The organism is Rhodococcus sp. G6(2025), assembly GCF_058628105.1.
Genome location: NZ_CP179750.1, coordinates 5810130 through 6271502, shown reverse-complemented (window position 1 = coordinate 6271502; position 461373 = coordinate 5810130). Strand labels below are relative to the sequence as shown.

The window sequence follows — 461373 nt, the reverse complement described above, 5'->3', positions numbered from 1 at the left end:
CCGTGGCCGGGTCCGTCGATCGAGATCAACTGCCGGTGCGCGACCAGATGGCTGCGCAGGGGTGCCCACGTCGTCGAGTCGACGAAAAGGCTGTGCCACAGCACGGTCGGCGGTCCGCTACCGGTGACGTGGACGGCGAGGTTCCCGACGCTCGTCGGGACGGTCCGGGTGATCGATTGTGTGTCCATGGGATGCCCCAGGTGCTGTGTCGAGTAATGCTTCGGAAACCGAAACTTCGGTAACCGTAGTATTCTCCTGTGTCATGGAACGGTCAAGAGGTCTGCCGTCCGATCGCCCTGCGGTGGGGCAGTTGCTGGTTCGTTTGCTGCACGAGTTCCGCCGGGAGTTGAGCGAGCCCATGGCGGAACGCGGTTACGGCGACATCCGCCCGCCGCATCTGCAGATCTTCGGCAACATCGGTTGGGAGGGCCGGCGGTTGACGGAGATCGCCTCCCGGGCCGAACTGAGTCTGTCCGCCGCGTCCGAACTGATCAACGATCTCGAGGACCTCGGGTACGTCGAGCGGGTTCCGGACACGCGGGACAGGCGGGCGAAACTGGTCGTCCCGACCGCGCGGGGACGGCAGGCGCTGCAGGACGCCGCCGTACGGGTCGCCGAGATCGAGCACCACTGGGGCGGCATCGTCGGCCACGACCGGTTCGACGACGCCTGCTCCGTGCTCAATTCACTGTTGGACGAGCTGAGTCCCGAGGACCGCTGACCGTGGGCGGAGGGACCGCCGCGCGGACGAGTTGCTCGTGACGCAGGGCGATCTGGGTCTGCGTCGCGATGACGGTCGACGAGCGAAGAACGTTGTGCCCGTCCACGATCGAGTTGATCACCCGCTGCAGGTCGGCGTGGGTGCGCGCCACCACGCGGACCAGGACGTCGCCGGCTCCGGTAATCGTGTGCGCTTCGAGAACTTCGGGGATGGCGGTCAGATGCTCGACGACCGCGGCGTGCCCGTTGCCCTGGGCGATCTCCAGGGTGGCGAACGCGACCACCGGAAACCCCAGTGCCTCCGGGTCGAGGGTCGGTGCCGAACTGGTGATCACGCCGGTGCGTTCGAGCCGGTCGAGACGCGCCTGAACGGTGCCACGCGCCACTCCCAGGCGTCTCGACGCCTCGAGCACCCCGACCTTCGGCTCGGCGTGGAGCAGGTCGAGCAGTGTGGCGTCGAGTTGATCGATACTCATGGCGTCCCTGGTCAATATGTAGGGTCCAACCGTCTTTTCGTCCAGCATTCTGTACAGATTGAACAGCGTCAAGAGGCACCGTTGCGCAGTGATGTGTGCTGGATCACAGTGAGATATGACTATCGCCGACATTCGCCTGACGCCCCGCGAGGTGGCCGCACATCTGGAGACCGACGAGCTCCGGCAATTGGTCGGGCTCGTCGAACACGACGACGCGTCGGATCCGTTTCCCGTGGTCGCGATGGATGCCGTGGTATTCGCGTGCGGCAACGCGACGCAGAGCATGCAGTACTTCGTCTCCACCTGGGGCATGACCCTCGTCGCCTACGCCGGGCCGGAGACCGGTCAGCGCTCGCACAAGTCCTTCGTCCTCGAGTCGGGGTCGGCACGGTTCGTGCTGCACGGCGCCGTCGATCCGAAGAGCCCGCTCGCGGACCATCACCGGGCGCACGGCGACGGCGTCGTGGACCTGGCGATGGAAGTGCTCGACGTCGACCGCTGCATCGCGCACGCCCGCTCGCAGGGGGCCGCCATTCTCGAGGAGCCGCGCGACGTCACGGATCAGTTCGGCACCGTGCGGCTCGCGGCGATCGCCACGTACGGCAGCACCCGGCACACCATCGTCGACCGCAGCCGGTACGACGGCCCCTACCTCCCCGGATTCGTCGCGCGCTCCAGCGGTTTCGCGGCGCGACCGGGTAAACCCCCGCGGTTGTTCCAGGCGCTCGACCACGCCGTCGGCAACGTCGAGATGGGCCGGATGGATCACTGGGTCCGGTTCTACAACCGCGTCATGGGATTCACGAACATGGCCGAATTCGTCGGCGACGACATCGCCACGGAGTACTCGGCGCTGATGTCGAAGGTCGTGGCGAACGGCAACCACCGGGTGAAGTTCCCGCTCAACGAACCCGCGGTGGGAAAGAAGAAGTCGCAGATCGACGAATATCTCGAGTTCTACGGTGAGCCGGGCTGCCAGCATCTGGCCCTCGCGACCGGGGACATCCTCGCGACGGTGGACGCGCTGCGGGCCGAGGGCGTCGAATTCCTGAACACACCCGACGCGTACTACGAGGACCCGCGGTTGCGTGCCCGGATCGGGAGGGTCCGGGTGCCGGTGGAGGAACTGCAGAAGCGCGGAATCCTCGTCGACCGCGACGAGGACGGATACCTCCTGCAGATCTTCACCAAGCCGCTCGGCGACCGGCCGACCGTGTTCTTCGAGCTGATCGAACGGCACGGTTCGCTCGGATTCGGGGCGGGCAACTTTCAGGCCCTGTTCGAATCCATCGAGCGTGAGCAGGCGGCGCGCGGCAATCTGTGAACCTCCGATCGGCACGCAGTGCATCATCGACTGATGGATGACACGGATCGGGGAACGTTCGCAGGGAAAGTCGCTCTCGTCACCGGGGCCTCCTCGGGGCTCGGGCACGCCGTGGCCCGGCTCCTCACCGACCGGGGAGCCCTCGTCTTCGGGGTCGCACGGGACGGGGATGCGCTGCGGCAGGCCATGATCGGGATCGCCGGGCCGGAGGCCGCGGGGCGCTGTGCACCGGCGGACGTGGCGTCGCCGGAAGCGTGCAGCGCGGCCGTGGCAGCCTGCGTCGCCGGGCTCGGCGGTCTCGACGTCCTGATCAACGTTGCCGGTTCGCACACCCTCCGGCACACCGCGGACGTCACGGACGAGGACTGGGCACACGATCTCGCCGTGAACCTGAACGGGCCGTTCTACCTGTCGCGGGCAGCGCTGCCGCATCTGCTCGACCGCGGAGGCAACATCGTCAACGTCGCATCCGTCGCCGGACTGCAGGGGCAGGCGTACTCGGCCGGCTACTGCGCCGCCAAGCACGGACTGGTGGGTCTCACCCGCGCGATGGCACTCGAGTTCACCGGCACACCGCTGCGGATCAACGCCGTCTGCCCGGGCGGGATGATGACACCGCAGGTCACGAATTTCGCGTTCCCCGACGGCGTCGATTTCGAGCTCGTCCTGAAGTCGGCCTCCCCGAGAGGGCTGATGGAACCCGAGGACGTGGCGAAGACGGTGGCCTTCCTCGCATCCGACGACGCGTCCGCCATCCACGGAGCCGTGTACTCGGTGGACAACGGGAAGATGGCGTGAGCCTCGTCGCTGGCCCGATCTTCCAGATCTGCTGGGTCGTCGACGACATCGAGGCTGCCGAGCGGTACTTCACCGAGCAGCTCGGCGTCGCGCGATGGTTGCGGCTCCCGGACGTGCACTTCGGACCCGAGCACTGCACGTACCGCGGGCAGCCCGCCGACTACGTGGTCCACGTGTCCCTCGGATACGCCGGCGGACAGCAGCTCGAGCTGATCCAGCCGGTGTCGGGACGCAACCTCTACACGGAACAGCTGGAGACCACCGGTCCCGGCGTCCATCACGTGGCCTGGGTCCCCGACGACTTCGAGGACACCCTCGCCGAAGCCGGACGTCGAGGACTGCCGGTGGTGCAGCGGGGCCGGTTCGAGGGCGTCGGGATGGAGTTCGCGTACCTCGAGGGCGGCCCGCTCGGCGGATACGTGGAACTGCTGAAACTGTCCGAGGAGATGAGGGCGATGTTCGCCTCGCTCGTCCCGGAACCACCCGGCGCGACGGATCGGGCAGAGTGATCCTGGCCACCCACTACACCCTGTCGTTGGCAAATTCGACAGAACTGGGACACTGGAGGCCGTGACTGTTTCCTCCGGTGACCCCGACGTGCACGCATCCCGCTCCGCCCAGCTCTTCGAGAGGGCTGATCTGGTCATTCCCGGCGGCGTCAACTCCCCGGTGCGAGCCTTCCACTCGGTCGGCGGCACCCCGCGGTTCATCAAGGAAGCGTCCGGCTACACGCTCACCGACGTCGACGGCAACGACTACGTCGACCTCATCTGCTCCTGGGGACCGATGATCCTCGGTCACGCGCACCCCGCCGTCGTCGAGGCAGTGCAGAAGGCGGCCGCCACCGGCCTGTCGTTCGGCGCGCCCACCGAGGGCGAGATCGAACTGGCCGAGGAGATTGTCGGCCGGGTTGCGCCGGTGGAGAAGGTGCGCCTGGTCAACTCCGGCACCGAAGCCACCATGAGCGCCGTCCGCCTGGCCCGCGGATTCACCGGCCGAACCAAGGTCCTCAAGTTCTCCGGCTGCTACCACGGACACGTCGACGCGCTGCTGGCCGACGCCGGCTCGGGGCTCGCCACCTTCGGCCTCCCGACATCGCCCGGCGTGACGGGCGCGCAGGCCGAGGACACCATCGTCGTTCCCTACAACGACCTCGACGCCGTCGTCCAGGCCTTCGCCGCGAACGAGGGCCAGATCGCGTGCGTCATCACCGAGGCCGCCGCCGGCAACATGGGCGCAGTGGCGCCGCACCCCGGATTCAACGAGGGCCTGCGGAAGCTGACCAGCGACAACGGCGCCCTACTCATCATGGACGAGGTGATGACCGGGTTCCGCGTCAGCTCCGCCGGTTGGTTCGGGCTCGACGGCGTCGCCGGTGACCTCTACACGTTCGGCAAGGTGATGAGCGGCGGTCTGCCCGCCGCCGCATTCGGTGGCCGCGCCGACGTCATGGCCCATCTCGCCCCGGCCGGACCCGTCTACCAGGCGGGCACCCTGTCCGGGAACCCCGTCGCCGTCGCCGCCGGGCTCGCCAGCCTGCGCGCCGCGGACCAGGCCGTGTACGACGCACTCGAGCGCAACAGCGCCACCCTGCGGACCCTGCTGTCCGACGCGCTGACCGCCGAGAGTGTGCCGCACCGGGTGCAGACCGCAGGCACGATGCTCAGCGTGTTCTTCAGCGAGGACCCGGTGACCAACTACGCCGAGGCCAAGGCCGCCCAGACCTGGCGCTTCCCGGCGTTCTTCCACGGGCTTCTCTCACGCGGTGTGTACCCGCCGCCGAGCGCGTTCGAGGCGTGGTTCGTCTCCGCCGCCATGGACGACAGAGCCTTCTCGATCATCGCCGACGCCCTGCCGCACGCCGCGAAGGCCGCCGCCGCGGCCGTCCAGCCCTGACGTGTCCTCCCCCCTCGCGGCCGGCAGCCTTGCCGCCGACACCCACCCGCCCTCCCGTCCCGACCCGAGGAATCGCAACGTGACCGAAGCCGATCATCCCGACCACACACAGACCCGCACCATCGTGCACGTGCTCCGGCACGGCGAGGTGCACAACCCGCGAGGAATCCTCTACGGCAGGCTCCCCGGGTTCCGGCTGTCGGTGACGGGTGAGGCGCAGGCCCGCGCGGTGGCGTCGGTGCTGGCCAAGCACGACATCACCCACGTTGTGTCCTCGCCGCTGCAGCGCGCGCAGGAGACGGCGGTTCCGATCGCCGACGCGCACGGCGTCGAGATCGCGACCGACGAGAACCTCATCGAGGCAGGCAACGAATTCGAGGGCCTCAAGGTGTCCGTCGGCGACGGCGCGCTGTCCCGTCCCCGGCACTGGTGGAAACTGCGCGACCCGTTCACCCCGTCGTGGGGCGAGCCGTACCTGCAGATCGCGCACCGCATGCTGGCCGCCGTCAACAGCGCCCGCGTGTCGGCGGTGGGCCACGAAGCCGTCGTCGTCAGCCACCAACTCCCCGTCTGGACCCTCCGCCGATTCCTGCAGGGGGAGCGGCTGTGGCACGACCCGCGGCACCGTCAGTGCGGTCTCGCGTCGCTGACCTCCCTCGTCTACGAGGGCGATACCCTCATCGACATCGTGTACTCGGAGCCCGCGGGCGCGTCGGATCCGAGGGTGACCGGGGCATGAGTCGGGGGCGCTTCGCCGGGCTTCTCGCGGTGATCTGTACGGCCGCGGTGTCGCTGTCGGCGTGTGCGTCCGGCGACGACGCCGTGGCCCAGGGCGGCACGTTCGACTTCGTGTCGCCGGGCGGGCAGACCGAGATCTTCTACGACCCGCCTGCTGACCGCGGCACCATCGGCACGGTGTCCGGACCCGACCTGATGACCGAGGGCAAGACCACCTCGCTCGACGATTTCGAGGGGCAGGTCGTGGTACTCAACGTGTGGGGGCAGTGGTGCGGCCCGTGCCGGGGTGAGGCCAACGACCTCGAGCAGGTGTACGAGGAGACCAAGGATCAGGGAGTGTCGTTCCTCGGGATCAACGTGCGGGACAACCAGCAGGACAAGGCGCAGGACTTCGTGATCGACAACAAGGTGTCGTATCCGTCGATCTACGACCCCGCCATGCGGACGATGATCGCGCTGGGGCAGAACTACCCTACGAGCGTCATCCCCACCACGATCGTGCTCGACCGGGACCACCGCGTGGCCGCGGTGTTCCTGAAGGAACTGCTCGCCGAGGACCTGAAGCCGGTGGTCGAACGGGTGGCGCAGGAATCGTGAGCACCAGCACTACCCTTCTCGCCGGCGGCGTCGGCGACGCCTTCCAGTCCACCGCGGCATCCGGACCGCTGCTGCTCGCGCTCGGTGCGTGCGTCCTCGCCGGTCTGGTGTCGTTCGCGTCGCCGTGCGTCGTGCCCCTCGTTCCCGGATACCTGTCCTACCTCGCGGGTGTGGTCGGCGCGGACGCCCCGGCCGTGACCGCGGAGGAGGCGGCCACCCGCACGAAGACGGTCGCCGACGGTCGGCTGCGGGTCGCGGGCGCCGCGGCCCTGTTCGTCGCCGGTTTCACCGTGGTGTTCGTGCTGGCCACCGCGTCCGTGTTCGGCGCCATCTCGGCGCTCGCGATCAACCGCGACATCCTGATGCGGGTCGGCGGGGTGGTCACCATCGCCATGGGCCTGGTGTTCATCGGCCTGATCCCGGCCCTGCAGCGCGACACGAGGCTCGAGCCGCGCCGCATCTCCAGCCTGGCCGGGGCCCCGCTGCTCGGTGCCGTGTTCGCGCTGGGCTGGACCCCGTGCCTCGGCCCCACCCTGGCGGGTGTCATCTCCCTGGCCGCAGGCACCGACGGTGCCACCGCCGCCCGCGGAGTGGCCCTGATCGTCGCGTACTGCCTCGGCCTTGGGCTGCCGTTCGTGATCCTGGCGCTCGGCTCGTCCCGCGCGCTGCGCGGTGTCGGCTGGCTGCGCCGGAACGCGCGGACCATTCAAATCTTCGGCGGAATCATGCTGGTGGCCGTGGGTATCGCCCTCGTCACCGGCGCGTGGGACCAGTTCGTCGGCTGGGTTCGCGACGCCTTTATCTCGGAAGTGACTCTGCCGATATGAGCGACACCCAGACCCCCGAGGCCCCGGAAGCCACACCGGTGCCCCGCCAATCGCTGCCCGGCCGCGCGTTCGCGGTCGTCCGCAACACCTGGCGTGGCCTCACATCGATGCGCACCGCGCTGGTGCTGCTGTTCCTGCTTGCCCTCGCGGCCATTCCCGGCGCTCTGCTCCCACAGCGCAGCCTCAACGCGGGCAAGGTCGACGAATACATCTCGAACCGGCCGACCCTCGGACCGTGGATGGACAAGCTCGAGCTGTTCGACGTGTTCGGCAGCTTCTGGTTCACCGCGATCTACGTCCTGCTCTTCATCTCCCTCGTCGGCTGCATCCTGCCGCGCTGCGTCGACCACGCCAAGGCGCTGCGCACCCGTCCGGTGCCTGCCCCCCGGAACCTCGCGCGACTTCCGCACCACCACGAGGACCGCGTCGACGAGACACCGGAGGAACTCGCCGCCCGCATCCGCACCCACCTGAAAGGGTGGCGGGTCGAGACCCGCGCGGGAGGGGAGCGCGCCGCGCACGACGGCGAGATCACCATCTCCGCGGAGAAGGGCTACTTCCGCGAGCTCGGCAACCTGGTCTTCCACCTGTCGCTCGTGGCGCTGCTCGTCGCGATCGCCGTCGGCAAGCTGTTCGGCTACGAGGGCAACGTCATCGTGGTCGCCAACAACGGTCCCGGCTTCTGCACCACGTCGCCCGCGGTCTTCGACTCGTTCAAGGCGGGCAACACGCAGGACGGCACCGGCATGACGCCGCTGTGCGTCAAGGTCAAGGACTTCGCGGCCGACTACCTCGACAGCGGTCAGGCCGAGATGTTCACATCCAACATCGCCTACCAGGCCGGCGACGACCTCGAGACGAACACGTGGCGGGACGGACAGTTGCAGGTCAATCACCCGCTGCGCGTCGACGGTGACCGCGTCTACCTGCAGGGGCACGGGTACGCGCCGACGTTCACCGTCACGTTCCCGAACGGGGAAACCCGCACCGAGACGCTGCAGTGGCGGCCCGACGACGCGACGACGTTCCTCAGCAGCGGCGCGATGCGGTTCGACCCGCCCGGCGGCATGTACACGGACACCGACGAGCGCCGGAAGAATCAGATCGCGATCGAGGGACTGTTCGCCCCGACCGCGCTGTTCCACGGCAATCTGCTGGCGTCGAGCTACCCGGCCATGAACGACCCGGCCGTGGCCATCGACATCTACAAGGGCGACACCGGCCTCGACACAGGCAATCCGCAGTCGTTGTTCTCGCTGAACACCGAACTGATCAATCAGGGCCGGCTCGTGAAGCAGGACCGGGTGAATCTGAAACCGGGGGAGAGTTCGACGCTGGCTGACGGCACCCAGGTGCGGTTCGACGGTGCGGTGGACTTCGTGAACCTGCAGGTCTCGCACGACCCGGCGCAGCAGTGGGTGCTGGTGTCGGCGCTGACGATGATGGCCGGATTGCTCGTCTCGCTGCTGGTCAAGCGTCGTCGCGTCTGGGCCCGCATCTACCCCGCGGACGCTTCCGATCTTGACCCACGACGTACTGTAGTAGAGCTTGGTGGACTCGCCCGGACCGATCAGGCCGGCTGGGGCGACGAGTTCGGCCGACTCTGCACCCGTCTGCTCACGGACGACACGAAGCCTGACGCGCAGGAGAGCCAACGATGACGACCAACGAGACACTGGCGCAGTACAGCGACTGGGCCTTCCGATCAGCCTTCACCGTTCTGGTGCTGGCACTCGTGCTGCTCATCGTGCAGTACGCGTCCAGCCGGGCGCAGGCCGTGCAGGACCGGGAACTCGTGTCGGCAGGCTCCGGCGCCCGTCCGGCCGATGCGCCGTCGGTTCCCGGCCGAGTGGTCGAGCAGCCGAAGAAGCCCATGGCCGAGCGCTTCGGCGGCATGGGCGCGGCCGTGCTGGTCGTCGGCACGGTGCTGATCTTCGCGTCGATCGTGCTGCGCGGATTCGCCACCGCACGGTTCCCGCTCGGCAACATGTACGAGTTCGTGACGATGGCCTGCGCGGCCGCACTCGTCGTCGGTCTCGCACTCCTGTCGAAGCCGGCGTACCGGTCGATGTGGGTGTTCCTGCTCGTCCCCGTCCTGATCCTGATGTTCCTCGCCGCCACCGTGCTGTACGCGGACGCGGCGCCCGTGGTGCCCGCACTGCGGTCGTACTGGCTGCCCATCCACGTCACCATCGTGAGCGTCGGTTCCGGTGTGTTCCTGGTGTCGGGCATCGCGAGCCTGCTGTTCCTGCTGCGCATGCGGTACCCGCGCGGCGAGGAGGGAACGGGCGTGTTCGCGCGGATCGCGGAGCGGCTGCCCGACGCGCAGACCCTGGACCGGCTGGCGTACAAGACCACCATCATCGGGTTCCCGCTGTTCGGCGCGGGTGTCATCCTCGGCGCCATCTGGGCCGAGGCCGCCTGGGGCCGATTCTGGGGCTGGGACCCCAAGGAGACGGTGTCGTTCATCGCCTGGGTGATCTACGCCGCCTACCTCCACGCCCGCGCGACGTCGGGCTGGCGCGACACCAAGGCTGCATGGATCAACGTGGCGGGCTTCGTCGCGATGCTGTTCAACCTGTTCATCATCAACATGGTGGTGTCGGGATTGCACTCGTACGCGGGCCTCAACTGACGGTAGTCACCGACTGATATCCTTCCGCCGCGACGTCTCCGACCGGTGTGATTCGGTGGAGACGATGGAGACTTCACGAGGGGGATGTTCAGCCATGTCCGAAAACAACGCCGGCATGTGGGAGCCGGTACGGCCTGCATCGAATCCGCCCGGGGACGACCACGCATCGGCCGCCGCGTGGAACGCCGCGCGGCAGGCCCCGTACGTTCAGCCGCAGGGTCCCAACCCGTTCGCGCAGCCCGGTGCCCAGGCCCCCTCCGCCGCACCCGCGCGGCCGCAGACCCAGGCCCCGGCTACCGCTCCCGTCCCGCAGCAGGCCCCGGCCCCTCAGCAGGCCCCGGCCCCGCAGCAGACTCCGGCTCCCCAGCAGGCGCCCGCTCAGGGAACGTTCACGCCGCCGCAGCAGGCGCCGGTCCAGCACGCGCCCCAGCATCCCCGCCCGAACAACACGAATGCCGATCAGCAGTACGCGGTGTCGGCGCGTGACCTGTCGACGTCGCTGCTCCTCAAGCAGGTCAAGCCGGCCCCCACCACGGGGTGGCGCAAGGCGCTGTACCAACTGTCCGGCCGCTACATCAACGTCGGCAACAGCGCGAAGGAACAGCGTCGGATCGAGCTGACCAAGCAGGTCAACCAGCCGCTGCAGGGGTGCTACAAGATCGCGCTGCTGAGCCTCAAGGGCGGAGTGGGCAAGACCACCACCACCGCGACCCTCGGCTCCACGTTCGCGTCACTGCGCGGCGACCGCGTCATCGCCGTCGACGCCAACCCCGACCGGGGCACGCTCAGTCAGAAGATTCCCCTCGAGACCCCGGCCACAGTGCGCAATCTGCTGCGCGACGAGCAGAGCATCGAAAAGTACAGCGACGTCCGCAGTTACACGTCGCAGAGCCGGCACCGGCTCGAGGTGCTCGCGTCCGACAGCGACCCGGCGGTGTCGGAGGCGTTCAGCGCGGACGACTACTCGCGGACCGTCACGATGCTCGAGAAGTTCTACAGCATCGTCCTCACCGACTGCGGCACCGGACTGATGCATTCCGCCATGCAGACCATCCTCGAAGAGGCCGACGCGCTCGTGGTGGTCAGCTCGGGCTCCGTCGACGGCGCCCGCAGCGCCTCCGCGACCCTCGACTGGCTCGACGCCCACGGATACCGCGAACTCGTGTCCCGGTCGGTGGCCGTCGTGAACGCGGTCCGACCACGGTCGGGCAAGGTGGATCTGCCGAAGGTCGTCGAGCACTTCGAGCAGCGGTGCCGCCTGGTCCGGCTGATTCCGTTCGATCCGCACCTCGAAGAGGGCGCCGAGATCGAACTCGAGCGGCTGCGTCCCAAGACGCGCACCGCTCTTCTCGAACTGGCGGCCGCGGTGGCGTCGGACTTCCCGGCGTCCAGTTTCGCGCTACAGGATCGTCGCTGAGGCAATGACGCCGAGGGTGCCGGATCGACCGGCACCCCGGCTTCGGCTCACCCGGCGGGGTCCGCCGGACCGGCCTCGGGTTCGTCGGACTTCTTCCGACGGGTCTCCCGATCCACCTTCCAGAGGAAATCCGGATCGTCGTCGGGTCCCTGCACCCGATTGCTGAGCACGGGCCTGGTGTTCGGGCCGAATGCCTTCCAGAGCAGGACCGCCACTGTCACGAGCCCGATGAGTGCCAACAGATAGATCACCGCGCACCTCCTTACACCGCTCGAGGGTAGCCGGTATCCCTGAGCGTAGCCGCGTCGGCGGCAGAGGGCATCTACCCGGTCGCAGTGCGTCCCGGGTAGTGCGGTCGCGGTCAGCCCTACGGCCGCCCGCCCAGCGTCAGGGTCGGCCCGCCCAGCGTCAGGGTCGGCCCGCCCAGCGTCAGGGTCGGCCCGCCTCCGTGGTGAGGGAGCGGAGCAGCTGCATGACCTCGGCCTCGCGGAAGCGGCGGTGCCCGCCGGGGGTGCGCAGCGATCCGAGCCGGCCCGCGTGCGCCCATCGCGTCACGGTCTTCGGGTCGACATGGAACAGGGCAGCCACCTGGCCCGGGGTCATGAGGGCTTCGTTGGATCCGCTGAATCCGGGTCCGTTGTAGGTGGGTGCGCTCATCGACGGTCCTCCACTGCTTTCGACTGGTCTGTGCTGAAGCCGGCCGCTGTTGCGACTGAACTCGGTCATCGTGACATCTGGCACCCCGGGTACTCGAACGATCTAATGTTGGTAAAGGGGAGGTAATAGACAAATCGGATAAGTCGGACGTGTGAGGGGTGGCCTCGGCGATGGGTAACCTGGGGGCGTGAGTGAGTCATCCGAGAAGCCAGAAGACCAGGTCGAGCGCCCCGTCGCAGCCGATTCGAGCGCACCGGCGAAGCCGGACGGGCGGGTGACCAAGGGGCAGCTGGCGCGCGACGTCGCGATCTATTCGATCGCCCGGCTACTGCTGGTCGTCGTCATCGGTGCCATCATCCTCGGGGTGGCCGCACTCGTCGGAGTCGCCGTGCCGCTGCTCGTCGCGGCCATCTTCGCGGTCCTCATCGCCCTCCCGCTGTCGCTGCTGCTGTTCGCGAAACTCCGCCGGCGGGTCAACGAGGGGATCGCCGCGTTCGACGCGCAGCGTCGCGCCGACCAGGCCGACCTGCGTGCCAGGCTCCGCGGTGAGGGCACGTCCCGGTGACGGACGGCGACTGCGTCGTCATCGACCGGAGCTTTCCGCGTGACTGGGTGGACAACGCCGTCCGCCTCATCGACGCCGACGCGCAGCGCAGCGCCGACACACACCTGCTGCGGTACCCGCTGCCCGTCGAATGGGGTGTGCAGCTCTATCTGAAGGACGAGTCGACCCACATCACGGGCAGCCTCAAGCATCGCCTGGCCCGGTCGCTGTTCCTCTACGCGATCTGCAACGGATGGATCACCGAGGGGACGACGGTCATCGAGGCGTCCTCGGGGTCCACGGCCGTCAGCGAGGCGTACTTCGCGAAGATGCTCGGACTCGACTTCGTGGCCGTCATGCCGCGCAGCACGAGCAGCGCGAAGATCGCCCTCATCGAGGCGCAGGGCGGTCGCTGCCACTTCATCGACCGGCCGCCGGAGATCTACAGCGAGGCCCGACGGCTCGCCGCGGAAACGGGCGGTCACTTCATGGACCAGTTCACGCATGCGGAGCGGGCCACCGACTGGCGGGGCAACAACAACATCGCCGAGTCGATCTACCACCAGATGATTCGTGAAGAGCACCCGGTGCCGGAGTGGCTCGTCATGAGCGCCGGCACCGGCGGCACCAGCGCGACGCTGGGCCGGTACATCCGCTACCGCAGACACGCGACCCGGCTGCTCGTGGTGGATCCGGAGAACTCGGCGTTCTTCGGCGGCTACGACACCAACTCCTGCGACTACGCGACGGGGATGCCCTCGCGCATCGAGGGCATCGGCAGGCCGCGGGTGGAGCCGTCGTTCGTCGGGCAGGTCATCGACCGGATGATGCGGGTGCCCGACGCCGCGTCCATCGCGACCGCTCGGCACGCCAGTTCGGTGCTGGGCCGCCGGGTCGGCGGCTCCACGGGCACGAACCTGTGGGGTGCGTTCACCGTCGTCGCGGAGATGCTCGCGGCCGGACGGTCCGGCAGTGTGGTCACGATCCTGTGCGACGGCGGCGAACGCTACGCGGACACCTACTTCGACGACGACTGGGTGGCCGGGGAGGGTATCGACCTCACCGGTCCGGCCGCGGTGCTCGACCGCTTCGCGGCGACCGGGGAGTGGCCCGGTCAGCCCGGCTGAGGCGCGGTCGCGGCGGTCCGCACCGGCGCCGTCACCGGGCGGGACATCGTGACCCGCGGCCATGCGGCGAGGCCGTGCCTGGCCTCGTCGGCGCGGATGCGCGACAGACCCGGGGTCAGGGTGTCTTCGGGCAAGGGGCGGAAACCCAGCCGCTCGTAGTAGGGGGCGTTCCACGGGACGTCGACGAACGTGGTGAGGGTGAGGGCGGGCAGTCCGCGGACGGCCGCCCACGACGAGATCTCGTCGAGGAGCAGGGCGCCGAGCCCTTGGCGGGCGTGGCCGGGGTGGACCGACACCTGCTCGATGTGGGCGGCCCCGTCGACCACGGCGACGAGTGCGTATGCGACCGGGGCATCGTCTGCGTCGACCGCAACCCAAATGCATTCCAGCTGGAGGTATTCGGTCAACTCGTCGAGTGTGAACGGGGGATCGTCGGCGACGGCGTCCATTCCGATGTCACGAAACGGCGCACCCGCCGCGATTTCGATGTCTTGCAGAACGGGCAGGTCGGTGGAAATGGCCGGGCGGATCACAGGTCTTTTGTACCCGAAATCGTGCTGTTCGCACAGTTTCCCTGCACTTTCCCAAAACTTACTCCACCGTAGGCTACGCAACCGTAGGTTGGTAGCCTGGCGATAGGACGACGGAGCGGGGACGAGGATGGACAAGCCCGAGGTAACTCTCGAGAACTACGAAGCGGTGTACGCGTACTACCGCGACCATCAGCAGAATCGAATGCTCGCCAAGCTGGCGTACGCGTCGCTGTATGCGAAGTACCGGCCGCGGGTCGTGTACGCGAACGACGCGAAGGCGCAGCTGGCGGGGCTGGTGAAGTCCGGCAGGGTGCTGATCGTCGCCACCAATCACATCACCCACAGCGATCAGTACACGCTTGCGGCCACGGCATGGAACACGCCGTTGCGCCGCGCGATCGGACGCACCCGGGTGCTCGCCAAGGATGAATTGTTCGTCGACCCCGACCTGCACAAGAAGGTCGACATGATGGGCGGCATCCCGGTGTTCCGCAGCAAGAACTACGGACTCCGGGCGGTCGCCGACGCGGGCCGGCTCATGATGGACATCTCCGCCGAACGGCTGTGTCGCGGTGACAACCTGGCAATCTTCCCCGAGGGCACGTGCAACGAGGGCGACCCGACCCGCCTGCAGCACATCAACAGCGGCATCGGTCACATCGCGAAACGTGCGGCGGATCGCGGAGTCTCACCCGTCCTGCTGTCCATCGGCCTCAGTTACGGGCCGGACGCCCACGGGCCCGACCCCGAGAACGTGAAGTCGGCCAGCGTCTTCGTCGGGGAACCGCTGTTCGACCTCCCGGCGAAGCCGATGGACATCGCCCACGTCGTGCAGAAGGAACTGCAGATCGCTGTCGACGGGGCGGTCGCCGCGTACTGACGGCCCCCGGGATCTGTCAAGTAGGGTTGACACCCGGTCGGTGTCAACCTAAATTGACATGCATGACCGAAGCAACCACGCTCGCCGCAGCCGCGGGCAGCCCCGACCCCGCCGAGGGGCTGCGGGCCGTGCGTGCGCTGCGGCGTCTCCTCGAACGGCTCGAGGCCATCCAGGTCGCCAACGCCCGCGCCCAGGGCTGGTCCTGGCAGGCGATCGCCGACTCCCTCGAGGTGAGCAGGCAGGCCGTCCATCAGAAGCACAACCGGAGAGGGAGGTAACGGCGCATGTTCGAACGATTCTCGACGGACGCCCGGGCCGTGGTGATCGGCGCGCAACAGGAAGCGCGCGCACTGAAGTCGCCCCAGATCGGGCCCGAACACCTCGTGCTCGCGCTGCTGTCCGTGCAAACCGAACCCGTCCACGGCATCCTCGTCGACGCCGGCATCGAGGAGGAGAAGTCGCGATCGACCGTCGCGACGCGCGGCACGGCGTTGAGCGACGCCGACGCGGAAGCGCTCGAATCGATCGGCATCGACCTCGACGCGGTGCGTCAGAGCCTCGAGCAGAATTTCGGCAAGGGCGTCCTCGATCCCGAGGAGCCGTCGGAGAAGCGCGGGTGGTTCGGCCGGAAGTCGGGGCACATCGGGTTCACCCGCGACGCCAAGAAGGCGATCGAACTGTCACTGCGGGAGGCGCTGGCGCGCAAGGACGATCACATCGGCGCCGAGCACATCTTCCTCGGAGTGCTGCGAGTGGCCGACGGCACGACGCGGGAGATCCTCGAGGTCCAGGTCGGTGTCGGCGAACTCCGCCGTCGCGTGCACGCGGCACTCGACGACCGCGCCGCCTGACCCTCCCGGTCCCGGGTTATCCGGTTCCCGTTTGTCCGAACGGTGTGCCAGCATGCACCCATGACCTTCTTGGTACGCCTCGTCATCAACGCGTTCGCGATCTGGCTGGCGGCAGCCTGGGTGTCGGGCATCGACATCTCCAGTTCGGGCAACGGAACCGGATGGGACATCGTGGTGCTGCTCGGCATCGCGGCGGTGTTCACCGTCGTCAACATCTTCGTCAAACCACTGGTGAAGCTGCTGTCGCTGCCGTTGCTGATCCTGACGCTCGGCCTGTTCACCCTGGTGATCAATGCCCTGATGCTGCTGCTCACCGCATGGCTGAGCTCCCAGACCGATTACGGCCTGACCGTCGACGGCTTCTGGACCGCCGTGTGGGGAGGCCTGATCATCTCGATCGTCAACTTCATCCTCGGCATCGTCCTACCGGACGGCGACTGACCGGGCGGCCGCTCAGGCGACCGAGAGGGCCACGGCGGTGGCGGCGCCCCAGATCAGCATCGCCAGCCCCGAATCCCGAAGCGCCGGAATCAGTGCGAGGCCCAGGCCGCCGGAGCGGACCGGCGCGTTCGCCCGGACCGCGAGAGGCAGCGCGAGCAGTCCGACGAGCGACCAGGGGGTGCGCAGCACCAGGACCAGCGTCACGACGAACGGGACCGTCAGCGTGACGAGATGCAGGATTCGGGTACGCGAGTCGCCGAGCCGGACGGCGAGCGTGCGCTTGCCGGACTCGGTGTCGGTGGGAATGTCCCGCAGATTGTTGGCGACGAGAACCGCGCTCGAGAACGAACCGACGGCGATCGCGGACACGAGACCGGCCCAGTCCACCGTCTCGGCCTGCACGTACTGGGTGCCCAGCACGGCGACGAGACCGAAGAACACGAAGACGGCGACCTCGCCGAACCCGCTGTACCCGTACGGCTTCTTGCCGCCGGTGTAGAACCAGGCGCCCACGATGCAGAGGGCGCCGATCAGCACGAGCCACCACGCGGTGGTGGCGGCGAGGGCCAGACCGGCCACCGCGGCGACGGCGAAGCAGGCGATGGCCGCAGCCTTCACCGCCGACGGTTTCACCAGCTTGGACCCGACGAGCCGCAGCGGGCCCACCCGCTCGTCGTCGGTGCCGCGGATCCCGTCCGAGTAGTCGTTGGCGAAGTTGACGCCCACGATCAACGCGAGAGAGACCACCAGTGCCAGTACTGCCTTCCACCACACCGCGCCGCCGAGCGACGCCGCGGCGCCGGTGCCCACGAGCACCGGGGCGATCGCGTTCGGGAGGGTGCGCGGACGAGCGCCTTCGATCCATTGAGCAGCCGTTGCCATGCACCGATCTTTGCACCGTGCGAGAATACGCCCGCACCCACGCCGTGCAATACCATCGAACGCGGTGGACCAGCACATGAGCGTGGACGAGAGAGTGGCACCGGCAAGCACACCGATCCAGGTCGCGTTGTTGGGTGAAATATCGACGTGGCGATCGGGCGTGCTCGCGCCGCTGCCCGGCACCCGCGCGCGCAGCCTGCTGGTCGCTCTCGCCCGCGATCCCGGCCGGAGCCGGTCGGCGCAGGCCCTCATCGACGAGGTGTGGGGCGAGGATCCGCCGCGGTCCCCGATGAATGCGTTGCACACGCAGGTCTCCCGTCTGCGCGCGGCGTTGCCGGACGGAGCGCTGGAGATCGGCCCGGCCGGGTACCGGCTGGCGGTGCCCAGGGATGCCGTCGATCTGGCGCGCGCGGAGGACGTGGTACGCCGGCTGCAGGGCCGGGGGAACGGTCGCAGCGTCGGGCCGGACGAGATCCGCGATGCCCTCGCGTTGTGGCGGGGCGACCCGGGCGCGGACCTTCCGGGCGGTGCCGCCGCAACGGAACTCGCTGCCGATGCCGCAGGGGTCCGGGGGCGACTCGAGGCCGCGGAACTGGCGGCGCTGGTGGCGGTCGAAGACTGGGACGCCGCCCTCCCGAAGGCGCTGGCCCACGTCGCCGCCGAACCTCTGGACGAGCAGGGGCACGCGCACCTGATGCGGGCGCTCGCCGGGCTCGGGCGGGACAACGAGGCGCTGGACGTGTTCGCGACCTTCCGCAAGCGGATGGTGTCCCGGTTGGGGGCCGATCCGTCGCCCGCGCTCGTCGCTCTGCACACCGAGATCCTGCGCGGCGGACGTCCCGGTGCCGTGGCGGCTCCGCACCTCGTGTCGCCGGATCGGACGGCGATCGGGCTCCGCGCGGCACCCAACGCCCTCCTGGGACGCGACTCGGACATCGCCGAGATCGAGCGGTCGCTCACGTCCTCGCGCGTGGTGACCATCCTGGGGCCCGGCGGTGCCGGCAAGACGCGACTCGCGCACGAACTGGGTGCGCGGGCAGCCACGGGGACGTCGGTGGCCCTGGTGGAACTCGCGTCGCTGCGCAGCAGCGAGGACGTCGTCGCGGCGATCAGCAGCACGCTCGGGCTCAGCGAGGTCGACATCGCGCCGGGCCGGCTCACCGTCAGCCGCGTCCACTCGGCGCGGGAACGGCTCCGGGAAGCGCTGTCGGCGGGGCCGATGCTCCTGATCCTCGACAACTGTGAGCACGTCATCGGCGCGTGCTCCGAGGTCGTGGCCGACCTGGTGGCGGCCGGCGACCAGCTGACCGTCCTCGCCACCAGCCGGTCACCCCTCATGCTCGCGTCCGAGGCCGTGTACCCGCTGCCGCCGCTCGCGATCGACGACGACGATGCGCCCGCCGTGCAACTGTTCACGGCGCGGGCTCGCGCCGTGCGGCCCACCGCGCGCCTCGACCCGGAGACGGTGCGCAGCGTCTGCCGCACCCTCGACGGTCTCCCGCTCGCGATCGAACTGGCCGCCGCCCGGGTGCGCAGCATGAGCGTCGAGGACATCGGCCGACGGCTCGAGCACCGGTTCGCGCTACTGCGATCCCACGACCCGACGTCGCCCGAGCGGCACCGCACCCTGCACGCCGTCATCGACTGGAGCTGGCAGCTTCTGGGTGAGCAGCAGCAGATCGCGCTGCGCAGACTCTGCCGGTTCCCGGCCGGGTTCACCCTCGACGCCGCCCGGACGATCGCGGAGTGGGACGGCGTCGACGATGTCGTGGACGCCGTCGAGGGCCTCGTCAACCAATCCCTGCTGTCCGTATCGGAGACGTCGGACACGCTGCGCTACTACATGCTCGAGACGGTGCGCGAGTATGGCGAGGAACAGCTCGCGGCGGCCGGCGAGGGGACGGAAGTGTTTGCTCGCCAAGGAGTCTGGGCAAGTCAGTTCGCGTCCGAGGCGCTCCGCCGGTGCCGCGCCGACCAGGTTGCGCTCGCGGACGACATCGACGCCGACCACGACAACCTGCTCGCGGTCCTGCGGTGGGCGGTCGAGCGCGACGACGCCGAGACGGTGGCGACCGTGTTCCCGGTGCTGGGCGGCCTGTGGGCCATCCGGGGTGCGCACTCGGAAGTGATGAACTGGACCCCGCGGATTCTCGGGTCGACGGCGGACGCCGACCTGACGGACGTCGGTTCGGAATTGGTGGCGTACACCTTCCTGCTCGCGGCGATGCACCTGGTGTTCGGTGGCCAGACACGCACGCTCGCCCGTGCCCGGATCCGGCTGCGTCACGTGCTCCGGGAGCGCCCCGACCTACCGTCGGTCACCGGGTTCGCGGTGCGGCTCATCCTGTCGCTGGGTTCGAGTCGGCGGCTGGCGAGGATCGTCGCGGAAGGCGTGCGGTCCGAGGATCCGGAGACCCGCGCGGCCGCCCTCTCCGCGCGGGCCAGCATGCGGGAGAACCTCGGCGACTTCCGCGGCGCGATGAAGGATGCCACGACCGTGTCCGGACTGTGCGGGGCGATCGGTGACGTGTGGGGCACGGCGATGGCGTCGCAGTTCCTCGGTTCACTGCAGAGCCAGTCCGGTGAGTACCGGGACGCGGTGCGGCACTATCAGGATGCTGTCGAGGGCATGCGGAAGCTGGGTGCGCAGGAGGAGGCGGATCAGCTGTGGGGCTTCCAGGCCTCCGCGCTGATCGCCGCCGGTGAGGTGGAGGCCGGCCGGAAGGTGCTGGCCGAGACGGTACTCGAGCATCGCGGTGCGGGCACCGGGACCGACGACCACCAGCCGGACGAATGGCGGGCCGCCGCCACCGGCAGTCTCGCGGAAATCGATCTCGCGGACGGCGACGTCGAACGCGGGCTCGCCCGATACCGTGAGGCGCTGGACGTGGTGTATCCCCGGATGCTGTCCGAGCCGTACGCCGACCCGTTCGGAATGATGCTGGCGGCGTCGGTGGTGTGCGCACATGTACTGCACGGCCGGTCGGAGATGATGATGGAGTTCGTGCCGAAGCTCGCGGAGGCGGCGCTGTCGAGGCTGGGACAGGATGCCTACCAGGATCTGCCGGTCACCGGAACCGTCGCGGCCGGTGTGGGGTGCTTCGAACTCGCTGCCGGTGACCAGGATCGGGGCCTCGCCCTGCTGGCGTTGTCGGTCCGGGCCCGGGCCCGGCAGGACATCGCGTCGCTGCGACACCCCCGGCACGTCGCGTTCGCAGTCGAGCGCGTGGGGGAGGACCGCTGGGAGGCGGCGCAGAAGCGGTTCGGCGGCTGGTCGCGTCGCGCGGTGCGCGCCGAAATCCTGGACATGCTCGCCGGTTCGAGGTGAGTGCCGGCCTCAGGCAGGGACCCGGCCGCTCACCCGGGCCGCACACGATCGCAGGAGGTCGGTGAGTTCGGGATCGTCGACGGCCAGGCGTCCGGTCTTGCCGATCGCCGCAAGGCATCCAACCACCGCGTTCTGCGCATCGTGCACCGGGACGGCGACGGCGCTGCGGCCCACCCGCACCTCGTCGACCTCTCGGGCCGAGCCGGTGTGACGGACGGCGTCGAGTTCGCCCCGCAGCGCGGCGATGTCGGTGACGGTCCGCGACGTGACCCGGCGCAGACTCGGCGGCACCAGGTCCGGACGGGATGCGAGGAGGATCTTGCCGATGGCGGACGCGTGTAGGTGCGCGGCGATCGTGTTCTCGCCGCTGAGTTCGTGGTCGGGGTCCCGGTCGATCAGTCGCACCCGGCCGCCGGTGAACGACGCCAGATGGATCCCGAAACGCACCTGCCCCCGCAGTTCCTCGAGCACGGCGTGGTGGTCGACCGGGTCCGGTGCCGCCTCCGCCCCCGCGAGCTGTCTGGTCCTTCGGCCCAGTGCGAACCCGGACAGGTCGGCGATCCGCACCAGATAGCCGTCGGCGGTCAGGAGATTGAGCAGCCGGTACGCCGTGGCCTGGGGGATCCCCGCGTGTGCGGCGATGTCTCGCGCGGTCGCCCCGGACCCGAGCTGAGCCACGGCCTCGAGCAGGGCGAGTGCCTTCTGCACGGCGCGTGGTTCGTGGCCCGCGATCTCCCCCGCTCGGGCGCCCATCACCGGGACCCGGGGGTACGTCCAGCCGCCGTCAACGCGAGGTTTCCGGCGGCGTCCGTGGCGAACACGCCGGCTCCCGGCAGCACATCATCCGTTTCCGCCGTGTCGAACACACCCATCGACCGCAGACTCGCCGGGTGGCGCCATCGCAGGTACACCTGCCACGCCGAACCCGACAGCAACAGGGTCAGCACCACGGTGGGGACCATCGCGAAGCCGTGGGCCACGTTCACGAACAGCATGTAGGCCAGGACGATTCCGCCGGCGGCGCTGCCCGCGACTCCCGCCGCCAGGACGAGAGGGGTGTGTTCCCCGATGCGGCTGAGGAACCGCACCGACGCCACGGCGACCAGCACGTACGCCGCGACCACCGCGGTCCTGGCGATCAACTGCACGTGAGAAAATCCGGTCGATTTGCCGACGACGGCGAATGTCGCGGCACCGACGCACACGGCGCACACGATGACCGCCAGCGCCGCGTACGGGGTGCGGTAGCTCCGGTGCACCCGGGCGAACAGACGCGGCACGACTCGTTCGATCCCCATCGAATACAGCAGGCGCGACGCGGCATTCGACGACGCCATCGCCGACGCCAGCCACGACGTGCCCAACCCGAGGTTCAGGGCGATCACCACGGCCGGGTCGACCCCGGTGCCGGTGCCGTGCAGATACGCATTGACCAGGGTATCCGTGCGACCGGACCACGCGGCCCACGCCGAGAAGATGAACAGGCCGCCGCAGATCATCGGCGTGAGCATCACGGTGCGGGTGACGGTGGCGAGCGGGCGCTTGGCCTCCGGACCGAAGAACGTGGCGCTCTCGAAGCCGGCCAGGGCGAACACCGCGGCCAGCGTCATGAGCAGTGGCCCGTACGCGGAATCGGACGGCGGCACCGCGGCGTGCTGGCCGCCCGCACCGGTCACGATCATCAGACCGACGATGAACAGCAACGAGCACGATTCGACGGCGAGGATGGCGAGGGCCGCGAACCGCACCCCGCGGACCAGGCAGCCGAGGATCACGATCGCGATCCCGGCGTACACGAGGAGACGTTCGGCGGGTTCGCGCAATTCCAGCCCGAAGAAGCCGAGCGTCGCGATCACGGCCTGGCCACCGTGGTACAGCGTCATCACCGCACTGCCCACGTACTTGGTCAGCATGGCGACCCCGGCGGTCAGCGCGGCACGCGTGCCGAGGCCTTGGAACACGAAACTGTAGAGGCCGCCCGCGGCCGCCATGCGTCGCGTGAACTGCGAGACACACACCGCGATCAGGGACACCACCACCGTGGCGACGACGATCGTGATCAGACCGCTCAGCAGCATCTGGTGGGTGAACATGGTGACGGGCAGGACCACCATCGACACCGCCGGAGCCGTCGTGGCCACCGACTGGGCGAGAACCTCGAAGCCCGACAACTGCCGCCGGCCCAGCGCACGCAGCGGCGACACGGCCTGACGTTCGGGCTCGCCGGTGGCGAACGAACGCGCGATGGCGTCGGAAAGGGCTGACATGCGCGTGAAACTAGCCGGGTCGTGTTGCCGAAAAGTTTCGGTTTCGGGTCGAACTCCGCTTCGGGAGTGAGAACGGCCCGCGTCCGTTCTCGCTCGCCGGCCTCAGACTGTTTCGCTGCCGACAACTTCCCGACTCGCGTTCCTCCCAGGATGAATCCGGACAAGTTACCCGGGTCGCCGGGCGCAAGAATGGGAGCGCGAATTGGCATTCACACGTAGATCTTTCATGAAGGGCCTCGGGGCCACCGGGGGCGCGGGACTCGCGTACGGCGCGATGTCGACGCTCGGGCTCGCACCGTCGACCGCCGCTCCCGCCCGCGCGTTCCAGCCGCTCGCGGCCGGCGACCTGATCGGGAAGGTGAAGGGCAGCCACTCCGTGGTCGTGCTCGGCGGCGGCCCCGCCGGCCTGTGTTCGGCGTTCGAACTGCAGAAGGCCGGATACACGGTGACGGTCCTCGAAGCTCGCACCCGGCCCGGTGGCCGCGTCTGGACCGCCCGGGGCGGTACCGAGGAGACCGACCTGAACGGCGAGACGCAGAAATGCACGTTCTCGGAGGGGCACTTCTACAACGTCGGCGCCACCCGCATCCCGCAGAGCCACATCACGCTCGACTACTGCCGCGAACTCGGCGTCGAGATCCAGGGTTTCGGAAACCAGAACGCCAACACGTTCGTGAACTATCAGAGCGACACGTCGCTGTCGGGCCAGTCCGTCACGTACCGGGCCGCGAAGGCCGACACGTTCGGCTACATGTCGGAGCTGCTGAAGAAGGCCACCGATCAGGGCGCCTTGGACCAGGTGCTGAGCCGGGAGGACAAGGACGCGCTGTCGGAGTTCCTCAGCGACTTCGGGGACCTGTCCGACGACGGACGCTACCTCGGATCCTCCCGTCGCGGATACGATTCCGAGCCCGGGGCCGGCCTGAACTTCGGCACCGAGAAGAAGCCGTTCGCGATGCAGGAAGTGATCCGCAGCGGCATCGGCCGCAACTTCAGCTTCGACTTCGGCTACGACCAGGCGATGATGATGTTCACCCCGGTCGGCGGCATGGACCGGATCTACTACGCGTTCCAGGACCGGATCGGCACCGACAACATCGTCTTCGGCGCCGAGGTGACGTCGATGAAGAACGTGTCCGAGGGCGTCACCGTCGAATACACCGCCGGCGGCGCGAAGAAGTCGATCACCGCCGACTACGCGATCTGCACCATCCCGCCGCACCTCATCGGACGACTGCAGAACAATCTGCCCGCCGACGTGCTCACCGCGCTGAAGGCGGCCAAGCCGTCGTCGTCCGGAAAGCTCGGCATCGAGTACTCGCGCCGGTGGTGGGAGACGGAGGACCGCATCTACGGCGGCGCATCCAACACCGACAAGGACATCTCGCAGATCATGTTCCCGTACGACCACTACAACTCCGACCGGGGCGTGGTCGTCGCCTACTACAGCAGCGGCAAGCGTCAGGAAGCGTTCGAGTCCCTCACCCACCGCCAGCGGCTCGCCAAGGCGATCGCGGAGGGCTCGGAGATCCACGGCGAGAAGTACACCCGCGACATCTCCTCGTCGTTCTCAGGCAGCTGGCGGCGCACCAAGTACTCCGAGAGTGCCTGGGCCAACTGGGCGGGCAGCGGCGGCTCGCACGGCGGGGCGGCCACTCCCGAGTACGAGAAGCTGCTCGAACCCGTCGACAAGATCTACTTCGCCGGCGACCACCTGTCCAACGCGATCGCGTGGCAGCACGGCGCCCTGACGTCCGCCCGCGACGTCGTCACCCACCTCCACGAGCGCGTGGCCCAGGAAGCCTGACCTTCCCCTCGAACAAGGAGTTGTGAACTGTGAAGTCTTTTCGTACCAAGGCCGTGACCGCCGCGCTCGCAGCGTCCGCTCTGATCGCCGGGGCGACGTCGTGCTCCTCCGAGGAGGCGGCGGCGGAAGCGCCCGGCAGCACGTTCGTGTCGAAGTCCGTTCTCGAAGCCGGCGAGGCGAATCCGATGATCGCGCAGGGTGTGGCCATCGGTGGCGGCACCGCCGTCTACAAGTCGAGCGGCATCGGCCCGGGCGCGTCCAACAAGGCCGCACCCGAGGGCACCCCCGAGTCGTACATCGACACCGACGTGTTCGCGGGCGGCGCACTCCCGGCCGGAGTCACGATCACCGAAGCGCAGGGAATCAACGCGCTGAAGCGGATTCGCGACAATCTCGAGGCACAGGGGCTGACGCTCGAGGACGTCGTGACCATGCGGGTGTTCCTCGACAACGCCCCCGGCACCGACCGCGCCGACTACGCCGGCTGGAACCGCGCCTACCGGCAGTTCTTTGCGAACACCAACCTCGGCACCGGTGACACCGAACTGGTCCCGCTCGGCACCGCGGAACCGGCCGCGCCGATGGAACGGAACTCCGCGCGTCCCAGCCGGTTCGCGCTCGAGGTCGCGAGCCTGCCCGCCGCGGGCTGGCTCGTCGAGGTCGAGGTGGACGCCGTGTACCCCGACGGTGAGGAGCCCCAGTAGTGGGGGCGCTGAGCCCGAGCCACTGGGCGATCATCGCGGTGGTGCTCGTGGTGCTGTTCGGGTCGAAGAAACTTCCGGACGCCGCCCGCGGCCTGGGCCGCTCGATGCGGATCCTCAAGACCGAGGTGGGGGAGTTGCAGGCGGACGCCCCCGAACCGGAGAAATAGGCGAAGCGAGCCGGTGGACCCCGCGTCCACCGGCTCGCTTCGTTCTTCGGGTGTCAGGCCTTACGCATGTACGTCCGGACCGTCAGCGGTGCCATGATCGCGACGATCACGGCGGCACCGAGCAGCGACCACACGACGTGGACACCGAAGTGGCCGTCGTTGACGAGTTCACGCACCGCGGTCACGACGTGCGACACGGGGTTGACGTTCACGAACGCCTGCATCCAGCCCGGCATCGTGTCGGCGGGCACGAACGCGTTCGACATGAACGTCAGCGGGAACAGGATGAGCATCGAAATGCCCTGCACCGACGACGCTTTGCTCATCAGGACACCCATCAGGGCGAAGATCCAGCTGATCGAGAAGGCGCAGACGATGACGAGCGCGCCGGCCGACACCACCCCGACGACACCGCCGCCGGGCCGGTACCCCATCGCGATACCGACGGCGAACGTGATGGTCGTGGCGATGCCGTACCGCACGACGTCGGCGAGGAGCGCACCGGACAGCGGCGCGATGCGGGCGATCGGCAGGGACTTGAAGCGGTCGAAGACGCCCTTGTCCATGTCTTCCCGCAACTGGGTGCCCGTCACGATCGACGTGGTGATCACCGTCTGGACCAGGATGCCCGGGATGATGATCGGCAGATACGACGCCACGTCGCCGGAGATGGCGCCACCGAAGATGTACGTGAACATCAACGTGAAGATGATCGGCTGGACGACGACGTCGAACAGTTGCTCCGGGTTGTGCTTGATCTTGAGCAGTCCCCGGTACGCCATGGTCAGCGTGTTCGCGACGGACTGCTCGAGGCTGATCCGGTTCCGGGCCTCCGGAATCGGTCGGGGGCCCGCGTGAGTGCGGGATTCGAGGGTGGTGGTCATGCGACGCTCCGTTCGGTGTCGGCCTCGGTGCCGTCTGCGCCGTGGCCGGTGATGGTGAGGAAGACCTCGTCGAGACTCGGCTTCTGGACGGTGATCTCGTCGACGGCGATCCCGTGGTCGCGCAACCGGATCAACAGTTCCACGGTGAGCGACGGATCGGTCACCGGCGCGGTGAGACGGCCGATCTCCGGCGTGATCGCGACCTCCACACCGAGGGTGTGGGCGATCACCGACCGCGCGTCGTCGGTCTGCCCGCGATCGACCAGGGTCAACTGCAGCGAGGAGACGCCCACGGACGCCTTCAACTCGTCGGCCGTGCCGTCCGCGATCACCTTTCCGCGGTCGATGACGGCGATCCGATCGGCCAGCTGATCCGCCTCGTCGAGGTACTGCGTGGTGAGCAGCACCGTCGACCCGTCCGCGACCAGCCTGCGGATGGTGTCCCACATCTGGGCGCGCGTCCGAGGGTCCAGACCCGTCGTCGGCTCGTCGAGGAACAGCAGCGGGGGATGGGCGATCAGACTGGCCGCCAGGTCCAGACGTCGCCGCATGCCGCCCGAGAAATTCTTGAGCGGCTTCGTCGCCGCCTCGGTGAGGTCGAACTCCTCGAGCAGTTCCGTGCACTTGCGGCGGGCATCGCCCCGGCTCAGACCGAGCAACCGGGCGAAGATCACCAGATTTTCGACCGCCGACAGGTCCTCGTCGACGGACGCGTACTGGCCCGTGACACCGACCAGCGAGCGCACCGCGTTGGGTTCGCGCACCACGTCGTGGCCGAAGATGCGGGCCTCGCCGCCGTCCGGACGCAACAGCGTCGCAAGCATCCGCACCGTCGTGGTCTTGCCGGCGCCGTTCGGGCCGAGCACTCCGTACACCGACCCGGTCGGGACGGACAGGCTCACGCCGTCGACGGCGCGCTGACGGCCGAAGAGTTTCACGAGCCCGTCGGCCTCGATGGCTGGGGGAGTTGCAGTGAGGTTCATGCCGTAGACGATGCAGCCCACCCCTTGCAGCGGGCTTGCACGCCTCTTGCACGGGCTTGCGGACGCCGTTGTCCTGCGGATTCAGACACTGGTGGGAATCAGGGCTATTGCGGCGGAATCCGGCGAATGTCTCAGCAAACGTCTGTCAGCGCCGGTGCCCGGCACGCGCGCAAGCCATGTCGAAGCGCGCCTTGACGGCAGCGAAGTCGAACAGGTCGCGCCATGTCCACCGGACGACCTCGTACCCGGCGTCGCGGATCGCGTCCTCCCGGAGCTTCTCGCGGTGGACCGCCACTGCCGCCTGGCCACCGTCGACGCCGTATTTCCCCATACCGTCGAACTCCCCGACCACGCCGAATTCTCTCCAGAAGAAATCGACTCTGCCGAGGAAGACACCGGTGCCGTCGTGGAGGACGTGCTGGAGTTCGGGAGACGGCAGGTCGTGCTGGCGGATCCGGATGCGGCTCAGCGATTCCCCCGGGCTCTCGCTGCGACCGTCGAGGAAACTCGCTGCCCGCCGCGCCGTCGCGATGCCGTTGCGAGGTCCCGCCCGGCCGACCTCGTCCAGAATCTCGTCGAGCGAGACGAGTCGACGGTGCAGCGCCGAATCGCCGATGACGACGGCTTGGTCGAACGTCGAGATGCGTGCGGTGTCGACCACAGTCCGGGCGGGGGAGGTGACCGCCAGCCCGCCCAGGGTGACGACGTCGGACGCGTCCAACGGTGTGGCGTGGACGTGGACTCCCGTGGTTCGGCCACCACCGGAGGCGTGGTTCCTCGTCAGATGCACCCGTTCCAATGGAAGGTCGCCGAGGTCCATGCCGTGCAGCAGTGCCGCAGAGGTGTGGCTCACCACGACGCCGGGTGGGCGCGACTGCAGGGCCGCCGCAATGCGGGCCCGATGCAGCGCAGGCGCATCGAGTGCGGCGAAGTGCTCGTCGGAAACGTACGCACCCGCCGCGATTCGCACGAGACGCCCGGAATCGCGTGCATGCCGGATCTCGGAGTCGGTGAAACCGTCGGCCAAGGCTCTGCGTCGGAAGATCACGTCGTCGCTCATGGCGACATCGTGCCCCACCCCGCAGTGGTGATCGGTTCGCTCACCTGGGATTTCGGCGGAGCCTGTGGATAGAGCTCGACTTGTGGACAACAGCATCCGCGTGGATTTTGGCCAGACGCGCGGAAATTGCGGGCGCATCTGGCCAATGTCTCCGCAGACGGGCGGACCCGCTAGCCGAACCGCGATTCCAGCGCGCGCCGGTCGATCTTCCCCGGACCTCGGAGGGGGAGGGTGTCGACGAGGTGCAGTTCGCGGGGGGCGGCGGTGGGGTCGAGGGTGCGTTCGACGAAGGAGCGGAGTTCGGCGAGTGTCGGTGCGGTGCCGGGCTCGGCGACGACGACGGCGGTGACGCGGCGCCCCAGTCGCTCGTCGGGGAGGCCGATCACCGCGCATTCCCGGACGCCGGGGTGCGCGACGAGAGCCGCTTCGACCACCTGCGGGACGACGGTGAGACCGCCGGTGGAGATGGCTTCGTCGAGCCTGCCGGAGATGCTGAGGACGCCGTCGGTGACGGCGCCGGCATCGTCGGTGCGGAACCAGCCGGGTTCGGCGAACGCGGGATGGTCGGGGAGTCCGCGGTAACCGGACGCGAGCATGGGTCCGCCGAGGAGGACACGGCCGTCACCGTCGATCCGTACGTGGGTCCCGTCGAGGGGCACCCCGTCGTATACGCATCCACCGCACGTCTCGCTCATTCCATACGTACGGACGACGGTGATGCCGGCGTCGGTTGCGCGACGTAGGACGGGGGCGGGGGTGGCGGCTCCGCCGAGGAGGACGGCGTCGAGTGCGGCCAGCGACGCCACGGCGTCGGGGTGGTCGAGGGCCTTGACCAGCTGGGTCGGAACGAGCGAGGTGTAGCGGCGGGGGCCGCTCATCGACGCGACTGCGGCAGGCAGTGAACCGGGGTCGAAGCCGTCGGTCACGTCGATCACCACCGGCTCGGTGCCGGCGAGGACACTGCGCAGCAACACCTGCATGCCCGCGATGTGGTGGGCGGGAAGCGTCAGCAGCCAGGAGCCCGCACCCCCGAGCCGCGCGTGCGTCGCGTCACCGCTCGCGCGGAGTGCGGCCGCGGAGAGCATGGCCCCCTTCGGCACTCCCGTCGTCCCGGACGTCGCGACCACGAGGGCGACACCGTCGTCGATCGGCTCCCCGGGGTGCAGTGCGTCCGTCAGTCGCCGGGTCTCCCGCTCGTCCGCGGCGGGGACGGGCAGCGCGGCGGGGGCGGTTCCGTCGAGGATCGCCGACAGCTGCGGCAGGAGGCCGAGAACCCCGACACCGGACGGGACGGGCAGGACCTGCAGTTCGCTCACTGGGCGGGCCCGGCCAGCGGCCAGCCGCCGGCGGCGAGGTTGCTGCGCACCCGGTCGACGTCCGACTCCAGCGGCAACTCGTCGGTGACCTTGGTGATGAGCACCTGGATGTCGGTCTTCTCGATGGGAATGTCGCCCTCCTCGACGAGGGCGTCGGCGACGGCGTCCACCTCGTCTTCCGACAGCCGGCGGGTGAGCAGCGCGAACAACGGAATGTAGTCCTGCTCGGGTACGCCGTTGGGGTAGCCGGCTCGCAGCCAGCCGATGATGGAGGAGAGAAACGGTGGAAGGCTCATGGCTAGCCTGCGTCGCGGGTTTCTTCCCCGTCGCCGGAACCGTCGCCGCATTCGGCGTCGGGTCCGACCGGCCACCCTCCGGCCTCGAGGTTCTCCGTCACCCGGGCGACGTCCTCTTCGGAGGGTTCCTCGTGGGTGATCTCGCTGATGAGGCGGCGGATGTTGTCGTAGTCGACGTGGCGTTCGGGTGTCTCGTGGGCCGTCTCGATGGACAGCGCGACGACCTGTTCGATTTCCTCGTCGGTGAGACGGCGACGCAGCACGGCCAGCAACGCGAAATGGTCTTTCGCCGGGATTCCCTCGGGGTACCCGGCGCGTAGCCAGTCGAGCACGGAGCGAAGTGAATTCTTGGGCACGCGTTCGGCTTCTTTCGTCGATGGAACGGGACTCGTGGTCGCCGCTCAGAAGATGTGGATACCGAAGCTGCTGGCCAAAAAGCCCTGCATCAAGAGAAGTATCCCAGTGATGATCGCGATCAGCACCACGGCGAAACAGGCCCAGGCGCCGATCCGGCCTGCGACGGTCGGCTGCGAGACTCCTTCACCGGTGTCCGTGCCGCCGAGCGAGCGCAGTCCGAGTGCGAAGATCGCGGGTAGGCCGGCACCGAACAGCAGACCGACGAGGATGACCTGCCAGAGCGAGTTGACGGTGGTGGTGAGCAGTGTCATAGCGAGCCCCTCAGCGGTTCGCGGCGGGACCGGCGGAGTCCGCGGTCTCGGCCACACCCGGTTCGGTGGGTTCGGCGGGAACGTCGGCGTCGCCCGACTCCCACTCGGCGTTTACGTTGCCGGACGTCACCGGCTGCAGGCGGGAGCGGAGGTACATGAACCCGGCGAGCAGGATCAGGGCGGCGAACACGATGAGAACACCGGGCAGACCGCCGATCATGTGGGCGATGACCCAGCACACGGCTCCCACGATCGCCGCGGACGGCAGCGTGACCAGCCACGCGACGGCCATGCGCCCGGCGATGCCCCAGCGGACCTCGGCGCCCTTGCGGCCGAGACCGGTGCCGAGGATGGAACCGGTTGCGACGTGTGTCGTGGACAGCGGCAGTCCGAGGTGGCTGGACGTCAGGATGATGGCGGCGGACGACGACTCCGCGGCCATGCCCTGGGGAGCGGCGATCTCGACGAGTCCCTTGCCGAGCGTGCGAATGATGCGCCAGCCGCCGAGGTAGGTGCCGAGCGCGATGGCGATGGCGCAACTGAGCTTCACCCAGAACGGCATCTCGTCGTCTGCGGACAGGCTTCCGTGCGCGACGAGTGCGAGGAAGATCACGCCCATTGTCTTCTGGGCGTCGTTGGTTCCGTGGGCCAGCGACACCAGGGACGCGGAACCGATCTGGCCGATGCGGAACCCGTGCTCCTTGGTGTCCTCGGGCACGCCGGAGGTAATCCGGTAGACCAGCTTGGTGCCCGCAGTGGCGACCAGTGCTGCGACCACCGGGGCGAGGACGGCGGGAACCACGACCTTGCTGAGCACGCCGCCCCACTCGACACCGCTCATGCCGATGGACGCGATGGCTGCACCGATCAGTCCGCCGAACAGTGCGTGGGACGAGCTCGACGGCAGGCCCAGCAGCCACGTCGCCAGGTTCCAGATGATGCCGCCGACCAGGCCGGCGAACACGATGAGCAGCAGATCCTCGCCGCCCACTTCTCCCAGATTGACCACACCCTTGGCGACTGTCGCCGCCACCTCCACGGACAGGAACGCGCCGACCAGATTCAACGATGCGGAGAGCGCGACAGCGGCCTTGGGTCGCAGAGCTCCCGTCGCGATCGAGGTGGCCATTGCATTGCCGGTGTCGTGAAAGCCGTTCGTGAAATCGAAAGCGAGGGCGGTGACGACCACCACCAGGAGAACTACGAGCTCTGCGGTCACACCCAGATTGTGCGGATTTCAACCGAAAATGTACAGCTGACGTCCGGTGTACAGGATCACTCCTGCGTATGGCCTTCCGTCAGTTCTCACCCTTCGGACGGGAGTCGCGGCGGATGGGGTGATCCTCCGGGATCTGCACCAGAACGATCGGGATTCCGTCGGGGTCCGCGATCCACATCTCGAACAGTCCCCACGGTTCCTGCCGGGCCTCGCGGTCGATCTTCACCCCGGCGAGAACCAGCTCGGTCTGGACCGCGGTGAGGTCGCGAACCTGCAGCCACAGGGCGCCGTCGAAGGAGGACGACTCACCGGTTCCGCCGTGCGCGGCCACTTCGATCAGGCCCTGACCGGCGAAGAACACCGTGCCCCCGGGGTATTCGCGGGCGGTCGCGAGTCCGAGGATGTCGCGGTAGAAGCTCAGCGTCGTCGTGTAGTCGCGCGGCCGCAGAATCGTCCTGCTGCTGAGGATCTCCACCCGTCACCCTCCTTCGCCGGGCCGGGCTTCGTGTCCCGTCCGGCCGTGTGTGCGTCGATCTTCCTTCATCTCCGCCTCGAACAGGTGCCGTCGTCCGTCGGCGAGTTCGTGACGTGCGCCACGTTCGTGCTCGCGCAGCGGCGACCAGTAGTGGTCGTCGAACTCCTCGACGAGCTGGAACGTCCATCGGCCCTCGACGACGTTGCGTCCCACGAGTTCGGACTGCACCCGGTCCGCGACGGCCGCGTGTCCCGCGTCGCGGAGCGCGTCGACGGCTTCGCCGAGCTGAAGGTCGGCGTGTCCGATCAGCTGATGGAACGAGTAGAGGTGCCCGCGGGCACGCTCGACCGTTTCGAGGGCCTCCGACAACTTCCCGAGCGCGGCGACGGTGTCGTCGCTCACTCCGGGCGGACGACGATGTTCCGGTGCGGGGAGCTCGCGGTCGATGCTCATGTGGGTCAGTGTGCCCGAATCGGAGACCTCGCGTGCCCTCTCCTGCCGAGGCGACGAATCCGTCCGCGTATTTCACCCTCCGAGGGTGTACTCGCGCCCGGCCGCCCGGTGCTGGACTGGATCGACAGCATCGGACGACGAGGGGACCGGGCCATGAAATCGAGCGTGACAGGTGAGCCGATACCGGGTGGCGAATCGTTACCGTTCCCGCCGACGCCGTCGGGAAGCATCGCCGGCCGGACCATGCAGGAGTCGGTGTACAGCCCACTTCCGAAGGAGCGGCGGCTCCCCAGCGACGCCCCGAACATTCTGATCGTCCTCATCGACGACGCCGGGCCGGGCCTGCCGAGTGGTCTCGGCGGTGAGGTGAACACCCCGACGCTTGACGCGATGTTGCAGGACGGTGTCGGGTACAACCGATTCCATACGACCGCAATGTGTTCGCCGACCCGGGCGTCGCTGCTGACCGGACGCAACCACCATCGCGTCGGCAACGGGCAGATCGCCGAGCTGGCCAACGACTGGGACGGCTACTCCGGCCACATCCCGAGGTCGAGTGCGACGGGGCCCGAGGTGCTGCGCCACTACGGGTACAGCACTGCCGCTTTCGGGAAATGGCACAACACGCCGGCCGAGGAGACCACGGCCGCCGGCCCGTTCGACAACTGGCCGACGGGTCTCGGGTTCGAGTACTTCTACGGCTTCCTCGCAGGCGAGGCGTCGCAGTACGAGCCGAACCTGGTGCGGAACACGACGGTGGTGCTGCCGCCGAAGACCCCGGAGCAGGGCTACCACCTCAGTGAGGATCTCGCGGACGACGCCATCGGCTGGCTGCGCAGGCACAAGGCGTTCGACGCCGACAAACCGTTCTTCATGTACTGGGCCAGCGGCTGCCTGCACGGACCGCACCACATCATGAAGCCGTGGGCCGACAAGTACGCCGGGAAGTTCGACGACGGCTGGGATGCCTACCGGGAGCGGGTCTTCACGAGGGCGAAGGAGAAGGGCTGGATTCCCCCCGAAGCGGAGCTGACCGACCGCGACCCGACGATGGCCGCATGGGACGACATCCCCGAGGACGAGAAGCCGTTCCAGCGCCGGCTGATGGAGGTCGCGGCCGGGTACGCCGAGCACTGTGACGTCCAGGTGGGCAGGCTGTTCGACGAGCTCGACCGTCTGGGGTACCGGGACGACACGCTGATCCTGTACATCTGGGGCGACAACGGCTCGTCGGGTGAGGGGCAGAACGGCACGATCAGTGAACTGTTGGCGCAGAACGGCATTCCGACCACACCGGCGCAGCACATCGCGGCCCTCGAGGAACTCGGTGGCCTCGACGTCCTGGGGTCGCCGAAGACCGACAACATGTATCACGCGGGCTGGGCGTGGGCGGGCAGCGCACCCTACAAGGGGATGAAGCTGCTGGCGTCCCATCTCGGTGGCACCCGCAACCCGATGGTCGTGCGGTGGCCGGCGAAGGTGACACCGGACCCGACACCCCGCACGCATTTCCTGCACTGCAACGACGTGGTGCCGACGCTGTACGACATCGTCGGGATCACCCCGCCGCGGACGGTGAACGGTGTTCCGCAGGACCCGGTGGACGGCGCCAGCTTCGCGCAGACGCTCGTCGAACCCGGCGCGACAGGGGGAAAGCTCACCCAGTATTTCGAGATCATGGGCAGCCGGGCGATCTACCACGACGGATGGATGGCGTCCGCGTTCGGGCCACGCGCACCCTGGGCGGCGGGTGTGCCGGGCGGCATCCGCGACTGGAGCCCGGACGACGACACGTGGGAGCTCTACAACCTGGACGAGGACTGGACTCAGAATCGGGACCTCGCCGAGCAGCATCCGCAGAAGCTGGCGCAACTGCGGGAACTGTTCGCGATCGAGGCCGCGAAGAACAACGTGCTCCCCGTCGGCGGCGGGCTGTGGGTCATCGCGCTGCATCCCGAGCAGCGGATCACGACGCCGTACACGAGCTGGGAGTTCTCCGGCGACACGATCCGCATGCCCGAGTTCTGCGCTCCCGCGCTGGGCAACAAGAACAACCGGGTCACCCTCGACCTCTCCGCGCCGGAGAATCCGAGCGGAGTGCTCTACGCACTGGGAAGCAACGCCGGCGGACTCACGTGCTTCGTCGACGACGGCTACCTCTGCTACGAGTACAACCTGTTCATCCTGATGCGCACCAAGATTCGTTCGACCGTGCCGATCCCGCCGGGCACCCGCACGGTGCAGGTGGTCACGGAGTTCATCGAGGCGCGGCCCGGTGGCCCGCTGAACGTGAAGCTCTGTGTCGACGGCAGTGTCGTCGGGGAGGGGCAGGTGCCGGTGAGCGTGCCGTTGCTGTTCACAGCCAACGACTGTCTCGACGTCGGCACCTGCCTCGGTTCCCCGGTGTCGCTGGACTACTACGACCGGGCGCCGTTCCCGTTCAACGGCACCATCGACCGCATGGCGGTCGAGTACACGTAGGCGCTCAGAAATACCAGGGATACGGCTTCCAGTCGGGTTCGCGCTTTTCGAGGAAGGAATCACGGCCCTCGACGGCCTCGTCCGTCATGTACGCCATGCGGGTTGCCTCGCCGGCGAACAGTTGCTGACCGACGAGTCCGTCGTCCTGCAGGTTGAACGCGTACTTGAGCATGCGCTGGGCCTGCGGGGACTTGCCGTTGATCTTGGTGGCCCAGTCGATTGCCACATCCTCGAGTTCGGCGTGGTCGACGACCTTGTTGACGGCGCCCATCTGGTGCATCTCCTCCGCGGTGTACGTCTCACCGAGGAAGAAGATCTCGCGGGCGAACTTCTGGCCGACCATCTTGGCGAGGTAGGCGCTGCCGTATCCACCGTCGAAGCTGCCGACGTCGGCGTCGGTCTGCTTGAAACGGGCGTGTTCGCGGCTGGCGAGGGTCAGGTCGCAGACCACGTGGAGGCTGTGACCGCCGCCCGCGGCCCAGCCGTTGACGAGGCAGATGACGACCTTCGGCATGAACCGGATCAGGCGCTGAACCTCGAGGATGTGGAGACGTCCGGCGCGGGCCTTGTCGACGGTGTCCGCGGTTTCGCCTTCCGCATACTGGTATCCGCTGCGTCCGCGGATGCGCTGGTCGCCGCCGGAGCAGAACGCCCAGCCCTCGTCCTTGGGGCTCGGACCGTTGCCGGTGAGCAGCACGGCGCCCACGTCGGACGTCATCCGGGCGTGGTCGAGCGCCTGGTACAACTCGTCGACGGTGTGCGGGCGGAACGCGTTGCGCACTTCGGGACGGTCGAACGCCACCCGGACGATTCCCTGGGTGACATGCCGGTGGTAGGTGATGTCGGTCAGGTTCTCGAAACCGGGAACCGGTCGCCAGTGCTGCGGGTTGAAAGTCACGGCTCCGAGGTTATCGGGTGCGGTTGACGGGTGTCCGCGCGCGCAGGACTTTGCCCGGGTTTACCGTGCAGGTATGAGCGAACAGGCTGCCGACGTCACCCGTCTCGACGGCAAGGGCGACGACGAGTACGAGCACCACGGCGGGTTCCCCAAATACGAGCCGGTGACACCCGGCCCGGACTGGCCGCGGTTCGTCGAGGGAATGCGCACGTTGCAGGACCTCGCGGTATCGGTCGACGCCCCGGACGACGTGCTCGCGCAGGCCGCGGACCAGGTGGAGAAGCTGGCCGAACTGCTCGGACCGCACGTCGTCCCCGAGGGGCGGTCGCCGGCGGGCCGCACGATCGAGTTGCCGGGCCGGGGGAGTCTCCTCATGCCGCCGTGGAACATCGAGAAGTTCGGGCCCGAGGGCGTGCGTAGTGCGGGCATGTTCCGGCGCTACCACCTCGGTGGCAACGGTGCCGCGCACGGCGGCACGCTGCCGCTGCTGTTCGACGACCTGATGGGCATGATCGTCCACGCGTACGGGCGGCCCATCAGCCGCACCGCCTACCTGCATGTGAACTACCGCGCGATCACACCGCTCGACACGCGTCTGACCGTCGAGGGCAGCGTCGACCGCGTGGAGGGGCGCAAGACGTTCATCACCGCACGGTTGATGCAGGACGACACGTTGCTCGCCGACTGCGAGGCCCTGATGCTCCAGTTGCTGCCCGGGCAGCCCTGACGTCGTGACGTCCCTGCCCTCCGTGGAGGAGGTCCTGGCCGATGCCGTCGTGGTGAGTCTGCCCATGCGCCTGCGGTTCCGCGGCATCACGACGCGAGAAGCGTTGCTGTTGCGCGGTCCCGCGGGGTGGGGTGAGTTCGCGCCGTTCCCCGAGTACGCGGACGACGAGGCGGCGCACTGGTTGCAGTCGGCGATCGAGGACGCCTGGCTCGGGCCGCCGCCCGCGGTGCGAACGCGGGTGCCGATCAACGCCACCGTCCCTGCCGTCGACGCCGCCCGGGTGCCCGCCGTGCTCGAGCGTTACCCCGGCGCGCGGACCGCGAAAGTGAAAGTGGCCGAACGTGGTCAGACCCTCGACGACGACGTCGCGCGGGTGCGGGCGGTCCGCGCACTCGTTCCGAACGTGCGCGTCGACGCGAACGGGGGATGGTCGGTCGACGAGGCCGAGGCCGCGCTGCGGGCCCTGACCGTCGACGGTCCGCTCGAATACGCCGAGCAGCCGTGCGCGAGCGTGCCCGAGCTGGTGGAGGTCCGCAGGCGGATGCCCGACGTGCGGGTGGCCGCCGACGAGAGCATCCGGCGCGCCGAGGATCCGCTGAAGGTCGTGCGGGCGGGCGGTGCCGACGTGGCCGTCGTGAAGGTCGCTCCGCTCGGGGGAATGCGGCGGCTGCTGTCGCTCGCGGACGAGTTGTCTTCGTACGGTGTGCCGGTGGTCGTGTCGAGTGCGTTGGACACCGCGGTCGGCATCGCCGCCGGTGTCGCCGCTGCCGCCGCCCTCCCCGAATTGCAGTTTGCGTGCGGTCTGGGTACCGGGGGCCTCTTCGAGGCGGACGTGGCCCGCCCCCGCGAACCCGTCGACGGCGAACTCACCGTCGAAGCGGTGGCACCCGACGTCGAACGCGTCACGGCCCTCGCCGCGTCCGCGGAGCGTTCGCGCTGGTGGATCGAGCGGGCACGCCGGTGCCATGGCCTGCTCGAACAACGCGGAGTCCGGTTTTTCGTATAGTGTCTGGCCGGACCTGATCGCTCAGTCAATACGGAGGCATTGAAAGTGGTTGCAGCTCTGAACGAAACCCTGCTCGACGAGTCGCGCGTTCCTGCGGTCATCGCAGACGTCCAGGCTCTCATCGACGCGGAGGTTTCGGACAAGTCGGGGGCCTCGGGACTGGCACTCAAGGGTGGATACGGCGCCGTCAAGAAGGTGGGACCGTCGATCGTGCCGGACGCCATCGAGGGCCTGCTGCCGGCATTCGTCACCAAGCTCGAGCCGTACTGGCAGGCCTTCATCGCCAGTGGTGAGGCCGGATTCTCCGAGTACCTGGTCGCGCGTAGCGACGAGGTCGCGGACTCGCTCCTCGGTGTGACCGACGAGCGCATCGAGGGCAGCGACCGCGGTGCTGTCAAGAAGGTGTACTCGTCGCTGCGTCCGTCGGCGAAGAAGAATGTGATCGAGGCACTTCCGCGTCTGGGCGCCCTCGTTCAGAAGCACGCCAATTGAGAACCCAGGTGAGTGGCCCGGCGCGCTCCGGCGTGCCGTGCCACTCACCTGTGGTCAGTTGGCAGCGTGGCCGTGGCGCCAGTACCCGGTGAACGAGATGTTCGCCTTCGGGATGTGGCGCTCGTTCACGAGGTGGCGTCGCAACGCCGTCGTCAGCTCGCTCTCACCGGCCACGAACGTGTAGGACGGCCCGGTCGGCAACTCCGACTGTTTCACGGTGTCGAGCGCGAGCACTCCCGGACGGGCATCGGCGTCCTCGCGCACCAGCCAGTGCACGTTCACGCCGTCACCCACCGAAACTTCCTGAGCGTCTTCGGCATCGGGAATCTCGACGAAGACTTCGGCCCGCAGGTCCCGCGGTGCCGATCGCAGGATCCCGACGATGGCGGGAAGCGCGCTCTCGTCACCGACCAGCAGCTGCCACTCGGCGTCCGGCGTCGGGTTGTAGATCAGCCCCTCGTCGAGGATCGCCACCTCGTCACCGGCCGCGGCCGAGTTCGCCCACGCCGACGCGGGACCGAGGTCGCCGTGCGAGGCGAAGTCGATGTCGATCTCGGTGCTGTCGCCGAACGTTCCCGATCCCGCCACCCGGATCTCGCGGATCGTGTAGTTGCGCACGACCGGCCGGGTGTCCTTGGACATCAGCTTGTACTGCGCGTACCAGAGGTTGCTCGCGCTGGTCGGAAGCCGCAGCGTGCTCTGTCCCCGCTGGGGGATGAACATCCGGAACCACTGGTCGAACCCCATCGGGCTGACGGAGTCGAGTTCCTCGCCCGCGATGGTGACGCGGACGAAGTTCGGGCTGATCTGCTTGCCCGCGACGACGCGTGCGGACGCGATCCGGCGACTCTGAGGTTTCACGAACTTGCTGCGTTGAGCCATGGCGTCGGCTTCTCCCCCGGTATCGGTGCGATTTGTCAGGTAAGCCTAACCAATCGATCGGTTATGCGGGGCGACGCGGTCGGTCGAGCATCACGACCTTCGGCGGCAGACCCCACTCGTTGCGGCCGAGGCGGCTGAGAGGGGCGAGTTCCCGGAAGTCCGGAAGTCCGTCGTCGGCGAGCGCCTCGGGCCGCACCGCGACCGTGACGACGTCGCCCATCACCACGAACGAATCACCGACAGGTATGACCTGGTGCAGGGTGCACTCGATGGCGACCGGCGAACCCGCGACCCGGGCGGGACGGACCCGCTCGCTGGGTTCGGTGTCGATGCCCAGCGCGGCGAACTCGTCGACCTCGCTGTCGAACGTGGCGGAGCTGGCGTTCACCGTCGAGATCAGCGGCTCGGTCGCCACGTTGATCACGAACTCTCCCGTCGCCTCGATGTTGCGGAGACTGTCCTTGCGGGTCACCGAGGTGAACTGCACCACCGGCGGGTGGGTGCTGGACACCGAGAAGAAGCTGTACGGGGCCAGGTTGGCCACCCCGTCCGCCGAGACGGTGGACACCCACGCGATCGGCCGGGGCACGATCGAGGCGGTCAGCACCTGATACATGCGGTGTGGGGGAAGCTTGGCGGGATCGAAGAGAGTGCGCATGCGTTCATGGTGTCAGCGCCCGCGATGTGGCCGTGAACTCACCCGGCGAGGTCGCCGGACGGGGTTGCCGGAGTATCTGACACTCTTGATGTCGTGAACCCGTCCACTGCACAAGCCACCGCGGTCGTCGACGAACTGGTCCGCGGGGGAGTACGCGAGGTCGTGCTCTGCCCGGGTTCGCGCAACGCGCCGTTGGCGTTCGCCCTGCAGGCCGCCGATCTCGAGGGCCGGTTGCGTCTGCACATGCGCATCGACGAACGCACCGCGGGATTCCTCGCGCTCGGCCTCGCTGTGGCCGGTAAGCGCCCCGTCCCGATCGTCATGACGTCCGGCACCGCGGTCGCCAATCTCGGACCCGCGGTCCTCGAGGCGAACTACGCCCGGGTGCCGCTCGTGGTGCTCAGCGCCAACCGCCCGTACGAGATGCTCGGCACGGGCGCCAACCAGACCATCGAGCAACTCGGACTGTTCGGCAGCCAGGTGCGCGCGACCATCAGCCTGGGCCTGGCCGAGGACGATGCTGGGCAGAACAGCCAGTGGCGTTCGGCGGTGTGCCGGGTCCTCGCCGCAGCGCGCGGCACGAGGTCGGGCAACGCCGGTCCCGTGCACTTCGACATCCCGCTCCGGGAACCGCTCGTTCCCGACGTCCACGCGCAGGGCCCGGTCCCGCAGGGACGACCGGGTGGGGCGGCGTGGACCACCACCCAGCACGCGACGCTCGACGTGCCGATGGACCTCGACCTCACCCCCGACACCATCGTGATCTCCGGGCACGGGTCCGCGCTGCGGCCGGAACTCGCCGGACTTCCGACGGTCGCCGAGCCGACCGCGCCGCTGCACGGCATCCCGGTGCATCCGATGGCGTTGCCGCAGCTCAAACCGCGGCAGGCCGTCATCACCGGGCGCCCCACCCTCCACCGGTCCGTGTCGAAGGTCCTCGCCGATCCGTCGGTTGCCGTCTACGCGCTCACCACCGGCCCCCGCTGGCCCGACGTGTCCGGCAACGTGCTGGCCACCGGCACCCGCGCGGTCGTGTCCGGTGAACCCGACCGGGCCTGGATCAATCGGTGCCGCACGCTGTCCGAGCACACCGACAAGGCGGTGCGCGCGCAGCTCGCTGCGCACCCGAAGGCGACGGGACTGCACGTGGCGGCCGCCGTCATGGACGCCCTGGCCGACGGTGACCAGTTGCTGCTCGGGGCGTCGAACCCCGTGCGGGACGCCGCGCTCGTCAGCTATCCGGCGCCGAAGATCCGGGTGCTGTCCAACCGGGGTGTCGCCGGCATCGACGGCACCGTGTCCGCCGCGGTCGGGGCGGCCCTGGCCTACGAGGAGGGGCGGACGGTGGCCCTGCTGGGCGACCTCACGTTCCTGCACGACGCGTCCGGGCTGCTCATCGGTTCGGGCGAACCGCGTCCCCGGGACCTGACCATCGTGGTCGCGAACGACGACGGTGGCGGCATCTTCGAACTGCTCGAACAGGGCGATCCCCAGTATGCCGGGGTATTCGAGCGGGTTTTCGGCACTCCGCACGGGATGGATCTCGCCGCACTCTGCGCTGCCTACCGGGTGGAGCATCACCTGGTGGGGTTGGGTGAGCTCTCGACACGGCTGAGTGCGCCGGAGGCGCCCGGCGACCGCGGCATCCGGGTGCTCGAGGTGACCACCGAACGTTCCGGGCTGCGCGAACTGCACGCCGCGGTGCGGGCACAACTGTGAATGCGCGGGTGTCGCGGCGCGTCCGGCGGGGGGTGCTGGTGACGGCGATCGGCATCTCGGTCCTCGCCGTGCTTCTCGTGCTGGCCGCCTGGCGCAACGACCACACCATCCAATCCGACCGGGGCGTGGCCACGGCGGAGGTGCTGTCGGCGGGATCGCTGAGGTCCGCCATCAGCTTCGTCACGCCCGACGGGGTGACGCACAACCCCGAACTGGGCGTGTTGTACCCGACCAAGCTCACGGTGGGGCAGCGGATCGACGTCGAGTACGCGCGCAGCGACCCTGACCTGGTGCGGGTGTCCGGGCGCGACGCCAGCGTGGCCGTCGTCCCCGCCGGTTCGCTGATCGTCGTGACCTGGCTGATCGCGGGACCGGTGATCTGGTACCTGCGGCGGCGGGAGAGTTCGGCGGAGGCCCAGCCGACAGTGTCATCCTGAGTTTCCCGGAACTTCGCGCGACGGTCACGTCGATCTCGCTGCTGTGACCACGAGCACTGCCACGCTGAGCGCGTGAGAGTAGCCATCGTCGCGGAATCGTTTCTTCCCAACATGAACGGTGTGACCAACTCGGTGCTGCGGGTTCTCGACCATTTGCAGCGCACCGGACACCAGGCGATGGTCGTCGCCCCGGACACGGTCGGATCGCAGACGTCCGCGCCGACCGAACACGGCGGCGTACCCGTCTACCGGGTGCCTGCGGTGATGGTGCCGAAGGTCAGTTCGCTCCCGGTGGGCCTGCCGCAGCCCGGGCTCACCGCCGCGCTGCGGGCGTTCGACCCCGACGTCGTGCATCTGGCGTCGCCGTTCCTCCTCGGGGCGGGCGGGCTCGGTGCGGCGCACCGGCTCGACGTTCCCACCGTCGCGGTGTACCAGACGGACGTGGCGGGTTTCGCCGAGAGCTACGGCCTCGGCATCACCAGCCGTGCGGCGTGGGCCTGGACCCGTCGCATCCACCGGGGCTGCACCCGCACCCTCGCGCCGTCCACGTCGGCGGTCGAGGCGCTCGCCGAGCAGCGGATTCCGAGGGTCCACCGCTGGGCCCGCGGCGTGGAGACCGCTCGATTCGCGCCGTCGCGTCGCAGCACCGGTCTGCGGGACTCCTGGCTGGGCGGCTCGGATCGGCTGGTCGTCGGATTCGTGGGCAGGCTCGCACCCGAGAAACACGTCGAGCGGCTGGCCGCAGTCGCCGGCGACCAGCGGGTGCGGCTGGTGATCGTCGGCGACGGTCCGGAACGGGCGCGCCTGCAGAGGTTGATGCCCGATGCGGTGTTCACCGGCCAGCTCGGCGGTGTGGAGCTGGCCGAGGCCTATGCGAGCCTGGACGTCTTCGTCCACCCGGGCGAGCACGAGACGTTCTGCCAGGCGGTGCAGGAGGCGTTGTCCAGCGGGGTGCCGGTGATCGGACCGGATGCCGGTGGTCCGCGCGATCTGGTCGCGCACTGCCGCAACGGCTACCTGCTTCCGGTCGACCGGTTCGGCGAACTGCTGCCGAGCGCCCTCGAGGCGCTGCGCGACCGCCGCATGCGGGCCCGCTTCGGGGAGGCCGCCCGGCAGTCGGTGCTGCACCGCACGTGGCCTGCGATCTGCGACGAGCTGCTGGGTCACTACGCGGCGGTTGTGGGCGGGCAGGACTTTCGCGAGTCCCGGGCGGCCTGACCACCGCATCGATTCCGGTGGGGAATTCGAGAGGCTGTCTCGTGGTTGCCCGCAGTATGGCGAAGTACAAGACTGTCAATCCCGCGACCGGTGAAACCGTCCGGGAATTCACGACCTTGGACGATGCAGGAGTGGAGTCGGCGCTGTCCCGCGCCCACAGCGGATATCTCCACTGGCGGACCACCCCCGCCGAGGAACGCGCCCGGATCCTGGGCCGAACCGCCGATCTCTACGCGGAGCGCGAAGACGAACTGGCGCGGATGATCGCCCTCGAGATGGGCAAACCCGTCCGCGAGGCCAAGGGCGAAGTCAAGCTCTCCTCGGCGATCTACCGCTACTACGCGGACAACGGCCCCGCACTGCTCGAGGCGGAACGGCTCGACGTGCCGGGCGCGGACGAATCCGTGGTCTACCGCAGGCCGATCGGTGCGCTCGTCGGCGTGATGCCGTGGAACTACCCGTACTACCAGGTTGCCCGCTTCGCGGCGCCGAACCTCATGCTCGGCAACACCGTGCTGCTCAAGCACGCCCCGAACTGTCCGCAGTCGGCACTGCTGATGGAGGAGATCTTCCGGCAGGCCGGTCTCCCGGAGGATGCGTACATCAACGTGTTCGCCACCAACGAGCAGATCGCCGACATGATCGCGGATCCGCGTGTCCAGGGGGTCTCTCTCACCGGCAGTGAGCGGGCCGGGACCAGCGTCGCCGAGACGGCGGGCCGCAACCTCAAGAAGGTGGTGCTCGAACTCGGCGGGTCCGACGTGTTCGTCGTCCTCGACACCAACGATATGGACGCGACGGTCAAGACCGCGACCCGTGCCCGCCTGTCCAACGCGGGCCAGGCCTGCAATTCGCCCAAGCGATTCATCGTGACCGAGCCGAACTACGACGAGTTCGTCTCGAAGCTCGCCGAGTCGTTCAAGGCCACCCCGACCGGCGATCCACTCGACGCGAAGACCGTCCTCGGGCCGCTGTCTTCGCAGAGCGCCGCGGATTCGCTGATCGAGCAGATCGAGGACGCGGTCGCCAAGGGTGCGACGCTCCTCGCCGGCGGGAAGAAGATCGACGGCCCCGGCTCGTACGTCGAACCGACGCTGCTCGTCGACGTGACCCCCGAGATGCGGGCGTACAGCGAGGAATTGTTCGGACCGGTCGGCGTCGTCTACAAGGTCGCCACCGCCGACGAGGCCGTGGAACTCGCCAACTCCTCCTCCTACGGGCTCAGCGGCTCGGTGTGGAGCACCGACCTCGACGGGGCACGTGAGGTCGCCGACCGGCTCGACGTCGGCATGGCCTTCGTCAACGAGCACGGCACGACGCTTCCCGGGTTGCCGTTCGGCGGCGTCAAGCGTTCCGGCGTCGGCCGCGAACTCGGTCCGTGGGGAATGGACGAATTCGTCAACAAGAAGCTGGTGCGGGTCTCCAAGAAGTGACCGCCTCGCAACCGCGCCCGGCGCCGACATCGGCGGCGGGCGCGGTTGGTAGCGTTTCGGGCGTGGCAACTACACACGGTTCGCGGGCGTCGCTCGAAAAGGATCCGCACGAGGTCGCGTCGATGTTCGACGGCGTCGCGAAGCGCTACGACCTCACCAACACGATCCTGTCGTTCGGTCAGGACCGCAGCTGGCGCAAGGCGACGCGCTCGGCCCTGGCACTGAAGCCGGGGGAGCGCGTTCTCGACCTCGCAGCGGGGACCGGGGTGTCGACCGTCGAGCTCGGACGGTCGGGTGCGTGGTGCGTGGCCACCGACTTCTCCAAGGGAATGCTGCAGGCAGGCAGCGGACGCGACGTCCCGATGGTCGCGGGCGACGCGATGCACCTGCCCTACGCCGACGCCGTGTTCGACGCCGCGACCATCTCCTTCGGGCTGCGCAACGTCTCCGACTTCGATGCCGGTCTCCGCGAGATCGCCCGGGTCACCAAACCCGGCGGGCGCCTCGTCGTGAGCGAGTTCTCGACCCCGGTGTTCGGGCCGTTCCGCACGGTCTACATGGAGTACCTGATGAGGGCCCTGCCGCGGGTCGCGCGCGCCGTCAGCAGCAATCCCGACGCCTACGTGTACCTCGCGGAATCGATCCGCGCCTGGCCGACCCAGCAGGAACTCGCGCTGCGCATCGAGGCGGCCGGGTGGCGGAACGTGCAGTGGCGCAACCTCACCGGCGGTGTGGTGGCCCTGCACCGCGCCACCCGCTGAACCTCAGCCGAACAGCGGTCGCGAGTCGACCTTCGTCGACAGCAGACCGGACGCCCGCCACGCGCGGGCGGTGAGGTCGCTGTCTTCCTCGGTGACGAGGTTGCCCATGACCCGGACCGCGATGGTCATCAGCGCACGGGACCGCATCGCCACCGGACCGGACGCGGGCAGAACCCGGGGGACGGTCAGCAGCCCGGCGAGTCGCCGCGCCACGGAGAACGCCCGGCCGTACCGCTCCCGGAGAATCGCGGGCCACAGCTCCGTCAGGTCGTCGGAGTCGAGGATCTCCGCGACCAGGCGCCCCCCTTCGAGCCCGTAGTCGATGCCCTCGCCGTTCAGCGGATTCACGCATGCCGCCGCGTCGCCGATGATCGCCCAGTTCCGGCCGGCGATGTGCGACACCGCACCGCCCATCGGCAGCAACGCCGACGCCACCGCGCGGAGCTCGCCGTCCCACTTCCACTCGTCGCGCCGCTGCGCCGTGTACAGGTCGAGCAGCGGTCGCAGCGCACCCGGGGCCGGACGTTTGGCGGTGGCGAGGGTGCCGACCCCGATGTTCACCTCTCCGGTGCCGAGGGGGAACACCCAGCCGTAGCCCGACTGCAGCGTCCCCGCCCCGTCCCGCAGCTCGAGGTGCGAGGTGATCCACGGGTCGGCGCTGCGGTCGGTGGCGATGTAGGCGCGGGCGGCAACACCGTAAGCCGTGTCCCGGTGCCATTCACGGCCGAGCTGCTTGCCCAGTGTGGACCGGACGCCGTCGGCGACGATCAGCGTCCGGCAGCCGATGGTGTGGGTTCCGTCGGACGTCTTCAGCGTCACCGCCGTCACCCGGTCACCGTCCCGTTCGACGCCGATCGCCTTGGCGCCCTGCACCATGACGGCCCCGGCGTCGACGGCGGTCGCACGGATCTTGTCGTCCAGCTCGGTGCGGGCCACCGCACTGCCGACGGCCGGGAACGACCTTCCCGGCCACTCGAGTTCGAGCTCCTGACCGAACCCGCTGAGCCTCAGCCCGCGGTTGGTCCCTTTCGACCGCACCCAGTCGCCGAGACCGAGATGGTCGAGCTCGGCGACGGCACGCGGAGTGAGTCCGTCGCCACACGTCTTGTCGCGAGGAAACACCGCCGCGTCGGCGAGCACCACGTCACGTCCCGCGCGGGCCGCCCACGCGGCAGCCGAGGAACCGGCCGGACCAGCACCGATGACCAGGACATCGGTGGCGGTGGGAAGCGGGGATCCCGCGGGCGACTGTTCTGCTGCGACCACACCTACATCCTGTCAGGCTTCGCTATGCGACCGCGGCGAGGCCGACGGGCAGCGGAACCGCTAGGTTCACTACCGTGGTAGCCGAGCCGCCACCGACGGCGCGGGAACCGAGCCGTCACTGACGACAGGATGGGTACTGAGAACGTGAGCACCGAGGGCGCAGCACACACCGCTGCCGACGCTGTAGTGGGCACTACGGTCGCCGGGATCGATCTCGGCGACCCGCAGCTCGCTGCCACGGTCCGTGAAGGACTGAAGCAAGTCGAGGAACTGCTGGTCAGTGAGCTCTCCGACGGGGAGGACTTCCTCACGGAGGCGGCGTTGCATCTCGCGAAGGCGGGAGGCAAGCGTTTCCGTCCGCTGTTCACGGTGCTCACCGCCCAGCTCGGACCGAAGGCCTCCGACCCGTCGGTGGTCACGGCGGCCACCGTCGTCGAGCTGGTCCACCTCGCCACGCTGTATCACGACGACGTGATGGACGAGGCGTCGATGCGCCGCGGTGCACCCAGCGCGAACTCGCGGTGGGGCAACAGCGTTGCGATCCTCGCCGGCGACTATCTGTTCGCGCACGCGTCCCGTCTCGTCTCGACGCTGGGACCCGAGGCGGTGCGCATCATCGCCGAGACGTTCGCCGAACTCGTCACCGGCCAGATGCGCGAGACGATCGGGCTTCGCGGCGAGCAGGATCCGGTCGAGCACTACCTCAAGGTCGTGTGGGAGAAGACGGGCTCGCTCATCGCGGCGTGCGGACGCTTCGGCGGCACCTTCTCCGGCGCGGACGCCGACCACGTGAAGCGGCTCGAACGCCTCGGCGACGCCGTGGGCACCGCCTTCCAGATCTCCGACGACATCATCGACATCTCCTCGGTGTCCGCCCAGTCCGGCAAGACACCCGGAACCGACCTGCGTGAGGGCGTCCACACGCTGCCCGTGCTGTACGCGCTGCGCGACGAGGGACCCGACGCCGATCGCCTCCGGGTGCTCCTCGACGGCCCCGTCACCAACGACGACGACGTCGCGGAGGCGCTCGCGCTCCTCGAACGGTCACCCGGCATGGCCGCCGCCAAGGCGAAGCTGGAGGAGTTCGCGGTCCAGGCACGCGCGCAGCTCGCCGAGCTGCCGCAGGGCCCCGCCAACGACGCCCTCGTGAAGCTCGTCGATTACACGATCGAGCGTGTCGGCTGAGCCGTATCGTCAGTACCCGAACTCGTCTTCACCCGATTTCTCGTCGTCCGAGCGGGAACCGTCCCACCACCGTGTTTCGTTGAATGATCAAGATCCCGAAACTCGGGTGACGTGATCGGGTGACAACGACAAGGAAGGCGTGACGTGCGCTACGCAAACGGGGCGAAGACTCTGGTTCTGTTGGTCGGCATGTCGGCGCTGATCGTGTTCATCGGCGCGTTGTTCCGCAACCCCACCATCCTGCTGCTGGCGATCGTGTTCGCGGTGGGAATGAACGCGTATGTGTACTTCAACAGCGACAAGATGGCGCTCAAGGCCATGCACGCCCAGCCGATCACCGAGGTGCAGGCGCCGGTCATCTATCGCATCGTCCGGGAACTGGCCACCACCGCGCACCAGCCGATGCCGCGGCTCTACATCAGCCCCACGTCCGCGCCCAACGCGTTCGCCACCGGGCGCAGTCCGCGCCACGCCGCGGTGTGCGTCACGAGCGGCATTCTGCAGATCCTCAACGAACGCGAGTTGCGGGCCGTGCTCGGACACGAGCTGTCGCACGTCTACAACCGCGACATCCTGATTTCCTCCGTCGCCGGCGCCATGGCCGCCGTTGTGTCGGGACTCGCGAACTTCGCCATGTTTGCCAACATGTTCGGCGGACGCGGCGGGGGACAGGGCGCCAACCCGATCGCGCTGCTCCTGGTGTCGCTGCTCGGGCCCATCGCCGCGACGGTCGTCAAACTCGCGGTGTCGCGGTCGCGGGAGTACCAGGCCGACCAGTCGGGCGCAGAACTCACCGGCGACCCCCTGGCGCTGGCGTCTGCGCTGCGGAAGCTGGAGCAGGGCACCCAGGCTGCGCCGCTGCCGCCGGAGCCTCAGCTCGCCGCGCAGTCGCACCTGATGATCGCCAACCCGTTCCGCACCGGCGAGAAGATGAGCCGGATGTTCTCCACCCACCCGCCGATGGCCGACCGGATCGAGCGGCTCGAGCGCATGGCGGGCATGTAGGCGGCTTCGCCGCCCGTGCGCCTTTCTGGTTGTTCCTACGACCAGAAAGGCGCACGGGTGCGGAGCGCCTCTACCGGTAGTTCACGAACTGCAGCGCGATCCCGAAGTCCTCACCCTTCAGCAGGGAGATCACGGCCTGCAGGTCGTCGCGCTTCTTGCTGCTCACCCGCAGTTCGTCGCCCTGGATCTGCGCCTTGACGCCCTTGGGGCCCTCGTCGCGGATCTTCTTGGTGATCTTCTTGGCGTTCTCCGTGGTGATGCCCTGGACGAGGCTGCCCGACAGCTTGTAGATCTTTCCGGACTGCGCCGGCTCGCCCGCGTCGAACGCCTTCAGGGAGATGTCACGCCGGATCAGTTTCTCCTTGAAGACGTCCAGGGCGGCGAGCAGTCGCTCCTCGGTGTCGGCCGTCAGGGTGATGGTTTCCTCGCCGGACCATTCGATCGATGCTCCCGTGTTCCGGAAGTCGAACCGGGTCGACAGCTCCTTGCCGGCCTGATGCAGGGCGTTGTCCACCTCTTGACGCTCCACCTTGCTCACCACATCGAAGGACGAATCAGCCACTTCACACTCCCGGTTTCGTCTAGTTCTCCCCGCCGCGACCCGGCCGGGGGCCCGCCGAATGCCGACGAGCAGATTCGACGCTATCGGTTCGCAACCGCCCGTATCCACCCGGTTTGCAAAACGGGGGGCCGTTCGTTGTATTCTTCTTTCCGCAGCGGAGAGCGATTTCGCACAGATTTCGCGCTCCTCGTGCAACCCCGGCAGATTGCCCGAGCGGCCAATGGGAGCGGACTGTAAATCCGTCGGCTTATGCCTACGTAGGTTCGAATCCTACATCTGCCACACACAGAACCCCGGTGAGCGACAGCTCACCGGGGTTCTGTCGTTCGTGGCCGGGACCGGTTGTCCGGCCGGCACCCCGCTCTGTGTGGGCTGCCGACCCGAACTGCCGGGTGCAGCGACATACGAAAGCCGCTGACCAGGCAATTTGGTTCTGGACGCGAACTCTGTGTAATCTCGTCAAGGCTTCAGCGCGCAGCGATGTGCGAGCGAAGCACGCCCCCTTAGCTCAGTCGGCAGAGCGTTTCCATGGTAAGGAAAAGGTCAACGGTTCGATTCCGTTAGGGGGCTCGCTGGATTGAAGTGGAGCGCCTAGTGCGCGACACTCGACACCGAGGCGGTGTAGCTCAGTTGGTAGAGCAAACGACTCATAATCGTTGCGTCGCCGGTTCAAGTCCGGTCACCGCTACACAATATGCATGATCCACCCTGATTGTTCGTAATCAGATTCACCCGAAAGAAGGCATCCCGTGGCCTCCTCGACTGACGTTCGGCCCAAGATCACTTTGGCCTGCGAGGTATGCAAGCACCGCAACTACATCACCAAGAAGAATCGGCGCAACGACCCCGATCGCCTGGAGATCAAGAAGTTCTGCCCGAACTGCGGAACTCACCAGTCGCATCGCGAGTCCAAGTAACACGGTCCGGAACTAGGACTGCGTTCGCGAAGGGAGTCCTCTAGGCTGCCCTCACGCGCTGACGTCAAGGGTAGAAGAGGTTCTTTCGCGTGACTGACACTGTGACAGAGACAGAGGCATACGTGCCCGAGGCTGTTCCTGCTGATCCTGCCGCGCACGCACTGGCAATGGTCGGGCACCACTACCGCGTCGACGATTTCTACGAGGTCGGACGCGAGAAGGTGCGCGAGTATGCGCGTGCCGTGCAGGACTGGCACCCCGCTCACCACGACGAGGAAGCCGCGAAGGGCCTCGGCTACGACGGTCTCCTCGCTCCTCTGACGTTCATCTCGCTCGTCGGCATCATCGCCCAGGGACGTCTCTTCAAGGAGATCGTCACGGGCTACGACCCGAGCCAGATTCTCCAGACCGATCAGCGGCTCGAGTTCCACAAGCCGATCAAGGTCGGCGACCGCCTGGTCTGTGACGTGTACCTGGAGTCGTTCCGTCAGATGGGCGGCAGCGACATCATCGTCACCAAGAACATCGTCACCGATCAGTACGACGAACTGGTCCAGACCACGTGGACGACGCTCGTCGCGCGCACCGGTGGCGAGGTCGACGAGAACATCGCTCACGCAGTCAAGGACGTGATCATGCATGGCGCTTCGTAAGTTCGAGGACGTCTCGGTGGGTGAAGAACTCCCCGAGCGCATCGTGAAGCTCACGCGTGGCGACCTGGTCAACTACGCGGGCGTGTCCGGCGATCCCAACCCGATCCACTGGAGCGACGAGGTCGTCAAGCTCGCCGGTCTGGACAACGTGATCGCGCACGGAATGCTCACCATGGGTCTCGGCGGCGGCTTCGTCACGTCGTGGCTCGGAGATCCGGGTGCTGTCAAGGAATACAACGTTCGTTTCACGAGCTCGGTCTACGTCCGTGAGGACGAGGCCGCGCAGGTCGAGTACACCGGTAAGGTGAAATCGCTCGACGAAGAAAGCAAGACAGCAGTAGTCGCGATCGTGGCGCGTTCCGAGGGAAAGAAGATCTTCGGTCGCGCCACCGCAACGGTCCGTCTGGCCTGACAGCCGGGTGGATTGGGTTTGTTCCGGGGCTTTGAAGTACACTGAGATTTCTGGGATTACTCAGCGCTGCGCGCTGCCCTACGGTGCTGTATGGCCGGCAAGGGTGGCGCGCGTGTCATGTAATCACAGAGAGGTCGGTCAAGAATTGGTCCGAGGCTAGTTTCGGACCAGGTCTCCCGACCAAAGGGGCGTAGCTCAACTGGCAGAGCAGCGGTCTCCAAAACCGCAGGTTGCAGGTTCAAGTCCTGTCGCCCCTGCCCCCGGATGCCAGCGACTGAGAGGAACGACGTGAGCGAGGAGCGCGCCAAGCGCGACGGCGACACTTCAGGGTCGACGCGCCCGGACGGTGCCGACGACACCGCGGCCGACGCCACCACCACGCGTTCCGCCACTCCCTCGGGAAAGCCCAGCGGTAAGCGCCAGGGCCGTCGTTCGCAGGCAGGTACCGAGGTCGCCGCGAGTTCCGTGAAGTCACCGGAACTCTCGAAGTCGGACACGACCACCAAGGTCAAGCCGGCGAAGAAGGATCGCGCCGACAAGCCGCGCAAGGAAAACATTTTCAAGCGCCTGCGCCGGTTCCTCCGCGAGGTCATCGCCGAGCTGCGCAAGGTCATCTGGCCCAATCGCAAGCAGATGATCACCTACACCAGCGTCGTCCTGGTCTTCGTGGTGTTCATGGTGACGTTCATCGGCGTGTTGGATCTGGTGGTCATCAAGGGCGTCACCTGGTTGTTCGGTTGACGGAATCCGCCCCGGTGGATCCGAAGTATGTGAGTGACGAGAGGAAGCGAGTGCCCCAGTGAGCACCCCCGAGAACGACACGAATGAGGCTTTGGCCGAAGAGCGTGTTTCTGCCGAGGCGGCAGCCGAAGTGGATGTCGAGGCTGCCGACGAGGGCACCGAAGCCGCGGAAATCGTCGGTGACGACGGTGCAGAGGACGCCCCGGCCGACGAGATCGTCGAGGACGAGGTGACCGCCGAAGAAGAGGCTGTGACCGCCGACGAGGCTGCGCCCGCCGACGAGGCTGCGCCCGCCGACGAGGCTGCGCCCGCCGACGAGGCTGCGCCCGCCGACGAGGCTGCGCCCGCCGACGAGGCTGTGACGGCCGAAGAGCCCGAGGACCCCGTTGCGGAACTCAAGGCCGCTCTGCGTCGCGCACCCGGTGACTGGTACGTCATCCACTCCTACGCGGGTTACGAGAACAAGGTCAAGGCCAACCTCGAGACCCGTGTCCAGAACCTCGACGTCGGCGATTACATCTTCCAGGTGGAAGTTCCCACCGAAGAGGTCACCGAGATCAAGAACGGTCAGCGCAAGCAGGTCAACCGCAAGGTTCTGCCCGGCTACATCCTGGTCCGCATGGATCTCAACGACGAGTCCTGGGGAGCTGTGCGCAACACGCCCGGCGTCACCGGATTCGTCGGTGCGACGTCGCGCCCGTCCCCGCTGACCCTCAACGAGGTCATCAAGTTCCTGCTCCCGCAGCAGGAGCAGAAGAAGCAGGCCGCCGCGGCAACCGTCTCGGCCGGCGAGACCGGCGGAGAAAGCTTCGCAAAGCCGCTCATCGAGGTCGACTTCGAGGTCGGCGAGTCGGTCACCGTCATGGACGGCCCGTTCGCCACGCTGCCCGCCAGCATCAGCGAGGTCAACGCCGAGCAGCAGAAGCTCAAGGTCCTGGTCTCGATCTTCGGTCGCGAGACCCCGGTCGAGTTGTCCTTCACGCAGGTCGCGAAGATCTAGCGCCACATACTTGCACTGCAGTAGCAAGAAACACACCCAGCAAGAATTAGGAAATCGAGATGCCCCCCAAGAAGAAGAAGCTCGCAGGGCTCATCAAGCTTCAGATCCAGGCCGGTCAGGCTAACCCTGCACCGCCCGTGGGTCCCGCGCTTGGTCAGCACGGCGTGAACATCATGGAATTCTGCAAGGCCTACAACGCGGCGACTGAGTCCCAGCGCGGCAACGTGGTGCCGGTCGAGATCTCGGTCTACGAAGACCGGACCTTCGATTTCAAGCTGAAGACCCCTCCGGCTGCCAAGCTGCTGCTCAAGGCTGCAGGCGTGCAGAAGGGCTCCGGCGAGCCGCACAAGACCAAGGTCGCTTCCGTGACCATGGATCAGGTGCGCGAGATCGCGAAGACCAAGCAGGAAGACCTCAACGCGAACGACATCGAGCAGGCCGCGAAGATCATCGCCGGCACCGCACGCTCGATGGGTATCACGGTCGACGGCTGAGTCAGCCCTGATCGATCGGCGGCACCGCCGTCGAAGATCGACTGACGGCACCGCCGTCGAAGAAAGCGTGGGAGGGCCGGCCAGGCCCAGACCACTACTGAACCATTCACCATCGCAGACAAGACACACACTGCGGTGAGAAGTTAGGACAGAAGAAATGGCAAAGCGCAGCAAGGCGTATCTCGCCGCCGCTGAGAAGATCGACTTCGACAAGCTGTACAGCCCGCTGCAGGCTGCGAAGCTGGCGAAGGAGACGTCGTCGAGCAAGATGGACGCGACCGTCGAGGTTGCCGTCCGTCTGGGCGTCGACCCCCGCAAGGCGGACCAGATGGTCCGCGGCACGGTCAACCTGCCGCACGGCACCGGTAAGACCGCCCGCGTCATCGTGTTCGCAGTCGGAGAGAAGGCCGCCGAGGCCGAGGCAGCTGGAGCCGACGCCGTCGGTGCCGAGGACCTCATCGAGCGGATCCAGGGTGGATGGCTCGATTTCGACGCCGCCATCGCGACTCCCGATCAGATGGCCAAGGTCGGCCGCATCGCCCGCGTCCTCGGACCGCGTGGCCTGATGCCGAACCCGAAGACCGGCACCGTGACGGCTGACGTCACGAAGGCTGTCGCGGACATCAAGGGCGGAAAGATCAACTTCCGCGTCGACAAGCAGGCCAACCTGCACTTCGTGATCGGCAAGGCATCGTTCGACGACGCCAAGCTGGTGGAGAACTACGGCGCCGCGCTGGACGAGATCCTGCGTGCGAAGCCGTCCTCCGCGAAGGGCCGCTACGTCAAGAAGGTCACCGTTTCGACCACCACCGGCCCGGGCATCCCGGTGGACCCGAACCGCACCCGCAACCTTCTCGAGGATGCCGACGCGTAAGTCACGCTTCACACAGTTCGGCCGGTACGGAAATCTTCCGTACCGGCCGAACTGCTTTTTCCGGGGTCAGTCTTCGTCGCCGGTTTCCGATTCGGACTTCTTCCGCCACGCCAGCATCACGGAATCGGTGCGTGCCGGCGCCCAGGGCATGAAGATCGCGACGACGACCGCGCAGACCACCACGGCGCCCGCCGCGACGAGCGACGCAGTGTGCGACCCCTGCAGCACCGTCGTCTTCATGGTGAGGATGAGATTCTCACGCTGCTGTTCGAGGAACGGCGGGATCTCCCGTTTCCGGATCTCGAGCACACTCAGGACCGTCGCACGCGCGAAGCCCTTCTCGTCGTCGTCCATCAATGCGGCCGGAATCCGGTCGAGCAGCGGACTCATCGTCGTCGCGTAGTACGACGCGACAATCGATCCGAGCACGGCGACACCGAGCGTTCCACCGATTTCCCTCGTCGTGTCGTTCACGGCGGAGCCTGCTCCCGCCTCGTCGAGAGGCAGCGATGCCATGATCGACTCGGTGGCGGGCCCCTGCACGATGGCCAAGCCGAGCGCCATCGACACCATCGACGGAAGCACATCCGTCATGTAGCTGCTGTCGACGGCCACCTGACCGCCGAGGTACAGCCCGACACCGGTGAGGAGGAGGCCGAACACGATGACCGGGGTCGTCCCGATCCGCTGGGCCAGAAGTGTGGCGACGGGGGCGCCGACCGCCACCGACACCGCGAACGGCAGCGACGCGACACCGAACTCGAACGGCGTGTACTCCCGGACTCCCTGGAAGTACTGCGTGATGAGGAACAGGAAGCCGAACATCGAGAAGTACCCGATGGCGATCGCGAGGGCGGGCAGGGAGAACCTGCGGTTGCGGAACAGGCGCAGGTCGAGGACCGGGTGCTCGGTGCGCAGCTCCCAGCGGACGAATCCGACCAGGACCGCGATCGAGACGGCGACGGCGCCGACGGTGACGAACGACGTCCACCCGTGGTGAGGGGCCTCGATGATGGCCCACACGAGGACGGTGATTCCGGTGATCGAGGCGGCGATTCCGACGAGGTCCATGCGTCCGATGACGGAGGCGCGTGACTCCGGCACCAGGAGCAGCGTCGTTGCTGCCGCGACCACCGCGATCGGCACGTTGATCCAGAAGACGGAGTGCCAGCTGAAATGCTCGAGCAGCCACCCGCCGGCCATCGGCCCGATGGCGATCGCGAATCCGGCCATCGCGGTCCAGGCGGCGATGGCCAGCGCCCGTTCCCGCACGTCGGTGAAGATGTTGATGACGAGGGCGAGGGTCGCGGGGAAGACTGCGGCCGCGAAGACACCCATCGCCGCGCGGGCCGCGATGACCTCCCCCAGACTCTCGGCGTTGGCGCCGGCGATCGACATGACGGCGACGCCGATCAGACCGATGACCATGACGCGTCGACGACCGTAGCGGTCGCCGAGGTTGCCGAACGCCAGGAGCAGGCCTGCGAACGTCAGCGTGTAGGCGTCGACGACCCACTGCAAGCCGCTGACACTGGTGCGGAGTTCGACACCGATCGACGGGAGAGCGACGTTGACGATGGTGTTGTCGAGCACGACCAGCAGTTCGGCCAGGCAGATCACGGCGAGCGCGAGGAAGCGTCGTGTCCGGGATCCGGTCACGACGGCCCGGGCTTCGAGGATTGTCATGAGGAAAAGCTAGCTCATATATGTAACGTCGCGTAACAGGTAAATGGACGCTGCTTCAGTCTGATGGACCACACACCGCATGCCGAGTGATGCTGATCACTGCGATGGGTGGAGTCCCGCCGCGATTTGGCGGTTATGCAGGCCATGCCGTAATCTGTCCTGCGGAGTTCAATGCAGTATTTGAACTTCACCCCAAATCATGTTCTACCCAAGACCGTTGGTGATCACTCCCGCAGGGGTGTGATTGAAAGTCCGGGAATGTCCGGCGGCCCACGCAGGAGGACGAGGTAGGGGGATGCGTATCGGTTGTGGGCTCGCGCCCTGACCGTGTCGTTTCCTTTCACGCCCCGTGTGCCCTGCACCGGGGCGTTTTGCATGTCGTGGATTGTGTGCTCCGGGATTCCGGCGGTGCGCAGCGGTTCCGAAGTGGGATAACGACTGTCATGAGAGGAGGCGAAGTATGGCAAAGCCTGAGAAGGTTTCCGCGGTTGCGGAGATCACCGAGCAGTTCAAGGGTTCGACCGCTGCTGTGATCACGGAATACCGTGGTCTGACGGTGGGCAACATCACGACACTGCGACGCGCTCTCGGAGAAGGTGCCACCTACTCCGTCGCCAAGAACACCCTGGTCAAGCGTGCCGCTGCTGAAGCGGGCGTCGAGGGCCTTGATGACCTTTTCGTCGGTCCGACCGCCATTGCATTCATCAAGGGCGAGCCCGTCGATGCTGCGAAGGCTCTGAAGAACTTCGCTAAGGACAACAAGGCGCTCATCATCAAGGGCGGCTACATGGACGGCGCTGCGCTGTCCGTGGACCAGGTCAACAAGATCGCGGACCTCGAGTCCCGCGAGATCCTGTTGGCCAAGCTTGCCGGCGCGATGAAGGGCAACTTGGCAAAGGCCGCAGGCCTGTTCAACGCTCCTGCTTCGCAGGTGGCCCGACTGGCTGCTGCACTGCAGGAAAAGAAGGCCGCAGAAGGCGGAGCTGCCGAAGCTCCCGCCGAGGCTGCAGCCGAAAGCTGATCCGCACCCGCGCATCACTGCTATAACCCCGCCCGGTCGCGGATCAGCGACATGGGACTTACAGGAAGGACCGCCACAATGGCGAAGCTCAGCACCGAAGAGTTGTTGGACCAGTTCAAGGAGCTCACCCTCCTCGAGCTCTCGGAGTTCGTGAAGGCATTCGAGGAGACCTTCGAGGTCACCGCCGCTGCCCCGGTCGCCGTTGCCGCTGCAGGCGGAGCGCCGGCTGCTGCCGAGGCTGCTGAGGAGCAGGACGAGTTCGACGTCGTCCTCGAGTCGGCCGGCGACAAGAAGATCCAGGTCATCAAGGTCGTCCGTGAGGTCGTTTCCGGCCTCGGCCTGAAGGAAGCCAAGGACCTCGTCGAGGGTGCTCCGAAGGCGATCCTGGAGAAGGTTGCCAAGGACGCGGCCGACGCCGCCAAGGAAAAGCTCGAGGCTGCCGGCGCGAAGATCACCGTCAAGTAAGACGGTCTCTCCCGCGCTGCTCACCGAGCAGACGAAGAGGGTCACTCCCCATCCGTGGGGAGTGACCCTCTTTTTGTGTCCGCGGACGTCTTCGGAGTGTCGAGATTCCTGGCCGAAAGCTGGACGCGCGACCAGAAATTTCGCTACCGTTATCCCAGTTCAGACGCGTTGTTTTGCATAGTGGGACCCGCTGTTGGCATGCTTCCTTACTCATGAGTAGCATCCCTTGTCACAGGTAACACGTCGATGCGATAGAGTGACCCAACCCACACGGGGTGAGTGCATCGAACGGTCGCGGAGGTAATGGTGGGAGTCGAGGTATCCGTCGAGGGACTGACCAAGTCGTTCGGCTCGCAGAGGATCTGGCAGGACGTCACGTTGACCCTTCCCGCCGGTGAGGTCAGTGCGTTGCTCGGGCCGTCGGGTACGGGTAAGTCGGTGTTTTTGAAGTCGCTGATCGGTTTGCTCCGCCCGGAGCAGGGCTCGATCGTGATCGACGGCACCAACATTCTCGAGTGCTCCAGCAAGGAGCTCTACGAGATCCGCAAGCTGTTCGGTGTGCTGTTCCAGGACGGCGCCCTGTTCGGCTCGATGAACCTGTTCGACAACGTGGCGTTCCCGCTGCGCGAGCACACCAAGAAGTCCGAATCCGAAGTCCGCAAGATCGTCATGGAGAAGATGGAGCTCGTCGGCCTGCTCGGGGCCGAGGACAAGCTGCCCGGTGAGATCTCCGGTGGTATGCGCAAGCGTGCGGGCCTGGCCCGCGCCCTGGTGCTGGACCCGCAGATCATCCTCGTCGACGAGCCGGACTCCGGCCTGGACCCGGTGCGTACCACCTACATCTCCCAGACGTTGATCGACATCAACGCCGAGATCGACGCGACGATCCTGATCGTCTCGCACAACATCAATCTCGCGCGGACGGTGCCGGACAACATCGGCATGCTGTTCCGCCGTCATCTGGTGATGTTCGGTCCGCGGGAGGTGCTGCTCACCAGCGAGGAGCCGGTGGTCAAGCAGTTCCTCAACGGCACCATGATCGGTCCGATCGGCATGTCCGAGGAGAAGGACGAGGCCACCATGGCGCAGGAGCAGGCGATGGTCGACGCCGGTCACCACGCGGGTGGTGTCGACGACGTCGAGGGCATCGTCCCGCAGATGAAGGCGACGCCGGGGATGCCGTTCCGGCAGGCCGTCGCCCGCCGGCAGGAACGTGTCCGGCACATCATGCACACCCTGCCGGAGAATGCCCAGATCGCCATCCAGGAAAGCCTCGACGAGACTTCCGGCGGAAACGGCGGCGGCGGCTACGACTACGCATACAGCCAGGAAGACACTCAGGTCATCCCCGCATACCGGGGCGAAGGATACGAAAACACCACTCACGGGCAAGGGTAGGCATATCGGATGGGGGTTACCCGCAGCTCGGTCTTGCGGCCGGTCAACGGTGCGCTGACACAGGCCGGAAACATCGTCGAGCTCTTTGTCGATGTTGCACGAAACACGTTCAAGCGGCCGTTCCAGTTCCGCGAGTTCATCGAACAGGCCTGGTTCATCGCCAGCGTCACGATCCTGCCGACGGCGATGGTCGCGATTCCGTTCGGCGCAGTGGTGTCACTGCAGACCGGATCGCTCATCAAGCAGCTCGGTGCAGAGTCGTTCACGGGAGCGGCCAGCGTGCTCGCCGTCATCCAGCAGGGTTCCCCGCTGGTGACGGCACTACTGGTGGCCGGGGCTGCGGGCTCGGCCGTCACGGCGGATCTCGGTGCGCGGACGATCCGCGAAGAGATCGACGCCATGGAAGTTCTCGGTATCAACCCGATTCAGCGTCTCGTCGTGCCTCGGGTGCTTGCCATGGTTCTCGTCGCGATCCTGCTGAACGGCCTCGTGTCCGTGGTCGGTATCGCCGGCGGGTACTTCTTCAACGTCATCCTCCAAGGGGGTAATCCCGGTGCGTACCTGGCATCGTTCTCGGCCTTCGCGCAGCTTCCCGACATCTGGGTCGGCGAGCTCAAGGCGGCTGTCTTCGGTGTCATCGCCGGTGTCATCGCCGCGTACAAGGGGCTCCATCCGAAGGGTGGACCCAAGGGCGTCGGTGACGCGGTGAACCAGTCGGTGGTGATCACGTTCCTGCTGCTGTTCTTCGCGAACCTGATCCTGACCATGGTGTACCTCCAGATCGTTCCGGCGAAGGGATCGTGACCCCATGACAATCGCCAAGGGACGTGGTGACCGGACTCTGATGGCGGCACGCCGAGTCGGTCGTGCGCCGCTCAACGTGCTCGACCGGGCCGGCGAGCAGATGTCGTTCTACGCCAGGGCAATCGCCTGGTCGCCCCACACTCTCGTGCACTACCGCAAGGAAGTGCTCCGGCTGCTCGCCGAGGTCACGTTCGGCAGCGGCGCGCTCGCCGTCATCGGCGGCACCATCGGCGTCATCGCGATGATGTCCGGCTTCACCGGCGTCGTCGTCGGACTGCAGGGATTCGCCGCGCTCGAACAGCTGGGCAGCTCGGTGCTCACCGGCTTCCTGTCGGCCTACGTCAACACCCGTGAGATCGCGCCGATCGTTGCGGCACTCGCGCTCTCGGCCACCGTCGGTTGTGGTTTCACCGCGCAGCTCGGCGCCATGCGGATCTCGGAGGAGATCGACGCGCTGGAGGTCATGGCGGTGCCGAGTGTGCCGTTCCTCGTCACCACCCGCATGATCGCGGGATTCGTCGCTGTCATCCCGCTGTACATCGTCGGTCTGCTCGCGGCCTACCTCGCGTCCCGCATCATCAGTACCGTGTTCAACGGCCAGTCGACCGGCTCGTACGACCACTACTTCAATTTGTTCCTGCCACCGCAGGACGTCCTCTATTCGTTCGCGAAAGTGCTGATCTTCGCGTTCGTGCTGATCCTGATCCATTGCTACTACGGCTATCACGCCTCCGGTGGTCCCGCCGGTGTCGGTGTGGCCGTGGGTCGGGCGGTCCGCACCGCGATCGTCACCATCGCCGTTCTCGACTTCTTCCTGAGCCTCGCCATCTGGGGCACGACGACCACAGTGAGGGTGGCCGGATGAGCAACACGACATCTGTTGTGGGTCGACGGGTGCTGGGGCTGGTGTTCTTCCTTGTCCTCGCGTTGTTCCTGGTCTTCACCATCGGCATGTTCAACAAGACGTTCACCAAGGTCGTCAAGATCGACCTCCTCACCGATACCGCCGGAAATGCCCTGCCGCCCAACGCTGACGTGAAGGTCCGTGGCCTCATCGTCGGCGAGGTGCGCTCGGCATCCTCCCAGGAGGGCGAGGTCACCCTGGCTCTCGCGATCCAGCCCGACAAGGCGCAGCTGATTCCGTCCAACACGACGGCGCGGTTGCTGCCCAAGACGCTGTTCGGTGAGCGCTATGTGTCGCTGATCGTTCCCGAGGGCGACACCGCTCCGCCGATCCAGGCCGGCGACACGCTGCGTCAGGACAAGAGCGGCAACGCCGTCGAGGTCGGCGAGGTTCTCGACGGTCTGCTGCCGCTGCTGCAGGCGATTCCGCCGCAGGACCTGGCGAATACGCTCGGCGCGCTGTCCCAGGGACTGAGCGGCCGCGGCGCCGAACTCGGCCTGACGCTCGACCGTCTCGAGGAGATCTTCGGCGGGCTGAACACTGAACTTCCTGCCATCCAGGAGGATCTGCGCGGTCTGGCAGATTTCTCGCAGACGTACTCCGAGGCGGCACCCGACCTGGTCAATGCCCTCGACAACCTGCGTACCACCGGAAATACCGTGGTGGAGAAGCAGGGCGAGATCTCCACGTTGCTGGCGTCGCTGACCGGAACCGCGTCCAGCACCGCGGATCTCCTGCAGACCAACGCCGAGTCGATCGTCAGTATCGCCGCCGATTCGCGTGAGGCACTGCAGATCCTCGGCCGTTACTCGCCGAGCTTCGGCTGCACGTTCGCGGGCTTCGCCAAGTCCGCTCCCGTCGCCCGTGAACTGCTGGCACCGGACGATCCGTACCCGGGCGTGCGTGCCAGCGTGCAGTTCGTCAATCCGAAGGGTCGCTACGTGCCCAACCAGGACGAGCCGCGACTGCTCGACAACCGCGGACCGGCTTGCTATGACAACGTCACCGCTCCGGGTGGAAAGTTCCCGCAGTACCCGGGCGGGTCGTCCTACAACGACGGTGCCTACCAGGTGCCCTCGCGGAATCCCGGCCCGTCGACCATCGACTTCCTCCCGGCGCCCGCCGGCGTCCCCGATCAGGTCCCGGGCTACGGAGCCGAGGTCACACCCGCGAGTTACGCGGGTTCGAAGATGGAGCAGGACACGTTGGACGTCGTCTACGGCGAGGCCGGGGGCATGGCGCCGGAGGACGTGCCGAGTTGGACGACACTCGTCGGCGCGCCGACCATGAGGGGGACTGAGGTGAGCTTCAAGTGAGGGGCCTGGCCGCACCATTGGTCAAGCTGATCGTGTTCGCCGTGGTCACCATCCTCGCGACCGGTCTGCTGGCCGCCACCATCGCCAACCTCGGTGGCGGCGGTGGCACCAAGTTCAACGCGATCTTCTCGGACGTCACCTCGCTCAACGAGGGCGACGAGGTCCGCATCGCCGGTGTGCGCGTGGGCCAGGTCGAGAAGATCGCGATCCACGACGACCGCGAGGCAGAGGTCCAGTTCACGGTGTCGGAACGGGACTGGCTGCCCGCCAGCACCACCGCGACCATCCGCTTCCGGAACCTTGTGGGGCAGCGCTACATCGCGCTCGAACAGGGCGAGGGGCAGCAGGGAATGAAGATGAGCGGCGGCGACACCATTCCGATGGAGCGGACTAAGCCTGCCGTCAACCTCACCACGCTGTTCGACGGGTTCCGTCCGCTGTTCCAGACCCTCAGCGCCGACGACGTGAACAAGTTGTCGTACCAGATCATCCAGGTGTTCCAGGGTGAGTCGGGAACCATCACGGAACTCGTCAAGAACACGGCAAGCCTCACCAACACGGTCGCCGACAAGGATCGGGTGATCGGTGCGGTGATCAACAACCTCAACGACGTGCTGGCCACGGTGAATCAGCGTGACGATCAACTCGATTCGCTGATCGTCAACACCCAGCAACTCGTCACGGGCCTGGCGAACGAGCGGGGAACTGTCGGTTCTGCGGTGACGTCCCTCGCGGGACTCACCGACGCGACCGCCGACCTGCTCGAACCCACCCGACCGTCCATCCAGGAATCCATCACGTCGCTGAACACGCTGGCGACGACGTTGAACCGTAACTCCGACACGGTCAACAGCGTTCTCCAGACGCTTCCGGTGAAGCTCGAGAAGCTCGGCCGGGCAGCCAGTTACGGATCCTGGTTCCAGTTCTACCTCTGTGGAGTCGACATCGTCGCAGGACCAGGTACCGCGCCCCAACTGAACCTGCCCACGGGCTTGCCCACCGTCAACCAGCCGCTCTATACGAACTCGGCGAAACGGTGCACGCAGGACGGCCTACAGGAGTTGCAGACACGATGAGCAGACGTCGCAGCCCGGCAGTGGCTGGTGCCCTCGGCATTCTCGTGGTGCTGTTGGCCACCCTGTCGGCTTTCTTCCTCGATTCGCTGCCGTTCATCGGCGCCGGATCGACCTATCACGCCGAATTCACCGAGGCGGCAGGGCTCAAGCCCTCCAACGAGGTCCGGATCGCCGGCGTCAAGGTCGGCAAGGTCACGTCCGTCGAACTCGACGGCGACCATGTGGACGTCGCCTTCAAGGTGTCGGATGCGTGGGTCGGCAACGAGACGTCGGCGTCCATCCAGATCAAGACGATCCTGGGTCAGAAGTATCTGGCCCTCGACCCCCGTGGCTCGGACACGTTGAATCCGAGCGACGTGATCCCGTTGGACCGCACCACGTCTCCGTACGACGTGATCGAGGCGTTCTCGGCCGCCGCACAGACGGTGGGTGACATCGACTCCGATCAGCTCGCCCAGAGCATGGTGACGCTGTCGCAGGCGTTCGAGGGAACTCCCACGGAGATCCGAGCCTCCCTGGACGGTGTGAGCAGGCTGTCGCAGACCATCGCCAGCCGCGATCAGGAACTGCAGAAGTTGTTCGACGCGACGGGCAAGACCACCAAGGTCCTCGCCGACCGCAATGCCGAATTCAACCGGTTGATCAGCGACGCCGGTCTGCTGCTCGGTGAGCTCAACAGCCGTCAGCAGTCGATCTCTCAGCTGCTCACCGGAACTCAGCGGCTGTCGCAGCAGTTGACCGGACTCGTGCGCGACAACGAGGCCGCCATCGGTCCCGCACTCGAACAGCTCGACGGTGTCGTCGAGATCCTCAAGGCCAATAACGAGAACCTGGACAAGGCGATGAAACTGTACGAGCCGTTCGTCCGCCTGTACACGAACGTGGTCGGTAACGGTCGCTGGTTCGACCAGGTCGTGGTGAACCTCCTGCCGCCGGGTCTGCCCGACATTCCCGGTCCGCGCGATCCCGTCCGCACGTTGGGGGGTAACTGATGGCAGACGTCGAGAACGGAGCCGAACGCGGCGGACGCGGCGGGGTCGCCCTCATCGCGGGAATCGTCATCGTCGCGCTGGTGATCGCCGGGGCCCTGTGGTGGTTGTTCACCCGCGCAGGCACCACGCAGATCACCGCGTACTTCGACAAGTCGGTGGGCATCTACGAGGGTTCCGACGTGCGGATCCTCGGTGTGAAGGTCGGATCCGTCGACGGTGTCGAACCGCAGGGCGACCAGGTGAAGGTCGACCTGCGCGTCGACCGTGGCGTCGACATCCCCGCCGACGCCAAGGCAGCCCAGGTCACGCCGTCCGTGGTGTCCGACCGCTACATCCAGCTCGCGCCTGCCTACACGGGCGGCGACACGATGCAGAGCGGCGCCGTCATCTCGCGTGACCGCACTGCCACCCCCGTCGAGGTGGACGAGCTCTACGCGAGCATCGAGAAGCTGTCCACCGCTCTCGGCCCGGACGGGGCGAACAAGGAAGGCGCGCTGTCACAGTTCGTCGAGACCGGCGCGGCCAACCTCGACGGCAACGGAGAGGCGCTGGGGCAGAGCATCAATCAGCTGTCCGACGCCGCCCGCACGCTCAACGAGAGCCGCGGCGATCTGTTCGACACTGTCAAGAACCTCCAGGTGTTCGTGGGTGCGCTGGCGGCCAACGATCAGCAGGTCCGCGACTTCAACTCCCAGCTGTCCGACCTGTCCGGATTCCTTGCGGGGGAGCGGGAGAACCTCGGTGCCGCCCTGAACCAGCTGGCGATCGCCCTGGGTGACGTCTCGAAGTTCGTGGCCGACAACCGGGAGATCCTCGCCGAGAACGTGGACGATCTGGTTCCGGTGACGCAGACCCTCGCGGACAACCGCGAGTCGCTGGTCAATTCGCTGACCCTGCTTCCGCTGGCGATCAGCAACCTGGCCAACTCCTACGACGCGGAGTCCGGCAACCTGGCCTCGCGCCTGGCGTTCCCGGATCTGCAGGACCCGGCCGGCGTCGCGTGCAAGTTGATCGACCTCGGCAAGCTGGTACCCGGCGATCCGCGCTTCGAGCAACTCGGGCGTCAGATGCAGCCGCTGATCGACAACTGCGCCAACATCACGTCGCAGATCACGCAATCGGCGAAGACGCCGTCGCTCGTGCTTCCGTTCGGGATCATGAGTGCGGACAACATTCAGCGGACGGTCACGCCCGGCACGGTGCCGGGTGTCGTGTCGCCGCGATTCGAAGGCGCAACGGGTGGTGAGGGCGAATGAAGCGGTCGGTAATCCTCGGCGCCGGTGCGTGCGCCGTCGCCATCGCAGTGACGTCCTGCTCGTCGGAGGGAATCTACGGAGTTCCGCTGCCGGGCGGCCCGGATGTCGGTGACCACCCGATGCACCTGACGATCCAGTTCGACGACGTCCTCGACCTCGTCCCGCAGTCCGCTGTCAAGGTCGACGGTGTTCCGGTCGGCCGGGTCGAAACGATCAAGGTGGCCCCGGACGGCTGGACAGCCGATGTGGAGGTCGTCCTCGACTCGTCCGTCGATCTCGCGGCCAACGCGGTCGCCGCCATCGAGCAGACCAACCTGCTCGGCGAGAAGTTCGTCCAGCTGTCCGAACCGCCGGAAGACAAGGATCCCGCGCGGCTCGAGGACGGCGACACGATCTCGCTCGATCGCACCCGGCACGCCACGGAGATCGAGCAGGTACTCGGCGCGCTGTCGCTGCTGCTCAATGGCGGCGGCGTCGGCCAGTTGCAGCCGATCGTGCACGAACTGACCACCGCACTCGACGGGCGTGAGGATCGTGTCCGGGGACTTCTCGAGCAGGCGAACACGCTCATCGACGGTCTCAACCAGCAGCGCGACGACATCACCCGCGCCCTGGACGGGCTCGACACCCTGACCACGCGGGTGAACGAACAGAACGAGAAGATCGGGCTGATCCTCGACCAGCTCCCGATCGCCGCCGAAGTGCTCAACGAGCAGCGACCGCAGCTCACCCAGATGCTCACGCAACTGGACCGGCTCGGCACCGTCGGCACGGACGTGATCAACCGGTCGAAGAACGATCTGATCGCGGACCTCCTCGCGCTGCGGCCGACGCTGAAGGCGCTCGCCGAGTCCGGCGACGACCTGCCCAACTCGCTCGCGTTCATCCCGACCGTCCCGTTCCCGGACGGTGTCGAGAAGATCGCGCTCGGCGGATCGGTCAACCTGTTCCTCACGGTCGACCTGCAGATCGGCGATGCGCTCAGCGCACTCGGCGTCGGTCAGGGCGACCCGGTGTACGTGCCGCCGAAGTTCGGTGAGCCCAAGCCGATCGTCGATCCCTCGAACCCGTACTACAACGGCAACGGGCCCAAGCCGGGATGGCCGACGGTGTCGCTGCTGCCGATTCCGCCGATCATCCCCGCCCCGACGGGCCTGCGGATCCCGGGTCTCCCCGGCACCGCGCCTGCGGCAGGCAACGGTGGCGCAGGGAACGGCACGACGGACGGTGCAGCGCCGCCGCCGCAGAACCCGCTCGGGGGACTGCTGGAGCAGTTCGGAATAGGGGGTGGACAGTGAGGTCACGACTGGTCAGGATCCAGCTCGTCGCGTTCGCCATCGTGGCGATGCTCGGGCTCGTTTACGTCGGCGCCAAGTACGTCCGCCTCGACAATCTTCTCGGGTTCGGTGAGTACGACGTGAACGCGCAGTTCAAGGACTCCGGCGGCATCTTCACCAACGCCGAGGTCACGTACCGCGGAGTTCCCGTCGGCCGTGTCGGCGACTTGTCCCTGACCGCGGACGGAATCAACGTCGAGTTGAAGATCTCCTCGGGTGGGCCCGACATCCCGGCGTCGGCCAAGGCCGTCGTCGCCAACCGATCCGCGATCGGTGAGCAGTACGTCGACCTTCAGCCCGACAGCGACCAGGGGCCGTTCCTCGAACAGGGCTCGGTGATCACCGAGGCCGACACGTCGACACCTGTTCCGGTCGAGCAGGTGCTGATGGCCACCGACGGTCTGGTCCGGTCGGTTCCGGTCGACTCGCTGCGCACGGTCGTCACCCAGCTGGGAACGGCATTCAACGGCAAGGGCGAAGATCTGCAGACGCTCGCGGACTCTCTGTCGACGCTGACGAAGGACGGACTCGACGTTCTCCCGCAGACGCTGGCCCTCATCCGGGACAGCCAGACGGTGCTGGCGACGCAGTCCGATCAGTCCTCCGCGATCGTCCAGTTCAGTTCGGATCTCGACGCGGTTGCGGCGCAGCTGCGGACCAGCGACCCCGATCTCCGCGCGATTATCGACAAGGGAATTCCGGCGAGCGACGAGGTCGGTCTGCTGGTGAACCAGATCGGTCCGAGTCTCACCACCGACCTGACGAACCTCGCCGCGGTCGGCGACAAGCTGGCTCCGCAGGCGATCGCGCTGCGGCCGATCCTGATGTTCTTGCCTGCCATCGCGGCGTCCGCGTCGACCGTGGCCCCCGGCGACGGCACGGTGCATCAGGGCATCGTCCTGGAAACCAACAATCCGCCGTCGTGCACACTCGGTTACGAAGGGACACAGGAGATCCTGGCCGAGATGAAGCGGCAGGACCCGAACTTCGACGACACCCAGCAGGACTTCCCGTACAACACGAAGGCCAACTGCGACGCTCCCCAGGGAAGCGTGACGGGTGTGCGAAGTGCAGACCGCATCGTGTTCGCCGATCCGGACACGATCCAGCCGTGGGATTTCAAGCCGAAGGTCATGCCTGACACTCTCAACTTGAATCCCATCGCAACGCAGCTCGCACCGCTCCTCGGGGTTACTCCCAAGTAGCATTCGGTTCCGGCCGAGGGCGAGTAGAAGAAAACAATCAGTAGGGTATTGGTGTGACGCGAATTACCACGCCCCCGGAGTCGGGACAACCGGCTCCGGGGAAGGACAGAACTCTGAAGGCCTCGTTTGCTGCGGTGACCGCACTGGTGGTGATCGCGGTTGTCGCAGCCGGATGGTTTGGCTTCGGGTGGGCGCGCGCTCTCTTCGTGGACAAGCCGATCGCCGACGCACGCGATTCCGCGTTGACAGGCGCCCAGCAGGCCGCGATCAACCTCAACTCGGTCGATTCGAAAGACCTCGACGGATCCTTCGAGAACATGAAGTCGTCGATCACGGGCGACAAGATGAACCAGGACCTCCAGGCGACGATGGACGGGTTCACCGACCAGATGCGTCAATCCGGTGCGACGAGCAAGGCCGAGCTGATCCAGGGCACACTCACGGAACTGAACACCGACGACGGCACCGCGAAGGCACTGGTCGTCGTGGCAGTCACCACCACGTGGCCCGACCGCTTCGACAAGGCCAAGGTGACGATGCGGATGGACGTCCTGGACGTGGACGGGGTCTGGAAGGCCTCGTCGGTCGAACCGGTGGGCGGGCGTATTCCGCTCGAGAGCGGACCGGTGCCCGCCGACGGCGCGGCTCCCGCCCCGGCCCCCACCGAACCGGCTCCCGCCGAGCAGGCGCCGGCCGAACAGGCCCCCGAAGGCGACAGCGGCGGTCAGTAGTCCTGATGTGCCGCGGCGGCATGTCGCTGCGGTGTCCACGTCGACGAAAGCTCGTCGTGCAATGAGAAAGTGGTGAACTATGCCCCCCAAGCGCCGAAACAACGTGCCGGACAGCGCTGCAAAGGGCAGGCGTCCGCGCGTGGCGGGGACCCGTCAGTCGACGCCGAAGCCGCCCCGACCGGAAACCCCGGTCGCTGAGACGGAGCCGGTGACGAAGCCGGAACCGGCGAAGAAGACGGAACCGGCGAAGAAGACGGAACCGGTGGCGAAGGCCGAAACCGAGACGGCGAAGACCTCCGGCACGGACACGACTGTGTCGTTGGCCAAGCCGGTGTCGACGGCGAAGGCCGCGTCCGCGGGGAAGGCGAAGGTTGCCAACCTTCAACCGCGCATCAGCAAGCAGCAGGCCCCCGCCGCCGAGACCGCGGCGGCCGACAGCGGGTCCAGTCGGATCACCTGGAAGCTCGTCGGGATCCTCGGAGCCGTGGCGGTGGTGCTCGGGGTCTTCGCGGTGGTCGCGGCTTTCAAGCCCGGCGCAGACATCACGAACACCGCCTGGGTCGACGAAGGCGGTACCGCCGAGGTGACCAAGGCGGGAACGGAGGCGATCGAGACGCTGTACACGTACAGCTATGAGAGCATCGATCAGGACTTCGAGAAGGCGCGCGGCTACCTCAACGACGCCAAGCGTGACGAATTCGACTCGACCGCCGGCACCACCAAAGAGGCCGCCATTCAGACCAAGACGGCCACCCAGGCCTCCGTCACCGACATCGGGGTCACGATGCTCGACGGCGACCGGGCCGAACTGCTCGCGCACATGAACGTCAGCGCCACCGGTGACGCCGTGGCTCAGGGCAGTGCTGCGACCCCGCTGTCGATCAAGATGGAGAAGATCGACGGCAAGTGGGTGCTGTCCGACATCTCCGACAGCGAGGGCTGATCCTGCCGCCCGGAAAGATTTGAGCTGGAACGGGATCCGTGCGCTCCGGACGGGTGAGTGCTGAATTGCCCTCTCCGGCAGAGTAAACCGATTCGCATCCGATCGTCTTCACGATTGGATGGGAATCTGTTGCTGCGGTGTCGGTTTCGGATGCTCTGGTGAACCGGGGGTAGGTGTTTTCCGTGCCAGGAATCCCGGCGCCCACCAGTTGGCCTCACCCATCAGCTTCACCAGGGCGGGCACCAGCATCATGCGGATGACGGTGGCGTCGATGAGCAGCGCGACGATCATGCCGAGCCCGATGAATCGCATCATCGTCAGTTCCGAGAGCGTGAACGCGCCGGTGACGACGATCAGCAACGCGGCGGCCGCAGTCACGATGCGCCCCGTATGTGCGGTGCCGATCCGCACGGCCTCCTCGGTCGACGCACCGTTGTCGTGGGCCTCGACCATCCGTGACATCAGGAAGATCTCGTAGTCGGTGGAGAGCCCGAACACCACCGCGATGATGAGGACGACCATCGTCGCGGGCAGCGGTCCCGGCGTCACGCCGAGAAATTCGGCCCCGTGACCATCCTCGAAGATCCACGTGAGCACGCCGAACGAGGCGGCGAGGCTCAGAGTGGCCATCGCGATCGCCTTCAGGGGCAGCACCACGGAACGGAACGCCAGCAGCATCAGCACGAAGGTGACGCCCACCATGATCCCGATCATCCACGGCAGTCCCGCGGCCATCGCGTCCAGTCCGTCGGCGGTGAGGGCGTTCAGCCCGCCCAGCATCTTCTCGGTGCCTTCCGGGGGCGGGAGGTCGCGCAGTGCGGCGGCCGTCGCCATGGCCCCCGTCGTGCGGTCGGCGTCGCCGAAGATGGCCCGGATGGCGACGAACGTGTCGGTGGCGCCGACCGGGACCACCCGCCGGACGCCGTCGACCGCGGCCGTCGCCCGGAAGAACTCCGCCGTGGCGGCCGGCGGCGGGGCCTTGCCGTCGCTGCCCTGCAGGACCAGCGTCGCCCCGTTGTTGGCGAGTGGAAAGTCGGTGGCGAGATCCTGGACGGCGAGTCGGAGCGGGTGAGCCGCGGGCAGTCCGGTGTGGTCGAGATCACCCAGTGATGCGCCTGTGAGGGGCGCGGCGAGCACGAGCAACCCCGCGACGATGGCCGTCGCGATCGGGACGGGCCGCCGCATGACGCGGGCGGCGACGCCGCCCCAGAACCGGTGCGCCCGGTCTTCGCCGCGTTCGACCACTCCCGGTCGCCACGTCAGCGAGTTGATGCGCGGCCCGAGCAGAGCGAGTGCCGCGGGCAGCGCCGACAGCGACAGCACGGCGGCGATCCCGATGGCTGCCATCCCGCCGTAGGCGAACGACCGGACGATGGCCTGGGGAAACACGAGCATGCCCACGAAACCGCACACGAGGAGGAGGGCGGAGAACCCCACGGTCCGGCCAGCCGTGGCGAGCGTCCGGCGGACGGCGTCGTCGGTGCGGGAGCCGGACCGCAGCTCCTCGCGGAACCGGGTCACGACGAACAATCCGTAGTCGATGGACATGCCGAGCCCGACGAGGCTCGCGATGTTCACCGAGAATGCGCTGACCTCGGTGAAGTACGAGATCACGCGCAGGGCGCCGAGGGCGCCGAGGATCGCGAGACCACCGACGCACAGCGGGACGGCTGCGCCGACGAGGCCGCCGAAGATGACGAGCAGAAGGAGCAGCAGAAGCGGGAATGACACCGCCTCGGCTCGCAGCAGATCACTTTCGGACACCTCGTTGAAGGCGTTGGCTGCCGCGCTGAAGCCGCTGAACTCCGCGTCAGCGCCGTCGATGACCAGCAGGGGTTCGAGAACGTGGTACGCCGCGATACGCGTGTTCTCGTCGCCGCTCAGCGACAGCACCACCAGTCCCTCGGTGCCGTCGGTGGACCGCAGAAACTCCTTCGCCTGCGGCGGCGCCGACCAGTACGACAGGGGAGTGTTGGCGAGCACTCCGGGGTCGATCTGCGCGAGGTGGGCGGCCACCTCGGGACCGAGATCCTCGATCGTCGCACCCGGACGTGCGTGGTAGGTGACCGCCAGATCGGGGGTCTGCCGTCCGAACGTCCCCTCGATCAGGCGCTCGACGGCCGCGGATTCGCTGCCCGGATCGGTGTACCCGCCGAGGCTCAGGCGGTCGAACACGCCCGATCCCCACGCCCCACCGAGCAGCACCAGCAGCACCGTGGCGGCCAGGACCAGCTTCGGACGGGCGACGACGAACGAACTCCAGCGCGTCACGGCTCTGCTTCCCTCGAGAAATCGACGGCGATCGCGTGCGCATATTGTTCACCGCCCGTCAGCGGCTGGGAAGGGGCGGCGTGAACTGTCCCGGGCCTCGCGAAACGACGCGACACGCCCCCTAACTCTTGACGCCGCGATGATCACGCGTCACTCTGATGCGTGAACATGCGCAGTGACGCGTGGCCAAGCGCCCGGCTGGGTGCTGTTTCGGGTGCCCGACTCGACATCTACTGAGTTTGGGTGTACTTTTGGACGTTGCGCTGGCTGCCTCCTGTCCACCCCTCGTCCGCACCGCTGCGAAGTGATTCACTCTTCAGCAACTGTGACGAGTTTCGTTCGGGTTGTGACCAGCGAAATTCGAAGCAGATACAGCGGCGGTCGCAACAGCAAGAGCGGCCCGCGTGAGGTGCTGGAAGGACGCATCTTGGCAGTCTCTAGCCAGACCAAGGCAGTTTCCGGAATCCCCGGAGCCCCGAAGAGGGTTTCGTTCGCAAAGATTCGCGAACCCCTCGAAGTTCCCGGGCTTCTTGATGTACAAACCGATTCGTTCGAGTGGTTGATCGGTGCGCAGAGCTGGCGCGAACGCGCCGCCGCTCGTGGCGACAGCGCAATCTCCGGAGGTCTCGAGGACATTCTCGCGGAGCTTTCTCCGATCGAGGATTTCTCGGGCTCGATGTCTCTGTCCTTCTCGGACCCGCGTTTCGACGAGGTGAAGGCCTCGACGGACGAGTGCAAAGACAAAGACATGACCTACGCGGCGCCGTTGTTCGTGACCGCGGAGTTCATCAACAACAACACCGGTGAGATCAAGAGCCAGACGGTCTTCATGGGCGACTTCCCGATGATGACCGACAAGGGCACGTTCATCATCAACGGCACCGAGCGTGTCGTGGTCTCGCAGCTGGTGCGTTCCCCCGGCGTCTACTTCGACCACTCCGTCGACAAGGGCACCGAAAAGGACCTGCACAGCGTCAAGGTCATCCCGGGCCGTGGTGCATGGCTCGAGTTCGACGTGGACAAGCGTGACACGGTCGGCGTCCGCATCGACCGCAAGCGCCGCCAGCCCGTCACCGTGCTGCTGAAGGCCCTCGGCTGGACCACCGAGCAGATCACCGAGCGCTTCGGCTTCTCGGAGATCCTCATGGCGACGCTCGAGAAGGACAACACCGCCGGCACCGACGAGGCGCTGCTCGACATCTACCGCAAGCTGCGTCCGGGCGAGCCGCCGACCAAGGAGAGCGCGCAGACGCTCCTGGAGAACCTGTTCTTCAAGGACAAGCGCTACGACTTGGCTCGCGTGGGTCGCTACAAGATCAACAAGAAGCTGGGCCTGAACCTCGGACAGCCGATCGTCGCGTCGACCCTCACCGAGGAAGACATCGTCGCCACCATCGAGTACCTGGTGCGCCTGCACGCCGGTGACACCGAGATGACCGCCCCCGGCGGCAGTGCGGTGCCCGTCGAGGTCGACGACATCGACCACTTCGGTAACCGTCGTCTGCGCACGGTCGGTGAGCTCATCCAGAACCAGATCCGCGTGGGCCTGTCCCGCATGGAGCGAGTGGTTCGTGAGCGCATGACCACCCAGGACGTCGAGGCGATCACGCCGCAGACGCTGATCAACATCCGGCCCGTCGTGGCTGCGATCAAGGAGTTCTTCGGAACCTCCCAGCTGTCGCAGTTCATGGACCAGAACAACCCGCTGTCGGGGCTGACGCACAAGCGTCGTCTGTCCGCCCTCGGCCCCGGTGGTCTGTCCCGTGAACGCGCCGGCCTCGAGGTGCGAGACGTTCACCCGTCGCACTATGGCCGCATGTGCCCGATCGAGACCCCTGAGGGTCCGAACATCGGTCTGATCGGTTCGCTGTCGGTGTACGCACGGGTCAACCCGTTCGGCTTCATCGAGACGCCGTACCGCAAGGTCGAGAACGGCCAGGTCACCGACCAGGTCGACTACCTGACCGCGGACGAAGAGGACCGCCACGTCGTCGCCCAGGCCAACTCGGCCCTCGACGCCAACGGTCACTTCACGGACGATCGCATTCTGGTCCGTCGTAAGGGTGGCGAGGTCGAGTTCGTCTCGTCCGCCGAGATCGACTACATGGACGTCTCGCCGCGACAGATGGTGTCCGTCGCGACCGCGATGATTCCGTTCCTCGAGCACGACGACGCCAACCGTGCCCTGATGGGTGCGAACATGCAGCGTCAGGCGGTGCCCCTCGTTCGCAGCGAGGCTCCGCTGGTCGGTACCGGCATGGAACTGCGTGCCGCCGTCGACGCGGGCGACGTCATCGTCACCGAGAAGACCGGTGTCGTGGAAGAGGTCTCCGCCGACTACGTCACGGTCATGGCCGACGACGGAAGCCGCAAGACCTACCGGATGCGCAAGTTCGCGCGTTCGAACCAGGGCACCTGCGCCAACCAGCGTCCGATCGTGGACGAGGGACAGCGTGTCGAGTTCGGACAGGTCCTCGCCGACGGCCCCTGCACCGAGAACGGTGAGATGGCGCTCGGCAAGAACCTGCTCGTCGCGATCATGCCGTGGGAAGGCCACAACTACGAGGACGCGATCATTCTGTCGCAGCGCCTCGTGGAAGAGGACGTCCTGACCTCGATCCACATCGAGGAGCACGAGATCGATGCCCGCGACACCAAGCTCGGTGCCGAGGAGATCACTCGCGACATCCCGAACGTCTCCGACGAGGTCCTCGCCGACCTCGACGAGCGCGGCATCATCCGTATCGGTGCCGAGGTTCGTGACGGTGACGTGCTGGTCGGAAAGGTCACGCCGAAGGGCGAGACCGAGCTGACCCCCGAGGAGCGCCTGCTGCGCGCCATCTTCGGTGAGAAGGCTCGCGAGGTTCGCGACACGTCGCTGAAGGTTCCCCACGGTGAGACCGGCAAGGTCATCGGCATTCGCGTGTTCTCGCGCGACGACGACGACGATCTGCCCCCCGGTGTCAACGAGCTGGTCCGCGTCTACGTGGCACAGAAGCGCAAGATCCAGGACGGCGACAAGCTCGCCGGCCGCCACGGCAACAAGGGCGTCATCGGCAAGATCCTCCCGCAGGAGGACATGCCGTTCCTGCCCGACGGCACTCCGGTCGACATCATTCTGAACACCCACGGTGTTCCGCGTCGTATGAACATCGGTCAGATCTTGGAGACCCACCTCGGGTGGATCGGCAAGACCGGCTGGAACGTTCAGATCGCCGGCGACGGCTCCCGTCCCGATTGGGCGGAGCAGCTGCCGGAGGAGATGCTGTCTGCACCTGCCGACTCCAACATCGCTACCCCGGTGTTCGACGGCGCCAAGGAAGACGAGCTCACCGGTCTCCTCGGTTCGACGCTGCCGAACCGCGACGGCGAGGTCATGGTCGCGTCCGACGGAAAGGCCACGTTGTTCGACGGCCGTTCCGGCGAGCCGTTCCCGTACCCGGTCTCGGTCGGCTACATGTACATCATCAAGCTGCACCACCTGGTCGACGACAAGATCCACGCTCGTTCGACCGGTCCGTACTCGATGATCACCCAGCAGCCGCTCGGCGGTAAGGCCCAGTTCGGTGGCCAGCGCTTCGGTGAGATGGAGTGCTGGGCGATGCAGGCCTACGGCGCGGCATACACGCTGCAGGAGCTGCTCACCATCAAGTCGGACGACGTGGTGGGTCGAGTCAAGGTGTACGAGGCCATCGTCAAGGGCGAGAACATCCCCGAGCCGGGCATCCCCGAGTCGTTCAAGGTGCTCCTGAAGGAGCTCCAGTCGCTCTGCCTCAACGTGGAGGTGCTGTCCTCGGACGGCGCGGCCATCGCGATGGCCGACGGCGACGACGAGGACCTGGAGCGGGCCGCAGCGAACCTGGGCATCAACTTGTCCCGGAACGAAGCGGCGACGGTCGACGACCTCGCGAACTAGGTTTCGGTCCCCGGGTCCTGAGAAATCAGGATCCGGGGGCGTAGTTCACATTTGAATTGGCAGTCAGGTATCGGCGGGTGACCGTTGATCCACAATCCCTCTGGGGAAAGGAAGTTACGTGCTCGACGTCAACTTCTTCGATGAACTCCGCATTGGCCTCGCCAGTGCAGAGGACATCCGCAATTGGTCCTACGGTGAGGTCAAGAAGCCGGAGACCATCAACTACCGCACCCTCAAGCCCGAGAAGGACGGCCTCTTCTGCGAGAAGATCTTCGGCCCCACCCGGGACTGGGAGTGCTACTGCGGTAAGTACAAGCGTGTCCGCTTCAAGGGCATCATTTGTGAGCGCTGCGGCGTCGAGGTGACCCGCGCCAAGGTTCGGCGTGAGCGTATGGGCCACATCGAACTGGCCGCCCCGGTCACGCACATCTGGTACTTCAAGGGCGTGCCCAGCCGTCTCGGCTACCTGCTCGACCTGGCGCCGAAGGATCTCGAGAAGATCATCTACTTCGCCGCGTACGTCATCGTCGGTGTCGACGAGGAACTGCGTCACAACGAGCTGTCCACTCTCGAAGCCGAGATGCAGGTCGAGAAGAAGTCCGTCGCGGATCAGCGTGACGCCGACCTCGAGGCCCGCGCTCAGAAGCTCGAAGCCGACATCGCCGAGCTGGAGGCAGAGGGCGCCAAGTCTGACGTCCGCCGCAAGGTCAAGGACGGCGGCGAGCGCGAAATGCGTCAGCTCCGTGACCGCGCGCAGCGCGAGCTGGATCGTCTCGACGAGATCTGGACCACGTTCACCAAGTTGAGTGTCAAGCAGCTCATCGTCGACGAACTGCTGTACCGCGAGCTCGTCGACCGCTACGGCGAGTACTTCACGGGCGCCATGGGTGCCGAGTCGATCCAGAAGCTCATGGAGAGCTTCGACATCGACGCCGAGGCCGAGAACCTCCGCGAGACCATCCGCAGCGGCAAGGGGCAGAAGAAGCTCCGCGCACTGAAGCGTCTCAAGGTCGTCGCAGCCTTCCAGGTCAACCAGAACTCGCCCATGGGCATGGTTCTGAACGCCGTCCCGGTGATCCCGCCGGAGCTGCGCCCGATGGTTCAGCTCGACGGTGGCCGCTTCGCCACCTCCGACCTGAACGACCTGTACCGCCGCGTGATCAACCGCAACAACCGCCTCAAGCGACTGATCGACCTCGGTGCCCCCGAGATCATCGTCAACAACGAGAAGCGGATGCTGCAGGAGTCCGTGGACGCGCTGTTCGACAACGGCCGTCGTGGCCGTCCCGTCACGGGTCCCGGTAACCGTCCGCTGAAGTCCCTGAGCGACCTGCTCAAGGGCAAGCAGGGTCGTTTCCGTCAGAACCTGCTCGGTAAGCGCGTCGACTACTCGGGTCGTTCCGTCATCGTCGTCGGCCCGCAGCTCAAGCTGCACCAGTGCGGTCTGCCGAAGCTGATGGCTCTCGAGCTGTTCAAGCCGTTCGTGATGAAGCGTCTGGTCGACCTGAACCACGCGCAGAACATCAAGTCCGCCAAGCGCATGGTGGAACGTCAGCGCGCACAGGTGTGGGACGTCCTCGAAGAGGTCATCGCCGAGCACCCGGTGCTGCTGAACCGTGCACCGACGCTGCACCGCCTGGGCATCCAGGCCTTCGAGCCGCAGCTGGTCGAAGGTAAGGCCATTCAGCTCCACCCGCTGGTGTGTGAGGCCTTCAACGCCGACTTCGACGGTGACCAGATGGCCGTGCACCTTCCGCTGTCCGCGGAGGCGCAGGCCGAGGCTCGCATCCTGATGCTGTCGTCGAACAACATCCTGTCGCCCGCGTCGGGTCGACCGCTCGCCATGCCCCGTCTGGACATGGTCACCGGTCTGTACCACCTGACCCGGTTGGACGAGGGTGCGATCGGCGAGCTCGAAGCGTCGACCAGCGAAGAGGCGGAGCAGGGCGTGTACTCCTCGCCTGCCGAGGCTCAGATGGCCGTCGATCGTGGCGCGCTCGTCGTGCAGGCGAAGATCAAGGTGCGGCTCACGCAGCAGCGCCCGCCCCGCGACATCGAGTCGGAGCTGTTCCCCGAAGGCTGGAACTACGGTGACGGCTGGACCGCGGAGACGACGCTGGGTCGCGTGCTCTTCAACGAGCTGCTGCCCGCGGACTACCCGTTCGTCAACGAGCAGATGCCGAAGAAGCGTCAGGCGACGATCATCAACGACCTCGCCGAGCGCTACCCCATGATCGTGGTCGCGCAGACCGTCGACAAGCTGAAGGACGCCGGTTTCTACTGGGCCACGCGTTCGGGTGTCACGGTCTCGATCTCCGACGTCCTCGTGCCGCCGGAGAAGGCTCAGATCATGGAGTCCTTCGAGGCTCAGGCCGACCAAATCGAGAAGAAGTACCAGCGTGGTGCTCTGAACAAGACCGAGCGCAACAGCGCCCTGGTCAAGATCTGGTCCGAGGCCACCGACGAGGTCGGTAAGGCCATGGAGGCCCACTTCCCCGACGACAACCCGATCCCGATGATCGTGAAGTCCGGCGCCGCCGGCAACATGACTCAGGTTCGGTCGCTCGCCGGTATGAAGGGTCTGGTGACCAACCCGAAGGGTGAGTTCATCCCGCGTCCGATCAAGTCTTCCTTCAAGGAAGGCCTGACCGTTCTCGAGTACTTCATCAACACGCACGGTGCCCGTAAGGGTCTGGCCGATACCGCGCTCCGCACCGCCGACTCGGGTTACCTGACCCGTCGTCTGGTGGACGTCTCGCAGGACGTCATCGTCCGCGAGGTCGACTGTGGAACCGAGCGCGGCATCGTCACCACGATCGCCGAGAAGCAGGCCGACGGCACGCTGATCCGCGACGCTCACGTGGAGACGAGCACGTACGCCCGCACCCTGGCCGCCGACGCGGTCGACGAGAACGGCAACGTCATCGTCGAGCGTGGACACGACCTGGGCGACCCGGCGATCGACGCGCTGCTCGAAGCAGGCATCACGCAGGTCAAGGTCCGCTCGGTGCTCACCTGCACCACCGGCACCGGTGTCTGCGCCACTTGCTACGGCCGCTCCATGGCCACCGGCAAGCTCGTCGACATCGGTGAGGCCGTCGGTATCGTCGCCGCACAGTCCATCGGTGAGCCCGGTACCCAGCTGACCATGCGTACGTTCCACCAGGGTGGTGTCGCCGGAGACGACATCACCGGTGGTCTGCCGCGTGTTCAGGAGCTGTTCGAGGCCCGCGTCCCCAAGGGCAAGGCCCCGATCGCCGACGTCAGTGGCCGCGTGCAGCTCGAGGACGGCGACCGCTTCTACAAGATCACCATCGTCCCGGACGACGGTGGCGAAGAGGTTGTCTACGACAAGCTCTCGAAGCGTCAGCGTCTGCGTGTCTTCAAGCACGACGACGGCACCGAACGCCTTCTGGCCGACGGTGACCACGTCGAGGTCGGTCAGCAGCTCATGGAAGGTGCTGCCGATCCGCACGAGGTGCTGCGTGTCATGGGCCCCCGTCAGGTGCAGATCCACCTCGTCAACGAGGTCCAGGAGGTGTACCGGAGCCAGGGTGTGTCGATCCACGACAAGCACATCGAGGTCATCGTGCGCCAGATGCTGCGTCGCGTGACGATCATCGACTCGGGCGCCACGGAGTTCCTGCCCGGTTCGCTGACCGAGCGTGCGGACTTCGAAGCGGCCAACCGCCGTGTCGTCGCCGAGGGTGGCGAGCCGGCAGCCGGACGTCCGGTGCTGATGGGTATCACCAAGGCATCGCTGGCGACCGACTCGTGGCTGTCCGCGGCGTCGTTCCAGGAGACCACTCGCGTGCTGACCGATGCGGCGATCAACTGCCGCTCGGACAAGCTGATCGGTCTGAAGGAAAACGTGATCATCGGAAAGCTGATCCCCGCCGGTACCGGTATCAACCGTTACCGCAACATCCAGGTTCAGCCGACCGAAGAAGCTCGCGCTGCTGCGTACGCGGTTCCGTCCTACGACGACCAGTACTACAGCCCGGACGGCTTCGGCCAGAACACCGGTGCCGCGGTGCCGCTGGACGATTACGGTTTCAGCAACGATTACCGGTAGGCGCTCCGCGCCCGTGAGCGGCTGACGAGTCCCAGGACTCGCCGGGCACTCACCAAGGACGAAGGCCCCACCCCTCTCTCTTCGGGGGTGGGGCCTTCATCTGTTTCCATGCCTTGTCGCCGGGTGTTCGCCGTTGCTAGCGTCGGATGATGGCCCGGTCGAGGTTCGCCATCGCGCTCCTACTCGCCGTCGTCGTGGGGGCCGCGACCTCCTGCACGGCCTCGGACACCCAGCAGAGCGAGGCGACGTCGTCGGCGGCGCCTGCCGCGTCCGCCGGTCCCGCGGTGCTCACTCCGGTGGTCGCGGATGTGGTGGCCGCACCGATCCCGGTGACGGGCAGCGACGGTCGCGTGCACCTGGTCTACGAACTGCGGCTGACGAACACCGGTTCGCAGCCGGCGACGATCACGTCGCTGCAGGTGAAGGGCGACGGCCGCACACTGGTGGATTTGAGCGGCGATGCGCTGACGCCCTGGTTCCAGGCACTCGGCGGAGGCCCGAAGACCGGCACCGTCCTCGCCCCCGGACAGCAGGGGCTGGTGTGGATCGACGCGACACTGAACAGTCCCGACGACGTGCCCACCAGTCTCGGCCACGTCGTGAACGTCAACTTTCCGCAGGCGACGTCACTCGTGCCGTCGCAGCTCGCCGAGAACGTGGCGGACACCGAAGTCGACACCCGCGACGCCGTCCGGATCCGCGCTCCCCTCGACGGTCCGCGGTGGCTCGACGGCACCGGCTGCTGCACGGTCACGTCCCACCGCGCGGCCGTGCTGCCGATCAACGGGCGGATGCTCACGGCCGAGCGCTTCGCGATCGACTTCGTCCAACTCGACGAGCAGGGACGCATCTACGTCGGCGACAAGACTCAGCTGTCGAGCTACGAGTACTACGGCGCACCGGTCCGTGCGGTGTCGGACGGCAAGGTGATCGCCGTCGTGGGCGACCTGTCCGAACAGGTTCCGGGTGCCAGTCCGCAGGGACTGCCCCTCGACCAGTACGGCGGAAACCACGTCGTCCAGGACATCGGGAACGGGCGGTACGCGTTCTACGCGCACCTGCAGCCCGGCAGCGTGGACGACATCAGCGTCGGCCAGGACCTGCGGGCGGGCGACCAGCTCGGGTTGCTGGGCAACAGCGGTAACACCGACGCACCGCATCTGCACTTCCATCTGATGGACGGGCCGGACTACCTGGCGTCGAACGGCATTCCGTTCGAGTTCGAGAACTTCGACCTCGACGGGCGGGTGACGGGGGAGAGCCTCGAAGCTGCTGCGACCGCCGGCGCCCCGGTGGTCGACGAGGCGGGAACGCAGACCGGATCGCGCACCGAGGAGATGCCGCTGTACCTCGATGTCGTGACGTTCCCGGGCAGTTAGCCGAGGAGCCCGCGCTCGACGAACCGGGTGAGTGCGGCGATGCCCGCATCGTCGTCGCCGTCCCACAGGCCGACGAAGGCGGTCGCCACCGCGGCGAGCAACTGGGCACTGACGTCGGGGCTCGCAGGGAGGGGTGCGCCGTCCGCGGAGAGTGTCGTGAGGAGTTCGGCCCACGGCTTCATCTGCTCGATCCCGAAGTCGTGCATCCGCTGCGCGAACTCGGGATCGACGAGGGCTGCGTCGCGGAGCGCGGCCATCACGGTGCGATGCCGCGACTGCAGTTGCCAGAACACGGCGAGATGCGGACCGAGGTTCCGCAGATCGTCGGGGGAGGTGGTGATGAGTGCATCCGCGTCGTCGCCGATGTCGTCCGCGAGCGCGAGGAGCAGCGCTTCCTTGCCGTCGAAATGGTTGTAGAACGAACCCGCCGCCTTGCCGGCCTCGGTCGTGATGTCGGTGATGGTGGCGTTCAGGTAACCCTTGCGTTCGAAGACCACTCTGGCTGCGTCGAGTAAGTCCCGGCGCGTCTGGGCGGCCTTCTCCTGTCGAGTGGTCACTGCGGTTTCCCATCTCCCTCGCCGCTGGTCTGCCCTCGCTCGAGCTGGTTCTCGTCCCGTGAAGACTATCCTCGACCACACCTGTCCGATATGCGTGGTTCGCTGAACGGAGACGAGATGTCCGAGAAGAAGATCGATCGCGTCAAGACGGAGTCGGCACTCGAAGTGCTGCGGGAAAGCCCCACGATCGCACTCATCACCGTGGCACCGGCACTGGTCGTCTTCGGGGTGGTCTGGTGGCTGTTCGGATTCTGGTCGGCCCTCGTGCTGGTCCTGATTCTGGGTGTCGTCGCCGTCGTCGGCCGGAAGCTGTTCTGAGGCCCCTACCGCGGGACGTGGAACGCGGCGAGTGACGCCGCACTCGACGTGAGTTCGTCCCAGTCGCACGGCACCGTGAGGACCGCGAGCGCGGACGTCGGGAACTTCTCCCGCATCAGGTCGGCTTCCCCGGTGTCGGGGTTGCCCGCCAGATCCAGTGCCGTCGACGGCATGCCGGGAACATGTCCGACCACGAGCAGCGTGCGCACCGACGGCTCGACCCGCACGATCTCCATGAGCACCTCGGACGGGTACGCGCCGTACAACTCGTCGGCGAACCGGGCGGGAGCGCCGACCCGGGTCGCCTCCAGCGTTTCCCGGGTGCGGCGAGCGGTCGAACACAGCACGGCGTCGATCGGCGGCTGCGTCGACCGCAGCCACTCACCGGCCAGACCCGCCTGCTTCCGTCCGCGCGGCGCCAACGGCCGCTCGTGATCCGCGACCCCCTCCGGGTACGCCGACTTGCCGTGGCGCATCAGGATCAGGGTGCGATTCCGCGAGGAGCTGTGCGAGGCCATGGCTAGACGCTAGCGCCCCACGCCGGCGCGTTCACTGTCGAGTTGGGCCATCTGCGCGGGCGCGTAGCGGTCCCCGGCGACTGCGGTGTCGGGAACCGCTGCGGCGATGGCGGCGAGGTCACCGGCGTCGAGGTGGACGTCGAGTGCGCCGAGGGTCTCCTCGAGCCGGGCGACGGTGCGCGCTCCGACGACGGGCACGATGTCGTCGCCCTGGGCGAGAACCCACGCGATCGCCAGCTGTGCGACGCTCACCCCGTGCTGCGCGGCCACGGCGGCGAGCGAGTCGACGAGGGTGAGGTTCTGCCGGAGGTTGTCGCCCTGGAACCGGGGGCTGTGTGCGCGGAAGTCGTCGGCCGCGAGGGTCTGATCGGTGCGCAGCGAGTCGCTGAGCAGACCCCGGGAAAGTACGCCGTAGGCCGTCACGCCGATCCCGAGTTCCCGGCAGAGCGGAAGGATCTCGGCCTCGATACCCCGCGAGATGAGCGAGTACTCGATCTGCAGGTCCACGATCGGGTGCACGGCCGCCGCGCGGCGCAGGGTCTCGGGGCCCACCTCGGACAGGCCGATGTGGCGCACGTAGCCGGCCTCGACGAGTTCGCCGATCGTTCCGACGGTGTCCTCGATCGGCACGTCGGGGTCGAGACGGGCGGGGCGGTAGATGTCGATGTAGTCGACGCCGAGACGCTGCAGCGAGTAGGCGAGGAAGTTCCGGATCGACTCGGGTCGCGTGTCCACTCCGGCCCACGTGCCGCCGGGGCCGCGCAGTCCGCCGAACTTGACGCTGAGGGTCACGTCCTCCCGTCGACGGCCGGCGAGGGCCTTGCCGATCAGGGACTCGTTGTGGCCCGATCCGTAGAAGTCCCCGGTGTCGACGAGATCGATCCCGGCTTCGAGCGCCGCGTGGATGGTGGCGATGGACTCCACGTCGTCGGTCCTGCCGTACATCCCGGACATGCCCATGGCGCCGAGGCCGAGCCGGCTGACGGTGGGACCGGTGGTTCCGAGTGCGGTGGTGCTGATCATGTTCTGCTCCGATTGTCGGTGTCTGTTCCGGACTGACACCAGCGTCGCCGTCGCCGGGAGCGGCAACCAGAGACCGTTCATCGGGGGACCGGCGATCCCTGGCAGCGTCCCGGTGGGTCCGGCACAGTTGATGCATGAACCGCTCCGAGTTGGCCGACTTCCTCCGCCGTCGCAGGGAACAGCTGGTTCCGGCCGACGTCGGACTGCCACCGGGTGTACGCCGGCGGACGCCGGGGCTCCGGCGCGACGAGGTGGCGATGCTCGCGGGAATGTCGACGGATTACTACACCCGACTCGAGCAGGCCCGCGGCCCGCATCCGTCGACGCAGGTCCTGGCGTCGATCGCGCGGGCGTTGCGGCTGACCGACGATCAGCGAGACCATCTCTACCTGTTGTCGGGTCAGGTGCCGCCGATGCGGGCCGCGGGCAACAAACACGTCGGACCGGGACTGCTGCACCTGCTCGACAAGCTCGACGACACCCCGGGCTGCGTCATCTCGGACCTCGGGGAGGTGCTGGTCCAGAATCGCATGCACGTGATCCTGTTCGGCGACGCGACCCGGTATTCGGGTCTCGACCGGTACGTGCCGTGGCGGTGGTTCGCGCACTCCGGCGAGCGCGGGATGTTCCCCGAGGACGATCACGAGCGGCTCGCCGGAAACCACGTCGCGGATCTGCGGGCGACGGCTGCCCGGCGGGCCGGTGACGCCGACGTGACGGAATTGGTGGACCGCCTCTACGAGAGCAGCGCCGAGTTCGCGGCGCTCTGGGACAGGCACGATGTGGCCGTCCGCAGGTCCGACACCAAGACCGTCCTCCACCCCGAGGTCGGACGCATCGACCTCGTCTGCGAGACGCTGCTGACCCCGAGCGCCTACCAGCATCTGCTCGTGTACATGCCGCAGCCGGGCTCCGACGCGCGGGCCAGGCTCGACCTGTTGCGGGTGATCGGCACCCAGCAGATGGTCTGATCAGGTGGTGAGTGGCCCGACCCGGGCCACGGCCCGCAGGGCGTCGTCGACCAGGAACCACACGGTCAGCGACGTCTCGTCCCGCCTCGAACGCAGGACGATCCGGTCGGTCGACACGATGGGCGAAAGGTATTCGAGCACGGCGCGATGGGGATTGTCGACGAGGCGACCGCCGCCCGGATGCTCGTGGTCGGCGAGCAGTTCTTCGACGGCCTGCCAGTAGACGGCGTTGTTGACGTGGTCGAACGGGTCGATATCGGTGCGGCGTAGAACGAACTCGGTATCCACGATGCCGTCTTCCTCGGCGGCCGGCGCATTCTCGACGAGCCAGCGCTTCCATTTGAGCCGGTGTTCCTCCGCCGACTCGCCGAGGCGTTCGATGAACCCGTCGTCGATGCGGGTGGGCATTCCCGTTTCGCCGCTGATGTGGATCCAGAAACCTTCGGTCTCGATGAGGGCGCCCGCCTCACCCTCGATCTGGACCCGCATGTTCGTCCAGCGGGTAGAGAGCGCGGAGCACCAGCGCCGGAGGTGCACCCGCTCGGGCCATACCGCCGGTCGTACGACGTCGATGACGGTGCGCCGGACGATCCACAGCGGGTGACTGTCGGCGGCGTCGACCGCGTCGAGGTTGTCCAGTCCGGCGTCCTGCAGATACCGCGCGATCCCGTCGAGGCGCAGGCGCTTGGCGGCATCGATGTCGCCGGTGCGGACCGGCCAGGACGTCTCGAAGAAGCGGCCGCGTGCGGGGACAGCGGCGAGGGGTCGGTCGAGTGCCAAGATGCGGTTCCTTCGCTCGAGGACGGAGCCCCGATTCTTCCATCCCGGCGCCGGTGCTTGTTTGCGGACGCGATTCTCAGTACAGTTCATATAACTGTTACTACGTGTAACACAAACGAGTTCGATGGTCCGGACAGGTGTGAGGAAACCGCAATGGCATATGTCATCACCCAGGCGTGCTGCAACGACGCGAGCTGCGTCTCCGCATGCCCCGTGAACTGCATCCATCCGACACCGGAGGAGCGGGAATTCGCGCAGACCGAGATGCTGCACATCGACCCGGAAACCTGCATCGACTGCGGGGCCTGCGTCGACGCGTGTCCGGTCGACGCGATCTTCCCGGAAGACAAGCTCATCGGCTCGCTCACGCGCTACAAGGACATCAACGCCGAGTACTACACGACCAACCCCATGCCGACCGGGTGGATCCCCCTCACACCCGCGACCCCGCCGCGCCGCGACCTCGGCAAGCTCCGGGTCGCCGTCGTCGGCGCCGGCCCGGCGGCCTGCTACGCCGCCGGTGAACTGCTCGAACGGTCCGACGTCGAGGTCGAGATGTTCGAGAAGCTCCCGACCCCGTGGGGACTCGTCCGCGCGGGTGTCGCACCCGACCATCCCGGCACCAAGGAGGTGACCCGGATGTTCGAGTGGAGCCTCGACCGGCCGAACTTCGAGTTCCACCTCAACGTCGAGGTCGGCAAACACGTCACCCACGACGAGCTGCTGGAGAATCACCACGCCGTCATCTACGCCGTCGGGGCGTCGAGCGACCGGCGTCTGGGGATCCCGGGCGAGGATCTTCCCGGCGTGCACGCCGCCACCGAGTTCGTGGCCTGGTACAACGGCCACCCGGACTACGCGGAGCGCACGTTCGACCTGTCCGCGAAGCGCGCGGTGATCGTCGGCAACGGCAACGTCGCGCTCGACGTGGCCCGCATCCTCACGATGAACGTCGAGGAGCTGGAACGGACGGACATCGCCGATCACGCTCTCGCCGCGCTGCGGCGCAGCAACATCGAGGAAGTCGTTCTGCTCGGCCGCCGCGGGCCTGCGCAGGCCGCCTACAGCAACCCCGAGTTCCTGGCGCTCGGCGACCTCGAGAACGTGGACGTCGTCATCGACGACGCCGATCTCGACCTCGACTCGGCCAGTGAGGCACTGCTCGACGATCCGGCCACCGCGATGAAGGTCCGGCTCGCGCGGGAGTTCGCGCAGCGTGCCCCGCGGCCCGGACACAAGCGCATCGTGTTCCGCTACCTGACGTCGCCGCTCGAGGTCACCGGTTCCGGCAAGGCCGAGGCCCTGCGCTACGGACGCAACGAACTGGTGGTCGACGACTCCGGCGCGTTGTCCGCCCGGGCTCGCGGCGAGGAGGGTTCGCTGGACACCTCGCTCGTGCTGCGCTCCATCGGCTACCGCGGCAACCCCGTCGGTGGTGTCGCGTTCGACGAGAAGCGCGGCGTGATCCCCAACGAGCACGGCCGGGTCACCGACCGGGTGTACGTGACCGGATGGATCAAGCGCGGACCCAGCGGCGTCATCGGCACCAACAAGGCGTGCGCGAAGGAGACGGTGTCGTCGCTGCTCGCAGATTTCGAGGCCGGAAAACTCCTCGGCACGGTCGGCACCCGCAAGGACGTGAAGAAGCTGATCGAGCGGCGCCAGCCGGAACAGATCGGGTTCCCCGGCTGGCGGGCGATCGACAAGGCGGAGACCGGCCGCGCGGCGGGGTCCGGCCGGCCCCGCGTGAAGATGACCGACAAGGTCGAGCTGGTGTCCGTCGCCCGCAAGCGGAAGCGGCTGTTCGCTCGTTGACGCCTCTCGCCGCCCCTGCGCGTCTAGTGTTTCGAGCATGCGCGCAGTGGTGGTGACGGAGCTGTCGGGGCCGGGCGGCATGACGCTGCAGGACGTACCCGAACCGGCGGCCGAGGGGCTCATCCTGATCGACGTCAAGGCCAGCGGCGTGTGCTTCCCCGACCTGCTGATCAGCTACGGCAAGTATCAGCTCGGCCCCGAGTTGCCGTTCGTTCCCGGCGCCGAAGTTGCGGGTGTCGTGGTGTCGGCACCGGTCGACAGCGGATTCGAGCCCGGACAGCGGGTGCTCGCGGCGTCGCAGGTCGGCGGTTACGCCGAACGGGTCGCGGTGCCGCCGGCGCAGGTGCTGCCCATTCCGTCGATCCTGGATTTCGACGAAGCGGCGTCGCTGATCGTCAACTACCAGACGATGGAATTCGCGCTGGAGCGCCGGGCCCGGCTGCGGGCAGGCGAAACCGTCGTCGTCCTCGGCGCGGCGGGTGGGGTGGGGACGTCCACCATCCAGCTGGCCAAGGCGCACGGCGCCCGCGTGATCGCGGTGGTGCGCCGGGACGGCGCCGACGACTTCCTGCGCGAACTGGGGGCCGACGAGGTCGTCCGCCTCGACGACGGCTGGGGCGCCCGGGTCCGTGAGCTGACCGGCGGCCGCGGCGCGCAGATCGTGGTCGACCCGGTCGGCGGCGACGCGTTCGACGAGGCCGTCCGGGTGCTGGCCCCGGAAGGCCGGCTGGTCGTGATCGGTTTCGCGGGAGGGACGATCCCCGAGGTGAAGGTGAACCGGGTGCTGTTCCGCAACATCAGCATCGTGGGTGCGGCGTGGGGTGAGTTCATCCGGACCGAACCGACTGCGCTGGAAGAGGCGCATGCCGCGTTGATCCGGCACGTCGAACGCGGACTGCGTCCCGTGGTCACCTCGCGGTATCCCCTCGAGCGGGCCGCGGACGCACTGCGTGACCTCGAGGCAGGCCTCGTGCTGGGTAAAGCGGTGCTCGTCCAGGACTGAACCCGCAGGTCCAGGCTGCCGCCGGGGGATGTGATACCTGACACCATTTATTCGGTTGCGCCATAGTTGCCCTTGGGCAATAGTTGCATGAGCGCTAGCATTCGAGGGTGCCCGACAAATCTCCTGATCTTCTCTTCGAACTACTCAACGATTTCTTCACCCAACTGTTGAGTGCGGGGGAGTCGGAGTCGATGGACAACCTCATCGAACTGGACCTCACGTTTTCGCAGGTGCGCATGCTCTTCGCGCTGGTTCAGCACGGTGAGCCACTTCCGATCAACGAGGTGGCCGAGCGGTTGCGGCTCTCGGTGGCCGCAGCGGGTCGGAACGTCGATCAACTCGTGAAACTGGGTCTGGTCGTTCGCCGGGAGGACGAACGCGACCGGCGGGTCAAGCGGGTCTCCCTGTCGGAGGCCGGACATAAGGTCGCTACCCAGCACGTCGAATGCAAGCGTGATCAGTTGCGACGGTTCGCATGGCGGGTTCCGGAGATCGAGCGGACTCGGCTGATCGAGGCACTACAACCGATCCTCGCGGGGGAGTCCCTGCGAGAACTCAACCAGGAGATACTCGGATGACATCGCCGACCGCCGCGAACGCGGCGCCCGACAAGCTCGACGGCACGGTCCTCAAGATCGCGTCCGTGGTGGTGCTCGGTGCCATCATGTCGATCCTCGACGTCACCGTCGTCAGCGTCGCGTTGCCGACGTTCGCCACGGAGTTCGACACCACGTACGCCACCGTCGCGTGGACGATGACCGCGTACACGCTCGCCCTGGCCACCGTCATCCCCGTCACCGGGTGGGCGGCCGACCGATTCGGCACCAAGCGCCTCTACATGACGGCGCTCGTGCTGTTCGTGCTCGGCTCGGTGCTGTGTAGCTTCGCGTGGGACATCACGTCGCTCATCGGCTTCCGCGTCCTGCAGGGCCTCGGCGGCGGCATGTTGATGCCGCTCGGCATGACGATCATGACGAAGGCGGCCGGCCCCGACCGTGTCGGCCGGGTCATGGCGGTTCTCGGAATCCCCATGCTGCTCGGCCCCATCGGTGGTCCGATCCTCGGCGGCTGGCTGATCGAGGCGGCGAGCTGGCACTGGATCTTCCTGATCAACCTGCCCATCGGCATCATCGCCCTGGCTGCCGCGTTCATCATCCTGCCCTCCGACAACGCGTCGCCCTCGGAGTCCTTCGACTTCCTCGGCATGCTGCTGCTCTCGCCGGGTCTGGCTCTGTTCCTGTTCGGTGTGTCGTCCATCCCGGAGGTGGGCACGGTCGCTTCGGCTCGCGTGCTCGTGCCCGGTGCGATCGGCCTGGCGCTGATCGTCGCGTTCGTCGTCCACGCACTCCGCAAAGATCACCCGCTGATCGACCTGCACCTGTTCAAGAACCGGCAGCTGTCGGTCGCGGTCATCACGACCTCGCTGTTCATCGTCGCATTCATGGGTGCCGGTCTGCTGTTCCCCAGCTACTTCATCCAGGTCGGTGGTCACACCACGCTCGCCGCCGGTCTGCTGATGGCTCCGCAGGGTATCGGCGCGATGCTGACCATGCCGGTGGCCGGACGTCTCGTCGACAAGATCGGCCCCGGCAAGATCGTGCTGACGGGTCTGCCGTTGATCCTGATCGGTCTGGGTGTCTTCACGCAGGTGGCGTCGGACTCGCCGACCTGGCTGCTGATGGGTGCGCTGTTCGTGATGGGCATGGGCATGGGCTGCACCATGATGCCGCTGATGACGGCAGCGATCGTCACGCTGTCCAACGAGCAGGTCGCGCGCGGTTCCACGCTGATGAACATCGTCCAGCAGACCGCCGGTTCGATCGGTACCGCCGTCATGTCGGTGGTCCTCACCAACCAGCTGCTCGATCGCGGTCTCGACAGTCAGACGGTCGCGATGCAGCACGTGCCCGAGGTCGCCGCACAGGAGCCTCCCGGAATGGTGGATCAGGTCCTGAGCCAGGCCGCCGATGCGTTCGGCAACACGTTACTGGTCGCCACCGTGCTGATCGCCTTGACGCTCATCCCGGCGTTCCTGCTGCCGCGGAAGAAGTCGGTCAACCCGAAGCTCGAGGCCGAAGGTGCCCCGACGGTCATGATGCACTGATCAGGTTCGTTCGATCCGAACGTCGCCGAGGGCGGCAAGCGCACTGCGCTTGCCGCCCTTCGTCGTTCCCGGAATAGGACGAGGTGGTTGAATGTTGCAATAGTTTCATGCAAACGCATGGAGTTCTGGCGCGAGAGGAACAGCTATGCAGTTCGGAATCTTCACCGTCGGCGACGTGACCCCCGATCCCACCACCGGCCGTACCCCCACCGAGCACGAGCGCATCAAGGCGATGACGACCATCGCCAAGCATGCGGAGGACGTCGGGCTCGACGTGTTCGCCACCGGCGAGCACCACAACCCGCCGTTCGTGCCGTCGTCCCCGACCACCATGCTCGGCTACCTCGCAGCGCAGACCGAGAAGATCATCCTGTCGACGTCCACGACGCTGATCACCACCAACGACCCGGTGAAGATCGCCGAGGACTACGCGATGCTGCAGCACCTCGCGGACGGCCGGGTGGACCTCATGATGGGTCGCGGAAACACGGCCCCCGTCTACCCCTGGTTCGGGCAGGACATCCGCCAGGGGATTCCGCTGGCGCTCGAGCACTACCGGCTGCTGCGCCGGCTGTGGGACGAGGACGTCGTCGATTGGCAGGGACAGTTCCGCACCCCGCTGCAGGGGTTCACGTCCACGCCGCGTCCGCTCGACGGCATCGCGCCTTTCGTGTGGCACGGCTCGATCCGCAGTCCGGAGATCGCCGAAATCGCGGCGTTCCACGGTGACGGTTTCTTCGCCAACAACATCTTCTGGCCGAAGGAGCATTACATCGCCCTGATCAACCTCTACCGCGAGCGGTACGAGCACTACGGTCACGGCCGCGCGGACCAGGCGATCGTCGGACTGGGCGGGCAGGTGTTCATGCGCCGGAACGCCAAGGACGCCGTCGACGAGTTCCGGCCCTACTTCGACAACGCCCCCGTCTACGGCCACGGGCCGAGTCTCGAGGACTTCACCGAGCAGACCCCGCTGACCGTCGGCACACCGGAGCAGGTGATCGAGAAGACCCTGACGTTTGCCGACTTCTTCGGCGACTACCAGCGGCAGTTGTTCCTCGTCGACCATGCGGGACTACCCCTGAAGACGGTGCTCGAGCAACTGGATCTGCTCGGCGGCGAGGTCGTGCCCGTGCTGCGCAAGGAGTTCGCTGCCCGCCGACCTGCCGGCGTGCCGGACAACCCGCCGACGCACGCGTCGATGAAGGCCGATCGCGAGCCCGTCGATGCCGCCCGTCAGTAGGACCGAACGCGCGGCCGAGGCGTGGGAGGCACTCTTCCGCGCCCAGGTCGCGGTGATGCGCAACCTCGCCGCCGACGACGTGTGGGACGAGCTGAGCATGCGCGAATACGACGTGCTGTTCACGCTCGGCCGGGCCCCCGGGCGCAGACTGCGTCTGCACGATCTCAACCGGGAGATCCTGCTCAGCCAGCCGTCGCTGAGCCGGCTCGTCGAGCGGCTGGCCGGGTCCGGATTCGTCACGCGGGAATGCGATCCGGGCGACCGCCGGGGGACCGTCGTCGCTTTGACGGACGAGGGTGCTCGTGTGCAGAAGTCCGTCGGACGTCGGCACGCGGCGAGCATCCGGAGACACGTCGGCCCGGCACTGTCCGACGACGAACTCGACACGCTCACCGAGCTCTGCGCGAAACTGCGCGGCGCACAGGGCTGACGGAAGGCACGATGGAACAGTGAGCAATCTGGAGACGAATTCGGTGGAAGAGCGGTGCGAGTCGCACCCCGACGGCGGGGGCATCCAGGTGCTCGGCGCGCGCGAGGTCCCGCTCGGCGGTCCCCGCGCGATGCCGGTCCGGCGCACCCTCCCGCAGCGGGAGCGGTCGCTGATCGGAGCCTGGTGCTTCGCCGACCACTACGGTCCGGACGACGTCGGGAACACGGGCGGGATGAACGTTCCGCCGCACCCACACACCGGACTGCAGACGGTGAGCTGGCTGTTCACCGGCGAGATCGAGCACCGCGACAGCATCGGTTCGCACGCGATGGTGCGTCCCGGTGAGCTCAACCTGATGACCGCGGGTCGGGGGATCGCGCACTCCGAGGTCTCGACCCCGCAGACGCGCATCCTGCACGGCGCGCAGCTGTGGGTCGCGTTGCCGGCGTCGGCGCAGGACGCGGATCCGGCGTTCGAGACGTACGCACCCGACCCGGTCGAACTGGACGGCGCGAGCGTGCGGGTGTTCCTCGGGAGCACGGCGGGCTCCACCTCGCCGGTCCGCACGTTCACGCCGCTGCTCGGCGCGGAGATCCTCCTGGAGCCGGGCGCCGACGTCACCCTCGACATCCAGCGCGGCTTCGAGGTCGGGGTGCTCGTCGACGAGGGTGAGGTGCAGCTGCGCGGGACAACGCTGCGGTGGGCGGAACTCGGCTATCAGCCGCCCGGGGAATCGCTGGTGGCGCTGCGCAACACGGGCGGGACCCGGGCCCGGCTGCTGCTGCTCGGTGGTGAGCCGCTGGGCGAGCAGGTGATCATGTGGTGGAACTTCCTCGGCCGTAGCCACGAGGACATCGTCGGCTACCGCCGCGAGTGGCAGTCCGAGCTCCGGGGCTCGGCGCCCGCCGACCCCCGGTTCGGCACGGTCGAGGGTTACGACGGCGATCCGCTGCCCGCACCCGAACTGCCGAACAGCCGGCTGAAACCGCGTGGCTGAGACGTCGGCGAATCAGTAGCTGGTCATCGACGTGTTGGCGCCGCAGAGCACCACACAGAGCGGCTTGTCGTCGGCGGGGGCGAGCTGTCCGGTGACGATCGCAGCGAGAGCCGCGGCGGTGCCGTGCTCGACGACGATCCGGAACTCCTCCCACAGCAGTGTTCGCGCGTCGATGAGGGCGTCGTCGTCGACGATCAGGCTGGACACGGGCCGCGACCGGACGGTGTCCCAGGCGATGGAACCGATCTTGGTGGCGCCCAGGGAATCGCCGGCGATGCTGTCGATGTCGATGTCCACGGGCTGCCGGGCGGCGACCGCGGAGTGCAGCGTCGCCGCTCCGCTCGGTTCCACGCCGTAGATGCTGTCGTCCTCGCCGCTGCCTGCGACGACACCGGAGAGCAGTCCGCCGCCGCCGACGGCGATCACGTAGGACAGCGGCTCAGCGACGTCGTCCTGGATCTCGAGGGCGATGGTGCCTGCCCCGGCGACGATGTCGGGGAGATCGTAGGCGTGCAGGGCGAGGGCGTTCGAGGACGTCGCGAGTTCGTCCGCATACTCGGCCGCCTCGGCGTATCGAGCACCGACCTTGCGCACGTCCGCGCCGAGCGCGATCAGCTTGTCGATCTTGACGTCGGGCGCCGTGACGGGGACGACCACCGTGCACTTCACGCCCCGCAGCCGCGACGCCCAGGCCGCGCCGATGGCGGCGTTCCCGCCGGACGCGATGACGACACCCGCATCGTCGAGCCGCCCGTCCTCCTCTGCGTGGAGCAGCGCGTTGAGGCTGCCCCGCACCTTGAACGAGCCACCGTACTGCAGGAACTCGAGTTTGAAGATCACCGGTACGGCGCCGCGCACAGTGGGGACGGTGGCACGGAACGTGGGTGTCCGGCGGATCAGGCCGGTGATGCGCTCACGCGCCCTGTCCACGGATGCGCGGTCGACGGATTCAGCCATGGTCCCATCGTTCCATCCCGTGCGGCCGCGACTACCGCGGCTGCTTGACCGTCGCCGTGCCTTGGGCGGCGGCGCACAGTACCTCCGAGCCGTCGTCCTGCACCGCGTAGATGTCGCACCGGCACAACGCCTGCCGCCGGGTCGACGCGTCGGCTCGGGCGTCCGCCCGCAGCAGCACGCCCTGGGCGGGGCGGAGGTAGGTGATCGTGAAGCCCGCGGTCATGATGTTCGCGCCGAGTACGGTGCCCGCGGCGAACGTCAGAGCGTTGTCGGCGGCGTACGACAGGACGCCGCCGTGCACGAAGCCGTTCTGTTGCCGCAGTTCGTCCCGGACGGGGATCTCGAGGGTGGCGCCGCCCTCGCCGAACTGGGTCATGCGGGCGCCGACCAGCATGCTGAACGGCTGGGCCGCCAGCACGGCCTGCGCGGTGTCGGCGGTGAGTGCGACGTCCACTGTCATGCCTCTACTCCTGGTTCCGTAGCGAATTCCACGCGGCGCGCGCCAGTTCGGGCGCCACCGCGGTGGGGTCGGTGGTCATGGCGCCCGCGAGCCACTGGCGGGAGTACTCCTGGGCTGGGCCCAGCCACAACGCGTAGAGCACGTCGAAGTCGAACCGGCGGACCGTTCCGTAGTGTTCGTGGACCCGCCACCAGTGGGTGACGTCGCGGAAGAACGCCGCGTTGGTGGAATCGGCCCGCCCGTCGATGCCCGGGGGCCGGGGCGCGGCGAGGATGGTGGCCCGCTGCGGGTTGCCGGACACCCACTGCAGGTGGCGGACGACAGCGCCTTCCACTCCCGACCGCGCATCGGCGCATTCCGAGAGCGCGGCCCGGAATCCGTCCTGATAGTTGGCGAGCGCGCGTAACCAGACCTGGAGGTACAGCTCTTCCTTGTTCGGGAAGTGGTGGTAGACGGCTCCCACGCTGACACCGGCCTCGTGCCGGATGTCGGCGAGCCGGGTCGCGAGGACGCCGCGGCGGGCGAAGTGGCCCTCCGCCGCATCCAGCAACAGACTTTGAATCGGCACATACCGAATATAGTTCGGTCATGGTCGCGGGGGAAGCGAGTTCGCAGGTTTACGGCGAAGGGCGACGTCGTTCCTGGGACGATGAGGACGTGCGCAACCCGCGACAGCCCCGACGGATCACGCCCCGAACGGGACGTCTGGTGTCCCCGCCGCCTCGCCCGCTCCGACGCCCGGGTCCGCCGCCCACGCAACTCCACGAGTTCGAGGCCGCCGGCCTCCTCGACGGACTCAGCGGATCGGATCGCTCTGCGCGCATGGGGGTCCTGAACACCCTGATCGAGGACGGGGTGTCGATCGACGAACTCCGCGCCGCCTCGCGGACCAATCGGCTCGCGCACCTGCTGCTCGAGCACGCGCTGGCGCCGAAGGGCCGGTACGGCATCGACGAGATCTCCGAGAAGACCGGCGTCACCGTGGAGGATGCCCGTCGGTGGTTCCGGGCGATCGGCCGGGGGGCGTCGGAGGACGGGACGTTCTACGACGACGGCGACCTCGACCTCGCGCGCGGACTCAAGCAGTACCGGGATCTGGGGCTCGACGAGAGCGGAATCTTCGCGGCCGCCCGGGTCCTCGGCCGCAACCTCTGGACGGTCGCCGACGCCGCGGACGCGCTCCTGCAGGAGCGGCTCGAGGCGACGCGCGATCACCCCGAGGTGGCCCTGCGGTATGCGGTGGAGGTGCGGCGCATAGCGGATTTCGAGGCGCAGATCCTGGCTCATCTCATCGCCACCACTCTGCGCCACCAACTGCGCTCCGATGCGGTGGGTATCGCCAGGGACTCGAACCTGCAGGTTCGGGGGGCGCAGGAGATCGGCGTCTGTTTCGCCGACCTCGTCGGATTCACGCTGCTCGGTGAGCAGGTGGCGCCCGCCGATCTGGGGCGGGTGGCCGAGCGGCTCGATGGGATGGCCACCGATCTGGTGCTTCCGCCGGTGCGTCTGGTGAAGACGATCGGCGACGCCGTCATGTTGGTCTCGGCCGATCCCAACGCGCTGGCGTACACCGCGCTCGACCTCGTGCAGGCCGCCCGCGCCGAGGGGCTTCCGCCGCTGCGGGCCGGGATCGCCTGGGGCACAGCCGTGCCGAGCGCGGGCGACTGGTTCGGCAGGCCCGTGAACATGGCCAGCCGCGTCGTCGCGGTCGCGCCGTCTCACGAGGTGGTCGTGACCGGCGAGTTCTACGACGAACTCGACACCGACGAGTTCTGGGGCGAACCGGCGGGCAGTCACCGGCTCAAGGGGATCGACGTCCCCCAGGAGCTGTTCGGGATCGGCCGCCGATCCGTCGCCTGAGCGGCGCGGCTCCGAAAACGTGTCGTACCCCCGCGATATCGTCATGGCACAGCTCACAGAAGCACATCGAGTGAGGCGCATCATGACTGGCGATTCGGGCGCAGACTGGCATTTCTACGCGGTGGTCGAAACCGCGGTGGACGGCGGTCACACGCTCGCCGCGTTCGGGCCGCGACCCACGGCGCTCGACGCGCTCCGGCTTGCCGTGCATTCGGTCAACCACACCGCGTATTCGGTTCTGGAACAGGGCATCGCGGGTGATCCGCGTGCCGAGGCGAGCGTCGTCGAGCGGTTGCCGATCACGTCGTTCACGATCAGGCGGCACAGCCGCAGCGCGAGTGAGCTCGACGTCCGCTGGATGCTGAACGGCGGCAGGCATCACCGGCAGGGCTACCGCGGTTCCGTCGTGAGGTAGTACTCGAGCACCGGCCCGACCCAGCGCATCAGCTGCTCGTGCGTCATGTTCGCCACGGGCGGCACCCGGAGTACGTAGCGGGAGAAGGCGAGTCCGAGGACCTGCGACCCGACGAGGGCCGCGCGTTCGTCCGGGCGGTCCGCCGTGACCACGGCCAGCGCGGGCGCTACCTGGCGGGCGAAGACCTGCAACATCGCCTCGGCGGCCCGCGGGCTGCTCGCGGCCGCGCGGAGCAGGGGGAGGAACGCGCCGTCGTTCTCCCACACCGCGAAGAAGCGCGGCATGAGCACGGCCGCGAGGTCCTTCGCGGGAACGTCGTGGAGGTCGGGCAGGTGCAGATCGAATTCGGCGGCCTCGGCGAACAGTGATTCCTTGTTGCCGAAGTATCGGACCACCAGTGCGGGGTCGACGCCCACATCGGACGCGACGGCGCGCATCGTCGTGCGTTCGTAGCCGTCGGTGCCGAATCGGGCGCGGGCGGCGTCGAGTATCGCGGCGCGGGTGGCGACGGCGGAGCGGGCGCGGCGGTCGGGCATTCCCAGAGTGTAAGTCAACAGCTGTTGACCTCGCGCGGGGATGCGCCTACCGTGGAAGTCAACGGTTGTTGACTTAGTCGGGACGCTTTCGATCGGAGGCAACGTCATGACGCACATCGACGTGGTGGTGATCGGCGCGGGACCCACCGGATGCATGCTCGCGGGAGAGCTGGCGGCGGCGGGCCGATCGGTGACGGTGCTGGACAAGCGCGCCGCACCGTCCACCCTCAGCCGCGCATTCGGCGTCCACGCCCGCACCCTCGAACTGCTCGACGCCCGCGGACTCGCCGACCGACTCGTCGCCACCGGCGCCGCCTCGCCGGGTCTGAAGCTGTGGCGCGGTGCAGCGCTGAACCTCGGACGCCTGCGGTCCCGGTTCCCGTTCGTCCTCGTCACCCCGCAGCGGAACGTCGACACCCTCCTGGAGGAACACGCCCGGGACCGCGGCGCCGACATCATCCGCGGGTTCACCGTGACCGGGGTGGAGCAGGACGGGAACGGCGTCCGTGTTCACGGCCACCACAGTTCGGGACGCGACAGCACGTTCCACGCGATGTATGCGGTCGGTGCGGACGGCGCGCACAGCGCGGTCCGGACGATGATCGGGCAACCGTTCCCCGGCAAGGCCGTGCTGTGGTCGATCATGCTCGCCGACGTCGAACTCGAGAACCCACCCGACAATCTCGTGACCGTCAACGCCGTCCGCGACGGATTCGCGTTCATCGCACCATACGGCGACAACCTGTTTCGCGTGATCGCCTGGAACCGGCGGCATCAGGTGGACGACACCGCGCCCGTGGATCGGGAGGAACTGCGCAGCACCATCGAGGTCGCCATGGGCACGGACTACGGCCTCGGCGGCGTGCGCTGGCAGTCGCGTTTCCACAGCGACGAACGGCAGGTCCCGCAGTATCGGACGGGTCGGGTGTTTCTCGCCGGCGATGCAGCCCACGTGCATTCGCCTGCCGGTGGGCAGGGAATGAACACCGGCATTCAGGACGCCGTCAATCTCGGCTGGAAACTCGCGGCCGTCCTGGACGGCGCGGACGACGCGGTTCTCGACACGTACCACTCCGAGCGGCACCCGGTGGGACGGCTGGTTCTGCGGTCGAGCGGTGCCACGATGCGCATGATGATCGTCCGGCCGTGGATCCTCCGGAAGCTCCGGAACGGGGCAGTGGCGGCGCTTCTCTCCTTCCCGCCGATCGGCGACGCGATCGCCCGGATGTTCTCGGGGATCGGAATCGGGTACGGCCACGCCGCCGGTGAGAGCACCCTGGTCGGCCGACGTGCCGAGGACCTGCCCACCGACGGCGGACGGCTGTACGAGGTGATGCGCTCGGGCGGTTTCGTCCTGGTCACCGCGCCCGGGGCTCCCGTCCTGGGCGGTGTCCACGCGGTGACCCGGACCGACGAGGGCCCCGCACTGCTCGTGCGTCCCGACGGCTACATCGCCTGGGCGGGCGACAGTGCGTCCGGCCGGTGGCGGGACGCCCTGGAACGGTGGACGGCCCGCACGTCGAACGGTGCCCGGCCGGTCAGCCGGTGACGTCCGAACGGCTGTTGAACGCCTGCGCTCGCAGGTCTCGGGCGAGATGATCCCGTTGCTCGAGCACCAGCCGTCGTAGCGCGGCGGGCGCATCGGCGTTGGTATCGAGCCATCCGTCCGCCGCGTCGAGTGTGGGCTCGGACGGGAACAGCCCGACCACGATCCGCCGCGCGATTTCGATACTGCGCTCCTCCCACACCGAGCGGATCGAGGCGAAGTAGTCGGCGGCGTAACCCTCGACGAGGTCGTGCCGGGCGCCTGCGCGGAACCCGGCGATGATCGCCCCGAGATGTTCGTTGGACAGTGTGCGGTCGTGGAAGATCGATTCCCAGGCCTTCGCCTTCACGTCCGGGTCCGGTCGCGAGAAACTCGCCCGCAGGTACGCGGTGCGACCGGAACCGGTGTCGTCGCGGCGCAGCTCCCCGTCGAGGTCCGCGTCGTCGGCGTGTCCGGTGGCGGCGAGCGCGCCCCAGAATCCCCAGCGCAGATCCGGGTCGAGCGACAGCCCGGTCGGTACCGACCCGCCGGACTCGAGAATCGATCGGATGCCGGCCGCGCGACTGCCGTCCATCGCCGCTGCGGACGCCACCGCCCGTGCCCAGGCGAGTTGGCTTCCCGAACCAGGCGTGGCGTCCCACAACGTGCGCCAGGTGTGCTCGAGCCAGTCGAGACGGGCAGAGTCGCGCGACGTCACGGGGAGGAAGTGCTCGATCGCATAGGGGGCGTTGGCCTGCACCGACGTGAGGAGGGTCAGGTGCGACTCCGCCGGTGAGAACCGCTGGGCCATCGACAGATACCGCGTGGCACCCAGTTCGCTGTCGCGGGTCGCGTTCCACAGCGACGACCAGATCAGGCCCCGCGCCAGCGGGTCGCGCAGCCGGTCGAGCGACGTCTCGACGGTGGTCAGCGATCGGTCGTCCAGCCGTACCTTCGCGTACGTCAGGTCGGCGTCGTTGAGCAACACGAGCGGCGCGTCGGCGAGGTCGATCGGGGTGCGGGCGTCGGTGAGGTCGACCTCGACCCGCTGCACGCACACGAGGTCGCCGGTCCCGTCGAAGTCGTAGCGCCCGACGCCGAGCCGGTGCGGACGCGGATCGGTCTGCACGATCGCGGCGCGCCCGTCGGCGCCGCGCTGCAGGCTCAGTGCGGACACGCCGGTGGTCTGCAGCCAGGCGCGCGCCCAGCTCGTCAGATCCCGGCCCGACGTCGCCGACAGTTCCGTCAGCAGATCCGTCAGGGTGGTGTTCCCGAAGGCGTGGGCGCGGAAGTAGCGGCGTGCCCCCTCGAAGAACGCATCACGCCCGGCGTACGCGACGAGTTGCTTGAGGACGCTGGCGCCCTTCGCGTACGTGATGCCGTCGAAGTTCAGTTTCGCGGCCTCGAGGTCGACGATGTCCGCGACGATCGGATGCGTCGTCGGCAACTGGTCCTGCAGGTACGCCCATGCCTTGCGACGGTTGGCGAAGGCCACCCACGCGCCGGTCCACCGGGTGGCCTCCGCGTTGGCCAGTGCGCCCATGTAGTCGGCGAACGATTCCTTGAGCCACAGGTCGTCCCACCACACCATCGTGACGAGGTCGCCGAACCACATGTGGGCCATCTCGTGCAGGATCGTGTTCGCCCGGCCCTCGTACTGGGAGTCGGTGGCGGCGCCGCGGAACACGTACGCCTCGGTGAATGTCACACAGCCGGGGTTCTCCATGGCGCCGAGGTTGTACTCGGGGACGAACACCTGGTCGTACTTGCCGAACGGGTAGGGGTAATCGAAACCGTCGGTGAAGAACCCCAGCCCCTGCCGGGTGATCTCGAAGATCGTGTCCGCGTCGAGGTACTGCGCAAGCGAGGCGCGGCAGAGGACGCCCAGCGGGATCGGGACGTCGCCGCCACTCCATTCCGAGTCGACCCGGTGGTAGGGCCCGGCCACGACCGCGGTGATGTAGGTGGAGATCGGCAGTGTCGGCGCGAACGTGACGACCTGCCCGCCGGTGGTGTCTTCCCGTTCGGCGACCTGCTGGTTGGAGACCACCTCCCACTCCTTCGGCGCGGTGACGACGAACGTGAACGGCGCCTTCAGGTCCGGCTGTTCGAAGCACGCGAACACCCGCCGCGCGTCCGCCGGTTCGTACTGCGTGTACAGGTACGTCTGCCCGTCCGCCGGGTCGAGGAACCGGTGCAGACCCTCACCGGAACGGCTGTACTCGGCCCGGGCGGCGACGATCACGACGTTGGATTCACGCAGCCCGGTCAACGCGATGCGGGCGCCGTCGTAGTCGACGGGGACGTCGGCGCCGTTGACCGTCACCGACTCCACACCGGCGCCGAGGAAGTCGAGCCAGGTCGTGGACGTGCGGGCGGTGAACTCGACGGTCGTGGTGGTCGCGAACGTCCCGACCTCCCGGTCGACGGCGCCGAGTACGTCCAGTTCCACCCGATAGCCGAGAACGTCGATCGCGCGGGAACGTTCGGCGGTTTCGGCTCGGGTCAGGTTCGCTGTGCTCACGCGTCGATCCTGCCAGCCCCGCCCGCAGGCCGTGCCGCTACCGGTTGCTCAGGACGGAGCCGACGCCGGCCGCGACGACGAGCGCGATCGCGGCCAGCGACTGCAGTCCGAGGACCTGCCCGAGCACGATCACCCCGGCGAGGGTCGCGGCCGCAGGCTCGAGCGCGATGAGCACGGCGAACACCTTCTTGCTCATCACCTGCAGCGCCCGTAGCTCGAGCGAGTACGGAATCACCGACGACAGCAGCGCCACCGACGCGCCCACGGCCAGGATCCGGGGGTCGAACAGTGCGGTGCCGCCGGACACCGCGCCGAGCGGAAGCGTCAGGGCCGCCGCGACGATGCTCGCGCCGGCCAGGCCGTCCGCGCTGGGAACCGTTGCCGCGAGGTTCGAGCCGGCGACGATGTAACCGGCCCACGCCGCCCCGGCGGTGAGGGCGAATGCCACCCCCACGAGGTCGAGGGACTCGGCACCCGAGTTCTCGCGCAGGCCGAGCATGACCACCCCGGTCAGCGCCGCCAGCACCCACACACCGTCCCGCAGTCTTCGCGACAGCACGGCGGCGAGGGTGAGCGGCCCCAGGAACTCGATGGTGACGGCGGTGCCGAGCGGGAGCCGCGCGAGGGCCTCGTAGAACGCCGAATTCATGACGGCCAGCGCCACTCCGAGTGCGAGGATGCCCTCGCGTTGCGTTCGTGTCCACCGTCGCCACCGCGGCCGCACGATCACCCCGAGGATGATCGCCGCGATCGTCAGCCGCAGCGACACCGCGCCACTGGCGCCCACCGCCTCGAACAGGGTGCTCGCGAAGGCGGCGCCGAACTGGACGGACAGCACCGATCCGAGGACCGAGACGACGGGAAGAAGCTGACTGCGCGGCTCGGCTGTCACCGGTGTGCGATGCCCGGGTTCACTGGCCGGTGAAGTTCGGGCTGCGGCGATCGAGCATCGCGCCGACCGCCTCGTGATGGTCCGCGGTGTGATGGGCGAGCGACTGCATGGCCGCCGACAGTTCGAGGAGGCTCTCGAGGCTCTGGTGACGGCCCTCGCGGAGCAGCTTCTTGGTCATCCGCAGCACCTGCGGCGGGTTGACCGCCACCCGCTCGGCGAGCGCCCGTGCCGCGCCGAGGAGTTCCTCGGGTTCGGTGACCTGCGAGACGAGTCCCCACTCGAGGGCTTTCGCGGCGTCGATCGCGTCGCCGGTGAACGCCATCTCGCTGGCGCGCGCCATCCCGACGGCCTGCGGCAGGAACCAGGCGCCGCCGTCGCCGGGAACGAGTCCGACCTTGACGAAGCTCTCCGCGAACACGGCGGCCGTGGAGGCGATCCGCATGTCGCACATCAGCGACAGGTCGCATCCGGCACCGATCGCGGGTCCGTTGACGGCGGCGATGGTCGGCACCTCACAGTGGTAGAGGGCCAGCGGAATGCGCTGGATGCCGTGCCGGTAACCCTGCCGCAGGTCGGCGGGGGAGCCGCCGAACATTCCGGCGCGGTCGCGCATGTGCTTGACGTTGCCGCCGGAGGAGAACGCCGAACCCGCACCCGTGACGATCGCGACGCGCACGCTGGGATCACCGTTGACGTCGGCCACCGCATTCTCGAGCGCCTCGATCACGTCCGGCTCGGAGATCGGGTTGCGCGCCTCCGGACGGTTGAGCGTCCAGGTGACGATGTCGCCTTCGCGGGTGGTGAGCACGGCGTCGGTCATGGACGACTCCCTCGGGTGTGAGCGCGGATTCGAGACCGTCCCAGTCTGTCATTGCGCTCAGATGCCGGTGCGCCGTACCAGTGCGTCGGTGGCGGACGGCGCGAACGTGCCGAGCACCCGGAACAGTTCGGCGTAACTGGGGAGCAGTTCGATCGGCCGGGTGCGCACGGCGGTAACGAACCATTCCGCCGCCTGCTCGGGAGTCAGGGCAGCCATCGCGTCGTAGTCCGTGGTGGGCGCGATCATCGGAGTCCGGACCAAGGGAAAGTCCAGGGTGGTCACGGAGATTCCGCGGTCGCGCACTTCGGCGCCGAGGCTTCGGCCGAACGCGCCGACGGCCGCCTTGGACGCGTGGTAGGCGGAGAACTTGGGCATCACGCCGGCGGGTACTCCCCACGTCGCGACGTTGATGATGTGGCCCTCGCGGCGCTCGATCATCGACGGGAGCAACGCGAGGGTCAGTCGCGTCGAGCCGAAGTAGTTGACGGCCATGGTGCGCTCGAAGTCGTGGAATCGGTCCAGCGAATCCTCGACCGTCCGCCGGATCGACCGCCCGGCGTTGTTGACGAGGACGTCGACGGGGCCGATCTCCCCGAGCACCTGAGCGACGAGGGCGTCGACGGACTCCGGGTCCGTGAGGTCGCAGGGGACGGCGTGCGCGTCGCAACCGGACCGCAGGATGTCGTCGCGCACGGACTCGAGGGCGTCGGAGCCGCGGGCCACGAGGACCACCTCCGCGCCGAGGGCGCCGAGCCGGCGTGCGGCCGCTTCCCCGACCCCCGAGGAACCACCGGTGACGAGGATTCGTTTCCCGGCGATGCGATGGCCGGTTCCCGGTACGACTCGGGCGGCCAGTGCGCGCGGGGAGGGGAGAGGGTTGAGCGCGGCATGGGTGAGCAACTGTCGTATCACGTGACCAGCGTGGCAGCTCGCCGGACGATCCGCAGCCAAATAACAATCAATCGTGCTTGCTTTTTTATCGGGCCGGTGTGATGCTGGTCGCATGGCTGAACTGCAGAGGTTCATCGACGACTTGTGCGCCGAGAGCGATTCACTGGATGCCCTGGTCGCCGACCTCCCCGACTCCCGCTGGGCCGATCCGACACCGGCCGAGGGCTGGACCATCGCCCACCAGATCGGACATCTGCTGTGGACCGACGAGGCCGCCCTCCTGGCGATCACCGACCCCGACGGCTTCACCGAGCAACTGACGGTGGCCGCCTCGAACCCGGCCGGCTTCGTCGATGCCGGCGCCGAGGAGCACGCCCGGCGGCAACCTGCGGAACTGCTCGAGGCCTGGCGCTCGGCCCGGGCTCGACTCGCGGAGGCTCTCCTGGCGGTGCCGCCGGGACAGAAGATCCTCTGGTACGGCCCGCCGATGAAGGCGGCCTCGATGGCCACCGCCCGCCTGATGGAGACGTGGGCGCACGGCCAGGACGTCGCCGACGCGCTCTCGGTGCCGCGCACACCCACCGAGCGGTTGAAGAGCATCGCCCACCTCGGTGTCCGCACCCGCGACTTCGCCTACGCCGTTAACGAACTCGCCCCACCCACGGAGGAGTTCCGCGTCGAACTGACCGCCCCCGACGGAGTGTCCGTCTGGACGTGGGGACCCGAGGATGCCGCGCAGAAGGTCACCGGGCCCGCCGAGGACTTCTGCCTCCTCGTCACGCAGCGCGCGAACCGAGCGGATCTCGCCCTCGAGGCCACCGGCGCGGATGCGGACGCGTGGCTGAACATCGCTCAGGCCTTCGCGGGCCCCGCGGGCGGCGGCCGTGAGGCGGGAACCCGATGACCGTGCGGATCGGCAACTGCTCCGGCTTCTACGGCGACCGCCTGTCGGCGATGCGCGAGATGCTCGAAGGCGGCGAGCTGGACTATCTGACCGGCGACTACCTCGCCGAACTCACCATGCTGATCCTCGGCCGCGACCGCATGAAGGACCCGAATCGCGGCTACGCCAAGACGTTCCTCCGTCAGGCGGAGGACTGCCTCGGGCTGGCCCTCGACAAGGGAGTCCGCATCGTCGCCAACGCCGGCGGCCTCAACCCGGGCGGTCTCGCGGACGCGTTGCGGGAGGTGAACGACAAGCTGGGGCTGCAGGCGACGATCGCCCACGTCGAAGGCGACGACCTCATCGGCCGGGCCGCCGAACTGGGCCTGGGCAGCCCGCTGACCGCCAACGCCTACCTCGGCGCGTGGGGCATCGTCGAATGCCTGAATGCCGGTGCCGACGTCGTCGTCACCGGGCGCGTCACCGACGCGTCCGTCATCGTCGGCCCGGCCGCCGCGCACTTCGGCTGGCAGCGAGACGCTTTCGACCAGCTCGCCGGCGCCGTGGTGGCGGGGCACGTCATCGAGTGCGGCACCCAGGCGACGGGCGGCAACTACGCGTTCTTCACCGAGATCGACGACCTCGACCGTCCCGGATTCCCGATCGCCGAGATCGACTCGGACGGTTCGTCCGTCATCACCAAGCACCCCCTGACCGGCGGCGCCGTGAACGTCGGCACCGTCACCGCGCAGTTGCTGTACGAGATCACCGGTGGCCGCTACGCCGGTCCGGACGTGACCGCGCGGATCGACTCCGCCGCACTGTCGCAGGACGGACCCGACCGCGTGCGCATCAGTGGCGTCGTCGGGGAGGCACCGCCGCCGCAGCTCAAGGTGTCACTGAACACGCTCGCGGGATTCCGCAACGAGGCCGTGTTCGTCCTCACCGGCCTCGACATCGAGGCCAAGGCTGCCCTGGTGAAACGGCAGCTCGAGGGGTGGCTTCCCACGCGGCCGGCCGAACTCGACTGGTCGCTCGCCCGCACCGATCACCCGGACGCCGACACCGAGGAGGCCGCGAGCGCGCTGCTGCGCTGCGTGGTCCGGGATTCCGACGCCAACGCGGTCGGACGCGGATTCTCCTCCGTCGCAGTCGAAATGGCATTGGCGAGCTACCCGGGCTTCACGCTGACGGCGCCCCCCGGGCAGGGGCAGCCCTACGGCGTGTTCACCCCGGGATACGTGTACGCCAAGGAGGTGCCGCACGTCGCGGTGCTGCCGGACGGAACGCGCGTCGACATCGAACCCGCCACCGACGTCCGCGAACTCGAGGACGTCGCCGAACCCGCGCTCCCGGAGCCGCGGGGTGCCGAACCCACGGTCCGGGTGGCGCTCGGCACCATCGCCGGAGCGCGCAGTGGGGACAAGGGCGGCAACGCGAACGTCGGTGTGTGGGTGCGTACCGACGAACAGTGGCGGTGGCTGGCCCACGCCCTGACCGTCGACGAAGTCAAGCGCCTCCTCCCGGAGGCCGCCGACCTCACCGTCACGAGATATGTGCTGCCGAAACTGCGCGCCGTCAACTTCGTGATCGAGGGAATCCTCGGGCAGGGCGTCGCGTCCCAGGCCCGGTTCGACCCGCAGGCCAAGGGTCTCGGCGAATGGCTGAGATCCCGGCACCTCGACATACCGGAAGCACTTCTTCCCGAAGGGACAACGTTGTGAGCGTGTGGGACACACCCGAGCGGCAGGAACTGCGCAAGACGGTGCGCAGCTTCGTCGAACGACAGATACTGCCGCACCTGGACGAGTGGGAACGCGACGGCGAACTGCCCCGCGCGCTGCACCGGGAGGCCGCCGAGCTGGGTCTGCTCGGCGCCGGCTTCCCCGAATCCGTCGGAGGCGAGGGCGGTGACCTCGTCGACGCGGTACTGATCTGCGAGGAATTCCACCAGGCGGGTGCATCGGGTGGCGCGTTCGCTTCCCTGTTCACGTCGGGAATCGCGCTGCCGCACCTCGCAGCGGCCGGTGACCCGGAGCAGATCGAGAAGTGGGTCCGCCCCACCCTGCGCGGCGAGCTAATCGGCTCCCTCGCCATCACCGAACCCGGCGGCGGTTCCGACGTCGGGCATCTGCGGACCACGGCGGTCCGCGACGGCGACCACTACGTCGTCAACGGATCCAAGACGTTCATCACGTCTGCTGTCCGGGCCGACTTCGTGGTCACCGCCGTCCGCACCGGCGGTCCCGGCGCATCGGGGGTCTCCCTGCTCGTGATCGAGAAGGGCACACCGGGCTTCGAGGTGGCACGCAAACTCGACAAGATGGGCTGGCGTGCGTCGGACACGGCCGAGTTGTCGTTCGTCGACGCCCGGGTGCCCGCCGCCAACCTGGTCGGCGAGGAGAACAGCGGGTTCGCGCAGATCGCCCAGGCATTCCTCACCGAGCGCATCGCCCTCGCCGCGCAGGCCTATTCGAGCGCGCAACGGTGCCTCGACCTCACGCTGCAGTGGGTGCGCGACCGCGAGACGTTCGGCCGTCCGCTGATCAGCAGGCAGTCGGTGCAGAACACGGTCACGGAGATGGCGCGCAAGACCGACGTGGCCCGCGTCTACACCAGAGCGCTGGTGGAGCGTTCGCTCGTGTCGAACGAGGACTTCATCGCGGAGGTCTGCTTCGCGAAGAACACCGCCGTCGAGTCGGGCGAATGGGTGGCCAACCAGGCCGTCCAGCTGTTCGGCGGCCTCGGCTACATGCGGGAGAGCGAAGTGGAACGGCAGTACCGCGACATGCGCATCCTCGGGATCGGTGGCGGTACCACCGAGATCCTGACGGGGCTCGCGGCCAAGCGATTGGGGTATCAGTCATGACCACGTTGAAGTCCACGCTGGACACGAGTTCCGAAGAGTACACCGCGGCGGCGAAGGCCATGACGGACAAGCTCACCGAGATCGACACCGAGCACGCCAAGGCACTCGCTGGCGGCGGCGAGAAGTACACCGAGCGGCACAAGAAGCGCGGCAAGCTCCTCGCCCGGGAGCGCATCGAACTGCTCCTCGACCCCGACTCGCCGTTCCTCGAACTGTGCCCGCTCGCGGCGTGGGGCAGCGACTTCCCGGTCGGCGCCAGCACTGTCGTCGGTATCGGCGTGGTGGAGGGCGTCGAGTGCCTGATCGTCGCCAACGACCCGACGGTCCGCGGCGGCACCAGCAATCCGTGGACGTTGCGGAAGGGATTCCGCGCCAACGACATCGCCCGGCAGAACCGGCTCCCCGTCATCTCCCTCGTGGAATCCGGCGGCGCCGACCTTCCCACCCAGAAGGAAGTGTTCATCCCCGGTGGCCGCATGTTCCGCGACCTCACCCAGCTCTCCGCCGCGGGTATCCCGACCATCGCCCTCGTCTTCGGCAACTCGACGGCCGGCGGCGCGTACATCCCCGGCATGTCCGATCACGTCGTCATGATCAAGGAACGGTCCAAGGTGTTCCTCGCCGGACCGCCGCTCGTGAAGATGGCCACCGGTGAGGAATCCGACGACGAAACCCTCGGCGGCGCCGAGATGCATGCCCGCAAGTCCGGCCTCGCCGACTACTTCGCGGTCGACGAGCAGGACGCCATCCGGATCGGCCGCAGCATCGTCAAGCGCCTGAACTGGAAGAAGCAGGGTCCCGCGCCCCGGGCCGAGGTCATCGAACCGCTCGAGGACCCCGAGGAACTGCTCGGCATCGTCCCCGCCGACCTCAAGATCCCGTTCGATCCCCGCGAGGTGATCGCCCGCATGGTCGACGGCTCCGATTTCGACGAGTTCAAGCCGATGTACGGATCGTCACTCGTCACGGGCTGGGCCGAACTGCACGGATACCCGGTGGGCATCCTCGCCAACGCGCGCGGCGTTCTGTTCAGCGAGGAATCGCAGAAGGCCACCCAGTTCATCCAGCTCGCCAACCGCTCGCACACACCGCTGTTGTTCCTGCACAACACGACCGGCTACATGGTGGGCAAGGAGTACGAGGAGGGCGGGATGATCAAGCACGGGTCGATGATGATCAACGCCGTCTCCAACTCCACCGTCCCGCACATCTCGATCCTGCTCGGCGCGTCCTACGGCGCCGGCCACTACGGCATGTGCGGACGCGCATTCGATCCGCGCTTCCTGTTCGCCTGGCCCAGTTCCAAATCCGCCGTGATGGGTGGGGCGCAGCTGGCCGGTGTCATCTCCATCGTCAGCCGCGCCTCTGCCGAGGCCCGCGGGCAGGCGTTCGACGAAGAGGCCGACGCCGGCATGCGCGCCATGATCGAGAACCAGATCGAGGCGGAATCCGTGCCGATGTTCCTGTCCGGTCGCCTCTACGACGACGGCGTGATCGACCCGCGCGACACCCGAACCGTGGTGGGAATGTGCCTGTCGGCCATTGCCAACGCCCCGATCGAAGGCGCCGAGAACTTCGGCGTCTTCCGGATGTGAGGCCCGACATGATCCAGTCCGTACTGGTTGCCAATCGTGGTGAGATCGCCCGCCGCGTCTTCGCCACCTGCCGCCGCGCAGGCATCGGGACCGTCGCCGTGTTCTCGGACGCCGACGCCCTCAGCCCGCACGTCGCCGAGGCCGACACCGCGGTCCGGTTGCCGGGCAACAGTCCCGCCGACACGTACCTGCGCGGTGACCTCGTCATCGAGGCGGCACTGCTCGCCGGCGCCGATGCCATCCACCCCGGCTACGGGTTCCTCTCCGAGAACGCGGACTTCGCGCGCGCCGTCCACGACGCGGGGCTGACGTGGATCGGGCCGCCCGCGCCCGCCATCGAGATGATGGGTTCGAAGGTGGAGTCCAAGAAGATGATGGCCGCCGCCGGAGTTCCGGTGCTGGCCGAACTCGACCCGGGCGCCGTCACCGAAGCGGACCTGCCGGTGCTCGTCAAGGCGTCCGCAGGTGGCGGCGGACGCGGCATGCGCGTCGTGCGTGAGCTCGCGGACCTCTCGGAACAGCTGGAAGGCGCCCGCCGCGAAGCGCAGTCGGCCTTCGGCGACCCGACCGTGTTCTGCGAGCGATACCTGGAAACGGGCAGGCACATCGAGGTCCAGGTGATGGCCGACCGGCACGGAACCGTCTGGGCGGTGGGGGAGCGTGAATGCTCCATCCAGCGTCGGCACCAGAAGGTGGTGGAAGAGGCGCCGTCACCGTTGGTCGAAGCCGTCCCCGGGATGCGCGAGCGACTGTTCGAGGCCGCCCGGCTCGCGGCGAAGGCCATCGACTACGAGGGCGCGGGAACGGTCGAGTTCCTCGCTTCCGGTCGAGCGGAGCGAGGGGGAGACGACCCGGACGCGGGCGAGTTCTATTTTCTCGAGATGAACACCCGGCTGCAGGTGGAACACCCGGTCACCGAATGCACCACCGGCCTCGACCTCGTGGAACTGCAACTGCAGGTGGCGTCCGGGCAGGCGCTCGGCGCCGAATCGCCGGCGGTGTCCGGCCATTCCATCGAGGTCCGGTTGTACGCCGAGGATCCGGCGCAGAACTGGCAGCCGCAGAGCGGACCGGTCCACCGCCTGGACCTGCCCGACAACGCGGTCGAATTCGACGTCCTGCGCTCCCCGGGGATCCGCCTCGACTCCGGCGTGGTCGACGGATCCACCGTCGGCGTGCACTACGACCCGATGCTCGCGAAGGTCATCGCCTTCGCGCCCACCCGCACACAGGCGGCCACCCGGCTGGCCACGGCCCTGAGTCGTGCGCAGATCCACGGACTGCGCACCAACCGCGACCTCCTCGTCAACGTGCTCCGCCACCCGGCATTCCTCGCCGGCGACACGAACACCGCCTTCTTCGACACGCACGGGCTGGACGCGCTGGCACGTCCGCTGGCCTCGGCCGACACCGAGCGACTGTCGGCGCTGGCCGCCGCACTCGCGGACGCCGCGCACAACCGCGACGTCGCGACCGTGAACACCTCGCTGCCCAGCGGATGGCGGAACCTGGCGTCCGCGCCGCAGAGCAAGACGTTCACGGGCGGAGGCGGTGACATCGAGATCCGGTACCTGCTCACCCGGTACGGGCTGAAGGCCGAGGGCTTCGACGACGTCGCGCTCGTGTCGGCCACGGCGCGGCACGTCGCACTGGACGTCGCGGGGCTGCGCCGCTCGTTCGCGGTGTCCCGGTACGGGGACGACGTGTTCGTCGACTCCGCCCTGGGCCCGGTGAGCCTGCACGCCGCACCGCGATTCACCGATCCGAGCGCCGTCGTCGCCGAGGGGTCGCTGCTCGCGCCGATGCCGGGTTCCGTCATCCGCCTCGGCGCCGCGGCCGGCGACACCGTGACCGCCGGTCAGCCGATCGTGTGGCTCGAGGCGATGAAGATGGAACACACGATCAAGGCACCGGCCTCCGGTGTCCTCACCGAACTTTCCGTGACCGCCGGTCAGCAGGTCGACGTGGGAACGGTCCTTGCAGTAGTCGAAGCAGCGCAGCCTGGAGGAGAACTATGAGCTTCATCGAGACCGAAGAACAGAAGGAACTCCGCGCCTCCGTGTCGAGGCTCGGGGAGCGGTTCAACTACATCGACTACGTGCTGCCCCGGGCGCGGCGCAGCGAACCGCTGACCGAATTGTGGAACGAGGCGGGCAAACTCGGCTTCCTCGGCGTCAATCTCCCCGAGGAATACGGGGGCGGCGGGGCAGGCATCTACGAACTCGCCCTCGTTCAGGAAGAGCTCGCGGCCCACGGCGCCGGCCTCCTGCTGGTGGTCGTGTCGCCGGCCATCTGCGGCACGATCATCGGCAAGTACGGCACCGAGGAGCAGAAGCAGGCCTGGCTCCCCGGCCTCGCCGACGGTTCGAAGATCATGGCGTTCGGCATCACCGAGGCCGACGCGGGTTCGAACTCGCACCAGATCACGACCACCGCGCGTCGGGTCCGGTCGAGCGAAGCGAGGGGTGATGGTCAAGCTGAGGACTGGCTGCTGTCGGGGAACAAGATCTACATCTCCGGGGTCGACCAGGCCGACGCCGTGCTGATCGTCGCGCGGACCGAGGACTCGAAGACCGGCAAGCTGAAGCCTGCACTGTTCATCGTCCCCACCGACGCCGAGAACTTCGTGAAGACGCCGATGGAGATGGACATCGTCGAGCCCGACCACCAGTTCATGCTGTTCCTCGACGACGTCCGGCTGCCCGCCGACGCGCTCGTCGGCGAGGCCGACGCGGCGTTGATGCAGCTGTTCGCGGGTCTCAACCCCGAACGCATACTCGGCGCCGCCATGGCGATCGGCATGGGCCGATACGCGCTGGACGCCGCGGTGCGGTTCGCGAAGGAACGCACGGTGTGGAAGGAGCCGATCGGCGCGCACCAGGGCATCTCGCATCCGCTGGCGCAGATCAAGATCGAACTCGAACTCGCCAAGCTGATGATGCAGAAGGCGGCCGTCCTCTACGACAGCGGCGACGACTTCGGCGCCGCCGAGGCCGCCAACATGGCCAAGTACGCCGCCGCCGAAGCCAGCATCAAGGCACTCGACCAGGCTGTCCAGACGCACGGTGGCGCGGGCCTGACCAAGGAATACGGTCTCGCGGCGATGCTCGGCGCGGCACGCATCGCCCGTGTGGCCCCGGTGAGCCGGGAAATGATCCTGAACTTCGTCTCCCAGCACTCGCTCGGGCTGCCGAAGTCGTACTGATGTCGAACGGACAGCACATGACCGACGTGGAAGCCGACCGGTACGTCCGGTACGAGGTGAACCGGGGGTTCGCCACCCTCACCCTCGATTCGCCCCACAACAGGAACGCGATCTCCGGCAGGCTCGTGGACGAACTGCTGCAGGGATTGCGGGACGCCGCCGCGGACAACGACGTCCGCGGCGTCGTCCTCACCCACACCGGCGGCACGTTCTGCGCCGGGGCGGATCTGAGTGAGACGTCCGGCGACGTCGGCTCGCGGACCCGGCAGATGGCCGACCTGCTGCGGGCCATCGTCGAGTTGCCGAAGCCGGTGATCGCCCGGATCGACGGTCACGTCAGGGCCGGGGGCATGGGCTTGGTCGGGGCCTGCGACATCGCCGTCGCCGGCCCGCGCAGCACGTTCGCGCTCACCGAGGTCCGGCTCGGACTTGCCGCGTCGATCATCTCGTTGACGGTGCTGCCGCGTATCGATTCGCGCGCGGCGAGCCGCTACCTCCTCACGGGCGAGAAGTTCGGTGCCCACGAGGCGGAGGCCATCGGGCTGATCAGCGAGTCCGCCGAGGATCCCGAGGACACCGTCGAGGAGTTGCTGGACCAGTTGCGGCAGGCGTCGCCGCAGGGTCTGGCCGAATCGAAGACCCTGACGACGCGCAGTGTGCTCGCCGATTTCGACCGCTACACCGACGAGCTGACCGCCCAGTCGGCGAGGCTGTTCGAATCCGAGGAGGCGCGGGAGGGCATGATGGCGTTTCTGCAGAAGCGGCCGCCGAGATGGGCCTCCGGCCCCGTGCGTGGTTGACGAGTCTCTGGACTCGTCACCCGCTCACGGGCGCGCAGCGCGACGAGAGGAAGTGGCACATGACCCGCGAACCGAAGCAGGACCGTAGCCGGGTCACGCGCGGGCATCTCCTCGAGGTCACCATCGACTGCCTCGCCGAGCTGGGCTGGGGTGCCACCACGGTGAGCCTCGTCGCCCAGCGCGCCGGCGTGTCCCGCGGCGCGACCCAGCACCATTTTCCCACCCGCGAAGACCTCATCACCGCGGCACTCGAGGTCATGTTCGACGCGCGGATGGAGCAGGCCCGGCGCGAAGCCACCGATCTGCCGACCGGGGAGGGACGCACCGAGGCGGTGGTGTCGCGGCTCGTCGACTACTACACGGGCACCCTGTTCAAGGCGGCGCTGCAGGTCTGGACGGCCGCCGCAGCCGACCCCGAACTCCGGGCCCGGATCGTGCCGCTCGAGGAGCGGTTCGGGCGGGTCGCGCACCGCACCGCCGTCGAACACTTCGGGTTCGACGACGCCGACCCGGTGGCGCACCGGCTCGTCCAGGCCACCCTCGATCTCGCCCGCGGACTCGGTCTGGCCGACGTGCTCACGGACGACTCCAAACGACGGGCGGAGATCGTGCGGCAGTGGGCGGCGCAGCTGGACGCGGCGTTACCGTCCGGACAGCCGCGGAGCGGTCAGTCGGTAGAGCCGCGGAGCCTCGACGTGGCCGTTCTCGACTGACCGGGCAAAGAGCGCGGGGATCGGTAGAGTCACCGACCATGGGCCGGAAATGGGGAGCGCTCGTCCTGATCACCGTCGCGGCCGGTCTGGCCGGCTGTGGGGGAGACGGAGACGATTCCGGTACCGAACCCCCCGCGCAGCAACTCCCGCAGGTGACCGATCCGGGCCCGTTCTTCGGTCAGTGCGGTTCGGTCACCGACGACGAGGTGGCGAAGGCGTTCGGGATGCCGACCTTCACCGGCGTGACGCGTAATTCCGTCGGCTGCGAGTGGGAAACCGCGGGAATCGGCGGTCCCAGCGTGACGTTCTCCTGGTACCGCGGCAGCCCCATCGGCCGCGAGCGGGCGGGTTCCGAGCTGATCGGCAGGCCTGCCACCGACATCGACATCGAGGGGCATCCCGGATTCATTGCGTCGTCCGAAGGAATTCTGTGCGAACTCGGTGTGGAGTTCGGGGGTGACTTCGTGCACTGGTCGGTGATGTACGCGGATGCGCAACCCGCGGCGGACCCGTGCACGGTGGCGCGCGATCTCGCCGAACTCAGCGTGTCGAGGGCCAAGTGAGCGGGGGAGTGATGAGCAGCGGGACGTGGCGCGCCGTGCGGGTGCTGGCCGCGGCCACCGCGGTCGGGCTGATCGCGGGGTGCGGGTCGACGATCGAGGGCTCACCCAGGGCAGAGGGGGCGTCCTCGTCCGGTGACACCGAACAGTTCACGGCCCTGCTGGAGGAGTGCAACGCCGTCGCCGACGAACAGATCGCTCAGACCGTCGGTGCCGACGCCATCGAACGGGGTTTCTTCGGCGCGATCTGCCGCTGGGACGCGGTCGGCGCCAACGGTCCCGTGAAGGTGACGTTCAATTGGTTCGAGACGGGTTCCCTCGACACGGAGAAGTCGACAGGCGAGAAGCTCGGCTACACCGTGGAGTCCTCCACCATCCAGGGCCGCAAGGCCGTCGTGATGCGTCCCCCCGGCGATCCGGGGGCGTGCGGAGTGACGGTCGGATCACCCTCCGCGGGCGTCGTCGGCTGGTGGGTACAGTTCCAGACGGGGGCGGCAGACCCGTGTGAAGCGGCATCGACGCTTGCGGATCTGACGCTCAATCTGAGTAGTTGATGTGCCCGTGTCCGTACCGACAGCTCCGAGCAGTACCCCACATCGCAGGTCAGCCCTTACCACTGCCAACCCACTTTGACCTTCCGGCGCGCCGCCGGGTATCGTTGTGGGTCGTGTCCGGCATGCCCGGGCCGATCTGTGTGCCTAGCGAGGTATTGCCGTGCGCGCGTTCGTGCAGATTTCTGCATGGAACGAGCATCCGGCTGCCTGTGTGGGGGTATGCGACACACCCGACCTCGGGTGCAGCTCGAGGCGCGGGTGAGGGGCAGCAGCTCTCTTGCCCCAACTGCTAGATCCCTAATTTCAGAACAGCCAAGGTTGCTTGTCCAGAGCAGTCTGTTCAACACGAAGAAAGCCGGTAAATGCCAACCATCAACCAGCTGGTCCGCAAGGGCCGCCGCGACAAGACCGCGAAGGTCAAGACGGCAGCCCTCAAGGGCAGCCCGCAGCGTCGTGGCGTGTGCACCCGCGTGTACACCACCACCCCGAAGAAGCCGAACTCGGCGCTCCGTAAGGTCGCGCGTGTGCGCTTGACCAGTTCCGTCGAGGTCACCGCTTACATCCCGGGCGAGGGTCACAACCTGCAGGAGCACTCGATGGTGCTCGTCCGCGGTGGTCGTGTGAAGGACCTCCCCGGTGTGCGCTACAAGATCATCCGTGGCTCGCTCGACACCCAGGGTGTCAAGGGCCGCAAGCAGGCCCGCAGCCGCTACGGCGCCAAGAAGGAGAAGAGCTAATGCCACGTAAGGGCCCCGCTCCGAAGCGTCCGCTCATCAACGACCCGGTCTACGGTTCGCCCCTGGTGACGCAGCTCGTCAACAAGATTCTCCTGGACGGCAAGAAGTCCACCGCCGAGCGCATCGTCTACGAAGCACTCGAGCAGGCGCGCGAGAAGACCGGCACCGACCCGGTCGTCACCCTCAAGCGCGCACTGGACAACGTCAAGCCCGCCCTCGAGGTCCGCAGCCGCCGTGTCGGTGGCGCCACCTACCAGGTTCCGGTCGAGGTCCGTCCGGGCCGCTCCACCACCCTCGCGCTCCGCTGGCTCGTGACCTTCTCCCGGCAGCGCCGCGAGAAGACCATGGTCGAGCGTCTCGCCAACGAGCTCCTCGATGCCAGCAACGGCTTGGGTGCCGCTGTGAAGCGCCGTGAGGACACTCACAAGATGGCCGAAGCCAACAAGGCATTCGCCCACTACCGCTGGTGACGTCACGTCGGAGCAGTCACCTACCGTGACTGCTCCGGCGTCGTCGCACGTCGGGCCCCTACCGGGGACCGGCTGATCTACAACTCGAGACAATGGCCCCGCTGGTGGAACACCGGGGAGGCCGACACCCGATACACGAGCTACGAGCGGGGAAGAATCCTGTGGCACAGGAAGTGCTGACCGACCTGAACAAGGTCCGCAACATCGGCATCATGGCGCACATCGATGCCGGCAAGACCACGACCACCGAGCGCATCCTGTTCTACACCGGTGTCAACTACAAGATCGGTGAGACGCACGACGGTGCCTCGACCACGGACTGGATGGAACAGGAGAAGGAACGCGGCATCACGATCACCTCTGCCGCGGTGACCTGCTTCTGGAACAACAACCAGATCAACATCATCGACACGCCGGGCCACGTCGACTTCACCGTCGAGGTGGAGCGTTCGCTCCGCGTGCTCGACGGCGCCGTCGCAGTGTTCGACGGCAAAGAGGGCGTCGAGCCCCAGTCGGAGCAGGTGTGGCGTCAGGCCGCCAAGTACGACGTTCCGCGCATCTGTTTCGTCAACAAGATGGACAAGATGGGCGCGGACTTCTACTTCACGGTCCAGACCATCATCGACCGCCTCGGCGCGAAGCCGCTCGTCCTGCAGCTGCCGATCGGCGCCGAGGACGACTTCGACGGCGTCGTCGACCTGGTCGAGATGAAGGCTGTCACCTGGCGTGGCACGGTCGCCATCGGCGCCGAGCCCACCATCGAGGAGATCCCGGCCGATCTCGCCGACAAGGCTGCCGAGTACCGCGAGAAGCTGCTCGAGACGGTTGCCGAGTCCGACGAAAAGCTCATGGAGAAGTACTTCGCCGGCGAGGAGCTCTCCGTCGAGGAGATCAAGGGCGCCATCCGCAAGATGACGGTCAACTCCGAGCTGTACCCGGTTCTGTGCGGTTCCGCGTTCAAGAACAAGGGCGTTCAGCCCATGCTCGACGCGGTCATCGACTACCTGCCGAACCCGCTGGACATCGGCGAGGTCCAGGGTCACGCCCTGGGCAACGAAGAAGAGATCCTCACTCGTAAGCCGAGCAAGGAAGAGCCGTTCTCGGCTCTGGCCTTCAAGATCGCTTCGCACCCGTTCTTCGGCAAGCTGACGTTCGTCCGCGTGTACTCCGGTCGGATCGATCCGGGCGCCCAGGTCATGAACGCGACCAAGGGCAAGAAGGAGCGCATCGGAAAGCTCTTCCAGATGCACGCCAACAAGGAGAACCCGGTCGACGAGGCCGTGGCCGGCCACATCTACGCGATGATCGGTCTGAAGGACACCACGACCGGTGACACCCTGTGTGCACAGGACGCCCCGATCGTGCTCGAGTCCATGAGCTTCCCGGACCCGGTCATCCAGGTCTCGATCGAGCCCAAGACCAAGTCCGACCAGGAGAAGCTGGGCACCGCGATCCAGAAGCTCGCCGAAGAGGACCCGACGTTCTCCGTCGAGCTCGACGAGGAGACCGGCCAGACCGTCATCGGCGGCATGGGCGAGCTCCACCTCGACATCCTCGTCGACCGTATGCGTCGCGAGTTCAAGGTCGAGGCCAACGTCGGCAAGCCGCAGGTTGCCTACCGCGAGACCATCACCAAGAAGGTCGAGAAGCACGACTACACCCACAAGAAGCAGACGGGTGGATCGGGCCAGTTCGCCAAGGTGATCATCGCGCTGGAGCCGTTCGTCGGCGAAGACGGTGCCACCTACGAGTTCGAGAACAAGGTTTCCGGCGGTCGCATCCCTCGCGAGTACATCCCTTCCGTGGATGCAGGCGCGCAGGACGCGATGCAGTACGGCGTTCTCGCCGGCTACCCGCTGGTGAACCTGAAGCTGTCGCTGCTCGACGGTGCTTACCACGACGTCGACTCGTCGGAAATGGCCTTCAAGGTCGCCGGTTCGCAGGCGCTGAAGGAAGCCGCCCGCAAGGCCGGCCCGGTCATTCTCGAGCCGCTCATGGCTGTCGAGGTCACCACACCCGAGGAATACATGGGTGACGTGATCGGCGACCTGAACTCCCGCCGTGGCCAGATCCAGGCCATGGAGGAACGCAGTGGTGCCCGTGTCGTGAAGGCGCTGGTTCCGCTCTCGGAGATGTTTGGTTACATCGGTGATCTGCGGTCGAAGACCCAGGGCCGGGCGAACTTCTCCATGGTGTTCGATTCCTACGCAGAGGTTCCCGCGAACGTCTCGAAGGAAATCATCGCCAAGGCGACCGGCGAGTAACCTCGGTTCCAGCCGGCCGAAGCACGACCCAGTAATAACAACCGCACTGCTGCATACCGCAAGCATCAATCAGTCCAGGAGGACACACAGTGGCGAAGGCGAAGTTCGAGCGGACGAAGCCGCACGTGAACATCGGCACCATCGGTCACGTCGACCACGGCAAGACCACGCTGACCGCGGCCATCACCAAGGTTCTGCACGACGCGTACCCGGATCTCAACGAGGCTTCGGCCTTCGACGAGATCGACAAGGCTCCTGAGGAGAAGGCTCGCGGTATCACGATCAACATCTCGCATGTTGAGTACCAGACCGAGAAGCGCCACTACGCGCACGTCGATGCTCCCGGTCACGCCGACTACATCAAGAACATGATCACCGGTGCGGCGCAGATGGACGGCGCCATCCTCGTGGTCGCGGCCACCGACGGCCCGATGCCCCAGACGCGTGAGCACGTGCTGCTCGCCCGCCAGGTCGGCGTGCCGTACATCCTCGTCGCCCTGAACAAGGCCGACATGGTGGACGACGACGAGATCATCGAGCTCGTCGAGATGGAGGTCCGTGAGCTCCTCGCTGCGCAGGAGTTCGACGAGGACGCTCCGGTTGTCAAGGTCTCCGCACTCAAGGCGCTCGAGGGCGACCCGGAGTGGACCAAGAACATCCTCGAGCTCATGGCTGCGGTCGACGAGTCCATCCCGGACCCGGTCCGCGAGACCGAGAAGCCCTTCCTCATGCCCGTCGAGGACGTCTTCACGATCACCGGTCGTGGCACCGTCGTCACCGGTCGTATCGAGCGTGGCGTGATCAACGTCAACGAGGACGTCGAGATCGTCGGCATCAAGGAAACCAAGACCAAGACCACGGTCACGGGTATCGAGATGTTCCGCAAGCTCCTCGACTCGGGCCAGGCCGGTGACAACGTCGGTCTGCTGGTTCGTGGTATCAAGCGCGAAGATGTCGAGCGTGGACAGGTTGTCGTCAAGCCCGGCACCACCACCCCGCACACCGAGTTCGAGGGCCAGGCGTACATCCTGTCCAAGGACGAGGGCGGCCGCCACACGCCGTTCTTCAACAACTACCGTCCGCAGTTCTACTTCCGTACCACGGACGTGACGGGCGTTGTGACGCTGCCCGAGGGCACCGAGATGGTCATGCCCGGTGACAACACCGAGATGTCCGTCAAGCTGATCCAGCCCGTCGCCATGGACGAGGGCCTGCGCTTCGCGATCCGCGAAGGCGGCCGTACCGTCGGCGCCGGCAAGGTCACGAAGATCAACAAGTGATCTAGCTCCACCAACGCCAATGGCGCTCACCCTCCGGGGTGGGCGCCATTGGCGTTTTCGGGGTGTGACACTCAGCGGTAGTTCAACGCATCCCATTCTCGGATGTCGCTGGGATGCGCGATGCCCTCGAGGACGAACGGGTCGCGGGCGATGAATTGTCCTGCGCGCTCGCGGCTGCTGAAGATCGCCATGGACCCGTTGCTCGCCGGGTCGTCGAACGGTCCGATACCGAGCAGCCCACCTTCCGCGGCGAACGCGTCGAGGTACTCCCGGTGTCGTGGATAGATCTCCGGAATCCTGGCGGCGGTGGTCGGATCGGTCGCGTAGAACACCACGTATTCCATGGCACCGAACCTACCGAGACCGGAACGCCGCGTGTCAGCTTTCGACGTGCACCGGGTGGTCGGCGCGGTCGAGGTGGAGCAGGACCTGGGTGGCGACCTCTTCACCGCCGAGGGTCGATGCGACCCAGGACGCGACGTCCTCGGATTTGCGGGTGAAGTCGTACATGTCGAGCGTGGGGTCGGCGGTCACGACGATCGACAGGGTGGGGAGTCCGCGTTCGATGACGGCGCGAGCGCGTGTCTGCCGCACTCCGGGGTACTGCGCGAGTTCGCTGGCGACTCCGTTGGCGAGGGAGCCGAGGTCGACGGTGACGTAGGTGCCCGATTCGCGGTCCGGTACGGCGACGGGGGACGTGCGTCGCCGGGTGAGGTCCAGGGCGAGGAGCACGATCCCGAAGACCAGCCCCACGACGACCGTCGCGGCGAGCGCCCAGCCCCACCAGTCCTGGTCGGGGAGTGCGGTGACACGCGCGCGGTCGTACCGCGACACCCATTCGCGGACGATCGGAACATGCAGGTCCCAGGCCAGGGCGTACGCGCCGAATCCGAGGAGTGCGAGCCCCACGAGCAGGACGATGACCCGGTTGACGGCGGCGGTCCGATGTCTCACGGTTTCACCTGCACTCGGAGTTCGGGGGACGTGCCGAGCAGCGACAGCGTCGGTTCCACGGCCTCGCGTACGGAGATGGCCACGTCGCCGGCGGGTGTCGACTCGGTGCGCACCACGCGGACGGTGACGTGTTTGCGGTCGACCGTCGTGTGCGCCGACAGCACGCCGGGGACGGTCTTGGCGTGACTACTGGAGTTGCGAGCGAGGTCGGTGGGGCGGAGCCAGACGATCGGGGTGTCACCGACTGCGAGCGGCAGGTGGGTGCGCGGCCGCGGTTTGAGGGCCGCGACGATGAACACGACCCCCAGCACGATCGCGCCTGCGGCGACGGGGACGATCCACTCGGACCAGTGCAGCCGGCCCAGCCATTGCACGGTGTTGCGGATCCAGGGCGCGTTGGCGAAGGTGCCGCGCATGATGAGCAGCTCACGCGCTGCGACGACCGCGAGACCGAGGGCTCCGACGGCGACGATGATCGCGGCGGGCACAGCGGCCGGGGTCGCGCGCGGCGTGCGTGGCCGGAGGGGCGCCACCGGGGCGGGCGGCACGGCAGGATCGCCCTGTTCGGAGTAACGGCCTTCGGCCGAACTGTCTTCGGGGGCGGCGGATTCCGTTCCGACGACCACGATGTTGAGTTCGATGACCGGCATGCCCGTCATCTGCTCGACCTGACGGTGCACCTGCGCGCGGAGCCGGCGGTTGACGAGGTCGAGGTGGCACGGCCACTGCACCGCGATGTACAGGTTGATCGCGACGGCGCCCGCTCCCGTCGAGACGTCGGCGCGGGGGAGTTCCCGCCCCGTCAGGCGGGACAGCCCACCGGACTGCTTGACGACGCCGGGTACCTGGAGTGCTGCGGCGACGGCGATCTTCACGACGGCGCGCTCCTTGATGACCAGTTCGCCGCGCAGGGCGGTGTCGTCGAGCGCCGCGTCGTCATGCGGACCGGCGGGGGGTGCGGTGAAGGGTTCAGCCACGGCCGCGGCTTCGGAGGATGGCGCCGAGATCGAGGTGGCCGTCGCGGTGCGCGCCGACGGCCATGCCCAGCGCGCCGAGGAGGACGGCGAAGACGAATCCGCTGAAACCACCGAGGATGCCGGCGATGGCGAGAAGTAACCCGACGATCAGGCCTGTGATTGTGCTGTTCATTGAGATTGTCCTGTCTCTGTCAGGAGATCTTCGATGGTCACGTCGACGGGGACGTCCACCAGCGATTCCACTGCGGCCCGCACTCTTTCGGCGGTGTCGACGACGTTGGCGGGGTAGCGAGCCGCGAGGTGGACGGCACAGGACGTGGGGCCGACGGTCACCCCGGTCACCCGGCGTCCGGGCAGGTAGGTCGCGACTTCACCGAACGCGCCGCCGTGCATCGCTGCCACTCCGGGGGTGGCGAGGACGGCGGCGACGATGCGTTCGGAGATGTCCTCGGCGTGGGTGTCCGGTGGAAGTGGTCCGGTCACTGCACCCTCGGTTTGCCGTCGAGCTCGGACGCGGCCTCGGATTCGTCGAACAGCATGACGTCGAAGACGGTGATGTTCACTTCGGTCACTTCGAGCCCGGTCATGCGCTCGACGGCCGCGATGACGTTGCGTCGGATGCCGACCGCGAGTTCGTGCAGTGCGACACCGTATTCCGCGACGATGCCGATGTCGATTGCGGCCTGTTTCTCGCCGACTTCGACGGCGACGCCCTGGGCGTGGTTGACGCGGGCGCCGGGGATCCGATCGCGGAGGGCACCGACAGCGCGCGCGGTACCGCCGCCCACGTCGTAGACGCCGTTGATCTCACGGGTGGCGATCCCGGCGATCTTGGCGACCACGGCGTCCGCGATGATGGTCCGTCCCTCGGAACTGACGAGTTCCGGCGTCGCCCCGGCACCGAACTGCACGCGGCTGCGTGCCCCTGAATCGCTGGTCATCGTGGATCCCCTTCGAGTCGCCTGCCTTCTCCTCAACAGTAATGATCACCGACCGTACGCGGGGTCTCCCACGCGCCTTTCCGTCCGCGGATCCCGTGACGGGAGACACCCAAAAATATTTGATATGACTACCCGGTAACATCTGACGTGATGCAGGTAACGCAGACGCAGCCCGACGGAAGGAACCCCATGGCGGAAGAGCCCACCGGTGAGGACGCCGCTCCTCATGCCCGGACGCCGGCCGTCGCCGCGGGTGTGGTGGTTCTGGCCGTCCTCGCACTCGCGTTCGTCGCGGTCAGCGGCTACTTCGGCTACACACACCGGCAGGCGGCGCAGGAGGCTCAGCAGAGATCCGAGATCCTCGAAGCAGCGCGGCAGGGCGTCGTGAATCTGACGACGATGGACTTCGAGCGGGCCGACGAAGACGTGCAGAAGGTACTCGACGGCTCGGCCGGAGAATTCCGCGACGAATTCGAAGCCCGATCCAAGGACCTCATCGCGGTCATGCAGGAGGCCAAGGTCAAGTCCCAGGGGGAGGTGCGCCAGGCTGCGATCGAGACGCAGAACGGCGACTCCGCGGACGTGCTCGTCGCGGTCGCGCAGAAGGTGTCCAATGCGGGCGGCGCGGCCGAGGAGCCGCGCGGTCAGCGGATGCGGGTGACGATGCAACTCGAGGACGGCACGTACAAGATCGTGAAGGCGGGGTTCGTGCAGTGAGTACCGACGCATCGCCGAAGTCGCGCAGACTCCTCCTGATTCTGGGCGCGCTCACCGTGGCCGCGGCCGTGCTGGCGGGGGTTCTGTACTTCACGCTCTACCGACCCGACCAGCGCGTCGACGACGCCGTCCGCGCCACCGTCACCGACACCGCGTCGCAGGGCGCGATCGCCCTGCTGTCCTACAAGCCGGACACGGTGGAGAACGACGTCGGCGCCGCGAAGGAACGCCTGACGGGGGAGTTCCTCGACTACTACACACAGTTCACGACGGACGTCGTCGTCCCGGCGGCCAAGGAGAGCCAGGTCGCGACCCAGGCGACGGTGGCCGCGTCCGGTCCGGTCGAGGTGGCGGCCGACACCGCGACGGTGCTGTTGTTCGTCAATCAGACCACCACCAGTGCGGCGAAACCGGAACCGGCGGCAACGGCGACGAGCATCACCGTCGAGCTCACCAAGTCCGGCGACAACTGGCTGATTTCGGGCTTCGATCCGGTTCAGTCGTCCGGGTAGCGTTGGCGCCCATGAGTACTCTTCGAGAGGTCGGCGACCGCGAGTCGTGGCGTTGCTGGCTGTGTGACGAACCGGTGGACCCCGACATGTCGGTCAACGATCCGCGTGGCCCCAGCATCGACAGCGTCGTCACCGCGAAGAAGGCCAAGGCGAAGGGCGGCGTCGAACGCCTTGCGCACCGGGCGTGCAACACCAAGAAGGGTGCCGTCAAACCGGTCGTGCCGTGGCCCGACCGGTTGTTCGTCGTCGATCCCGCCCCGATCATCGGTGTGGTCGAACAACTCGGCCGCAAGGGCGGACGGGTGGCGGTGGCGCGATGTCCGGGCAAATCGGACGCCGAGGACGCGGCGGAGTGGTTGCTCGACAGGTTGTCCCGTCTTGCACCGGAACTGAACGTCGAGACGCAGATCGATGCCGCCGGTGGTGCGTATCTGCTCGTCCTTCGCACCGCCTGACCCGTGAGTACTTGTTAACCGCGGGGGGCTGTTGCGGAATTGAGTGAGGGCGGTCCGGGTGCGGGTGTCTCGTGCCGAGGTGGGTGCCGGTGCGGGGGTGGCCCCCGCCGGGTCAGGGGGTGGCCGGGAGCGGGGTGCCGCCGGTCAGGTGGGTGAGGATCTTGCCGAGGTTGTGCACGGCGGCGTGGAACGCCCATTCGCTGCGGGCGCGGTCGAGTCCGCGGCTGGTGAAGCGGCGGAATCCGAGGTTGTGTTTGGCGTGCCCGAACACGGTTTCGGCGATGGGTGAGCGTTTGCGGTAGGTGGCGATACCGGCCTCGGTGCGCAGCCGGTGGGTCATGGCCTGGATCGGATCCGCTTGCGGCGGTGGCGGTCCGGTGACCGGATCAGCGGTGGCGGCGGCCTCGAGGTGACGGGATTTGCCGGTGGCGATCAACCGGTCCGGGCCCGGCGCGGTGAGGTTCTCGCGGGAGCAGTAGCCGGCGTCGAAGAGCATCACCCCGATCAGCTCCTCCGGGCTCGTGCCGGTCGGTTCCTTCCCACGTCGGGTGGTGTCGATCAGGTGCGCGGCCGCCCCGGCCTTGTCGACCATCTCGGGGAAATAGTCGTAGTCCGCCGGGCCGGTCCCGACCCCGGTGGCCAGGATCAACCCGTCCTCGCTGGTGAAGGCCTGACAGTTGTAGCCCTGCACCCAGCCGCCGCCGCGCAGCGGCTGCAACCGCGAGTCGGGATCGGTGGTGTTGCGGCGCCGCTGCCCGGCGGCGGCGGTGCGCTCGCCCTGTTTGCGGAGGGCGGTGTCGAGTTCGGTGCGCCGGCGCCGGACCAGGTGGTGCTTCTCGACCGGTTTCGGTGCGAACCGGGTGCCCCCGCCCCCGGCCTCGGTGCCACCCTGGAACCGCTCGATCACCGCGTGCTGGGCGGCGACCGCCTCGGCCAGACGCCGCTCGGCGGCGGCGACCTCGGCCCCGACCGGCACCCGGCCCATCACCGTCTGGCCCGCGTCGAGCCGGGCCAGATAGTCCTGCGCCTTCCCCTCCCGCTCGCACCGTTCGGCGTCCTTCTCCGCGTCGAGCTGGGCCAATGCCTCGGCGATCCGGGCCGAGCGGGTGCTGGGATCGGCCAACTCCGCCGGCACCTGTCCCGGGCCCGGATCGTCCTCGCCGTAGAGGTCGTCCTCGGCGTCATCGGTGGCGGCGTGCGCGGCCACCGCGGCGGCGGCGATCCGCGCGGCCTCGGCCTCGGCTGCCCGGCGCAGCCCGTCCTCGGTGCGGTTGGCGTCCTTCGATGCGTTCGAGGCGATCTTCACCCCGTCCAACGCGATCGTCTCGAGTCGGCCCAGACCCAACCGTGCGGCCAGGATCAGGACCTGCGTGAACAGGGCCTCGCAGGCGGTGTGGTTGTCCTTGCGGAACCGTGAGATCGTCACGTGATCGGGGGTGTCGCCGGCGCAGATCACCCGGTAGGACACCACCTCCGAGCAGGCCCGCTCGATCTGCCGCGACGACCGCACCCCCCGCGACCACGCCCAGATCAGCAGGGTCACCAGCATGTCCGGGTCGTACCCGGCGCGCCCGGCACCCCCGGTGCGGCGAGAGCCGTGAAAAGCGCTGGTGTCGAGATGGGTGTCGACGATCTCGATCACCGTCCACACCGGATGCGTGGGCGGCACCCACTCCCGCATGTCCGGTGGCAACAAAAACTGCTGATCACGATTCACCGGTCGATACCCCTTGGCCACCAACACATTATCCAAGAAACATCAGGTCGGGGCGCCGCGGCACGCGGAGACCCCGACCCGGAAATTTGAAACAGCCCCCCGGCGGTTAACAAGTACTCACGGGCGGCGGAGTCGCACGAGGGAGTAACGTCGGGAACAGAACATGAATCCGACCTCGAGTGCGAAGGAATTCCGATGAATCTGGCCTTGACCGACGAGGAGCTGGCGTTCCGCGACGAGATGCGAACGTTCTTCACCACGCAGATTCCGGCGGAGATCCGCGAGCGGTATGCGCGTGGTGAAGAAGTGGGGAAGGAAGGGTTCATCGAGTCCCAGAGGATTCTGAACGCCAACGGGCTCGCGACGCCGCACTGGCCGGTCGAGTGGGGCGGCCGCGACTGGACTCCGGTGCAGAAGCACATCTGGCTCGACGAACTGCAGCTCGCCTCGGTACCCGAGCCGCTCGCGTTCAACACCAGCATGGTCGGCCCCGTCATCGCGGCATTCGGATCGCAGGAGCAGAAGGAGAAATTCCTTCCCCCGACCGCCAACCTCGACATCTGGTGGTGCCAGGGATTCTCCGAACCCGAGGCAGGCTCCGACCTCGCGTCGCTGAAGACCCGCGCCGTCCGCGACGGCGACGACTACGTGATCAACGGCCAGAAGACGTGGACCACCCTCGCGCAGCACGCCGACTGGATCTTCGTCCTTGCCCGCACCAACCCGGACGCCCCCAAGAAGCAGGCCGGCATCTCGTTCATCCTCGTCGACATGAAGACGCCCGGCGTCACGGTGCGCCCGATCAAGCTGATCGACGGCGGCTACGAGGTCAACGAGATCTTCTTCGAGGACGTGCGCGTGCCGGCCGAGAACCTCGTGGGCGAGGAGAACCAGGGCTGGAGCTACGCCAAGTTCCTGCTCGGCAACGAGCGCACCGGTGTGACCCGGCTGGGATTCTCCAAAGTCCGTCTCGCGCAGGCGAAGGAACGCGCAGCCGAGATCTCGGTCGGCGAGGGGACGCTGCTCGACGATCCGCTGTTCGCCGCCCGGATCGCCGAACTGGAGAACGAGATCATCGCGCTCGAACTCACCCAGCTGCGGGTGGTGGCCAGTTCGGCCGACGGCAAGCCGAACCCGGCGTCGTCGCTGCTGAAGCTGCGCGGGTCCGAACTGCAGCAGGCCACACTCGAACTGCTGACCGACGTCGCGGGACCCGACTCCCTGCCCTTCGCCGCAGGTGACGGCATCGCCTCGCCGCTCTGGGCGCAGCGGACGACTCCGACGTATCTGAACTACCGCAAGGTTTCCATCTACAGCGGATCGAGCGAAGTGCAGCGCAGCATCATCGCCTCCTCGATCCTCGGATTGTGAGGGCGTGACATGGACTTCGAACTGACCGACGAACAGAAACTGCTGCGCGACACCACCCGCGAACTGCTGGGCCGCAGCTACGACGCGGAGAAGCGCAACGCCGTCACCGACACCGAGCAGGGGTGGAGCCCGCAGGTGTGGAAGCAACTCGCCGAGGTGGGACTGCTGGGCCTGAGCTTCGACGAGGAAGACGGCGGAATGGGCGCCGGACCGGTCGAGGTCGCGTCGGTGATGACCGAGATCGGCCGCCGCCTCGCGCCCGAACCCGTCCTCGACGCCGTGCTCGTCCCCGGCGGTCTGATCGCTGCGTCCGGCAGCACGGAGCAGCGTCGCCGGATTCTGCCGGACGTGTCCGAGGGCAATCTCCTGCTGGCCTTCGCCGATCGGGAACCGGGTGTGCGCTGGCCGTCCACCCAGGTGTCCACGACCGCGAAGAAGGACGGCGACGCGTGGACCCTCACTGGTACCAAGAACCCCGTTCCGCACGGCGGTAGCGCGAACACCCTGGTCGTCACGGCGGCACTCCCGGACGGTGGGGTCGGACTGTTCCTCGTCGACGCCGATGCCAGCGGCCTGACCCGCACCGCCTACGCGACCCACGACGGATTGCGGGCCGCGCAGGTGGAACTGTCGGACACCCCGGCGGAGCCTCTCGGTGCGGGCGGCGACGCATCGTCGGCGATCGAGAGCGCGCAGATCCGGGCGCAGGCGGCACTGTGTGCGGAGGCCGTCGGCGCGATGGAGGAAGCGCTGCGACTGACCACCGAGTACCTGAAGACCCGCAAGCAGTTCGGTGTCCCGATCGCGAAGTTCCAGACGCTCACGCACCGTGCGGCCGACATGTACGTGCTGCTGGAACTGGCTCGCAGCATGAGTCTCTACGCGACGATGTCGCTGGCCGACGGAGCCGCCGATCCGGTGGTCGCCTCCCGCGCCAAGCTGCAGATCGGCCGCTCCGCCCGCACGATCGGGCAGGAAGCGATCCAGATGCACGGCGGCATCGGCATGACGGCCGAGTATCCGGTCGGCCACTACGTGAGCCGGTTGACGGCCATCGAGCACACCCTCGGCGGGTCCGACGACCACCTGCGGGTGCTCGCGTCGGCGACCACCCAGGGGACCATCAGCATCATTTAGCCGCCCCCGTGAGTACTTATTAACCGCCCGCGGTTAATAAGTACTCACGGGTCCAGGTCTCGGATTGGTATCGGAAAGAGCGTTTACGACGTGTCGCACAGGGACCCCAGTGTGACGCGGCTAACGTTCTGCGCGCACACCAGAACTCACGGGGGATGTACGTAATCTCGGTGAAGGAGCATTGCCATGGGGTCCGGTCCAGTCAAAGCGATCATGTGGAGCCTGCTTTTCGTGGGACTCGTCGGTGCGGGAGTCGGGATCTCCGAACTGCACGTTCCCTGGACGGTCGCATCGCTGATCGTCGCCTCGGTCTCCGGACTGGTCCTGCTCAGGATCCGCGCCGACGCGCACCCCGAACTGCACAGCGACCGCCGGATGGCTGCCGGCTGACCCGCGGTCACTCCGTCTGAAGACCGTCCGCCCACCTGCCGATGTCGCCGCGTTCGAGTGCGAGCGCCAGCAGTTCCGGGAACTTGTCCGGGGTGCAGGCGAATGCGGGAATGCCGAGCACCCCGAGGGCCGCGGCGTTGTCGTGATCGAACGACGGGGCGCCGTCGTCGGACAGTGCCAGCAGAACAACCACCTGGACGCCCGCGTTCGTCATCGCCGCCATCCGCCGCAGCATCTCCGCGCGGATCCCGCCCTCGTACAGGTCCGAGATCAGCACGAACAGCGATTCGGTCGGTCTGTCGATCAGTGACTGGCTGTAGGCGATGGCCCGGTTGATGTCGGTGCCGCCGCCGAGTTGCGTGCCGAACAGCACGTCGACGGGATCGGACAGCTTGTCGGTGAGGTCGACGACCGCCGTGTCGAACACGACCAGCGACGTCTTCAGCGCGCGCATCGAGGCGAGGACCGCGCCGAACACGGACGCGTACACGACGCTCGACGCCATCGACCCGGACTGGTCGATGGCGAGGACGACGTCGCGGTGCACGGCCTGCGATCGGCGGCCGTATCCCAGCAGCCGCTCCGGCACCACCGTCTTGTACTCGGGGAGGTAGTGCGCGAGGTTGGCGCGGATCGTGCGATTCCAGTCGATGTCGCGGTACTTGGGGTTGGTGATGCGGGCCGACCGGTTCAGGGCACCGGTGACGGCGGTCCTGGTCTTCTGCGCGATCCGTTCCTCCACCTCCCGGACCACCTTCTCGACGACCATCCGGGCGGTGGCCTTGCTGGTCTCGGGCATAACCCGGTTCAGGCTCAGCAGCGTGCCGACGAGGTGGACGTCCGGTTCGACGGCGTCGAGCAGTTCGGGTTCGAGGAGCAGCTGGGTGAGGCCGAGCCGGTCGATGGCGTCCTTCTGCATCACCTGCACGACGCTGCTCGGGAAGTAGGTGCGGATGTCGCCGAGCCAGCGCGCGACCTTCGGCGCCGATCCGCCGAGACCCGCGCCGCGACGGCGGCTCTTCGTCCCTTCGCTGCTGGTGTCGTACAGGGCGGCCAGAGCGCCGTCCATCGCCGCGTCCGCCTTGGACGCGAGACCGCCGGTGGATTCCTCGGCGGCGTTGCCCAGCAGCAGCCGCCAGCGGCGTAGCCGCTCCGCGTCTTCGGTCACGACGTCACCCCCAGAATGTCCGCGACGGTCCGGATCGCGATCGTGCCCCGACGAGCGTCGACCTCGGCGCGGGCATCGGCGGTGGACCCGCCCTCCACGGACTGCCCGATCGCCCGGCGTTCCCCGGTTTCGAACCCGCCGAACGTGCGCCGCAGCAGTGGCAGTACGTCGACGAAGTCCTGCTGGCGCAGCCCCGATACCCATCCGTCGAGCAGTTGCAGCAGTTGCCGGTCGTGGACCAGCAGCAGCCCACCGCCGCCGAGGAAGCCGTCGACCCACCCCGCCTTGGCGGAGGGATCGGCGCCGACGGACAGCGCCCGCGACAGTCGGGTGGCGGACTCGGTTTCGCTGACGGTGCCTGCGTCGCGGAGCAATCGGACCATGCGCCCGATCACGAGGCCGTTCACGTCGCTGCGGTCGACGAGGCCTGCGAGTGTGCCGAGCCATCGCGCCGACGCACGATCGTCGTCGCGCAGCATCACCGCCGCGTGGACGTCATCGACGGCGCGGCGCAGGTCGAGTGCGCTGTCGTCGTCCAGACCCGATATCGCGGTGGGCAGTCCGGCGCAGATGCGGACGAGCAGGCTGTCGGTGACGCGGGTGAGGGACGAGACGTCGGTGCCGCGGACGTCCCCGTATCGCAAGGTGCGGGTGAGCGCGGGCAGGGCATCCATCAGGTGCATCACGTCGTGGTCGAGTGTGGCCGCCGTCTCCAGTGCCCGCAGCAGTTCGGCCAGCGCATCGCCGAGATCCGACAGGAGGGCCTGCTCGAGCAGCCCGGTGAGCTGGGCGAGCGAGACGTCACCGGCCGACGCCTCCTCACGCACCTTCGCTGTCGCCGCGGCCTCGACGGTGGTGCCCCACAGCGACGCCTCGATGATCGACACCGCCAGTTCGGGTTTCCAGGTGAGGGACCACGTCTCACGGAATGTGCCGGTGCCGCGGATGTCACTGTCGGCCGGCGTGCCCCAGTCGACACCGAGGATCTGCAGGCGGTGCAGGAGCCGGGACCGCGCGACGTCGTTGTCTCGGCGCAGGTCGAGGTCGATGGTCTTCTCGGTGGCCTGCTGCTTGAGGCGCAGCGTCTTCGCCCGCGCCCGCAGGTCGGCGTCGAGGGGAACCGTCGGGGTGTTCTCCGGGACGGCGCCGAGTGCCTCGCCGACGACGAGTCGCCGTGTGATGAGGTCGAGCAGGACGTCGTCGCCGTCGCACATCACGGCGCGGGTGGCCTCGGTGACCTCGGAGAGACCGGCCAGCGGCCGCGCACGCATTGCAGCCAACGTGTCTGCGAGACGGACGGATTCGATGACATGCGCACTCGATACCGGAAGGTCCTCGTCCCGCAGCACCCGCGCGACCTTCGTGAGCCAGCGGGTGATCGTCCGGTCCGGTGCGGTGAACAGGTGGTGATACCAGCCGGGGGAGGCGATCCCGGCGCCGTACCCCGATGCCGCGGACAGTCGTGAATGCGTCCACGGCACCCACGTGAGCGAGGTCTTGATCTTGGGGATTCCCTTGAGGATTCGCGCGTCCGCGGTGGCCGGGCCGAGAGGACCGGCGAGTGCCGGGGCGTGCCACGCGCCGCACACCACCGCGATCCGTTGCGCGCCGCCCTTGATCACCTTCCGCAGCGTCTGGCGCATGTACGCCTCGCGCCTGCTGGTGGGCTCGTCGAGTTCGACGGTGTCCCGCAGCGCGGTCATGGCCTCGGTGATCGCGTCGAACGAGTCGGGACCCGAACCCGATTCGATGACGGCGTCCCACCAGCGTTCGGTGTCGTCGTAGCCCGCCGCGGCGGCCAACTGGGTCAGCGGATCCTCGGTACGGGGCTCGGAGTCGTCTGCGGCGAGGGTATTGGCGGCGGGAAGGTCGCAGAAGCGGACGTCGACGCCGCGCCCGGCCGCCCACGACAGCGCCTGCCACTCCGGGGAGAACACGGCGAACGGCCAGAACGCCGCCGTCCGGGGCTCCCCGGTGGCATACGCGAGCAGGGCCACCGGAGGTTCCATGGTGTCGGAGGCGGTCAACGCGACCAGCGGATCGGCGTCCGCGGGCCCTTCGATCAGGACGGCGTCGGGGACGAATTCGTCGAGCGCGCGCCGCACCGATCGTGCCGAACCGGGCCCGTGGTGGCGGATGCCGAAGACACGGACGTCGGAGTTCACCCCGTGACCTCGCGGCACGCCCGGTAGAAGTCGGCCCAGTCCTCCCGTTCGCGGACCACGGCCTCGAGGTATTCGATCCACACGACCTTGTCGGCCACCGGGTCCTTCAGCACGGACCCGAGAATGCCGGCGGCGACGTCGGACGGGCGGAGCACCCCGTCGCCGAAGTGCGCGGCGAGGGCGAGTCCGTTGGTGACGACGGAGATCGCCTCCGCCGTGGACAGCGTTCCGGACGGCGACTTCAGCTTGGTACGGCCGTCGCCGGTGACGCCCGACCGGAGTTCGCGGAACACGGTGACCACGCGCCGGATCTCGTCGACGGTCGCAGGAATCTCCGGCAGTTCCAGCGAGGACCCGAGTTGCTCGACGCGCCGCGCGACGATGGCGACTTCGTCCTCCTCGTCGGCGGGCAGCGGCAGGACCACCGTGTTGAACCGTCTGCGCAGCGCGGAGGACAGTTCGTTGACCCCGCGGTCGCGGTCGTTCGCGGTGGCGATCAAGTTGAAACCCTTGGCGGCCTGCACCTCGGTGCCCAGTTCGGGGATGGGCAGCGTCTTCTCCGACAGCACGGTGATGAGCGCGTCCTGCACATCGGCGGGAATGCGGGTGAGTTCCTCGACCCGTGCGATCCGCCCGCCCTGCATGGCCGTCATGACGGGGGACGGAACGAGTGCACCCGCTGTCGGGCCCTCGGCGAGAAGCCGCGCGTAGTTCCAGCCGTACCGGATGGCCTCCTCCGGCGTCCCCGAGGTTCCCTGGACGAGCAGGGTCGACTCGCCGGAGACCGCCGCCGACAGGTGTTCGGACACCCACGTCTTGGCGGTGCCGGGGACGCCGAGCAGAAGCAGCGCGCGGTCGGTCGCGAGCGTCGCGACGGCCACTTCGATGAGTCGGCGGGGACCGACGTACTTGGGGGTGATGACGGTGCCGTCGTCGAGTTCGCCGCCGAGCAGGTACGTCACGACCGCCCACGGAGACAATTTCCACGACGGTGGCCGGGGCCGGGTGTCGTGCGCGGCGAGGGCGGCGAGTTCGTCGGCGTAGGCCTGCTCGGCGTGGGGTCGTAGCAGGTCGGCCTGGGCGGCCGCGATCTCGGTCACTCGAGCTCCTTCAGGACTGTTCTGCGGTGGTCGATGTTGGTGGCGACGGTGGCGAATGCCTGGTGCCAGCCGGGATCACGGGTGCGTTCGGCTGCTGCGCGGAGGAGCGGCGCCGCAGCGAACGGGAAATGCGTCTCGGCGCTGCGGAGGGTCGAGTAGTGGCTGTGCCGGGAGAACTGCCCCAGGTCCTTGCCGGTCTCGGCGTGCCGCCCGGCGACGTCCTCGAGGCGAGCGATCACCCGCTCGGCGAGGTCGAGCGGCCAGGGGTGGGGAAGGCCGTCGAACAGGGCGGCGCCGTCGACGCCCAGCAGGTAGGAGTCGGCGCGACCCGACAGGATGTATGCGAGGCGTTCGCGGGCGGGGACGATCGGCACGACGCGACGTTCGGTTGTCCGTCCCTCCCGGTGCAGCAGAGCCGACGCCCAGCGCGGATTGCGCTGCAGCACGGTCGCGGTGGTCCACGCCTCCATCATCACCTCCCGCCACTGGTCTTCGATCCGAATCTCCAACGCGGTGGAGGCGGAGCCGATCATGCCTTCCCACACCGACAAGGGGGCGGCGGTGACCACCATCCGCAACCACCAGCTGCGGATTCCCTTGTTCTTGAAATGGACGTCCTCGATGCCGTCGCGACGGGCCGAATCGTCCAGGGAGCCGGGCATGTTCACCACGAGACGGGTGCGCAGCGGCTTCTTCTCCACGCGCACCCATGCCCGGGCGCGAGCGGCCATCCGCTCGGCGTATGCGGAGTTCGGCAGCTGGCGCAGCAACTGGACCGCCTGCTGGCGCACCTCTTTCCGCCGGTCGTCGAGTGCGTGCTCGAGCAATGCGGAGTCGGCATCACTCAGCCCCGTTCCCAGAACGGCGATGAACGCCGCCCGGTGCTCGCCCCGTTCGGAATCCCAGGTGTGGCTCAGTTCGGTCATCGCGATCGCCGGGTTCACCGCCCGCATCGCCGTGAGCCATTGCAGTCGTTCCTGGTGTGCGCCGTGCGTCCACACGTCGGTGCGATCGGATCGGCGGACCAGCATCGACCAGTCCGGGTTCTGCGCGGCGAGCCACTGGCCGCGGGGGCCCACCAGTCGGAGGATGCTCTCGCGGTGGGCGTCGTTGGTGCGGGCCACGGCCATCAGGTCGGCGACGAGATGATCCGGCGCGCGGTAATTCCGCTCGGTCACGACCGCGAACCACTCGGTGAGCGTCCACGACTTGGCTGCGAGCAACTGCATCAGGTGCGACGCGGACGCGGGCGGCAACTGCAGCCGCGGATCGTCCTCGGCGGGGGCGGGCAGCACGCGCGCGGAGGCGGCGACCCCGCCGTCGCGGTATGCGTTCTCGAGCGCGGCGGCGCCCAGCAGGGTCTCCGCCGGATCACCGCTGACCGCTTGCGTCAGTTCGCCGGTGGCCAGATCCTCGAACGAGGGGGTGGACCGTGCCGTGCCGAGCAGGGCGGCGGACAGGAGTTCGCTCATCGCCGGCTCCCCGCCGCCGCGGGCGAGGGCGTGCCGGGCCCGAGCGGGTACACGTCGCCGCGATCGAACACCGAGACGGGAACCAGCGATTCGCTGGTCCACTCCCCGAACACGGTGACGGGACGGCCGCCGGACATTCCGAGGAGCCGCCACAGGACCGGGTCTTCGCCGGACAGCGGCAGCGCGCGCCCCTCCGCGTCGACGAGAAACCAGTGCCCGTCGTCGATTGCCGGGGTGACGCCGGTGAGCAGCGCCGGCCACGAGCGGACCCACGGGTCGGCCCCGACCGCGGCGGCGAAGTGGTCGAGAGCGGTGTCGATGTCGCTCGGAGCGACGGTGGTGAATGGTTCGGGGGTCTCGTGGGCGTCGCCGAACTGGGCGCGCAGCGGCGCGGCGCCGGGGTAGAAGTGCACGGTGGCGTCGACGAGCGAACCGAGCGGCGGGACCACTGTCGAGAAGTTCGCGGAGCCGTGCGCGAAGTCCAGGAGGATCGCGCGGCGACCGTGGTTGCGGCCGATCAGCCACACCTTGCGGGTGAAGAGGCGCTTCTCCTCGGTGGTCTGCATTCCCAGGACCATCCACCGGTCACGGACTCCCGGCTCGCCGCGCACGCTGTCGGTTGCCACGGGGTACCCCACGTGCGAGCGCACCGACGCCTGCAGTGGTTCCGGTAGTTCGCTCAGACGGCGATGGGCGACGACGAGGAGGTGCAGCCTGGCGTACTCGCGGAGCAGCCGGTCCGGCCAGTCGGCGCGGGTGGCCACGACGATCGGCAGGCGACGCAGGGCGGACGCGACGCCGGGCGCCTGCGCGTCGACCATGCGGGCGGCGATGGCGTCGAACGCGGATGCCGAGATGTCGGCTGCGCCGAGCCCGCCGCGGATCTGGTCGGTGAGCCACAGGTCGAGTTCGTCGAGGCCCGCCGTCACCCGCTCGGTCCGGCGTTCGGTGGCCTTCGCACCGGCCGTCGTGGTGGCGGCAGCCGCCGGCGCGGCTGCCCGCCCCGCTCTGCGGCTCAGCCAGTCCGCCGCGAACGGCGGCGGCTCGGACCGCTCCGGGACCCGGCCGTGCGACCAGATCAGCAACAATCCGAGCGTGTGTTTGCAGGGAAATTTCCGGCTCGGGCACGAGCAGTTGTACGCCGGCCCGGAGAGATCGACGACCGATCGATAGGGGCTCTTGCCGCTGCCCTGGCACAGACCCCAGAGCGCGCCACCGTTGCTGCCCGTCTCCGACCACGCGGCCGACAGCTTTGCGGCGGCAGCGAGCGAGCCGGCATCGGGGGCGACCGATGCGACCTGTCCCTCCGACCAAGGCGACGTCACTCCGCCACCGTAGGGGAGTTGTCCGACAGGAAGGGAGGAGGGTGCTCGGAATTGTCGGCCAACTTCGGTGTGGACGTCGGTCTCCCGTGTCAAGCTGTCGTCAGGTACGACAGCGAGGGAGTGGGCCGGTGATCCACGGAAGGTATTTCGAGTTCAAGGGTCGTCCCGCCGTGCGGTTCCGGTGCACGTACCCGTTCCCCGTCCAGAGGCTGTGGGAGGCCGTGTCGGAGCCGGACGAGCTGGCGCACTGGTTTCCGTCACGGGTCCGCCTCGACACCTACGCCGGCGGCGACATCGAGTTCCTCCCGGAACCGCACAGCGACCCCGAGACGGGGACGGTCCTCGTCTACGGCGCCCCGTGCACGCTGGCGTTCACGTGGGGCGGGGACGAGATCCACTTCGAGGTCGAGCCGACCGCGGACGGGTGCGCCCTGACGCTCGTCAACGTTCTCGAGGTCCGCAACACGGCAGCCAGGAACGCCGCCGGGTGGAGTGTCTGCCTCGCCGACCTCGACCGGCACCTCGACGGCTCCGACGCGCCCGGTCACCGTGGAGATGCGTCCGCGGACTGGCGCCCGTTTTATCAGACCTATTTGGGGGAGGGGATGCCGTCGGGTGCGCAGATCCCCGGGGAGTCCGCCTGACCGTGGCCGGCGACGGTCCGGCGTCGAGGGCGTTCGAACAGGCTCTCCACGTCGGATGCCGGCTCGTCCGGCTCCTCGACCGCGATGTTCCCGCCGGTCCTCAGCCATCCGTTCCGCAGCGACGATGTCAACCAGTTGTCCAGCGCGGCTTGGGTTTCGAACTTCAGCACGATCACGCAGACATCGGAGGTGCTGCTCTCCTTCAGCCATCCTCCGCCGAGGAATCCGGGAAACAGCCGGGCCAGTCCGAGTCCGGTCTGGATCCAGTCGGCGAACTCCTCGTCGCAGCCGGGAAGGACCCGGCGGACGATGGTCGTCGTGACGGACGCATCCACCGGCCCGGCTGTTCCGGCGCCCTCGGCCGCGTGCTCCATCGTTTCCTACCTCGGTTCCGCTCACCCCCGTGACACGTGCCACCTCAAACTACCAGCGGATACGACGTCACAGGTCGTAGAAGGGCGCGGCGTACCTGAACGTGCCGGTGATGCTCGGATTCCAGCGTGCGAGCCGGCGGACCTGGAAGTGGGACGACCACGAGGGCTGGTCCGGCTCGATCCCGACCGACGTTCCGGAGACGAAGCCGAACCGCGGGTAGTAGTCGAGGTGACCGAGCAGTGCCACCAGGGGTTCGTCCCTGGCGTCGGCGCCGCCGAGCGCGGCGTGCATCAGTGCCGAACCCACGCCGTCGCGCTGGAGGCCGGGGAGCACGCCGATCGGGCCGAGCGCGAGTACGTCCGTGGAGTCGACGGTCGCGCGGGTCAGGCACACGTGGCCGGCGACGGACCCGGCCAGTTCGGCGACGAGGGACAGCTGCGGAATCCACGCGTCGCCCGACCTCAATCGGGTCACGAGGCCGACCTCGAGGGGAGTGTCGCCGTCGAAGGCCTGCCGGTGCACCTCCGCCACCGCGTCGATGTCGCCCGGATTCTCGCGTCTGATCAGCATGCGGGCAGAGTGTATCGACGGGCCCGCGGCCGCAACGGATTTCTGACGGCGCCCGTTGTCCGGCCGGTAGCGGTGGACGGAAAGCGTTCTCCAATTGTGACCGTGTGACGATTCGGGCCGAATGAATTTCCGAACGATCGATAGCAGTATGGGCAGAACGTGAGTCGAGCGAAGGACAAAGGGAATCGGGGTGCGGGTGGTCGAGGCCAGAGTGGTCGGATACAGTTGCGGTGTGCAACACAACGAGGTCGAGCCGGAGGAAACGCCCGCGTCGGGCGTGGTGGCCGTCCATGACGAACTCGTCCGCCTCGTCCGTCAACTGGTTGCCGATGACCGTCCTCCCGTCGGATCCCCGACGTTCGCTCAACATTCGCTGCTCTCCTTCGTCGCCCGCAATCCGGGATGCCGGGCCACCCAGATCTCGGAGGCATTCGGCGTGCACCGCTCCACGGTGTCGCGTCAACTCCGAGCCTGCATCGACGAGGGGTGGGTGCACGCCGAGCCGGGACCGCTCCGCAGCGGTCATCCGTTGAGCCTCACCGACGGCGGCGTCGCGGTGCTGGCCGGCGCCGACGCACGCCGCGTGGAGGAAGTCCGCGACCGGGTGGCCACGTGGTCGGACAGTGAAATCGCCGCGTTCGCCCGGCACCTCCGGAAATTCCGCCAGGGCGGCGACACAGACCACGACAGCATCGGAGACGACACCCGTGCGTGAGTACACCAGCGCCCCGACGTTCACCGTCTCCGACCACGAGAACGCCGTGCTGAGGGTGTTCGCGCACGCCGAGAGCCATCCGGATCGGGTGATGTACACACGTCCCGAGTCCGGTGGGTGGGTCGACGTGACGGCCAAGGACTTCGGCGCGCTTGTCATCGGGGTCGCGAAGGGTTTGATCGCCAACGGTGTCCAGCCCGGCGACCGTGTGGCACTGCTGTCGTCGACGAGATTCGAATGGTCGCTGCTCGACTACGCGATCTGGGCGGCCGGCGCCGCGTCCGTCCCGATCTACGACTCGTCCTCGCACGACCAGATCCGGTGGATCATCGAGGATTCAGGGGCGGTCGCCGCGCTCGTGGAGACTCCGGCCCACGCGTCGAGTTTCGAGGGTGACGGCATCCCCTACACGCTGAAGCGCATCCTCACCATCGACGAGGACGCGGTGGGCACGCTCATCAAGGACGGGTTGTCGATCGACGATTCCGAGGTGTTCAAACGGGTGGTGGCGCTGACCGCCAACGATCTCGCCTCGCTCGTGTACACGTCCGGGACCACGGGCCGTCCCAAGGGCTGCACCCTCACCCACCGGAACTTCCTGTCGGAGGTGCGGGCGTTGCTCGCGGCACCGATCGGTGACGTCGCCCGGCCCGGCAACCGCGTCCTGACGTTCCTTCCGCTGGCGCACGTGCTGGCGCGCGCGGTGTCGCTGGCGATGTTCGAGGCCGGCGCGACGCAGGCACACTGGTCCGACTTCGGTACGGTCACGGGCGAATTCGAACGTTTCCGGCCCAACACCATTCTCGGTGTACCCCGCGTGTTCGAGAAGGTGCGGGACGGTGCGGCGCGCAAGGCGGCGTCGGCGGGCGGCCTGCAGAAACGGATCTTCGACTTCGCCGAGACCACGGCGGTGGCGTACAGCGAGGCCCAGGACACGGGCGGTCCATCGCTGCGACTCCGGCTAGAGCGTGCGCTCGCCGACAAACTCGTCTACGCGAAACTCCGTGCCGCCCTGGGCGGCGACTGCTGGTGGGCGATCTCCGGTGGCGGGGCCCTCATCCCGAGGCTCGGTCACTTCTTCCGCGGCATGGGAGTTCCGGTCTACGAGGGCTACGGTCTCACCGAATCGACTGCCGCGCACTGCGTGAACGTCCCCGGCGCCCAGAAGATCGGGACGGTCGGTCAGCCCCTGGACGGCCACAGCGTGCGCATCGCCGCGGACGGTGAGATCGAACTGCGCGGCGGCGTCGTGTTCGGCGGCTACTGGCGAAACGAACACGCCACCCGGGACGTGCTGGACGACGGCTGGTTCCGCACCGGCGATCTCGGCGACCTGGACGACGAGGGCTACCTCACCATCACCGGCCGCAAGAAGGATCTGCTGATCACCGCCGGCGGCAAGAATGTGTCGCCAGGGCCGCTCGAAGACCGGCTGCGCTCGCACACCCTCGTCTCGCAGGCGGTCGTGGTGGGCGACGGCCGCCCGTTCATCGGTGCCCTGCTGACCGTCGATCCGCAGGAATTCGACAAGTGGAAGTCCGCGCACGGCAAGCCGTCCGACGCCACGGTGGCGGACCTGCGCGACGACGAGGAGCTGCGCGGGGACCTGCAGGACGCGGTGGACGACGCGAACACCACCGTCTCGCACACGGAGTCGATCAAACGGTTCGTCGTCCTCGGCCGCGACCTCACGGAGGCCGACGGAGAGCTGACCGCCACCCTGAAGATCAAGCGTCCCGTGGTGACCGAGCGCTTCGCCGACGACATCGCGAGCCTGTACCGGCGGGGCTGACCCGTTACGGTGGCGGAGTGACAACAGCTTTCGTTCTGTCGGGTGGGGCGAGCCTCGGTGCCATCGAGGTCGGCATGTTGCAGACCCTGATCGGCAGGGGAATTCGGCCGGACCTCATCGTCGGCACGTCCGTCGGCGCGCTCAACGGTGCCTGGCTCGCCGGCGGCTCCTCCGACGCAGATCTGCGTGCACTCGCCGACCTGTGGCGTGGTCTCACCCGCAGTGCGGTGTTCCCCACCGGATTGCTCACCGGATTCACCGGTTTCGTCGGCCTCCGGAACCATCTGGTGTCCAACCGCGCCATCCGGAGGCTGCTGGAGCAGAATCTGCGGTTCGAACGGATGGAGGACGCGCCGATCCCGCTGCACGTCATCGCCGCCGACGTGCTGACCGGCAAGGACGTCCGGCTGTCCACGGGGCCGGCCGTCGACGCCGTCACCGCCAGCGCGGCGCTGCCCGGCATCCTCCCACCCGTGGTGATCGACGGCCGGGCGCTGATGGACGGCGGGGTCGTCAACAACACGCCCATCTCCCATGCAATCGAATTGGGGGCCACGACCGTGTGGGTACTCCCGACCGGATATGCGTGCACCCTCTCGAAGGTCCCCGGAAGTGCCCTGGGCATGGGTTTGCTCGGTGTGACCCTCGCGATCAATCAGCGGCTCGCCCTCGACATCGAACGGTACGAGAGTGCCGCCGACATCCGAGTGGTGCCCCCGCTGTGCCCACTGGACACGAGTCCCGCCGACTTCGGCGACGCCGACGAGCTGATCACGCGGGCACGGGAGCAGACCGCGAAGTGGCTCGACGAGGCGCGGGTCGTCCAGGTCGGTCAGGCCGATCTGCTGTTGCCGCACGTGCACGGATAACCGTCAGCGGCATCCCGCGGCCGCAGGCACCCCGGCCAGTCGCTCGTCGATCCAGCGCACCACCTCGGGCAGCGCGAACACGGCCGCGGTGAGGTGCTCGCCGAACTGCGGGGCGTAGGTGACGTCGCCGCCGCCGCGGCACCACTCCTGCTGCAGCGCGATCACCCCCTCCTCCGGAATCCATTCGTCGCCGAGGAACACCCGCGACGACCCGTGATACAGCAGCACCGGCGTGGCCGGGGTGAGCGCGCCCATCCTGTTTTCGGCGACCACCGTTCGGGCCGTGGGATTGCCGAACGGGTCGGGTACGGCCGCGAACAGTTCGGCGGGAAGCAACGCGATCCCGGCGGGTGCGAGGGCCAGGATGCACTGGTCCTTCAGTGGGGACGTCGCCAGCAGCACGCCGAGCGGATTCGCCAGTGTCAGCATTTCCGGATACTCGCGGGCGAGCCCGAGGACGGCGGACAGGTACAGACCCGAACCGAGCTGGCCGTTCATCGTCCTGCGCAGCAAACCGAAATCGGCGGGGATGCCGCCCGCGGCGGCGCCGGCGAGTTCGACGTCCGGCGCGTACGACGGTTGCAGTTGCGCCGCCCAGCCGGTGGCGATCGCACCACCGCTGTAACCCGTCGCGACGACCGGACTGTCCGAGAGCCCGAGACCGGGCAGACGCTTCATGCCGCGGATGCTGTCGAGCACGGCATGACCCGCCATTCGTCCCGCGCTGTACGCCATCCGCGGTCCCTCGTGGTCGGGCACGAGCACCGCGTAGTTCTTCGCGAGGAACAGCGACAGCACCGGTGGGATGTCCAGGTCCAGGGTCTGCCAGTCGTGCACCATCTTGTAGGACGGGGTGCACCGGGCGCCCAGGGAGTCGATGGGCATGTTGTAGGCGACCACCGGTCTCGGTTCCGGCGCCGTCCACGCCGCGGTCGGCACCAGGACCGTCGCGGTCACCGGCACGGGACGGTCCTTGGAATCGTTGGAACGCACCATGATCTGGTGAGCCCGGTGCGGCACCAGCGTGTTCGGGAACGCCCGGAGCGTCACTTCCCGCGAGCGGATGATCTCACCGGCGTCGAACTCCGCGACGTTCGGCGGCCACGCGAAGAAGTCGTCGTCCGGAATGGGGGACGGGAGAATGGATTCGGTGCCCAGGGGCTGGGCGGACACACGTGGGGGATGGACGCAGACAAACGCGGCCGCGCAGGTGGAGAGTGTCATCAGGACCACTGCACGAAACAGCTTCATCGCTACCACCGCCTGAGGTAACTGTCCCAGAATGTAACTGTAACTCCAGTCACATCATCGCAGATCGACACGGGTACAGCGGTGGTTTGTTTTCGTCGCGGGGTGGTTACTGTGTGTGCATGGCGGTCACCGTGGAGCGGGCAGTACTCGAGCAGGCTGAAGACATCGTTCAGATGCACTGGGACGCTGAGGATTGGATCCTGGCCAGGGAACTCGACGCACCCGCCCGGGGTGAGGTGTCGCTCGCCGACGTTCGTGAACAGATCGAGTTCGGGGAATGGCGTGTCGCGCTGTTCGCGGGCATCGTGGTGGGCGCGCTGCGGGTGCTGCGGTCCGACCCCGACGTGTGGACCGAGGACGACATACCGGCCGCCTACGTGGCCCGGGTCATGACAGACCGCCGGCACGCCAGCGCGGGACTCGGCGCCCAGTTGCTCCGGTGGGTCGACGAGCACGCCCGCTCCGAGGACGCGTCCGTCGTCCGGCTCGAGTGCGTCGAAACCAACGCCCGGCTACGCGACTACTACGAGGAGCAGGGATTCTTCCCGGTGGGTCGCAGGGACTTCGACGTGGAATGGCCGAGCGTCGTGCTCATGGAGAAATCCCTGCGCTGACCGTTCACAGCGGGTCGAGGATACGGTGCAGGAACTGGCGCAGTCTCGGCCCGGTCGGGTTGGCGAGTACGTCTCTCGGTGTGCCGCGTTCGAGTACGACACCGTTGTCGACGAACAACACCTGATCGGCCACCTGCTGCGCGAACCGGATCTCATGGGTGACGATCACCATCGTCCAGCCCTCGGTCGCGAGATCCCGGATCACCCGCAATACCTCGCCGACCAGTTCGGGGTCGAGTGCGGACGTGGGCTCGTCGAACAACATCAGTTTCGGTTTCAGCGCGAGCGCCCGGGCGATACCGACCCTCTGCTGCTGACCACCCGACAGCTGATACGGGTACTGATCCGCCTTCTCCGCCAGGCCGACCTGGGTGAGCAACCGCATCGCGTCCGCGCGCGCCTCGTCCTTGGGGCGTTTCTGCACCACGATCGGCCCCTCGGTGACGTTCTGGACCACCGTCTTGTGCGGAAACAGGTTGTGGGCCTGGAACACCATGCCGCTCTGCCCGCGGAACGTGGCCAGCGTCGACCGGTCCACCTTGGCGCCGAAGTCCACGGACACGTCGCCGATGGAGATCGTCCCGCGGTCCGCCACGTCCAGGGCGTTGAGGGTGCGCAACACCGTCGTCTTGCCGGACCCCGACGGCCCGATGATGACGGTCACCGTTCCGGCCCCCACGTCGAAGCTGATGTCGCGCAGGACGTGATGCTCGCCGAACGACTTCTCGACGCCGGATACCTGAAGCAGGGGAGGGGTGTCGGTCATTTGGCCACATACCTGTCGAGTCGGGCTTCGAGCCGGCCCTGGACGGCCGACAGGAAGATGCAGATCACCCAGTAGTACAGGGCGGCGACGCTGTAGAGGGCGAAGAAGTCGAACGTCGGTGCGGCGGCGAGCTGGGCGACGCGCAGCAGTTCGGTCACCAGGATCGTCGATGCCAGCGAGGTGTCCTTCACCAGCGAGATCAATGTGTTGGACAGCGGCGGCACCGCGACCCGTGCGGCCTGCGGCAGCACGATCCGCTGCAGTGTGGTGGTGTACCCCATCCCGATGGTTTGCGCTGCTTCCCACTGGCCCTTGGGGATCGACAGGATCGCCGACCGGATCACCTCGGCGGCGTACCCGCCGACGTTGAGGCTGAACGCGATCACGGCCGCCGGGAAGGGGTCGAGAACCACGCCGAACTGGGGCAGCGCGTAGAACACGATGAACAGCTGCACCAGGAGAGGCGTGCCGCGGATGATGGACACGTAGAAGCGGGCGATCACCGACAGCGGTCTGATCGACGAGATCCGGGCGAGCGCCACCAGCAACGCGATGACGAGCCCGATGGTGAAGCTGATGATCGTCAGCGGAATCGTCATGGTGACCGTGGCCTTCAGCATCGGCCACAGGTTGTCCAGGATCAGCTGGACTGTTGCGTCGTCCACAGGCAGGCTCTCAGTTGGTCGGTGCCGAGACGTCGGTGCCGAAGTACTTCTGCGAGATCTGGGCGAGCGTTCCGTCGGCGCGTAGTTCGTCCAGGGCCTTGTCGATGTCGGGCATCAGACCGCTGTCCTTGCGGGCCGCGAACGCCTGCTCGCTCGTGTCACCGGTTTCGGCAGCCACTTTCACACCGGTGTCGTTCGTCTGCTTCTGGTATTCGGCGACGGCCAGATTGTCGTTGACGGTGGCGTCGACGCGACCGTCCTTGAGCAGGGTGATGGCCTGCACGAAGCCCTCGACGGATTCGACGTTCGCGCCCGCTTCCCTGGCGACCTGCGCCCAGTTGCTCGTCGCGGACTGCGCCGTCGTCTTGCCGTTCAGGTCGGCGAGCGAGGTGATCGAGTTGTCGTCGGCGCGGGTGACGATCACACCCTCGGAGTAGGTGTACGGCGTCGACAGGTCGTACTTCTGGGTGCGTTCGTCGTTGACGGTCACCTGGTTGGCGACGAGGTCGTAGCGTTTCGCTTCGAGGCCCGCGAAGATCGAGTCCCACGGTGTCTGCGTGAACTCGACGGAGACGCCGAGTTTGTCACCGACCGCGCGGATGACATCCACGTCGTACCCGGTGAGCTGACCGTCGGGGCCCTGGTAGCTGAACGGTGTGTACGTGCCCTCGGTGCCGACTTTCAGTACCCCGGCCTCGCGAACCTGGTCGATGACCGGCCCCGAGTCGGAGTTCCCACACCCCGCCATCGACAGCGCGGTCAGGACGGTGATCAGGACGGCCGGAAGTGTGCGTCGCACGGGGTTCCTCCTCTGTCGGCGGATCAGCTAACCGTACTGGTCGAACGCTACCCGGATAGGATCTTCCGAGTCCCCTCAGGAAGAAGGATTGTCTCGCCGTGCCCTCTCTCGCTCTCCGACGGCCGGTGTGGCTGCATCCGACGGTGTTTCGTATCGAGTCGTTGTCCGCGCTCGTCGTGGCGATGGCCCTCATCCCGGAGGCGTTGTCGTTCTCCATCATCGTGGGGGTCGATCCGCGGGTGGGCTTGTTCACCGCCGCGATCATGGCGATGACCATCGCGTTCACCGGTGGCCGTCCCGCGATGATCTCGGCGGCCACCGGTTCGGTGTCGCTGGTGCTGGCCCCGCTCATGGCGTCACACGGTTTGCAGTACCTCATTGCGGCCGTCTTCCTCGGCGGTGCGATGCAGATCCTCCTCGCCGTCCTCGGGGTGGCGCGGCTCATGCGGTTCCTGCCTCGCAGCGTGATGGTGGGGTTCTGCAACGCGCTGGGAATCCTCATCTTCGTGCACCAGTTCCCGTATCTGACGGATGTGCCGTGGGCGGTGTACGCGCTGCTCGCCGCCGGTCTGGCGCTGCTCGTGTGGATCCCGAAGCTGACCACGGCGGTGCCCGCCCCGCTGCTGGTGATCGTCGGTCTCACCGTGTTCACCGTCCTCGCCGGTGTCGCGGTGCCCACGGTCGGAGACCAGGGTGAACTGCCCGACGGGCTGCCGACTCTGATCGGGCTGCCGGACGTTCCTCTCACGGTCGACACCCTGCAGATCATCGCGCCGTTCGCGCTGGCGATGGCCGTCGTCGGACTGCTCGAATCGTTGATGAGCGCCAAACTCGTGGACTCCGTCACCGATACGCACTCGGACAAGACGCGGGAGTCGTGGGGGCAGGGCGTCGCGAACATCGTCACCGGGCTCTTCGGCGGCATGGGCGGGTGCGCACTGATCGGGCAGACCATCATCAACGTCAAGACCGGTGGCGCGCGAACCCGGTTGTCGACGTTTCTGTCCGGTGCGTTTCTGCTGATTCTCGTGGTCGGGCTCGGCGACGTGGTGGGGACCATTCCGATGGCGGCGCTCGTCGCCGTGATGGTGCTGGTGGCCGCCACGACCTTCGACTGGCACAGCGTCCGCACGCTCCGGCGGATGCCGCTGAGCGAGACGATGGTGATGCTCAGCACCGTGGCGGGCACCCTCGCCACCGACAACCTCGCGATCGGTGTGGGTGTCGGCGTGCTGGTGGCGATGGTTCTGTTCGCGCGCCGGGTGGCCCACATGGTGGACGTGCGCGGCGAACTCGACGGCGACGTGAAGACGTACCGGGTGAGCGGTCAACTCTTCTTCGCCTCGTCCAACGACCTCGTGTTCTCGTTCGACTACGCCGACGACCCCGGCCGCGTCGTGATCGACCTGTCGGGCGCCACCATCTGGGACGCGTCCACCGTGGCCGCGCTCGACGGCATCACCACCAAGTACGCGAGCCGCGGCACGGACGTCACGGTGGAGGGCCTGAACCCGGTCAGCGAGGAGCGGTACCGTAGGCTGACCGGCCGGCTGGGCGACTAACCCGCGGTTTCCCGCAGGTACGCGAGGTCCTCGGCCAGCCCCTCCGACGGCGTCTCGAGGACGACGGGCGCATCGGCGGTGCGCACGACCTCGGCGAGCAGTTCGGCGTCGATGGTTCCGTCGGCGAGGTTGGCGTGCCGGTCGCGGGCCGAGTTGAACTCGTCGCGGGAGTTGTTGAGGTGCACCAGGTCGATGCGTCCGGTGATGGCCTTGATGCGTTCGACGACACCGACCAGTTCCTCGCCGCCCGCCCACGCGTGACAGGTGTCGAGGCAGAATCCGGCGCCGAAATCGCCGACCTCCTGCCACAGCCGGTCGATGGCGTCGAAGTGCCGTGCCATCGCGAAGTCGCCGCCCGCCGTGTTCTCGATCAGGATGGGGACCGGGAATCCGCCCTTGTCGGCCTGGCGTTCGAAGAGTTTGCGCCAGTTGATGATCCCTGCGTTCACGTCCTCGCCGTCGCGGACGTGCCCGCCGTGGACCACCAGCCCGAACGCGCCGATGTCGGCGGCGGCCTGCGCCTGCTGCGCGACGGCGTTGCGGGACGGCATGCGGAGTCGATTGTTGAGGCTGGCCACGTTGATCACGTACGACGAGTGCACGACGACGTCGATGGGACTGTTCCGGATCTCGTCGGTCCGCGGATGCGTCGGCGGTTTGTCCCACTTCTGCGGGTCCGTGAGGAACATCTGGATGACGTCGGCGCCGAGCCGTTCGCCGTATCCGATCGGATCTTCGTCCTGGCGGACGTGTGCTCCTATGCGCATGTATCCAGGGTAGGGGGTGGGTGTGACGAGGTGCCTTGTGCTTGTGATCGCATGCTTAAAGCCGGAGGAGATGCATTTTGCGTTCTTCTCGCAACTTAAGCTTGCGATGGCAGTCATAGGTATGGACTTCGAGACGGAATCGGCGCACACTGGCGTTAAGCATCCGTCGACAAGCATTGCACCGAGCAGGGAGGCTTCATGGCAACCCCACGCCGCCGCGAGCGAACCGAGACCGGCGGGGTCGCCGACGGGTTCGTGGCGCGGCGACACCAGCTCGGGCTGACGCAGGCGGAGCTGGCCGACCTGGCCGGGGTGTCGAGGTCCAGCGTGCAGTCGATCGAATCGGGTCGGGGGACCGTGCAACTGGATCTCGTCGACGCCGTCGCGGACGCCATGGGATGCCGCCTGGCGCTCGTCACCCGCTCGGGCGTGGAGGTGGCGTCCTGATGGTCGAGAACCTCAGCAACATCGACCGGGCCGACGTCTACAAGGGCGAGCGCCTCGCGGGCAGTCTCGTGCGGGAGGGCGGCGACGTCGTCTTCCGCTACGACACCACGTACCTGCAGGACCCCGGCGCCCCGCAGATCGCGTGGACGATCCCCACGTCGTCGGCCGAGGTGCGCGCGAGTGGGGGCAGCGTCCCACCGTTCTTCGCGGGTCTCCTCCCGGAAGGGATCCGGCTGCGGGGCGCGGTGGCGGCCACCAAGACGTCCGAAGACGATCACCTCACGATCCTGATGGCGGTCGGGGCCGACACGATCGGCGACGTGCGCGTGCTACCCGCGGGGGTGCCGCCGCCCGAGACCGCACCGGTGTTCGACCCCGACGCGGTCGAGCGCCAGGACCTGCGGGCGTTGTTCGAGCACATGTCGGGGCACGAGGCGGTGAAACTGGACCCCACCTCGCTACCCGGTGTGCAGGCGAAGGTGTCGGCGCAGATGTACTCGACGCCGATCGCCACCGAGAAGGGTCCTGCCATCCTCAAACTTTCACCACCGCAGGGGTATCCGCAGTTGGTCGAGAACGAGCACTTCTTCATGGGCCTCGCCGCGCAGTGCGGGTTGCCCGTCGCCGACCACCAGCTGGTGCGCGACGGGAAGGGCAATGCCGGTCTGCTCGTCGCCCGATTCGACCGGCGCGTCGATTCGTCCGGCCGCGTCATCCGCACACCCCAGGAGGATGCGTGCCAGGTGATGGGGATGTTCCCCGCCGCCAAGTACCGGCTGAAGACCGAGAACGTGATCACCGCACTCGCCGGCGTGTGTGAGCGCGGCGGCGGTTCGGCCCGGGTCGCCACCCTGGAACTGCTTCGGCTGGTGGCCTATTCGTACGCGATCGGCAACGGCGACCTGCACGGAAAGAACTTCTCGGTGCAGCTCGCCGAATCGGGGTTGTGGAGCGTCACACCGGCCTACGACCTGCTGTGCACCCAGCCGTACCTCGGATGGCGCGACCCGATGGCTCTCGACTTCTACGGCAAGGCGAACAAGCTGAACCGCAGGCACTTCGTCGAATCCGGTGGCCGGCTCGGTGTCCCCGAACGCGCGGTCACCAGAATGCTCGACGGCATCCGCAAGGGCATCGGGCGCGGCATCGCGGAGATCGAGACGATCGGCTTCACCGCGAAAGAGAATGCCCAGCTGCGCACGCTGATGGAACGGCGCTCGGACGAACTGGGCTGAGCCGGCTCACCACACTCGAAACGCGCTGTCCGAGAGCGTGAATCCGTGGCCCGCGTCGCTACGGCACGTGACCCCGGACGTCTCGTCGACGAGGCACGTCAGGTCGTTCACGTGTAACGCGGTGCCGTACGACAGTGCGGGGGCGGCAGATCGGTCGAGCGGGTAGTACCGGGGGTCGCCGGCGCTGGCGAACTGACCGGGGCGGCCACCGGCGACCTCGATCGCGTTGGGCGTCACCGGGCTGCCGGACGCGCCCGCGCCCGGAACCTTCGGCGCCGACGCCGGCATCGGCCCGTGACAGCCGGCGGTCGGGACGTCGCCGCCGGTGAGGATCGCGCAGTGGAACTTGGTGCTCGGTGTCGTGAAGTAGTAGCTCCCCGCCGCGGTGCCCGCAAACGTCTCCGGGTCTGCCTGGGCCTGGGTGTTCGTGGTGGTCGTCGTCGTGGTGGTGGTGGGGCGCGACGACGTCGTCGTGGTCGGGCTGGTGGTGGTGGTCGTCTTCGGTGCGGTGGTCTTCGGTGCGGTCGTCACGGTCGGAGTGGTCGCGGGCCCCGCGACGGCGCCGGTCTCGGGGGATCCGTCGACTGCGCGACCGCAACCGGCCACCACCAACGCCGTCGCGAACAGAAGCACCGCACGCACCGTGAAGGTCATGAGGGAGAGCCTAGAACCGCACCCCGCCCCGAGTGGTCGCGGCGCGTCGGACGAAATTCTGGGACAGTGGTGACCAGTGAACCGCCAGGAGGTCCGATGTCGGAAAGCACCCAGTACGAGGAGCGGCGTGCACGCATCTCCCTGCAGGTCCGCCAATGGTGTGAACGATCCGCGATCACGGGCACGCACGCCCCATTGTCGGACGCCGCTGCCGTCCTGATCGCCGCCGGACACCTCGATTCGCCTACCCGGCAGGTACTCACCCACCGACGTCGCGCGGGCCGCACCATCCCGTCGCTCGGCGGCTTCGGGGCCCTGCGTCTGCTGACGGACGAGTACCACCAGTTGGCGCGCCGCGCCGACAGCCTGCGCCCCGGACCGGCGCAACTACTGTTCAAATACCGTGCCACCGAACTGGCCCGCAAGCTGCAGTCGTCTCGGTCCGCGGTCGTGATGTCGCCGGCGCACTACGGCAACGGTGTCCGGGCGATGCGCCGGGATCGGCGTGAGGGTGTCCATCTCGATCTCGAGCAGCGTGAGGCGCTGTTCCGGGCGCTGCAACGCACACCGGCGCCGATCGCCGGCACCGCGCTCGAACGTGCAGGCAACTATGCCCGCGGCACCGCGGCGGAACGCCTCGGCCAGGCCGCCGAAAACACCCCGATGGCCGCAGTCGGCCGCCGCGTCGCCGAGGCCATCGGCAAGGGCGTCGATCTCGACAACGACAGATTCGCCGACTCGTACGACACCCTGCTCTACCTGGCGGGGAGGCTCTTCGACAGGATCGACGGTTCCGCAGTCTGGCATTCGGAGCACTTTGCGATCCAGCGGTACCAACTCGACCTCGCCGAAGAACTGACACAGATCGCCGTCGATGCCGTGGCGCTGCGCGGAATCCGGATCGAACTCGACGAAGCGCTGCGTGCCACCCATTCCGACACGGCCCGTCGACAGATCGAGGCCCGGCAGAACGCACTGAAGCCGGTGTGGGATCAACTGGTCGACCGCGTCGCCGCACTCGCACGAATCGGCGACCTGCTGTCCCGAGCCGAGGTGCAACTGCGGTCCGTGCTGGCGGTCAACCGGGCGATGAGTCTCGACAGCCGCATCGACGAACTCATCTCACGCTCCGGCGACCGCGAGCTGTCGGCGGAGAACACCCATCACGTCGGCGATCAGTTCGGCGGGGTGGAGGAACTGATGCTCACCTACCAGTCGACGCTGTACGGCGACATCGCCGAACTCACGTCCTGGTCAGGTGGGAGCAAGTGACCCCGGCGACCGAGAGGCTGACCCCCACCACCTCATGACGCGCGCAGGTGCGCCGGGATTGGTAGCAGCGGGGCCGCAGATCGGTAGTGGTGCCCGGTCGGGGTGCCGACGTCGATGAGGTGGGTGCGGCCGTGGTTGTGCACGGGGCGGGCGGACCATCCGTCGCCTTCCTTCGCATAGTTACATGCCTCGCACAGGCCGGACCCGTTGTCCGCCGTCGTGGCACCGGATTCTCGACGTGAGCGGATGTGGTCGTGATGCCGGATCGGCGCGTCACACCACGGGGTTCGGCACGTCCGGTCCCGCAGGTCGATCAGCTGTCGCAGGCCCTTCGGAAATATGCGGGATTGCGATTCCATCGCGGTCAACGACCCCGACTGCGGGCAGGAATACACCCGCTGCAACGACGTCTCCGCGTCGGCATCGACAGAATCTGCCACCAACTGCCGGGCAATCCCCGCCGGCACCGGCCCGAACCCCTGCAACTGCGCCGCCTCGTGCCCACCGGCCAGCAAGGTCTCGTCCGAGAGCACCAGATTCACCGCCACCGGAACACCACTCGCAGCGGCCCGGCCGGTTCCGCGGTCGAACAACAGGTCCACCATCAGCTGATTGCGGGTGCGGCCGCCACTGTCTCCGGCGGCGATCAGACTGTCCGCATCCCGCCCCAGGGTCGCCTGCAGACAGACCGCCTGCTCGACCGGCATCAACACGCTCAGGTAGGCCATCGAGTCCGGCGCCGGCCGGGTCGTGACCCGACGCTCGGACACCGCCTTGCGGTGCCGGGCCACGACCGCTGCGGCGTCGAGTTCCACCGCCAACGCCTTCGCCCGTGCGATCAGCCCGCGATCGCCGACCCCGTCGAGAGTGGCCGGGTCCGAACACAACCGACGGTCCACGATGCCCCGATCCGTCGCCGACAGGCACGCCGTCTCCCGCACAAGCAGCGTGGCTCGCCATTCGTTCAGCCGGCCCGACCGCAACAGGGCCAGGGTGTGGGGCATCTCGTGCACCAGAGCCTGCGCGAACCCGAGATGCCGACCACCGCGGTTCGGGGATTCCCTGCGCGCCAACGCAATCTGCGAGGCAATGCCGCGGTCCCACTCCACCCGCGGCAACCCCCGAGCCCTGCGATCCGCACGAATACTCGTGGCGACGCCGTCGGTGATCACCGCCTGCACCGCACACCCGACCGACTTCAACGCCTCGATCGCGTCGAGCCACTCGATCCCCAACCCCGCATCACCGCCAGCGGAGACCGCTCGTAGCCGCGCCGTGAACGCACGCAACTCGGCCAGATCTGCTGCAATCAATTCCCCCACAACCAACCTCCCCCAAGGTTCGAATGTATGTGGCTCTTCTGACCTTTTGATGGGTGATCTCCGCGAGCCTGATAGACGCAACGCCCTCCCTCGCATAGGTTTTGGTTTGCGAAGACAAGACCTAAGGGAGAAGGCGTTGCGCGCTGCCAGAATACTGCAGAAACTGCTAGGAATCGACAAGGCCCGGATAATCGGTATCGAATTCACGGACGACGAACGAGGGCCGGTGATCCTGGTGACCCTCGAGCCGCACGCCTCGGTGCGATCCCGCTGTCCGCATTGTGAACAGCGCTGTCCCGGATACGATCGCCCGAATCGACCTCGACAGTGGCGTCATCTGGATATGGGCGGCACGCGGTGCTTCGTACAAGCTTCGGTGTCGAGAATTCGATGCCCCGAGCACGGCGTGGTGACCGAGATGGTGCCGTGGGCACGGCCGGCTGCGAACATGACCAGGGCATTCGACGACAACGTGGCGTGGTTGGCCGCGCACAGTCCAGCTACGTCGGTGTGCGAGTACGCCCGAGTGGCGTGGCGATCTGTGACCAGGATCGTCACCCGCGTCGTCGGCGACGCTGTCGGACGTACTGATCGGCTCCAAGGGCTGCGGCGCTTGGGGATCGACGAAATCGCCTACCGGAAAGGTCACCGATACCTCACCGTGGTGGTCGATCATGACACAGGCCGACTCGTATGGGCGGCCGAAGGGCACAACGAGAGCACCTTGAATCGATTCTTCGACGAGTTGGGTGAAGAACGCACAGCTCGTCTGACGCATATCAGTGCTGATGCTGCGAAGTGGATCGCCTCGACCGTGCGCAGTAGGGCGCCGCAGGTGAAGCGGTGTATGGATCCGTTTCATGTGATTCAGTGGATGACGCGGGCTCTGGACCGGCTGCGGTCGCGTGTGTTGTCGCGGTTGTGGGGGTTCACCGACCGGGATCGACGGCACCTGCGGTGGGCATTGTTGAAGAACGTCGAGAATCTCACCCCCGCGCAGATATCAGTCCGAGCAAAGATCCTCGAGGATAGAAACAGCGAACTGTGTCGAGGATATGTCCTGAAAGAGCAACTGCAACATGTCTATTCCGGATCGAAGAAGAGGGCCTCGGTACGACTGCGAGTGTGGGTGCAGATGGCCCAGGATAGTGGGATCCCGGAACTTGTAGGCCTGGCTAAGAGCATCGCTCGCTATCGGCGCGAGATCCTCAACGCAATCGAATACGACCTGTCCAATGCCCGCGTCGAGGCCAACAACACCCACCTGCGGTCGCTGACGAAGCGATCCTACGGATTTCACAGCCCAGAGGCCTTGATTGCGATGGCGACACTTACACGAGGAGGGGCGTGCCCACCTCTTCCGCAACGTTAATCGCCCACCAAAGGGTCAGGACGGCCATGTATGTTCGATCCTATCAATCATGCTCGACCAAGGCAATACCCGGCTACGGTGGTGTGGGACTCTCGTCGACAAAGATGTGGGGGCTGGGTGCGATGACCGATGACGCCGATCTGCAACGTGCGGTCGCGAACGAGTTCTCGGCACTGGCCGATCTGCTGGACGGGATCTCGGACGCGGAATGGGACACGCCGTCGCTGTGCATGGGCTGGCGGATTCGGGAAGTGGTCGCGCATCTCACCATGGCCGCGCGCTACTCCGAGGAGCAGTTCATGGCGCGCCTGCGTGAGTGCGAGTTCGATTTCACCCGGCTCTCCAACGAGATCGCCCGTAGCGACGCCGAATTGGCGCCGGCGGAACTCGTCGCCAACCTGCGCTCGGACATCATGCGCAGGTGGACCCCGCCGGGCGGCGGCTATCACGGCGCGCTCAACCATGTGGTGATCCACGGTCTCGACGCCACCGTGCCGCTCGGGGTGCCGCGACACGTACCGGAGGAGACGATGCGCGTCGTCCTCAACGATCTCACGGCGGGTGGTGGGCACTCGAATTTCGGCATCGACATCGAGGGACGTGGCCTGCGGGCCACGGACCTCGACTGGTCGTACGGGTCGGGCGCCGAATTACGCGGAACGGGCGAGGATCTCGCGCTGATGATCTGCGGCCGCGCGCTGCCGGCAGGACGGGTCGAGGGCGACCCGTTGTAGTCCGGTTCAGATACCCGGGATGACGCCCGGGTAGACGAAGTGCCCGGGACCTCCGCCGGGGAGGGTGGCGCCGAGGGATCCGGGGAAGTTCATGGACAACTTGACGAGTTTGTGTGGTTGCCCGTTCTGGTCGGCTTGCCAGCAGTCGAGCAGTACGCCGTGGAATCCTGTGCAGACGATGCGGTTGGCGGTTCCGAACGGTGACGTGAGCCGATTCGCGCTGACGAACGGATTCCAATAGTCGAGATCGGTGGGGGTGAGGAAGTTCTGGTTGTCGAACGGCGCGACCGGACTGGGCTCGGTGGGTACTGGCGGCCATTCGTCGGCCGCGGCCACACCGGCGCTCCCGAGGAGGGCGGCTGCGGCGACGGCCACGGTCGCGGTGATCTGTGTGAATCGGCGAGTAGCGGTAGTCATCTCCACCATTGCCACAGTAAACCGGCCACAGTAAACCGGCCGCAGTTTCTACGTTCGCAATCCGGGATGACGGCTGGCCAGGACGGGGACGAGGAGCTTGTTCGGCGCGAGGTGGGCGAACACGGAGGCGGCCCGGTTCGCGAGGCCGGGGATGGCGATCATGTGCCCCTTGTCGAGGCCGTCGATTCCGGTCCTGGCCACGGATTCTGGGCTTTCCCACATGAAGCTGGGCAGTGCGGCTTCGGCGTCTTCCTTCGCGAAGCCGGCTGTCTCACCGAAACCGGTGTCGACGGGTCCGGGGCAGAGGGCGGTCGCGGTGACACCGGTGCCCTTCAGTTCGCCGGTGAGGCTCTCGGTGTAGGAGAGGACGAATGCCTTTCCGGCGGCGTAGGCAGCCTGTCCGGGCAGCGGCTGGAACGCGGCCGTGGAGGCGACGTTGAGGACGGCTCCTCGGCGTCGTTGCACCATGCCGGGCAGGGCGCGGCTGCAGAGGTCGGCGACGGCCATGACGTCGACCTCGATCATGTTCATCTCGGCGTCCGGGTCGGACGCGGCCACCGGGCCGAGCGTGGACAGGCCGGCGTTGTTGACGAGGATGTCGAGGGTGAGCCCGAGCTCGCCGACCCGGTCGAGCAACGTCGCGCGGGCCGAGCGGTCGGAGAGATCGGCACCCAGCACATGCGCCCGACCACCTGCGGCCCGTAGCTCGGTGGCCAGTTCCTCCAACTTCTCGGCTCGGCGGGCGACGAGCACCACCTGGTGACCGCGGCGGCTGAGTTCACGGCTGAGGGCCGCACCGATACCGGACGACGCTCCGGTGACGAGCGCGGTGCGATCGGCGGCAGGGGTGGGCAAGCTCATGTGTCCAACCTACGTGCCGCCGTCGCACGCGCAAGGGTTCAACCGGTCAGGCGTGGGTTCCGCCGTCGATGCGGATCTCGGTTCCGGTGACGAACGCGCCGTCGTCGGAGGCGAGCATGGCGACGACTCCGGCGACCTGCTCGGGTCCGCCCATCGCCGCGCCGCCCGATTCCAGGGTGGTGGGCAGGATGGGTGAGAGTTTGGCGAACAGGCTCCAATCGGCATCGGACGGAACGTATCCGGATGTGGCGTCGGTGATGCCGGTCTTGATGCTGCCGGGGGCGACACCGACGGCGCGCAGACCCTGCTTGCCGTATTCGAGAGCCAGTGCATGGGTGAACGACTGGATGCCGCCCTTGCTCGCGGCGTACGCGGCCATGTAGGGGTGCGCGAACGCGGCGGACGTGGAACTGAAGTTCACGACCACGCTGCGGTCGTTGCGCAGCATCGCGGGCAGGCATTCGCGGACCATGAGGAACGTGCCGGTGAGGTTGATCCCGATCACCTGATTCCACACGTCCAGCGACGTCTCGTGGGTGTGCGAGGCGCGGAGGATGCCCGCGGCGTTCACGAGTACGTCCAGTCCGCCGAGCTTCTCGACGCTGCGGCTCACGCCGTCGGTGACGGACTTCTCGTCGCCGATGTCGATTGCGGCCACGCTGAGTCGCCCTGCCGTGCCTGCTGCCTCGGCCAGTTCCGCTGTCCGCGCGAGGCCGTCCTCGGACACGTCGGCTGCCACGACGGTGCCGCCTTCCTCGAGCAGGCGGAGGGCGGTGGCCTGTCCGATGCCCGATGCGGCTCCGGTCACCAGGATCCGCCGGTTGTCGAAGCGATTCATGATCTGTGCTCCTCGTGTGTTTGCCGAATTCGATCTCATTGGCCCATGACGTATTTGACGGTCGGCCCCGCGGTCCATCCGCCGTCGACGGCCAGTTCCGCCCCGGTGACGTACGTGGACGCGTCGGACAGCAGGAACCCGACGGCACCGGCGATCTCCTCGGGCACGCCGACCCGGGCCATGGGAGTGTTCGGGTAGTTGCCCTCGCCCTGCTGGATTCCGAGGCCCGCGGTCATCGGGGTGTACGTCATCCCCGGGTGGACGGAATTGACGCGGATCCGGTCGGTGCCCAGTTCCACGGCGGCGATCTTCGTGAGCCCGCGCACGCCCCACTTGGACGCGCCGTAACCGGCGGTCAGCGCGAGTCCCATCAGACCGGCGGCCGACGAGATGTTGACGATCGATCCGCCGCCGGCGGCGCGCATCGGACCGATCACGGCCTGCAGACCGTTGAACACGCCGGTCAGGTTGATGTCGAGGACCGTCCGGAAGTGTTCGAGCGGTTCGTGCTCGATGTATTGGCCGGTGGAGATGCCGGCGTTGTTGACGAGGCCGTCGACGCGTCCGAATTCGCTCGTCGCCACGTCGACCGCGGCCTGCCACTGCTGCGGGTCCGTGACGTCGAGGTGGCTGTACCGCGCCCGCTCACCGAGTTGGTCGACGATCGCGCGGCCGTCGTCGTCGAGAACGTCGCCGACCACGACGCTGCCGCCCTCGTCGACGATGCGCTGGGCGAAGGCCGCGCCGAGCCCCCGCGCCGCCCCGGTCACGATCACAACCTTCCCCGCCAGTTGCTGTGCGGTCTCGGTCATCTCAGCTCACATCCTCGTCGTCAAAGAGTCATCTTCGTCGGGCACGTCGGCTGCCGACGGCCCGAGTCTGCTGTGGGCGCCGCCGGCGGGAAACGGGTTCTCCCGGTGATCGGAACAACTCGTAGCCACGGGAAACGTCCGACCACTGTGATGTGGGTTACCCGCTGACACTCCGGACATGCCGGACGAGCGGATCTCCCCGACAGCCCATCGAAAGGCTTCCCCCATGTCTCGACGCGTCACCTCCACCGCCGCGGTGCTGATCACCGGCAGCGTCCTGTTCGCGGGTTTCGGCACGCCTGCGCTCGCTTCGGCGGACCCGCTGTCGCTGCCCGGAATCAGCCTCCCGGGATTCGGTTCGTCCGACTTCGGGAGCGCGGGCCCGGTCGTCGAGACACCTCGACTGGCGTCGGTCGACAACTTCCGCGACGTCGGGGGAACGGGCCGTGGGTACGCCACCACCCGCGGAGGGCACGTCACGAGGGGAGTGTTCTACCGTTCGAACGCTCTGGTTCCGAACGATCAGGATCTCGCCGTCCTCACCGGGCTCGGACTGACCGCGGTGTACGACGTGCGGACCGTCGAGGAGGTGGCGGCGAAACCCGACCGGCTCCCGGCCGGGCCGCGGTACCTCGGTATCCCCATCCTGTCGGGAGACCTCGGGGCCGCAGTCGCGCAACTGAAGTCGCCCGCCGACGCCGTCGCGTTCATGCAGCAGATGAACCGTAGCTTCGTCGACGACGCGGCGACCCGGGCCGGGTTCGCGCAACTCCTGACGTCATTGGCCGATACCGAGGGGCCGCAGATCTTCCACTGCACGGCGGGCAAGGACCGCACCGGCTGGGCGTCCGCGCTGCTGCTCTCCATCGCGGGCGTCCCGCAGGACACCATCTTCGACGACTATCTGCTCACCAACGACTACACCGCCGCGTCGATGAAGATCACGTACGACCAGATCGCCGCCAGCCGCGGCGAGGCGGTGGCGCAGATCTACCAGCCGCTGCTGGGCGTCGACCGGAGCTACCTCGAGGCCGGGCTCGGCCGGCTCACCGAGCAGTACGGTACGGTCGACCGCTATCTCACCGAGGGTCTCGGTCTGAGCGCGGCGACCGTCGACCGGCTCCGGGGCAAGCTGCTGAGCTGAGGTCAGGCGCCGATCGCGTCCGAGAGAGTCGTGAGCCGGCTGATCTCGGATGCGGTCAGGGTCACGGTCGGGGCGTCGAGTAGCGCGGGAAGTTGTTCGAGGCGGCTCGCGCTCGCGATCGGCGCGGTGATGCCGGGCCGGGTGAGGAGCCACGCGAGCGCGATGGTCGAGATTTCCGCCGAGTGCGTGTCGGCGATCTCGGCCAGGGCGTCGACGACGGCGAGACCGGACTCGGAGAAGTAGCGGGTCGCCATCCGCTGGCGGGGCTGACCGTCCAGGTCGGCCTGGGTGCGGTACTTGCCCGCCAGGAAGCCCGCGGCGAGCGAGTAGTACGGGAAGACGCCCAGGCCGTTCTCGGTGGCGATCGCGGCCACCTCGGGCTCGTAGTCGTGGCGGTGCACCAGGTTGTAGTGCGGCTGCAGCGCGATCGGGGCAGCGAAGCCGTTCTCGGCCGTCAGGGACAGCCACTCGCGGATGCGCTCGGGCGAGTAGTTGGAGATGGCGACGTGGCGGACGAGTCCGTCGCGGACGAGCTCGTCGAAGGCGCCGAGTGTGTCGACGAGGGGAGTGTCGGCGTCGTCGAAGTGGGCGTAGTACACGTCGATGTGGTCGGTCTGCAGCCGCTTCAGGGATGCCTCCGCCGCCGCGCGGACGTTGGCGGGGGCCAGGCCCTTGAACTCCGGGTGCTGGCTGACCTTGGTGGCGATCACCATGTGGTCGCGGTTGCCGCGGGACGCCATCCAGTTTCCGAGGACGGTCTCGGACTCGCCGCCGGAGTTGCCCTCGGCGAACGCCGAGTACGAGTCCGCCGTGTCGACGAAGTTGCCGCCGCCTGCGGCGAAGGCGTCGAGGATCTCGAACGACGTCGGTTCGTCACTGGTCCAGCCGAAGGTGTTACCACCGAGGGCCAGGGGAAAGATGTCCAGATCCGAGTTGCCGATCGCGACCACGGGTGCTCCGTTTCTAGGTGTCCCCTGTCCGGGAATGTGCGAAGAGTTCGCGTGACGACGCTATCGCAGCCGCTAGGCGCACGCGCGTCCGGCTACCGGACACAGTCTTCTCGGTGACGGATACCGTCGCGAATCGGACATGTGTGCGCGATCCCCGCCCACCGCGACTCCGACGGCATACCGTAAAGGGGGTGCGTTCGTTCCGGCGAGACACGGAGTTGAGTGATGCAGGACCAGTCGATCGATGACCACTTGAACACGGGCCTGTTCGTCGACGGGCAGTGGATCCGCTCCAGCTCCGGTGAGACCCGGGACTGCATCAATCCGGCCGACGGATCGGTGGTCGCCACCGTCGACGAGGCCTCCCCGGAGGACGCGACCCGCGCAGTCGCCGCGGCCCGCGCGGCGTTCGACGAGGGAACCTGGCCCCACACACCCGTCGCCGAGCGCACGGCGTTGGTCGCGAGGATCGCCGACCTCCTCGAGCGCGACAAGGAGATCCTGGCACGCATCGAGACGCTCGACACCGGAAAAACGCTGGAGGAGAGCAGGATCGACATCGACGACGTGGTGTCGGTGTTCCGGTACTACGCGCAACTCGCCGCGGTCGAAGCCGACAATCTGGTCGATGTCGGCCGGCCCGAGGTGATCAGCCGGGTGGTGCGTGAGCCGATCGGTGTGTGCGTGCTCATCGCACCGTGGAACTACCCGCTGCTGCAGATCTCCTGGAAGGTGGCGCCCGCGCTGGCCGCCGGGTGCACCATGGTCCTCAAACCGAGCGAGGTGACCCCGCTCAGCACCATCGCGTTCACCGCGCTGATCGCCGAAGCAGGTGCCCCCGCCGGGGTGGTGAACCTCGTGCAGGGCAGCGGCGCCGTCCTGGGCGCCGCGCTCACGGGCACCCCCGACGTCGACTTCATCTCGTTCACCGGCGGGCTGGCCACCGGACGCGTCATCCTCGAGACCGCGGCGAAGAACGTCACCAAGGTGGCGGTGGAACTCGGTGGCAAGAATCCGCACATCGTCTTCGCCGACGCCGACGGAGACGACTCTGTGGACCAGGTGCTCACCGGGGTGTTCCTGCACTCCGGGCAGGTGTGCTCGGCGGGAACCCGCCTGATCATCGAGGAGTCCATCGCCGACCGGTTCGTCGCCGCACTGGCCGCGCGGGCGGAGAAGATCCGGATGGGCAACGGTCTCGATCCCGCGAGCCGAACCGGCCCGCTGGTATCGGAGGCCCACCGGGAGAAGGTCGAACGGTACGTGGCGCTCGGCCTCTCCGAGGGCGCCCGGTTGGTGACCGGGGGAGCCCGGCCTTCCGATCCCGCGCTGGCGGACGGGAGCTACTACCTGCCCACCATCTTCGACCACTGCGACCGCACCATGCGCCTCGTGCAGGAGGAGACGTTCGGACCGATCCTCACGGTCGAGCGCTTCAGCACGGAGGAGGAGGCGCTGCGACTGGGCAACGACACCGAATACGGCCTCGCCGCCGGCGTCCGGACCGCCGACAGTGCGCGGGGCGAGCGGATGGTGCGCGGTCTGCGCCACGGAACGGTGTGGCTCAACGACTTCGGCTACTACACCGCGGCCGCCGAGTGGGGCGGCTTCAAGATGTCGGGGAACGGGCGCGAACTCGGTCCCACCGGTCTGGCGGAATACCAGGAGACGAAACATATCTGGCACAACACCTCGCCCACGGCGGCGGGGTGGTTCGACAACGGCTAGGTCGGCGCACGGAGAGGCGAGAGAACCATGGCTACTCGGCACGGAGCAGTGGGTGACGGAGGTGCGCCGGGGGACAGTGGACTCGGCGAACTGGGGTACAAACAGGAATTGGACCGCAGCCTCGGCAAATTCGCCAGTTTCGCGGCGGGGGTCAGCTACATCTCGATTCTCACCGGCACGTTCCAGTTGTTCTACTTCGGGTTCGGCACCGCGGGGCCGGCGTACCTGTGGTCCTGGCCGATGGTGTTCGTCGGGCAGATGGCCGTCGCCCTGTGTTTCATGGAGCTCGCCGCCAAGTACCCCGTCGCCGGCTCGGTCTACAACTGGGCCAAGCTGCTCGGCAGCAGGATCGTGGGATGGTCGTCGGGCTGGCTGATGCTCACCGCGTCGATCGTGACCCTCTCCGCGGTCGTGCTCGCGCTGCAACTCAACCTTCCGCGGTTGTGGAGCGGGTTCCAGATCGTCGGTGACGGCAGCGGTGAATACGACTTCGCCACCAACGCCGTGATTCTCGGCACCATCATGATCGCGTTCACCACGGCCGTCAACGCATTCGGCGTCAAACTGATGGCCCTCATCAACAGTTCGGGTGTGTTCATCGAACTGATCGCGGCCGTGCTCATCGCCGTCATCCTCGCCGCCAACATCACTCGCGGTCCGGACGTGTTCTTCTCCACCCACGGTTACGGCGCCGGGGAGAGCGGCGGCTATCTGACCGTCTTCCTCGTGGCGTCACTCGCGTCCGGGTACGTGATGTACGGCTTCGACACCGCGAGTTCGCTCGGCGAGGAGACCGTCGACCCCCGGCGGACGGCGCCCAAGGCGATCCTGCGGGCGATCCTCGCCTCGTTCGTGATCGGCGGGGCGATCCTGGTGTTCGCCGTCATGTCGGCCCCCGACCTCGAGGATCCGCTGATCGGCAGCAGCGAGGGCGGCCTGCAGTACATCGTCGAGCAGGTGATGTGGGGGCCGCTCGGCAAGATCTTCCTGGTCTGCATCGTCGTCGCGGTCACGGTGTGTTCGCTCGCGGTGCACGCCGCGGCCATCCGGCTCACGTTCGCGATGGCCCGCGACAACGCGCTGCCGTTCGGGGAGCGGCTGGCCCACGTCAACCCGAAGCATCAGACGCCCGTGGTCCCCGCCATCGTGATCGGTGTGCTCGCGGCGTTCATCCTCGTCATCAACATCGGTCAGCCGCAGATCTTCACGGTGCTGACGTCGATCGCGATCATCATGATCTACCTGGCGTACCTCATGGTCACCGGGCCGCTGCTGAAGAAACGCCTGCAGGGGCAGTGGCCGCCGAAGGAACTCGCGGAGAGCGGCTACTTCACGATGGGCCGGTGGGGGCTTCCGGTGAACATCTTCGCCGTGCTGTGGGGAGTGGGGATGGCGCTCAATCTGGCGTGGCCGCGCCCCGAGGTGTACGGCACTCCCTGGTACAACACGTGGGGTGCGTTCGTCTACATCGGCATCATTCTCGGGCTCGGTCTCCTCTGGTATGCGGTGAAGGGCCGCAACCACATCGGATGTCTCGCCTCGCACGCGGCGTCGTCGAAGGACGAGGCGGAGAGTGAACTGCCATGACGGACACCGTGTTCGACTACGTCATCGCAGGCGGGGGAACGGCTGGATGTGTGCTCGCCGCGCGGCTCAGCGAGGACCCCTCGGTGACCGTCTGCCTCGTGGAGGCCGGGCCGTCCGACGTGGGTGACCGCAACGTCCTCGAGCTGTCGCAATGGATGCATCTGCTGGACTCCGGCTACGACTGGGACTATCCGGTGGAGCCGCAGGAGAAGGGCAACAGCTTCATGCGGCACGCCCGCGCCAAGGTGCTCGGCGGATGCTCCTCCCACAATTCGTGCATCGCGTTCTGGCCACCCGCCGAGACACTCGACGACTGGGCGGCGGCGGGCGCCACCGGCTGGGGCGCGAAGGACGTGCTGCCGCTCGTGGCGCGGGTGGAGAACAACGACGCCCCCGGCGAGCAGCACGGCCGCAGCGGTCCGGTGCGGTTGCGTGACGTCCCGCCGAACGACCCCTGCGGCGTGGCGTTACTCGAGGCTGCGGCGAAGGTCGGGTTGCCCACCGTGCAGTTCAACCGGGGCGAGACGGTGCTCGACGGGGCGGGGTGGTTCCAGATCAACGCGTCCGAGGACGGCACGCGCATGTCGACGTCGCACGCCTACCTGCATCCGATTCTCGGGTCCCGCCCCAACCTCGACGTGCGCACCGACTGCCGGGTCAGCGAGATCGTCATCGACGACGCGCTGGCGGCGACCGGCGTGCGGTACCAGCGCCCCGATCTCACCGGATACGACACGGTCTCGGCGCGCCGCGAGGTGATCGTCACCGCCGGGGCCATCGACACACCGAAACTGTTGATGCTCTCCGGTATCGGGCCGACGGTGCACCTGCGCGAGATGGGGGTGCGGGTTCGGGTCGACGCTCCCGGGGTCGGGCAGAACCTCGACGATCACGTCGAGGGTCTGGTGTTCTGGGATGCGTCCCGGCCGATGGTCGAGACGTCCACGCAGTGGTGGGAGATCGGACTGTTCGCCACCACCGAGGAGGGGCTGAACCATCCGGACCTGATGATGCATTACGGCAGCGTGCCATTCGACATGAACACGCTCCGGTGGGGATACCCCACCACGGACAACGGCTTCTGTCTCACCCCGAACGTCACGCAGGGACTCTCCCGCGGAACGGTGCGGCTCCGCTCCCGCGACTTCCGGGATCGCCCGAGAGTGGATCCCCGGTACTTCACCGACCCGGACGGTCACGACGAGGCCGTGATGCTCGCCGGGATCCGGCTGGCGCGTCGCATCGCCGAGCAGGAACCTCTCCGCGGCTGGATCACGAGGGAACTGGCCCCCGGGCCGGAGGCGGTCACCGACGACGAACTGATCGACTACGCGCACCGGACGCACAACACGGTGTACCACCCGGCCGGGACCGCCCGGATGGGTGCGGCCACCGACCCGATGGCCGTCCTCGATCCGGAACTGCGGGTGAAGGGTGTCCGCGATCTGCGGGTGGTCGATGCGTCCGCGATGCCGAAACTGCCCTACGTCAATCCCAACATCACGGTCATGACGATGGCCGAGAAGTGCGCCGATCTGATCCGCGGAACCTGACCCGGCAACGTGGCGGAGGCCCTGCGTGAACCGCTGGGTACTTTGAAGTCCTACTATCTCTCCGTACTGGTAGAGAGACGGAAGGGCACGTCATGAATTCTCCTGAACCGATCGTGGTAGTCGACGGCGCGAGGACCCCGATCGGCAGCTTCGGTGGTGCGTTCAAGGACGTGCCCGCCCACGAACTCGGTGCCACCGCCGTCAAGGCCGCGCTGGACCGTGCCGGGGTGCCGGGCGGCGACATCGACGAGGTGGTGATGGGCTGCATCGGTCAGGTCGGACCGGACGCCTACAACGCCCGCCGTGTGGCCCTGGCCGCCGGACTTCCCGAGAAGACCCCCGCGTACACCGTCAACCGGCTGTGCGGGTCCGGTCTGCAGGCCGTGTGGTCGGCGGCGCAGCAGATGCGCTGGGGTGGGGTGGACTTCGCCCTCGCCGGCGGCGACGAGAGCATGTCGCGGATGCCGTTCTACGACTTCTCCGCCCGCTCCGGCTACAAACTCGGCGACCGCACACTCGTCGACGGCACGGTCGCGATTCTGACCGACCCGTTCGGTGGCGTGCACATGGGCCGCACCGCCGAGGCCGTCGCCCGCAAGTACGACGTCAGCCGGCAGCAGCAGGACGAGTTCGCCGTCGAATCCCAGCGCCGCGCCGCCTCCGAGGCCGCGAAGGCCGCGTTCGCCGAGGAGATCACCCCCGTCGAGATCGGGGGCCGCCGCCCGAAGACGATCGACGTCGACGAGCACCCCAAGCCCGACACCACCCTCGAGACCCTGGCGAAGCTGCGGCCGGCGTTCGAGGAGGGCGGCTCGGTGACCGCGGGCAACGCGTCCGGTATCAACGACGGCGCCGCGGCCCTGGTGCTGGCCACACAGTCCGCCGCGCAGGAGAAGGGCCTGACCGGGCTGGTCACGCTCGAGGCCGTCGCGACCGCGGCGATGGACCCGGGCCTGATGGGATACGCCCCCGTGTTGGCGCTGGCGAATCTGTTCGAGCAGACCGGCACCACCCCCGGCGACATCGACGTGATCGAGTTGAACGAGGCGTTCGCGTCGCAGGCGGTCGCGGTGATCCGGGACGCGAAGCTGAATCCGGAGAAGACCAACCCGTACGGCGGTGCGATCGCGCTGGGTCACCCGGTCGGGGCAACGGGCGCGATCCTGAGCCTGCGCCTGGCGAAGGACCTCGTGCGCCGCGACCTCGAACTGGGCATCGTCACCATGTGCATCGGCGGCGGCCAGGCCCTCGCCGCACTCTTCCGGCGCATCTAGAACCGGGGCAGACGATGAAGAAGCACATCCCGTCCTGGCACGACGACGAGGTCAAGGCGCTGTCCGAGCTCGCGGTCGGGTTCTTCGAACGCGAGGTGGTCGCGCACAACGAGAAGTGGGACGCCCAGCACCGCATCGACCGTGCGGTGTGGCTCGCGGCAGGCGAGCTGGGGTTGCTGTGCTGCTCGATCCCGGAGGAGTACGGCGGCGGTGGCGGCACGTTCGCGCACGATCTCGCCGTGTTCGAGGCCCAGGGCTATGCCGGCGACCTCGCGCTCGGCATCTCGGTGCATTCGGGGATCGTGGCGCACTACCTCCTCGAGTACGGCACCGAGAAACAGAAGAAGACCTGGCTGCCGGGGATGGCGACCGGGGAGATCCTCGGCGCCATCGGCATGACCGAGCCCGGCGCCGGCTCGGACCTCAAGGCGATCAAGACCACCGCCATCCGGGACGGCGACGAGTACGTCGTCAACGGGTCGAAGACGTTCATCACCAACGGCGCGTCCGCCGACATGATCGTGCTGGCGGTCAAGACCGATCCGAAGGCCGGCGCCAAGGGGGTGGCGCTGCTGATCGTCGATCTGCGGGACTGCCCCGGGTTCGCTGTCGGGCGGGTGTTGGACAAGGTCGGTCAGCACGGCGCCGACACGTCGGAGTTGTCGTTCACCGATGTGCGGGTGCCGGTGTCGAATCTGCTCGGCGAGGAGGGGCAGGGTTTCGGGCAGTTGATGGCGCAGTTGGTGCAGGAGCGGTTGATCATCGGCGCGCAGGCGTCCGGTGCGATGACTCGTGCGGTGGAGGACACCGTTGCGTACACGAAGTCGCGGCAGGCGTTCGGGCACAGTCTGTTCGAGTTCCAGAACACGGCATTCGAGCTGGCCGAGTGCCAGACCATCGCCCGCACGTGTGCGGTGTTCCTGGACCATTGCATCGAGGCGCACCTGCGTGGGGAACTGGACCCGTCCGAGGCGGCGATGGTCAAGTACTGGCTCACCGAGCAGCAGTGCGCGGTGATCGACCGGTGTGTGCAGTTGCACGGCGGGTACGGGTACATGCGGGAGTACCTGATCGCCCGGATGTACGAGGACGCCCGCGTCCAGAAGATCTACGCGGGCGCCAACGAGGTGATGAAGGGAATCATCGCGAAGTCGCTGTAGCCGATGCCGGCTCACGCGACACGTCGTACGCCGCCTCGTCGAACCGGCCGAGTCGCTGCCGCATGCGGTCGGTCGACCACGGCCAGTTGAAGCTGTTGCGGCCGTTGACGTCGAGGAAGTAGCTCTGGCAGCCACCGGCGTTGTAGACGGTGGTGGCCAGGGCTTCCTGGACCTGGGCGTTGAACGCGTCCTGCACTTCCCGGCGCGGTTCCATCCTGGTCCACCCGTTGCTCCGAGCCGTGGTGACGGCCTGGATCAGGTAGTCGAGTTGCGCCTCGAGGATCATGAACGCCGATGTGTGGCCGGTTCCCAGCGCGGGTCCGAGGAGGACGAACGCGTTGGGGAAACCCGCGACGGTGGTGCCGAGGTAGGCCTGCGGGCTGCCCTTCCAGTGATCGTCGAGGCTGCGACCGTCGCCGTCGAACACTTTGGAACCGATCGGCATGTCGAGGATGTGGAAGCCGGTGCCGAAGATGATGGCATCCACTTCCCGTTCGGCGCCGTCGCTGCCGACGACGACGTTCCCGCGCACCGACTGCACGGCGTTGGCGTGCACCTCGACATTGGGTCGGGTGAGTGCGGGGTAGTAGGTGTTGGACAGCAGCAGTCGCTTGCAGCCGAGCGTGTAGTCGGGGGTCAAGGCCCTGCGCAGCTTCGGATCCCGCACCTGTGCGCGGAGTTGTGCCTTGCCGACCTGCTGGATCACCCGCAGGATCCACGGGTGCCGGAAACCGAGTCCGAGCGATTCCATGATCGCGTACTCGACGCGTCGCAGCGCCCGGATCGCACCCGGCACGCGGCGCAGGATCGCGCGCTCGACACCGGGCAGGGTGTGATCCGGTTTCGGTAGCACCCACTGCGCGGTGCGCTGGTAGAGATGCAGCGACTCGACCGTCGGCTGGATCGCCGGGACGAATTGCACTGCGGATGCACCGGTTCCGACGACGGCCACGCGTTTGCCGGTGAGGTCGTAGGTGTGATTCCAGCGGGAGGAATGGAACACCTCGCCGGTGAAGGTGTCGAGGCCGGGGATGGCGGGAACGAGCGGTTCGTTCCACGGTCCGGCGGCGGCGATGACGGCGTTCGCGGTGAACGTGCCCGCGGACGTGTCCACCGTCCACCGCCTGCTCGGCTCGCTCCACTGGGCACGTTGCATCTCGGTGCCGAACTTCACGTGTGCGGGCACCCCGTGTTCGGCGGCGGTGCGCTCGATGTACCGGCGGATCTCCTCCTGTCCGGCGAACAACCGCGACCACTCCCGGTTGGGTGCGAACGAGTAGGAGTACAGCGCCGAGGGGACGTCGCACGCGCAGCCCGGGTAGGTGTTGTCACGCCAGGTCCCGCCCAGTGCGTCGCCCTTCTCGAGGATGGCGAAGTTGTCGATTCCGCTCTGCTTCAGGCGAATCGCGGCTCCGATGCCGGAGATCCCGGCACCGACGATCAGAATGTCGTAATGCGTCATGCGCGTACTCCGTTCGCGAGCTGAGCGCGGGTGGTGACGAGGGAATGTTCGAGGGTGGCGAGCCGGCGCCGGCCGTCCATGAAGTTCGGACCCATGACGGCGAGGTCCTCGGCGGTCGCGTCGAGCCGGATCACCCGGGTGCCTGCCGCCTCCAGCTTCGCGATCTCGGCGTCCAGCCCGGCACTCATCCAGTTCCGCAGCATCAGGCGTTCGACGCGGGCCGCCCGGCGGCCGGCGATGCGGCCCGTCGACGCCATCGGTGCCAGCACGATCACCTCGTCGAGTTCGAGGGGCAGCACCAGGTCGGCGGATGCGGTGGACGCCGCGCCGCCGTCGACGAACCGGCGGCCGCCGATGGGGACCGGTGGATACCAGCCGGGAATCGCCCACGACGCCCGCAATGCCTCGGACAGGGTGGCGGTCGGTGCACCGGGTGAGCCGAACGCGATGCGCTCTCCCGTGTCGTAGTCCATGCTCACCAGCCACGCCGCGGGGTGACTCACCCAGCCGGAGGCGCAGGTGAACCGCTGTGCGAGCCGGTCGAGCCAGGCGGCGTCGCCGCGGCCGTGGGGGAGGAGGCCGCTCGCGGCGGTCACGGGTGGGAGCCCGCGGCGCAACAAGCCGGGCGAGCCGAGGCCCGGTCTGGGGAGCGGCGGGAACCGTCCCGGTGCGGCGGCGAGGTGTCCGTCGAGCGCCGGATGGGTGGGCCCACCGAGCTGCATCGCTAGCAGGTCGTCGACGCCTGCCCCGCCGCCGAGCATGGTGACGAGTTCGGCGCCCGCGGACGTGCCCACGAGTACGTCGGCGTCGCGCGGGTCCCAGCCCAGCGCGTCGCTCACGGCGACCAGGGCCGCCACGGTCCAGGCCGCGCCGAGCGTGCCGCCGCACCCGATCACCAGTCCGCGGCTGGGTTGTATGTCACTCGAAGTCATATCTAGAAGCTAGCAGAAACCAGATACCGGTGGTATATGAAAATTAGAATATTCTCGCAAGGGCTTCGGCGAAAGGGTGAGCATGGCGCGATTGACCAGGTCGGAGAGTCAGGCGCGCACACGGGCGCATCTCGTCGCGACTGCCCGCGACCTCTTCCTGGCCGACGGGTACGCGGCCACGTCGCTCGAGAAGGTCGCCGACGAGGCCGGCTATTCCAAGGGTGCCGTGTACTCCAACTTCAAGAACAAGAAGGAACTGTGCCTCGAGGTGCTGGGGCTCATCCACGCCACCAAGGGGCAGGAGATCGCCGAGGCACTCGGCGGCGGCGGCACGATGGAGGAGCGGCTCGAGGCGTTCCAGGCCTGGGCGGAGAAGACGCTCGGCGACGTCGGGTGGACCATGCTGGAGTTCGAGCTGATCGTGCTGTCCCGCCACGATCCCGAACTCCGCGACGCACTCACCGCCACTCTCGGGGTGGCCCGGGACATCACGGTGACACTGCTGAAGTCGTTCACCGACTCGCTCGGGGTCGTCCTGCCCGTGCCCGTGGAGGACGCGGCCGGCAGCATCCTCAGTCTCGGTGTCGGACTGGGTATTCAGCGCGCCATCGATCCGACCATTTCCGCTCGGGTGGTCACCGACAATCTGCGGGTGCTGCTTGCGGTGTCGCAGGAGGCTCCGACTCAGGGGTCCGTGCCGGGGTGAAATTGGCGCGAGGAGCCGATCCGAGTGGCGGCGCGCGCGTACGGTGAATTCATGAAGCGGTGGAACGCCCTGGCAATTCCGGCAGCCGCCGCGGCTGCGATCGCGTCGTACGATCTTGTTCAGCGACGTCACGCGCTGCTCCGGAATTTTCCCGTGGTCGGGCACGGACGTTATCTGCTCGAGTCGCTCGGCCCGGAACTCCGGCAGTACATTACGACCGGCAACGACGAGGAACGTCCCTTCACCCGGGACCAGCGTCGCTGGGTGTACGCGTCGTCGAAGCGGGTGACCGACACGTTCGGGTTCGGTACGGACAACGACATCGAGTTCACCGACGGCTACACCATCATCAAGCACCGGACGTTCTCGGAGATTCCTCCCTCGGCGATGCCGCATGCCGACGAACAGCTCGCGATTCCGTCGGCGAAGGTGCTCGGTGCCGCCCGCGGCCGGACGAATGCCTTCCGCCCGCGCTCCATCGTGAACATCTCGGGGATGAGTTTCGGGGCGCTGTCGTCCGCGGCCGTGGTCGCTCTCAACCGTGGTGCCGCTGCCACCGATTGCCTGCACAACACCGGCGAGGGTGGAATCTCCCGGTACCACCGGAACGGCGCAGACCTGATCTTCCAGATCGGGACCGCGTATTTCGGCTGCCGCGACGAGGACGGCCGGTTCGACCTGGCGCGGCTTCGGGCGCTCGTCGAGTCGGCGCCGGTGCGGGCCATCGAGATCAAACTCAGCCAGGGCGCGAAACCGGGCCTCGGGGGTCTCCTGCCCGGGGCGAAGGTGACACCGGAGATCGCCGAGATCAGAGGCGTACCGGAGGGCCGTGACTGCATCAGCCCGTCCCGGCACACGGCCTTCCGTGACGTCGACAGCATGCTCGACTGGGTGGAGCTCCTGGCCGCCGAGACGGGGCTGCCGGTCGGGATCAAGTCCGCAGTCGGCGACCCGACGTTCTGGGACCTGCTCGTCGACGCGATGAGCAACTCCGGGCGGGGTGTCGACTTCGTGACCATCGACGGGGGTGAGGGCGGTACCGGCGCTGCGCCGCTGGTGTTCACCGACGCGGTCTCGTTGCCGTTCCGTAGCGGCTTCGCGCGCGTGTACGCCAAGTTCGCGGAAGCCGGTCTGACCGACGGCATCACGTTCATAGGCTCAGGCAAGCTGGGCCTGCCCGACAATGCCGTGGCGGCGATGTCGCTCGGATGTGACCTGATCAATGTGGCGCGTGAGCCGATGCTCGCGGTCGGGTGCATCCAGGCGCAGAAGTGCCACACCGATCGGTGCCCGACGGGTGTTGCGACGCAAAATCACTGGCTCGCACACGGACTCGACGCCGGCATCAAATCGGTCCGGGCCGCGAACTACCTGCGGGCGTTGCGCCGGGACGTATTCAAGGTGGCCGAGGCGTGTGGTGTCGCGCACCCGGGCCTGATCACCGCGTCGGACGTCGAGGTCGCGGACGGCAACCGGCATTCGATCACGCTCGCCGACCTCTACGGTTACCGGACCGGCTGGGGGCTGCCCGGTGACGCCGACCGTGCCGAGATCACCCGCCTGATGAGCGAGGCCGCCGCCGTTCCCGCGGGCGAGACCGGGTCGCCAGGAGCGAAGACGGCGCCCTGAGGGCTGTCCGTCCCGACTACAGCCAGTCGCGTCGGCGGAACAGGATGTAGAGCAGGGTGGCCGACGTCACGATCACGATGGTGCTGGCGATCATCCCCGACAGCTGCCCGACTCCGGGGAACAAGACGTTCTGACCGAACCACCCGGTCACCGCCGTGGGAACCGCGATGATGGCCGCCCATCCGGTGAGCTTCTTCATGACGGTGTTGAGCCGGGCATCCTGGAGCGACAGATTCGTCTCGAAGACGGTCACCACCATGTCGCGCAACGACTCCGTCCACTCCGCGGCGCGCGTCACGTGGTCGTAGAGATCGGTGTACAAGCTGTCGAGAACCGGCGACTTGTCGCGTGGGGATTCGGCCCGCCCGCGCATGACGGCGCCCACCACCTCCCGCATCGGAAGCACGACGCGACGCAGTTGCACCAGTTCCTTCCGCAGCCGGTACGTGCGTTGCTGAATCTCCCGGGTCCGCGCGGACTCGTCGAACAAGCCCTCCTCGAGCGCTTCGATCGCGTCGTCGATCGTCTCGATCGTCTCGAACTGCCCGTCCACGATGGCGTCGAGCAGTCCGTGCAGGAGCGCGAGTGCGCCGGAACCCGGTGTGAGCAGTGCGGGGTCCTCCTCCCAGCGCTCCACCACCTGCGACATGTCGAATCGATCGTCCCGCCGCACCGTGATGATCCCGTTCGACACCACGAACGCGGAGACGCGGCTGAGCCGAAGCCGAGAATCGAGAACGCCGAGAGTGCTGACGTCGTCGGTCTCGAACCAGGTGGCGTACGCGGTCACGAACGCATGGCCCGCATAGCGCGTCGCCTTCGGCCGCTCACCTCGGGCGACGGCATCCTCGATGGCGTTCGGATCGAGCGACCACTCGGCCGCAAGCTCGGTCAGGCACTCGTGGTCGGGGTCGCACAGGTCGACCCACACGAGCGCATTCTCGTCCTTCACCTGTTCGGACACGTCGGCAAGCGGGAAATCCTTGCCGACGCACTCGCCATCGCGCCACACGCGGGTCTGCACCAGGTTGAGGGTCACGCTCCCAGTCTGCCGAACCATTCCGGCAGGGAAGCGGTTATGACGCGCGATCGGACGAATACCCCCACAGCCAGTCGGTGTACTTGTAGCTCGACGTGTCGCGGGTGCGGAACAGTTCGTTGCGCGCGATGCGGGCGGTGCCGTCGAGGTGCCACAGCTCACCCCACATGCGTCCGGTGGTGAGGATGCGGTTGCAGCGCGGTGCGCGTTCGGTGTTGACCTCCTTCAGGATCTGCGGCCACGCGGAGTTTCCGCCCGTGGAGAAGTCTTCGGCGGCATAGTCGGCGAGGCACTTGGCGTCCTCGATCGCCATCACCGCTCCCGAGGCCAGGTACTGCAGTGGCGGGTGCGCTGCGTCGCCGAGCAGGATCATCCGCCCGTCCACCCAGTTCTCGATCGGCTCGCGGTCGTACATCGGCCACCAGCGGTCCTTCCAGAGGTAGTCGATCCCGCGGCGGACGTTCTCGTGGCAGTGCGCGTAGGCCTGTTCGAGTTCCTCGGGTCCACCCCAGTTCTCGATTCCGTTCTTGAAACCGGGCGATTCGAACACCGCGACCTGGTTGAGCATTTCGCCGCCGCGCAGCGGGTACTGGATGAAGTGGCACCGCGGTCCGATGTAGCCGACCACGTCCTCGATGTCCTCGTCGAGTTCCACGTCCTGGTACGGGGTGGTGCCCCGGTAGGCGGCGTAGCCGGACGACACGGGCTCGTCGTCCGAGATCTTCCCCCGCAGCCGGGACTTGAGGCCGTCCATGCCGAGCGCGATGTCCGCTTCGTGGGTGCGGCCGTCGTCGGTGCTGACGATTACCCTGTCACCGTCGGTGATCACGTCGGTGACGGTGACGCCCGTGTGCAGTTCGGCGCCCGCATCCCGCGCGGCGTCGACGAGGGTCGCGTGCAGGTCACTGCGGTGGGTGACGAAGTACGGTCCGCCGTAGCGGGCGCGGAACTCGGAACCGAGGTCGATCGTGGTGAGCACCTCCGCGGTGATCGCGTCGCGGAACACGATGTTCTTCGGCATGAAGGCCCGGGAGAGAACGTCGTCGAGTACGCCCCAGGAGTCGAGGATGCGGGCGCCGTGCGGTCCGACCTGCAGTCCGGCGCCGACTTCCCCGAACTCGGAGGCACGTTCGAACAACGTGACGTTCGCGCCCTTCCGGGCGAGAGCCAGGGCGTTGGCCGCGCCGCCGATCCCGCCTCCGGCGATGATGATGCGTGCGTCCTGCAGATTCGACATGACAGTTCCTTCGTTTCGTGCGTTCGGGGCATGTGAGTGGCAATGCGTGGCGGGGCACACGGCGGCACTCACGTGGGGGAGGGGAAGCGTCGCCAGATCACGGTGAGCAGCAGTGCGGCGACGAGCGCGCTGACGCCGAAAAGGATGAAGTTCGAATCCGCGCCGAGTCCGGCGGCAAGGAGCAAGCCGCCGATCTGCGGTGCGGCGACGGCTCCGACGCGGCCGACGCCGAGCGCCCAGCCGAGGGCCGTGCCCCGCAGATAATCGGGGTAGTAGGACGCGACCGCGGCGATGATGAGGCACTGGGTTCCGTGTGTCCCGACGCCGGCGAGCACGAATATGACGTAGACCAGCGCCACGGGTGGGGCGGTGAGCAACGTCAGCAGGGCGAGACCCGCGAGGAGTGCGGCGACGATGCTCGTGGGGATCGTGCCGAACCGGACGCCGCCCCACGCGGTGACGAACGAGCCCGCGACGGCGCCGAGGTTGAGAGCGAGGGCGAACGTGAGCGCGCTGCCGAGATCGGTGCCCTCGCCCTGCATGAGTTTGGGCAGCCACGTGCCGAGGCCGTACCAGGCGAGCAGGGTGACCACCGTGGCGAGCGCGAACATGATACTGACGGAACGGAACCGGGTACCGAGCAGTGCGCTGAAGCCGGTTGCCGGCCGCACCTCCGTCGACGTCACCGCCGCAGTGTGGTCGGGCAGCGTCTTCCACGCGATCGGCACCAGCAGGATCAGTGGGACGAGCGCGAAGGCGAACATCGGCTGCCAACCCCAGTTCGGGATGACGGGGATGCCGAGCAGCGCCGCGATCGAACCGCCGATGGGAACACCGGACATCATCATCGTGGCCACCGCGGCGCGCCACTTCGCAGGAATCAGTTCTGCAGCAAGCGCATTGGAGGTGGGCACGAGGCCACCCAGGCCGAGTCCGGCGATCAGACGCAACGCGCCGAACATGACGGGTCCGGTCGCCAGCGCACACAGCGCGGTGAACACGGACAGGACGATCGCGCATCCGATCACCGCACGCTTGCGTCCCACCACGTCCGAGAGGCGTCCCGCGAGCACCGCGCCGATCATCATCCCGAGGAATGCGAGGCTGCCGAGGGTGCCCGCGGTCGCGGCGCTGATGCCCCACTCCTTCTGCAGGCTCGGGATGACGTTGCCGTAGACGATGAGGTCGTAACCGTCGAAGACCACGAAGAGCCAGCAGACGGCGACGGCGATCGCGGCGTTGCGGTCCAATCCGACACGGTTCGCCGGCGGCACCGTAATGGTGGCAGTGAGGGGCATGAATCGAGGGTGATGCGGCGCACAGCTCCCGTGCAATAAAGTTCTGCTGTGCAGAAGAAGCGAACGATCGAAAAGCCGACGTACATGTTGGAGTCCGTCGACAACGCGTTGCGCCTGCTGCAGATGCTGCGCGACGTCGGCGGGCTGCGGCTCAAGGACGCTGCGGAGGAACTCGGCATCGCGCCGTCCACCGCGCACCGGCTGCTGGCGATGCTGGTGTACCGGGGGTTCGCCGTTCAGGACGAGAAACGCATGTACCACCCCGGGTCGGCGATGGGCGCCGGCCCGGCCCGGCGCGGGTGGACGCGCGAGTTCACCGACCTCTGCAGGCCCCACATGGAAGCCCTCGCGATCCTGTGCGGCGAGACCGTCAACCTCGTGATCCGCGTCGGCACCCAGGCGCGCTTCCTGTCGTCCGCCGAGTCGGCGGGAATGTTGCGCGTCGGCGACCGGCAGGGGCAGGTGCTCGACGCGGAATTGACTGCGGGAGGACGCATTCTGCTGGCAGAACTGCCGAGGGAGACCCTCGAACAGCTGTACCTGCGGCCCGCGGATCTGGCCGACGACGACCGTGAGTGGGGCGACCGCCGCCTGTCGCCCGACGACTTCGAGCGGTTCCGGCGGGAACTGTCTGCCGCCCGCGCCGTCGGATTCGCCGTCAACGTGCAGCAGACCGAGGAAGGGGTCGCGGCGTTCGGTGTCGCGATCCGGAACCGGGCTCGCACGGCCGTCGGGGCGCTGACGGTGGCTGTGCCGATCACCCGCTTCCGGCAGCACTCGCAGGGACCGCTGGTGTCGCAGATCAAGAACGCGATCCGCGAACTCGAGGTGGACATCGCCGACCTCGAACCCTGACAAAGTTTCTGCACAGAAGAATTGTCTATCGGCTGGGACGCCGGCCCTCCTAGCGTCGACGCCATGACCGCTACCGAACCGCACGTCGACGACGCTCCGGAGCTGAAGCAGCTCTATACCGATTTCGAGGCCGAGCACCTGAATCCGTTGTGGACTCAGCTCGGTGATCTGATGCCGATGACGCCGACGTCGCGGGCGGTGCCGTTCGTGTGGAAGTGGTCGACGTTGTACCCGTTGGCGCGGCGGGCCGGGGATCTGGTGCCGGTCGGCCGTGGTGGGGAGCGGCGGGCGATCGCCCTGGCGAACCCCGGCCTGGGTGGGGTGCCGTATGTGACGCCGACGTTGTGGGCGGCCATCCAGTATCTGGGCCCGAAGGAGGTGGCCCCCGAGCACCGGCACGCGCAGAACGCCTTCCGGTTCGTCGTCGAGGGGCAGGGGGTGTGGACGGTCGTCAACGGGGACCCGGTCGCGATGCGGCGCGGCGACTTCCTGCTGACCCCGGGCTGGCATTTCCACGGCCACCACAACGAAACCGATCAGCCGATGGCCTGGATCGACGGCCTGGACATCCCGTTCGTGCACTACACCGACACCGGGTTCTTCGAATTCGGATCCGAGAACGTCACCGACGACTCCACCCCGGATGTGTCCCGGTCGGAGCGGTTGTGGGCGCATCCGGGGCTGCGGCCGCTGGTCGGGTTGGACGCGAAGGCGTCGTCGCCGATCGCGGCGTACCGGTGGGAGCACACCGACGCCGCGCTGCGCGAGCAACTGGCATTGGAGGACGAGGGGTACGCGGCGACCACCGAACCCGGTCACGCCGCGGTCCGCTACACCAACCCGACCACCGGCGGCGACGTGATGCCCACGATCCGCGCCGAGTTCCACCGCCTGCGCGCCGGCGCCCGCACCCGGCCCCGCCGCGACGTCGGATCGACCGTCTACCAGGTGTTCGACGGTTCCGGCCGGTTCGTCCTCGACGGCGAGAACCGTGAGGTCGGCACGGGGGACATGATCGTCGTCCCGTCCTGGACGGAGTGGTCGATCGAGGCCGACACCGAGTTCGACCTGTTCGCGTTCTCCGACGCCCCCATCGTCGAGCGCCTGCACTTTGATCGCACCTACATCTCCGAAGGAGCCTGAAAATCCCATGAAGCTTGCCACCCTGCGCCGCGCCGGCGCCACCGTCGCCGTCCGCGTCGATTCCGACACCACCGCCACGATCATCGACGGGTACCCGGACCTGTCCGCCCTGCTGGCCGACCCTGACTGGAAAACCCTCGCGCAGAACGCGTCCGGTGCCACCGTCGATCTCGACGGGGCCGATTATTCCCCGGTGGTCCCGAACCCGGGGAAGATCATCTGCGTCGGCTTGAACTACGCCAACCACATCCAGGAGATGGGCCGGGATCTGCCCGAGTACCCGACCCTGTTCGCGAAGTTCAAGGAGGCGTTGACTGGTCCGTACGACGACGTGATCGTCCCCTCGTATGCCGCCGCCCAGTTGGATTGGGAGGGGGAGTTGGCGTTCGTCGTCGGCAGGCAGGCGTACCAGGTGCCGGAGGCGGACGCCGAGCAGTACATTGCCGGGTATTCGGTGATGAACGATTACACGATGCGCGACTACCAGTACCGGACGTTGCAGTGGGATCAGGGCAAGACGTTCGAGAAGACCAGTGGTTTCGGGCCGTTCCTGACGACCACCGACTCGTACACGTTCGGTGGGACCCTGGTCACGAAATTGGAGGGGCAGGTGGTGCAGTCCACCACCACCGATGATCTGGTGTTCACCCCGGCCAGGCTGGTGGAGTACATCTCGCACATCGTGACGTTGCAGCCCGGTGACGTGGTGATCACCGGCACCCCGGGCGGGGTGGGGCACGCCCGTAAGCCCGGTCTCTACGTTCAGGACGGGCAGACCGTCGAGGTCACCATCGAGGGCCTGGGCACCGTCCGCAACACGACGATCGTCAAGTAGGGGTGCACCCGGTGGGTTTCCACGATCTCGACTTGTCCGAGCGGCTGCTGATCGCGCGCCGCGGCACCGCGTACTTCGCGCAACGCCTCGCCGAGCTGTCCGACGAGCAGCTGTCCGAGCCGACCGGGTTGGCGGGGTGGTCGCGGCGACACCTGGTGGCGCACGTCGGCTATAACGCCGCCGCGTTGTGCCGGTTGCTGGACTGGGCAGCCACCGGGATCGAGACCCCGATGTATGCGTCGGTGGAGCAGCGGGGCCGGGAGATCGCCGAGGGTGCCACTCTGTCGGCGGCGGCGCTGCGGAACCTGTTCGACCACACCGTCGCCCGGCTCGACGAGAAGTGGCGTCACCTGCCCGCCTCGGCGTGGGATGCGCAGGTCCGGACCGCGCAGGGCCGTCTGGTGCCGGTGTCGGAGACGGCGTGGATGCGCACCCGCGAGGTGTGGATCCACGCCGTCGACCTCGGCAACGGCGGCCGGTTCGGCGACTTCCCCGACGTGGTCCTCGAGTCGCTGCTCACCGACATCGTCGGGATGTGGCGGCGCAAGGACCTCGGCGCCGGCCTGATACTCGCGGTCGACGGAGGTGAACCTGTTGCCGTGCAGCCGGATTCACCGCCGGTCGAGAAGGTGTCCGGACCCCTCGCCGCGGTCGTGCGGTGGGCCGCCGGACGCGGCACCGTCGGCGTGAACATCGCCGGTGAAGTCGGGGAACCGCCCCGTTGGCTTTGATTGACGAAGGCGATGATGTCTTGACTACGTGCAGGTTTGGCCATTGCTCCGGCTAGCCGGCGACGGGTACCCGTGTGCCGAGAGTGGTGGCGGCGCGACGGACTTCGGGGATCAGGTGGTCGATCTGGGTGTCGGTCAGTGTGTCGGCGGGTCCGGTGACGCCGAGGACGGCGACGAGGGTGCCGTCGGAGGCGCGGACCGGGGCGGTGACGGAGGCGATGCCGTAGAGGCGTTCGCTGACCGACACGGCGAAGCCATCGCTGCGGATCTTGTCGAGTTGGGCGAACAGTTCCGCTTTCGACACGGTCGCACCACTGGCCAATGCCATGTCGCCGATACCGCCGAGGATCTCGTCGACCTCCGCGGTGTCGAGATGAGCGAGGATCGTCTTCCCGGCGCCGCCCAGGTAGAGCGGCAGGCGCTCACCGACGGGGAGGATGTAGTTGAGCGGATGGTCGCTTTCCACCCGCGCGATGAGCACTCGGGAGGACTCGACCTTCACATACATCGACGCGGTGAACCCCGTACTCGCGGCGAGCTGCTGCAGCATGGGCTGGGCAAGGACACTGAGCGGGTTGGTGACCATGAACGCGTGCGCGACCGCGAGCGCAGCGGGCCCGGCGGTGTAGGTGTCGCCGATGCGGGCGGCGTACCCGCGTTCGAGGAGCACGCCGAGGATCCGTTGCACGGTGGCGACGTGCAGTGAGGCATGGCGGGCGACTTCGCTGAGCCGCAGGGGCTGCTTGGCCTCCTGGAGGACACCGAGCACGTCGAACGCGCGGTCCAGTGATCGCATGTTGTTGGTCGGCGCCGCCATGTTTCCTCCTCGATTCACCTACTTTCGATGAAACTTATCATTGTGCGATAAGCCTGTCAGCGGATGGCGGTCGCGTTGCAGGGCGAACCGACCCCGCCGACGAAGTTGAGCGGTTTGACGGTGACCAGGGCGTCCCAGGTGTGGGTGCGGCGGCTGTCCTCGACGAGTGCGGTGAGGTTCCACAGTTCGCCGAGGGGGACACCGAGTTTGCCGATCAGTTCCTGGTGCATCATGCCGGCATCCTCGGGGGCGGACTCCGTGAACGGGCTGTCGGGGAGGACGGGGAGAACTTCGACGGCGAAGGTGTCGGTGCCGAAGAGGGCGATCTTGTTGTTCCACAACCACTGTGCGAGGTAGCGGCTCTGTGCGAAGCCGGTGGAACGGCGGCCGGTCCGGACCTCGTTGCGTTGGTCGTCGGTGGCGGTGAGGTACCAGTGTGCCCAGCCGGTGTGGACGAGAATCAGGTCACCGCCGCGGATCTCGCAGCCTTGGCGCTGCGCGGCGGCGTCCAGGTCGGCAGGGTCGAGCGCCGGACCCTGGGTGTGGTCGAGGGGATGCCCGCGTTCGGCGTGAAGCGCTTCGAGGTCGAGGAGCAAGCCGCGGCCGACGATCGGGTCCTGCGACCAGGCCTGGATCCCGAGCGCCGGGGACCCTTCGGTGACCTGGTCGTCGGGAATACCGCCATAGAAGCCGTGCCCGGACACCCGTCGGTGGCGCAATCCGTCGAGGTGACTGCTGGCTTGCAGGTAGAAACCGTCGAGGAGGTCGTCGCGGGATTCGGCGTGCGCGGAGACGATGGTGTGCTTCGGCGCCGTGCGCGACCGGGCCATCGGTGGGTCGAACGCGCCGAGCGGATAGTCGAGGGCGAACACCGCACCCCGGGTGACCAGGGTGGCGGCGTCGCGGACCTGCCCGGGGCCGGCGAAGTTCGCCGTCCCCCGGCCCCGGTTGTCGAAGACTCCCCAACTCGACCCGGCCGGGGCGCCGTCGGTGCGGGCGCACAGGTCGGCGTAGGTGGAGTCGGCACCGATCGTGCTCATCCGCCTGGTCATCCGACGTGTTCGGCGGTGCGGGCGGGAGAGTCCTCGTTTCCGAGGGCGTCCTCCTCTCCGCCGTGGTGGAAGTACGACAAGACGAAGGCGAGCAGTCCGGCGATGCCTGCGGCACCGTAGGCGTAAGGGGCGAGCAGTTCCTCGACGTGGGTGACGACGACGCCGTCTCCGAGGATCAGTCCGACGGATTGGCCGAGCACGATCGCCAGTCCGCCGAGCAGGAACGCGACGACGCTGATGCGGAAGAGGGTAGAGAAGCTTTTCTGGAACATGACGTGTCCTGTCGCGGGATTAGACGGGGAGGAGGCCGAGGGCGATCAGTACCCCGATGCCGAGGATGGGAATGCAGTAGTACTTCAGGAGTGGCATGAAGATCTTCGACGGGTCGATCCGGGCGATACCGGAGGCGACGTAGATGGGAGCGCCCGAGGGCGGGGAGGCGCCCTCGGTGGACGCGAAGACCAAGACGGCGGCCGCGGCGACGGGGGCGGCGATACCGGTGCCGACCAGGGCGGCGACGGCGACGGGGCCGACCGAGGCCATGGTGGCAGAGGCGGTCAGCGGGATCGCGATGATGACGATGATGATCCCGACGAGGATCGCCATCAGCCAGGACGGTGCGCTGAGGCTTTCGAGCATCGCGGTCAGCTGCTGAGGCAGTTTCAGCTTGGCGAGCACCGCCGACGCGGAGAACGCGGCAACGATGGTGATACCGATGACGCCGAACTGGGGGGCGGCGTCGCCGAGGACTTTCCACCAGCCCGTGCTGGTTTTGGGCAGGTGCCGGCGCCCGAGGAAGAGCACCAGCAGGATCATCAGGACGGGGATCCAGGTGATCAGGCTCAGAGCACTCGACATCACCAGGTCGGTGTAGTGCGCGATGGGTGCGGCGATCGGACCGCGGGTGAGCAGCAGCGGGATCAGGATCGGGACGAACAGCAACAGCGAGGTCCACCCGACCCGCAGGCTCCGCTTGACCGGGATCCGGTCCTCCGGGGCGATCGGCTGCAGGCCGTTCTTGCGGACCAGGTAGTAGCTCAGCACCAGTCGGTAGCCGAGGCACCAGAGGCCGGCGATGGCGAGCGGAACGATGATGTCGTCCGCGGCCATCATCCCGGTGACGGTGCTCGACCCGACCAGGATGAACATGGTCGCACTGAACGGGAACGTCACGCCCATGCCCGCGCAGCCGGCGACCACCGTCGCGGACAGTTCGCCGCTCACGCCGGAGCGTTTCATCCACGGCACGGTGACCGAGCCGACCGCGGCGGTGACCGAGGCACCGACATGCGCAATGGCACCGAACATGCCGCCGGCGACGGTGGACGTGTAGATCGGGCCGCCGCGCAGGCGGCCGAGGAACGAGTTGAGGATGTCGATGAGCCGGTCCAGCACCGGGGTCTTCGCGAGGATGAAGCTCATGAAGATGAACGCCAGCCCGGCGAACGTCACTTCCTCCTGCATCGAATTGACGAAGCCCTCCCACATGTACTTCGGGGCGTCACGGCCGGCGAAGGCCCCGACGACGACGAACCCGACGATCATCGCCTCACCGATGTTGCGTTTGAGCACCGCATTCCAGAAGACGATGGACGCGATGAACGCCAGCAACGCCCAGATGGCAATCATGCCGCGACCTTACGGGCGGCGATGATCGCGGCGCGACGCTGCGCCTCGTCGGCTTCGACCGCCCGGCCACCCGCAAGGCTGGTGAACGCTTCGGCCGCCGGGATGATGATGACGCCGTCGTCGTCCGCGACGACCAGATCGCCGGGTGCGCAGACGACACCGCCGACCGCGACCGGGACGTCGATCTTGCCGGGGCCGTCCTTGTAGGGGCCGGACGGGTTCACCGCGCGGGCCCACACACCGAATCCGATCTCCTGCAGGACATCGATGTCGCGGGCGGCGCCGTCGATGATCATGCCGACGCAGCCGCGGGAGCGGGCGCGTTCGGCGATCAACTCACCCATCAAGGCCCGGTTCTGGTCGCCCTGTCCGTTGATGACAATCACCTCACCAGGCTGCACCTTCGCCAGCGCCTCGTGCAGCGCCTTGTTGTCGCCGGCCCGGGTCCACACCGTGCGGGCACGGCCGACGATCCGTGCACCCTTCCACATGGCATGGATACCCGAATCGACCATGCCCATGCGCTGGCGGGCGTCGCCGATGTTGGCGACCGGGAGCCCGGCGTAGGCCTCGAGCAACTCGTCGGTGGCGCGTCCATTCGCATCGGCGAGGGTGCGGTGCACCTCGGCCGTCGCGGACGCGAGGACCGGGCGGACCCCAAGGATGTCGAGGAGCTCGACCGAGGCGGCCGCCTCCACCGAGCGTCGGGCGGCGTGCTTGCGGGTGCCGTCCCGCAGCCGGTCCAGGGCCGAGAAGCTGCCGGACAGCTCACCGGCGATCTGCGCACGCACCCATTGCTCGGCGTCGGCAGCGATCCCGGCATCGACCGATTCGACGATCAACGCGCCGAGGCCCTTCATGAACGCGCTGCGCAGCAGCTTGCGGTTCGACGCGTCCCCGGGCGCACCGGAGATGTCCTCGACCGCGGCGCCGAGTGCCTCGAAATAGGCGGCCGCCGCGGTCGATCCGTCGCCACTGACCACCAGAGCGGTACGCGCCCCGTGGGCGGGGACGGACCCGACCACCGCGACATCGGCGAACGCAGCGCCTGCCGCGCCGACCACGTCGGCGACCTGCGCCTTGATCTCGGCCGGCGCGGCATTCATGTCCGCGTAGCAAATGCCGGCCGACAGATGCGGTGCGGCGTCGAGCGCCGCCCGCACCGCCACCTTCGCGCTGGTCAGACTCAGCACCAGATCCGCACCCCGCACGGTGTCGGCGACGTCGTCGAAGCGCAGCACTCCCGCGGGAGTGGCGGTGTCGGCCGGGTCGAACCCGGTCACCTCCCAGCCCTTCGCGAGGAATCCCGACGAGTAGAGACTTCCGGCTTCACCCAAGCCGAGGATCGCAACCTTCATAATTTCCTCTCATACTGTGATAACCTCTATCACATGATGCAGTAATGGTGGTCACACTGCATCGCCGTTGTCAAGGCATCGAGATGTGAGAGGGATTGATTGCGAAAGTGACCACCGCACGCGCGGACGGCTCAGGACCCCGCGCCTATTCGGCGTGCTGACGTGCAGGTTCGCATCTACCGTCGAGTGGGTTCGCGATTCGCACAGCAACGAGGATTTGCACGGGCCGGGGCACGAGAATCGAGGCTGACCGGGAATTCGTGCGCGCGGAGAGACAGGGGAGGACCGAAAATCCTGGAAGTCGCACGCATGTGAATGTGGGTGACCACGCCGAGGTGCATGCGGGCGCCACCTCGGAGTTCGTCATCGTGAGCAACGGCGGCGGGGACGCGAGCACCGAAGCGATCACACCGGTTGGCGCCAAACCGGTTGCGTGGGAGTGGGTGTCGCCGAAGAGGGGGTTCTTCCAGCCACCGAAGGAGTGGTACGCGGTGGGGACGGGGACGTCGATGCCGACCGTGCCGACCTCGACCTCGTTCAGGAACTGTCGGGCGGCGCCGCCGTCGTCGTTGGTGAAGATGGCGGTGCCATTGCCGAACTGGCTGGAGCGAGTGTCGCGCTAGTACGACGCCCGGCCACCGCTGGCGTCGTAGACGGCGCCGGTCGAGAAGCTGAGCGCTTCCGAGCACAGCCATGCGACGAGTTCGGCGATCTCTTCGGGCCGTCCCATCCGGGCCATCGGGGTCAGGCTCTGCGACCGCGCGAGGATCGCCGGGTCGGTGCCGGCATTCATCGGGCTCTCCACCGCGGCGGGTGCCACCACGTTGGCCAGGACACCGGTTTGCGCGACCTCCTTGCCGAGCGATTTCGTCAGCGCGATCACGGCGGCCTTCGACGCCGAGTAGGCGCTCTGGTTGGGATTCCCGTCCTTCGCCGCGATGCTCGCCAGATTCACGACCCGCCCCCAGCCGGCGCCGGTCATGGCCGGCACGAACGCGCGGCAGAGGAGGAATGTCCCGTCGACGTTGATCCGGAACGTGCGGCGCCAGTCCTCGAGGTCGACGTCCACCAGGGGAGCGGACGGTCCCACAACGCCGGCGCTGTTGACGAGGATGTCGACACGGCCGAGCCGGGCGGCGAGTTTCTCGACGGCGTCGGCGTCGGTGACGTCGAGGTGCTCGTCGGCCTCGGCGGCGACGTCGGCGGTGACGACGCGGACCCCGGCGTCGGTGAGGCGTTTCGCGCACGCCGCGCCGATTCCGCTCGCGCCGCCGGTGACGAGCGCGGTGGCGCCCTCGGGATACGTGGACATGGTGTTTTCTCCTCGCGACTGTGTGCGCATTAGTCTTGTTCTATGTGCGAAATCGGTATGATCCGTTTCACACTGTGTATGAATTGGAATATATGGGCTGAGCAACACTCGTCAAACTCGCCGAAGGGAATCCGATGGAGATTCGCTGGCTGCAAGCGTTCGTCGCCGTCGCCGAAGAACTGCATTTCGGCAGGGCCGCGGCGCGACTCCAGATGGCCCAGTCGCCGCTGAGTCAGACGGTGCGCAAACTCGAGAAGGACATCGGCGTGCCGTTGTTCGAGCGGAGCACCCGCAGTGTCGCCCTGACGTCGGCCGGACACACGTTCCTGCCGCACGCGTACCGGATTCTCGAGAGCGTCGACATCGCGCGGCAGGCCACCCGTGCGTCCGCCGGGGGCGTGTACGGCCGCATCAAGATCGGCTTCACGGGCGTGCTCAATCACCTGTCCCTGCCCCCGCTCACCCGCGCGCTCCGGCAGCGCTACCCCGACATCGAACTCACCCTCGTCGGGCGCATCATGACCCGTGACGCCATCACCCAACTGGACAGTGGTGCACTCGATCTCGCGTTCGTCGGCCTTCCCGTCGAGACGGCCTCGGTGTCCACCCGGTTGATCCGCCGCGAGCCGTTCGGGGCCGTGCTCCCGGCGGACCACCCGCTCGCGTCCGAGCCGGAGATCGATCTGCGCGACCTGGCCGAAGACGGCTTCGTCACGACACCGCTGTCGGCCGGTTCGGCATTGCAGGAGGTCGCGATGCGGGCCTGCGTCGATGCGGGGTTCCGTCCCCGCGTGGTGCAGGAGATCACCGATCCGTACATGATCCTGATGCTGGTGGCGACGGGTGTCGGCGTGGCGCTCATGACGTCGGGCATTGCCGCGCTCACGCCCCCGGGCACGGTGTTCGTGCCGCTCACCGGCGAGCCGATCTACATGAACCACGGTCTCGCCTGGTCACCGCGTCGGGTCTCCGACGCGCTCCGGGTGGCCCTCGCGGTCTCGGAGGACATTCTCCCGACTCCCGATTAGGACATTTTCGGTCTATATCTAAGACTTTTTTTGCGCTGGACTGCGCATAGTTCGCCATGACACGCTCGTCACGGTCCGGAACTTCGTGTGAGGTGGATCACCTCCGAAGGAAGCCTCGCGGCGCACCGGATCCTTGGGACGAAAGGAACACCATGGCAAGCACTTCCACTCGCGACACCGGGGGACAACCGAACGAGAACGCCCGCCGGGCCGCCGTCTCGGGATTCCTCGGCAGCACGCTGGAGTACTACGACTTCTTCATCTACGGATCCGCGGCGGCGCTGGTCTTCCCGCGAATCTTCTTCCCGGGCGGAGGAGCCACGGCGACCCTGCTGTCGATCGGCACGCTCGGCGTGGCGTACATCGCGCGTCCACTCGGCGCAGTGCTGTGGGGGCATCTCGGGGATCGATACGGGCGCAAGAATTCGCTGCTGGCGTGCCTCCTGCTCATGGGTATCGCGACCGTGGTCGTCGGCTGCCTGCCCACGTACGACCAGATCGGTATCGCCGCGCCCATCATCCTGGTGCTCCTGCGATTGCTGCAGGGCCTGTCCGCCGGTGGCGAATCGCCAGGATCGTCCGCGCTGACGCTCGAACACGCACCGGACGACCGTCGTTCGTTCTACACCTCGTTCACCATGAGCGGCATCATGTTCGGCATCGTCATCTCGAGCCTGGTGTTCATTCCCGTGGCCGCGCTGCCGGACGACGCGCTCTACTCGTGGGGCTGGCGTGTGCCCTTCCTGCTCAGCATCTTCGTGACGGGTGTTGCGGTCTGGCTGCGTCGCAAGCTCGACGAGCCGGAGGTCTTCGAAGAGCTGAAGGAACACGACGACACGGCGGGCATCCCCGTCGTCGAGATGTTCCGCTCGCACTGGCGCACCGTGATCCGCATCAGCCTCAGCGCGACGTTCGCGATGATCAACACCATCGTCAACGTCTTCGCGCTGGCCTACGCCGTGCAGGTCGCCGGGCTCGAACGCTCCACGATGCTGTGGGCCATCGCCACCGCCAACTTCGTCGCGGTCCTCACCCAGCCGCTGTTCGGAATGCTCGCCGACCGGATCGGCCGCAAACCGGTGTTCGTGACGGGCGCCGTCGGCGCCGCGGGCATGGTGTTCGTGTTCTTCCACGCGATCGGAACCGGCAGCGCGCCGATGGTGTTCGCGGCAGGCATCGTCCTGATCGGCCTGTTCTATGCGATGCCCAACGGCGTGTACCCGGCGTACTTCCCCGAGCAGTTCCCCGCCAAGGTCCGGTACACCGGAATGGCCGTGAGCCTCATGCTCGGACTGTTGGTCGCCGGCTTCACCCCGGCCATCGCGCAGTGGCTGTCGGCGGGAGACACCGCGAACTGGACCCCGGTCGCCTGGATGTGCCTGGGCTTCGCGCTGCTGTCGTCGGTCGCCGCACTCACCGGTCCCGAGACCTACCGCACCCCCACCGAGCAGCTCGGCGAACCCGGCACGACGACGGTCGGCGCCCGGCACCAGACGCTCGTCCGCAACGACGCCTGACCGGCCCCGCCCTTCACTGCAGGAGATTGTCATGCACCCCGTATCCACCCGGCACCGGATCCGCCTCGTCGGGGCAGGGATCGCCACGTCCCTGTCGCCGGCGCTGCACGAACACGAGGCCGCCGCCCTCGGCCTGACCGACTACCGCTACGACCTGATCGACGTCGCGGCGGAGGGCATCCCCGTCGACGACTCCGGCGACACGCTGCGGCAGGCCGTCGCAGCCGGTTGCACCGGACTCAACATCACCCACCCGTGCAAGCAGGTGGTCGTCGACTCCCTCGACGAATTATCCGACAACGCGCGACTTCTCGGTGCCGTCAACACCGTCGTCGTCCGCGACGGGCGGTTGATCGGTCACAACACCGACCACAGCGGATTCCTCGCGGCGCTGCGCCGGGGACTGCCCGATGCCAGGCTCGGCCGCGTCGTCCTCGCCGGTGCGGGCGGTGCCGGTTCGGCCGTCGCCTACGCGCTCGCCGCCGCCGGGGTGACGGACCTGCGGGTCGCCGACCTCGACCCGGCCCGTGCCGCGGACGTCTGCGCGCGCCTCGCGGCGGCGTTCCCGCAGACACGAGTCACGGCCATCCCCCTCGACGCGATCGAAGCGAACCTGGAGCACTGCGACGGCGTCGTCAACGCCTCTCCGATCGGCATGGTCGGACATCCGGGAACGCCGTTCGACACCGACGCGCTCCATCCCGGACTGTGGGTCGCCGACATCGTCTACCGCCCGCTGCGGACCGAACTCGTTACGGCAGCAACCGCTCTCGGCTGCGACGTGCTCGACGGCGGTCAGATGCTCGTCGCTCAGGCGGCCGACACGTTCGCCCTCCTCACCGGAGTCACGCCCGACCCCGACCGCATGCGACGTCACCTGGGCGAACTGCTCGCCGATCAGTGCGCCCCGACCGCTCTCGAGGAGTCCCGATGACCGCGCGTCCGTTCGCCGCACCACTCGACCTGGGTAACGTGCGACTGCGCAACCGCTTCGTGTCCGCGCCGATGGAGCGCAACTACTGCGAGGTCGACGGCACGATGACCGACGACTACGTCGCGTACCTCGAGCGCCGTGCGGCGGGCGGTGCCGCTCTCGTCTTCACCGAGGCCAGCTACGTGCGGGCCGACGGCAAGGGCCGTATCCGGCAGATGGGCGTGGACGTCGACGAACGCATCCCGGGCATCGCGAAGATGGCCGCGGCGATCCACGCGCAGGGTGCGCTCACCGGCGTCGAACTCAATCACGGCGGCCGCACCGCGCAGGGTTCCGTCAGCGGATTCGTCCCCGTCGCACCGTCGCCGATCCCGTGCGCGGTGGTCGGCGGCGAAATGCCCGAGCAACTCGACGGCGACGACATCGAGCACATCATCGAATGCTTCGGTGAGGCCGCCGCGCGCTGTCAGCGGGCCGGGGTCGACGTGATCTCGCTGCACGGCGGTCACGGCTACCTCATCCACCAGTTCCTCTCGCCGGCGTACAACCACCGCGACGACGAGTGGGCCGACCCGACGCTGTTCGTCAACAAGGTGATCGACGCCGTGCGCACGATGGCACCGGGTATCGCTCTCGGACTGCGGTTCTCGGCGTTCGAGGCCGTCGACGGCGGTCTCGACGCCGAGACGACCCGCGCCCGGATCGACGCGATCGACACCGACCGGCTCGACTTCCTCGACGTCTCCGCCGGCAACTACGAAGCCGGGCAGTGGATCATCCAACCCGGCGAGTGGCCCCGCGGCCTCCTCGCCCCGTACTCCGAGCAGTACACGCGGGACTTCGACCTCCCCGTCGGGGTCGCAGGCCGGATCAACTCACCCGAGGTCGCGGCGCAGATCATCGAATCGGGGCAGGCCGACTTCGTCAGCATGGCCCGCACCCTGCACGCCGACCCGGACTTCCCGAACCGCGCGCTGGACGGCGGCCGGTACCGGCCCTGCATCGCCTGCAACTACTGCATCGACAGCCTCGCCGCCGGACCCGTTCCGTGCTCGGTCAATCCGTGGGTGGGCCGCGAACTCGAGCAGCCGTCGAAACCGGCGGACGTGGCGGTGCGTGTCGCCGTTGTCGGCGGTGGCCCGTCGGGGATGGCGGCCGCCCGCGACCTCGCGCTCGCCGGGCACCGCGTCGACCTGTACGACGAACGTGGCAGTCTCGGTGGCGATTTCGCGCTGGCCTCGCGACTGCACGAGTACCCCGAGTACTCACGGATCGTCGACTGGTACCTCGGCGAGATCGCCGACCTCGACATCACCTGCCACACCGGCACGCGGGTCGACGCCGCCGCACTGGCGGAACTCGACTTCGACGCCGTCGTGCTCGCGACGGGCGGCCGCGGACCCGAGGTCGACCTCCCCGGGGCCGACACCCGGAGGGTCCGCGACGTTCGCGAGTTCCTGGAATCCGGAGACCCGGCACCCGAGGCGATCACGATCTTCGGCGCCGACCGGGAAGCGGCCGCGGTCGCCGACGACCTGCTCCAGCACGGCACGAAGGTGGTCATGATCGGCCCGCAGGAGACGATCGCCCACGACGTCGGCCGGCGCGGAAAGATCGTGCTGCTGCCGCGGCTCGCGGCGAGTGCGAACCTCACCACCCACCTGTCGTCGATCGTGACTCGGATCGAGGAAGACCGGGTGGTGATCTCGACCGCCGGAGAAGAGCGGGTGGTCGACGCCCCCGGCGAACTGCTGATCTCGCACGGTGTCGAACCGCGCACCGACCTGCTCGCCGCAGTGCGGTCGCTGGCACTGCGACTCGGCGTCCACACGGTCGGTGACGCGAGTGGCGACGGCGGCTCGATCCACGCCGCTCTCGTCACCGCAGCCGACGTCGCCGCGAAGATCACCGCGGCCGCCGATGCGCGCGAGGAGGTCAGCGCATGATGGACATTCCGCCCCTCGGTCTGGGGACCTGGCCACTGACCGGCCCGGACGCCACCCGGGCCGTGCTGTCCGGCATCGAGGCCGGCTACCGGCTCGTCGACACCGCCACGGTCTACGACAACGAGGACGCCGTGGGGGTTGCGCTCGCGGAGTGCGGACTGCCCCGCGAGGAGCTGTTCGTCACCACGAAACTGCGTGGGAGCGATCACGTGTCGGGTGACATCCGCGGCGCGGTCGAGCGCAGCCTGAAGACTCTGGGACTCGATCGGCTCGACCTGTTCCTCATCCACTGGCCGCTGCCACGCCACGACCGGTACGTGGCGGCGTTCGACGCGATGCTCGCGTGCCGCGACGCCGGCCTCGTCCGCTACGTCGGCGTCTCCAATTTCCTGGAGAAGCACCTGCGTCGCGTCGTCGCCGAGACCGGAGAAGCGCCCGCGGTCAACCAGATCCAGATGGACCCGTCGCTCGCCCGGCTGCCGGTCCGGCGCGCCGACGACGAACTCGGCGTGTTCACGCAGTCGTGGAGCCCACTGGGCCGCGGCGAGGTTCTCGGCTCACCCACGGTCACCGACATCGCCCGGCGCCTCGACCGCACCCCCGCGCAGGTGGTCCTGGCCTGGCACTTCGCGCAGGGTGTCGTGCCGATCGCGAGATCCGCGAATCCCGCCCGCCAGGCCGAGAACCTGGCCGCCCTCGACGTGCGGCTCACCGCCGCGGACGTCGACGCCCTGAACCGTCTCGACCGCGGCGAATCCGCGGCCCGGGACGTCGAAACGGAGGAGCACTACTGATGGCACTACGTATCGGCATCGTCGGCTGCGGAAAGATCGCCGGCAACCACGCGCGGGCCCTGCAGCAGGTGCCCGGCGTCGACGTGGTCGGCTGCTGCGACCCCGACGTCGACCGCGCCCGCGAGTTCGCGGACGCACACGGTATCGCGCGGGCCGTCGGTTCGGTGGAGGAGTTGATCGCCCTCGGCCTCGATGCGTGCACCGTCTGCACCCCGCATCCGGTGCACGAGCAGGTGGTCGTCGCGGCCGCCGAGGCCGGGATCCACGTGCTGTGCGAGAAGCCGATCGCGGTCGACGTCGCCGCGGCAGACCGGATGATCGCGGCCGCCGACCGCGCCGCCATCACGTTCGGTGTGCTGTTCCAGCGCCGGTTCTGGCCGGCCGCGAAACGCATCAGGACGGCCATCGACGACGGCCGGATCGGCGTTCCGGTACTCGGTGAGGCGTCGGTGCTCCTGCACCGCCCGTCGTCCTACTACTCCGCCGACGAGTGGCGCGGACGGTGGGACACCGACGGCGGCGGAGTCCTGATGACACAGGCCGTCCACCAGATCGACATGCTCCAATGGTTCATGGGTGAGGCCGTCTCGGTAAGCGGCTTCATCCGCACCCACACGCACGGCGACCACATCGAGACCGAGGACAGTGCGTCCGCCGTCGTCTCGTTCGCGTCGGGCGGCACGGCGACCGTCACCGCGACCACCGGCGCCAACCACAACCTCGGCAACCGGGTCACCGTGATCGGGCAGACCGGTGCGATTGCGAGCGTCCTCGAGTTCCCGGAGGGCCGGGAGGGCGTCAACGAGATCTGGACGGTCCCCGGAGAAGTCGAGTTCCGCACCCCGTTCGGCCCCGGCGTCCGTGCCAATCTCGACGTCACGGAAGTCAACGCCGGACTCGCCGACTTCCACACACTCCAGGTGCACGACTTCGCGGACGCCGTCCTGACGGGTCGCGACCCCGCCGTCACCGGACGTGACGCGCGCGCCTCGCTGGCGATCATCGCGGCGATCTACGAGTCCTCGCGCACCGGCCGGGTCGTCGACCTCACGCCCGCACCGAGTTTCGCAACAACATCCGCTCAGGAGACGCTATGACCCCCGAACACACCACCGCCACCTATGACGTCGTCGTCATCGGCTCCGGAGCGGGCGGTCTGTCCGCCGCCGTCGCCGCAGCCGACGGGGGCGCCTCCGTCCTCGTCGTCGAGAAGGCGGACACGTGCGGCGGCGCGACGGCATGGTCCGGCGGCTGGATGTGGGCGCCGCGGAACCTGTTCGCGCAGGCGGACGGCGTGAACGAGGACCGCTCGCTGCCGCGCACCTATCTCGAGCACCGACTCGGCGAGAACTTCGACGCCGCCAAGGTCGACGCCCTGCTCGACGGAGCACCCGAGATGGTCGAGTTCTTCGAGAAGAAGACGGCGCTGCAGTTCGTTCCGGGCGCGAAGATCGCCGACATCCACGGCGACACACCGGGTGCGGGCACGGGGCACCGCTCCGTCGGGCCGAAGCCGGTGGGCCTCCGGAAACTCGGCCCCGACGTCGCGGCGCTGCTCCGACGGCAGCTCTACGAGACCTCGTTCCTCGGCATGGGCATCATGGCCGGCCCGGACCTGCAGGCCTTCCTGCACTCGACGCGTTCGGCGAAGGCGTTCGTGCATTGCGCCCGTAGGGTGTCCACGCACCTGCTCGACCTCGCCACCACACGCCGCGGCCAGCAACTCGTCAACGGCACCGCACTCGTCGGCCGGCTGCTGCGGTCGGCGCTCGACGCCGGCGTCGAGATTCGCGTGAGCACGGCCGCCACCGCGCTGACCACCGACTCCGCGGGCAGTGTCACCGGTGTCCGGCTGGAGGGCCCGGACGGGGCCTACTCCGTGTCCGCCCGCCGCGGAGTCGTCCTCGCGACGGGCGGCTTCAGTCGCGACGTCGACCGGCGCCGCGAACTCTTCCCCCGCACGCCCACGGGCCGTGAACACTGGACCCTCACCCCGCCCACGACCACCGGCGACGGCATCACCCTCGGCGAGTCGGTCGGCGGGCGACTCGACCGCTCGGTCGCATCGCCGGTGGCGTACTGCCCGGTGTCGATCATCCGATACCGCAACGGCAAGGAGGGCGTGTTCCCGCACATCCTCGACCGCGGAAAGCCCGGCGCCATCGGCGTTCTCGCCGACGGCCGCCGCTTCGTCAACGAGGCCCTCGGCTACCACGACTACACTCTTGCGATGGTCGACCAGGTCCCCGACGGCGACGAGGTCTGCTCCTGGTTGATCGCCGACCAGCGGTACCTGCGGTACTTCCCGCTCGGCATGGCCAAGCCGCTGCCGATCCCCACGTGGCCGTACCTGAAGTCCGGCTACCTCACCCGCGGCCGCACGGTGCGCGAGCTGGCCGAGAAGATCGGCGTCGACCCCGACGGCCTGGAGAAGACGGTCGCAGCGTTCAACGAGGGCGCCCGCGACGGCGTCGACCCCGAGTTCGGTCGTGGCACCACGCCGTTCACCATCGGGTCCGGGGACGCCGACAATCTATGGCCCAACGCCTCCCTCGCACCGCTCGAGGAGGGCCCGTTCTACGCGGTCAAGGTGGTGCCCGGCAGCTTCGGCACGTTCGCCGGTCTGGTCACCGACGCGACGTCCCGGGTGCTGAACGACGACGACCAGCCGATCGACGGGTTGTTCGCCGTCGGGGTCGACCAGTCCAGCGTCATGGGCGGCCACTACCCGTCCGGCGGCATCAACCTCGGCCCGGCCATGACCTTCGGCTACCTCACCGGTCGCCGCCTCGCCTCGACGACAGGAGATCAGCGATGACCGCCCCACTCGGCCTCGCCGCACTCACCGTGCTCGACACCGCGCCGCTGCAGCAGGTGGACCTCGCCGAGAAGCACGGCTTCGACACCATTGGCATCCGGCTGCTGCCCGCCGCGCCCGGCACCACCGCCTACCCGCTGCACGAGGACGACGCCGCCCTCGACGCGCTGATCCGTCGTCTCGACGATTCGCCGATAGAGGTGTTCGACCTCGAAATCATCCGGCTGGGAGCCGATTTCGACCCGAAGTCGTACGTTCCGCTGCTCGAGGCGGGCGCACGCCTCGGTGCGAAGGCCGTGCTCGTCGGCGGCGACGACCGCGACCGCGCCCGGCTCACCGACTCCTACGCCCGGCTGGCGGAACTGTGCGCGCAGTACGGCATCGTCGCGAGCCTCGAGTTCATGCCGTGGACGGCCGTGCCCGACGCGACCACCGCGGTCGAGATCGTGTCGCAGGCCGACGGGCCGGCGCGCAGCGTGCTCGTGGACGGGCTGCACGCCGGACGGTCGAGCACCACGCTCGACGACCTGGCGGCGATCCCGCGGGCATGGCTGCACTACGCCCAGATGTGCGACGGCTCGGTGCCCGCGCCCACGGACGACGCCGAACTGATCCGTCAGGCCCGCGAGGAGCGCCTCGTTCCGGGGTCGGGCGGCATCCCGCTCGCCGACATCTGGTCGACGTTGCCTGCGGGTCTCCCGGTGAGCATCGAACTCCCCAACGAGCCGCTCCGGCGGGCCGCCGGCACGGACGCGTGGCTCGCGCGGCTGGTCGCCGCCACCCGGGAGGTGCTCGCGCAGGTTCCGGTGGCAACCGGACGCTGAAGGTCCGGGCTACCGTTCTTGCATGCCCCGCCCCGACACCGTCCCCGTGTACACGATGCGCCAGCTGGCGGCGTTCGTGGCGGTCGCGGAGACCGGAACGATCAGTGGTGCGGCCGAGCGGATGCACCTGTCGCAGTCGGCGCTGTCCGCGGCGGTGACGGACCTGGAGAAGGCACTGAAGGCGCAATTGTGTGTGCGCCGGCGGGCCCGCGGTGTGCAGCTGACCCCGACGGGGGAGGCGGTCCTGTCGCGGGCGCGCGCCCTGTTGCAGCAGGCGGGGGAGTTGCAGTCCGACGCGTCCGGGGAGGGCGGTGTCGTCGCGGGGCCGATCGCCGTCGGCTGCTACCCCGCGCTCGGCCCGACGATCCTGCCGTCGATGTTGTACGCGTTCACAGCCGAGTACCCGCGGGCGTCCGTGGAGTTCCGGGAAGACACGCAGAACCGGTTGCGGACGCAGCTCGAGGGCGGCGAACTGGACGTCGCCATCGTCTACGACCTGGACCTGTCCCCGGAGTGGCAGACCGTGCCGCTCATGACCCGGGAGCCGATGGTGGTGTTCGGGGCGGAGCATCCGCTGGCGGGAGTCGACGGGCCGGTGCGGCTCGTGGATCTGGCCGAGCACCCGATGGTGCTGCTGGACGCGCCACCGAGCACCAACCATGCGATGGACGTCTGCCGGGAGGCCGGTTTCGCGCCCCGGGTGGCGTACCGGACCGCGAACTTCGAGACGGCGCGGGCCTTCGTCGGACGCGGCCTGGGGTGGACGCTGCTGTTGCAACGACCCCTGGTCGACGTCACGTACGAGGGTCTGCCCGTCGTCGTGAAACCGATCGCCGAACCGAAACCGGCGTCGGTGGCCGTGGTCGTGGCATGGCATCAGGAGGCGACGCTGAGCCGGGTCGCGCGAGCATTCATCCGGTTCGTCACGCCCTGAGCTGCGCATTCGTGCCTTCCACGGTTTTTCTGCAATTCATGCGGGGATAGTCCCGCTTTTCAGATGTATGTGAGTCGGGTCATTGTTTTCCGGTAGCGCGATGAGTATGCGCGCAGCAGAACCGGGAAGGCAGACGATGACGGCAATCACCGAGGCGACACCGCCGGTGTCCCACAAGGAAGCGCGCAGGGCAGTCCTGTCGAGCTTCGTCGGTACCGCGATCGAGTGGTACGACTTCTTCATCTACGGCACCGCCGCAGCCCTGGTGATCGGACCGCAGTTCTTCCCCGGCGCGTCGACGTTCGCCGGAACCCTCGCCGCATTCGCCACGTTCGCGGTCGGATTCATCGCCCGCCCGATCGGCGGTGTCGTCATGGGCCACTTCGGTGACCGCATCGGGCGCAAGTCGATGCTGGTGCTGTCGCTGACCATGATGGGCGCCGCGACTGTCGGCATCGGCCTGCTCCCGAACTTCGAGGCCATCGGGGTGGCCGCACCCATCCTGCTGGTGGCGTTGCGGTTCGTCCAGGGCATCGGCGTCGGCGGCGAATGGGGCGGTGCGGTGCTCATGGCCACCGAACACGCCCCGGAAGGCAAGCGCGGACTGTACGGCGCGGCACCGCAGATGGGTGTCCCGGCCGGAGTGATCATGGCGAACGTCGTGTTCCTCGCCGTCACCCAGTTGCTGTCCGACGACGCGTTCCAGACGTGGGGCTGGCGGGTGCCGTTCCTGATGAGCGCCGTGCTCGTCGGCGTCGCGATGTGGATTCGCCTCGGCGTCTTCGAGTCCCCGGCGTTCGCGGAGGCCAAGGAGAGCGACACGATCGTGAAGATGCCGATCGTCGAGGTGCTGACCCGCAACTGGCGGACGGTCCTGCTCGCGGCGGGCACGTTCATTGCGACCAACGGCATCGCCTACGTGTTCATGGTGTACGTCCTGACGTACGGCACCAAGGAACTCGGCTACAGCCGCGCCACGATGCTCACACTGCTGATCGTCGCGTGCCCGGTCTGGATGGCGGGCATGGCCGTGTCGGCCTGGAAGTCGGACGTGCTCGGCCGGCGCCGCGTGTACACGTGGAGTTCGATCGCGCTCGTGATCGTGGCCGCGGTGTTCTTCCCGCTCATCGACACGGCGTCGATCCCCGTCATGCTGCTCGCGATGATCGTGATGGCGGCGGTCCTCGGCACCACCGCGGGGCCGCAGTCGGCACTGTTCGCGGAACTCTTCCCCGCCCACATCCGCTACAGCGGTGCGTCTCTCGGCTACCAGATCGGCGCCATCCTCGGCGGCGGGCTCGCACCGTTCATGGCGACGTGGCTGTTCGAAGCGTTCGGCACCTCGACGGCCGTCACCGCCTACTTCGTGGTGATCGCCGTGGTCAGTCTCGTCTCGATCCTGCTGTTGCCGGAAACCAACACCAAGCGCCGGGAAGCGGAGGCCGCCTGACATGTCCACCTACTTTCAGCCACAGAAGTACCCGGCGACGGAGTTCGCGTCGACCGGTGCAACCGACGAGGCCCTGCCCGTCGTCGTCGTGGGCGCGGGACCGGTCGGCATGGGCGTCGCGCTCGGCCTCGCGCAGCGCGGCATCCCCGTCACCGTGCTCGAGGCCGCCGACCAGGTGTCGTTCGGCAGCCGGGCCATTTGTATCTCCCGGCACAGCCTCGAGGTGGCCGCCCGGCTCGGTTTCGGCCCGGAACTCGAGAAAATCGTGCTCCCCTGGGTGGGTGGGCGCAGCTTCTACCGCGACGAGCAGGTGCTGCACTTCCAGATGGCGCACGGCGAACACGACGTCCGCGGGCCCATGGTCAACGTGTCGCAGTCCGAGATCGAACAGATCATGACCGACACACTGCTCGCGCACCCGCTGATCACGTTCCACTGGTCGTCGAGCGTCGCCGGGGTGCTGCGGTCGGACGAGGACGTGACGCTCGACGTCGACACCGCGTTCGGTGCTCGCCGACTCCGCACGCGCTGGGTGGTGGCCGCCGACGGCGGTCGCAGCCGGATGCGCGAACTCGCGGGAATCCGGTTGCAGGGAAACAGCTATCAGGGCAATTACGTGATCGCCGACATCCACTGGGAATCGACGCTGCCCGCCGAGCGGATGGTGTGGTTCGACCCGCCGAGCAACCCCGGCTCGACGATCATCATGCATCAGCAACCCCGCGACATCTGGCGCATCGACTACCAACTCGACAGTTCCGACGACGCCGAACTCGAGACGCAGGAAGACCGCATCCGCGACCGGATCACCCGGCACCTCGACTGGCTCGAGAACGACGTGCCGTGGACCCTCGAATGGCACGGCTTCTACCGCGCGCACGCGCTCGCGCTGGAAGACTTCACGCACGGTCGCATCCTGTTCGCCGGCGACGCCGCCCACCTGGTGCCGATCTTCGGCGTCCGCGGGCTGAACTCCGGCATGGAGGACGCCGAGACCCTGGCCTGGACCCTGGCCGCCGTCGTCCACGGGACCGCAGACGGGTCTCTCCTGCAGGCATATTCGGCCGAACGGCGCGCCGCCTGGCAGCAGAACGTCGACAACGCGGGCAAGTCGACGCTCATCATGTCGCCCGGCAGCCACGGCTACCGCACCACCCGCGACGCGGTGCTGGCGCTGGCCACGACCCGTCCGGAGTTCGGTCACCTCATCAATCCGCGGCAGTCGAGTGCGACGCACGCGCACCTGTCGCCGCTCACGTGGCCGGTGGCCGAGGGGACGACCGGCGTGCTGCCCGGGGATCCGATGGAGGACCGGCGCGTCCGCGTCGTCACCGCCGAAGGGTCGGTGGAGTCGTCGCTGAACCGGGTCCGGGGAACGGGTTTCGCGCTCCTCGGTGTCGGAGTCGACGCGGCCGGTGCCCGGATGATCGCCGCACACGCATCCGCGCTCGCGATGGCGCTGTCGCCCGAATCGGTGCGGGCGGTCGTCGTCGCGGCACCGGGTGCGGCGGTGGCCGCGGCGGCCGACCTGACGGTCCTCGACGACCCCGACGGTGCGCTGCCGACGGCTCTCGGTGCGGCCGCGGGTGAGTGTTTCGTGATCCGCCCGGACGGACTCGTCCTGTGCCGGGTCCGCGACCTGTCGCTGCTCGGCAACGTCCACGACCACCTGAAAACGGCAACCGCCCCCACGCTGGGCATCGTCCCCGCGCACACGGAGACGACGGCGACACCGGACGAACTGCTGCGCGAGAACGTGTGGATGGGACTGTCCGAGGCGCTCGACCAGGCGGACGAATCGGACCGCGAGGGGTTCCTGACCCGGCTCGCGCTCCTACTCGGATCGCAGTCGGGCCGGCGGGAGTTCGAGGAAGCACTGGCCGCCGCCTCCCACGTGAGTGGCAAAGTGTGCTCCGGCACTCCGCGGCACTCACATGCGGACGCTTAGCCTGGGAGCATGGCGCACCCACAGTTCCTGAACTCGCCCAAGTCCTTCGTCGTCGACGCGCTCCGCGGGGCCGTCGCCACCACCGACGATCTCGAATGGCATCCGGAACCGGGTTATCTCACACGGCGGGAACCGTTGCCGTCCGGGCAGGTCGCGTTGCTGTCGGGCGGCGGGTCCGGGCACGAACCGCTGCACGCCGGGTTCGTCGGCCGGGGCATGCTCACCGGAGCCTGCCCCGGCCTGATCTTCAGTTCGCCCAACGCGCTGCAGGTGCGGGCCGCGACCCGGGCCGTGGACGCGGGCGGCGGAGTCGTGCACATCGTGAAGAACTACACCGGCGACGTCCTCAACTTCCGCATCGCCGGCGAACTGGCGGCGGAGGACGGCGTCACGGTCGAGCACGTCCTCGTCGACGACGACGTCGCCTCCGAACGGGAGGACGGGCCCGGACGTCGCGGCACCGCGGCCACGATCGCGGTCGAGAAGATCTGCGGCGCTTCGGCCGAACGCGGCGACGACCTCGCCACCGTCGCGGAGTTCGGGCGACGCACGGCCCGGAATTCCCGCAGCATGGCGGTCGCGCTCAGCGCGTGCACCGTTCCGGGGGCGGACTCGCCGTCGTTCGACCTCCCGGAGGGGCAGATCGAACTCGGGATCGGCATCCACGGCGAACGTGGAACCGAACGGGTCGACGCGATGAGGGCGGCCGAACTGGTCCGCCGGCTCACCGACCCCGTGCTCGCCTCCCTCGGCGTGGAGCGGGGCGAGCCGGTGATCGCGATCGTCAACGGGCTCGGAGGGGCCCATCCGCTGGAGCTGCAACTGCTGTTCGGTGAGCTCGCCGACCACCTCGCGGAGTGGGGTGTGGTGATCCGTCGCTCGCTGGTCGGCAGCTTCGTCACCGCCCTCGACATGGACGGCGCGTCCATCACGCTGGTGCGCTGCGACGACCAGCTCCTCGACCTGTGGGACGCACCGACCGCCGCACCGGGATGGCCCAACGCCCCGGCCGGGGAATTCCGCGGCATCGCAGACGAATCCGAGGTGCGGTTCCGGTCGAACGTCGCCTCCCGCGAGGACGAGGCAGAGGTGCCCGGCACCGCCGACGCGCTGGGCCGGGCGGCGGTGGGTGCGTGGATCGGCGCGTTCGTGGAGAAGGTGCTCGCCGAGGAACCGAACCTCACCGACCTCGATCGCCGCGCGGGCGACGGGGACTTCGGCACCAACATGGTGGCCGCCCTCGACCACGTCGACGTTCCCGGGATCCGCGACCGCTACTCTCCGGCGACGGTGTTCGAATCAGTGTCCGACGCCTACCTCGGTCACGCGGGTGGCACGTCGGGCGCGCTGTTCGGTGTCTGGTTCCGGCAGTTCTACCGGGTGGCCGCCGACGCACCGCACGGACTGGACACGAAGGCGATCGCCGCCGCGGCACGAGCAGGCCTCGACACGATCCAGGAACTCGGCGGGGCGCAACCCGGAGACAAGACGATGATCGACGCCATCGCCCCCGCCGTCGCCGCCCTCGAATCGGCCGTCGCGGCCGGGAAGGGTCCGGCCGAGGGTCTGGCCGAGGCCGCGGACGCCGCCGCCCGCGGTGCCGAGGCCACCGCGGACATCACCGCGCGGCGCGGCCGGGCCAGTTACATCGGTGAGGCGGCGCGCGGCGTCGTGGACCCCGGTGCACTGGTGCTGTCGTGGTTCTTCGCCGAGGCCGCGGAAGCGGCCCGCACGGTCGGGTAGTCACCGCGCGCCGGGCTCGGCACGTAAGGTGAGGAGAAGAACCCCCGAGTCGTGCTGTGCAAACCCGTCGCCACACCTCTCTCCACCTGCGTACGGGGCGCAGAATCAGGGACGGACACGTAGACAGTGGAAGACACCGCCAGCCGGGGAATCCAGGCTTTCATCGCCGACGTCGTGGAACGGGGCGGCAAAGCCGTCCGGCTCACCCACTCGCGACGTAACCCCGTCCAGGTCTGGGGCGACGACGGCACGAGCTGCATCGTGCGGGTGCGCTCCAAGCTCAGCGGCGACTGGCAGGCCCGCAAACAGGACGAATCGCTCGACGACGACGACACCGGCTCGCAGTTCTGGGTGTTCGTGGATCTCGCGAGTTCGCCGGAGGAGTTCTTCGTCGTGCCCTCGTCCGAGGTCGCCGACGATATCCGCGCCGAGGTGGATCTGTGGATGATGGACACCCCCGGACGCACGCGGACCGGACATCACGCGATCCCGCTGAGCCGGATCGCGCACGGTCGCGGGCGCTGGGACCTGCTCGGGCTGGCGGGGGAGAAAGACCCCAGCCGGTACAGCGACGCGCAACGCGCGACGACGGCGGCGACGTTGCGCGCCGACGCCGACGCCCGCGCTTCGGCCCGGAAGAAGCCGGCCAAGGCGACGGCGGCGTTGGAGGAATTGATCGATACCCGCCTCGAGGTCGTGGCGGACTTCGAGGGATATCGGTTGGTCGGACGGTTCGACCCCGACACCCAGACTCTGGAGATCATGCGTGGTCCGATGCAGGGCCGCCGGTTCCCCGACCCCACGACGGCGGCGACCGCCGTTGCCAGTCACATCAGCGGAGACATCGAAACCCACGACGGCTGGGAATTCTGGCGCACCGAACAAGGCGAGCGAATTCCTATGGGGCAGAACAGTATCCGATAGCAGCTGAGAGTTCCCTGAAACTGTTCCGGCGCGCGGCGGTTGAGAATACCCTGAGGTGGGTACCGCAGACATGATCCGCCGTGCATCGGCGGTTGTGGCCACGGCCGATGGGAGCTCATCATGCGAATCGTCGATGGCACAGTGCACGCCGTGTCAGGTGCTGCGAACGCGACGACCAGTGCGGTCGGCGCGGTCGGAGGGGCCGCGATCGGTGGTGTGGTCGGCGGAGTGCGCGGAGCGGCGAGCGGGGTCCGGTCCGGCATGGAGAGCGGGAGTCATTCGACGCCTGCCGCCGCGCTGACCTTGGCCGCCGTCGGCGCAGCCGGACTGGTCGAGTGGCCGGTGCTGGTCACCGTGGGCGGGGCGGCGCTCGTGCTGCGGCAGTTCGGCGCGGGTTCCAGGCAGTAGCTGCCGTGGGACTCGGTCGATACGTCCGTGCCGCCGCATCCCTGCCGGTGCGCGGCGCCGGTGTCGGACTCGGGGTGGCGTCTTACGGAGGCACGGTCGCAGCCGATCTGATATCCACCACCGCACGGACCGCGACGCAGATCGCCACCGAGGTGCTCGGGGGAACCCCGGCCCGCCGCACGAGTTCCGGACGCGGCCGTGCCTGGATCGAGGTCCGCGGACTCGACGGACCTCGCGGGGACGACGTGGCCGCGACCGTTCTCGGCGCCGTCCGGGAGACCGCCGGTGTGGCGGGAGCCGAACTCAACCGCGCGCTGTCCCGGCTGGTGGTGACGGTCGACGAGCACGGACCGTCGGTGGCCGCGCTGTGTGCCGTGGTCGGGGGCGCGGAGGATGTCGCGCGACCGATCGCCCGCGGTGCCGTCCGCGACCGGCCCGGAGAACTTCCCGGCGACGACGTCGCACTCGCCGAACGCGCGCTCGCACTGGCCGCCGTCACGACGGGCCTGGTCGCGGCCGCCGGCGTTCGCCTGCTTCCGATGCCGGCCCTGCCGGCGGCGGTGCCAGCCGCCGCCGTCACGTTCGTCAACTATCAACCCCGATTGCGCAGCATGGTCGAGGACCGGCTCGGGCCGGACGCCGCCGAACTGCTGCTCGCCACCGCTCAGGCCGTCGGCGACGTGCTGCGGCGGGCACCTGCGTCACTCGCCGTGGACGTGGCATTGCGGTCGGCGATCACGGCGGAGGCGTGGTCGGGCCGGCGGGTGTGGCACCGCCGCGAACCCGAACTGGCCCGGGACCCCGCGGACGACACGGAGCGCCCCGCCCGCCCGCGCGGCGCATCGGGACCGGTGGAGCGGGACGTGGACAGGGCGGCGATCGCGCAGTGGGTGGGCGCGACCGCGGTGGGAGCGGCGACCCGAAGCGTCGCAGGCGCCGCGGACGCGGCCCTGGTCGCCGCGCCGAAGGCGGCGCGCACCGCACGCGAGGCCTTCGCCGCGACACTGGGCCGTGGACTGGCCGATCGCCACGCCGTGCTGGCCCTGCGTCCCGGCGCGCTGCGCTGCCTGGACCGGGTCGACGCGGTGGTCGTGGACCCGTCGGTGCTGCACACGGCCGAACTTCGGGTGAGCGGGATCCGTGCGGTTCGGGACGCCGACCGGACGAGAGTGTGGGAGGCCGCTCGATCTGCCGTGGAGGCCGGCGCCCTCGGGGTGGGCTGGCACGCGCTGACCGACCTTCCGGACGATGTCGCCGCGGCAGCCGTGGACGAAGATGCCGCCGTACTCGTGACGCCTGCCCACCATCCGAGCGCGGCGGCCGTGCTCGCGCAGGCGCGCTCGTCGGGCGCCCAGGTGGTGTCGGTGAACGTGGACACGCTCGGCGGACTCCGCTCGGCGTTCGACGATCTGCTCCCGTCGAGCGGGTCACTGGATGTCGATCTGCGCGACGGCGTCGCGCAGTTGCAGGCTAACGGCGCGACGGTGGCGGTGGTCGCCGGCCGGGCGCCGCACGCACTGTCGTCCGCCGATGTCGGTATCGGTGTCCTCGTCGACGACGCCCCGCCGCCGTGGTGCGCGGACCTGCTGGTCGACGACCTCGTCGGAGTGTGGCGGGTGCTGCGGTCCCTGCCGGACGCGCGGACGGCGAGCAGGCGCGGCGTCGAGATCGCAACGGCGGCGTCGATGCTCGGTGCGCTCGTCATGCTGCCGGGAGTGCGTGGGCGTGGACCCGGACCCGTCACGGTCGGCGCGGCGGCAGGACTGTGGACGGGGCATTCCCTCGCGCGCGCTGTGCTGCGGGCCGAGGTTCCACCCGCCGCCCCGGTTCACGCCTGGCACGAGATGCCGGTGCCGGACGTGCGCCGGCTGCTTCCCGCGCGCAACGAGGAGGAGGCCGCGGTCTCCCGGCGCCGGTCGGTGAATCTGGTGCTGACCCCGGTCGAGGCGATCGGGCGGCTCACGGCGTGGCCGGTCGGGTTGGCCTGGGATTTCGGCCGGGCGATGCGGACGGAACTGTCGGATCCGCTGACCCCCGTCCTCGCCACCGGATCGGCGGCGAGCGCCCTGCTGGGGTCGCCGATCGACGCGGTGCTCGTGGGGTCCGTGCTGGCGGGCAACGCCGCGCTGTCGGCCGTGCAACGCCTGCACGCGGAACGTCTGCTGAACCGGTTGCTGGCGGCGGGCGATCCGCCCGCGCATCGCGTCGCCGGGCCTCCGGAGCGCCGGGTGACCGAGCGGGTGGAGGCGTCGCGGTTGCGGCCGGGCGACGTGATCGAGATCGGTCCCGGCGAGGTGGTGCCCGCCGACGGCAGGCTGGTCGAGGCGTCGGGCGTCGAAGTCGACGAGTCCTCGCTCACCGGGGAATCGCTGCCGGTGAGCAAGCAGACGTCGCCGACTCCGGGCGCACCACTCAGTGACCGCGCCTGCATGGTGTTCGCGGGGACCACGATCCTCACCGGCACGGCGGCGGCGATCGTCACCGCGGTGGGCGACGCAACGGAAGCGGGACGCGCGGGTGCCCTCACCCCCGCGAGTGCGTCGCACGTGGGTCTGCAGGCGCAGCTCAGAAGCCTCACCGACCGGGTGCTGCCCGTCAGCGTGGGAGGCGGCGCGCTGGTCACCGCCGTCGGGTTCCTGCGCGGCACCGGACTGCGGCAGGCCGTCACGAGCGGCGTCGCGGTCGCGGTGGCGGCGGTTCCCGAGGGTCTACCGCTCGTCGCGACACTCGCGCAGCAGGCCGCCGCACGCAGACTGACGAGGTCGGGCGCACTGGTGCGGACGCCGCGGTCCGTCGAGGCACTCGGCCGCGTCGACGTGGTGTGCTTCGACAAGACGGGCACCCTGAGCGAGAACCGTCTGCGGGTCGTCACCGCCGTCCCGGAGCCGGGGTTCGATCGCGAGGACGTGCTCGTGTGCGCGGGCCGGAGCGCCGTGACCCCCGACGGCAGTCCGGCCGCGCACGCCACCGACGCCGCGATCGCCGACGCTGCAGTGGACCTGCTAGCGCAGGAGGAGGACCGGAGCAGTTACCTTCCGTTCCGCTCCGGACGGCCCTACTCCGCCTCGCTGTCCGGGACACACGTGTCGGTGAAGGGTGCACCGGAGGTCGTGGTCGCGGCGTGCACCGGCATCGACGCGGACAAGGTCCACGACGCCGTTCTCGGCATGGCTGCCGACGGGTTACGCGTCATCGCCGTCGCCCGCCGGACCGTCACGCCCTTCCAGGCGCGTCGCGCGGCCGACGACACCGCGGTGCTCGACGATCTATGCGGCAGTGGGCTGCAACTCGTCGGACTGCTCGGGCTGGCGGACACCCCGCGCCCCGAAGCGGCCGGACTGCTCCCGGCACTGGAAGGGCTACAGGTCGGGGTCCGGCTGATCACCGGCGACCATCCCGTCACGGCCACCGCCATCACGAAAGAGCTGGGACTGGCGGTGTCGTCCGAGCAGGTGATCAGCGGGACCGACTGGGACACCCTGTCGCACCGGGGGCAGGAGAATGCCGTCGAGAAGTGCGTCGTCTTCGCCCGGATGTCGCCCGAGAACAAGGTGCAGATCGTGCAGACCCTCGAGCGAGTCGGTCACGTCTGCGCGATGGTCGGCGACGGCGCCAACGACGCGGCCGCGATCCGGGCGGCCAGCGTGGGGATCGGTGTCAGCTCACGCGGCAGCGACCCGGCCCGCAGCGCCGCGGACGTGGTGCTCCTCGACGGCCGTGTCGACGCGTTGCTCGACGCCCTCGACGAGGGCCGTCAGCTGTGGCGGCGGGTGCAGGCGGGGGTGTCGGTGCTGCTCGGCGGGAACGCCGGGGAGGTGGCGTTCGCCCTGATCGGCAGCGCGATCGCCGGACGGTCGCCGCTCACCGCGCGTCAGCTCCTGCTGGTGAACGTGCTCACGGACGCCCTGCCCGCGGCCGCCCTCGCGGTGAGCCCGCCCAACGAACAGGCCCGGGGAGAGGGCCGCGGCCCGGACAGCGCTGCGCTGTGGCGGACCGTCGCGATCCGCGGCGCCGCCACCGCGGCAGGCGCGACGACGGCGTGGGCGCTGGCGAGCGTGACGGGCAGGCAACGCCGGGCGTCGACGGTCGGGCTGGTGGCGCTGGTCGGCACGCAGCTGGGTCAGACACTGATCGATTCGCGGAGCCCGCTCGTGGTGCTCACCGCGGGCGGTTCACTGGCCGCACTCACCGTCATGGTCAGTACTCCCGGTGTCAGCCAGCTCCTCGGGTGCACCCCGCTCGGGCCGGTCGGGTGGGCCCAGGCGCTGGGCTGCGCGGGTGCGGCGGCCGCGGCGGCCGCGTTCGCACCGGGGTTGCTCGAAAAGCTTGCGGGCGATCAGTCGACGATCTCGATCACACCCGCCCGCAACAGCACCGCATACACCTCCCGCAGCGGTGGGGTGAGCACGCGGGTGACCACCCCGGTCAACGGGTCCCCGGCGGCGGAGAAGACACCGGCAGCGGTCTGGGCGACGGAACTCAGCACAGCTGACACGGTCCGCGATCAAGGTGGCTGACCGGGAAACGGCACGGACAAGGGAGACGAACCATGGCCCAACGAACGTCGCAGGCGGAATCGCAGAGCGACGCCGTCCAGCGGGTGCGGGAGGCCCGCAGCTTCGCGGTGCAGCTACCGATCCTCGGCAGGGTGCCGCTGCCGAGGCCCGAGCAACTGGCATTCTTCGCGGCGATCGGCTTGCTCGCCGCCGTCGAGATCATCGAATGGCCGGTTGCCCTGACCATCGCGGCAGGACACATCCTGATCACCGATCAGCACAACCGCGCCGTCCAGGAGATCGGGGAGGCCCTGGAAGGCGCGTGACGCGGAAGTCCGGATCAGGCGGGCGGGCAGGCCGGTGACGTCAGCTGCGCGATCGCCACGATGGAACATGCCGTCGCCTTCGACAATTTCCACGTCCCGTTCTCGCCCGGCACGAAGATGGCGGGCAGGGTGTTCTGCTGCACCTGGCCGTTGATCGTCAGCTGCAGCTGCGCGCTGGCGCTGCCGTCACCGTTGTCGATCACCGGGTCCAGGACCGTGACCTGCGCGCCCGCCTGCTGGGCGGCGGCAGCAACCTGATTGAACAGGTTCGGGTCCTGCTCCGAACCCTCCACCATCGCGATCTTCTCCTCGAGCGGAGTGGCCGGGTCGAGGCCCTTCGCCAGCAGGGCGTTGAGTTCGGCCGCGGTCGGCAGAACGAGGTCGTCGGTGGTCTCGGCCGCTGCCGTGGTCGTGGACGTGGTGGTTGCGCTCGGGCCGGACGGCTCGTCGGAACCACAAGCGGACATCGTGAGGGCTGCGGCGATCGCTACCGCGGCAACCGTGATTTTGCGGATCGTCAACTCAGTTACCTCTTCGTATCTCGGTGCGCTGGTCGTTCGGTCTCACATCGAGTCTGAAGGTTTGGGCAGCGTCGCGCCGTCGAAGCCAGAGAATTCTCAGACTTCGACCGAATTCACGCAGCCGTACCGAACGCGCCGCGGTACGGAGTGGCGTGGCTCCACTGCAGAGCGGCAGCCGTGACGTCGGACGCGGGAAGGTCGTGGTGATGGGTCTGGATGAACGCGATCAGTGCGCGGGCGGTGCGCGCGAGGGCGACCTTGTGCCTGCGGGACGTCTCCGCGAGTTCGGTGAACGCGTCGTTCTCGGAGCATCCGCGGTAGGCGATGAGAATGCCGACCGCGATGTCGACGGCTGTGCGGGTGGAGTAGCTGGGCGCTGTCATGAATGTTCTCCCAACCTGCGTCGCAATGGGTACCACTCCATCCTCCCGCACTCGGTAGGACGTCGAAAGGGTTCGAATCTCCTCGAGCCTTCCTCGTGCGAGTTCTTCACCCAGGTTTTCCCTTACGGTAGGGGCATGGCTACCGTCTGGACGATCCCGATCGACATCACTTCTCGCTGGCTCGACAATTCCGAGGTCCAGACTTTCCTCGCGTCCAACGACCTGGACAACGCGGCACCCGACCCCCGGGTGCGGTTCGCGCAGTTCGCGGACGTCACGAAGTCGCTGGAACGGCACATCGGGCACACCTTCTCCTCGGTGCAGGGCGCGGCCACCGCACTCTTCGACGGCATCGACGGCGGTGTGCCCGTCGCGTTGAAACTGGCGGCGCTGCGCCTGATCCTGAAGGAGGTGTATCAGACCCGCCACGCGCCGCAGCCGTTCCCGAAGCGGGTCGGTGAGGAACTCGGCACCTACGTCTACGCGCTCCTCGATCCCCGCAACAGGTCGGTGTTCTACGTCGGCGCCGGACGCGGCACCCGGGTATACGGCTACGTGTGGGAGGCATTGGCCGAGAACGAGCACCGGAAGACGCTCGAGGATCCGGAGACCGACAGCGCCGAGGTGAAGGCCGCGACGATCGCCCGCATCCGCGAGATCTACGATTCCGGCCACGAGGTCGAGCACTACGTCGTGGCGCATCGGATCGCCGACACCGGGGACGTCGCCGGCGCGGTGCGGGGCGGAGTCGTGGGAGCGTTGGGGCTGAACGAGGGTGCGGTGCTCAGCAATCTCGCCGGTGGCGCGGGCGAGCATCGCGCGGTACCCGTCGACGACCTCGTGTTGCAGTACGCAGCAGAACCCGTCCCGAACCTGCCGACCCCCTGCGTGGTCCTCGACGTGCCCGCCGCGTCCCGGCGCGGCGTGACGCCGGAGGAGGTGTACGAACTGTCCCGCGGCGCGTGGGCGGCAGGCGCTGCCGTCCGCAACACCGACGACATCCCGGTGATCGTGTTCGCGGACAACATCGTTCGCGCCGCATACCGTGCCAAGTCCTGGTCGTCCGTCGCACGACCCGGTGACGCGGCGCTGTGGCGGTTCACCGGCGAGCCCGACACCGAACTGGAGAGCCAATTCGTGAACAAGCGCATCGTCCCCGCCAAGGTCGGTCTGAAGAAGTGGCCCACCCACGGCTGGGTCCCGCACCTCACCCAGGCGCGCCCCGGCCGCTGACGTGAGTGGCGAAGCGTGCCCCGGCACACTTTGCCACTCACCTGCAGAGTGGGCCTCCCGAGTCGGTGGGGTGTGGTAAGTCTGAGCCGACCGGAGTTGGGGAGCGAAGGGAGGCCACGTGCTCGTACTGCATCGCGCCGAGCGTTCCACCACTCTCGCGTCGGCTCTCGGCGACGTGCTCGCGACCCCGCTGTCCGATCCGTTCGCCCGGGAGGTCGTCGCCGTCCCGGCGAAGGGGGTGGAGCGCTGGCTCACCCAGCGACTCTCGACCGCGCTCGGTGCCCGGCCCGACGTCGGCGACGGGGTGGCCGCCAACATCGACTTCCCGTCCCCGACCCGGCTCGTCGACGAGTGCCTCGCCGCCGCCACCGGGGTGTCCGCCGACGACGACCCATGGAACGCGTCCCGGGTGCTGTGGGCGTTGCTCGGCGTCGTCGACGACTGTCTCGGTGAGCCCTGGTGCGCCGTCCTCGCGAAACACCTCGGGCACGGTGTCCCGGACCGCGACCCGGACGATCACCGGCCGGGCCGGCGCTACGCGACCGCGTCCCACCTGACCGATCTGTTCCGCAGTTACGCCGCACAGCGGCCGGCGATGCTGGTCGACTGGGCCGGTGGCCGCGACACCGACGGTGCGGGTGGTCCACTCGACGACGACCTTCTCTGGCAGGCCGAACTGTGGCGGCGGCTGCGCGAGAAGATCGGCGGCCCCGCTCCCGCCGAGCGGCTCGACTCCGCCTGCGCCTGGCTGCGCGCGGAACCGGACCTCGTCGAACTCCCCGCCCGACTGTCGCTGTTCGGTCCGACGCGCCTCGCCACCGATCAGATCGCCGTCCTCGCCGCCCTCGCCATCAATCGTGATGTGCACCTGTGGCTTCCGCATCCGAGTCCGGCCATGTGGTCGTCGTTGTCGACGGCAGACAGTGTTCTCGCACGCGCCGACGACCACAGCGCGCTGTCCGTCGCCCACCCGCTGCTGTCGAGCCTGGCGCGGGACGTCCGCGAACTCGAGTCGAGGCTGACCCGCCTCGACGTCGACGACCTCCACCACGAGGGGCCTGCGCCCCGCGACTCCCTGCTGGGGTGCCTGCAGGCGGATGTCCGGGACGACCGGGCGCCCGCGCTCTCCGAGTGCACGGCCGACGCGTCCGTCCAGGTCCACGCGTGCCATGGACCGGCCCGCCAGGTGGAGGTCCTGCGCGAATGCCTCCTGCATCTCTTCGAGGACGATCCGACTCTCGAACCGCGTGACGTGCTCGTCATGTGCCCCGACGTCGAGTCGTACGCCCCGCTGATCCGGGCCGCGTTCGGGCAGGACGTGCTCGGGCATCCCGGCCATCGCCTCCGGGTCCGGCTCGCGGATCGTGCCCTGCACCAGACCAATCCGGTTCTCGCCGTGGTGTCGACTCTCCTCGAACTCGCCGACGCGAGGGTGACGGCGAGTCAGGTCCTCGACCTGTCGGCGGCCGCGCCGGTACGCAGGCGGTTCCGGTTCGGCGACGACGACCTCGAACGGATCCGGGAGTGGGCGACCGCGACAGGCGCCCGCTGGGGAATCGGGCCGCGGCAGCGCGCCGCATTCGGTCTCGGCGACTTCCCACAGAACACGTTCACCACCGCGCTCGACCGCATCCTGCTCGGCGCCGCCGCCGACGAGTCCGAAGGCGAATGGCTCGCCCTGGCGCTGCCGCTCGACGACGTCGACAGCAACGACATCGACCTCACCGGGCGGCTGGCCGAATTCGTCGACCGGCTCGACGTCGCGCTGCGCGGGCTCGGCGGTCCGCAGTCGGTCGCGGACTGGTCGAGCGCGCTCACCCGGGCACTCGACCTCCTCGTCGACGTCAGCGCCGCCGACACGTGGCAACTCGCGCAGGCGCGACGAGAACTCGGGGCGGCGATGGAGCACGGCGGCGACGCGGTCCTGCGACTGTCGGACGTGCGCGCCATGCTGGCCACCCGGCTCGCGGGCCGCCCCACCCGCGCGAACTTCCGCACCGGCGAGCTGACGGTGTGCACCATGGTGCCGATGCGGTCGGTGCCGCACCGCGTCGTCGTTCTCCTCGGCCTCGACGACGAAGTGTTCCCGCGCGGGGTGAGCGTGGACGGCGACGACGTGCTGGCCCGTAATCCGCTTCTCGGAGAACGTGATCCGCGCAGCGAGGACCGGCAGTTGCTGCTCGACGCCGTGATGTCGGCGAGTGAGAAACTGCTGCTGTTCTATACGGGCGCCGACCCCGTCACCGGCATGTCCCGGCCGCCGGCGATCCCGCTGTCCGAGCTGCTCGACGCAGTGGCGGCCACCGTCGGGAGCGATGCCGTCCCCGGCATCGTGACCCGGCATCCGTTGCAGCCGTTCGATGCACGCAACTTCCGGCCCGGGCACCCGTTCAGCTTCGATCGGGCGGCGCTGGCCGGTGCCCGCGCCGCGCAGCATCCGCCCGAACCGGAGCCCGCATTCCTGCCGGCACCGCTGGTGCCGCCGCCGCTGGGGGACGTCGATCTCGCGGACCTCATCGCGTTCCTGGTGCACCCGACGCAGGCGTTTCTGCGGCAACGGCTCGGGTTGCGGGTCCCCGACGTGGACGAGGACCTCGCCGACGCACTGGAGGTGTCGCCCGATCCGCTGGCCCGGTGGGATCTCGGCCAGAGGATGCTCGTCGCGAGGCTGACGGGAGTCGAACTGGCCGACTTCCGCGCCGCGGAGTGGCGCCGCGGGACGTTGCCGCCGTTCAAGCTGGGGGAGTCGGTGCTCGGTGGAATCGAGCACGCGGTCGAGTCGCTCGTCGCCGTCAGCGGGTCCGTGCACGTCGGGCGGGCGGAAACCGTGGACGTCGATGTCGATCTCGGCTCCGGACGGCGCCTCACCGGCACCGTCGGCGGGGTGCACGGGTCGGTGATCGCGAGCACCACGTATTCGAAGTTGGGGCCGAAACACCGCCTCGCAGCCTGGGCACAGTTGCTGGCGGTCGCGGCGTCCGACAACGAGACCGAGTGGACTGCCGTCACGACCGGCCGCGGCGCGTACAGCCGTCCGGCGTGGCGGTCGACCCTCACTGCACCCGAGAACGCAGCGGAGGAGTTGGTGCGACTCGTCGAACTGCGCGATCTGGGGCTGCACGCGCCGTTGCCGATCGCCACAGGCGCGTCGGCGGCCTATGCCGAACGACGCCACGGCGGCAGCAGCATGGAGGACGCGATCGAGGCGGCCCGGAAGGAATGGAGCAGTGACTTCGGTGACTCACGCGACCGGCACATCACGTACGTGTACGGGTCCTCACCAGGAATCGACGTCCTCGGCGACACGGTGACCATCGAGAACTACGCCCGGCAACTGTGGGCGCCGCTGCTCGCCGCCGAGACGCTGGCGCAGCCGTGACCGGCGCGCGAGGCTTCGACCTCCTCGGTCCGCTGCCGGAGGGCACGACGGTGCTCGAGGCGAGCGCCGGAACCGGCAAGACGTACGCGATCGTCGGCCTGGCCGCTCGCTTCGTCGCCGAGGGAGGCGTGGACCTGTCCCAGCTGTTGCTGGTGACGTTCAGCCGGGCGGCCACGCAGGAGCTGCGGGAACGCACCCGTGAACGATTCGGTTCCGCCGCAGCCGCATTGGCCGATCCGGCAGCGGCACGGCTGAGCGCGGATCAACTGATCCGGCATCTCGCCGAAGCCGACACCGACGAGGTGACGCTGCGCCGCCGACGCCTGCTGCAGGCACTGTCGGACTTCGACGCCGCCACCATCGTCACCACCCACAGCTTCTGCCAGCGCATGCTCGACGGGCTCGGCATCGCGGGCGAACGCGACCCCGACACCGTGCTGGTCGAGGCCGCCGACGACCTCACAACGGAGGTGATCGCCGACCTGTACCTGCGGGCCTACAGTCGCGTCGAGTCGGCGCCGTTCACGCCGGCAGAGGCCACCGCGGCCGCCCGGGCCGCCATCTTCGACCCGCAGGCCGTGCTCGCCCCGGAAGATGCGCGGGGCACCCCGGCCGGGGACCGGGTGGCGTTCGCCGAGGCGGTGCGCGCCGAAGTCGAACGGCGCAAACGCGCAGTGGGTCTGCGTGACTTCGACGATCTGCCGATGCTGCTCCACCGCGTCCTCAGCGATCCCGAGCACGGTGCGGCGGCCTGCCGGCGAGTCCGCGAACGCTACGGCGTGGTGCTCGTCGACGAGTTCCAGGACACCGACCCGCTCCAATGGGACATTCTGCGCCGCACGTTCCACGGCAGCGGAACGCTGGTGCTCGTCGGCGATCCGAAGCAGGCCATCTACGCGTTCCGCGGCGCGGAGGTGCTCAGCTATCTGGACGCGGTGCGGTCGGCCGACCGCCACCAGGAGTTGACCACCAACTGGCGCAGCGATCAGGAACTCCTCGACGGCCTCGAATATCTGCACGGCGGCGCCGCGCTCGGGCATCCCGAGATCGTGGTGCACCGCGTCGACGGTGCGAGACCGAAGTCGCGTATGACGGGTGCCGCGCCGCTACGGCTGCGGTATCTGCCGAGGACCGGCGCCGGGCCGATCAACAAGTCGGGATACCCCGCGGTCGGGCCGCTCCGGAAGCGGATCGCGGCCGACCTCGCCGCCGACATCGTCGCTCTCCTCGACGGTGGCGCGACACTCGACGTCGGGGGGAGCGCCCGACTCGTCGAACCCGGCGACATCGCCGTCCTGGTGCGCACCAACGCACAGATCACACTGGTCCACGACGCCCTCGACCGGGCGGGTGTGCCGTCCGTGCTCGCCGGTGGGGCCAGTGTCTTCACCACTCCGGCTGCGCAGCACTGGCTCTGGATCCTGCAGGCCATCGAGCAACCGCATCGTTCCGACCGGGTGCGGCTGGCCGCGCTGACCCCGCTGCTCGGACACACCGCCGAGGAACTCGACGCTCGCGGCGACGACATCGTCGCCGAGGTCGGCGGGCAGCTCCGCGAGCTGGGCGCGGTGTTCGCGCAGTCCGGTTTCGCGGCGCTGTTCGAACGGCTGTCCGCGGTCGCCGCGCTGGAGGCGCGACTGCTTCGGGTGGCAGCGGGTGAGCGGGCACTGACCGATCTCCGGCACGTGGCGCAGTTGCTCAACGGTGCCGCCGTCGAGCAGTCGCTCGGTCTGACGGCCGTCACCCGCTGGCTCACCGAACGGATGAAGGATCCGTCCTCGGGTGGGGTGGACCGCAGCCGAAGACTCGACAGCGACGCCGCGGCGGTGCAGATCGCGACCGTCCACGCCAGCAAGGGCCTCGAATTCCCGCTCGTGTACCTGCCGTACGCCTGGGACGCCGCGAAGATCTCGAAACCGAGCAAACTGCTGCTGCACGACGACGACGGACGACGCATCCTCGACGTCGGTGGTCCGGGCAGCCCCGGCTACGCGGAGCGCAGGAACCGGCACGACGCGGAAGAGGCAGGGGAGGAGTTGCGGCTGCTGTACGTCGCGGTGACCCGGGCGATGTGCGGGCTCGTGGTGTGGTGGGCACCGGCGTTCACGACCGCGGGCGCGCCGTTGCACCGGATGATCCTGGGACGGCAGCCCGGGCAGCGGGAGGTCCCGCAGAAGGTCACCGTCCCCGAGGATCCGGTTGTCGCGGAACGGTTGTCCGCGTGGGGTACGGCAGCTCCGGAGACGGTGACCGTCGAGGCGGTGGGTTCCGACCCGATCGTGCGGGTCGGATGGACACCACAGCGTGAGCCCAGCGGAGACCTGGAAGCCGCCCGCTTCCGGCGGCTGCTCGACACGCGGTGGCGTCGCACGTCGTATTCGGCGTTGACAGCGTCTGCGCACGACGCGCCCGCGGTGGGCAGTGAGGCCGAGGTCGAGGAGAAGACGGACGAACCGGACGAACCTCCGTTGCAGGCGCCGGCCGACGTCACTTCGGGGGTGCCGTCGACGATGAACGAACTGCCCGGCGGCGCGACGTTCGGCACGCTCGTCCACGCGGTCTTCGAGATCGTCGACACCGCCGCACCCGATCTGGGCGAAGAAGTGCTGCGTTGCTGCCGTGACGTGATCGCGTCGACGCTGTCGGACATCGACCCCGCCCAGCTGGCGACGGCGCTGCTGCCCGTGCTGCGGACTCCCCTCGGCGCGGGGGGCGAGCCGACTCTCGCCGACATCGCCCCCGCAGACCTGCTGGCGGAGCTCGACTTCGAACTGCCGCTCGCCGGTGGCGACACACCCTCGCTCACCGTGATGCTCGACGGCGTCGGCAGGCTGCTGCGCACCCACCTTCCCGTCGACGATCCGCTGCGGCCGTACGCCGATGCCGTGCAGACACTCGAACCGACTCCGCTGCGCGGATACCTCACCGGCAGCATCGACGTCGTGCTGCGGTTGCCCGGACCGCGATACGTCGTGGTCGACTACAAGACCAATCGCCTCGCGCAGGGCGACCTGACCACCGCGCACTACACCCGCGAGTGCATGGCCGCCGAGATGGTGCGGGCGCACTATCCGCTGCAGGCATTGCTGTATTCCGTTGCATTGCATCGCTATCTGCGCTGGCGGCAACCGAACTACGATCCGGCGGTGCACCTCGGTGGCGTCCAGTACCTGTTCGTTCGCGGAATGGTCGGCCCCGACACCCCGCCCGGCTGCGGAGTCTTCGACTGGGCACCGCCCGCCGCGCTGATCACCGAGCTGTCCGATCTGCTGTCCGGGTCGGCCTCCGAGCACGAGGGGACGCGATGACCGAGGTGCAGGTGGCGCAGCGCGGCAAGGGGATGCTGCGGGTGTTCAACGAGGCCGGTGTGCTGGCCGCCGCGGACGTGCACGTCGCGTTGCGGTTGTCGGCGCTCGGCGGCGAATCCTCGGAAGACGTCGTACTGGCCACCGCGCTGGCGGTGCGCGCGGTGCGGTCCGGCTCGGTGTGCCTGGACCTGACGCGGATCCGTGAGGTGACCGTCGACGAGGAGTCCGAAGTCGATCTCGACGCACTGCCCTGGCCGGATGACGGCATCGTCGTCGAGGCACTGCGGCGGAGTCCGCTGGTCACGGGTGGTTCGGCGGGACCGCTGCGACCGCTGCGGCTCGTCGACACGGCCGAGGGTGGCCTGCTCTACCTCGACCGGTACTTCCGGCAGGAAGCGACCATCCGGCGGGTGCTCGACCAGCGCGCCGTCGGGCATCCCCTCGTCGACGAGCAGTCGCTGCGGGAGGGCCTGGACGCGTTGTTCCGCGACCAGAACGACGACGGGGAGCCGGCCCCGGCACCGGACCGGCAGCGGATCGCCGCCGCAGTGGCCGCCACACAATGGACGTCAGTGGTGGTCGGCGGACCCGGAACAGGCAAGACGCACACCGTCGCCCGGGTGCTGGCGCTGCTGACCAGGCAGCCAGGGCCGGGTCTCCGGATCGCGCTCGCCGCACCCACCGGAAAGGCCGCGGCGCGGTTGCAGGAGTCGGTGCGCGAGCAGTCCGACGCACTCGGGTTGCCACCCGACCTGACTGCGATGACGCTGCACCGGCTGCTGGGCTGGCAGCGCGGCCGTGGCAGCCGGTTCCGCTACAACGCGAACAATCACCTGCCCTACGACGCGATCGTGGTCGACGAGACGTCGATGGTGTCGCTGACGATGATGTGCCGACTCCTCGAGGCGGTCCGCCCGGACACCCGGCTGGTGCTCGTCGGCGACCCCGATCAGCTGACGTCCGTCGACGCGGGCGCGGTTCTGGCCGATCTCGTGGCCAGGCCGGTGACGGGAACCGAGAATCCGGTGCTCGCCAGGATCGTCGGCGATGACCTGGAGGCGGCCGACGACCCGCTCGAAGCCGCCTTGAGCGCTGGGGAACGGGACAGGTTGCGGGGCGGAGTGGTCCGGCTCAGCCGAGGGCGGCGGTTCGGCGGCGGCATCGCTCAGCTGGCCGTCGCGGTGCGGAAGGGTGAACCGGACGAGGTTGTGAAGATCCTGTCGAGCGGTTTCCCCGAGGTGTCGTTCCACGGTCCCGAAGATCTGGACGCACTGCGGGCGGACGTGGTGGGGACGGCCGCCGCGGTCACCGCAGCCGCGGAATCCGGCGATGCCTTTGCTGCACTGCGGCATTCGGAGGAGCACCGGCTGTTGTGCGCGCACCGGGAAGGTCCGTACGGCGTGCAGCGGTGGGCGCGGCAGGCGGTGGAGTGGATAGGGGAGGCGACGGGGCAGCGGCTGAACCCGGATCGCTGGTATCCGGGCCAGCCGCTGATGGTGACTGCCAATGATCACGAAACGAAGATCTACAACGGCGACACCGGGGTGATCGTGCGCCGCGACGACGACGAACTCGTCGCCGCGTTCGTGCGGGGCAACGAACCGTTCCTGTTGCATCCGACGCATCTGTCCGCGGTGCAGACGGTGTACGCGATGACGATTCACCGCAGTCAGGGCAGCCAGTACGACACGGTGTCCGTGGTTCTTCCCGGCGAGGCGTCGTCGCTGCTGACTCGCGAATTGCTGTACACCGCGATCACCCGGGCACGAAAGCACGTGCGGATCATCGGGTCCGAGGATGCAGTGCGGGCGGGAGTGCAACGTCGGGTGCTGAGGGCGAGTGGGCTTCGGAGGGCGATTCCGTAGCACGGCTCCGCCGGTAGGCGATCACGACCGCGAGTGTTGCCGACACGAAGACGACCTGCAGGAGTGTCCGGGGGATCAGGGCTTCGAACGGTCCCGTCGAGAGTCCCTCTACGGCGGCGTACACGTTCGCCGGGAACATCAGGATGAGCAGGGCGGTGAGGCAGCCCGCCGCCCACGGCGCAGTGCGTCGTATCAGCAGTCCCGCGGCGCCTGCCAGTTCGAGCAGACCGGTCACGGTCACCAGTAGCTCGGGGTTCGGCAGCGACGGCGGGACCATGGCGACGAGTTCCGCACGCATCCCCACGAAATGGGCCATGCCGGTCAGCGTGAACATGGCCGCGAGTCCGCCCCGCAGGGCAACAGGCCACGGCCGGAGCCGGCGCACACCCGCCGCACCTGCAACGAGGAGTGCCAGAGTGACGGCAACGAGGGCGATCAAGGGTTCCATGGTTTCTCCTGAATGATCACTGTTCGTGGGTGTTGTTACTGCGGGACAACCGGTCTCGGGCGCGGCTGAACTTCTGTGTGACGGGCACACGTGCGGTGGCGCGGGCCAGGCCCATCGCCGGCGTGCCGACGTAGATCGACTCGGCATGGTCCACCGGATAGGTCTCGTGCCAGACGCCGACCGCGCCGGGGGCCTTGCGGGCACGCCGGTTGAATGCGCCCCACGCCGGACGATGCTTCGCTTGGCTGTCACTGGCGTAGGCGTACAGCTTGTCGACGGAGTTCCAGTACTGGACCACTGTCGGGCCGCGCCCCTCGAACGTCAGGCGGTAGCCCATCAGACCCGAATCCGGGTCCTCGGACAGTTCGCGCAGCATCCTCGGCATCGCGAGGAAGGTGGGCAGCCACAGGTCCGGTCGCCAGGGTCGGTTGATGGTCATCCCGATCAGGAAGACCACCAGTTCGCCGTCGTAGTGGTGCGTCGAACGGGTGGGGTCGATCGTCGTCATCGGATGCCTCCCAATGTTGGATACCGATACTATCTAATAGTGGATAGTGCGGGTATCCAATGTCAAGGGGTGTGGGCATACGAAAACCCGGACCGCGCGGTGCGCGGCCCGGGTGAATAGGTCAGGGGTGGTTTACGGAGCCGGAAATGTCGGTGTCACCGGGACGACCGAGGCGAGTGCGCGCTCGTGGGCGTCGGTGGACCATTCGGGTTCGGTCGTGATGTTCATGTCCCCGACGATCGTGCCGAAGATGTCGATGTCCGTGCTGTACAGGATTACCGCGTTGCGCTGCGAATCCGTGAAGTTCGTGCCGGTGATGTTCGCGTCGCTCAGGTCGGCGTACGACAGATTCGCGGCGGCGAAGTTGGTGCCGGTGAGGTTCGCTCGTTTCATGTTCGCGCCCGACAGGTCGGCGAAGCTCAGGTTCAGGCCCGCTAGATTCGCGGAACTCAGATCGGCGCCGGGGCAGGTCGTGCGATCGCCGGGGTTCGGAATGGCCACGATCTTGCAGCCGTTGATCTCGGTGAGGACGTCCGCCGCGGCCGTCCCGGCGCCCGCACTGAGTGCGGCACCCCCGGCCAGCGCGACCGCGCCCAGTGTCAGAGCCCTGAAATGTGTCCTGCTCATGCCGGACCGCCCCCTCGCGTAGAACCTCAACCGTCATCGCCGAACTTAGTGCCGGGCGCCCTGCGCCGCACGGGGAATGGCGACACCTGCACGTTGGCCGAGGCGTTGCCAGGCACCGACGCACCCCTTCTCGGTAGACGCACCCGTTCCAGGGCTCGAAAAGGGGTGCGTGGGCGCAGAAGGGGTGCGTGTGTCGGGCGGCGCGCCGGGGATCGACTACTCGCAGGCGATGCCGTCGTTGTCGCGGTCGAGGTGCGACGCGTAACCGTCCTGGCCGCGGTAGATCGGCGTCACACCCGCATTGCGGGCCTCGGTGCAGTTCTTGTACCCCGCGCGGGGTGCGGGAGCCTGCGGTGCCGGAGCCGCCTGCGGTGCGGGGGCTACCTGCGGTGCCGGCGCGACCTGCGGTGCGGGTGCCGGTGCTGCCGGAGCCGCGGGCGCGGGCGGCAGGAGGGGGTTCACGGCGTCGGCCGAACCGCTCGGAATCAGCGACGCAATCTCCGGGGGAAGGAAGTCGAAGATCGTCGCCGCCTGTGCGGAGGGCGCGACTGCCATCGAAATGGCGGCACAACCGAGGACGCTGAGAACTAACCGTCGAGCCTTCATATTTACCTCGTTCAGGGGTGGGGTGGGGCTTCGGCAGGACCACCGGCACATGCACCTCGCGACAGTGCTTTCGTGAATTCGATCCCGTCTGCCGATGATGGTAGCCGCGGCCGAAAGATTCTGTGACACAGGCGTCTCCGCTGTCGATCACGCGAATGACAGCGGGAGTCGCGCGACCCGCGGGATCTGAAACGCTGTCAGCGCTGCGGGAGAACGGTCACCCCGAGCGGCCGCGGACGTTCGTCGACACCGTGCTCGCGGCCGCGCAGTAATCGCCTCGCGGGAGCAGGTGCGCGGCGGCCGTCCGCCACGGGGCGAGCAGGGTGTCGAAGTGTGCGCTGGTGAAGTCGTGCCGCCCCACTAGATCGGACACCGCGTGCGCGGCTGCCGCGTCGCGCACCGCGGTCGCGATGTCCGCGCACAGTTGCTCGTCCTCGCGCACTGTCGCCTCGTCCATGAAGTGCCGTTCCCACGCGGCGTCCTGGGCGCGGTACCAGGATTTGATCCGGCCCGCGTCCCAGGCAGCCTCACGTGCGCACGCCCAGGCACCGAGCCGTCGGCGGCTGTCGACGACGCTCCTCGTCCGCGTCAGCGCACCGAAGTGCCCGTGCAGGAGGGCTGCCGCTTCCACGGCATGTCGCACGACGTCCTGCCAGTTCGGGCCGAAGCTCTGCTCGCACTCGTGTTCCGTCACGGCGAACGTGTCGAGGGCGGACAGCGCGTCGTCCACGACGTCGACGTGGAGAAGGTACGAGCCGGGCAGCTCACGTCGGCTCAGCAGCTGGAACGCGACGAACGCGTCGCCGCGGACCGGGGCGCAGTGCACGAGGACGTCGAGCACCGACAGCCGGGTCTCCGGCGTGTAGTCGCCGGGCTTCGGAACCGGGTGCCGCCGGATGAACTGGGCGGCGCGGGCAGGGAGCAGGCGAAGTTCGTCGGTGATCATGTCAGCACTCGACATAGTTGACCGGGACGTTGACGGCCAGACCACCGGTCGACGTTTCCTTGTACTTCGACAGCATGTCTGCGCCGGTCGAGCGCATCGTCTCGATCACCTGGTCGAGGCTGACCCGGTGGGTGCCGTCGCCGCGCAGGGCCATGCGAGCGGCGTTGATGGCCTTGCCCGCCGAGATCGCGTTGCGTTCGATGCACGGAATCTGCACCAGCCCTTCGATGGGATCGCACGTGAGACCGAGGCTGTGTTCCATCGCGATCTCCGCGGCATTCTCCACCTGTTCGATTGTGCCGCCGAGAATCTCGGCGAGCCCGGCAGCGGCCATGGACGCCGCGGAACCCACCTCGCCCTGGCAGCCGACCTCGGCTCCGGAGATCGACGCGCGTTCCTTGTACAGCGATCCGACGGCGCCGGCGGCGAGGAGGAAGCGGATCGCGGTGTCGTCGGGATCCGACTTCCCGGCCGGGGTGTAGTGAACGGCGTAGTGCAGCACCGCGGGGATGATGCCCGCGGCGCCGTTGGTCGGCGCGGTGACGATGCGGCCGCCGGATGCGTTCTCCTCGTTGACGGCCAGGGCGACGAGGTTGACCCAGTCCTCGGCGAATGCGGGATCACGGTGCGGATCTTCCTGATCCAGGCGGAGATACCAGTCCCGTGCCCGCCGGCGCACGCGCAGGGCGCCGGGAAGAATTCCGTCGCGCGCGATCCCGCGCTTCTCGCATTCCACCATGACGTCGCGGATATGGAGGAGCCGTTCGTAGATCTCCACGGTCGACCGCGTTTCGCGTTCGAACTGGAGCATCACGTCACTGATGGTGTAGCCGTGGCGGGCCGCGACGTCGAGGAGTTCCTTGGCGGACCCGAACGACAGCCCGCCGGTGGCGGGGCGCGGCGGCTGTGCGCTCTCCGCTTCGGTGACGACGAAGCCGCCGCCGATGGAAAAGTAGGTTTCGCTGTGGATTTCGACGCCGGCGGCGGTGGACGCGGTGATCCTCATCCCGTTCGGGTGCAACGGCAGGATGGTCAGCGGATGGAGGACGATCTCGTCCTCGGCGAGTGCGACGTCGTGGGATCCGCCGACCCTGATGCGCCGGGTGCTGCGCATCTCCTCGAGACGTCGTTCCATTTCCTCGGTCTCGATCTTCTCGGGAAAGTACCCCTCGAGCCCGAGCAGCACCGCGGACATCGTCCCGTGGCCCGCTCCCGTGGCTGCGAGCGACCCGTACAGGTCGACGCGGATGTCCGCCGTTGCGTGCAGGGCGTCGAGGGCGCGGAGGTCGGAGACGAACCGTGCGGCGGCGCGCATCGGTCCGACGGTGTGTGAACTCGAGGGGCCGACGCCGACGGAGAACAGGTCGAACACGCTGATGGTCATGGGATTACACCGCCTCACTGAGTTCGTTCGCGTATTGCGCGGGGGTGAGAAGTCCGTAGGCGGACGACGTCGGCGAGGGGAGGACGGCGAACAGCCAGCCACGGTGGAAGGGGTCGTCGGCGACGAGTTGAGGGTTCTCGGCGGCGTCGGTGTTCGTCATCGTGACGAGTCCGCTGATCGGCGCGTACACCGTGACGACGGTCCGGGCGGACGTCCACACGAGGGCGCAGGGGGCGCCTGCCTCGATCGTGCTGCGCACTGCCGGAAGTTCCAGTCCGACCACCTCGACCTCGTCGAGTGCGGTGTCCGTGACCCCGGCCCGGAGTGGGTAGTCGGCGAAGCTCTGTCCCGGTGCGAGGGCCAACCAGCTATGCGTTGCCGTGAACCGTCGATCCGAGGGAATCTTTCCAGCTCTCATGCCTTTTCCTTTGACAGTCGGGCGTTGTGGTCGCGGAGTCGCGCTGTGATCCAACAGGTCTGACATTGATATATCAGTATGTGTCATAACAGTAGGTCAGGTGTGAGGGTGGGTCAAGAGGTGGTCCGGAAAACGTCCGGAAACGAAGCGGCTACGGCCGGAGAGTCGCGGGCAGCACGCCTTTGAGTGAGCTCGTCACGGCCAGCGCCTCGGCGGCCAGGAGATCGCGCGGCGTGAGTATGCGTTCGCGCATCAGCCCGCGGTCGAGCTGCCACGACCGCTCGACACCCGGCAGGCACCCCGACGCCAATGGCGGCGTCCACCAGACGCCGTCGATCCGGGCGGCGAGATTCGCGATCGTGGTCTCGGTGACGTGCCCGAGTTCGTTGACCAGCACGACGTCGTCGGCCCCGGGATGGCGGTGTCGTCTGCGGTCGTATCGCTCACGCAACGTCGACTTGTGTCCGAGGAGGACGTCCCGGGAGTCGACGGGCTCGTCGTCGAGCACGAGAGACACCGACGCGGGTGCGACCGGCGGCCCGAAGACGTCGACGTCCACCCCGCCGTCGCGGTGCAGGCGCACGCGGACCCGGGCCGGACCGACGCCCGACAGCCGCTGCGCGAGGTGGCGCCGGACGTCACGTTCCCCGAACTCGTACCCGAGCACGGCCGCCGAACGGGCCAGACGTCGCAGGTGACGGTCCACGTGCCGCAAGCCGGTCCGCGGATCGTGATACATCGTCTCCATCAGCTGGGCACCAGCTTCGACAAGCTGCGCTTCAGCAGGACCGATCGTCGCGAGACCGGCGGCGGACACGGAGGTGTTCACTGTGCGGAGACTCGATTCGACGCGTGACTGAAGCTGGCGGGACCACGATATACGAGCGCGCGGAGCACGGATACCGCGTCCACAGTGGCGGCCACGTCGTGCACCCGGAGGACGGCTGCCCCGTTCTGTGCGGCGATCAGGGCAGCGGCCACCGATGCGGCCTGACGGTGCTCGACGCCGCGACCGGTGATCGTGCCCAGCATGCCCTTCCGGGACAGTCCGGCCATCACGGGAACACCGAGGTCGGTGATCTGCCGTAGCTCGGCCAACAGCGCGAGGTTGTGGGCGAGGGTCTTGCCGAAGCCGAAACCCGGGTCCACCATGATGTGCTCGAGCGGAATTCCCGCGCCCCGGCAGGCGCCGACACGGTCGACGAGGAACCGGCGCACCTCGGATACGACGTCGCCGTACTCCGGCGACGTCTGCATCGTTTCGGGCTCGCCCCGCATGTGCATCAGGCACACGGGCACGTCCAGGCCGGCCGCGGTCCGCAGTGCCCCCGGAAGCCGGAGGGCACGAACGTCGTTGATCATCGACGCGCCGGCGGCGACCGCCTCGCGCATGACGTCCGGTCTCGAGGTGTCGACCGAGATCGGGACCGACGTCGACATCGCGAGGGCTGCGACTACCGGCACCACGCGCTCGATCTCCTCCGCGACGGACGGCGGGCGGGACCCGGGGCGGGTCGACTCGCCGCCGACGTCGAGGAGGTCGGCACCCTCCGCCACCAGGGACAGGGCGTGTTCGACCGCGGCGGCGGCGTCGAGGTATCGGCCGCCGTCGGAGAACGAATCCGGGGTCACGTTGACGATGCCGCAGACCAGGGGAATGTCGCGTGCGAGAGCCTCGAGCAGTCGGCCGGGGCCGGTGGCGGTGAGCGTCGGGAACGGAACCATTCGGGCGCATCTCCTTCCAGAAGGGGAATCGGTCCGGTGGACGACGCCGTGCCGTCCACCGGACCGACGCTGTCGCTTACACCGGGTCGACGCCGAACTCTTCGGCGGCGTCGATCAACCACTCCGCGAGGTACCGGGCGAACGACGACCGCACGAGAATCCGGTAGTCGGCCCCCTCGTCGTCGAGCGCGATCAGGATCACGCCCGCGAGGCCGAGCATGGTCTGCGCTGCAGTGCCGCGGCCGTACACCCTCGGATGCAGATCCAGTGAGCACCCCTTCTCGAGGACGTCGCGGGCATGAGTGCCGCGCAGCCGCAGGGTGGTTCGCTGTCCGGAGACGTCGATCGCGGCGCCGCCGTGGGGTGTCACCGCCGCCCGCAGGTCAGACTCGAGAGCGGGTGCCGACTGTGATCGCGTGGTGATCAGCCACTCCTCGGGACCGAGCCAGACGGCGGTGGTGGCGTCGGTTCCGGCGGACGTCGACGCCGCGGTGGGGAGGTCGAACCCGAGGACCGTTGCGGCGGCCGTGGCTCCCGGTCCGGCCGGGTCGACCCACAGGTCGACCATCGCGACAAAAGGTTCCTCGGCGATGCTCACCGACTCGGGGAGTTCGGAGAATTTCTGGTCCCAGCCGTGCAGGGGGCTGAGGGGGACGAGGGTGTCAGCCATCGCGACGTGCTCCTTCGGGATCGACGAGGACGGAACTGGTGACCTCGACGGCGACCAGGTTTCCGTCCACCGGGACGTGCAGGGTGTCGCCGAGCCGGGCCCGGCCGCCCTTGACGAGGGCGAGCCCGAACGGGCGGCCGAGTTCGGCGCTGAGATAGCTCGACGTGACGTGCCCGAGCATCGGCACCGGCGGGGGCGGCAGGATGCCGCCTTGCGCCTCTTCGATGATCTGCGCGCCCTCGGGCAGCACGGTCTGCTTGTCGAGGGGCAGCAGTCCGACGAACTGTTTGCGCAGCGGGTTCTGGTTCTCCGCCCGGGTGAAGGAGCGCTTCCCGATGAAGTCGCGCTTCTTCTTCGACACGGCCCAGCTCATCCCGAGGTCCTGCGGGGTGACCGTCCCGTCGGTGTCCTGACCGATGATCGGGTACCCCTTTTCGGCGCGCAGGACGTGCATGGTCTCGGTGCCGTACGGGGTGATGTCGAACTTCTCGCCCGCGGCGATCAGGCGCGCCCAGACCGCGGGTGCGTGCCAGCCGTCGACGTCGACCTCGAACGCGAGTTCACCGGAGAAGCTGATCCGCGCGACCCGTACGTGGACGCCGCCGAGGGAGGTGTCGCGCCACGCCATGAACGGGAACGCGTCGTTGGTGACGTCGAGGTCGGGGAAGACCTCACCGATCACGTCGCGGGAGCGCGGTCCGACGACGGGGAACGTGGCCCACTGTTCGGTGACCGAGGTGAGCCGCACCTTCAGGTGGGGCCACTCCGTCTGCAGCCATTCCTCCATCCAGTCGAGGATTTTCGCGGCGCCGCCGGTGGTCGTGAAGACCTGGAACCGGTCGTCGTCCAGGCGCATCACGGTGCCGTCGTCGATGACCATGCCGTCGACCCCGCACATGACGCCGTAGCGGACCATGCCGACCTTCAGGGTGCTCATCATGTTCGTGTAGACCATGTCGAGCAGCACCCCGGCGTCGGGGCCCTGGACGTCGATCTTGCCGAGGGTGGAGCCGTCGAGGATGCCGATGCTGCGGCGCACGGCGGCGCATTCGCGCAGCACCGCGGCGTCCATGTCCTCCCCGGGGAGGGGGTAGAAGCGGGGACGCTTCCACTGGCCGACGTCCTCGAACACCGCGCCGCGGCCGACGTGCCAATCGTGCAGTGCCGTCACCCGTTCGGGATCGAAGAGGGCGCCGCGGCTGCGGCCGGCGAGGGCGGCGAATGCGACCGGGGTGTACGGCGGCCGGAACGTGGTGGTGCCCAGCGTCTCGATCGGCCTGCCGAGCAGTTCGGCCGTGATACCGGAGGAGATCACCCCGGACGTCTTGCCCTGATCGTGCGCGGTGCCGATGGTCGTGTAGCGCTTGATGTGCTCCATCGACGTCATGCCTGCGCCGACCGCGCGGGCCAGGTCGGCGACCGTCGCGTCGCGCTGCACGTCGACGAACTGGGTGTCCTCACCGGCGACGTCCCGCACCCGCCAGAGCACCAGCGGGGTGGACTGTTCGATCGCGGGTGCAGGTTCCGGGTCGATCGTGCGATCGGGAACGGTGAAGCCGAGGTCGCGCATGATCGACTGGCCGGCGGTCTGCCCGTCGCGCAGGCACCCGTCCAGGTCGAACACACCGTTCGCGGACCCGGCGACGGAGACTCCGTCGAGGTCCTCGCCGGGCACGAAGGCGCCGAGGCTCTCGTCGTAGCGGAGCTTGCCGCGGGCCTGCGAGAACAGGTGCACGGCCGGGTTCCAGCCGCCGCTGACGAGCAGGACGTCGCAGGCGAGGGGAACTGCGGTACCGGTGTTTTCGCGCTGGGCGACGACGGCGTGACTGATCCGGCCGTTGCCGCGGGTGCCGGACACCACCGACCCGGTGCGGATGGTGATGCCGCGCGCGTCGCATTCACGCTGCCAGCGGGCGGGTGCCTCGTCGCGGGCCTCGACGATCGCGTTGATCCGGACCCCGGCGTCGTGTAGGTCGATCGCGGCCTCGTACGCGCTGTCGTTGGTGGTGAACACGACGGCCTGCTCACCGACCTTGACACCGTAGCGGTGCAGGAAGGTGCGGGCGCCGTGCGCGAGCATGATGCCCGGGCGGTCGTTGTCGGTGAAGACGACGGGACGCTCGTGCGCTCCGGCGGCGACGAGGATGTGCCGGGCGCGGATACGCCAGACGCGCTGGCGGCTCAGCGCCGCGGGGGCCTCGACACCGAGATGGTCGGTGCGCCGCTGCAGCGCGAGGACGAAGCCGTCGTCGTAGTTGCCGAACGCGGTGGTGCGCTGCAGGTGCAGCACATCCGGGTAGGTGGCGAGTTCGGCGACCGCGGCCGCGACCCAGTCGAGGGCGGGTGCGCCGTCGATGAGGTCAGTGGACCCGAGGAGGTCGCCGCCGGCTTCGCTCTGCTCGTCGACGAGCACCACCCGGGCGCCCGCCCGGGCCGCCGTGAGCGCGGCGGCGAGACCGGCAGGTCCGGCGCCGGCGACGAGGAGGTCGGTGTGGACGTGCTTGGCGTCGTACTTCGCCGAATCGGCGATCTCGGCGAGCCGGCCCTGACCGGGGATGCCGCGGGCGACGAGGCCGTCGAACAACTCGATGGTGGTGGCGAGCAGCATCGGCTCGGGGAAGGGCTCCTCGATCTGCACGAGACCGCCGGTGTCCTCCGCCCACGCCGCGGTGATGCCGCGGGGCCGGCCGAGTTTGATGCTGGTGGTGATCTGGTGGACGCCGTTCGCGAGCAGGGCCGAACCGAGCGTGTCACCGGGGTGACCGGTCAGTTCCCGGCCGTCGAAAGTGAAGGTGTAGGAGGTGTCGCGGTCGAGGCGACCGCCCTGGCGGGTGCGGAAGGGTGCGTTCACGATATCGTCGGCTTCTGCTCGTCCAAGCGGTAGACGCTGTGGAATCGGTAGGTGGCGGTGTCGCGTACGGCGTTGAACCAGCGCCGGCAGCCGGCGCTGTGGTTCCACCGTTCCGCGAAAAGACCATTCGGGTTCGCGCGGAAGAACACGAAGTGCGCCCACTGCTCGTCGGTCAGGGATTCGGGATCTTGCGGATACAGGACGTGGGCTTCGCCGCCGTAGTGGAACTCGGTTTCCTCACGGGACCCGCACCACGGGCATTCGATGAGTTGCATTGTGGCTCCTGAATTTCAGTGCGCGACGGGGGATCAGTGAGCGACGGCCGCGGCGCCGTGCTCGTCGACGAGAGCGCCGGTGACGAACCGGTCGAGGCTGAACGGCGCGATGAACTCGTGCGGTTCGTCGTTCGCGATGGTGTCCGCCAGACACCAACCCAACCCCGGGGTGGCCTTGAATCCGCCGGTGCCCCAACCGCAGTTGAGATACACGTTGTCGTACGGAGTGCGTCCCACGATCGGGGAGGCGTCGGGACACACGTCGACGATGCCGCCCCAGGTGCGCAGCAGATGCGCGCGGGCGAACACCGGGAACAACTCCACCGCGGCCGCCATCTGACGTTCGATGATGTGGAACGCGCCGCGCTGGCCGTACCCGTTGTAGGAATCGACACCGGCGCCCATCACCAGTTCGCCCTTGTGCGCCTGCGAGACGTACACGTGGATGGCGTTGGACATCACGATGGTCGGGTGCACGGGTTCGAGCAGTTCGGAGACCAGCGCCTGCAGCGGGTGGCTCTGCACGGGGGTGCGGATGCCGAGCATGTCGGTGAGCGTCGAGGTGTGCCCGGCCGCGCACAGCGCGACCTGACCGGCCGCGATGTCGCCGCGGGTGGTGCGCACCCCGGTGACCTTGTTGCCGTCGGTGACGAAACCGGTGACCTCACAGTTCTGGATGATGTCGATGCCCGCCTCGTCGGCGCGGCGCGCGAATCCCCAGGCCACGTAGTCGTGCTTGGCGATGCCGGCCCGCGGCTGATACGTCGCGCCGAGGACGGGGTAGCGGATGTCGCTCGAGATGTTCACCAGCGGGCACAGCTTCTTGACCTCGTCGGGTCCGACCCACTCGGCGTCGATTCCGTTGAGCTTGTTCGCCTCCACCCGGCGGACGCTGTCGCGGACGTCCTGCAGGCTGTGCGCGAGATTGAGGACGCCGCGCTGGCTGAACAGGATCGGATAGTCGAGGTCGTCCTCGAGGCCCTCCCACAGTTTGAGGGCGTGCTCGTAGATCTTGGCGCTCTCGTCCCACAGGTAGTTCGACCGGATCAGCGTGGTGTTGCGGGCCATGTTGCCGCCCGCGAGCCACCCCTTCTCCAGGACCGCGACGTTGGTGATGCCGTGGTTCTTGGCCAGGTAGTGCGCGGTCGCGAGGCCGTGTCCGCCGCCGCCGACGATGACGACGTCGTACGACTTCTTCGGTTCCGGGTTACGCCACAGGAAGTCGGGGTGGTCGGGCAGGTGGGCGCCGGGCGGCTGGGTGGCACTCATCAGTTCGCCTCCGTGAGGTCGGGGTAGAGCGGGAAGCGCAGCGCGAGGGCATCGACGCGGGCGCGGAGTTCGTCGAGTCCGGCCTCGTCGGTGGCCGGTCGCAGCGCGTAGCTGATGATGTCGGCGACCTCGGTGAACGCATCCAGGTCGAAACCGCGGGTGGCGAGCGCGGGGGTGCCGATCCGCACCCCCGAGCTTACCATCGGCGGACGCGGGTCGAACGGGACGGCGTTGCGGTTCACCGTGATTCCCACCCGGTGCAACCGGTCCTCCGCCTGCTTGCCGTCGAGTTCGGACTCGCGCAGATCCACCAGCACCAGATGCACGTCGGTGCCGCCGGACACGACGTTGATGCCCGCCTGCCGGGAGTCGTCCTCGAGGAGGCGGTCGGCGAGGATCTTCGCGCCGGCGAGCGTGCGTTCCTGGCGCTCCCGGAACTCGGGCTCGGCGGCGAGCTTGAACGAGACGGCTTTGCCGGCGATCACGTGCTCGAGCGGGCCGCCCTGCTGTCCGGGGAACACCGAGGAGTTGAACTTCTTCGCCAGTGCCTCGTCGTTGGTGAGGATGACGCCGCCGCGGGGACCGCCGAGGGTCTTGTGCGTCGTCGACGTGACCACGTGGGCGTGCGGGACGGGGGAGGGGTGCAGTCCGGCGGCGACGAGTCCGGCGAAGTGCGCCATGTCGACCATGAGGTATGCGCCGACCTCGTCGGCGATGCGACGGAACGCGGCGAAGTCGAGTTGGCGTGTGTAGGCGGACCAGCCGGCCAGGATCAGCTTCGGGCGATGCTCACGCGCGAGACGCTCGACCTCGTCCATGTCGACGAGATGGTCGTCCTCGCGGACGTGGTACGCGGCGACTTCGTAGAGCTTGCCGGAGAAGTTCAGCTTCATCCCGTGCGTGAGGTGACCGCCGTGCGCGAGGTCCAGGCCGAGGATGCCGTCGCCGGGCTTCAGCAGTGCCGACATCGCGGCGGCGTTGGCCTGCGCTCCCGAATGCGGTTGCACGTTGGCGAATGTCGCACCGAACAGTGCGGTGAGGCGGTCGATGGCGAGCTGCTCGATGACGTCGACGTGCTCGCAACCGCCGTAGTAGCGGCGGCCGGGGTAACCCTCGGCGTACTTGTTCGTCAGTACCGACCCTTGCGCCTGCATCACCGCGAGCGGGGCGAAGTTCTCGCTGGCAATCATTTCCAGGGTGCCCTGCTGTCGCTCGAGCTCGGCCGCGATCGCCTGGTGCACGGCGGGGTCGAGATCGGCGAGCGAATGCGTCAGCGTCGGGTTCGCTGCTGCCACCTCGGTGAGGTGTGCGGTGTCCACGGTCATGGTTCGCCTTTCTGGAAGGTCAGTTGACTTCGAACTGATATATCAACTGGAAAGTAGAGTAAGGTCAGTGACGGACAAAGGTCAATAGCTCCGGAAAATCAGGGAGACGGAACATGAGCCTGGCGCATTCATCGGTCGCGGACACGGCATCGAACGGCGGCACCAACGCCGACCGCGCGTACGAGATCGTCCGCGAACGCCTGGTCATGCTGGACATCCGGCCCGGCGAGCCGATCAACGACGACCGTCTCGCCGAAGAACTCGGATTCGGCCGGACACCGGTGCGGGAAGCGCTCAAACGCCTCGAGCGGGAACGTCTCGTCGTCGCCTACCCGCGTCGTGGCACATTCGCCACCGCCGTCGACATGACCGATCTCGCCGACATCTCCGAAATCCGCAAGCAACTCGAACCGACCGCGGCGGCCCGGGCGGCCCGGACCGCGTCCCCGGACGCGCGAGCCCGGCTGACCGCGCTCGCCGACGAGATCGCCGAGATAGACGACAGCGAAGACCCGCGCGAAGTCCTGCGCAAGGACGTGCGCGTCCACCGCGAGATCTACCGAGCATCCGGGAACCCTCACCTCGAGGACATCCTCGTCAGCCTCGACGCACACGCCACCCGCATCTGGTGCCTCTTCCTCGACCGGCTGCCCGACGTCGCCAGCCACGTCCGCGAGCACGTCGCCCTGCTCCGGGCCATCGTCGACGGCGACGAGAACACCGCCTCGTCCCTCACCCTCGCCCACGTCGCCGGTTTCGAGAAGGCCATCCGCGACCTGCTGTAGGCCTCCGGCCCGTGCGCCTTTCTGGTAGCGGGAGCTACCAAAAAGGCGCACGGGCGCGAAGCGCCTCAGCTGAACACAACCGTCCGGTGACCGTGCAGCAGGACGCGGTTCTCGCAGTGCCAGCGCACGGCCCGCGACAGCGCGAGGGCCTCGGCGTCCTGCCCGACCGTGGCGAGTCGCGTCGGGTCGAAGGAGTGGTCGATGCGGATGACTTCCTGCTCGATGATGGGCCCCTCGTCCAGATCAGGGGTCACGTAGTGGGCGGTGGCCCCGACCTGCTTGACGCCGCGATCGAACGCCTGGTGGTAGGGCTTGGCGCCCTTGAAACCGGGCAGGAACGAGTGGTGGATGTTGATGGCCCGTCCGCGTAGCGCGCGGCACGCGTCGTCCGACAGCACCTGCATGTACCGGGCGAGAACCACGAGATCCGCGTCGAATTCCTCGACGAGTTCGAGCAGCCGGGCTTCGGCCTGCGGCTTGGTGGCCGGCGTGACCGGGACGTGGACGAACGGCAGCCCGGCGGCCTCGGCCATGGGGCGCAGCACCTCGTGATTGGAGACGACGGCGACGAGTTCGGCGCCGAGGTTGCCTGCTCGCCAGCGGAAGATGAGGTCGTTGAGGCAGTGACCCATCTTGGAGACCATCACGATCACCCGGGGCAGGTCGGTGCCGTTGAAGTTGAACGTCATGCCGAATTTCGCGGCGACGCTTCCGAATTCCGCCGTGAGGCGTTCGATGTCGACATCTTCCGCGGACACGAACGACGTGCGGAGGAAGAACGCGTCGCTCCGGGTGTCGTCGAACTGCTGATGCTCGGCGATATCGCAGTTCTGCTCGAAGAGAAAGGAGCTGACTGCGTGAACGATCCCGGGACGCTGAGCGCAGCTGAGCGTCAGGGTGAAGGTCTGGGTCATGTGGGTCTCCTCGATGCCGGACTGGTTACGGTGTCACTAATTGAGGTGTCAGTCCGAGCGAACTGATATATCAGAATGGGCCATGCTATTTCAGGCTGGACGAGCGGGTCAAGGGGTGGAGACGGAGTCAGACGCTGCTGCGGAACCCGGCGAGCACGGACTCCGATCGAGTCTGGGCGTACTGCGTCCCGGCGGCGTCGACCGTGTGATTGAGCAGCAACGCGGTGGTCACCGGTCCCACCCCTCCGGGGACCGGGGTCAGCGCGCCCGCCCGACCGTCGACGGCCACGGCGTCGACGTCACCGAGCAGTTGGCCGTCCGCGGTCGCCGTGGTCCCGACATCGATGACAACGGCGCCGTCGGCGACGTGGTCGGCCGTGATCAGTCCGGGAATGCCGACCGCGACGACGAGGATGTCGGCGCCACGGGTGCCGGCGGCCAGGTCGGTGGTGTGCCGGTGGCAGACGGTCACCGTCGCGTTGCGCTGCACGAGCAGATGCGCGACGGGACTTCCGACTACAGTCGATCTGCCGACCACCGCGGCCGTCCTGCCGTGCGGGGAGATCCCGTGGTGATCGAGGAGGGCGATCACGGCCTGTGCGGTGGCGGGCGCGAACGCCGGCTGACGCGCGACGAGTCGGCCGAGGCTGACCGGGTTGGCGCCGTCGACGTCCTTGGCGGGGTTGATCGCCTCCCGGAGGGCATCGAGGTCGGTTCCGTCCGGCAGGGGTGTCTGCAGGATGATGCCGTGGACGTCCGGGTCGTGGCCGAGTTCGACGAGCGTGCTGCGGATCTGCTCGGTCGACGCCGCGGCACCGAGATCGACGATGTCGCACAGGATTCCGGTGCGTTTCGCGGCCGACGCGATGGACCGCACGTACCAGGCGGTCGATTCGTCGTCGGTGGCCTGCACGACCGCCAGCTTGGGCCGGATACCGAGGTCGTTGAGGGCTGCGGCGGCGACGGATGCGTCGTTGCGGATGGAGGTGGCGAGTTCGGCGCCACCGAGGCTTCTGGTCATGAAGTCAGCTGCTTTCGTACTCGTGTCGTGACTGCGTCGGCACGCTCGACGATCGCGTCGACGCCGGACAGGCACTCGGTGAGGGCCCGGCGGGTGTCCAGATCGGTGATACCCGGCAGGTTCACCTCGATGTTGACCCGGGCGGTGGTGGCGGCTGCGCGGGCGGCCTCGGCGGCGGCCGCGACGTCGCTGACGACGGTGCGGTTCGCTACCGGCAGCAGGACGTCGGCGAGTGCGACGACGTCGCCCGCCGCGACCACCACCTCGGCGGGGACCGCGGCGGCGCCGGCGAGGGCGGTCGCGATCGCCGACGTGCGGGCGGCCGGTTCGTCGTCCGTGTCCTGGGGGAGCCGGTAGGCGTCGATGACGGCCGTGAATGCCGCCATGTCGTCGTCGGCGAACTGCAGTGCCTTCTCGCGGAACGCATCCGCGGACGCGCAGATGCGTTCGACGAGCATCCCGTGGTCGGCGTACCTCTTGCCGGTGGTGTAGCGGGCGACCATCGCGACCAGCGCGGCTGCCTGGCCGAGGTGGAGGGCGCCGGTCGCGCCGCCGCCGGGCGCGGGAGTTCGATCGGCGAGCGAGTCCAGGAACCCGGCGATCGTGTCGTCTCGGAGGGTCATGACCGGATCTTCTTCATCTCGGGGTCGACGAGCGGCTCGGCCACAACCGTTGCCGGGATGCGGCGTCCGAAGTACTCGATCTCCACCGGGGTGTCGACGGTCGCGTTCGCGGGAAGCCAGGCGTAGGCGATCGGCGCCCCCACCGTGTGACCGAACGCGGCGCTCGTGACGTACCCGGCGGGCTGTCCGTCGACGAACACCGGCTCGTGGCCGAGGACCACCGACGTGCGGTCGTCGATCATGAGGCACGCCAGGCGCCGCTCCACCGTCTCGTCGGAGACGCCGTCGAGCGCGTCACGCCCACGGAAGTCGCCCTTCTGCAGTCGGACCGCGAACCCGAGACCGGCCTCGTAGGGATTGTGCTCGGTGGTCATGTCGCTGCCCCACGAGCGGTAGCCCTTCTCCATCCGCAGGCTGTTGAACGCGGCGCGGCCGGCGGCGATGACGTCGTACTTCTGCCCTTCCGCCCACAGCAGATCCCACAGGCGCAAACCGTTGTCGGCGGACGTGTACAGTTCCCAGCCGAGTTCGCCGACGTACGACAGACGCATCGCCGTGACGGGAACACCGCCGATGCGGACCTGCTTCGCGCGGAAGTACTTGAAGTTCTCGTTCGTGAAGTCGTCGGAGCTCAACGCCTGCACCAGGTCCCGGGCGCGCGGGCCCCACAACCCGATCCCGCACGTGCCGCCGGTGATGTCCCGGATCTGCACACTGCCGTCGTCCGGAGATTGGCGGCGGAAGTAGTCGAGGTCGAGGTTGCCGTTGGCGCCGACCTGGAAGACGGTGTCGGACAGTCGCGTGACGGTGAGGTCGCTGCGGACGCCGCCGGACTCGTCGAGCGCGAGCGTGTAGGTGACGGACCCGACGGACTTGTCCATCTTGCCGGTCGTCAGCCGGTCGAGCAGGGCCAGCGCGCCGGGGCCGCTGATCTCGAGGCGCTTCAGCGGTGTCATGTCGTACATCGCCACCGAGGTTCGGGTCTTCCAGGCCTCGGCCGCGGCGATGGGGGAGTGGAACATCGCTGCCCACGGTTCGCGGGCCGGCGGCTGCCATTCGGCCGGAAGGTCCTGTACCAGATGGGCGTTGGACTCGAACCAGTGCGGGCGTTCCCAGCCGGAGCTTTCCAGGAACACTGCGCCGAGTTCCTTCTGGCGCGTGTGGAAGGGGCTGACCCGCAGGTCGCGGGGAGACTCCTTGGGCTGCAGTGGGTGCAGCACGTCGTAGATCTCGACGAAGTTCTGCTGCGACGTCTCGCTGACGTAGTCGGGTGCGAGCTGGATCTCCTCGAAGCGGTGCACGTCGCAGCCGTGCAGTTCGACCTCGGAGCGGCCGTCGACGAGCAGTTGCGCGACGGCCCGGCCTACACCGGCAGAGTGTGTCACCCACACCGCCTCGGCGATCCAGAACCCGGCGACGTCCGGGGACTCGCCGATGAGCGGTCCGCCGTCCGGGGTGAACGAGAAGACGCCGTTGAAACCGGCGTCCAGTTTCGCGGATTCGAGGCACGGCAGCAGCAACTTGCTCTGCTCCCACGACGGCGCGAAGTCCTCCTCGGTGAACGGCAGCATCGACGGCATGTCGGACGCGGACACGTCGTCGCTCTCGTCGAGGTCACGCAGGTTCACCGGCATCGGACGGTGGGCGTACGTGCCGATGCCGAGGCGGTCGACGTGCTCACGGAAGTACAGATCCTGGTCCTGGTGACGCAGGATCGGGAAGCCCGCCTCGGCGAGTTCGGTGTTCCGTCCGACGAGTTCGGGAATCTGCTCGGTCTTCGCGTACTGGTGTGCCAGGGGCAGCAGCGGGACGTCCATACCCACCATCGCGCCGATGTCGGGACCCCAGAAACCCGCGCAGGACACCACGATGTCGGCGGGGATCACCCCGTCCGCGGTGGCGACGCCGGTCACCTTGCCGCCGCTCTGTTCGATGCCGATCACCTTGGTCGAACCCTGGAACACGGCACCGCGGGCTTCGGCGCGCCGGGCCAGCGCGACGACGACTCGGGACGCCTTCGCGAGGCCGTCCGTCTCCACGTACAGCCCGCCGAGTACCCGCTTCTCGTCCAGCAGCGGGTGCAGTTTCGCGCACTCGGCCGGGTCGAGGACGGCGCCCTCGATGCCCCAGGACGTGGCCCAGCCCTGCTTGCGGTGCAGATCGGTGAGACGCTCGGGGGTGGTGGCCACCTCGAGCCCGCCGAGTTGGTTGAAGCACCATTCGCCGTTCACGTCGAGCCCGACGAACTTCTCGACCGTGTACCGGGCGAACTCGGTCATCGTCTTGGACGCATTCGTCTGGAACACCAGGCCCGGTGCGTGCGACGTGGAGCCTCCGGTGAGCGGCAACGGTCCCTGATCGAGAACCGTGATCCGATCCCAGCCGCGAGCGGTGAGCTCGTCGGCCAGATTCGCGCCGACGATGCCGGCTCCGATGATCACTACGCGCGGTGACCCCATGATGGTCCTCCTGGTTGGGTGGGTGCCTGTGTGTGGCGAAGTAGCGGGAGATTCGGTGTTCGGTGTGGGCTCGAACGGCGCCGGAAAGAACTGTGAATTGCGAAACGGATCGGACTGATCCGAACCGAAATCGACAACTGATATATCAACACATTAGGTCTGGACGAGTAAGGGGGTCAACCCCGAATTGCGGGTAATTCCAAGACGATTGGTCGATGAAATGGCCGCAATTCCGCGATCCGAAGTGGAAATGCGCACCGACCCCGACTGTGATGACGTGGAACCAGGTGTGGATGGAGGTAACCGTCGCACGGTGATGTCGCCTATCCTGAAGTCGAGATGACTGAATTGGACGATAACTCGAATGGAGATCGGAGCCGGCCGTCCGGCGCTGTGCAGTCAGTGGACCGCGCTCTGGCGGTACTCGAAATCCTGGCGAGGCTCGGTACCGCCGGTGTCACCGAAATCGCCGACGAGTTGGGTGTCCACAAGTCGACCGCATCGCGCCTCGTCGCCGTTCTGGATTCGCGAGGGTACGTCGCGCAATTGAAGAGCCGGGGAAAATTCCAACTCGGCAATTCCATCGTCCGGCTGGCCCGCACCGCGTCGCCGGACGGCGATCTGGTGCGGCAGAGTCAGGAATTGTGCGCCGAACTGGCGGAAACTGTCGGTGAGAGCGTCAATGTGTCGATACTCGACGGAAATCGATCGGTGAGCATCGTCAAAGCGGACGGTCCGGCCGGCGTCGGTACCAATACCTGGGTGGGTCAAAGCAGCCCGGCACATGCGACGGCGAGTGGAAAATTGTTGCTGACGGAATTGTCCGACAGCGAACTCGCGGAGCGCGTGGGAGAAACTCCGATTGCTCTCACGGAGAAAACTCTCACCGATGTGCCTGCGCTCGTGGAATCGCTGAAAACCATTCGCGGGCGGGGCTGGGCGGAGTCCGAGGAGGAACTCGAACTCGGGCTGAACGCGGTGTCCGTCCCGATCCGCGACTACACGTCGAAAATGATTGCTGCTCTGAGTGTGTCCGGCCCCGCCTACCGGCTGCTGCCGGAACGGTTCGAGGACGTCGCCCGCGCCGCACTCGACACGTCCCAGCAGATCAGCAGCCGATTGGGCTATGCCGTCACGTAGCGCCGGCATCAGGCCCGCGACCTGGCGAGTTGCTTCTTGTACCGGGTGAACAGCCGGGGACTGTTCATCGCGAAGACGCCCACGGTGTCGCCGTCCCGGTCGTAGGTGGCCACGAACGTGCCGGTTCCGGGATCGCCGTCGACGAACCGGACCTCGTCGGTGCTGTATCTCGTCCCGGCGAACTGCAGCATCTTGCCGTACTGGTGGGACCAGAAGTACGGGATCGCGGCGGGTCCGGACGGTGTGGCCATGATCGTGTCGGCGACGGTGGCGGCCTGTGCGACGGCGTTGCTCCAGTGTTCGCTTCTGTGGTGCACCTGGTGGGCGTCGTCGAAAGTCCGTGCGCAGTCGCCGATCGCGTACACGCCGGGCACGTTCGTGCGGCACGACGAGTCGGTGAGGAAGCCGTCTTCGATCATCAGTTCCGAATCGCGTGCCCATTCGACGTTGGGGACGGCCCCGATTCCGACCACCACGGCGTCCGCGGGGAGGATGGTTCCGTCACTCAGCTGGACGGCTTCGACCGCGTCGTCACCGAGCAGTGCGGCGACGACTGCCCCGGTGAGGAGCCGGACGCCGTGTGCGGCATGCTGTCCTGCGCAGATCGCCCCGAGTTCGATGCCGAGCGGGCCCGCCAGGGGTGTCGGTGACGCCTCGACGACGGTGACGTTCAGGCTCATGCGGGCCGCGGTGGAGGCCACCTCGGCGCCGATGAACCCTGCTCCCACGATCACGAGGTTCTGCGCACGCGACAGCGAATCCCGCAGTGCGCGTGCGTCGTCGACCGATCTGAGGGTGTGCACGCCGGCGAGGCCGGAGTGTCCGGGCAGGGTCCGGGCGCGCGCGCCCGTCGCGACGACGACGGCATCGGCGTCGAAGTGGGATCCGTCGTCGAACGTGACCCGGTGGATCCCGTCGGGGGAGCGAACCAGACCGGTGGCCGTTCGGTTCATGCGCCATTCGACGTCGAGTGTGTCGTCGTCGCTGTTCATCAACAGGAGGTCCTCGTCGGTCAGGTCGCCGGTGAGGAATTCCTTGGACAGGGGCGGCCGGTCGTAGGGCAGGGACTGCTCGCTCCCGGCCACGACGAGGCGGCCTGCGTATCCCTTCTCGCGCAGTGCGCGGACCGCCGACAGTCCGGCGAGGGAAGCGCCCAGTACCACAATGGAATTCGGGACAGTGTTCATCGGGCGTCGCCCTTCTGGTCGAGATGAAGCAGCACGGTGCCGTCGACGATCGACACGTCGTGTGTGCGGACTGCGATCTTGGCCGGCGGGCCCGAGGGCACTCCGGTGCGGAGGTCGAAGCACGCTTCGTGGAGCGGGCACTCGACGGTGCAGCCTTCGACCCAGCCGTCGGCGAGGGAGGCGTCCTGATGGGTGCAGGTGTCGTCGATGGCATACAGACCGTCGGAGGTGTGGAAGACGGAGATGGGAGCCACGCCCGGCGGGGTCACCGTGACGACTTCGCCCACGGGCAGTGTCACGAGTTCGCAGACGGGGAACGCCGTGGCGCCGGGGTGGGTCACAACTGGGGAATCGTTATCGAGAATCACTCGATACCTCCGAAACGTCGGGGAGGAAGGACAAGTTGTGGAGCGGTTGTTGCGCTATGCGCGACGACTTGCAAGCTGTGCAACACAATGCTCTCCGGTGCTGCCCCACGGTGTCAAGCATTCGCGTGTAAAAACTGCGTTCCCGAAGTCGGTGGGCATAACCTCGGGGCATGAGTGAATCCGAGGCAACGGCGCCCGCGGCCCAGGGAACGGAAGGAAAGGCGAAGACAGTGCACGCCGTGGAACGTGCCATCGACGTGCTCGAGATAGTCGCGGCAGAAGGCCGTGTCGGCGCCTCGGAGATCGCCGTGCGTCTCGGCGTGCACAAATCGACCGTGTCACGCCTGATTGCGTCGCTGCAGCAACGCGGATTCGTGGAGGAAGCGGGTGTCCGCGGCAAGTATCAGCTCGGATTCGCGGTAGTGCGATTGGCCGAGGCCACGGTCGCGCAGAGCGGGCTCGTCGAGGTTGCGCAGCCGGAGTGCGACCGCCTGGCCGATGCCTTCGGGGAGACGGTCAACCTCGCGGTACTGGACGGTGCGGCGACCCTCAACGTGCTCGAGGCCCGCAGCGATCGCCACGTCGCGCTGCGTACCTGGGTGGGTCAGGTGACCCCGGCGCACGCGACCGCGACCGGCAAGGTCCTGGTCTCGGAATTGACGTCCGGCCAGCTCCGGAGTCGGCTGGGGCCGCAATTGCGCCCGCTCACTCCCAACACGATCACCGACTTCCGGGCGTTCGACGTCGAACTCGAGCACGTGCGGTCGCGCGGGTGGGCGTCCACGGCCGAGGAACTCGAAGCGGGGCTCAATTCCATCGCCGTGCCGGTGCGGAGCAAGGTCACCAACCGGATCGTCGCGTCGATCTGTGTGTCCGGGCCGGAGTACCGGCTTGCTCCTGAGCGGTTCGAGGCCGTGGCGCTCGAACTCGCCGACGCGGTCGCGCGGATCGAAGCGCAGCAATCCGTCGGCGCGGGTGACTGAACGCCCGGAAGTGCTTCTCCCTCAAGGCGGGGCGAACGGATAGTCCCGTTTGTCCGGGTTCCGGCCGTCCGCGGTTAACGCGGTGTTTCGGTCGTGTCGCGTCCGCGAAAGAAGTGTCGAATGTGATGTTTGACACGTCCGCGGGCCACAGTCTAAGTTGTGTAAATCGCATAGCGTTGCTGATGACGCAACAATGCTGACGCCGCGATGACTCGGCGGGAACAGCTGTCCGCTGTTCGGACGGTCGCCGCGGATCGGGCACGCATGTCGTCACTCTCGGCAACGACGCCCCCTGCGATCTGCGCCCCCTACGCACACAGACATCAGGTCACAGCTCGACCGACACGCATCTTTCCCGGCAACGAAAGAAACGGTGACATCTATGTCCGCTCCGGACGTTCAAGCCCCCGCTCCCGCCTCCACGCCCGCACCGGCACTGATCCCCACCCTCGGTGGCCGGTACTACACCGACGCCGACATCTTCACGGACGAACAGGAGAACCTGTTCGAGGCGATGTGGTTCTGCGCCGTCCGCGCCGCCGATCTCGCCGACCCCGGAGCCTTCCGGAAGATCACGGTGGGCCGGGAGAGCGTGCTCCTCGTCCGCGGCCGCGACGGGGAACTGCGCGCCTTCCTCAACATCTGCCGGCACCGCGGCGCCATGCTGTGCACCGAGGACGAAGGGCAGATCCGCAGAAACCTGCAGTGCCCCTACCACGCGTGGACGTACGGACTCGACGGCAAACTGGTGGCCGCCCCCAACATGGCCGCGCTGCGGGACGAGACCGGAGCCGACATCGACCGGGTGCGGTACGGACTGGTGCCGGTCGCGCTTCGCGAATGGCTCGGCTACGCATGGGTGTGCCTGGCCGACGAACCGCCGTCGTTCGAGGACGAGGTCGTCGGCGCCGTCACCGAACGACTCGGTGATCCGGCCGCCATCGACCGGTACCAGATCGGAACCCTGGAACTCGGCCGCCGGATCGTCTACGACGTCGCGGCCAACTGGAAGCTGATCATCGAGAACTTCATGGAGTGTTACCACTGCGCGACCATCCACCCCGAGCTCACCGAGGTACTTCCCGAGTTCGCGGACGGCCTTGCCGCACAGTACTTCGTGGGGCACGGTGCCGCCTTCGGTGACGACGTCGAGGGATTCACCATCGACGGAACCGGCGGATTCGAGTCGTTGTCCGGCATCAGTCCCGACCAGGACCGCAAGTACTACGCCATCACGATCCGGCCGCAGGTTTTCGTCAACCTCGTGCCCGACCACGTCATCTTCCACCGCATGTACCCCGTGTCCGCGGATCGCACCATCGTCGAATGCGACTGGCTGTACTCCCCGGAGGTCACCGCGTCGGGTCGCGACGTCTCCCGTTCGGTGGAGCTGTTCCACCGGGTCAACCAGCAGGACTTCGACGCCTGTGAGCGGACCCAGCCCACGATGGCGTCGAAGGCGTACCGGAACGGGGGTGTGCTGGTGCCCGCGGAACACCACATCGGCGAATTCCACGACTGGCTACTCGAAAGGCTGAGCGGGGATCCCCGATGACCTACGCCGGCGAGCAACCGAGGGTGACCGACTCTCCCAGGGTGAACGGTGTCGATTCGCAACCCCGACACCAGGCGCAGGAGCAGCAGGCGGCGGCGCCGTCCGACGGCGAGGGGCGGCGGAGCGTCGACAAGGTGGTGTTCGGCACGGCCGCGGCGCTTGGTGTCGGGCTCATCCTCTGGGGACTGCTGGCACCGGAGAACCTCTCGGTCGTGTCGACCGCGGCGCTGGACTGGCTGGTGGCCGACCTCGGTTGGCTGTTCATCGCCGCGTCGTCGGCGTTCGTCGTCTTCTCACTCTTCCTCGCGTTCTCCCGGTACGGCCGGATTCCGCTCGGCCGCGACGGCGAGAAACCGGAGTTCCGCACGGTGAGCTGGATCGCGATGATGTTCAGCGCCGGCATGGGAATCGGATTGATGTTCTACGGCGTCGCCGAACCGCTCGCCCATCTGGTGAGCCCGCCGCCGGGAACGGACGGATCCGTCGGGTCGGCGATGGCCACGACGATGTTCCACTGGGGTCTGCATCCGTGGGCGATCTACGCGGTCGTCGGGTTGTCGATTGCGTACGGCTCCTACCGGCGTGGCCGCAAGCAGCTCATCAGTGCCGCGTTCTTCCCTCTCCTCGGTCGCCGCTCGGAGGGCGCCGTGGGGAAGGTCATCGACATCCTCGCGATCATCGCGACGATGTTCGGCACCGCCGCGTCGCTCGGACTCGGCGCACTGCAGATCGGTTCCGGTCTCGAGATCATCGGCTGGATGGGCCACGTCGGCACGTTCGCGCTCGTTGCCCTGGTCGGGCTCTTGACGTTCGCGTTCGTCGGTTCGGCGGTGTCGGGAGTGGCGCGGGGGATCCACTGGCTGTCCAACATCAACATGGTGCTTGCGGTGATTCTCGCGCTGTTCGTGTTCGTGCTCGGTCCGACCGTCCTCATCCTCAATCTGCTCCCCACCGCGATCGCGGACTACGCGGCGCAACTCGCCACCATGTCGGGACGGACGGCCGCGAGTTCCGGCGACGACACGGCGTCCTGGCTGTCGTCGTGGACGATCTTCTACTGGGCGTGGTGGGTGTCGTGGACTCCGTTCGTCGGAATGTTCCTCGCCCGGATCAGCCGCGGCCGCACGATCCGGCAGTTCGTTATCGGCGTGATCGTCATTCCCACCTCGGTCAGCCTCGTATGGTTCGCGGTGTTCGGCGGCGCAGGCATCGGACAGCAGCAGGACGGAGTCGACCTGGCGGCGCGTTCTTCGACCGAAGGCCAGTTGTTCGGGATGCTCGACCATCTGCCGTTGACGGGGTTCGCCACCGTGCTGGTCATGGTGCTGGTCGCGATCTTCTTCGTATCCGGCGCGGACGCCGCGTCCCTGGTGATGGGCACTCTGTCGCAGCGGGGTGCACGAGAACCGAGCACGTGGGTCGTCATCTTCTGGGGAACCCTCACCGGGGGCACCGCGGCACTCATCCTCTGGACCGGCGGCTCGGACGCCCTGCAGGGTCTGCAGACGATGACGATCATCGCGGCCGCGCCGTTCCTCCTGGTGATGATCGGATTGTGCTTCTCGCTGTATCGGGACCTCTCCCGTGATCCGCTCATCGTCGGCTCATCGAAAAGGTATGCACACGAGAGGGTTTCGGACACAGTATGAAGATGACGGCACTATCCGCGGATCAGGGCGTCCAGAGGTTGTTCGGGAAGGTGAATTTCATCGCGGGGGAGTGGGTCGCGGCGACGTCGGGCCGCACCCGCGACTGCATCGACCCGGCGACCGGGAACGTGATCGCCACGGTCGACGAGGCGTCGCCCGAAGACGCCGGGCGAGCCGTGCAGGCGGCCCGGGCGGCCTTCGACGCCGGGGACTGGCCGGAGACGGCGGTCGCCGCGCGGTCGTCGCTCCTGTCGCGTATCGCGGATCTGCTCGAGCGCGACAAGGAGGAATTGGCGCGTATCGAGACGCTGGACACCGGTAAGACGTTGGTGGAAAGCCGAATCGACATCGACGACGTCGTCTCCGTATTCCGGTACTACGCCCGGCTGGCCCTCGTCTCCAGCGACCGGGTGGTCGACGTGGGTGACCCCGCTGTGGTCTCCCGGGTCGTTCGCGAACCGATCGGGGTGTGCGTCCTCATCGCGCCGTGGAACTACCCGCTGCTCCAGATCTCCTGGAAGGTGGCACCCGCGCTGGCCGCCGGCTGCACGATGGTGCTCAAGCCCAGTGAAGTCACGCCACTGAGCACGATCGCGTTCGCCCGGCTGATCGAGGAGGCGGGTGTGCCCGCCGGTGTCGTCAACCTGGTGCAGGGGAGCGGCGCCGACCTCGGACCCGCGCTGACCGACACCGGTGACGTCGACTTCATCTCGTTCACCGGTGGACTCGCGACCGGCACCACCATCCTGGAGACGGCCGCGAAGCACGTCACGAAGGTCGCCGTGGAACTCGGCGGGAAGAACCCGCACATCGTGTTCGCGGACGCCGAGTGGGAGTCGTCGGTCGACCAGGTGCTCACCGGCGTCTTCCTGCATTCGGGGCAGGTGTGCTCGGCGGGGACGCGGCTGATCGTGGAGGAGTCGATCGCCGACGACTTCGTCGCCGCCCTCGTCTCGCGCGCCGAGGCCATCCGCGTCGGCCCGGGGCTCGATCCCGGCACCGAGACCGGACCGCTCGTGTCGACCGCACAGCGCGACAAGATCGAAGCCTATGTGGCACTGGGTATCTCCGAAGGGGCGGTGCTCCGGACGGGTGGCTCCCGGCCCGCCGATCCCGCGCTCGACGGCGGTAGCTACTACCTGCCCACCATCTTCGACCACTGCGACCGGTCCATGCGCATCGTGCAGGAGGAAACGTTCGGGCCCATTCTCACGGTCGAGAGGTTCACCACCGAGGAGGACGCGGTCCGGCTCGGCAACGACACCGAGTACGGCCTCGCCGCCGGAGTCCGGACGTCGGACGCTGCCCGCGGCGAACGGGTGGTGCGCCGCCTGCGCCACGGGACCGTGTGGCTCAACGACTTCGGCTACTACACCGCGGCGGCGGAATGGGGCGGATTCAAGAAGTCCGGCAACGGGCGCGAACTCGGACCGGCCGGGCTCTCCGAATACCAGGAAGTCAAACACATCTGGAACAACACGACCTCGCCTCTCGCGGGTTGGTTCACCGCGACCTGACGTGCTCCCGGCAGGGGCGCGCGAGCAGGCCTACTCACCTTCTCAGGAAGTGATCGAATGACCAGCACCGACAATACGACCGGCGATCACGACAGTGGACTCGAGGAGTTCGGCTACAAGGAGTCCCTCGATCGCAGTATCGGCAAGTTCGCGAGCTTCGCCGCGGGCGTCAGCTACATCTCCATCCTGACCGGCACTTTCCAGTTGTTCTACTTCGGATTCGGCACCGCAGGCCCCGCCTACCTGTGGTCGTGGCCGCTGGTGTTCGTCGGCCAGCTCGCCGTGGCGCTCTGCTTCATGGAGCTGGCCGCCAAGTATCCGATCGCCGGCTCCGTGTACAACTGGGCGAAGACGCTCGGCAGCAGAGTAGTGGGGTGGTCCGCGGGCTGGCTGATGCTCACCGCGTCGATCGTCACCCTGTCGGCCGTTGTGCTGGCGCTGCAGCTCAACCTGCCGCGGCTGTGGAGCGGCTTCCAGATCGTCGGTGACGGCACCGGAGAACACGACTTCGCCACCAACGCCGTCATTCTCGGGACGGTGATGATCGGCTTCACCACCGTCGTCAACGCGCTCGGTGTCCGTCTCATGGCGATGATCAACAGCGCAGGGGTGTTCATCGAGATCATCGCGGCGGTGCTGATCGCGATCATCCTCGCCGCCAACATGACCCGCGGCCCGCAGGTGTTCTTCTCCACCCACGGGTACGGCGCAGACGAAAGCGGTGGATACCTCGGCGCGTTCCTGGTGGCGACGCTCGCGTCGGGCTACGTGATGTACGGCTTCGACACCGCGAGTTCGCTGGGCGAGGAGACGGTCGAACCCCGCCGCACCGCCCCCAAGGCGATCTTCCGTGCGATCCTCGCGTCGTTCGTGATCGGCGGCGCGATCCTCGTGTTCGCCGTGATGGCGGCACCCGACCTCGACGATCCGAAGATCGGCGCGTCGGACGGCAGCCTGCAGTACATCGTGGAACAGGTGATGTGGGGTCCGCTGGGCACGATCTTCCTGGTGTGCATCGTGATTGCGGTGACGGTCTGCTCGCTGGCGGTGCACACCGCCGCGATCCGGCTGACCTTCGCCATGGCCCGCGACAACGCCCTCCCGTTCGGTGAGCGGCTCGCCCGCGTCCACCCGCGGACGCGGACACCCGTCGTGCCTGCGGTGACCATCGGGGTGGTGGCCGCGCTGATCCTGGTGGTCAACATCGGTCAACCGCACATCTTCACCGTGCTCACGTCGATCGCGATCATCATGATCTACCTGGCCTACCTGATGGTCACCGGACCGATGCTGAAGAAACGGCTGCGGGGTGAGTGGCCGCCGCGGGACCTGAAGGAGGGCGGCTACTTCACGATGGGCAGATGGGGACTGCCCGTCAACATCGTCGCACTCGTCTGGGGAATCGGGATGGCCCTCAACCTCGCGTGGCCACGCGAGGCCGTGTACGGGGAACCTTGGTACAACACCTGGGGCGCCTTCGTCTACATCGGCATCATCCTCGGGTTCGGCCTGCTGTGGTACCTCACCACCGGCCGGCACCACATCGGAACGTTGACGTCACACTGCGCGGCGGTGGTAACGACCGCGCCGGAATCCGAACCGAACGACAAGGAGCTCGCCCGATGACCGACGGCGAATCGAAGAGCACTGCAGGGGAATTCGACTACGTGATCGCGGGCGGTGGCAGCGCGGGCTGCGCACTCGCAGCACGTCTGAGCGAAGACCCGTCGGTAACGGTGTGCCTGCTCGAGGCGGGCCCGTCCGACGTCGGGGACCGGGCGATCCTCGAGCTGTCCCAATGGATGCATCTGCTCGACTCCGGCTACGACTGGGACTACCCCGTCGAGCCACAGGAGAAGGGCAACAGCTTCATGCGGCACGCCCGGGCCAAGGTCCTCGGTGGCTGCTCGTCCCACAACTCGTGTATCGCATTCTGGCCGCCGGCCGAGGCACTCGACGACTGGGAGGCGATGGGGGCGTCGGGTTGGGGTGCGCGCGACATCCTCCCGTACGTCAGCCGGCTCGAGAGCAACGACGCCCCCGGCGACGGGCACGGCCGCAGCGGGCCCGTGCGGCTGCGGGACGTCCCGCCGAACGACCCCTGCGGCCGAGCGGTTCTCGACGCCGCCGCCGCGGTCGGTCTGCCGACCGTCGCATTCAACCGCGGCGGAACGGTGCTCAACGGTGCCGGATGGTTCCAGATCAACGCGTCCGAGGACGGCACCCGGATGTCGTCGTCGCACGCCTACCTGCACCCGATCCTCGGGACCCGGCCCAACCTGGAGGTCCGGACCGGCTGCTGGGTGAGCGAGATCCTGTTCGACGAACAGCAGACGGCGACGGGCGTCCGGTACCAGCGTCCCGACCTCACCGGCTACGACACGGTGTCGGCGCGACGGGAGGTGGTGGTGACGGCCGGGGCCATCGACACCCCGAAACTCCTGATGCTGTCGGGTATCGGCCCGGCGGAGCATCTCTCGGAGTTCGGGATCCCCGTGCGCGTCGACTCGCCCGGTGTCGGATCGAACCTCGACGATCACGTCGAGGGCCTCGTGTTCTGGGAGGCGTCCCAGCCGATGGTCACCGAATCGACGCAGTGGTGGGAGATCGGACTGTTCGCGACCACCCGGGAGGGCCTGAACCATCCCGACCTGATGATGCACTACGGCAGCGTCCCGTTCGACATGAACACCCTGCGGTGGGGTTACCCGACCACCGACAACGGATTCTGCCTGACACCCAACGTCACTCAGGGCCGCTCCCGCGGAACGGTCCGGCTGCGGTCGCGGGACTTCCGCGACCGCGCGAAGGTCGACCCCCGATACTTCACCGACAGCGAGGGCCATGACGACCGGGTGATGCTGTCCGGGGTGAAGCTGGCCCGCGAGATCGCCGAGCAGAAGGCGCTACGCGGGTGGATTGCCCGCGAACTGGCGCCGGGACCCGACGCGGTGACGGACGCCGAAATCCTCGACTACATCCACAAGACCCACAACACGGTGTATCACCCCGCGGGCACGGCCCGCATGGGCGCCGTCGACGATCCGATGGCGGTGCTCGACCCGGAACTGCGCGTCAAGGGGGTTCGAGGACTGCGGGTGGTCGACGCGTCGGCGATGCCGAAACTGCCGCACGTCAACCCGAACATCACGGTCATGACGATGGCCGAGAGGTGCGCGGATCTGCTCCGCGGCCGGGCCGGGTCCGGGCTGCGGGCGGCGGAGTCGACGTTGTCCGAGGTCTGATCCGGGCGTCGATCGCCTCGGCGGTCCTTCGCCAGATCTCGCTCTCCGGATCGATGACGGTGAAGTGATCGCCGGGACCCTCGATCCGGACGACGTCGTCGGGGGTCGCCGCGGCGGCGTCGTGGTATTCCCTGCTCATCTCCAGCATGTCCGGCTCGTCGTCGACGGCGCACACCACCAGCTGAGCGGTGCCCAGCGGCAGTCGCTCGATCGGCGACGACCGTTCGTACGTCGCACGGTCGCCGGCCCGGTCGCCGCCGACGGCGTCCGCCACCGCGCCCTCGCCGAGGTGGCGTTCGCCGGCGAGTCGCAGATTCAGCACCCCGGCGAGGCTGACGGCCAGTGCCGGACGAACCGCTGCGTCCTCGGTCGCGGCGTCGGCGGCGGCGCGGAGCGCAAGCTGAGCACCGGCCGAGTGGCCGAGAATCACGACCCGCTCCGGGTCCGCTTCCGGCACCGTCGCGACGGCCTGCACGGCGTCGGCGACATCGGACGCCATTGCTGCCCATCGGTTCTCCGTGCCCCGCCGGTACTCGACATTCCAGGTGACGTACCCGCGGGCCGTCAGGTCGACTGCCAACGCGTCCATCAAGTCGGACTCCCAACGCGGACGCCAGAATCCGCCGTGGATCAGCACGGCGACGGGGAAGGGGCCGTCGGCGCCCGGGATCCGCAGTTCCACTCGCTGATCGGGGTGGTCGCCGTAGCGGACGGTCCGTCCGGGATGGAAGCGGTGGTGATACCAACTGTCGACGGCGTAGCGGAGTCCGTCGAGTCCGCGCCCCCGGATGTGGACCCGGGTGCCCGGCGAGCGGTCGGCCTCGCACTCCCCGAAATCGACGCGGATCGCTCCGCCGGCCGGGGCGGTGAAGGAGGCCCCGGCACCGGGCACGGCAATGAACTCGCCTCGCCCCGCCGCCGACCGCACGGCCCGCTCCAACCGGGCGGTGTCCGCGGCGAACGTCAACCCACCGGTCAGGCCGCGCGCATCCAGCGCCCGGCCCACGAGTTCCTCCGCGGTTCCACGGTGCGCCACCGCTCCGGGGGCGAAGACGATGTCGACTCTGCGGGCTGGTTCGGTCACCGGGTCACCGTACGTACCCGTGACGACATCTGGCCACGGGTGTTCGTGTCCTGGGTGAGGTGGCTCTGTGCGTGGTCTTCTCTCGGATGCGCGCTGAGTCGGTGCGCACGGACGGCGAAGCCGCATAATTGAGGGTGCGAGGTGAGGTCGGTGCGGCAGACGCCCTGGTTGGCCACGACGGTATTCGTCGGGTCGGTTGCTGTCCTGCTCGCATTCCACACCGGCGGCGGTGCGTCGAGCGAACCCGACAGGGACGCGACGCGCATGCTCGATCCCGCCGGGCCGGTCCTCGTCCTCACTCCGCCGCGCGGGCAGCCGGGCGACCGCATTCAATATCACGCGACGAGTCTTCCGACCTGTGGCGGGCCGTGGGCGGTGGAGTTCGGCGATCGTGTCCTGGGCGAGACCCGTCAGGTCGGCAGCGTCGCCGACTTCCGCGCGGCGGTGCCGAACCGCGGCAGTCGCGGTTTCCAGGTGGCCGGTCTGAGGTGTCTGCCGACCCCGTCCATGGTGGTGCAGACGTCGTTCGAGGTGCTCCCGGTGACACGCTCGTCGGAGCCGACCACCACCTGGATGCTGCCGCCACCAGAGCTACCGACGCGGACGACGAGACCCACACCGACGACCACCACCACGCTCACAGCTCCTGCTGACGCGGAACGGTAAGCGTCGGTTGGGGCCGTGACGTCTGGTCAATCGCCGAGCTACGAAGCGCGTATTCGACAACTGTAGCGGTCGCCACGATTATGTAATATGGAGGGCGGAGCCCGGAACTCGAACACCAGCAGTGAGGACGGTCATGGGCGTGCAGGCCAACACCAGAGCCATCGAGAAAGACATCGTCACCGACTTCAGCGAGCGGATGAGCTACGCCTCGTACCTCGACCTCGACACCCTGCTGAGCGCGCAGAAACCGGTGAGCCGGCCGGAGCATCACGACGAACTGCTGTTCATCATCCAGCACCAGACCACCGAGCTCTGGCTGAAGCTCGTCCTGCACGAAACGCTCGCCGCCCGAGCCGCTTTCGACGAGGACGAGATCGGCCGGGCGCTCAAGTGCGTGGCCCGCGTCAAGCACATCCAGAAGACGCTGACCGAACAGTGGTCGGTGCTGGCCACGCTGACCCCCACCGAGTACTCGGAGTTCCGCCGGTTCCTCGGCAATTCGTCCGGGTTCCAGTCCTACCAGTACCGCGCCGTCGAGTTCGTGCTCGGCAACAAGAACGCCGGAATGCTTGCGGTGTTCGACGCCGATCCCGCCGCCCACGATCTGCTCGAACGGCTCCTCGCCGAGCCGAGCCTGTACGACGCGTTCTGGCAATGTCTGGCGCGGCTCGGGTACGACGTGCCGGCCTCCGCGCTGGACCGCGACGTGACCGCCGCCTACACGCTGAACGAGGACCTGCTGCCCCTGATCAAGTTCGTCTACGAGAACCACGACGAACACTGGGCCGTCTACGAGGCCTTCGAGGAGTTCGTCGACCTCGAGGAGAACTTTCAGCTGTGGCGCTTCCGTCACATGCGCACGGTGCTGCGGACCATCGGCATGAAATCCGGAACGGGAGGGTCCAGCGGAGTGGGATTCCTGCAGAAGGCGCTGGACCTGACGTTCTTCCCGGAACTGCTGGCCGTGCGCACCGAGATCGGACGATGATGACCACTTCGACCGATGTGCCGGCCGCCCGCGCCGCCGAGCTCGACGCCGCGGACCCGCTGCGCCCGTACCGCGACCTGTTCATCGGCGCCGACGACCCCTCGGTGCCCGCCTACCTCGACGGCAACTCGCTCGGCCGACCCACCAAGGCGAGCGCCGAGCGGATAGGCGTCTTCGTCACCCAGTCGTGGGGTGGCCGGCTCATCCGCGGGTGGGACGAGGAGTGGTACGACCTGCCGATCACGATCGGTGACACTCTCGCCAGGGTGGCGCTCGGCGCGGCCGCCGGGCAGACCACCATCGGCGACTCGACGACGGTCCTGCTGTACAAACTCGCGCGAGGTGCGCTCGCGTTGCGGCCGGACCGCACCGAGATCGTCGTGGACCGCGACAACTTTCCGACGGACCGGTACGTGCTCGAGGCCGTCGCGGGAGAACTCGGGCTCACGCTCCGGTGGATCGAGTCCGATACCCGGGGCGGCGTCACCGTCGACGACCTGAAGTCCGTGGTCTCCGAACGCACCGCGCTCGTCGTGCTCAGCCACGTCGCCTACCGGTCCGGGTACCTGGTCGACGCCGCCGGCGCCGCTCGCGTGACACACGACGCCGGTGCGCTCCTGCTGCTCGACCTGTGCCACTCCGTCGGCTCGGTTCCCCTCGAACTCGACACGTGGGGTGTCGATCTGGCGGTCGGGTGCACGTACAAGTATCTGAACGGCGGACCGGGCTCACCGGCGTTCGCCTACGTTCGTGCCGACCATCAGCAGGACTTCGTGCAGCCGATCTGGGGCTGGATGGGCCGCGACAACCCGTTCGCGATGGAGCAGGGCTACCGCCCGGCGCCCGGCATCCGGCGGGTGATCAGCGGAACGCCGTCGGTCCTCGGCATGATCGCGCTGCAGGACACCCTCGCACTCCTCGACGAGGTCGGCATGGACGCCGTGCGCGCCAAGTCGATCGCGCTCACCGAGTACGCACTCGACCTCGTGCGCGAATTTCTGGTGCCGCTGGGTGCGGAGATCGGGTCGCCGGAGGATTCCGCCGAACGGGGTGGTCACGTCATCATCGACCACCCGCGGTTCCAGACCGTCGTCGAGCGACTGTGGACGAAGGGCGTCATCCCCGACTTCCGGGCCCCGCAGGGGCTTCGGCTCGGCCTGAGCCCGTTGAGTACCAGCTTCGGTGAGGTGTGCGCCGGGATACTCGCGATCCGTGATGAACTCACCGACTGAACCGGCGAGCGCGATCCTCGACGACTTCGATTCGCGGCCCGGCAGCGCGACGTCGCTGATCCGCACCGTCCTCGGCGCGTACGTGCGCGACCTCGGCGGGTGGGTGGCGATCGCCGACTTCGTGGAATTGATGCAGGCCGTCGGTATCCCGTCCGAATCGACGCGCATCGCGGTGGCCCGCCTGAAGAAGAAGGGGGTGCTGCGGCCGCTGACCCGCGACGGGCGGAGCGGGTACGAGGTGACCGAGCAGGCCGAGGCGATGTTCAGACGCGGCGATCCGCGGATCTTCGGCTTCCGTCAAATGTCGGACACTGATCCCTGGCGGCTGATCTCGTTCACCATCCCCGAATCGCAACGGGCGGTGCGGCACCAGTTGCGCAGGCGACTCGGCTGGATCGGCTGCGGAACCGTGTCGCCCGGCCTGTGGATCGCCCCCGAGTACCTCGCCGGCGAGGTCCAGGACATCGTCGCCGCGCTGGGCCTGTCCGAGTACGTGACCACGTTCGTGTCCACGGCGGTGTTCGTCCCCGATTCGATGGGGGACGCGGCGACGCGGTGGTGGGATCTGGGCGGCATCGCCGGGCGGCACCGCGACTTCCTGGACCGCCACCGGGTCGCGCTGTCTGCCGCAGAGGAGGTGTCGCCGCGCGACGCGTTCGTCCGCTTCGTCCCGCTGCTCGACGAATGGCGCATCATCCCGTACATCGACCCGGGCCTGCCTACCGGGATGCTGCCCGCGGACTGGCCCGGCGCCGACAGCGTCCGCCTGTTCGCGTCGGCGCGGGACCGCTACCTCGACGGGAGCCGCGACTGGGTGCGGAGCGTGCAGTCGCGACTACCCGTGTGAGGTGCTATCCGAGGAATTCCTCGCCGATGTTCTTGGCCCACTCCTCGGCCTGATCCTTCGGGCGGATCGAGCTGGACCCGTCGTGCCTGCCGTGTTCGCCCACCTGGACCGCGCCGAGGGAGACGAGCTTCTCCGCGATGATCTCGCCGCCGCGGTTGTAGGTCTCCTCGTACACCTTGTCGCCGAGGCCGAACAGCGCGAACTGCACACCGGTGAGGTCGGGTTGGTCCTCCTCGAGACCCTCGAAGAAGGGTTCCGCGCCGGTGGGCAGCTCGCCCTCACCGTAGGTGGAGCACACGATGACGTGGAAATTCTCGGGGTCGAGGTCGCCCGCGTCGAACTCCATCATGTCGTACAGGGACGTGTCGCCGTAGTCGCCGAGCACGTCGGCGATGTTGTCGGCCACCAGTTCGGAGGTTCCGCCCTCGCTGCCGTACAGAATCACCACTGCCATTGTTCTTGCTCCTCGTGAGTTGCTGCCGACGTGGTCAGTACACGTCGCGCAGGTAGCGCTTTTCCTTCTTGAGCTTGGTCACGTAGTCGGCGGCCTGCTCGGTGGAAAGGGTGCCATGGGTGGCGATGACCTCGTGCAGGGCCCGGTCGACGTCCTTCGCCATCCGGGTGGCGTCGCCACAGACGTAGAAGTGGCCGCCGTCCTCGAGCCAGGCGAACAATTCCGCGCCGTTCTCGACCATCCGGTTCTGCACGTAGATCTTCTCCGCCTGGTCGCGGGAGAAGGCGAGGTCGAGGCGGGTGAGGAGACCGCTGTCGCTCATCGCGCCGATCTCGTCCTCGTAGATGTAGTCCGACGCTCGGTGCTGGTCGCCGAAGAACAGCCAGTTGCGTCCCGACGCGCCTCGCGCCTGCCGTTCCTGCAGGAACGCGCGGAACGGCGCGATGCCGGTGCCGGGGCCGACCATGATCATCGGTGCGTCGTCGTTCGCGGGGACGCGGAACGACTTGTTCTTCGACACGAAGATCCCGCCGCTGCCACCCTCGGCGATCCGATCGGCGAGGAACGTGGAGCACACGCCGCCGCGGTCGCGTCCGGCCGAGCTGTGGCGGACGCTGGCGACGGTCAGGTGCACGCTGCCGGGGTTGGCGAGTGGGCTGGACGAGATGGAATACGCCCTGTGCTGCAACGGCTTCAGCAGCCCGACGAACTCGTCCGCGGTCAGGGTCACCGACGGTTCGAGGAGCAGCAGGTCGAGCACGTCCTTGCCCCACAACCAGGCGTCGAGGGCTTCCTTGTCGCCGTGCCGCAGCACGTGGCTCAGTTCTTCGTCGCCCGCCCGCTTCTCGATCTCGTCGATGAATTCGTGGCTCGGCGTGGAGATCTCGTACCCGTGCAGCAGGAGATCGCTGAACGGTCGCTCCTTGCCGGTGACGGCGGCATCCGCCGGGATGCCCAGCCGGGACACCAGGGCGTCGACGAGCGCGGGATCGTTGATCGGCATCACACCGAGCGCGTCACCGGCCTCGTACTCGAGACCGCTGTCGGCGAGCGCGAACTCGTAGTGCCGGATCTCCTTCGCGGACGTGTCACTCGACAGCCGCCGGTTCACGGAGAGCGTGGACGCGTAGGGGTTCTTGCGGTTCCACTGCGACCGCTTCCGGGCCGGCTTCGTCTCGGGCTCGGCGACATCGGCGACGGGGGACTCGCCGCGAATGCCCTCGACGGCCGCGAACAGGGGGAGGGTGTCGGCGACCCACGCGGCGGCGGTGTCCTCGTAGTCGACGTCGCAGTCGACGCGCGGAGTGACGCGGCGGGCACCGAGCTGCTCGAGCCGGGTGTCGATCATCTTGCCGGCCTGGCAGTACCCGTCGTAGCCGGTGTCGCCGAGCGCGAGGACGGCGAAGTCGGTGTTCTCCAGTCGCGGCGCGGTCTCCGCCGCCAGCGCCTGCCAGAACAGCTCGGCGTTGTCCGGCATCTCACCCTCACCGTAGGTGGAGGTGACGACGAGGACGCGGTGCATGGCGGCGAGGGCGTCCCTGTCGACGTCGTCGAGCGCGCTCACCACCGGCGCGAAGCCCTGCGAACGGGCCGCGGCCGCAGCGTCTTCCGCGACACCCTCGGCGTTCCCGGTCTGGCTGCCATACAGCACGTGCATGGCGGGCAACTGCCCACCGCCCGCCGCAGCAGGCGCGTCGGAGCCGCCGACGACCAGGCGCGAACTCATGCCGGCGAGGAAGCCGGTGAGCCACACGCGCTGGTCCTCGCTGAACGGGGCGTCCTGGGGGATGTAGGGCATCTTCATGAGGGGACCACGTCTCTCGTGGGGATCAGATCGGGGAGAGCGTGCTGCGCGAACAGCTCCTCGAAACCGGGCAGCCGGCCGATCTTGTCGACGTTCTTGGCGTCCTGGTGCAGGATCCAGCCGTACGTGCCGGGGGCGTCGATGGACCGCACGTTGCGGCGGCGCAGCGCATCCTTGTAGTCGGCGAGACGCTTGGCCGCCACCATCACGGCCAGGTCCTCGTCGCTGTAGTCCTTCAACGCTTCCCGCGCGTACCGCTGCAACCGCTGCATGAGGAAGAAGTCCTCGGTGAGCAGCAGGTTGCGGACGGCCTTGTCGACCGCCGGATCGGACGGATCCGCGGCACCCGGCAGCTTGGACAGCGCCATCTCCTGCGCCGCGTTCAGCACCGTGTAGTTGTTCAGCAGCGCGAACATGGCTTCGGTGTCGGCCTCGCCGTAGCCGGGCACGGCGCCGTCCAGCACCGCGTGACCGTCCCGGTAGTCCAGCTTGAACTTGCGCACCTGGTGCGCGACCAGTGCGGCGGCGAGTTCGTCGGCGAGCTCCTTGCGGGGCTTGGCCTTCAGGATCTCGTCGCTGTCCTGGTACTGCAGCAGTGCGCGCGGCATGCCGTACACGAAGTGGTGCTGTTCGGTCTCCCAGTTCTCGAGCAACCAGGCCGCCTTGGCGGAACCGGTGGCCTCGAGGTGCCACCCGAGCAGCACGTGCACGGCCTGACGGTGCAGCGCCGCATGCTCGTCGTCGCCGGTGATGGAGCCGAGCAGGATCGAGTCCGCGCTGGCCTTGGCGGGCAGCTTGCCCTCGGGGTCGTACTGGTAGACGAAGCCACCGCTCATCCCGTTGCCGACACCCTTGCCGAAGCCGCCGAGGTTGAGGACGGCGCCGTTGGTCATGTACTCGCACGCGAAGTCGCCGACGCCCTCGACCACCGCGGTGGCACCCGAATTGCGGACGGCGAAGCGGTCGCCCGCCTGACCCTCGACGAACGTGCGTCCACCGGTGGCGCCGAACAGTGCGAAGTTGCCGATCAGCACGTTGCCGCCGTGCAGATCGGAGCCGCCACCGGGCGAGCGCACGACGATGCTGCCGCCGTTGGCGCCCTTGCCGACGCCGTCGTTGGCGGTTCCGGTGTGGACGAGGGTCATGCCGTCGTTGCAGAACGCACCGTACGACAGGCCCGCGGATCCGGACGTGGCGATCCGGACGCTGCCGTCGCGCAGGTAGCCGCGGCCGCGCTCGTCGCGGAGCACCGCGGGCAGTTCGACATCGGTGAGCTCGTGGTTCAGCATCCGCTCGATGTCGACCGCCAGCTGGGCGCCGACGCTCTTGTTGCGGTTGCTCAGGTGCACCCCGTCGCCGAGCTCGACCGTGGCCTCGCCCTGCTCGACCACTGCGGCGCGCAGCTGCACGAGCCAGCCGTCGTCGAGGGTGTAGTCCTTCTCCAGGTACACCGGATCGCCGATGGTCACTTCCTCGACCACGGCGAGCATCGCGCGCAGGTCGAGCTGGCCGACGCTCGACGGGTGGTCGAGGAGCTGCAGCAGATCGGAGCGGCCCCGGGCCTCGCGCAGCGAGGACATCCCCAGCTCGGCCAGCACCTCGCGGGTCTCGTGCGCGATGTTCAGCAGGTACTGCGCCATCGCCCGCGGATCACCGTCGAACAGTTCGGGATTGGTGGTCAGACCGGCCGGGCACTTGACGTTGCAGTTCTTGGCCATGACGCACTTGAGCATCATCAGCGCGGTGGTGCCGAACTCGAAGCTGTCGGCGCCGAGCAGCGCCGACTTCACCACGTCGCTCGCCGTCTGGTGCGCCCCGGAGCAACGGAGCAGCACCTTCTGCCGCAACCCGTTGGCGCACAACGCCTGATGAACCTCGGCGACACCGATCTCCGCCGAACGTCCGGCGTACTTGAGGCTGGTCACCGCCGCGGCCCCGGTGCCGCCGGTGTTGCCCGCGACATTGATGACGTCGGCGCCGGCCTTCGCGACACCCACCGCGATGGTGCCGATGCCCTCCGAGGACACGAGCTTGACGATGACGCGAACCCGCGCCGCCTTGCAGTCGTGGATCAGCTGCGCGAGGTCCTCGATGGAGTACGTGTCGTGATGCGGTGGGGGAGAGACGAGTTCGACACCGGGGGTGCCGCCACGCGCGGCCGCGATCTCGACGGTCACCTTGGGTGCGGGCAGCTGCCCGCCCTCGCCCGGCTTGGCGCCCTGCGCGATCTTGATCTCGAGTTCCTCGAGCATCGGGTCGGCCAAATACCCGGCCCACACACCGAAGCGGCCGGACGCGAACTGCTTGATCCGGGAACCGCGGATGGTGCCGTAGCGCGAGATGTGCTCGCCGCCCTCACCGCTGTTCGACATGCCGCCGACCATGTTGGTGCCGTGCGCGACGGCCTCGTGCGCGTTGGAGTTCAACGCGCCGTGGCTCATGGCGCCGGACGTGAGGAACGGGGTGATCTCGCTGGCCTTCTGCACCTGCTCGATCGGCAGGCTCGCCGGAGCGGTGCGCAGCAGCGACAGACATCGCAGCGCCTCACCGGACGTGCGCACGAGCAGGGCATCGCCGTCCACGCTGTGCTCGAGGAGGTCGTCGCCGAACCGCATCGCCAGCGATTCGCCGAGCGCCGCCAGCACACGGGCCTCGCCCGCGTGGGGGCCGGTGAGCCGCAACCGGAACCGGTCCTCGCCGAGGGCCTCGGATTCGAGTCCGCGCACCGCGAAGCTGTTGTTGCCCTTGCGTGAGAAGCGGCCCATCTGCTTGCGGAACTCGGCTGCCGTGGTGAGGAACGTGACGTCCGCAGGCAGATCCAGCACGTCGCGCAGCGCTGCGGGACGACGGGTGCGCTCCTCGGCCATCGTCCGCGCGAACGCGCGGTAGCCGGGGGTGATCTCGAAGCGGTCGATCGCCTCGGGTGTCAGCTTCTGGAAGCCAGCGTTGCGGTAGGCGTCGTCGTCGAGGCCGAACGCGTCCTCGAGCCGGTTCAACGGCAGCAGTCGCAGCGATTCCGTGTGGTCCTGCGTGCCCGCCGTGTCGAACGAGATGGGCTCCTCGGTGAGGTCGACGAAGCCACGCACGGCCGCCGTGCCGTATGAGTGACCGGCGCCTTCCGCGCGCTCCTTGAACAGGCCGAGCAGCGGGACGTCCTTCTCCCCGGTGACCGTCAGGGCGCGCTGGTGCCAGTCGGCGACGGCCTGCGCGATGACGGCGAACCCGACACCACCCACCGGCGTCTTCACGTTCGCGAAGTAGCGGCGCAGCACCCGGTCGTCGGTGTCGAGGTAGTTGGGTTCGAAGAACTCGCCGCCGATGTAGCTTTCGGCGGTGCACAGGCCGACCCGGCCCATCGTCTTCATCAGCGACTTCTCGGCGGCCTTCGCGAACCGCTTGAACGCCACATCCGCCTCGTCGGCGAACTTCTCCTCGGCGCGCAGACGGACGGCGAGCGGGTAGATCGCGGCGGCGCCGAAACCGAGGGCGGCGGCCACGTGGTGCGACGACGAGATCTGACCGCTCTCCGCGACGACGGACACCCGCAGGCGCAGGCCCTCCTCGATCAGCCGCTGGTTGACAGCGGAGATCGCCACGATCATCGGCAGCGCGGCGCGGTCGGTGGCCACGTGGCGGTCGGTGACGATCGCGATGCCGCCCTGCTCGCGCGCGAACGACTCCACCTCGTCGCACAGCCCGTCGACCGCGGCCTCGAGTGCGGCCGCGTTGGCGGCGGAGTCACCGTGGTCGGGGGTGTACAGCATCGGGAAACGCTGCACCGGCGTCTCGGACTGCTTGCGGATCCGCAGCATGTCCATGTGGGTGAGGATCGGCGACGGCACCACGATCTGCGGCGCCGACCGCGCCCCGCTGTTCGGCTTGGCGCCCAGCGCGACGCGCAGCGTCATGCCGTCGGCCTCACGGATGCTGTCGAGCGAAGGGTTCGTGACCTGAGCGAAACGCTGCGAGAAGTACTTGGCCACCCCGCCTTCCTGATCGGAGAGCGCGTTGATGGCGTTGCCGTAGCCCATCGCGGAGATCTTCTCCTGACCCGACGCGAGCATCGGGTCCATCATGAACTTGAAGCTTTCCTGGTTGTGCGAGTACGCGACGTAGCGCTGGGTGCGCTCGAGGTCTCCGTTGTACCGCAGCGGTCCCGGCTCGGCCTCGACCTCGGGCAGCGCCTCGATGGTCCGGCGAGCCTCCGCGACGAGCGTCGGGTAGTCGTTCCGGGAGGCGAGCAGCTCGAGTGCCTCGTCGGTGGAGTACGAGCGGCCCTCACGGTGGTCGAAGTACAGCATTCCGCCGGCCTCGATGCGTCCGCGGTGCAGGACGGTGTCCGGGTCGAAGTCGATCTGCCCGGCCTCGGACGTGACGCACAGGTACTCGTCCGTCTCCACCGAGCGCAGCGGACGCAGTCCGAGCCGGTCGAGCCGGGCGCCGACGACGGTGCCGTCACCGAAGATCAGCGCCGCCGGGCCGTCGTTCTTCTCCTCGTACAGCGAGAAGTACTCGAGCATCGCCCGGACCTCGGACGACAGGGTGGAGTCGTTCTCCCACGCCGGCGGCATCATCGACACCACCGCGGTCACCAGGTCGAGACCGTCCTCCACCACCCGGCTCTGCAGCGTCTGGTCCAGGCGGCAACTGTCGGACTGGCCGTGCGGGCGGACGATCTCCCGGTTGCGGGCACGAGCGAGCGCCGTCTCGGACAGGCGGTTCTTCTTGTCCGTGTTGAGCTCGCCGTTGTGCGCCATCAGACGGAACGGCTGCGCCATCGTCGGGTGCGGGTCGGTGTTCGTCGAGAACCGGGTGTGGAAGTACAGGGTGTGGATGGCGTGCGCCGGGTCGACGAGGTCCTGGAAGTAGGGCATCACCTCGTTCGAGTTGAGGCGGCCCTTGAGCACCTGGGTGCGGGCGCTCAGCGACAGCGGGTACAGCCCGGCCAGATCGGGCTGGGTGTACGCGACGGCCTCGATCGCGAGCAGGGCGTCGTGGATGCGACGGTCGAACTCGGTCTCGTCGGCGCACGCGTCGGGCGCGGTGAACACCCACTGCCGGATCGGCAGCTGGTGCCGGATCGCGGCGGGCCGGAGCACGGTCGCGTCGACGGGCACGTCACGCTCGAGCAGCACCCGCAAACCCTGATCGGCGAGAGCCCGCTCGATGACGGCCTCCGCGTCGCCGTGGAACGCCACGTCGGTGGGGAGGAAGAAGTTGCCGACACCGAACCGGCCGGCCTCGAGATCGTCCTGACCGGTCAGCGTGCGGAAGAACGGCACCGACAAGTCGACGCAGACACCGGCGCCGTCGCCGACACCCTCGGCCGACATGCCACCGCGGTGAGGAACAGCACACAGGGCCTGATGGCCCCGGGTGAGGACGTCATGGGTCTGAATGCCGTCCTTGCGGGTGATGAAGCCCACGCCGCAGCTGCTCTTGTCGAGCGTCCTGTCGTACAGGCCGGACTCGGTGGCACTCGTGTTCAACCGACTGTCTCCTCGCGATACTCGCCGAATATGGGGCCGTGCTGGGCGCACGGGTGGCGTCGGCGAGAGGATCACGGCAGAGAACCGGCCCCGAACCGATACGCCGGTGAGGCAGACGTCGTTGTCTGAGGTGCGGAACTTTCGCAGGTCCGCGCGAAATCGCAGATTAGCCGAGGCTAAGTCTCGAGAGCAAGTAGCTCGATCCGCAGCCGACGAGCGGTACCAAATCCGCGCCGAGCGTGCAGCCGAACGACGAGTTGCGAACATCACACCTGGCCAGGACGCTGGGCCCCGCTCGGAGATGCACGGACATTGGTCAGATGCGGACGCTATTGCGGGTGCGGGTAACTATTCCGTGGGCGTTTGTGGGCTGACCTCAGTCGGTGAGGTCGATGCGGACGGTCAGGAGGTCGGTGCCGACGGCCCGGACGGCGACGCTGTTCATCCGGGGAAGCTGCGCCAACCGGGCGCGGGCGTCGTCGTCGGGAAGCAGCGTCGCGGTACCCGCGTGCCACCTGCCGTGAATCCGCAGCCGAACGGCATTGTTCGCGCGGATGTTGCGGATGTAGTTCGACCGTTCACCGAATTCGGACACCAGCCAGAACTCGGTGCCCGTGCGCCGGCCGCCGATGGGCGTGACGCGGGGCTGCCCGCTGACGCGGCCGGTGGTCTCGAGGAGCGTCTGGCTCGACAGTCGCCTGGAGAGCGGGTTGGCGACGTGCCGCTGGAATTGCATGACGATCCGTCGTTTGATCGCGTCGAGGTCGGCCATGACGAGAGCCTTCCACGTGCGGAAGGCCCTCGTCGACTATTTCGCTACTTCGCGGCGACCGGTTCGTCGTCCTCGAACGGGTCGCCGGTCCGTTCGGCGTTGTAGCGGGCTTCGTCGAGGATGCCTTCCCGCTTCGCGACGATCGTCGGGACGAGAGCCTGCCCGGTGACGTTGACCGCGGTGCGGCCCATGTCGACGATCGGTTCGACGGCGAGTAGCAGGCCCACACCGGCGAGGGGCAGTCCCAGCGTCGACAACGTGAGCGTCAGCATGACGGTGGCGCCGGTGGTGCCCGCGGTGGCCGCGGATCCGATCACGGAGACCACGATGATCAGCAGGTAGTCGGTGAACGACAAAGGCACACCGTAGAACTCGGCGACGAAGATCGCGGCGATCGCGGGATAGATGGCAGCGCAGCCGTCCATCTTGGTGGTCGACCCGAGCGGCACCGCGAACGACGCGTACTCGCGGGGGACACCGAGATTGCGTTCGGTGACCCGCTCGGTGAGGGGCAGGGTGCCGATCGACGAACGGGAGACGAAGCCGAGCTGCGTGGCAGGCCAGACGCCGGAGTAGAAGGCGCGCACCGACAGTCCGTGCGCGCGGATCAGGACGGGGTAGACGACGAGGAACACGATGGCCAGGCCGATGTAGACGGCGGCGGTGAACCAGCCGAGCGAGCCGATGGCGTCCCAGCCGTAGGTGGCGACGGCGTTCGCGATCAGCGCGGCGGTCCCGATCGGTGCGAGGCGGATGATCCACCACAGCACCTTCTGCACGATCGCGAGCAGCGACGCGTTGAACTGCAGGAACGGTTCGGCCTTGGCCCCGACCTTCAGTGCGGCGATGCCGATCGCGGCCGCGACGACGAGCAACTGCAGCACGTTGAAACTCAGCGACGTGCTGGCGGCGCCCTCGGTGAGGGTGGTCTTCGCGTTCAGGCCGAGGAAGTTGCTGGGCACGAGGCCCGTGACGAACGCCCACCACGAGCCGGTGGTGGCCGGTTCCTTGCCGGCGCCGGTGACGGTCGTGTGGGATCCGGGCTGGGTGACGAGTCCGATGACGATCCCGATGACGACGGCGATGAACGCGGTGATCGCGAACCACAGCAGTGTCTGGACCGCGAGGCGCGCGGCGTTCGCCACCTCGCGCAGGTTGGCGATCGAACTGACGATGGCCGTGAACACCAGCGGGATCACCGCGACGGTAAGGAGTTTCACGTAACTGGAGCCGATGGTGTGGACGGTTCCGACGAGCCAGTTCTCGTTGCCGTCGGCGGCGACGGGCATGGCGCGGGCGACGAGTCCGAGGATGACGCCGACGACGAGCCCGGTGACGATCTGGGGGCCGAAGGATGTGGCCCACTGGGGTAGACGGCGTCGAGAGGTGGTCTCGGCGCGCGTGGACAGCGCGGGACTGGGCATGGGTGTGCCTTTCGCATGGGGCCGTGGAACGTCGCCCGGTGGGGCGGATACGGCGAGAGAGAGTCCTGAGTGGAGAGGTGCGTCAGCGCGAGCGCGGACAGATTGCGCTCGCCTGCAGGCGGAGGTCGACGTAGCGCCGAGAGGTCAGGAACAACACTGCGGGAACAATACTCCCGGTGGCGGCGCGCGTTTACTCCGGTTCGGCCTCGCCCGGATACCAGCGGGCGTAGACGTCGGGGTGCGCGCGGGTGCGGCTCTTCCACGCGTTCTCGCCGTACGTGCGATAGAGCGGATTCGCCGGATCGAGTTCGATGCCGCGGGCACGTTCGGCCAGGTGCGGCGGCAGCCCGATGGTCGGGACCGTGGCGTCGAGGGCAGGATTGAGGAAGTACGGCACGGACAGTCGCTCGGGCGCACCGGCCGGGGTGAGCACGCGGTGCCGGGTGGCCCTCAGGTACCCGCCGGTCGCGACCTCGAGCAGTTCGCCGATGTTCACCACGAACGAGCCGGCGCGGGCAGGCGCGTCGATCCAGTCGCCGGTCTCGGTTTCCACCTGGAGTCCCGACGACCCGGGTTCGAGGAGCAGCATCGTCAGCACGCCGGAATCCTTGTGGGCGCCGACGCCCTGCTCTCCGGTGTGGTCGGCGCTCGGCCGTTCCGGATAGCGGACGACCTTGATCAGCGTGGCGGGGGCGTGCGCGAATGCGTCGTCGAAGATCGCCGGATCGGCGTCGAGTGACGCGGCCCAGTGCCGCAGCAGTCGCATCCCGACGTCGGCGAGTGCGGCGTCGAGGGCCTCGATCGTCTTCTCGAGGTCGGGGAGATCCGCGGGCCATTGATTGGGACCCTGCAGTCGCAGGTAGCCGGCGGCACCGGGGATCGGCTGCCGCTCGGGGCCGATGTCGATCTGTTCCCGCCAGTCGGTCTCGCCGTTGGTCAGTTCGCCGCCCACCCGGTTGTAGCCACGGAAATGGGGGCTGTTCAGCATGGCGATCGACTGCTTGGAGGCCTCGGGCAGGGCGAAGAACTCCCTCGCGACGGTGAACACGCGGTCGAGCAGTTCGCGGTCGACGCCGTGCCCGTCGAGGTAGAAGAACCCCACGTGGTGGGTGATCTCCCGCAGCCGTTCCCGCCCGACCGGAGTGTCCAGTTCGGCGAGGTCGATGACGGGGAGCATCCCTCCACGGTATGCCCGCTTCGTCGTGGTGTCAGGTCTCCCGGCGGCGCTCGAGCAGCACGCTGTCGTGCCAGACGCCGTCGATCTGCGCGAGCCGACGCCGTACCCCGACCGTCCGGTAGCCGACCGCGTGTTGCAGCGCGATGGACCCGGTGTTCACGGCCAGCACCGAGGCCTGGAGCGTCCAGATGCCCGAGAAGTCCGCCTCGTCGATGAGCCGCCGCATCAGCGCGGTCCCGACGCCCGCGCCGCGGAACTCCCTGTCCGTGTACACGGAGTTCTCGGCCACCCCGCGGAAGCAGCGCCGCGAGGACACGGGGGACAGGGCCGCCCATCCGGCGACCGTCCCGTCCACCTCCGCCACCCAGCGGTGCCCGCCCAGCCAGCGCGCGTCCAGTTCCGACCGTGTCGGGGTCTCGGTGTCGAAAGTGGCCAGCCCGCCGGCGATGCCCTCCGAATAGATCCGGAGCACCGACCCCCAGTCACCCGCATCGAGCCGGCGGACGGTGATCGGCGGAATCGTGGAGGTGTGGCCATGAAATGCTGTGACACAACGTAATCGAGGATCGGGTTCTGAAGGGACGAGGGCAAACATGGCGCCAGCTTAGCGGCTCGACGTGCCCATGTGGGGTGCCACGTTTCGGGGCGAATGTACCTTCGGGCGCCTCGGCAGCGCCGACGGGTACATTCGCCCGGCGAGGTCGGGAGCTCAACCCGGTGTCGTGACGCTCACTGCCGCAGCCGGATCCACGTCGTCTTCAGCCCGGTGTACTTGTCCATCGCGTGCAGGGAGAGGTCGCGGCCGAACCCGGACTGTTTGAACCCGCCGAACGGGGTCTGCGCGCTGATGGCGTCGACGGTGTTGACGGAGACGGTCCCCGCCCGCAGTGCCGCGGAGACGCGGTGCGCCCGGTTCAGGTTCTCGGTCCACACCGAGGCGGCCAGGCCGTAGATGCTGTCGTTACCCATCCGGACGGCGTCGGCCTCGTCGGTGAACGTCTGGACGGTGAGGACGGGGCCGAACACCTCCCGGGTCACCACCTCGGCGGTGGGTGCGACGTCCGCGAAGATCGTCGGCTCGACGAAGGACCCGCGGCCGTCGACGGTGGTCCTGTTGCCGCCCAGCAACACCCGGCCCTCGGACCGGGCCCGGTCGATGAACCCCGCGACGGTGCGAGCGTGGTTCTCGTCGACGATCGCACCCAGCGTGGAGGCGGGATCGAGCGGATTGCCGGGGCGGATCGACGACGCCCGGCGGACGAGGGCCGCGGTCACCTGTTCGGCCACCGACTCCTCGACCAACAACCGGGAGTTGGCCGAGCACACCGCGCCCTGGTTGTAGAACGCGCCGAAGACCGCCTTCTCCACCGCCTCGTCGAGATCGGCGTCCGCGAACACCAGGTTGGGACTCTTGCCTCCGCATTCGAGCCAGACCTGCTTCAGATTCGAGTCCGCCGCATACCGGAGGAACCGCTTCCCGGTCGCGGTCGAGCCGGTGAAGGCGAGAACGTCGACGTCGGGATGCAGGCCCAGCGCCGCCCCGGCGGTGGCGCCGAACCCGGGGACGACGCCCAGGACGCCGTCGGGCAGGCCCGCCTCGGCGGCGAGCTCGGCCAGCCGCAGCACCGACAGCGGAGCCTGCTCGGCGGGTTTGAGGACGACGCTGTTGCCCGCCGCCAGGGCCGGCGCCAGCTTCCACACCGCGAGGTCGAGTGGGAAGTTCCACGGGACCACCGCCCCGACGACCCCGAGGGGTTCGCGGGAGACGAGCGCGAGACTCCCGGGATCGGTGGGCGCGATCTCCCCGCCGATCTTGTCGAGGGCCTCGGCGTAGAACCTGAAAAGCTCGGCGGCCGAGGGGACGTCGACGGTCAGCGCCTCCACCACGAGCTTGCCCATGTCGAGGGAGTCGAGCAGGGCGAGCTCGTGACGGTGTTCGAGGATCAGCTCGGCGAGCCGGAGCAGGACCCGCTTGCGGTGGGACGCCGGGCTCCGCGACCAGACGCCCGAGTCGAACGCCTCGCGCGCAGACCGCACCGCGGCATCGACGTCCGGGGCGTCCGCGGCCGCCACCCGTGCCAGCAGCTCACCGGTGGCCGGGTTGATCGAGTCGTACGTCTCGTCCGACTTGGCGGGACGGAACGCGCCGTCGATGAAAAGCTCCCGGCGCGGCGTGATTGTCGCGGCGAGCCGGGTCCAGTCGTCGAGTGTGGTCGGATCAGGCATCGTCATCCCTCGGGTTCGAAAGTGGTGGTGTGCGATCAGGGAACATAGATGGCGAACTGTTTGAGCAGGGGCTCGTCGACGCGGTACTCGCCGCGCCACCCCCTGGTCAGGGTGAACGCGTCGCCGGGTCCGAAGGTGTGCGAGACGCCGTCGTCCGCTGTCAGCGTCACCGAACCCTCCAGCACCCGGGTGTATTCGTCGCCCGGGTAGGACTCGATGTACTCGCGATACGGCTCGGCGCGCCACGAGCCGACGGTGAACTTCTCGTCACCGCTGCTCAGGTGAACCATTTCGTGTTCCTTCGGATCGCCCGCCCGGAGCGTGTCCGCGGTGACGTAGGCGCTGGGCGTCATCGCCGCGATGTTCCGGGCGTCGGTCGGGATCGGGTGCACTGCGGTCATGGTGTTCCTCAGTTCTGTGCGGTGGCGAGCGGGGGGACGGAGAATTTCTCGACGGGTTCGATGGACAGTCCGGTGACTTCGCGTCGGAAGGCGACCGGACCCGGGGCCGGCGGTTCGTCCAGTTCCTCGGCGTACCGGTGCCCGGACCAGACCGCCGCCGCGATGGTGGACGGCGCCCAGGCGTCGCCGATGCCGCGGACACTGCGCAGGTCGGCGTCGGCCCATTCGGATTCGCGGGACTGCAGTTCGTGGAACAACCCGTCGTGTGGGAGTCGGGCGGTGACGAGGACGACGCTGTCCGCGTCGACGAACTGCTCGTCGCCGGTGAACGCGCACACGGTGCGGACGCCCTGGGGGGTGACCGCGGTGACGGCGCGGTTCACCTGAACGTGCACGCCGGCCTTGATGATTCGCTTGCGGATTCGGACCACTTCCATGGTGTTCGTCGTCCACTGCGACACGTGCGCGGCCGGCGTGATCAGGGTGACGTCGAATCCCTCCTTGGCGAGGAGTTCGGCGACGACCGCGCCGAGGTAGTAGTGGTCGTCGTCGAAGAGCACGACCTTGTTGCCCCGGGGGCGGAGCCCCGCCATTACGTCGTCGGGGGTCAGGACGTCGGCGTGCTCGTCGACGGGGACGGCGTGGGTGTGCCACCGGCCGACGCCGTCGCGGCGCCAGTGCGAGCCCGTCGCGACGACCACGTGGTGGAAGTCGTTCTCGATGACGTCGTCGGCGGTCATCTCGCTCTCCATGAACACGTCCACGTCGGGGAGCTTGCGGAGTTGCTGTTCGCGGTAGTCGACCACGCGGATCCACGCGGACAGTCCGGGAAGCCTGGACTCGCGGGTCACACGGCCGCCGAGTTGCCTGCTCGCCTCGGCGAGGCTGACGTGGTAGCCGCGTTGCCCGAGCGCGCGGGCCGCCTCGAGTCCGGCGGGGCCGGCGCCGACGACGAGGACGTTCGAATCGGTCGAGCGCACCTTGATTCGCTCCGGGTGCCAGCCGCGCCGGAACTCCTCGCCCATCGTCGGGTTCTGGGTGCAGCGGATCGGCGACATGGTGAAGTCGCCGGACACGCAGATGTTGCAGCCGATGCACTCCCGGATGTCCTCGAGGTTCCCTTCCTCGATCTTGCGGGGAAGGTACGGGTCGGCGATCGAGGGGCGGGCCGCCCCGATGAAGTCGAGGATTCCGCTCTTGACCTGGTGCAGCATCGTGTCGGGCGAGGTGAAGCGGCCGACGCCGACGACGGGTTTCGTGGTGAGCTGTTTCAGACCGCGTACGTATGGTTCCTGCTCCGCCTCGGGACCGAATCGCGACGTGACGGAGTCGTCCTCCCAGCTGCCCAGCACGAAGTCCCACAGATCGGGGGTCTCGCCGAGCAGGCCGATCACGTCCTCGATCTCGCTGCGGGTGATCCCCTCGTCGCCGAGGAGTTCGTCGACCGAGATGCGGCACGCCACGGCGGCCTTCCCGTCGGCGACCTCGCGTGAATCCTCGAGGATCTCGCGGAGCAGGCGAACCCGGTTGGTCAGGCTGCCGCCGTACTCGTCCGTCCGGTTGTTGTAGCGGCGGGACAGGAAGTGGTGCAGGCCGCCGATCGCGTGCCCGGCGTAGACGTAGACGATGTCGTATTCGGCCTTCAGCGACCGGCGCACCGCCTCCTTGTGCCAGTGCCGGAGGTCGGCGATGTCCGACTTGGTCATCGCCCTGGCCTGGATGGGGTCGTAGTTCCAGGAGACGACGGGCAGATTCTGCGGGCCGAGCGGGGTCTCGCGGCTGATCAGGTTGGGGCTGTTCAGGCCGTTGTGGGCGAGCTCAATGCCGGCGAGGGAGCCGCCCTCGTGAATCTTCTCGGAGATTCGGGTCAGGGCAGGCAGGTCCTGGTCGTCCCACAGGCGCAGTTCGATGAACGGGCCGATGTCCGAGGTGGGGTGGATCTCGACCTGCTCGGTGCAGACGACGGCCCAGCCGCCCTCGGCCTTGACGCGCCGCATGTACGCCTCCCCGGAGGGGTCGCGGTAGCCCATGCCGTTGCAGTGCGGGACTTGGAAGAATCTGTTGCGGGCGGTGACCGGTCCGATCTTGACCGGTTCGAAAAGGATGTCGTATCGCGGATCACGCACGGTGGGTTCCTCACGCTGTTCGGTTCGTGCAGTGCCAGAATCGTCGGTCCGCGCGACCACAACAGTCAACAGGATCTTTCCGTGCCACTGCATCAGTTATTCAGATGCCAACCCGGCGGCCTCCGCATCTGGAGAACTGATGCAGTACCCCGGATTTTTGTGCTGTACAGATTTGCCGGGTGCGGACGAGAGTAGTGACCGGCATCACTGCAACGTGAGAGGCACGATCGATGAGCGACAACACCCCCACCGCCCTGGCGGACGAACAGACACAACATCTCCAGAAGTCACTCGGCCGTTTCGACATCGTCTTCCTCATCGTCGCGGCGGTGGTGTCGGTCGAGGTTCTCGGTCAGGTCTCCACCTTCGGCGCGGAGACGTTCACGTGGGCACTGGTTCTCGCGGTGTTCTTCCTGCTGCCGTACGGCCTCATCTTCGCCGAGATCGGCAGCACGTTCACCGGCGAGGGCGGGGTCTACGTGTGGGTCCGGAGAGCGTTCGGCCGGCCCCTCGCCGCCCTCGCATCGCTGCTGACGTGGGTGACCCAGCCCGTGTGGGTCGGCGGGTCCATGGCGTTCATCGCCGCGGAGACCTGGAACCACTACGTCACCGCGTTCGAGGAAGGATCGGTGACGGACTACCTGTTCAAGCTCGTCTTCATCTGGCTGACGGTGCTCGCCGCCGTCGTGAGTCTGGCTCGCGGCAAATGGATTCCGACGGTCGGTGCGTTCCTCAAGATCGTCTTCCTGCTGTTCTTCCTCGTCACCACCGGCATCTACGCCGCGAAGAACGGCTTCGCCGGCATCTCGGCGGGCGACTTCAGCCCCACCCTGACCGGGCTCCTCGGTGTGACGCCGCTGCTGCTGTTCTCCTACCTCGGTTTCGAATCCGGCAACAGCGCCGCCGGGGAAATGAAGAACCCCGCCCGCGACGTCCCGATCTCGATCGCCCGCGCCTGCGCCATCGCCGCCGCGTCCTACCTGCTGCCGATCTTCGCCATCCTGCTCGTCGTACCCGCGGACGACATCACCGGTGTCGGCGGACTCCTCGAGGCGGTCGCGACCGTGTACAGCGTCTACGGTCCCGCCGCACCCGCCATGCTGACCGTGACCGGGGTGATCTTCGCGGTGATCCTGATGACCCAGGGTGCGGCGTGGATGATCATCAGCGACCGCATGCAGGCGATGGCCGCGGCCGACGGTGCGTTCTTCGGCGGGTTCTTCGGCCGCTTCCATCCGCGTCTCGGAACGCCGGTGCGCGTCAACTTCCTGTCCGGAGTCGTCGCCACCGTCTTCATGGTCGCGGCCATGCAGATCACCGGATCCGGCGGCTCCATCTTCGCGGTCGTGCTCACCATCTCGATCTCGACGTTCCTGCTCAGCTACCTGATCGTCATCCCGTCGGCGGTCCGCCTGCGCACGCGTTTCCCGGACGTCGTGCGGCCTTTCCGGGTTCCCACCGGAAACGCGGGCTTCCGCGTCCTCGGCATCCTGTGCTTCGCGTGGGTGCTGCTCGGCTCCTGGGTGGCGGTCTTCCCGGGCACCCTGGAATCGGTCTTCGGCCTGGACTACGACTTCGAGGAGATCTGGGGAGTGAGCCAGGGGACGTTCGAACTGTTCACCCTCGGGACGCTGGCCGTGCTCGCGCTACTCGGCGCCGTCGGATACGTGCGCGGCACATCCGTGCGGTCCGCGAGTGGCCCGCGCCCCACCCGGGAAGACGGCCCCGGATCGCAGCCGGATCCCGATCTCGTGAACGCCGACATCCGCTGACGGTGTCGCGTCCGCCGCGTGTGTCGTGGGTGGCTCCCCGGTCGGAGACCTGCAATCCTGGTGGCCTCAGATCCCGAGGAGAGCGCATGCAACGACGACCCGACGTGACGTTCACCCAACTGAGGTATTTCGTCGAGGCCGCGAACTTCTCCAGCATGACGAAGGCCGCCGACGAACTGATGGTCGCGCAGTCGGCGGTCTCCTCGGCGATCTCCCAACTCGAGCATCAGATCGGCACCCAGCTCTTCATCCGGCAACGGTCCCGCGGACTGGTCCTCACCGCGGCGGGGGAGGAGATGCTCCGCGACACCCGCAGCGTCCTCGCCCACCTCGGTGAGGTTCTCGACGCGGCCCGCGGTCACGAGGACAACGTGCGGGGAACGGTGCGCCTGGCCTGCTTCGTCACCCTCACACCGTTCATCCTCCCGACACTGATCTCGGACCTGCGCGATCAGCACCCCGACCTGGAGGTCGAGGTCGTCGAGACGCAAGCGGAGGCGGTGCGGGCGGCGCTGCGCAACGGCACCGCAGAACTGGCCCTGACCTACGACCTCGCGCTGGGCGACGACATGGAGACGGAGACGCTCGGGGTCGCCAGGCCGCACGTCATCCTTCCGCCGGACCACCGGCTGGCCGGACACGACGCGATCACCCTCGCCGACCTCGAGGGCGAACCCATGGTGTTGCTGGACCTGCCGAGCAGCCGCGACTACTTCCTGGCGATGCTGTCGGCGGCGGGGGTCACGCCTGTGGTCCGGTACCGGTCCGCGAGCTACGAAACGGTGCGCGGACTCGTCGCCCGCGGCCACGGCTTCTCGATCCTCAACCAGCGGCCCGCCGAAGGCCGAACCTACGACGGCGGACGGGTCGCGACGCTGCCCATCGCCGACGACGTTCCCGGCCTCCCCGTGGTACTCGCCCGGCTGAAGGGTGTGCGGAGCACGGCGCGGGCCCGGGCCGTCGCCGAACGGGCGCGGGCCGTGTTCGCGAAACAGGCGGGTTCGGCCCGCTAGAACGGCCACCCCATCTGGGCGTCGCGGTCGGCGCCGAAGGCGTGATCGACACGGTCGAGGACGCCGGGATCCGCGGCCTGCAGCCGGTTCGCGGCCGCGAAGGTGCGTGCCCGGTGGGCGCCGAGATACAGGCTGCCCAGCACGTCCAGGTCGAGCACCACCTGCGGGGTGGAGTCGGTCGGGGTGCACATCGCGGTGCCGTCCCGCACGGTCAGCGCGAACCGCCCGCCGGCGTCCAAAAATCCGTCGTCGACCTGGATCACGACGTCGAAGTCTGTTCGGTACCTGCGGGCCTCGAGCGCGGCGGGCACGTCCATGATCCGGACCCACAGCTCGTCGTGACGCGAGGTGGTGCGCACCAGCCGGCCGTCGGTCAGCAGATACGGCAGTGGGTCCTCGGGGGTGAGGTGCGCTTCGATGCGCCGCACGAGGTCCAGGCCGAGCAGTGCCCGCCACACCGCGGCGTGCGCGTCCCGCGTGACCGTGCGGATCTCCTCCACCCGGGCGACGGTTCCGTTGTCGCCGGACACGCGACGGTAGAGCACGTAACCGTCGTCGTGCACGAGCCCGAACAGGCTTGTGCCGCCGCCGCGCTCGCTCTCACGGTCGGCGAAGATCCGATTCCACACGATCTCGGGCCGCACCTGCGCCCCCGGGGTCACCCGTTGCCAGCGGTCGTAGACGTCGGTGAACGCGGCCCGGGCCTCCGCCGGATGGACCATCCGCACACCACCCGGATCCGGTGCCTTCGGATGCGGCACGGCGAATCGGCGGTCGATGCTCGACGTGGTCTCGATGGTTGCGGGTCCGTACCCGAAGCGTCCGTAGATCCCGCCCTCACTGGCCGTGAGGAGCGACAGCGGTACCCCCGACGTCCGGATGCGGTCGTGATGTTCGGCGTAGAGCGCGCGAAGGAGACCGCGGCGTCGATGGGTGGGCGCGACCGTCACCGCGGTGACGCCCGCCGCGGGAACGCCCTCGCCACCGGGAACGGTGACGGTCATGGGGATGTCCATGGTGGCGCCGACCACCGCGTCCTCGTCGACCGCGATGATCGGCGGCGCGCCGCTGACGAGTTGCCTCCAGTGGGCGGTGAACTCCTCGTTCTGCGGTGTCACGAAGCAGATCTCGTTGAGCAGGGTGATCTTCGGCCAGTCCTGTTCGGTCGCCGTTCTGATCGTGATGCCGGCGGTGGTCGTCGTCATGTCCCGACACTGGCACACCCCACGTGGACGCGCAGCCGAATTTCGGCCTCCGACCCCTGTTGCCTCATGTCAAGATGCCCGCGAAGTCTGATTCGTTGACTCATCGAGAAGTGCCCGCGTGAGAGGGGCTCTCCTCGTGGGTGTGTTCTTGGCGGTGGCGAGGGCGATGAGCTCGGTGGTCAATGCCTGGATCTGACGCTGGACGGCGGCGGGGTTGATGGTCGAGTACGTGTCGGCGAGGATGGCCTTGTCCTCTCCGGTGACGGCCTCGTGCTGGTCTGCACGCCGATGCGGAGTGGTGGCGATGTCGTACTTCTTGGTCACCTTCGCGCCGTCACGTTCTTTCGACACCAATTTCTGCTGTGGGTAGAAGTAGTTCGTTAGCTGCGACTGCAGAACCCAGATCTGATTGAGCAGCAACAACTCTGCAGAGGTGTCATAGCGGAGATAGCCGACGATGGTGCGTACTACGGCCCAGTTCTTCTGCTCGACGTGTGCCCCGTCGTTGGAGTTTCCGGGACGCGAGCGGGTGAAGGTGATCTGCTGTCTGTTGCACCAGTCGAGCAGGTGGTGGTTGATGAACTCGCTGCCGTTGTCGGAGTCGACGCCGAGGAGTGGGAACGGCATGATGGCAGCGATCTCGTCGAGTGCGGCGATGACCCATTTGCGGGCCTTGTTGCGCACACTGCGGTTCTCGGTCCAACCGGTGGCGATGTCGGTGACCGTCAGCGTGTAAGCGTGCTCACCGACGGCGTTGCCGCCCTCGTGGCCGACCAGGTCGATCTCGACGAACCCCGGCGCCGCATCATCCCACTGCGCCCAGGTGCGGATCGGGATCTGGGACTTGAGCAGGGAACCGGGCTTGGTATGTGATCGGCCCTTGAGTTCATGGTTCTTGCGTTCGGGCGCCAGCCGTCGGTCGATGGTGGCTGCAGACATGCCGACCAGCAACAGTGCGGTAGCGTCGTCGATGTCGAGTTCACCGAACGCACGCAGAATGGGCACGAGGTCTGGCAGTGCCGGCGCAAGCCGCTTCCCGGCAGGCATCCCCAGCACCGCCCAGCAGAAGATCAACGCTGCAACAACGTTCGGCCCGTACGTCGGTGGGCGCCCGGTTCGGGGACGGACCACCTTCGGAATCAACGCTGCCCGCAATGCCTTGCGGGCGTGGTCGCGATGCCAGCCGGTCGTGGCGCACAGTTCGTCTAGGATCTTCGCTTTGCCCGGCTTGTCGGCGCGCTTGTAGCGGGTCGCGATCGCCGTGGTGACGGCTCTGCGTTCAGCCATGGTCAGTCCCATCCTCCGGCCCTACCCTCGACCACCACACCGACGTGATCGACACGCCGCTACGCGGGCGTTCTCACGTGAGGCAACGAAGGGGCTTACGCGGGCATTTTGGATGAGTCAACGCGCGACCTTGACCCGGTACGTGTCTTCGGAGAGTCTGAGACCCTGCCGACCGGTGAGGGGGTGACGTCACGGTGTCGAGTGACCACACCTCGTCCGCACCTCGCCGAACGCTCCGGCTGCGCCGGGAGTCCTGGGGATTCGTCATCGGCTCCTTCCTGTTCGGGATGGCGGCCACGCGGGTGTACGGGCAGGCGGTCGGCCCCGAGATCGACAACATCACCTACTTCGTCGGATCGCTGTTCTTCACGACCGCCGGATTCATCCAGTTGCGGCTCAGCGGCAGGCCGGTGCCCGGGGAGGAATCCGCGACGGTCGAACGCTACGACTGGTGGGCGGCGCTGATCCAGTTCGTCGGCACCCTGCTGTTCAACGTGAGTACCGGCGTCGTGCTGATCCAGAGCCTCACCGTCGAACAGGACCGGGTGTGGGGGTGGAGTCCCGACCTCTTCGGGTCGACGGCGTTCCTCGTCGCCAGCGGTCTGGCGGTGGTGGCCACCACCGAAACCGACAAGCTGTGGGATCCGCATGCGCGCAACTGGCGCAGCACCTGGCTGAACATGATCGGGTCGATAGCGTTCGGTGTGTCCGCGGTCGGCGCGTACATCGTGCCCGGCACCGACGCGCTGAAGAACGCGGCGGTCGCCGATCTGGGCACGTTCGTGGGCGCGGTCTGCTTCCTCGTGGCCGCACTGCTGATGCGCCCGCCTCACCCCAGGTATTCGCCGAACCAGGCGAGGACACGTTCGTAGGCCTCGGCTGCCGCGGTCGCGTTGTAGCGGGGCCCGGTGTCGTTGAAGAACGCGTGATCGGCACCCGGAATCGTGACGATCTCATGCGGTAGCCCCGCCTTCGCGAGTGCGGCGGCCGCGGCGTCGCGGGACGCGTTCACCCGGGCGTCCAGTTCCGCGTAGATGGCGAGGACCGCGGCCTTCGACCCGGAGAAGTCGGCGCCCTCGGGCAGGGGACCGTAGAAGGGGACTGCCGCCGCCAGCCGCGGCTCGCCGGACGCGAGGAGTTGCCACACCATCCCGCCGCCGAAGCAGAACCCGACCGCCGCCATCTTCTCGTCCGGCACCCGACGCCCGAGTTCGTCGATCCCGGCCTTCATGTCGGCGACGAAGCGTGCCGGCGGCACGGTGGCCAGCGCGGCGGTGGCCTGCGCCTGATCGGTGAACGTTGCGGTCCCGCCCTCTTCCGAGAGCAGGTCGAGGGCGAGCGCGGAGTAGCCGGCACCCGCGAATCGTCCCGCCACCGAACGGATGTGGTCGGTCAGGCCCTTGTTCTCGTGTATGACGAGGACCGCTCCGCGAGGTGTGGCGGCGTCGGCCCACGCGCCCTGCAGGACGCGGCCGTCCGGACCGGGGAACGTCACCGCTTCGGTCTCGACGGCCTCGGCCGCTCCCGGCGGCGGGGGCGTCGCCCCGCCGGGTGTCACCGGCGCCGAGGTCGGCGACTCGTCGCTGTCGGTGGAACAGGCGGCGAGCAACGAGGACGCCGCCGCCACGCCGAGGCCGATGAGTCCGAGTCTGCGCAACGCCTCGCGGCGGGACAGCAGCCCGTCGGCATGATCGATCGCGATCTCTTCGGCGATATAGCGTTGCAGTGGCGTCATGATCGTCCCCGTCCGCATCGGCTGATGTAGGGAATTATCCCTGGTCGAACCCGTGATCGACATCGGTTCCCAGTTCATCACTTTTCCTTATGCAGTGCGCCACTTATCTGTGTTGTACAGATTTCACCGGGGACCTCAAGATTGGTGCAACGGCACGAACTCCTCGCTCACCGCACACAGAAAGGAGCCCGTCATGCCGATCGCTGACCGTCACCCAGCCGTCGAAACGACGGCCCGAACATCGGTGGCCTCACCGATGCCGGACAACTCGACCGCGAACTTCGTCATGGCCATGAGCGCTGTCGCGACCGGAGTCACCGTCGTCGCGACCGACGGTCCCGGCGGTCGCGCCGCCCAGACCGTGAGTGCGATGTGCTCCGTCTCGGCCGACCCGGCGCTGGTGCTGGTCTGCCTGCACGGACGAAGCCCGGTCAACGACGCGATTTCCGAGAACGGTGTCTTCTGCGTCAATGTGCTTGCCACCCAGCACGATCACGTCGCCGACACCTTCGCCGGCCGGCCCTGGCCGGGCAAGCAGCGGTGGGACTTCACCTGCGGGCACTGGACCGTGGCCGAATCCGGCTCACCCCGCGTCCACGACGCGATCGCGTCGTTCGACTGCGCCGTCCACGACGTCATCGAGGCCGGTACCCACCGTGTCTACATCGGACGCGTCGCCGCGGTGGAGGCGCACCCCGGCGAACCGCTCGTGTACGCCTCCCACACCTACAGCAAGCCTGCAGCATTCGAACCTTCCACCTTCCCCGACTACCCGGACGCACACCCCGCGCCGAGGACCAGGAGCACGAAATGATCCGCACCGGAGACGAATACAGGGAGTCCATCAGGGACGGCCGCGAGGTCTGGGTCGACGGGGAACGCGTCAAGGACGTGGCCGACCACCCCATGTTCAAGCCGATCGTCGACGTGCGGGCACGCATCTACGACCTCGCGCACGACGAGGCCACGCAGGACGCGATGACCTACGTCGACCCCGAATCCGGCGAACGCAACGCCATCGCCAACAAGCTTCCCCGCACGCAGCAGGACTGGCTCGACAAGCGCGCCGCCGTCGACCTGGTCCTCGAGGACACCCGCGGCGTGGTCACCCGCGTCGGTGACGAGACCATCGGCGAGATGTGGTCGCTGTTCGACGGTCAGGACGTCCTCAACGAGGTCGACCCGCGCTTCTCGGAGAACATCCGCCGCCACCTGGACCGGTCGGTCCGGGAGGACCCGTTCCACGTGTCGGCGAACACGGACCCCAAGGGCGATCGGTCCAAGTCGCCGCAGGATCAGGACCCCGACATGCTCCTGCACGTCGTGAAGGAGACCGACAACGGCATCGTCGTGCGCGGCGCGAAGTACGAGACCGCCGCCGCCTACTCCAACCAGGCGTTCACCAAACCCACCATTGCCAACTGGGGAAACAGTGAACTGTCCGACTACGCCGTCGGATTCGTGCTCGACATGGGCGCGCCGGGGCTGAAGTACATCTCCCGCAACGGGTTCGCCGGCCGCGCGCCGTCCGCCGATTACCCGCTCGCCAACCGGGTCGACGAGGTGGAGTCCCTCGTCGTGTTCGACAACGTCGAGATCCCCTGGGAAGACGTGCTGTTCTACCGGCACACCCGGGCGGCCACGTTCATCCGCTCCACCCTGCACCGCTACAGTGCGTTCCCGTTCGTGCAACGCACGCTGCACCTCGCCGATCTGATGATCGGATCCGCATTGTGGAACGTCAAGCAGAGCGGCCTCGAGAAGCAGCAGGCGGTGCAGGAGAAGCTCGCCCAGCTCGCCTGCTACCGGGAGACGATCAACGCCCACCTCACCGCGGCCATCTCACTCGCCGAGCCCAGCCCGGGTGGCCTGCTCATGCCCAACCAGTCACTGCTCTACACCGGCCGGGTGATGGCGCTCAGCCAGCTACCCGCGATGATGCACATCGCCCGCGAGCTGTGCGGCGGCCAGATCTGCATCACCCCGGACGCCGCCACGTTCGCCGACCCCGACGTCGCGCCGTGGCTGGAGAAGTTCTACTCCATCAACGACAACTGGGTGGCCGACGACCGTCGCAAGCTTCTCGCGTTCGCCCGCGACCTGCTCAACAGCGACTACGCGGGACATCGCCTGACGTTCCAGCTCTTCGCCCAGTCACCACCGTTCGCGCAGCTCGCCGCCGTCTACCGCAACTTCGACTTCGACGGGCCGCTCGGGCTGGTCAAGGCCGCAGCGGGGCTGTCGGACAACGTCGACGGGGGTGCGGCATGACCACCCACACCCGCATCCGCCCGTTCAACACCCGCGACACGTACCCGGAACAGAACCTCGACAACGATCTCGCGCAAGCGGTCGTCGCCGGCGGAGTCGTGTATCTCCGCGGGCAGATCGGTCAGGACCTCGACACCCGGGAGTCGGTGGGAATCGGTGACGTCGAGGCCCAGGCCGAGAAGGCGATGGCGAACATCGCGATGCTGCTGAAGGAATCGGGCAGCCGGCTCGAGGACGTCGTCAAGGTCACCATCTACCTGGTGGACGTCCGGTACCGCGAGACCGTCTACCGGGTGGTCGGACGCTGGCTGAAGGGTGTGCACCCCGTGTCCACCGGCATCGTCGTCGATGCCCTCGCCCGGCCCGAATGGCTCGTCGAGATCGACGCGACGGCAGTGATCGGCTCATGACGTTCTCACTCGTCGCCCGTGATTCCGGGGGCGCGTTCGGGATGGTCGTCTGCTCCTCCAGCCCCGCCGTGGCCGCACGCTGCCTGCACGTGCGGTCCGGGGTCGGTGTCGTCGCCTCCCAGAACGTGACCAATCCGCAGCTGGGACCGCTCGGCCTCGACGCGCTCGCCTCGGGTGCGAATGCGGAGACCGCACTGAAAAGCGCACTTGCGCACGAGAAGTTCCCGGAGTACCGCCAGGTCGTCGTCGTCGATGCGGATGGCGGCACCGCCGTGCACTCGGGCGCGCAGACGCTGGGCATCCACAGCAGCGCGCAGGGCAGCGGCGCCGCCGTCGCCGGCAACATGCTCCGCGACGAAGGCGTCATCCGGTCGCTGCTGTTCGGCTACGTGTCGAGCACGGCCCCGACGTTCGAGGGCAGACTGCTCGACGGACTCACCGCGGCCGTCACCGCCGGCGGGGAGGCGGGGTCCGTGCACTCGGCGGGAATCCAGGTGGTCGAGGACGTGCCCTGGCCCGTCACCGATCTGCGCGTCGACTGGCACGACGACCCGGTCGGCGAACTGCGCCGGCTGTGGACGGTGTGGGAACCGCAGAAGCGGGACTACCGGGTGCGCGGTGTCGACCCGACGGCCGCCCCGTCCTACGGCGTGCCGGGGGACCTGTGAGCGCCGACGCCGCGGTTCGTGACGGAGCGAGGAAGGCGGAAGACCGGATCCTGGCTCTGTCGCACGACCTTCACGCCCACCCGGAGGTCGCGTGGGAGGAGGAACGTTCGTGCGTCCGGGTGGCCGGGGTGCTGTCGGACGCCGGTTTCACGGTCGAGCAGCAGTACGTCGGACTGCCCACCGCGTTCCGCGCGCACGTCGGTTCCGGACCGCTGCACCTCGCGGTCTGCGCGGAATACGACGCGCTCCCCGGGCTCGGGCACGCGTGCGGGCACAACGTCATCTCCGCCATCTCGGTGGGGACGGCGCTGGCTCTCGCCCCGCTCGTCGACGACCTCGGCATCACCCTGTCGGTGCTCGGCACCCCCGCCGAGGAAGGCGGGGGCGGCAAGATCGACATGCTCAAACGCGGAGCGTTCGAGGGCGTCCACGCCGCCGTCATGGCCCACCCCGGCCCGGTCGACGTCGCCCGGGCCGAACCGTACGCGGTGTCCCACAGCCACATCCGGTACGACGGCAAGGCGGCACACGCCGCCGCGTACCCGGAGCGGGGTGTCAACGCGGCCGACGCGTTCACGGTGGCGCAGGTCGCCATCGGGCTTCTCCGGCAACAGCTTCCGTCGAGCACGCGGGTGCACGGGATGATGACCCGCGGGGGAGAGGCGCCCAACGCCATTCCCCAGCGCACCGAAGGTCGCTGGTACGTGCGCGCGGAGACGCTGGAGGAACTGGCCCGCATCGAACCCCGGGTGGCCCGCTGCTTCGAGGCCGGCGCCATCGCAACCGGCTGTGAACTGACTATCGCCCCGGAAAGCGAACCGTACTCGGAGTTCCGCACCGACGAAGCGCTGCTCGCGTCGTACGTCCGGCACGCGGAGGGGCTGGGCCGCGTGTTCCGCACCGGCGCGGACTCGCTGATGAACCGGGCCTCCACCGACATGGGCAACGTCTCGCAGGTGATTCCCGCGATCCACCCCTACATCGGAATCGACTCCGCGCCTGCCGTCAACCATCAGGCCGAGTTCGCCGCGGCCAGCGCCGCGCCCGCTGCAGACCGGGCGGCCGTCGACGGTGCGCTGGCCCTCGCTCTGACCCTGCTCGACGCCTGCGGCTCCGCCACCCGTGAGTACTTGTTAACCGCCCGACGTTAAGAAGTACTCACGGGTGGGGCAAAGAATTCGAGCGCGATGTTGTCGGGGTCGCGGAACGAGATGCCGGAACCGTAGTGCGCCGTCTTGATGCCCCCGTGCTCGATGCCGAGGGCGTCGAGCCGCTCCACCCACCGGGGCAGCGCGTCGGGGGAACACTGGAACGCGATGTGGTCGAGTCCGACCTGCCGTTCGTCGAAACGTGCGGGAGCGCCGCTGTCGGGGTGCGTGTGGAGGCCGAAGAGCATGCCGCCGTCGAGCGCGAACACCGTGTGGTGGAAGGTTCCCGATTCCTCGTCCTCGTCGAGCACGGGGGCTGATCCGAACAGTGCGGTGTACCAGGCGGTGCTGGCCGGTAGGTCGGACACGGTGATCGCGACGTGGGTGAGGCCCGGGAAACTGGACATCTGCGACAACTTCCTTCTCCGGTGAATCGGTCTCTTCTTTCGACCCTAGCGAGTCGGCGCTGCCGGGTGGTGGACAAACGCGAAACCCTGCCCGAGCGGACAGGGGCGGGCACCACGCACACCGCCCGAGCCTGTAACGGGCTCGGGCGGTGCGGTGTTCGAGGACTACAGGCGCGCAGGCTCACGCGTCGCGGCGGACGTGCTCTTCGCTCCGGTCGAGCCGCGCCGCGCGAGGAGCAGGTAGAGGGGTCCGGTCACCACGAGTCCGGCCACCCAGGACAGGTCGGCGCCGCCGAGGAACGCGGACACCGGGCCCGTGTAGAGGGATGTGGCCATGAACGGAATCTGGACGACGATGCCGAGCAGGTAGGCGGTGATTGCCGTCCAGTTGAACCGGCCGTAGACGCCGCCGTCGAAGCGGAAGATCGACTCGAGGTCGTAGACGCCCTTGTGGATGATGTAGAAGTCGATGAGGTTGATCGCCGTCCACGGCACCAGGACCACCAGGAGGACGACCACCAGATCGACGAAGTGCGCGACGAAGTCGGCCGACAGCGCGATGGCGACGACGGACGCCGCGACGAGGATGATCGTCGAGAGGATGATGCGGGCGTGGGCGGTCGGAATCCAGCGGGCGCGGAACGTCTGGACCGACGTGATGATGGCGAGGACGGCGCCGTACAGGTTCAGCGCGTTGTGGCTGATGACGCTGAGCAGGAACAGCACCAGCATGATGCTGCCGAGGCTTCCCGTCGTCGCCTTGACGCCGTCCATCGTGCCCATGCCGATCGGTGCGGCCAGCGTGACGACCGCGCCGAACGCGAAGGCGAGGAACGAGCCGAGGGTGCAACCGAGGTAGGTCGCCCAGAACGTCGACGGCACACCGACGTCCTTGGGGAGGTACCGCGAGTAGTCGGACACATAGGGTGCGAACGCGATCTGCCAGAGTGCGCCGAGCGACACGGTGGCGAGCCAGCCGGCGAAGTTGAAGTCGCCCCGTGTGAGGAAGTCCGACGGCAGGTCGCCAGTCAGGATCGCGAAGAAGCCCACCAGGATTCCGATCCCGAGGACCCAGGTTCCGATGCGGTTGAGGATGTGGATCAACCGGTAGCCGATGATGCAGATGACGGCGGAGCCGAGAGCCCCGGCCACGATTCCCACGTCCACGGGTATGCCGTTCACGATCCCGTGCATCGACTGGCCGGCCAGGACGATGTTCGACGAGAAGAAGCCGAGATACATGACGGCGGCGATCACCACGATGATGAGCGCCCCGAACGTGCCGAACTGGCCGCGGCTCTGGATCATCTGGGGGATCCCCATCTGGGGTCCCTGCGCCGAATGCAACGCCATCAGGGCGCCGCCGGCGAGATGTCCGACGACGAACGCGACGAGGCTCCACCACAGCGAGAGTCCGAACAGACTGGGGCCGAGGGCGCCGGTCACGATCGGGAGCGGGGCGAGGTTGCCGCCGAACCACAGCGTGAACAGATCGCGAACCTTGCCGTGGCGATCGGATTCCGGGACGAACCCGATGGTGTGCTTCTCCAGCATCGGGGCGACGTGGGTGTCGGGCATCAATCCTCCGAACGGCGCAAGTGCGCCACTTCTAGGTCGAGTAGTGGAGACCACAATGGTCGGAGGCAGTGAATCTGTACAGAACAACTAACTGATGCGTTGCATCACTTCTTCTGATTCAGCAGGTCGGGACTAGCCTGGGCCGATGCGCACCGTGGGAGTCGACCTGGCGGCCGAACCGAAGAAGACGGCCCTGGCGGTCATCGACTGGTCCGACGGTGTGGCCCGCGTCGAGTCCGTCCGGCTGGGAGCCGGGAACGACGCCGTCACCGAGGCCGTGCTGGCCTGCGACAGGACCGGTATCGATGCACCGTTCGGCTGGCCCGACGCGTTCGTCCGCATGGTGTCCGAGCATCATGCCGGCCGACTGTCCGCGGCCAGCGGTCTCGCCAACCGCGAGGGGCGTCGACCGTTGACGAAGCGGCGCACCGACCTCGTGGTGCAGGCCGCGACGGGTATATCCCCGCTCAGTGTGTCGGCGGATCTCATTGCGCACGTCGCGTTGCGCTGCGCCGGAATACTTGCGGAACTCGGCGACCTCGGCATCGACGTCGGACGCGTCGACGGCCGCGTGGTCGAGGCGTATCCGGCGGCCGCGCTGCGCACCTGGGGGCTGGTGTCGCGGGGATACAAGAGCGCTCAGAACCGGGTGACGCTGGGGGAGTTGGTCGACGCGCTCCTGGCGGCCGCGGACTGGTTGGAACTCGGTGCATTCCAGACGATCTGCCGCGAATCGGACGACGCCCTCGACGCCGTGCTGGCCGCCGTCATCGCACGGGCCGCGGCCGTCGGCTGCACAGCACTACCCGAGGGCGACGACCGCGCCGTCGCCGAGCGGGAGGGATGGATCCACGTGCCGACGGGAGGCCTGCAGGCGCTGCAGCCCTAGCGGCGGATTCCTGCGACTGCGCTGGTAGACCGACCGCGGCGACGCCCCCGGGCGAAACCTGGCAAATTGGACACCACACGCACCGTGCGTGGGCACACGAAGAAGGAGTCCAATGGCTTTCTGGGATCAGCTGAAGGCAAAGGCGTTCGAGATGAACGGCCAGCTCAAGACCAAGACGGCACAGTTCCAGAACAAGGAGTTCGCCAACGCCAGCATGGCCATGTGCGCCCTCATCGCCGCGGCGGACGGGACCATCGACCCGTCCGAGCGTCAGAAGACCGCGGCGCTGATCACCAGCAACGAGGCGCTGAGTGTGTTCCCGTCGGACGAGCTGAGTCAGAAGTTCGACTGGTACTGCAGCAAGCTGCAGTCCGATTTCGAGTTCGGCAAGATCGAGGCCACCGCGACCATCGCGAAGCTGAAGTCCAAGCAGGATCAGGCACGTGCCGTCATCCAGATAGGCATCGTCATCGGTGGCGCCGACGGCAACTTCGACCAGCACGAGCGAAACGTGGTGCGCGACGCCTGTTTCGCCGTCGGCATCGCCCCGGCGGAATTCGAACTCTGAGGTGATCGGTGACGCGCCCGGCTCACGGGCGCGTCACCGACGCTCAGTAGGCCGTGATGATCGGCGCCGGGTTCCACATGCCCGAACGCTGAGTCCGGGTGGTGTCGATCTCCGCGGTCTTCGCGTCGGGGTCGAGCGGGGAGTACTGCTCCACTCCGCCCCAGTCACGGTCCCAGTCGTCCCGCAGATACGACGGTATGGTTCGGCTCGCCCGGGTCATCTCGATCCAGCCCAGGGGGCCTCCGCCGTACCGGTCCTGCCACAGGCTCGTCATGATCGCGCCGGGACGGTCGGGAAGGATCCGGTACTCGGGCGCCTCCGCGACCCCGGTGCGGTGGTCGAACGGTCGCTGGCACGGAAAGGCAAGTCCCACAGCCCAGTCGATCATCACGGGTGCGTCGGATCCGATCACGTCGTTCAGTGTCTGCGTCCGCGGAACACGCGGCGGTGTCACCGCCAGCCACTGCTGCGGATCACTGTCCGAATCCGACGCCACGAGTCGGATCACATCCGTATCGTCCGGCAGGGAATCGAGCGGAACGCGCAGATTTCGCCAGGACGGTGCCGGGCCGATGTCGATCGGCGTCACGCGTCCCGCCACCGCGACCGCGCCGTCCGGCCCCGTGGTGCCGTATTCCACCTCGAGGTTCTGGCCGTACGTGACGACGCCGTCCGCGTCGACGGAGTGGATGCGACCCGCCGCGGCGATGGAGATGATGTCGCCCGCCCCGGCGTCCGAGTCGGGATTCGGCAACCGGTACCAATCGGTGGTCAGTGACGCGTCGCCGTCGCTGCCGTCGCTGCCGAGGACCGGCGTGCGGTCGGGGTCGAGGCCGAACGGCAGGGCCACCGCGCTGCCGTTGACGCCCACCGCGCCGGCGCCGCCGCCGGTGCCCGCAGCATTGCTCGACGCCGTCTGCTCGGTGTTGTCGGTCTTGACGGAGTTGGCGACACCCGCATCCGACGATTCCTCGTCGGCACTGAGGTCGCCGGCGACGCCGTTCGGTGTGAAGCCGACGGTGCCGGTACCCGCCAGGGCGGTGGCGGCGTCGCCGGACAGCGGTTGCAGCAGCGACGCGTTCGGATCGGTTTCGAGCAGGACGTCGTTGGCGAGACCGCACGGTGCGCCGGTGACGGCGTCGACGTTGGAACGGGCGAGGGAGAACGCGGGATACTGCGCGACCGCGCCCTTCGCCATCGACAGCACCTCGAACAGCACCATCGCGGCGGCCGCCACCGTCAACGGCGGGATCGCCCACAACCGGCGTCGCCGCACGGCGTCGGTCCGGGTGTAGGGCTCGCGGAAGTAGCACCACGCCGCGATCAGCAGCATCACCAGCGTGGCGCCGAGGAGGATCGTGCCGGCGCCCAGGCCGGCGATCGACACCGGCTTGTCCCACCACGGGACGCTGTAACTGGACACGTACCACCACCCGTTGGTGCTGGTGAAACACATCGCCAGCAGGAACAGCACGGCGGCCGCGAACAGGGCGCGGTTGCGCGGCGAGCGCACCACGGCGGTGCTCACCGCCACGGACGCCAGGACGGCGAGCGACCCTGCGAGGCCGGCGTAGATGCCGAAGTGGTGCGTCCACTTGGTGGGCGTGAACATCATCAGCCCCATCGCGGCAAGCGTGATGCCGATGAGCCGCCGCGACGGTCCGGCCGCGGTCCCGGGGATCCGGCCGCCCTTGCGGAGCATCACGAAGACCGTCACGGCCAGGCTCAGCACCATCACGAACACGCCGAACCGGCGCGCCAGTGAACCGTCGACCGAGATGTTCAGCAGGTACTGGTAGCGGAGGTACTCGTCGAACCAGGGAACGTTGGGGCCGATCGCATGTACGTGCTGCATCTCCATGACGGCGGCGAGGGTCTGGTCGGCAAACACCGCCACCAGGATCACCGTCCCCGACGCGACGAGCGGCGCCAGCAAGGCGACGTACCCCACCGTCTTGGCCCGCGCGATCACGATCTGCAGGATCGGCCGGGCGCCCGCGACCAGGGCGCCGAAACAGATCAACCCGGACGGCCCCGCGGTCAGCGTCGCCGCACCGACCAGAATCGCCACCGCGGCGGGCAGCAGTCGCCGGGTCGCGACGGCGCGTTCCACCGAGCACCACGTGAGCAGCACGCCCACCGCGACGATCGGCTCGGGCCGCAGACCGTTGTTGTACGGGAGCCAGAACGCGAGGAACACCAATCCGCCGGTCCACAGCGCGAGCCGGTTGCCCCGGACCGCGGCGCCGAGTCGCGGTGCGACCTCACGGCTGATCACCAGCCACGCGACGATACCGGCGAGCAGCGCGGGCAGACGCACGAACGGGCTCGCCGGTGTGATGTTCGCCAGCACCGCGAGGACGTCGTAATACGGAGACCCGAACGGCGCCTCCGGGACGCCGTACCAGCGGAAGTAATTGGCCATATAACCCGCCGCCTCGGACGTGCGGGCCATGTTGAACTGATAGCCGTCGTCGGAGGTGGAAGCGCCGATGAAATGCCACAGCACCAGCGTGCCGATGACGACGGCATCGACGGCCCCGAACGACCACCAGCGGGTGGGCAGGAATCGTCGTGCCCGGCGCCCGTCCACGTCGTCGAGACGGTGCAGCGCCACCAGCGCCAGAATCGTCGCGAGCGCGCCCACCACCACGGCGACGAACTTGAGGGTCGACGGCGTCGACGAGAAGCGGCTGTCGATCTCAGCGGTCACCTGCAGTCCGTCGGGCGCCGCACTGTCGAGGTCGCTGAAGATGCCCACCATCTGCGGGCGGAGGTCGCCGTCGACGACGGTCGGTGCGTCCTGGCCTGCCGCGCCGAAACCGGCGGTGGTCCGCGTGGAATCCGACGACACCACGAGCGCGCAGTCTGCGGGTAGCTGGTCCAGCGGCGATGACAGCAGCACCTTGTTCCGCAACAGCACCTCGACGCCGGCGGGACCGTCCGGGGTCGCGGGATTCACCCTGGCGACCAGTCCGTACCTCCCGGCGTCGGCGGCGCCCGCGGGGGCGGTGGAGGTCAGGATCCCGCCGCGGTCGGCGAGTTCGCCGACCGCCGAACAGGGGATCTGCACGTCGAGGCTCAGCGGCGCGTAGGTGACGAGCGGTGCCTCGACGCTTCCGGTGCTGCCGTTCTGCGGCCAGCTGAGGGTCGCGCTGTCCTGCTCGACCGGAAGGAACGGGAGCGACAACGTGAGCAGCACTCCGAAGACGGAGGCGATGATCGCGAGAAGGCGGGCGGAGCGGACCGACTGACCGAGGGGAGATGACTGGGGCGGGGTCCCGATCGGCGACTCGTCCGAGTCGTCTCTGGACACTTTCGCCGATTCCAGCCTGCTGTCAGTCACGACGTCGGATAGTACCCATCCGCGACAATTGTTAGCGAAGGCAAGGAACAGGTCCGGTTCGAGGGCCGGCCGCCCCGGTGGATCACATGTGGAAGTGCTTCAGGATCCGCGACCGGCGTTGCGGTCGGGTGAGGAGATGGTGGTGGTGCCGCGGACCGCGGCGGTGCTGAACCTCGGAATGCACTTCGCGGATGATCTCGAACATGTCTCCGCCTTCCTTCTACGCGAGTCGGTAGCCCGACGGTAGGTCGGGAACAGGGTGAGCCGATTCACCCGGGGCGGGTGAACCAGGTCACCCGATCACGGGCTGCACCGACAGCTGTTTCACGCCGGTCTGCGAACAGCCGGTGGTGGGGTAGGGGAGGAATACCGACCCGGTGTCGTCGGGTGGGTACACCCGGAATCCCGCGACCGGAGTGGGGCCACAGGTCTCGGCCGGATAGTTCTGCACCACCGTGGCACGCACCGCTGCGGTGGCCCGTGCGCCCGGGGCGACCGTCACCGGAGTCTCGGTTCCGCCGTCCCGCTCGGCCGCGGCACCTACCTGCGGACCGCCCTGGGACGCGACGTACGAGACCCCGGGGTATCCGTGGAGGACGCAGCTGCGGGTGCCGGTGTTGGTGAAGACGAGCGGGATCTCCTGAGATCCGGCGGCCCCGCTCGCCTGTCCGAGCGTCACCTGTAGTTCGCCGATCAGGCAGCGGTCGGGGTGCGGTGCGGTCGCCTCGGACGGTGCGGATCTCGTGACGGTGATGTCACGCGAGGGTTCGGCGGTCCCCGTCTCGTCCGTCGAGCCACAGGCCGAGGCGGTGAGCGCGGCGGCGATTCCGAGTACGCCGAGAAGGGCGCGTGCCGGTGACTGCGTGCGCATCTGATCGCTCCTCCTATTGATGTGCTGCCGTAGTCGATGGTCCGTGATCGGTGCCGTCCCGGTGTGTGGTTCGGGGAGATCGCATTCGCCCCTCGCCGGACGATTCCGGTCGTAGGCTGCGGGGCGGCAGGGGATCCGCAACACTTTCACTGGAGGCTGACCGATGAGCGAAGTTCTGGACCGGACCAAGATCTACATCGACGGATCCTGGGTCGATTCGCAGGGGACGGGCCGGATCGACGTGGTGAATCCGGCCACCGAGGACGTCATCGCGGTGGTCGCCGAGGGCACCGCCGACGACGTCGATCGCGCCGCGAAGGCCGCGCGAGCAGCCTTCCCCGCGTGGTCTGCGCTCAGCGGCAAGGAACGCGGCGAGTACCTCCGGAAGGCCGCTGCGCTGATCCAGGAGCGCCTCGACGACTTCACTGCCCTGGTGTCCCGCGACATGGGCATGCCGCTGGGATTCGCGAAGCCCATCCAGATCGGCATGCCGCTCGCGAACCTCGCCGCGTTCGCCGAACTGGCCGCCACCTATGACTTCGACGCCCACGAGGTGGGCAACTCGCTGATCGTGCGCGAGCCGATCGGTGTGGTCGGGGCGATCACCCCGTGGAATTTCCCGCTCCACCAGGTGGTGCTCAAGGTCGGCGGTGCTCTGGCCGCGGGGTGCACCGTGGTGCTCAAGCCGACCGAGGTGGCGCCGCTCGCCACGTACGCGCTCGCCGACGTCTTCGACGAAATCGGTCTGCCGGCAGGCGTGTTCAACCTCGTCAGCGGATTCGGGCCCGTCGTGGGCGAGGCGATCGCCGGCCATCCCGAGGTGGACATGGTCTCGTTCACCGGCTCCACCCGCGCGGGCAAGAGGGTCGCGGTGGTCGCGGCCGAGACGGTGAAGAAGGTGGCACTCGAGCTCGGCGGCAAGTCCGCCAACGTCATCCTCGACGACGCCGACCTGACGAAGGCGGTCACCGACGGAGTGGCCAAGTGTTTCCTCAACTCCGGTCAGACCTGCTCGGCGCTGACCCGGATGCTGGTCCCCGCGGGCAAGGTGGACGAGGCCGCCGCCATCGCGGCGCAGGTCGCGCAGAACTACTCGGTCGGCGATCCGACGGCCGCCACCTCGGTGCTGGGGCCGCTGGTGAACTCGAACCAGCTGAAGCGGGTGCGCGGCTACATCGAACAGGGCATCGCGGAAGGCGCGCACGCCGTACTCGACGGCCGGGAGACCGGCCAGGAATCCGGCTACTTCGTCGGCCCCACCGTGTTCTCCGGTGTCACCGAGGACATGACCATCGCCAAGGAGGAGATCTTCGGCCCCGTCCTGTCGATCATCGGATACCAGGACGAGGACGACGCCGTGCGGATCGCCAACGCGACGGAGTACGGCCTCGCCGCCGGCGTGTGGTCCGGTGACCAGGACCGGGCCGACCGCGTCGCGCGGCAGCTGCGCGCCGGCCAGGTCGAGGTGAACGGCGGCGCGTTCAACACCAACGCCCCGTTCGGCGGGTACAAGCAGTCGGGCATCGGCCGCGAGGCCGGCGTCCTCGGCTTCGAGGAGTTCCTCGAGATCAAGTCGATCCAGCGGTAGGCGGCTTCGCCGCCCGTGCGCCATTTTGGTAGTGACTGCTACCAGAAAGGCGCACGGGTGCGGAGCGCAATTGGCCTCACGCTGAACCGAATCCGTGACTCCCGACCGCCGCGGTCCTACCCTCGAACCGAGGGGTGGACAGTGGAGATGAGGAGAACGACATGGATCTCGGTCTGGGCGGCAAGCGGGCCGTCGTCACCGGCGGCAGCCGCGGAATCGGTTTCGCGATCGCGCGGAGCCTCGCGTCGGAGGGGGTCGACGTGGTGCTCGCGGCCAGGGGCGTCGAGGCGCTGGAATTGGCGGCGAAGACGCTGTCGCAGGAGACCGGGCGCCGGGTGATCGGCGTCCCCACCGACACCGGCGACGACGGTTCGGTGCGCGCCCTCGTGCAGCGGACGGTGGACGAACTCGGCGGCGTCGACATTCTCGTGAACGCCGCGGCCGAACCGTGGAGTGCCGGCAAGCCGAGCGACTTCGCGTCCACCACCGACGACGTGGTGCGCGCCGAACTCGAGATCAAGGTGCTCGGCTATCTGCGGACCGCCCGCGCGGTGGCACCGCACCTCGTGGAGCAGGGGTGGGGACGGATCATCAATATCAGCGGGCTCGGTGCACGCCAGGCCAATTCCATCGCGCAGACCGTGCGGAACGTCGGTGTGTCGGCGCTGACGAAGAACCTCGCCGACGAACTCGGACCGCACGGAATCAACGTGACGGTGGTGCATCCGGGACCGACGCGGACGGAGCGACTCGTCGACCGGTTGGCCAAGCAGTCCGAGGACGAAGGTGTACCGGTCGCCGAGTTGGAGTCGCGGCTGGCCACCAACTCGATCCACCGGCTGATCGACGCGAGCGAGGTCGCGGACGTCGTCACGTTCCTGGCGTCACCGCGCAGTGTCGGGATCACCGGCGACGCGGTGGCCGTCGGCGGTGGTGCTCCGGGCGCCGTCTATTACTGAGCGTGGGCGGGTGACAGCACGCCGTCGTGTTCGGTGACTTCCCGGGCGGCGCGCTCCCCGGACCGGATGGCCCCGTCGACCCAGCCGCACATCACGGACGAACTCTCCGTGCCGGCCCAGTGAATGCGACCGCAGGGCTTGCGGAGGGCGTGCCCGAATTGGGTGAGCACTCCCGTCGGCGCATGACTGAGCATGCCGCCGCCGGAGTAGCGCTCGACGCTCCAGTTCTGCTCGATGTAGTCGACGGGGGAGGCTGCCTTATTTCCGAACCTCGCGGTCAACTCGCCGAGCACGGCCTTCTTCCGTTCCGCTTCCGGCAGTGTCCCGAGCTTGCGGGCGATCGGTCCCTCGACGATCACGCATAGAACACCGGGACGTCCCGTATCCGTGCTCGCGTCGATGGTGACGGTCGCGGGGGAGTCGGGTGCCGCCGACTGCCCCGACAGTCCGGCGGCGCGCCAGAAGGGTTCGTCGTAGAGGACGGCGATCTTCATGACCGCACCGCTCGGCATTCGCTGGTGCAGGAAGGACCGATCCATCGGCAGCAGCGGTTCGTAGACGATCTGGCTCGCGATCGCGAGGGGTACCGCGACGATCGCTCTCCGGGCCCGCACGGCCAGATCCGCGGAGCGGACGGTCACGCCGTCGCCGTCCTGCGCGATGTCCCGGACGGGTTGTGACAGGTGGAGCGCGTCGCCGATCTCGGCTGCCATCGGACGATAGACGGCACCCATTCCGCCGACCGGCCGCGCGTCCTCGGCGGCGTCCTTCACACCGAGGACGAAACTCGGACCGCCGCCGGATGCCATCTGGTACAGGACGAACAGCATCGACACCTCGGACGCCGCGGACGTGTAGCAGCCGGCGATGGCGGTCTCGAGAAGGTCGTGGGCGGGTGTGGACAGCGTGTTGTCGCCGAGCCATTTGGCGAGGCTGATCGAGTCCCACTTCGCTGCCTTCTTCGCCTCCCACGGCGCGTCCAGCGGGATCGTCTTGCACATCTCGCCGAGTTCGACGAACACGGCGCCGAGATTCGCGGCCGCCCACGGACTCATCGTCAGGGGAATCGTGCCCCTGTACCGGTACTGCTTGCCGTCGACGACCATCATCGCCTCGCCGTCGGTGTACTGCTTGTAACTCTTGACGCCGAATTCGTCCATCAGGGCGTAGATCCGGTCCTGTCCCGGCCCGATCCACGCACCGCCCCGATCGATCCACGAACCGTCTTCGCGGACCTCGGTGAACGTTCGGCCGCCGATCCGGTCACGCGCCTCCACGAGCGCGACCGATTGTCCGGCCTGCTTCAGGCGCAGTGCCGCCGTCAGTCCGGCGAATCCGGCGCCTACGACGCAATAGTCGACCTCGATGTCTGTCATGACACATCCCCTCGCGCTGCGCGCGCGGCCCTCGTGCGGCCGTATGTAACGGGTGCGCCGCCATTGGTCCTGGGGGTGTGAATTCCTCTCTCCGGGAATGAAATCGCCGCGCACAGAACATATTCATCCTTACTCGCGGCGAGTGGTCCGGTCAAGGCCCGACCCGTGAGTACTTGTTAACCGCCCGTGGTTAACAAGTACTCACGGGTGGGGACGAGCGGGAAGACCTGCTCGGCGATGCGCTCGAGTTCCTCGTGCGCGGGGGAGCACTGGATGAGCAGCAGGGTGAGACCGGCATCCTGGTAGGCGCGGATCTTCTCGGCGACCTGTTCCGGTGTGCCGACGAGGTCGGGACGCAGTCCACGTGTGCCGACGGAGTACTCGCGCCTGGACAGCTCGACGTCGAGTTCGGAGTTCTTCACGAACTCCTCGAACGACGCATACCCGGGCGAGTGCGGATCGACGGTGGTGATGCGTTCGAGTTCGGCGCGGGCCTCGGCTTCGGTGTCGCGCACGATGATGTACGTGGACATGCCGAATTCGGCCATGTCCCGCTGGTGGATTCGCTGCGACCGTGCGTTCATGTCCGCGATCTTCGTGCGCACCTCCTCGACGGTGCCGCCGTGCAGCACATACGAGTCGGCGAAGGTCGCGATCGATTCGCGGCCGCTCTCGCTCTCCCCGCCCGCGAAGACCGGGGGATGGATGCCGGGCTTCGGCGACAGGATCGAGTCGCGCACGCTGAAGTGCTCGCCCTGGTAGGTGAACGGGGTGTGCTCCCAGAGCCCACGGAGAACGTCGACGAATTCGGTGGCCTGCCGGTATCGATCGTCGTGCCGGGTGAAGGCGCCGCCGTACTGTCGGGCTTCCTCCTCCCACCACGCGGCGACGACGTTGAGCGCGAACCGTGCCGCACCCGCCTCGGTTGTTCCGGCGATGTCGGTGATCGTCGCCGATTCCTTCGCGGTGACCGCCGGCAGGTGGAATCCCGGTCGCACCGCCGTCATCACCCGGAGTTGTTCGGTGACCGCGAGGATCGCCGACGACAGCGACCACGCCTCGAGGCTGGGCGCGTCGACGCCCTTGCGGTCGTTGAGATAGAGCTCGGGCACGAGGGTGGTGTGGTATCCGAGACGATCGGCGAGCTGTGCGAGCTTCTTGACGTAGGCCCAGGTGGCGGGCATCCCTTCGTCGCCGAGGTTGCGCAGGAAGCCGCCGTAGATGGGCGTCCAGTAGCCGAAGTGCATGTCATTCCTCCGTGATGGCGTCGAGCGAAGCACGCAGATCGTCGACGAGGTCCTCCAGGTTTTCCAGTCCGATCGACAATCGGACGGTGCGGTAGCCGAATCCGGCGTCGCGGAGTTGCGTGTCGCCGAGATGGCTGTGCGTGGTGGTGGCGGGGTGTACTACCAGCGAACGGGCGTCGCCGATGTTGGCGACGATGGCGAACAATTGCAGCGAGTCGATGAACTTCGCCACCTTCGAGTCGTCGACGGCGAGATCGAACGAGAAGACCGAGCCGGCGCCGCGTGGCAGATACCGTTGGGCGGCAGCGTGCCACCGGTTGTCCGGCAATCCGGGGTAGTTGACCTTGGCGACCGCGGGATGGCCGTCGAGGAAGTGTGCGATCGCCAGCGCCGAACCGACCTGCCGTTCCAGCCGCAGGTCCAGCGTCTCCAACCCCTGAAGCAGCTGGAACGAATTGAACGGGGACAGTGCGGGACCGAGATCGTGGACGATCTTCGTCTTCGCGTAGACCAGGTAGGCGCTGCGTTCGCGGCCGAACTCTTCCCATAGCACGAGGTCACCGATGCGCGGGTATGGCTCGGTGAACTGGGTCCACCGCTGCGGTTCCGCGCCGAAGTCGAACGTGCCGAGGTCCACGATCACACCACCCAGCGAACTGCCGTGCCCACCGATGAACTTGGTGGCCGAGTACACGGTGATGTCGGCTCCGAAGTCCTTCGGGCGGAGCAGATACGGGGTGGCGATCGTGTTGTCGACGATCAGCGGGACCCCCGCCTGGTGCGCGATGTCGGCCACGGCCCGGACGTCGAGCACGGAGGCGACGGGGTTGCCGATCGTCTCGGCGAAGAAGGCCCGGGTCTCCGGACGCGCGGACGCACGCCAGGCGTCGAGGTCGTCCTGATCGACGAGCGTGACCTCGATCCCGAAGTCCGCGAAGGTGTCGGTGAGGAGATCGACGGTTCCCCCGTACAGCTGCCGCGCCGCGACGATGTGCTGTCCGGACTTGGCGAGCGTGAGGAGGGCGACCGCGACAGCGGACTGCCCGGAACCCGTGGCCAGGGCGGCGACTCCGTCGTCGAGATCGGCGAGGCGCTGCTCGAACACGGCCTGCGTGGGATTCCCGGTGCGGCTGTACAGGTTTCCCTTCCGGCGGAGGGAGAAGATGTCCCGTGCCTGTTCGAAGCTGCCGAAATCGTAGGCAACCGATTGGTAGATCGGGGGGATCGCGGTGTTCTGCGGCGTTCCGGGTTGATAGCCGGTGCGGACCTGCCGGGTCGCGAACCCTGTGGTCTCGGGCATCGGTGTGTCTGTCCCTTCGTCGATACTTCTGGGTGAATGGCAGAGCGGGTGAATGGCAGAGCAAAACGAATATGTTCGGAACAAAACACGAAGCGCGGCGAGAAGGCACGCGTTTTGTTCTGCTCGAGCATTAGTCTTGTTCGACCTCGCGCGTGTGGGTCAGGGTGACGCAGTCAATCCTGCGAACAATCCCCCGAATGAGGTAATCAGTGGACATCGACTGGCTGGAACCCGAAGCGACTGTGCGTGGCTCGGTGATCGTGGTCGCCGGCCGCGGTGAGCATGCTCACGTGTACCGCCGGTTCGCCCGCCGGATCGCCTTCGACGGTTACCGTGTCGCGGTGGTGGAGAACGATCCCGCGGCGACTGCTCGGGTGATCGCCGATGCGGAGACCGATCTTCCGGTCACCCTCGTCGGGTCGGACAGCGGCACCCTGACCGCCCTCGACCTGGCCGCGACGCATCCGGCCGTGTCCGGTGTGGTGGCCGCGGGTCTTCTCGTCGCGGGCGCCGACGCCTTCACCGGAGAGTGGGACGGCGAACTCGAGATCCGTTCCGCGTGTCCCGTGCATCGGGGGGTCCTGTCGTCGGCCGACGCTCTCGAGCGGGGAACGCTCGGTGCGGAAACGCCGGTCGCCACGGCCGATTCGCTGACCCACGTGCAGGTTCCCGTCCTCGTCGTGCACGGCGGCGCCGACGTACTGAGCCCGGCAGCGGACGTCCTGGCCGTCACGTCCGCGTTGCCCGACGCCCGGGTCGTCGTCGTTCACGAGGGGCTGCACGACATCCTCAACGACGTGTCCCACCGGTCGGTCGCCGCTGAGATCGTGCAGTTCCTCGAGCGTCTCCGCCTGCCCGGGACGCCCGACATCATCCTCCGCGAACCGGCCGGGGCACTCGCGCAGTGACCCGGACTCGCGGGGCGCGGGGGCGGTAGTGGTTGTCGATCGAAGGGGTGTGGATGTCAGCGGTGCTGGAGTCGGAGACGATAGCTCCGGAGTGGTTGCTCGACAAGATCGACGGCCGCACCGCGGAACTGGCCGATGCCGTCGCCGACCTCATCAGGTCGGGTGAGCTCGGCCCCGGCGATCGCCTGCCGACCGTCCGCGCACTCGCGAAATCGACCGATCTCAGTGTCGGTGCGATCGTCAACGCGTGGGGCCGGTTGCAGGAACAGGGGTTCGTGCAGACCCGTCGCCGCGGCGGCACCGTTGTTCTTCCGCCGCTCGACAGCGTGCCCGAGCGTGGCATACCGGACTGGCGTGGCGTCGACCTGGCGCAGAATGCACCGGACCTGGCGCTGCAGCCCTCCCTGTCCGACGCTTTGTTGTCCAGTCTGGACGCCGAGACATTGAATGTGTTCGGCCGGGAACTGATGACCGAGCGGTTGCGGAATGCCGTCGCGCCGGGTTGGCCGTTCGAACCGGAGGCCTGGGCCACGGCGGGCGGTGGCACCGAGGCGCTGTTGCTGGCCGTGGAGGCGGCGGCACCACCCGGTTCGATGGTGGCCGTCGACGAGCCCCTGGGCCCGGGTGTTCTCGACACCCTCCGCGACCTGGGGTTGGATGCGGTCGGGGTCGGCGCCGACCGCGACGGCCCCCGGCCGGACGCTCTCGACGCGGCCCTGACCGCCGGCGCGGTGGCTTTCGTGTTCCAGCCCGGTGCGCCGTTCGCCGTCGACCATGCGGTCAGCGCGCGGCGCACGAGTGAACTCACCGAGGTGTTGCGGCGGCATCCGGCCGTGTGGGTCGTCGAGGACGACTCGATCGGACCGCTCGAACCGCAGCAGCCTCCCTCTCTGGGATCGGTACTGCCGCAGCGTGTCGTCCGGATCCGCAGCTACTGCAAGGCATACGGGATCGACGTGCGGACCTCCGTTCTCGGCGGGTCCCGCGAACTGATCGAGAAGGCCATGAAGGTGCGCAGCCACGGAGTCGGCTCGAACAGCCGGATCCTGCAGAACACCCTCGCCCATCTGATCGGCAGCGCCGACGCCGAGCACGCGGTCACGGCGGCGCACGAGCGCTACGCCGCCAGACGCACGTCGCTGCTGGGGGCGCTGATCGACCGTGGCATCGAGGCTTTCGCGGGCCCGCACAGTCTGGTCGTGTGGGTAACGGTGTCGGACGAGACCGCGGCCCTCGTCGCGTTGGCGCGGCAGGGCATCTCGGTGGGGGCCGGATCCCGCTCGTTCGTGCAGGCGCCCGCACGCCAACTCCTACGCCTGTCGGCCACCCAATTGCCCGACGACCCGGACCTGATCGGGCAACTCGCCGACGTCGTCGCGGTGGCCGTCGCGGAGTCGTCGCGCGAGTTCTTCGACTGATCGGACTTTGTTCGACAGCCCTGCGGGACATACGAAATATGTTTTGAAACATCGAGAATTTAATACTCTGCACGCGTCTGTTTGCTCCATACACTTCAACGCGGCGTGCCGAGGCAGGTGCCTGACGGCGAACGACGAAGGAGCGAGAACATGACGAGACGGCAACTGAAATTGGGAGCTGTCCTCACCCCCACGGGTGGTCCCGGGCACCCGTACACCTGGCTGGACCCGGAGATTCCCGCCGACGCGAGCGTCGACATCGACTGGTACATCCGGTACGCGCGGCTGGCCGAGCAGGCGCGGTTCGATCTCGTGTTCATCGTCGACAGCCAATTCATCACCCCCGACTCGCCCCCGCACTACCTGAACCGGCTCGAGCCGCTGACGCTGCTGTCGGCGCTCGCGGTGGCCACCGAACACATCGGGCTCGTGGGCACACTGACCACATCGTTCAACCAGCCGTTCAACCTCGCGCGACGGTTCGCGTCCCTCGATCTGATCAGCCGCGGCCGTGCCGGCTGGAACGTGGTTACCAGTGGCGACTCGGGTACCGCCGGAAACTACGGACTCGAGGAGCATTACGACTACGCCACCCGCTACGGCCGGGCCCTCGAACACGTCGAGGTCGTCAAGGCTCTGTGGGACTCCTACGAGGACGACGCGTTTCCGCGCGACCGGGAGGCCCGCCGCTTCCTCGACGCAGACAAGCTGCACACCCTCGACCACCGGGGCGAGCACTTCTCGGTGGTGGGCCCGCTCAACATCGAACGCTCGCGGCAGGGGCAGCCGGTGATCTTCCAGGCCGGCGACTCCGACCAGGGCCGCGACCTCGGAGCGCGGATCGCCGACGGGATCTTCACGCACGCGCCGAGTTTCGAGGCGGGCGCGGCGTTCTACACCGACATCAAGACCCGCGCCGCGGCCTACGGGCGCGCTCCCGAGGACATTGTGATCCTGCCGGGAGTCACCGTCACCGTGGGCGACACCGACGCCGACGCCCGCGAGATCGAACGTGCAACCCAGCTGGCGGACAACGACTTCGGAAAGTCCCTCCGGGAACTGGGCCGGCCATTCGGCTGGCACGACTTCCGGCAGTACGACCTCGACGCGCCGTTCCCCGCCGAGGCACTGCAGCACGCCGAGCGCAGCTTCTACACGCAGGCGAAGAAGATCGCCGACCTCGCCGCCGACCGCGGGCTGACACTGCGGCAGACCGTCGAGGCGCTCAGCGCACCGAAGACGTCGCCGTTCACGGGCAGCGCCGAGACCGTCGCGAACGAACTGCAACGCTGGCTGGACGGCCACGCCCTCGACGGCATCAACATCCACATCGGCCACCCGGCACAGTTCCAGCGCTTCGTCGACGAGGTGCTGCCGATCCTGCGCGAGCGCGGGGTCGTCCGGGAGGACTACGAGCAGAACACGTTGCGCGGCAACCTCGGTCTGCCCTTCGCGGAGAACCGCTACACCCGCGCGCGGCGTGAGGGAGTCGACCCCGCCCCGCTGCCCGGCACCACCGCATCGCTGTCCGCGAGCGTCTGAATCACCACCCCCCCTTGCATGGTCAGGAGCACCCAGTGAGCAAGAAGAGCCGGCGGATCGTCGGCGCCGTAATACTCGGAGTGATCGTCGGGCTCGTTGCCACCGCGTGCGGCGGCGGCAGCAGCTCGGACGGCGCCGAGGTCAAGTGGGCGTTCAACCTCCCCACCTCCTGGGATCCGGTGACGAGCCGGACCGGAAACGACATCAACACGATCAGCCTCGCGTACGCGTCGCTGACCCGGCTCGACGCCGAGGGCAACGTCGAACCGTCACTCGCCGAGAGCTGGAAGTACAACGCCGACGGCACCGCCGTGACCTTCACCCTGCGTGACGGTCTCACCTTCTCCGACGGGACCATCCTCGACGCCCCGGCGGTCAAGGCGTTCTTCGATCGCGGCAAGACCCAGGACGATTCCTTCCTCCGCGATCAGCTGGCCGGCGTCACCGAGGTCACGGCCGACAGCGCCACCGACGTCACGCTGCACCTCGCCGACGCCGACTACCAGATCCCCTACCTGGTCGCCGGGCGTACCGGGGCCATCGCCAGCCCGACCGCGGCCGCCGACCCGCAGAAGCTCAGCGTGTGGCCGGTCGGGGCCGGTCCGTTCACGATCACCGACTTCGTCGCCGAGGACCACGCGTACTTCGAGAAGAACCCGAACTACTGGGACGCGGAGAACATCCACATCGATCACTTCGAACTCAGCGTCGCCCCGGACCCGGCCACACTCGTCGCCGGTGTCCAGTCCGGTTCCATCGACTTCGCGACGCTACCGGCCCTGCAGTCCAAGGAAGCCGAGGCCGCCGGTCTCGATGTGACCGTGAAGCCGTCGCTGGCCGCGAACGACGTCTCCATCAACCTCAACAAGGCCCCGTTCGACAATCCGAAGGTCGTCGAGGCGTTCCGTTACGCATTCGACCGCCAGGCGTTCGTCGACGTCATCACGAACGGGTTGGGCAGCACGACGAGCCAGCCGTTCCCCAGCGGGTACCTCGCCTTCAACCCCGAGATCGAGAAGCTCTGGAACTACGACCCCGACAAGGCAGCTCGTCTGCTCACCGAGGCGGGCTTTGGGCCCGGACAGCTGTCTCTCGAAATCACCGCGCAGTCGGCGGCCACCAACCGGGCAGAGCTGGTGCAGTCGCAGCTGAAGAAGATCGGCGTCGAATCCACGATCAAGGTGGTGCCGCCGGGATCGTCGACGTGGCAGAGCGAGGTCTACATCGCGAAGAACCCGCAGCTGGCGACGGACGGCACCATCGGGCGTGAATCACCGGTGCAGAACCTGCTCGCCGTCTACGGTCCGGAAGGCATCATGAACCTCAGCGGCCCGCACGCGTCGCCGGAGTTCACTGCCGCCCTCGACGCCGTGCGTCGTACGCCCCTCGAGGACCCGGAGTACAAGCCGCGGCTGTGGCAGGCCGTCAAGGTCGGGGTCGAGCAGTCGCCGACGAACTACATCTTCAGCAATCCGTGGATCATCGTGTCCAACCCGGACCTGAAGAACCTGAACATCCTGCCGTCCCAGGTGCGGTGGGAAGGCGTCACGGTCTCGTGACCACCGCAGACGTCCAGACCGCCGGCACCGGGAGAACATTCGCTCTCCCGATGCCGGCGGGTGCGCTCGGCGCGGCGGTGCGGGTCGTGCTGAGCACCGTGCTGATCGTGGTCCCGGTCTTCCTGTTCTCCACCCTGATCACCTTCCTGCTCGGGGCGGCCAGCGGGCTGAATCCGGCCGCCGGGATCGCCGGCGACGCCGCGACCCCGGAGACGATCGCCCGCATCGACGCCGAGTTCGGGCTGGACAAGCCGGTCTGGCAGCAGTACGTCGACTGGATGTCGAGCATGCTGAGCGGCGACCTCGGGGTCTCGTGGTTCAGCAAGATCCCGGTCAGCGAGTTGATCGGTGAGCGGCTGGCCGTCAGTGCCTCGATCGCGGGTGTGGCTCTGGTCATCGGACTCGTCCTCGGCGTCGGACTCGGGGTGCTCGCCGCCGTCTACAAGGGCAGCCTGCTCGACCGGCTGATCACCGCCTACACGTCGGTGGCCTCGACGCTGCCGCCGTTCGTCATCTCGATCGGACTGATCCTCGTCCTCAGCGTCGGGTTGCACTGGCTGCCGTCGGCCGGGTACGTCCCGCCGGACGAGGACTTCGGCCGCTGGCTGTCGCTGATCATCATGCCCGCGATCGCGTTGAGCATGGACGTCGTCGCCGACATCGCGCGACAACTCCGCACCGGATTGGTCGCGGAGCTGGACCAGAACTACGTCACCGGCGCGGTGGTCCGGGGCATCAGTCCGGCCCGGATCCTGTTCGTGCACACACTGCGTAACGGCAGCGGGCCCGCGCTGTCCATCCTGGGCATGAAGATCCCCACGCTCATCGGCGGCGCCGTCGTGATGGAGACCATGTTCTCCATGCCCGGCTTCGGTCGCCTCGCCGCCGACTCCGCGCTGCGCGGAGACGTTCCCATCGTCCAGGGAACGCTTGTCGTGGCGATCGTGTTCGTGCTGTTCTGCAACATCGTCGTCAACATCGCGCAGAGCGCGCTGCAGCCGGCAACCAAGCGGAGAGACTGAAATCCCATGCTCACAGCAATCCTGCGCTATCACTCCGCTCGCGCAGCGGTGGTCGTTCTCGGGCTGATCGTGGTGCTCGCGGTCTTCGGGCCCGCCCTCGCGCCGTTCGACCCGCTCGAGCAGGACACGTCGGCAATCCTGCAGGGCCCGAGCGGAACTCACTGGCTCGGGACGGACAACGTCGGACGGGACGTGTTCAGCCGGCTGCTGGCGGGTTCGACCGTGTCGGTGCTGTCCGCACTGCAGTGCGTGGTGGTCGGATTCCTCCTCGGCGTGATCCCGGGCTTCCTGTCGGTGTACCTCGGGCGCGGCGTGGAATGGTTCACCCTCCGGTTGATGGATGCGCTCATCACGCTGCCGTTCCTCGTGTTCGCCGTCGCGATGACCGCGCTGCTCGGAAACGGGCTCGCGCAGGCGATGTTCGCGGTCGGCATCCTCATCGCACCCGCGTTCTACCGGGTCACCCGTGCCGCGGCGCTGACGGTGGCGAACTCCCAGTACGTCGAGGCCGCCGAACTGATGGGGGCCGACACGTCCTGGATCATCCGTCGCCACGCGGTGCGTAAGGTGCTGCCGGCGGTGGGGGTGACGTTCGCGGCGATGACCGGAGCCAGCCTCGTCATCGTGTCTTCGCTGACGTTCCTCGGGATCGGGGTCGTTCCGCCGGACCCGACCTGGGGCGGACTCCTCGCCAGCGGATTGCAGTACCTCTACCAGGTTCCGTTCGGCCCGGTCGTGCCCGCCCTGTTGATCGTGGCCACCGTCTGGGCACTCAACGCCATCGCCGACGCGCTGCGGGATGCGACCGGCCGACCCCAACCACGCGCCCGCAGGAAACAGGAGGTCACCTCGGATGTCCACTGACACATTGGATGCCCCGTCGGCACCCGCAACCACGCGTCCCGACACTCCGGTGCTCACCGTGAGCGATCTGCGCATCGCACTCGACGACGGAACCGAACTGGTCCACGGCGTCGACTTCTCCCTCGCGCGCGGCGAAGCCCTCGGGATCGTCGGCGAATCGGGCAGCGGTAAGTCGCTGACCTGCCGGGCCATCCTCGGAATCCTGCCCGGCGGAATCGGCGTCACCGCAGGCTCGATCGATTTCGACGGCATCGAACTCACCGACCTCGGTCGAAAACACTGGCGGCCGCTGCGGGGTACCCGCATCTCGGCGGTCTTCCAGGACCCGGCGTCCTATCTGAACCCGTCCATCCGGGTCGGTGAACAACTGGCCGAGGCACTCCGGTCGACCCTGGGGCTGTCCCGCGCGGACGCCCGGCGGCGCGGCGTCGAACTTTTCCGGAAAATGGGGCTGAACGACGCCGACACCGTGTACCGCCAATACCCGCACGAACTGTCCGGAGGAATGCTCCAGCGGGTGCTCATCGCGATCGCGGTGTCCGCGGAACCGGAACTCCTCATCGCGGACGAGGCGACCACCGCCCTGGACGTCACCGTTCAGGCCGAGGTGCTCGACCTCCTCGAGGACCTGCGTGACGAACTGGGCCTCGCCCTCGTCCTCGTCTCCCACGACCTCGCCGTGGTGGCTCAGGTCTGCGACAGCGTGATCGTGATGCGGGACGGCGCCGTCGTCGAGTCCGGGCGTGCGGAGGACCTGCTCACCGCGCCCCGGCACGACTACACCCGCCAACTCGTCGAGAACCATCGGGAGTACGGGCTCGAGTCGGTCACCGGAAAGGAGGCGGCTCGTGTCTGAGTCGTTGCTGCGCATGACCGGCGTCCGGGTGGAGCGCGGGGCCCGCGGGGCCCGCAAGCAGATCCTGCACGGCGTCGGCCTGACCATCGATGCCGGTGAGAAGGTGGGACTCATCGGTGAAAGCGGCTCCGGGAAAACGACACTGGCCCGCACGATTCTCGGTCTGATCACTCCCACGTCCGGAACGATCGAGATCCGCGGGCAGCGCGTCGACGACCTGTCCACGGCGCACCGCAGGGCGCACCGCCGCACGGGGACCGTGCAATACGTGTTCCAGGATCCGCTACTGAGCCTCGATCCGGACATTCCGGTGGGCGAGTCGATCGCCGAGGGACTGCTCGTGCGGGGCGGACTCGACCGGGGTTTCGTGCGGTCGCGGGTGGCAGCGGTACTGAGCAGTGTCGGACTCGACGCCGACATCGCGGCGCGGATTCCCGCCGACCTGTCGGGTGGGCAGCGCCAGCGGATCGCGATCGCGAGGGCCCTCGTCCTCGATCCGGCGCTGCTGCTGCTCGACGAACCGGTCAGCGCCCTCGACTCGGTCAACCGCATCCAGATCCTGAAACTGCTCACCGAACTCGGGCACTCGCGGCAACTCGCTCAGCTGTTCATCTCGCACGACCTCGGGGCGGTCGCGGCGCTGGTCGACCGGATCGTCGTGCTGTACCGCGGAAACATCGTCGAGGACGGGCCCACCCATCAGGTGATCTCCGATCCCCAGCACCCGTACACGGCGCTCCTCGTCGGTTCGGCTCCTACGTTGAGCGGCGGCGCGGTGACGCGGGAACGTCGCCGCGAACTGAGGCTCCGCCTCCCGTGAGTACTTGTTAACCGCGGGCGGTTGACAAGTACTCACGGGTCAGCGGCGCAGCGCCTTTCGCGCCAGCCAGTTGCCGAAGAACTGGGAGGCCTGGACGAGCAGGATGATGACGAGGGTGGCCACGAGGGTCACCTGCCAGTTGAAGCGCTGATAGCCGTAGACGATGGCGAAGTCGCCGAGTCCGCCGCCGCCGATCGTCCCCGCCATCGCGGACATGTCGACGATGCCGATGAGGACGAACGTGTAGCCGAGGATCAACGGGCCCAGGGCTTCCGGGATCAGCAGGGTGACGATGATCCGCAGGGGTCCCGCGCCCATCGCGCGGGCAGCCTCGATCACGCCGGGATCGACGGTCACCAGATTCTGTTCCACGATGCGGGCGATGGCGAACGACGACGCGATGATCATCACGAAGATCGCGGCCTCGGTTCCGATGGTCCGGCCCACCACGGCGAGGGTCACGGGCCCGAGTGCGGCGAGCAGGATGATGAACGGAATCGGCCGAACGATGTTCACCAGGATGTTCAGCACAGTGTAGGCGGCCGTGTTCTGGAGAATCCCGCCCTTCCGCGTGGCATACAGCAGCGTGCCCACCACGAGCCCGATCAGTCCACCGACCACCAGGGTGATCACCACCATGTAGACGGTCGTGCCGATGGATTCGAACAGTACGGGGCGCAGCTTGTCCCAGTTCGTGGTCATGCCTGTACTTCCTCGACGTCGGTGACGGTCCGCAACCGGCGGATCACGTCGTCGACGCCGTCGTCCGGACCGACGAGTTCGAGTGTGAGACTGCCGAACGAGCGGTCCTGCAGGGTGGTGATGCCGCCGTAGACGATCTCGAACCGGACGCCGTGCCCTCCCGCGTCGGAGAGGACGTCGCCGATCCGGCTGCCGTCCCGCACGTCGGCGGTGACGATCCGGCCACCGAAACGCGACCGCAGCCGTTCCAGGTCGGCGGGCTCCGGGCGGTTACGCAGGATCGTGCTCACGAAGCTCTTCGACGCCGGCGCCTGGGGTTCGGAGAAGACGTCGAACACCGTGCCGAGTTCCACGACGCGACCCTCCGCCAGCACGGCGACACGATCCGCGACGGCCCGGACGACGTCCATCTCGTGCGTGATCACCACGATCGTGACCCCGAGTTCCCGGTTCACCTTGCGGAGCAGGCGGAGTACGTCCTGTGTGGTTTCCGGGTCCAGGGCGCTGGTGGACTCGTCGGCGAGCAGCAGGTCCGGCGACGTCGCGAGCGCGCGGGCGATCCCGACGCGCTGCTTCTGCCCGCCGGACAGCTGGTCGGGGTAGGCCCGTGCCTTGTCGGAGAGGCCCACGAACTCGAGGAGTTCGGCGACGCGTTCGCGGCGCTTCTGTCGCGGCCAGCCGGCCACGACGAGGGGGTAGGCCACGTTCCCGGCGACGGTCCGCGAGCGGAACAGGTTGAACTGCTGGAAGATCATCCCGATCTTCGCGCGCACGTGCCGGAGTTTCGATTCCGACAGCGCGGTGATGTCGACGTCGTCGACGACGACACGCCCATTGGTCGGGCGTTCCAGGCCGTTGATCAGCCGAACCAGCGTGCTCTTCCCGGCGCCCGAGTAGCCGATGACCCCGAAGATCTCACCCCTCTCGATGGTGAGATCCACGGCGTCGACAGCGGTGAGGGTCTTCTTTCCCGACTGGAAGGTTTTCGTGACGGATTCGAATCGGACGATCGGTGTCATCTACTTGGCCGAACGGATTCCCTCTTCGACCCGCGACAGGATTTGCTGCAGTTGGGCACCGTCGCGTTCGACCTCGACCGACGTTCCCTTCGACTCCTCGCGCACGGCGGCCTGGATCTCGGGGTCGTGCCAGATCTTCACGAGTTCGAGGTACGTCGCGTTGTCCTTGTCCTCGGCGCGGGTGACGAACGTGTTGATGTACGGCTCGGCGGCGGGGCTGGACGGGTCGTCCTTGTAGAGAGCCGATTGGGGGTCGATGCCCGAACGCTCGAGGAACGTGTTGTTGACGATCGCGCCGTCGACGGATGCGAGCGACAGCGCCGTCTGGGCGGCGTCGACCGGGGTTACCTTCACCTTGGACGCAGCCGTGTCGATGTCGGCGGGCGTGGGGGATGGGTTGTCGCCGGTCAGCGTGAGCAGGCCGGCGCCCTTCAGCACGAACAGGGCACGAGCCTGGTTGCTGGGGTCGTTGGGGATCGCGATCTCGCCGCCCTGCGGAATGTCGGCGAGGCTCTGGTGCTTCTGCGAGTACAGGCCGAGCGGCACGATCTGGGTGGCGCCGATCGGGGTGAGGTCGTCGTCCGCGCCGGTGTTGTACTCGCCGAGGAACTGCAGGTGCTGGAAGAGATTGGCGTCGATCTGCCCTTGCGACAGGGCGATGTTCGGCTGCGAGTAGTCGGAGAAGTTCACGACGTCGAGCGTGATACCCGCGTCCTTCGCCTTGTCCTCGAAGATCTCCCATGAGCGGTCGCCGGCCTCGGTGGTTCCGATCCGGACCGTGTCGCCGTCGGCGCTGCCGGATCCACCGGAGCACGCAGTCAGTGCCGCCAGGAGTGGCACGGCGGCAAGGGCGAGAGAACGGCTGAACTTCACGGAAAATCCCCACGATCGATCGGATGACCACGGAGTGTGGCCACGGGCAAGGTAGCGCCTCCGGGCGCCGCGCGGAATGGTTCGGATCGCCGTGATTCGAAGGGGAGTGTCCCGACTTCCGTTCCTGCCCTGCGGTATTCGACCGGACCGGCTGCGTGCTCTAGGGTGGCAGGGTAGACACGCGAGAGGTGATGTAGCGATGAAGGTAACGGTAGTGGCGGGCAATCCCAAGCCCGGTTCGCGGACGTTGGATGCAGCCGGTCTGGTCGCGACCGCGGTCACGGGCGCCGCCGCGGATTCCACGGTCGACGTGATCGAACTCGGGGCAGGTCTGCTCGGGTGGGGTGACGACAAGGTCGCGGCGGCCGTGGAGACGGTGGCGTCGTCGGACCTCGTCGTGTTCGCCAGCCCGACGTTCAAGGCGTCGTACACGGGCGTGCTGAAGCTGTTCCTCGACCAGTTCGCGACCGGAGACGGCCTGAAGGACGTCGTGGTGGTGCCGCTGATGCTCGGGGCCGGGCCCGCGCACGCCATGGCGCCGGACCTGCTGCTCAAGCCGGTGCTCGTCGAACTCGGCGCGACGGCCCCCGCTCCCGGCCTGTACCTCATCGACACCACCTACACGACCGACACACGTATCACCGACTACGCCGAGCGATGGGGTTCGATCCTGACCGCGGCGGCCCGGACCCGGACGGAACTCTCATGACGCAGGCAGACGGCACACTGGACAAGACTTCGCTCCGGGAGGCGTTCGGACATTTCCCGAGCGGCGTCGTCGCCGTCTGCGCCGAAGTCGACGGTGAGCGCGTCGGGATGGCGGCGAGCACGTTCGTGCCCGTGTCGCTGGAGCCGCCACTGGTCGCGTTCTGCGTGCAGAACACGTCCACCACATGGCCGAAACTCGCGGACCTCGCCCACGTCGGGATCAGCGTGCTCGGTGAGGCGCACGACGCCGCCGCCCGTGTGCTCGCCGCGAAGACCGGCGACCGGTTCGCGGGCCTCGACACCGAAACCACCGACGGCGGTGCGCTGTTCATCGACGGAGCATCGGTGTGGCTGGACACCACCGTCACCCAGCAGGTGCCCGCGGGGGATCACGCGATCGTGGTCCTGCGGATCAACGAGCTCAGGGTGCAGTCGGAGATCGAGCCGATCGTGTTCCACCGCAGCCGGTTCCGCTGGTTGCGCACCGTCGCGTCCTGACACGGGGTGAGATGACCACGGAACTGACGGCGCCGGCCGATACAGACGTTCATCCCCTGGACGACGCCATCCGTGAATCCCTTCGCGGGGCGCACGCGCATTTCGCCACATGGTCGGGCCGGGTGGCGCGGTACCACCCGGACGTCGCGCCGCACGTGGGCCACCCGGCGACGCTGGGCGACGAGGAGTGGGCGGATCTCGCGGCACTGCTCGGGTCGTCGTCGACGGCCGCTCTGCGCGGATTCGGGCACACCCCGCCTCAGGGCTGGGAGGTCGTGGACTCCTTCGGCCTGGTCCAGATGGACGGCACCGCGCTGGACGTCGCACCGGACCCCGACGCCGAGGTGCTCGGCGCGGCGGACGTCCCCGAGATCCTGGACCTGATCGGCCGCACCCGGCCCGGACCGTATCTTCCGCGGACCATCGAGATGGGGACGTATCTCGGTTTTCGTGTCGACGGTGAACTGGTGGCCATGGCGGGCGAGCGGTTGCATCCGCCCGGGTGGACGGAGATCAGCGCGGTCTGCACCGATGAGCGTTTCCGGGGCCGCGGATTCGGTGCCCGGCTCGTGCGCGCCGTGGGAGCAGGGATCCGCGCCCGCGGGGAAAGACCGTTCCTGCACGCCGCGCAGGCGAACACGACGGCGATCCGCCTGTACGAAAGTCTCGGCTTCACCCTCCGCCAGCAGTCCGCGCTCACCGTCGTCCGGACGCCGGCGTAGGCCGATCCGGCGCCCGCCGTGACACCGGTCAGGCAAAATCGCAGGTATGAAGTACGTGCTACTGATCTGCGACGACGAGTCGGTATCGCCGACGAACGAGGAGCTCGCGGCGGATCCGGTGCATCAGACTTGGTGGGAGGATCTGCAACGACGCGGCGGGATGCTCGTCGGCCAGCGGCTGCGACCGGTGGTGGATGCCACGACGGTCCGGGTCCGCGACGGTGAGACTTTGGTCTCGGACGGGCCGTTTGCCGAGACCAAGGACTTCGTCGGCGGATTCGTGATCGTCGAGTGCGCGAACCTGGACGAGGCGATCGAGATCGCTGCCGGCCATCCCTACGCGCGCTGGGGCGGCGTCGAAATCCGCCCCGTCTGGGAATGACTGCGCCCGATGACCGAGTGCGTGCGGCGGTCGATGCGGCATTCCGGGACGAGTGGGGGCAGGTCGTTGCGACTCTCATCGGGTTGACGGGGGATTGGGATCTGGCCGAGGACTGTGCTCAGGACGCATTCGCCTCCGCGTTGACGAACTGGCGGCGCGACGGCGTTCCGCGCCGCCCCGGCGCCTGGCTCACCACGACGGCGCGCCACCGCGCGATCGACCGGCTGCGCCGCGACGCGGCAGGTGCGGGCAAGGTACGCCAGCTCGCCGTGCTGACCCGCGACCCGGACGAGCCGCATGACGAGATCCCCGACGAGCGGCTGCGGCTGATCTTCACCTGTTGCCATCCGGCGCTGCCATTTCCGGCGCGGGTCGCGCTCACCCTGCGGACGTTGGCCGGTCTGAGTACCGCCGAGATCGCCCGGGCCTTCCTGACCGCCGAGTCCACGATGGCGCAGCGCCTGGTCCGCGCCAAGCGCAAGATCCACGAGGCCGGGATTCCCTACCGGGTCCCGCCCGTCGAGGTGCTCTCACCGCGACTGGCCGCGGTTCTGGCGGTGCTTTACCTGATCTTCAACCAGGGCTACGACGAGGAGGACGGGCGGGCCCTCACGGCCGAGGCCATCCGCCTGGCCCGGCTCTTGATCCGGCTGATGCCCCAGGAACCGGAGCCGCGTGGCCTTCTCGCGCTGATGCTGCTGCACGAGTCCCGGCGCGCGACGCGCACCGACGACGGAGCGTTGGTCACCCTCGAGAACCAGGACCGGTCTCGGTGGGACCATGCGCTGATTGCCGAAGGTGTGGCAACGCTGGACCAGGCGCTGGCATCGGGGCGCATCGGTGGTTACCAGGTGCAGGCCGCGATCGCCGCCTGCCACGTCACCGCGCCTGACTCGGCGAGCACGGACTGGCCGCAGATCGCGGCCCTGTACACCGAGTTGGCGCGACTGGCGCCGTCCCCGGTGGTGGATCTCAACCACGCCGTGGCGGTCGCGATGGCCGACGGCATTCCGGCCGGCCTTGCCCTGGTCGACGAGATCACGGCATCCGGCCGGCTCGACCGCTACCACCTGCTGCCAGCGACCCGGGCCGATCTGCTCCGCCGGGACGGCCGCCCCGCCGAGGCCGAGGCAGCGTACGAGCAAGCCCTGCAGCTGGCGCCGACCGAGGCCGAGCGCCGCTACCTGACCGGCCGCCTGCGCGAGCTCTGAAGAAATCTCGAGATCATTGTGCGGTTGTTGTCGATCTTGGACGGAATCCTTCGTCGGTGAGGTGAAAGCCCACCAAGAGGAAGGAAAGTGTCGTGAACACGGAAACAACCCCGTCCGTCGTCGACCGCGCGACCTACCAGGCCGAACTGGATGCGCTGCGGGTCCGGGAGAAGACGCACACCCACGAAGGCGACGCGATTGCTGCGGCCCGCCGGCGACTGCCGATGGTCGAGGTGGACCCCGCCATCACCCTGGTCGGCCCGCACGGGCCGGTCCCGCTGCTGGACGTGTTCGAGGGCCGCAGCCAGTTGATCGCGTACTTCCACATGTGGCACGCCGGCCACCCCGCGGCCGAACAATGTGAGGGCTGCACATTCTTCAACGGCCAGGTGCGCGAGCTGTCGTACCTGCACTCGCGCGACGTCACGTACGCCACGCTGTGCCAGGGACCGTACGACGTGAGCGTCCGCTACCGCGACTTCATGGGTTGGGACGTGCCCTGGTATTCCGCGCAGGATGCGGCGGATGCCCTGCTCGGCGATCGCCCACGGTCCCCGGCGCCTCTGGTCTGTTATCTGCGACAGGATGACAGGGTGTTCGAGACGTTCTGGACCAGCGGCCGCGGTCTGGAACCGATGGCTCCGACGTACGGGTTGCTCGACATGACCGCGTACGGCCGTCAGGAAACGTGGGAGGATTCGCCGAGCGGTTGGCCCCAGCATTGGGAGCCCGGCACGAGGGACATCATGCGCACCGACGGACGGCCCACCGCGCAATGGTCCCGCCTGGCATCCGGACGCTCCGACGCCCTCGGCGCCACCGGGCGCTGACGCCACTGATCACAGTGCGGATGCGGCGACGTGTTCCCGGCGCGTGAGCACGAGCGCCGCGCCGTCGGTGATCGCGATGGTGTGTTCGCTGTGCGAGGTGCGCGATCCATCGGCCGAGCGGATGGTCCACCCGTCGGGGTCGTAGACGATCTTGTCCGTGCCGGCGGCGAACCACGGTTCGAGGGCGAGGGTCAGTCCCGGTCGCAGTGTGAGTCCCCGGCCCGCACGTCCCGTATTCGATACGTGCGGATCTTCGTGCATGGTTCGTCCGAGCCCGTGACCACCGAACTCGGTGTTGACCGGGTACCCGTACTCGGCGGCGACCGCGCCGATCGCGGCAGAGATATCGCCCAGCCGGTTGCCGGGTACGGCGGCGGCGATGCCGGCTGTCAGGGCCTTCTCGGTGGCTGCGATGAGGCGCTCGTCCTCGGGTCGTGGATCACCGACGATGATGCTGCGGGCACAGTCGGCGACCCACCCGTCGATGGACACTGCGATGTCCATGCTCAGCAGGTCTCCGTTCTGCAGCACGTAGTCGTGCGGCAGGCCGTGGAGTACGGCGTCGTTGACCGACAGGCAGATGACGTTGCGGAACGGCCCGCGCCCGAATGACGGCGCGTAGTCCCAGTAGCACGACGTGGCGCCGCGCTGGGCGATCAGCTGGCGGGCGCGTTCTTCGAGCTCGAGCAGATTCACACCCGGGCCCGCGCGGTGTTCGAGATCGTCGAGCAACTCGGCGATGAACGTGCCGGTGACGTCCATCGCAGCGATCTCCTGTGGTGTTTTCAGTTCCAGCACCAATTACTCCTCCTGATAGGCCAAAATCGGTATTAAAATACCACCCTAGACGATGTATAGGTATTTTCATACCGCTGCGGAGTTAGACTGCTCGCATGGTGCGTCTTCCTTTGACTCCGGAACAGCTGGCCGCAGGTAAGCGCCTCGGTCTTCAGCTACGGCAGGCGCGCGGGGATCGCACCCTCGCCGAGGTTGCGCAGGAGGCGGGGATCTCCCCGGAGACTCTGCGCAAGATCGAGACCGGGCGGATGGCGACACCCGCATTCACGACTGTCGCGGCCCTCGCCCGGGTGCTTCCCCTGTCGCTCGACGAGCTTGCCGACATCTGCCTTGCCCGTACCGGCCTCCGGCAAACCGGGTAGCAATTCTCCAGCCCGAGAAGGGATCTCACCGGGTGTGCTGCCGGAGTGCGGTGATGGCGCCGTGCGGCCTGTGGCCGCTCCCCGTTCGTGTATGGGTCTCGATCACCTCGAAGCCGGCCGTGACCAACTCCTGGCCGAGTTCCGCCACCGGCCACCGATAGGCAGTGGTCACAGCATGGTCGAAGGTCTCCACGGTTGCTCCTTCGAAGAAGCCCACCAACAACCCGCCGCCCGGCCGAATCACGCGCGCGAACTCGGCGAGCGGAGTCCGGATGTCCTGCGGACTGTGGTGAATGAGCGAGTACCACGACAGCACACCACCGAGTGATTCGTCCGCGGCGTCCACTGTCTCGAAGCCGCCGATGTCGAAGGAGAGGTGGGGATACTGCAGGCGAGCTCGTTCGACGAACTCGGGAACCAGATCGATCCCGCTCGCCGCCAGTCCGCACTCGGCCAAGAAATCCGTCCACTGCCCCGGACCGCACCCGGCGTCGACTACCGGACCTGTCAGGGTGGCGGCCCAGCTGCTCACCAAGGCCCGATCGGAGGGGTGTGTCGAACTCACGGAGCCGAAGAGGTCCGTGTACTCCTGGGATCTGGCCGAGTAGGACTCTCGGACCGTGTCGCATGGTGCGGCGCTCGTGTTCTCCATGCCGTCGATCATTGCGGAAAGTCGAGCGTCGTCCCTGGAACGTTGCGGCCGGGATGGCGAAGATCAGGGCTGAAGGACGTACTTCCCGCGTACGCCGCCCCGCGCGATCACGCGGTGGGCGTCGGCGACCCGATCGAGCGGTACGACGGCGTGCACCCGCGCCGGCAGGTGGCCGCTCGCGGTGGAGTCGAGGAGCTGGGCGAGCCGGGCACCGTCGGGCTGCGTCACCAGCACCCGGACGGTGACGCCGCGTTCCCCTGCCGGTGCCGCGCCCGGCTGCACGCCGACGAAGACGCCGCCGTCGCGAACCAGCGTGAGGCCCTGTTCCTGGAGTGCGGCACCGTCGGCCACCGCGTCCCAGGCGCGCGCCGCCTCCGTGGTGAAGTCGGCGCCGAGGCCCCGGACGAATTTCTCGTCTTCGGCGCGGGCGAGTCCAGTGACCCGCCAGTCGCGGTCCTGGGCGAGTGTCACGACGTTCGCCCCGACCGCTCCAGCGGCCCCGGTCACCAGCAGGCTCCGGCCTCCACCGTCACCGAGCAGATCGACCAGCTGGTCTGCAGCGAGGCCGCCGAGCGGAACCGTTGCGGCGGTGGCCAGGTCGAGGCCGTCCGGCACGAGAGCGGTGTCGCTCGCCGGGACGACCAGCTGCTCGGCGTACGTGCCGAAGTCCCGGTCGAAGCCGGCGACCAGCCCCGCGACGCGGCTGCCGACCGGGATGTCGACGTCCGGACCAGCCGCGGTGACGGTACCGGCGAAGTCCCAGCCCAGGCCGGTGTGGTCGGGCTGGTCGATCAGCCCGAGCCGGTGGAACACCCCGGCGGCGAGCGCCAGGTCGACGGGGTTGACCGCGGCCCCGGCGATCTCGACCCGGACCTGGCCCGGCCCGGGCTCGACGACGGGTACGTCGATGATCTCGATGGAGTCGGGACCGCCCGTGGTGCGGACGACGGCGGTGCGGAAGGTGGTGGACATGTTGCCTCCTGTGGACCGGGATTTGTGCTGCAACTCCACGATGGAGGGGTTACTCTCCAATGGAAAGTACGCACTTCAGAGTGCGTAGGTCACCGCACGGGAAGGAGCGGTCGATGCCGACAACAACGGCGGCCCAGGAGCGGGCGCAGGCGAAGGTGGAGTACGAGGCGTTCCTGGCGACCTGTCCCAGCCGCCAGCTCCTCGACCGGATCTCCGACAAGTGGGTGACGCTGGTCCTGGCCGCGCTGGGCAGCGACGGCCCACACCCGGACGAAGACTGCGTCGGCGAGCCGCGGCGGATGCGCTACTCGGAGCTGTCTCGCCGGCTGGCCGGAGTCAGTCAGAAGATGCTCACCCAGACGCTGCGCTCCCTCGAACGCGACGGCCTGCTCACCCGCACGGTGACGCCGACCGTGCCTGTCACGGTCACCTACGAGCTGACCGACCTCGGACTCTCGCTCCACTCCGTCATCCGCGGGATCAAGGCGTGGGCGGAGGCGCACATGGACGAGGTGCTTGCCAACAGAAACACGTACGACACCCGCGTCGGCTAGCGCGCTGAACCTAACCACTCACGGGGAGCGGAGCGCCCTCGAAGCGTTCGCGGAGGGTGGATTCGGCGTACTCGTACCGGAAGATCCCCTTCGCGCGGAGGATCGGCACGACGTGATCGACGAAATCGGTGAGCCCGGAAGGGAATCCGTCCGGCATCAGGTTGAATCCGTCCGCCGCGCCAGCCAGGAACCATTCCTCGATGGTGTCGGCGATCTGCTCGGGTGAGCCGACGACCAGCCGGTGACCGAAGCCGCCCGCCTTGCGAAGCAGTTCGGACACCGAATACCGGCTCTCGAGCGCCAGCCGCACGACGGCCTCCCGGAACCCCAGCGAGCCGGAGAACGACGGATCGACCGGGGCGAGAAGCAACTCCTCCGGGATCGGCCGGTCCGGGTCGAGGGAGCTCAGGTCGACACCGAGCATGCCGCCCAGCCGTTCGGCGGAGAAACCGTCGGCGGCCTTGGATTCCCAGTCCTCGTACCGGGCGATCGCCTCGGCCTCGGTGCTCCCCACCACCGTGACGAGCCCGGGAAGGATCTTCACCGCCTGGGGATCCCGACCGGCTGCGCGGGCGACATCCTTCACTTCCCGGTAGTGCTGACGCCCGGCGTCGAGCGTGAGCTCCGCCGAGAACACCGCGTCGGCGCTGCGACCGGCCAGCGCGCGGCCCTGCGGGGAGCCGCCGGCCTGCACGAGCAGGGGGTGGCCCTGAGGCGACGGCGGCACGGGCAGTGCGCCGTGAACGTGGAAGTACTCCCCGTCGTGGTGCACCGGGACCCGGGTGGTCGCCGATTCCCACAGCGCGGTGACGACGTCCACGAACTCCGTGGCCCGGCGATACCGCGACTCGCGGTCGGGAATCCGGGAGAGACCGAAGTTGTGGGCGGTCCCGGCGTGGAACGTGGTCACCACATTCCACGCCACCCGTCCACCGGACACGACGTCGAGGGAAAGGAACCGGTCCGCCAGATCGAACGGATCGTTGAACGTCGTCGACGCCGTGCCGATCAGCCCGAGGTGCTCGGTCGCGCTCGCCACCACCCCGAGCACGGTGGTGGGTTCGAGGGCCCGCGTCGGCTTCACGGCGGGATCCTCGCGGAGCGCAGGACCGTCCGCGAGGAACAGCGCGTCGAGGGTGCCGCGCTCGGCGATCGTCGCGACCTCGGTGTAATAGTCCGGGTCGATGAACGACGTCGGGTGCAGGTCGGGAGCCCGCCACGCGGACGGGTGGAAACCCACGTCCAGCACGTTGACGTTGAGGATGACCTCTCGTTGCGCGGGCATCAGCCGGCCGGCTTCGCGGCCGCGCCGTCGATGTTGGTCTGGCTGCGGTCGGTGGCTCGCGCCGATTCGATGCTCTGCGCCACCCGGGAGAAGAACGGGTCGCTGTCGATGAGCTGGCCGATCCGCGGGTCGTGGTAGGTGTCGAGCAGCGGCGCGAAGTCGGGGTTGTCCTTGTTCTTCTCGTTGATGACGACCTCGATCCAGTACAACTCGTAGGCGGGGGCGTTGAAGACGATCTTGTCGTCGGGGACGTCGGCGAGGTCGAAGTTGGACCGCCAGCCCAGTGCCAGGTCGACGTCGGGCAGCGTGCGCGGCAACTGCGCCAGCGCGGCCTCGGTGAACTCGAACGACTTCGGGTTGTCCTTCACGTCGCGGATGGTCACGCGCGACGGGTCGACACCGTCCTTCAGGGTCAGCTGGCCGAGATCCTGCAGGGTCTGCAGTGCCTGCGCCTGATTCGACGGGTCGTCGGGGATGGCGACCTTCGCGCCCTTCGGGAGATCCTCGAGCTTGCCGTACTTCTCGGAATATCCCGAGAACTTGAGGACGTACCAGTCTCCGGCCGCATGCAGTCCGAGGTTGCCGTCCTCGTTCTGCACGCGCATCCACTCCTGATGCTGGCTGTGGTTGGCGTCGATGTCGCCCTGGGAGACCGCGAGATTCTTGAGCTTCGAATCCTCGATCTGCACGGGTTCGACGGTGATGCCGTGGTCGGGGGCGAGTTTCGCGACTTCCTTGGCGAGCTTCTCGTCCAGGATCGATCCGGCGGTGTATCCGATCTTGAACGTCGTCTGCGGGCCGTCACCTTCGGTTCGGTCGTTGCCCCCGACCGCGCCGCACGCGGTGAGGAGGAGAAGCAGTGTGGCCGTCAGTCCGCCTGCCGCCACAGCACGGGCGCGCGTCACCGAGCGGGGTCGAGTCGTCATGGGTGTTGTCCTCTGATCTGGGTGAATGTGAAGGAAGGCTCAGCGCCGGTTGGTGAGGCGGGCGGCCAGGTCGCCGACGAGCTGGATGACCTGGACCAGTACCACGAGGGCGATGACCGTCGTGATCATCACGGTGTTGTCGAATCGGTTGTAGCCGTAGGCGATGGCGAGGTTGCCGATGCCGCCTGCGCCCACCGCTCCCGCGATCGCCGACATGTCGAGGATGCCGATCAGCGCGATGGTCAGAGCGCCGATGATGGTCGGAACAGCTTCGTGGAGTTGCACTTTGCGGATGATCTGAAAGTTCGACCCGGCCGAGGCCCGGCCCACTTCCACCACTTCGGGGGGAACGTCCCGCAGCGAATTCTCGATCAGACGCGCGACGTACGGTGTCGCGGCCAGCGTCATCGGAACCGCCGCCGCCTGCACCCCGAGCGAGGTGCCGACGACGAATCGGGTGAACGGAATGATGGCGGCCATCAGCACCAGGAAGGGCAGCGATCGACCGAGGTTGACCACCCAGCCCGCCACCGCGTTGACCGCCGGGTTGGGGAACAGCCCCCGGGGCGCGGTGTTGTGCAGGATGACCGCCAGCGGAGTGCCCAGCAGGATCGCCAGGATCACCGTGATCCCGACCATCTGCACGGTCTGCTGCAGGGCGGGGAGGAACAGCTCGGGAAGTTCCTCGACCGGAGTCGAAATGGCGAGAACGACACTGTCCGGGGCGCTCATGCCGCGGCCTCCTCGGTGGTCCGCGCGGACGCGTCGTCGTCGACCCGGGTTCCGTGCAGACCCCAGGACGACAGCAGGTCGCCGACGGACGGATGCTCACCGGCCACCGAGATGGTGACCCGCCCCGCCGGGCGCCCGCCGACCGATTCCACGGTCCCGGACAGCACGCCGATCGACCGGCCGGTGGTCTTGCCGAGAAGCTCGATCCAGTTGGTGGGAACGGTGTCGGAGCCGTAGGTGACGTGCCAGAGCACGTCCCGGTCCTCCGCGGTGATGTGGGAACGATCGGGGAGGAGGCCGACGCCGAGTTCGGAGTGCGGATCGCGGAGGAGTTCGATCACCGGGCCCGATTCCACCACCCGCCCCGCGTCGAGGACGGTGACGACGTCCGCGACCTGCCGGACGACATCCATTTCGTGGGTGATCAGCACGATCGTCAGCCCGAGGTCGTCGCGCAGTTCGCGCAGCAACGCGAGGATGGATCGCGTGGTATTGGGATCGAGCCCCGACGTTGCCTCGTCCGACACCAGGACCTTGGGAGCGAGTGCCAGCGAGCGGGCAATCCCCACGCGCTGCCGCTGCCCGCCGGACAGCTGCCGGGGGTAGAGGTCGGCCTTGTCGGACAGTCCCACCCGCTCGAGCAGCTCCGCCACCCGTGTTCGCCGCTCGGAGCGGCCCACACCGGCGAATTCGAGGGGCAGGGCCACATTCTCCGCCGCCGTGCGGCGGGCGAGGAGGCTCGACGCCTGGAAGATCGTGCCGATCGCGCGACGCTGATCCCGGAGCCGGCGTTCGGACAGTCCCGAGACGTCGGTGCCGTCGAGCAGAATGCGGCCCTCGGACGGACGCTCCAGCAGGCTGATGATGCGCGACAGCGTGGTCTTGCCCGCACCGCTCTGTCCGATCACCGCCGCGATCTGGCCGGTGCCGACGGAGAAGTCGATGTCGTGGAGCACTTCGACGGAACGGGATCTGTTCCCGAATCGTTTCGTGACGGAACGGACTTCGATCATGCTGAACCACCTGTGTCGGATGACGGCACCTCGGTCGGCCGTCGGGACGGAAATCCCGGCCCGTGGACGGGCCGGTGGATTCCCGAAACGATAGGCGTGGGTAAACGGAAAGTCATGCCTAAGAATCGACTTGATCGGAAGGACCGTTAGTTCTGCGCGCCCGGATAGACCGGACGGCGGTGGGCCGGCGCCGGCGCCGGATCGGGCAGCCGCAGCGTCGCCCGGAGTGACCGCTGCCGGTACCCGCGGGGCCGAGCCGGCCTCGTCCACGCGGCGAACCCGGCGTCGAGGTCGGTGACGGTCGCGATGTGACCGTCCACGTCGGTGGCGCCTGGATCGTCGACGACGAACAGCAAGGCGCGCTCGCGCACAGCCTGCCCGTGACGGTCGACCTGGCTGCCGTCCAGCACGACGATGTCGGAAACCTCGGCGGCGGAGACGATGTCGTCGCCGTCCTGCGCCCACCACGCGACGGGAATCTTCTGCTGCGGCGGGGTGGGCACGTTGAGGGGGCCGGCGATGTCGAAGACCCCGCGGTGGTCGGCGTAGACGATCCGGTCGGAATCGGCGAAACGCACGTCGTGCGGGCGTCCACGGATCGTGTCGGCCGGCCAGCTCTCCCACAGTGTGCGGGAGGCGTGGATCGCATCGGTCGTGGCTGCGGGACTCGGTCCGGCATCGATCCAGACCCCCGCAGAAGCCAGGTTTCCCGGCGCCGATCGGTCTTCCACACCGGTGAGCCAGCCGACCCGGCCGCGGCTGGTGTGATCGAGCGATGCGAGCCGGCGAGCCAGGTTGTACGGGTGGTCGAGGTGGGGAACCGCGGTGACGAATACACCGACATCGTCGGTGGCGGCGATCAGTGCTGCGGCGGACACGCTGGGCGACAGGGCGGCGGTGGGCCGGGGAGCGGTCCGCGACACCCGCTCGACGCCGAGCAGGACGAAGTCCGCGCCCGTGCGGGTGATGAATGCGGCGAGTTCGTCGATCCGGCCGCGGCGAATGGCGTCGACGAGCAGGCGCTCACCGAGTGCGAGTCCGTGGAAGGTCCTGCTGCGCTGGATCACACTCATCGGAGGTCTCCCGTTGTCGGTTTGAGGGTCTGCTGACGTGATGTCAAGGGGTATCTCCTGAGAAGAGGGTGGATGTCGCGAGGGTGAGGGATGTCAGTCCCAGGATCACCAGCAACATCGATACGGACGCACTGCGCCGGAGGACGCTGGACCGCGGATCCCGCGGGTCGTACCACAGCCAGAGAGACTGTCCGGCAACGAATTCGCCCCTACCTGCATCGGACAGCGAGGCGCCGAGCGTCGAGCCGGGATCGAATGTCCGCCGCTGACCGACGAACTCGTCGCTTCCGACCCGATACGAGTAGGTGATCGACGGTCGTACATCGACGACCGAGCACTCGGACCCGGTCCACGACCGGGATCTCCACAGCGCGAGGACGCCCGGAACCCCACGGAACAGGAGGAACGCACCCGCGATGATCCAGACGGTGATCACACGGGCGACGGTACGGCCCGCCTCGGTGTGTCGTACAGCCTTCGCCGCAGCGTGAGCGGAACACGGAACCTGCGCGTCTCGTTCGATTCCCGCTCCGGACATCCACGACTTCGGCAACGCGGCCAACTCTGTGCCCTGGTTCTACGACACGTGACGGAACGCAAGTGACTGATGTTGGGGGACAGAACTTTTCATATCGACACACGTCCAGAATCAGACTGAGCGCAACGCTCGTCCCGTGAGCGATGCTCTGGGAAGGTAACGACTATCGCGGAAAGGGGAACCGTCATGAGCCGACATTCCGTCGTCGGACTGCACGTCGACGCCGCAGTCGTCACCGAACTGCTCGACCCGAGGCAGCCGGCGCGGCGAGAAGAGTTCGGGCGCGGCATCGACGAGTCGGGAATCGACTTCGTCGTTCTCGGCGGTGACCGCCTGGACGCGGGGCAGCCGAGTCACGCGACGATCGATGCGACCGTGGCCGCCACCGTCCTGGCACGTCACACGACGTCGGTCGGACTGGTGGTGGCCGGTGCTCCCGTCCGCGATCACCCGTTCAATCTCGCGCGCCGCCTCGGCTCGCTCGACCACGGATCCCACGGCAGGGCCGGGTGGCTGATCGGCTCGGGCCCGGTGGACGCCGCGGTCGATGCCGTGTCGGTGGTCCGGAAGTTGTGGGAGAGCTGGCCGGGCGACAGCATCGTCGACGACGCCGAGCGCGGCGTCTTCGCGGAATCCGAGCGGATCGTCTATATCGATCATGCGGGCACGTTCTCCGTGTCGGGCCCCCTCAACGTCCCCGAGCCACCGCAACGCAAGCCGCCCGTCTTCTGGCGCCCCGCGAACGAGGCCGAACTGGTGGCGGCGCGGCGCACGGCCGACGCCGTGATCCTCGCGGACGAGGATGCGGTGCGCCGCTATCGGGCGCACTTCGACCCCGATGCCGCCCGTGACCAGGTGGTACTGACCGACCGGCACTGGGCGCCCGGCGGCGTTTCCCCTCTGGCGACGGAGGCCGACGGTGTCGTCTTCCGAGGGGCCACCACGGCAACCCTGCCCGCCCTGCTCGGCGCGGTACGGCGGGAACCGATCCTCCGGGACCCGCGGCGCACCCTGCGTGACCGCCTGGGCTTGCAGGCGGCGGAGACCGTACTGTCCGGCGGCCGCAGCGCGTTCCCGGTCAGCTGAGCATTCCACCGAAGACAGGAGATTCACCATGACAGCGGTATCCGAGACCCCCGCGCCGGAGGCGGTGCGTCCGCCGGCCCGCGGCTCCGCCGAACTGGCGGCCGTGATCGCCGTGATCGCCGAGGACGCCGCGCGGCGGCGCGCCCGTGGCGGGACCGAGGGCCCGCAACGGGCCGTCGAGTTGATCCGCGAACACCGGCTCGGGGCCGTGCGGGTGCCGCGGGAACACGGCGGCGGTGGCTACACCTTGCAGGCTCTCTTCGATCTGGTGATCGACCTCGCCGAGGCCGATCCCGATGTGCCACACATCGTCAGGGTCCACTACGCGTTCGTCGAGGAAGTGCTGCGTGCCCCACGCACGGAGCGCAAGGACGCATGGTTGCCGGAGATCCTGTCGGGCACACTGTTCGGTGGCGCATCCTCGGAACTGAGCACCCGCGCCGTCGGCTCCTACAGCTTCGAAACCACTCTGACACCGGATCCCGGCGGATACCGCCTGAACGGGGTCAAGTTCTACAGCACCGGTTCGCTGTACTCCGATTTCATCCGGGTCTCCGCCAACCTCCCGGACGGCAAGGCGCTCAGCGCCATCGTTCCCGCCGACCGGGCGGGCATCGTCCACAAGGACGACTGGGACGGAATCGGCCAGCGCCACACCGGCAGCGGGACGACGGTGTTCGAGAACGTTGCCATCGAGGAGTCCGAGACGCTGCCGTTCCGCGGTGGCGACGAGGAGACCCGGCCGCGGCAGGCGCTTCCCCAGTTGTACCTGCACGCGATCGCGGCGGGCATCCTCCGCACCGTCACGGCCGAGTCCGCCGAGCTGATCCGCGGCCGCAAGCGCAGCTTCGTGTTCGCAGTGGCCGAGGAACCACGGCACGACCCGCAGTTGCTCGAGATCGTCGGAACCCTCTCTGCGGCCGCCTTCGCGGCGGAGTCCGTGGTCCGGGCGGCCGCCGCAGCACAGGATGTGGCCGCGGACGTCGCGCGCACCTCCGGCGTCGACGCCCGACTCGAGCAGGAGGCCGCGGTACTGGCCGCCAAGGTGAAGGTCGCCATCGAGGACATCGCGCTCCGAGCGGCCACCCGACTGTTCGAGGTCGGCGGCGCCTCGGCCACCCGGGAGTCGGCGCACCTGGACAGGCACTGGCGCAACCTGCGAACCCTGTTCTCCCACAACCCGACGGTGTACAAGGCGCGGGTGATCGGCGACCTCGTGGTCAACGAGACCCCGCTTCCGGACACCGGATTCTTCTGATTCGGAAGGCACTGCCGTGAGTAGATCCCGACGCCAACTGGTGCTCAACGTGAACGTGCTCGACGTGGGAATCGCCCCCGGAGCGTGGACGCTCGACGACGTGCACGCGCACTCGTTCGTCGACCTCGATCACTTCACCAGGATCGCGCAGATCGCCGAGCGTGGCACCCTCGACGCGTTCTTCCTCGCCGACGGTCCCGGCTTCTGGGAGAACCCCCGGGTGAAGCCGACCCGGGCGCTGGAACCGTCGGTGATCCTGGCGGCCGTGGCGACGGCCACCGAGAACCTGGGCCTGATCGGGACCGCCTCCACCACGTTCAACGACCCGCGCGATCTCGCCGAACGCTTCCTCTCCCTCGACTACCTGAGCGGCGGCCGGGTGGCGTGGAACGTGGTCACCACGTATTCGCCGACGGCCGCGGCCAATTTCGGATTCGACCAGATTCCGGACCGCGACTACCGCTATCGCCGCTCCGAGGCGTTCGTCGGCGTGGTGACCGCGCTGTGGGAGAGCGCCCGGAGCGGTGTCCCGGTGTCGCATCACAGCGAATTCTTCGACGTCGACGGCGTGCTGCGGGTGCCGTCGTCGGAGCAGGGACAGCCGCCCCTCATCCAGGCAGGCGGGTCACCCGCCGGCCGTGCCCTCGCCGGACGCACCGCGCACGGCGTCTTCTCCGCGGAGCTGACGCTCGACGCCGGGCGCAGGCACTACAAGCACGTCAAGGACGTGGCGCGGGCGGGCGGCCGCAATCCCGACGACGTGAAGATCCTGCCCGGGCTGATCACGGTCATCGGCTCGACCGAAGCGGAGGCCGTCGCTCGACACGAACAACTCCGCACCCACGTCCCCGCGAAGTTCGGCTGGGACCGGCTGAGTCTGACCCTCGGAGTCCCGCTCGCGGAACTCGACCTCGACCAGCCGATCCCGGCATCGCTGCTGGACGGGCCGCCCGACCCGGCGACGTTCGCGGGTTCCCTCGGGTTCCGCGAATCAGTGGTCGGGCTGGCGCGTGAGCGGAATCTGACCGTGGCCCAGCTCCTTCGCGAGTTGGACGGCGGTGGCGGGCACCGCGCCGTGATCGGCACACCGGGACAGGTGGCCGACACCATCGAGGCGTGGTTCCGCGCCGAGGCGGCCGACGGATTCAACCTGATGCCCGACGCGTTGCCGTCCGGACTCGACACCTTCGTCGACGAAGTGGTGCCCCTGCTCCGCAAGCGGGGGCTCTTCCGCCACGAATACGCGGAGAAGACCCTGCGTGAGCGTTTCGCTGTGCCGCTTCCCGAGTACGGCGCCGCACGGTCGGCCTGAGTTCGTTCAGACGGTAAGGAGGGCCTCGTGACGTCACCGCGGTCGGGCTCGCAGGCGGTGGAACGGGCAATCGCGGTACTCGCCTGCTTCGAGGGCGCCACCGACCTGACCGTCAGCGCGCTCGCCGCCCGCACCGGGTTGGCCGTCAGCACCGCGTATCGCATCGTGCAGGCCCTCGTCCGCGGCGGACTACTCGAGCGTGACGAGCGGACCGACTGCTATCGGGTGGGGCCGAGCCTGATCTCCCTCGCCGTCCCATCGCTGGGGCGTCTCGACGCCGAATCGTTCGCCCCGCATCTGTATTCGCTCGCCGCGCATGTGAAGCTGACGACCAGCCTCGGGGTCGCGAGGGACGACGTCGCGGTCACCGTCTTCTCGGCACGCCCACCCGAACGGTTCTGCACGCATCAGCTGCCCGGGGCACGCCAACCGCTGCAGAGCAGCGTGATGGGGATGGCGATCCTGGCGTTCGGCACGGCGTCCGCACGGCGAAGCAGTTCGGTGACGGCGTCCTCCGACCTCGAACGGGTCCGGAGGCTGGGGTACGCCGCGGCTTTCTCCTCCGAGAACCGGGACGTGCTCGCCGTCGCGGTTCCCGTTCTCGACCCCGAGGGACGGCCCCGCGGCGCGTTGGGGGTCCAGGCACTGCGCCGGCGACTCACCGACGAACTGGTGCGGGAGATCGTGCCGCCGATGCGCGGCGTCGCGGCGCGGATCGGCGCAGGGGCCGGAACTGCATTTCCCGCGTTCCGGTAGGGAAAAACTCAGGGTGAACCTTTTTCGCATTGTGAAAATACCGTTGTAGCACCGTGGTTCGGGATTCGATGATGATCGCGACGTATCGATTCAGCCCGAAACCAGGAGTACTCATGACACTCACCACCGCCGCGCCCGCCGACTCGGATCGGACCGCCGACGCCGCACTCGAGGTCCGTCCCGTCGCCGGGCACATCGGCGCCGAGATCTCCGGAATCGACCTCCGGAAAGAACTGGCCGACAACGAGGTAGCGCAGGTCCGCGACGCCCTGCACCGCTACAAGGTCCTGTTCTTCCGCGACCAGGAGATCGGGCATGCCGAACAGATCGCGTTCTCGCGGAAGTTCGGTGACGTGACGCCGTCGCACCCGTACGACGACGAAGCCCCCGAGGGTTTCCCGCAGATCCTCGCTGTCGACAGCCGCAAGTACGAGAAGCGCTTCGGGCGCAAGAAGTACAGCTACGACAACAAGTGGCACACGGATGTCACCGCTTTGATCAACCCGCCTGCCGGCACGATCCTGCGCGCCCACATCGTCCCGGAGCAGGGCGGCGACACCCAGTGGACGAACCTCGTCGCCGCATACGAGGGTCTGCCGGACTCGCTGAAGGGCCTCGTCGACGGTCTCCGCGCTGAGCACCGGTTCGGCGGACGGCACCCGCAGTGGGCCGAGGACAGCAGCTACGCCCAGAAGACGCGGGAGAACCCGCTCGTCACCGAACACCCGGTGGTCCGAGTGCACCCGGTGACGGGGGAGCGGGCACTGTTCGTCACCCCCGGTTTCACCAGCCGGATCGTCGGGGTCTCGCCGTCGCAGAGCGACCGCCTGCTGGACCTGCTGTTCGCCGAGGTGACGAATCCCGCCTACACGGTGCGGTTCCGCTGGGCGCCGGGCAGCCTCGCGTTCTGGGACAACCGTGCCACCGCCCACCTCGCGCCCACCGACCTCGACCACCTCGACGTCACCCGCGTCCTGTACCGCACCACCCTCGAGGGCGACGTTCCCGTCGGCCCCGACGGCAAGGAGTCCACGTCCCTCGCCGGTGCGGCGTTCCGCGGCGAGAAGTAGGCGGCTCCGCCGCCCGTGCGTGGTTAACGAGTCTCTGCACTCGTCAACCACTCACGGGCTGCGGAGTGCCCGGCGGAGGGTATCGGCGAACGTGGTGGGGTCGTGAATCAGCCAGCCGTGGCCGCCCGTCACGGTGAGGACGGGCGGATTGCGGAGTGCCTTCCGCATCGACTCGAAGCTGGCGAGCGGAATCGTCCGGTCCCCGCGACCCCAGACGAGGGACACCGGTAGGCCCCGGTCGGCGAGGACACCGAGTTCGTGGCGCAGGTCCGCCCGTCTGGCCAGGTGTGCCGTGCGCCAGACCGCACCGGGATCTCGCAGCGTGTTGGGCAGGAAGCCGTTGACGAGTGACGCGGCCGTGTGGGTGATGGTCCGGATCGACAGCGCCTCACCCAGGGCCGACGCGCCCCAGTCCCACAGCGGCCTGTCGCCGATGGGCCGTATTCCCCAGCCGTCGGACGACCAGGCGCCACCGCCGACGGAGTTGACGAGCACCAGGCGTTCGACCCGCTCCGGAAGGTCGTGGGCAGCCTGAATGGCGACGCCCCCGCCGAAGGAGTGGCCGACCAGTGTGATCGGTTCGCTGATTCCCGCCTCGTCCAGGAACCGTCCCAGCCAGGCCGCGTAACCGGCGAAGGTCCGCGCCTCGGGCGGATGGTCGGGAGTTCCGCCGAAGCCGGGGAGCGTCGGAGTGAGGACGCGGTGCCCGTGCTGGGCGAGCATCGACAGGCTGCGGCCGTACACCCGCGGGGTGAGCCCCCATCCGTGCAGGAAGACGACGGGCGAGCCGCGCCCCACGACGGTGAGGGTCGCGGCGTCCGCAACTGCGGGTTCCCCGAAGATCTCGGGTTCTGAGTTCTGGATCAGTGACACGCCCAACAGCGTGGACGACGCGCATGCCTTCGGTAACGGGCCGAATTGCCTGAAGGCATACCTGTTTCTGGGGTTTCATGACGGACCGGTCGGTTCGAGATCTGATCGTTATATACCTGGATTGCGAAAACAGGTATGTGTATGGGCCATTCGGCCGTTGTCCGCTGAGTCCGTGACCGGGATGTTATCTAACGTCTCGTCCGAGCGGCACTGATGTCGCCGGAACCTCATGAATTGAAGGACTCAGCTCAATGGCCAAGCATAGATTGCGTCGGGGCAATCGTCTGCAGTTTTCGACCGGCAGTCTTCTGATTGCCGCCGGTGTGGGAGTGGGAGCTTTTCTGCTTCCCGTTGCTCCCGCTGCAGCGGAGCCGATCACGATCCCAGGGATTGGGACGTTCGAGGTACCAGGCGTGCCGCCAGTGCCTCCGGCTCCGGCTCCGGCTCCGAACCCAGGGCCCCTCCCGGGACCCCTGCCGGCCCCGCCGGCGTTGCCGTCCACCCACGGCGCGCAGGCTCTCGCGGCCGCCGAATCGAAGATCGGATCGCCGTACGTCTGGGGCGCAACCGGGCCGAACGCCTTCGATTGCTCGGGTCTGGTGCAGTGGGCGTACAAGCAGGCAGGCATCTCGGTACCCCGCACCACCTACGACCAGGTGAACGGTGGCTCGCCCGTCGACAAGGGCAGCCTGCAGCCGGGTGATCTCGTCCTGTTCAACGGGGCGAACCACGTCGGGCTCTACGCCGGGAACGGCACGGTCGTCCACGCGCCCACGTCCGGGCAGCCGGTGAAGCAGGCGCCCCTCGATTCGATGCCGTTCTACGCGGCGCGCCGGTACTGAGGCGGCTCCGCCGCCCGTGCGCCTTTCTGGTTGCCAGCGCTACCAAAAAGGCGCACGGGGCGCGAAGCGCCCTACGAGTTCCGGATCAGATCCGACGCCCGCTCACCGATGAGGACGGAGGGTGCGTGGGTGTGCCCGCGGATGATGGCGGGCATGATCGACGCGTCGGCGACGCGCAGTTTGTCGACCCCTCGCACCCGCAGGTCGGGCGTGACGACGCTGGCGTCGTCGTTGCCCATGCGGCACGTCCCGACCGGGTGGTAGAGGGTGTGGGCATTCTCCTGCAGTGCCCGCGCGAGAATCTCGTCGAGTGGCGTGCTCGGCGTGACCGCCGGGCGAATCATGTTGCCGAGCCTCGACTTCAGCGCCGGAGCCGATGCGAGGGCGTCGCACAGGCGTAGTCCTTCGAGCATCGCCCGCCGGTCGACTCCGTCGCTGTCGCTGAGGTAGCGGGGATCGATGATCGGCTTGGCGAGGGGATCGGCCGACCGAAGCGAGATCTCGCCTCGACTCTCGGGTTTCACGAGGATGGCGCCGATCACCGCGGCGTGACCGGTCGCCGGGATGAGGCCCTCGTCGAAGAACGGCGCCGGCCCGAAGATCATCTCGAGGTCGGGCAGTGCCAAATCGTCCCGACTGCGCGTGAATCCGTACGCCTCGCCCACATTCGACGTGAGCATGCCGCGGCGACGGGTCAGGTAGTTGAGCAACTCGGGGATCTTCTCGGCGGTGAACAGCGAGTCCGAGTCGACGCTGTAGCCGAGGAACGACACCAGATGGTCGAGCAGATTCTTCCCGACCTCCGGCAGGTGCTGCTGCACCGCGATTCCGTGCTCGCGCAACTGTGCCTCGTCGCCGATGCCCGACAGCATGAGGAGTTGCGGGGAGTTGATCGCCCCGCCGGCGAGGATCACTTCCTTCGCGGCGCGGATGGTGCGTCGCACCCCGTCCTTCTCGTACTCGACGCCGACGGCGGCGGTGCCCTCGAACAGCACCCGGGTGGCCTGGGCACCGGTGAGGACGGTCAGATTCTTCCGTTTCAGCGCCGGCCGGAGGTAGGCGTCGGCGGTGCTCCACCGGGCGCCCCGCTTCTGCGTGACCATGGTCTGTGAGAAACCCTCGGGCCGAGTGGTGTTCGCCCGTTCGACGGGGTAGCCGGTCTCCTCGGCGGCCGCGAGGAACGACCCGGTGAGGGCGCGGGGGCTCCGCTGGTGCGAGACGACGATCGGTCCGCCGGTTCCGCTGTCGGCGTCCGACGCGTCCTGCACGTTCTCGATGCGGCGGAAGTACTTGACCACTTCCTTGAACGACCAGGAGTCGTCGCTGAGTTCGGCCCACTCGTCGTAGTCGGCGGCGAACCCGCGCACCCACATCATCGCGTTCATCGACGACGAGCCGCCGAGCATCTTGCCGCGCGGCCAGTAGATCGTCCGCCCGCCGAGCCCGGGTTGCGGCTCGGTCAGGTAGTCCCAATCCAACTCACTGCGAAACAGTTTCGAGAATGCGGCGGGGATGTGCGCGAACTTGTCCTTGTCCTCACCGCCGGCCTCGAGGACCACGACCTCGCTGCCGGAGTCGGCGCTGAGCCGGTCGGCCAGCACGGCACCTGCCGAACCCGACCCCACGATCACGTAGTCGGCCACAGACAGTTCCTGATTCATCGTTCATCTCCACTTCGACGGGGGTGAGGGATCGAGGACACGCAGCCCTCATCCACGCAGCGCGGACGCGAAGATCGCCGGCAGCCGGGTCCATGAGGGTGCACCGGCAAATCCTGTCAGCAATCGGCCCGTCGTGGCGGCGGTTCGGTTGGTGACGAACCACGGGGGCTTGGGCGAGATGGACATCTCACGGTTCAGGATCGACCGCGGCGACGGGCGGAACGGGCCCCGGACGACGGTGCGCTCCGGCCGGTCGATGAGGAGGGCGTTGTGCACCACGCCGATGCCGCTCTGGACGTCGTCGAGGGTGTGGCCGGGGAAGGCTCCCCAGGTCGCGGTGGCGGTGAGGTAGCCGACGCCGGTCCACGCGTTCACGGCGATGGTCCCGTAGCGGAGGCTCTCGAGCAGTGAGTCGAACTCCGGGCCCAGCTCGCGGATGGTCTGCGGCGCGGCGACGATGTTGACCCCGAGGGTGCCGATGAAGTCCTCGTTCACGAGGTCGGCGGCGTGTGCCGCGAACTCGGCGCCGCCGTGGGGTAGGTCGATCACGCCGAGCACCGGAGCGAAGTACTCGGTCTGCAGGAGTGGGGCGTAGGCGCCGGGCTCGAGATCGGTGACCAGGACGCGTCCGCCGTTCTCGCCCAGGCGTGCGGCGGTGGGGAACGACGCGGTGGCCCCGGCGACCCGGGAGTCGCTGCCGGGGTAGTACGCGGCGCGGTCCGGTGCCGTGTCGAGGGCCTCTTTCAGGGCGGCCACGAACTCGTCGCGCTGCTTCCACTCGGACGACACGACCACGGCCTGCGCCGCGACGCAGTTGTAGCCGCCGTTGTGGAGCCGTTGCGTCGCAACGTGTTCGGCCTGGAACTTGATGTCGGCGCGGCTCCACTCACCGGGCAGCACGATGGTGGGGGACACACCGCCGAGTTCGCTGGAGATGGCCTTGGCGAGGATGGGGTCGTTCGCAGCCTTGCGCCGCGCACCCTCCTCGCCGGTGCCGAACACGATCGCGTCGTGGGTGAGTGCGCTGCCCGTCATGTGCACGTGGTCGACGAGGTCGTGGTGCACCAGATACGTCCCGACCTCCGCGCCGCCGGTCAGCAACCGGACCGCGCCGATCGAGATGAGCGGCTCCAGGACCCGCGTCAGTACGGGCAGCAGCCGGTCGGTGATGGGGTTGAGCTTGAGTGCGACGACGCGATTGTGCGCGATCAGTTCGTACAGGGTGTCGAGCGGGGCGATCGAGGTGATGTTGCCGGCGCCCAGAACCACGCCGATGCCCTGAGTCCGCGACGGGTCGCGCTGGGCGAGGCCGGCGTCGCGCTGTGCCGTCGCACGATCGATTCCCGGTTGCAGCCACACGTCCGCGCTGAATCCGCTGAGCAGCAGCTTGTCGAAGATGTTCAGGGGCAGCGCCTTGACAGTGGTGCGGCCGCCGGGGGCGGTGCCGAACGTGGCGCCGTCCAGCGGGCTGGCCCCGGATTCGAGTTTCGCCAGGCTCGCGGACAGCGCCGCGGTGCCGGTGGCCAGCGGGTACGGTCCGGACATCCATTCCTCGCCGACCAGCGGCGACTTCGGGTCCAGCCCCTTGATCGCGACCGCGGCGTCCACCCAGTCGGCGGCGTGCTGCACGGTGAGGTCGTGCACCTTGTCGAGGAGTTCCCTGCGATCGGCGAGGGAGAGGTCGGCCCAGGTCTTCTCGCCCTCGGCGAGGTCGGCGAGGGCGGCGTCGACCTCCGGATGTGGGGAGGCCGCGCCGGGGGTGGTGGAGGTGGCCTCGGGTTCTGAAGTGCTCACTGTGGACAGCTCCGCTCGAGTCGAGTACATGAAGGACCGCGCCGCAGAAACGAAAAACTACTGTGGCGTAGAACACTGATTCTCGTCCCAGTTCCGGGCATCGCGCCATAGGCAGCGGCTGTCAATGTGAACATGCGGGCTATGCCGTCGCACAAAAAGGGTATGGCGCGGACCACGCCCGGTGGATAGTCTTGCCGGATGACTGTCAGCTCGGATGTCGCGCCGTCGCCCACCGATCTTCTCGGATCGATGCTGGAGTCCGTGGACCAGCTGTCCGAGCAACTCGTCTCGCGCATCCTGTCGGCCGAGCACGGCTACGTGGAGGCGACCCTCCTCACTCCCGAGCAGTTGTACGCGGCGTGCGTCGACAATCTGACGGCGATGCTGGGCAACCTCGCGGGCAGTGCGCCGATCCGGCTCGAGGCGGCGCGCGCGGCGGGACAGTTGAAGGCCGAACAGGGTGTGCCCCTCGCGGCGCTACTCCACGCGTTCCGGCTCGGCGGCCGCCTGATCTGGGACGAACTGATGGACCGCTCGGAGGGCCGCGCCACCAACGCCCTGCTCGACATGGCCGCCCAGGTGTGGGCGCTCGTCGACGTCTATTCGGACAGCGCCGCGGAGGCATATCGGGAGACCGCCGACCTGCGCGCCCGCGAGGACGCCGAGTCGCGGGGCCGGCTGATCAGAACCCTGTTCGGTGACCACGCCGCCAACCCGGCCGGTGCCGCCGACGCGCTCCGCACGTTCCGGATCCCGGAGAACAGCACGTTCCTCGTCGTGTCCGTGGAAGCGGCGGCGTCCCCGTCCGCCGCGGACGTCGTGCAGTCGGACCTTCGCGGTGTGGGTGTCGACTCGGTGTGGGACACGGAGGTCGACGGCCGGATCGGACTGCTGTGGGCCGCCACCGCCGACGTACTCGATTCCGCGTTGGACCTCCTCGGCCGCAGTGGTCACGGCCGGATCGGGGTCAGCTCGGTGTTCGGACGTCCCGGCGGGACGAGCCGGGCCGTGGAGCAGGCACGGATCGCGCGTCGCTGCGCCGGACACGGCGGATGCACCCTCACCCGTTACGAGTCGGTGCCGGTGTCGCTGCTGCTGGTCAGCGTTCCCGACGCCGGCAAGCTGGCGTCGAACCAGATCCTCGGACCGGTGCTGGCCCTGCCCACCGAGGAACAGGAGAGCCTGCTCGCCACCCTCGACGCCTGGTTCTCCTGTCGCGGATCCACCACCGCGGCGGCCACCCAACTGCACTACCACCGCAACACCGTCCTGTACCGGCTGCGCAGAATCCACACCCTGACGGGACGCGACTTCTCCGACCCCATCGACGCCGCCGAACTGTACGTCGGTCTGCGGGCGCACCAGCTGCTCGGTGCGTGACCTGAGCGGCACCCGCTCGGCTCGGTGAATCCGGCCCCCGCGCCCGCCCGAGGGCCGACAATGTGTGTGGGTCGGCCGTCGTCCGCTCGGGTATGCCGAGCAGTGGGGCAGTGCAATGGGATTCATCATCGGATTCGCACCGTGGATCGTCTACTGGATCCTGGTGGGCAACACGGGATTCGTCGCTGCCGTCGCAATCGCGTTTGGTATCGCGGCGATTGGCCAGGTGGTGCAACGGTTGCGGGGCCAGCCGTGGCGGACCCTCGAGGTCGGCACCGTCGCCGTTTTCGCGTTGCTGCTGATCGCGGCGCTCACTTTGGACGACGCCGTCCTCGAACGCTGGCTTCAGCCGGTCAGCAACTTCGGGTTGTTCGCGATCGCGGCGGTGGGTGTCCTGATCGGGCGGCCGTTCGTGCGCGAGTACGCGGTGGCAACCGTGGACGCCCGGACGGCGGCGAGCGGCGGCTTCCGGTACATCACCACGGCCATGACGTGGATGTGGGTGGCCGCGTTCGGACTGATGACCGTGTTCTCGCTGATCCCACCGATCGTCGACGGCGACGCCACCATGCGCGACGCCGGCGACACCCTGTCCGTCGTCTGCTACTGGGTGCTGCCGTTCACCCTCATGGGCGTCGCGGGCCTGGTGTCCGCGGTATTTCCCGGATGGTTCGAGAAGCGGTCGCAGCTTCTGGAGACGCAATCTTCGGCGGAGCCGGCGGTCGCCGAGCAGCCCGCGCCGGCCGCGGACGTGTCGGCAGGGTTACTCGAACTCGACGTTCCGGCGTGGTCGCGTCACGACGAGGCGTTCTCGCTGATCGTCCGCGGCGCCCGGCCCGGATCGTCGGTGACCGTCCGCACCACCGGGACCGACGTATTCGGTGGGCGGTGGCGGTCCGAGGCCACGTTCACCGTCCCGGCAGACGGAACAGTCGACGTCGCCGGACAGGTTCCGGACCACGGTGATTGGGACGTGGCGGACGCCGACGCACCGCTGTGGGCCATGCGTTTCGTGTCCGAAGACCGGGTTCCCGACCTCTTCGTGCCGCCGCCCGACACCTGGCTGGTCACCGTCGAGGCGAGCACCCCGGACGGAACGTCGCGGCGGACGGTGACGCGTCATGTGAGCGCCCCCGGAGTGTCCGTCCGTTCTCTCGATGTCGGCGGCCGGCCCGCCCTGCTCGCGCTGCCCGCCGGCGACGCTCCGAGCGGCGGGTGGCCGGGCGTCGCCTGCTTCGGCGGCTCGGAGGGCGGCGTCGACTCCCAACGTTCCACCATCGGGATGCTGGCCGCCAACGGGTATGCCGCACTGGCCTATTCGTGGGTGGACGAATCGAACACCGACGCGACGCTGGTGAACATTCCGCTCGAGCGGTTCACAGCCGCGGTCGAGGCTCTCGGTGCGCAGCCGTCGGTGGACGCGAACCGCCTGACCGCGATGGCCATTTCGCGCGGCGCGGAGGGCCTGTTGGCCTCCGCCTGCGTCGGCGAACTCCCCGTCGCCGGGCTGATCCTGATCAGCCCGAGTTCGGTGTCGTGGCAGGCGATCGGCCCCGACGGCGAGATCGCCGGCACCCCGTCGTGGACGTGGAACGGCCGGCACGTGCCGTGGGCGCCGCTGCCGGGCGGGGTGCTGATGCCCCAGCTGATCCGCAACGCATGGCGGGCCCATCACGACCTCACCGCGCACCGGCCGAGCCTGCTGCGCCTGGGGGCCGCCTACCGGGCCGGGCTCGCGGCCGCACCGGCGGAGGCGACGCTGCGGTCCGAACAGGCGACCGCGTCGGTGCTGTGCCTGACCGGTGCCGACGACCAGCTGTGGCCGTCGGACGAGATGGCCACGGCACTTCTCGGGCGCCGATCCGACGCGCGCGACGAACACCGGACGTTCGACGGCGCCGGCCACCTCCTCCGGCTCGGAATGTTCCCCGCCGACGCGCAGTGGACCGGCGGCATCGCGTTCGGCGGCGGGGGCGCAGGTCAGGGCCAGGCGCAGCGCGAATCGGTGCACAGTGTGCTCGGCTTCCTCGCGCGGACCACCGCGGTGGCGAGGGCCTGATGCGCGGCGCAGAGGGCGGCTTCGGCCACACGGACCGCATCGTCGGCTCGATCGTCGACATGGCCGGGGTGTCCCGGGCGAAAGTTTTTCCGATCTCGAGGCTGGAATCCTTCGTCGACTCCGGTGCAGGCGCGTCGCCGAGTTGGACTGTGTTCTGCGTCGACGACCACCTCGCGTTCACCCCGTCCTTCTCCGTCGTGGGCGACCTCCGTCTGCGTATCGACGGCGATGACATGCGGGATCTGGGCAACGGCACGTACTGGGCGCCGGCGTGCCTGACCGAGCAGGACGGGACGCCGTCGCCCGCCTGCACCCGGGGCGCGCTGCGGCGGGTGACGGCGCGGCTGGCGGAGTCCGGGCTGACCGCACGGATCGGCCACGAGATCGAGTTCACCCTCTTCGACGCGGCGACCGCCGAAGAATGGTCCGCCTACGGCCTCAATGCCGTTCTCGCGCAGGAAGAATTCTTCAAGCACCTGCTCGCGGCGGCGTCGACGGCCGCGCTGCCGATCGAGCAGGTCCACGCCGAGGCGGGGCTCGACCAGTTCGAGGTGTCGCTCGCCCCCGCGGATCCCGTCGAGGCGGCCGACAATGCGGTGCTGGCCCGCACCCTGATCAGCCGGGTCGCGCGCGCCCAGGGGCTGCGGGCGTCGTTCTCACCCATGCCCGTCGCGGGAGGGGCGGGAAACGGCGCCCACCAGCACGTGTCGATCTTCGAGGGTGATCTGCCGATCCTGTCGGGAGGCCCGGGCCCGCACGGGCTGACTCCCGCCGGTGGCGCGGCCATCGCCGGGATTTTGCGGGCGCTACCCGAGTTCACGGCCGTTCTCGCCGGGTCGGCGCTGTCGCATCTGCGGTTGCGCCCGGGCATGTGGTCGGGGGTGTTCCGCTGCTGGGGCCTGGAGAACCGCGAGGCCGCCGTCCGGCTCTGCGCGGACACCGCCGGGAACCCGCACGGCGCGAACCTCGAGATCAAACCCGTCGACCCGTCCGCGAACCCGTATCTGAGCAACGCCGCCATTCTCGGCGCCGCCCACGACGGCATCGCCGGTGCGCTTCCCCTCCCGGACGAGGTGGCGGTCGACCCGGCGGAACTGACCGGCGCCCATGCCGTCGATCTCCTCCCGACCCTGCCGTCCGACGTGCTCGGAACGTTCGAGTCGTCGGCGCTCGCGCGGGATCTGTTCGGGCCGCTGATCGTGGAAGCGCTCGCGGCGGTCAAGGGGTACGAGCTCGCCGAATACCGGGAGAAACCGGTCGACGAGGTCGCGCAACGCTTCCGGTACGCGTGGACGTCGTAGTCAGTTTCGGATCATCGCCAGCGCGGTGCGCAGTCCGCGCCGCTTCCCGGTCGCAGGGTCGACCCCGAACACTTCCTTCATCCCGCCCCGGATGCGGAATCGCAGTTCCGACGCCGTCTCCGGTGCGTCGTCCGCGGATGCCGACAGGAAGCGGTTGGGCAGGGCGAGCTTGAAGATGGTGCGGAGGGTGAGTCCGTACTGGTGGGGGAGCGAACCCGTCGTGTAGGGGAGGTCGTACTTGTCGCACAGTTCCCGCATCTTCACACCGATCTCGGCGTAACGGTTGCTGGGCAGGTCGGGGAACGCGTGGTGCTCGATCTGGTAGCAGAGGTTGCCACTCATGAACGCCAGCACCGGGCCGGCGTTGAAGTTGGCGGAGCCCAGCATCTGCCGCAGGTACCACTCGGCCTTGGTCTCCTTCTCGAACTCCTCCTTGGTGAACTTCTCCGCGCCGTCCGGGAAATGACCACAGAAGATCACGCCGTAGGCCCACAGGTTGCGGATCACGTTGGCCGTGATGTTCGCCGTCAGCGTGCTCTTCCATGCCGGGCCGGTGAGCGCCGGGAACACCACATAGTCCTTGCCGACCTGCCGCGCAATCTTGCGTCCCACCTCCTTCGCGTTGCGGAGGGTTTCCGCGCGGTCGTAGTCGCCGCGCCGGATGCTCTCCACGTCCAGGTGGTGCAGCGCGACACCCCACTCGAACAGCAACGCCAGCAGCACGTTGTAGAACGGCTGCGCCAGGTACACCGGCGACCACTTCTGGTCCCGGGTCATGCGCAGGATCCCGTAACCGACGTCGCTGTCGAGACCCACGATGTTGGTGAACTTGTGATGGACGTAGTTGTGAGAGTGCTTCCACCCCGACGACGGGCAGGTGTTGTCCCACTCCCAGTTCGACGAGTGGATCTCGGGATCGTTCATCCAATCCCACTGGCCGTGAATGACATTGTGGCCGAGTTCCATGTTCTCGATGATCTTCGCCGCACCCATCAAGGCGGTACCCAGAATCCACGCAGGTCTCTTCCGGCTACCGAACAGGACGATCCTGCCCGCGATCGCCAGCGACCGCTGCAGTTTGATCGTCCGGTCGATGTACCGCGCGTCGCGGGCGCCGCGGGACTCCTCGATGTCTGCCCGGATCGCATCGAGTTCCGCGCCCAGCGCCTCCACATCCGCATCGGTGAGGTGGCTGTACTCCTTGATATCGGTGATGGCCATCTGGTCTCGATACCCGGTTCAGCCGATTCTCAATCTGCGAATCCGCCCAACCGTTCCACAACCGTGTTGTGGTCGCACGTCCGTGTGACGGCGTCCGCTATTCTCTCCACGGTCGCCGAGCGTGTCGGTGACCCGGATCCGGGGGTGGATCTCGATACGGATATCAGGGGGAGATGTCGATGTCAGAGGGCGATATGACGTGGCCGGAAAGTGTCATTGCGTCGCTGGACGGGACCGGGGCGACGCAGCCTCCGCTGGCCGCCGTCCCCGGGCTGGCGCCGGTGCTCGGTGGACCGGATGTCGAGGTCGTCAAGGTCGACCCCGACATGCTGCGTGCGATGTCGACCGCGCTGGCCGTCATCGCGCGTGAGATCGAGGCGCTGGGCGGCCGGCGGAGCTTCGAGCACGCGGTCCGGGCCGTCGAGGGATCCGACACCGCGGCGGCATGCCAGGACGCCGGCGACATCCTCGCGTCCGCGCTCGGAGTCGCGGCCGGTCGCATCGACGAGATGGCGTTCATCGCGGGTGACGGGGCCGAGAACTACGAGGTCATCGACGCGTCGTTCGCGTCGCAGCTGTCGGCGATGGGGGAGCTGTGATTCCGCGTAGGTCGCAACTGCATGTGTGGAACCCGCGAGACCTGACACTGGCGGGCGAGGAGATCGGGCGGACCGCCGAGGACACGCGGGGCCGGGCGGACGACGTCCAGCGTGTTGTCGCGGATCTGGGCCGGCACGACGACTGGCGCGGTCCGACGCAGGGGGCCGCCGAGCAGCGGGCGAACAGTGAGCGCACGGAAATCCGCAGGCTTGCAGATGATCTGGAGGATCTGTCGAACGCGCTTGTGGGCGGGGCTGATCGCCTCGGCCATGCGCGGGACTACGTCGCCACCGTGATCGACAAGGCGGCAACCGACGGATTCACCGTCTCCGACGACTGGCAGATCGTCAGCCCGCCGACGACGATGAGCGAGGCCGAAGCCGCCGAGCATGCCGAGCTGTTCGAGTACTGGCGCAGCCAGCTCGGTGGAGCGCTCACGGAACTCGACAATGCCGACCGAGGCATGGCGACGGCGATCCGGGACGCGCTGCGCGCCGTGGCGGCGAGCGCCCCGGCGTCCGCGGGCCTGTCGGGGCACGAGGGCACCACGTTGGGCGAGCAGGTCGTGCGGGGTGGGTCCGATATTCCACAGGACGTCCGTGACCGTGTCGCCCGGGAGATCGCGGCCGCAGGGCTCACTCCCGAACAAGTGCAGACGCTGGCCGACGGCGGCAAGGTCACCGATCTTCCACAGGGAACGATCGACTTCCTGCAACAGTTCTATGCCGCGGCCGGCAAGGACGGGTTCCTCGCCCTGTCCGAGCAGTACAGCGAGAACGGACGCACCGAGGCCGCGAGCGCTCTGTCCAACGGCCTGGCCGTGGTGTCGAACTACAACGTCGGCAGTGCCAGCGGCGACGTCGGAGGTCAGAGCCACATTCCGGAAAGCCTTCGTGGGCTGTTCGAGGGTCCGGTGACGTCGACCGGCAACCTGACGAAGGGTGCGCACGACGCGCCGCAACCGTCGGTGGTCGTCAACAACGGCGAGGACCTGGCACGCTTCACCAAAGCCTTCGGCCTCGCGGACCCGGCCGTGCAGCAGGGCAGTGAGCTGAGCGAGAGCCTCCTCTCCCGTGCCGGCGAGATCGCCTCGGCCACCAACGACAAGAGTCTCCTCATCGGGGACTCCTTCGACCACAACGCGCTGGGCCGCGACGGCGTCGACACCCTCCTGCAGGGCATGGTCGGCGTCGGCGGCCGCGACCATGCCGCCGTCCACAACATCCTGTCCGGCGAAGGCATGCCGGCCGACTACAACCGCGACGACGTCATCATGCCCCTGCTCCAACGTGATTGGCCCGACGGCGGCGAACAGAACGTCGCCGGGATGTTCGACTGGATCGCCGACGACGCCCGGCCCGCCGATCCGTCCGATCCCGGAGAAATGTTCCGGTCGCGCCAAGCCGGCGAATCGGCATTCGGGCTCGCACAAATCCTCGCCGCGAAAGACGCCGACCTACTCGACATCCCGGGGACGAACGGGCAGGCAATCGGAGAGGTGAACCCCGAAATCACGCAGGCGTTGGGCACAACGCTCGCACCCTACATCGGCAATATGGTCGGGGTGCCCGAGTCCTTCACCGGAACCAATGCGTTCACCGGCCAAACAGGCCATGAATACCTCCGGCTGGAGGATGCACCAAGAATATTCTCGGTGATCGATTCCAATGCCGAAGGCGCCTCGTATTTCAATGCGCAAGCCTTGGGGTTGTCAGCTCAGTTGGAGCAGGCTTGGGCTGTCGACGGCCAGACACCCCAGGACCCCCACTATCAGTACGGGACGTGGGCGGGCAATCTTCAGGGCGTAGTGGACAAGGGGCTCGACCTCGAGTTCGCCGACCGGCTCGGCGACGAAACATCCCAGAACGCTGCTGGTTTCGAAAGTAAGGGCGTTGCCTACGACACCATCAGGACAGTGATCAGCAAAGGCGTCGAATTCATTCCTGTAGCGGGCCCTCTGATTTCAAGTGGTATCGATCTCGCCGACCCGTCGTTCAAGAGCGCGGTCTTGGGATCCATACCGGACAGCACGCTGCAGGCGAATGCGGATTTCGCCGACAACGCGTTGTTGACCAATCAGTACTACCAGATTGCATTGGGCCTTCAGGCTGCAAATGGGGGAGTATTGGATTCATATTCAGGGCTCGACCTATTTCGAGACGGTACTGACGGACCGCTGCTGCCATACGATCAAATTGCGGACGATAACCCGTACCAGAGGCTCCCTCTCCTGCAGTCGGGCTTGGCCGGATACTTGACGGACTCGGGAGTGACGGGGCTGGGCCATTTTATTGATGCCTTGAACGCCGGCCGTGACCAAGTGAAAGACATGAGGTACGGGCAGTGAGGCGGCCGGTCTTCCCTATGATCGCGGCGATGTTGGTCATGTCGGCCTGCGGGACCGATGCAGCGAGCGAAGCACCGGAGCCGCCGGTGGTCGCGTCAGCGCTGTACTCCGTGCCCGACAATGCCGCTTATAACTATCGCTGGTCGGCAGATCCGGGTATCGATTTGTTGACTCCCGAAGTGACGGTGATCAGGGCGTACGTCGAGTCCTACTACCTCACAGTCCGGGCGCTCACACCGGCCGCGGGATACCCGGGTTTCTCTGAATCCGTGGACGAGCGTCTCCTGACCGACTACGGCAACCCCGATCAGCTGAAGAAGAGCCACTTTGTGGGAACGCAGTTTCAGCATCTGCTGTGGATGGCGCCGACCGAGCGCGGATGGTTTGCAACCGTGTGCACGGGCGATTATTCGGTAATGCGCGAAGGCCCAGACGGACGGTTCTTCAACGTCGGATCGACGAATATTGTTGCGGAAACCGTGGAGATCGAGGCGCCCGACGCGAGAGCTTTCAGTCAGTCGTCGGAGGGCCCCGAACGCGCTCCGGTCGCCGATGTCTTCGGGGGCTGGAAGGTGGTCGACCACGTATACAGTGCACGAAACCAAACGGCGTTCCTCGAATGTCGAAACCGGATGCCGGACGAGGCGTCGAATCGGCCGGCGAAGTGGGACCTCCCCCACGACACCCCCTACCCGACGCTTGCTCCGTATCCGGGCTGGCCGCGTTACGACGAGAACTGACGGCCACCGCCACCGTCGGCGGAAGGGCACTGTCGCCGCTGCCGTCGTCCGGTCATATCCTCGACGTCAGCCTTCCGTGTTCGGTGGAGGCGTGGGCGAATGATCGGACGGTTGGTAGTGGACAGCAAATGTGACGTCGTGTACGCAGACGACCTCCGGGTGGGCGAGAAGTTCGAGCTGGGCTCGTACACGGTGACGGAGGAGGAACTGGTCGAGTTCGCGGGGCAGTGGGATCCGCAGTCGTTCCATATCGACCGCGAGTCTGCAGATGGCGGCTATTTCGGTGGGCTCATCGCGAGTGGTGTGCACACGATCGCGGTGTGCCAGCGACTGTCCGCGACCACTGTTTATGCAGGCTGGAGCGTTATTGCGGGGGTGCGGATGCGCGACGTCAACTTTCTCCGTCCGGTGAAGCCGGGTGATGTGCTCACCGGAAAGCTGGTCGTGGAGGAGGTGACGCCTGACGATCGCGGACGGGCCTTGGTGACCGTCGCGGCGGAGATTCTCAACGGATCCGGCAAGCAGGTCTTGACCTCGGTGACCGAGATGTACATGCGCTGCCGACCGGAAACCGACTGATCGTCGAAATTCTTGGACGAAACGCTACCTTCGAGGATTGTTTTCCGGGTTTCTGGGTACCGCCCCGAAAGGCCAGGTAACCAACGGAGGCAGTCATGAGAATGGGCAGGAGAGTGGCCGCGGTGGCAGTGTTCGCGGCTTCGATCGGATTGGGAGCATCCGGTGTCGCCTGGGGCGGCAGTCTCGACTCGGCGGTGCCGGTGCGTCGGCCGGACGTCATTCAACCGATGCCACCCGGCTTCCCGCAGAACGGTCCGATCGGATGCGACGACTGGGCGGAACCCTACGAGAACAATGTGCCGCAGTGGGGCACCGATCCGTACAACCAGTTCGACAACTGGTGCGACGGTCCCGAGGACGGCCTTTCCGCGCAGCAGCCGCCGGTCAATGACCAGCAGGGCCGGACGGTCAATCCCTGATTCGACGGTGAATGTTCGCACGAGGCATTGTGCCGTCGTGTAGCGCGGTCGTGAACTGAAACCGACCGTCCGTCAAATTTCATTCACGAAATTCGCCCTCCGAGGATTGTTTACGTTGTCTTTGGGTACAGCCCTTAGGCAGCGTTATTCACCTATGGGAGGCAACGATGAAGGTCGGCTTGAGATTGGCTGCGGTCGCTGTGTTCGCGGCCTCGATCGGTTTGGGAACATCCGGTGTCGCCTGGGGTGACGCGCTCGACTCGGCGGTCGTACCGGTGCGCGCACCGGACACGGTTGCACCACTGCCTCCCGGTGTTCCGCCGACCGGCCCGGCCGGCTGCGACGACTGGGCGGAACCGTACGAGAACAACGTCCCGGCGTGGGGCACAGACCCGTACAACCAGTACGACAATTGGTGCGACGGACCCGAGGACGGTCTGCCGCAACCGGCCACCTACAGCGGCGACGAGGGCGGAGGCGACTCGCCGAACGAGCCCTGACCGACCGATCCGAATCAGCGCGCCCCGGGAGTCTCCGTTCCGGGGCGCGCTGATTCAGTTGCCGGAGGGCGGTTCGTGCAGTCCGAACGCGGAACCCTGATCGTCGTGGCACAGCTTGAACCGCCCGAATTTCGCCACCGACTCGGGGTCTTCGCCCAGGTCCACGGCATCGACGGTGCCGCCCAGCGCCAGCACCTGCTCGACCGCGGAATCGAGGTCGGGCACCCGGAAGAAGACGTACGGGCCGGCGCCCTCGTCGCTGCCGTGGATCCCGCCCGGGACGTTCGGTGTGTTGATCGAGTATCCCGATCCGCCGGGCCCGGATTCGAATTCCCAGCCGAACAACGCCGAGTAGAACTTTCGGCCCTGCTCGGTGTTGGCCACACCCAATTCGAAGAATGACAGTTCGCCCGACATGAGCACTCCTCCGTCGACAGTGTCCCCGTGAGGCTACGCCGAGATGCCGTCACGCATAAGGCTCGCGCGTAGACCGACCGCGCCGCAGGAGTATTGATCGCCGCTGCTGCGGGTGGCGCCCTCGGGTTCTTATACGGCGTCACTGCACCGCCGTCGGTAACGATCCGCTGCCTGCGGCCAAAGTTACGCAGGGTGCGCCTGCTGTGATAGATACTGCACCGGTGATGCTGCCCAAACGAACCTGCTTTTCCGCCCTATCGATGGTGATGCTCGCTGTCGCAGGCTTGCTGGTCGCCGCCCCGGGGAGCACCGGCGCTGCACCGCTCGCCTGGCGAACCACGATGGTGGCGTTCAGCAACGTCAGCGACCGCGACCTGGATGTGTACGAGTCGGAGGACGGCACGGGGTTCCAGCCCCTCCGAATGTCTGCGTATCGGCCTCCGTCAGGGGTGGTGCGTGACCCGAGCATCTTCCGGCACACGGACGGGTTCTACTACCTCACCTACACGACGGTCGACGGGGCGAACATCGGCTTCGCACGCAGCAGTGACCGCATGGACTGGAAGTTCCTTGGGGCCTGGCCGGTCCCGTTCTGCTGCGCCTTCCTGCCGGGCACGGGAGACGGAACGGGCTCAGCGAGCCCGCCGGGTTCCTCAGGGTCGGCCGGGTTCAGCGACGGACCGTCGCTGTCGCCGTTCACCACCAAGGCCTGGGCACCCGAATGGTTCGTGGACGGCGACCGGGTCAACGTCATCCTGTCGATGTCGACCGGTGGTGGATTCGTGCCGTATCTGATGACGGCGCTGGAACCATCTCTCACGTTGTGGAGCCCGCCTGTTCCGCTCGCCGGGATCGGCGCGGACCACATCGACACCACCGTGGTCAAGGTGGGATCGACCTACCATGCGTTTACCAAGAACGAGACGAAGAAGGTCGTCGAGCATGCGGTCGCGTCGTCGGTGACGGGACCCTATTCATTCGTCCCGCCTGGAAATTGGGGCTCGCTGGTGGAGGGCCCAGCCTTGGTTCAGTTGCCGAGCGGCGCCTGGCGGATATATCTCGACGCCTACACCGAAGGAAAGTATCTCTATTCCGACAGCACGGATGGGCTGCGCACCTGGTCGCCCGTGCAAGAGCTTCCAGGCGTTTCTGGGACGGTGCGCCACTTCGGCGTGATGAGAGAGCCGGCATAACGACGACTCCGCGACGCCGCCGTCGTCGATGACGGTCGCCGTCGCGGAGGTGGCTGCGATCGGAGTGGATCTCGGCTGTGTGGTGCCGGATTGGATGCCGTTGCTGCACAGTTCGTTCGGTGCATCGATTCGAAGCCTCCGGATGTCGGGAGGGTGAACCGGCTAACCGGTGTTGAGCGTGAACGTAACTCGTAGGTGAGTGGCGCAGCGTGCCGGGGTGCACATCGCCACTCACGTGCGGGGACCGTGCGTCAGGCCGCCAGCTCGTCGGCGATTTCGATGTCGATTTCCTGTTCGGTCATTCCGCCGAAGAGATGGTTGGTGAACATGTCAGCTCAGTTCTCGTAACGTGTGGTGGATCCCGGCACGGTCGGAGCTTCTTGTCCGACCTACTGGGTGTATCGCCCTCGGCGACGCTTCCGTTTCAGGTCCCCGCAGGTGAGTGGCAAAGTGTGTTCGGGCGCGCATTCCCGCGCACGTAACGCTTAGGCTCGACTCGACCGTTCGTGTCCCGGAAACAGGAGATGAGTCGAGATGCCCGCAACCTTCGTTCTGCTGCCCGGCGCCGGCTCGGACTCGTGGTACTGGCACCGCGTCGCACCGATCCTGGAGGGGAGAGGGCACTCGGTGATCGCCGTCGACCTTCCGTACGGCGACGACGACGCGGGCCAGTACGAGTTCGCCGACGTCGTCGTGGATGCGGTCGAGGACGTCGAGGGTTCGATCGTGCTGGTCGCGCAGTCCATGTCCGCGTTCACCGCGGCGATCGTCTGTCAGCGCGGCGAGGTCGACGTGGACCTGCTGGTTCTCCTGGCACCGATGCTGCCCGCGCCGGGGGAGGCACCCGGGCAGTGGTGGGAGACCACCGGTCAGCCGGAGGCGAAACGGGCGTTCGACGTGCTGGAGGGCCGCGACCCGGATGCGCCCGACGACCTGCGGGCGCTGTTCTTCCACGACGTGCCCGACGACGTCACCGAGGAGGCGTTCAGCCAGGAGGAGCCCGTCATGTCGAACACCCCGTTCGAGACGGTGTGGCAGGCGGACGCGTGGCCGCACGTGAAGACGCGGGTCGTCGCCGGGAGACGCGATCGGCTCTTCCCGCTCGACTTCATGCAGCGGATCGTCCGGGAGCGACTGGGCATCGCACCGGAGGTCATCGACACCGGCCATCTGGCGGCACTCGCGCGCCCCGGCGAACTTGCTGCCATGCTGGAGCGCTACGCGTCCGAACTGTAGGGCATGTACATCCGACGAGAAGGAGAACAATCGATGGCGTTGTCGGTATCGGGCGAGTTCGAGATCGAGGCGCCCCAGGAGCAGGTGATGGCTGCGCTGGCGGACGTCGAACGTATCCCCGAATGGTCGGTGGTGCACAAGAAGGTGGTCGTCGAGTCCCGATTCGACGACGGACGCCCCCGCACCGTGCGGATGACGCTCGCCGTCCTCGGGGTCGCGGACACGCAGCTGGCCGAGCACAAGTGGCTCGGGGACGAGCAGATGTCGTGGACGCTCCTCGAGAGCGAGAAGCAGAAGTGCCAGGAAGGGGAGTATCGGCTGACCCCCACCCCGCGCGGGACGTCGGTTCACCTCACGATGTCGGTCGAGCCGAAGGTGTGGGTGCCGAAGTCCGTGCTGCGTCAGGGGCAGAAGCAGGCCGTGCGATTGATCCGCAAGGGATTCACCAAGTTCGTTCTCGAGAACTACGTCTGACGAGGACCAGATGACGGTCGAGCAGAGCAGCCCCACCACGCTTCGGCGACTGTCGGCGCGGTTGGCCCTGATCCGCGACGACACCGACGACGACAAGCTGTCGGCCGGTTTCCTCCTCGTCGCCACGATCCTGGCGTTGGTGTGGGCCAACATCGGTGATTCGTACGAGTCGTTCTGGCACACCCCGGTGACCATCCAGATCAGCGACTACGGCATCAGCCTCGACCTGAAGCACTGGGTCAACGACGGGTTGATGACGCTGTTCTTCTTCGTCGTGGGGCTCGAGGTGAAACGTGAGCTGACGATCGGCGAACTCACCGACCGCGCCCGTGCCGCCGTCCCACTCCTCGCCGCGATCGCGGGTCTGGCACTGCCCGCCGTCCTGTTCCTGATCCTCAACCCCAGCGGCGCCGAGGCCGGTGCGTGGGGCGTCGTCGTCTCCACCGACACGGCGTTCGTGCTGGGCGCACTGGCACTCGTCGGACCCCGATGCCCCGCCCGGTTGCGCGTGTTCCTCCTGACCCTGGCCGTCGCCGACGACATCGGTGCCCTGGCCATCATCGCCTTCTTCTACACCGACAACCTCCGGCTCGGACCGCTGCTCCTCGGGTGCGTCGGGTTGCTGCTGATCATCCAGTTGCGCAAGCTCGAGGTGTGGCGTGGTGTCGCCTACTTCATCGTCGCGGCGGGCACGTGGGTCGCGTTCTACGAGTCCGGCGTCCACCCCACCCTCGTCGGCGTGCTGATCGCGCTGATCCTGCCCGTGTATCCGCCGCGGCGCAGCGAGGTGGAGCGGGCGGGTGAACTCACGCGCGCGTTCCGGCAGTCACCCAACTCCGACTACGCCCGCGCCGCCCAACTCGGTGTGCTGCGCGCGGTGTCCGTCAACGAGCGGCTTCTGCGCTTCTACCAGCCCTACACGGCGTTCCTCGTCGTCCCGATCTTCGCGCTCGCCAATGCCGGCGTGGTCATCACCGGGCAGACCCTCGCGGACGCGGCCCGGTCTCCGCTGGCGTGGGGCATCGTGCTCGGCCTGGTGGTCGGCAAGCTCGTCGGCATCACGGCTGCCACGGCTCTGTTCTCGAAGCTGCGGCCCGGCAGCCTGCCGCCCGGGCTGACGCTGTCCCAGATCGCCGGTGGCAGCGCGCTGGCCGGTATCGGCTTCACGATCTCGTTGTTCATCGTGGACCTGGCCATCGATTCACCCGAGCTCGCCAACGACGCTCGGGTGGGTGTCCTGACGGCGGCGGTCATCGCCACCGTCCTCGGTTGGGCTCTGTTCCGGCTGTCGGACTGGGTGCACCCGCCGACGGAGGCCGTCGGGCTCACCCTGCTCCGGCCCGTCGACCCCGGCCGCGATCACCTGCGCGGGCCGGTGGATGCGCCGCTCACCCTCGTCGAGTACGGCGACTTCGAGTGCCCGTTCTGCAGCAAGGCCACCGGCAGCATCCGGGACGTACGGGCGCATTTCGGGGACGAGCTCCGCTACGTCTTCCGGCATCTCCCCCTCGACGCCGTGCATCCGCACGCGCGTTTCGCCGCCCAGGCGAGCGAAGCGGCGGCCGCGCAGGGACGGTTCTGGGAGATGCACGATCACCTGTTCGCCAACAGCGACGCCCTCGCCGAGGACGAGATCTTCGGTTACGCCGCCGAGCTGGGGCTCGACATGGACCGGTTCGAGGAAGACATCCGTAGGGGCACCTACGTTCACCGCATCGACGACGACGAACTCGACGCCGAGTCGAGCGATTTCCGGGTGACCCCCACGTTCTACCTCGGCGCGACGGGCACCGACCTCGCCCGGCACAGCGGCCCCTACGACGCCGCCACCCTCATCCGGCAGCTCGAAGAGGCGCGCGACGCCGACGGCGCACCCTGATCAACCTTTCGAACGCTGCACCGCCTGGATCGCGGCCGGCGTGACGGGGTCGACGTCGTCGGCGAAGTCGTCGTGCTTCTTCAGGTAACCGGCGACGAACGGGCAGATCGGCACGATCCGCTTGCCGTCCCCGACGGTCTCGGTGAGCGCGCTGCGGATCAGGGTGGTGGCGAGGCCACGCCCGCCGAACTGCTCACCGATCTCGGTGTGGAAGAAGATCCGTTGATTCTCGTCGTCGAGGTACTCGGTGAACCCGGCCAGTTCACCATCCACGCGGACCTCGAATCGGTGGTGTTCGGGGGCGTTCCGGACGTCGGGTGCGGGGCCGTCTTTCGTGTCGTCTGTCATGGACCCACTATGCCGCGCGGCGGGGTTCCGACTGCGCGCCGGGTGTTCCCGGACGTCGTGGAGGTGGAGGATCGAAGGAGTTCAGCAATCCGAGAGGGGACGCAACCGTCATGACCGACTACGGCAGGGCCGTGCAGTTCGGGGCGTTCGTGACCCCGTCGGTGGAGTTGCTGGCCAACACGTTCGAACTCGCCGCCCTCGCCGACGAGACCGGGCTCGACCTGATCGGCGTGCAAGATCACCCGTACCAGGCGAAATTCCTCGACTGCTGGTCGCTGATGGGCGCGCTGCTGGCCCGGACCGAGCGGGTGCGCGTGTTTCCCGACGTCGCATGCCTGCCGCTTCGCCCGCCGGCGACGATGGCGAAAGCCGCGGCCAGCCTCGACCTGATGTCGGGAGGCCGATTCGAACTGGCGTTGGGTGCCGGCGCGTTCTGGGAGGCGATCGGGGCGATGGGCGGTGACGTGCGCACGCCCGGTCAGGCCGCGACGGCGTTGGAGGAGGCGGTCGAGGTGATCCGCCTGATGTGGTCCGGTGAGCGTGCCGTGTATTCCGAGGGTGAGCACTATCGCCTCGCGGGCGTGCATCCCGGACCGGTCCCGGCGCACAGGATCGGGATCTGGCTGGGCGTCGGCGGCCCCCGGCTGCTGCGGGCGCTGGGACGCTCGGCGGACGGGTGGGTCCCGTCGAGTTCGTACTTTCCGCCCGAGGTCCTGCCCGGCATGCACGCGCGGATCGACGCAGGTGCGGCGGATGCGGGCCGGGACCCGAGCTCGATCGTCCGCGCCTACAACGTGTTCGGCCGGGTGAGCGACACACCGTCGGACACGTTGTTCCACGGAACCGCCGACCAGTGGGTGAGCCAGCTGACGGAAATCGCGGTGGAGGCTGGCATGGACACGTTCATCTTCGGCACCGACGGCGACGATCTCGCCCAGGTCCGTAGATTCGCGACCGACGTCGCGCCCGCAGTTCGGGCCGCCGTGGATGAGCGCCGTGGAGTGGGTGCCCGCGCTTGACCCGACCGCGACTCGCTCAGTTGCCGTCCTTCTCCTTGTCCTTGTCCTTGGGCTTGTCGTTCCCGTTGCCGTTGTTGCCGTTGTTGTTTCCCGGTCCGGGCTTCGGTACCGGTGCGCCGGTCGGTGGGGGAGGCGCAACCGGGTTGACCTCGACGGCACTGCTCGGGACGGAGACCGGGGCGGGGACGACGGCGGTGGTGCTCGGCCCGGGACCGACCGTGCCGTCCCGATTCTGAGACGCGATGGCCAGCGCCGCCACGACCAGGGCCACCAGCACGGCGGCAATGGCGGCGATGATCAGGCCGGTCCGCCGTGGTCGCCGGGGCTCGGGCGGCAGCTGAGGGACGGAGGTGGTGGGTGTGAATGTTCTCGTCGGCGGCGGGTGCGCGCCGGGCGCCCCGAGGACGGCGTCCCGCATCGCCTGGGCGTCGGCGTACCGCTGCTGCGGGTCGCGGGTCATTGCCCGTTCGATCGTGTCGACGAGGTTCGGATCGGCGTCCGGGCGGGCTTCGCGCAGCGGTCGGGCCGCACCGTCGGTGATCGCGCGGGCAAGCGACAGGATGTTGTCGCCGGCGAACGGCCGGTGCCCGGCGAGGGCTTCGTAGCCGACGACGCCGACGGCGTAGAGGTCGTCGGCGGTCGTGGCGGGTGTGCCCAGGATGCGGTCCGGACTGAGGTAGGCCACGGTGCCCAGCACCTGTCCCGTCGCTGTGTGGTCGGATGCGGCGCTCTTCGCGATGCCGAAGTCGGCGACCTTCACCGTGCCCGCGGCGGTGAACAGCACGTTTCCCGGTTTGATGTCGCGGTGCAGGATCCCGGCTTCGTGGGCGGCGCCGAGGGCGGCGAGCACGTCGGCGAGGATCGACCGCACCCGCGCGTCCGGTACGGGACCGGCGGCGATCTCGTCGGCGAGGGTCCGCCCGGGCAGGCGCTCCATCACGATGTACGCCACCCCGGCGTCCTCGCCGCAGTCGTGTACCGCGACCACGTTCGGGTGATTCAACGTGGCGGCCAGCCGGGCCTCGGCCTCGAACCGGCGGCGGGTGTCGGGGACGGAGGTGAGCTCCGGGCGCAGCACTTTGATCGCGACGGGTCGCTGCAGGCGCAGGTCCCATCCGTCGTGGACATCGGCCATTCCGCCGCGCCCCAGCACTCCCCGCAACTCGTACCGACCTGCGAGAACTGCGGACACCGACATGCGCTCACGCTATCGTCAGCTCTTGTGCCGGACACCGCTGCCTCCCACCTACCATGACGCCATGACCGCTTCAGGTAAACGCCGACACCTGTCCGTCGTTCCCGACGCGCCGGTGATCGTCCGGCCGTCCGAGCGGCCGGGTCGCCGAGACGTCGCGAGTTTCCACCTGCGGATCGAACTCGACGACGTGTCGCCGACCATCTGGCGGCAGTTCGTCGTGCCCTCGAACCTGCGGCTGAACGAGCTGCATCCGATCGTGCAGACAGTCATGGGCTGGCAGGACAGCCACCTGCATTCGTGGGTCGGCGGCGAGCCGCCCGCCTCCGAGCGGTACGAGATGCGCGAGAGCATCGAGGAGGGCTTCGCCGACGAGGACGACGAGCTGTGCGAGGACGCGGTCCGGCTCGATCAGGTTCTGGCCGAACCCGGCGAGCTCTTGTCCTATCAATACGACTTCGGCGACGGCTGGGACCATACGATCGTCCTCGAACGGATCGAGGCCGACGGGCCCGCGCCGACGGTGACCTGCCTCGCCGGCGCCCGCGCCTGCCCACCCGAGGATTGCGGCGGACCGGGCGGATACGCCGACCTGCTGACGGTCCTGGCCACGCCGTCGCACCCCGGCCACCACGACGCCGGGGCGTGGGTCGGGCCCGGCTTCGCGCCCGAATCGTTCGGCGTCGACGCCGTGAACCGTAACCTGCGGATCGAAGTCGTGATCCGTGACCACTGGCCGGTGACGGATTCGAAGTTCGCCGACCTGCTGCGACGAATACCCCATCAGGCTGCCCCGCATGTCTTTTCGCTTCTCGAGCATGCCCAGCTCACCACGCGAAAGGGTGATTTTCCCGCGGCCCAGGAAGCGGCGACGCTGCATCTGCGGTGGTTGCTGCAGCGCATCGGATCCGACGGCATCACGCTGACTCAGGCGGGCTACCTGCCCCCGGCCGTGGTGGCGGAGATGCGGCAGGCGTTACCGGGCTTCGACGACTGGCCCGCCACCAGCAACCGCGAGACGGACCAACGGCCGGTCCACCTGCTCCGCGAGTACGCCAAGACACTCGGACTGGTGCGCAAGTACAAGGGAAAACTCGTTCGAACCAATCTCGGAACGGCGATGGCGGACAACGCGACACAGATGTGGCGTCATCTGCTCGACCGCCTGCCGCTGGGCACCGAGCAGATCGAGCGGGAGGCCGGATACCTCGTGCTTCTCACCCTCGCCGCAGGCACGTCGTCGGATGAACGACGGGACGCGATCGCCGAGGGACTCGCCGCCCTCGGCTGGCAGACCAGCGACGGCACGATCGTCGGCCGGGAAGAAGTCTTCTGGATGGGACGTCCCACGATCTCGTTCCTCGAACTCATCGGCGCAATGGTCGAGGGCTACGTCCAACGCGACCAGCCCATGGACCCCGAATGGGGTCGGCTCCTCGCTCAGATGGTGCTGTCGATGTAGGTCGGGGTCACCGCATGTGGAATTAACCGATGGTCATCGAGTCCGGACTCGACAGGGATACTCCGCACTGCGTCCGATCATCCTCGGGCATCACGCATTCAGTCGGATCGACGCGGGTCCTACTTGGGCGGGGATGGTTTGCTGCACTTCCCGTCCTGCTCCGTTGAGACCCGCGCCGCTTCATCGCCGTGCACGGAACCGATGGCCGCCGGGCCGCTCGGGCTAACTGCCAGACGATGCTACCGACAGGAGTATGGCGAGGATGGACGGCATCGCGGCCGACCCGACAGCGGCCGAACCGATTCCCGCGCCAAGTCCGAATGTCGTCATATTGCGGTAGTCGACGGCTTCGATGGGCGGGAGTCCGGGAATCGGGTTGGGAACGGGCTCCGCTCGACGCCAGTTTCCGCACCGATGCGTGGTGAAAGTCGCATCGCCCGGCTTGATCTCGATCGTCTGGGATCCATCGCCCAGGGAATTTTCGAGAATCGAATTGTCGGATGCGGTGCGCTCCCAGTAACAGGTGCGGCCGCCGGAGGACGACCACAGACCAGGCAGCAGGTCCTGCTCGCCGTAACCGACTCTGTACGTGCCGTCGCTGTCAAGGTAGATGCCTGCGGCGTTGGCCACGCCGGCGCCGGAAACCGCTATCGCAACCGCCGACGACATGCACAACACTGCCCCGACGAGTTTGTTCTTCACTTGACCTCTTCATTGTGGTGTGTCGACTGGGCTTGTGCGCGGTCGTGAGGAGGCTGGCCGGATCAGTGTCAGGCAGCCGATCCGGTGACCTCGATGACGTTGGCCTGGAATTTGGGAACTGTCATGGTCCCGCCCATCGTGGTCGTGTAGGAATACGAGCCGACGACCTCGACATACATCGTTACAAAGTCATCTTCGACTACGTTCGCGACAACGTTGGAATCGCCCGCGGTAACGACGGTATTCTGGTCGTAGTCGTACCTGTCGCCCGGCGCAGAGCCGGTCTCGGCGCGGAAGGATGTTGTTCCCGTGGCGGAGTCGAATTGCGTCACGATTCCGTACACAACGAGTTTCCGGCCCTTCGACGCGTCGGGGTTCTTCGTCAACAGAGCGAAATCTCGGGACGAGATGCTCTCGTATGTTGAGGGGTCGAGTTTGGCGGCCTCGATCGCGGCAAGACGCGCTGCTTCGGCTTCCCTTGCTTGCCTTTCTCGTTCGGCCGCGGCTGCGCGTGCTTCGCTCTCCGCTCGGAACTCCGCGGCCGAGATCGTCGACGTTGCAACAGCGGTCCGGGTGTTGGAGGGCGCTGCGGCAGTCGTTTGCTCATCGTCGTCGGAGCCAACGGCTCCGATTAACCCTATGAGAACAACAAGGGCGATCGCGATCCCGGCGATCCACGGCCACTTCTTGGATCTGCCTGGACCTGGCTGCGGGGCGTAGGGTCTCGGCGGCTGCCCTGGGCTCGGTTGTCCCAGCTGGCCAGGAAGTGGTTGCCGAGGCTGATCATTCGGGTAGTACGGATTCGACATAGGAAGGTCCTTCACGAGAGAGGATGCTCGAGGTTGCCTGGAGGGGATGCCCAACCAGTTCGAGTGAGGGTGGGGTATCCCCTGCTGATCAGGAACCGAAGATCGACGGTGCCGGTGCCGATGCCGGTGCCGGTGCCGCGGGTGCCGGCCGGGCCTGGGGCTGGGCGGCCGGAGCGGGCGTCCACGTTCCGCAGTCCGTGGACGAGAAGACCATGTCGGTCGGCTTGATGGTGACGATCACCTTGGGCGAGTGGGTGTAGTCCATGGCGATGACGTCCTCGTACTCACCGCTGGTGCCCGACAGGCGTTCCCAATAGCAGCCCATGATGTCGTCGACGGTGCCGCTGCCGACGTACGTGCCCGGGGCGATGTCCACACCAACGATGTAGTCGCCGTCGCCGAACGAGGTTGCGGGCGCGGCATTCGCGATCCCGGATCCGACGCCAAGGATCGCGAGAGTGAGTGCAGCGGTGAGTGATACCTTGCGGAACATGTAGATGATCAGCCTTTGCTCAGTATTTGCGAACCTGCGGTCGGTTCGTTGAAACGGAAAGTATCAGGCCCGTCCGACACGTGTGTTCGGGAGGGGGCTTCGGCGGCCATTTCCGGTTGGTCGATGTCATTCAGATGATGTATTGATTTGTCGGAGAATGAGATCTGGCGACATGCGGGCAGGACACGGGGTGCCGTGTCTGCCTGCCCCGTGTCCCGTCACCGCCCCAGTGCCCTTTACAGGGTGTTGATCCAGGCCAGACGGTCGGTGGACAGTGAAAAGGTGTCCTCGAAGAGCACCACGTAGGTTCCGGGGCCGGAGCCCTGACGGGCGTCGAAGCACACGCTGCCGGTGGCCTGACCGCTGGGCGCGATCTTCCCCGAGTTCAGCAGTTCGCGGTCCGGGGCGAACGTCGCGTCACGGATCGCTCCGCTGGCGTCCTGAAGGCTCCAATCCACGTATCCGTTGAAGTCGTTCTGCTTGTCACCGACGTTCTTGATGGTCACGGTGCTGCACAGGTATTCGCCGATCACGCTGCTCACCGGGTCGAGCGTGGACACGGTGTAGGCGAGCCCGTCCCGCGTGATCGTGTCGCCGCCGGCCGCGGACGTGTCCTCGTCGAGTTTTCCGGGGAACGCGGGGCCGCTGTCGGTGGCTGCGTCGTCTCCGCTGGAACCCGCGGTGACGGTGGTGTCCTCGTCGCTTCCCGTGCTCGACGCGATGGCAATCGAGCACGCGCCGAAAAGTAGAATCGGGACGCCGACGACGATCCACGGCCAGATGCGACGCTTCTTCTTCGGCGGCTGCGGGGTGGGGTAGGGCTGGTTCTGGTAGGGCTGTCCGGGGTTCGTCATGTCGGTTCCTCCTGCGGATCGCTCGAGTGGGTGACGTGCCGGGACCGCTTCGAGGCTGCTGTCCCGCTCGGGGAAGAGTTCACCCGACTCGGCACCGGTCGCGGATCGTCCGAAGAGTCGGTTCGATTCCTCCTTTCGGTCGGAAGTCCGCTCGGGCCCCTACTTTCGGCCGATCGTGAACTTGTCGGACCGGTGCGTAGCCTCATTGCCGTGACTGCAACATCCGCTGAAACCATCCGTCGTCGCGTCTGGACCACCGGCGCGGTGACCCTCAGCGTGTTCTGCTCGCTGATGACGGTCGGGCTGTCCGGCGATTCCGGAACTGTTGCGGTGTGGAACATCGCGATCGGGCTGATGCTGAATCTGGGTGCCGCGGTCGCGCTGGTGTGGCGGCATGAGCGTCCGTGGCTGGTGCTGGGCCTGGCCGTCGTGGGTCCGTTGTTCTTCTCGACCGATGCCACTGCCGCATTGATCGCGCTGTATGCGCTCGCGCAGACCGAGCGGGGGCAGCGGCTGGCCGCGGCAGCGACAGCGGTGTTCCTGGCGTGCGGAGTCTCGCTCACCTATGACGGGTTCCGCACACGGGACAATTCGGTTTTGACGATGGGTTCGACGCGGCCGGAGGTCGGCGGGCCGAAGCCGGACTGGGATATCGCACTCTGGATCCCCTGGCTCGTTGCGGCGACACTCGTGGCGATCGTGGTCTCGGTCGCGGTGTTGAAGCACACCCGTTCCGAACTCGCTCAGGCCGAGCGCAGTCGTGACCGCGCCACCGAGCAGACACATGCGATGCGGGACGAGATGATTCGCACCGAGGAACGCACTCGCATCGCGCGAGACATGCATGACACTCTCGCCGCCAGCCTGAGCCGGATCTCCCTGTTCGCCGGGGCCTTGCAGGTCAGCGGTGCCGGCAACCCGGAGAAAGTCGCCAACACCGCGTCGATGATCCGCAGCACCGCGCACGAGGCGCTCGACGAACTCAAGAACATCGTGGGCGTGCTGCGAGGGTCGGGTGGGGCGAGTCGCGCGGGCGGCCACCAGGGCATCGACGGCGTCGCCGACCTGATCCAGTCCGCCCGTGCCGCCAGTCTCCACGCCACTTACTTCACGGATCTGCGGCCCGGAGACGTCGGCACCGTGTCGGGCCACGTCGCCTATCGGGTTGTGCAGGAATCGCTCACCAACGCCCAGAAGTACGCGAGCGATCAGACCATCCGCGTCGCGATCAGCGGGGCCAGCGAGAGCGGGATCCGCATAGACGTCCGCAACCGGCTCAGCATTCAACCCCCGAGTGTCCCGCCCGGGTCGCGTGCCGGACTTCCCGGGCTCGCGGAGCAGGCCCGCGACATCGGCGGAACCCTCAAGGCGGGCAGGCTCGGTGACGAGTTCGTCGTAGACTGCTGGCTGCCCTGGTTCGCCTGACCGCTGTCGCCGATACCGTTGGCGGACGTGTCGGTCCGGGGTAATACCCTGTGGTCACCATGACCGGAGCCAGCGCAATCCCCGTCTTGATCGCCGACGACGACCCCTTCGTCCGGCGAGGTGTGTCCGACATATTCGCCGCCACCACGGACATCACCGTCGTCGCCGATGTCGACGACGGCGACCGGGTGCCCGCCGCGGTCCACGCGTATCGACCGCACGTTGTCTTGATGGATCTGAAGATGCGCCGCGTCGGCGGGCTCGACGCCACCCGTCAACTGATGACCCTGCAACACCCACCCCGGGTGATTGCGATGACCGCGATGGACGTCGACGACCTCGTGATCCAGGCCGTCTCCGCCGGCGCCCACAGCTTCCTGAGCAAGGATGAACCGCCGGAGACGTTTCACCAGTCTGTCCGTGCCGTCTCCGCCGGCAACACCCTGTTCAGTCAGGAGTCGCTGCGCCGGATCGTCGCTGCCAGCCGCACCGCCGCTGCGGTTCCTGATCCTGCTGGTCTGGCCGTACTCAGTGCGCGAGAACGCGACGTCCTGCGGTCACTCGCGTCGGGCGCCTCGAACGCCGACATCGCCGCGCAACTGTTCCTCAGCGAAACGACCGTCAAGACTCACATTTCGGCGGTGTTCAGCAAGTTGGGCACCCGGAACCGCGTCGAAGCGGCGTTGACCGCGTTTCGGGCCGGCCTGGTCACCTGAGTGCCCTTCGAAGCGAGGACCCCCACTCCACCCGAGGACGAAGTGGGGGTGCGAGCAATCTTCCCCTACCAAAGGTCTAACGCTCGTCGGCCACTTTACGCTTTGGTGCACGACTTCGAATGCCAAGCACTCACATGTCATCGCATGGACGACACCTAATCGATGCAAGACGATTTCGGGCCACATGTGTCGGCACCTTCTGCTTTGATACGACTCACGGGGATGCGTTCGAAGACCCCGGCGTGGTCGCTCGCGAGCAAGGGAAGGTGATGATGATGGTCGATTCCACCGAGGTGCCCGAGGTTTCGTGGGCGGGAATGGTCGAGTGGTTGACGGGTTCGCTGGTCGATCAACCGGTCGCGCTCATCGTCGAGATCGGCCCGAACAGCTACGTCAGTGAGGACGACGACGAAGAAGTCGTCTGCGCGCAGATTCAGGTACTGGCCGACGGTGTGTTGATGCTCCGACGATCACGCGTCGAACTCGGGCACCTGCTGCTCGCCGACTATTCGGCCGAGCACCTGACCCTCGACAGGTGGCATTTCGACGGCCACTTCGAAGACTGTACGGACGGCTATCTCTTCAGTCGCGATGTGAACCTGATCGCGAACACCTGCGTGGCGTGGTTCCGGGACAATTGGGGCACCCGGTCCACCAGCGAACTCGGATGCTCGTATCGGTTCCCCGACGAGTTGATTCCGTCTATCGACGCCGACGACGTGTTCTGACCTCCACCGCGGCCGAACTCGAGGATTTCGAGGGCCCCGGTACGACGATTCCGGCACACTGGTTCCATGAGCAGTCCGCCGCGTCGTCGGTGGGTGTTGCATGTCGATCTCGACCAGTTCATCGCCGCGGTCGAGGTGCTACGGCATCCTGAGCTGCGGGGACGTCCCGTCGTCGTGGGCGGCCGCGGGGATCCCACCGAGCGCGCGGTGGTATCGACGGCGTCGTATGAGGCGCGTGAGTTCGGTGTCGGTTCCGGGATGCCGATGCGGATCGCGGCACGGAAGATCCCCGACGCAGTGTTCCTACCTGTCGACGCCGAGGCCTACACCGAGGTGTCGGCGGTTGTGATGGACACCTTGCGCAAGCTGGGCGTCGTCGTCGAGGTGATGGGCTGGGACGAGGCGTTTCTGGGTGTCGAGACCGACGACCCGGAGGCCTTCGCGCGAACCGTGCACGACGCCGTCCTCGACGCGACCGGGCTGCACTGCTCAGTCGGTATCGGCGACAACAAGTTACGGGCCAAGATCGCGACGGACTTCGGCAAACCGCAGGGCATCTACCGGCTCACCGAGGAGAACTGGTTCACCGTCATGGGGGAGCGCCCCACCGACGCGCTGTGGGGGATCGGCAAGAAGACAGCGAAGAAGCTTGCCGCGCTGGGCATCAGCACCGTGCAGGAACTCGCCGACGCCTCGGATCAGGAGTTGGCCGCGACCCTCGGTCCGAACATGGGTCCGTGGTACGCCAGGATCGGTCGCGGCATCGATCTCTCCCCGGTCTCGGCGGAACCCTGGGTGGCGCGGTCGCACAGCCGGGAGACGACGTTCCAGCAGAACCTCTCAGACAGGGAGGCCGTCACCGAAGAGATCAGACGACTCGCCGCCCGGGTCCGGGAGGACATCCTCGCCGAGAACCGCCAGGCGGTGCGAGTGGCGTTGAAGGTGCGCTACGCCCCGTTCGACACCCACACGACGAGCAAACCACTGCCGGAACCGACATTCGATCCGGACGTGATCGCCGATGCGGCAGCAGCATTGGTCGACAGGCTCGACCACGACCGGGAAGTGCGACTCCTCGGCGTGCGGCTGGAAATGACCCCGCCCACGTGAGTGGCAAAGTGTGCTCGGGCACGCTTTGCCACTCACGTGTCAGCGGCGGGCGAAGACTGCGGGTTCGCTGTCGGGGACCTGGGCGACGAGGTCCCGGGCGACGAGGTGCCGAAGGTGAGCCGCCGCCTCGGACAGCGCCATTCCCTTGCCCATGGGGGAGATGTCGGCCCACGGCTTGTACCACTTCATGCGCTCGGCCACCTGCCACACGGTGATCTGGTCGTCGCCGAAAGCCTTGTACAGGTGGTCGAGTCGCTCCTCGTGGTGCTCGATCAGCTCGCCGGCACGGCCTGCGACGTCGTCGATCGGGATGCCGTGGGCGCCGAGTCCCCGGGTGATGTCCATGGTCTGCACGCGGCGTAGCGAGTCCATGAACTCTGCCAGGCCGTCGCGCTCCTCGAGCGGGTACACGAAGTTGCCAACATGAGGCGTCGTCTTCTGCAGGACGTGGTCGCCGGTGAACATCACGTCGGCGTCTTCCAGGTAGAAGCAGACATGGCCGGGAGTGTGGCCGGGGGTGTAGACGGCCCGCAGGTTACGGCCTGCGAGGGCAATGAGTTCGTCGTCGACGAGAACACGATCGGGCGCCGACTCGGGACCCGCCGGCGGCTTCCCGCTCGATGCCTTCTCGAATGCCTCGAGATCTGCCGGGGCGGCGCCGGCCCGCGTCATGTTCTCCTTCTGGAAGTCCAACCACTCGGGCCCGTGACCGGTCGACATGTGCTCGAACATCCCGTGATCGGATTCGTGCATCGCAATCCACGCCCCGGAGGCCTCCCGGACGCGACCGCACAGACCGGTGTGGTCGGGGTGGAAGTGCGTGAGTACGACGCCTTCCACATCCTTCACCGAGTGTCCGATGGCCTCGAGTCCGGAGGTGAGGCCGTTCCAGGCGTTGTCGTCGTCCCAGCCGGCGTCGACGAGGATCAGACCGCCGGGTGATTCCATCGCGTACACCAGGGTGTGACCGAGGGGATTGTCGGTGATCGGCACCGGAATCTGGAAGATCCCGTCACCGATGGGCGCTGCGTCGCTCATATGCATACCTCGTTGCCTAGATGAACAAATTAGTTCTACTTACCTTCATACTGACCTTTCACCGCGGTTTGCGATACCGCGGGTCCCGATTAGCGGAACGACATGGCCCGTGACCAGGTGCTTTCGCGCGAAATCCGACCGGGGGACCGGAAGGCCCACTGGATGCCGGACGCTATGGAATGCTCCACTCGGACCAGCTTTCAACATGCTCGCATTGCGACAGGAGACTGCTTTGACCACAACCCTCGTTCGATCACGCCGCCGGTGGTACACGACCGGAATGTGTGGCCTCGCCGTATTGGGTGCCTCGGGGCTGCTCGCCCCCAGCGTCGCGGTTGCCGCGCCGGCGGCGTTGCCTGCCGGCTGTGTGCAGGGCGCCGGCACCCAGGTGACCTGCACGTTCACGTTTACCGGCAGTGCGCAGTCGTTCACGGTTCCCGAGGGCATTACCAGCTTGGCGGTGACGGCAACGGGTGGTGGTGGCGGAAACAGTCAAACCATCCTCGGCGGCGCCGCGGCCGTTGCAACCGGACAGCTGACGGTTGCCGCGGGTGACGCGCTGTACATCCAGGTCGGCGGCAACGGTGGCGACGGCAACGGCCAGGCCGGATACAACGGCGGTGGGGCCGGCGGCAACGGGGCAAGTGGCGGAGGCGGTGCCTCCGACGTTCGCACCGGGACGGGTGAGCTGGCGGATCGTCAGATCGTCGCCGCGGGCGGAGGCGGTGCGGGTGACACCTATATCGGTGGCGCAGGCAACCTGATGGGACCTGCCGGCGGACCCGGCGGCGGGGGTGGCGGTGGCGGAGGCGGCACGGACGTCGCTGGTGGCGTCGGAGGCAACGGTGGCACGGAACCGCACGGTTCGCCAGGTGAGGCCGGTGCCGGTGGTGCCGGTGCGGGCACGGGCGGTGGCGGTGGCGGTGGCTGGTTCGGCGGCGGAGGTGGCGCCGAGAACTACGGCGGTGGCGGAGGCGGTGGCGGATCGTCCTACGCGCCCGGCGGAACCTTCAGCGTCGCTGGGGCGGATGCCGTTTCGTCGGTAGTCATCACGTACGGGGCCGGTTCGGGAACAGGGTCACTCGGAAACCCCTTCGGCAGCAGCTGATCTCGACTCCCACGCTGGAGTCATGACAGGCCGCGAGGTGACACACGAAATCGGCAGCAGCCCCGAACTTTCGTTCGGGGCTGCTGCCGATCGTGTCGTCAGACTGCGACAGCCACCGGCGCAGAGGCGGTGGCGGATTCGTAAATCGCTTCGATACGGCGCCGAGTCTCGTCGGGGTCGGACTTCATCGCGAGGACGAGTTCGGAAATGACGAGCTGCATTGCATGCTCGAGCTGCCGCTTCTCGCCGGCCGAGAGTGGCTTGACCTGCGAACGCGTCATTAGATCGCGGATGACTTCACTCACCGTGAAGATCCCGCCCACGGTCAGCTTTTCCTGGTTGGCCTTGAATCGCCGAGACCAGTTCGACGGGTCGTCGACCGTCGGACCGCGCAAGATGTCGAAAACTCGACCGACTTCGTCGTTGTTGATCGCATTCCGCACGCCGATGGATTCGGCTTTCGCTACCGGAATCTCGATCGACAGCCCGTTCTGGGCGACTTCGAACTGTACGTATTCGGTGGGCAAATCGTTGAACATCCGGGTCGTGAGCTTTGTGACAGTCACCGACCCATGGTGCGGGTACAGAAAAATATCACCGATATTGAGATTCATAGATTACCTACCCTTCCCCAACATTATGGCACACGCTGCCATATTGACAACCGGTGACCACGTGAGGACCATCGCGGGGGTGTGCTCCTACCGATAACGAAGGCCCTTGATGACCAGACCCGAAGTGTTCTCCGTGTCCCCTGACCTGCCCGCCGGCCCGCTGGGGCTGCGGGAGCGACGACGCGAGCAGACGAATGTCGAGATCAGCGAGACCGCACTCACACTGTTTGAGTACAAGGGTGTCGAGGGCACGACCGTCGGTGAGATCGCGCAGGCTGCGGGCGTGTCGCAGCGAACCTTCTTCCGATATTTCGCTACCAAGGAAGAGGCCGCGCTCCGCGATCACTGGGCCTTCGAGGCGGTCTTGGCCGGAGGACTCGACCAGCTCGACGCGGAGGTCTCACCGAGGCTCGCGCTGGAAACGGCCTTCGCTGCTGCTCTGACGATGTACTCGGACAGTTCGTCGATCGCCTGCCGGCGATTGCTGCGGGTGAACCGTCTCATCAAGAAGGAGCCGGCGCTGCGTGCCGAGCTGGCGCGCGAGAGTGTGCGGCGAACCGCGGCGCTTGTCGATGTGGTGTCGACGAGGTTCGACTGCGCCGACTTGCAGGTTCGACTGGCAGTCGATGTGTCGATTGCCGTGCTCCGTGCGGCGTTGGAAACGTGGGTGGACCAATCGTCCACCGATGAGACGGCGAGCCTGCCCGAAATCTATTCCTTGGCAAGGGGACTCGCGCAGGCGTGATCGGAGGCGGTCCGCAGGCGCCGGCTCAGCCGGCGAGGAAGCTGAACCGGACGTGCCGCACCGGGTTGTCGACGTTGGTGTCGACGAGGCACACGGATTGCCAGGTGCCTGTCGCGAGTGCTCCGTCGAAGACGGGCACGGACGCGTAGGGCGGCAGGAACGCCGGCAGCACGTGGTCGCGACCGTGCCCATGGCTGCCGTGGCGGTGGATCCACCGGTCGTCGCGCGGAAGCACTTCGTCGATCGCCCGCAGGAGGTCGTCGTCGCTTCCGGCGCCGGTCTCGATGACGACGAGTCCAGCAGTGGCATGCGGCACCCATACATGCAACAGGCCGTCACCGGCGCCTGCTGAGTGTCGGCGGACATGAAAAACTGCCCATAGGCGGACACGAAAACGCCCACAGGCGGACGTGAAACTGCCCACTGGCGGACACGGGTTTCTGCCCACTGGCGGACACGAAACTGCCCACCCGGGTCTGTCCGCCTGATACGGCACGTTCGATTTTCTTCCCGATCGCCTCCCCGGATCGGGGCCTCTCCTCGGGTTCGCTCGACGGTGCTACCACGCCGAAAATGCGAGCCACCGAGGAGAGGCCACCGTGAAGTCTGCCAAGGAAGTCATGGAAATTCTTGCTGCCTACGACCTGACGAAGTCCTACCGTGCCGCCGCCGCACTGGCGGGGTGCTCCCATCACACCGTCGCCCGCCTCGTCGCCGAACGCGACACCGCCGATGCGCCGACCCCACCGCGGGAGAAGAGACCGATGCTGATCGACGAATATCTACCGAAAATCGAAGAATGGGTCGAACATTCGAAGGGCCGAGTCCGCGCCGACATCGCCCACGACAAGCTGCTGGCCCTCGGATTCACCGGCACCGAACGCACCACCCGCCGCGCCGTCGCCCGGATCAAACGCGCCTACCGGCTCGGCCACACCAGGGTGCACAGGCCGTGGGTCACCGAACCCGGCCTCTGGTTGCAGTACGACTTCGGTGACGGCCCGGTCGTCGACGGCACCAAGACGGTGCTGCTGTGCGCGTGGCTGGCCTGGTGCCGGCACCGGGTGGTGATCCCGTTGCGCGACCGCACCGCCCCGTCCGTCTACGCGGGCCTGGACCGGACCTTCCGGCGGATCGGTGGTGTCCCGACGTATCTGCTCACCGACAACGAGAAGATGGTCACCACCGAACACATCGCCTCGGTCGCCGTCCGCAACCCGGGTGTGGTCTCCTTCGCCCGGTTCTACGGCCTGGTCGTCAAGACCTGCCTGCCCGCGGACCCGGCCACCAAGGGCGGGGTGGAGAACACCGTCAAGCTGGCCAAGGCCGACCTGGTGCCCACCGACCACAACCTCGCCGCCGAGTACGACAGTTTCGAGGACCTCGAGGCCGCCTGCACGCAGTTCTGCGAGCAGGTCAACACCCGCACCCACCGCACCACCCGCCGCATCCCGGCCGAGATGCTCGCCGAAGAACGCCTCCACCTGCATCCGGTTCCCGCCGCCGCACACACCGTCACCTGGGGAGTGACCCGCATCGTCCCGGACAACACCCCGATGGTCGCGTTCGAGAACGGCCAGTACTCGGTGCCGCACACCCTGCGCGGGCAGACGGTGTTCGTCCGCGCACACGGCGCCGGTGCCGGTGAGCGGATCATCTTCGTCCACCACGGCGACACCGGCCCGGTCGAGGTCGCCCGGCACCGGCGGGCCCGCCCCGGCTCCCCGCAGATCTGCGACGAGCACTTCCCGCCGCCCCCGGCCGGGATCCTCGACCGTCAGCCGATCCCGCGAACCGACGCCGAACGCGCCTTCTGCGACATCGGTGCCGGTGCCCGGCTGTGGTTGTGTGAGGCCGCCGAGGCCGGCACCGGGAAGATCCGCGTAAAGATGGACCACGCGGTGTCGCTGGCGAAACTGCTCGGCGCCGGCCGGGTCGACTGGGCGCTCGGGCACGCCGCCGCCTACGGCCGCTTCGCCGAGGGCGACCTCATGGCGATCCTCGACGCCCACCCCGCCGGCGCCGCCTCGGATCGCACCCACCGGGCCGACGAATCCCGGTCCCTGGCCCAGGGCACCAGCGGCTGGGCCGCCCTCGGTGGCGAGGTTCCCGTCGACGGTGCCACCGAACTCTAGGAACACCGCCCACGCTGACGCGAAAAACTCTGCACCGCAGACTAATCGAGTTCACCGTCCGATTCAACCGGCACCCGAAGGAGACCCTCGTGACCACCGCACCACCGGCGGCGCCGCCGCTGCCGACCGACCTGGAAACCCTGCTGCACCGGCTGCGGCTGCCGCACATCCGCCGCGCCGCTCCCGACGTGCTGGCCACCGCCCGCGCCCAACGGTGGGAACCCGCCGAGGTCCTCAAGGCGCTGCTCACCGAGGAGGCCGCCGGCCGGGAACGCTCGGCACTGGCCACCCGCCGCGCCGCCGCCGCGTTTCCCACCGGCAAGACCTTCGACGCCTGGAAACCGGAACTGTCGTCCATCCCGGCCCCGACCCAGCAGGCGCTACGCACCCTGGAATGGATCGAGCGGCGCGAGAACCTCGTGGTCTGCGGACCCTCGGGAACCGGGAAGACATTCTTCCTCGAGGCCCTCGGCCAGCACGCCGTCGAACGAGGACGGAAGGTGTTGTGGTTCACCCTCGAAGACCTCGGCGCGCTGATCCGCCGGCACCGCGCCGACGACTCGGTCTCGGGTGCCCTGACCAAGCTGCTGCGCGCCGATCTCGTGGTCATTGATGACATCGGCCTGTTGCCGGTGGCCGCCGACGCCGCCGAGGGCCTCTACCGGCTGGTCGACGCCGCCTATGAGAAACGCGCCCTGGCGCTGTCGTCGAATCTTCATCCGGCCGGATTCGACGAGCTGATGCCCAAGACTCTGGCCACCGCCACCGTCGATCGGCTCATGCACCACGCCCACCTGTGTCAGACCAGCGGTAAATCGATCCGGATGAGCCAAGCCCTCGCCGGCACCGGCGTCGACCCACTCACCTGACCACAACACAACACCGTGGGCAGTTTCGTGTCCGCCAGTGGGCAGAAACGGATGTCCGCCAGTGGGCAGAAACGTGTCCGCCTATGGGCAGGTTTCGTGTCCGTCAGTGGGCGGGAACGAATGTCCGTTGACAGCTGAGGCGAGGAACTTCTCGATCTCACGGGTCAGGTCGTGCACCACCGGCTCAGCGCCGGTGCGCACCTCGATCTCGGTACTGAACATAGTTCTGACGTTAGTGCCCTGGTGCGTGACAGCGCACGCGCAATGTGACCAAGCCCTGCCGCGATCGGAATCGTCAACACCGCATCGAGCGGCGTCGACAACTAAGGATGCAATCTCGATGGCGAGCCCAACTAGTTAAGCGACCATGCTCAGGTACTCGAATCAATTGCAGGAGTACCGGGCGGCTCGAGCGGCGGACCCGACCCCGCAGCGGTTGCGCCCTCGGGACGGAAATCATGCGTGGAGCAAGAGGTTATTCTGTGTGCGCATTGAGGTTCCTTTCGGTGCAAAGCCCGGTCCCAGTATTCCCTTGGCGGAGGGGGGACCGGGTATACCGGAAACCGCGCCGCCGCCGTCACTGTCGCGGATGTGGTTTCGCGACCGCCGTCTCTACTACTTGCGGCCGGCTGCCCACTTCATGCCCCAGCTGTAGGTCTTGTCGAGGTCGGCCTGGCTGCCTTCGATGTACTTCACCTCGCGGGTGACGGTGATGCCCTGTCCGGTGTTCTGCAGCATCGCGATGGCGCAGATGCGAGCGGAGCTGTTCGACGAGTCCAGTCGTACCTCCACCTCGGGGCCGCTGGTGGGGTAGAGGGTGACGACACCGTCCACGGCCGCCCAGTTGGGTGCGCCGTCGTAGATCATCGCGAAGATGAGGATCCGCTTGAACATTTCCGGTCGGTCGAGGTTGATACGCATGTTCTCGCCCCCGGTCGCGGTGCCGGTGCGGTCGTCGGCGTCGAGTTTGATGAACGGCGGGTCCTGCAGCGATCCGAAGGTGTTGCCGAGTGCCTGGACCACACCCTTCGACCCGTCGGCCAGTTCGTAGAGGCAGCCGAGGTCCAGGTCGATGCCGTTGGTGCCGCCCGCGGCGGCCGCGAGCTTCGCGAAGAAGCCGGTCTTCTTCGGTTGCGTTGTCGCCCCCGTCGACCAATTGAGGTTGACCCGCATCGCACCCTGCCGCTCACCCGACTTTGTCAGGCTGACGGAAGGCGCAGCCTTCGACAGGGTTACTTTGCTCAGACTGACTCCGCCCGGCGCTGCGGCAGGAGCGGACGGGCGTCGGGTGTAGTCGATGGCCACAGGTGGGAACCTTCCGATTGAGCGCGTCAGACCGTTGTCCGATTTGCACGATTTCGGTCAAGAATAGCGGTAGTCGCGTGGTCGGACTTCAGCCCGACCATGGTCACGCTGATTCCCGCGCACCCCACTCGATCGCCGGGCAGGTGTCCATCACCATGGCGACGCCCCTCGCGGTGGTTCGCTGGAAGGCGGCCTCGTCGATGACGCCCAATTGGAACCAGACACCCTTCGCACCGATCTCGACGGCCTGGTCCGCGAACTCGCCGGCGGCCTCCGACTGGCGGAAGACGTCGACGACGTCGATGGGGAACGGCACATCTGCGAGAGTGGCGTAACCCTGCTCGCCGAGCACCGTCGGGGCGTCGGGATGGATCGGGACGATACGTTTTCCTCGGCGCTGCAACAGCTCCGCGATCCGGAACGCCGTCCGGTCCGGATTGCCGGAGAGTCCGACGATTGCCCACGTCCCCCAATCGTCGAGCATCGACGAGACAGCTTTGGGGTCCTGCCACCTAGTGTCCACATCGCCAAACTACTACTCGGTTGGTTCGCAGAGGTATCGGAATGGCCATCAGACTTCCCGTGAATCTGTGCTCGACAGTCCGGGATCGGTGTTCTCTTCGATCCGACTCGATCGCCCAGGTCATCCGGCTCCGGTACGTGCCGACAGAATCGGACCCGTACGCCCTCGATGAACCGGGAAGATCTATGGCATTACGCGAGAACGAATGCGGCAGGGCGGCGTCTAAGTTGTAGAAACGCTGAAAGCGGAGTCAGTCCGGACATCCCGCGACGCTAATATGACTCCATTTGGTCACCAGGAACCATCCCGATCGATCGGTCTCCGGCCCGGCAGGTTCCACCTTCCTTGCCTTCGCGTGAAGGACGCCCGATCGCCGAGATCCGCTGGCAGCATGTACTCAGGATCGATACTTGTCCTAACAGCCAGCTACTGTCGGTCTGTTGCGGCGGGAAGGGTGAGTACGTGGAGGAACAGTTGATTGCGGATATCTCTCAGGGTGCCGACGTGGCACCGGATTTTGACACACGTCTGCGTAGCGAGGCGATGAGGTTTCTGGCAGTCCGCACCAATGACGGTCTCGACTCGATCAGTAGACAGGAACTGCTCGACTTCTCCATCGACGGCGAGATGTTCCGATTGATGGATCCCACTCGCGGTATACGTAAGCCGCGTCAGCTCGCCTCTGCATTGTCGATCAGCACAACCTATCGTCGTGCTGGTGAAGAACGACCGTACGAGGATACGGTCGGTGTGGATGGACTCCTCCGCTACAAGTGGTCGGGGAAGGACCCTGAGAACATGGACAACCGGGGTCTTCGTGCGGCGATGAAGCTGAAGGTTCCGCTTATCTGGTTTTATGGCGTGGGTCCGAGCCGCTTTCAGCCGATCTACCCAGTGTTCATTGTCGCTGAGGAAGCGGAGCAACATCAATTCGTGGTCGCAACGGAAGTGGCGCGTGATTTGCACCGGACGGAATCGCCTGTGGAGGAGCATCTTCGTCGATACATCGTTGCGGAGACCAAGCGGCGTCTGCATCAGCCCGTCTTCCGGTCCACTGTGATGCGCGCGTACGACACCCGTTGCGCGGTTTGTGCGCTTGGGCACAGTCAACTTCTGGACGCGGCGCACATCGTTCCAGACTCCGACGATGAGGGCATCGCTTCTGTTCGAAATGGGCTAGCGATGTGCAAGATTCACCATGCGGCATTCGACGCGCATATTCTGGGCATCCGACCTGACCTTGTGGTCGAAATTCGACAAGACCTGCTCATCGAGATCGACGGGCCGATGCTCGAATACGGCTTGAAGGAACGGCACGGTCAGAAGCTCATGGTAGTTCCGCCGGTCCGGGCTGAGCGACCCGATCGGGAACTACTTGAGGCAAGCTATGAAAAGTTTCGGTCAGCGGGGTAGTCGCTGAATCAGCGACACAAACTGCTCGGATGCAGGCTCCTGCGTCCGATGTTGTCGTCGGGCTGATTGAAACGAATCGGTTGCTGTCTAGTTCGAGATCCAGACAGAATCCGTTTCTACGGCCACGCTGGATACGTAGGGGCTACTGGTTTTGCGAAATGTTTGCCCAATCGCAGCTCTCCCAATGGCGGCGCAGAGCGTCGCGATCCGGATGATGGCTGGGGTTCGAGGGCAGTCTCAAAGGCTTGCCCTCGTGACTTCCGTATTCCGTGTGAATTAGGTCCGGTCCGACCCGTATCCGCAAGTCCTGATCGATTGTCATGCGTTGGAGGTCGAACAACGTGTGAATATCGGCGCGAAGTAATAGGCCGTTGGTTACATGATTTGTGTGCATACCGTAGTAGCGGTCGATGTGTGCCGCCTCCAATACGGCTAGAACCGTTGATCCAGTAACTGCGCAGGTGCTGTCGTAAGAATTGATCAAGGAGTTGCGAAACTGCCCCTGCCCTTGACGTACTGCGATGTCTCTCTGCGCACGCTTGCGGAGATCGTCCCCGGGCGCATAGGCAGTGAGTCCGTCCGGAAAAGTCTGATCGATAACGGGCTCGTTCCCAAATAGTCCGCGTAAGTATGCTTGTCCTTCAAGCTCTTTCACCTCGATGCGACCGTTGCTCGCGGGGACGGTGATTCCGGTAGCCGCGGCCATCTCCTTCCATCGTGGCTGTCGCACCGGTGCGGAGCTCTGCGACTCTAATGTGAAGCGCCACCGATATCCTCCGGTGGCCACATCGTGCCAATGCGCAGGCGGATGGGACGAGTTCAACTCGAACGTTTCCGAGGTTGCTCGTGCCCATCCGATGAGACCTGTGCCGGCCATCCAGAAGAAGACGTCGTCAGCCGGCTCGATCTTGGTACGGGGCCGTGTATCCCAAAAGCCGTCTTTCTGTGCGAAGTCCCAGTGATCTGGGTAGTCCTTCGAAATGACAAGTACCCATGCAGTCAACGCTCGTGCGCCTATCCCGTATCGCACCGGGTGGAGGCATGTCCTGAAGCGGAAGCCTGTCGGGCCGTGCTCGTGTGTACAGTATTTTGTTTCGGTAGTGCTGTGGCTCAGCTATTTTCGCTCACCAGTGCGTGGAGAGCGTTGCGTGTCTCCTCGTCCGTCGAGTAGATGACAGTGCCCACCATCCCGCGGGTGAGTAGCACCTTATAGATATTGCGAACCAGTTTGTTGAATCGGATATCGCTGACCTTCTTTAAGTTTCGCATATCGGGGTCCCGATTTGCAGAGCGTACAGTTTTGAACTGGCAGTCGCGCCACACGAGATCGGGCCCAAGAATGACTCCATTCCAGTCGTACTCGAATCCCTGGGCGGTGTAGACGCACCCGACCTGATCAAAACCACCCTCCTCGGTGGCCCACAATGGTGCTGGTGGTGCATCACCGAGGCGTCTGTCGCTCTTACTGTTCCACGGCCGTGACCAGTCACCGATCTGGACATCGGCGGGTAGCGAGCCATCCTTGTTTGCGTCGCTCCACGGCCAGCAATAGCCGGCTGTCATTCGGGCGGTGTAGCCGCGCTCTTGCTGCTGTGAGAGGAGATGCTCTAGTTCTAGTGGTGTATTGGCAACGCGAACCGCGAACTGCGGATCACCCCTCCACGCGCACGGACCTCCCTCGACTAGCCCAAGAAGGCGCTTGACCCAAAGCACGTACTCTTCACTGCCACCGCAACGAAACTGTTCGCCGAGGTGTACGTGCTGCGTCGTAAGACCGAGGGTATCGGCGTGACGCTGGATCTGCTCCAGCGAGCCCATTTCTCCTGGGCGAACCACCTGATGTTCGTCCAGGAGAAACACCGGCACGCGCGCGGCGGCGATCAGCTCGTCGATCTGAGGCCGGTCGGTTCGCAGCTCTGCCTTGGTGTACCGGTCAACGGACGTTTCGCGGATACGGTGGGCCTCGTCGAGTACGACCACGTCGAGCCCATTGCGGTCTGCCGTCATAAACTGGTTGAAGTACTTGAACATCTTCTGCACTCGCGGGGCACGCGCGCCAGCCACCTTCCGGAGCGTCTGCGTGAATGATCGGGACCCGGTTGCATGCAGGACCGTCCGGCCACGTCGAGCGAGCTCGCCGACGAGAGACAGCGCGATCACACTCTTGCCGCTGCCTGGCCCGCCTGTGACGATGATGATGCGTTTGCCATCGCTGGCGCGCGCCTGCTCGACGGAATGCAAGACCAGGTCGACGGCGAGCTGTTGTTCGCCCAGTAGATGGAACTGTGGTCGGTCGCGGACTTCAGCGGCCGCAACCTTGAGGAGCTGCTGCGATGGAGCGACCGCGGAGCGAATTAGGGTGTCGCCTGCGGTGTGGCCTGTCGTGGCGGACAAACGTGTCTTGAGGAATTCGACCATGTCGCCCCGGTCTGCGGCTGTATACAGTCGTGCGGTCGTGCTTACAGGGAAGGCTCGCAGATCAGCGACTGCGCCGGGGTCGGTGGCGTTGTGAAGGTATGCGATCCCCGCGAGCGCGTCGGGCTGATTGGCGAGTGCTTTTGCGAAGTCGGAGAGATAGTCGCAGTAGCCCTTCACCTGAGCAACGGGGTGCAGCTTCGGCCCGCCTGGCATGCCTGGGACGTCGACGAGTTCCACGCTGTCTTCGTAGCGATGTGCCGCTGACCACTGTTTAAGTTCGACGACCACATACGACGGCTCACCCGTTTTCGGATGAGTGCCGGCGAGCACGACATCGGCCCGTTGCGAAGTCAGTGGGAGGTGGTATTCGACGAGCATCTCCACGCTGCCTAGCCCTGCATCGCTTAAGTCGCGGGCCAGAACTGGGAGGCTGCGACTCCAGGACTTCTGCTCTGCGTCGCTCGCCCGGCGACCGGTCCGAAACAGCATCTGTTCAAGAAGCTGTTCAGCCAAGGACTCGGGATGAGCCATGCCGACGATTCTGTCGGCAGAGGTACGAAGCAAGGTCACAGTGGGGTCCCCCGGGCAGCACGAATCAACTCGTGCGGGTGGGGGCATGTCCGTGGCTGTGAATCACAGCGGAAGTCCGTCGGGCCGCAACACACAGATTAGCCGAGTTGCATACTCTGCTCGTGCAGCGGTGTGCCGTGTCAGCCGAATGGCCCGCGAAGTCCAAGCCGTGGCAGCTTCCACCAATTGTTTGCCAGCACGCCACGTTCGGACGAAAGTGGTCATTCTCGGTTCTCGGATACGGGTCGCCATGGGCACACATGCTGTGGTCAGGTGTGATAAGACCGGTACTTCAGGCGGCTACCGACGCCGGGTCGGCTGTCTAGGGGGACGTTTGGCTGTGACCAGTTCGGCGGCACCATCGCCCGCGCCCGCATCACCGACCTTGTTGGCTACTGTCAGTCGGCCGGTGATCGGTGCCGCGACCCGGACACAATCGGCGCGTGACACCGAGTCGCGACCGCGTCTTGCTAGTGCCTCTGCGATTCCTCGCTGCCAGCGGGGTGCAGCGCGACGAGCGACATCAGCTTTCCCCCAGTTCTGTGTACTTCGTCGCCCTGCCCCGCGACTCCTCTTCCGGGTACTTCTTGTCGTTCAGCTCGACCTTCCTCCTCACGACTTCGGCGAGGTCGATGTCCAGGACCTCAGCCAGCCGCAGCAGGTAGATGAAGACATCGGCGACCTCTTCCTCGACATGCGCACGCGTCTTCGCATCCTGACCGACTGCTCCGCTTTGCTCGGGAGTCAGCCACTGAAAGATCTCGGTGAGCTCGCCGACTTCGCCGCTGAGCGCCATCACAAGGTTCTTCGGGGTATGGAATTGAGACCAGTCTCGGCGCTCGGAGAAGTTCGATACCAGTGACTGGAGATCGTCGATTCCCATGTCGAATTCTTATCACGCTCATCGGTTGAGCTCGACCGGGCACGAAAGGCGGATCTGTCGGGGCTTACCTCTCCAAGCGATCCCCGCGAGATGTGAAACCCCGAAATCTGGGGAGCACCGATCGACTAGTGCACATCGGCAGCGGACATTCGTGTGGGCGCTGCGAGGCAGCTCGTGCAGTGGTCGTTCTCATGGGTTCACCCCCCGTCGTACCGATCTGATGCACCGACAGTCAATGTGCCCCAATCGCTAAGCGACCTTAGTTGTCGACAAGATGCACGACCGCCGTAGGACCCGAAAGGATGAGTACTCTGCAGGGTCGAGGAATGACACCACAGCCACACCAGCGACGTCGTCGCCGACCCGGCGCCCGTGTGGGGTGTCGAGCAGCTGCTACCGGATCGACAGCACCGGCGGAACCTTGCACCCGGGTCGTGATCGTCTGTTGGTCTTCAGGGCGGTCGCCGACGCGGGTGGCCGATCTAATGCGCCGCCGCATCCGCCTCCACGATGGCTGCAGTTGTTCCGACGGGAGTGACTCAGGCCGTGTGCGGCTCGTAGTCGCGTACCCCGCGCCAGAGAAGTGCGCCGACGGGCAAGGATGCGAACACGCCGTCGGCCGCGGATGAGGTCCGTCGATACAGCAGCGGAAGCCGCGTAATGCGTGCAATCTCGGTGAGGTGTGGTCGCTCGAGCGCTCGGTCGACATGGGCGCGAACCGGGATGCTCGCCGACTTGTCAAGGTTGCATCGGCTGTCGGCCGCGACCAGGTTGGCGACACCGTCGATCGGGATCATCGACCACGCCACCACGTGGTCGATATGGACATCGCCGGCCATCCGCCCGCCGCAGTAGAAGCAGAGGTCGTCCTGGAGGTCACGCAAGGGTTCCACCAGGGACCGCAACGCAGTGCGATCCGTGCCGAACAGGAAGCCGTCCAGGTCTTCCGCGTCGAGCTCAGCGCGGTTGAAGGCGACGACGTCGTGGGTCCACGCGGTCCGGATAAAGCCACGAAGTAGCGCGGAGGTGCGACGCAGGCCCTCCGGTATGCCGGGCCGCAGGGTGATCGTGCCGATGCGGTCGACGTCGCCCACCGTCATCTTCTTGTGGAAACCCGATGCGTCGAAGAGGAAGTCGTCACGAATGTCACGATCGCGCACGTGGGGGACCGTTTGAAGATGCGTGAGCGGCTGTTGCGCGACGGTAGGTCGCAGTGACCGGATGAGTCGGACGTAGTCTGGGTGCTCCGCTTCGCGTGCGGCCTCGGCGGTACTCAAATTCTCGGCAGCAAGCTGGACGCGAACGTCGGCGATCCGGTCCGGTATCGATCGGCCGCTCTTGTTCTGAGACAGTCGGCCACGATGGTTGAAGACGCGAACCTGAGGCCAGTAGTACGCCACGATTCGATGAGTGATCTCGTTGACAGGCACCGTGAGACTGCCGTCCGAGGCGGCCGTGTTCTCGACGCAAATATCGACCAGCGCGAGCAACGTCGCCAACTTGTAGGTCGATTCACGACGCCCGGACTCGAGGAGCTGTACTACGCGACCGGCGACGTCGACGGGGTCGAGTGGTGTCACTCGCGCCACGTTACGTCAGCGGTCGGAGAGTCTTGGCGTCGGTCGAATCCGACGAGATCGGTTCATGTGCTCACGAGATACGGTCAGACAACCGATACCGCGGCCGCGGTATCGGTGTTATCAAATGTGCGGTGAACATATTGCGATGAGTTCGGTCGCAGTGGGAGATGTCGGTACTGCTGGCTCAGCCCGTTTGCCTGCCCCACGCTCGAATCCGCATCCACATCGGCGAAGGACAGCCCTCCATGACTCAGCCTCAGCGCCCGTACGGCGACCAATTTCAACAGCCGTATGGTGCGCAGCAGCCGTATGGGCAGCAGCCCTTGGCGCATCCAGGTCAGAACTTCGGGCCGGGGTGGGCTTTGCACCAGCCGACGGCGTACGGCTACCACCCCGTGACGGGATTGCCGTACTCGCACAAGACGAAGCTTGCTGCCGGGCTGCTCAGTATCTTCTTCGGGTACTTCGGTGCCGGGCGCTTCTACGCCGGCCACACGGGGCTGGGGTTCGCGATGCTGATCGTGAACATCGTGCTCACGGTCGTCAGCCTGGGAATGTGGCTCTTCGTCGCGTGGATCTGGCCCGTCATCGACGGCATCGTCCTCCTCGCAGGCGAACCGAAGGACAAGAACGGACTCCCATTGCGGTAGCTGCCCTCGTGACAACACCACTGCCGCAGCGTTTCCTACACGCACGTCGGATGCGGCACCGGTAATCACCGATTCGTACCCTGAACCGGCTGCAATTGCGTCGGACGTGGAAGGGCGAAGCCGGGCGGATGCCGAGGCGAGCGGCTGCGACCGGAGGTTGCCTCGAGGCATACATGGTCACTCAGTCGCGTAGTGCGCGAGAGCGGCGAGCACGAAGCTCGCCGCTCTCATCCGGGCGGGTCGGTCGGGGAGGGAGACACCCCAGGCGTCACGTGCTCACCGACCGGTGAGTGCCCGGGCCTGATCTGTCAAAGCGACTGTCGCCGCACGCAACTGGTCGATCGAGTCGAGTGGCTCTGCGTAGCCGACGCGGGTCACGGCCACGCCGCGGGGGGTGGTGACGCGCAGGTCCAGTCCATAGCGGTCGGCGCCCTCACAGGTGACCGTCTTCGCGTCGGGGAAGCCGCCGAGCGCCTGGGCCATCGCGCGGAGGGCGTCGGAGTGGTCTGCGTTGAGGTGCTCGATGGCCTGGCCGGCATGCGGGGTGACGGGGTCTGCTGTCGCGGCGGCGTAGGACTCTTCGCTCGCCGAGTCCATTCGCCCGTAGCCGCCGACCCACCGCACACGCTGTACCCGCAGCACCCAGAGGGAGAAGTCGCTGAAGTCGATGTAGACGTGCGCCGCCGGGACGGCCGCGAGGTGCGCCTCCCGCGCGGCGGCGAGCTCGTCGCCTTCCGGGCGGTAGACGTACCCGGCGAGCGTGATGCGGGTGCTGGCCAGCGGATCGGCGGGCGGGTTCGGCGCGACGATCGCGATGCTGGCGCGGGGATCGTGTGCGAGGTTGCGGCCGTGCTCCGCCATCTGCGATACACACAGCACGGGCGAGCCGTCGAGCAGACCGTAGGTGACGAACGACGCCCACGGGTCGCCGTCCCTGGTCAGGCTAGCGAGGGTGCCAACGTTCGTCGTGGCCGCGACCGTCCGGGCCTCCTCGGCAGCGGACGGGCGGGCCGGGTTGGCGACCTCCTCCAGCGGCGGCGGCACGGTCGGGGCGTCACCGGGATCTCCGTGATCTGTGTTGGTCATTCGTTGAACGGTACGCCGCCGCGAATTGCCGGTGGCATTGCCGCCCACCTGCGCTTACCGTGATTCGATCGCCCGGCCGGCGGACGGGGTGACCGGATCCGCGGTGGCGGGGGCGTAGGACTCGGCGGTCGCGGAGTCCATTCGCCCGTAGCCGCCGGATGCGCTGCACCCGCAGCACGCGCAGTACCCAGAGCGAGAAGTCGCTGAAGTCGATGTAGATGTGCGCTGCCGGGATGGCCGCCTGGTGCGCCTCGCGGGCGGCGGCGAGTTCGTCGCCTTCCGGGCGGTAGACGTACCCGGCGAGGGTGATGCGGGTGCTGGCCAGCGGATCGGCGGGCGGGTTCGGCGCGACGATCGCGATGCTGGCGCGTGGGTCGTGTGCGAGGTTGCGGCCGTGCTCGGCCATCTGCGACACACACAGCACGGGGGAGCCGTCGAGCAGACCGTAGGTGACGAACGACGCCCACGGGTCGCCGTCCCTGGTCAGGCTGGCGAGGGTGCCTACGTCCGTGGTGGCCGCGACTGTCCGGGCCTCCTCGGCAGCGGACGGGCGGGCCGGATTGGCGACCTCCTCCAACGGCGGCGGCACGGTCGGGGCGTCGCCGGGATCTCCGTGATCCGTGAGTCTTTCGGCGCAAACCAGGTCCTTCAGGTCCGGGATAATTGATCTGGGTTTGTCGGACGGTGTGGCTAGTGTCTGGGTTATGGCGGGGAGGGTGGTGAAGCGGGCGTTCAAGTACCGCTTCTATCCGACTGCAGTGCAGGCGGAACAGCTTGCTCGGACGTTCGGGTGCACCCGGTATGTCTACAACCGGGCGTTGGCCGAGCGCTCGCGTGCCTGGTCGCAGGAGCAGCGACGGGTGACCTACGCGGACACCTCGAAGATGCTCACCGGATGGAAGCGGGACACCGAGACCGAGTGGTTGTCGGAGCCGTCGAAGGGGCCGTTGCAGGAGGCGCTGCGGCAGTTGCAGGGGGCGTTCGACCGGTTCTGGCGCAAGCAGTCCCGCTACCCGCAGTTCAAGAAGAAGGGTCAGTCGAAGGATTCGGCGACCTACTACTCGAACTGCTTCAGCTACCGCGGCGGGCGGATCCGGTTGGCCAAGCAGTCCGAACCGCTGGATATCCGGTGGTCGAGGCCACTGCCGGAGGGGGCCGTGCCGTCGCAGGTGACGGTGTCGCGCAATGCTCGCGGTCAGTTCCACATTTCGATCCTCGTCGAGGACACGATCACCGAGCCCCCGTCGACGGATCGGGTGGTCGGGCTCGACGCCGGGATCACCAGCCTCTACACGCTCTCGACGGGGGAGAAGATCACCAACCCGCGCCACGAGGGCAGGGACCGTGCGCGGCTAGCGAAGGCGCAGCGGGTGCTGGCCAAGAAGGAGAAGGGGTCCCGGAACCGGGCCAAGGCCCGACTGAAAGTCGCGAAGATTCATGGCCGGATCGCCGATCGGCGTCGCGATTATCTGCACACACTCTCCACTCGGCTGGTGCGCGAAAATCAAGTGATCGCCATCGAGGATCTGAGTGTGCGGAACATGGTTAAGAATCGGTCGTTGTCTCGGGCGATCTCGGATGCGGGTTGGTCCGAGTTCCGGTCGATGCTCGAGTACAAGGCCGACTGGTACGGGCGGCGGGTGGTGGTGATCGACCGGTTCTATCCGTCGTCGAAGACCTGCTCGGTGTGCGGGGAGGTCACGTCGACGATGCCGCTGAACGTGCGGGTGTGGACGTGCCGATGCGGCGTCGTCCATGATCGGGATGTGAATGCGGCGAGGAATATTTTGGCCGTCGGACTGGCGGTGGCAGCCTGCGGAGATGGTGTGAGACCACCTCGCACCTAACGTGCGGGGAGGCGACTGTCGGTGAAACAGGAACCTCGGGACGTGAGTCTCGAGGGGAATCTCGGTCGTTCACGGCCGAGAGGACGTCAACAAGGTTGGTCATTCGTTGAACCCCCGCCGGAAATTGCCGGTGGCATTGCCGTCGACCTGCGCTTACCGTTGAACTGAGGGCTCGATCGCGAAGAGGCTATGCGATGCGACCGGGTCCTCGCAAAGCGTGATCGTGGGTGATGCGAGATGACCGCGTTGGGCGTGCTGGCGCTGGTGCTGGGTGTGCTGTTGATCGTCGTCGAGGCACACGCACCGACGGCGGGTGTGCTCGGCGGGCTCGGGGCACTGTTCGTCGGGGCCGGGGTGTGGCTGCTGTTCACGTCCAGCGACACCGCACAGATGATCGCCATCCCGGCGGCCGCCGGAGTCGCGGTGGTCGGTGTGGGTCTCGCGGTGGTGGGCGGCCGGAAGGCGCTCGCCGCCGGGCACGCGCCCGTGCGCACCGGAATGCAATCCCTCATCGGATCCGACGCCACCGTCCGCAACTGGAAGGGACGGCAAGGTCAGGTCGAGGCCGCCGGAAGCCTGTGGAAAGCGCAAACACTGTTCGGGGACGACGAGACACCGACCGCGGGCGATTCCGTCATCGTCGAGCAGATCCGCGGACTCACCCTCACCGTGCGCCGCCGCGAACCCTGGGAGCTGCCGTTATGACCACCATCATCGTCATCCTGTGCGTCGTCATCACCCTCCTCGCCGTCGTCGCGAGCAGCTCGATCCGGGTACTGCGCGAGTACGAGCGGGCCGTCGTGTTCCGGCTGGGTCGGCTCGTCGACCTGAAGGGCCCGGGACTCGTCCTGCTGATCCCGGCGATCGACCGGATGGAACGGGTCAGCCTGCGGACCGTGACCCTGAAGATCCCCGTTCAGGAAGTGATCACCCACGACAACGTGCCCGCCAAGGTCACCGCCGTCGCCTACTTCCGGGTGGTCGACGCCGACCGGGCGATCGTCGAGGTCGAGGACTTCCTGGCCGCCACCCTGCAGATCGCCCAGACGACGCTGCGCTCGATCCTCGGCAAGGCCGACCTCGACGCGCTGCTGGGCGAGCGGGAACGCCTCAACGAAGACCTGCAGAAGGTCATCGATCAGCAGACCGAACCGTGGGGTGTGAAGGTCACCACCGTCGAGATCAAGGACGTCGAGATCCCCGCCAACATGCAACGGGCCATCGCCCGGCAGGCCGAGGCGGAACGCGAGCGCCGCGCCAAGATCATCAACGCCGAAGCCGAGTTCCAGGCCTCCGCGAAACTCGTCGAGGCCGCCGACGTCATCAGCCGCAACCCCACCACCCTGCAGCTGCGCTACCTGCAGACCCTCAGCGCCATGGGCGGTGAGAACAACTCCACCGTCGTCTTCCCGATGCCCCTCGACCTTGTCCGCCCGTTCCTCACCGCGGCCAAGGACGCGGCAGCGGTGGACGACGGCGACGAGCGCGCCCGGTTCGAGGCGCAGGCCAACCTCGCCGCGATGATCCCGCCCGCCGGCCCGGAGGCGCGCACACCGCACCACGCACGAAACTGACGTCGTGCCCCACCGTTCACCGTCCGGCCACCGCGCGTGCCCCGGGAGGTGACCGGAGTGCGCTTGGCTAGGGTGGACAAACAGTGGCGTCCACCCGGGCACCTGCCCCCGTCGGGGCGAGCGGAAGCGAGAGACCGATGAGCGGCACAGAGGCAGCCGACATACGGACGGCCGAGTATCCGCGACCGTCACATTTCGTGCTGCACCTCAGCGACACCCATCTCGTCGACGACGACCTGCTGTACGGGGCCGTCGACAGCGAGGCCACCCTGCGGCAGATCTTCACCGAGATCGAGTCGTCGCACGCCCGCCCGGACGCCCTGGTGTTCACCGGCGACCTCACCGACCGCGGTCAGCCGGGCGCCTACGAGAAGCTGCGGGCGATCGTCGAACCGGTGGCGGCGTCGCTCGGTGCGCAGGTGATCTGGGCGATGGGCAACCACGACGACCGCGGCCACTTCCGGACGGAACTGCTCGGGCAGGAACCGTCGTACGAGCCGATCGATCACGTCTACGACGTCGACGGACTGCGCATCGTCACCCTCGACACGACCGTGCCCGGACATCACCACGGGGAGATCTCCGAGAGCCAATTGATCTGGCTGGCACAGCAGCTCGCGGTTCCGGCGCCGCACGGGACCATCCTGGCGCTGCATCATCCGCCGGTGCCGTGCGTGCTCGACCTGGCGGTGCTGGTGGAACTGCGTGACCAGCCGCGTCTCGCCGACGTTCTCCGCGGCAGCGACGTCCGGTCGATCCTCGCGGGACATCTGCACTACTCGACGACGGCGACGTTCGCGGGCATCCCCGTCTCGGTCGCGTCGGCGACCTGCTACACCCAGGACCTCAACGTCCCGGCCGGGGCTCTGCGCGGACGGGACGGCGCCCAGGGCTACAACCTGGTGCACGTGTACCCGGAGACGATCGTGCATTCGGTGGTCCCGATGGGCAGCTACGACACCGTCGGCGAATACGTCACCGCCGAGGAGACCGAGCAGCGGCTCGCGGCCGAGGGTGTGCGGATCCCGGACACCGGGGAGCAGGCCGTCATGCGGGTGCGGGTGTAGTCAGCCCCTGCGCGGGAACTTCTCCCGGTACGCCATGACGTCGGAGAGCCGGAACCGGCGGTGGGTGCCGCGCATCTCGATGGGCAGCGCGCCGGAGTCGGCGAGCCGGCGCACATAGGTGTCGGAGACGCCGAGGATCTCCGCGGCCTGCGACGTGGTGAGCAGGTCCGCGACCGCACCGAGCGCCACACTCTGCCCGTCCGCGAGCAGGGTGAGCAGGTCGAGCACCGCGTCACGCGCGGGGTCGGACAGCACCATTCCGTCGAGGGTGACGATCGGCGACCCGTCCAGGGCGGTCCGGAGCTCGGCCGCGACCGTCGAGTCGAGCGCGGAAACGATGTGGTCGATGCTCATGGGTCCACGATCTCACGAGCCCGGACGGCGCGGCCTTCTGGCGGTAGCCTTGCTGTGTGGATGAATTGCACGATCCCGACGCCTTCGAACTCGCGCGTGCCGGTCAGATCGACGTGACACCGGAGATAGACGAGATCGGGGAGTTGCTGCGCAAGTCCAAGCGGAAACACGCCATCGACGACACGGACGCGCCGTGGCGCCACGGGTACCCGTACGACGAGAAGATGACCCGGCGGCAGTACGAGAACCGCAAGCGCAAACTGCAGATCGAGCTGCTGAAGTTCCAGGCGTGGGTGAAGGAGAACGGCGAGAAGGTCGTCATCATCTTCGAAGGCCGGGACGCGGCCGGCAAGGGTGGCGCGATCAAGCGGTTCACCGAACACCTCAACCCTCGTGGCGCTCGGGTGGTGGCGCTGGAGAAGCCCACCGAACGCGAACGCACCCAGTGGTACTTCCAGCGGTACGTCCAGCACCTGCCCGCGGGCGGGGAGATCGTGATGATGGACCGCTCCTGGTACAACCGGGCCGGCGTCGAACGCGTCATGGGCTACTGCACCCCCAACGAGTACCTGGAGTTCACCCGGTCTGCGCCGGAGTTCGAGCGGATGCTCGTGCAGTCGGGCATCCACATCGTCAAGTTCTGGTTCTCGGTGGGCCGCGAGGAGCAGCACGCCCGGTTCGTCTCCCGCAGCACCGACCCCGTCAAGCAGTGGAAGCTGTCCCCCACCGACCTCGCGAGCCTCGACAAGTGGGACGCCTACACCGAGGCCAAAGAGGCGATGCTGTTCTACACCGACACCCCGCAGGCGCCGTGGACGGTCGTGAAATCGAACGACAAGAAGCGTGCCCGGATCGAGGCGATCCGCTGGGTGCTCCACAAGTTCGACTACACCGGTAAGGACCCGCGGGTGGTCGGCACCCCCGACCCGCTCCTCATCGGTCCTCCCTCAACGGTCTACGACGAGGGCGAGCGCCCCGAAGACGCGTTTCCCGCCGTCTGATCAGACGCCGGTCTCCCACGGCGCCGGGATCGGGAAGTAGTTCTCCAGGAACTGCGTCACCTTCCTGGTCCGCAACTCCAGGTCGATCTCCGGCGCGCTGCCGTCGTTGAGACAGAAGAAGTCCATCGACCGCTTCGCGAGCAACGAGTCCATGTCGCGGAGCCCCGACTTCATCGTCGTGTCGACGTACTTCACCCGCGCCGCCGTCTGCACCACCGCGCGACCACTCATCAGCGCGTAGTAGTGATACAGCGAGTTCGTCACCGAAATGTTGGAGCTGGCGCGGAAAGTGCTTGCGGCCGTGGCAGCGAACTCGTCGGGGAACTCCTTCTCCATCTCCTCCATCACGCTCTTGCGGAGCGGGGTGGCGGCATGTTCGAGGTGCCGGGTGGTCATCAGACCGAAGCGGTCCTGCAGCAACCGGCGATTCACACGGGCCGCGTTCTCGAAACCGCTGCGCTCGTCGTCGTTATGGCCCAACCCGATTCGGGTGGTCGCCTCGATGAACATCGTGATGCCGCCGGGGGAGAAGAACATCTGCGGACCCACCGAACGGCCGAAGAACATGTCGTCGTTGGAATACAGAAAATGCTCGGCGAGACCGGGAATGTGGTGCAGTTGGCTCTCGACGGCCTGCGAGTTGTGGGTGGGCAGCACCGACGGGTCGGCGAAGAACTCCTCGCTCGGCATGAACGTGACCCGCGGGTCGTCGGCGAGCCACGCGGGACGGTCGGAGTCGGTGGCGACGAAGATGCGGCGGATCCACGGCGCGTACATGTGCACGGAGCGCAGCGCGTACTTGAGCTCGTCGATCTGCCGGAACCGGGCGGCCGAATCGTCACCCTCGCCGACCACGTAGCTCTGCATCCGCTTGGCGCGCTGCGCCTGGAACTCCGCCGACGACCCGTCGACCCAGGAGAACACCAGGTCGACGTCGAAATTGATGTCCGACGCATGGTCGGCGAACATGTTCTCGATGGTGGGCCACACCCGACCGAACCGCTCGACGGTGCCGCGGACCGCCTCCTCCGAGCGCACCACCCGCCGGGTCAGGGAGTTCTCCATCGGCAGCACGATCTCGTCGTCGCTGATCGACCACAACTCGATCTGCACCCCCGTCGACGCCCCGTAACTCAGGCCGCTCGCCAGGTGCACGCGCGGACGGAACAGCCGGAAGATGCGGGCCTTCGACGTCGCGGACAGGCTGCCGTCGGAGACCAGGACCGCGGGACCCTTGGCGTCGACGGTCTTGGAGTAGAACGGACGATCCTCACACGCGGCGACCAGGGCCGCACGCAACGCCTTCCGCTGCGCCCAGTTGACCGCGATGACCGGGCGTTCGTCATTGCCCCGCACCAGCAGATACTCGATCCCGGCGCCGTCCAGGACGTCGCGGACGAACAACAGGTCCTCGACCATCGCCTCGTGCGGCGTGGTGTGCGTGATCGGCAGCGCGAAGCGGCCCTTGAACCGGACCACGTCGGCGCGGTCGCGCAATCTCGACGCCGCGGCGGCGGAGGCATGGGCAACGGCGTCCGCGGTCTCCTGCTCCGGGGGTACGAAGTAGACGTCATGCGGAGCGGAGGATTGAGTAATGTCGGGCCTTTCGGTGGCTGTCGCGAGTGCGATCCTGCCCAGTCTAGGCGCTGCGGTGCGGCTACCGCCTTCGAGTAAGCGTCGGACGCGAAGTACCACGTCGGACGCTTCCAGGCCGGAATCTGTTAGGAAGGACCCATGGCCGATCGCACCGGGGACATCGACGCAACTGATCGGGATGCCGGTCAGGCTTTCGAGGACGTCGTCGCGCTCCTGAACTATCCGATGTTCGTGGTGACCACACGGTCGGAAGACGAGATGTCGGGGTGCCTCGTCGGGTTCGCGTCGCAGGTCAGCATCAACCCCCCCGCGCTTCCTGGTCGGACTGTCCAACAAGAATCACACCTTTTCGGTGGCGTCGCGCGCGGAGCGTCTGGCGGTGCACCTCCTGACCCGTGACCACGTCGCGCTCGCGACGCTCTTCGGCGCCCAGACCGGGGACGAGATCGACAAGTTCGCCCGGTGCGACTGGCATCCCGGCCCCCACGGGCTGCCGATCCTGGACAATTCACCGGCGTGGTTCAGCGGCCGAATCCTCGAACGACTCGAGCTGGGTGACCACGTCGCGTTCCTCCTCGCACCGGAGACCGGATCCGCCCCGGACGACCTCGGGCAGTTGGTCACTTTCTCGGACGTGCGCGACCTCGAACCCGGGCACGAGGCGTGATGCCGCAGATGCGCAAGCTGAGCAGCGGTTCCGACGAGGTGCCGGCGGAGGAGTTCTACCGTGACCCGCCGGACGGGGTACGGGTGAACATGGTTGCCAGCCTGGACGGTGCGGCGGCGTTCGGCGGACGCGTCCGGCCCCTGTCCGACCAGGTGGATCACCAACTCCTGCGTGCGATGCGTGCGTATGCCGACGTAGTGCTCGTCGGGGCCGGCACCGTCCGCGCCGAAACGTACGGACCGGTGCAGCTGACGGAAGAACAGGCTCGGTATCGACTCGAACGGTGGGGACTCGACGCACCACCGCCGATTGCTGTCGTCACACGAACGGGCAACGTTCCGCCGGATTCGCCATTGTTCGCCGGTCGTGTCAGGCCGATCGTCGTCACCACCCGGCGGGTGGCAGAAACGCGCGGGGCAGCACTCGGGGAGTCGGCGGACATCGTCGTGGCGGGTGACGACAGCGTCGAGATGCCTGCCCTCATGGCCGCTCTGCGGGACCGCGGGTTCGGCCGCATCCTGTGCGAGGGCGGCCCCACCCTCCTCCACGATCTCGTCACACACGATCTGGTGGACGAGATGTGCTTGACCCTCGCCCCGCGATTGGCCGGTCCGCAAACACTACCCGCATCGTCTGGCCCGACAGTGCAAGCGCCGCGCACACTTTCACTCGAGCATGCTCTGATCAACGACGACTTTCTCTACCTGCGCTACGGCCGGGAAACGCAGCGCGGCTGACACTGCCGTCAGTCCAGGACCGTGAAGAACGAATCGCCGTCCTCCGCCGACCCGTCGATCTGCCCCCGGTCGGTGCGCGAGTCCTGCACGATGACGCCCTCGACCACGTCGGCGTGCTTGTTTCCGAACACCGGAATGTCGATGTCCTCCTCGTCGATGACACGGTCGACGTCCTCGCTCAGCTGGTCGTCGGGGAGATCCGCCAACGACACCTCGCTCTGCTCCTCGAGCATCACGTCGGGCTCTTCCTCGGACAATTTCTCGTCGAGGGACTCACCCTCCCGCTCCTCGCGCGCCGTGGTGCCGAACTTGTCGGCCTCACTCCACCCGTCGGGCGGATCGACGACGTCGTCGCCGTCGTTGTTGCGCACGTCGTCGGAGTCCAGGCTCTCGCTGGGGCTCAGCGTGTCACCGGGCCCGTCTTCGATACTCATACGCATCACATGCCCAGATCAGGCTTCGTTGAAACTTCGATCGATCGAGGTCAGGCGACGACCGGAGCACTCCGCAACGCCTCGAGCGCCGCGATCTGCGCCGGCGACCACGGCGCCGAGTTCACCCGGCTCGAATCGAGGTGCACGAGTACGACGGTCAGCTCCGCGGCCGGCACGCCGTCCTGGTGGAGGGTGATCAGCAAGGTCAGCGAGGTGGTGCCGATCCGGTCCAGGGCGACGACGACGTCCGCGTCGCCGGTGAACAGTTCGCGTCCGAAGTTGCTGACGACGTTCACCACGGCGGTCTGCGTGACCGGGTCGAGCAGGTCGCCGCACGCCTTGACGAGCGCCCGATTCCACGCCGCGCCCGCCGCCTCGTGCGCGCAGTAGAACGGCACATGGCGGCTCACGGACGCCGGCGCATCAGGCGTGGCGTTGTTCCGCAGGGCAATCGTGTAACGAGGCATGGATCGGACATTACCCAGACGCCGACACACTGGCATTCTCAGGGGACTATTCGAACAACCCGCGGAGGTCGTCGGCGTCGAGGCTGGAGCTGAGCAGGGAGTCGGCGTCCATCACGCTCGCGAACAGCGCCGACTTCTTCGCCTTCAGCGTCATCACCTTGTCTTCGATCGTGTCCTTCGCGATCAGCCGATACACCATCACGTTCCGCGTCTGCCCGATGCGATGCGCCCGGTCGACGGCCTGAGCCTCCGTTGCCGGGTTCCACCACGGGTCGAGGATGAAGCAGTAATCGGCCTCCGTGAGGTTCAGCCCGAAGCCGCCGGCCTTGAGGCTGATCAGGAACACCGGGGCGGCGCCCTCCTTGAACTCGCGGAGCACGTCGCCGCGACGACGGGTGCTGCCATCGAGGTAGCTGTGCGCGATCCCGGCGTCCGCGAGCCGGTCGCGGATCTTGCCGAGGAACCCGGTGAACTGGCTGAACACGAGTGCCCGGTGACCGCCCGCGACGACGTCGGCGAGCTGCTCGAGCAGGGCGTCCACCTTCGCGGACGGGACGTCGTGGTATTCGGCGTCCACCAGACCGGCGTCGAGGCTCAGCTGCCGCAGCAGGGTGAGCGACTGCAGGATCGTGAAGCGGTTCTTGTCGACGTCGGCGAGCAGGCCGAGGATCTTCTGCCGCTCACGCTGCAGGTGGGTGTCGTAGACCTTGCGGTGCCGCGGGTGCAGTTCGACGTCGAGTACCTGCTCCTGCTTGGCCGGAAGGTCCTTCACCACTTGCTCTTTGGTGCGGCGCAGCATCAGCGGCTTCACGCGGCGGCGCAGCTGCGCCAGAAGTTCCGTGTCGCCCTGCTTCTCGATCGGCTTGCGGTAGTAGTCGGTGAACCGGGCCGGATTCGGGAACAGTCCCGGGGCGGTGATCGACAGCAGCGACCACAGCTCCATCAGGTTGTTCTCCATCGGCGTGCCGGTGATCGCCAGCTTGAACGGAGTCTCGAGCCGTCGGACGCACTGGTAGATCTTGGACTGATGGTTCTTGGTGAACTGGGCCTCGTCGAGGATCATCCCCGACCACGCGGACTCGGCATACGCCTCGAACTCCAAGCGGAACAGGGTGTACGACGTGACGACGATGTCGGCGCCCTCGACCAGCTCGTCGAAGGGAACGCGCCGCCGGGATCGGGTGTCGGAGATCGCGACGACGGTCGCGTCCGGGGCGAAGCGCGCCGATTCGGACTCCCAGTTCGACACGACACTGGTCGGCGCGATGATGAGGAACGGCGGCGCGGTCGGATTCGACTGCCGCGCATGGCAGATCAACGCCAGCGCCTGCAGCGTCTTGCCGAGCCCCATGTCGTCGGCGAGGATGCCGCCCAGCCCGTGCTCCCACAGGAAGGTCAGCCAGCGGAAACCCTCCAGCTGATACGGACGCAGCTGGGCGTCCAGCGTGCTCGGGGCTTCCGCGGGCCCGATGGTGGTGGGCGCGAGCAGACCGTCCACCTGCTGCCGCCACTGCGTCGCCTGACGTTCGACGGTGCCGAGCGCGGCGAACTCGTCCCACAGGCTCGCCTGGAAACGGCTCAGCCGCAACGTCCCGTCCGCGCGGTCGCGGAGGGCCCGCGCCTCGTCGATCAGCTTCCGCAGCGTGTGGAGTTCGGGTTTGTCGAGGGAGAAGTAGGCGCCGTCGGGCAGCAGCAACTCGCTCTTCCCCGCGGCCAGCGCCGAGAAGACCTGGTCGAACGGCACGTCCCGGCCCTCCACTGTGAGGGTGACGCCGAGGTCGAACCAGTCGGTGCCGCCCTCGGATGCGGTGACGGACACCCCGATGGCCAGGGAGTCGCCGGCCTCCCGGTAGTCGGCGGGTTCGCCCGAAACGTCGATCGACACGTCGGACTTGCCGTGGAGCAGGGGCAGGACCTCGGTGGTGAACCGCATCGTGTCGAGTCCGCGCAGCGCCGTCGCTTCCGGACCGCCCGACCCCAACCCGTATCTGTCCCAGGCGATGTCGAGCTCGTCGAGAAGTGCGCGCTCGCGGGCGTCGTCCCGGTACTCGTCGCCGGGGGTCCGGGCCGACAGCGGCGCACGGTGCTCGTCGTCCCCGACGGTGTACAGCCATTCCCAGTCGACGGCGACCTCGTGGTCGGGGAGATACTCCGCCCGCATCACCAGGGTGGGCTCGGAGATCGCGGGTGGGACGAACGAGCCGTCGGAGGAGATCACGGTGGCCAGGTTGCGCAGCTTCGGCAGGAAGTCCGTCAGGAAACGGGACTCTTCGGCGGCGGGAACCTCGATGGGCGTGCGGCGGCGCACCAGATCCTGCAAGGGGCCGGGCACGACGGAGTCGAGGCGCGCGAGGTGTATGCGGTCGTCTGCGTCGACGTAGAACAGGCCGTGGGCCCGGACTCCGATGAAGCCGACGGTCACTGCGTCGACGGGTTCGCCGTCGACGCGGACCACCGGGCGCACGACGAGAGCGCCGGTGGAATCGTCGCGGGTGGCGTCGAGGCAGACCTCCGCCGAGCGGTAGGGGGTGAGCGCGCCCAGCCGCTTGGAGGAGTGGATGAGCTCCACACCGACCCGGGTCGCCTCGTCGAGCAGCGACCACAGCTGGCGGCTGGGGAAGACGCTGAGATCGAGATCGGTGTGGTTCTGGCGGCGGTACGTCAGACCCCCGACGGACAGCAGATGAATCTCGTGCAGCACCCGGATCTGCTCGGCGGGATGCTGGAACTGGCTGCCCAGCTTGTTCCACGCCAGCCCGCCGACGATCCAGCCCTTGCTGCCCGGTTGGACGGGCCGCACCAGCAACTGGGGTGCCGCGTCGGCGGCCGACGCCTGGACCCGGAACTGGATGGCGAGCGGCGAACGCCCGCCGGAGTCGCCGAAGGGATCGGCGGTGAGCAGGGAGCCGAGCGAGCGTTCCCAGGTGGGCGCGACCGCCGCCTGGGCCTGGGACCTCGCCTGTTTCATCGCGGTGATCAGCAGGGCGGCGACGTGCTTGCAGTTCATGCCGACCGGACACGTGCAGATCCCGTACCGGTACACGGTGCGGCCGCTGCTGGAGACGATGAACGCCGACGCGGAGTACGGCTCCCTCGCCGTGCCCGCCACCTCGCCCCACAGCTCCTTCGCCGCCGGATCCCACGACATTTGGATTACCGCGTTGTCGCGGGCGTACTGCTCGCCGCGGGTGTAGGTGGTGGTGCCGAGGACCGCCTTGATCGACGCCACGTCGATGTCGCGCAAGTCCCCGGGAAGCATGGCCACAGAGTAGTCAACCGATCCGACACGGTCGCCGGGGTGCGGTGACTCCCACCCCAGGGTTCCTTGTTCCGCACCTCGCCTGATCGGAGACTTCGGAGCGTCGGGGGAATCCAGCGATCGGAGAGAACAGCATGGCCGAGATGGTCGAATCACCCCAGGCGCACCGCACAGGTGGTGTCGCCCGAACACTGATCACCGTGTACGGAATGGTCGTCTACGCGACGTTCCTGATCGTGTTCCTGTACGCGATCGGATGGGTCGAGGGGCTCGTGGTGCCCCACACGATCAACGACGGCCCCGACGCCCCCGTCGCTGTCGCCGTGGTCATCGACGTAGTGCTGCTGACGGTTTTCGCCATGCAGCATTCGGTGATGGCCAGGCCCCGGTTCAAGAAACGCTGGACCAGGATCGTCCCGCAACCGATGGAGCGCTCGACATACGTCCTGTTCGCCACGGCCGCGCTGGCGCTGCTGATGTGGCAATGGCGTCCGCTACCCGACCAGATCTGGGACGTGGAGACCGACTGGGTCCGCGTCGTGATCTACGTCGTGTCGCTCGGCGGGTGGGCCCTCGTGCTGGCGGCGACGTTCGCCATCGACCACTTCGACCTGTTCGGGCTCCGCCAGGTGCTGCGGAATCAGAGCGGAAAGTCGGCTCTGCCCAGTCACTTTCGGACACCTGTAATGTACCGGGTGATCCGGCACCCGCTGTATGCCGGCTTCATCATCGCGTTCTGGGTGGCGCCGACGATGACCTGGGGCCGGTTGTTGTTCGCCGTCGGGACCACCGGCTTCATCCTGGTGGCGGTGCGTTTCGAGGAGCACGACCTGGTCGACACGTTCGGCGACGACTACCGCACCTACCGCTCGCGGGTGCCGATGCTCGTCCCGAGGGTCGGCTCGCGAGGGCGCTAGGCGTCACAGACCCCCGGCGACGTCGATGGTCGTGGCGGTGACGTAGGACGCCTGATGCGACAGCGCCCACAGCACCGCTTCGGCGATCTCCTCGGGCTCCGCGACCCGGCCGAGTGGCACCTTCCCGGCCACTCGCCCGGGTCGTTCCGGATCGCCGGCAGCGGCGTGGATGTCGGTGTCCGTCGTACCGGGAGCGACGCCGACGACGCGGATGTTCGCGCTCGCCAGTTCCCGCCCGAGTCCCACCGTGAAACTGTCGACGGCCGCCTTGGAGGCCGCGTACCCGACGTATTCGCCCGGTGCGCCGGTGCGGGCCGCGATCGAACTGAGATTGACGATGACGCCGGGGCGCCCTGTTCGGATCCAGTGCTCGGCGGCCGCGCGGGCGTAGGCCATCGCCCCGAAGACGTTGACGTCGAACACCTCCCGCACCACCTCGTCCGGGGTGGTGAGGAACGTGCCGAGCGCGCCGGTGGTCCCCGCGTTGTTGACCAAGGCGACCAGCTGACCGCGTTGGTCGGCCGCATCGACGACGGCGACGGCCTCATCCGCGTCGCGGACGTCTGCCCGCACGGCGGTGGCGCGGACACCGCAGTGGTGGACGAGTTGCTCGGCGGCCTCGTCGTCGTTCTGGAACGTGAACGTCACCTGATAACCGCGATGGACGGCGAGGCGCACCACCGCTGCGCCGATGCCGCGGTATCCGCCGGTGACGAGGATGTGTTCGGACACGATACGAGCGTATCCGGGCGATCAAATGCGGACCAAAGCTGACCGCTATCGGTTCTACGGTGAGTGAAACCGATTCGCCGACGCAGGAGGACCGCATGACCGTCGATCCGATTCCCGAGGGCTACACCACCGTCACACCGTGGATCATCTCCCGCGACACCGCCGCGCTCATCGACTACGTGAAGGCGGCGTTCGACGGCGAGGAACTCGGACGGATGGTGGGCGAGGACGGCACCATCGGGCACGCCGAGGTGAGGATCGGGAACGCCATCGTGATGATGTTCGACGCGCGACCCGACTGGCCGCCGACGCCCGGGTTCCTCCGCCTGTACGTCGACGACGCGGAGGCGGTGCTCGCGCAGGCCGTCGCCGCCGGCGGCACGCTGGTGACGAAGGCGACGCACCTGTTCTGGGGCGACGTCGTGGGACGCGTCCGCGACCCGTTCGGCAACCTCTGGTGGGTCCAGACCCACATCGAGGACGTCGACGAGGCGGAGATGACGAGGCGCATGAGCGACCCGACGTTCACCGCCGCGATGGACTACGTGCAGAGCGCGGACTTCTTTCCCGGGCGATAACCTGGATCAGCGATTCGGCCTGCCGAACGTGATGCTCGGCGCCGTCACGGTGACGGACGCGATCCGGACCGCCACACCGGACGGCTTCGGCGGCTCGGCGTCGATGATCGTGGGGTGATAGTCGACCTGCTCGGGTGACGGACGGGCCGGCGAGAACACGCTCCGGACGACACCGATCGGGGTGCGGGCGATCGCGTCCGCCGACTGCTGGATCTGTTCGAGCGTCCGGAACACCGTGTCGAAATTGTCGGACTGCTGGGTGGTGCTCACCGCCTCGACCACCGGCCGCATCGTCCGCAGCAGGAATACGACCTCCTCGAGCAGTTCCTCGGTGAGCCGGAGGATGTGGAACGACGTCTTCGCGACCTCGATCGGCACGGTCACGGCGCACACGGCGATCCGGACCGGTCCCTCGGCGGCCGAGGCCGCCCTCCGAACGGTGCGCTCGACGGGGGACGGAACGAAATGGGAAACGAAGTTCACCAGTCGACCCCCTCACAGCACGGCGTCCTTATCTGTGCCGGGGAGGTTACCGCGCACACGCTTGCCGCGCAGGACGAGCGGGCGGCGTCAGCCCGGCAGCAGGGCCCGGACGGCGTCGATGGTGTCGGCGTCGGCGGCGGTCTTGTCGGGGCGGTAGCGCAGGACCCGCGCGAACCGCAGAGCGAGGCCGCCGGGGTAGCGCGTACTGACCTGGACGCCGTCGAGTTCGATCTCCACGACGAGGTCGGGGTGCAGATACACGGTGTGATCGTCGCGGTTGCGTTCGTGGCGCGGGAATTCGTCCGTCTGCCATTGCAGTAACGCGTCGGTGAGGCCCTTGAACGTCTTGCCCACCATGATCGGTTCGCCGCCGTCCGGGTCGCGCGCACCGAGGTGCAGGTTGGACAGGTAGCCGGTGCGCCGCCCGTAACCCCATTCGGCGCCGAGCACCACCAAATCGAGTGTGTGCTCCGGTTTCACCTTCTGCCAGGCGCGGCCGCGTCGTCCCGCCGCATACGGCGCGGTGAGCGATTTGACCATCACCCCTTCGTGGCCGGCGGCAAGGGCGTCGTCGAAATGGGTGGCGGCGCCGTCGCTGTCGGGGCGGATCAGCCCGGGGATGCGGTGTTGCGGGGCAACGCGTTCCAGCGCCTCCAGCCGCTCCTCCAGCGGCGCGTCGAGAAGGTCGACGCCGTCGAGGTGCAGGCAGTCGAAGAAGTAGGGGTGCAGCAGCAGGTCGCGGGCGGACTCGGCGCCGAAGCGGCTCATCGTCTCCTGGAACGGTCGGGGCCGGCCGCTGTCGGTGAGCGCCAGCGTCTCCCCGTCGAACACCGCCGACGTGCAGGGCAGGCCGGCGACGAGGTCGACGAGTTCCGGCACGCTGCCGGTGATCTCACGCAGCGTGCGGGTGAAGATGCGCACCTCGTCGCCGTTGCGGTGCACCTGGATCCGCGCCCCGTCGAGTTTGTATTCGACGCTGACGTCGCCGCCGAGTTCGGTCCACGCGTCGGTGAGTGATTCGGCGGGGGAGGCGAGCATGGGCCGGACCGGTCGACCCACCTCCAGCCGGAACGCGGTGAGGGCGTCGACCCCGCCGTCGAACGCCGCGACCGCCGTCGCCGGCAGCCTTCCCGACAGCATGAACGCGCGGCGCACCGGTTCGACGGGAAGATCGGCGGCCGCCGCGATCGCGTCGGTCATCACCCCCTCGAGCGCGCCCTGGCGAAGGTCCCCGGTGAGCAGTCGCAGCAGGAAGTCCCGCTCGTCGGCGGTGGTGCGGGCGAAGAGGTCCGCGAGCAGTTCGCGTCGGCGGGCGGCGGATCCGGAACCGGAGATCCCGGCGACGGCGGTGACAGTCCCGTCGAGTTCCGACACCGTCACGGACGGGACGTCGGACGGGGTGGCGGGAATGTCGGCGATCGTCCGCCAGCCGATCCCGATCCGTCCCTGCCGAAGCTCCCCGGACAGCCACGCCACCACCGGTTCCACCTCGGCCGGCTCCAGCTGGGTGAGGACCTCGCGCAGCGCCCCGACCTTCACCTTGCGCGACCGCGTGGCCCCCACGTTCCGGGACGTCGCGACGATCTGCGAGAACAGCACACCCCGACGGTAACCGGAACGTCCCGTGGGCGGTCAGAATCCGCCTGATCGAAACGCTGGGCCGACCCGGCCGTGGTTCCTAGGCTTCGACGATGAGCACCCCACGTCGCCGGCCGCTGAAAACGGTCACGGGAGTCAGCGGCGCCGTGAGCACCTATGCCGCCGCCATCGATCCGCAGCAGTCAACCGTCGCGTCGTCGATCGAGATCGCGAAGATCGCCGAGGCGAACAAGTTCGACGCGCTGTTCGCCGCCGACCTCCTCAGTTTCGGGGCGCAGGGCGCGATCGGCGCGCAGGAACCGCTGATCTTCCTGTCGGCGCTCAGTGCCGTGACCTCGCATGTCGGGCTGATCGCGACGGTGACCACCACGTTCCACCACCCCTACAATCTCGCGCGGCTGTTCGGCACCCTCGACCACGTCAGCAACGGGCGCGCCGCCTGGAACGCCGTCACGTCGTCACTGGGCGAGGAGAACTACAGCGACCGGGACCTGCCGAGCCCCGAGGAACGCTATGCCCGCGCCACGGAATCCCTCGAGGTCATCAACGCGCTGTTCGACAGCTGGCAACCCGGGGCGCTCACGTCCGACGGTGCCGGGGGGACCACACTCGACGCCGATCGGGTGCGGCCGATCGACCACGCCGGCAGGTACTTCACGGTGAAGGGACCGTTGAACATCCCGCCGCTGCCGCAGCGCCGTCCCGTGCAATTCCAGGCCGGCCAATCCGCGGCCGGCGTGGAACTCGGCGCCCGGTTCGCGGAGGTCGTGTTCACGTCGCTGCCCACCCTCGAGGACGCCGTCACCTACACCAAGAGCATCCGGGCGCGGGCCACCGAACTGGGTCGCGCCGACGGACTGCCGCTGATCATGAGCTCCTTCCACGCCACCTACGGCGCGTCCGAGGAGGAAGTGCGACGACTGGTCCGGGAGCAGGAGGAGGCGACGGACCTCGACGCCGGCCGGATCCGGCTGGAGGACATGCTCGGTGGCGACCTCGACCTGTCCGGGCTGCCGCTCGACAAGCCGATCCCGGCGGACGTCCTGCCCGACGTCCGGTCGGTGAACCGCCGCCGCGGCCGGGTCGAAATCTTCAGCCGGCTCGCCGCGTCCGGGCGGACCCTGCGCGAGCTGATCATCGCGTCCAAGGACACCGGCCACTGGGCGGTCGCGGGAACACCCGAGCAACTCGCCGACGCCGTCCAGGAACGCTACGACGCGGGTGTCCTCGACGTCATCTCCCTCGGCGGGCTCGCCGAGGAACGGACCCGGGACTTCGTCGTCAACGGACTGCTGCCCGAACTGCGGCGTCGCGGAATCGTCGGCAACGACTACGTGGGCGGCACGTTCCGGGACAATCTGGAACTACCCCCGCTGCCCCCTCGGGACTGACGTCAGTTCTCCACCTCGGTGCCGTCCACGACGATCCGCACGCGGTCGGGGTAGAACGACACGTGGTCGTCGATGCCCGACGCCTCCGCGGTGGTGAACGGGTAGAACCAGGCGGCGTCCTCGACGGACGCGGACCCGTCCGCCCCGGTGAACGACAGATACGACGCCGTCCCCTTGTACGGGCAGGACGTCCTGGTGTCGGAGGCAATGAAGAACTCGGACCGCACGTCGATGCGGGGCACGTAGTAGCGCACCGGCAGTGACGTCTCGAACAGCAGTCGCGGGCGGACGGTGTCGGCGACGAGTGTGTCGCCGATGAACACCTCGACGTGCCGGGACGACGGCAGCACGTCGACGCGGACATACGGGTCGCGGGCATGGACGAACACCTGCTGATCCTCCTCGTACCAGGCGTCCATCCTGTGCCAGTAAAACGCGACGTACGGGCCGAGGTCGAGGGAATCGTCCAGTTTCACGTCGTAGCCCCACACGGATTGCTCGGCGCGACGATCGCCGACGACGAGATCCCAGTACCGGGCCTTGCCCTTCCACGGGCACGTCGTGGTCGCGTCGACGGGCTCGAGGAGGTCGAAGTTCACGTCGTCGCGGGGAATGTAATAGACGGGCAGGTGACCCTTCTCGAACAGGTACACCGAATGGGTGGTGTCGGCGACCACCTGACCGCCGAACAACACCCGGATGCGCTTGTGATTGGGTTCGATGGAGATGCGGCCGTTCTCCGCGAACTGCTGGGTGGCGGCGGCATGCGTGAGAGCTGTGGACATCACTCCATGGTGCGCCTTCGGCGCCCCGTGCGCCTTTTTGGTAGTCAGGGCGACCGGAACGGCGCACGGGTGCGGAGCGCCGCGACACCGGCTGTCACGACCCACACCGTGAACGGGTAGAGGGCCAGGCGTTCGGTGATGCCGAACGGTTCGCCGGGGAGGAGGATCGCCACCATTCCGACGACCCCGACGAGGCAGCAGAGACCGGTCCAGAGCGCGAAGATGCGCCAACGCTCGTAGAGCGCGATTGCGATGACGATCATGGCGGCGTTGCGGGCGACGAACGTCGGGGTCGCGACCAGTTGGTGCAGGTGGGCGTCCACGTTGATCGGAACGACGCCCGTCAGGGCCGCGCTGACAGCCGCCAGGCAGAGCAGCGTCAACGCGGCCCGGCGCAGGCGTCCCGGTGGCAGGAACTCGCGCAGGCCCACCGCTCCCGCGAGAATGAGCACCCCCGTCAGCACGAAAGCGCTGTTGATCACCGTGTGCAGCGGTGAGCAGAGCCGGGCGGCCGCAGCCTGGGCCGCGGAGCCGTCGCAGCCCGTGACACCCAGGTTGCTGACCGAGTTGGTCCGCACCTCGTAGGGCCGCGGCCAGGCGCGTGCGGTCACGACCTCCGCGAGGAAATACAGGGCGATGAGCACCCAGGCCGTGGCTCCGGCCCGCACAGCCAACAGTCGCTGGGCGGGTGACGGCGTTCGCACGACGCTCACCCCTCCGAACCGTACCCGGCTCACCGAGTGGATTGTTGACAATCTTCGGGAGCGGCTCGACCATGTAGCCATGGCCCCGCTGACGAGAATTCCGGTAGCTGACTCCGAAGAGACGGGACAGATCGACGCGTGGCTGAGCTGACACGTCCCGCGGCCGACCTGCATGCCGAGCTCGCCGAGTTGGGCATCGACCTCGACATCGGATCGCGGCGGCGCGCCGAATACTCCTTCGACGCCTCCAATTACCGGGTGCCGCCGCTGGCGGTGGCGTTTCCGCGCAGCGCCGGCGACGTGGTGGCGATCGTCCGGGCCTGCACCGACCGCGGCCTCCCCATCACCAGCCGTGGCGGGGGCACGTCACTCGCGGGCAACGCGATCGGCAGGGGAGTGGTGCTCGACTTCTCCCGGCACATGAATCAGGTGCGGGCCGTCGACGCGTCCGCCCGAACTGCCGTCGTCGAACCCGGCATCGTCCTCACGGACCTGCAGAAAGACGTGCAACTGGCGACGGACGGCGCGTTCACCTTCGCTCCCGACCCGTCCAGCAAGTCCCGCGCGACCGTTGGCGGCGCGATCGGCAACGACGCCTGCGGCAACCACTCCGTGCGGTACGGCCGCACGTCCGATCACGTCGTCGCGCTCGACCTCGTGACGGCGAACGGGCACCGGCTGACCGCCACCCGCGACGGGCTGCGGGCCACCGATCCCGGCGACGCGTCCGCGGTGAGCGAGGCCGGGCGGATCGCCGCCGGACTCGACGCGCTGACGCAGGAGTATCTCGGCGACTTCCGGCTCGAGCTGGGCCGCATCCCACGGCAGGTGTCGGGATTTCACCTGGCGAACCTGTTGCCCGAGAACGGCTTCGACGTGGCCCGCGCCCTGGTGGGAAGTGAGGGGACGTGCGCGGTGATCGTGGCCGCGACCGTCGCGCTGGTGCCGGTGCCGCCCGCGGCGATGCTGCTGTGCCTCGGATACCGCGACCTGGTGGACGCCGCCCGCGACAACGCGCTGATCCTCGCGTACTCGCCCGCGGCGATCGAGGGCATCGACTCGGCGATCGTCGACACCATGCGGCACCTGCGCGGCGCCGACTCCGTGGTCGGGCTGCCCGACGGCGAGGCCTGGCTGTACGTCGACCTCGACGGCGAGGACCTCGGCGAGGTGAAACTGCGCGGGGCCGAACTGGTCTCGAAGCTGCGGGCGGCCGGACGGATCGTCGACTCACGGGTGGTCGGAGACCCGGCGGAACGCGCGTCGCTGTGGCGGGTACGCGAAGACGGCGCCGGACTGTCGGCCCGACTCGTCGAGGGCGGCGAATCCTGGACGGGCTGGGAGGATTCCGCCGTCGCACCCGACCAGCTGGCCGACTACCTCGTCGACATCAAGGCCCTGCTCGCCGAATTCGGTCTCACCGGCGTGATGTACGGGCACTTCGGCGCCGGTTGCATGCACATCCGCATCAACTTCGACCAGCGCACCGAGGAGGGCCGGGACGTGATGTCGCGGTTTATCCACCGCGCCGCGGAACTGTGCGTGCGGTTCGGGGGATCGATGTCGGGGGAGCACGGCGACGGTCGCGCGCGGTCGGCCCTGCTGCCGATCATGTACACGCCCACCATGATGGCGGCGTTCGCGACGTTCAAGCGGCTCTGGGATCCGGCGGCCGTGCTGAACCCCGGCAGCATCGTCGACCCCGAACCGCTGCTGGGCAGCCTGGCCCTCGACGGCGTGAACCCGCGGGCGTGGCAGACGACTTTCGACCTCACCCCCACCAGCGACGTCCCCGTCGCACCGTTCGTCCACGCCGTCCAGGGGTGCATCGGGGTGGGCCGTTGCCGCGCCTCGACCGGCGGGGTGATGTGCCCCAGCTTCCGCGCGACCGGCGACGAGAAGGACTCCACCCGCGGCCGGGCCCGCGCCCTGCAGGAGATGGTCCGCAACTCGCCGACCGTCGCCGACGGATGGCGCTCCGAGGACGTCAAGGAATCCCTCGACCTCTGCCTGTCCTGCAAGGCCTGCTCCACCGACTGCCCGGTGGGCGTCGACATGGCCACGTACAAGTCCGAATTCCTCGACCACCACTACCGCGGCCGGATGCGTCCCCTGTCGCACTACTCCCTCGGCTGGCTGCCGGTGTGGCTGAAGATCGCCGAACGGTCCGCCCCCGTGATGAATCGGCTCACCGCGGGCCGACTGGCGAAGGTTGCGGCCAAGCTGGGTGGTCTCACCCCGCACCGGTCGATGCCGGAGTTCGCGTCCCGCAAGCAGATCCGCCGCGAGGTCGGGGAGACGTCGCGGAACGGCACCGCGGACGTCGTGGTGCTCGCCGACACGTTCACCCGCGGGTTTCGCCCCGAGGTGGTCGGCGCCGCGTCGCGGGTGCTCGCCGAGGCGGGCCTCAGCTCGCAGTGCCGCAGCGACGTGTGCTGCGGGCTCACCTGGATCTCCACCGGACAGCTGAAGCAGGCGAAGAAGACCCTCGCCAAGGCGGCGGAACTCCTCGACGACGGCACCGACCGCCCCATCGTCGTCCTCGAACCGAGCTGCGCCGCCGCGTTCCGCAAGGACCTGCCCGAACTCGTCCACACCGACGCCGCCCGACGCGTCGCCGCCCGCGTGCAGAGCTTCGCCGGCGCTGTCCTCGAGTGGACCCAGGCAGGCTGGACCCCGAGCGTGGCGCTGCCCGACGACGTCACCGTGCAGACCCACTGCCACGAATACGCCGTGTTCGGCGCGGCCGGCCAGCGGAAGACCCTGCAGGCGGTCGGCGTCGAACGCGTCCGCGAGGCCACCGGATGCTGCGGCGTCGCAGGAAACTTCGGGTTCGAGGCCGACCACTACGACCTCAGCATGCAGGTGGCGGAACAGGCACTCGCCCCCGCACTGCGCGACAGTCCCGAAGACGCAGTCGTGCTGACCGACGGATTCAGCTGCCACATGCAGGTACGGCAACTCGACCCGACCCGATCGTCGCAACACCTCGCCCAGCTGCTCGACCCCGCACCACCGTCGAAACCCGAACACCAGAGCGGAGACTGACATGTCGCAGTTGTCGATGACCAGTGAACAGCGCGAGAAGTTCCTCGCCGACGTACACGTGGGGGTGATCGCCGTCGACCGCGACGGGCGGGCACCGCTCGCCGTGCCCATCTGGTACGGCTACGAACCCGGCGGCGAGGTGTACGTCTGGACCGGACGCGGGTCGCTGAAAGAGCGGCTGATCCGCGCCGCCGGCCGCTTCAGCCTCGTCGCCCAGGACGAGAAGCCGCCCTACCGGTACGTCAGCGTCGAAGGTCCGGCGGAGTTCGACGAATCACCCACCGCCGACGTCGTCCGCGAACTCGCCACCCGCTACCTCCCCGCCGAGGAGGTCGACAGTTTCGTCGAGGAGGCGTACGACGACAGCGCAATCGTCATCCGCATGCGGCCGGAGCACTGGCTGAGCGTCGACTACGGCAAAGGCGCGTAGCGCCCGTGCGCCTTTTTGGTAGCTGGGACAACCAGAAAGGCGCACGGGCGTTCAGCTCACGCTGATTCTGACGATGGCGGCGCGGGCCGATGTGGGGAAGCGTTGAAGGGCAGTTGTTCCGCCTCGACAGGAGCGCCCTTCATGACCGAACTTCTCGACCTGAGCACCGACGTCCTCGTCATCGGCGGCGGCCCCGCCGGAACGTGGGCCGCGCTGCGCGCACGGCAATCCGGGGCGGACGTCGTCCTCGTCGACAAGGGGTACTGCGGAACCAGCGGCGCCACCGCGCCTTCGGGCACCGGCGTCTGGTACGTCGACCCCGACCCGTCCGCGCGGGCGAAGGCCAAGGCCAGCCGCGAAACGCTCGGCGGCCATCTCGCCGACCACCACTGGATGGACCGCGTCCTCGACCAGACGTACGCGAACATGAATCTCCTCGCCGAGGAAGGCCGGTACCCGTTCCCCGTCGACCCCGACACAGGCAGGCAGATCCGCACCGGACTCCAAGGGCCCGAATACATGCGGCGGATGCGGGCATGGGTGAAGAAGGCGGGCGTCCGGATTCTCGACCACTCGCCGGCCCTCGAACTGCTCGTCGACACCGACGGCCAGGTGCGCGGCGCGGCGGGTTACCAGCGCCACGACGACCGCGACTACCGGATCACCGCGGGCGCCGTCGTGATCGCGAGCGGCGGCTGCGCGTTCCTGTCCCGCGCCCTGGGCACCAACGTCGACACCGGCGACGGCGCGCTGATGGACGCCGAGGTGGGTGCCACGTTCTCCGGCATGGAGTTCTCCAATGCGTACGCGATCGTCCCCGCCAACTCCACCATCACCAAGACCGCCTACTACGGCTACGCCACGTTCTTCCACGCCGACGGACGCGTCCTCGAGGGCGCCGGCTCCACCAAGGGGCGTTCGGTGATCGCGAAAACGCTGCTGTCCGAGCCGGTGTTCGCCCAACTCGACCGCGCCGACGACGACGTGCAACGCCAGATGCGACTCGGCCAGCCCAACTTCTTCCTGCAATTCGACCGGCGCGGCATCAACCCGTTCACCGACCGCTTCGAGGTCAGCATGCTCGCCGAGGGGACGGTGCGCGGAACCGGCGGCATCGACGTGGTCGACGACACCTGCGCCACATCCGCCCCCGGCCTGTTCGCGGCGGGTGACGCCGCGACCCGTGAACGCATCTGCGGCGGCTTCACCGGCGGCGGCAGCCACAACTCGGCGTGGGCGATGTCGTCCGGCAGCTGGGCGGGCACGGGGGCCGCGCGGTTCGCGCGAACCGAACGTCGGGTCCGGGCGGGCGAACTGCGTCCCGCCGGCCGGGCCGGACTGCGGCCCACAGGGCGGTCGGGGCTGGAGGCATCCGCCGTCGTCGCGGCCGCGCAGGCGGAACTCATCCCGTACGAGAAGAACTACCTGCGGGACGGTGTGCGGGTGCAGGGTGCGCTCGACGAGCTGGAGTCGTTGTGGACGGCGTTGTCGCTGGGGCTCGGCGGCGACACTGGCGACGAACGTGTCCGGGCCCGTCAGGCCGCGGCGATCACCGCGGTGGGGCGGTGGATGTACCACTCGACGCTCGCGCGGACGGAAACCCGTGGAATGAGCAAGCGTGCCGACTACCCGGACCTCGACCCCGCGCAGCACCACCACGTGCTCACCGGTGGGCTGGACGACGTGTGGACCTCGACCGGCGCGGCACGCAGTGGGCTGTTGCGAGTGGCCTCGTGATCGAGGTGCTGCTGGCCGACGCGTGCATCGGCTGCGACAAGTGCGTCGACGCATGCCCCACCAACGTGTTCGACCGCACCGACACCGGGATCCCCGTGATCGCGCGGCAATCGGACTGCCAGACGTGCTTCATGTGCGAGGCGTACTGCCCGGTCGACGCGCTGTACGTGGACCCGCAGTCCACGCCGCTCGTCGACGGGCAGGACATCCCGGAGGACCACATCGGCCGGTACCGCGAGAAACTCGGCTGGGGGAAGGGGCGTGCCGCAGGCTCACTCACGGCGGTCGGGCCGTCCCTGCCGCACGGGGCACCACCGCCGAGGCTTCGCCCGTGAGTGCGTAGCGAGTCCAGGGGCTCGTCAACCACTCACGGGCGGCGGAGCCGCTAGATTGGAGGCACCGGAACAGTCGTCACCTGGGGCAGGGGTGCGGATGCAGAATTCGAAGTCGACACCGATGACCGTGCCCGGGCTGCGGGTGTACCAGCCCGAATCACCCGCGGCGCGGATGGCGCTCGTCGGCGCAACCGTCGTGGTCGGCCTCGTGCTCATGTGGATGGCCGGGCGGTCGGGTCCCGTTCGCACGTGGATGGTGGCGGCCGGAATCGCCGTCCTGCTGGTGGCCCGGGGACTGCATCTGCGGCGGCCCGTCACCATGACACATTCGGTGGCGGCGGTGCTGTTCGTTGCGGCCGCGGATGTGGCGTACACGAGCGCACATTCGACTCCGGGATTTCTCCTCCTCGTGGCCACCGGACCCGTCCTGATGCTGCCGGTGCGCAGTGTTCCGCAGCCCGAGGACCGTGCCCGCGTCTTCTCGCTGATCCAGCAGACCACCGACGATCCGCTGTCGCCGTTCGCCCTCAATTCGGCGAAGTCGTACTACTTCAACGCGTCGGGCACCGCGGCGATCGCCTACCGGGCGCGATCCGGAATAGCGGTCGTCTCCGGCGATCCCATCGGCAACGCGCTCGAATTCGGCGCCCTCCTCGACGAGTTCTCCGAGTTCGCGGCCGAACGCGGTTGGCGCGTCGCCGTGCTCGGAGCGGGAGAGCGCGTCGCCCGGCTGTGGGAGATCGGCGGCGACACCCGAAAGCCGTTGTCGGCGGTCCCGATCGGCCGTGACGTGGTGATCGACGTCGGACACTTCACCCTGCACGGCAGGAAGTTCCGCAACCTCCGGCAGGCCGTGCAGCGCACCCACAACGCCGGGCTCACCACCGAGATCGTCCCGGAAGCCGCGCTCGACGAACCGACGCGCCGGGAGTTGACGGACATCGTCGAGGCCGCCCGCGCCGGACATCAGCGCCGCGGGTTCTCGATGATCCTCGACCACCTGCTGGACGGCGCACTCCCCGGTGTTCTGCTCGTCATCGCCCGCGACTGCACCGGGCGCGCCGTCGCCTTCCAGCGTTACGGCACCGCCGATTCCGCCCGCGAACTGAGCCTCGACGTTCCGTGGCGAGCCGACGGCGCGCCGAACGGCACCGACGAACGCATGACCGTCGACGTCATCCGGTACGCCGGGCACACCGGTGCGCGATACGTCTCGCTGTCGTTCGCGGCGTTCCCCGAACTCCTCGACCCCGACGCACCCGGCGCGGGGGCCCCGGCTCTTCCGCCGTGTCCTGCACCTCGGCGACGTGCTGATCTCGCTCGAGTCGCTGTACCGCTACCTCGGCAAGTTCCATTCCACGGGGAACCGGCGCTACGTCCTCCTGCGTTTCCGTTACCTGCTGCCCGTGGCGTTCGCGTGCCTGACGTTCGAGTTCGTGCCGCACCGGGAACGGGCCTGAGGAGCGAGGTCAGAAGTCGAAATTCTTCTCGTTCGTCGCGGTGAGCGCGTCGACGACGGCCGCGAGATCGGTCTTGGAGACGTCCGGGGTCGCCTCCTTCGGTGTCGGTCGCGTCGCCTTGTCCGGTGGGGTCTGATTCTTGCCGGGCCGTTCGTCCGTCATCTGTGCACCTTCGCGATAGGCCGAGCCGGGCAGGTTTACTGACCAGTACACCGTCGGGCGACTGCGTCCGCAACTCGACAGGGTCCTGATGTGACGCGGTCCACGTCGAGCCAGCTATCTGTCAGCTATCAGGCTGTGATCGACTGGGGCGACAAGTGCTCGTGGACGGCGATCCAGCCTGAATCTTCACGCCGCCGGAACAGGATCGTCTCCCGTTCGTCGAGCTCGACCGTTCCTGTCGAATGCCGCACGGTGGTGCCGACCCGGTGCGTCAGCACCGCGACATCCGGGGCCGGAAACGTGACGTTCTGCTCGCGGGAACGGCACGCCAGGATACGGAACCCGTCCGACTCCCACTCGGACCAGAGGTCGCGGTAGGCCTCGCGACTGGGCAGCGGCACCGGGTGGGTGTAGAAGACGAACGTCGCGTCCGGGCTGAACGCCTCGAAGTAGGCGGTCGTGTCGTGCTCGCCGAATGCCTGGATCAGCGCGTCGATCGCGTGCTGGACGTCAGCCGTTTTCGTGTCAGCCATGAGCCGGGTTCTCCTCGACCGCCAGCGCGGCTTCGCTGTCTTCGATGAACCGTTCCTCGGTGTCGAGGTCCAGCGACCGGGACAGGACCCAGTACACGATCCCCGACACGGCGAGTCCGACCGCGAACGCGACGTCGACGTCACCGAGGGCCGCGGCGATCGGCCCGACGTAGAACGGCAGCACCATGAACGGAACGGAGGCGACGATGCCGGCGAAGAAGGCCGTCATGCCCCGCCACGACCACATTCCGTACAGCCCGTCCGGCGTGAACAGGTCGGTGATGGCGTAATGCCCGCGGCGCACGAAGAAGAAGTCGGTGAGATTGACGGCGGTCCACGGCACGAGGAGGTACAGCATGATCAGCAGCGTCGTGTTCAGGACGGTCGTCGAATCGGTGAACAGCAGGCTCAGCACCAGCCAGACCGCGGCCAGCGCGAGGACGGTCACCACCCGGATCCGGCGGGACGGGGTGACCTTCCGGAAGGAGTCGATGCCCGTGATCACGGTGAGCATGCCGCTGTACGCGTTCAGGCCCATGGTCGCCACCAGCACGAGCGTCGCGACGAGGGCGAGCACACTGCCGAGGAACGGCACCACCGAGTTGCCGGCGTCGTGGATGCCGGCGAGCGCGTCAGTGGCTCCGAGCCGGGTGGCCATCCACGCACCCACCGGGATCAGCCAGACCGGCGACGCGGAGGCGCCGAGGAACACAGCCGACACGATGGCCGACGTCCGCGTGTTGCGCGGCAGGTACCGCGAGTAGTCCGACACGTACGGCGCGTAGGTGATGTTGTAGGAGGCCGCGACACTGAACTGGGCGATGAACGCCAGCAGAGTGAACCCGCCCGTCGCCGCGCCCGCGTCGCCGCCGGCGTGCCCGAACACGACGCCCCACGTGAGGATGGCCCACAGCGGCAGCGACAGCCAGAACAGCACACGGAACGACAGGTGCAGCAGATCGTGACCGTAGATCGCGAGCAGCGTGGCGACCGCGGTGATGACGACGGCGATGACGGCCGCGTTCCACCCGAAGATGCTGTGCAGGCCCGCCTTGATGATGACGACGTCCACGACGTTGAACCCGACGTACGTGAACAACGTCCCGATGAGTGCGAGGACGACACCGCGATAGCCGAACTGCGCGCGGGACTGCACCATCTGCGGGAGTCCGAGCACCGGTCCCTGCGACGCGTGGAACGCCATGAACAACGTTCCGAAGAAGATGCCGAGAATGCCCGCGACGACCGTCCAGCCCAGCGACAGGCCGAGGGCGGGGCCGACGAAGCCGATGGCCACCGTGAAGGGCTGGAAGTTTCCGACGAACCAGAAGGGGCCCTGGTCGCGGACCTTCCCGTGACGTTCGTCCTCGGGGACGTAGTCGATCGAGCGGGTCTCGATGGTGCCACCGAGGGTCGCGGCGGTGTCGCCGGAGTGATCTGACACTGAAACTCCTTGGAGGTGCTGTGGCTCTGATCACCACTCTGCGCACTGCGCCGCCCCGGCACCAGAGGCGAGATGTACAGTTCGTCTATTACGGTTGGGCAATTCGTACAAGGGGTCGCCGGGTGATCACCGTCCAGGACGTCCTGTCGGCTCCCACGCTGCGGCTCACGTCGATGAGCGGGATGGCGGGAGTCGACAACCCCATCACCGCAGCGCACGTGTCCGAACTGACGCGTCCGCGGGACTGGCTCCAGGGCGGCGAGTTGCTGATGACCGTCGGCCTGATGCTTCCCACCACCGAATCCGGGTGCCGCGACTACGTGCGGGACTGCGTCGCGGGCGGGGTCGCCGCACTGTGCCTCGGTCTGGGGCACGGGCTGCCCTACCAGGCGCCACCGGCGCCGCTCGTTGCGGCGGCGCGCGAATTCGGCGTCCCGCTGCTCATCGCCCCCGACTCGGTGCCGTTCATCGCCATCACCAAATGGATCTTCTCCCGGATCGCCGAGGAGGAGAAACGTGCGCTCGAGGACGCCATCGAACTCAGCTACCAGCTCACCGCGGTCGCGGCCGGACCGTCGCCCCTGAGCGGACTGCTCGACAAGTGGCGGTCCGTCAGCGGCTCCCTCTGCGCAGTGCTGGACGCGTCCGGCGGGGTGGTCCAACTCTCCGACGGCGTCGACGCGGCGTTCCTGCAGGACGCCCAAGACCAGGTGGGTCGCTACACCACCCGGGCGAAGGGCTGGACGGCGTTCGGCGGTGCCGGTCGGCGGGAACTCGAACTGCACCCCGTTCGCATCGACAACCCGCTCGCGTTCGTCGTGCTCGAGCGGTCGGCGGACAGCGCGCTGCGGCACGCGTCCAATGTTCTCGTCTCGCTGTTGTCGCTCGAACTCGAACGGCGTCACGTGGCCGGCGAACCGGAGCGGCAGCGGCGGGCGGCGGCGCTGGCGCAGTTGCTCAGACCCGGACTCCGGCGGGAGCGCGCACATCAGATCGCGGCCGGCATCGGGCTGTCCCGGGACCCCCTGCAGATCGCCGTCGTGCGCTCCACTCCCGAGGCTGTGGCCGACCTGACCGTCCGGATCGGTTCGGTCCTTCCGGATTCCGTCCTGAGACAGCGCAATTCGGACATCGAGATCGCGCACCCCGAGGTCGCCGGGCTGGCGGACCTGCTGTCGGGCGTGGCAGAGGGATGCGCCATCGGGATCGGCGCGCTGGTTCCGGTGGACGCGCTGGCCGTGTCGGCGATGCAGGCGCGATCTCTCGTCGCCGTCAGCGCCCGACTGGGCCGCGCCGTCGACGCCAAGGAAGGGGAGACCGTGCAGTTGCTGCTGCGACTCGGCTCGGCCGACGTGCTCAGCGGCTTCTCGACCGCCGTCCTCGCACCCCTCGATCAGCTCGAGCCGCGCGAACGCGTCGAACTCCAGCGAACGCTCGAGGAATGGCTGCGAGCCAACGGGGCCTGGGACCCGGCGGCGGCCGCCCTCTCCGTGCACCGCAACACCGTCCGGAACCGGATCGACAAGATCGCGGCGCTGACCGGGCGGAACCTCGACCAGGCCGACGACCGCATGGAGCTGTGGCTGGCGCTCAAGGCCAGGGCGGTGACGCCGTCGACGGACGAACCCGACTGACGGTCACGCCCGGACCAGGATCTTCACCGCCGTGTCGTTGTGCTCGATCAACGTCGTGAGGCCCTCGGAGACCAGGTTGTCGAGTTCGATCCGGCCGGTGATGAACGGGGCCAGGTCGATCACGCCGGTGCGCACCAGCTCGATCACCGCCTCGTGATCTCGGACGTAGGCGATGGTGCCGCGCAGGTCGATCTCCTTGAGGACGAGCTTCTGCATGTCGACCGTCGCGGGCTTTCCCCAGATCGACACGTTCACCACCACGGCTGCGGGCCGGACGGCGTCGAGGATGGTGTCGAGGACGGCGTTGACCCCGGCGCACTCGAACCCGAGGTCGGCGCCGACACCGTCGGTCAGCTCGAGCACCCGGGTCTTCACGTCCTCCGACGACGGGTCGATCACGTGATGCGCGACCCCACTGGACAGCGCCTTCTGCTTCCGGGCGTCGCTGAGTTCCGTGACGATCGTGGTGACACCCAGGCCCTTCAGGACCGCGGCCACCAGGAGTCCGATCGGCCCCGCGCCGCCGACCAGCGCGACGTCGCCGGCCTTGGCCCCGCTGCGGACGACCGCATGGTGCGCGACGCTGAGCGGTTCGATCAGGGCCGCCTCGTCGAGCGGGATGTCGCCGATCTTGTGCACCCACCGGCGGTCGACCACCACCTTCTCGCTGAGTCCGCCTCCGCCACCGGCCAATCCGATGAAACCCATCTTCGTACACAGGTGGTAGTTGCCTGCCTTGCAGGACGCGCACTCGTTGCACACGAAGTACGGCTCCACCACCACGTTGTCACCCACGGCCACATCGGTGACGCCCTCACCGACCTCCTCGACCGTCCCGGAGAACTCGTGGCCCATCGTCACCGGAGCATTCTCATGCGACAGCGGATGGGGATGCCCCGGCGGGGAGATGAAGATCGGGCCCTCCAGGTACTCGTGGAGGTCGGTGCCGCAGATTCCGCACCACGCGACCCGGAGTTTCACCGCGCCCGGCCGCAATTCCGGCTCCGGGATGTCGTCGATCCGGATGTCGCGTCGGCCGTGGAAGCGTGCTGCCCTCATGAATCCGCCCTCACTACGTTGTGAACGTGCTGATTCGGGGAACGGTACGGGCGCGCGGCCGGGGGCGGGAAGAGTTGCAGTGTGTTGCAATTCGATGGCGCCGGTGTGACGTTCACCGGCCGATAGCTGGTTTGACCGGATCTGCGGGTACCTTCGAGGGGAAAGACTGGTTCGATCTGGGGGAGTGAGGCATGGCACGCATACGCACGGCGGCTGAAGCCGAAATCAACGCCGCCGAGCAGATGCAGAAGCTCGGTTACGGCGACGCCACAGCGCTACTCGGAGGCGCGGACGGCGGCATCGACGTCTACTCGTCACGCGCGTACGCGCAGGTGAAGTGGCGTGGCGGCAGTGCAGGCAAGTCGGACCTCGCGAACCTCTACGGCACCCGCGGAACCAGCCACGCCCGGAAGCTCCTGTACTTCTCCGGCCCCGGATACACGGACGAGGCCGTCGACTACGCGGACACGGTGGGCATCGCCCTGTTCCGGTGCGAGCCCGACGGCGATACCCCGCCGGTCGGTGTCCACGCCCCGAAACTGGTGGCCGCCGCGCGTAACTCGACGGTTGCGGTGGCCCCGTCCCCGCCGCCCCCACCGGAGCCCGAATCGCCGGCGCGCATCGTCGCCCGCAACGCATGGGCGATGGTCGCAGGCTTCCTCGGCGCCCACTGGCAACTCCTCGGCGCCGTCGTCTGCACGATTGTCCTCATGATCGCCCCCTTCGGCGAAGGGAACGTCGGGCTGCGGGTGTTCGCGACGATCCTCGCCGTCGTCGGCGCGCCCGTGTTCTGGCTCCTCTACGTCCAGCACCGGCACGCGAAGGACCGATAATACGAGGAAACCACCGTCAGTGCGTACTGACGGTGGTTTCTCGTTGCGGTTCGGAGTGGGCGAATCTCAGTTCGCGGTCGGCAGCGACTTCAGCGACGTGACGGTGGCGACGCAGGCACGAGCGGCCTCGGCGCCCTTCTTCACGAAGTGGTCGTGGAAGTAGTTGAGATGCTCGTCGTGCTCGTGGAAGTGGTGCGGCGTCAGCACAACCGAGAACACCGGCACGTCCGTGTCGAGTTGCACGCGCATGAGGCCGTCGATCACCGCGGTCGCGACGAACTCGTGCCGGTAGATGCCACCGTCCACGACGAGCGCGGCCGCGACGACGGCGTCGTAACGCCCGGTGAGGGCGAGGCGGCGTGCGTGCAGCGGGATCTCGAACGCGCCCGGCACCTCGAAGAAGTCCAGCTCGTCCTTCGAATACCCCAGCGTGTTCACCTCGTCGGTGAAGCCCTCGCGCGCGCGATCGACGATGTTGCGGTGCCACGTGGCCTGGATGAACGCGATTCGTCCCTGACTCTCACTCATGGTCTGAAACTACTGCACCGGAGCTAGCGCTGTGAACGGGGCAGTGCCGTGGACCGGCCCCACCCGGAGTCGTCGGTGAGGTGCTCGAGCAGGGGCTGAATCCGGTACGGCAGCGGGCTGGTCAGCGCGATGGTGGTGGTCGAATGCGTGATGCCGGGCAGGTTCGCGATCTTCTCCAGCAACTTCTGCAGCTCCGCGTGCGTGGACGTGGCCACCCGCACCAGCAGATCTTCGCGGCCGGTGGTCGCGTGGATCTCGATGACCTCCGGCAGGTCGACGAGGCGGTTGCCGACGGCGGTGAGCTTGCCCTGTTCGAGTTCGAGCCCGACGAACGCCTGGATGGGAATCCCGACCTCGGCGAGGTCGAGGTTGGGGCGGAAGCCGGTGAGCAGTCCGCTGGTCTCCATGCGCTTCATCCGGGACTGGACGGTGTTGCGGGCAACGCCCAGCGAGTTGGCGAGTTCGGCCACGCTCATGCGTGAGTCCTGGCCGAGCAGTCCGAGCAACTGCACGTCGAGCTTGTCGATGCTGAGCACTTTGGGTACCTCCGGGAAGTGACGACCGTCACCTGTTGCGTGAACTGATTAGTTGATCCGATTTGCGTTGACCAAATCTTAGACCAGATACAGGATCAAGCTCACGAAATGCTCAACGCGACGGATCGGGAATCGCAGATGACTCAGTTAGACGACGCTCGCACCAGTGCAGCATCCTTTGATCTCGCCGACCGATACCGGGCCGACTCGGGCCCGGTGTTGATGACCGGTGTGCAGGCCATCGCCCGCCAACTGGTGGAGCAGCACGAACGCGACCGCCGCGCGGGACTGAACGTCGCGACGTTCGTCTCCGGCTACCAGGGCAGCCCCCTCGCCGGACTCGACCGCACCATCGCCGCCATCCCCACGTTGAGCACCGACCACGACGTGAAGTTCGTGCCCGGCATGAACGAGGAACTCGCCGCGACCTCCGTCTGGGGCAGCCAGGTCGACCTCCCGCAGGGCGAGCGCACCCACGACGGCGTCGTCGGCGTCTGGTACGGCAAGGGTCCCGGCCTCGACCGCGCCAGCGACTCCATCCGGCACGCCGCCATGTACGGCGCGAACGCCCGCGGCGGCGTCCTCGTCCTCGTCGGCGACGACCCCAACGCCAAGTCCTCCACCATCCCCTGCGCCAGTGAGCGGTCCATGGCCGCGATGGGCATGCCCGTGTTCTTCCCGCGCAACGCCGAGGAGGTCATCACGTTCGGCCTCTACGGTGTGGCGCTGTCGCGGATCTCCGGCTGCTGGTCGGGCATGAAGATCGTCGCCGACGTGGCCGACGGACTCTGGACCCTCGACCGCGACTTCGCCGACCTCGACATCGTGCTCCCCGAGATCGAGTGGAACGGCAAGCCGTGGTCGTACCGGCAGCGCGTGCTCGCGTCCCCGCCCGACAGCGTCTATGCCGAGGCCGACCTGTACGGGCCGCGCTGGGCGATGGTCGAGGCGTTCAACGCCGCCAACGAGATCGACAAGATCGAGGTGAACCCGCGCAGCGCGTGGCTGGGCATCGCCGCCGTCGGCACCGCCTACGACTCGCTGCGCCAGGCCCTGCTCGACCTCGGGCTCGGCGACTCCCAGCTCGAGGACGCCGGCATCCGCATCCTCCGCGTCGGCATGCCCTACCCGCTGGGCGCCGACAAGGTTCGCGAACTCGCCGACGGCGTCGAGCAGGTCCTCGTCGTCGAGGAGAAGATGCCGTTCGTCGAGTCGCAGCTCAAGGACATCCTCTACGGCGGCGCCAGCGCACCGGCAGTGCTGGGGAAGAAGAACGCGCAGGGCAAGAACCTGATTCCCGTCGACGGTGAACTGACCGCCGCCCGTCTCACCGGACCGCTGCGCCGCGTCCTGAAGGACCGGGTCGCGCTGACGCCGGCCCCGCCGCCGCGCCTCGAGCTGACCGTCCTCCCGACGTCGCGCACCCCGTACTTCTGCTCCGGCTGCCCGCACAACCGCTCCACCGCGGTACCCGAGGGATCGATCGCGGGCGGCGGCATCGGCTGCCACACGCTGGTCACGATGTCCGGCCGCACCGACAGCGCCGTCACGATGCTCACCCAGATGGGCGGCGAGGGCGCGCAGTGGATCGGGCAGGCCCCGTTCAGCGACGTCAAGCACATGTTCCAGAACGTCGGCGACGGCACCTACTTCCACTCCGGTCAGCTCGCCGTGCAGGCGTGCGTCGCCGCCGGCGTCAACATCACGTACAAGGTGCTCTACAACTCCGCCGTCGCGATGACCGGGGCGCAGGACGCCGAGGCCGGGCTGACCGTGCCGCAGCTGACCCACAAGCTGGCGTCCGAGGGCGTCAAGCAGATCATCGTGTGCGCCGAGGACCCCAAGCGGCACAAGGGCGCCCACTTCGCCGCCAACACCCTGCTGTGGGACCGCACCCGGCTCGACGAGGCGCAGCGCGTCCTCCGCGACGTCGAGGGTGTCACCGTGCTGATCTTCGATCAGCAGTGCGCCGCCGAGGCCCGCCGCAAGCGCAAGCGCGGCAAGCTGCCCGCCCGCCGCACCCGCGTCGTCATCAACGAGGCCGTCTGCGAGGGCTGTGGCGACTGCGGCGTCAAGTCCAACTGCCTGTCCGTGCAGCCCGTCGACACCGAATTCGGCCGCAAGACCAAGATCGACCAGACCAGCTGCAACACCGACTACTCCTGCCTCGAGGGCGACTGCCCGTCGTTCGTGACGGTCGAGCTGCCCGAGGAAGGCGCACCGAAGACGTTGCGCGAGATCCCGGTTCCGCCGGAGGTCGGCGACCCCGACCCCGCAGTGTGGACCGGAACGCACAACCTGTTCATGGCCGGTGTCGGTGGTACCGGCATCGTCACCGTCAACCAGGTGCTCGGCATGGCCGCACTGCGCGCCGGGCTGCACGTCGAGGGACTCGACCAGACCGGACTCAGCCAGAAGGCCGGACCCGTCACCTCGCACCTGCGGCTCAGCGATCAGAAGACGCGGTCGGGAAGCTCGGCGCCGTCCAACCGGATCAGCCCCGCGACCGCCGACTGCGTCCTCGCATTCGACCTGCTGACGGCGGCCGACGCCAAGTACGCCGGCTTCGGCAGCTCCGAGCGGACCATCACCGTCGCGTCGACCAGCCAGACCCCGACCGGCGACATGGTCTACGACCCCGCCGTCCGCTACCCGGACGAGGACAAGCTGCTCGAGCGTCTCGACGTCTCGGCCCGCGAACTGACCGCGATCGACGGGCTCGCCGCCGCCACCGCACTGTTCGGCAGCACGGCCGCCGCCAACTTCCTGCTGGTCGGCGCGGCCTACCAGGCCGGCGGACTGCCCGTCCCCGCCCGCTTCATCGAGGAAGCCCTCGAGATCAACGGCGTCGCCGTCGAGTCCAACAAGGCCGCATTCCACTGGGGACGCGTCGCCGTCGCCGACCGGGAAGCCTTCCTCGCCGCCACCAGCTCGGCCGCCGTGCCCCAGCGCAGCGACACCGTCGTCCCGACGCACCTGTTCGCCGGATCCACCCTGGACGGCACGACGCTCGAACTCACCGAACGCCGCGCCGCGAACCTCGTCGCCTTCCAGGGCGACCGCGTCGCCGCCCGCTACATCGCCCTGGTGCAGCAGGCATGGGACGCCGAGCGCGAACTGGGCAGCCGGACCGAGTTCAGCGAGGCCGTCGCCGCCGGCCTGCACAAGCTCACCGCCTACAAGGACGAATACGAAGTGGCCCGGATGCTCACCGACCAGGCGTTCCTCGACGCCGCCGCCGGCGAGGTCCCCGGCGCGGGCAAGCTCACCTACAAGCTGCACCCGCCCGTCCTCAAGGCCATGGGCCGCAAGACCAAGATCGGATTCGGCCCCCGCTCACACGTCGCGCTCAAGACCCTCGCCAAGGCGAAGTTCCTGCGCGGCACCGCGTTCGACCCGTTCGGCTACGCCAAGGTCCGTCGCCTCGAGCGTCAGCTGCTCGCACACTACGAGACCACGGTGGCCCGCCTCGTCGCCGACCTCTCCGCCGACACCTACGACACCGCAACGCTGATCGCCGCGACCCCCGACCTCGTCCGGGGCTACGAGGACGTGAAGCTGCGCAACGTCACCGTCTACCTCCAGCGTCTCGCCGAACTCGGCGTCGACACCTCCACCATCACGATTGCCACCACTCCGGAAAGGTCCTGAGAAGACATGACTCTCACCGCGGAACGTCACGACACCGCACTACCCGAAAACGCTGGAGTGTTCGAGCGCACCGATTTCCCCACCGACACCGCCCACGAGCAGGTGACGTTCTTCCAGGACCCCGCCACCGGACTCAAGGCGATCGTCGCGATCCACGACACCACCCTCGGACCGGCGCTCGGCGGAACCCGCTTCTACCCGTACGCCGACGAGGCCGCCGCACTCAAGGACGTCCTGCGCCTGTCGCGGGGCATGACCTACAAGTCGGCGATCGCCGGAGTCGACCTCGGCGGCGGCAAGGCCGTCATCATCGGCGACCCGGCCACCGGAAAGTCGGAGGCGCTGCTCGAGGCGTACGCCCGGTTCGTCCAGACGCTCGGCGGCCGGTACATCACCGCCGGCGACGTGGGCACCAACTCCGACGACCTCGACGTGATGGGCCGCGCCACCGACTACGTCGTCGGACGCAACACGTCCGCCGGCGGGTCCGGCGACAGCGCCCCGATGACAGCCCTCGGCGTGTTCCAGGGCATGCGCGCCGCCGCCCAGGCCACGTGGGGCACCGCAAGCCTCGCCGGCCGCACCGTCGGCGTCGAGGGCACCGGCAAGGTCGGCTACCAGCTGATCAAGCTGCTGCTCGCCGACGGCGCGTCGGTGGTCGCCACCGACGTCAACGCCGCCGCACTCGACCGCGTGGCCCGCGACTTCCCCGACGTCAAGATCGCCTCCAGCGTCATCGGGCAGGAACTCGACGTCTACGCACCCTGCGCGATGGGCGCCACGCTCACCGACGAGTCCGTCGCCGCGATCACCGCCCAGGTGATCTGCGGGGCCGCCAACAACCAGCTCGCCCACCCCGCGGTCGAGCACGACCTCGGCGAACGCGGCATCACCTGGGTTCCCGACTACGTCGCCAACGGCGGCGGACTCATCCAGGTCGCCGGCGAGCGGCTCGGCACGTCCGCCGACGACGTCCGCGCGCAGGTCGAGAAGATCTTCGCCACCGTCGTCCAGATCCTCGACGTCGCGAAGCGGGACGGCATCCTCGCCGGCGCCGCAGCCGACGCCGTCGCCGAGGCCCGCATCGCCGCAGCCAGGTAGGCCCTCCGGGCCCGTGCGCCTTTTTGGTAGCTCCCGCAACCAGAAAGGCGCACGGGCGCGAAGCGCCTAGGCCGTCAGCCGCCGGTGCAGCTCCCAGGCATTGCGCTCGACGCGATTGGATTCGAGCATCCCGTCGGCGCGGACGCTCCACACCGCGGTGCCGGTCAGGTGAATCGGTTGCCCGTCGGGTTCGGTACCCATGAATCCGCGGTTGCGGCCGGTCATTTCCCACAGCGACGCGACGCGGGAACCGTCCTCGTTCTGGAACGTTTCGACGGGGATGAACTCCAGATCCTCGACGGTCGACTGAAACTTCAGCACCCATTCCTTGAAGGCGTCCCGGCCGCGGATCGCCTCCCCGCCGGTGACGATGACGAAATCCTCGACGACGAGCTCGTCGATCGCGTGCGGGTCCTGGGGTGACTGCCACACCCGGGCCCAGAAATTCTCGACTGCGTGAACTCCGTGTTGTACAGACATGGTTTCCTTGCTCTCTCGCTAACTTGGAATTTCCAAGTTAGCACGGATACGACGAGGTCGCGCCCCGTTCTTCACGAGTTCCGGTTAACCCTGCGAATCGCCCGCCGGGGCCGGAGCACCCTGCTGTACATGCAGAGTCGATGCGGGGACGCGGCGACCGTCGTCGGTGACGAAGGCGAGGGAAACGGCCTCGCCGGTGGTCTCGTCGGTGTACTCGGGGGAGGTGCTACCCGGACGCGGCAGATGGTCGCGACCGAACTGGCCCAGCGCCCCGATCACGACATGCAACTGCTTGCCCTTCTCCGTCAGCACATACTCCAGACGTTCCCGCGACCCCTCCTGACGATAGGCGCGACGTTCGAGGATCCCTTCGTCGACGAGCATCGCCAACCGTGCCGTGAGCACGTCGGACGCCACCCCGAGACTGCGGGTGAACTCCGAGAACCGACTGTGGCCCCAGAAGGCGTCGCGGACGATGAGCAGCGTCCACTTGTCGCCCAGGAGTTCGAGGGTGCGCGCGATGGAGCAACGGGCAGGCGTGGCCGACGACGGACTCATGCAACGAGGATAGTCCGTACTGGCTTGGTGCGTCCAAGCCAGCGGCTTCGCCGCCCGTGCGCGGCGAACGAGTGCAGAGACTCGCTAACCGCGCACGGGCGCGAAGCGCCTCACGCCCGCATCCCCGTGACGACGGCGTCGAGGAACTCGTCCGCGATCTCCTCGGGTGTCTCGGCGCCCGCGGGGGTGATCCAGAGGTAGCTGTAATTGAACATGCCCAGCAGGCCCTTGACCATCAGCCGCGGGAGAGCCCGGAACTGTCCGTCGCGGATGCCCTGCTCCAGCGCGTTCCGCCAATGCGATTCGTAGCGTTCACGTTCGGCGATGATGCGATCCCGACGCTCGTTCGTCAGGGCGTGGTACTCGCGGAAGAAGACCGTCCACTCCGCACGGTGCTCGGCGATGTTCCGCATGAGGGCTCGTGCGAGGCCGCGCAGCCGTTTCTCCGGATCGGCCTCGGACAGCGCGAGTTCGTCGGCCACCGTGTTCATCTGCGCGAGTTGCCGGCTGCTGATCTCGTAGAGGATTGCCTCCTTGCTGCCGATGTAGTGGTACAGCGCTCCCCGGCCCAGCCCGGTCGCCTCACCGATCTCGGCGACCCCGGTGCCGTGGTAGCCCGACTTCGCGAACAATTCGGCGGCCACCTGCAGGACTCGGTCCCGGTTGGCGTCGTACTTGTCGCTCATCGAAGGGCCCCTTTGTCTCCCGGCGGTCGAAGATGTGAGTCTAGACGGCCCAGATCACGGGTTCGGCGCGGCCAGCCCGGTGATCAGGGCGTCGAGAAAGCCGTCGGCGATCTCTTCGGGGGTGCGGGCCCCGTCGGCGGTGAGCCAGAGGTAGCTGTAGTTGAACATGCCGAGCACACCCTTGATCATCAACGGCGGCAACAGGGTGAACACCCCGTCTCGGACGCCTTGGTCGAACGCATGCCGCCAATGCGATTCGTACCGTTCGCGTGCCGCGACGACCCGCGCACGCCGATCACCGGTCAGGGCGTGGTACTCGCGGAAGAACACCGTCCACTCGGCGCGGTACTCGGCGATGTTGCGGAGCAGGGCCCGTGCCAGACCGCGGAGGCGGCGCTCCGGATCCGGTTCGGTCAGGGCGAGTTCGTCGGCCACGTCGTTCATCTGCGCGAGTTGCCGGCTGCTGATCGCGAACAGCACCTCCTCCTTGCTGCCGATGTAGTGGTACAGGGCCCCGCGGCCGAGCCCCACTGCCGTGCCCAGGTCCGCGATCCCGGTGCCGTGGTAGCCCGACCTCGCGAACAACTCGGCGGACACGCGCAGAATTTCGGCGCGGTTGAGGTCGTATTTGGTGCTCATCGAATCACCGTTCGACGTGCACGATCAGGGCCTGCCCCTGGCCGCCGCCCCCGCACAGCGCCGCTGCGCCGACGCCACCGCCGCGGCGTCGCAGTTCGAGCGCGAGGTGCAGGACGATCCGTGCCCCCGAGACACCGATCGGGTGGCCGAGCGCGATCGCGCCGCCGTTGACGTTCACCCGGTCCGCGTCGAGACCGAGGCGTTCGGACGAAACGAGTGTGACCGCGGCGAACGCCTCGTTGATCTCGACGAGATCGAGTTCGCGAGGTGCGATCCCCTCCCGTCGGCATGCAGCCTGGATGGCGTTGGACGGCTGCTCGTGCAGACCCGAATCGGGTCCGGCGACCACGGCACGTGATCCGATCTCGGCCAGCCACGACAATCCGAGCCGGACGGCCGTCGACTTCCGCGTGACCACGACAGCGCAGGCACCGTCGGAGATCGGTGACGAGTTGCCGGCCGTCAGCGAGCCGCCTGCGGCGAAAGCCGGGGGCAGACCGGCGAGGTCCGCTGCCGAGGTGTCGGCCCGGATGCCCTCGTCGTGGCTCAAATCGGTTGACTCACCCCGCCCGGACCTGATCGGAACGGGAACGATCTCGGCCGCGAAGACGCCGTCCTTGCGCGCGCGTGCGGCCGCACGGTGCGAGCGAGCGGCCCACTCGTCCTGGGCGTCCCGGGTGATCCCGTACTCGGGATTCCTCGACTCGGTCAGCGCCCCCATCGACGACCCGGTGAAGGCGTCCTGGAGCCCGTCGAACGCGAGGTGGTCGATCAGTACCGTGTCGCCGTACTTGTGCCCGCGCCGACTGTTCGTCAGGAGGTGCGGCGCCGTGCTCATCGATTCCTGACCGCCGGCGACCATGATGTCCGCGTCGCCGGCGGAGATCATCTGGTGCGCCAGCGTTATCGCGTCGATTCCCGAGAGGCACATCCGGTTGATGGTCAGTGCCGGTGTGGTCATGGGGATTCCGGCGGCTGCCGCCGCGACGCGCGCCGGCAGTTGGCCGCTGCCCGCGGTGAGCACCTGGCCCATGACGACGTGGTCGACGGCGCGTGCGTCGACACCGGCCGATTCCAGCGCACCACCGATCGCGTGGCCACCCAGTACCTGGGCGCTCAGGCTCGACAGGGATCCCATGAAGCGTCCGAACGGGGTTCGTGCCCCCGCGACGAGGACGGTGGGGTCGTGGTGGTCGGTCATTGTTCGTCTCCTTCGCGAGCGTGGTGCCGCCCTGCGGCCGTTCCCGGCCGCAGGGCGGCTGATGTCAGTTAGTACGCGACGTCTCGAAGGCGTCGGAGAACGCGTACCCGTCGAGCAGGCGTCCCGCCGTGACCAGGTACTGGATCGTCGGGGTGCCCTCCTCGAGCCAGTTGAGGCGGGCATCCCGGTAGAGGCGCTCGATCGGGTGCGCGCGCGTGTATCCGATTCCGCCGTGGATGAGCAGAGCCCGGTCGGTCACCCGGCCGACGGCCTCGAGGCCGAACAGCTTGCACATGCTGGCCTCGGCGGGAATCCGTTCGCCGGCATCCCACTTCTGTGCTGCGTCGGCGAGGATCCCGCGCAGGGCGTAGACGTCGGTGGCCATCTCCGCCAGGTAGCGCTGGATGGCCTGCCGTGTGCCGATCGGCTTGCCGAACGTGACACGGCTCTTCGCGTGGGCGATCGACAGTTCGAGGGCGCGCTCGGACGTGCCGAGGGAGCTTGCCGCGATGAACACCCGGCTGATCTCCAGTGCGCGTTCGAGGTGCTCGTTTCCCTGTCCCTCCACGCCGACGAGCGCGGCGGCGGGCACCCGGACGGAGTCGAGGGTGACGCGTCCGTGCTCGGTGCCCTTGCATCCCATCGTCTCGGGAAGCGCTGCGATCGAGAGACCGTCGGTCTCGCGGGGAACGAGGAACGCGGAGACGTCGGTCGCGGTCGTCTTCGCGAAGACGATGAAGTGAGACGCGATGTCGGAGTTGGTGATCAACCACTTCTCGCCGTTCAGGACGTAGTCGTCGCCCTCGCGCACCGCGGTCGACCCGAGGTCGGCGCCCGTCCCGAAACCCGGTTCCGTCAGCGCGAACGCGACCGAGTTCCGGCCCGTGGCCGTGCCCGGGAGGACGTCCGCCTTCTGTCGGTCGCTGCCGATCTCGGAGAGCGCGTGGGCGAAGGAGTTGTGCACGTGGACGATGACCCGGAGCCCGCCCTGCACCTTGGCGAACTCGGCGATGATCGGCAGGTACTGGGCGATCGACAGGCCGCTGCCGCCGTACTCGCGGGGGACGAGCAGGCCGAGCGCGCCGATCCGCTCGAGGATGGGCATGACGATGTCGTGTGGAACCTGCTCGTCGTTCTCGATCCGCTGTTCGAGTGGATCGAGTTCGGACCAGATCGCCTCGAAAATGCGGTCCCGGAGCGCCAGGTACTCCGACTCCGGAATGCCGACCGAATGCGTGAGTGTCGCGGTCATGGTGTTGTGTCCCTTCGTTGTTGGTCGTTGCGGTGGTGGTGTGTCACAGCGCCCAGCCACCGTCGACGGTGAGGACGGAGCCTGTGCAGAATGTGGCGTCTTCGCTGAGGAAGACTGCGGCCTTGGCGATTTCGTCGACGGTGCCGAATCGGCCGAGGACGGTTTCTCGTTCGATGCGCTTGCGCGCGGAGTCGGGCACTGCATCGGTCATGTCGGTGCTGACGAAGCCGGGGGCCAGCACGTTGACCCGGATGCCGTCCCGCGCGACCTCCTTGGCGAGTGAACGACCGAAGCCGATCATCGCGGACTTCGCACCCGCGTACGCGGTGTCGCCGGCGTGACCGATCAGGCCGACGACCGACGACACCAGCACGATGCTCGGTGACCTGCCGTGCACGAGGTGGGGCAGCGCTGCCCGCGCGAGAGCGACGGTGCCGCGGAGGTTCGTCTCTATCACGCTCCACCAGGCGTCCGGGTCCGTCTCGACGAGCCGCCCGCCCGACCACTGGCCCGCGTTCAGGACGAGCGAATCGAGGTGTCCCCAGTGGGAGACGACGCGCTCCACCGCCGTGAGCGCCGTGGTGTCGTCGTGCAGGTCGAAGCGGATCGGAAGTACCTGCTCGGGAGCGTCCGCGGCGAGTTTCTCGGCGTCCTCACGGCTCGTCCGGTACGTGCATCCCACCCGGCAGCCGCGCTGCGTCAGGGCCGTGGTGACGGCGGCTCCGATGCCGCGGGAACCGCCGGAGACCAGCGCGACGCGGGGATCGTCGTGATCGTTCTCGTTCATGTTCAGAAATGTACTGATCGATCCAAAAATAGTCCAGAGTGTTCGTGAAAGTCGGTCTGAACGTCGTATTACCTGGATATTTGGATGGGTGCACGAGTTGGATCGATCGGTACAAGAATGCTTGCGGTCGACGTCCGGGATGTGCTAGACCTGTGACCGTGGCCACACGGGGCGACGGCGCGGACGATGTCCGATCGGCGAACCCCGGACGAGGCCCGACGGCCCGCTCATAACCGCGGTGGCACCGGATCGACACACGGCAGCCGCACCGCCCCACATCAGCAGCGATGGGAGATTCGATATGAGAGTCATCGACGACCTGGAGGTCACTCGGGTCAAACCCCGGAAGGTTGCCTTCGCGTCCTTCGTCGGAACGGCAATCGAGTGGTACGACTTCTTCATCTTCGGGACCGCGGCCGCACTGGTTTTCGGGAAGGCGTTCTTCCCGTCGTTGAGTCCGCTGTCGGGAACGCTGGCCGCGTTCGCGACGTTCGGTGTCGCGTTCGTGTCGCGTCCCGCAGGCGCGATCGTCTTCGGGCACTTCGGAGACCGGATCGGCCGCAAGAAGATGCTGGTGTTCTCCCTGGTGCTGATGGGGTCGTCGACGGTCGCGATCGGACTCATCCCTACCTACGGAGCGATCGGTCTCGCCGCGCCCGTGCTGCTCGTCCTCGCGCGCCTGGCACAGGGCTTCGCGGTCGGCGGAGAATGGGGCGGCGCGGTGCTGATGGCAGTCGAACACGCACCGCGCGAGAAGCGGGCGTTCTACGGCAGCTGGCCGCAGGCCGGCGTGCCCGCCGGACTCGTTCTCGCAACGCTCGCATTCCTCCTGGTCGAGCAGCTTCCGGATGACCTGGTACAGGCATGGGGATGGCGGCTTCCGTTCCTCGCCAGCGCCGGGTTGGTCGCGGTCGGCATGTACGTGCGACTGAAGGTCGTCGAATCGCCGGAGTTCGAGAACGTCAAGCGCAACAAGAAGATTGCCGACTTCCCGATCCTCGCGGTCCTGCGGGGTGAGAAGCGGGCGCTGGGCGTCGGGATTCTCACCCAGGCCGCCTCCCTCGTGCCGTTCTACCTTGTCACCGTCTTCGTCCTGTCGTACGGCCCGAAGGAACTCGGCATCTCGCGGCAGACGATTCTGTTGAGCATCCTCGTCGCGTGCGTCCTCGACATCCTGACGGTGCCCTACACGTCGATGATCGCGGACCGGATCGGAGCACGGAAGATGTTGATCTACGGGTCCCTCTACATGGCCGCGATCGCGTATCCGTTCTTCTGGTTGCTGTCGACCGGAGTGGGTGTCGCCGTCCTGCTGGCGATGATTCTGATCATCACTATCGGTCACGCCGTCACCTATTCCGCGGTGGCCGGCTACGTCACCGGTCTGTTCCCGGCCGAAGTCCGATACACCGGCGCGTCCGTCGCCTACCAGTTCGGTGGTGTCGTGTTCAGTGCTCCCGCTCCGTTCATCGCGGTGGCGATCGCTGCCGAGACGGACGGTTCGTGGGCACTGGCTGCGTACATCGCAGCGGCGTGCGCCATCACGGTCCTGGTCCTGACCCTGACGAAAACTGCAAAGGTGAATCACTGATGTCTCCCGACAGACTCGCAACGTCCGCACTCGCCGGTGCCTGGCAGGACATCGAATCCCTGCTGGACCGCGACCCGTTCGGTGGCGACTTCAACACCGCCCACGAAATCTGCACCCGTTATGCGGCCGACCCGAATCGGGTGGCGCTGACCGTCCGGCACGAGGACGGCTCGGCCGACCGCTGGACGTACCGCGAACTCGACAGGCTCGCCGCCAAGGCGGCACGGGTGTTCGCACGTGCGGGACTGACGCGGGGAGATCGCGTCGGCGGACTGCTCTCGCGACAGGTCGAGAGTTGGATCACCGCACTGGCGGCGTGGCGCTCCGGGCTGGTGTACGTGCCGCTGTTCGGCGGGTTCGCCCCGGACGCGATCGGCCTGCGCCTCGACGCGGCGGGAGTCCGCGCGGTCGTGGTCGATCAGCGGTACCGGCCGGCCCTCGCGCAGGCGCAGGCGACCCACGGACTCGATCCCGCGGTGTTCGTCGTCGGCGACGTCGCGGCCGGCACGGACGACAGGTCCTTCTGGACCGAGGTCGACCGGGCCGACGCCGACGGCCCGCTCGCGACCACGGCGCTCGGGGACACCGCCACCCTGCTGTTCACCAGCGGAACATCCGGAACACCGAAGGCGTGCACCATGACCCACGCCACCTTCGTCTCCGTCATGCCCTACGCGAAGGCCGTTCTCGGGACGACCCGCGACAGCGTCGTCTTCTCGACGTCGGACCCGGCGTGGGCGTTCGGGCTGTACAGCACCGGTGCCGCCGTCATGGCGCTGGGCGTGCCGCGCGTCATGTACTCCGGGAAGTTCGTCCCCGAGGCCTGGCATCGCGTCATCCGGGAAGAGAAGGCCACGATCCTCACCACCGCGCCGGCCGCCCTGCGGCGACTGACGGCGACGTTCGCGCAGGACGGGGTCCCGCCGACGCTCCGCACCGTCGCCGCTGCCGGCGAACCGCTCACCGCAGTGGTCGCCGCGGCCTGGGCCGGCACCGGTGCACCCGCCGTGCGCAACGGGTACGGACTGTCCGAGGTCGGCATGCTCCTGGGCGACACCCAGGGCACCGAAACGAGGTCCGGCCCGGGCTGGATGTCCGCCATGATTCCCGGGTTCGACACCTTCCTCGCCGACCGGGACGGGCAACCGGTGGCCGACGGCCAACCGGGATTGATCGCGGTACGGCAGCCCCGGTACCAGATGTCCAGCGGCTACGAGAACACCCCCGACCTGTGGGCCGACCGCTGGCGCGGCGACGTATTCCTCACCGAGGACCGAGCCGTCACAGACCCCCAGGGGCGGTGGCAGATACTGGGCCGGGACGACGACATGATCATCGCGTCGGGGCACAACATCAGCCCGGTCGAGGTCGAGAACGCGCTGTTGCAGCACCCGGCGGTCGCCGACGCCGCGGCAGTCGCGTACGACGATCCGATCCGCGGCGGAGTGGTCCGGGCCGTCGTCGTCCGCGCGGACGACCGGGCCGACGACAGCGACCTCGTCACGCAACTCGCACACCTGGTCGCGCAGCGCGTCGGCCCCTACGCGGCACCCAAAGTCGTCGACTTCCGGCCCGACCTCCCGCGCACCGAAGTCGGCAAGCTGCGCCGGGCGGCCGTCCGCGAACTCCCGATCACACGAACGGGCACAACCGCATGCGCGCCCTGATGGTCACCGCGCTCGACGGTCCCCGGGCGCTCGCCCCGGTCGAGGTCGACGAACCCGTCGCGGACGAATCCGCGATCCTCGTCGAGGTTCATGCGGTCGGGGTGTCGTTCCCGGATCTGCTTCTCACCCAGGGCCGGTACCAGTACAAGCCGGAACTGCCATTCGTCCCCGGCGGAGAGGTCGCCGGGATCGTACGGTCAGCGCCTGGCGGCAGCGGATATTCTCCGGGCGACCGGGTCGTCGGATTGACCGGTGTGGGCGGCGCGATGGCCGAAGTGGTAGCACTGCCGCCGGAGACGACTTTCCTCCTCCCCGACACGATCTCGATGGCCGCAGGCGCCGCCCTGCTGTTCAACTACCTCACCGTGCATTTCGCGCTGGTACGTCGTGGACGCCTCGAGTCGGGGGAGTCGGTGCTCGTCCAGGGCGCGGCGGGAGGAATCGGCACCGCCGCGACGACACTGGCGCCGCACCTCGGCGCGTCGCGGACCATCGCGGTCGTCAGCAGTGAGGAGAAGGCGGAGTACGTGCGGAGTCTCGGCGCCTCCGACGTCGTGGCCACCGGGAACTGGCGGGACGAGGTCCTCGCGATCACCGACGGCCGCGGGGTGGACGTCGTGGTCGATCCCGTCGGGGGCGATCGCTTCACCGACAGCGTCCGATCGCTGGCGACGGGCGGGAGGATTCTCGTGATGGGCTTCACCGGCCGGGACATCCCCTCGGTGAAGGTGAACCGACTGCTCCTGAAGAACGCGTCCGCAGTCGGAGTCGCGTGGGGCTCGTGGTGGGCCGAGGACTCTCGACGACTGTCGGCGCAGTGGAGCGAATTGTGTCCCTTGCTCGCGTCGGGCGCGTTGACGATTCCGGAGCCGACCCGGTACCCGTTCGACGCGGCAGCCGAGGCCCTGCTCGATCTCGAACATCGCCGAACCGTCGGGAAGAGTGTCCTCACCCTCCGGTGAGGCGGCTCCGCCGCCCGTGCGCCTTTTTGGTAGTTACAGCTACCAAAAAGGCGCACGGGCGCGAAGCGCCTAGGCTCTCCCTCATGGAAACCGAGTTCGTCCGCTGGACCGAGGACGGCACCGAGCATTCGGCGGTGTGGCGGTCCACCAGCGGGGCGACGCCCCCGAAGAAGATCCGGGTGGCCGACGACTCGATGACCGCCGACGAGGCGTACCGCCTCGCGTGCGAGGGGACGGCGCTGCTGTGGCGCGGCGACTTCCACAACGCCCGCCAGCTCGGCACCGCCGTCGCCGCCCGCACCGACCGCAAGGCTCGCAAGACGTCCACCGACCCCGCCACCGCGTTCCACCTGCACCGGCAGACGCAGTCGCGGCGGGCGGGGATCCTGGGGATGCTGCTGGTGCCGTTCGACGCCGACCAGACCGTCCCGCTGCGGCGCGCCCCCGACGTGCGGCAAGCGGTGCTCGAGGCGTACGGACCGACGGACCAGCCCACCGTCACCACCCTGCGCGACCTGCTCGGGGCGATCGGCGCCCACGAGTGGCAGAAGAAGGGCGTCGAGATCCCCGCCCTCGGTGCGCGCATCCACCCCGCCTACGGCGTGTTCTCCCCGATTCGCGGCGAATACGTCGACCTCGTCGCCGACACCCCGCTGCCGTCAAACACGCAGGCATTCGACATCGGCACCGGCACCGGTGTGCTGGCCGCCGTCCTCGCGCACCGCGGCGTCGCGAAGGTGATCGCGACCGAACTCGACGCGAATGCGCTCGCCTGCGCCCGGGCGAATCTGGACCGGCTCGGCTACGCCGGTCAGGTGCAGGTGGTGGAAACGGATCTGTTTCCCGAGGGCCGGGCACCGCTGGTCGTGTGCAACCCGCCGTGGATTCCCGCCCGTCCCACCTCGCCGATCGAGTACGCGATCTACGATCCGGACAACCGGATGCTCCGCGGATTCCTGGGCGGCCTGGCCGAGCACCTCGAGCCCGGGGGAGAGGGCTGGCTCATCCTGTCCGACATCGCCGAGCACCTCGGACTGCGGACCCGCGAGGAATTACTGACCTGGATCGACGACGCCGGACTGACCGTCCTCGGACGCCGGGACGTGGCGCCCCGGCACGGCAAGGTCGCCGACCGATCGGATGCGCTGCACGCCGCGCGCAAGCGGGAAGTGACGTCGCTGTGGCGGCTCGGGGCGCAGGACTCGTCCGCCGGGTAGCACCGGACGTAACGGCGACGCGGTCCGGAACGGTCTCCATGTAGGTCATTGATTTCACCTACCTCGAGGAACCGCGGAATGACGTCGCCCCTGCCAGTGCTGGCTTCCGAGTCGCGGCGCAGCGGTGCGGAGCGAGGAACCCGGCTGTGGACGAGATGGTGCGATCCGCTCCTGCTCGGACTCGTGGCGGTCGCGATCTCGGGCTTCCGGTCCTGGTCGCCGTCGTTCTGGCACGACGAGGCGGCCACCGTCTCGGTCGCCGGGCGCGACATCCCCGACATGGTGCGGTTGCTGTTCGACGTCGACGCCGTCCACGGCGCGTACTACCTGGGCATGCATGGGTGGCTGCGCGTCGTCCCCCTGACCGAGTTCTGGCTGCGACTGCCCAGCGTGCTGGCCGTGGGGATCGGCGCCGCCGGCCTCGTCGTGCTCGGAAAGCTGCTGTCCACGCGACGGGTGGCCCTGGTCGCGGCGCTCGTGTTCGCCATCCTGCCGCGGGTGACGTCCGCCGGAATCGAGGCGCGCTCGTACGCGCTGTCCGCGGCGCTGGCGGTGTGGGTGACCGTCGTGTTCGTCGTGGCCGTGCGCAGGCGGACGGGCACCGCGTGGGTGCTGTACGCGCTGCTCGTCGCGGTCTCGACCACGGTGTTCCTCTACAGCATCCTGATCGTTGCCGCGCACGTGGTGACGCTCGCGGTGACGAGGACCGGACGTCGCTGCGTCGGGTCGTTCCTCCTGGCTGCCGGCGCGGGCATCGCGATCGCGGCGCCGGTGATCGTGCTGGTGCAATCGCAGGCGGATCAGGTCTCGTGGATCGCCGGCCGGAATTTCGATCTCGTGTGGATCGTGCTCGTCGAGCAGTACTTCGACAACGCACTCGCCGTCGCAGTCGTCTCCGGACTGCTCGTCGTCGCCGGAGTGACGGTCGGCATCGTCCGTGGGCGTGACCACCGGGGCGGCGAACAGCCGGGGCTTCTCGCGACGGCCGTGCCCTGGCTCCTCATTCCCACCGCGCTGGTGCTGCTGTATTCGCTGACGTCGCAGAACGTGTATCTGGGTCGGTACTTCACGTTCACCGCCCCCGCGTGCGCACTGCTCCTCGGACAGTCGATGGTGTGGATCGCGGGTCTCGCCGGACGACGATCGCTGCCGCTACTCGCGGTGATCCTCGCGTTGTTCGGAGCCGTCGCCCTGCCGCACTACCTCGTGCAGCGCGGACCCTATGCCAAGCCGAGCGGCATGGATTACAGCCGCGTCGCCGACCTCGTCGAATCCGAGGCCGCACCCGGCGACTGTGTGCTGTTCGACCTGAAGAACGTCTGGAATCCCGGCCCGATGCGCACCGTCGAGACCGTGGATCCGCCCGCCTTCGCCGCTCTCCGCGACATCTCGCGGGGATCGACGGCCGCGGAACTGGGCGGGTTGTGGGACGAGACGCTGGCGCCCGACCGCATCGCGGACCGGATCAGGAGTTGTCCCGCGATCTGGCTGCTGACCAACCGGTCCGCGGGGGTCGACAGCCACACCTGGGCGGCCGTCGATGCCCGTGATCCGGTGCGGCTCGGCGCCAACTACCGCGTCGTGCGGTCCTACGGTTTCGATGTGCAGGAGCGGTGGCAGCTCAACGTCAGCCAGCTCGTGCACTTCGTCCGGCCCGGCACGTAGCAACTCACCTCGCTGAGCCCAACCCGACCATCGTCCCCGACGTCATATAGACCAGGCGTGGGCTCGACGCCGCGACGACGGGTGTGCTGCCCCACGAGTCGTCGTCGCTCACGGTCTGCAGGGGGAGCACCCACAGTTCCTCGCCGGACCGGACGTTCTCGGCGCGCAGGACATCGGATTCCAGCAAGACCGCGGTGTCGCCCTCCGCGGCGACGACGGTGCCGTACGAGTCGGAGTGTCGTTGCCACAACCGTTCCCCGGACCTCAGGTCGAGTGCGGCTTCGGTCCTGCCCTCGTAGTCGCGCAGCAATGCCACCTCGCCCAGCACGGCCACAGCGGTGCCCTGCGTGGCGTTCGGGCCGTACGACTCCGGAGTGTCGACCCGTGGCGTCGACACGAGAGCGGGGCTGGTCCACAGCAGTTCGCCCGTCGTCCGGTCGTAGGCACCGTCGCCGAGAAGCACCGGAATCGTACTGTCGGCGGGGCGATCGACGGCGAGGGTGTGTGCGGCCTCCACATCCGATGCCGCGAGGACGCGACCGGTGCGATCGACGGCCTCGGAGCCCAGCACCTTGCTGAGGGTGCAGTCGCTGTGGACGCGGACGACCACCCCACCCTCGGTGGCCCGGGCGGACTGCGTGCAGTCGGGCAGGGTGCGGGTGAACGTCGGAGTCCCGGTCGCGAGGTCGAACCCCGCCACCTCCCCGCCGAGTTCGAGCACACCCTGACCGTGCTCGGTGCTCATGAGGTGACCGAACGCGTCCTCCCACGCCGAACCGAGATCGAACCGCTGCGACCAGCGGGCGTCGGGGTCGGTGGGCACACCGCTGTGCACCCGGATGTCGTCGGATTCCGGGTCGCCTTCCATCACGTACAGCCAGTCGTCGGCAGCCGTCATCGCCAGGATCGTCCAGTCGGTGGGAGTGCGGGTCACGGACCCGTTGTCGGTGTCGACCGCCAGGATGACGCGTGCGTCCTCGAAGGGAGTCGTGTAACAGACCATCCGCCCGGCAGCGAGGGTGTCGGCGCACCCGCCCAGCGACTCGACCGGCGTCTCCCAGCGCACCGATCCCGTGTCGGCGTCCACCCCGACCAACAGCGTCTCGTCCAGTCCCGACGTCTGCTGGTTCACCAACCCGATCATGGTGACCAGCACCTGTCCGGCGTCGACGAATCCCGGCTCGCCCGAGTCGAATCCGCTCCCGTACACCGGGTTGCGGAAGACGGCGAACTGTCGATCGTAGGTGGCGGCCGCATCCAGCGACCACTCGGCGCCGGGTGCATCGGGCGACGCCTCCGGGGCGTCGGGGCCCACGAAACCGGTGAGCCCGGGGATGTTCACCTCCTGGTACTCCGGGTGCACGATCACGGTGGTGACGGCGCCGGCGACGGTCATGATCGCCACGAGCGCTGCGGCCCAGAGGTTTCGGGTGCTCTTGTCGAGGCCCATGTCGGCTACAGCTCCAGTCCGGGGGTCGTGGCCAGGGATTCGAGAAGCTCGTAGGGGAGCGGAGTGGCCGGCAGCGTGGAGGTCGAGCTGACCGACACCCGGGTGCCCGACGGCCGTGTCAGCGTCACGTGACGGCCGGCCTCGTCGACGGCGGGTTCACCGGGGACGGTCGCCGCGGAGGTGTACCCGTCCCGTCGCTCCAACACGGAACCGTCCGGAAGTCGGGTGGCTTTCGCGGCCTGCGGGTCGTAGGACGGGTCGTACTTGTCCGGCTCGGGCGGAACGGTGTAGCCGCCCGCGATCGAGACCCGCAGGGTCCCCTCGGATCCGGGTGTGGTGACGTCGACGCTCTCACACACCGCGTTGTCGCTGTGCTCGGCCAGTTGCAGCGATCCGAGCGGTCTCGACAGCGCGATGCGCTGATCGCGCCACGCGTCGTCGAGCACGGCATTCAGCCGGTCCAGATCGGCGCGGGTCAGCGCCGGTCCCTCGTCCTCGGAGCCGCCCCCCGACCCGCATGCCGTCGGGGGAGGCGAGGTGCCCGGCGGAACCGGTGTACTCGCCAACAGTTCGGGACGCAGCACGATGGCGGTGAGTTCGTCGAGGCTCAGTGGGATGGTGCCGCTGTACTTCGAGCCGGGGTCGGCCTCGGCGAAGTTCTCGTCGGTGGCGTCGGCATGGATCCACGTGCCGTCCGGGAAGTAGCCGGCGACGCTCCGGGACAGGGTGCGGTGGCCGTCGTACTCGGACCACGTGTCGTCCGCATCCAGCACGGTGCCGTCGGGCAGCGTCGTGCGACGGTCGAGTTCCCCGGCAACGCACGGCGGAATCGGCCTGTCCGCCTTGCTGACCGACAACCACAGCGACCCGGGGGACGAGTCCCGAAGCAGTGGTCCCCGAGCGCTGGTGACGCCGCCGAAGTCGTCCTCGACGTCCGGTGGCTGCTCGTACTCCGGAATCGGCTCGAACAGCAACGACTCCGTGGGGCTGACGAGGGGGATCTCCACCGCCTCCGGCAGGGCGTCGAGGACGGCGGCAGTCATGGCCGAGGCCTTGAGTGCCGAGAACCACGGGTAGCGCGGGTTGTCGTAACTCTGCTCACCTCCGACCCACATGGCGAAGGCTTCCCCCTCCGACGGCGGTTCCACCGTCGCGCACCCGGGAATGTCGACGGGATACTCGACCGTCGGCGTGACGTACGACGGGGCTTCGGCGGGACCGTCGGCGGTGAGGTCGACGGTCGCCGGGCCGGATCCGGTATCGAGCAGTCCCGCGACGATCACCCCGCACGCCATGATCGACACCACGACGAGTCCCGTCGTCCAGCGGTCCTTGCGCCTGTCCGCGCCGTCGCTCATGTGCCCCCACCCGTGTCGCAGGCGCTCATCCCGAACGAAGGAGCATCCGAAGTCCTAGTCGTCACGATTGCGAGCAGCGTTACCGCCCGTGAGTGGTCGACGAGTCCCTGGACTCGTTAACCGCGCACGGGCGCGGAGCGCCTACCGGCCCTGCGGATACGGGAGATGGCCGCTGCTGTCCTCGTTGACGAGGACGGCCCGGCCCGTTGCGGGAAGGCGCGTGGCGCGCACGCGGGCCGGTCGCAGACCTTGCAGCCTGCGCCGATCGGGACGACCGTTCTCGGGTGGTGCCGGAGACCAATTCGCTGACCTATCGCGGCTACGCGGTGCAGGACCTGGCAGCGCACTGCAGCTTCGAGGAGGTGGCGTACCCGCTCTGGTACAACGAACTTCCTACCTCGGCGCAACTGGAACAGCTACCTCGGCGCGGAAGACCCGGCGGAGGAGGATAATTCGCCATCCGAGAACCTCGCGAAGGCGCTGCACATGACGGCGGTGCTGCCCACGATCGTGGCCGCCGACTTCCGGCGCAGGCGCGGACAGGACCCGATCGCACCGCACTCGCACCTGGGGTTCGCGGAGAACTTTCTGAACATGTGCTTCGGGGACGTGCCCGATCCGGCCGTCGTCAAGGCGTTCGAGGTGTCGCTGATCCTGTATGCGGAGCACAGTTTCAACGCGTCCACGTTCGCGGCTCGCGTGGTGACGTCGACACTGTCCGACATCTACGGTGCGGTCACCGCGGCGATCGGGGCGTTGAAGGGTCCGTTGCACGGCGGCGCCAACGAGGCCGTCATGCACGACATGCTCGAGATCGGCGAGCCCGACCGCGCCGAGGAGTGGCTGCTGGGCAAACTCGCCGCCAAGGACAAGCTGATGGGTTCGGTCACTGGGTCTACAAGAACGGTGACTCGCGGGTACCGACGATGAAGGCGGCACTGCTCGACATCGCCGCCGCCACCTGCGGCGAGAAGTGGGTGCGGATGTACGACATCCTGGAGAAGACGATGGCCGGCGCCACCGGGATCGCGCCGAATCTCGACTTCCCGACCGGTCCGGCGTAGTACCTGATGGGATTCGACGTGGAAATGTTCACGCCGATGTTCGTGATGAGCCGGATCACCGGGTGGACCGCCCACATCATCGAGCAGGGCGCATCGAACAGTGTGATTCGCCCGCTCAGCGAGTACTCGGGCGTCCCCCAGCGCTCCGTCGTCGCCTGACGGCTTGTGCGCCTTTGTGGTTGCTGCCGCTACCAGAAAGGCGCACGGGCGCTAGCGCTTCTTGACGTGCGAGACGATTTCCGGATCGCTCTGTCCGTTCGTCTTCATCTTCTTGTCGGCGCGCTTCTCCTTCAGCGACTTACCGGATTTCTTCGACATGGAATTGCGGGGCGATTTGTCAGCCATGGACCATCCCTGAATGCGGAACCTGGACGGCTCCGATAGTGCTGACAGTACGCCACATCCCGGGAAACCCGGACCGATCGTCGAAAGGGCGGGTTCTAGGACGACGGATCGTCGAACAGGGTCTGCTCCTCGGGATTGGTGAACAGTCCCATCTGCTCAGGCCGCGGCTTGGTGTCGGGAGCGCCCGTCGTCGGGGGTAGCACGACGGTCCGGAGGGCGTGGCGCAGGGCGCCGACGACGCGCTCCCACTGGTCGGCGGACGCGTCGTCGGTCTCCTGCAACCGGGACACCCAGGCGGTGCCGGTGTCCAGGAGCACGAGGATCCGGTCGCGGTCGTGACCGCAGACGTCGGCGACGACAGCCGGATCGGTTTCGATCCCGGGCCCGGGATCGAGATGGAACAGCGTCTGAAGTTCCTTCGGGAGGTCGGTCGACGACATCCGGCTCTCGGTGCGAGGTGCCGCGTCCGGTTCGGGTTCCTCGTCGGGTCCGGAGTCGCGGTTGAAGAACAGTTCGCCACCGAACCGCGACGCGAACTCGCTGTCGACGGTGCGCAGGAAATCGGAGAACGCCTTGCAGCTGTCGGTGAGGTGCTGCGGGACGAACGGGTTACCCGACACTTCCAGGAACGCCGACAACCGGTCGTCGACCAGCACGAACTTGATCCGCGACCACATGCGGTTGAGGTCGGCGGTGACCTCGGCGGCCCGGGTGCGGTCGCTGATGTCGTGCACCAGCGGCGCGAACAGTTGCACGTCGACGGTGTCGGCGAGCGGGCCGACGAACAGGATGGTGTTGCCCATCCGGATCGGGACGTCGCCGTCCGGGTCGCGTTCGGGCAGCAGCCCGAGCATCGGGACCAACGCGAGAGTGATCAGTTCGTGGAGGTGCTCGACGTCGCGCGGGACCACGGCGGCTGCGGGGTCGAGCTGCGCGACCAGCGGCGGCCGCACCGCAACCGGGTCGAACGTGGCCTCGGGATCCGTACTCGACGTCTCGGTGCTCAGGAACGCGGGATGCGTGATTCCCCAGACGTCGCGGAACGCGGCCACGGCCATCGCGGCCAGCTGATCCGCCCACGACAGCTTCTTGTCGACGTAGAACGCGGGGGAGCCGTCATCGGGTTCGTCGTCCGGACCGCGGGTCGGCCGGTTCCAGCCCAGCTCGGTGAGGTACGTCTGCTCGGCGCCGGTCAGTGCGCGGTCGGGGTGCAGGTAATGGTTCGACGGCACCTCGCAGCGCACCGTGTCCCCGTCCCACACGACGAACTGGATGCACGGCATCAGCCCCTGGGATTCGTCGAGCTCCTCGAACCCCGATTCCAGGACCAGAAGGTCGTCGTCCTGCATCGCTGCCAGATAGTCCGCGAGGCGCCGCTGGAACTCGGCCCAGTCGCGGTTCACACTCGAATCCAGATCGAAGTCCTGCATGTCTGCTCCGTCCGGGTCGACCACGAATCACCTACTTCCGCTCTATACGGTAGCGGCGATCGCCGAGACCGCAGCGCAGGAGGGGGTGGCGCGCTCAGACGGGGTGACCGGCCCCGATCCGTCCGGTCAGCCTGGTGACGGCGTCGAGGAGGTCCCACGACGTGCCCGGTTCCACTGCCACGGCGGTATCGCCCCACACGAGGTACCGGCCGTCGCCGTCGATGTCCCGCCACGCCAGACCGCCGACGGGGCGTGGTGAGTGCCGCGAGCCGCGGACGACGGTGAGGACCCCCTGGCTCGTCGAGGGCCTGTCGAGGATCCGGGCTGCCCGTGCGCTCCCGGCCGGTGTCGGCGGGACCACGATGCCCGCCGCCGTGCCCGCGTCGGTGTCGGGGAGCTGAGCGATCAGCTGCCGGCCGACGTCGTACGGTTCGCAGCTCCGGATCACCACTTCGGCGCCCGGATGCTGCACCGCCGCGATCCCGTGCCCGCGTGCCAGGGCGCCCGTCATGCGGATCGAGGTACCGCCGTCCACGCCTGCCGAACCGGAGATCTCGATCCGGAGGTCGGGTTCGGCGAGCACCAGCAGCGCCGACCCGAGCGGGTCGTGTTCGGGGCCGGAGAAGTCGGCGCGGATCCGGCGCTGCTCCGCCTCGTACTCGTCGGCGGTGTCCAGCGTGCTCGTGACCTTGAACGGATACGGAATGCGGTCCTGTCCGGTCCGGGCCCACAACGCCGAGAACTGCGGACCGCTCAACACCCAGTGCCCCACGACTATCCGCCGATCACCGCGGGTGTGACGAGGGGCAGTTTCCCGACGAGTTCGCTGCCCTCGTCGATGCTTTCGAGGTAGGTGGGTGGTTCCTCCTCGTCCTCCCGTGCGGCGGGCGGGACCGGGCCGCCGGGCCGCTCGGGGGTGGTCGTCCGGTGAGCGGACACGATGCCGCGCGCGTACTGCGCCACCCCGCCGCCGACGGCGCCGGCCAGCGCCGCACCCGCGATCGAACCCGGTGCGGCCTGCGCGGTCGCCGGCTCCTCGAGCGGCACCTCGCCGCTCCTGCGGTGCTCATTGGGCGGGACGGAATCGGATTCGGGTTCGGCCACCTGCTGATCGCTGGGTATGCCGTGCACCCCGTTCGGTCCGATGTCGAAGCCCACCGGCTGACCGTGGGTCGTTGCGGCGGCGTGGGTGGCGGCGAGGCCGGCAGCGGGGAGTTGTTCGTCCGCAAGGCGGTACGCCGAGGTGTAGAGGGTGTCCATGGCGGCCTTCGCGTTCTGTTCCGCGGCGTCCGCGTCGGCGTCCGCGGTCCAGTTGGCGGGCAGCACCCGGGTCCAGTCGGTCGGGTGGTCGCCGGGCCGACCCACCGCGCCGCGCACCGCTTCGGCTGCGGCGGTCGCGTGCCGCAACGCATCGCCCACATCGGTGAACCGGCCACCGACCTGCCCGGCGCGGGCGGCGTAGTCGTCGAGTGCCGATGCCACCGCGGCCGCAGTCGGCCCACGCCAGCCGGTGTCGACCGCGGCGCGGGTCGCGTCGTGGAACGCGGTGACCGACTCCTGGAATCGCCGTCCGAGGTCGTCCCAGGCCGCGGCGACCGCACCGGACTCGGCGGGCCTCAGCGCGTCGACCGCACTCCTGATGGCGCGGTGATCCCACTCGCCCGACCGAAAATTCTCCCCGCCATTCATCCCGACCTCCGATGCTGGACACTCACGGTCCCGGAGTGGACCCCCCAATCCGGCGGGAAGCCACCTTACCGACTCCTGTGCAGGGCGTGTCGGCGCTCCCGATCTCGGACGGGCTGTGGTGGGCGTCAGCCGCGCGGTCTGGTGGTGACGGGCGGGATGGTGATCACCGGACGCGTCGTCGTGGTGGTGGTGGTGGTGGTGACCGGCGGCAGGGTCGGCTCCGCGGGTGCCGCGGACGGCGGGGCCGCGATCCGGGGCACGGTCTGCTCGGTCGTCGTGACGACGGGAGGCCGGGTGACGGGTGTGGTGACCGGGGCGAGGCTGATCGTCGGGGGAGGCGGCGCGACCGTGGTCCGGACCGGCGGCGGAGGCGGGGCGGGGGTCGTCGAGGGCGCGGGCGGCGGCGCCGTGGTCACCGGCGCCGGTTCGGTGGTGAGCGTGACGGCCCGTGGGGTGGTGAGGTCGGCCATCTGCCAGGTGGGGGTCGGCGGGACGAACACCTGGAAGGTGGCCGGTGCGGCGCTGTAGGGTCCGGCGGCCTGCAGGCCCTCCGACGTCAGCGGCGGCGGCGCGACTGCCGGTCCGCGGTTGCCGAACGCGCCGCCCGCGGCACCGATCATCAGGCCGGAGACCGCCGACACGGTGGCAATCGCGAGTGCCCCGATCGCTACAGTCCTGTCGTCCATGCGCTACCCGTCCTCGGCGTGCAAATGCGTCCACCATAGAGGGCGGTGCCGCCTGCCGCCGCATGTGTCCGGAAGTCGAGTCGGCCGGGCGGGTTCGCTGGACGGTTGCCGGGGTTCGGCGCACGCTGACGAGAACCCTTGTTCGGACGAGCCGGTCAGCCGACGATCGAGCGGTGTCCATACCGCTCCGACCGGGGGTAACGATGTCTCTGCTCGACTGGTTGTTCCGCCGCCCGCTGCCCGAACGAACCGGGGCGGCCGTCGCCGCGTCGGCGATGCTGTTCGCTTCGTGAGCCGGCTCGAGGTCGACGCCGACGTCCTCGTCCTCGGCGGCGGACCCGCCGGAACGTGGGCGGCACTGGCGGCGGCCCGGGACGGCGCGCGGGTCGTCCTCGCCGACAAGGGGTACTGCGGCACCAGCGGCCCCACCGCGTCGGGCGGCAACAACCTGTGGAACGTCCCGCCCGGGCCGGCACGCGAACGGTCGGTGCAGGCCCGCTTCGAGGACGGCGGCAGGCTGTCGGAGCCGGCCTGGATGTACCGGGTGCTCGAGGAGACCCACCACCGGGTGGACGAACTTGCAGGCGCCGGCTACCGGTTTCCGTCCGGCGACGACGGCCGGGAGGTGCGCACCAGCCTGCAGGGGCCGGAGTACATGCGCCGGATGCGCAGGCGCGTGCACCGCGCCGGGGTCACCATCCTCGACCACAGCCCCGCCCTGGAACTGCTCACCACCGGTGACGGCGTCGTGTCCGGTGCCGCGGGTCTGCAACGGCAGAACGGATACGCGCCGTGGTCGGTGCGCGCAGGGGCGGTGGTCGTCGCGACCGGCGGCTGCGCCTTCCTGTCCGGAAGCTTCGGAACGAACGTCGACACCGGCGACGGACTGCTGATGGCCGCGGAGGTCGGGGCGTCGTTCTCGGGCATGGAATTCTCGACGGCCTACGCGCTGGCACCGGCGTGGAGTGGCCACACCAAGGGTTTGATGATGCAGTTCGCCACCTACTACGACGCGGACGGTCGGGCTCTCGGCGACGGCGGCTTCTCCGCACGCGGCGCCGCGATGGCGCACCTCGCCGCCGGCCGCCCCGTGTACGCGCGACTGGACCGGGCCAGACCCGACATCCGCGCGGCCATGCGCACGTCGCAACCGAATTACTTTCTGCCGCTGGACAAGGCAGGCATCGACCCGTTCACGCAGAAGTATCCCGTGCGGGCCGTATTGGAGGGTACGGTGCGCGGAACCGGTGGCATCCGGGTCGCCGGCACCGACTGCGCCAGCGACGTTCCCGGCCTGTTCGTGGCGGGCGACGCGGCCACCCGGGAGCTCATCACCGGTGGTCGCAGCGGAGGCGGCAGCCACAACGGGGCGTGGGCCATCTCCTCGGGGACATGGGCCGGTGCGGGGGCCGCCCGGTTCGCGCGGACGCGTCCTGCCCCCGACGGGGTGCGCGGCGCGGGCGCGGCAGGCCTGCGCGGACCGTCCGCCCGCCGGCAGGCGTCGCGCTCCATCGTCGGACTGGTGCAGGAGCACACCCTGCCGCTGCGACGCAGCTACCGGCGCAGCGCAACGAGCCTGCAGGACGGCGTGACCGCCCTCGACGAGGCCTGGTCGGGCGCCGCCGATCTGCTCGGCGGCACCGAACGGGAACTGCTGCAGGCACGTTCGGCCGCCGCGATGCTCGCCGTCGCGCGGTGGGCGACGCACTCCGCGCTGGCGCGGACCGAGACCCGGGGGATGCACGTGCGCACCGACCTGCCGGACACCGACCCGGCGCAGACCCGTCGACTGCTGTCGGGCGGGCTGGGCGAGGTGTGGGTGCGTCCGGAACACGGCACCGCCGAGGCCCGGACGGTCGCGTCGTGATCGAGGTCGTCGTCGCCGACCGCTGCGTGCAGTGCGACATCTGCATCAAGGTCTGCCCGACGGACGTCTTCCGCCGCGGCACGGACGGGGTTCCCGTCGTCGCGCATCAGGAGGACTGTCAGACATGCTTCATGTGTGAGGCGAACTGTCCGACCGACGCGCTGTACGTCGCGCCGTTCGACACCCCGGTTCCCGAGGACTCGACGCACACCGACGCCGAGGGTTTGGCCGCGTCCGGGGCGCTCGGCGCCTACCGCGCCGTGATCGGGTGGGGTGGCCGTCGCACGCCGGGGTCCACGCTCGACCGGAATCACCTCTTCACCCCGTGAGTACTTGTCAACGTCCGGCGGTTAAGAAGTACTCACGGGTGTGGCCTTGCGGATGAACCGGCCGATCTCGCGGATGGCGCGGGTGCCCTCGGGGAGCAGTCCGGCGGCGGCCTGGAAGACGTGCACCTGCCGCTCCCACACCTGCAGTTCGCACGGCACACCCGCCTGGGACAGCCGCTCGGACATCAGTTCCGCGTCGACGTAGACCATTTCCTGCGAGCCGGTCTGGATCAGCGCCGGCGGCATGGCGGCGAGGGAGCCGTCCACGGGTGACGTGGACGGCTCGTGCCCGCCCCTGGTGTCCAGCCTTTCGATCAGCCTGGACAGGGCACCGACCGCGCGTTTGGGGAAGACAGCGCAGAGGTCGGCGTTGGGATGGGCCAGCTTGTTCACCGGGTCGAGGTCGGTCAGCGGCGACAGCGCGACGTCGGCGGCGGGACGCGGCAACCCCTGGCGCAGGGCTTCGAGCGTCACCATGAACGTCAGGAACCCGCCTGCCGAGTCGCCGGCGATGACGATGCGGTCCGCGGTGTAGCCGTGCGAGAGCAGCCACCGGTACCCGTCGACACCGTCCTCGACGGCCGCCCGGATGGGGTTCCGCGGGATCATCCGGTACGCGACGTTCAGCGTCGACGCCTGCGACTCCGCCGCGATCCGGGACACCATCTGGCGGTGGGAGTTGATCCCGCAGCACAGGAACGCCCCGCCGTGGAGGTAGAGGATCGCCCGGTCGCCGAGCTCACCCGGAGGCCGGATCCATTCGGCGCGGCAGTGCGGCAGCCGGATGGGCCTGCGCACGGTTCCGCGGATGGGACCGAGCGAGTACCCGAACAGGTCGACGACTCCCGTGGGCCACGGCAGTTCGGGGTAGCGCGCCCACCCGTCCAGGAACGGCCGGACGGTGCGGCGGAGTGTGTGGGCGAGGGCCGTCGACTGCAGGCTGGTTCCGGCGAACTCCCGCCGCGTCACCGGGAGGGGTGACGGGCAGAATTCGTAAGTCGCAGTGCTCATTGCCTGCCTCCGATCCGGCCTCGGTTCCCATCGACTTGCTGCCTTTAGGTTTTCCACCTCTTTGCGCCGTACGGTCTACATCGAAGTTGGTCGCACGGACGCTACGCCCGACGTAGCATCCAGGCGGAAGTCGTAATGGGATAGTGACCGAGTGGGGGTGAACGTCCAGGTGGGGATCATGCCGGTTACCGATTCGATATTCCTTCTCGGCGAATCGCGAGAGCATCCGATGCACGTGGGATCGCTCGAATTGTTCACACCGCCGGAGGATGCCGGCCCCGACTACGTGAAGTCGATGCACGAAACACTGCTGAAGCACACGGACGTCGACCCCACCTTTCGGAAGAAGCCTGCGGGCCCCGTCGGCAGTCTCGGGAACCTGTGGTGGGCCGACGAGTCGGACGTCGATCTCGAATACCACGTGCGTCATTCGGCGCTGCCGGCCCCGTACCGGGTCCGGGAACTGCTGACGCTGACGTCCCGGTTGCACGGCACGCTGCTGGACCGTCATCGCCCGCTGTGGGAGATGTATCTGATCGAGGGTCTCAGCGACGGCCGGTTCGCGATCTACACCAAGATGCACCACTCGCTGATGGACGGGGTCTCCGGTTTGCGGCTGCTGATGCGGACGCTGTCGACCGACCCGGACGTGCGCGACGCACCGCCGCCGTGGAACCTGCCGCGCAGGGCGTCGGCCAACGGTTCCGCCCCCGCCCCCGACCTCTGGTCGGTGGTGAACGGGGTCCGTCGCACGGTCGGTGAGGTGGCCGGTCTCGCGCCTGCGTCGCTGCGCATCGCCCGCACCGCGATGGGGCAGCACGACATGAGGTTTCCGTACGAGGCGCCCCGCACCATGCTGAACGTCCCGATCGGTGGCGCGCGCCGGTTCGCCGCGCAGTCCTGGCCGCTCGAACGCGTCCACGCCGTCCGGAAGGCGGCGGGGGTCAGTGTCAACGACGTCGTGATGGCCATGTGCGCCGGGGCGCTGCGGGGGTACCTCGAGGAACAGAACGCGCTGCCCGACGAGCCGCTGATCGCGATGGTTCCGGTGTCGTTGCGCGACGAGCAGCAGGCCGACGCCGGCGGTAACGCGGTGGGGGTCACGCTGTGCAACCTGGCGACGGACGTCGACGACCCGGCCGAACGTCTGACGGCGATCTCCGCCTCCATGTCCCAGGGGAAGGAGCTGTTCGGCAGCCTCACCTCGATGCAGGCGCTGGCGTGGTCCGCTTTCAACATGTCGCCGATCGCTCTGACACCGGTGCCGGGGTTCGTCCGCTTCACGCCGCCGCCGTTCAACGTGATCATCTCCAACGTCCCGGGGCCGCGGAAGACCATGTACTGGAACGGGTCCCGGCTGGACGGCATCTATCCGACGTCGGTGGTGCTGGACGGGCAGGCGCTCAACATCACACTCACCACCAACGGCGGCAACCTCGATTTCGGTGTCATCGGGTGCCGCCGCTCGGTGCCGAGCCTGCAGCGCATCCTCTTCTATCTCGAGACGGCTCTGGGCGAGCTCGAGGCGGCACTGCTCTGAGACGCCGCCTGTTTCAGCGCCGGGCCGACTCCTGCTCGACGAGTGCCCGCCGCGACTCCTCGTGGAGCACCCCGAGCAATTCGTGTTCGACGTCCGCGAACTCGGGCGACGTCATCATCGACAATTCGCGGGGACGCGGCAGGCCCACCGTCACCTCGCGCCGCACGGTGGCGGGCCGTGCAGACAGCACGACCACCCGGTCCGACAGGTAGACGGCCTCCCGGATGTCGTGGGTGATCATCAGCACCGTCCACCGGTAGCGCTGCCACACGTCCTGCAACCAGGTCTGCATCTCGGTGCGGGTCAACGAATCCAGAGCGCCGAACGGCTCGTCGAGCAGCAGCACCGGACGGTCCTGGACGACGGTCCGCAGCATCGCGGCCCGCTGCCGCATCCCGCCGGACAGCTGGCTGGGGCGGGCGTCCTCGAATCCGCCGAGACCGAACACTGAGAACAATTCCCGGGCCTTGTCCCGCGCCTGCTTCCGGGGCACGCCCTGCACCTCGAGTCCGAGAGTGGTGTTGTCGAGGACGGTGCGCCACGGGAACAGCAGGTCCTTCTGCGGCATGTACGCGCATTTCGCGGGACCACTCCCCGCGGGACGCACCGGTTCGCCGCCGATCGTGACGGTGCCGGAGTCGGGTTGATCGAGACCGGCGAGCATGGAGAACGCGGTGCTCTTCCCACACCCGCTGGGGCCGATCACCGACACGAACTCACCCGGTTCGACGGTGAACGAGACGTCGTCGAGGACGGGCCGGATGCCGCCGCGGACCGGGAATCCCTTGCTCAGACCGGACAGTGCGACGCGCGCGGTGTCACTCATGCCGAGCCCTTTCGTTCTTGATCCACGGGGCGACGACGCGCTCGACCGCGAAGGTGAGCAGGTAGAGGCTGACGCTGATTACGGCGGTCACGAGCACCGCCGCCAGCACGAGGTCGGTGCGGAAGGAGTTCTTCTGCGTCGCCATGTAGATGCCGAGACCGGACGTGGCCCCGACGTATTCGGCGAACACGGCACCCACCACGGCGTACGTGATGCCGATGCGCAGGGCGGTGAAGAACCGGGGGATCGCCGACGGAAGCCGCACGTAGCGGAATTCCTGCCACCGTGAGGCGCCCATGCTGCGCAACAACGCGCCCGCCTCCCGGTCGGCCGCGGCGAAACCCTCGATCAGACCGATCGTCATCGGGAAGAACGTGGCGAGGGCGATCACGAGAATCTTCGGCAGCAGACCGAATCCGAACCAGATGATCATCAGCGGCGCGATCGCGATGATCGGCAGTGTCTGCGACACGACGAACAGCGGAACGAACGCGCGGCGCAGCCACGGCGAGAAGTCCACGAGTACGGCGAGGGCCCACGCGAAGAGCAGGGAGACGGCGAACCCGATCAGTGTCACCTGCAGTGTCGCGGAGGCGTGACCGGAGATGGCGTCCCGCGCCCGCCAGCCCTGCTGGACCACCCGCAGCGGCGACGGCAGCACCTGCGGCCGGATTCCGCTGACCGTCACGTACACCTGCCACGCGACGACCAGCAGTGCCACGACCACGACCGCGGGCAGCACCCGCCGCAGCAGCGGGGACGTGCCCGGGGCCGTGGTGCGCAGACTCGGGTCAGGGCTGAGTGAGGTACTCATTGGTGAAGTACGTCGACCAGTCGGGTTCCGTGGTCAGCGGTGCCCCGTCGGGGCCGGTGAGCAGGCCGTGCTGGAACAGGAAACCGGAGTACCCCGCCCACTGCTCGGCCGTCTGTGTCCCGACCTTGCCGGAACTGTCCTTCATGTACTCGGAGGACAGCATCTGCTGGCTCTCCCGCACGAGGGACTCGTCGGTGAAGGCGCCGGGGTTGGCGTCGATCAGTATCTGCGCGGCCTCGTCCGGCCGGTCGGCGGCGAACTGGTATCCGCGCTGCAGGGCCTGGACGAACTTGCGGGCCTGCTCGGGATGGTCGGCCATCCACTCCTCGTTGCCCTCGATGACGAGAGCGTACGCATCCGGGAAGCCGTAGTCGGTGTAGTGGAAGTAACGCATCGGCGTGCCCTGGTGCTCGGCCTCGATGCCCTCCCAGCCGAAGAACGAGACGGTGAAGTCGGCGGTGCCGGAGTACACGGCCTCGTACGCCGAGGTGCCGAGCGTGACGGTGGTGAATTCGCCCTTGCCGCCGTCGTTGCGGATGATCTGCTTCAGCGTCTCCTCGCCGTCCGGGTCCGCGAACCCGGCGTAGATCTTGCCGTCCAGATCCCGGGGGCGGGTGATGTCGGCGCGATCCGCCTTCACCGCGATGCCCGTCGCCCAGTGCTGCAGCGGAGCCATCACCGACGTGGTCTGTGCGCCCGCGGCCTTCGAGAACGTCGCCGAACTCTGGAAGCTCACCCCGAACTCCGCGTTGCCGGCGTCGACCAGGGTGTCGGGCGAGGTGTCGTTGTAGGGCAGCACCTGCACGTCGAGGCCGGCGTCCGCGAACCAGCCTTCCTGCTGGGCGACGAACAGGCCGGTGTGGTTGGTGTTCGGTGTCCAGTCGAGTGCGAACCGGATGGTGTCGCCGGACTGGGAGTCACCGGCGCAACCGGTGAGCAGCGACAGGGCGGAGACCAGGACGACGGCTGCGGTGGCAGCGCGCTTGGTACGAGAGAAGAGTGTCACGACGCCGGCCATTCCTGCTTGTTGAGAGCGGTGTCCCAGAACATGAGTTCGTAGCGGCTGGCGATCACGAACGCCTCCGCCATCGCCTCGCGCTGAGCATCGGTCGCGGCCTCGGCCGCCGCGTCCACGAGTTCGCGGGCCCTCGCGACGGCGGCGTGGAACTCCTCCGCGTCGTAGGTGGTCACCCACTGTGCGTACGGGTGCGACGGGTCGGTGGAGAGCACCTCACGGGCGCTCGCCGCGAGCCGGTGCCCGACGTCGGCGTAGATCCAGAAGCAGGGCAGCACTGCCGCGGCGGCCACCGCGTACGGCTCGGTGGCGGCGACGGCCGTCAGGTAGGAGATGTACCCGAGGCAGGCAGGCGAATGCAGCGGCTCCGCGTCCGACTCGGGGAGTCGTCCGCTGGTCAGCAGATTCTGGTGCAACGCGGCCTCGACCGTGGCGGCCTCCGCGGCCGAGCCCGCCCAGAAGCCGGCCTCGACCGGGCCCGGCGCGTGCGCGGCCACCAGTGAAAGGGCTTTCGCGTACCCGGTCAGGTACAGGAAATCCTGCTCGATGTACGTGCGGAACACGTCCAGCGGCAGCGTTCCGTCGCCGAGGCGGCGCAGGAACTCGAGTTCGTCGATCGCCTCGCGCAGCACCTTGGTCCGGTCCCACAAGTGGTCCGTGAATCGGGCGTGCTGGCCGGCGCCGGCAGCATCTTGGACAGAGCTATTCACAACGTTGACATCCCTTCGTCAGCATTACCTGAGCAGGTTCCCGGGTGTGTTCTCAGCCCCGCCCGTGCGGAGCACCCCGTGTCAGAACAAGCCGACCCTAGCACCGGCCGTGCCGCGGGCGGAAAGGCCAGGGTCGGTGGAGGGGCTCAGCCGGCGAGGAACGCGGCCGCGCTCGGCGGGAGGGGTGCGGGGCCGCGCCGGTAGATCTCCGCGGGCCGGCCGGTTCCGACGACGGCCATGTCGCCGGTGTTCTCGAGGGCCGGCATCAGGTGCCGCCGGAACGAGTCCTTCGGCAGTGGACGCCCGAACACCACCTCGTACACCCGGCGGAGTTCGAGCACCGTGAACGTGTCGCCGGCCAGGCCGGACGGGTCGACGGCCCGCGCGTACCGCTCTCTCAGGTCGGCGACGGCGAGGGCGACGACGTCCGCGTGGTCGAACGCCAGGTCCTGCGTCACCCGGTCGTCGTCGACGGTGACCAACATCGTGTCGCGGGGGAGCGCCGTGCGGGGCAGCGCGGCGCCGTGCGTCATCGACAGCACCCACCCGCGATCGTCGCGGCCGGGATCGTCCAGCATCGCCAGCTGATGGAATTCGGTGCCCGTCAGGCCGGCCTTGATCCGCAGGCACCGCTCGGCGGCGTCCCGCAGTCGCTCACCCTGGTGGAGGAACGTGCCGGGGAGGGCGGTCCGGCCCGAACGACGGGGAACCACAAGAACTTTCAGTTCCGGGCCGTCGACGGTGAGGACGGCGACGTCGACCGCCACGGACGGGCGCGGGTAGTCGAGGAGGCTCCTGCCCTCGGAATCGGTCCATGCGGCCACGCGGGAATGTTAGCGCACTGTTGATCTATGTCGCGTTCGATCGGTCCTGCCTGCTCATCGTTGGTAGTTTGGCGAGAGATTCCCGGAACGTGATGCGTGAGGAGATTCCGTGGAGGTCGACAAGTCCGGCGACACGCTCGTCGTCCGCGCGCGGGACGGTGAGGTGCGTGGCTACCCCGAGGGCGACGTCTACGCGTGGAAGGGCATTCCGTTCGCCGCGGCCCCCGTCGGCGATCTGCGGTTCCGCGCCCCGGCCCCGCCCGCACCGTGGGAGGGTGTGCGCGACTGCGTCGACTTCGGCCCGATGGCGCCGCAGGGGCACGGCACCGCCGTCCCCATCGACGCGGGACTCGAGATGGACGAGGACTGCCTGTCCGTCAACGTCTGGGCCCCGAGACCCGACGGCACCCCGCGGCCGGTGATGGTGTGGATCCACGGCGGTGCCTACTGCCTGGGAACCGCAGCTCAGGGCATCTACAACGGGCGCATCCTGTCCACAATCGGCGACGTCGTGCTGGTCTCGTTCAACTACCGGGTGGGAGCGCTCGGCTTCCTCGACCTGTCGTCGTTCTCGACGGCCGAGCGAGTGTTCGAGACCAACTGTGGGCTGCGCGACCAGGTCGCAGCCCTCGAATGGGTCCGCGACAACATCGCGTCGTTCGGCGGTGACCCGGACGAGGTGACGGTGTTCGGGGAGTCGTCCGGAGCCGGGTCGATCACCACGCTGATGACGTGTCCGAGCGCGGAGGGGCTGTTCCACCGCGCGATCGCCCAGAGCCCGCCCGCCACGTCGGTCTACGGGAGCGAGCGGGCGGCCACCGTCGCGAAACAGTTCCTCGACATCCTCGAGGTGGAACCCGCGCAGATCGACACCCTGCTGCACCTTCCGTACCGCACGGTGATCGAGGCCAGCGACACGCTCGTCAACGAGGTGCCGACGAGGATTCCGGGCACGCTCGCGATGGCGCCCGTGGTGGACCGCGACTTCCTGCCCCGTTACCCGGTGGCCGCGTTCCAGAAGGGGCACTCCCACCGCATCCCTCTCATCATCGGTTCCAACAAGGACGAGTCGTCGATCTTCAAGTTCATGAAATCTCCTCTGCTGCCGGTCACGTCGGATTCGGTGCAGGAGATGTTGAGGGCGATCGCGGCCGATCACCCGGAACTGCCCGCCGCCCGCCTCGCCGACATCCTGTCGGCGTACCCGGACCGCGGAAAGCCGAAGGGCGCGCTCGCGATGTCGAGGGACGCCGCGTTCCGGATGCCCGCCCTGTGGGTGGCCGACGCCCACAGCCGGCACTCGCCGACGTGGATGTACCGGTTCGATCAGGCCACGCCGATGCTCAAGGCCGCACGGATCGGAGCCGGCCACGCCACCGAACTCCCGTACGTCTTCGGCAATTTCGACACCCTCAACATCGACCCGACGTTCTGGCTCGGCGGCCGGAAGACGGCGCTCGAGGTGTCGGGCCGGATCCAGCGCCGGTGGCTCGCGTTCGCGCGGCACGGTGTCCCCGCCGCGCTGGACGGGTCCAAGCACTGGGCGCCCTACGACGAGGAGAACCGCTCGACGTTGCTGATCGACGGCGCGGACACCCTCGTGAAGGACCCGGACCACGAGATGCGGATCGCGTGGGGCAACGACGTCATGGGCTTCAACTGACGGGCACCTTGTCGTCCAGTTCCTTCAGGACGGGCAGCGCGAAGCAGGCCAGCCCGATGATCAGGACCGGGATCGCGAGCACGAAGAACGTCGGCTGAATTCCCCACTTGTCGAGGAGGGGACCGGCCAGCAGGTAACCCAGCGGACCCGCGGCGTACGCGGTGGACGTCATGACCCCGGTGACGCGCCCGCGCATGTGCTCCGGACTACGAGTCTGCATGGCGTAGTTGGCGATCGGGCCGACCGGACCGAACACGAGACCCTGGAGGAGGGCCAGCGCCAGAATCGCCCACAGCGGCGGCAGGAACGCCATCGCGACCATGGCCGCGCCCAGCACCGTCACCGCCACCACCATCAGCATCCTGCGCGACACATACGGCGCGAGCGGTCCGTACGCGAGGGCACCCACCACGCCGCCGATGCTGAGCGCCATCAGGACCGAACCCAGTTGCGCGGGCTTGTCGAGTTCGGTGAAGTACACCGGGAACACCACCGATTCGACGGGCATGTACAGCGCGACCACCGCCATGTCGACCAGAGCGATCGTGCGCAGGAGCCGGTTGTGCCACACGAACTTCAGGCCCTCGAGCGTGCCGTGCCAGATGGACGTCGGGCGCGTGGACGTGTCGGGTCTGCCTGCGTTCTCCAGTCGCAGGAATGCGATGGTCACCACGGACAGCACGAAGCCGACGGCGGTGACCCACAACGTGTTCACCGCACCCACGGTGGCGATGAGGACACCGCCGATACCGGGTCCGACGAGATACGCCACGTTGTAGTTGGCCTCGTAGAGGCTGTTCATCCGGTCGAGTGACCAGCCCGCGGACTTCGTGGCGGCCGGCAGCATCGACTCCCGCGCCGCGATCCCGGCCGGATCGAACGCGGCGCCGATCGCGGCGAGGACGGCGATCACCGTCACGGTGAGGCCCGTCGTGTTCGCGATCACCGGGATGGCCGCCACGGACAGGGCGGACAGGCAGTCGGAGATCATCGACGTGCGGCGACGTCCGAACAGGTCGACGAACGTGCCCGCGAACAGGCTCGACACCAGCAGCGGGAGGGTGGCCGCGCCCGCGACGATCGCGGCGTCGGACGCGCGACCGGTCCTCTCGAGCACGAGCCAGGGCAGCACGACGATCGCGATGCCGTTGCCGGTGGACGAGAACAGCGTCGCGAGGTTCAAGAGGATCAGGGGCCCGAACCGGCGAGTCACAGCCGTCTCGGTGGCGGTCACGGCAAGGGTCCTCTGGTCGGCTCGATCGGTGGTCCTTCGACGCTAACAGCGAGGTCGTGGCCACCGCGAGCGAATTTCGGCCGCTACTGGTTGCGTTGCAGGGTCAGTTCGGCGAGGGTGCGCGCACCGTCGCACGGGTCGCCGGTGCCCGACCGCTGCTGCACCCACCAGGTGATGACGCCCGAGTAGGCGGCGGTGATCCCGCACGCCGCCGAATCGCCCGGACGCCGGGCGCTGAACGCCGACGTGCCCGCGATCGACGTGGTTTCCACCTCGTAGCCCAGCCCATCGGCCACACTCCGCTCGCGTTGCAGCGAGTTGTTCTCGAACCAGCCGAACGTGACGTCGATCGAACCGGCGGCGGACGACACCGTCCACATGCACACCGCGCCGAAGAAGTACTGGTCGATGCCGGCGCCGTGGAGGGTCTCCGCGATCTTGTCGTTGGGGACGGCGTCGCACTCGCGGAGGAGCTTGTCGAACTGCGGGGAGCCGCCGTCGTCGGAGGATGCGGCGCCCTCGGGCAGGGGACTGCCGGTGACGGAGGTGCCGCAGCCGGCCAGGATCACCGCCGACGCCAGCGCCGCAGCGACCCGGCGGGCGGCGCTCACTTGACCTTCTCCAACGTCAACCGGCCGAGCGCGGTGGGAGCCGCGCACGGATCGGAGGGTGCGGTGCCCGTGCCGTAGCGGACCAGCCAGTGCACGAAGTCGGAACCCGTGCCGAGCGCGACCTCGCAGAATCCGACGTTCTGCGAGGAGAACCCGCGGTGCCCGGCGATCTCGAGCTCGTGGACCTCGTGACCGATGCCCTTGGCCACCGACCGCTCCCGGTCGATGGGGCTGCCGCGGTACCAGGTGAACATCACGTACCGTTCGCCGCCGTCCGCCTCCCACCGGCATTTGATGCCGTTGCGCGACACCGGGGTGAGCGCGGTGATCCCGGCCCGCTCGTACACCTCGGCGTCGGTCAGCGAGCCGCATTCACCCACGAACGCGCCGGGCTGTGCGGACACCGACGTGGTCGGCGCGGACGCCGCCGGATCGGTCTCGGAACCGTCGCCGGAACCGCAGCCGGCCAGCACGACCGCCGCGGCGACCAGACACGACGCGCGGACGGTCAGGCGGACCGGATCAGACGAGCTCCGCATAGCTCGGATTCTCGGCGATGTACTTCTCGACGTACGAGCACGACGGAATCACGGTGAGCCCGCTGGCCTTCGTGTCGTCGAGGGCGGCCTTCACCACTTCCGCGGCCAGACCCTGACCGCGGAACTGGGGGTACGTCACGGTGTGGTGGAAGTCGCGGGCCCCGTTCCGCTCGAAATAGTCGGCGTATCCGGCCAGCTGGCCGTCGAGGTAGATCTCGAACCGGGATTCCGACACGTCGTGCTCCACCGTGGCCGCCACAGACCGCTCCTCTGCTCGTGTGGCGTGCGCGCTGTCCCGCGCACGCTGTCACTCGCAGATTACCGTCAGTCCGCGAGGTTGGTGCGCAGCAGCATGACGTTGTAGTCCGACCAGGTGGTGGCCAGGAAATACAGATCGGATCCCTGCGACCACGGGTGCATGTACGCACCGTACAGCTCCGGCACGTCCCGGCTGCTCACCAGCACCTCGGGTTCGCTCCAGCCGGATTCGAGGTGGTCGGACCGGCGCATGACCACCGAATTGCCGGCATCTGTGTACATCGCCACGAACTGACCGAGGTACTGGTTGAACTGCACCGACAACTCGCTGACGGGTCCGGGGATGACCGGTGCGGCGACGGTGGCGTTGGCCTTCACCCACGCCTTGCCGTCCCAGTACTCGTACAGCGTGAGGTTCCGGATGTCCGCTTCCTTCACCCGCGACAGCCGGGCGTCGCCGGATCGACCCGACGGCGTGCCGAACGCGTAGACGAATCCGTCGTGCTTGACGTACGAGCCCATCTGGAAGTTCTCGGCGCCCGTACCCGGGACGTTGGGTCGCAGCGTCAGAGGGTCGGTGACCCAGTTCTCGCCGTTGTCCACGGAGTACGCGATGCCGGACGCGTTGGTGTCCCACTCGCCGGGGGCGCCCCAGCTCCGCACGGACATGTAGTTGATGTACTGCGTCGCCCCGGGACCCTCACCGACCGAGATGCCGGTGGTGGGGATGACGGTCTGCTCCACACCCGGGATCTTCTTGCTCTGGATGATCTCCTTGGAATGGTTCGGGGTATCGACCGGGGAATTGTCGATGCGCATCCCGTCGGTGAGGTCCTTGTCGGAGCTGCGCAACAGGATGTTGCTGCGCCAGTCGCCGACAAGACCGCACAGCGGGTTGTCGCTCAGCCCGACGGTGTCACCGAACGCGGTGAGGATCTCACCGCCGCCGTTGTCCCACATGATGCCGAGGTCGGTGCCGAGCACCCGGAACCTGCCGATCGTGTCGTTGGAGCTGCGCGGCCCGGTGATGTGCGCGATAGCCTGAGTTTTGCCACGCAGTTCGGGAAGGCGACCGTCACTTCCGTTGAGCCAGGGAATGGGGTTGATGCCCTGGTTGGAGCCGCTCGATCCGAGGCTGCCGGTTCCGCCGAGGCACGGCGCCGCCGTCGCTACAGGGGGCGTCATCGTGAAAAACGTGCAGGTAGAAGCAAGTAAGGCGGGCATCGCCAGGGAGGCGACACGGCGGAGTCTGGTCACGAGCGCACCTCTCTGCGAGGAATCGAGTCGGGTCCGGTCACGCTAGCAATACCTCACCTGCCACACCAGCCCCTTGGGTAACCATTGGGTATCGCATCCCGGACTGTGTAGCTACAGAATCGCTCCGGGGTTGAGGATCCCCAGTGGGTCCAGTGCGTTCTTGATCCGATGCGTCAATTCCATGACGTCCTCGCCCAACTGGTCGGGCAGCCAGGCCTTCTTCAGCCGACCCACGCCGTGCTCGCCGGTGATCGTGCCGCCGAGAGAGAGTGCGAGGTCCATGATCTCGCCGAAGGCGAGGTGGGCACGCTCGGCCATCGCGGCGTCCTCGGGGTCGAACACGATGAGCGGGTGCGTGTTTCCGTCGCCCGCGTGCGCGATCACCGCCACCATCACGTCACGCTCGCGGGAGATGGCAGCGATTCCCTCCACCAGCGCAGGCAGTTTCGGGAGCGGGACCCCGACGTCCTCGAGGAGCAGGCTGCCGAGTCTCTCGACCGCGGGGATCGCGAATCGTCTTGCCGCGGCGAAGGCTTCGCCCTCCTCGGGGTCGTCGGTGGTGAATACCTCGGACGCGCCGTTCACTGTGCACGCGTCCTCCATCACGGAAATCTCTTCGGCCGCAATCGCACCGGGCGCGTCCGAGCGGGCGATGAGCATCGCCTCCGCCGTCCGGTCCAGGCCCATCTTCAGCGCGTCCTCGACGGCGCCGATCGAGGCGCGGTCCATGAATTCGAGCATCGACGGCCGCAGCGTGCGGGTGATGGCCAGGACGGTGTCGGCGGCGGCCTGGACGGAGGCGAACGACGCGACGAGGGTGCTCGACGGCGGCTGGGCCGGGATCAGCCTCAGCGTCGCCTCCGTGACGATGCCGAGGGTTCCCTCGCTCCCGACGAACAGCTTGGTCAGCGACAGGCCGGCCACGTCCTTCAGTCGCGGTCCGCCCAGGCGCACGTCCGTCCCGTCCGCCAGGACCACGCGCAGCGCGAGGACGTAGTCGGTGGTGACGCCGTACTTGACGCAGCACAGGCCGCCGGCGTTGGTCGCGACGTTGCCGCCGATCGAGCACATCTCGAACGACGACGGATCCGGTGGGTACCAGAGTCCGTGCTCGGCGGCCGCGGCCTTGACCTCCGCGTTGAGCAGTCCCGGTTCGACGACGGCGATCCGTGTCACCGGGTCCACCTCGATCCGGCGCATGCGCTCGGTGCTGACCACCACGCACCCCGCCACGGCGGTGGCGCCGCCGCTGAGCCCGGATCCCGCCCCGCGTGGGATCACGGGTACCCGGTGGTCGGTCGCCCAGCGCATCACCACCTGGACTTCCTCGGTGGTCGCGGGGCGGGCGACGGCGAGGGGGAGGACGGCATCGGGGTCGCGCGCCCAGTCCTGGCGATAGGAAACCAGGATGTCCGGATCGGTGACGAGACACCCCTGGGGGAGCGCGGCGGCGAGCGTCGCGAGTGCGTCGTCGGTGACCGTCATCGTGACTCCTGAAATGCGGGTGTCGGGCGCCCCGACGGTAACCCAGCGGGCCGCGGGTGTCCTCGAATTGGTCAGACGTCCAACTGAACCGATTCCGACCGGCTTGTACGGATATCGCTCCAACCTGGACGTTCGGCCTGGAAGTGAGACCCCAATAGTCCATCTGTTAGTTACTTACGCGTAGGAGTCTCACGATGTGGGATCAGGGGGGTGAATTTTTTCCGGGGTTCCGGCGATGGGGTATGCAACCGGGTCCGGAGGAGAAAATGCAGGTAGGGGCGTCCCGCGAACCGCGAGGAACCGGACGAATCGGGTGTAACACAGGTCACATTCGTCACTCCGTTACCGGATCGTATCGGCCAGGCAATGCAAAAACTCACTTCTACGGGTTAGCGTCTTGCATCGTCAAACACCGGCGAGGCGTTACACCCAAACGGAGATTCTCACGATATGTGAGCTAGAACACGGTTGGGGCCGGGTTTTGCCGCACCGACCCTGGAAGGACCCGCACCGATGAATGCACTCCACCGAGATCCCAGCAGCTACATCTCCGCGATGTTCTCGTACGAGTTCCTCGACGGTGGTATCGACTACGATTCCATCGAACAGATCCACCGTGGCGAGTTCGACGAATGGATCTTCGCACTGGCCGGTTCGGGGTTGTTCACCAACGAGGAAGTTCGGTCCATGGTGCAGGAATGGCGCCTGAACCCGAAGACCCTCCTGAACACGCTCCTCGCCGACGCGGACGAAGTCACCGCCAAGCGCTGCGAGGTCACCTGGGCCGCACTCGACCGCGTCGCCCCGTTCACACCGTCCGTGCCGGTCGCCGTCTTCGGCTGAAGGCCTTCCTGTCGCAGGGCTCGCCGTCGTCACACGAGTTCGGTTCGATCTCCGTTCACGACGATCGCCTGATCGTCCGTCAAAGTGCGGTACTCGATGCCGGCGAGCCTCAAAGCGGTGACAGTGCGCCGAACGGCTGCCGCGTCCTCCAAGGGGACGGCGTCTTCGGCCCCTGGAAGCTCCGCAGGCGGGTGATGCGGCACGATCGCGAAGCCCACCACGCCCAGACCGTCCCAGAGCGGCTCCATGCCGCAGGTGGCGACCACCTCCGCCGGGTCATCGGAGGAGTCGAGACCGTGCAGCGTCGGAGTCATCACACACGCCCCCGCGCTGTAGCCGGCGTACACCAGCGAATCCCCCAGCAGTAGTTCCGGGATCACCCGGTCCGCGCCGCTCCGGGCCATCTGCGCGCGCAACACGAACGTGTTCCCGCCGCGCACCCACAGCATGCCGAACCCCGCCAGCCGCTCCCTCAGCACGGCCGAACGCGCGTGCCCGTCGCTGCCGATGTAGTCGCGCAGATCCACCTCTTCCGGGGTGAAGCCCAGCCGCGTCAGCGGCATCACGTCACTCACGACCGCGGACGTCCGCGCCGTCCGCGGCCACGCGTCCGCGGCCGCAGCGATCACCCCCACACGCCCCGGGCGGCCGACGAGCGACAGCAGCGGCGCGGGATCCGCACCGAACCGATACGAAGACAGGAACAGGCGCACCGCGGTCAGATCGTGAACGCGAGGTTGTCGACGATCCTCTTGCCCACGGCGGTGTCGCCGCTCAACGCGATCTCGTCGCGGTGATCGGCCGCCGTCGTCCGGCCGCCCGCCAACCGGGTGAACAGCCGGGAGTCGAGAGTCACGGTCGCGGTGGCCTCGGACGGCAGTGCGTCGACCACCGCGGCTCTGCCGTCGACGGCGACGTGAATGTTCCGCGCGAGCGGTCCCGTCAGCTCCAGGGTGATCCTCGACCCGTCCGGGGCCTTACCGCGCTTGCCGACGAGGAACGCGACAGCGCCCGCGATCTCCTCGAACGCCGTCTCCCCGCGCAGGCCGCCCTCGTCGCCGGGCAGCGCGAGGGCGTCGCGCAGGTCGAGCTCGTGCATCCAGCAGTCGAACACGCGGATGCGCATGAACCGGAGGTAGGGAGCCGGACCGACCGGTGTGGTGGTCTCGGCCTCGAACGCCTCGTCGGTCATCTCGCTCAGCTCCGACCGCCTGCGGGCCACGATCACCCGGAAACGCTCGAGCATCTCGGGGCCGGAGCAGCCCCGCAGCCCTTCGACCCACTCTTCGTTGAACGCACCGATCGCGTTGCGCACGTGCGCGAGGCCGCGGACGTCGATACTGGTGTGCGGTGCGGAGATTCCGGCGAGGAGCGACTCCGTGCCGATGAGATGCGCGGTCACGTCGTGGACGGTCCAGCCCGGCAGCGCGGTGGGCGTGAACCACGCGTCGCCGGACAACGTGGACAGCACGTCGTCGAGTACGTCCCATTCCTCGAACAATGCGTCGAGGATCGGTTCCTTCTGCAGGGCATTCACGGGTCGTACGCCTCCTTTTGCCTCAACTCTAGGACCTCCCGCCGACGCGTCCGAGGGTTTTCGCCGCGGGCGGACGAATGCGCCGGTGACGGCGTCGAAGGCCTCCCCGGCCCGGGTTCGGTGTGGTAGACCGATGGTGAGAATCTCCATTAACAAAAGGAGTGCGGATGTTCCCTGGAAACTTCGTGGCGACCACCCCGGACAAGCCCGCTGTCATTCGTCCCTCGACGGGGGAGCAGCTGACCTACCGGGAGCTGGACGAGCGGTCCACCCGCCTCGCACGGCACCTGCGTTCGCTCGGCCTGAAGGTCGGCGACCACCTGGCGCTCGTGTCGAGCAACGACCTCCGGGTTCTCGAGGTGTACTGGGCGGCGCTGCGATCCGGGCTGTACATCACCGTGGTGAACTGGCATCTCACCCCGGAGGAAGCCGGATACGTCGTGGACGACTGCGGAGCCGAGGTGCTCATCGTGTCCGCCGACGCGGGCGGCGCCGTGCCGCGCGAGGAGAATCAGCTGCCCCGCATCCGGCACCGTCTCGTGTACGGCGGCGAACTCGACGGATTCGACAGCTACGACGACGCCGTGGCGGCGCAGTCGGCCGAACCGCTCGATTCGCAGCCCCGCGGGCAGGACATGCTGTACTCCTCGGGCACCACCGGCAGGCCCAAGGGGATCAAACCCGCTCTGCCCGAGGGCGAGGTGGACACCACCACGGATCCGTACACCGCCGTGTTCGCCCCGATGTACGGATTCGATTCCGACACCGTCTATCTGTGCCCCGCACCCCTGTATCACGCAGCGCCGCTGCGCTTCTGCGGCACCATCACGTCCGTCGGCGGCACGATCGTCCTGATGGACCGCTTCGACGCCGAGGAGGCGCTGCGGCTCATCGAGGAGTACCGGGTGACCCACAGCCAGTGGGTCCCGACGATGTTCGTCCGGATGCTCAAGCTGCCCAAGGACGTTCGCGACAAGTTCGACGTGTCGAGTCTGAAGGTGGCGATCCACGCGGCGGCGCCGTGCCCGCCCGACGTGAAGCGTTCGATGATCGAGTGGTGGGGCCCGGTGATCCACGAGTACTACGCGTCCACCGAAGGCGCCGGGGCCACGTTCATCGACAGCGCCCAGGCCCTCGCGAAGCCGGGATCGGTCGGCCACGACGGGGTCATGGGCATCGTCCACATCTGCGACGACAACGGTGCGGACGTACCCGTCGGTGACATCGGGACCGTCTACTGGGAGAGGGAGGAACGGCCGTTCGAATATCACAACGACCCGGCCAAGACCGAATCCGCGACGCACCCCGACCATCCGACGTGGACCACGAGCGGCGACATCGGGTACATCGACTCCGACCGCTTCCTCTATCTCACCGACCGCGCCGCGTTCATGATCATCTCCGGTGGGGTGAACATCTACCCGCAGGAGTCGGAGAACGTTCTCACGATGCATCCCAAGGTGTTCGACGTCGCGGTGATCGGCGTGCCCGACGAGGAGATGGGCGAACAGGTCAAAGCCGTCGTGCAACTCGTCGAGGGGGTGGAGCCGTCCGATGCCGTCGCCCGCGAATTACTCGACTACGTGCGCGACCGGGTGAGTCACTTCAAGGCGCCGCGCAGCATCGACTTCTCCGACGGCCTGCCGCGCACACCCACGGGCAAACTCGTCAAGCACAAACTCCGCGCCCGGTACCTGAACGCCGGCTGAATTCCGGCACGTCACCTGTCCCGCACGTCACCTGTCCCGCGCCGCCCCGCAGCGCGGGCAGGTGCCCGCGGTGTGGTCGATGAGGAACAACCCGCAGTCGGGGCACACGCGGTCGAGCCAGCAGACGGGGTCGCCGCCGAGGTCGTCGTCCGGCTCGGTGATGGGCGCGGCAGCGTCGCGGTGGGCGGTCACAACCGATCCAGCATGTATTCGGCGAGCACCTCGGCGTGACTGTGGCTGACGTCCTTCGTCGCGGTCAGGAGAACGATCGGCCGCCCCTGCGCGAGTTCCTGCACCCGCGCGACAGCCTTCCGTCCGCTCGGCGAGTCGAGCTCGTGGACGTACCGCTCGCGGAACTCGCTGAATGCGGCGACGTCGTGCGAGTACCAGTGACGCAGCTCCGTCGACGGTGCGAGGTCCTTGGCCCAGTCGTCGAAATGGAACGCGTCCTTGCGGAGCCCCCGCGGCCACAGCCGGTCCACGAACAGTCGGAGTCCGTCGCCCTCGGTCGGATGGTCGTAGACCCGCTCGACGACGACCGGTGGATTCGCGGTGACGTCCTCCGCGCTCCGTTCCTTCGGTGTGCTCATGGCCGAACCTCCGCTTCCGTGCGGCTGTCTACCGTCAGACTACGACGAAACACCCTGTGACCGGGTTCACAAACGAGCAGAAAGATGTGTGAGAACGACTGTTCGGACTCGATTCAGACGCCTACCCACGGACTTCTCTGTTCCCTACGTCACGCTTTCTCTGGCTACTATCAGCTAACTCAGTCGAGTCGGGGGAAATATTTCCGCTCATCATCGGTTGATCGCCGCTCGTCGCGGCACACACACCATCTACCGCAGGAAGTCGATACATGGATACATCGCAGAGCGCGTCCACTGCGCGCCCGACGGTCGGCGTCGTTCGGGAGTCGAACGACGGTGAGCGTCGGGTCGCGTTGGTGCCGAAGATCGTGGCGTCGTTGATCGCCAAGGGCGTCGACGTGGTGGTCGAGTCGGGTGCCGGTTTGGGCGCGCTGATCCCGGACGAGTTGTACAAATTGGCAGGAGCCGCCATTGCCGACCCGTGGTCGGCGGACGTGATCGTCAAGGTCGCGCCGCCATCGGACGAGGAAGTGGGCCGGTTGCGTGCCGGGCAGACCCTGATCGGGTTCCTCGCCCCCCGTAACCAGGACAATCAGGTCGCCGCGTTGAAGTCTGCGGGGGTGCAGGCGTTCGCGGTGGAGGCGATCCCGCGTATTTCCCGCGCCCAGGTGATGGACGCGTTGTCGTCGCAGGCGAACGTGTCCGGGTACAAGTCGGTGCTGCTCGCGGCGTCGGAGTCGACCCGGTTCTTCCCGATGCTCACCACCGCCGCCGGCACGGTCAAGCCGGCGACGGTGCTGGTGCTCGGTGTCGGTGTCGCCGGCCTGCAGGCCCTGGCCACGGCGAAGCGTCTCGGGGGCCGGGCCACCGGTTACGACGTGCGCCCGGAGGTCGCCGATCAGGTTCGCTCGGTCGGTGCGCAGTGGCTCGATCTGGGGATCGACGCCGCCGGTGAGGGCGGGTACGCCCGCGAGCTGACCGAGGAGGAGCGGGCGCAGCAGCAGCAGGCGCTCGAGGACGCGATCAAGGGCTTCGACGTGGTCATTACCACCGCGCTGGTGCCGGGCCGTCCGGCGCCGCGGTTGGTGACCGCGGCCGCGGTGGAGGGCATGAAGCCCGGCTCCGTGGTGGTCGACCTGGCCGGTGAGACCGGCGGTAACTGCGAGCTCACCGAGCCCGGTCAGACCGTGGTCAAGCACGGGGTGACGATCTGCTCGCCGCTGAACCTGCCCGCCAGCATGCCCGAGCACGCGTCGGAGCTGTACTCGAAGAACATCTCCGCGCTGCTGGAGTTGATGCTCGTCGACGGGGCGCTGGCCCCCGATTTCTCGGACGAGGTCCTCGCCGCGTCCTGCGTCACCCGTGAGGAGGGTGTGTCCTAGATGTACACCGAATTGTTGGCGAACATCGCGATCCTGGTGTTGTCCGGGTTCGTGGGGTTCGCGGTGATCTCGAAGGTCCCGAACACGTTGCATACCCCGCTGATGTCGGGCACGAACGCCATCCACGGCATCGTCGTGTTGGGTGCGCTGGTGGTGCTCGGCAAGGTCGAGGACCCGCCGTGGGGGCTGCAGGTGATCCTGTTCGTGGCCCTGGTCTTCGGAACGATCAACGTGGTCGGTGGTTTCGTGGTCACCGACCGGATGCTGGCGATGTTCAAGTCCAAGCCCACCGCCCCCGTTGTTGTTGTTGAGAAGGGTGGGGACCGGTAATGGAGTACCTCGTCAACGTTCTGTACATCGTGGCGTTCGCGATGTTCATCTACGGTCTGATGGGCCTGACCGGCCCGAAGACCGCGGTCCGCGGTAACCAGATCGCCGCGGTCGGCATGGGTGTCGCGGTGGTCGCCACTCTGATCGCGATCCGGGACACCTCCAACTGGGTGCTGATCGTCGCCGGTCTGGTGATCGGTGTGATCCTGGGTGTGCCGCCGGCGTTGCGGACGAAGATGACCGCGATGCCGCAGCTGGTGGCACTGTTCAACGGTGTCGGTGGCGGCACGGTCGCGTTGATCGCGTACGCCGAGTTCCTGGACTCGGACGGGTTCACCGCCTTCCAACACGGTGAGTCGCCGACGGTGCACATCGTCATCGCGTCGCTGTTCGCGGCGATCATCGGGTCGATCTCCTTCTGGGGTTCGGTGATCGCGTTCCTCAAGCTGCAGGAAACCCTGCCGGGCCGGCCGATCGGCATCGGCAAGCTGCAGCAGCCGCTCAATGCGGTGCTGCTGATCGGGGCCGTCGCATTGGCGGTGGCCATCGGGGTCAAGGCGATCGATCCGACCGGACCCACGTCGCAGTGGTGGATCGTGGGTGTGCTTGTGCTGGCGGCGGTGCTCGGGTTGATGGTGGTGCTGCCGATCGGCGGCGCCGACATGCCCGTCGTGATTTCGCTGCTGAACGCGTTGACGGGTCTGTCCGCGGCGGCCGCCGGTCTGGCGCTCAATAATCAGGCGATGATCGTGGCCGGCATGATCGTCGGTGCGTCGGGTTCGATCCTGACCAACCTGATGGCGAAGGCGATGAACCGGTCCATCCCGGCGATCGTGGCCGGCGGGTTCGGTGGCGGCGGCGTCGCGGCGGCGGTCGGGGACGGGACCGTGAAGACGGCGAAGTCCACCTCGGCGGCGGATGCGGCGATCCAGATGGCGTACGCCAACCAGGTGATCGTGGTCCCCGGCTACGGGTTGGCCGTCGCGCAGGCCCAGCACGCGGTCAAGGACATGGCCAAGCTGCTCGAGTCGAAGGGTGTCGAGGTCAAGTACGCCATTCACCCGGTGGCGGGCCGGATGCCCGGGCACATGAACGTGCTGCTCGCCGAGGCCGACGTCGAGTACGACGCGATGAAGGAAATGGACGACATCAACGACGAGTTCGCCCGCACCGACGTCACCCTGGTGATCGGTGCGAACGATGTCACCAACCCCGCCGCCCGCAACGACCCGTCGTCGCCGATCCACGGGATGCCCATCTTGAATGTGGATCAGTCGAAGTCGGTGATCGTGCTGAAGCGGTCGATGAACTCCGGCTTCGCCGGCATCGACAACCCGCTGTTCTTCGCCGACACCACCTCCATGCTCTTCGGGGACGCGAAGAAGTCGGTCTCCGAGGTCACCGAGGAACTCAAGGCCCTGTAGGCCCTCCGGGCCCGTGCGCCTTTTTGGTAGCACCAGCTACCAGAAAGGCGCACGGGCGCGAAGCGCCTCAGAGGCGCAGACTGCCGCGGTGCCGGGAGAAGGCGATGGCCGCGGTGTCGGGCCGTCGCTCTTCTCGCTCGGCGGCGACGGGGGAGTACAGCATCAGGGTGGACGCCAGCGCCCACCAGATCGCCAAGATCATCAGGCCGGCCGCGAGGCCGAAGATGCCGATCGGTTCGATCAGCGCGGCGGCCCCCGCGACACCGAGGACGACGGCGAAACCCAGGCCCGCGATGACGGGCCGGAACCGCGGCGCCGACACCAGCAGCGCCGAACCGTACAGCGCGGTGACGGCGACGACGTGTCCGCTCGGCAGGAGCACCGACGGTGCATCCGATTCCCATGCCCGGACTGCGGCGCTGGTGAGATTCGCGCCGATACACAGCAGCAGTACCGCACCCATGCCGTACGAAAGTTTTCGCATCGCCGCGACGATGGCGAGGACGACGGTCGCTGCGAGCACCGTGGTGACGTCGATCGCCTGGATCACAGGATCGGCGACGGGTCGGAGTGCCTCAGGGAGGACGAGACCCGACGATTCGGGGCGGATGAGGTACAGCGCGCACAGTGCCGCCACACCCGCCGCGGCGAAGGCGAGGCGACGAAGACTGAGACGCAGCCTGCTAGTCGATTCGGTCACGACACACAGTGTGCCAACCGACGCTGAACGATCGATGAGAGGCCGCTGTGAGGTCGGTGAACGGTCCTGTTCGTGCGGCGAGCGTGTCAGGTGCGCCGGACCGTCCCCGCGAACGTGGCGGCCACGAGCACGCAGACCAGGGGCACCACCATCGCGACGGTGAGCGGAACCACCTGGGTGATCCAGCCGATGGTGGCCGGGCCGGCGAGGAATCCGACGTACCCCAGCCCGACCACCCGGGACATGTTGGTGCCCGCGGAACCCGCGCCGAGGTTCCCCGCGGCGGTGAAGATCTGGGGGACGCAACCCGACAACCCGAGGCCGAACAGCGCCCAGCCCAGGACGGTGAGCGGGAGCAGCCCCGAGACGACGACGAGCAGCATTCCGAGGGCGGCGATCAGGGTGCCGTAGCGGACGACGGCGACGGGACCGAGCGCGCCGCTCACACGGTCCGCGGTGAACCGGCCCACCGTCATCATCACGGAGAAGGCTCCGAACGCGAGGGCGGCGATGGAATCGGACGTTCCGAGGTGTTCCTTGACCTGTAAGGTGCTCCAGTCGTTCGCGACACCCTCCGACAGCATGAGGACGAAGGCGATGCCACCGAGCGCGAGGACCCGGGTGGACAGCCGGCCCTGTGCCTTCTCGGCGGGAGCGGTGTCGTGCCGAGAGCGGGGACGGTCCGCCATCAGCCACCGCGAGCCCGCGGCGACGGTGACGACCCCGACAGCCCCGGCGACCAGCAACGCCGTCACGGGTGCCCACCCGGCGGCGAGCGTCGCCGCTCCGAGCAGCGATCCTGCCACCCCGCCCACGGAGAACAGGGCGTGGTACGCCGACATGATCGGCCGTCCGTACCGCTGCTCGACTTCGACGGCCTGCGAGTTCATCGACACGTCCAGTGCGCCGTTGGCGAAGCCGAACACGAGCAGGGCGAGACCGAGTTGCCAGGCCGCGGACGCCAGCCCTGGGCCCACGGTGGCGGCCGACAGGAGGAGTCCGGCGATGATCACCATGCGCCTGCTGCCGAACCGGTCGGCCAGTGGACCGCTGACCTGCATGCCGCCGATCGCGCCGACCGCGAGCAGGAGCAGCAGCGAACCCAGCGTGGAGTGGCTGATGCCGGTCCGGTCCTCGATCGCCGGAATGTGCACGACCCACATGCCGAGCAGGAACCCGTTGATCCCGAAGATCCCGAACGTTCCCGCACGAGCCCGGCGGAGCGGCTCGGTCACTGGTGGACGCGTGTCGACCGCGGACGCTCGGGAAGTGCTCACCGACCAAACGTACCGAGGATCAGAGGTGCGCGAGCAGTGAGGCGGGATCGTGCAGCATCGCCGCGACGGACGACAGGAACCTCGACCCCTGCTCGCCGTCGACCACCCGGTGATCGAACGACACGCTCAGGGTGGTGACCCACCGCACCGCGAGTTCGTCCTCGTGCACCCACGGTCGCCTGGTGACGCTGCCCAGGCAGAGGATGGCCGATTCGCCGGGGTTGAGGATGGGTGTGCCCGCGTCGACACCGAACACTCCGACGTTGGTGATCGACACGGTGCCGCCGGTCAGCTGCGCGGGTTCGGCTCTGCCGCTGCGCGCGGTCGCGGTCAGTTCGGTGATCGCGCGGCACAGTTCGAGCAGGCTCAGCGACTGCGCCTCCTTGATGTTGGGGACGACCAGACCGCGGGGCGTGGCCGCGGCGATGCCGAGATTGACGTAGTGCTTGGTGACGATCTCCTGGTTCTCCTCGTCCCACGAGGCGTTGAGGCTCGGGTTCTCGCGCAGCGCGACGATCATCGCCTTCGCGACCAGGCTCAGTGGTGTCACCGACAGTCCCTCGAATGCGGGGAGGTCACGCAGGCGGTCGAGCAGTTCCACCGACCGGGTCACGTCGACGGTCACGAATTCGGTGACGTGCGGGGCGGTGAACGCGCTGCGGACCATCGCCGCCGCGGTCTGCTTCCGGACGCTGCGGATCGGGGTGCGGGTCTCGCGCTCCGGCGGCTCCGGCGAGCCCGGTGTCGACGGCACGGACTGCCCGGCCGAACCCGCGTGGGATTCGACGTCGTTCCGGGTGACGGCGCCGGACGGCCCCGTCCCCGCGACAGCGGCGAGCTCGACCCCGAGTTCACGTGCGGCCGCCCGGGCTGCCGGCGAGGCGTCGGGGCGCCGACGGTCCGGGCCGGACGTGCCGGTCTCCGGAGTGGCCACCAGCTTCCGCCGGGCCCGTTTGCTCTCGGCGGCGGCCTCGGGCCCGTACCCCACCAGAACGGGCGTGCGCGCGGGAGGTTCCTCGGTGGCCGCATCCGTCGCGATCCGGATGATCGGCGTCCCGACCGGCACTGTCGCGCCAGCCGGAACCAGCAGTTCCTCCACGACACCCGCGTACGGCGAAGGCAACTCGACGAGCGCCTTCGCTGTCTCGACCTCTCCGATCACCTGATTGAGTTCGATCGTCTGGCCCACCTCGACGGCCCAGGAGACCAGCTCGGCCTCCGTCAGCCCCTCACCGAGATCGGGTAGGCGGAATTCCTGCGCCAACGGACGGCTCCTTCCTCCGATGGGTGCGATCAGGCCGCGAGGCTGCGATCGACCGCGTCGAGCAGGCGGTCGGCGTCCGGCAGATGGTGCAGTTCCAGTTTCGCCGGGGGATACGGAACGTCGAATCCGCCGACCCTCAGGACCGGCGCGTCCAGCTGGTAGAAGCACCGCTCGGAAATGCGGGCGGCGATCTCCGCGCCCAGGCCGAGGAACGTCGACGCCTCGTGCGCGACGACGAGTCTTCCGGTCTTGCGAACCGACTCCTCGATGGTGTCGAAGTCGATCGGCGCGAGGGAGCGCAGGTCGATCACCTCGAGGGAGTGCCCCTCGTCGGCGGCGATGGACGCGGCCGACAGGGCCGTCGG

At 67.9% G+C, this 461373-nt stretch carries 434 protein-coding genes, 4 tRNA genes, 6 pseudogenes and 1 riboswitch (2 of these 445 running past the window's edge); of the genes and pseudogenes, 239 read left to right on the top strand and 205 right to left on the bottom strand.

The genetic code is table 11. From position 1 onward, the window contains the following. Positions 1-188, bottom strand: the 5' end (the start) of a protein-coding gene (locus ACLIVD_RS29055) for an alpha/beta fold hydrolase (protein WP_491931052.1). 667 nt of this gene lie to the left of the window's left edge; the window shows 188 of its 855 coding nt (coding positions 1-188); the start codon lies at positions 186-188; the stop codon falls past the left edge of the window. 74 nt (positions 189-262) lie between these two features. On the opposite strand from ACLIVD_RS29055, the gene ACLIVD_RS29050 reads away from it, so the two are divergent. Then, complete coding sequence (locus ACLIVD_RS29050; RefSeq protein ID WP_280779891.1) at positions 263-721, top strand: MarR family winged helix-turn-helix transcriptional regulator; 459 nt, start codon at positions 263-265, stop codon at positions 719-721. Here the strand turns inward: ACLIVD_RS29050 and ACLIVD_RS29045 are convergent. Further along, a complete protein-coding gene (locus tag ACLIVD_RS29045) occupies positions 681-1196 on the bottom strand; it encodes an Lrp/AsnC family transcriptional regulator (protein ID WP_283331021.1) in 516 nt (171 codons plus the stop codon). The genes ACLIVD_RS29050 and ACLIVD_RS29045 overlap by 41 nt on opposite strands. Before the next feature lie 115 nt (positions 1197-1311). On the opposite strand from ACLIVD_RS29045, the gene hppD reads away from it, so the two are divergent. From hppD to ACLIVD_RS28995, 10 genes are all read left to right on the top strand, one after another. Further along, positions 1312-2520, top strand: a complete 1209-nt coding sequence (gene hppD / locus ACLIVD_RS29040; protein ID WP_283331022.1) for a 4-hydroxyphenylpyruvate dioxygenase — start codon at positions 1312-1314, stop codon at positions 2518-2520. A 33-nt stretch (positions 2521-2553) separates the two neighbouring features. After that, positions 2554-3318 (top strand): SDR family NAD(P)-dependent oxidoreductase, encoded by a 765-nt coding sequence (locus ACLIVD_RS29035; protein ID WP_283352857.1) that lies wholly within the window; start codon positions 2554-2556, stop codon positions 3316-3318. Further along, a complete protein-coding gene (locus ACLIVD_RS29030; RefSeq protein ID WP_491931051.1) occupies positions 3315-3827 on the top strand; it encodes a VOC family protein in 513 nt (170 codons plus the stop codon). Before ACLIVD_RS29035 ends, ACLIVD_RS29030 begins: the two co-directional genes overlap by 4 nt. 61 nt (positions 3828-3888) lie before the next feature. Beyond that, the gene (hemL, locus tag ACLIVD_RS29025; RefSeq protein WP_283352859.1) at positions 3889-5214 is read left to right on the top strand and encodes a glutamate-1-semialdehyde 2,1-aminomutase; all 1326 of its coding nucleotides are present in this window, start codon (positions 3889-3891) and stop codon (positions 5212-5214) included. A gap of 79 nt (positions 5215-5293) precedes the next feature. Beyond that, the gene (locus ACLIVD_RS29020) at positions 5294-5953 is read left to right on the top strand and encodes a histidine phosphatase family protein (protein ID WP_005566498.1); all 660 of its coding nucleotides are present in this window, start codon (positions 5294-5296) and stop codon (positions 5951-5953) included. Then, entirely contained in the window at positions 5950-6549 is a 600-nt protein-coding gene (locus tag ACLIVD_RS29015) for a TlpA disulfide reductase family protein (protein ID WP_005258349.1), read from the top strand. Before ACLIVD_RS29020 ends, ACLIVD_RS29015 begins: the two co-directional genes overlap by 4 nt. Then, complete coding sequence (locus ACLIVD_RS29010; protein ID WP_037233399.1) at positions 6546-7376, top strand: cytochrome c biogenesis CcdA family protein; 831 nt, start codon at positions 6546-6548, stop codon at positions 7374-7376. Before ACLIVD_RS29015 ends, ACLIVD_RS29010 begins: the two co-directional genes overlap by 4 nt. Continuing rightward, a complete protein-coding gene (gene resB / locus ACLIVD_RS29005; protein ID WP_283331026.1) occupies positions 7373-9037 on the top strand; it encodes a cytochrome c biogenesis protein ResB in 1665 nt (554 codons plus the stop codon). Before ACLIVD_RS29010 ends, resB begins: the two co-directional genes overlap by 4 nt. Further along, positions 9034-10011 (top strand): c-type cytochrome biogenesis protein CcsB, encoded by a 978-nt coding sequence (gene ccsB, locus ACLIVD_RS29000; RefSeq protein ID WP_283331027.1) that lies wholly within the window; start codon positions 9034-9036, stop codon positions 10009-10011. The genes resB and ccsB overlap by 4 nt, the downstream gene beginning before the upstream one ends. Before the next feature lie 94 nt (positions 10012-10105). Continuing rightward, positions 10106-11428, top strand: a complete 1323-nt coding sequence (locus tag ACLIVD_RS28995) for a MinD/ParA family ATP-binding protein (RefSeq protein WP_283331028.1) — start codon at positions 10106-10108, stop codon at positions 11426-11428. A gap of 47 nt (positions 11429-11475) precedes the next feature. On the opposite strand, the gene ACLIVD_RS28990 is transcribed toward ACLIVD_RS28995, so the two are convergent. Next, a complete protein-coding gene (locus tag ACLIVD_RS28990; protein ID WP_009474708.1) occupies positions 11476-11679 on the bottom strand; it encodes a hypothetical protein in 204 nt (67 codons plus the stop codon). Positions 11680-11857: 178 nt separating this feature from the next. Continuing rightward, positions 11858-12085 (bottom strand): BldC family transcriptional regulator, encoded by a 228-nt coding sequence (locus tag ACLIVD_RS28985; protein ID WP_005252019.1) that lies wholly within the window; start codon positions 12083-12085, stop codon positions 11858-11860. 187 nt (positions 12086-12272) lie between these two features. Between ACLIVD_RS28985 and ACLIVD_RS28980 the strand changes: the two genes are divergently transcribed. Both ACLIVD_RS28980 and cds1 read left to right on the top strand, forming a co-directional pair. After that, a complete protein-coding gene (locus tag ACLIVD_RS28980; RefSeq protein WP_009474707.1) occupies positions 12273-12650 on the top strand; it encodes a DUF4229 domain-containing protein in 378 nt (125 codons plus the stop codon). Further along, positions 12647-13756, top strand: coding sequence for an L-cysteine desulfhydrase Cds1 (gene cds1 / locus ACLIVD_RS28975; RefSeq protein ID WP_283331029.1), 1110 nt, complete (start codon positions 12647-12649; stop codon positions 13754-13756). The genes ACLIVD_RS28980 and cds1 overlap by 4 nt, the downstream gene beginning before the upstream one ends. Here cds1 and ACLIVD_RS28970 read toward each other — a convergent pair. Continuing rightward, positions 13744-14289: a GNAT family N-acetyltransferase gene (locus tag ACLIVD_RS28970; protein ID WP_105415944.1), complete on the bottom strand. Its 546-nt coding sequence runs from the start codon at positions 14287-14289 to the stop codon at positions 13744-13746. The two genes, cds1 and ACLIVD_RS28970, sit on opposite strands and share 13 nt — an antisense overlap. 127 nt (positions 14290-14416) lie before the next feature. Here ACLIVD_RS28970 and ACLIVD_RS28965 point away from each other — a divergent pair, with 127 nt between their 5' ends. The 4 genes from ACLIVD_RS28965 (at position 14417) to ACLIVD_RS28950 (ending at position 16461) form a co-directional block, all read left to right on the top strand. Beyond that, positions 14417-15169: a lysophospholipid acyltransferase family protein gene (locus ACLIVD_RS28965; protein ID WP_491931050.1), complete on the top strand. Its 753-nt coding sequence runs from the start codon at positions 14417-14419 to the stop codon at positions 15167-15169. Between the two features lie 62 nt (positions 15170-15231). Further along, positions 15232-15447, top strand: a complete 216-nt coding sequence (locus ACLIVD_RS28960) for a hypothetical protein (protein ID WP_005258323.1) — start codon at positions 15232-15234, stop codon at positions 15445-15447. 6 nt (positions 15448-15453) lie between these two features. Next, a complete protein-coding gene (locus tag ACLIVD_RS28955; RefSeq protein ID WP_477953462.1) occupies positions 15454-16020 on the top strand; it encodes a Clp protease N-terminal domain-containing protein in 567 nt (188 codons plus the stop codon). Positions 16021-16080: 60 nt separating this feature from the next. Then, on the top strand, positions 16081-16461 hold the full coding sequence (locus ACLIVD_RS28950) for a phage holin family protein (protein ID WP_009474702.1): 381 nt from the start codon (positions 16081-16083) through the stop codon (positions 16459-16461). A 12-nt stretch (positions 16462-16473) separates the two neighbouring features. Here ACLIVD_RS28950 and ACLIVD_RS28945 read toward each other — a convergent pair whose 3' ends face one another. Next, positions 16474-17343 carry a 1,4-dihydroxy-2-naphthoate polyprenyltransferase gene (locus ACLIVD_RS28945; protein ID WP_280779903.1) on the bottom strand — a complete coding sequence of 290 codons (870 nt, stop codon included), beginning with the start codon at positions 17341-17343 and terminating at the stop codon, positions 16474-16476. Positions 17344-17419: 76 nt separating this feature from the next. Between ACLIVD_RS28945 and ACLIVD_RS28940 the strand changes: the two genes are divergently transcribed. Next, on the top strand, positions 17420-20671 hold the full coding sequence (locus ACLIVD_RS28940; RefSeq protein ID WP_491931049.1) for an AfsR/SARP family transcriptional regulator: 3252 nt from the start codon (positions 17420-17422) through the stop codon (positions 20669-20671). Between the two features lie 9 nt (positions 20672-20680). On the opposite strand, the gene ACLIVD_RS28935 is transcribed toward ACLIVD_RS28940, so the two are convergent. Continuing rightward, the gene (locus ACLIVD_RS28935) at positions 20681-21424 is read right to left on the bottom strand and encodes an IclR family transcriptional regulator (RefSeq protein WP_280779905.1); all 744 of its coding nucleotides are present in this window, start codon (positions 21422-21424) and stop codon (positions 20681-20683) included. Continuing rightward, complete coding sequence (locus tag ACLIVD_RS28930; protein WP_283352866.1) at positions 21424-22938, bottom strand: APC family permease; 1515 nt, start codon at positions 22936-22938, stop codon at positions 21424-21426. The genes ACLIVD_RS28935 and ACLIVD_RS28930 overlap by 1 nt, the downstream gene beginning before the upstream one ends. A 226-nt stretch (positions 22939-23164) precedes the next feature. Between ACLIVD_RS28930 and ACLIVD_RS28925 the strand changes: the two genes are divergently transcribed. The 3 genes from ACLIVD_RS28925 to tatA are packed head-to-tail and all read left to right on the top strand — an operon-like array spanning position 23165 to position 25616. Beyond that, positions 23165-24745, top strand: a complete 1581-nt coding sequence (locus ACLIVD_RS28925; protein ID WP_477953467.1) for a flavin monoamine oxidase family protein — start codon at positions 23165-23167, stop codon at positions 24743-24745. Between the two features lie 29 nt (positions 24746-24774). Then, positions 24775-25449, top strand: a complete 675-nt coding sequence (locus tag ACLIVD_RS28920; protein WP_283331036.1) for a Rid family hydrolase — start codon at positions 24775-24777, stop codon at positions 25447-25449. Further along, positions 25449-25616, top strand: a complete 168-nt coding sequence (gene tatA, locus ACLIVD_RS28915; protein ID WP_012688899.1) for a Sec-independent protein translocase subunit TatA — start codon at positions 25449-25451, stop codon at positions 25614-25616. The genes ACLIVD_RS28920 and tatA overlap by 1 nt, the downstream gene beginning before the upstream one ends. A gap of 53 nt (positions 25617-25669) precedes the next feature. Here the strand turns inward: tatA and ACLIVD_RS28910 are convergent, their stop codons facing one another. The 10 genes from ACLIVD_RS28910 to ACLIVD_RS28865 form a co-directional block, all read right to left on the bottom strand. Continuing rightward, a complete protein-coding gene (locus tag ACLIVD_RS28910; RefSeq protein ID WP_280779908.1) occupies positions 25670-26500 on the bottom strand; it encodes an ABC transporter permease in 831 nt (276 codons plus the stop codon). Continuing rightward, on the bottom strand, positions 26497-27483 hold the full coding sequence (locus ACLIVD_RS28905; RefSeq protein WP_491931048.1) for an ATP-binding cassette domain-containing protein: 987 nt from the start codon (positions 27481-27483) through the stop codon (positions 26497-26499). The genes ACLIVD_RS28910 and ACLIVD_RS28905 overlap by 4 nt, the downstream gene beginning before the upstream one ends. Positions 27484-27628: 145 nt before the next feature. Beyond that, a complete protein-coding gene (locus ACLIVD_RS28900; RefSeq protein ID WP_491931047.1) occupies positions 27629-28543 on the bottom strand; it encodes a hypothetical protein in 915 nt (304 codons plus the stop codon). A gap of 170 nt (positions 28544-28713) precedes the next feature. Continuing rightward, a complete protein-coding gene (gene menE / locus ACLIVD_RS28895; protein ID WP_491931046.1) occupies positions 28714-29859 on the bottom strand; it encodes an o-succinylbenzoate--CoA ligase in 1146 nt (381 codons plus the stop codon). Continuing rightward, on the bottom strand, positions 29856-30155 hold the full coding sequence (locus ACLIVD_RS28890; protein ID WP_009474690.1) for a DUF3349 domain-containing protein: 300 nt from the start codon (positions 30153-30155) through the stop codon (positions 29856-29858). Before ACLIVD_RS28890 ends, menE begins: the two co-directional genes overlap by 4 nt. Before the next feature lie 2 nt (positions 30156-30157). Next, positions 30158-30511 (bottom strand): DUF3349 domain-containing protein, encoded by a 354-nt coding sequence (locus ACLIVD_RS28885; RefSeq protein ID WP_105415925.1) that lies wholly within the window; start codon positions 30509-30511, stop codon positions 30158-30160. A gap of 45 nt (positions 30512-30556) precedes the next feature. Continuing rightward, positions 30557-30823: a hypothetical protein gene (locus tag ACLIVD_RS28880; protein ID WP_105415923.1), complete on the bottom strand. Its 267-nt coding sequence runs from the start codon at positions 30821-30823 to the stop codon at positions 30557-30559. A 10-nt stretch (positions 30824-30833) separates the two neighbouring features. After that, on the bottom strand, positions 30834-32042 hold the full coding sequence (locus ACLIVD_RS28875; protein ID WP_280779913.1) for an inorganic phosphate transporter: 1209 nt from the start codon (positions 32040-32042) through the stop codon (positions 30834-30836). 79 nt (positions 32043-32121) lie between these two features. Continuing rightward, the gene (locus ACLIVD_RS28870; protein ID WP_280779914.1) at positions 32122-32517 is read right to left on the bottom strand and encodes a VOC family protein; all 396 of its coding nucleotides are present in this window, start codon (positions 32515-32517) and stop codon (positions 32122-32124) included. A gap of 3 nt (positions 32518-32520) precedes the next feature. Then, a complete protein-coding gene (locus ACLIVD_RS28865) occupies positions 32521-32970 on the bottom strand; it encodes a hypothetical protein (RefSeq protein WP_037233459.1) in 450 nt (149 codons plus the stop codon). 153 nt (positions 32971-33123) lie between these two features. Here ACLIVD_RS28865 and ACLIVD_RS28860 point away from each other — a divergent pair, with 153 nt between their 5' ends. Next, the gene (locus ACLIVD_RS28860; RefSeq protein ID WP_491931045.1) at positions 33124-35451 is read left to right on the top strand and encodes an arylsulfatase; all 2328 of its coding nucleotides are present in this window, start codon (positions 33124-33126) and stop codon (positions 35449-35451) included. 4 nt (positions 35452-35455) lie between these two features. Here the strand turns inward: ACLIVD_RS28860 and ACLIVD_RS28855 are convergent, their stop codons facing one another. Continuing rightward, positions 35456-36349 carry a 1,4-dihydroxy-2-naphthoyl-CoA synthase gene (locus ACLIVD_RS28855; RefSeq protein WP_005252069.1) on the bottom strand — a complete coding sequence of 298 codons (894 nt, stop codon included), beginning with the start codon at positions 36347-36349 and terminating at the stop codon, positions 35456-35458. A 73-nt stretch (positions 36350-36422) separates the two neighbouring features. On the opposite strand from ACLIVD_RS28855, the gene ACLIVD_RS28850 reads away from it, so the two are divergent. Genes ACLIVD_RS28850 through ACLIVD_RS28840 form a run of 3 tightly spaced genes read left to right on the top strand, consistent with a single transcriptional unit; the run spans position 36423 to position 38574 of the window. Beyond that, complete coding sequence (locus ACLIVD_RS28850) at positions 36423-37076, top strand: PaaI family thioesterase (protein ID WP_005258299.1); 654 nt, start codon at positions 36423-36425, stop codon at positions 37074-37076. Positions 37077-37080: 4 nt separating this feature from the next. Beyond that, the gene (locus ACLIVD_RS28845) at positions 37081-38082 is read left to right on the top strand and encodes an o-succinylbenzoate synthase (protein ID WP_283331044.1); all 1002 of its coding nucleotides are present in this window, start codon (positions 37081-37083) and stop codon (positions 38080-38082) included. Between the two features lie 45 nt (positions 38083-38127). After that, positions 38128-38574 (top strand): DUF6918 family protein, encoded by a 447-nt coding sequence (locus ACLIVD_RS28840; protein WP_283331045.1) that lies wholly within the window; start codon positions 38128-38130, stop codon positions 38572-38574. Positions 38575-38628: 54 nt separating this feature from the next. On the opposite strand, the gene ACLIVD_RS28835 is transcribed toward ACLIVD_RS28840, so the two are convergent. Together ACLIVD_RS28835 and ACLIVD_RS28830 are read right to left on the bottom strand one after the other, a co-directional pair. Then, positions 38629-39456 (bottom strand): siderophore-interacting protein, encoded by an 828-nt coding sequence (locus ACLIVD_RS28835; protein ID WP_283331047.1) that lies wholly within the window; start codon positions 39454-39456, stop codon positions 38629-38631. A 61-nt stretch (positions 39457-39517) separates the two neighbouring features. Next, complete coding sequence (locus ACLIVD_RS28830; RefSeq protein WP_283331049.1) at positions 39518-40114, bottom strand: flavin reductase family protein; 597 nt, start codon at positions 40112-40114, stop codon at positions 39518-39520. Between the two features lie 93 nt (positions 40115-40207). Here ACLIVD_RS28830 and menD point away from each other — a divergent pair, with 93 nt between their 5' ends. The 5 genes from menD (at position 40208) to ACLIVD_RS28805 (ending at position 45682) form a co-directional block, all read left to right on the top strand. Further along, a complete protein-coding gene (gene menD, locus ACLIVD_RS28825) occupies positions 40208-41833 on the top strand; it encodes a 2-succinyl-5-enolpyruvyl-6-hydroxy-3-cyclohexene-1-carboxylic-acid synthase (protein WP_280779919.1) in 1626 nt (541 codons plus the stop codon). Next, positions 41830-42270, top strand: coding sequence for a DUF3592 domain-containing protein (locus ACLIVD_RS28820; RefSeq protein ID WP_283331051.1), 441 nt, complete (start codon positions 41830-41832; stop codon positions 42268-42270). The genes menD and ACLIVD_RS28820 overlap by 4 nt, the downstream gene beginning before the upstream one ends. Before the next feature lie 72 nt (positions 42271-42342). After that, a complete protein-coding gene (locus tag ACLIVD_RS28815; RefSeq protein WP_491931044.1) occupies positions 42343-43488 on the top strand; it encodes a glycosyltransferase family 4 protein in 1146 nt (381 codons plus the stop codon). Between the two features lie 56 nt (positions 43489-43544). Then, positions 43545-44921 carry an NAD-dependent succinate-semialdehyde dehydrogenase gene (locus ACLIVD_RS28810; protein ID WP_491932930.1) on the top strand — a complete coding sequence of 459 codons (1377 nt, stop codon included), beginning with the start codon at positions 43545-43547 and terminating at the stop codon, positions 44919-44921. Positions 44922-44983: 62 nt separating this feature from the next. Then, positions 44984-45682 (top strand): demethylmenaquinone methyltransferase, encoded by a 699-nt coding sequence (locus tag ACLIVD_RS28805; RefSeq protein WP_005252082.1) that lies wholly within the window; start codon positions 44984-44986, stop codon positions 45680-45682. Positions 45683-45685: 3 nt separating this feature from the next. Here the strand turns inward: ACLIVD_RS28805 and ACLIVD_RS28800 are convergent, their stop codons facing one another. Then, a complete protein-coding gene (locus ACLIVD_RS28800; protein ID WP_283331054.1) occupies positions 45686-46948 on the bottom strand; it encodes a geranylgeranyl reductase family protein in 1263 nt (420 codons plus the stop codon). 129 nt (positions 46949-47077) lie between these two features. On the opposite strand from ACLIVD_RS28800, the gene ACLIVD_RS28795 reads away from it, so the two are divergent. Both ACLIVD_RS28795 and htpX read left to right on the top strand, forming a co-directional pair. Further along, positions 47078-48133 (top strand): polyprenyl synthetase family protein, encoded by a 1056-nt coding sequence (locus ACLIVD_RS28795; protein WP_016882791.1) that lies wholly within the window; start codon positions 47078-47080, stop codon positions 48131-48133. Between the two features lie 144 nt (positions 48134-48277). After that, positions 48278-49138 carry a zinc metalloprotease HtpX gene (gene htpX, locus ACLIVD_RS28790; RefSeq protein ID WP_005252087.1) on the top strand — a complete coding sequence of 287 codons (861 nt, stop codon included), beginning with the start codon at positions 48278-48280 and terminating at the stop codon, positions 49136-49138. Between the two features lie 70 nt (positions 49139-49208). Here htpX and ACLIVD_RS28785 read toward each other — a convergent pair whose 3' ends face one another. After that, positions 49209-49700, bottom strand: a complete 492-nt coding sequence (locus ACLIVD_RS28785) for a YajQ family cyclic di-GMP-binding protein (protein ID WP_007298080.1) — start codon at positions 49698-49700, stop codon at positions 49209-49211. Between the two features lie 199 nt (positions 49701-49899). Here ACLIVD_RS28785 and ACLIVD_RS28780 point away from each other — a divergent pair. The 11 genes from ACLIVD_RS28780 to rplA all read left to right on the top strand — a co-directional run bounded on the left by ACLIVD_RS28780 (position 49900) and on the right by rplA (position 54791). Beyond that, positions 49900-49982 (top strand) — tRNA-Tyr (locus ACLIVD_RS28780). A gap of 215 nt (positions 49983-50197) precedes the next feature. Next, positions 50198-50270 (top strand) — tRNA-Thr (locus ACLIVD_RS28775). 45 nt (positions 50271-50315) lie between these two features. Next, positions 50316-50388: transfer RNA gene (locus tag ACLIVD_RS28770), tRNA-Met, on the top strand. A 61-nt stretch (positions 50389-50449) separates the two neighbouring features. Beyond that, positions 50450-50617, top strand: a complete 168-nt coding sequence (rpmG, locus tag ACLIVD_RS28765; protein ID WP_005252089.1) for a 50S ribosomal protein L33 — start codon at positions 50450-50452, stop codon at positions 50615-50617. A gap of 89 nt (positions 50618-50706) precedes the next feature. Then, entirely contained in the window at positions 50707-51270 is a 564-nt protein-coding gene (gene hadA, locus ACLIVD_RS28760) for a (3R)-hydroxyacyl-ACP dehydratase subunit HadA (RefSeq protein WP_009474668.1), read from the top strand. Then, the gene (hadB, locus tag ACLIVD_RS28755; protein ID WP_005252091.1) at positions 51257-51682 is read left to right on the top strand and encodes a (3R)-hydroxyacyl-ACP dehydratase subunit HadB; all 426 of its coding nucleotides are present in this window, start codon (positions 51257-51259) and stop codon (positions 51680-51682) included. Before hadA ends, hadB begins: the two co-directional genes overlap by 14 nt. Before the next feature lie 184 nt (positions 51683-51866). Further along, positions 51867-51939: transfer RNA gene (locus ACLIVD_RS28750), tRNA-Trp, on the top strand. Between the two features lie 31 nt (positions 51940-51970). Beyond that, on the top strand, positions 51971-52423 hold the full coding sequence (gene secE, locus ACLIVD_RS28745; RefSeq protein WP_157951354.1) for a preprotein translocase subunit SecE: 453 nt from the start codon (positions 51971-51973) through the stop codon (positions 52421-52423). Positions 52424-52481: 58 nt separating this feature from the next. After that, on the top strand, positions 52482-53423 hold the full coding sequence (gene nusG / locus ACLIVD_RS28740) for a transcription termination/antitermination protein NusG (protein WP_491931042.1): 942 nt from the start codon (positions 52482-52484) through the stop codon (positions 53421-53423). Between the two features lie 59 nt (positions 53424-53482). After that, entirely contained in the window at positions 53483-53917 is a 435-nt protein-coding gene (rplK, locus tag ACLIVD_RS28735; protein ID WP_005252095.1) for a 50S ribosomal protein L11, read from the top strand. A 157-nt stretch (positions 53918-54074) separates the two neighbouring features. Next, positions 54075-54791 (top strand): 50S ribosomal protein L1, encoded by a 717-nt coding sequence (rplA, locus tag ACLIVD_RS28730; RefSeq protein WP_005252097.1) that lies wholly within the window; start codon positions 54075-54077, stop codon positions 54789-54791. Positions 54792-54857: 66 nt separating this feature from the next. Here the strand turns inward: rplA and ACLIVD_RS28725 are convergent, their stop codons facing one another. Beyond that, positions 54858-56477 (bottom strand): MFS transporter, encoded by a 1620-nt coding sequence (locus ACLIVD_RS28725; RefSeq protein WP_491931041.1) that lies wholly within the window; start codon positions 56475-56477, stop codon positions 54858-54860. Positions 56478-56937: 460 nt separating this feature from the next. Between ACLIVD_RS28725 and rplJ the strand changes: the two genes are divergently transcribed. The 13 genes from rplJ to ACLIVD_RS28660 all read left to right on the top strand — a co-directional run bounded on the left by rplJ (position 56938) and on the right by ACLIVD_RS28660 (position 69925). Beyond that, complete coding sequence (gene rplJ / locus ACLIVD_RS28720) at positions 56938-57498, top strand: 50S ribosomal protein L10 (RefSeq protein WP_283331058.1); 561 nt, start codon at positions 56938-56940, stop codon at positions 57496-57498. Positions 57499-57576: 78 nt separating this feature from the next. After that, on the top strand, positions 57577-57963 hold the full coding sequence (gene rplL / locus ACLIVD_RS28715; protein ID WP_005252104.1) for a 50S ribosomal protein L7/L12: 387 nt from the start codon (positions 57577-57579) through the stop codon (positions 57961-57963). A gap of 303 nt (positions 57964-58266) precedes the next feature. Then, positions 58267-59361, top strand: coding sequence for an ABC transporter ATP-binding protein (locus ACLIVD_RS28710; RefSeq protein WP_005571709.1), 1095 nt, complete (start codon positions 58267-58269; stop codon positions 59359-59361). A 9-nt stretch (positions 59362-59370) separates the two neighbouring features. Beyond that, positions 59371-60165 carry an MlaE family ABC transporter permease gene (locus tag ACLIVD_RS28705; RefSeq protein WP_005252107.1) on the top strand — a complete coding sequence of 265 codons (795 nt, stop codon included), beginning with the start codon at positions 59371-59373 and terminating at the stop codon, positions 60163-60165. A 4-nt stretch (positions 60166-60169) separates the two neighbouring features. Next, a complete protein-coding gene (locus tag ACLIVD_RS28700; RefSeq protein ID WP_025433123.1) occupies positions 60170-61030 on the top strand; it encodes an MlaE family ABC transporter permease in 861 nt (286 codons plus the stop codon). Next, complete coding sequence (locus ACLIVD_RS28695; RefSeq protein ID WP_280779926.1) at positions 61027-62385, top strand: MCE family protein; 1359 nt, start codon at positions 61027-61029, stop codon at positions 62383-62385. The genes ACLIVD_RS28700 and ACLIVD_RS28695 overlap by 4 nt, the downstream gene beginning before the upstream one ends. Further along, positions 62382-63461 (top strand): MCE family protein, encoded by a 1080-nt coding sequence (locus ACLIVD_RS28690; protein WP_164060599.1) that lies wholly within the window; start codon positions 62382-62384, stop codon positions 63459-63461. Before ACLIVD_RS28695 ends, ACLIVD_RS28690 begins: the two co-directional genes overlap by 4 nt. After that, the gene (locus tag ACLIVD_RS28685) at positions 63458-64453 is read left to right on the top strand and encodes an MCE family protein (RefSeq protein ID WP_005564073.1); all 996 of its coding nucleotides are present in this window, start codon (positions 63458-63460) and stop codon (positions 64451-64453) included. Before ACLIVD_RS28690 ends, ACLIVD_RS28685 begins: the two co-directional genes overlap by 4 nt. Next, positions 64453-65709: an MCE family protein gene (locus tag ACLIVD_RS28680; protein ID WP_280779927.1), complete on the top strand. Its 1257-nt coding sequence runs from the start codon at positions 64453-64455 to the stop codon at positions 65707-65709. Before ACLIVD_RS28685 ends, ACLIVD_RS28680 begins: the two co-directional genes overlap by 1 nt. Continuing rightward, positions 65706-67007: an MCE family protein gene (locus ACLIVD_RS28675; RefSeq protein WP_283331060.1), complete on the top strand. Its 1302-nt coding sequence runs from the start codon at positions 65706-65708 to the stop codon at positions 67005-67007. Before ACLIVD_RS28680 ends, ACLIVD_RS28675 begins: the two co-directional genes overlap by 4 nt. After that, positions 67004-68251, top strand: a complete 1248-nt coding sequence (locus ACLIVD_RS28670; RefSeq protein WP_037233524.1) for an MCE family protein — start codon at positions 67004-67006, stop codon at positions 68249-68251. Before ACLIVD_RS28675 ends, ACLIVD_RS28670 begins: the two co-directional genes overlap by 4 nt. A gap of 134 nt (positions 68252-68385) precedes the next feature. After that, positions 68386-68982: a hypothetical protein gene (locus ACLIVD_RS28665; RefSeq protein ID WP_491932929.1), complete on the top strand. Its 597-nt coding sequence runs from the start codon at positions 68386-68388 to the stop codon at positions 68980-68982. A 79-nt stretch (positions 68983-69061) separates the two neighbouring features. Beyond that, positions 69062-69925 carry a hypothetical protein gene (locus ACLIVD_RS28660; RefSeq protein WP_317570098.1) on the top strand — a complete coding sequence of 288 codons (864 nt, stop codon included), beginning with the start codon at positions 69062-69064 and terminating at the stop codon, positions 69923-69925. A 108-nt stretch (positions 69926-70033) separates the two neighbouring features. Here ACLIVD_RS28660 and ACLIVD_RS28655 read toward each other — a convergent pair whose 3' ends face one another. Next, complete coding sequence (locus ACLIVD_RS28655) at positions 70034-72196, bottom strand: MMPL family transporter (protein WP_491931040.1); 2163 nt, start codon at positions 72194-72196, stop codon at positions 70034-70036. A gap of 409 nt (positions 72197-72605) precedes the next feature. Here ACLIVD_RS28655 and rpoB point away from each other — a divergent pair, with 409 nt between their 5' ends. The 3 genes from rpoB to ACLIVD_RS28640 all read left to right on the top strand — a co-directional run bounded on the left by rpoB (position 72606) and on the right by ACLIVD_RS28640 (position 81566). After that, the gene (gene rpoB, locus ACLIVD_RS28650) at positions 72606-76112 is read left to right on the top strand and encodes a DNA-directed RNA polymerase subunit beta (protein ID WP_011594854.1); all 3507 of its coding nucleotides are present in this window, start codon (positions 72606-72608) and stop codon (positions 76110-76112) included. Positions 76113-76230: 118 nt separating this feature from the next. After that, complete coding sequence (locus ACLIVD_RS28645; RefSeq protein WP_280779933.1) at positions 76231-80187, top strand: DNA-directed RNA polymerase subunit beta'; 3957 nt, start codon at positions 76231-76233, stop codon at positions 80185-80187. A gap of 146 nt (positions 80188-80333) precedes the next feature. Next, on the top strand, positions 80334-81566 hold the full coding sequence (locus ACLIVD_RS28640; protein ID WP_491931039.1) for a M23 family metallopeptidase: 1233 nt from the start codon (positions 80334-80336) through the stop codon (positions 81564-81566). On the opposite strand, the gene ACLIVD_RS28635 is transcribed toward ACLIVD_RS28640, so the two are convergent. Next, positions 81563-82123 (bottom strand): TetR/AcrR family transcriptional regulator, encoded by a 561-nt coding sequence (locus tag ACLIVD_RS28635; protein WP_491931038.1) that lies wholly within the window; start codon positions 82121-82123, stop codon positions 81563-81565. The genes ACLIVD_RS28640 and ACLIVD_RS28635 overlap by 4 nt on opposite strands. Positions 82124-82240: 117 nt before the next feature. Between ACLIVD_RS28635 and ACLIVD_RS28630 the strand changes: the two genes are divergently transcribed. Beyond that, complete coding sequence (locus tag ACLIVD_RS28630) at positions 82241-82441, top strand: hypothetical protein (RefSeq protein ID WP_005258232.1); 201 nt, start codon at positions 82241-82243, stop codon at positions 82439-82441. Between the two features lie 5 nt (positions 82442-82446). On the opposite strand, the gene ACLIVD_RS28625 is transcribed toward ACLIVD_RS28630, so the two are convergent. Together ACLIVD_RS28625 and ACLIVD_RS28620 are read right to left on the bottom strand one after the other, a co-directional pair. Next, a complete protein-coding gene (locus ACLIVD_RS28625; RefSeq protein ID WP_280779936.1) occupies positions 82447-82959 on the bottom strand; it encodes a SixA phosphatase family protein in 513 nt (170 codons plus the stop codon). Positions 82960-82968: 9 nt separating this feature from the next. Further along, entirely contained in the window at positions 82969-83982 is a 1014-nt protein-coding gene (locus ACLIVD_RS28620) for an aldo/keto reductase (RefSeq protein ID WP_280779937.1), read from the bottom strand. 134 nt (positions 83983-84116) lie between these two features. On the opposite strand from ACLIVD_RS28620, the gene ACLIVD_RS28615 reads away from it, so the two are divergent. Beyond that, complete coding sequence (locus ACLIVD_RS28615; RefSeq protein WP_317570095.1) at positions 84117-84953, top strand: helix-turn-helix transcriptional regulator; 837 nt, start codon at positions 84117-84119, stop codon at positions 84951-84953. On the opposite strand, the gene ACLIVD_RS28610 is transcribed toward ACLIVD_RS28615, so the two are convergent. Then, positions 84954-85733 (bottom strand): acyl-[acyl-carrier-protein] thioesterase, encoded by a 780-nt coding sequence (locus ACLIVD_RS28610; RefSeq protein WP_280779939.1) that lies wholly within the window; start codon positions 85731-85733, stop codon positions 84954-84956. Positions 85734-85886: 153 nt separating this feature from the next. On the opposite strand from ACLIVD_RS28610, the gene ACLIVD_RS28605 reads away from it, so the two are divergent. From ACLIVD_RS28605 to ACLIVD_RS28575, 7 genes are all read left to right on the top strand, one after another. After that, positions 85887-87548 (top strand): FAD-dependent oxidoreductase, encoded by a 1662-nt coding sequence (locus ACLIVD_RS28605; protein ID WP_280779940.1) that lies wholly within the window; start codon positions 85887-85889, stop codon positions 87546-87548. Between the two features lie 37 nt (positions 87549-87585). Further along, positions 87586-88551, top strand: a complete 966-nt coding sequence (locus ACLIVD_RS28600; protein ID WP_491931037.1) for an NADPH:quinone oxidoreductase family protein — start codon at positions 87586-87588, stop codon at positions 88549-88551. Positions 88552-88658: 107 nt separating this feature from the next. Further along, positions 88659-89129, top strand: a complete 471-nt coding sequence (locus tag ACLIVD_RS28595; RefSeq protein ID WP_491931036.1) for a MarR family winged helix-turn-helix transcriptional regulator — start codon at positions 88659-88661, stop codon at positions 89127-89129. Next, positions 89126-90655 carry a DHA2 family efflux MFS transporter permease subunit gene (locus ACLIVD_RS28590; protein ID WP_491931035.1) on the top strand — a complete coding sequence of 510 codons (1530 nt, stop codon included), beginning with the start codon at positions 89126-89128 and terminating at the stop codon, positions 90653-90655. The genes ACLIVD_RS28595 and ACLIVD_RS28590 overlap by 4 nt, the downstream gene beginning before the upstream one ends. A 145-nt stretch (positions 90656-90800) precedes the next feature. After that, the gene (locus ACLIVD_RS28585; protein WP_009474646.1) at positions 90801-91898 is read left to right on the top strand and encodes an LLM class flavin-dependent oxidoreductase; all 1098 of its coding nucleotides are present in this window, start codon (positions 90801-90803) and stop codon (positions 91896-91898) included. Beyond that, positions 91882-92328, top strand: coding sequence for a MarR family winged helix-turn-helix transcriptional regulator (locus ACLIVD_RS28580; RefSeq protein ID WP_491931034.1), 447 nt, complete (start codon positions 91882-91884; stop codon positions 92326-92328). Before ACLIVD_RS28585 ends, ACLIVD_RS28580 begins: the two co-directional genes overlap by 17 nt. 19 nt (positions 92329-92347) lie before the next feature. Next, entirely contained in the window at positions 92348-93325 is a 978-nt protein-coding gene (locus ACLIVD_RS28575) for a pirin family protein (RefSeq protein ID WP_491931033.1), read from the top strand. 12 nt (positions 93326-93337) lie between these two features. Here the strand turns inward: ACLIVD_RS28575 and ACLIVD_RS28570 are convergent, their stop codons facing one another. From ACLIVD_RS28570 to ACLIVD_RS28560, 3 genes are read right to left on the bottom strand one after another with little or no spacing between them, the layout of a single operon-like run. Then, entirely contained in the window at positions 93338-94282 is a 945-nt protein-coding gene (locus tag ACLIVD_RS28570) for a serine/threonine dehydratase (RefSeq protein WP_105418824.1), read from the bottom strand. Positions 94283-94313: 31 nt separating this feature from the next. Further along, entirely contained in the window at positions 94314-94742 is a 429-nt protein-coding gene (locus ACLIVD_RS28565; RefSeq protein WP_005258207.1) for a PaaI family thioesterase, read from the bottom strand. Between the two features lie 4 nt (positions 94743-94746). Then, positions 94747-95310 carry a TetR/AcrR family transcriptional regulator gene (locus tag ACLIVD_RS28560; protein WP_283352889.1) on the bottom strand — a complete coding sequence of 188 codons (564 nt, stop codon included), beginning with the start codon at positions 95308-95310 and terminating at the stop codon, positions 94747-94749. A gap of 89 nt (positions 95311-95399) precedes the next feature. Between ACLIVD_RS28560 and ACLIVD_RS28555 the strand changes: the two genes are divergently transcribed. Both ACLIVD_RS28555 and ACLIVD_RS28550 read left to right on the top strand, forming a co-directional pair. Continuing rightward, positions 95400-96602 (top strand): adenylate/guanylate cyclase domain-containing protein, encoded by a 1203-nt coding sequence (locus ACLIVD_RS28555; RefSeq protein WP_283331307.1) that lies wholly within the window; start codon positions 95400-95402, stop codon positions 96600-96602. Between the two features lie 82 nt (positions 96603-96684). After that, positions 96685-97017, top strand: a complete 333-nt coding sequence (locus ACLIVD_RS28550; RefSeq protein WP_491931032.1) for a hypothetical protein — start codon at positions 96685-96687, stop codon at positions 97015-97017. On the opposite strand, the gene ACLIVD_RS28545 is transcribed toward ACLIVD_RS28550, so the two are convergent. Next, positions 96993-97553 (bottom strand): TetR/AcrR family transcriptional regulator, encoded by a 561-nt coding sequence (locus ACLIVD_RS28545; protein WP_280779948.1) that lies wholly within the window; start codon positions 97551-97553, stop codon positions 96993-96995. The genes ACLIVD_RS28550 and ACLIVD_RS28545 overlap by 25 nt on opposite strands. Before the next feature lie 106 nt (positions 97554-97659). Between ACLIVD_RS28545 and ACLIVD_RS28540 the strand changes: the two genes are divergently transcribed. Further along, positions 97660-99102: an FAD-dependent oxidoreductase gene (locus tag ACLIVD_RS28540; protein ID WP_491931031.1), complete on the top strand. Its 1443-nt coding sequence runs from the start codon at positions 97660-97662 to the stop codon at positions 99100-99102. Here ACLIVD_RS28540 and pepN read toward each other — a convergent pair. The 4 genes from pepN to ACLIVD_RS28520 are packed head-to-tail and all read right to left on the bottom strand — an operon-like array spanning position 99092 to position 104340. After that, positions 99092-101602: an aminopeptidase N gene (pepN, locus tag ACLIVD_RS28535; protein WP_491931030.1), complete on the bottom strand. Its 2511-nt coding sequence runs from the start codon at positions 101600-101602 to the stop codon at positions 99092-99094. The two genes, ACLIVD_RS28540 and pepN, sit on opposite strands and share 11 nt — an antisense overlap. A 37-nt stretch (positions 101603-101639) precedes the next feature. Continuing rightward, the gene (locus tag ACLIVD_RS28530; protein ID WP_491931029.1) at positions 101640-102494 is read right to left on the bottom strand and encodes an EamA family transporter; all 855 of its coding nucleotides are present in this window, start codon (positions 102492-102494) and stop codon (positions 101640-101642) included. Between the two features lie 19 nt (positions 102495-102513). After that, a complete protein-coding gene (locus ACLIVD_RS28525) occupies positions 102514-103314 on the bottom strand; it encodes a crotonase/enoyl-CoA hydratase family protein (protein ID WP_280779951.1) in 801 nt (266 codons plus the stop codon). Positions 103315-103371: 57 nt separating this feature from the next. After that, positions 103372-104340 (bottom strand): SDR family oxidoreductase, encoded by a 969-nt coding sequence (locus tag ACLIVD_RS28520; RefSeq protein WP_491931028.1) that lies wholly within the window; start codon positions 104338-104340, stop codon positions 103372-103374. On the opposite strand from ACLIVD_RS28520, the gene ACLIVD_RS28515 reads away from it, so the two are divergent. The 14 genes from ACLIVD_RS28515 to tuf all read left to right on the top strand — a co-directional run bounded on the left by ACLIVD_RS28515 (position 104318) and on the right by tuf (position 120135). After that, on the top strand, positions 104318-105109 hold the full coding sequence (locus ACLIVD_RS28515) for a TIGR03084 family metal-binding protein (RefSeq protein ID WP_491931027.1): 792 nt from the start codon (positions 104318-104320) through the stop codon (positions 105107-105109). The genes ACLIVD_RS28520 and ACLIVD_RS28515 overlap by 23 nt on opposite strands. Continuing rightward, on the top strand, positions 105106-106812 hold the full coding sequence (locus tag ACLIVD_RS28510) for an acyclic terpene utilization AtuA family protein (RefSeq protein ID WP_491931026.1): 1707 nt from the start codon (positions 105106-105108) through the stop codon (positions 106810-106812). The genes ACLIVD_RS28515 and ACLIVD_RS28510 overlap by 4 nt, the downstream gene beginning before the upstream one ends. After that, on the top strand, positions 106809-107957 hold the full coding sequence (locus tag ACLIVD_RS28505; protein WP_105418844.1) for an acyl-CoA dehydrogenase family protein: 1149 nt from the start codon (positions 106809-106811) through the stop codon (positions 107955-107957). The genes ACLIVD_RS28510 and ACLIVD_RS28505 overlap by 4 nt, the downstream gene beginning before the upstream one ends. Continuing rightward, positions 107954-109552 carry an acyl-CoA carboxylase subunit beta gene (locus tag ACLIVD_RS28500; RefSeq protein ID WP_491931025.1) on the top strand — a complete coding sequence of 533 codons (1599 nt, stop codon included), beginning with the start codon at positions 107954-107956 and terminating at the stop codon, positions 109550-109552. The genes ACLIVD_RS28505 and ACLIVD_RS28500 overlap by 4 nt, the downstream gene beginning before the upstream one ends. Before the next feature lie 8 nt (positions 109553-109560). After that, positions 109561-111570, top strand: coding sequence for an acetyl/propionyl/methylcrotonyl-CoA carboxylase subunit alpha (locus ACLIVD_RS28495; protein WP_491931024.1), 2010 nt, complete (start codon positions 109561-109563; stop codon positions 111568-111570). After that, on the top strand, positions 111567-112757 hold the full coding sequence (locus tag ACLIVD_RS28490; RefSeq protein WP_105418848.1) for an acyl-CoA dehydrogenase family protein: 1191 nt from the start codon (positions 111567-111569) through the stop codon (positions 112755-112757). The genes ACLIVD_RS28495 and ACLIVD_RS28490 overlap by 4 nt, the downstream gene beginning before the upstream one ends. After that, positions 112757-113557 carry an enoyl-CoA hydratase family protein gene (locus ACLIVD_RS28485; RefSeq protein ID WP_491931023.1) on the top strand — a complete coding sequence of 267 codons (801 nt, stop codon included), beginning with the start codon at positions 112757-112759 and terminating at the stop codon, positions 113555-113557. The genes ACLIVD_RS28490 and ACLIVD_RS28485 overlap by 1 nt, the downstream gene beginning before the upstream one ends. A gap of 59 nt (positions 113558-113616) precedes the next feature. Continuing rightward, on the top strand, positions 113617-114270 hold the full coding sequence (locus tag ACLIVD_RS28480) for a TetR/AcrR family transcriptional regulator (protein ID WP_283331084.1): 654 nt from the start codon (positions 113617-113619) through the stop codon (positions 114268-114270). 38 nt (positions 114271-114308) lie between these two features. After that, the gene (locus ACLIVD_RS28475) at positions 114309-114833 is read left to right on the top strand and encodes a DUF3558 domain-containing protein (RefSeq protein ID WP_491931022.1); all 525 of its coding nucleotides are present in this window, start codon (positions 114309-114311) and stop codon (positions 114831-114833) included. Between the two features lie 11 nt (positions 114834-114844). Further along, positions 114845-115384 (top strand): DUF3558 domain-containing protein, encoded by a 540-nt coding sequence (locus ACLIVD_RS28470; protein WP_011594824.1) that lies wholly within the window; start codon positions 114845-114847, stop codon positions 115382-115384. Positions 115385-115746: 362 nt separating this feature from the next. Beyond that, positions 115747-116121 (top strand): 30S ribosomal protein S12, encoded by a 375-nt coding sequence (gene rpsL, locus ACLIVD_RS28465; RefSeq protein ID WP_005252198.1) that lies wholly within the window; start codon positions 115747-115749, stop codon positions 116119-116121. Next, positions 116121-116591 (top strand): 30S ribosomal protein S7, encoded by a 471-nt coding sequence (gene rpsG / locus ACLIVD_RS28460; protein ID WP_005252199.1) that lies wholly within the window; start codon positions 116121-116123, stop codon positions 116589-116591. Before rpsL ends, rpsG begins: the two co-directional genes overlap by 1 nt. A gap of 161 nt (positions 116592-116752) precedes the next feature. Next, the gene (gene fusA, locus ACLIVD_RS28455; RefSeq protein ID WP_005258137.1) at positions 116753-118855 is read left to right on the top strand and encodes an elongation factor G; all 2103 of its coding nucleotides are present in this window, start codon (positions 116753-116755) and stop codon (positions 118853-118855) included. 89 nt (positions 118856-118944) lie between these two features. Beyond that, positions 118945-120135, top strand: a complete 1191-nt coding sequence (gene tuf, locus ACLIVD_RS28450; RefSeq protein ID WP_005252203.1) for an elongation factor Tu — start codon at positions 118945-118947, stop codon at positions 120133-120135. Positions 120136-120206: 71 nt separating this feature from the next. On the opposite strand, the gene ACLIVD_RS28445 is transcribed toward tuf, so the two are convergent. The 6 genes from ACLIVD_RS28445 to ACLIVD_RS28420 are packed head-to-tail and all read right to left on the bottom strand — an operon-like array spanning position 120207 to position 123007. Next, complete coding sequence (locus ACLIVD_RS28445; protein ID WP_491931021.1) at positions 120207-120479, bottom strand: YciI family protein; 273 nt, start codon at positions 120477-120479, stop codon at positions 120207-120209. 34 nt (positions 120480-120513) lie between these two features. Beyond that, positions 120514-121089 carry an Asp23/Gls24 family envelope stress response protein gene (locus ACLIVD_RS28440; RefSeq protein ID WP_105418861.1) on the bottom strand — a complete coding sequence of 192 codons (576 nt, stop codon included), beginning with the start codon at positions 121087-121089 and terminating at the stop codon, positions 120514-120516. Further along, positions 121086-122066 (bottom strand): DUF6286 domain-containing Asp23/Gls24 family envelope stress response protein, encoded by a 981-nt coding sequence (locus ACLIVD_RS28435; protein WP_283331087.1) that lies wholly within the window; start codon positions 122064-122066, stop codon positions 121086-121088. Before ACLIVD_RS28435 ends, ACLIVD_RS28440 begins: the two co-directional genes overlap by 4 nt. Further along, positions 122059-122238 carry a hypothetical protein gene (locus ACLIVD_RS28430; protein ID WP_005252219.1) on the bottom strand — a complete coding sequence of 60 codons (180 nt, stop codon included), beginning with the start codon at positions 122236-122238 and terminating at the stop codon, positions 122059-122061. The genes ACLIVD_RS28435 and ACLIVD_RS28430 overlap by 8 nt, the downstream gene beginning before the upstream one ends. Further along, positions 122235-122549, bottom strand: coding sequence for an Asp23/Gls24 family envelope stress response protein (locus ACLIVD_RS28425; protein WP_009474619.1), 315 nt, complete (start codon positions 122547-122549; stop codon positions 122235-122237). The genes ACLIVD_RS28430 and ACLIVD_RS28425 overlap by 4 nt, the downstream gene beginning before the upstream one ends. Further along, entirely contained in the window at positions 122546-123007 is a 462-nt protein-coding gene (locus ACLIVD_RS28420) for an Asp23/Gls24 family envelope stress response protein (RefSeq protein WP_005252221.1), read from the bottom strand. The genes ACLIVD_RS28425 and ACLIVD_RS28420 overlap by 4 nt, the downstream gene beginning before the upstream one ends. A 189-nt stretch (positions 123008-123196) precedes the next feature. Here ACLIVD_RS28420 and ACLIVD_RS28415 point away from each other — a divergent pair, with 189 nt between their 5' ends. The 3 genes from ACLIVD_RS28415 to ACLIVD_RS28405 are packed head-to-tail and all read left to right on the top strand — an operon-like array spanning position 123197 to position 124691. Further along, positions 123197-123724, top strand: coding sequence for an Rv1363c family protein (locus ACLIVD_RS28415; protein ID WP_491931020.1), 528 nt, complete (start codon positions 123197-123199; stop codon positions 123722-123724). Next, positions 123721-124236 (top strand): Rv1363c family protein, encoded by a 516-nt coding sequence (locus ACLIVD_RS28410; RefSeq protein ID WP_283352902.1) that lies wholly within the window; start codon positions 123721-123723, stop codon positions 124234-124236. Before ACLIVD_RS28415 ends, ACLIVD_RS28410 begins: the two co-directional genes overlap by 4 nt. Before the next feature lie 11 nt (positions 124237-124247). After that, positions 124248-124691 carry a hypothetical protein gene (locus tag ACLIVD_RS28405; RefSeq protein WP_005252226.1) on the top strand — a complete coding sequence of 148 codons (444 nt, stop codon included), beginning with the start codon at positions 124248-124250 and terminating at the stop codon, positions 124689-124691. Between the two features lie 112 nt (positions 124692-124803). On the opposite strand, the gene ACLIVD_RS28400 is transcribed toward ACLIVD_RS28405, so the two are convergent. After that, the gene (locus ACLIVD_RS28400; RefSeq protein ID WP_491932928.1) at positions 124804-126435 is read right to left on the bottom strand and encodes a transposase; all 1632 of its coding nucleotides are present in this window, start codon (positions 126433-126435) and stop codon (positions 124804-124806) included. A gap of 168 nt (positions 126436-126603) precedes the next feature. Here ACLIVD_RS28400 and ACLIVD_RS28395 point away from each other — a divergent pair, with 168 nt between their 5' ends. From ACLIVD_RS28395 to ACLIVD_RS28385, 3 genes are all read left to right on the top strand, one after another. Next, positions 126604-127779, top strand: coding sequence for an acyl-CoA dehydrogenase family protein (locus tag ACLIVD_RS28395; RefSeq protein WP_280779966.1), 1176 nt, complete (start codon positions 126604-126606; stop codon positions 127777-127779). A gap of 9 nt (positions 127780-127788) precedes the next feature. Then, a complete protein-coding gene (locus ACLIVD_RS28390; RefSeq protein ID WP_491931019.1) occupies positions 127789-128916 on the top strand; it encodes an acyl-CoA dehydrogenase family protein in 1128 nt (375 codons plus the stop codon). Between the two features lie 186 nt (positions 128917-129102). Beyond that, positions 129103-129306 carry a hypothetical protein gene (locus ACLIVD_RS28385; protein WP_005252231.1) on the top strand — a complete coding sequence of 68 codons (204 nt, stop codon included), beginning with the start codon at positions 129103-129105 and terminating at the stop codon, positions 129304-129306. Between the two features lie 7 nt (positions 129307-129313). Here ACLIVD_RS28385 and ACLIVD_RS28380 read toward each other — a convergent pair whose 3' ends face one another. From ACLIVD_RS28380 to ACLIVD_RS28360, 5 genes are read right to left on the bottom strand one after another with little or no spacing between them, the layout of a single operon-like run. Next, positions 129314-130474 carry a VWA domain-containing protein gene (locus tag ACLIVD_RS28380; protein WP_283352607.1) on the bottom strand — a complete coding sequence of 387 codons (1161 nt, stop codon included), beginning with the start codon at positions 130472-130474 and terminating at the stop codon, positions 129314-129316. Beyond that, entirely contained in the window at positions 130471-132639 is a 2169-nt protein-coding gene (locus ACLIVD_RS28375) for a DUF5682 family protein (RefSeq protein WP_491931018.1), read from the bottom strand. Before ACLIVD_RS28375 ends, ACLIVD_RS28380 begins: the two co-directional genes overlap by 4 nt. Further along, the gene (locus tag ACLIVD_RS28370) at positions 132636-133739 is read right to left on the bottom strand and encodes an ATP-binding protein (protein ID WP_283331094.1); all 1104 of its coding nucleotides are present in this window, start codon (positions 133737-133739) and stop codon (positions 132636-132638) included. Before ACLIVD_RS28370 ends, ACLIVD_RS28375 begins: the two co-directional genes overlap by 4 nt. Further along, a complete protein-coding gene (locus ACLIVD_RS28365; RefSeq protein ID WP_491931017.1) occupies positions 133736-135211 on the bottom strand; it encodes a DUF5691 domain-containing protein in 1476 nt (491 codons plus the stop codon). The genes ACLIVD_RS28370 and ACLIVD_RS28365 overlap by 4 nt, the downstream gene beginning before the upstream one ends. After that, positions 135208-136536 carry an SWIM zinc finger family protein gene (locus tag ACLIVD_RS28360; RefSeq protein ID WP_491931016.1) on the bottom strand — a complete coding sequence of 443 codons (1329 nt, stop codon included), beginning with the start codon at positions 136534-136536 and terminating at the stop codon, positions 135208-135210. Before ACLIVD_RS28360 ends, ACLIVD_RS28365 begins: the two co-directional genes overlap by 4 nt. 128 nt (positions 136537-136664) lie before the next feature. On the opposite strand from ACLIVD_RS28360, the gene ACLIVD_RS28355 reads away from it, so the two are divergent. Further along, a complete protein-coding gene (locus ACLIVD_RS28355) occupies positions 136665-137180 on the top strand; it encodes an SRPBCC family protein (RefSeq protein ID WP_280779973.1) in 516 nt (171 codons plus the stop codon). On the opposite strand, the gene ACLIVD_RS28350 is transcribed toward ACLIVD_RS28355, so the two are convergent. Together ACLIVD_RS28350 and ACLIVD_RS28345 are read right to left on the bottom strand one after the other, a co-directional pair. Then, the gene (locus ACLIVD_RS28350; protein WP_280779974.1) at positions 137126-137554 is read right to left on the bottom strand and encodes an antibiotic biosynthesis monooxygenase; all 429 of its coding nucleotides are present in this window, start codon (positions 137552-137554) and stop codon (positions 137126-137128) included. The two genes, ACLIVD_RS28355 and ACLIVD_RS28350, sit on opposite strands and share 55 nt — an antisense overlap. Positions 137555-137621: 67 nt before the next feature. After that, positions 137622-138125, bottom strand: a complete 504-nt coding sequence (locus ACLIVD_RS28345) for a GNAT family N-acetyltransferase (protein WP_317568369.1) — start codon at positions 138123-138125, stop codon at positions 137622-137624. Between the two features lie 190 nt (positions 138126-138315). On the opposite strand from ACLIVD_RS28345, the gene ACLIVD_RS28340 reads away from it, so the two are divergent. From ACLIVD_RS28340 to ACLIVD_RS28330, 3 genes are read left to right on the top strand one after another with little or no spacing between them, the layout of a single operon-like run. Beyond that, positions 138316-138840: a MarR family winged helix-turn-helix transcriptional regulator gene (locus ACLIVD_RS28340; protein ID WP_491931015.1), complete on the top strand. Its 525-nt coding sequence runs from the start codon at positions 138316-138318 to the stop codon at positions 138838-138840. Then, positions 138833-140632, top strand: coding sequence for an AMP-dependent synthetase/ligase (locus tag ACLIVD_RS28335; protein ID WP_491931014.1), 1800 nt, complete (start codon positions 138833-138835; stop codon positions 140630-140632). The genes ACLIVD_RS28340 and ACLIVD_RS28335 overlap by 8 nt, the downstream gene beginning before the upstream one ends. A gap of 17 nt (positions 140633-140649) precedes the next feature. Then, the gene (locus tag ACLIVD_RS28330; RefSeq protein WP_283331100.1) at positions 140650-141501 is read left to right on the top strand and encodes a patatin-like phospholipase family protein; all 852 of its coding nucleotides are present in this window, start codon (positions 140650-140652) and stop codon (positions 141499-141501) included. Positions 141502-141504: 3 nt separating this feature from the next. Here the strand turns inward: ACLIVD_RS28330 and ACLIVD_RS28325 are convergent, their stop codons facing one another. Continuing rightward, positions 141505-142752, bottom strand: coding sequence for a lipase family protein (locus tag ACLIVD_RS28325; RefSeq protein WP_491931013.1), 1248 nt, complete (start codon positions 142750-142752; stop codon positions 141505-141507). 119 nt (positions 142753-142871) lie between these two features. Here ACLIVD_RS28325 and ACLIVD_RS28320 point away from each other — a divergent pair, with 119 nt between their 5' ends. Further along, a complete protein-coding gene (locus ACLIVD_RS28320; RefSeq protein ID WP_491931012.1) occupies positions 142872-143366 on the top strand; it encodes a GNAT family N-acetyltransferase in 495 nt (164 codons plus the stop codon). A 4-nt stretch (positions 143367-143370) separates the two neighbouring features. Here the strand turns inward: ACLIVD_RS28320 and ACLIVD_RS28315 are convergent, their stop codons facing one another. From ACLIVD_RS28315 to ACLIVD_RS28305, 3 genes are read right to left on the bottom strand one after another with little or no spacing between them, the layout of a single operon-like run. Next, entirely contained in the window at positions 143371-144132 is a 762-nt protein-coding gene (locus tag ACLIVD_RS28315; protein WP_283331103.1) for an amino acid ABC transporter ATP-binding protein, read from the bottom strand. Next, entirely contained in the window at positions 144129-144797 is a 669-nt protein-coding gene (locus ACLIVD_RS28310) for an amino acid ABC transporter permease (protein WP_009474599.1), read from the bottom strand. Before ACLIVD_RS28310 ends, ACLIVD_RS28315 begins: the two co-directional genes overlap by 4 nt. Before the next feature lie 10 nt (positions 144798-144807). Further along, positions 144808-145596 (bottom strand): amino acid ABC transporter substrate-binding protein, encoded by a 789-nt coding sequence (locus tag ACLIVD_RS28305; protein WP_283352613.1) that lies wholly within the window; start codon positions 145594-145596, stop codon positions 144808-144810. Between the two features lie 98 nt (positions 145597-145694). On the opposite strand from ACLIVD_RS28305, the gene ACLIVD_RS28300 reads away from it, so the two are divergent. Then, positions 145695-147158: a SulP family inorganic anion transporter gene (locus tag ACLIVD_RS28300; RefSeq protein ID WP_491931010.1), complete on the top strand. Its 1464-nt coding sequence runs from the start codon at positions 145695-145697 to the stop codon at positions 147156-147158. Here ACLIVD_RS28300 and ACLIVD_RS28295 read toward each other — a convergent pair. Continuing rightward, the gene (locus tag ACLIVD_RS28295; RefSeq protein WP_491931009.1) at positions 147155-147925 is read right to left on the bottom strand and encodes a deoxyribonuclease IV; all 771 of its coding nucleotides are present in this window, start codon (positions 147923-147925) and stop codon (positions 147155-147157) included. The genes ACLIVD_RS28300 and ACLIVD_RS28295 overlap by 4 nt on opposite strands. 198 nt (positions 147926-148123) lie before the next feature. On the opposite strand from ACLIVD_RS28295, the gene ACLIVD_RS28290 reads away from it, so the two are divergent. Together ACLIVD_RS28290 and ACLIVD_RS28285 are read left to right on the top strand one after the other, a co-directional pair. Then, entirely contained in the window at positions 148124-148372 is a 249-nt protein-coding gene (locus ACLIVD_RS28290) for a helix-turn-helix transcriptional regulator (protein ID WP_009474594.1), read from the top strand. Further along, entirely contained in the window at positions 148372-149607 is a 1236-nt protein-coding gene (locus ACLIVD_RS28285) for a type II toxin-antitoxin system HipA family toxin (protein ID WP_491931008.1), read from the top strand. The genes ACLIVD_RS28290 and ACLIVD_RS28285 overlap by 1 nt, the downstream gene beginning before the upstream one ends. Positions 149608-149613: 6 nt before the next feature. On the opposite strand, the gene ACLIVD_RS28280 is transcribed toward ACLIVD_RS28285, so the two are convergent. Next, positions 149614-150261 (bottom strand): hypothetical protein, encoded by a 648-nt coding sequence (locus ACLIVD_RS28280; RefSeq protein WP_491931007.1) that lies wholly within the window; start codon positions 150259-150261, stop codon positions 149614-149616. A 96-nt stretch (positions 150262-150357) separates the two neighbouring features. Here ACLIVD_RS28280 and ACLIVD_RS28275 point away from each other — a divergent pair, with 96 nt between their 5' ends. Beyond that, positions 150358-151533 (top strand): hypothetical protein, encoded by a 1176-nt coding sequence (locus ACLIVD_RS28275; RefSeq protein ID WP_491931006.1) that lies wholly within the window; start codon positions 150358-150360, stop codon positions 151531-151533. A gap of 32 nt (positions 151534-151565) precedes the next feature. On the opposite strand, the gene ACLIVD_RS28270 is transcribed toward ACLIVD_RS28275, so the two are convergent. After that, positions 151566-152855 (bottom strand): HNH endonuclease, encoded by a 1290-nt coding sequence (locus tag ACLIVD_RS28270; RefSeq protein WP_491931005.1) that lies wholly within the window; start codon positions 152853-152855, stop codon positions 151566-151568. Positions 152856-152991: 136 nt separating this feature from the next. Here ACLIVD_RS28270 and ACLIVD_RS28265 point away from each other — a divergent pair, with 136 nt between their 5' ends. Further along, entirely contained in the window at positions 152992-154227 is a 1236-nt protein-coding gene (locus ACLIVD_RS28265; protein WP_491930712.1) for an ISL3 family transposase, read from the top strand. Positions 154228-154349: 122 nt separating this feature from the next. Continuing rightward, on the top strand, positions 154350-154961 hold the full coding sequence (locus ACLIVD_RS28260; protein WP_247250605.1) for a maleylpyruvate isomerase family mycothiol-dependent enzyme: 612 nt from the start codon (positions 154350-154352) through the stop codon (positions 154959-154961). Between the two features lie 6 nt (positions 154962-154967). Here ACLIVD_RS28260 and ACLIVD_RS28255 read toward each other — a convergent pair whose 3' ends face one another. From ACLIVD_RS28255 to ACLIVD_RS28240, 4 genes are read right to left on the bottom strand one after another with little or no spacing between them, the layout of a single operon-like run. Continuing rightward, the gene (locus ACLIVD_RS28255) at positions 154968-155378 is read right to left on the bottom strand and encodes a hypothetical protein (RefSeq protein ID WP_247250604.1); all 411 of its coding nucleotides are present in this window, start codon (positions 155376-155378) and stop codon (positions 154968-154970) included. Positions 155379-155426: 48 nt separating this feature from the next. After that, positions 155427-156239: an SDR family NAD(P)-dependent oxidoreductase gene (locus ACLIVD_RS28250; protein WP_007300348.1), complete on the bottom strand. Its 813-nt coding sequence runs from the start codon at positions 156237-156239 to the stop codon at positions 155427-155429. 46 nt (positions 156240-156285) lie between these two features. Continuing rightward, positions 156286-157077 (bottom strand): SDR family NAD(P)-dependent oxidoreductase, encoded by a 792-nt coding sequence (locus ACLIVD_RS28245; RefSeq protein ID WP_491931004.1) that lies wholly within the window; start codon positions 157075-157077, stop codon positions 156286-156288. Positions 157078-157112: 35 nt separating this feature from the next. Continuing rightward, positions 157113-157889: an SDR family oxidoreductase gene (locus ACLIVD_RS28240; RefSeq protein ID WP_280779996.1), complete on the bottom strand. Its 777-nt coding sequence runs from the start codon at positions 157887-157889 to the stop codon at positions 157113-157115. Between the two features lie 226 nt (positions 157890-158115). Here ACLIVD_RS28240 and ACLIVD_RS28235 point away from each other — a divergent pair, with 226 nt between their 5' ends. After that, positions 158116-159033: a tyrosine-protein phosphatase gene (locus ACLIVD_RS28235; RefSeq protein ID WP_418341670.1), complete on the top strand. Its 918-nt coding sequence runs from the start codon at positions 158116-158118 to the stop codon at positions 159031-159033. Between the two features lie 2 nt (positions 159034-159035). On the opposite strand, the gene ACLIVD_RS28230 is transcribed toward ACLIVD_RS28235, so the two are convergent. Further along, the gene (locus ACLIVD_RS28230; protein ID WP_280779998.1) at positions 159036-159983 is read right to left on the bottom strand and encodes an aldo/keto reductase; all 948 of its coding nucleotides are present in this window, start codon (positions 159981-159983) and stop codon (positions 159036-159038) included. A 225-nt stretch (positions 159984-160208) separates the two neighbouring features. On the opposite strand from ACLIVD_RS28230, the gene ACLIVD_RS28225 reads away from it, so the two are divergent. The 5 genes from ACLIVD_RS28225 to ACLIVD_RS28205 all read left to right on the top strand — a co-directional run bounded on the left by ACLIVD_RS28225 (position 160209) and on the right by ACLIVD_RS28205 (position 167285). Then, a complete protein-coding gene (locus ACLIVD_RS28225) occupies positions 160209-161711 on the top strand; it encodes an aldehyde dehydrogenase family protein (RefSeq protein ID WP_283331114.1) in 1503 nt (500 codons plus the stop codon). Positions 161712-161738: 27 nt separating this feature from the next. Then, positions 161739-163298 carry an APC family permease gene (locus ACLIVD_RS28220; RefSeq protein ID WP_280780000.1) on the top strand — a complete coding sequence of 520 codons (1560 nt, stop codon included), beginning with the start codon at positions 161739-161741 and terminating at the stop codon, positions 163296-163298. Next, positions 163295-164851, top strand: a complete 1557-nt coding sequence (locus ACLIVD_RS28215) for a GMC family oxidoreductase (RefSeq protein ID WP_491931003.1) — start codon at positions 163295-163297, stop codon at positions 164849-164851. Before ACLIVD_RS28220 ends, ACLIVD_RS28215 begins: the two co-directional genes overlap by 4 nt. A 92-nt stretch (positions 164852-164943) precedes the next feature. Continuing rightward, a complete protein-coding gene (locus ACLIVD_RS28210; RefSeq protein ID WP_491931002.1) occupies positions 164944-166125 on the top strand; it encodes a thiolase family protein in 1182 nt (393 codons plus the stop codon). A gap of 14 nt (positions 166126-166139) precedes the next feature. Beyond that, the gene (locus ACLIVD_RS28205) at positions 166140-167285 is read left to right on the top strand and encodes an acyl-CoA dehydrogenase family protein (protein ID WP_491931001.1); all 1146 of its coding nucleotides are present in this window, start codon (positions 166140-166142) and stop codon (positions 167283-167285) included. On the opposite strand, the gene ACLIVD_RS28200 is transcribed toward ACLIVD_RS28205, so the two are convergent. Together ACLIVD_RS28200 and ACLIVD_RS28195 are read right to left on the bottom strand one after the other, a co-directional pair. Further along, complete coding sequence (locus tag ACLIVD_RS28200; protein WP_283331118.1) at positions 167266-168747, bottom strand: flavin-containing monooxygenase; 1482 nt, start codon at positions 168745-168747, stop codon at positions 167266-167268. The genes ACLIVD_RS28205 and ACLIVD_RS28200 overlap by 20 nt on opposite strands. Further along, positions 168744-169679: a patatin-like phospholipase family protein gene (locus ACLIVD_RS28195; RefSeq protein WP_283331119.1), complete on the bottom strand. Its 936-nt coding sequence runs from the start codon at positions 169677-169679 to the stop codon at positions 168744-168746. Before ACLIVD_RS28195 ends, ACLIVD_RS28200 begins: the two co-directional genes overlap by 4 nt. 82 nt (positions 169680-169761) lie before the next feature. On the opposite strand from ACLIVD_RS28195, the gene ACLIVD_RS28190 reads away from it, so the two are divergent. Together ACLIVD_RS28190 and ACLIVD_RS28185 are read left to right on the top strand one after the other, a co-directional pair. Further along, positions 169762-170385 (top strand): TetR/AcrR family transcriptional regulator, encoded by a 624-nt coding sequence (locus ACLIVD_RS28190; RefSeq protein ID WP_283331120.1) that lies wholly within the window; start codon positions 169762-169764, stop codon positions 170383-170385. 24 nt (positions 170386-170409) lie between these two features. Beyond that, the gene (locus tag ACLIVD_RS28185; RefSeq protein WP_491931000.1) at positions 170410-172014 is read left to right on the top strand and encodes a glutamate synthase-related protein; all 1605 of its coding nucleotides are present in this window, start codon (positions 170410-170412) and stop codon (positions 172012-172014) included. Between the two features lie 16 nt (positions 172015-172030). On the opposite strand, the gene ACLIVD_RS28180 is transcribed toward ACLIVD_RS28185, so the two are convergent. The 3 genes from ACLIVD_RS28180 to ACLIVD_RS28170 form a co-directional block, all read right to left on the bottom strand. Next, a complete protein-coding gene (locus ACLIVD_RS28180) occupies positions 172031-173053 on the bottom strand; it encodes a magnesium transporter CorA family protein (protein ID WP_280780008.1) in 1023 nt (340 codons plus the stop codon). A gap of 37 nt (positions 173054-173090) precedes the next feature. Next, positions 173091-174290, bottom strand: a complete 1200-nt coding sequence (locus ACLIVD_RS28175; protein ID WP_491930999.1) for an FAD-dependent monooxygenase — start codon at positions 174288-174290, stop codon at positions 173091-173093. Between the two features lie 68 nt (positions 174291-174358). Continuing rightward, entirely contained in the window at positions 174359-175588 is a 1230-nt protein-coding gene (locus tag ACLIVD_RS28170; protein WP_491930998.1) for an MFS transporter, read from the bottom strand. Between the two features lie 48 nt (positions 175589-175636). Here ACLIVD_RS28170 and ACLIVD_RS28165 point away from each other — a divergent pair, with 48 nt between their 5' ends. The 4 genes from ACLIVD_RS28165 (at position 175637) to ACLIVD_RS28150 (ending at position 179152) form a co-directional block, all read left to right on the top strand. Beyond that, on the top strand, positions 175637-176443 hold the full coding sequence (locus ACLIVD_RS28165; protein ID WP_491930997.1) for an IclR family transcriptional regulator: 807 nt from the start codon (positions 175637-175639) through the stop codon (positions 176441-176443). Between the two features lie 63 nt (positions 176444-176506). Next, complete coding sequence (locus tag ACLIVD_RS28160; RefSeq protein WP_491930996.1) at positions 176507-177586, top strand: cupin domain-containing protein; 1080 nt, start codon at positions 176507-176509, stop codon at positions 177584-177586. Positions 177587-177593: 7 nt separating this feature from the next. Next, complete coding sequence (locus ACLIVD_RS28155; protein ID WP_491930995.1) at positions 177594-178421, top strand: fumarylacetoacetate hydrolase family protein; 828 nt, start codon at positions 177594-177596, stop codon at positions 178419-178421. Between the two features lie 11 nt (positions 178422-178432). Next, positions 178433-179152, top strand: coding sequence for a maleylpyruvate isomerase family mycothiol-dependent enzyme (locus ACLIVD_RS28150; protein WP_491930994.1), 720 nt, complete (start codon positions 178433-178435; stop codon positions 179150-179152). Positions 179153-179204: 52 nt separating this feature from the next. Here the strand turns inward: ACLIVD_RS28150 and ACLIVD_RS28145 are convergent, their stop codons facing one another. The 7 genes and pseudogenes from ACLIVD_RS28145 to ACLIVD_RS28115 all read right to left on the bottom strand — a co-directional run bounded on the left by ACLIVD_RS28145 (position 179205) and on the right by ACLIVD_RS28115 (position 185320). Next, complete coding sequence (locus tag ACLIVD_RS28145) at positions 179205-179969, bottom strand: IclR family transcriptional regulator (RefSeq protein ID WP_283331128.1); 765 nt, start codon at positions 179967-179969, stop codon at positions 179205-179207. A gap of 56 nt (positions 179970-180025) precedes the next feature. Continuing rightward, positions 180026-181009 (bottom strand): cyclase family protein, encoded by a 984-nt coding sequence (locus tag ACLIVD_RS28140; protein ID WP_491930993.1) that lies wholly within the window; start codon positions 181007-181009, stop codon positions 180026-180028. An 8-nt stretch (positions 181010-181017) separates the two neighbouring features. Further along, complete coding sequence (locus ACLIVD_RS28135) at positions 181018-181293, bottom strand: hypothetical protein (protein WP_005560578.1); 276 nt, start codon at positions 181291-181293, stop codon at positions 181018-181020. A gap of 19 nt (positions 181294-181312) precedes the next feature. After that, positions 181313-182650 carry a TRAP transporter large permease subunit gene (locus tag ACLIVD_RS28130; protein ID WP_005250744.1) on the bottom strand — a complete coding sequence of 446 codons (1338 nt, stop codon included), beginning with the start codon at positions 182648-182650 and terminating at the stop codon, positions 181313-181315. Beyond that, positions 182647-184008: an RraA family protein gene (locus ACLIVD_RS28125; RefSeq protein ID WP_283331131.1), complete on the bottom strand. Its 1362-nt coding sequence runs from the start codon at positions 184006-184008 to the stop codon at positions 182647-182649. The genes ACLIVD_RS28130 and ACLIVD_RS28125 overlap by 4 nt, the downstream gene beginning before the upstream one ends. Positions 184009-184435: 427 nt before the next feature. After that, positions 184436-184615: pseudogene (locus ACLIVD_RS28120) on the bottom strand (aldehyde dehydrogenase family protein); the annotation flags it as partial. A 12-nt stretch (positions 184616-184627) separates the two neighbouring features. Next, positions 184628-185320, bottom strand: coding sequence for an SDR family NAD(P)-dependent oxidoreductase (locus tag ACLIVD_RS28115; protein ID WP_491930992.1), 693 nt, complete (start codon positions 185318-185320; stop codon positions 184628-184630). Positions 185321-185454: 134 nt separating this feature from the next. Between ACLIVD_RS28115 and ACLIVD_RS28110 the strand changes: the two genes are divergently transcribed. The 16 genes from ACLIVD_RS28110 to ACLIVD_RS28035 all read left to right on the top strand — a co-directional run bounded on the left by ACLIVD_RS28110 (position 185455) and on the right by ACLIVD_RS28035 (position 207410). Further along, positions 185455-186348 (top strand): LysR family transcriptional regulator, encoded by an 894-nt coding sequence (locus ACLIVD_RS28110; protein WP_005252314.1) that lies wholly within the window; start codon positions 185455-185457, stop codon positions 186346-186348. Between the two features lie 152 nt (positions 186349-186500). After that, positions 186501-187865, top strand: coding sequence for an MFS transporter (locus ACLIVD_RS28105; protein WP_491930991.1), 1365 nt, complete (start codon positions 186501-186503; stop codon positions 187863-187865). 31 nt (positions 187866-187896) lie between these two features. Then, positions 187897-188799, top strand: a complete 903-nt coding sequence (locus ACLIVD_RS28100; RefSeq protein ID WP_491930990.1) for a shikimate dehydrogenase — start codon at positions 187897-187899, stop codon at positions 188797-188799. Then, on the top strand, positions 188796-190745 hold the full coding sequence (locus ACLIVD_RS28095) for an oxidoreductase (RefSeq protein ID WP_491930989.1): 1950 nt from the start codon (positions 188796-188798) through the stop codon (positions 190743-190745). Before ACLIVD_RS28100 ends, ACLIVD_RS28095 begins: the two co-directional genes overlap by 4 nt. Continuing rightward, the gene (locus tag ACLIVD_RS28090) at positions 190742-191539 is read left to right on the top strand and encodes an aldo/keto reductase (protein ID WP_477953619.1); all 798 of its coding nucleotides are present in this window, start codon (positions 190742-190744) and stop codon (positions 191537-191539) included. The genes ACLIVD_RS28095 and ACLIVD_RS28090 overlap by 4 nt, the downstream gene beginning before the upstream one ends. Continuing rightward, entirely contained in the window at positions 191539-192636 is a 1098-nt protein-coding gene (locus tag ACLIVD_RS28085) for a Gfo/Idh/MocA family protein (protein ID WP_491930988.1), read from the top strand. The genes ACLIVD_RS28090 and ACLIVD_RS28085 overlap by 1 nt, the downstream gene beginning before the upstream one ends. After that, positions 192633-194357: an FAD-dependent oxidoreductase gene (locus tag ACLIVD_RS28080; protein ID WP_491930987.1), complete on the top strand. Its 1725-nt coding sequence runs from the start codon at positions 192633-192635 to the stop codon at positions 194355-194357. Before ACLIVD_RS28085 ends, ACLIVD_RS28080 begins: the two co-directional genes overlap by 4 nt. After that, positions 194354-195181, top strand: coding sequence for a sugar phosphate isomerase/epimerase family protein (locus tag ACLIVD_RS28075; RefSeq protein WP_477953616.1), 828 nt, complete (start codon positions 194354-194356; stop codon positions 195179-195181). Before ACLIVD_RS28080 ends, ACLIVD_RS28075 begins: the two co-directional genes overlap by 4 nt. Before the next feature lie 22 nt (positions 195182-195203). Beyond that, complete coding sequence (locus tag ACLIVD_RS28070; RefSeq protein ID WP_477953615.1) at positions 195204-196115, top strand: LysR substrate-binding domain-containing protein; 912 nt, start codon at positions 195204-195206, stop codon at positions 196113-196115. Between the two features lie 136 nt (positions 196116-196251). Further along, complete coding sequence (locus ACLIVD_RS28065; protein WP_061044352.1) at positions 196252-197565, top strand: MFS transporter; 1314 nt, start codon at positions 196252-196254, stop codon at positions 197563-197565. Position 197566: 1 nt separating this feature from the next. Next, a complete protein-coding gene (locus ACLIVD_RS28060; protein ID WP_491930986.1) occupies positions 197567-199513 on the top strand; it encodes an FAD-dependent monooxygenase in 1947 nt (648 codons plus the stop codon). Positions 199514-199522: 9 nt separating this feature from the next. Continuing rightward, the gene (gene dhaL / locus ACLIVD_RS28055; protein ID WP_491930985.1) at positions 199523-201256 is read left to right on the top strand and encodes a dihydroxyacetone kinase subunit DhaL; all 1734 of its coding nucleotides are present in this window, start codon (positions 199523-199525) and stop codon (positions 201254-201256) included. Positions 201257-201382: 126 nt separating this feature from the next. After that, positions 201383-202180, top strand: coding sequence for a hypothetical protein (locus ACLIVD_RS28050; protein WP_491930984.1), 798 nt, complete (start codon positions 201383-201385; stop codon positions 202178-202180). A 120-nt stretch (positions 202181-202300) separates the two neighbouring features. After that, positions 202301-202588, top strand: coding sequence for a hypothetical protein (locus tag ACLIVD_RS28045; RefSeq protein ID WP_005252344.1), 288 nt, complete (start codon positions 202301-202303; stop codon positions 202586-202588). A gap of 5 nt (positions 202589-202593) precedes the next feature. Then, positions 202594-207105, top strand: a complete 4512-nt coding sequence (locus ACLIVD_RS28040; RefSeq protein WP_491930983.1) for a cation-translocating P-type ATPase — start codon at positions 202594-202596, stop codon at positions 207103-207105. Between the two features lie 32 nt (positions 207106-207137). Then, a complete protein-coding gene (locus tag ACLIVD_RS28035; protein WP_105413430.1) occupies positions 207138-207410 on the top strand; it encodes a hypothetical protein in 273 nt (90 codons plus the stop codon). Positions 207411-207424: 14 nt separating this feature from the next. On the opposite strand, the gene ACLIVD_RS28030 is transcribed toward ACLIVD_RS28035, so the two are convergent. Both ACLIVD_RS28030 and ACLIVD_RS28025 read right to left on the bottom strand, forming a co-directional pair. Further along, the gene (locus ACLIVD_RS28030; RefSeq protein ID WP_005252352.1) at positions 207425-207931 is read right to left on the bottom strand and encodes a WKL family lipoprotein; all 507 of its coding nucleotides are present in this window, start codon (positions 207929-207931) and stop codon (positions 207425-207427) included. Positions 207932-208044: 113 nt separating this feature from the next. Continuing rightward, positions 208045-208314 (bottom strand): ANTAR domain-containing protein, encoded by a 270-nt coding sequence (locus tag ACLIVD_RS28025; protein WP_005563493.1) that lies wholly within the window; start codon positions 208312-208314, stop codon positions 208045-208047. Positions 208315-208449: 135 nt separating this feature from the next. On the opposite strand from ACLIVD_RS28025, the gene ACLIVD_RS28020 reads away from it, so the two are divergent. The 4 genes from ACLIVD_RS28020 to recD all read left to right on the top strand — a co-directional run bounded on the left by ACLIVD_RS28020 (position 208450) and on the right by recD (position 218099). Next, entirely contained in the window at positions 208450-209547 is a 1098-nt protein-coding gene (locus ACLIVD_RS28020) for a GIY-YIG nuclease family protein (protein ID WP_283331146.1), read from the top strand. Positions 209548-209665: 118 nt separating this feature from the next. Further along, positions 209666-212926 carry an exodeoxyribonuclease V subunit gamma gene (recC, locus tag ACLIVD_RS28015; protein WP_491930982.1) on the top strand — a complete coding sequence of 1087 codons (3261 nt, stop codon included), beginning with the start codon at positions 209666-209668 and terminating at the stop codon, positions 212924-212926. Beyond that, the gene (locus ACLIVD_RS28010) at positions 212884-216234 is read left to right on the top strand and encodes a UvrD-helicase domain-containing protein (RefSeq protein ID WP_491930981.1); all 3351 of its coding nucleotides are present in this window, start codon (positions 212884-212886) and stop codon (positions 216232-216234) included. Before recC ends, ACLIVD_RS28010 begins: the two co-directional genes overlap by 43 nt. Next, a complete protein-coding gene (gene recD, locus ACLIVD_RS28005; protein WP_491930980.1) occupies positions 216231-218099 on the top strand; it encodes an exodeoxyribonuclease V subunit alpha in 1869 nt (622 codons plus the stop codon). The genes ACLIVD_RS28010 and recD overlap by 4 nt, the downstream gene beginning before the upstream one ends. On the opposite strand, the gene ACLIVD_RS28000 is transcribed toward recD, so the two are convergent. From ACLIVD_RS28000 to glyA, 14 genes are all read right to left on the bottom strand, one after another. Next, entirely contained in the window at positions 218017-218547 is a 531-nt protein-coding gene (locus ACLIVD_RS28000) for a DoxX family protein (protein ID WP_491930979.1), read from the bottom strand. The two genes, recD and ACLIVD_RS28000, sit on opposite strands and share 83 nt — an antisense overlap. Before the next feature lie 16 nt (positions 218548-218563). Further along, positions 218564-219055: a DUF4188 domain-containing protein gene (locus tag ACLIVD_RS27995; RefSeq protein ID WP_280782114.1), complete on the bottom strand. Its 492-nt coding sequence runs from the start codon at positions 219053-219055 to the stop codon at positions 218564-218566. A gap of 132 nt (positions 219056-219187) precedes the next feature. Beyond that, on the bottom strand, positions 219188-219682 hold the full coding sequence (locus tag ACLIVD_RS27990) for a pentapeptide repeat-containing protein (RefSeq protein ID WP_491930978.1): 495 nt from the start codon (positions 219680-219682) through the stop codon (positions 219188-219190). 216 nt (positions 219683-219898) lie between these two features. Then, positions 219899-220288 (bottom strand): excalibur calcium-binding domain-containing protein, encoded by a 390-nt coding sequence (locus ACLIVD_RS27985; RefSeq protein WP_283331152.1) that lies wholly within the window; start codon positions 220286-220288, stop codon positions 219899-219901. Between the two features lie 217 nt (positions 220289-220505). After that, on the bottom strand, positions 220506-221234 hold the full coding sequence (locus ACLIVD_RS27980; RefSeq protein WP_491930977.1) for a hypothetical protein: 729 nt from the start codon (positions 221232-221234) through the stop codon (positions 220506-220508). A 1-nt stretch (position 221235) separates the two neighbouring features. Next, entirely contained in the window at positions 221236-222618 is a 1383-nt protein-coding gene (locus ACLIVD_RS27975; RefSeq protein ID WP_283331154.1) for an L-serine ammonia-lyase, read from the bottom strand. A 4-nt stretch (positions 222619-222622) separates the two neighbouring features. Continuing rightward, a complete protein-coding gene (locus ACLIVD_RS27970; protein ID WP_280782110.1) occupies positions 222623-223036 on the bottom strand; it encodes a glycine cleavage system protein H in 414 nt (137 codons plus the stop codon). Positions 223037-223187: 151 nt separating this feature from the next. Continuing rightward, positions 223188-223865: an aminotransferase class IV gene (locus ACLIVD_RS27965; RefSeq protein ID WP_283352643.1), complete on the bottom strand. Its 678-nt coding sequence runs from the start codon at positions 223863-223865 to the stop codon at positions 223188-223190. Then, positions 223862-224761: a dihydropteroate synthase gene (gene folP / locus ACLIVD_RS27960; protein ID WP_280782108.1), complete on the bottom strand. Its 900-nt coding sequence runs from the start codon at positions 224759-224761 to the stop codon at positions 223862-223864. Before folP ends, ACLIVD_RS27965 begins: the two co-directional genes overlap by 4 nt. A 76-nt stretch (positions 224762-224837) precedes the next feature. Further along, positions 224838-225431: a sarcosine oxidase subunit gamma gene (locus ACLIVD_RS27955; RefSeq protein ID WP_283352645.1), complete on the bottom strand. Its 594-nt coding sequence runs from the start codon at positions 225429-225431 to the stop codon at positions 224838-224840. Beyond that, a complete protein-coding gene (locus ACLIVD_RS27950) occupies positions 225424-228282 on the bottom strand; it encodes a 2Fe-2S iron-sulfur cluster-binding protein (RefSeq protein ID WP_491930976.1) in 2859 nt (952 codons plus the stop codon). Before ACLIVD_RS27950 ends, ACLIVD_RS27955 begins: the two co-directional genes overlap by 8 nt. Then, positions 228279-228557 (bottom strand): sarcosine oxidase subunit delta, encoded by a 279-nt coding sequence (locus ACLIVD_RS27945; RefSeq protein ID WP_491930975.1) that lies wholly within the window; start codon positions 228555-228557, stop codon positions 228279-228281. Before ACLIVD_RS27945 ends, ACLIVD_RS27950 begins: the two co-directional genes overlap by 4 nt. Positions 228558-228590: 33 nt before the next feature. After that, a complete protein-coding gene (locus ACLIVD_RS27940; protein WP_159924938.1) occupies positions 228591-229826 on the bottom strand; it encodes a sarcosine oxidase subunit beta family protein in 1236 nt (411 codons plus the stop codon). Beyond that, entirely contained in the window at positions 229826-231151 is a 1326-nt protein-coding gene (gene glyA / locus ACLIVD_RS27935) for a serine hydroxymethyltransferase (RefSeq protein WP_491930974.1), read from the bottom strand. The genes ACLIVD_RS27940 and glyA overlap by 1 nt, the downstream gene beginning before the upstream one ends. Positions 231152-231264: 113 nt before the next feature. Between glyA and ACLIVD_RS27930 the strand changes: the two genes are divergently transcribed. Further along, the gene (locus ACLIVD_RS27930; RefSeq protein WP_280782103.1) at positions 231265-231936 is read left to right on the top strand and encodes a GntR family transcriptional regulator; all 672 of its coding nucleotides are present in this window, start codon (positions 231265-231267) and stop codon (positions 231934-231936) included. Between the two features lie 65 nt (positions 231937-232001). Here the strand turns inward: ACLIVD_RS27930 and purU are convergent, their stop codons facing one another. The 4 genes from purU to ACLIVD_RS27910 all read right to left on the bottom strand — a co-directional run bounded on the left by purU (position 232002) and on the right by ACLIVD_RS27910 (position 236953). Continuing rightward, positions 232002-232850 carry a formyltetrahydrofolate deformylase gene (purU, locus tag ACLIVD_RS27925; protein WP_280782102.1) on the bottom strand — a complete coding sequence of 283 codons (849 nt, stop codon included), beginning with the start codon at positions 232848-232850 and terminating at the stop codon, positions 232002-232004. A gap of 127 nt (positions 232851-232977) precedes the next feature. Beyond that, on the bottom strand, positions 232978-233871 hold the full coding sequence (locus ACLIVD_RS27920; protein ID WP_491930973.1) for a bifunctional 5,10-methylenetetrahydrofolate dehydrogenase/5,10-methenyltetrahydrofolate cyclohydrolase: 894 nt from the start codon (positions 233869-233871) through the stop codon (positions 232978-232980). Further along, entirely contained in the window at positions 233868-234494 is a 627-nt protein-coding gene (locus tag ACLIVD_RS27915; protein ID WP_491930972.1) for a cyclodeaminase/cyclohydrolase family protein, read from the bottom strand. Before ACLIVD_RS27915 ends, ACLIVD_RS27920 begins: the two co-directional genes overlap by 4 nt. Continuing rightward, positions 234491-236953, bottom strand: a complete 2463-nt coding sequence (locus ACLIVD_RS27910) for a GcvT family protein (protein WP_491930971.1) — start codon at positions 236951-236953, stop codon at positions 234491-234493. The genes ACLIVD_RS27915 and ACLIVD_RS27910 overlap by 4 nt, the downstream gene beginning before the upstream one ends. A 339-nt stretch (positions 236954-237292) precedes the next feature. On the opposite strand from ACLIVD_RS27910, the gene ACLIVD_RS27905 reads away from it, so the two are divergent. Continuing rightward, positions 237293-238093: an IclR family transcriptional regulator gene (locus ACLIVD_RS27905; RefSeq protein ID WP_491930970.1), complete on the top strand. Its 801-nt coding sequence runs from the start codon at positions 237293-237295 to the stop codon at positions 238091-238093. Between the two features lie 8 nt (positions 238094-238101). Here ACLIVD_RS27905 and ACLIVD_RS27900 read toward each other — a convergent pair whose 3' ends face one another. Both ACLIVD_RS27900 and ACLIVD_RS27895 read right to left on the bottom strand, forming a co-directional pair. Next, the gene (locus ACLIVD_RS27900; protein WP_491930969.1) at positions 238102-239280 is read right to left on the bottom strand and encodes an NAD(P)/FAD-dependent oxidoreductase; all 1179 of its coding nucleotides are present in this window, start codon (positions 239278-239280) and stop codon (positions 238102-238104) included. After that, positions 239277-239621: a bifunctional 3-phenylpropionate/cinnamic acid dioxygenase ferredoxin subunit gene (locus ACLIVD_RS27895; RefSeq protein ID WP_491930968.1), complete on the bottom strand. Its 345-nt coding sequence runs from the start codon at positions 239619-239621 to the stop codon at positions 239277-239279. Before ACLIVD_RS27895 ends, ACLIVD_RS27900 begins: the two co-directional genes overlap by 4 nt. Positions 239622-239818: 197 nt before the next feature. Here ACLIVD_RS27895 and ACLIVD_RS27890 point away from each other — a divergent pair, with 197 nt between their 5' ends. From ACLIVD_RS27890 to ACLIVD_RS27865, 6 genes are all read left to right on the top strand, one after another. After that, positions 239819-240631 (top strand): IclR family transcriptional regulator, encoded by an 813-nt coding sequence (locus tag ACLIVD_RS27890; protein WP_283331166.1) that lies wholly within the window; start codon positions 239819-239821, stop codon positions 240629-240631. Between the two features lie 382 nt (positions 240632-241013). Then, entirely contained in the window at positions 241014-242186 is a 1173-nt protein-coding gene (locus ACLIVD_RS27885) for an aromatic ring-hydroxylating oxygenase subunit alpha (RefSeq protein WP_283331167.1), read from the top strand. Then, positions 242183-243835 (top strand): BCCT family transporter, encoded by a 1653-nt coding sequence (locus tag ACLIVD_RS27880; protein ID WP_283331168.1) that lies wholly within the window; start codon positions 242183-242185, stop codon positions 243833-243835. Before ACLIVD_RS27885 ends, ACLIVD_RS27880 begins: the two co-directional genes overlap by 4 nt. Then, positions 243832-245352 (top strand): aldehyde dehydrogenase family protein, encoded by a 1521-nt coding sequence (locus ACLIVD_RS27875; protein WP_317568438.1) that lies wholly within the window; start codon positions 243832-243834, stop codon positions 245350-245352. Before ACLIVD_RS27880 ends, ACLIVD_RS27875 begins: the two co-directional genes overlap by 4 nt. 57 nt (positions 245353-245409) lie before the next feature. Beyond that, positions 245410-246978: an APC family permease gene (locus ACLIVD_RS27870; RefSeq protein ID WP_491930967.1), complete on the top strand. Its 1569-nt coding sequence runs from the start codon at positions 245410-245412 to the stop codon at positions 246976-246978. Continuing rightward, positions 246975-248597, top strand: coding sequence for a GMC family oxidoreductase (locus ACLIVD_RS27865; RefSeq protein WP_491930966.1), 1623 nt, complete (start codon positions 246975-246977; stop codon positions 248595-248597). The genes ACLIVD_RS27870 and ACLIVD_RS27865 overlap by 4 nt, the downstream gene beginning before the upstream one ends. Here ACLIVD_RS27865 and ACLIVD_RS27860 read toward each other — a convergent pair. Continuing rightward, positions 248506-249681 carry an alpha/beta hydrolase family protein gene (locus tag ACLIVD_RS27860; protein WP_491930965.1) on the bottom strand — a complete coding sequence of 392 codons (1176 nt, stop codon included), beginning with the start codon at positions 249679-249681 and terminating at the stop codon, positions 248506-248508. The genes ACLIVD_RS27865 and ACLIVD_RS27860 overlap by 92 nt on opposite strands. Before the next feature lie 150 nt (positions 249682-249831). On the opposite strand from ACLIVD_RS27860, the gene ACLIVD_RS27855 reads away from it, so the two are divergent. From ACLIVD_RS27855 to ACLIVD_RS27840, 4 genes are all read left to right on the top strand, one after another. Then, entirely contained in the window at positions 249832-250347 is a 516-nt protein-coding gene (locus tag ACLIVD_RS27855; RefSeq protein ID WP_491930964.1) for a hypothetical protein, read from the top strand. A gap of 133 nt (positions 250348-250480) precedes the next feature. Further along, entirely contained in the window at positions 250481-251335 is an 855-nt protein-coding gene (locus ACLIVD_RS27850) for a tryptophan 2,3-dioxygenase (RefSeq protein WP_280782087.1), read from the top strand. Further along, entirely contained in the window at positions 251332-252567 is a 1236-nt protein-coding gene (locus ACLIVD_RS27845; protein WP_491930963.1) for a kynureninase, read from the top strand. The genes ACLIVD_RS27850 and ACLIVD_RS27845 overlap by 4 nt, the downstream gene beginning before the upstream one ends. Further along, positions 252551-253414, top strand: coding sequence for a PaaX family transcriptional regulator (locus ACLIVD_RS27840; protein WP_491930962.1), 864 nt, complete (start codon positions 252551-252553; stop codon positions 253412-253414). The genes ACLIVD_RS27845 and ACLIVD_RS27840 overlap by 17 nt, the downstream gene beginning before the upstream one ends. 4 nt (positions 253415-253418) lie before the next feature. On the opposite strand, the gene ACLIVD_RS27835 is transcribed toward ACLIVD_RS27840, so the two are convergent. From ACLIVD_RS27835 to ACLIVD_RS27790, 10 genes are all read right to left on the bottom strand, one after another. Next, on the bottom strand, positions 253419-253868 hold the full coding sequence (locus tag ACLIVD_RS27835; RefSeq protein ID WP_477952699.1) for a flavodoxin domain-containing protein: 450 nt from the start codon (positions 253866-253868) through the stop codon (positions 253419-253421). A 34-nt stretch (positions 253869-253902) separates the two neighbouring features. Further along, complete coding sequence (locus ACLIVD_RS27830; RefSeq protein WP_491930961.1) at positions 253903-255672, bottom strand: sulfite reductase subunit alpha; 1770 nt, start codon at positions 255670-255672, stop codon at positions 253903-253905. Further along, positions 255669-261161, bottom strand: a complete 5493-nt coding sequence (locus ACLIVD_RS27825; protein WP_491930960.1) for a glutamate synthase-related protein — start codon at positions 261159-261161, stop codon at positions 255669-255671. Before ACLIVD_RS27825 ends, ACLIVD_RS27830 begins: the two co-directional genes overlap by 4 nt. 376 nt (positions 261162-261537) lie before the next feature. Beyond that, positions 261538-261933, bottom strand: coding sequence for a nitroreductase/quinone reductase family protein (locus ACLIVD_RS27820; protein ID WP_280782082.1), 396 nt, complete (start codon positions 261931-261933; stop codon positions 261538-261540). A gap of 44 nt (positions 261934-261977) precedes the next feature. Continuing rightward, positions 261978-263357 carry a dicarboxylate/amino acid:cation symporter gene (locus ACLIVD_RS27815; RefSeq protein ID WP_280782081.1) on the bottom strand — a complete coding sequence of 460 codons (1380 nt, stop codon included), beginning with the start codon at positions 263355-263357 and terminating at the stop codon, positions 261978-261980. 190 nt (positions 263358-263547) lie between these two features. Further along, positions 263548-264534: an isopenicillin N synthase family dioxygenase gene (locus ACLIVD_RS27810; protein ID WP_317568445.1), complete on the bottom strand. Its 987-nt coding sequence runs from the start codon at positions 264532-264534 to the stop codon at positions 263548-263550. Positions 264535-264565: 31 nt separating this feature from the next. Then, the gene (locus ACLIVD_RS27805; protein WP_491930959.1) at positions 264566-265006 is read right to left on the bottom strand and encodes a GNAT family N-acetyltransferase; all 441 of its coding nucleotides are present in this window, start codon (positions 265004-265006) and stop codon (positions 264566-264568) included. Positions 265007-265263: 257 nt separating this feature from the next. Then, complete coding sequence (locus tag ACLIVD_RS27800) at positions 265264-266760, bottom strand: aldehyde dehydrogenase (protein WP_491930958.1); 1497 nt, start codon at positions 266758-266760, stop codon at positions 265264-265266. 35 nt (positions 266761-266795) lie between these two features. After that, positions 266796-267161: a cupin domain-containing protein gene (locus ACLIVD_RS27795; RefSeq protein ID WP_283352664.1), complete on the bottom strand. Its 366-nt coding sequence runs from the start codon at positions 267159-267161 to the stop codon at positions 266796-266798. A gap of 8 nt (positions 267162-267169) precedes the next feature. Then, entirely contained in the window at positions 267170-269287 is a 2118-nt protein-coding gene (locus tag ACLIVD_RS27790; protein WP_491930957.1) for an oxidoreductase, read from the bottom strand. A gap of 230 nt (positions 269288-269517) precedes the next feature. Here ACLIVD_RS27790 and ACLIVD_RS27785 point away from each other — a divergent pair, with 230 nt between their 5' ends. Together ACLIVD_RS27785 and ACLIVD_RS27780 are read left to right on the top strand one after the other, a co-directional pair. Continuing rightward, positions 269518-271059 (top strand): APC family permease, encoded by a 1542-nt coding sequence (locus ACLIVD_RS27785; RefSeq protein WP_061044389.1) that lies wholly within the window; start codon positions 269518-269520, stop codon positions 271057-271059. An 86-nt stretch (positions 271060-271145) separates the two neighbouring features. Next, a complete protein-coding gene (locus tag ACLIVD_RS27780; RefSeq protein ID WP_061044390.1) occupies positions 271146-272072 on the top strand; it encodes a LysR family transcriptional regulator in 927 nt (308 codons plus the stop codon). On the opposite strand, the gene ACLIVD_RS27775 is transcribed toward ACLIVD_RS27780, so the two are convergent. Further along, positions 272069-273277 (bottom strand): enhanced intracellular survival protein Eis, encoded by a 1209-nt coding sequence (locus tag ACLIVD_RS27775; protein ID WP_283331184.1) that lies wholly within the window; start codon positions 273275-273277, stop codon positions 272069-272071. The two genes, ACLIVD_RS27780 and ACLIVD_RS27775, sit on opposite strands and share 4 nt — an antisense overlap. A gap of 69 nt (positions 273278-273346) precedes the next feature. Continuing rightward, positions 273347-274576: a DDE-type integrase/transposase/recombinase gene (locus ACLIVD_RS27770; protein WP_164060291.1), complete on the bottom strand. Its 1230-nt coding sequence runs from the start codon at positions 274574-274576 to the stop codon at positions 273347-273349. 182 nt (positions 274577-274758) lie between these two features. On the opposite strand from ACLIVD_RS27770, the gene ACLIVD_RS27765 reads away from it, so the two are divergent. Continuing rightward, entirely contained in the window at positions 274759-275436 is a 678-nt protein-coding gene (locus tag ACLIVD_RS27765) for a YrhK family protein (protein WP_317568450.1), read from the top strand. Here ACLIVD_RS27765 and ACLIVD_RS27760 read toward each other — a convergent pair. Then, positions 275394-276299 (bottom strand): dienelactone hydrolase family protein, encoded by a 906-nt coding sequence (locus ACLIVD_RS27760; protein ID WP_491930956.1) that lies wholly within the window; start codon positions 276297-276299, stop codon positions 275394-275396. The genes ACLIVD_RS27765 and ACLIVD_RS27760 overlap by 43 nt on opposite strands. 193 nt (positions 276300-276492) lie before the next feature. Between ACLIVD_RS27760 and ACLIVD_RS27755 the strand changes: the two genes are divergently transcribed. Genes ACLIVD_RS27755 through ACLIVD_RS27735 form a run of 5 tightly spaced genes read left to right on the top strand, consistent with a single transcriptional unit; the run spans position 276493 to position 280799 of the window. Next, complete coding sequence (locus ACLIVD_RS27755) at positions 276493-277113, top strand: flavin reductase family protein (protein ID WP_491930955.1); 621 nt, start codon at positions 276493-276495, stop codon at positions 277111-277113. Further along, a complete protein-coding gene (locus ACLIVD_RS27750; RefSeq protein WP_491930954.1) occupies positions 277110-278570 on the top strand; it encodes a 4-hydroxyphenylacetate 3-hydroxylase family protein in 1461 nt (486 codons plus the stop codon). The genes ACLIVD_RS27755 and ACLIVD_RS27750 overlap by 4 nt, the downstream gene beginning before the upstream one ends. After that, positions 278567-278980: a RidA family protein gene (locus ACLIVD_RS27745; RefSeq protein WP_283352669.1), complete on the top strand. Its 414-nt coding sequence runs from the start codon at positions 278567-278569 to the stop codon at positions 278978-278980. Before ACLIVD_RS27750 ends, ACLIVD_RS27745 begins: the two co-directional genes overlap by 4 nt. Next, complete coding sequence (locus tag ACLIVD_RS27740) at positions 278977-279648, top strand: DUF1028 domain-containing protein (protein ID WP_491930953.1); 672 nt, start codon at positions 278977-278979, stop codon at positions 279646-279648. Before ACLIVD_RS27745 ends, ACLIVD_RS27740 begins: the two co-directional genes overlap by 4 nt. Beyond that, positions 279645-280799, top strand: coding sequence for a M20 family metallopeptidase (locus ACLIVD_RS27735; RefSeq protein ID WP_491930952.1), 1155 nt, complete (start codon positions 279645-279647; stop codon positions 280797-280799). The genes ACLIVD_RS27740 and ACLIVD_RS27735 overlap by 4 nt, the downstream gene beginning before the upstream one ends. On the opposite strand, the gene ACLIVD_RS27730 is transcribed toward ACLIVD_RS27735, so the two are convergent. Both ACLIVD_RS27730 and ACLIVD_RS27725 read right to left on the bottom strand, forming a co-directional pair. Next, on the bottom strand, positions 280796-281203 hold the full coding sequence (locus ACLIVD_RS27730) for a VOC family protein (protein ID WP_105413483.1): 408 nt from the start codon (positions 281201-281203) through the stop codon (positions 280796-280798). The two genes, ACLIVD_RS27735 and ACLIVD_RS27730, sit on opposite strands and share 4 nt — an antisense overlap. Before the next feature lie 165 nt (positions 281204-281368). Then, on the bottom strand, positions 281369-282781 hold the full coding sequence (locus tag ACLIVD_RS27725; RefSeq protein WP_283331190.1) for a purine-cytosine permease family protein: 1413 nt from the start codon (positions 282779-282781) through the stop codon (positions 281369-281371). A gap of 145 nt (positions 282782-282926) precedes the next feature. Here ACLIVD_RS27725 and ACLIVD_RS27720 point away from each other — a divergent pair, with 145 nt between their 5' ends. Continuing rightward, positions 282927-283670 (top strand): DUF429 domain-containing protein, encoded by a 744-nt coding sequence (locus ACLIVD_RS27720; protein ID WP_283352674.1) that lies wholly within the window; start codon positions 282927-282929, stop codon positions 283668-283670. A 112-nt stretch (positions 283671-283782) separates the two neighbouring features. Continuing rightward, positions 283783-284238, top strand: coding sequence for a tellurite resistance TerB family protein (locus tag ACLIVD_RS27715; RefSeq protein ID WP_005254018.1), 456 nt, complete (start codon positions 283783-283785; stop codon positions 284236-284238). A gap of 43 nt (positions 284239-284281) precedes the next feature. Here the strand turns inward: ACLIVD_RS27715 and ACLIVD_RS27710 are convergent, their stop codons facing one another. From ACLIVD_RS27710 to ACLIVD_RS27700, 3 genes are all read right to left on the bottom strand, one after another. After that, a complete protein-coding gene (locus ACLIVD_RS27710; RefSeq protein WP_491930951.1) occupies positions 284282-287554 on the bottom strand; it encodes an arabinosyltransferase domain-containing protein in 3273 nt (1090 codons plus the stop codon). A 112-nt stretch (positions 287555-287666) separates the two neighbouring features. Continuing rightward, positions 287667-287789 carry a hypothetical protein gene (locus tag ACLIVD_RS27705; RefSeq protein ID WP_283331192.1) on the bottom strand — a complete coding sequence of 41 codons (123 nt, stop codon included), beginning with the start codon at positions 287787-287789 and terminating at the stop codon, positions 287667-287669. 87 nt (positions 287790-287876) lie between these two features. Next, positions 287877-288455, bottom strand: coding sequence for a DUF4232 domain-containing protein (locus ACLIVD_RS27700; RefSeq protein ID WP_477952683.1), 579 nt, complete (start codon positions 288453-288455; stop codon positions 287877-287879). Between the two features lie 163 nt (positions 288456-288618). Between ACLIVD_RS27700 and ACLIVD_RS27695 the strand changes: the two genes are divergently transcribed. Further along, positions 288619-290043 (top strand): aldehyde dehydrogenase family protein, encoded by a 1425-nt coding sequence (locus tag ACLIVD_RS27695; protein ID WP_283331194.1) that lies wholly within the window; start codon positions 288619-288621, stop codon positions 290041-290043. Between the two features lie 161 nt (positions 290044-290204). Then, a complete protein-coding gene (locus ACLIVD_RS27690; RefSeq protein ID WP_491930950.1) occupies positions 290205-291002 on the top strand; it encodes an SDR family NAD(P)-dependent oxidoreductase in 798 nt (265 codons plus the stop codon). Here the strand turns inward: ACLIVD_RS27690 and ACLIVD_RS27685 are convergent. The 3 genes from ACLIVD_RS27685 to ACLIVD_RS27675 all read right to left on the bottom strand — a co-directional run bounded on the left by ACLIVD_RS27685 (position 290996) and on the right by ACLIVD_RS27675 (position 294925). Beyond that, positions 290996-292378 (bottom strand): flavin monoamine oxidase family protein, encoded by a 1383-nt coding sequence (locus ACLIVD_RS27685; protein ID WP_491930949.1) that lies wholly within the window; start codon positions 292376-292378, stop codon positions 290996-290998. The two genes, ACLIVD_RS27690 and ACLIVD_RS27685, sit on opposite strands and share 7 nt — an antisense overlap. A gap of 176 nt (positions 292379-292554) precedes the next feature. Beyond that, the gene (locus ACLIVD_RS27680; RefSeq protein ID WP_283331197.1) at positions 292555-293625 is read right to left on the bottom strand and encodes an LLM class flavin-dependent oxidoreductase; all 1071 of its coding nucleotides are present in this window, start codon (positions 293623-293625) and stop codon (positions 292555-292557) included. A 1-nt stretch (position 293626) separates the two neighbouring features. Next, positions 293627-294925, bottom strand: coding sequence for an O-acetylhomoserine aminocarboxypropyltransferase/cysteine synthase family protein (locus ACLIVD_RS27675; RefSeq protein WP_283331198.1), 1299 nt, complete (start codon positions 294923-294925; stop codon positions 293627-293629). 209 nt (positions 294926-295134) lie between these two features. Between ACLIVD_RS27675 and ACLIVD_RS27670 the strand changes: the two genes are divergently transcribed. The 8 genes from ACLIVD_RS27670 (at position 295135) to ACLIVD_RS27635 (ending at position 303914) form a co-directional block, all read left to right on the top strand. Continuing rightward, a complete protein-coding gene (locus ACLIVD_RS27670) occupies positions 295135-295833 on the top strand; it encodes an alpha/beta hydrolase (RefSeq protein WP_283331199.1) in 699 nt (232 codons plus the stop codon). Between the two features lie 53 nt (positions 295834-295886). Continuing rightward, positions 295887-297251, top strand: coding sequence for an aminotransferase class I/II-fold pyridoxal phosphate-dependent enzyme (locus ACLIVD_RS27665; RefSeq protein WP_283331200.1), 1365 nt, complete (start codon positions 295887-295889; stop codon positions 297249-297251). Between the two features lie 150 nt (positions 297252-297401). Next, positions 297402-298793, top strand: a complete 1392-nt coding sequence (locus ACLIVD_RS27660) for an LLM class flavin-dependent oxidoreductase (RefSeq protein WP_283331201.1) — start codon at positions 297402-297404, stop codon at positions 298791-298793. Between the two features lie 35 nt (positions 298794-298828). Then, entirely contained in the window at positions 298829-300352 is a 1524-nt protein-coding gene (locus tag ACLIVD_RS27655) for an ABC transporter substrate-binding protein (RefSeq protein WP_283331202.1), read from the top strand. Then, a complete protein-coding gene (locus ACLIVD_RS27650) occupies positions 300349-301374 on the top strand; it encodes an ABC transporter permease (RefSeq protein WP_283331203.1) in 1026 nt (341 codons plus the stop codon). Before ACLIVD_RS27655 ends, ACLIVD_RS27650 begins: the two co-directional genes overlap by 4 nt. 6 nt (positions 301375-301380) lie before the next feature. Next, positions 301381-302238 (top strand): ABC transporter permease, encoded by an 858-nt coding sequence (locus ACLIVD_RS27645; RefSeq protein ID WP_283331204.1) that lies wholly within the window; start codon positions 301381-301383, stop codon positions 302236-302238. Next, positions 302228-303094 carry an ABC transporter ATP-binding protein gene (locus tag ACLIVD_RS27640; RefSeq protein ID WP_283331205.1) on the top strand — a complete coding sequence of 289 codons (867 nt, stop codon included), beginning with the start codon at positions 302228-302230 and terminating at the stop codon, positions 303092-303094. The genes ACLIVD_RS27645 and ACLIVD_RS27640 overlap by 11 nt, the downstream gene beginning before the upstream one ends. Next, entirely contained in the window at positions 303087-303914 is an 828-nt protein-coding gene (locus ACLIVD_RS27635) for an ABC transporter ATP-binding protein (protein WP_283331206.1), read from the top strand. The genes ACLIVD_RS27640 and ACLIVD_RS27635 overlap by 8 nt, the downstream gene beginning before the upstream one ends. 39 nt (positions 303915-303953) lie before the next feature. On the opposite strand, the gene ACLIVD_RS27630 is transcribed toward ACLIVD_RS27635, so the two are convergent. The 3 genes from ACLIVD_RS27630 to ACLIVD_RS27620 are packed head-to-tail and all read right to left on the bottom strand — an operon-like array spanning position 303954 to position 306508. Next, positions 303954-304616, bottom strand: a complete 663-nt coding sequence (locus tag ACLIVD_RS27630) for a methionine ABC transporter permease (protein ID WP_283331207.1) — start codon at positions 304614-304616, stop codon at positions 303954-303956. Beyond that, positions 304613-305635 (bottom strand): methionine ABC transporter ATP-binding protein, encoded by a 1023-nt coding sequence (locus tag ACLIVD_RS27625; protein ID WP_280782050.1) that lies wholly within the window; start codon positions 305633-305635, stop codon positions 304613-304615. The genes ACLIVD_RS27630 and ACLIVD_RS27625 overlap by 4 nt, the downstream gene beginning before the upstream one ends. Further along, positions 305636-306508: a MetQ/NlpA family ABC transporter substrate-binding protein gene (locus ACLIVD_RS27620; protein ID WP_283331208.1), complete on the bottom strand. Its 873-nt coding sequence runs from the start codon at positions 306506-306508 to the stop codon at positions 305636-305638. Positions 306509-306707: 199 nt separating this feature from the next. Between ACLIVD_RS27620 and ACLIVD_RS27615 the strand changes: the two genes are divergently transcribed. From ACLIVD_RS27615 to ACLIVD_RS27590, 6 genes are all read left to right on the top strand, one after another. Continuing rightward, positions 306708-307217 (top strand): NADPH-dependent FMN reductase, encoded by a 510-nt coding sequence (locus tag ACLIVD_RS27615; RefSeq protein ID WP_280782048.1) that lies wholly within the window; start codon positions 306708-306710, stop codon positions 307215-307217. Continuing rightward, complete coding sequence (locus ACLIVD_RS27610; RefSeq protein ID WP_007300445.1) at positions 307214-307714, top strand: flavin reductase family protein; 501 nt, start codon at positions 307214-307216, stop codon at positions 307712-307714. Before ACLIVD_RS27615 ends, ACLIVD_RS27610 begins: the two co-directional genes overlap by 4 nt. Before the next feature lie 11 nt (positions 307715-307725). Continuing rightward, entirely contained in the window at positions 307726-308436 is a 711-nt protein-coding gene (locus ACLIVD_RS27605; protein WP_283331209.1) for a GNAT family N-acetyltransferase, read from the top strand. A 46-nt stretch (positions 308437-308482) separates the two neighbouring features. Continuing rightward, a complete protein-coding gene (locus ACLIVD_RS27600; RefSeq protein ID WP_283331210.1) occupies positions 308483-308818 on the top strand; it encodes a YciI family protein in 336 nt (111 codons plus the stop codon). Beyond that, positions 308815-310029: an RNA polymerase sigma factor gene (locus ACLIVD_RS27595; RefSeq protein WP_283331211.1), complete on the top strand. Its 1215-nt coding sequence runs from the start codon at positions 308815-308817 to the stop codon at positions 310027-310029. Before ACLIVD_RS27600 ends, ACLIVD_RS27595 begins: the two co-directional genes overlap by 4 nt. 92 nt (positions 310030-310121) lie before the next feature. Continuing rightward, positions 310122-310859 (top strand): DUF899 family protein, encoded by a 738-nt coding sequence (locus tag ACLIVD_RS27590; protein WP_283331212.1) that lies wholly within the window; start codon positions 310122-310124, stop codon positions 310857-310859. Positions 310860-310868: 9 nt separating this feature from the next. On the opposite strand, the gene map is transcribed toward ACLIVD_RS27590, so the two are convergent. Next, on the bottom strand, positions 310869-311657 hold the full coding sequence (map, locus tag ACLIVD_RS27585; RefSeq protein WP_280782043.1) for a type I methionyl aminopeptidase: 789 nt from the start codon (positions 311655-311657) through the stop codon (positions 310869-310871). Between the two features lie 95 nt (positions 311658-311752). Between map and ACLIVD_RS27580 the strand changes: the two genes are divergently transcribed. Further along, complete coding sequence (locus ACLIVD_RS27580) at positions 311753-312019, top strand: helix-turn-helix domain-containing protein (RefSeq protein ID WP_009474442.1); 267 nt, start codon at positions 311753-311755, stop codon at positions 312017-312019. Between the two features lie 25 nt (positions 312020-312044). Here the strand turns inward: ACLIVD_RS27580 and ACLIVD_RS27575 are convergent, their stop codons facing one another. Both ACLIVD_RS27575 and ACLIVD_RS27570 read right to left on the bottom strand, forming a co-directional pair. After that, positions 312045-312671, bottom strand: a complete 627-nt coding sequence (locus ACLIVD_RS27575; RefSeq protein ID WP_283331213.1) for a class I SAM-dependent methyltransferase — start codon at positions 312669-312671, stop codon at positions 312045-312047. 63 nt (positions 312672-312734) lie between these two features. Next, positions 312735-313643, bottom strand: coding sequence for an NADP-dependent oxidoreductase (locus ACLIVD_RS27570; RefSeq protein WP_283331214.1), 909 nt, complete (start codon positions 313641-313643; stop codon positions 312735-312737). A 113-nt stretch (positions 313644-313756) separates the two neighbouring features. Here ACLIVD_RS27570 and ACLIVD_RS27565 point away from each other — a divergent pair, with 113 nt between their 5' ends. Further along, complete coding sequence (locus ACLIVD_RS27565) at positions 313757-314197, top strand: winged helix-turn-helix transcriptional regulator (protein ID WP_283331215.1); 441 nt, start codon at positions 313757-313759, stop codon at positions 314195-314197. Positions 314198-314207: 10 nt separating this feature from the next. Here ACLIVD_RS27565 and ACLIVD_RS27560 read toward each other — a convergent pair whose 3' ends face one another. The 6 genes from ACLIVD_RS27560 to ACLIVD_RS27535 form a co-directional block, all read right to left on the bottom strand. After that, positions 314208-315482, bottom strand: coding sequence for an LLM class flavin-dependent oxidoreductase (locus ACLIVD_RS27560; RefSeq protein WP_283331216.1), 1275 nt, complete (start codon positions 315480-315482; stop codon positions 314208-314210). Then, positions 315482-316408 carry a MetQ/NlpA family ABC transporter substrate-binding protein gene (locus tag ACLIVD_RS27555; protein ID WP_491930948.1) on the bottom strand — a complete coding sequence of 309 codons (927 nt, stop codon included), beginning with the start codon at positions 316406-316408 and terminating at the stop codon, positions 315482-315484. Before ACLIVD_RS27555 ends, ACLIVD_RS27560 begins: the two co-directional genes overlap by 1 nt. A gap of 39 nt (positions 316409-316447) precedes the next feature. After that, positions 316448-317140: a methionine ABC transporter permease gene (locus tag ACLIVD_RS27550; protein WP_283331219.1), complete on the bottom strand. Its 693-nt coding sequence runs from the start codon at positions 317138-317140 to the stop codon at positions 316448-316450. Continuing rightward, entirely contained in the window at positions 317137-318153 is a 1017-nt protein-coding gene (locus tag ACLIVD_RS27545; protein WP_283331220.1) for a methionine ABC transporter ATP-binding protein, read from the bottom strand. The genes ACLIVD_RS27550 and ACLIVD_RS27545 overlap by 4 nt, the downstream gene beginning before the upstream one ends. Before the next feature lie 146 nt (positions 318154-318299). Further along, on the bottom strand, positions 318300-319226 hold the full coding sequence (locus ACLIVD_RS27540) for an LLM class flavin-dependent oxidoreductase (protein ID WP_283331221.1): 927 nt from the start codon (positions 319224-319226) through the stop codon (positions 318300-318302). Between the two features lie 43 nt (positions 319227-319269). Beyond that, complete coding sequence (locus ACLIVD_RS27535) at positions 319270-319764, bottom strand: DUF3592 domain-containing protein (RefSeq protein WP_491930947.1); 495 nt, start codon at positions 319762-319764, stop codon at positions 319270-319272. Positions 319765-319950: 186 nt separating this feature from the next. Here ACLIVD_RS27535 and ACLIVD_RS27530 point away from each other — a divergent pair, with 186 nt between their 5' ends. From ACLIVD_RS27530 to ACLIVD_RS27510, 5 genes are all read left to right on the top strand, one after another. Continuing rightward, positions 319951-320850: an LLM class flavin-dependent oxidoreductase gene (locus ACLIVD_RS27530; protein WP_283331223.1), complete on the top strand. Its 900-nt coding sequence runs from the start codon at positions 319951-319953 to the stop codon at positions 320848-320850. Between the two features lie 28 nt (positions 320851-320878). Next, positions 320879-322108 carry an acyl-CoA dehydrogenase family protein gene (locus ACLIVD_RS27525; RefSeq protein ID WP_491930946.1) on the top strand — a complete coding sequence of 410 codons (1230 nt, stop codon included), beginning with the start codon at positions 320879-320881 and terminating at the stop codon, positions 322106-322108. A 16-nt stretch (positions 322109-322124) separates the two neighbouring features. Continuing rightward, positions 322125-323420, top strand: a complete 1296-nt coding sequence (locus tag ACLIVD_RS27520; protein WP_283331225.1) for an LLM class flavin-dependent oxidoreductase — start codon at positions 322125-322127, stop codon at positions 323418-323420. A 27-nt stretch (positions 323421-323447) separates the two neighbouring features. After that, positions 323448-324176, top strand: coding sequence for an IclR family transcriptional regulator (locus ACLIVD_RS27515; RefSeq protein WP_283331226.1), 729 nt, complete (start codon positions 323448-323450; stop codon positions 324174-324176). Between the two features lie 113 nt (positions 324177-324289). After that, positions 324290-325246, top strand: a complete 957-nt coding sequence (locus ACLIVD_RS27510) for a TauD/TfdA dioxygenase family protein (RefSeq protein WP_283331227.1) — start codon at positions 324290-324292, stop codon at positions 325244-325246. 51 nt (positions 325247-325297) lie between these two features. Here the strand turns inward: ACLIVD_RS27510 and ACLIVD_RS27505 are convergent, their stop codons facing one another. Beyond that, positions 325298-326125, bottom strand: a complete 828-nt coding sequence (locus ACLIVD_RS27505; RefSeq protein WP_349307386.1) for an alpha/beta fold hydrolase — start codon at positions 326123-326125, stop codon at positions 325298-325300. 245 nt (positions 326126-326370) lie between these two features. Here ACLIVD_RS27505 and ACLIVD_RS27500 point away from each other — a divergent pair, with 245 nt between their 5' ends. After that, positions 326371-326961 (top strand): C40 family peptidase, encoded by a 591-nt coding sequence (locus ACLIVD_RS27500; protein ID WP_283331229.1) that lies wholly within the window; start codon positions 326371-326373, stop codon positions 326959-326961. A gap of 71 nt (positions 326962-327032) precedes the next feature. Here ACLIVD_RS27500 and ACLIVD_RS27495 read toward each other — a convergent pair whose 3' ends face one another. Then, positions 327033-328622: a GMC family oxidoreductase gene (locus ACLIVD_RS27495; RefSeq protein ID WP_283331230.1), complete on the bottom strand. Its 1590-nt coding sequence runs from the start codon at positions 328620-328622 to the stop codon at positions 327033-327035. Positions 328623-328670: 48 nt separating this feature from the next. Next, positions 328671-330416 (bottom strand): aldehyde dehydrogenase family protein, encoded by a 1746-nt coding sequence (locus tag ACLIVD_RS27490; protein ID WP_283331231.1) that lies wholly within the window; start codon positions 330414-330416, stop codon positions 328671-328673. Between the two features lie 198 nt (positions 330417-330614). Here ACLIVD_RS27490 and ACLIVD_RS27485 point away from each other — a divergent pair, with 198 nt between their 5' ends. The 3 genes from ACLIVD_RS27485 (at position 330615) to ACLIVD_RS27475 (ending at position 335156) form a co-directional block, all read left to right on the top strand. Beyond that, positions 330615-331796: a PucR family transcriptional regulator gene (locus ACLIVD_RS27485; RefSeq protein WP_283331232.1), complete on the top strand. Its 1182-nt coding sequence runs from the start codon at positions 330615-330617 to the stop codon at positions 331794-331796. Between the two features lie 115 nt (positions 331797-331911). Further along, positions 331912-333855, top strand: coding sequence for an acyl-CoA thioesterase/bile acid-CoA:amino acid N-acyltransferase family protein (locus ACLIVD_RS27480; protein ID WP_283331233.1), 1944 nt, complete (start codon positions 331912-331914; stop codon positions 333853-333855). Further along, entirely contained in the window at positions 333855-335156 is a 1302-nt protein-coding gene (locus ACLIVD_RS27475) for a type I glutamate--ammonia ligase (RefSeq protein ID WP_283331234.1), read from the top strand. The genes ACLIVD_RS27480 and ACLIVD_RS27475 overlap by 1 nt, the downstream gene beginning before the upstream one ends. Here the strand turns inward: ACLIVD_RS27475 and ACLIVD_RS27470 are convergent, their stop codons facing one another. Then, entirely contained in the window at positions 335157-336377 is a 1221-nt protein-coding gene (locus tag ACLIVD_RS27470; RefSeq protein ID WP_065491920.1) for a fatty acid desaturase family protein, read from the bottom strand. A gap of 173 nt (positions 336378-336550) precedes the next feature. Between ACLIVD_RS27470 and ACLIVD_RS27465 the strand changes: the two genes are divergently transcribed. The 6 genes from ACLIVD_RS27465 (at position 336551) to ACLIVD_RS27440 (ending at position 341562) form a co-directional block, all read left to right on the top strand. After that, the gene (locus tag ACLIVD_RS27465) at positions 336551-336976 is read left to right on the top strand and encodes a hypothetical protein (protein ID WP_349307387.1); all 426 of its coding nucleotides are present in this window, start codon (positions 336551-336553) and stop codon (positions 336974-336976) included. Further along, positions 336973-339324, top strand: a complete 2352-nt coding sequence (locus ACLIVD_RS27460) for a WXG100 family type VII secretion target (protein ID WP_491930945.1) — start codon at positions 336973-336975, stop codon at positions 339322-339324. Before ACLIVD_RS27465 ends, ACLIVD_RS27460 begins: the two co-directional genes overlap by 4 nt. Before the next feature lie 17 nt (positions 339325-339341). Beyond that, entirely contained in the window at positions 339342-340064 is a 723-nt protein-coding gene (locus ACLIVD_RS27455) for a hypothetical protein (RefSeq protein WP_283331237.1), read from the top strand. 99 nt (positions 340065-340163) lie between these two features. Beyond that, positions 340164-340643 carry a MaoC/PaaZ C-terminal domain-containing protein gene (locus tag ACLIVD_RS27450; RefSeq protein ID WP_283331238.1) on the top strand — a complete coding sequence of 160 codons (480 nt, stop codon included), beginning with the start codon at positions 340164-340166 and terminating at the stop codon, positions 340641-340643. Positions 340644-340738: 95 nt separating this feature from the next. Further along, on the top strand, positions 340739-341062 hold the full coding sequence (locus ACLIVD_RS27445) for a hypothetical protein (protein ID WP_005252542.1): 324 nt from the start codon (positions 340739-340741) through the stop codon (positions 341060-341062). A 167-nt stretch (positions 341063-341229) separates the two neighbouring features. Next, positions 341230-341562 (top strand): hypothetical protein, encoded by a 333-nt coding sequence (locus ACLIVD_RS27440; protein ID WP_283331239.1) that lies wholly within the window; start codon positions 341230-341232, stop codon positions 341560-341562. Positions 341563-341616: 54 nt separating this feature from the next. Here ACLIVD_RS27440 and ACLIVD_RS27435 read toward each other — a convergent pair whose 3' ends face one another. Next, positions 341617-341979: a VOC family protein gene (locus ACLIVD_RS27435; RefSeq protein WP_283331240.1), complete on the bottom strand. Its 363-nt coding sequence runs from the start codon at positions 341977-341979 to the stop codon at positions 341617-341619. A gap of 260 nt (positions 341980-342239) precedes the next feature. Between ACLIVD_RS27435 and ACLIVD_RS27430 the strand changes: the two genes are divergently transcribed. The 4 genes from ACLIVD_RS27430 (at position 342240) to nhaA (ending at position 346761) form a co-directional block, all read left to right on the top strand. After that, entirely contained in the window at positions 342240-343172 is a 933-nt protein-coding gene (locus ACLIVD_RS27430) for a glycoside hydrolase family protein (RefSeq protein WP_283331241.1), read from the top strand. 534 nt (positions 343173-343706) lie between these two features. Then, a complete protein-coding gene (locus tag ACLIVD_RS27425; RefSeq protein ID WP_280782012.1) occupies positions 343707-344408 on the top strand; it encodes an alpha/beta fold hydrolase in 702 nt (233 codons plus the stop codon). Between the two features lie 33 nt (positions 344409-344441). Beyond that, positions 344442-344882 (top strand): SRPBCC family protein, encoded by a 441-nt coding sequence (locus tag ACLIVD_RS27420; RefSeq protein WP_005252560.1) that lies wholly within the window; start codon positions 344442-344444, stop codon positions 344880-344882. Between the two features lie 10 nt (positions 344883-344892). Continuing rightward, on the top strand, positions 344893-346761 hold the full coding sequence (gene nhaA / locus ACLIVD_RS27415; protein ID WP_283331242.1) for a Na+/H+ antiporter NhaA: 1869 nt from the start codon (positions 344893-344895) through the stop codon (positions 346759-346761). Here the strand turns inward: nhaA and ACLIVD_RS27410 are convergent, their stop codons facing one another. Beyond that, positions 346762-347109, bottom strand: a complete 348-nt coding sequence (locus ACLIVD_RS27410; RefSeq protein ID WP_283331243.1) for a GNAT family N-acetyltransferase — start codon at positions 347107-347109, stop codon at positions 346762-346764. A gap of 110 nt (positions 347110-347219) precedes the next feature. Between ACLIVD_RS27410 and ACLIVD_RS27405 the strand changes: the two genes are divergently transcribed. Beyond that, positions 347220-348128, top strand: a complete 909-nt coding sequence (locus ACLIVD_RS27405; RefSeq protein ID WP_283331244.1) for an LLM class flavin-dependent oxidoreductase — start codon at positions 347220-347222, stop codon at positions 348126-348128. 16 nt (positions 348129-348144) lie between these two features. On the opposite strand, the gene ACLIVD_RS27400 is transcribed toward ACLIVD_RS27405, so the two are convergent. Continuing rightward, on the bottom strand, positions 348145-349326 hold the full coding sequence (locus tag ACLIVD_RS27400; protein ID WP_283331245.1) for a serine/threonine-protein kinase: 1182 nt from the start codon (positions 349324-349326) through the stop codon (positions 348145-348147). Positions 349327-349387: 61 nt separating this feature from the next. Between ACLIVD_RS27400 and ACLIVD_RS27395 the strand changes: the two genes are divergently transcribed. Then, positions 349388-350785, top strand: coding sequence for a plasmid pRiA4b ORF-3 family protein (locus tag ACLIVD_RS27395; protein WP_283331246.1), 1398 nt, complete (start codon positions 349388-349390; stop codon positions 350783-350785). Between the two features lie 222 nt (positions 350786-351007). On the opposite strand, the gene ACLIVD_RS27390 is transcribed toward ACLIVD_RS27395, so the two are convergent. The 4 genes from ACLIVD_RS27390 to ACLIVD_RS27375 all read right to left on the bottom strand — a co-directional run bounded on the left by ACLIVD_RS27390 (position 351008) and on the right by ACLIVD_RS27375 (position 353643). Further along, positions 351008-351487: an Rv1352/Rv1906c domain-containing protein gene (locus ACLIVD_RS27390; protein ID WP_283331247.1), complete on the bottom strand. Its 480-nt coding sequence runs from the start codon at positions 351485-351487 to the stop codon at positions 351008-351010. A 68-nt stretch (positions 351488-351555) separates the two neighbouring features. After that, entirely contained in the window at positions 351556-352296 is a 741-nt protein-coding gene (locus ACLIVD_RS27385; protein WP_283331248.1) for a DUF2510 domain-containing protein, read from the bottom strand. Between the two features lie 88 nt (positions 352297-352384). Next, the gene (locus ACLIVD_RS27380; protein ID WP_283331249.1) at positions 352385-352789 is read right to left on the bottom strand and encodes an Rv1352/Rv1906c domain-containing protein; all 405 of its coding nucleotides are present in this window, start codon (positions 352787-352789) and stop codon (positions 352385-352387) included. A gap of 236 nt (positions 352790-353025) precedes the next feature. After that, complete coding sequence (locus tag ACLIVD_RS27375; protein WP_065491907.1) at positions 353026-353643, bottom strand: DUF4352 domain-containing protein; 618 nt, start codon at positions 353641-353643, stop codon at positions 353026-353028. A gap of 30 nt (positions 353644-353673) precedes the next feature. On the opposite strand from ACLIVD_RS27375, the gene ACLIVD_RS27370 reads away from it, so the two are divergent. The 4 genes from ACLIVD_RS27370 to ACLIVD_RS27355 all read left to right on the top strand — a co-directional run bounded on the left by ACLIVD_RS27370 (position 353674) and on the right by ACLIVD_RS27355 (position 357622). Next, on the top strand, positions 353674-355068 hold the full coding sequence (locus ACLIVD_RS27370; protein WP_283331250.1) for a sensor histidine kinase: 1395 nt from the start codon (positions 353674-353676) through the stop codon (positions 355066-355068). 59 nt (positions 355069-355127) lie between these two features. Next, positions 355128-355784: a response regulator gene (locus ACLIVD_RS27365; RefSeq protein WP_283331251.1), complete on the top strand. Its 657-nt coding sequence runs from the start codon at positions 355128-355130 to the stop codon at positions 355782-355784. Positions 355785-356059: 275 nt separating this feature from the next. Further along, positions 356060-356512 (top strand): hypothetical protein, encoded by a 453-nt coding sequence (locus ACLIVD_RS27360; RefSeq protein WP_065493218.1) that lies wholly within the window; start codon positions 356060-356062, stop codon positions 356510-356512. A 66-nt stretch (positions 356513-356578) separates the two neighbouring features. Then, positions 356579-357622: a DNA polymerase IV gene (locus ACLIVD_RS27355; protein WP_283331252.1), complete on the top strand. Its 1044-nt coding sequence runs from the start codon at positions 356579-356581 to the stop codon at positions 357620-357622. 39 nt (positions 357623-357661) lie between these two features. On the opposite strand, the gene ACLIVD_RS27350 is transcribed toward ACLIVD_RS27355, so the two are convergent. Then, positions 357662-358660: an MBL fold metallo-hydrolase gene (locus tag ACLIVD_RS27350; protein ID WP_283331253.1), complete on the bottom strand. Its 999-nt coding sequence runs from the start codon at positions 358658-358660 to the stop codon at positions 357662-357664. Between the two features lie 232 nt (positions 358661-358892). On the opposite strand from ACLIVD_RS27350, the gene ACLIVD_RS27345 reads away from it, so the two are divergent. After that, positions 358893-359768, top strand: a complete 876-nt coding sequence (locus ACLIVD_RS27345) for a glycine-rich protein (protein WP_491930944.1) — start codon at positions 358893-358895, stop codon at positions 359766-359768. A 98-nt stretch (positions 359769-359866) separates the two neighbouring features. Here ACLIVD_RS27345 and ACLIVD_RS27340 read toward each other — a convergent pair whose 3' ends face one another. Further along, the gene (locus ACLIVD_RS27340; protein ID WP_005254069.1) at positions 359867-360382 is read right to left on the bottom strand and encodes a CarD family transcriptional regulator; all 516 of its coding nucleotides are present in this window, start codon (positions 360380-360382) and stop codon (positions 359867-359869) included. Between the two features lie 109 nt (positions 360383-360491). Between ACLIVD_RS27340 and ACLIVD_RS27335 the strand changes: the two genes are divergently transcribed. Further along, positions 360492-361127 (top strand): TetR family transcriptional regulator, encoded by a 636-nt coding sequence (locus tag ACLIVD_RS27335; protein ID WP_491930943.1) that lies wholly within the window; start codon positions 360492-360494, stop codon positions 361125-361127. A 25-nt stretch (positions 361128-361152) separates the two neighbouring features. Here ACLIVD_RS27335 and ACLIVD_RS27330 read toward each other — a convergent pair whose 3' ends face one another. Beyond that, positions 361153-361551 carry a YjbQ family protein gene (locus tag ACLIVD_RS27330; RefSeq protein ID WP_491930942.1) on the bottom strand — a complete coding sequence of 133 codons (399 nt, stop codon included), beginning with the start codon at positions 361549-361551 and terminating at the stop codon, positions 361153-361155. Between the two features lie 175 nt (positions 361552-361726). Between ACLIVD_RS27330 and istA the strand changes: the two genes are divergently transcribed. Further along, a complete protein-coding gene (gene istA / locus ACLIVD_RS27325) occupies positions 361727-363262 on the top strand; it encodes an IS21 family transposase (RefSeq protein WP_491930691.1) in 1536 nt (511 codons plus the stop codon). 89 nt (positions 363263-363351) lie between these two features. After that, on the top strand, positions 363352-364131 hold the full coding sequence (gene istB, locus ACLIVD_RS27320; RefSeq protein ID WP_005241291.1) for an IS21-like element helper ATPase IstB: 780 nt from the start codon (positions 363352-363354) through the stop codon (positions 364129-364131). An 81-nt stretch (positions 364132-364212) separates the two neighbouring features. Here istB and ACLIVD_RS27315 read toward each other — a convergent pair whose 3' ends face one another. From ACLIVD_RS27315 to ACLIVD_RS27305, 3 genes are all read right to left on the bottom strand, one after another. Continuing rightward, positions 364213-364353 carry a hypothetical protein gene (locus ACLIVD_RS27315; RefSeq protein WP_491930941.1) on the bottom strand — a complete coding sequence of 47 codons (141 nt, stop codon included), beginning with the start codon at positions 364351-364353 and terminating at the stop codon, positions 364213-364215. Between the two features lie 393 nt (positions 364354-364746). After that, positions 364747-365436: a TerD family protein gene (locus tag ACLIVD_RS27310; protein ID WP_491930940.1), complete on the bottom strand. Its 690-nt coding sequence runs from the start codon at positions 365434-365436 to the stop codon at positions 364747-364749. 103 nt (positions 365437-365539) lie between these two features. Continuing rightward, positions 365540-365959 carry a CoA-binding protein gene (locus ACLIVD_RS27305; protein ID WP_164062406.1) on the bottom strand — a complete coding sequence of 140 codons (420 nt, stop codon included), beginning with the start codon at positions 365957-365959 and terminating at the stop codon, positions 365540-365542. Between the two features lie 462 nt (positions 365960-366421). Here ACLIVD_RS27305 and ACLIVD_RS27300 point away from each other — a divergent pair, with 462 nt between their 5' ends. Beyond that, entirely contained in the window at positions 366422-367372 is a 951-nt protein-coding gene (locus ACLIVD_RS27300) for an HNH endonuclease (protein ID WP_255221339.1), read from the top strand. A 142-nt stretch (positions 367373-367514) separates the two neighbouring features. Here the strand turns inward: ACLIVD_RS27300 and ACLIVD_RS27295 are convergent, their stop codons facing one another. The 4 genes from ACLIVD_RS27295 to ACLIVD_RS27280 form a co-directional block, all read right to left on the bottom strand. Next, positions 367515-368078 carry an HNH endonuclease gene (locus ACLIVD_RS27295; protein ID WP_283331257.1) on the bottom strand — a complete coding sequence of 188 codons (564 nt, stop codon included), beginning with the start codon at positions 368076-368078 and terminating at the stop codon, positions 367515-367517. Positions 368079-368482: 404 nt separating this feature from the next. Beyond that, positions 368483-370360, bottom strand: a complete 1878-nt coding sequence (locus ACLIVD_RS27290) for a DNA/RNA helicase domain-containing protein (protein WP_349307389.1) — start codon at positions 370358-370360, stop codon at positions 368483-368485. A gap of 523 nt (positions 370361-370883) precedes the next feature. Next, complete coding sequence (locus ACLIVD_RS27285) at positions 370884-371243, bottom strand: nucleotide pyrophosphohydrolase (RefSeq protein ID WP_164062409.1); 360 nt, start codon at positions 371241-371243, stop codon at positions 370884-370886. Positions 371244-371782: 539 nt separating this feature from the next. Further along, positions 371783-372823, bottom strand: coding sequence for an HNH endonuclease (locus ACLIVD_RS27280; protein WP_164062410.1), 1041 nt, complete (start codon positions 372821-372823; stop codon positions 371783-371785). Between the two features lie 245 nt (positions 372824-373068). On the opposite strand from ACLIVD_RS27280, the gene ACLIVD_RS27275 reads away from it, so the two are divergent. Then, positions 373069-373473, top strand: coding sequence for a TM2 domain-containing protein (locus tag ACLIVD_RS27275; protein ID WP_164062411.1), 405 nt, complete (start codon positions 373069-373071; stop codon positions 373471-373473). Positions 373474-373749: 276 nt separating this feature from the next. Here ACLIVD_RS27275 and ACLIVD_RS27270 read toward each other — a convergent pair whose 3' ends face one another. Continuing rightward, entirely contained in the window at positions 373750-374559 is an 810-nt protein-coding gene (locus tag ACLIVD_RS27270) for a HugZ family pyridoxamine 5'-phosphate oxidase (RefSeq protein WP_283331260.1), read from the bottom strand. Positions 374560-374622: 63 nt separating this feature from the next. Further along, a pseudogene (locus tag ACLIVD_RS27265) lies at positions 374623-375202 on the bottom strand (HugZ family pyridoxamine 5'-phosphate oxidase); the annotation flags it as partial. A 76-nt stretch (positions 375203-375278) separates the two neighbouring features. Between ACLIVD_RS27265 and ACLIVD_RS27260 the strand changes: the two are divergent. From ACLIVD_RS27260 to ACLIVD_RS27245, 4 genes are all read left to right on the top strand, one after another. Then, entirely contained in the window at positions 375279-376406 is a 1128-nt protein-coding gene (locus ACLIVD_RS27260) for an RNA-guided endonuclease InsQ/TnpB family protein (RefSeq protein ID WP_491930939.1), read from the top strand. Positions 376407-376643: 237 nt separating this feature from the next. Further along, entirely contained in the window at positions 376644-377111 is a 468-nt protein-coding gene (locus tag ACLIVD_RS27255; RefSeq protein ID WP_242322779.1) for an NfeD family protein, read from the top strand. Then, the gene (locus ACLIVD_RS27250; RefSeq protein ID WP_283352732.1) at positions 377108-377980 is read left to right on the top strand and encodes a slipin family protein; all 873 of its coding nucleotides are present in this window, start codon (positions 377108-377110) and stop codon (positions 377978-377980) included. The genes ACLIVD_RS27255 and ACLIVD_RS27250 overlap by 4 nt, the downstream gene beginning before the upstream one ends. Positions 377981-378117: 137 nt before the next feature. Further along, entirely contained in the window at positions 378118-379047 is a 930-nt protein-coding gene (locus ACLIVD_RS27245; RefSeq protein ID WP_164062416.1) for a phosphodiesterase, read from the top strand. On the opposite strand, the gene ACLIVD_RS27240 is transcribed toward ACLIVD_RS27245, so the two are convergent. After that, positions 379048-379401, bottom strand: a complete 354-nt coding sequence (locus ACLIVD_RS27240) for a helix-turn-helix domain-containing protein (RefSeq protein ID WP_491930938.1) — start codon at positions 379399-379401, stop codon at positions 379048-379050. It lies immediately after the preceding gene. A gap of 56 nt (positions 379402-379457) precedes the next feature. Between ACLIVD_RS27240 and ppk2 the strand changes: the two genes are divergently transcribed. Beyond that, on the top strand, positions 379458-380402 hold the full coding sequence (ppk2, locus tag ACLIVD_RS27235) for a polyphosphate kinase 2 (RefSeq protein ID WP_491930937.1): 945 nt from the start codon (positions 379458-379460) through the stop codon (positions 380400-380402). On the opposite strand, the gene ACLIVD_RS27230 is transcribed toward ppk2, so the two are convergent. Then, the gene (locus ACLIVD_RS27230) at positions 380403-382097 is read right to left on the bottom strand and encodes a stealth family protein (protein ID WP_193385507.1); all 1695 of its coding nucleotides are present in this window, start codon (positions 382095-382097) and stop codon (positions 380403-380405) included. A gap of 39 nt (positions 382098-382136) precedes the next feature. Here ACLIVD_RS27230 and ACLIVD_RS27225 point away from each other — a divergent pair. After that, a pseudogene (locus ACLIVD_RS27225) lies at positions 382137-382665 on the top strand (flavin reductase family protein). Further along, positions 382665-383402, top strand: a complete 738-nt coding sequence (locus tag ACLIVD_RS27220; protein WP_491930936.1) for a pyrimidine reductase family protein — start codon at positions 382665-382667, stop codon at positions 383400-383402. The pseudogene ACLIVD_RS27225 and the gene ACLIVD_RS27220 overlap by 1 nt, the downstream one beginning before the upstream one ends. An 8-nt stretch (positions 383403-383410) precedes the next feature. Here the strand turns inward: ACLIVD_RS27220 and ACLIVD_RS27215 are convergent, their stop codons facing one another. Genes ACLIVD_RS27215 through ACLIVD_RS27205 form a run of 3 tightly spaced genes read right to left on the bottom strand, consistent with a single transcriptional unit; the run spans position 383411 to position 387562 of the window. Then, positions 383411-383842, bottom strand: coding sequence for a hypothetical protein (locus ACLIVD_RS27215; RefSeq protein WP_009474337.1), 432 nt, complete (start codon positions 383840-383842; stop codon positions 383411-383413). A 44-nt stretch (positions 383843-383886) separates the two neighbouring features. Then, the gene (locus tag ACLIVD_RS27210) at positions 383887-384303 is read right to left on the bottom strand and encodes a hypothetical protein (protein ID WP_491930935.1); all 417 of its coding nucleotides are present in this window, start codon (positions 384301-384303) and stop codon (positions 383887-383889) included. A gap of 46 nt (positions 384304-384349) precedes the next feature. Then, complete coding sequence (locus ACLIVD_RS27205; protein WP_491932927.1) at positions 384350-387562, bottom strand: DEAD/DEAH box helicase; 3213 nt, start codon at positions 387560-387562, stop codon at positions 384350-384352. A 134-nt stretch (positions 387563-387696) separates the two neighbouring features. On the opposite strand from ACLIVD_RS27205, the gene mddA reads away from it, so the two are divergent. Further along, entirely contained in the window at positions 387697-388479 is a 783-nt protein-coding gene (gene mddA / locus ACLIVD_RS27200) for a methanethiol S-methyltransferase (protein ID WP_491930934.1), read from the top strand. 3 nt (positions 388480-388482) lie between these two features. Here the strand turns inward: mddA and ACLIVD_RS27195 are convergent, their stop codons facing one another. Then, positions 388483-389211 (bottom strand): SDR family NAD(P)-dependent oxidoreductase, encoded by a 729-nt coding sequence (locus ACLIVD_RS27195; protein ID WP_491930933.1) that lies wholly within the window; start codon positions 389209-389211, stop codon positions 388483-388485. A gap of 95 nt (positions 389212-389306) precedes the next feature. Here ACLIVD_RS27195 and ACLIVD_RS27190 point away from each other — a divergent pair, with 95 nt between their 5' ends. Then, a complete protein-coding gene (locus tag ACLIVD_RS27190; RefSeq protein ID WP_283331271.1) occupies positions 389307-389789 on the top strand; it encodes a VOC family protein in 483 nt (160 codons plus the stop codon). Between the two features lie 6 nt (positions 389790-389795). On the opposite strand, the gene ACLIVD_RS27185 is transcribed toward ACLIVD_RS27190, so the two are convergent. Together ACLIVD_RS27185 and ACLIVD_RS27180 are read right to left on the bottom strand one after the other, a co-directional pair. Further along, positions 389796-390272: a hypothetical protein gene (locus ACLIVD_RS27185; protein WP_491930932.1), complete on the bottom strand. Its 477-nt coding sequence runs from the start codon at positions 390270-390272 to the stop codon at positions 389796-389798. Between the two features lie 87 nt (positions 390273-390359). Next, complete coding sequence (locus ACLIVD_RS27180; protein ID WP_491930931.1) at positions 390360-391871, bottom strand: ATP-dependent DNA ligase; 1512 nt, start codon at positions 391869-391871, stop codon at positions 390360-390362. A 92-nt stretch (positions 391872-391963) separates the two neighbouring features. Here ACLIVD_RS27180 and ACLIVD_RS27175 point away from each other — a divergent pair, with 92 nt between their 5' ends. Then, complete coding sequence (locus ACLIVD_RS27175) at positions 391964-393262, top strand: NtaA/DmoA family FMN-dependent monooxygenase (RefSeq protein ID WP_491930930.1); 1299 nt, start codon at positions 391964-391966, stop codon at positions 393260-393262. A gap of 2 nt (positions 393263-393264) precedes the next feature. Here the strand turns inward: ACLIVD_RS27175 and ACLIVD_RS27170 are convergent, their stop codons facing one another. Further along, a complete protein-coding gene (locus ACLIVD_RS27170) occupies positions 393265-394047 on the bottom strand; it encodes a DUF427 domain-containing protein (RefSeq protein WP_491930929.1) in 783 nt (260 codons plus the stop codon). A gap of 44 nt (positions 394048-394091) precedes the next feature. Further along, the gene (locus ACLIVD_RS27165; protein WP_491930928.1) at positions 394092-394832 is read right to left on the bottom strand and encodes a DUF998 domain-containing protein; all 741 of its coding nucleotides are present in this window, start codon (positions 394830-394832) and stop codon (positions 394092-394094) included. A 57-nt stretch (positions 394833-394889) separates the two neighbouring features. Here ACLIVD_RS27165 and ACLIVD_RS27160 point away from each other — a divergent pair, with 57 nt between their 5' ends. The 5 genes and pseudogenes from ACLIVD_RS27160 to ACLIVD_RS27140 all read left to right on the top strand — a co-directional run bounded on the left by ACLIVD_RS27160 (position 394890) and on the right by ACLIVD_RS27140 (position 401761). Next, entirely contained in the window at positions 394890-397799 is a 2910-nt protein-coding gene (locus tag ACLIVD_RS27160) for an FAD-binding and (Fe-S)-binding domain-containing protein (RefSeq protein WP_491930927.1), read from the top strand. A 1-nt stretch (position 397800) separates the two neighbouring features. Then, positions 397801-398229, top strand: coding sequence for a pyridoxamine 5'-phosphate oxidase family protein (locus ACLIVD_RS27155; protein WP_105413566.1), 429 nt, complete (start codon positions 397801-397803; stop codon positions 398227-398229). Between the two features lie 141 nt (positions 398230-398370). Beyond that, positions 398371-399966: an FAD-dependent oxidoreductase gene (locus ACLIVD_RS27150; RefSeq protein ID WP_491930926.1), complete on the top strand. Its 1596-nt coding sequence runs from the start codon at positions 398371-398373 to the stop codon at positions 399964-399966. After that, entirely contained in the window at positions 399963-400301 is a 339-nt protein-coding gene (locus ACLIVD_RS27145) for a ferredoxin family protein (RefSeq protein WP_280781978.1), read from the top strand. Before ACLIVD_RS27150 ends, ACLIVD_RS27145 begins: the two co-directional genes overlap by 4 nt. Before the next feature lie 97 nt (positions 400302-400398). After that, positions 400399-401761: pseudogene (locus ACLIVD_RS27140) on the top strand (bifunctional lysylphosphatidylglycerol flippase/synthetase MprF). 9 nt (positions 401762-401770) lie between these two features. On the opposite strand, the gene ACLIVD_RS27135 reads toward ACLIVD_RS27140, so the two are convergent. The 3 genes from ACLIVD_RS27135 to ACLIVD_RS27125 form a co-directional block, all read right to left on the bottom strand. Next, positions 401771-401923: a hypothetical protein gene (locus ACLIVD_RS27135; RefSeq protein ID WP_009474321.1), complete on the bottom strand. Its 153-nt coding sequence runs from the start codon at positions 401921-401923 to the stop codon at positions 401771-401773. A gap of 128 nt (positions 401924-402051) precedes the next feature. Next, the gene (locus ACLIVD_RS27130) at positions 402052-402456 is read right to left on the bottom strand and encodes a YybH family protein (protein WP_491930925.1); all 405 of its coding nucleotides are present in this window, start codon (positions 402454-402456) and stop codon (positions 402052-402054) included. Next, positions 402449-403900 carry a purine-cytosine permease family protein gene (locus ACLIVD_RS27125; protein ID WP_491930924.1) on the bottom strand — a complete coding sequence of 484 codons (1452 nt, stop codon included), beginning with the start codon at positions 403898-403900 and terminating at the stop codon, positions 402449-402451. The genes ACLIVD_RS27130 and ACLIVD_RS27125 overlap by 8 nt, the downstream gene beginning before the upstream one ends. A gap of 122 nt (positions 403901-404022) precedes the next feature. Between ACLIVD_RS27125 and ACLIVD_RS27120 the strand changes: the two genes are divergently transcribed. Beyond that, positions 404023-405534: a PucR family transcriptional regulator gene (locus ACLIVD_RS27120; RefSeq protein WP_283331283.1), complete on the top strand. Its 1512-nt coding sequence runs from the start codon at positions 404023-404025 to the stop codon at positions 405532-405534. 3 nt (positions 405535-405537) lie between these two features. Here ACLIVD_RS27120 and ACLIVD_RS27115 read toward each other — a convergent pair whose 3' ends face one another. Next, on the bottom strand, positions 405538-406593 hold the full coding sequence (locus tag ACLIVD_RS27115; RefSeq protein ID WP_210461066.1) for a 2,3-butanediol dehydrogenase: 1056 nt from the start codon (positions 406591-406593) through the stop codon (positions 405538-405540). 191 nt (positions 406594-406784) lie between these two features. Between ACLIVD_RS27115 and ACLIVD_RS27110 the strand changes: the two genes are divergently transcribed. Then, positions 406785-407426, top strand: a complete 642-nt coding sequence (locus tag ACLIVD_RS27110) for a restriction endonuclease (RefSeq protein WP_491930923.1) — start codon at positions 406785-406787, stop codon at positions 407424-407426. A gap of 66 nt (positions 407427-407492) precedes the next feature. Here the strand turns inward: ACLIVD_RS27110 and ACLIVD_RS27105 are convergent, their stop codons facing one another. Beyond that, positions 407493-407954, bottom strand: coding sequence for a 6,7-dimethyl-8-ribityllumazine synthase (locus ACLIVD_RS27105; protein WP_005252720.1), 462 nt, complete (start codon positions 407952-407954; stop codon positions 407493-407495). A 23-nt stretch (positions 407955-407977) separates the two neighbouring features. Further along, positions 407978-408490: an Lrp/AsnC family transcriptional regulator gene (locus ACLIVD_RS27100; RefSeq protein WP_009474314.1), complete on the bottom strand. Its 513-nt coding sequence runs from the start codon at positions 408488-408490 to the stop codon at positions 407978-407980. Between the two features lie 138 nt (positions 408491-408628). Between ACLIVD_RS27100 and ACLIVD_RS27095 the strand changes: the two genes are divergently transcribed. Next, positions 408629-412141, top strand: coding sequence for an indolepyruvate ferredoxin oxidoreductase family protein (locus ACLIVD_RS27095; RefSeq protein ID WP_349307516.1), 3513 nt, complete (start codon positions 408629-408631; stop codon positions 412139-412141). A gap of 6 nt (positions 412142-412147) precedes the next feature. Then, positions 412148-413242, top strand: coding sequence for a Glu/Leu/Phe/Val family dehydrogenase (locus tag ACLIVD_RS27090; RefSeq protein ID WP_105413575.1), 1095 nt, complete (start codon positions 412148-412150; stop codon positions 413240-413242). A 66-nt stretch (positions 413243-413308) separates the two neighbouring features. Here ACLIVD_RS27090 and ACLIVD_RS27085 read toward each other — a convergent pair whose 3' ends face one another. The 7 genes from ACLIVD_RS27085 to ACLIVD_RS27055 form a co-directional block, all read right to left on the bottom strand. Then, on the bottom strand, positions 413309-413722 hold the full coding sequence (locus tag ACLIVD_RS27085) for an ester cyclase (protein ID WP_283331288.1): 414 nt from the start codon (positions 413720-413722) through the stop codon (positions 413309-413311). 84 nt (positions 413723-413806) lie between these two features. Then, positions 413807-414280 (bottom strand): winged helix-turn-helix transcriptional regulator, encoded by a 474-nt coding sequence (locus ACLIVD_RS27080; RefSeq protein WP_283331289.1) that lies wholly within the window; start codon positions 414278-414280, stop codon positions 413807-413809. 110 nt (positions 414281-414390) lie between these two features. Beyond that, entirely contained in the window at positions 414391-414966 is a 576-nt protein-coding gene (locus tag ACLIVD_RS27075) for a TetR/AcrR family transcriptional regulator (RefSeq protein WP_491930922.1), read from the bottom strand. A gap of 54 nt (positions 414967-415020) precedes the next feature. Then, positions 415021-415605, bottom strand: a complete 585-nt coding sequence (locus ACLIVD_RS27070; protein WP_491930921.1) for a TetR/AcrR family transcriptional regulator — start codon at positions 415603-415605, stop codon at positions 415021-415023. A gap of 4 nt (positions 415606-415609) precedes the next feature. After that, positions 415610-416806 carry an acetyl-CoA C-acyltransferase gene (locus tag ACLIVD_RS27065; protein WP_491930920.1) on the bottom strand — a complete coding sequence of 399 codons (1197 nt, stop codon included), beginning with the start codon at positions 416804-416806 and terminating at the stop codon, positions 415610-415612. 64 nt (positions 416807-416870) lie between these two features. Further along, a complete protein-coding gene (locus tag ACLIVD_RS27060) occupies positions 416871-418058 on the bottom strand; it encodes an acyl-CoA dehydrogenase family protein (protein WP_491930919.1) in 1188 nt (395 codons plus the stop codon). Positions 418059-418101: 43 nt separating this feature from the next. Then, positions 418102-418845, bottom strand: coding sequence for an SDR family NAD(P)-dependent oxidoreductase (locus ACLIVD_RS27055; protein ID WP_491930918.1), 744 nt, complete (start codon positions 418843-418845; stop codon positions 418102-418104). Positions 418846-419146: 301 nt separating this feature from the next. Between ACLIVD_RS27055 and ACLIVD_RS27050 the strand changes: the two genes are divergently transcribed. The 5 genes from ACLIVD_RS27050 to ACLIVD_RS27030 all read left to right on the top strand — a co-directional run bounded on the left by ACLIVD_RS27050 (position 419147) and on the right by ACLIVD_RS27030 (position 425947). Then, positions 419147-420436 (top strand): MFS transporter, encoded by a 1290-nt coding sequence (locus ACLIVD_RS27050; protein WP_283331292.1) that lies wholly within the window; start codon positions 419147-419149, stop codon positions 420434-420436. Then, positions 420436-422103: an AMP-binding protein gene (locus tag ACLIVD_RS27045; protein WP_491930917.1), complete on the top strand. Its 1668-nt coding sequence runs from the start codon at positions 420436-420438 to the stop codon at positions 422101-422103. The genes ACLIVD_RS27050 and ACLIVD_RS27045 overlap by 1 nt, the downstream gene beginning before the upstream one ends. Then, complete coding sequence (locus ACLIVD_RS27040; RefSeq protein WP_491930916.1) at positions 422091-423065, top strand: NADPH:quinone oxidoreductase family protein; 975 nt, start codon at positions 422091-422093, stop codon at positions 423063-423065. The genes ACLIVD_RS27045 and ACLIVD_RS27040 overlap by 13 nt, the downstream gene beginning before the upstream one ends. A gap of 83 nt (positions 423066-423148) precedes the next feature. Then, on the top strand, positions 423149-424282 hold the full coding sequence (locus ACLIVD_RS27035) for a methyltransferase (protein WP_283353512.1): 1134 nt from the start codon (positions 423149-423151) through the stop codon (positions 424280-424282). Positions 424283-424360: 78 nt separating this feature from the next. Then, positions 424361-425947: a glycosyltransferase family 39 protein gene (locus ACLIVD_RS27030; RefSeq protein WP_283353513.1), complete on the top strand. Its 1587-nt coding sequence runs from the start codon at positions 424361-424363 to the stop codon at positions 425945-425947. Between the two features lie 4 nt (positions 425948-425951). On the opposite strand, the gene ACLIVD_RS27025 is transcribed toward ACLIVD_RS27030, so the two are convergent. The 3 genes and pseudogenes from ACLIVD_RS27025 to ACLIVD_RS27015 all read right to left on the bottom strand — a co-directional run. Next, the gene (locus tag ACLIVD_RS27025) at positions 425952-427397 is read right to left on the bottom strand and encodes an outer membrane protein assembly factor BamB family protein (protein ID WP_491930915.1); all 1446 of its coding nucleotides are present in this window, start codon (positions 427395-427397) and stop codon (positions 425952-425954) included. 5 nt (positions 427398-427402) lie between these two features. Then, positions 427403-428755: a hypothetical protein gene (locus ACLIVD_RS27020; protein ID WP_491930914.1), complete on the bottom strand. Its 1353-nt coding sequence runs from the start codon at positions 428753-428755 to the stop codon at positions 427403-427405. A gap of 141 nt (positions 428756-428896) precedes the next feature. Next, positions 428897-429039: pseudogene (locus ACLIVD_RS27015) on the bottom strand (short-chain fatty acyl-CoA regulator family protein); the annotation flags it as partial. Here ACLIVD_RS27015 and ACLIVD_RS27010 point away from each other — a divergent pair. Further along, positions 429040-429978 (top strand): annotated as a pseudogene (locus tag ACLIVD_RS27010) (citrate/2-methylcitrate synthase). Positions 429979-430029: 51 nt separating this feature from the next. On the opposite strand, the gene ACLIVD_RS27005 reads toward ACLIVD_RS27010, so the two are convergent. The 5 genes from ACLIVD_RS27005 to ACLIVD_RS26985 all read right to left on the bottom strand — a co-directional run bounded on the left by ACLIVD_RS27005 (position 430030) and on the right by ACLIVD_RS26985 (position 433969). Then, complete coding sequence (locus ACLIVD_RS27005) at positions 430030-430164, bottom strand: hypothetical protein (RefSeq protein WP_005254130.1); 135 nt, start codon at positions 430162-430164, stop codon at positions 430030-430032. 95 nt (positions 430165-430259) lie between these two features. Further along, a complete protein-coding gene (locus ACLIVD_RS27000; RefSeq protein WP_491930913.1) occupies positions 430260-431618 on the bottom strand; it encodes a T3SS (YopN, CesT) and YbjN peptide-binding chaperone 1 in 1359 nt (452 codons plus the stop codon). A 70-nt stretch (positions 431619-431688) separates the two neighbouring features. Next, positions 431689-432354 (bottom strand): ESX secretion-associated protein EspG, encoded by a 666-nt coding sequence (locus tag ACLIVD_RS26995; protein ID WP_491932926.1) that lies wholly within the window; start codon positions 432352-432354, stop codon positions 431689-431691. Positions 432355-432368: 14 nt separating this feature from the next. Continuing rightward, positions 432369-433283 (bottom strand): PPE domain-containing protein, encoded by a 915-nt coding sequence (locus tag ACLIVD_RS26990; RefSeq protein ID WP_491930912.1) that lies wholly within the window; start codon positions 433281-433283, stop codon positions 432369-432371. A 125-nt stretch (positions 433284-433408) separates the two neighbouring features. Then, positions 433409-433969 carry a hypothetical protein gene (locus tag ACLIVD_RS26985; protein ID WP_491930911.1) on the bottom strand — a complete coding sequence of 187 codons (561 nt, stop codon included), beginning with the start codon at positions 433967-433969 and terminating at the stop codon, positions 433409-433411. A 289-nt stretch (positions 433970-434258) separates the two neighbouring features. Here ACLIVD_RS26985 and ACLIVD_RS26980 point away from each other — a divergent pair, with 289 nt between their 5' ends. Together ACLIVD_RS26980 and ACLIVD_RS26975 are read left to right on the top strand one after the other, a co-directional pair. Further along, a complete protein-coding gene (locus tag ACLIVD_RS26980) occupies positions 434259-435836 on the top strand; it encodes an FAD-binding protein (RefSeq protein ID WP_491930910.1) in 1578 nt (525 codons plus the stop codon). Further along, entirely contained in the window at positions 435833-436165 is a 333-nt protein-coding gene (locus ACLIVD_RS26975) for a 4Fe-4S dicluster domain-containing protein (RefSeq protein WP_283331303.1), read from the top strand. Before ACLIVD_RS26980 ends, ACLIVD_RS26975 begins: the two co-directional genes overlap by 4 nt. 21 nt (positions 436166-436186) lie before the next feature. Here the strand turns inward: ACLIVD_RS26975 and ACLIVD_RS26970 are convergent, their stop codons facing one another. Further along, positions 436187-437176, bottom strand: a complete 990-nt coding sequence (locus ACLIVD_RS26970) for an alpha/beta hydrolase (protein WP_280783699.1) — start codon at positions 437174-437176, stop codon at positions 436187-436189. Positions 437177-437354: 178 nt separating this feature from the next. On the opposite strand from ACLIVD_RS26970, the gene ACLIVD_RS26965 reads away from it, so the two are divergent. Then, complete coding sequence (locus tag ACLIVD_RS26965) at positions 437355-438716, top strand: WS/DGAT/MGAT family O-acyltransferase (RefSeq protein ID WP_280783698.1); 1362 nt, start codon at positions 437355-437357, stop codon at positions 438714-438716. A gap of 13 nt (positions 438717-438729) precedes the next feature. Here ACLIVD_RS26965 and ACLIVD_RS26960 read toward each other — a convergent pair whose 3' ends face one another. From ACLIVD_RS26960 to ACLIVD_RS26940, 5 genes are all read right to left on the bottom strand, one after another. After that, a complete protein-coding gene (locus ACLIVD_RS26960; RefSeq protein ID WP_283335817.1) occupies positions 438730-439542 on the bottom strand; it encodes an ABC transporter ATP-binding protein in 813 nt (270 codons plus the stop codon). Then, the gene (locus tag ACLIVD_RS26955) at positions 439535-440356 is read right to left on the bottom strand and encodes an ABC transporter permease (RefSeq protein ID WP_061044482.1); all 822 of its coding nucleotides are present in this window, start codon (positions 440354-440356) and stop codon (positions 439535-439537) included. The genes ACLIVD_RS26960 and ACLIVD_RS26955 overlap by 8 nt, the downstream gene beginning before the upstream one ends. Beyond that, positions 440334-441374, bottom strand: coding sequence for an ABC transporter substrate-binding protein (locus ACLIVD_RS26950; RefSeq protein WP_283335819.1), 1041 nt, complete (start codon positions 441372-441374; stop codon positions 440334-440336). The genes ACLIVD_RS26955 and ACLIVD_RS26950 overlap by 23 nt, the downstream gene beginning before the upstream one ends. Then, complete coding sequence (locus tag ACLIVD_RS26945; RefSeq protein ID WP_283335821.1) at positions 441359-442081, bottom strand: TenA family protein; 723 nt, start codon at positions 442079-442081, stop codon at positions 441359-441361. Before ACLIVD_RS26945 ends, ACLIVD_RS26950 begins: the two co-directional genes overlap by 16 nt. Beyond that, positions 442075-442170: riboswitch (TPP riboswitch) on the bottom strand. It overlaps the preceding gene by 7 nt. 57 nt (positions 442171-442227) lie before the next feature. After that, positions 442228-442905 (bottom strand): NUDIX hydrolase, encoded by a 678-nt coding sequence (locus tag ACLIVD_RS26940; RefSeq protein WP_491930908.1) that lies wholly within the window; start codon positions 442903-442905, stop codon positions 442228-442230. A gap of 109 nt (positions 442906-443014) precedes the next feature. Here ACLIVD_RS26940 and ACLIVD_RS26935 point away from each other — a divergent pair, with 109 nt between their 5' ends. Then, on the top strand, positions 443015-444568 hold the full coding sequence (locus tag ACLIVD_RS26935; RefSeq protein ID WP_283335823.1) for a carboxylesterase/lipase family protein: 1554 nt from the start codon (positions 443015-443017) through the stop codon (positions 444566-444568). On the opposite strand, the gene ACLIVD_RS26930 is transcribed toward ACLIVD_RS26935, so the two are convergent. The 6 genes from ACLIVD_RS26930 to ACLIVD_RS26905 all read right to left on the bottom strand — a co-directional run bounded on the left by ACLIVD_RS26930 (position 444561) and on the right by ACLIVD_RS26905 (position 449952). Next, positions 444561-445802, bottom strand: a complete 1242-nt coding sequence (locus ACLIVD_RS26930) for an MFS transporter (protein ID WP_011594550.1) — start codon at positions 445800-445802, stop codon at positions 444561-444563. The two genes, ACLIVD_RS26935 and ACLIVD_RS26930, sit on opposite strands and share 8 nt — an antisense overlap. 83 nt (positions 445803-445885) lie before the next feature. Next, positions 445886-446413, bottom strand: coding sequence for a DUF3558 domain-containing protein (locus ACLIVD_RS26925; RefSeq protein WP_317571501.1), 528 nt, complete (start codon positions 446411-446413; stop codon positions 445886-445888). Then, the gene (locus tag ACLIVD_RS26920; RefSeq protein ID WP_317571500.1) at positions 446410-446952 is read right to left on the bottom strand and encodes a DUF3558 domain-containing protein; all 543 of its coding nucleotides are present in this window, start codon (positions 446950-446952) and stop codon (positions 446410-446412) included. Before ACLIVD_RS26920 ends, ACLIVD_RS26925 begins: the two co-directional genes overlap by 4 nt. Further along, positions 446936-447211 carry a GNAT family N-acetyltransferase gene (locus tag ACLIVD_RS26915; protein ID WP_005252788.1) on the bottom strand — a complete coding sequence of 92 codons (276 nt, stop codon included), beginning with the start codon at positions 447209-447211 and terminating at the stop codon, positions 446936-446938. The genes ACLIVD_RS26920 and ACLIVD_RS26915 overlap by 17 nt, the downstream gene beginning before the upstream one ends. Positions 447212-447276: 65 nt before the next feature. Beyond that, positions 447277-448395 (bottom strand): glycoside hydrolase family 183 protein, encoded by a 1119-nt coding sequence (locus ACLIVD_RS26910; protein ID WP_280783690.1) that lies wholly within the window; start codon positions 448393-448395, stop codon positions 447277-447279. Between the two features lie 183 nt (positions 448396-448578). Beyond that, positions 448579-449952 (bottom strand): FAD-binding oxidoreductase, encoded by a 1374-nt coding sequence (locus ACLIVD_RS26905; RefSeq protein ID WP_491930907.1) that lies wholly within the window; start codon positions 449950-449952, stop codon positions 448579-448581. A gap of 513 nt (positions 449953-450465) precedes the next feature. Between ACLIVD_RS26905 and ACLIVD_RS26900 the strand changes: the two genes are divergently transcribed. Next, entirely contained in the window at positions 450466-450795 is a 330-nt protein-coding gene (locus ACLIVD_RS26900) for a hypothetical protein (RefSeq protein ID WP_011594545.1), read from the top strand. 29 nt (positions 450796-450824) lie between these two features. On the opposite strand, the gene ACLIVD_RS26895 is transcribed toward ACLIVD_RS26900, so the two are convergent. Together ACLIVD_RS26895 and ACLIVD_RS26890 are read right to left on the bottom strand one after the other, a co-directional pair. After that, on the bottom strand, positions 450825-451508 hold the full coding sequence (locus ACLIVD_RS26895; RefSeq protein ID WP_283353526.1) for a Type 1 glutamine amidotransferase-like domain-containing protein: 684 nt from the start codon (positions 451506-451508) through the stop codon (positions 450825-450827). Between the two features lie 5 nt (positions 451509-451513). Continuing rightward, the gene (locus ACLIVD_RS26890; RefSeq protein WP_280783687.1) at positions 451514-452332 is read right to left on the bottom strand and encodes a maleylpyruvate isomerase family mycothiol-dependent enzyme; all 819 of its coding nucleotides are present in this window, start codon (positions 452330-452332) and stop codon (positions 451514-451516) included. Positions 452333-452499: 167 nt separating this feature from the next. On the opposite strand from ACLIVD_RS26890, the gene ACLIVD_RS26885 reads away from it, so the two are divergent. After that, positions 452500-454041, top strand: coding sequence for an AMP-binding protein (locus ACLIVD_RS26885; RefSeq protein WP_491930906.1), 1542 nt, complete (start codon positions 452500-452502; stop codon positions 454039-454041). Positions 454042-454068: 27 nt separating this feature from the next. Here ACLIVD_RS26885 and ACLIVD_RS26880 read toward each other — a convergent pair whose 3' ends face one another. Together ACLIVD_RS26880 and ACLIVD_RS26875 are read right to left on the bottom strand one after the other, a co-directional pair. Next, entirely contained in the window at positions 454069-454233 is a 165-nt protein-coding gene (locus ACLIVD_RS26880; RefSeq protein ID WP_491930905.1) for a hypothetical protein, read from the bottom strand. After that, a complete protein-coding gene (locus ACLIVD_RS26875; RefSeq protein WP_280783684.1) occupies positions 454230-454631 on the bottom strand; it encodes a DUF488 domain-containing protein in 402 nt (133 codons plus the stop codon). Before ACLIVD_RS26875 ends, ACLIVD_RS26880 begins: the two co-directional genes overlap by 4 nt. 269 nt (positions 454632-454900) lie before the next feature. Between ACLIVD_RS26875 and ACLIVD_RS26870 the strand changes: the two genes are divergently transcribed. From ACLIVD_RS26870 to ACLIVD_RS26860, 3 genes are read left to right on the top strand one after another with little or no spacing between them, the layout of a single operon-like run. Then, the gene (locus ACLIVD_RS26870; RefSeq protein WP_491930904.1) at positions 454901-456013 is read left to right on the top strand and encodes a Re/Si-specific NAD(P)(+) transhydrogenase subunit alpha; all 1113 of its coding nucleotides are present in this window, start codon (positions 454901-454903) and stop codon (positions 456011-456013) included. Beyond that, positions 456014-456343: an NAD(P) transhydrogenase subunit alpha part 2 gene (locus ACLIVD_RS26865; RefSeq protein ID WP_271213171.1), complete on the top strand. Its 330-nt coding sequence runs from the start codon at positions 456014-456016 to the stop codon at positions 456341-456343. After that, the gene (locus ACLIVD_RS26860; protein ID WP_491930903.1) at positions 456343-457767 is read left to right on the top strand and encodes an NAD(P)(+) transhydrogenase (Re/Si-specific) subunit beta; all 1425 of its coding nucleotides are present in this window, start codon (positions 456343-456345) and stop codon (positions 457765-457767) included. Before ACLIVD_RS26865 ends, ACLIVD_RS26860 begins: the two co-directional genes overlap by 1 nt. A gap of 67 nt (positions 457768-457834) precedes the next feature. Here the strand turns inward: ACLIVD_RS26860 and ACLIVD_RS26855 are convergent, their stop codons facing one another. The 4 genes from ACLIVD_RS26855 to ACLIVD_RS26840 form a co-directional block, all read right to left on the bottom strand. Continuing rightward, the gene (locus ACLIVD_RS26855; protein WP_491930902.1) at positions 457835-458467 is read right to left on the bottom strand and encodes a hypothetical protein; all 633 of its coding nucleotides are present in this window, start codon (positions 458465-458467) and stop codon (positions 457835-457837) included. Positions 458468-458553: 86 nt separating this feature from the next. Next, positions 458554-459702: an MFS transporter gene (locus tag ACLIVD_RS26850; protein WP_491932925.1), complete on the bottom strand. Its 1149-nt coding sequence runs from the start codon at positions 459700-459702 to the stop codon at positions 458554-458556. A gap of 61 nt (positions 459703-459763) precedes the next feature. Then, on the bottom strand, positions 459764-461008 hold the full coding sequence (locus tag ACLIVD_RS26845) for a dihydrolipoamide acetyltransferase family protein (RefSeq protein WP_283353531.1): 1245 nt from the start codon (positions 461006-461008) through the stop codon (positions 459764-459766). Positions 461009-461037: 29 nt separating this feature from the next. Continuing rightward, positions 461038-461373, bottom strand: partial view of an alpha-ketoacid dehydrogenase subunit beta gene (locus ACLIVD_RS26840; protein WP_283335839.1) — the 3' end only. The gene runs 648 nt beyond the window's last position; 336 of the gene's 984 nt are visible here — the last part of the coding sequence; its start codon lies beyond the right edge, outside the window; it ends in the stop codon at positions 461038-461040.

Coding starts and splice junctions, on each gene's coding strand:
- ACLIVD_RS27540 (WP_283331221.1), bottom strand. CDS start 319,226: ATGAGTGTGATCCAGCGCAGCAGGACCTTCCACGGACTCGCACTCGGT.
- ACLIVD_RS27005 (WP_005254130.1), bottom strand. CDS start 430,164: ATGGCTGACAAATCGCCCCGCAATTCCATGTCGAAGAAATCCGGTAAG.
- ACLIVD_RS28965 (WP_491931050.1), top strand. CDS start 14,417: ATGGACAAGCCCGAGGTAACTCTCGAGAACTACGAAGCGGTGTACGCG.
- ACLIVD_RS27085 (WP_283331288.1), bottom strand. CDS start 413,722: ATGTCTGTACAACACGGAGTTCACGCAGTCGAGAATTTCTGGGCCCGG.
- nhaA (WP_283331242.1), top strand. CDS start 344,893: ATGACGGTCGAGCAGAGCAGCCCCACCACGCTTCGGCGACTGTCGGCG.
- ACLIVD_RS28315 (WP_283331103.1), bottom strand. CDS start 144,132: ATGACCGACACCCCTCCCCTGCTTCAGGTATCCGGCGTCGAGAAGTCG.
- ACLIVD_RS28220 (WP_280780000.1), top strand. CDS start 161,739: ATGGCTACTCGGCACGGAGCAGTGGGTGACGGAGGTGCGCCGGGGGAC.
- ACLIVD_RS27945 (WP_491930975.1), bottom strand. CDS start 228,557: ATGCAACTCATCGAATGCCCGTGGTGCGGGTCCCGTGAGGAAACCGAG.
- ACLIVD_RS28510 (WP_491931026.1), top strand. CDS start 105,106: ATGACCGTGCGGATCGGCAACTGCTCCGGCTTCTACGGCGACCGCCTG.
- ACLIVD_RS27715 (WP_005254018.1), top strand. CDS start 283,783: ATGGCTTTCTGGGATCAGCTGAAGGCAAAGGCGTTCGAGATGAACGGC.
- ACLIVD_RS27600 (WP_283331210.1), top strand. CDS start 308,483: ATGAAGTACGTGCTACTGATCTGCGACGACGAGTCGGTATCGCCGACG.
- ACLIVD_RS28890 (WP_009474690.1), bottom strand. CDS start 30,155: ATGAGCCTTCCACCGTTTCTCTCCTCCATCATCGGCTGGCTGCGAGCC.
- ACLIVD_RS27985 (WP_283331152.1), bottom strand. CDS start 220,288: ATGAAGGCTCGACGGTTAGTTCTCAGCGTCCTCGGTTGTGCCGCCATT.
- ACLIVD_RS28110 (WP_005252314.1), top strand. CDS start 185,455: ATGGAGATTCGCTGGCTGCAAGCGTTCGTCGCCGTCGCCGAAGAACTG.
- ACLIVD_RS26860 (WP_491930903.1), top strand. CDS start 456,343: ATGGAGTACCTCGTCAACGTTCTGTACATCGTGGCGTTCGCGATGTTC.
- ACLIVD_RS27880 (WP_283331168.1), top strand. CDS start 242,183: ATGACCTACGCCGGCGAGCAACCGAGGGTGACCGACTCTCCCAGGGTG.
- ACLIVD_RS28190 (WP_283331120.1), top strand. CDS start 169,762: ATGGCGCGATTGACCAGGTCGGAGAGTCAGGCGCGCACACGGGCGCAT.
- ACLIVD_RS27525 (WP_491930946.1), top strand. CDS start 320,879: ATGACAGCGGTATCCGAGACCCCCGCGCCGGAGGCGGTGCGTCCGCCG.
- ACLIVD_RS27155 (WP_105413566.1), top strand. CDS start 397,801: ATGTCGCAGTTGTCGATGACCAGTGAACAGCGCGAGAAGTTCCTCGCC.
- ACLIVD_RS28470 (WP_011594824.1), top strand. CDS start 114,845: ATGAGCAGCGGGACGTGGCGCGCCGTGCGGGTGCTGGCCGCGGCCACC.
- ACLIVD_RS26960 (WP_283335817.1), bottom strand. CDS start 439,542: ATGAGTGACACCGCGCGCGTCGCACTGTCCGGTCTGAGCAAGGGATTC.
- ACLIVD_RS28060 (WP_491930986.1), top strand. CDS start 197,567: ATGTCCACCTACTTTCAGCCACAGAAGTACCCGGCGACGGAGTTCGCG.
- ACLIVD_RS29035 (WP_283352857.1), top strand. CDS start 2,554: ATGGATGACACGGATCGGGGAACGTTCGCAGGGAAAGTCGCTCTCGTC.
- dhaL (WP_491930985.1), top strand. CDS start 199,523: ATGGCGCACCCACAGTTCCTGAACTCGCCCAAGTCCTTCGTCGTCGAC.
- ACLIVD_RS27745 (WP_283352669.1), top strand. CDS start 278,567: ATGACCACCCACACCCGCATCCGCCCGTTCAACACCCGCGACACGTAC.
- ACLIVD_RS26885 (WP_491930906.1), top strand. CDS start 452,500: ATGTTCCCTGGAAACTTCGTGGCGACCACCCCGGACAAGCCCGCTGTC.
- ACLIVD_RS28795 (WP_016882791.1), top strand. CDS start 47,078: ATGGGTACTGAGAACGTGAGCACCGAGGGCGCAGCACACACCGCTGCC.
- ACLIVD_RS27975 (WP_283331154.1), bottom strand. CDS start 222,618: ATGACCATCAGCGTGTTCGACCTGTTCTCCGTCGGCGTCGGCCCCTCG.
- ACLIVD_RS27510 (WP_283331227.1), top strand. CDS start 324,290: ATGACACTCACCACCGCCGCGCCCGCCGACTCGGATCGGACCGCCGAC.
- ACLIVD_RS28390 (WP_491931019.1), top strand. CDS start 127,789: ATGGACTTCGAACTGACCGACGAACAGAAACTGCTGCGCGACACCACC.
- ACLIVD_RS28705 (WP_005252107.1), top strand. CDS start 59,371: ATGGGGGTTACCCGCAGCTCGGTCTTGCGGCCGGTCAACGGTGCGCTG.
- ACLIVD_RS28620 (WP_280779937.1), bottom strand. CDS start 83,982: ATGATCAGCACCACCGCACTCGGAACCACCGGTCCCACCGTCAGCCGG.
- ACLIVD_RS28590 (WP_491931035.1), top strand. CDS start 89,126: ATGACATCGCCGACCGCCGCGAACGCGGCGCCCGACAAGCTCGACGGC.
- ACLIVD_RS27915 (WP_491930972.1), bottom strand. CDS start 234,494: ATGACCCTCCGAGACGACACGATCGCCGGGTTCCTGGACTCGCTCGCC.
- ACLIVD_RS27495 (WP_283331230.1), bottom strand. CDS start 328,622: ATGAATCAGGAACTGTCTGTGGCCGACTACGTGATCGTGGGGTCGGGT.
- ACLIVD_RS28140 (WP_491930993.1), bottom strand. CDS start 181,009: ATGAGCACGATCGGTGCCGACTCCACCTACGCCGACCTGTGCGCCCGC.
- ACLIVD_RS28075 (WP_477953616.1), top strand. CDS start 194,354: ATGACCGCCCCACTCGGCCTCGCCGCACTCACCGTGCTCGACACCGCG.
- ACLIVD_RS26900 (WP_011594545.1), top strand. CDS start 450,466: ATGAATGCACTCCACCGAGATCCCAGCAGCTACATCTCCGCGATGTTC.
- ACLIVD_RS28605 (WP_280779940.1), top strand. CDS start 85,887: ATGGCATATGTCATCACCCAGGCGTGCTGCAACGACGCGAGCTGCGTC.
- ACLIVD_RS27610 (WP_007300445.1), top strand. CDS start 307,214: ATGACGCAGGCAGACGGCACACTGGACAAGACTTCGCTCCGGGAGGCG.
- ACLIVD_RS27900 (WP_491930969.1), bottom strand. CDS start 239,280: ATGAACACTGTCCCGAATTCCATTGTGGTACTGGGCGCTTCCCTCGCC.
- ACLIVD_RS28515 (WP_491931027.1), top strand. CDS start 104,318: ATGGCTGAACTGCAGAGGTTCATCGACGACTTGTGCGCCGAGAGCGAT.
- ACLIVD_RS27705 (WP_283331192.1), bottom strand. CDS start 287,789: ATGTTCGAGATCATCCGCGAAGTGCATTCCGAGGTTCAGCACCGCCGC.
- ACLIVD_RS27050 (WP_283331292.1), top strand. CDS start 419,147: ATGAGAGTCATCGACGACCTGGAGGTCACTCGGGTCAAACCCCGGAAG.
- ACLIVD_RS28935 (WP_280779905.1), bottom strand. CDS start 21,424: ATGGGCGCCCGAGCGGGGGAGATCGCGGGCCACGAACCACGCGCCGTG.
- ACLIVD_RS27565 (WP_283331215.1), top strand. CDS start 313,757: ATGCCGACAACAACGGCGGCCCAGGAGCGGGCGCAGGCGAAGGTGGAG.
- ACLIVD_RS28195 (WP_283331119.1), bottom strand. CDS start 169,679: ATGACTTCGAGTGACATACAACCCAGCCGCGGACTGGTGATCGGGTGC.
- ACLIVD_RS26910 (WP_280783690.1), bottom strand. CDS start 448,395: ATGACGCCCCCTGTAGCGACGGCGGCGCCGTGCCTCGGCGGAACCGGC.
- ACLIVD_RS27105 (WP_005252720.1), bottom strand. CDS start 407,954: ATGAGTGAGAGTCAGGGACGAATCGCGTTCATCCAGGCCACGTGGCAC.
- ACLIVD_RS27060 (WP_491930919.1), bottom strand. CDS start 418,058: ATGACCGCGACACTCACGCATTCGGTCGGCATTCCGGAGTCGGAGTAC.
- ACLIVD_RS27725 (WP_283331190.1), bottom strand. CDS start 282,781: ATGCCCGACACCCACGTCGCCCCGATGCTGGAGAAGCACACCATCGGG.
- resB (WP_283331026.1), top strand. CDS start 7,373: ATGAGCGACACCCAGACCCCCGAGGCCCCGGAAGCCACACCGGTGCCC.
- ACLIVD_RS28865 (WP_037233459.1), bottom strand. CDS start 32,970: ATGAGCATCGACCGCGAGCTCCCCGCACCGGAACATCGTCGTCCGCCC.
- ACLIVD_RS28910 (WP_280779908.1), bottom strand. CDS start 26,500: ATGACCACCACCCTCGAATCCCGCACTCACGCGGGCCCCCGACCGATT.
- ACLIVD_RS27130 (WP_491930925.1), bottom strand. CDS start 402,456: ATGGCTGACACGAAAACGGCTGACGTCCAGCACGCGATCGACGCGCTG.
- ACLIVD_RS27080 (WP_283331289.1), bottom strand. CDS start 414,280: ATGAGTCCGTCGTCGGCCACGCCTGCCCGTTGCTCCATCGCGCGCACC.
- ACLIVD_RS28430 (WP_005252219.1), bottom strand. CDS start 122,238: ATGAACAGCACAATCACAGGCCTGATCGTCGGGTTACTTCTCGCCATC.
- ACLIVD_RS28585 (WP_009474646.1), top strand. CDS start 90,801: ATGCAGTTCGGAATCTTCACCGTCGGCGACGTGACCCCCGATCCCACC.
- ACLIVD_RS28020 (WP_283331146.1), top strand. CDS start 208,450: ATGGCTACCGTCTGGACGATCCCGATCGACATCACTTCTCGCTGGCTC.
- ACLIVD_RS28810 (WP_491932930.1), top strand. CDS start 43,545: ATGGCGAAGTACAAGACTGTCAATCCCGCGACCGGTGAAACCGTCCGG.
- ACLIVD_RS27645 (WP_283331204.1), top strand. CDS start 301,381: ATGCTCACAGCAATCCTGCGCTATCACTCCGCTCGCGCAGCGGTGGTC.
- rplL (WP_005252104.1), top strand. CDS start 57,577: ATGGCGAAGCTCAGCACCGAAGAGTTGTTGGACCAGTTCAAGGAGCTC.
- ACLIVD_RS27795 (WP_283352664.1), bottom strand. CDS start 267,161: ATGACCGCAGTGCACCCGATCCCGACCGACGCCCGGAACATCGCGGCG.
- ACLIVD_RS27605 (WP_283331209.1), top strand. CDS start 307,726: ATGACCACGGAACTGACGGCGCCGGCCGATACAGACGTTCATCCCCTG.
- ACLIVD_RS28940 (WP_491931049.1), top strand. CDS start 17,420: ATGAGCGTGGACGAGAGAGTGGCACCGGCAAGCACACCGATCCAGGTC.
- ACLIVD_RS28950 (WP_009474702.1), top strand. CDS start 16,081: ATGACCTTCTTGGTACGCCTCGTCATCAACGCGTTCGCGATCTGGCTG.
- ACLIVD_RS28900 (WP_491931047.1), bottom strand. CDS start 28,543: ATGAGCGACGACGTGATCTTCCGACGCAGAGCCTTGGCCGACGGTTTC.
- ACLIVD_RS27500 (WP_283331229.1), top strand. CDS start 326,371: ATGGCCAAGCATAGATTGCGTCGGGGCAATCGTCTGCAGTTTTCGACC.
- ACLIVD_RS27365 (WP_283331251.1), top strand. CDS start 355,128: ATGACCGGAGCCAGCGCAATCCCCGTCTTGATCGCCGACGACGACCCC.
- ACLIVD_RS27485 (WP_283331232.1), top strand. CDS start 330,615: ATGACTGTCAGCTCGGATGTCGCGCCGTCGCCCACCGATCTTCTCGGA.
- ACLIVD_RS28850 (WP_005258299.1), top strand. CDS start 36,423: ATGAGCGAACAGGCTGCCGACGTCACCCGTCTCGACGGCAAGGGCGAC.
- ACLIVD_RS27385 (WP_283331248.1), bottom strand. CDS start 352,296: ATGTCGAATCCGTACTACCCGAATGATCAGCCTCGGCAACCACTTCCT.
- ACLIVD_RS28115 (WP_491930992.1), bottom strand. CDS start 185,320: ATGTCCACGTATCCCGAGGGCGCCACCGCGCTCGTCACCGGCGGCGCG.
- ACLIVD_RS28035 (WP_105413430.1), top strand. CDS start 207,138: ATGGCCCAACGAACGTCGCAGGCGGAATCGCAGAGCGACGCCGTCCAG.
- ACLIVD_RS28835 (WP_283331047.1), bottom strand. CDS start 39,456: ATGGCTCAACGCAGCAAGTTCGTGAAACCTCAGAGTCGCCGGATCGCG.
- ACLIVD_RS27550 (WP_283331219.1), bottom strand. CDS start 317,140: ATGAGCGCCCCGGACAGTGTCGTTCTCGCCATTTCGACTCCGGTCGAG.
- ACLIVD_RS27700 (WP_477952683.1), bottom strand. CDS start 288,455: ATGCGCACGCAGTCACCGGCACGCGCCCTTCTCGGCGTACTCGGAATC.
- ACLIVD_RS27800 (WP_491930958.1), bottom strand. CDS start 266,760: ATGCCTGATCCGACCACACTCGACGACTGGACCCGGCTCGCCGCGACA.
- ACLIVD_RS28290 (WP_009474594.1), top strand. CDS start 148,124: ATGGCAACCCCACGCCGCCGCGAGCGAACCGAGACCGGCGGGGTCGCC.
- ACLIVD_RS28480 (WP_283331084.1), top strand. CDS start 113,617: ATGACCCGCGAACCGAAGCAGGACCGTAGCCGGGTCACGCGCGGGCAT.
- ACLIVD_RS27440 (WP_283331239.1), top strand. CDS start 341,230: ATGAAGGTCGGCTTGAGATTGGCTGCGGTCGCTGTGTTCGCGGCCTCG.
- ACLIVD_RS27615 (WP_280782048.1), top strand. CDS start 306,708: ATGAAGGTAACGGTAGTGGCGGGCAATCCCAAGCCCGGTTCGCGGACG.
- ACLIVD_RS27335 (WP_491930943.1), top strand. CDS start 360,492: ATGACCAGACCCGAAGTGTTCTCCGTGTCCCCTGACCTGCCCGCCGGC.
- ACLIVD_RS27545 (WP_283331220.1), bottom strand. CDS start 318,153: ATGATCGAAGTCCGTTCCGTCACGAAACGATTCGGGAACAGATCCCGT.
- ACLIVD_RS28630 (WP_005258232.1), top strand. CDS start 82,241: ATGTCCGAGAAGAAGATCGATCGCGTCAAGACGGAGTCGGCACTCGAA.
- ACLIVD_RS28880 (WP_105415923.1), bottom strand. CDS start 30,823: ATGACACTGCTCACCACCACCGTCAACTCGCTCTGGCAGGTCATCCTC.
- ACLIVD_RS27870 (WP_491930967.1), top strand. CDS start 245,410: ATGACCAGCACCGACAATACGACCGGCGATCACGACAGTGGACTCGAG.
- ACLIVD_RS27660 (WP_283331201.1), top strand. CDS start 297,402: ATGACGAGACGGCAACTGAAATTGGGAGCTGTCCTCACCCCCACGGGT.
- ACLIVD_RS28245 (WP_491931004.1), bottom strand. CDS start 157,077: ATGAATCGCTTCGACAACCGGCGGATCCTGGTGACCGGAGCCGCATCG.
- ACLIVD_RS27420 (WP_005252560.1), top strand. CDS start 344,442: ATGGCGTTGTCGGTATCGGGCGAGTTCGAGATCGAGGCGCCCCAGGAG.
- ACLIVD_RS28135 (WP_005560578.1), bottom strand. CDS start 181,293: ATGTTCCAGAAAAGCTTCTCTACCCTCTTCCGCATCAGCGTCGTCGCG.
- ACLIVD_RS27840 (WP_491930962.1), top strand. CDS start 252,551: ATGAACTCACCGACTGAACCGGCGAGCGCGATCCTCGACGACTTCGAT.
- ACLIVD_RS28100 (WP_491930990.1), top strand. CDS start 187,897: ATGCACCCCGTATCCACCCGGCACCGGATCCGCCTCGTCGGGGCAGGG.
- ACLIVD_RS27780 (WP_061044390.1), top strand. CDS start 271,146: ATGCAACGACGACCCGACGTGACGTTCACCCAACTGAGGTATTTCGTC.
- ACLIVD_RS27135 (WP_009474321.1), bottom strand. CDS start 401,923: ATGACGGACGAACGGCCCGGCAAGAATCAGACCCCACCGGACAAGGCG.
- ACLIVD_RS27275 (WP_164062411.1), top strand. CDS start 373,069: ATGACTCAGCCTCAGCGCCCGTACGGCGACCAATTTCAACAGCCGTAT.
- ACLIVD_RS28415 (WP_491931020.1), top strand. CDS start 123,197: ATGGCGGAAGAGCCCACCGGTGAGGACGCCGCTCCTCATGCCCGGACG.
- ACLIVD_RS27750 (WP_491930954.1), top strand. CDS start 277,110: ATGATCCGCACCGGAGACGAATACAGGGAGTCCATCAGGGACGGCCGC.
- ACLIVD_RS27070 (WP_491930921.1), bottom strand. CDS start 415,605: ATGAGCACCAAATACGACCTCAACCGCGCCGAAATTCTGCGCGTGTCC.
- ACLIVD_RS28345 (WP_317568369.1), bottom strand. CDS start 138,125: ATGCTGATCAGACGCGAGAATCCGGGCGACATCGACGCGGTGGCGGAG.
- ACLIVD_RS27720 (WP_283352674.1), top strand. CDS start 282,927: ATGCGCACCGTGGGAGTCGACCTGGCGGCCGAACCGAAGAAGACGGCC.
- ACLIVD_RS27220 (WP_491930936.1), top strand. CDS start 382,665: ATGCCGCAGATGCGCAAGCTGAGCAGCGGTTCCGACGAGGTGCCGGCG.
- ACLIVD_RS27380 (WP_283331249.1), bottom strand. CDS start 352,789: ATGTTCCGCAAGGTATCACTCACCGCTGCACTCACTCTCGCGATCCTT.
- ACLIVD_RS27685 (WP_491930949.1), bottom strand. CDS start 292,378: ATGACAGACATCGAGGTCGACTATTGCGTCGTAGGCGCCGGATTCGCC.
- mddA (WP_491930934.1), top strand. CDS start 387,697: ATGGCCGAGATGGTCGAATCACCCCAGGCGCACCGCACAGGTGGTGTC.
- ACLIVD_RS28905 (WP_491931048.1), bottom strand. CDS start 27,483: ATGAACCTCACTGCAACTCCCCCAGCCATCGAGGCCGACGGGCTCGTG.
- ACLIVD_RS27190 (WP_283331271.1), top strand. CDS start 389,307: ATGACCGTCGATCCGATTCCCGAGGGCTACACCACCGTCACACCGTGG.
- ACLIVD_RS28475 (WP_491931022.1), top strand. CDS start 114,309: ATGGGCCGGAAATGGGGAGCGCTCGTCCTGATCACCGTCGCGGCCGGT.
- ACLIVD_RS28365 (WP_491931017.1), bottom strand. CDS start 135,211: ATGAGCGAACTCCTGTCCGCCGCCCTGCTCGGCACGGCACGGTCCACC.
- ACLIVD_RS27835 (WP_477952699.1), bottom strand. CDS start 253,868: ATGGCAGTGGTGATTCTGTACGGCAGCGAGGGCGGAACCTCCGAACTG.
- ACLIVD_RS28600 (WP_491931037.1), top strand. CDS start 87,586: ATGCGCGCAGTGGTGGTGACGGAGCTGTCGGGGCCGGGCGGCATGACG.
- ACLIVD_RS27040 (WP_491930916.1), top strand. CDS start 422,091: ATGCGCGCCCTGATGGTCACCGCGCTCGACGGTCCCCGGGCGCTCGCC.
- ACLIVD_RS26865 (WP_271213171.1), top strand. CDS start 456,014: ATGTACACCGAATTGTTGGCGAACATCGCGATCCTGGTGTTGTCCGGG.
- folP (WP_280782108.1), bottom strand. CDS start 224,761: ATGGTTCCGTTCCCGACGCTCACCGCCACCGGCCCCGGCCGACTGCTC.
- ACLIVD_RS28540 (WP_491931031.1), top strand. CDS start 97,660: ATGACGCACATCGACGTGGTGGTGATCGGCGCGGGACCCACCGGATGC.
- ACLIVD_RS27470 (WP_065491920.1), bottom strand. CDS start 336,377: ATGGCCATCACCGATATCAAGGAGTACAGCCACCTCACCGATGCGGAT.
- ACLIVD_RS28725 (WP_491931041.1), bottom strand. CDS start 56,477: ATGACAATCCTCGAAGCCCGGGCCGTCGTGACCGGATCCCGGACACGA.
- ACLIVD_RS27425 (WP_280782012.1), top strand. CDS start 343,707: ATGCCCGCAACCTTCGTTCTGCTGCCCGGCGCCGGCTCGGACTCGTGG.
- ACLIVD_RS27740 (WP_491930953.1), top strand. CDS start 278,977: ATGACGTTCTCACTCGTCGCCCGTGATTCCGGGGGCGCGTTCGGGATG.
- ACLIVD_RS27035 (WP_283353512.1), top strand. CDS start 423,149: ATGGAAACCGAGTTCGTCCGCTGGACCGAGGACGGCACCGAGCATTCG.
- ACLIVD_RS28085 (WP_491930988.1), top strand. CDS start 191,539: ATGGCACTACGTATCGGCATCGTCGGCTGCGGAAAGATCGCCGGCAAC.
- ACLIVD_RS27535 (WP_491930947.1), bottom strand. CDS start 319,764: ATGTCCGGAGCGGGAATCGAACGAGACGCGCAGGTTCCGTGTTCCGCT.
- ACLIVD_RS27285 (WP_164062409.1), bottom strand. CDS start 371,243: ATGGGAATCGACGATCTCCAGTCACTGGTATCGAACTTCTCCGAGCGC.
- ACLIVD_RS29045 (WP_283331021.1), bottom strand. CDS start 1,196: ATGAGTATCGATCAACTCGACGCCACACTGCTCGACCTGCTCCACGCC.
- ACLIVD_RS28490 (WP_105418848.1), top strand. CDS start 111,567: ATGAGCTTCATCGAGACCGAAGAACAGAAGGAACTCCGCGCCTCCGTG.
- ACLIVD_RS29015 (WP_005258349.1), top strand. CDS start 5,950: ATGAGTCGGGGGCGCTTCGCCGGGCTTCTCGCGGTGATCTGTACGGCC.
- ACLIVD_RS27165 (WP_491930928.1), bottom strand. CDS start 394,832: ATGGCTACATGGTCGAGCCGCTCCCGAAGATTGTCAACAATCCACTCG.
- glyA (WP_491930974.1), bottom strand. CDS start 231,151: ATGACCGTGGACACCGCACACCTCACCGAGGTGGCAGCAGCGAACCCG.
- ACLIVD_RS28145 (WP_283331128.1), bottom strand. CDS start 179,969: ATGGCGGCGCCGACCAACAACATGCGATCACTGGACCGCGCGTTCGAC.
- ACLIVD_RS28025 (WP_005563493.1), bottom strand. CDS start 208,314: ATGACAGCGCCCAGCTACTCCACCCGCACAGCCGTCGACATCGCGGTC.
- ACLIVD_RS27250 (WP_283352732.1), top strand. CDS start 377,108: ATGACCACCATCATCGTCATCCTGTGCGTCGTCATCACCCTCCTCGCC.
- ACLIVD_RS27055 (WP_491930918.1), bottom strand. CDS start 418,845: ATGAACGAGAACGATCACGACGATCCCCGCGTCGCGCTGGTCTCCGGC.
- ACLIVD_RS27020 (WP_491930914.1), bottom strand. CDS start 428,755: ATGAGCGACGGCGCGGACAGGCGCAAGGACCGCTGGACGACGGGACTC.
- ACLIVD_RS28105 (WP_491930991.1), top strand. CDS start 186,501: ATGGCAAGCACTTCCACTCGCGACACCGGGGGACAACCGAACGAGAAC.
- ACLIVD_RS28215 (WP_491931003.1), top strand. CDS start 163,295: ATGACGGACACCGTGTTCGACTACGTCATCGCAGGCGGGGGAACGGCT.
- ACLIVD_RS28960 (WP_005258323.1), top strand. CDS start 15,232: ATGACCGAAGCAACCACGCTCGCCGCAGCCGCGGGCAGCCCCGACCCC.
- ACLIVD_RS27475 (WP_283331234.1), top strand. CDS start 333,855: ATGCGCGGCGCAGAGGGCGGCTTCGGCCACACGGACCGCATCGTCGGC.
- ACLIVD_RS27115 (WP_210461066.1), bottom strand. CDS start 406,593: ATGAGGGCAGCACGCTTCCACGGCCGACGCGACATCCGGATCGACGAC.
- ACLIVD_RS27785 (WP_061044389.1), top strand. CDS start 269,518: ATGAGCGACAACACCCCCACCGCCCTGGCGGACGAACAGACACAACAT.
- ACLIVD_RS28420 (WP_005252221.1), bottom strand. CDS start 123,007: ATGACCAGCGATTCAGGGGCACGCAGCCGCGTGCAGTTCGGTGCCGGG.
- ACLIVD_RS28520 (WP_491931028.1), bottom strand. CDS start 104,340: ATGAACCTCTGCAGTTCAGCCATGCGACCAGCATCACACCGGCCCGAT.
- ACLIVD_RS27025 (WP_491930915.1), bottom strand. CDS start 427,397: ATGGGCCTCGACAAGAGCACCCGAAACCTCTGGGCCGCAGCGCTCGTG.
- ACLIVD_RS27090 (WP_105413575.1), top strand. CDS start 412,148: ATGACTCTCACCGCGGAACGTCACGACACCGCACTACCCGAAAACGCT.
- ACLIVD_RS27360 (WP_065493218.1), top strand. CDS start 356,060: ATGGTCGATTCCACCGAGGTGCCCGAGGTTTCGTGGGCGGGAATGGTC.
- ACLIVD_RS28350 (WP_280779974.1), bottom strand. CDS start 137,554: ATGGAGCACGCGGCCGAGGGCGCCGGAACAGCCGGGCCGGTGGATGCG.
- ACLIVD_RS27680 (WP_283331197.1), bottom strand. CDS start 293,625: ATGCACTTCGGCTACTGGACGCCCATCTACGGCGGCTTCCTGCGCAAC.
- ACLIVD_RS27315 (WP_491930941.1), bottom strand. CDS start 364,353: ATGTTCAGTACCGAGATCGAGGTGCGCACCGGCGCTGAGCCGGTGGTG.
- ACLIVD_RS28985 (WP_005252019.1), bottom strand. CDS start 12,085: ATGAGCGCACCCACCTACAACGGACCCGGATTCAGCGGATCCAACGAA.
- ACLIVD_RS28500 (WP_491931025.1), top strand. CDS start 107,954: ATGACCACGTTGAAGTCCACGCTGGACACGAGTTCCGAAGAGTACACC.
- ACLIVD_RS28225 (WP_283331114.1), top strand. CDS start 160,209: ATGCAGGACCAGTCGATCGATGACCACTTGAACACGGGCCTGTTCGTC.
- ACLIVD_RS28210 (WP_491931002.1), top strand. CDS start 164,944: ATGAATTCTCCTGAACCGATCGTGGTAGTCGACGGCGCGAGGACCCCG.
- ACLIVD_RS27480 (WP_283331233.1), top strand. CDS start 331,912: ATGGGATTCATCATCGGATTCGCACCGTGGATCGTCTACTGGATCCTG.
- ACLIVD_RS28235 (WP_418341670.1), top strand. CDS start 158,116: ATGTCTCGACGCGTCACCTCCACCGCCGCGGTGCTGATCACCGGCAGC.
- ACLIVD_RS28160 (WP_491930996.1), top strand. CDS start 176,507: ATGACCGCTACCGAACCGCACGTCGACGACGCTCCGGAGCTGAAGCAG.
- ACLIVD_RS27355 (WP_283331252.1), top strand. CDS start 356,579: ATGAGCAGTCCGCCGCGTCGTCGGTGGGTGTTGCATGTCGATCTCGAC.
- ACLIVD_RS27905 (WP_491930970.1), top strand. CDS start 237,293: ATGACTGAATTGGACGATAACTCGAATGGAGATCGGAGCCGGCCGTCC.
- ACLIVD_RS27920 (WP_491930973.1), bottom strand. CDS start 233,871: ATGACCAGAAGCCTCGGTGGCGCCGAACTCGCCACCTCCATCCGCAAC.
- ACLIVD_RS26965 (WP_280783698.1), top strand. CDS start 437,355: ATGCCGGTTACCGATTCGATATTCCTTCTCGGCGAATCGCGAGAGCAT.
- ACLIVD_RS27065 (WP_491930920.1), bottom strand. CDS start 416,806: ATGACCGACCACCACGACCCCACCGTCCTCGTCGCGGGGGCACGAACC.
- hadB (WP_005252091.1), top strand. CDS start 51,257: ATGGCGCTTCGTAAGTTCGAGGACGTCTCGGTGGGTGAAGAACTCCCC.
- ACLIVD_RS28615 (WP_317570095.1), top strand. CDS start 84,117: ATGAACCGCTCCGAGTTGGCCGACTTCCTCCGCCGTCGCAGGGAACAG.
- ACLIVD_RS28565 (WP_005258207.1), bottom strand. CDS start 94,742: ATGACAGTGGACGTCGCACTCACCGCCGACACCGCGCAGGCCGTGCTG.
- ACLIVD_RS27730 (WP_105413483.1), bottom strand. CDS start 281,203: ATGTCCAGTTTCCCGGGCCTCACCCACGTCGCGATCACCGTGTCCGAC.
- ACLIVD_RS27575 (WP_283331213.1), bottom strand. CDS start 312,671: ATGGAGAACACGAGCGCCGCACCATGCGACACGGTCCGAGAGTCCTAC.
- ACLIVD_RS27445 (WP_005252542.1), top strand. CDS start 340,739: ATGAGAATGGGCAGGAGAGTGGCCGCGGTGGCAGTGTTCGCGGCTTCG.
- ACLIVD_RS27435 (WP_283331240.1), bottom strand. CDS start 341,979: ATGTCGGGCGAACTGTCATTCTTCGAATTGGGTGTGGCCAACACCGAG.
- ACLIVD_RS28080 (WP_491930987.1), top strand. CDS start 192,633: ATGACCCCCGAACACACCACCGCCACCTATGACGTCGTCGTCATCGGC.
- ACLIVD_RS27815 (WP_280782081.1), bottom strand. CDS start 263,357: ATGCCCAGTCCCGCGCTGTCCACGCGCGCCGAGACCACCTCTCGACGC.
- ACLIVD_RS26905 (WP_491930907.1), bottom strand. CDS start 449,952: ATGACGGTCACCGACGACGCACTCGCGACGCTCGCCGCCGCGCTCCCC.
- ACLIVD_RS27465 (WP_349307387.1), top strand. CDS start 336,551: ATGTCGATGTCAGAGGGCGATATGACGTGGCCGGAAAGTGTCATTGCG.
- ACLIVD_RS27830 (WP_491930961.1), bottom strand. CDS start 255,672: ATGAAGATGCCCTACATCCCCCAGGACGCCCCGTTCAGCGAGGACCAG.
- ACLIVD_RS28550 (WP_491931032.1), top strand. CDS start 96,685: ATGACTGGCGATTCGGGCGCAGACTGGCATTTCTACGCGGTGGTCGAA.
- ACLIVD_RS28570 (WP_105418824.1), bottom strand. CDS start 94,282: ATGGCTGAATCCGTCGACCGCGCATCCGTGGACAGGGCGCGTGAGCGC.
- ACLIVD_RS27095 (WP_349307516.1), top strand. CDS start 408,629: ATGACTCAGTTAGACGACGCTCGCACCAGTGCAGCATCCTTTGATCTC.
- ACLIVD_RS27405 (WP_283331244.1), top strand. CDS start 347,220: ATGACCGACTACGGCAGGGCCGTGCAGTTCGGGGCGTTCGTGACCCCG.
- ACLIVD_RS28240 (WP_280779996.1), bottom strand. CDS start 157,889: ATGACCGAGACCGCACAGCAACTGGCGGGGAAGGTTGTGATCGTGACC.
- ACLIVD_RS27375 (WP_065491907.1), bottom strand. CDS start 353,643: ATGACGAACCCCGGACAGCCCTACCAGAACCAGCCCTACCCCACCCCG.
- ACLIVD_RS28295 (WP_491931009.1), bottom strand. CDS start 147,925: ATGCGCATAGGAGCACACGTCCGCCAGGACGAAGATCCGATCGGATAC.
- ACLIVD_RS27170 (WP_491930929.1), bottom strand. CDS start 394,047: ATGTCCACAGCTCTCACGCATGCCGCCGCCACCCAGCAGTTCGCGGAG.
- ACLIVD_RS26950 (WP_283335819.1), bottom strand. CDS start 441,374: ATGGCCGGCGTCGTGACACTCTTCTCTCGTACCAAGCGCGCTGCCACC.
- ACLIVD_RS27530 (WP_283331223.1), top strand. CDS start 319,951: ATGAGCCGACATTCCGTCGTCGGACTGCACGTCGACGCCGCAGTCGTC.
- ACLIVD_RS27255 (WP_242322779.1), top strand. CDS start 376,644: ATGACCGCGTTGGGCGTGCTGGCGCTGGTGCTGGGTGTGCTGTTGATC.
- ACLIVD_RS27295 (WP_283331257.1), bottom strand. CDS start 368,078: ATGGCCGCGGCTACCGGAATCACCGTCCCCGCGAGCAACGGTCGCATC.
- rplA (WP_005252097.1), top strand. CDS start 54,075: ATGGCAAAGCGCAGCAAGGCGTATCTCGCCGCCGCTGAGAAGATCGAC.
- ACLIVD_RS28095 (WP_491930989.1), top strand. CDS start 188,796: ATGACCGCGCGTCCGTTCGCCGCACCACTCGACCTGGGTAACGTGCGA.
- ACLIVD_RS27560 (WP_283331216.1), bottom strand. CDS start 315,482: ATGCCCGCGCAACGAGAGGTCATCCTCAACGTCAACGTGCTGGACGTG.
- purU (WP_280782102.1), bottom strand. CDS start 232,850: ATGACCCAGACCTTCACCCTGACGCTCAGCTGCGCTCAGCGTCCCGGG.
- ACLIVD_RS28325 (WP_491931013.1), bottom strand. CDS start 142,752: ATGAAGCTGTTTCGTGCAGTGGTCCTGATGACACTCTCCACCTGCGCG.
- ACLIVD_RS28395 (WP_280779966.1), top strand. CDS start 126,604: ATGAATCTGGCCTTGACCGACGAGGAGCTGGCGTTCCGCGACGAGATG.
- ACLIVD_RS27240 (WP_491930938.1), bottom strand. CDS start 379,401: ATGAGCATCGACCACATCGTTTCCGCGCTCGACTCGACGGTCGCGGCC.
- ACLIVD_RS27690 (WP_491930950.1), top strand. CDS start 290,205: ATGGATCTCGGTCTGGGCGGCAAGCGGGCCGTCGTCACCGGCGGCAGC.
- ACLIVD_RS27570 (WP_283331214.1), bottom strand. CDS start 313,643: ATGTCCACCACCTTCCGCACCGCCGTCGTCCGCACCACGGGCGGTCCC.
- ACLIVD_RS28930 (WP_283352866.1), bottom strand. CDS start 22,938: ATGTCAGCCCTTTCCGACGCCATCGCGCGTTCGTTCGCCACCGGCGAG.
- ACLIVD_RS26985 (WP_491930911.1), bottom strand. CDS start 433,969: ATGGACGACAGGACTGTAGCGATCGGGGCACTCGCGATTGCCACCGTG.
- ACLIVD_RS27215 (WP_009474337.1), bottom strand. CDS start 383,842: ATGCGTATGAGTATCGAAGACGGGCCCGGTGACACGCTGAGCCCCAGC.
- ACLIVD_RS28525 (WP_280779951.1), bottom strand. CDS start 103,314: ATGACCGACGCCGTGCTCACCACCCGCGAAGGCGACATCGTCACCTGG.
- ACLIVD_RS27890 (WP_283331166.1), top strand. CDS start 239,819: ATGAGTGAATCCGAGGCAACGGCGCCCGCGGCCCAGGGAACGGAAGGA.
- ACLIVD_RS28685 (WP_005564073.1), top strand. CDS start 63,458: ATGAGCAGACGTCGCAGCCCGGCAGTGGCTGGTGCCCTCGGCATTCTC.
- ACLIVD_RS27940 (WP_159924938.1), bottom strand. CDS start 229,826: ATGAGTGCCACCCAGCCGCCCGGCGCCCACCTGCCCGACCACCCCGAC.
- ACLIVD_RS27245 (WP_164062416.1), top strand. CDS start 378,118: ATGAGCGGCACAGAGGCAGCCGACATACGGACGGCCGAGTATCCGCGA.
- ACLIVD_RS27045 (WP_491930917.1), top strand. CDS start 420,436: ATGTCTCCCGACAGACTCGCAACGTCCGCACTCGCCGGTGCCTGGCAG.
- ACLIVD_RS26920 (WP_317571500.1), bottom strand. CDS start 446,952: ATGCGGAGCTCGTCTGATCCGGTCCGCCTGACCGTCCGCGCGTCGTGT.
- ACLIVD_RS28280 (WP_491931007.1), bottom strand. CDS start 150,261: ATGACCTTCACGGTGCGTGCGGTGCTTCTGTTCGCGACGGCGTTGGTG.
- ACLIVD_RS27995 (WP_280782114.1), bottom strand. CDS start 219,055: ATGACGACGATCGACCCCACCCGTTCGACGCACCACTACGACGGCGAA.
- ACLIVD_RS29050 (WP_280779891.1), top strand. CDS start 263: ATGGAACGGTCAAGAGGTCTGCCGTCCGATCGCCCTGCGGTGGGGCAG.
- ACLIVD_RS27455 (WP_283331237.1), top strand. CDS start 339,342: ATGATCGCGGCGATGTTGGTCATGTCGGCCTGCGGGACCGATGCAGCG.
- ACLIVD_RS28660 (WP_317570098.1), top strand. CDS start 69,062: ATGCCCCCCAAGCGCCGAAACAACGTGCCGGACAGCGCTGCAAAGGGC.
- ACLIVD_RS27400 (WP_283331245.1), bottom strand. CDS start 349,326: ATGTCGGTGTCCGCAGTTCTCGCAGGTCGGTACGAGTTGCGGGGAGTG.
- ACLIVD_RS28830 (WP_283331049.1), bottom strand. CDS start 40,114: ATGCGCACTCTCTTCGATCCCGCCAAGCTTCCCCCACACCGCATGTAT.
- ACLIVD_RS27110 (WP_491930923.1), top strand. CDS start 406,785: ATGGCACGCATACGCACGGCGGCTGAAGCCGAAATCAACGCCGCCGAG.
- ACLIVD_RS28065 (WP_061044352.1), top strand. CDS start 196,252: ATGACGGCAATCACCGAGGCGACACCGCCGGTGTCCCACAAGGAAGCG.
- ACLIVD_RS28170 (WP_491930998.1), bottom strand. CDS start 175,588: ATGCCCCTCACTGCCACCATTACGGTGCCGCCGGCGAACCGTGTCGGA.
- ACLIVD_RS28255 (WP_247250604.1), bottom strand. CDS start 155,378: ATGACTACCGCTACTCGCCGATTCACACAGATCACCGCGACCGTGGCC.
- ACLIVD_RS26990 (WP_491930912.1), bottom strand. CDS start 433,283: ATGAATGGCGGGGAGAATTTTCGGTCGGGCGAGTGGGATCACCGCGCC.
- ACLIVD_RS27885 (WP_283331167.1), top strand. CDS start 241,014: ATGTCCGCTCCGGACGTTCAAGCCCCCGCTCCCGCCTCCACGCCCGCA.
- ACLIVD_RS27450 (WP_283331238.1), top strand. CDS start 340,164: ATGATCGGACGGTTGGTAGTGGACAGCAAATGTGACGTCGTGTACGCA.
- ACLIVD_RS26970 (WP_280783699.1), bottom strand. CDS start 437,176: ATGAGCACTGCGACTTACGAATTCTGCCCGTCACCCCTCCCGGTGACG.
- ACLIVD_RS27980 (WP_491930977.1), bottom strand. CDS start 221,234: ATGATCACCGACGAACTTCGCCTGCTCCCTGCCCGCGCCGCCCAGTTC.
- ACLIVD_RS28320 (WP_491931012.1), top strand. CDS start 142,872: ATGGCGGTCACCGTGGAGCGGGCAGTACTCGAGCAGGCTGAAGACATC.
- ACLIVD_RS28125 (WP_283331131.1), bottom strand. CDS start 184,008: ATGAAGGTTGCGATCCTCGGCTTGGGTGAAGCCGGAAGTCTCTACTCG.
- rplK (WP_005252095.1), top strand. CDS start 53,483: ATGCCCCCCAAGAAGAAGAAGCTCGCAGGGCTCATCAAGCTTCAGATC.
- ACLIVD_RS28250 (WP_007300348.1), bottom strand. CDS start 156,239: ATGAGCTTGCCCACCCCTGCCGCCGATCGCACCGCGCTCGTCACCGGA.
- rpsL (WP_005252198.1), top strand. CDS start 115,747: ATGCCAACCATCAACCAGCTGGTCCGCAAGGGCCGCCGCGACAAGACC.
- ACLIVD_RS28275 (WP_491931006.1), top strand. CDS start 150,358: ATGTCGGAAAGCACCCAGTACGAGGAGCGGCGTGCACGCATCTCCCTG.
- ACLIVD_RS27555 (WP_491930948.1), bottom strand. CDS start 316,408: ATGACGACTCGACCCCGCTCGGTGACGCGCGCCCGTGCTGTGGCGGCA.
- ACLIVD_RS26875 (WP_280783684.1), bottom strand. CDS start 454,631: ATGAGCACACCGAAGGAACGGAGCGCGGAGGACGTCACCGCGAATCCA.
- ACLIVD_RS28925 (WP_477953467.1), top strand. CDS start 23,165: ATGAAGGGCCTCGGGGCCACCGGGGGCGCGGGACTCGCGTACGGCGCG.
- recD (WP_491930980.1), top strand. CDS start 216,231: ATGACCGAGGTGCAGGTGGCGCAGCGCGGCAAGGGGATGCTGCGGGTG.
- ACLIVD_RS27910 (WP_491930971.1), bottom strand. CDS start 236,953: ATGGGGTCACCGCGCGTAGTGATCATCGGAGCCGGCATCGTCGGCGCG.
- ACLIVD_RS27350 (WP_283331253.1), bottom strand. CDS start 358,660: ATGAGCGACGCAGCGCCCATCGGTGACGGGATCTTCCAGATTCCGGTG.
- ACLIVD_RS27410 (WP_283331243.1), bottom strand. CDS start 347,109: ATGACAGACGACACGAAAGACGGCCCCGCACCCGACGTCCGGAACGCC.
- ACLIVD_RS28625 (WP_280779936.1), bottom strand. CDS start 82,959: ATGGCCTCGCACAGCTCCTCGCGGAATCGCACCCTGATCCTGATGCGC.
- ACLIVD_RS27640 (WP_283331205.1), top strand. CDS start 302,228: ATGTCCACTGACACATTGGATGCCCCGTCGGCACCCGCAACCACGCGT.
- ACLIVD_RS27930 (WP_280782103.1), top strand. CDS start 231,265: ATGAGCCTGGCGCATTCATCGGTCGCGGACACGGCATCGAACGGCGGC.
- ccsB (WP_283331027.1), top strand. CDS start 9,034: ATGACGACCAACGAGACACTGGCGCAGTACAGCGACTGGGCCTTCCGA.
- ACLIVD_RS28485 (WP_491931023.1), top strand. CDS start 112,757: ATGTCGAACGGACAGCACATGACCGACGTGGAAGCCGACCGGTACGTC.
- ACLIVD_RS28680 (WP_280779927.1), top strand. CDS start 64,453: ATGGCAGACGTCGAGAACGGAGCCGAACGCGGCGGACGCGGCGGGGTC.
- ACLIVD_RS28205 (WP_491931001.1), top strand. CDS start 166,140: ATGAAGAAGCACATCCCGTCCTGGCACGACGACGAGGTCAAGGCGCTG.
- ACLIVD_RS28710 (WP_005571709.1), top strand. CDS start 58,267: ATGGTGGGAGTCGAGGTATCCGTCGAGGGACTGACCAAGTCGTTCGGC.
- ACLIVD_RS27210 (WP_491930935.1), bottom strand. CDS start 384,303: ATGCCTCGTTACACGATTGCCCTGCGGAACAACGCCACGCCTGATGCG.
- ACLIVD_RS27270 (WP_283331260.1), bottom strand. CDS start 374,559: ATGACCAACACAGATCACGGAGATCCCGGTGACGCCCCGACCGTGCCG.
- ACLIVD_RS28090 (WP_477953619.1), top strand. CDS start 190,742: ATGATGGACATTCCGCCCCTCGGTCTGGGGACCTGGCCACTGACCGGC.
- ACLIVD_RS27695 (WP_283331194.1), top strand. CDS start 288,619: ATGAGCGAAGTTCTGGACCGGACCAAGATCTACATCGACGGATCCTGG.
- ACLIVD_RS27775 (WP_283331184.1), bottom strand. CDS start 273,277: ATGACGACGACCACCGCCGGCATCACGATCAGAACGGCGACCGAACAG.
- ACLIVD_RS28175 (WP_491930999.1), bottom strand. CDS start 174,290: ATGTCGAATCTGCAGGACGCACGCATCATCATCGCCGGAGGCGGGATC.
- ACLIVD_RS27665 (WP_283331200.1), top strand. CDS start 295,887: ATGTCAGCGGTGCTGGAGTCGGAGACGATAGCTCCGGAGTGGTTGCTC.
- ACLIVD_RS27845 (WP_491930963.1), top strand. CDS start 251,332: ATGATGACCACTTCGACCGATGTGCCGGCCGCCCGCGCCGCCGAGCTC.
- ACLIVD_RS27820 (WP_280782082.1), bottom strand. CDS start 261,933: ATGGCCGACCTCGACGCGATCAAACGACGGATCGTCATGCAATTCCAG.
- ACLIVD_RS27865 (WP_491930966.1), top strand. CDS start 246,975: ATGACCGACGGCGAATCGAAGAGCACTGCAGGGGAATTCGACTACGTG.
- ACLIVD_RS28995 (WP_283331028.1), top strand. CDS start 10,106: ATGTCCGAAAACAACGCCGGCATGTGGGAGCCGGTACGGCCTGCATCG.
- ACLIVD_RS27395 (WP_283331246.1), top strand. CDS start 349,388: ATGACCGCTTCAGGTAAACGCCGACACCTGTCCGTCGTTCCCGACGCG.
- ACLIVD_RS26955 (WP_061044482.1), bottom strand. CDS start 440,356: ATGAGTACCTCACTCAGCCCTGACCCGAGTCTGCGCACCACGGCCCCG.
- ACLIVD_RS27955 (WP_283352645.1), bottom strand. CDS start 225,431: ATGGCTGACACCCTCGTCCCCCTCAGCCCCCTGCACGGCTGGGACCAG.
- ACLIVD_RS28675 (WP_283331060.1), top strand. CDS start 65,706: ATGAAGCGGTCGGTAATCCTCGGCGCCGGTGCGTGCGCCGTCGCCATC.
- ACLIVD_RS27875 (WP_317568438.1), top strand. CDS start 243,832: ATGAAGATGACGGCACTATCCGCGGATCAGGGCGTCCAGAGGTTGTTC.
- ACLIVD_RS27755 (WP_491930955.1), top strand. CDS start 276,493: ATGCCGATCGCTGACCGTCACCCAGCCGTCGAAACGACGGCCCGAACA.
- ACLIVD_RS28695 (WP_280779926.1), top strand. CDS start 61,027: ATGAGCAACACGACATCTGTTGTGGGTCGACGGGTGCTGGGGCTGGTG.
- ACLIVD_RS28000 (WP_491930979.1), bottom strand. CDS start 218,547: ATGGAACCCTTGATCGCCCTCGTTGCCGTCACTCTGGCACTCCTCGTT.
- ACLIVD_RS28580 (WP_491931034.1), top strand. CDS start 91,882: ATGCCGCCCGTCAGTAGGACCGAACGCGCGGCCGAGGCGTGGGAGGCA.
- ACLIVD_RS28860 (WP_491931045.1), top strand. CDS start 33,124: ATGAAATCGAGCGTGACAGGTGAGCCGATACCGGGTGGCGAATCGTTA.
- ACLIVD_RS28070 (WP_477953615.1), top strand. CDS start 195,204: ATGCCCCGCCCCGACACCGTCCCCGTGTACACGATGCGCCAGCTGGCG.
- ACLIVD_RS28405 (WP_005252226.1), top strand. CDS start 124,248: ATGAGTACTCTTCGAGAGGTCGGCGACCGCGAGTCGTGGCGTTGCTGG.
- ACLIVD_RS27990 (WP_491930978.1), bottom strand. CDS start 219,682: ATGAGCAGGACACATTTCAGGGCTCTGACACTGGGCGCGGTCGCGCTG.
- ACLIVD_RS28385 (WP_005252231.1), top strand. CDS start 129,103: ATGGGGTCCGGTCCAGTCAAAGCGATCATGTGGAGCCTGCTTTTCGTG.
- ACLIVD_RS27205 (WP_491932927.1), bottom strand. CDS start 387,562: ATGCTTCCCGGGGACTTGCGCGACATCGACGTGGCGTCGATCAAGGCG.
- ACLIVD_RS28955 (WP_477953462.1), top strand. CDS start 15,454: ATGTTCGAACGATTCTCGACGGACGCCCGGGCCGTGGTGATCGGCGCG.
- ACLIVD_RS28045 (WP_005252344.1), top strand. CDS start 202,301: ATGCGAATCGTCGATGGCACAGTGCACGCCGTGTCAGGTGCTGCGAAC.
- ACLIVD_RS27970 (WP_280782110.1), bottom strand. CDS start 223,036: ATGAGAGCTGGAAAGATTCCCTCGGATCGACGGTTCACGGCAACGCAT.
- ACLIVD_RS27625 (WP_280782050.1), bottom strand. CDS start 305,635: ATGACACCGATCGTCCGATTCGAATCCGTCACGAAAACCTTCCAGTCG.
- ACLIVD_RS27580 (WP_009474442.1), top strand. CDS start 311,753: ATGGTGCGTCTTCCTTTGACTCCGGAACAGCTGGCCGCAGGTAAGCGC.
- ACLIVD_RS27175 (WP_491930930.1), top strand. CDS start 391,964: ATGAGCACCCCACGTCGCCGGCCGCTGAAAACGGTCACGGGAGTCAGC.
- ACLIVD_RS27430 (WP_283331241.1), top strand. CDS start 342,240: ATGGTGATGCTCGCTGTCGCAGGCTTGCTGGTCGCCGCCCCGGGGAGC.
- ACLIVD_RS26870 (WP_491930904.1), top strand. CDS start 454,901: ATGGATACATCGCAGAGCGCGTCCACTGCGCGCCCGACGGTCGGCGTC.
- ACLIVD_RS28640 (WP_491931039.1), top strand. CDS start 80,334: ATGATGGCCCGGTCGAGGTTCGCCATCGCGCTCCTACTCGCCGTCGTC.
- hppD (WP_283331022.1), top strand. CDS start 1,312: ATGACTATCGCCGACATTCGCCTGACGCCCCGCGAGGTGGCCGCACAT.
- ACLIVD_RS27150 (WP_491930926.1), top strand. CDS start 398,371: ATGACCGAACTTCTCGACCTGAGCACCGACGTCCTCGTCATCGGCGGC.
- ACLIVD_RS28130 (WP_005250744.1), bottom strand. CDS start 182,650: ATGATTGCCATCTGGGCGTTGCTGGCGTTCATCGCGTCCATCGTCTTC.
- ACLIVD_RS27760 (WP_491930956.1), bottom strand. CDS start 276,299: ATGACGCCACTGCAACGCTATATCGCCGAAGAGATCGCGATCGATCAT.
- ACLIVD_RS27030 (WP_283353513.1), top strand. CDS start 424,361: ATGACGTCGCCCCTGCCAGTGCTGGCTTCCGAGTCGCGGCGCAGCGGT.
- ACLIVD_RS27075 (WP_491930922.1), bottom strand. CDS start 414,966: ATGAGCGACAAGTACGACGCCAACCGGGACCGAGTCCTGCAGGTGGCC.
- ACLIVD_RS27595 (WP_283331211.1), top strand. CDS start 308,815: ATGACTGCGCCCGATGACCGAGTGCGTGCGGCGGTCGATGCGGCATTC.
- ACLIVD_RS28155 (WP_491930995.1), top strand. CDS start 177,594: ATGAAGCTTGCCACCCTGCGCCGCGCCGGCGCCACCGTCGCCGTCCGC.
- ACLIVD_RS27770 (WP_164060291.1), bottom strand. CDS start 274,576: ATGGGACTGACCATGGCTGAACGCAGAGCCGTCACCACGGCGATCGCG.
- ACLIVD_RS28445 (WP_491931021.1), bottom strand. CDS start 120,479: ATGGAATACGTGGTGTTCTACGCGACCGATCCGACCACCGCCGCCAGG.
- rpsG (WP_005252199.1), top strand. CDS start 116,121: ATGCCACGTAAGGGCCCCGCTCCGAAGCGTCCGCTCATCAACGACCCG.
- ACLIVD_RS28945 (WP_280779903.1), bottom strand. CDS start 17,343: ATGGCAACGGCTGCTCAATGGATCGAAGGCGCTCGTCCGCGCACCCTC.
- ACLIVD_RS27675 (WP_283331198.1), bottom strand. CDS start 294,925: ATGCCCGAGACCACAGGGTTCGCGACCCGGCAGGTCCGCACCGGCTAT.
- ACLIVD_RS27810 (WP_317568445.1), bottom strand. CDS start 264,534: ATGCTCCCCGTCATCGACCTCGCCGAACTGGACACTCCGGTCGGGCGG.
- ACLIVD_RS28260 (WP_247250605.1), top strand. CDS start 154,350: ATGACCGATGACGCCGATCTGCAACGTGCGGTCGCGAACGAGTTCTCG.
- ACLIVD_RS27630 (WP_283331207.1), bottom strand. CDS start 304,616: ATGACCACGAACTGGGACAAGCTGCGCCCCGTACTGTTCGAATCCATC.
- ACLIVD_RS28545 (WP_280779948.1), bottom strand. CDS start 97,553: ATGCCCGACCGCCGCGCCCGCTCCGCCGTCGCCACCCGCGCCGCGATA.
- ACLIVD_RS27850 (WP_280782087.1), top strand. CDS start 250,481: ATGGGCGTGCAGGCCAACACCAGAGCCATCGAGAAAGACATCGTCACC.
- ACLIVD_RS27340 (WP_005254069.1), bottom strand. CDS start 360,382: ATGAATCTCAATATCGGTGATATTTTTCTGTACCCGCACCATGGGTCG.
- ACLIVD_RS28200 (WP_283331118.1), bottom strand. CDS start 168,747: ATGACGCATTACGACATTCTGATCGTCGGTGCCGGGATCTCCGGCATC.
- ACLIVD_RS28285 (WP_491931008.1), top strand. CDS start 148,372: ATGGTCGAGAACCTCAGCAACATCGACCGGGCCGACGTCTACAAGGGC.
- rplJ (WP_283331058.1), top strand. CDS start 56,938: ATGGCAAAGCCTGAGAAGGTTTCCGCGGTTGCGGAGATCACCGAGCAG.
- ACLIVD_RS28700 (WP_025433123.1), top strand. CDS start 60,170: ATGACAATCGCCAAGGGACGTGGTGACCGGACTCTGATGGCGGCACGC.
- ACLIVD_RS28495 (WP_491931024.1), top strand. CDS start 109,561: ATGATCCAGTCCGTACTGGTTGCCAATCGTGGTGAGATCGCCCGCCGC.